Origin of the sequence: Candidatus Tisiphia endosymbiont of Ptychoptera albimana (genome assembly GCF_964026605.1) — a bacterium.
GTDB lineage: Bacteria > Pseudomonadota > Alphaproteobacteria > Rickettsiales > Rickettsiaceae > Tisiphia.
Genome location: NZ_OZ032164.1, coordinates 779,558 through 1,240,930 on the forward strand (window position 1 = coordinate 779,558; position 461,373 = coordinate 1,240,930).

416 protein-coding genes, 16 tRNA genes, 1 other RNA gene and 8 pseudogenes (2 of these 441 only partly in view) are annotated in these 461,373 nt (G+C 32.4%); 199 read left to right on the plus strand and 242 right to left on the minus strand.

The window, feature by feature from the left end; translation table 11 throughout:
* Positions 1–1,353, plus strand: the 3' portion of a protein-coding gene (locus AAGD36_RS03700; protein ID WP_341754988.1) for a hypothetical protein. It extends 81 nt beyond the left edge of the window; only the last 1,353 of its 1,434 coding nucleotides appear in the window; the start codon falls outside the window, past its left edge; its stop codon occupies positions 1,351–1,353.
* A complete protein-coding gene (locus AAGD36_RS03705; protein WP_341754989.1) occupies positions 1,346–3,583 on the plus strand; it encodes a tetratricopeptide repeat protein in 2,238 nt (745 codons plus the stop codon). Before AAGD36_RS03700 ends, AAGD36_RS03705 begins: the two co-directional genes overlap by 8 nt.
* Here the strand turns inward: AAGD36_RS03705 and AAGD36_RS03710 are convergent.
* A complete protein-coding gene (locus AAGD36_RS03710) occupies positions 3,580–3,993 on the minus strand; it encodes a helix-turn-helix domain-containing protein (RefSeq protein WP_341751650.1) in 414 nt (137 codons plus the stop codon). The two genes, AAGD36_RS03705 and AAGD36_RS03710, sit on opposite strands and share 4 nt — an antisense overlap.
* A gap of 217 nt (positions 3,994–4,210) precedes the next feature.
* Between AAGD36_RS03710 and AAGD36_RS03715 the strand changes: the two genes are divergently transcribed.
* Positions 4,211–4,300: transfer RNA gene (locus tag AAGD36_RS03715), tRNA-Ser, on the plus strand.
* A gap of 762 nt (positions 4,301–5,062) precedes the next feature.
* On the opposite strand, the pseudogene AAGD36_RS06950 reads toward AAGD36_RS03715, so the two are convergent.
* A pseudogene (locus tag AAGD36_RS06950) lies at positions 5,063–5,827 on the minus strand (recombinase family protein); the annotation flags it as partial.
* Between the two features lie 407 nt (positions 5,828–6,234).
* Complete coding sequence (locus AAGD36_RS03720) at positions 6,235–7,161, minus strand: hypothetical protein (RefSeq protein ID WP_341754990.1); 927 nt, start codon at positions 7,159–7,161, stop codon at positions 6,235–6,237.
* Between the two features lie 351 nt (positions 7,162–7,512).
* Here AAGD36_RS03720 and AAGD36_RS03725 point away from each other — a divergent pair, with 351 nt between their 5' ends.
* Both AAGD36_RS03725 and AAGD36_RS03730 read left to right on the plus strand, forming a co-directional pair.
* On the plus strand, positions 7,513–8,514 hold the full coding sequence (locus tag AAGD36_RS03725; RefSeq protein ID WP_341754991.1) for a hypothetical protein: 1,002 nt from the start codon (positions 7,513–7,515) through the stop codon (positions 8,512–8,514).
* A 140-nt stretch (positions 8,515–8,654) separates the two neighbouring features.
* Positions 8,655–8,948: an integrase core domain-containing protein gene (locus AAGD36_RS03730; RefSeq protein WP_341754992.1), complete on the plus strand. Its 294-nt coding sequence runs from the start codon at positions 8,655–8,657 to the stop codon at positions 8,946–8,948.
* On the opposite strand, the gene AAGD36_RS03735 is transcribed toward AAGD36_RS03730, so the two are convergent.
* Positions 8,931–10,364, minus strand: a complete 1,434-nt coding sequence (locus tag AAGD36_RS03735) for an IS1182 family transposase (protein ID WP_341754993.1) — start codon at positions 10,362–10,364, stop codon at positions 8,931–8,933. The genes AAGD36_RS03730 and AAGD36_RS03735 overlap by 18 nt on opposite strands.
* Before the next feature lie 403 nt (positions 10,365–10,767).
* Between AAGD36_RS03735 and AAGD36_RS03745 the strand changes: the two genes are divergently transcribed.
* Positions 10,768–12,594 (plus strand): AAA family ATPase, encoded by a 1,827-nt coding sequence (locus tag AAGD36_RS03745; protein ID WP_341754994.1) that lies wholly within the window; start codon positions 10,768–10,770, stop codon positions 12,592–12,594.
* Here AAGD36_RS03745 and AAGD36_RS03750 read toward each other — a convergent pair.
* On the minus strand, positions 12,591–13,109 hold the full coding sequence (locus tag AAGD36_RS03750; protein ID WP_341754995.1) for a hypothetical protein: 519 nt from the start codon (positions 13,107–13,109) through the stop codon (positions 12,591–12,593). The two genes, AAGD36_RS03745 and AAGD36_RS03750, sit on opposite strands and share 4 nt — an antisense overlap.
* Positions 13,103–13,540: a hypothetical protein gene (locus tag AAGD36_RS03755; RefSeq protein WP_341754996.1), complete on the minus strand. Its 438-nt coding sequence runs from the start codon at positions 13,538–13,540 to the stop codon at positions 13,103–13,105. Before AAGD36_RS03755 ends, AAGD36_RS03750 begins: the two co-directional genes overlap by 7 nt.
* 311 nt (positions 13,541–13,851) lie before the next feature.
* Between AAGD36_RS03755 and AAGD36_RS03760 the strand changes: the two genes are divergently transcribed.
* The 3 genes from AAGD36_RS03760 to AAGD36_RS03770 all read left to right on the plus strand — a co-directional run bounded on the left by AAGD36_RS03760 (position 13,852) and on the right by AAGD36_RS03770 (position 15,454).
* On the plus strand, positions 13,852–14,853 hold the full coding sequence (locus AAGD36_RS03760) for a hypothetical protein (RefSeq protein ID WP_341754997.1): 1,002 nt from the start codon (positions 13,852–13,854) through the stop codon (positions 14,851–14,853).
* A gap of 291 nt (positions 14,854–15,144) precedes the next feature.
* A complete protein-coding gene (locus AAGD36_RS03765; RefSeq protein ID WP_341754998.1) occupies positions 15,145–15,291 on the plus strand; it encodes a hypothetical protein in 147 nt (48 codons plus the stop codon).
* A gap of 37 nt (positions 15,292–15,328) precedes the next feature.
* A complete protein-coding gene (locus tag AAGD36_RS03770; RefSeq protein ID WP_341754999.1) occupies positions 15,329–15,454 on the plus strand; it encodes a hypothetical protein in 126 nt (41 codons plus the stop codon).
* A gap of 31 nt (positions 15,455–15,485) precedes the next feature.
* Here AAGD36_RS03770 and AAGD36_RS03775 read toward each other — a convergent pair whose 3' ends face one another.
* The 3 genes from AAGD36_RS03775 to AAGD36_RS03785 all read right to left on the minus strand — a co-directional run bounded on the left by AAGD36_RS03775 (position 15,486) and on the right by AAGD36_RS03785 (position 19,877).
* Positions 15,486–18,194, minus strand: a complete 2,709-nt coding sequence (locus tag AAGD36_RS03775) for a hypothetical protein (RefSeq protein WP_341755000.1) — start codon at positions 18,192–18,194, stop codon at positions 15,486–15,488.
* Positions 18,195–18,877: 683 nt separating this feature from the next.
* Positions 18,878–19,495: a hypothetical protein gene (locus AAGD36_RS03780; protein WP_341755001.1), complete on the minus strand. Its 618-nt coding sequence runs from the start codon at positions 19,493–19,495 to the stop codon at positions 18,878–18,880.
* A 76-nt stretch (positions 19,496–19,571) separates the two neighbouring features.
* Positions 19,572–19,877 (minus strand): hypothetical protein, encoded by a 306-nt coding sequence (locus AAGD36_RS03785; RefSeq protein ID WP_341755002.1) that lies wholly within the window; start codon positions 19,875–19,877, stop codon positions 19,572–19,574.
* Positions 19,878–20,091: 214 nt separating this feature from the next.
* Between AAGD36_RS03785 and AAGD36_RS03790 the strand changes: the two genes are divergently transcribed.
* A complete protein-coding gene (locus AAGD36_RS03790; protein WP_341755003.1) occupies positions 20,092–22,962 on the plus strand; it encodes an ankyrin repeat domain-containing protein in 2,871 nt (956 codons plus the stop codon).
* Positions 22,963–23,004: 42 nt separating this feature from the next.
* Here AAGD36_RS03790 and AAGD36_RS03795 read toward each other — a convergent pair.
* A pseudogene (locus AAGD36_RS03795) lies at positions 23,005–23,205 on the minus strand (DDE-type integrase/transposase/recombinase); the annotation flags it as partial.
* A 191-nt stretch (positions 23,206–23,396) separates the two neighbouring features.
* On the opposite strand from AAGD36_RS03795, the gene AAGD36_RS03800 reads away from it, so the two are divergent.
* Entirely contained in the window at positions 23,397–25,223 is a 1,827-nt protein-coding gene (locus AAGD36_RS03800; RefSeq protein WP_341755004.1) for an AAA family ATPase, read from the plus strand.
* A 220-nt stretch (positions 25,224–25,443) separates the two neighbouring features.
* On the opposite strand, the gene uvrA is transcribed toward AAGD36_RS03800, so the two are convergent.
* Positions 25,444–28,314 (minus strand): excinuclease ABC subunit UvrA, encoded by a 2,871-nt coding sequence (gene uvrA, locus AAGD36_RS03805; RefSeq protein ID WP_410521223.1) that lies wholly within the window; start codon positions 28,312–28,314, stop codon positions 25,444–25,446.
* Positions 28,315–28,424: 110 nt separating this feature from the next.
* Between uvrA and ssb the strand changes: the two genes are divergently transcribed.
* From ssb to AAGD36_RS03830, 5 genes are all read left to right on the plus strand, one after another.
* Positions 28,425–28,868 carry a single-stranded DNA-binding protein gene (gene ssb / locus AAGD36_RS03810; protein WP_341755005.1) on the plus strand — a complete coding sequence of 148 codons (444 nt, stop codon included), beginning with the start codon at positions 28,425–28,427 and terminating at the stop codon, positions 28,866–28,868.
* Between the two features lie 235 nt (positions 28,869–29,103).
* Positions 29,104–30,027, plus strand: a complete 924-nt coding sequence (locus tag AAGD36_RS03815) for a hypothetical protein (RefSeq protein ID WP_341755006.1) — start codon at positions 29,104–29,106, stop codon at positions 30,025–30,027.
* Between the two features lie 144 nt (positions 30,028–30,171).
* Positions 30,172–31,098, plus strand: coding sequence for an alpha/beta hydrolase (locus AAGD36_RS03820; protein ID WP_341755007.1), 927 nt, complete (start codon positions 30,172–30,174; stop codon positions 31,096–31,098).
* A 51-nt stretch (positions 31,099–31,149) separates the two neighbouring features.
* Complete coding sequence (queC, locus tag AAGD36_RS03825) at positions 31,150–31,857, plus strand: 7-cyano-7-deazaguanine synthase QueC (RefSeq protein WP_341755995.1); 708 nt, start codon at positions 31,150–31,152, stop codon at positions 31,855–31,857.
* Positions 31,850–32,398, plus strand: a complete 549-nt coding sequence (locus AAGD36_RS03830; RefSeq protein ID WP_341755008.1) for a GNAT family protein — start codon at positions 31,850–31,852, stop codon at positions 32,396–32,398. Before queC ends, AAGD36_RS03830 begins: the two co-directional genes overlap by 8 nt.
* Positions 32,399–32,644: 246 nt before the next feature.
* On the opposite strand, the gene cysQ is transcribed toward AAGD36_RS03830, so the two are convergent.
* Genes cysQ through AAGD36_RS03845 form a run of 3 tightly spaced genes read right to left on the minus strand, consistent with a single transcriptional unit; the run spans position 32,645 to position 35,130 of the window.
* The gene (cysQ, locus tag AAGD36_RS03835; protein ID WP_341755009.1) at positions 32,645–33,406 is read right to left on the minus strand and encodes a 3'(2'),5'-bisphosphate nucleotidase CysQ; all 762 of its coding nucleotides are present in this window, start codon (positions 33,404–33,406) and stop codon (positions 32,645–32,647) included.
* 10 nt (positions 33,407–33,416) lie between these two features.
* Positions 33,417–34,250: a DUF2608 domain-containing protein gene (locus tag AAGD36_RS03840; protein WP_341755010.1), complete on the minus strand. Its 834-nt coding sequence runs from the start codon at positions 34,248–34,250 to the stop codon at positions 33,417–33,419.
* Positions 34,234–35,130, minus strand: coding sequence for a DUF2608 domain-containing protein (locus AAGD36_RS03845; RefSeq protein ID WP_341755011.1), 897 nt, complete (start codon positions 35,128–35,130; stop codon positions 34,234–34,236). The genes AAGD36_RS03840 and AAGD36_RS03845 overlap by 17 nt, the downstream gene beginning before the upstream one ends.
* Positions 35,131–35,859: 729 nt before the next feature.
* On the opposite strand from AAGD36_RS03845, the gene AAGD36_RS03850 reads away from it, so the two are divergent.
* Positions 35,860–36,057, plus strand: a complete 198-nt coding sequence (locus AAGD36_RS03850; protein WP_341755012.1) for a DNA cytosine methyltransferase — start codon at positions 35,860–35,862, stop codon at positions 36,055–36,057.
* Positions 36,017–36,211 carry a palindromic element RPE2 domain-containing protein gene (locus AAGD36_RS03855; protein WP_341755996.1) on the plus strand — a complete coding sequence of 65 codons (195 nt, stop codon included), beginning with the start codon at positions 36,017–36,019 and terminating at the stop codon, positions 36,209–36,211. Before AAGD36_RS03850 ends, AAGD36_RS03855 begins: the two co-directional genes overlap by 41 nt.
* Before the next feature lie 107 nt (positions 36,212–36,318).
* Here AAGD36_RS03855 and AAGD36_RS03860 read toward each other — a convergent pair whose 3' ends face one another.
* The 3 genes from AAGD36_RS03860 to AAGD36_RS03870 form a co-directional block, all read right to left on the minus strand.
* Positions 36,319–38,406: a palindromic element RPE1 domain-containing protein gene (locus tag AAGD36_RS03860; RefSeq protein WP_341755013.1), complete on the minus strand. Its 2,088-nt coding sequence runs from the start codon at positions 38,404–38,406 to the stop codon at positions 36,319–36,321.
* A 331-nt stretch (positions 38,407–38,737) separates the two neighbouring features.
* Positions 38,738–39,538 carry a DNA polymerase III subunit delta' gene (locus tag AAGD36_RS03865; RefSeq protein ID WP_341755014.1) on the minus strand — a complete coding sequence of 267 codons (801 nt, stop codon included), beginning with the start codon at positions 39,536–39,538 and terminating at the stop codon, positions 38,738–38,740.
* Positions 39,539–40,007: 469 nt separating this feature from the next.
* Positions 40,008–40,283, minus strand: coding sequence for an HU family DNA-binding protein (locus AAGD36_RS03870; RefSeq protein WP_341752038.1), 276 nt, complete (start codon positions 40,281–40,283; stop codon positions 40,008–40,010).
* Positions 40,284–40,729: 446 nt separating this feature from the next.
* Here AAGD36_RS03870 and AAGD36_RS03875 point away from each other — a divergent pair, with 446 nt between their 5' ends.
* Positions 40,730–41,008 carry a hypothetical protein gene (locus tag AAGD36_RS03875; RefSeq protein ID WP_341755015.1) on the plus strand — a complete coding sequence of 93 codons (279 nt, stop codon included), beginning with the start codon at positions 40,730–40,732 and terminating at the stop codon, positions 41,006–41,008.
* Between the two features lie 241 nt (positions 41,009–41,249).
* On the opposite strand, the gene ruvC is transcribed toward AAGD36_RS03875, so the two are convergent.
* From ruvC to acnA, 10 genes are all read right to left on the minus strand, one after another.
* On the minus strand, positions 41,250–41,735 hold the full coding sequence (gene ruvC / locus AAGD36_RS03880; RefSeq protein ID WP_341755016.1) for a crossover junction endodeoxyribonuclease RuvC: 486 nt from the start codon (positions 41,733–41,735) through the stop codon (positions 41,250–41,252).
* A gap of 77 nt (positions 41,736–41,812) precedes the next feature.
* Positions 41,813–42,412, minus strand: a complete 600-nt coding sequence (locus AAGD36_RS03885; RefSeq protein ID WP_341755017.1) for an HNH endonuclease — start codon at positions 42,410–42,412, stop codon at positions 41,813–41,815.
* Positions 42,413–42,475: 63 nt separating this feature from the next.
* Positions 42,476–42,808, minus strand: coding sequence for a hypothetical protein (locus AAGD36_RS03890; protein WP_341755018.1), 333 nt, complete (start codon positions 42,806–42,808; stop codon positions 42,476–42,478).
* Positions 42,798–43,853 (minus strand): DNA cytosine methyltransferase, encoded by a 1,056-nt coding sequence (locus AAGD36_RS03895; protein WP_341755019.1) that lies wholly within the window; start codon positions 43,851–43,853, stop codon positions 42,798–42,800. The genes AAGD36_RS03890 and AAGD36_RS03895 overlap by 11 nt, the downstream gene beginning before the upstream one ends.
* 76 nt (positions 43,854–43,929) lie before the next feature.
* The gene (locus AAGD36_RS03900) at positions 43,930–46,962 is read right to left on the minus strand and encodes an efflux RND transporter permease subunit (protein WP_341755020.1); all 3,033 of its coding nucleotides are present in this window, start codon (positions 46,960–46,962) and stop codon (positions 43,930–43,932) included.
* Positions 46,963–47,029: 67 nt separating this feature from the next.
* Positions 47,030–47,689: an amino acid ABC transporter permease gene (locus AAGD36_RS03905; protein WP_341752045.1), complete on the minus strand. Its 660-nt coding sequence runs from the start codon at positions 47,687–47,689 to the stop codon at positions 47,030–47,032.
* Between the two features lie 49 nt (positions 47,690–47,738).
* Positions 47,739–48,137, minus strand: a complete 399-nt coding sequence (locus AAGD36_RS03910; protein ID WP_341755021.1) for a hypothetical protein — start codon at positions 48,135–48,137, stop codon at positions 47,739–47,741.
* Positions 48,138–48,192: 55 nt separating this feature from the next.
* Positions 48,193–49,023, minus strand: coding sequence for an NADPH-dependent 7-cyano-7-deazaguanine reductase QueF (gene queF / locus AAGD36_RS03915; RefSeq protein WP_341755022.1), 831 nt, complete (start codon positions 49,021–49,023; stop codon positions 48,193–48,195).
* Positions 49,023–49,379 carry a hypothetical protein gene (locus tag AAGD36_RS03920; RefSeq protein ID WP_341748473.1) on the minus strand — a complete coding sequence of 119 codons (357 nt, stop codon included), beginning with the start codon at positions 49,377–49,379 and terminating at the stop codon, positions 49,023–49,025. The genes queF and AAGD36_RS03920 overlap by 1 nt, the downstream gene beginning before the upstream one ends.
* Positions 49,372–52,026: an aconitate hydratase AcnA gene (acnA, locus tag AAGD36_RS03925; protein ID WP_341755023.1), complete on the minus strand. Its 2,655-nt coding sequence runs from the start codon at positions 52,024–52,026 to the stop codon at positions 49,372–49,374. The genes AAGD36_RS03920 and acnA overlap by 8 nt, the downstream gene beginning before the upstream one ends.
* A 404-nt stretch (positions 52,027–52,430) precedes the next feature.
* Here acnA and ccmA point away from each other — a divergent pair, with 404 nt between their 5' ends.
* Positions 52,431–53,033, plus strand: a complete 603-nt coding sequence (gene ccmA / locus AAGD36_RS03930; protein WP_341755024.1) for a heme ABC exporter ATP-binding protein CcmA — start codon at positions 52,431–52,433, stop codon at positions 53,031–53,033.
* Positions 53,034–53,227: 194 nt separating this feature from the next.
* Here ccmA and AAGD36_RS03935 read toward each other — a convergent pair whose 3' ends face one another.
* From AAGD36_RS03935 to AAGD36_RS03960, 6 genes are all read right to left on the minus strand, one after another.
* Positions 53,228–54,760, minus strand: coding sequence for an NTP/NDP exchange transporter (locus AAGD36_RS03935; protein ID WP_341755025.1), 1,533 nt, complete (start codon positions 54,758–54,760; stop codon positions 53,228–53,230).
* A 159-nt stretch (positions 54,761–54,919) separates the two neighbouring features.
* A complete protein-coding gene (locus tag AAGD36_RS03940) occupies positions 54,920–58,822 on the minus strand; it encodes a hypothetical protein (protein WP_341755026.1) in 3,903 nt (1,300 codons plus the stop codon).
* Positions 58,823–59,095: 273 nt separating this feature from the next.
* Positions 59,096–60,694, minus strand: coding sequence for a transporter substrate-binding domain-containing protein (locus AAGD36_RS03945; protein WP_341755027.1), 1,599 nt, complete (start codon positions 60,692–60,694; stop codon positions 59,096–59,098).
* Between the two features lie 26 nt (positions 60,695–60,720).
* The gene (gene xseA / locus AAGD36_RS03950; protein WP_341755028.1) at positions 60,721–62,070 is read right to left on the minus strand and encodes an exodeoxyribonuclease VII large subunit; all 1,350 of its coding nucleotides are present in this window, start codon (positions 62,068–62,070) and stop codon (positions 60,721–60,723) included.
* A 268-nt stretch (positions 62,071–62,338) separates the two neighbouring features.
* Entirely contained in the window at positions 62,339–65,428 is a 3,090-nt protein-coding gene (locus tag AAGD36_RS03955; RefSeq protein WP_341755029.1) for a PD-(D/E)XK nuclease family protein, read from the minus strand.
* Between the two features lie 12 nt (positions 65,429–65,440).
* Positions 65,441–65,857: a DedA family protein gene (locus tag AAGD36_RS03960; RefSeq protein ID WP_341755030.1), complete on the minus strand. Its 417-nt coding sequence runs from the start codon at positions 65,855–65,857 to the stop codon at positions 65,441–65,443.
* 134 nt (positions 65,858–65,991) lie between these two features.
* Between AAGD36_RS03960 and AAGD36_RS03965 the strand changes: the two genes are divergently transcribed.
* From AAGD36_RS03965 to polA, 3 genes are read left to right on the plus strand one after another with little or no spacing between them, the layout of a single operon-like run.
* Complete coding sequence (locus AAGD36_RS03965; RefSeq protein ID WP_341755031.1) at positions 65,992–67,230, plus strand: MFS transporter; 1,239 nt, start codon at positions 65,992–65,994, stop codon at positions 67,228–67,230.
* A 21-nt stretch (positions 67,231–67,251) separates the two neighbouring features.
* Positions 67,252–67,470 carry a hypothetical protein gene (locus AAGD36_RS03970; RefSeq protein WP_341755032.1) on the plus strand — a complete coding sequence of 73 codons (219 nt, stop codon included), beginning with the start codon at positions 67,252–67,254 and terminating at the stop codon, positions 67,468–67,470.
* 7 nt (positions 67,471–67,477) lie between these two features.
* Positions 67,478–70,123: a DNA polymerase I gene (gene polA, locus AAGD36_RS03975; protein ID WP_341755033.1), complete on the plus strand. Its 2,646-nt coding sequence runs from the start codon at positions 67,478–67,480 to the stop codon at positions 70,121–70,123.
* Positions 70,124–70,232: 109 nt separating this feature from the next.
* On the opposite strand, the gene AAGD36_RS03980 is transcribed toward polA, so the two are convergent.
* The 5 genes from AAGD36_RS03980 to AAGD36_RS04000 form a co-directional block, all read right to left on the minus strand.
* A complete protein-coding gene (locus AAGD36_RS03980) occupies positions 70,233–70,781 on the minus strand; it encodes a DUF4410 domain-containing protein (protein WP_341747440.1) in 549 nt (182 codons plus the stop codon).
* Positions 70,782–70,897: 116 nt separating this feature from the next.
* Positions 70,898–72,571: a peptidoglycan D,D-transpeptidase FtsI family protein gene (locus AAGD36_RS03985; protein ID WP_410521250.1), complete on the minus strand. Its 1,674-nt coding sequence runs from the start codon at positions 72,569–72,571 to the stop codon at positions 70,898–70,900.
* 183 nt (positions 72,572–72,754) lie between these two features.
* Entirely contained in the window at positions 72,755–73,162 is a 408-nt protein-coding gene (locus AAGD36_RS03990) for a hypothetical protein (protein WP_341755034.1), read from the minus strand.
* Positions 73,152–74,105 (minus strand): 16S rRNA (cytosine(1402)-N(4))-methyltransferase RsmH, encoded by a 954-nt coding sequence (gene rsmH / locus AAGD36_RS03995; RefSeq protein ID WP_341755035.1) that lies wholly within the window; start codon positions 74,103–74,105, stop codon positions 73,152–73,154. Before rsmH ends, AAGD36_RS03990 begins: the two co-directional genes overlap by 11 nt.
* Entirely contained in the window at positions 74,102–74,560 is a 459-nt protein-coding gene (locus AAGD36_RS04000) for a division/cell wall cluster transcriptional repressor MraZ (protein WP_341755036.1), read from the minus strand. The genes rsmH and AAGD36_RS04000 overlap by 4 nt, the downstream gene beginning before the upstream one ends.
* 357 nt (positions 74,561–74,917) lie before the next feature.
* Here AAGD36_RS04000 and AAGD36_RS04005 point away from each other — a divergent pair, with 357 nt between their 5' ends.
* From AAGD36_RS04005 to AAGD36_RS04015, 3 genes are all read left to right on the plus strand, one after another.
* Positions 74,918–75,370: a hypothetical protein gene (locus tag AAGD36_RS04005; protein ID WP_341755037.1), complete on the plus strand. Its 453-nt coding sequence runs from the start codon at positions 74,918–74,920 to the stop codon at positions 75,368–75,370.
* Between the two features lie 91 nt (positions 75,371–75,461).
* Positions 75,462–76,652 (plus strand): acyl-CoA desaturase, encoded by a 1,191-nt coding sequence (locus AAGD36_RS04010; RefSeq protein WP_341755038.1) that lies wholly within the window; start codon positions 75,462–75,464, stop codon positions 76,650–76,652.
* Positions 76,653–76,661: 9 nt separating this feature from the next.
* A complete protein-coding gene (locus AAGD36_RS04015; RefSeq protein WP_341755039.1) occupies positions 76,662–76,901 on the plus strand; it encodes an exodeoxyribonuclease VII small subunit in 240 nt (79 codons plus the stop codon).
* Positions 76,902–76,913: 12 nt separating this feature from the next.
* Here AAGD36_RS04015 and AAGD36_RS04020 read toward each other — a convergent pair whose 3' ends face one another.
* From AAGD36_RS04020 to zapE, 6 genes are all read right to left on the minus strand, one after another.
* The gene (locus AAGD36_RS04020; protein WP_341755040.1) at positions 76,914–77,285 is read right to left on the minus strand and encodes a hypothetical protein; all 372 of its coding nucleotides are present in this window, start codon (positions 77,283–77,285) and stop codon (positions 76,914–76,916) included.
* A gap of 111 nt (positions 77,286–77,396) precedes the next feature.
* Positions 77,397–77,690, minus strand: a complete 294-nt coding sequence (locus tag AAGD36_RS04025; RefSeq protein WP_341755041.1) for a hypothetical protein — start codon at positions 77,688–77,690, stop codon at positions 77,397–77,399.
* 23 nt (positions 77,691–77,713) lie between these two features.
* Complete coding sequence (locus AAGD36_RS04030) at positions 77,714–78,076, minus strand: hypothetical protein (RefSeq protein WP_341755042.1); 363 nt, start codon at positions 78,074–78,076, stop codon at positions 77,714–77,716.
* 939 nt (positions 78,077–79,015) lie between these two features.
* Positions 79,016–81,199 carry a 3-hydroxyacyl-CoA dehydrogenase/enoyl-CoA hydratase family protein gene (locus tag AAGD36_RS04040; RefSeq protein WP_341755043.1) on the minus strand — a complete coding sequence of 728 codons (2,184 nt, stop codon included), beginning with the start codon at positions 81,197–81,199 and terminating at the stop codon, positions 79,016–79,018.
* A gap of 5 nt (positions 81,200–81,204) precedes the next feature.
* Positions 81,205–81,822, minus strand: coding sequence for a dTMP kinase (gene tmk, locus AAGD36_RS04045; RefSeq protein WP_341747428.1), 618 nt, complete (start codon positions 81,820–81,822; stop codon positions 81,205–81,207).
* Positions 81,812–82,843 (minus strand): cell division protein ZapE, encoded by a 1,032-nt coding sequence (gene zapE / locus AAGD36_RS04050; RefSeq protein WP_341755044.1) that lies wholly within the window; start codon positions 82,841–82,843, stop codon positions 81,812–81,814. Before zapE ends, tmk begins: the two co-directional genes overlap by 11 nt.
* A gap of 537 nt (positions 82,844–83,380) precedes the next feature.
* Between zapE and AAGD36_RS04055 the strand changes: the two genes are divergently transcribed.
* Entirely contained in the window at positions 83,381–84,022 is a 642-nt protein-coding gene (locus AAGD36_RS04055) for an HD domain-containing protein (RefSeq protein ID WP_341755045.1), read from the plus strand.
* Here the strand turns inward: AAGD36_RS04055 and AAGD36_RS04060 are convergent.
* Entirely contained in the window at positions 84,009–85,343 is a 1,335-nt protein-coding gene (locus tag AAGD36_RS04060) for an MFS transporter (protein WP_341755046.1), read from the minus strand. The genes AAGD36_RS04055 and AAGD36_RS04060 overlap by 14 nt on opposite strands.
* Before the next feature lie 749 nt (positions 85,344–86,092).
* Between AAGD36_RS04060 and AAGD36_RS04065 the strand changes: the two genes are divergently transcribed.
* From AAGD36_RS04065 to yidD, 5 genes are all read left to right on the plus strand, one after another.
* Entirely contained in the window at positions 86,093–86,512 is a 420-nt protein-coding gene (locus AAGD36_RS04065; protein ID WP_341755047.1) for a transposase, read from the plus strand.
* Between the two features lie 177 nt (positions 86,513–86,689).
* Positions 86,690–86,774, plus strand: a tRNA-Leu gene (locus AAGD36_RS04070).
* 291 nt (positions 86,775–87,065) lie between these two features.
* Positions 87,066–88,436 carry a magnesium transporter gene (mgtE, locus tag AAGD36_RS04075; RefSeq protein WP_341755048.1) on the plus strand — a complete coding sequence of 457 codons (1,371 nt, stop codon included), beginning with the start codon at positions 87,066–87,068 and terminating at the stop codon, positions 88,434–88,436.
* 624 nt (positions 88,437–89,060) lie between these two features.
* The gene (locus AAGD36_RS04085) at positions 89,061–89,366 is read left to right on the plus strand and encodes an HU family DNA-binding protein (RefSeq protein ID WP_341752074.1); all 306 of its coding nucleotides are present in this window, start codon (positions 89,061–89,063) and stop codon (positions 89,364–89,366) included.
* 130 nt (positions 89,367–89,496) lie between these two features.
* Entirely contained in the window at positions 89,497–89,736 is a 240-nt protein-coding gene (gene yidD / locus AAGD36_RS04090; RefSeq protein ID WP_341748468.1) for a membrane protein insertion efficiency factor YidD, read from the plus strand.
* 194 nt (positions 89,737–89,930) lie between these two features.
* Here yidD and blaOXA read toward each other — a convergent pair whose 3' ends face one another.
* The 8 genes from blaOXA to AAGD36_RS04130 all read right to left on the minus strand — a co-directional run bounded on the left by blaOXA (position 89,931) and on the right by AAGD36_RS04130 (position 96,394).
* Complete coding sequence (gene blaOXA / locus AAGD36_RS04095; protein WP_341755049.1) at positions 89,931–90,719, minus strand: class D beta-lactamase; 789 nt, start codon at positions 90,717–90,719, stop codon at positions 89,931–89,933.
* Between the two features lie 7 nt (positions 90,720–90,726).
* The gene (locus tag AAGD36_RS04100) at positions 90,727–91,380 is read right to left on the minus strand and encodes a cyclase family protein (RefSeq protein ID WP_341756000.1); all 654 of its coding nucleotides are present in this window, start codon (positions 91,378–91,380) and stop codon (positions 90,727–90,729) included.
* 72 nt (positions 91,381–91,452) lie between these two features.
* Positions 91,453–93,378, minus strand: a complete 1,926-nt coding sequence (nuoL, locus tag AAGD36_RS04105) for an NADH-quinone oxidoreductase subunit L (protein ID WP_341755050.1) — start codon at positions 93,376–93,378, stop codon at positions 91,453–91,455.
* 5 nt (positions 93,379–93,383) lie between these two features.
* Positions 93,384–93,698 (minus strand): NADH-quinone oxidoreductase subunit NuoK, encoded by a 315-nt coding sequence (gene nuoK / locus AAGD36_RS04110; protein WP_341755051.1) that lies wholly within the window; start codon positions 93,696–93,698, stop codon positions 93,384–93,386.
* Positions 93,691–94,305, minus strand: coding sequence for an NADH-quinone oxidoreductase subunit J (locus AAGD36_RS04115; RefSeq protein WP_341755052.1), 615 nt, complete (start codon positions 94,303–94,305; stop codon positions 93,691–93,693). The genes nuoK and AAGD36_RS04115 overlap by 8 nt, the downstream gene beginning before the upstream one ends.
* A 2-nt stretch (positions 94,306–94,307) precedes the next feature.
* Positions 94,308–94,787 carry an NADH-quinone oxidoreductase subunit NuoI gene (nuoI, locus tag AAGD36_RS04120; protein WP_341754835.1) on the minus strand — a complete coding sequence of 160 codons (480 nt, stop codon included), beginning with the start codon at positions 94,785–94,787 and terminating at the stop codon, positions 94,308–94,310.
* Between the two features lie 189 nt (positions 94,788–94,976).
* Positions 94,977–95,693 (minus strand): phosphoribosylaminoimidazolesuccinocarboxamide synthase, encoded by a 717-nt coding sequence (locus AAGD36_RS04125; RefSeq protein ID WP_341747414.1) that lies wholly within the window; start codon positions 95,691–95,693, stop codon positions 94,977–94,979.
* 59 nt (positions 95,694–95,752) lie between these two features.
* A complete protein-coding gene (locus tag AAGD36_RS04130) occupies positions 95,753–96,394 on the minus strand; it encodes an exopolysaccharide biosynthesis protein (RefSeq protein ID WP_341755053.1) in 642 nt (213 codons plus the stop codon).
* Between the two features lie 349 nt (positions 96,395–96,743).
* On the opposite strand from AAGD36_RS04130, the gene AAGD36_RS04135 reads away from it, so the two are divergent.
* Positions 96,744–98,051 carry a nitrate/sulfonate/bicarbonate ABC transporter ATP-binding protein gene (locus AAGD36_RS04135; RefSeq protein ID WP_341755054.1) on the plus strand — a complete coding sequence of 436 codons (1,308 nt, stop codon included), beginning with the start codon at positions 96,744–96,746 and terminating at the stop codon, positions 98,049–98,051.
* 412 nt (positions 98,052–98,463) lie between these two features.
* Here the strand turns inward: AAGD36_RS04135 and AAGD36_RS04140 are convergent.
* From AAGD36_RS04140 to AAGD36_RS04150, 3 genes are all read right to left on the minus strand, one after another.
* Positions 98,464–98,539: transfer RNA gene (locus AAGD36_RS04140), tRNA-Thr, on the minus strand.
* Between the two features lie 434 nt (positions 98,540–98,973).
* Positions 98,974–100,299, minus strand: a complete 1,326-nt coding sequence (tolB, locus tag AAGD36_RS04145) for a Tol-Pal system beta propeller repeat protein TolB (protein ID WP_410521224.1) — start codon at positions 100,297–100,299, stop codon at positions 98,974–98,976.
* Between the two features lie 108 nt (positions 100,300–100,407).
* Positions 100,408–100,484 (minus strand) — tRNA-Val (locus AAGD36_RS04150).
* Between the two features lie 279 nt (positions 100,485–100,763).
* Between AAGD36_RS04150 and cmk the strand changes: the two genes are divergently transcribed.
* From cmk to murA, 3 genes are all read left to right on the plus strand, one after another.
* Positions 100,764–101,414 carry a (d)CMP kinase gene (gene cmk, locus AAGD36_RS04155; protein WP_341755056.1) on the plus strand — a complete coding sequence of 217 codons (651 nt, stop codon included), beginning with the start codon at positions 100,764–100,766 and terminating at the stop codon, positions 101,412–101,414.
* Between the two features lie 171 nt (positions 101,415–101,585).
* Positions 101,586–103,331: a 30S ribosomal protein S1 gene (locus AAGD36_RS04160; protein WP_341755057.1), complete on the plus strand. Its 1,746-nt coding sequence runs from the start codon at positions 101,586–101,588 to the stop codon at positions 103,329–103,331.
* Positions 103,332–103,613: 282 nt separating this feature from the next.
* Positions 103,614–104,888, plus strand: coding sequence for a UDP-N-acetylglucosamine 1-carboxyvinyltransferase (murA, locus tag AAGD36_RS04165; RefSeq protein ID WP_341752084.1), 1,275 nt, complete (start codon positions 103,614–103,616; stop codon positions 104,886–104,888).
* A gap of 320 nt (positions 104,889–105,208) precedes the next feature.
* Here the strand turns inward: murA and AAGD36_RS04170 are convergent, their stop codons facing one another.
* Complete coding sequence (locus tag AAGD36_RS04170) at positions 105,209–105,712, minus strand: CarD family transcriptional regulator (protein ID WP_341747377.1); 504 nt, start codon at positions 105,710–105,712, stop codon at positions 105,209–105,211.
* A 399-nt stretch (positions 105,713–106,111) separates the two neighbouring features.
* Between AAGD36_RS04170 and AAGD36_RS04175 the strand changes: the two genes are divergently transcribed.
* Both AAGD36_RS04175 and AAGD36_RS04180 read left to right on the plus strand, forming a co-directional pair.
* A tRNA-Cys gene (locus tag AAGD36_RS04175) sits at positions 106,112–106,186 on the plus strand.
* A 21-nt stretch (positions 106,187–106,207) separates the two neighbouring features.
* The gene (locus AAGD36_RS04180) at positions 106,208–107,137 is read left to right on the plus strand and encodes a site-specific tyrosine recombinase XerD (RefSeq protein ID WP_341755058.1); all 930 of its coding nucleotides are present in this window, start codon (positions 106,208–106,210) and stop codon (positions 107,135–107,137) included.
* A gap of 170 nt (positions 107,138–107,307) precedes the next feature.
* Here the strand turns inward: AAGD36_RS04180 and AAGD36_RS06955 are convergent, their stop codons facing one another.
* Positions 107,308–107,631 carry an ankyrin repeat domain-containing protein gene (locus AAGD36_RS06955; protein WP_410521225.1) on the minus strand — a complete coding sequence of 108 codons (324 nt, stop codon included), beginning with the start codon at positions 107,629–107,631 and terminating at the stop codon, positions 107,308–107,310.
* A 194-nt stretch (positions 107,632–107,825) separates the two neighbouring features.
* Here AAGD36_RS06955 and AAGD36_RS04190 point away from each other — a divergent pair, with 194 nt between their 5' ends.
* The gene (locus tag AAGD36_RS04190; protein ID WP_341755059.1) at positions 107,826–108,575 is read left to right on the plus strand and encodes an HD domain-containing protein; all 750 of its coding nucleotides are present in this window, start codon (positions 107,826–107,828) and stop codon (positions 108,573–108,575) included.
* Here the strand turns inward: AAGD36_RS04190 and AAGD36_RS04195 are convergent.
* Positions 108,490–109,803, minus strand: coding sequence for an MFS transporter (locus AAGD36_RS04195; protein WP_341755060.1), 1,314 nt, complete (start codon positions 109,801–109,803; stop codon positions 108,490–108,492). The two genes, AAGD36_RS04190 and AAGD36_RS04195, sit on opposite strands and share 86 nt — an antisense overlap.
* 851 nt (positions 109,804–110,654) lie before the next feature.
* On the opposite strand from AAGD36_RS04195, the gene AAGD36_RS04200 reads away from it, so the two are divergent.
* On the plus strand, positions 110,655–111,983 hold the full coding sequence (locus AAGD36_RS04200) for an MFS transporter (protein WP_341755061.1): 1,329 nt from the start codon (positions 110,655–110,657) through the stop codon (positions 111,981–111,983).
* On the opposite strand, the gene AAGD36_RS04205 is transcribed toward AAGD36_RS04200, so the two are convergent.
* The 4 genes from AAGD36_RS04205 to AAGD36_RS04220 form a co-directional block, all read right to left on the minus strand.
* Positions 111,913–112,638 carry an HD domain-containing protein gene (locus AAGD36_RS04205; protein ID WP_410521226.1) on the minus strand — a complete coding sequence of 242 codons (726 nt, stop codon included), beginning with the start codon at positions 112,636–112,638 and terminating at the stop codon, positions 111,913–111,915. The two genes, AAGD36_RS04200 and AAGD36_RS04205, sit on opposite strands and share 71 nt — an antisense overlap.
* Positions 112,639–112,772: 134 nt before the next feature.
* Complete coding sequence (locus AAGD36_RS04210) at positions 112,773–114,545, minus strand: ABC transporter ATP-binding protein (protein WP_341755063.1); 1,773 nt, start codon at positions 114,543–114,545, stop codon at positions 112,773–112,775.
* A gap of 16 nt (positions 114,546–114,561) precedes the next feature.
* Positions 114,562–115,812 carry an MFS transporter gene (locus AAGD36_RS04215; protein ID WP_341755064.1) on the minus strand — a complete coding sequence of 417 codons (1,251 nt, stop codon included), beginning with the start codon at positions 115,810–115,812 and terminating at the stop codon, positions 114,562–114,564.
* 22 nt (positions 115,813–115,834) lie between these two features.
* Positions 115,835–117,169, minus strand: coding sequence for an MFS transporter (locus AAGD36_RS04220; protein ID WP_341755065.1), 1,335 nt, complete (start codon positions 117,167–117,169; stop codon positions 115,835–115,837).
* Positions 117,170–117,358: 189 nt separating this feature from the next.
* On the opposite strand from AAGD36_RS04220, the gene AAGD36_RS04225 reads away from it, so the two are divergent.
* Positions 117,359–118,786, plus strand: a complete 1,428-nt coding sequence (locus tag AAGD36_RS04225) for a UDP-N-acetylmuramoyl-L-alanyl-D-glutamate--2,6-diaminopimelate ligase (protein ID WP_341756001.1) — start codon at positions 117,359–117,361, stop codon at positions 118,784–118,786.
* Positions 118,787–118,812: 26 nt separating this feature from the next.
* Entirely contained in the window at positions 118,813–119,853 is a 1,041-nt protein-coding gene (locus tag AAGD36_RS04230) for a hypothetical protein (protein ID WP_341755066.1), read from the plus strand.
* A 13-nt stretch (positions 119,854–119,866) separates the two neighbouring features.
* Here the strand turns inward: AAGD36_RS04230 and recF are convergent, their stop codons facing one another.
* A complete protein-coding gene (recF, locus tag AAGD36_RS04235; protein WP_341755067.1) occupies positions 119,867–120,949 on the minus strand; it encodes a DNA replication/repair protein RecF in 1,083 nt (360 codons plus the stop codon).
* A gap of 446 nt (positions 120,950–121,395) precedes the next feature.
* On the opposite strand from recF, the gene mutS reads away from it, so the two are divergent.
* The 3 genes from mutS to AAGD36_RS04250 all read left to right on the plus strand — a co-directional run bounded on the left by mutS (position 121,396) and on the right by AAGD36_RS04250 (position 128,841).
* Positions 121,396–124,071, plus strand: a complete 2,676-nt coding sequence (gene mutS, locus AAGD36_RS04240) for a DNA mismatch repair protein MutS (RefSeq protein WP_341755068.1) — start codon at positions 121,396–121,398, stop codon at positions 124,069–124,071.
* 16 nt (positions 124,072–124,087) lie between these two features.
* Entirely contained in the window at positions 124,088–125,914 is a 1,827-nt protein-coding gene (recJ, locus tag AAGD36_RS04245) for a single-stranded-DNA-specific exonuclease RecJ (RefSeq protein WP_341755069.1), read from the plus strand.
* 911 nt (positions 125,915–126,825) lie between these two features.
* Entirely contained in the window at positions 126,826–128,841 is a 2,016-nt protein-coding gene (locus tag AAGD36_RS04250) for a hypothetical protein (protein WP_341755070.1), read from the plus strand.
* 166 nt (positions 128,842–129,007) lie between these two features.
* Here AAGD36_RS04250 and cyoE read toward each other — a convergent pair whose 3' ends face one another.
* Positions 129,008–129,886 carry a heme o synthase gene (cyoE, locus tag AAGD36_RS04255; protein WP_341756002.1) on the minus strand — a complete coding sequence of 293 codons (879 nt, stop codon included), beginning with the start codon at positions 129,884–129,886 and terminating at the stop codon, positions 129,008–129,010.
* A 59-nt stretch (positions 129,887–129,945) separates the two neighbouring features.
* The gene (parC, locus tag AAGD36_RS04260; RefSeq protein ID WP_341756003.1) at positions 129,946–132,156 is read right to left on the minus strand and encodes a DNA topoisomerase IV subunit A; all 2,211 of its coding nucleotides are present in this window, start codon (positions 132,154–132,156) and stop codon (positions 129,946–129,948) included.
* Positions 132,157–132,925: 769 nt separating this feature from the next.
* Between parC and AAGD36_RS04265 the strand changes: the two genes are divergently transcribed.
* Both AAGD36_RS04265 and AAGD36_RS04270 read left to right on the plus strand, forming a co-directional pair.
* On the plus strand, positions 132,926–133,984 hold the full coding sequence (locus AAGD36_RS04265; RefSeq protein ID WP_341755071.1) for an SGNH/GDSL hydrolase family protein: 1,059 nt from the start codon (positions 132,926–132,928) through the stop codon (positions 133,982–133,984).
* 177 nt (positions 133,985–134,161) lie between these two features.
* The gene (locus AAGD36_RS04270; protein ID WP_341755072.1) at positions 134,162–134,302 is read left to right on the plus strand and encodes a hypothetical protein; all 141 of its coding nucleotides are present in this window, start codon (positions 134,162–134,164) and stop codon (positions 134,300–134,302) included.
* A 183-nt stretch (positions 134,303–134,485) separates the two neighbouring features.
* On the opposite strand, the gene AAGD36_RS04275 is transcribed toward AAGD36_RS04270, so the two are convergent.
* Together AAGD36_RS04275 and lgt are read right to left on the minus strand one after the other, a co-directional pair.
* The gene (locus tag AAGD36_RS04275; protein WP_341755073.1) at positions 134,486–135,571 is read right to left on the minus strand and encodes a class I SAM-dependent methyltransferase; all 1,086 of its coding nucleotides are present in this window, start codon (positions 135,569–135,571) and stop codon (positions 134,486–134,488) included.
* The gene (gene lgt / locus AAGD36_RS04280) at positions 135,550–136,341 is read right to left on the minus strand and encodes a prolipoprotein diacylglyceryl transferase (RefSeq protein WP_341755074.1); all 792 of its coding nucleotides are present in this window, start codon (positions 136,339–136,341) and stop codon (positions 135,550–135,552) included. The genes AAGD36_RS04275 and lgt overlap by 22 nt, the downstream gene beginning before the upstream one ends.
* A gap of 233 nt (positions 136,342–136,574) precedes the next feature.
* Here lgt and AAGD36_RS04285 point away from each other — a divergent pair, with 233 nt between their 5' ends.
* Positions 136,575–137,735, plus strand: coding sequence for a mechanosensitive ion channel family protein (locus AAGD36_RS04285; RefSeq protein ID WP_341756004.1), 1,161 nt, complete (start codon positions 136,575–136,577; stop codon positions 137,733–137,735).
* A 16-nt stretch (positions 137,736–137,751) separates the two neighbouring features.
* Complete coding sequence (locus AAGD36_RS04290) at positions 137,752–138,462, plus strand: class II aldolase/adducin family protein (protein ID WP_341755075.1); 711 nt, start codon at positions 137,752–137,754, stop codon at positions 138,460–138,462.
* Between the two features lie 87 nt (positions 138,463–138,549).
* Here the strand turns inward: AAGD36_RS04290 and AAGD36_RS04295 are convergent, their stop codons facing one another.
* Together AAGD36_RS04295 and miaA are read right to left on the minus strand one after the other, a co-directional pair.
* Entirely contained in the window at positions 138,550–140,913 is a 2,364-nt protein-coding gene (locus tag AAGD36_RS04295; RefSeq protein WP_341755076.1) for an N-6 DNA methylase, read from the minus strand.
* A gap of 319 nt (positions 140,914–141,232) precedes the next feature.
* Positions 141,233–142,147 carry a tRNA (adenosine(37)-N6)-dimethylallyltransferase MiaA gene (gene miaA, locus AAGD36_RS04300; protein WP_341752113.1) on the minus strand — a complete coding sequence of 305 codons (915 nt, stop codon included), beginning with the start codon at positions 142,145–142,147 and terminating at the stop codon, positions 141,233–141,235.
* Between the two features lie 615 nt (positions 142,148–142,762).
* Between miaA and AAGD36_RS06960 the strand changes: the two are divergent.
* Positions 142,763–142,873, plus strand: a pseudogene (locus AAGD36_RS06960) (transposase); the annotation flags it as partial.
* 9 nt (positions 142,874–142,882) lie between these two features.
* Positions 142,883–143,056, plus strand: a complete 174-nt coding sequence (locus AAGD36_RS04305) for a hypothetical protein (RefSeq protein WP_341752114.1) — start codon at positions 142,883–142,885, stop codon at positions 143,054–143,056.
* A gap of 131 nt (positions 143,057–143,187) precedes the next feature.
* Here AAGD36_RS04305 and dnaA read toward each other — a convergent pair whose 3' ends face one another.
* Both dnaA and AAGD36_RS04315 read right to left on the minus strand, forming a co-directional pair.
* Positions 143,188–144,597 (minus strand): chromosomal replication initiator protein DnaA, encoded by a 1,410-nt coding sequence (gene dnaA / locus AAGD36_RS04310; protein WP_410521227.1) that lies wholly within the window; start codon positions 144,595–144,597, stop codon positions 143,188–143,190.
* The gene (locus AAGD36_RS04315; protein WP_410521228.1) at positions 144,582–144,971 is read right to left on the minus strand and encodes a rhodanese-like domain-containing protein; all 390 of its coding nucleotides are present in this window, start codon (positions 144,969–144,971) and stop codon (positions 144,582–144,584) included. Before AAGD36_RS04315 ends, dnaA begins: the two co-directional genes overlap by 16 nt.
* Before the next feature lie 133 nt (positions 144,972–145,104).
* On the opposite strand from AAGD36_RS04315, the gene AAGD36_RS04320 reads away from it, so the two are divergent.
* The 9 genes from AAGD36_RS04320 (at position 145,105) to AAGD36_RS04360 (ending at position 157,635) form a co-directional block, all read left to right on the plus strand.
* Positions 145,105–145,401, plus strand: coding sequence for a succinate dehydrogenase assembly factor 2 (locus AAGD36_RS04320; protein WP_341755077.1), 297 nt, complete (start codon positions 145,105–145,107; stop codon positions 145,399–145,401).
* Positions 145,402–145,413: 12 nt separating this feature from the next.
* Positions 145,414–148,794, plus strand: coding sequence for a transcription-repair coupling factor (gene mfd, locus AAGD36_RS04325; protein ID WP_341755078.1), 3,381 nt, complete (start codon positions 145,414–145,416; stop codon positions 148,792–148,794).
* A 36-nt stretch (positions 148,795–148,830) separates the two neighbouring features.
* Positions 148,831–150,168, plus strand: coding sequence for a DNA repair protein RadA (radA, locus tag AAGD36_RS04330; protein ID WP_341755079.1), 1,338 nt, complete (start codon positions 148,831–148,833; stop codon positions 150,166–150,168).
* A 988-nt stretch (positions 150,169–151,156) separates the two neighbouring features.
* Positions 151,157–152,017, plus strand: coding sequence for a ribonuclease D (locus tag AAGD36_RS04335; protein ID WP_341756007.1), 861 nt, complete (start codon positions 151,157–151,159; stop codon positions 152,015–152,017).
* A gap of 91 nt (positions 152,018–152,108) precedes the next feature.
* Entirely contained in the window at positions 152,109–153,038 is a 930-nt protein-coding gene (locus AAGD36_RS04340) for an AEC family transporter (protein WP_341747269.1), read from the plus strand.
* A 113-nt stretch (positions 153,039–153,151) separates the two neighbouring features.
* Positions 153,152–154,030, plus strand: a complete 879-nt coding sequence (locus tag AAGD36_RS04345; protein WP_341755080.1) for an alpha/beta fold hydrolase — start codon at positions 153,152–153,154, stop codon at positions 154,028–154,030.
* A 14-nt stretch (positions 154,031–154,044) separates the two neighbouring features.
* Positions 154,045–154,974 carry a thioredoxin-disulfide reductase gene (trxB, locus tag AAGD36_RS04350; RefSeq protein ID WP_341755081.1) on the plus strand — a complete coding sequence of 310 codons (930 nt, stop codon included), beginning with the start codon at positions 154,045–154,047 and terminating at the stop codon, positions 154,972–154,974.
* Positions 154,975–154,983: 9 nt separating this feature from the next.
* Positions 154,984–156,474: a replicative DNA helicase gene (locus tag AAGD36_RS04355; RefSeq protein ID WP_341755082.1), complete on the plus strand. Its 1,491-nt coding sequence runs from the start codon at positions 154,984–154,986 to the stop codon at positions 156,472–156,474.
* Between the two features lie 63 nt (positions 156,475–156,537).
* Positions 156,538–157,635 carry a glycoside hydrolase family 3 N-terminal domain-containing protein gene (locus tag AAGD36_RS04360; protein WP_341755083.1) on the plus strand — a complete coding sequence of 366 codons (1,098 nt, stop codon included), beginning with the start codon at positions 156,538–156,540 and terminating at the stop codon, positions 157,633–157,635.
* Between the two features lie 208 nt (positions 157,636–157,843).
* On the opposite strand, the gene pal is transcribed toward AAGD36_RS04360, so the two are convergent.
* From pal to AAGD36_RS04385, 5 genes and pseudogenes are all read right to left on the minus strand, one after another.
* On the minus strand, positions 157,844–158,308 hold the full coding sequence (gene pal, locus AAGD36_RS04365; protein WP_341755084.1) for a peptidoglycan-associated lipoprotein Pal: 465 nt from the start codon (positions 158,306–158,308) through the stop codon (positions 157,844–157,846).
* A 180-nt stretch (positions 158,309–158,488) separates the two neighbouring features.
* Positions 158,489–158,896: a DHHA1 domain-containing protein gene (locus AAGD36_RS04370; protein ID WP_341756008.1), complete on the minus strand. Its 408-nt coding sequence runs from the start codon at positions 158,894–158,896 to the stop codon at positions 158,489–158,491.
* 45 nt (positions 158,897–158,941) lie between these two features.
* Positions 158,942–161,254, minus strand: a pseudogene (gene alaS, locus AAGD36_RS04375) (alanine--tRNA ligase); the annotation flags it as partial.
* Between the two features lie 19 nt (positions 161,255–161,273).
* Positions 161,274–162,473 (minus strand): pyridoxal phosphate-dependent aminotransferase, encoded by a 1,200-nt coding sequence (locus tag AAGD36_RS04380; RefSeq protein ID WP_341755085.1) that lies wholly within the window; start codon positions 162,471–162,473, stop codon positions 161,274–161,276.
* 314 nt (positions 162,474–162,787) lie between these two features.
* On the minus strand, positions 162,788–163,510 hold the full coding sequence (locus AAGD36_RS04385) for a hypothetical protein (RefSeq protein WP_341755086.1): 723 nt from the start codon (positions 163,508–163,510) through the stop codon (positions 162,788–162,790).
* Positions 163,511–163,926: 416 nt separating this feature from the next.
* Here AAGD36_RS04385 and AAGD36_RS04390 point away from each other — a divergent pair, with 416 nt between their 5' ends.
* From AAGD36_RS04390 to AAGD36_RS04420, 7 genes are all read left to right on the plus strand, one after another.
* Positions 163,927–165,498 carry a hypothetical protein gene (locus tag AAGD36_RS04390; RefSeq protein ID WP_341755087.1) on the plus strand — a complete coding sequence of 524 codons (1,572 nt, stop codon included), beginning with the start codon at positions 163,927–163,929 and terminating at the stop codon, positions 165,496–165,498.
* A 3-nt stretch (positions 165,499–165,501) separates the two neighbouring features.
* Complete coding sequence (locus tag AAGD36_RS04395; RefSeq protein ID WP_341755088.1) at positions 165,502–166,143, plus strand: hypothetical protein; 642 nt, start codon at positions 165,502–165,504, stop codon at positions 166,141–166,143.
* A gap of 66 nt (positions 166,144–166,209) precedes the next feature.
* Positions 166,210–167,697 (plus strand): hypothetical protein, encoded by a 1,488-nt coding sequence (locus tag AAGD36_RS04400; protein ID WP_341755089.1) that lies wholly within the window; start codon positions 166,210–166,212, stop codon positions 167,695–167,697.
* A gap of 14 nt (positions 167,698–167,711) precedes the next feature.
* A complete protein-coding gene (locus AAGD36_RS04405; protein ID WP_341755090.1) occupies positions 167,712–168,731 on the plus strand; it encodes an RP853 family protein in 1,020 nt (339 codons plus the stop codon).
* A gap of 4 nt (positions 168,732–168,735) precedes the next feature.
* Positions 168,736–169,053 carry a multidrug efflux SMR transporter gene (locus AAGD36_RS04410; RefSeq protein WP_341755091.1) on the plus strand — a complete coding sequence of 106 codons (318 nt, stop codon included), beginning with the start codon at positions 168,736–168,738 and terminating at the stop codon, positions 169,051–169,053.
* Between the two features lie 4 nt (positions 169,054–169,057).
* Positions 169,058–170,020 (plus strand): tetraacyldisaccharide 4'-kinase, encoded by a 963-nt coding sequence (gene lpxK / locus AAGD36_RS04415; protein ID WP_341755092.1) that lies wholly within the window; start codon positions 169,058–169,060, stop codon positions 170,018–170,020.
* Positions 170,004–170,939 (plus strand): lipid A biosynthesis lauroyl acyltransferase, encoded by a 936-nt coding sequence (locus tag AAGD36_RS04420; RefSeq protein WP_341755093.1) that lies wholly within the window; start codon positions 170,004–170,006, stop codon positions 170,937–170,939. Before lpxK ends, AAGD36_RS04420 begins: the two co-directional genes overlap by 17 nt.
* A 38-nt stretch (positions 170,940–170,977) precedes the next feature.
* On the opposite strand, the gene AAGD36_RS04425 is transcribed toward AAGD36_RS04420, so the two are convergent.
* Positions 170,978–171,205 (minus strand): hypothetical protein, encoded by a 228-nt coding sequence (locus AAGD36_RS04425; RefSeq protein WP_341747284.1) that lies wholly within the window; start codon positions 171,203–171,205, stop codon positions 170,978–170,980.
* Positions 171,206–171,590: 385 nt separating this feature from the next.
* Between AAGD36_RS04425 and AAGD36_RS04430 the strand changes: the two genes are divergently transcribed.
* Both AAGD36_RS04430 and AAGD36_RS04435 read left to right on the plus strand, forming a co-directional pair.
* Positions 171,591–172,259, plus strand: coding sequence for a helix-turn-helix transcriptional regulator (locus tag AAGD36_RS04430; protein WP_341755094.1), 669 nt, complete (start codon positions 171,591–171,593; stop codon positions 172,257–172,259).
* 24 nt (positions 172,260–172,283) lie between these two features.
* The gene (locus tag AAGD36_RS04435) at positions 172,284–174,011 is read left to right on the plus strand and encodes an aminopeptidase P family protein (RefSeq protein ID WP_341755095.1); all 1,728 of its coding nucleotides are present in this window, start codon (positions 172,284–172,286) and stop codon (positions 174,009–174,011) included.
* Here AAGD36_RS04435 and AAGD36_RS04440 read toward each other — a convergent pair.
* From AAGD36_RS04440 to AAGD36_RS04475, 8 genes are all read right to left on the minus strand, one after another.
* Positions 174,000–174,905, minus strand: coding sequence for an Rpn family recombination-promoting nuclease/putative transposase (locus AAGD36_RS04440; protein ID WP_341755096.1), 906 nt, complete (start codon positions 174,903–174,905; stop codon positions 174,000–174,002). The genes AAGD36_RS04435 and AAGD36_RS04440 overlap by 12 nt on opposite strands.
* 455 nt (positions 174,906–175,360) lie before the next feature.
* Positions 175,361–176,119, minus strand: a complete 759-nt coding sequence (locus AAGD36_RS04445; protein WP_341747288.1) for an ABC transporter ATP-binding protein — start codon at positions 176,117–176,119, stop codon at positions 175,361–175,363.
* A 16-nt stretch (positions 176,120–176,135) separates the two neighbouring features.
* Positions 176,136–176,915, minus strand: coding sequence for an ABC transporter permease (locus AAGD36_RS04450; RefSeq protein WP_341755097.1), 780 nt, complete (start codon positions 176,913–176,915; stop codon positions 176,136–176,138).
* Positions 176,905–178,005, minus strand: a complete 1,101-nt coding sequence (locus AAGD36_RS04455) for an alanine racemase (RefSeq protein ID WP_341755098.1) — start codon at positions 178,003–178,005, stop codon at positions 176,905–176,907. The genes AAGD36_RS04450 and AAGD36_RS04455 overlap by 11 nt, the downstream gene beginning before the upstream one ends.
* 14 nt (positions 178,006–178,019) lie before the next feature.
* Positions 178,020–179,006: a ribose-phosphate diphosphokinase gene (locus tag AAGD36_RS04460; protein WP_341755099.1), complete on the minus strand. Its 987-nt coding sequence runs from the start codon at positions 179,004–179,006 to the stop codon at positions 178,020–178,022.
* A gap of 181 nt (positions 179,007–179,187) precedes the next feature.
* On the minus strand, positions 179,188–179,769 hold the full coding sequence (locus AAGD36_RS04465) for a phospholipid-binding protein MlaC (protein ID WP_341755100.1): 582 nt from the start codon (positions 179,767–179,769) through the stop codon (positions 179,188–179,190).
* 13 nt (positions 179,770–179,782) lie between these two features.
* The gene (locus AAGD36_RS04470) at positions 179,783–180,538 is read right to left on the minus strand and encodes a VacJ family lipoprotein (protein ID WP_341755101.1); all 756 of its coding nucleotides are present in this window, start codon (positions 180,536–180,538) and stop codon (positions 179,783–179,785) included.
* Positions 180,539–180,545: 7 nt separating this feature from the next.
* Positions 180,546–181,568, minus strand: a complete 1,023-nt coding sequence (locus AAGD36_RS04475; protein ID WP_341755102.1) for an SAM-dependent methyltransferase — start codon at positions 181,566–181,568, stop codon at positions 180,546–180,548.
* Positions 181,569–181,810: 242 nt separating this feature from the next.
* Here AAGD36_RS04475 and AAGD36_RS04480 point away from each other — a divergent pair, with 242 nt between their 5' ends.
* The 5 genes from AAGD36_RS04480 to AAGD36_RS04500 all read left to right on the plus strand — a co-directional run bounded on the left by AAGD36_RS04480 (position 181,811) and on the right by AAGD36_RS04500 (position 185,800).
* Positions 181,811–183,013 (plus strand): pyridoxal phosphate-dependent aminotransferase, encoded by a 1,203-nt coding sequence (locus AAGD36_RS04480; protein WP_341755103.1) that lies wholly within the window; start codon positions 181,811–181,813, stop codon positions 183,011–183,013.
* Positions 183,010–183,642, plus strand: a complete 633-nt coding sequence (locus tag AAGD36_RS04485) for a lysophospholipid acyltransferase family protein (protein ID WP_341755104.1) — start codon at positions 183,010–183,012, stop codon at positions 183,640–183,642. Before AAGD36_RS04480 ends, AAGD36_RS04485 begins: the two co-directional genes overlap by 4 nt.
* 8 nt (positions 183,643–183,650) lie before the next feature.
* The gene (waaA, locus tag AAGD36_RS04490) at positions 183,651–184,937 is read left to right on the plus strand and encodes a lipid IV(A) 3-deoxy-D-manno-octulosonic acid transferase (RefSeq protein ID WP_341755105.1); all 1,287 of its coding nucleotides are present in this window, start codon (positions 183,651–183,653) and stop codon (positions 184,935–184,937) included.
* Positions 184,938–184,941: 4 nt separating this feature from the next.
* On the plus strand, positions 184,942–185,493 hold the full coding sequence (gene idi, locus AAGD36_RS04495; RefSeq protein WP_341755106.1) for an isopentenyl-diphosphate Delta-isomerase: 552 nt from the start codon (positions 184,942–184,944) through the stop codon (positions 185,491–185,493).
* A 231-nt stretch (positions 185,494–185,724) separates the two neighbouring features.
* A tRNA-Ala gene (locus AAGD36_RS04500) sits at positions 185,725–185,800 on the plus strand.
* A gap of 720 nt (positions 185,801–186,520) precedes the next feature.
* On the opposite strand, the gene AAGD36_RS04505 is transcribed toward AAGD36_RS04500, so the two are convergent.
* Positions 186,521–188,023, minus strand: coding sequence for an oligopeptide:H+ symporter (locus AAGD36_RS04505; protein WP_341755107.1), 1,503 nt, complete (start codon positions 188,021–188,023; stop codon positions 186,521–186,523).
* Between the two features lie 548 nt (positions 188,024–188,571).
* Between AAGD36_RS04505 and AAGD36_RS04510 the strand changes: the two genes are divergently transcribed.
* From AAGD36_RS04510 to AAGD36_RS04530, 6 genes and pseudogenes are all read left to right on the plus strand, one after another.
* The gene (locus AAGD36_RS04510; protein ID WP_341755108.1) at positions 188,572–189,261 is read left to right on the plus strand and encodes a DUF2278 family protein; all 690 of its coding nucleotides are present in this window, start codon (positions 188,572–188,574) and stop codon (positions 189,259–189,261) included.
* Positions 189,262–189,300: 39 nt separating this feature from the next.
* Entirely contained in the window at positions 189,301–190,683 is a 1,383-nt protein-coding gene (gene fumC / locus AAGD36_RS04515) for a class II fumarate hydratase (protein WP_341755109.1), read from the plus strand.
* Positions 190,684–190,778: 95 nt separating this feature from the next.
* On the plus strand, positions 190,779–191,039 hold the full coding sequence (locus AAGD36_RS04520; RefSeq protein WP_341747302.1) for a type II toxin-antitoxin system RelB/DinJ family antitoxin: 261 nt from the start codon (positions 190,779–190,781) through the stop codon (positions 191,037–191,039).
* 90 nt (positions 191,040–191,129) lie between these two features.
* Positions 191,130–191,312, plus strand: a complete 183-nt coding sequence (locus tag AAGD36_RS06965) for a type II toxin-antitoxin system YafQ family toxin (RefSeq protein WP_410521229.1) — start codon at positions 191,130–191,132, stop codon at positions 191,310–191,312.
* A 102-nt stretch (positions 191,313–191,414) separates the two neighbouring features.
* Positions 191,415–192,387, plus strand: a pseudogene (ftsZ, locus tag AAGD36_RS04525) (cell division protein FtsZ); the annotation flags it as partial.
* Positions 192,388–192,924: 537 nt separating this feature from the next.
* A complete protein-coding gene (locus AAGD36_RS04530; protein WP_341755111.1) occupies positions 192,925–193,794 on the plus strand; it encodes a TIGR01459 family HAD-type hydrolase in 870 nt (289 codons plus the stop codon).
* A gap of 523 nt (positions 193,795–194,317) precedes the next feature.
* Here the strand turns inward: AAGD36_RS04530 and AAGD36_RS04535 are convergent.
* From AAGD36_RS04535 to greA, 6 genes are all read right to left on the minus strand, one after another.
* Positions 194,318–194,737, minus strand: a complete 420-nt coding sequence (locus AAGD36_RS04535; protein ID WP_341755112.1) for an HI0074 family nucleotidyltransferase substrate-binding subunit — start codon at positions 194,735–194,737, stop codon at positions 194,318–194,320.
* On the minus strand, positions 194,724–195,017 hold the full coding sequence (locus AAGD36_RS04540) for a nucleotidyltransferase family protein (RefSeq protein ID WP_341755113.1): 294 nt from the start codon (positions 195,015–195,017) through the stop codon (positions 194,724–194,726). The genes AAGD36_RS04535 and AAGD36_RS04540 overlap by 14 nt, the downstream gene beginning before the upstream one ends.
* A 47-nt stretch (positions 195,018–195,064) precedes the next feature.
* Positions 195,065–195,880, minus strand: coding sequence for an exodeoxyribonuclease III (gene xth / locus AAGD36_RS04545; protein WP_341755114.1), 816 nt, complete (start codon positions 195,878–195,880; stop codon positions 195,065–195,067).
* Positions 195,877–197,265 carry a 2-polyprenylphenol 6-hydroxylase gene (gene ubiB / locus AAGD36_RS04550; RefSeq protein WP_341755115.1) on the minus strand — a complete coding sequence of 463 codons (1,389 nt, stop codon included), beginning with the start codon at positions 197,263–197,265 and terminating at the stop codon, positions 195,877–195,879. Before ubiB ends, xth begins: the two co-directional genes overlap by 4 nt.
* A 101-nt stretch (positions 197,266–197,366) precedes the next feature.
* Positions 197,367–198,014 carry a dienelactone hydrolase family protein gene (locus AAGD36_RS04555; RefSeq protein WP_341752166.1) on the minus strand — a complete coding sequence of 216 codons (648 nt, stop codon included), beginning with the start codon at positions 198,012–198,014 and terminating at the stop codon, positions 197,367–197,369.
* Positions 198,015–198,363: 349 nt separating this feature from the next.
* A complete protein-coding gene (gene greA / locus AAGD36_RS04560) occupies positions 198,364–198,855 on the minus strand; it encodes a transcription elongation factor GreA (RefSeq protein WP_341752303.1) in 492 nt (163 codons plus the stop codon).
* 76 nt (positions 198,856–198,931) lie between these two features.
* Here greA and AAGD36_RS04565 point away from each other — a divergent pair, with 76 nt between their 5' ends.
* The 4 genes from AAGD36_RS04565 to AAGD36_RS04580 are packed head-to-tail and all read left to right on the plus strand — an operon-like array spanning position 198,932 to position 203,493.
* Complete coding sequence (locus AAGD36_RS04565; RefSeq protein ID WP_341752167.1) at positions 198,932–199,552, plus strand: diacylglycerol/polyprenol kinase family protein; 621 nt, start codon at positions 198,932–198,934, stop codon at positions 199,550–199,552.
* Positions 199,549–201,321, plus strand: a complete 1,773-nt coding sequence (gene dnaG / locus AAGD36_RS04570) for a DNA primase (RefSeq protein ID WP_341755116.1) — start codon at positions 199,549–199,551, stop codon at positions 201,319–201,321. The genes AAGD36_RS04565 and dnaG overlap by 4 nt, the downstream gene beginning before the upstream one ends.
* Positions 201,322–201,338: 17 nt before the next feature.
* Complete coding sequence (gene rpoD, locus AAGD36_RS04575; protein ID WP_341755117.1) at positions 201,339–203,255, plus strand: RNA polymerase sigma factor RpoD; 1,917 nt, start codon at positions 201,339–201,341, stop codon at positions 203,253–203,255.
* Between the two features lie 49 nt (positions 203,256–203,304).
* Positions 203,305–203,493 (plus strand): hypothetical protein, encoded by a 189-nt coding sequence (locus AAGD36_RS04580; RefSeq protein WP_341755118.1) that lies wholly within the window; start codon positions 203,305–203,307, stop codon positions 203,491–203,493.
* Here AAGD36_RS04580 and recO read toward each other — a convergent pair.
* The 4 genes from recO to lepB are packed head-to-tail and all read right to left on the minus strand — an operon-like array spanning position 203,430 to position 206,566.
* Entirely contained in the window at positions 203,430–204,143 is a 714-nt protein-coding gene (gene recO, locus AAGD36_RS04585; RefSeq protein WP_341755119.1) for a DNA repair protein RecO, read from the minus strand. The two genes, AAGD36_RS04580 and recO, sit on opposite strands and share 64 nt — an antisense overlap.
* A gap of 2 nt (positions 204,144–204,145) precedes the next feature.
* The gene (gene era / locus AAGD36_RS04590; RefSeq protein ID WP_341755120.1) at positions 204,146–205,039 is read right to left on the minus strand and encodes a GTPase Era; all 894 of its coding nucleotides are present in this window, start codon (positions 205,037–205,039) and stop codon (positions 204,146–204,148) included.
* Between the two features lie 26 nt (positions 205,040–205,065).
* A complete protein-coding gene (rnc, locus tag AAGD36_RS04595) occupies positions 205,066–205,776 on the minus strand; it encodes a ribonuclease III (protein WP_341755121.1) in 711 nt (236 codons plus the stop codon).
* Positions 205,763–206,566 (minus strand): signal peptidase I, encoded by an 804-nt coding sequence (gene lepB / locus AAGD36_RS04600; protein ID WP_341755122.1) that lies wholly within the window; start codon positions 206,564–206,566, stop codon positions 205,763–205,765. The genes rnc and lepB overlap by 14 nt, the downstream gene beginning before the upstream one ends.
* 678 nt (positions 206,567–207,244) lie before the next feature.
* On the opposite strand from lepB, the gene AAGD36_RS04610 reads away from it, so the two are divergent.
* The 3 genes from AAGD36_RS04610 to AAGD36_RS04620 are packed head-to-tail and all read left to right on the plus strand — an operon-like array spanning position 207,245 to position 210,553.
* Entirely contained in the window at positions 207,245–207,430 is a 186-nt protein-coding gene (locus AAGD36_RS04610; RefSeq protein ID WP_341755123.1) for a hypothetical protein, read from the plus strand.
* Between the two features lie 29 nt (positions 207,431–207,459).
* Positions 207,460–208,731 (plus strand): HlyC/CorC family transporter, encoded by a 1,272-nt coding sequence (locus AAGD36_RS04615; protein ID WP_341755124.1) that lies wholly within the window; start codon positions 207,460–207,462, stop codon positions 208,729–208,731.
* Entirely contained in the window at positions 208,724–210,553 is a 1,830-nt protein-coding gene (locus tag AAGD36_RS04620; RefSeq protein WP_410521251.1) for a heme lyase CcmF/NrfE family subunit, read from the plus strand. The genes AAGD36_RS04615 and AAGD36_RS04620 overlap by 8 nt, the downstream gene beginning before the upstream one ends.
* A 10-nt stretch (positions 210,554–210,563) precedes the next feature.
* On the opposite strand, the gene prfB is transcribed toward AAGD36_RS04620, so the two are convergent.
* Positions 210,564–211,674, minus strand: a protein-coding gene (gene prfB / locus AAGD36_RS04625; RefSeq protein WP_341755126.1) for a peptide chain release factor 2 whose coding sequence is annotated in 2 segments (ribosomal slippage) — positions 210,564–211,604 and positions 211,606–211,674 — 1,110 coding nt in all. Because the reading frame shifts where the segments join, the coding sequence is not laid out codon by codon here.
* An 83-nt stretch (positions 211,675–211,757) separates the two neighbouring features.
* Between prfB and lepA the strand changes: the two genes are divergently transcribed.
* A complete protein-coding gene (lepA, locus tag AAGD36_RS04630) occupies positions 211,758–213,560 on the plus strand; it encodes a translation elongation factor 4 (protein WP_341747361.1) in 1,803 nt (600 codons plus the stop codon).
* 439 nt (positions 213,561–213,999) lie between these two features.
* A complete protein-coding gene (locus AAGD36_RS04635) occupies positions 214,000–214,167 on the plus strand; it encodes a hypothetical protein (RefSeq protein ID WP_341752178.1) in 168 nt (55 codons plus the stop codon).
* Positions 214,168–214,387: 220 nt separating this feature from the next.
* Here AAGD36_RS04635 and AAGD36_RS04640 read toward each other — a convergent pair whose 3' ends face one another.
* From AAGD36_RS04640 to AAGD36_RS04680, 9 genes are all read right to left on the minus strand, one after another.
* Positions 214,388–215,218, minus strand: a complete 831-nt coding sequence (locus AAGD36_RS04640) for an SDR family oxidoreductase (RefSeq protein ID WP_341755127.1) — start codon at positions 215,216–215,218, stop codon at positions 214,388–214,390.
* Between the two features lies 1 nt (position 215,219).
* Complete coding sequence (locus AAGD36_RS04645) at positions 215,220–215,363, minus strand: hypothetical protein (protein ID WP_341752180.1); 144 nt, start codon at positions 215,361–215,363, stop codon at positions 215,220–215,222.
* A 55-nt stretch (positions 215,364–215,418) separates the two neighbouring features.
* Entirely contained in the window at positions 215,419–216,681 is a 1,263-nt protein-coding gene (clpX, locus tag AAGD36_RS04650; protein WP_341755128.1) for an ATP-dependent Clp protease ATP-binding subunit ClpX, read from the minus strand.
* A gap of 231 nt (positions 216,682–216,912) precedes the next feature.
* Positions 216,913–218,151, minus strand: coding sequence for a cell division protein FtsA (gene ftsA / locus AAGD36_RS04655; protein ID WP_341755129.1), 1,239 nt, complete (start codon positions 218,149–218,151; stop codon positions 216,913–216,915).
* A gap of 5 nt (positions 218,152–218,156) precedes the next feature.
* Positions 218,157–218,951, minus strand: a complete 795-nt coding sequence (locus AAGD36_RS04660) for a cell division protein FtsQ/DivIB (RefSeq protein ID WP_341755130.1) — start codon at positions 218,949–218,951, stop codon at positions 218,157–218,159.
* Entirely contained in the window at positions 218,948–219,913 is a 966-nt protein-coding gene (locus AAGD36_RS04665; RefSeq protein WP_341755131.1) for a D-alanine--D-alanine ligase, read from the minus strand. The genes AAGD36_RS04660 and AAGD36_RS04665 overlap by 4 nt, the downstream gene beginning before the upstream one ends.
* Positions 219,906–220,784 carry a UDP-N-acetylmuramate dehydrogenase gene (gene murB / locus AAGD36_RS04670; protein WP_341756009.1) on the minus strand — a complete coding sequence of 293 codons (879 nt, stop codon included), beginning with the start codon at positions 220,782–220,784 and terminating at the stop codon, positions 219,906–219,908. The genes AAGD36_RS04665 and murB overlap by 8 nt, the downstream gene beginning before the upstream one ends.
* 255 nt (positions 220,785–221,039) lie before the next feature.
* A complete protein-coding gene (murC, locus tag AAGD36_RS04675) occupies positions 221,040–222,491 on the minus strand; it encodes a UDP-N-acetylmuramate--L-alanine ligase (protein WP_341755132.1) in 1,452 nt (483 codons plus the stop codon).
* Between the two features lie 398 nt (positions 222,492–222,889).
* Positions 222,890–223,588, minus strand: coding sequence for a hypothetical protein (locus AAGD36_RS04680; protein WP_341755133.1), 699 nt, complete (start codon positions 223,586–223,588; stop codon positions 222,890–222,892).
* A 798-nt stretch (positions 223,589–224,386) separates the two neighbouring features.
* On the opposite strand from AAGD36_RS04680, the gene AAGD36_RS04685 reads away from it, so the two are divergent.
* Positions 224,387–227,203 carry a glycoside hydrolase TIM-barrel-like domain-containing protein gene (locus AAGD36_RS04685; RefSeq protein WP_341755134.1) on the plus strand — a complete coding sequence of 939 codons (2,817 nt, stop codon included), beginning with the start codon at positions 224,387–224,389 and terminating at the stop codon, positions 227,201–227,203.
* 27 nt (positions 227,204–227,230) lie between these two features.
* Here the strand turns inward: AAGD36_RS04685 and hpf are convergent, their stop codons facing one another.
* Positions 227,231–227,815, minus strand: coding sequence for a ribosome hibernation-promoting factor, HPF/YfiA family (hpf, locus tag AAGD36_RS04690; protein WP_341747248.1), 585 nt, complete (start codon positions 227,813–227,815; stop codon positions 227,231–227,233).
* Between the two features lie 290 nt (positions 227,816–228,105).
* On the minus strand, positions 228,106–228,477 hold the full coding sequence (locus AAGD36_RS04695; RefSeq protein ID WP_341752191.1) for a hypothetical protein: 372 nt from the start codon (positions 228,475–228,477) through the stop codon (positions 228,106–228,108).
* Between the two features lie 507 nt (positions 228,478–228,984).
* Between AAGD36_RS04695 and def the strand changes: the two genes are divergently transcribed.
* Together def and fmt are read left to right on the plus strand one after the other, a co-directional pair.
* Entirely contained in the window at positions 228,985–229,518 is a 534-nt protein-coding gene (gene def, locus AAGD36_RS04700; protein WP_341755135.1) for a peptide deformylase, read from the plus strand.
* A complete protein-coding gene (gene fmt, locus AAGD36_RS04705; RefSeq protein ID WP_341755136.1) occupies positions 229,509–230,429 on the plus strand; it encodes a methionyl-tRNA formyltransferase in 921 nt (306 codons plus the stop codon). The genes def and fmt overlap by 10 nt, the downstream gene beginning before the upstream one ends.
* Here fmt and ligA read toward each other — a convergent pair.
* From ligA to AAGD36_RS04725, 4 genes are all read right to left on the minus strand, one after another.
* Positions 230,418–232,517, minus strand: a complete 2,100-nt coding sequence (ligA, locus tag AAGD36_RS04710) for an NAD-dependent DNA ligase LigA (protein ID WP_341755137.1) — start codon at positions 232,515–232,517, stop codon at positions 230,418–230,420. The genes fmt and ligA overlap by 12 nt on opposite strands.
* 114 nt (positions 232,518–232,631) lie before the next feature.
* On the minus strand, positions 232,632–233,615 hold the full coding sequence (locus tag AAGD36_RS04715; protein WP_341755138.1) for a polyprenyl synthetase family protein: 984 nt from the start codon (positions 233,613–233,615) through the stop codon (positions 232,632–232,634).
* A gap of 267 nt (positions 233,616–233,882) precedes the next feature.
* The gene (locus AAGD36_RS04720) at positions 233,883–235,550 is read right to left on the minus strand and encodes a hypothetical protein (RefSeq protein ID WP_341755139.1); all 1,668 of its coding nucleotides are present in this window, start codon (positions 235,548–235,550) and stop codon (positions 233,883–233,885) included.
* A 1-nt stretch (position 235,551) separates the two neighbouring features.
* On the minus strand, positions 235,552–237,054 hold the full coding sequence (locus AAGD36_RS04725; protein WP_341755140.1) for an Npt1/Npt2 family nucleotide transporter: 1,503 nt from the start codon (positions 237,052–237,054) through the stop codon (positions 235,552–235,554).
* Between the two features lie 227 nt (positions 237,055–237,281).
* Here AAGD36_RS04725 and AAGD36_RS04730 point away from each other — a divergent pair, with 227 nt between their 5' ends.
* The 6 genes from AAGD36_RS04730 (at position 237,282) to AAGD36_RS04755 (ending at position 241,873) form a co-directional block, all read left to right on the plus strand.
* Complete coding sequence (locus tag AAGD36_RS04730; RefSeq protein WP_341755141.1) at positions 237,282–238,007, plus strand: lytic transglycosylase domain-containing protein; 726 nt, start codon at positions 237,282–237,284, stop codon at positions 238,005–238,007.
* A 119-nt stretch (positions 238,008–238,126) separates the two neighbouring features.
* Positions 238,127–238,813, plus strand: coding sequence for a methyltransferase domain-containing protein (locus tag AAGD36_RS04735; protein WP_341756010.1), 687 nt, complete (start codon positions 238,127–238,129; stop codon positions 238,811–238,813).
* An 87-nt stretch (positions 238,814–238,900) separates the two neighbouring features.
* Positions 238,901–239,143 carry an AbrB/MazE/SpoVT family DNA-binding domain-containing protein gene (locus tag AAGD36_RS04740; protein WP_341755142.1) on the plus strand — a complete coding sequence of 81 codons (243 nt, stop codon included), beginning with the start codon at positions 238,901–238,903 and terminating at the stop codon, positions 239,141–239,143.
* Complete coding sequence (locus AAGD36_RS04745; protein ID WP_341755143.1) at positions 239,130–239,528, plus strand: type II toxin-antitoxin system VapC family toxin; 399 nt, start codon at positions 239,130–239,132, stop codon at positions 239,526–239,528. The genes AAGD36_RS04740 and AAGD36_RS04745 overlap by 14 nt, the downstream gene beginning before the upstream one ends.
* Before the next feature lie 94 nt (positions 239,529–239,622).
* On the plus strand, positions 239,623–241,020 hold the full coding sequence (gene lpdA / locus AAGD36_RS04750) for a dihydrolipoyl dehydrogenase (RefSeq protein WP_341756011.1): 1,398 nt from the start codon (positions 239,623–239,625) through the stop codon (positions 241,018–241,020).
* A 430-nt stretch (positions 241,021–241,450) separates the two neighbouring features.
* A complete protein-coding gene (locus tag AAGD36_RS04755) occupies positions 241,451–241,873 on the plus strand; it encodes a hypothetical protein (protein ID WP_341755144.1) in 423 nt (140 codons plus the stop codon).
* 689 nt (positions 241,874–242,562) lie between these two features.
* Here AAGD36_RS04755 and trpS read toward each other — a convergent pair.
* On the minus strand, positions 242,563–243,552 hold the full coding sequence (gene trpS, locus AAGD36_RS04760) for a tryptophan--tRNA ligase (RefSeq protein ID WP_341755145.1): 990 nt from the start codon (positions 243,550–243,552) through the stop codon (positions 242,563–242,565).
* A gap of 95 nt (positions 243,553–243,647) precedes the next feature.
* On the opposite strand from trpS, the gene AAGD36_RS04765 reads away from it, so the two are divergent.
* The gene (locus AAGD36_RS04765) at positions 243,648–244,391 is read left to right on the plus strand and encodes a lysophospholipid acyltransferase family protein (RefSeq protein WP_341755146.1); all 744 of its coding nucleotides are present in this window, start codon (positions 243,648–243,650) and stop codon (positions 244,389–244,391) included.
* Between the two features lie 313 nt (positions 244,392–244,704).
* Here AAGD36_RS04765 and AAGD36_RS04770 read toward each other — a convergent pair whose 3' ends face one another.
* From AAGD36_RS04770 to truB, 4 genes are all read right to left on the minus strand, one after another.
* On the minus strand, positions 244,705–245,502 hold the full coding sequence (locus tag AAGD36_RS04770; RefSeq protein WP_341755147.1) for an N-acetylmuramoyl-L-alanine amidase: 798 nt from the start codon (positions 245,500–245,502) through the stop codon (positions 244,705–244,707).
* Positions 245,503–245,662: 160 nt separating this feature from the next.
* On the minus strand, positions 245,663–247,912 hold the full coding sequence (pnp, locus tag AAGD36_RS04775; RefSeq protein ID WP_341755148.1) for a polyribonucleotide nucleotidyltransferase: 2,250 nt from the start codon (positions 247,910–247,912) through the stop codon (positions 245,663–245,665).
* A 66-nt stretch (positions 247,913–247,978) separates the two neighbouring features.
* Positions 247,979–248,248: a 30S ribosomal protein S15 gene (gene rpsO / locus AAGD36_RS04780; RefSeq protein WP_250311643.1), complete on the minus strand. Its 270-nt coding sequence runs from the start codon at positions 248,246–248,248 to the stop codon at positions 247,979–247,981.
* A gap of 20 nt (positions 248,249–248,268) precedes the next feature.
* Positions 248,269–249,165 (minus strand): tRNA pseudouridine(55) synthase TruB, encoded by an 897-nt coding sequence (gene truB, locus AAGD36_RS04785; RefSeq protein ID WP_341755149.1) that lies wholly within the window; start codon positions 249,163–249,165, stop codon positions 248,269–248,271.
* A 291-nt stretch (positions 249,166–249,456) separates the two neighbouring features.
* Here truB and AAGD36_RS04790 point away from each other — a divergent pair, with 291 nt between their 5' ends.
* Both AAGD36_RS04790 and ppdK read left to right on the plus strand, forming a co-directional pair.
* On the plus strand, positions 249,457–250,938 hold the full coding sequence (locus AAGD36_RS04790) for a hypothetical protein (RefSeq protein WP_341755150.1): 1,482 nt from the start codon (positions 249,457–249,459) through the stop codon (positions 250,936–250,938).
* Between the two features lie 210 nt (positions 250,939–251,148).
* Complete coding sequence (gene ppdK / locus AAGD36_RS04795; RefSeq protein ID WP_341755151.1) at positions 251,149–253,797, plus strand: pyruvate, phosphate dikinase; 2,649 nt, start codon at positions 251,149–251,151, stop codon at positions 253,795–253,797.
* Here ppdK and AAGD36_RS04800 read toward each other — a convergent pair.
* The 9 genes from AAGD36_RS04800 to AAGD36_RS04840 form a co-directional block, all read right to left on the minus strand.
* On the minus strand, positions 253,770–254,693 hold the full coding sequence (locus AAGD36_RS04800) for an RluA family pseudouridine synthase (RefSeq protein WP_341755152.1): 924 nt from the start codon (positions 254,691–254,693) through the stop codon (positions 253,770–253,772). The two genes, ppdK and AAGD36_RS04800, sit on opposite strands and share 28 nt — an antisense overlap.
* Positions 254,694–254,829: 136 nt before the next feature.
* Complete coding sequence (locus tag AAGD36_RS04805; protein ID WP_341755153.1) at positions 254,830–255,108, minus strand: helix-turn-helix domain-containing protein; 279 nt, start codon at positions 255,106–255,108, stop codon at positions 254,830–254,832.
* On the minus strand, positions 255,105–255,413 hold the full coding sequence (locus tag AAGD36_RS04810) for a transcriptional regulator (protein WP_341755154.1): 309 nt from the start codon (positions 255,411–255,413) through the stop codon (positions 255,105–255,107). Before AAGD36_RS04810 ends, AAGD36_RS04805 begins: the two co-directional genes overlap by 4 nt.
* Before the next feature lie 100 nt (positions 255,414–255,513).
* Positions 255,514–256,527 carry a COX15/CtaA family protein gene (locus AAGD36_RS04815; protein ID WP_341755155.1) on the minus strand — a complete coding sequence of 338 codons (1,014 nt, stop codon included), beginning with the start codon at positions 256,525–256,527 and terminating at the stop codon, positions 255,514–255,516.
* 247 nt (positions 256,528–256,774) lie between these two features.
* The gene (gene proS / locus AAGD36_RS04820; protein WP_341755156.1) at positions 256,775–258,061 is read right to left on the minus strand and encodes a proline--tRNA ligase; all 1,287 of its coding nucleotides are present in this window, start codon (positions 258,059–258,061) and stop codon (positions 256,775–256,777) included.
* Positions 258,062–258,076: 15 nt separating this feature from the next.
* A complete protein-coding gene (gene folE / locus AAGD36_RS04825) occupies positions 258,077–258,649 on the minus strand; it encodes a GTP cyclohydrolase I FolE (RefSeq protein ID WP_341756012.1) in 573 nt (190 codons plus the stop codon).
* A gap of 20 nt (positions 258,650–258,669) precedes the next feature.
* Positions 258,670–260,121, minus strand: coding sequence for a hypothetical protein (locus AAGD36_RS04830; RefSeq protein ID WP_341755157.1), 1,452 nt, complete (start codon positions 260,119–260,121; stop codon positions 258,670–258,672).
* Positions 260,122–260,137: 16 nt separating this feature from the next.
* Positions 260,138–260,214 (minus strand) — tRNA-Ile (locus AAGD36_RS04835).
* Positions 260,215–260,339: 125 nt separating this feature from the next.
* Positions 260,340–260,415, minus strand: a tRNA-Lys gene (locus AAGD36_RS04840).
* 272 nt (positions 260,416–260,687) lie between these two features.
* Between AAGD36_RS04840 and AAGD36_RS04845 the strand changes: the two genes are divergently transcribed.
* Positions 260,688–261,422 (plus strand): 3-deoxy-manno-octulosonate cytidylyltransferase, encoded by a 735-nt coding sequence (locus AAGD36_RS04845; RefSeq protein ID WP_341755158.1) that lies wholly within the window; start codon positions 260,688–260,690, stop codon positions 261,420–261,422.
* Positions 261,423–261,430: 8 nt separating this feature from the next.
* Here the strand turns inward: AAGD36_RS04845 and AAGD36_RS04850 are convergent, their stop codons facing one another.
* The 7 genes from AAGD36_RS04850 to dapF form a co-directional block, all read right to left on the minus strand.
* A complete protein-coding gene (locus tag AAGD36_RS04850; protein ID WP_341755159.1) occupies positions 261,431–262,165 on the minus strand; it encodes a biotin--[acetyl-CoA-carboxylase] ligase in 735 nt (244 codons plus the stop codon).
* 2 nt (positions 262,166–262,167) lie between these two features.
* Positions 262,168–263,646, minus strand: a complete 1,479-nt coding sequence (nuoN, locus tag AAGD36_RS04855; protein ID WP_410521230.1) for an NADH-quinone oxidoreductase subunit NuoN — start codon at positions 263,644–263,646, stop codon at positions 262,168–262,170.
* An 81-nt stretch (positions 263,647–263,727) separates the two neighbouring features.
* Positions 263,728–265,524: a penicillin-binding protein 2 gene (gene mrdA, locus AAGD36_RS04860; protein WP_341755160.1), complete on the minus strand. Its 1,797-nt coding sequence runs from the start codon at positions 265,522–265,524 to the stop codon at positions 263,728–263,730.
* Positions 265,514–266,032: a hypothetical protein gene (locus AAGD36_RS04865; RefSeq protein WP_341755161.1), complete on the minus strand. Its 519-nt coding sequence runs from the start codon at positions 266,030–266,032 to the stop codon at positions 265,514–265,516. Before AAGD36_RS04865 ends, mrdA begins: the two co-directional genes overlap by 11 nt.
* Positions 266,029–266,985: an NAD(P)H-dependent glycerol-3-phosphate dehydrogenase gene (locus AAGD36_RS04870; protein ID WP_341755162.1), complete on the minus strand. Its 957-nt coding sequence runs from the start codon at positions 266,983–266,985 to the stop codon at positions 266,029–266,031. The genes AAGD36_RS04865 and AAGD36_RS04870 overlap by 4 nt, the downstream gene beginning before the upstream one ends.
* Positions 266,982–268,229: a tRNA (N(6)-L-threonylcarbamoyladenosine(37)-C(2))-methylthiotransferase MtaB gene (gene mtaB / locus AAGD36_RS04875; protein WP_410521231.1), complete on the minus strand. Its 1,248-nt coding sequence runs from the start codon at positions 268,227–268,229 to the stop codon at positions 266,982–266,984. The genes AAGD36_RS04870 and mtaB overlap by 4 nt, the downstream gene beginning before the upstream one ends.
* Positions 268,222–269,031 carry a diaminopimelate epimerase gene (dapF, locus tag AAGD36_RS04880; protein WP_341755164.1) on the minus strand — a complete coding sequence of 270 codons (810 nt, stop codon included), beginning with the start codon at positions 269,029–269,031 and terminating at the stop codon, positions 268,222–268,224. Before dapF ends, mtaB begins: the two co-directional genes overlap by 8 nt.
* Positions 269,032–269,217: 186 nt before the next feature.
* Here dapF and AAGD36_RS04885 point away from each other — a divergent pair, with 186 nt between their 5' ends.
* The 5 genes from AAGD36_RS04885 (at position 269,218) to AAGD36_RS04905 (ending at position 273,466) form a co-directional block, all read left to right on the plus strand.
* Positions 269,218–269,757 carry a DUF1543 domain-containing protein gene (locus tag AAGD36_RS04885; RefSeq protein WP_341755165.1) on the plus strand — a complete coding sequence of 180 codons (540 nt, stop codon included), beginning with the start codon at positions 269,218–269,220 and terminating at the stop codon, positions 269,755–269,757.
* 99 nt (positions 269,758–269,856) lie between these two features.
* Complete coding sequence (locus AAGD36_RS04890) at positions 269,857–271,119, plus strand: pitrilysin family protein (protein WP_341755166.1); 1,263 nt, start codon at positions 269,857–269,859, stop codon at positions 271,117–271,119.
* Positions 271,116–271,799: a uroporphyrinogen-III synthase gene (locus AAGD36_RS04895; protein WP_341748000.1), complete on the plus strand. Its 684-nt coding sequence runs from the start codon at positions 271,116–271,118 to the stop codon at positions 271,797–271,799. Before AAGD36_RS04890 ends, AAGD36_RS04895 begins: the two co-directional genes overlap by 4 nt.
* A complete protein-coding gene (locus AAGD36_RS04900; protein ID WP_341755167.1) occupies positions 271,780–272,394 on the plus strand; it encodes a hypothetical protein in 615 nt (204 codons plus the stop codon). Before AAGD36_RS04895 ends, AAGD36_RS04900 begins: the two co-directional genes overlap by 20 nt.
* Positions 272,395–272,398: 4 nt before the next feature.
* Positions 272,399–273,466: a tetratricopeptide repeat protein gene (locus tag AAGD36_RS04905; RefSeq protein ID WP_341755168.1), complete on the plus strand. Its 1,068-nt coding sequence runs from the start codon at positions 272,399–272,401 to the stop codon at positions 273,464–273,466.
* Positions 273,467–273,468: 2 nt separating this feature from the next.
* On the opposite strand, the gene AAGD36_RS04910 is transcribed toward AAGD36_RS04905, so the two are convergent.
* From AAGD36_RS04910 to nuoF, 6 genes are all read right to left on the minus strand, one after another.
* Entirely contained in the window at positions 273,469–275,844 is a 2,376-nt protein-coding gene (locus AAGD36_RS04910; protein WP_341755169.1) for a penicillin-binding protein 1A, read from the minus strand.
* Positions 275,845–276,014: 170 nt separating this feature from the next.
* The gene (gene miaB / locus AAGD36_RS04915; protein WP_341755170.1) at positions 276,015–277,352 is read right to left on the minus strand and encodes a tRNA (N6-isopentenyl adenosine(37)-C2)-methylthiotransferase MiaB; all 1,338 of its coding nucleotides are present in this window, start codon (positions 277,350–277,352) and stop codon (positions 276,015–276,017) included.
* Between the two features lie 79 nt (positions 277,353–277,431).
* Positions 277,432–277,746 (minus strand): type II toxin-antitoxin system RelE/ParE family toxin, encoded by a 315-nt coding sequence (locus tag AAGD36_RS04920; protein ID WP_341755171.1) that lies wholly within the window; start codon positions 277,744–277,746, stop codon positions 277,432–277,434.
* Entirely contained in the window at positions 277,733–277,999 is a 267-nt protein-coding gene (locus AAGD36_RS04925) for a type II toxin-antitoxin system Phd/YefM family antitoxin (protein WP_341748005.1), read from the minus strand. The genes AAGD36_RS04920 and AAGD36_RS04925 overlap by 14 nt, the downstream gene beginning before the upstream one ends.
* A 63-nt stretch (positions 278,000–278,062) precedes the next feature.
* Complete coding sequence (locus AAGD36_RS04930) at positions 278,063–279,049, minus strand: hypothetical protein (protein WP_341755172.1); 987 nt, start codon at positions 279,047–279,049, stop codon at positions 278,063–278,065.
* 42 nt (positions 279,050–279,091) lie between these two features.
* Positions 279,092–280,357: an NADH-quinone oxidoreductase subunit NuoF gene (gene nuoF / locus AAGD36_RS04935; protein WP_341755173.1), complete on the minus strand. Its 1,266-nt coding sequence runs from the start codon at positions 280,355–280,357 to the stop codon at positions 279,092–279,094.
* Between the two features lie 497 nt (positions 280,358–280,854).
* Between nuoF and AAGD36_RS04940 the strand changes: the two genes are divergently transcribed.
* The 7 genes from AAGD36_RS04940 to AAGD36_RS04970 all read left to right on the plus strand — a co-directional run bounded on the left by AAGD36_RS04940 (position 280,855) and on the right by AAGD36_RS04970 (position 288,928).
* Positions 280,855–282,915 carry a hypothetical protein gene (locus tag AAGD36_RS04940; RefSeq protein ID WP_341755174.1) on the plus strand — a complete coding sequence of 687 codons (2,061 nt, stop codon included), beginning with the start codon at positions 280,855–280,857 and terminating at the stop codon, positions 282,913–282,915.
* A gap of 888 nt (positions 282,916–283,803) precedes the next feature.
* Entirely contained in the window at positions 283,804–285,156 is a 1,353-nt protein-coding gene (gene rho, locus AAGD36_RS04945; protein ID WP_341755175.1) for a transcription termination factor Rho, read from the plus strand.
* Between the two features lie 20 nt (positions 285,157–285,176).
* Positions 285,177–286,124 (plus strand): malate dehydrogenase, encoded by a 948-nt coding sequence (gene mdh / locus AAGD36_RS04950; RefSeq protein WP_341755176.1) that lies wholly within the window; start codon positions 285,177–285,179, stop codon positions 286,122–286,124.
* A 22-nt stretch (positions 286,125–286,146) separates the two neighbouring features.
* The gene (locus AAGD36_RS04955) at positions 286,147–286,899 is read left to right on the plus strand and encodes a peroxide stress protein YaaA (protein ID WP_341755177.1); all 753 of its coding nucleotides are present in this window, start codon (positions 286,147–286,149) and stop codon (positions 286,897–286,899) included.
* A 122-nt stretch (positions 286,900–287,021) separates the two neighbouring features.
* Positions 287,022–287,966, plus strand: a complete 945-nt coding sequence (locus AAGD36_RS04960; RefSeq protein ID WP_341752236.1) for a hypothetical protein — start codon at positions 287,022–287,024, stop codon at positions 287,964–287,966.
* A 265-nt stretch (positions 287,967–288,231) separates the two neighbouring features.
* Positions 288,232–288,387 carry a hypothetical protein gene (locus tag AAGD36_RS04965; protein ID WP_341752237.1) on the plus strand — a complete coding sequence of 52 codons (156 nt, stop codon included), beginning with the start codon at positions 288,232–288,234 and terminating at the stop codon, positions 288,385–288,387.
* A 292-nt stretch (positions 288,388–288,679) separates the two neighbouring features.
* Entirely contained in the window at positions 288,680–288,928 is a 249-nt protein-coding gene (locus tag AAGD36_RS04970; protein ID WP_341755178.1) for a hypothetical protein, read from the plus strand.
* A 106-nt stretch (positions 288,929–289,034) separates the two neighbouring features.
* On the opposite strand, the gene AAGD36_RS04975 is transcribed toward AAGD36_RS04970, so the two are convergent.
* Genes AAGD36_RS04975 through AAGD36_RS04985 form a run of 3 tightly spaced genes read right to left on the minus strand, consistent with a single transcriptional unit; the run spans position 289,035 to position 292,472 of the window.
* Positions 289,035–290,336: an NAD(P)-dependent oxidoreductase gene (locus AAGD36_RS04975; protein WP_341755179.1), complete on the minus strand. Its 1,302-nt coding sequence runs from the start codon at positions 290,334–290,336 to the stop codon at positions 289,035–289,037.
* A 15-nt stretch (positions 290,337–290,351) separates the two neighbouring features.
* Positions 290,352–291,668: a hypothetical protein gene (locus AAGD36_RS04980; RefSeq protein ID WP_341755180.1), complete on the minus strand. Its 1,317-nt coding sequence runs from the start codon at positions 291,666–291,668 to the stop codon at positions 290,352–290,354.
* A gap of 60 nt (positions 291,669–291,728) precedes the next feature.
* Positions 291,729–292,472 (minus strand): class I SAM-dependent methyltransferase, encoded by a 744-nt coding sequence (locus tag AAGD36_RS04985; protein ID WP_341752240.1) that lies wholly within the window; start codon positions 292,470–292,472, stop codon positions 291,729–291,731.
* A 394-nt stretch (positions 292,473–292,866) separates the two neighbouring features.
* Between AAGD36_RS04985 and AAGD36_RS04990 the strand changes: the two genes are divergently transcribed.
* The 5 genes from AAGD36_RS04990 to AAGD36_RS05015 all read left to right on the plus strand — a co-directional run bounded on the left by AAGD36_RS04990 (position 292,867) and on the right by AAGD36_RS05015 (position 298,262).
* Positions 292,867–293,301 (plus strand): HD domain-containing protein, encoded by a 435-nt coding sequence (locus tag AAGD36_RS04990; RefSeq protein WP_341755181.1) that lies wholly within the window; start codon positions 292,867–292,869, stop codon positions 293,299–293,301.
* Positions 293,302–293,956: 655 nt separating this feature from the next.
* Positions 293,957–295,024: an FtsH protease activity modulator HflK gene (hflK, locus tag AAGD36_RS05000; RefSeq protein WP_341755182.1), complete on the plus strand. Its 1,068-nt coding sequence runs from the start codon at positions 293,957–293,959 to the stop codon at positions 295,022–295,024.
* Between the two features lie 6 nt (positions 295,025–295,030).
* A complete protein-coding gene (hflC, locus tag AAGD36_RS05005) occupies positions 295,031–295,888 on the plus strand; it encodes a protease modulator HflC (RefSeq protein WP_341755183.1) in 858 nt (285 codons plus the stop codon).
* Between the two features lie 105 nt (positions 295,889–295,993).
* Complete coding sequence (locus tag AAGD36_RS05010) at positions 295,994–297,490, plus strand: Do family serine endopeptidase (protein ID WP_410521252.1); 1,497 nt, start codon at positions 295,994–295,996, stop codon at positions 297,488–297,490.
* Positions 297,491–297,506: 16 nt separating this feature from the next.
* On the plus strand, positions 297,507–298,262 hold the full coding sequence (locus tag AAGD36_RS05015) for a rhodanese-like domain-containing protein (protein WP_341752245.1): 756 nt from the start codon (positions 297,507–297,509) through the stop codon (positions 298,260–298,262).
* Positions 298,263–298,582: 320 nt separating this feature from the next.
* Here AAGD36_RS05015 and rpsD read toward each other — a convergent pair whose 3' ends face one another.
* The 3 genes from rpsD to AAGD36_RS05035 form a co-directional block, all read right to left on the minus strand.
* Positions 298,583–299,200: a 30S ribosomal protein S4 gene (gene rpsD, locus AAGD36_RS05025; protein ID WP_341755185.1), complete on the minus strand. Its 618-nt coding sequence runs from the start codon at positions 299,198–299,200 to the stop codon at positions 298,583–298,585.
* Positions 299,201–299,452: 252 nt separating this feature from the next.
* A complete protein-coding gene (locus AAGD36_RS05030) occupies positions 299,453–300,742 on the minus strand; it encodes a DNA recombination protein RmuC (protein WP_341755186.1) in 1,290 nt (429 codons plus the stop codon).
* Between the two features lie 8 nt (positions 300,743–300,750).
* Complete coding sequence (locus AAGD36_RS05035) at positions 300,751–301,524, minus strand: LicD family protein (RefSeq protein ID WP_341755187.1); 774 nt, start codon at positions 301,522–301,524, stop codon at positions 300,751–300,753.
* Positions 301,525–301,611: 87 nt separating this feature from the next.
* Between AAGD36_RS05035 and AAGD36_RS05040 the strand changes: the two genes are divergently transcribed.
* On the plus strand, positions 301,612–302,667 hold the full coding sequence (locus AAGD36_RS05040) for a mannose-1-phosphate guanylyltransferase (RefSeq protein WP_341755188.1): 1,056 nt from the start codon (positions 301,612–301,614) through the stop codon (positions 302,665–302,667).
* Entirely contained in the window at positions 302,664–303,200 is a 537-nt protein-coding gene (locus AAGD36_RS05045) for an NUDIX hydrolase (RefSeq protein ID WP_341755189.1), read from the plus strand. The genes AAGD36_RS05040 and AAGD36_RS05045 overlap by 4 nt, the downstream gene beginning before the upstream one ends.
* A gap of 136 nt (positions 303,201–303,336) precedes the next feature.
* Here the strand turns inward: AAGD36_RS05045 and AAGD36_RS05050 are convergent, their stop codons facing one another.
* From AAGD36_RS05050 to AAGD36_RS05060, 3 genes are all read right to left on the minus strand, one after another.
* Complete coding sequence (locus AAGD36_RS05050) at positions 303,337–303,477, minus strand: hypothetical protein (protein WP_341755190.1); 141 nt, start codon at positions 303,475–303,477, stop codon at positions 303,337–303,339.
* A 46-nt stretch (positions 303,478–303,523) separates the two neighbouring features.
* Positions 303,524–304,150 carry a superoxide dismutase gene (locus tag AAGD36_RS05055; protein WP_341755191.1) on the minus strand — a complete coding sequence of 209 codons (627 nt, stop codon included), beginning with the start codon at positions 304,148–304,150 and terminating at the stop codon, positions 303,524–303,526.
* Between the two features lie 256 nt (positions 304,151–304,406).
* Positions 304,407–305,672 (minus strand): hypothetical protein, encoded by a 1,266-nt coding sequence (locus AAGD36_RS05060; RefSeq protein ID WP_341755192.1) that lies wholly within the window; start codon positions 305,670–305,672, stop codon positions 304,407–304,409.
* A 790-nt stretch (positions 305,673–306,462) separates the two neighbouring features.
* On the opposite strand from AAGD36_RS05060, the gene AAGD36_RS05065 reads away from it, so the two are divergent.
* Entirely contained in the window at positions 306,463–306,768 is a 306-nt protein-coding gene (locus AAGD36_RS05065; protein WP_341755193.1) for a hypothetical protein, read from the plus strand.
* A gap of 46 nt (positions 306,769–306,814) precedes the next feature.
* Here the strand turns inward: AAGD36_RS05065 and AAGD36_RS05070 are convergent, their stop codons facing one another.
* The 5 genes from AAGD36_RS05070 to AAGD36_RS05090 all read right to left on the minus strand — a co-directional run bounded on the left by AAGD36_RS05070 (position 306,815) and on the right by AAGD36_RS05090 (position 310,308).
* On the minus strand, positions 306,815–307,042 hold the full coding sequence (locus tag AAGD36_RS05070; RefSeq protein WP_341755194.1) for an HU family DNA-binding protein: 228 nt from the start codon (positions 307,040–307,042) through the stop codon (positions 306,815–306,817).
* Positions 307,043–307,045: 3 nt separating this feature from the next.
* A complete protein-coding gene (sppA, locus tag AAGD36_RS05075) occupies positions 307,046–307,960 on the minus strand; it encodes a signal peptide peptidase SppA (RefSeq protein WP_341755195.1) in 915 nt (304 codons plus the stop codon).
* A 96-nt stretch (positions 307,961–308,056) separates the two neighbouring features.
* On the minus strand, positions 308,057–308,515 hold the full coding sequence (gene smpB / locus AAGD36_RS05080; RefSeq protein WP_341755196.1) for an SsrA-binding protein SmpB: 459 nt from the start codon (positions 308,513–308,515) through the stop codon (positions 308,057–308,059).
* Positions 308,502–309,380 (minus strand): 4-hydroxy-tetrahydrodipicolinate synthase, encoded by an 879-nt coding sequence (dapA, locus tag AAGD36_RS05085; RefSeq protein ID WP_341755197.1) that lies wholly within the window; start codon positions 309,378–309,380, stop codon positions 308,502–308,504. Before dapA ends, smpB begins: the two co-directional genes overlap by 14 nt.
* A gap of 25 nt (positions 309,381–309,405) precedes the next feature.
* The gene (locus AAGD36_RS05090; RefSeq protein WP_341755198.1) at positions 309,406–310,308 is read right to left on the minus strand and encodes a branched-chain amino acid transaminase; all 903 of its coding nucleotides are present in this window, start codon (positions 310,306–310,308) and stop codon (positions 309,406–309,408) included.
* A 53-nt stretch (positions 310,309–310,361) separates the two neighbouring features.
* On the opposite strand from AAGD36_RS05090, the gene AAGD36_RS05095 reads away from it, so the two are divergent.
* The 7 genes from AAGD36_RS05095 (at position 310,362) to AAGD36_RS05125 (ending at position 318,262) form a co-directional block, all read left to right on the plus strand.
* A complete protein-coding gene (locus tag AAGD36_RS05095; protein ID WP_341755199.1) occupies positions 310,362–311,042 on the plus strand; it encodes a response regulator transcription factor in 681 nt (226 codons plus the stop codon).
* The gene (locus tag AAGD36_RS05100; protein WP_341755200.1) at positions 311,026–312,327 is read left to right on the plus strand and encodes a sensor histidine kinase; all 1,302 of its coding nucleotides are present in this window, start codon (positions 311,026–311,028) and stop codon (positions 312,325–312,327) included. Before AAGD36_RS05095 ends, AAGD36_RS05100 begins: the two co-directional genes overlap by 17 nt.
* A 23-nt stretch (positions 312,328–312,350) precedes the next feature.
* Complete coding sequence (locus AAGD36_RS05105) at positions 312,351–312,500, plus strand: hypothetical protein (protein WP_341755201.1); 150 nt, start codon at positions 312,351–312,353, stop codon at positions 312,498–312,500.
* A gap of 88 nt (positions 312,501–312,588) precedes the next feature.
* Positions 312,589–314,469 carry an LTA synthase family protein gene (locus tag AAGD36_RS05110; protein WP_341755202.1) on the plus strand — a complete coding sequence of 627 codons (1,881 nt, stop codon included), beginning with the start codon at positions 312,589–312,591 and terminating at the stop codon, positions 314,467–314,469.
* A gap of 60 nt (positions 314,470–314,529) precedes the next feature.
* The gene (locus AAGD36_RS05115) at positions 314,530–316,566 is read left to right on the plus strand and encodes a ComEC/Rec2 family competence protein (protein WP_341755203.1); all 2,037 of its coding nucleotides are present in this window, start codon (positions 314,530–314,532) and stop codon (positions 316,564–316,566) included.
* Positions 316,567–316,596: 30 nt separating this feature from the next.
* Positions 316,597–317,439 (plus strand): hypothetical protein, encoded by an 843-nt coding sequence (locus tag AAGD36_RS05120; RefSeq protein WP_341755204.1) that lies wholly within the window; start codon positions 316,597–316,599, stop codon positions 317,437–317,439.
* A gap of 244 nt (positions 317,440–317,683) precedes the next feature.
* Positions 317,684–318,262 carry a ribonuclease HII gene (locus AAGD36_RS05125; RefSeq protein WP_341755205.1) on the plus strand — a complete coding sequence of 193 codons (579 nt, stop codon included), beginning with the start codon at positions 317,684–317,686 and terminating at the stop codon, positions 318,260–318,262.
* 136 nt (positions 318,263–318,398) lie between these two features.
* Here AAGD36_RS05125 and AAGD36_RS05130 read toward each other — a convergent pair whose 3' ends face one another.
* From AAGD36_RS05130 to AAGD36_RS05140, 3 genes are all read right to left on the minus strand, one after another.
* Positions 318,399–319,727, minus strand: a complete 1,329-nt coding sequence (locus AAGD36_RS05130) for a DUF2748 family protein (protein WP_341755206.1) — start codon at positions 319,725–319,727, stop codon at positions 318,399–318,401.
* A 171-nt stretch (positions 319,728–319,898) separates the two neighbouring features.
* Positions 319,899–320,522 (minus strand): lipoyl(octanoyl) transferase LipB, encoded by a 624-nt coding sequence (gene lipB / locus AAGD36_RS05135; protein WP_341756014.1) that lies wholly within the window; start codon positions 320,520–320,522, stop codon positions 319,899–319,901.
* Between the two features lie 530 nt (positions 320,523–321,052).
* Positions 321,053–322,264, minus strand: a complete 1,212-nt coding sequence (locus AAGD36_RS05140) for an EAL domain-containing protein (protein WP_341755207.1) — start codon at positions 322,262–322,264, stop codon at positions 321,053–321,055.
* An 81-nt stretch (positions 322,265–322,345) separates the two neighbouring features.
* Here AAGD36_RS05140 and AAGD36_RS05145 point away from each other — a divergent pair, with 81 nt between their 5' ends.
* From AAGD36_RS05145 to AAGD36_RS05155, 3 genes are all read left to right on the plus strand, one after another.
* The gene (locus AAGD36_RS05145; RefSeq protein ID WP_341755208.1) at positions 322,346–322,615 is read left to right on the plus strand and encodes a BolA family protein; all 270 of its coding nucleotides are present in this window, start codon (positions 322,346–322,348) and stop codon (positions 322,613–322,615) included.
* Positions 322,616–322,636: 21 nt separating this feature from the next.
* On the plus strand, positions 322,637–324,049 hold the full coding sequence (locus tag AAGD36_RS05150; protein ID WP_341755209.1) for a DASS family sodium-coupled anion symporter: 1,413 nt from the start codon (positions 322,637–322,639) through the stop codon (positions 324,047–324,049).
* Positions 324,050–324,189: 140 nt separating this feature from the next.
* Positions 324,190–325,815 carry a hypothetical protein gene (locus tag AAGD36_RS05155; RefSeq protein WP_341755210.1) on the plus strand — a complete coding sequence of 542 codons (1,626 nt, stop codon included), beginning with the start codon at positions 324,190–324,192 and terminating at the stop codon, positions 325,813–325,815.
* 124 nt (positions 325,816–325,939) lie between these two features.
* Here the strand turns inward: AAGD36_RS05155 and AAGD36_RS05160 are convergent, their stop codons facing one another.
* Positions 325,940–326,866, minus strand: coding sequence for a hypothetical protein (locus tag AAGD36_RS05160; RefSeq protein ID WP_341755211.1), 927 nt, complete (start codon positions 326,864–326,866; stop codon positions 325,940–325,942).
* A gap of 157 nt (positions 326,867–327,023) precedes the next feature.
* On the opposite strand from AAGD36_RS05160, the gene AAGD36_RS05165 reads away from it, so the two are divergent.
* On the plus strand, positions 327,024–328,577 hold the full coding sequence (locus AAGD36_RS05165; RefSeq protein ID WP_341755212.1) for a DHA2 family efflux MFS transporter permease subunit: 1,554 nt from the start codon (positions 327,024–327,026) through the stop codon (positions 328,575–328,577).
* Positions 328,567–329,043 (plus strand): Na+/H+ antiporter subunit E, encoded by a 477-nt coding sequence (locus tag AAGD36_RS05170; RefSeq protein ID WP_341756015.1) that lies wholly within the window; start codon positions 328,567–328,569, stop codon positions 329,041–329,043. The genes AAGD36_RS05165 and AAGD36_RS05170 overlap by 11 nt, the downstream gene beginning before the upstream one ends.
* A 20-nt stretch (positions 329,044–329,063) precedes the next feature.
* Here the strand turns inward: AAGD36_RS05170 and AAGD36_RS05175 are convergent, their stop codons facing one another.
* From AAGD36_RS05175 to AAGD36_RS05215, 9 genes are all read right to left on the minus strand, one after another.
* Positions 329,064–329,282, minus strand: coding sequence for a hypothetical protein (locus AAGD36_RS05175; RefSeq protein ID WP_341755213.1), 219 nt, complete (start codon positions 329,280–329,282; stop codon positions 329,064–329,066).
* A 13-nt stretch (positions 329,283–329,295) separates the two neighbouring features.
* The gene (locus tag AAGD36_RS05180; RefSeq protein ID WP_341755214.1) at positions 329,296–329,799 is read right to left on the minus strand and encodes an RNA pyrophosphohydrolase; all 504 of its coding nucleotides are present in this window, start codon (positions 329,797–329,799) and stop codon (positions 329,296–329,298) included.
* A 251-nt stretch (positions 329,800–330,050) separates the two neighbouring features.
* The gene (locus AAGD36_RS05185; protein WP_341748317.1) at positions 330,051–331,409 is read right to left on the minus strand and encodes a PleD family two-component system response regulator; all 1,359 of its coding nucleotides are present in this window, start codon (positions 331,407–331,409) and stop codon (positions 330,051–330,053) included.
* A gap of 317 nt (positions 331,410–331,726) precedes the next feature.
* Positions 331,727–332,554, minus strand: a complete 828-nt coding sequence (locus tag AAGD36_RS05190; protein ID WP_341755215.1) for an LpxI family protein — start codon at positions 332,552–332,554, stop codon at positions 331,727–331,729.
* Position 332,555: 1 nt separating this feature from the next.
* On the minus strand, positions 332,556–333,374 hold the full coding sequence (gene lpxA, locus AAGD36_RS05195; protein WP_341751114.1) for an acyl-ACP--UDP-N-acetylglucosamine O-acyltransferase: 819 nt from the start codon (positions 333,372–333,374) through the stop codon (positions 332,556–332,558).
* Between the two features lie 2 nt (positions 333,375–333,376).
* On the minus strand, positions 333,377–333,811 hold the full coding sequence (fabZ, locus tag AAGD36_RS05200; protein ID WP_341755216.1) for a 3-hydroxyacyl-ACP dehydratase FabZ: 435 nt from the start codon (positions 333,809–333,811) through the stop codon (positions 333,377–333,379).
* Positions 333,812–333,934: 123 nt separating this feature from the next.
* Positions 333,935–334,963: a UDP-3-O-(3-hydroxymyristoyl)glucosamine N-acyltransferase gene (lpxD, locus tag AAGD36_RS05205; protein WP_341755217.1), complete on the minus strand. Its 1,029-nt coding sequence runs from the start codon at positions 334,961–334,963 to the stop codon at positions 333,935–333,937.
* Between the two features lie 157 nt (positions 334,964–335,120).
* A tRNA-Phe gene (locus AAGD36_RS05210) sits at positions 335,121–335,196 on the minus strand.
* Positions 335,197–335,293: 97 nt separating this feature from the next.
* Positions 335,294–336,799, minus strand: coding sequence for an Npt1/Npt2 family nucleotide transporter (locus tag AAGD36_RS05215; RefSeq protein ID WP_341755218.1), 1,506 nt, complete (start codon positions 336,797–336,799; stop codon positions 335,294–335,296).
* An 891-nt stretch (positions 336,800–337,690) separates the two neighbouring features.
* On the opposite strand from AAGD36_RS05215, the gene AAGD36_RS05220 reads away from it, so the two are divergent.
* From AAGD36_RS05220 to AAGD36_RS05255, 8 genes are all read left to right on the plus strand, one after another.
* Entirely contained in the window at positions 337,691–338,197 is a 507-nt protein-coding gene (locus AAGD36_RS05220; protein WP_341756016.1) for a dihydroneopterin aldolase, read from the plus strand.
* Positions 338,197–339,465, plus strand: a complete 1,269-nt coding sequence (gene folP / locus AAGD36_RS05225) for a dihydropteroate synthase (RefSeq protein WP_341755219.1) — start codon at positions 338,197–338,199, stop codon at positions 339,463–339,465. The genes AAGD36_RS05220 and folP overlap by 1 nt, the downstream gene beginning before the upstream one ends.
* A gap of 4 nt (positions 339,466–339,469) precedes the next feature.
* Positions 339,470–339,991, plus strand: a complete 522-nt coding sequence (locus tag AAGD36_RS05230) for a dihydrofolate reductase (RefSeq protein WP_341755220.1) — start codon at positions 339,470–339,472, stop codon at positions 339,989–339,991.
* Positions 339,979–340,641, plus strand: coding sequence for a CADD family putative folate metabolism protein (locus AAGD36_RS05235; protein WP_341755221.1), 663 nt, complete (start codon positions 339,979–339,981; stop codon positions 340,639–340,641). Before AAGD36_RS05230 ends, AAGD36_RS05235 begins: the two co-directional genes overlap by 13 nt.
* Complete coding sequence (locus AAGD36_RS05240) at positions 340,622–341,353, plus strand: coenzyme F420-0:L-glutamate ligase (protein WP_341755222.1); 732 nt, start codon at positions 340,622–340,624, stop codon at positions 341,351–341,353. Before AAGD36_RS05235 ends, AAGD36_RS05240 begins: the two co-directional genes overlap by 20 nt.
* Before the next feature lie 89 nt (positions 341,354–341,442).
* On the plus strand, positions 341,443–342,438 hold the full coding sequence (locus tag AAGD36_RS05245; protein WP_341748308.1) for an Mrp/NBP35 family ATP-binding protein: 996 nt from the start codon (positions 341,443–341,445) through the stop codon (positions 342,436–342,438).
* 66 nt (positions 342,439–342,504) lie between these two features.
* Entirely contained in the window at positions 342,505–343,416 is a 912-nt protein-coding gene (gene lipA, locus AAGD36_RS05250) for a lipoyl synthase (RefSeq protein ID WP_341755223.1), read from the plus strand.
* A 9-nt stretch (positions 343,417–343,425) separates the two neighbouring features.
* Positions 343,426–343,983 carry a phospholipase D family protein gene (locus AAGD36_RS05255; RefSeq protein WP_341755224.1) on the plus strand — a complete coding sequence of 186 codons (558 nt, stop codon included), beginning with the start codon at positions 343,426–343,428 and terminating at the stop codon, positions 343,981–343,983.
* Between the two features lie 38 nt (positions 343,984–344,021).
* Here the strand turns inward: AAGD36_RS05255 and AAGD36_RS05260 are convergent, their stop codons facing one another.
* The 5 genes from AAGD36_RS05260 to AAGD36_RS05280 all read right to left on the minus strand — a co-directional run bounded on the left by AAGD36_RS05260 (position 344,022) and on the right by AAGD36_RS05280 (position 349,163).
* On the minus strand, positions 344,022–345,062 hold the full coding sequence (locus AAGD36_RS05260) for an HlyD family secretion protein (RefSeq protein ID WP_341751123.1): 1,041 nt from the start codon (positions 345,060–345,062) through the stop codon (positions 344,022–344,024).
* A 245-nt stretch (positions 345,063–345,307) separates the two neighbouring features.
* Positions 345,308–346,063, minus strand: a complete 756-nt coding sequence (gene truA, locus AAGD36_RS05265) for a tRNA pseudouridine(38-40) synthase TruA (RefSeq protein ID WP_341751124.1) — start codon at positions 346,061–346,063, stop codon at positions 345,308–345,310.
* A gap of 24 nt (positions 346,064–346,087) precedes the next feature.
* A complete protein-coding gene (locus tag AAGD36_RS05270) occupies positions 346,088–346,753 on the minus strand; it encodes an ABC transporter ATP-binding protein (RefSeq protein ID WP_341748303.1) in 666 nt (221 codons plus the stop codon).
* Positions 346,746–347,993, minus strand: a complete 1,248-nt coding sequence (locus tag AAGD36_RS05275) for a lipoprotein-releasing ABC transporter permease subunit (protein WP_341755225.1) — start codon at positions 347,991–347,993, stop codon at positions 346,746–346,748. The genes AAGD36_RS05270 and AAGD36_RS05275 overlap by 8 nt, the downstream gene beginning before the upstream one ends.
* Positions 347,994–349,163: an MFS transporter gene (locus tag AAGD36_RS05280; protein WP_341755226.1), complete on the minus strand. Its 1,170-nt coding sequence runs from the start codon at positions 349,161–349,163 to the stop codon at positions 347,994–347,996. It abuts the gene before it with no gap.
* A gap of 230 nt (positions 349,164–349,393) precedes the next feature.
* Here AAGD36_RS05280 and metK point away from each other — a divergent pair, with 230 nt between their 5' ends.
* From metK to htpG, 3 genes are read left to right on the plus strand one after another with little or no spacing between them, the layout of a single operon-like run.
* The gene (metK, locus tag AAGD36_RS05285) at positions 349,394–350,539 is read left to right on the plus strand and encodes a methionine adenosyltransferase (protein ID WP_341755227.1); all 1,146 of its coding nucleotides are present in this window, start codon (positions 349,394–349,396) and stop codon (positions 350,537–350,539) included.
* A 21-nt stretch (positions 350,540–350,560) separates the two neighbouring features.
* Positions 350,561–350,890, plus strand: coding sequence for a DUF167 family protein (locus tag AAGD36_RS05290; RefSeq protein ID WP_341755228.1), 330 nt, complete (start codon positions 350,561–350,563; stop codon positions 350,888–350,890).
* 17 nt (positions 350,891–350,907) lie between these two features.
* A complete protein-coding gene (gene htpG / locus AAGD36_RS05295) occupies positions 350,908–352,767 on the plus strand; it encodes a molecular chaperone HtpG (RefSeq protein ID WP_341755229.1) in 1,860 nt (619 codons plus the stop codon).
* 97 nt (positions 352,768–352,864) lie between these two features.
* On the opposite strand, the gene AAGD36_RS05300 is transcribed toward htpG, so the two are convergent.
* Complete coding sequence (locus AAGD36_RS05300; protein ID WP_341755230.1) at positions 352,865–353,347, minus strand: ClpXP protease specificity-enhancing factor SspB; 483 nt, start codon at positions 353,345–353,347, stop codon at positions 352,865–352,867.
* Between the two features lie 244 nt (positions 353,348–353,591).
* Positions 353,592–353,949: a transfer-messenger RNA gene (gene ssrA, locus AAGD36_RS05305) on the minus strand.
* Between the two features lie 220 nt (positions 353,950–354,169).
* On the opposite strand from ssrA, the gene AAGD36_RS05310 reads away from it, so the two are divergent.
* The 6 genes from AAGD36_RS05310 to AAGD36_RS05335 all read left to right on the plus strand — a co-directional run bounded on the left by AAGD36_RS05310 (position 354,170) and on the right by AAGD36_RS05335 (position 357,083).
* Positions 354,170–354,907 (plus strand): ABC transporter substrate-binding protein, encoded by a 738-nt coding sequence (locus tag AAGD36_RS05310; RefSeq protein ID WP_341755231.1) that lies wholly within the window; start codon positions 354,170–354,172, stop codon positions 354,905–354,907.
* Positions 354,892–355,374: a flavin reductase family protein gene (locus AAGD36_RS05315; RefSeq protein ID WP_341751132.1), complete on the plus strand. Its 483-nt coding sequence runs from the start codon at positions 354,892–354,894 to the stop codon at positions 355,372–355,374. The genes AAGD36_RS05310 and AAGD36_RS05315 overlap by 16 nt, the downstream gene beginning before the upstream one ends.
* On the plus strand, positions 355,371–356,123 hold the full coding sequence (dapB, locus tag AAGD36_RS05320; protein WP_341755232.1) for a 4-hydroxy-tetrahydrodipicolinate reductase: 753 nt from the start codon (positions 355,371–355,373) through the stop codon (positions 356,121–356,123). The genes AAGD36_RS05315 and dapB overlap by 4 nt, the downstream gene beginning before the upstream one ends.
* A 103-nt stretch (positions 356,124–356,226) precedes the next feature.
* Positions 356,227–356,520 (plus strand): 50S ribosomal protein L28, encoded by a 294-nt coding sequence (gene rpmB / locus AAGD36_RS05325; RefSeq protein ID WP_341748296.1) that lies wholly within the window; start codon positions 356,227–356,229, stop codon positions 356,518–356,520.
* Entirely contained in the window at positions 356,517–356,744 is a 228-nt protein-coding gene (gene rpmE, locus AAGD36_RS05330; RefSeq protein ID WP_341748295.1) for a 50S ribosomal protein L31, read from the plus strand. The genes rpmB and rpmE overlap by 4 nt, the downstream gene beginning before the upstream one ends.
* Positions 356,745–357,006: 262 nt before the next feature.
* Positions 357,007–357,083: transfer RNA gene (locus AAGD36_RS05335), tRNA-Met, on the plus strand.
* 205 nt (positions 357,084–357,288) lie between these two features.
* Here the strand turns inward: AAGD36_RS05335 and ruvX are convergent.
* Positions 357,289–357,762, minus strand: coding sequence for a Holliday junction resolvase RuvX (gene ruvX, locus AAGD36_RS05340; RefSeq protein ID WP_341755233.1), 474 nt, complete (start codon positions 357,760–357,762; stop codon positions 357,289–357,291).
* Positions 357,763–357,801: 39 nt separating this feature from the next.
* Here ruvX and AAGD36_RS05345 point away from each other — a divergent pair, with 39 nt between their 5' ends.
* On the plus strand, positions 357,802–359,376 hold the full coding sequence (locus tag AAGD36_RS05345) for a phosphoethanolamine transferase (protein ID WP_341755234.1): 1,575 nt from the start codon (positions 357,802–357,804) through the stop codon (positions 359,374–359,376).
* Entirely contained in the window at positions 359,369–360,532 is a 1,164-nt protein-coding gene (lpxB, locus tag AAGD36_RS05350; protein ID WP_341755235.1) for a lipid-A-disaccharide synthase, read from the plus strand. Before AAGD36_RS05345 ends, lpxB begins: the two co-directional genes overlap by 8 nt.
* Positions 360,533–360,611: 79 nt before the next feature.
* Here lpxB and AAGD36_RS05355 read toward each other — a convergent pair whose 3' ends face one another.
* Positions 360,612–360,758, minus strand: coding sequence for a hypothetical protein (locus AAGD36_RS05355; RefSeq protein WP_341755236.1), 147 nt, complete (start codon positions 360,756–360,758; stop codon positions 360,612–360,614).
* A gap of 216 nt (positions 360,759–360,974) precedes the next feature.
* On the opposite strand from AAGD36_RS05355, the gene AAGD36_RS05360 reads away from it, so the two are divergent.
* A tRNA-Arg gene (locus AAGD36_RS05360) sits at positions 360,975–361,051 on the plus strand.
* Here the strand turns inward: AAGD36_RS05360 and AAGD36_RS05365 are convergent.
* Entirely contained in the window at positions 361,022–361,555 is a 534-nt protein-coding gene (locus AAGD36_RS05365) for a hypothetical protein (RefSeq protein WP_341755237.1), read from the minus strand. The two genes, AAGD36_RS05360 and AAGD36_RS05365, sit on opposite strands and share 30 nt — an antisense overlap.
* A gap of 58 nt (positions 361,556–361,613) precedes the next feature.
* On the opposite strand from AAGD36_RS05365, the gene AAGD36_RS05370 reads away from it, so the two are divergent.
* Complete coding sequence (locus tag AAGD36_RS05370) at positions 361,614–362,321, plus strand: IS630 family transposase (protein ID WP_341755238.1); 708 nt, start codon at positions 361,614–361,616, stop codon at positions 362,319–362,321.
* A gap of 165 nt (positions 362,322–362,486) precedes the next feature.
* Entirely contained in the window at positions 362,487–363,341 is an 855-nt protein-coding gene (locus AAGD36_RS05375) for an Rpn family recombination-promoting nuclease/putative transposase (protein WP_341755239.1), read from the plus strand.
* A 437-nt stretch (positions 363,342–363,778) separates the two neighbouring features.
* Here the strand turns inward: AAGD36_RS05375 and AAGD36_RS05380 are convergent, their stop codons facing one another.
* The 5 genes from AAGD36_RS05380 to AAGD36_RS05400 form a co-directional block, all read right to left on the minus strand.
* Entirely contained in the window at positions 363,779–366,004 is a 2,226-nt protein-coding gene (locus AAGD36_RS05380; RefSeq protein WP_341755240.1) for a DNA translocase FtsK, read from the minus strand.
* 216 nt (positions 366,005–366,220) lie between these two features.
* Positions 366,221–366,538 carry a cell division protein ZapA gene (locus AAGD36_RS05385; RefSeq protein WP_341751305.1) on the minus strand — a complete coding sequence of 106 codons (318 nt, stop codon included), beginning with the start codon at positions 366,536–366,538 and terminating at the stop codon, positions 366,221–366,223.
* A gap of 2 nt (positions 366,539–366,540) precedes the next feature.
* The gene (locus AAGD36_RS05390; RefSeq protein WP_341751306.1) at positions 366,541–366,750 is read right to left on the minus strand and encodes a hypothetical protein; all 210 of its coding nucleotides are present in this window, start codon (positions 366,748–366,750) and stop codon (positions 366,541–366,543) included.
* 5 nt (positions 366,751–366,755) lie between these two features.
* A complete protein-coding gene (locus AAGD36_RS05395) occupies positions 366,756–367,100 on the minus strand; it encodes a helix-turn-helix transcriptional regulator (protein WP_341755241.1) in 345 nt (114 codons plus the stop codon).
* Positions 367,101–367,106: 6 nt separating this feature from the next.
* Positions 367,107–371,930 (minus strand): NAD-glutamate dehydrogenase, encoded by a 4,824-nt coding sequence (locus AAGD36_RS05400; RefSeq protein WP_341755242.1) that lies wholly within the window; start codon positions 371,928–371,930, stop codon positions 367,107–367,109.
* 323 nt (positions 371,931–372,253) lie between these two features.
* On the opposite strand from AAGD36_RS05400, the gene mnmE reads away from it, so the two are divergent.
* From mnmE to AAGD36_RS05450, 9 genes are all read left to right on the plus strand, one after another.
* Entirely contained in the window at positions 372,254–373,672 is a 1,419-nt protein-coding gene (gene mnmE, locus AAGD36_RS05405; RefSeq protein WP_341755243.1) for a tRNA uridine-5-carboxymethylaminomethyl(34) synthesis GTPase MnmE, read from the plus strand.
* A gap of 3 nt (positions 373,673–373,675) precedes the next feature.
* Positions 373,676–374,620: a tyrosine recombinase XerC gene (locus AAGD36_RS05410; RefSeq protein WP_341755244.1), complete on the plus strand. Its 945-nt coding sequence runs from the start codon at positions 373,676–373,678 to the stop codon at positions 374,618–374,620.
* A gap of 63 nt (positions 374,621–374,683) precedes the next feature.
* Positions 374,684–375,103: an RNA polymerase-binding protein DksA gene (gene dksA / locus AAGD36_RS05415; RefSeq protein WP_341747613.1), complete on the plus strand. Its 420-nt coding sequence runs from the start codon at positions 374,684–374,686 to the stop codon at positions 375,101–375,103.
* Between the two features lie 214 nt (positions 375,104–375,317).
* Entirely contained in the window at positions 375,318–375,608 is a 291-nt protein-coding gene (locus AAGD36_RS05425) for a SemiSWEET family sugar transporter (protein ID WP_341755245.1), read from the plus strand.
* A 130-nt stretch (positions 375,609–375,738) separates the two neighbouring features.
* Positions 375,739–375,909: a 50S ribosomal protein L33 gene (rpmG, locus tag AAGD36_RS05430; protein WP_341747615.1), complete on the plus strand. Its 171-nt coding sequence runs from the start codon at positions 375,739–375,741 to the stop codon at positions 375,907–375,909.
* Positions 375,910–375,923: 14 nt separating this feature from the next.
* On the plus strand, positions 375,924–376,259 hold the full coding sequence (gene rpsP, locus AAGD36_RS05435; protein WP_341747616.1) for a 30S ribosomal protein S16: 336 nt from the start codon (positions 375,924–375,926) through the stop codon (positions 376,257–376,259).
* 201 nt (positions 376,260–376,460) lie between these two features.
* Positions 376,461–376,535: transfer RNA gene (locus AAGD36_RS05440), tRNA-Thr, on the plus strand.
* Between the two features lie 23 nt (positions 376,536–376,558).
* Positions 376,559–378,307, plus strand: coding sequence for an ABC transporter ATP-binding protein (locus AAGD36_RS05445; protein ID WP_410521253.1), 1,749 nt, complete (start codon positions 376,559–376,561; stop codon positions 378,305–378,307).
* Between the two features lie 329 nt (positions 378,308–378,636).
* Positions 378,637–378,795 carry a hypothetical protein gene (locus AAGD36_RS05450; protein WP_341747619.1) on the plus strand — a complete coding sequence of 53 codons (159 nt, stop codon included), beginning with the start codon at positions 378,637–378,639 and terminating at the stop codon, positions 378,793–378,795.
* A gap of 143 nt (positions 378,796–378,938) precedes the next feature.
* On the opposite strand, the gene AAGD36_RS05455 is transcribed toward AAGD36_RS05450, so the two are convergent.
* The 4 genes from AAGD36_RS05455 to rpmF form a co-directional block, all read right to left on the minus strand.
* Positions 378,939–379,241, minus strand: a complete 303-nt coding sequence (locus AAGD36_RS05455; RefSeq protein ID WP_341751314.1) for a MerR family transcriptional regulator — start codon at positions 379,239–379,241, stop codon at positions 378,939–378,941.
* A gap of 328 nt (positions 379,242–379,569) precedes the next feature.
* Positions 379,570–379,869, minus strand: coding sequence for an HU family DNA-binding protein (locus tag AAGD36_RS05460; RefSeq protein WP_341751315.1), 300 nt, complete (start codon positions 379,867–379,869; stop codon positions 379,570–379,572).
* Positions 379,863–380,816: a beta-ketoacyl-ACP synthase III gene (locus tag AAGD36_RS05465; protein WP_341751316.1), complete on the minus strand. Its 954-nt coding sequence runs from the start codon at positions 380,814–380,816 to the stop codon at positions 379,863–379,865. Before AAGD36_RS05465 ends, AAGD36_RS05460 begins: the two co-directional genes overlap by 7 nt.
* A 6-nt stretch (positions 380,817–380,822) precedes the next feature.
* Positions 380,823–381,023: a 50S ribosomal protein L32 gene (gene rpmF / locus AAGD36_RS05470; protein ID WP_341751317.1), complete on the minus strand. Its 201-nt coding sequence runs from the start codon at positions 381,021–381,023 to the stop codon at positions 380,823–380,825.
* A gap of 108 nt (positions 381,024–381,131) precedes the next feature.
* Here rpmF and AAGD36_RS05475 point away from each other — a divergent pair, with 108 nt between their 5' ends.
* From AAGD36_RS05475 to AAGD36_RS05500, 6 genes are all read left to right on the plus strand, one after another.
* Positions 381,132–381,593, plus strand: coding sequence for an outer membrane protein assembly factor BamE (locus AAGD36_RS05475; protein ID WP_341747623.1), 462 nt, complete (start codon positions 381,132–381,134; stop codon positions 381,591–381,593).
* A gap of 150 nt (positions 381,594–381,743) precedes the next feature.
* Positions 381,744–381,941 carry a hypothetical protein gene (locus tag AAGD36_RS05480; protein ID WP_341755247.1) on the plus strand — a complete coding sequence of 66 codons (198 nt, stop codon included), beginning with the start codon at positions 381,744–381,746 and terminating at the stop codon, positions 381,939–381,941.
* Positions 381,942–382,005: 64 nt separating this feature from the next.
* A tRNA-Glu gene (locus AAGD36_RS05485) sits at positions 382,006–382,080 on the plus strand.
* Between the two features lie 329 nt (positions 382,081–382,409).
* A complete protein-coding gene (locus tag AAGD36_RS05490) occupies positions 382,410–383,687 on the plus strand; it encodes an APC family permease (RefSeq protein WP_341748489.1) in 1,278 nt (425 codons plus the stop codon).
* Positions 383,688–384,530: a M23 family metallopeptidase gene (locus AAGD36_RS05495; protein WP_341755248.1), complete on the plus strand. Its 843-nt coding sequence runs from the start codon at positions 383,688–383,690 to the stop codon at positions 384,528–384,530.
* A gap of 57 nt (positions 384,531–384,587) precedes the next feature.
* Positions 384,588–384,664: transfer RNA gene (locus AAGD36_RS05500), tRNA-Arg, on the plus strand.
* Positions 384,665–384,787: 123 nt separating this feature from the next.
* Here AAGD36_RS05500 and AAGD36_RS05505 read toward each other — a convergent pair.
* Positions 384,788–384,973 carry a hypothetical protein gene (locus AAGD36_RS05505; RefSeq protein WP_341755249.1) on the minus strand — a complete coding sequence of 62 codons (186 nt, stop codon included), beginning with the start codon at positions 384,971–384,973 and terminating at the stop codon, positions 384,788–384,790.
* Positions 384,974–385,265: 292 nt separating this feature from the next.
* Here AAGD36_RS05505 and AAGD36_RS05510 point away from each other — a divergent pair, with 292 nt between their 5' ends.
* Positions 385,266–386,549 (plus strand): MFS transporter, encoded by a 1,284-nt coding sequence (locus AAGD36_RS05510; RefSeq protein WP_341755250.1) that lies wholly within the window; start codon positions 385,266–385,268, stop codon positions 386,547–386,549.
* A gap of 472 nt (positions 386,550–387,021) precedes the next feature.
* On the opposite strand, the gene lpxC is transcribed toward AAGD36_RS05510, so the two are convergent.
* The 4 genes from lpxC to AAGD36_RS05530 form a co-directional block, all read right to left on the minus strand.
* A complete protein-coding gene (lpxC, locus tag AAGD36_RS05515; protein WP_341751321.1) occupies positions 387,022–387,882 on the minus strand; it encodes a UDP-3-O-acyl-N-acetylglucosamine deacetylase in 861 nt (286 codons plus the stop codon).
* 229 nt (positions 387,883–388,111) lie between these two features.
* Positions 388,112–388,654, minus strand: coding sequence for a septation protein A (locus AAGD36_RS05520; protein ID WP_341755251.1), 543 nt, complete (start codon positions 388,652–388,654; stop codon positions 388,112–388,114).
* 8 nt (positions 388,655–388,662) lie between these two features.
* A complete protein-coding gene (locus AAGD36_RS05525) occupies positions 388,663–389,490 on the minus strand; it encodes an FTR1 family protein (protein WP_341755252.1) in 828 nt (275 codons plus the stop codon).
* Between the two features lie 16 nt (positions 389,491–389,506).
* Entirely contained in the window at positions 389,507–389,881 is a 375-nt protein-coding gene (locus tag AAGD36_RS05530) for a cupredoxin domain-containing protein (RefSeq protein ID WP_341755253.1), read from the minus strand.
* 335 nt (positions 389,882–390,216) lie between these two features.
* Between AAGD36_RS05530 and AAGD36_RS05535 the strand changes: the two genes are divergently transcribed.
* The 3 genes and pseudogenes from AAGD36_RS05535 to AAGD36_RS05545 form a co-directional block, all read left to right on the plus strand.
* On the plus strand, positions 390,217–391,038 hold the full coding sequence (locus AAGD36_RS05535; RefSeq protein ID WP_341755254.1) for a phosphatase PAP2 family protein: 822 nt from the start codon (positions 390,217–390,219) through the stop codon (positions 391,036–391,038).
* Positions 391,025–391,909, plus strand: a complete 885-nt coding sequence (locus AAGD36_RS05540) for a phosphatase PAP2 family protein (protein ID WP_341755255.1) — start codon at positions 391,025–391,027, stop codon at positions 391,907–391,909. The genes AAGD36_RS05535 and AAGD36_RS05540 overlap by 14 nt, the downstream gene beginning before the upstream one ends.
* A 45-nt stretch (positions 391,910–391,954) precedes the next feature.
* Positions 391,955–392,606: pseudogene (locus AAGD36_RS05545) on the plus strand (IS5 family transposase); the annotation flags it as partial.
* A 318-nt stretch (positions 392,607–392,924) separates the two neighbouring features.
* Here the strand turns inward: AAGD36_RS05545 and AAGD36_RS05550 are convergent.
* From AAGD36_RS05550 to AAGD36_RS05565, 4 genes are all read right to left on the minus strand, one after another.
* Complete coding sequence (locus AAGD36_RS05550) at positions 392,925–394,328, minus strand: tetratricopeptide repeat protein (protein WP_341755256.1); 1,404 nt, start codon at positions 394,326–394,328, stop codon at positions 392,925–392,927.
* Between the two features lie 26 nt (positions 394,329–394,354).
* The gene (locus AAGD36_RS05555; RefSeq protein ID WP_341755257.1) at positions 394,355–395,185 is read right to left on the minus strand and encodes a hypothetical protein; all 831 of its coding nucleotides are present in this window, start codon (positions 395,183–395,185) and stop codon (positions 394,355–394,357) included.
* Between the two features lie 299 nt (positions 395,186–395,484).
* Positions 395,485–397,734 carry a tetratricopeptide repeat protein gene (locus AAGD36_RS05560; protein ID WP_341755258.1) on the minus strand — a complete coding sequence of 750 codons (2,250 nt, stop codon included), beginning with the start codon at positions 397,732–397,734 and terminating at the stop codon, positions 395,485–395,487.
* Positions 397,735–397,984: 250 nt separating this feature from the next.
* Positions 397,985–398,200, minus strand: a complete 216-nt coding sequence (locus tag AAGD36_RS05565) for an integrase core domain-containing protein (protein WP_341755259.1) — start codon at positions 398,198–398,200, stop codon at positions 397,985–397,987.
* Between the two features lie 476 nt (positions 398,201–398,676).
* Between AAGD36_RS05565 and AAGD36_RS05570 the strand changes: the two genes are divergently transcribed.
* Positions 398,677–399,024 carry a hypothetical protein gene (locus AAGD36_RS05570; protein ID WP_341755260.1) on the plus strand — a complete coding sequence of 116 codons (348 nt, stop codon included), beginning with the start codon at positions 398,677–398,679 and terminating at the stop codon, positions 399,022–399,024.
* A 112-nt stretch (positions 399,025–399,136) separates the two neighbouring features.
* Here AAGD36_RS05570 and AAGD36_RS05575 read toward each other — a convergent pair whose 3' ends face one another.
* Positions 399,137–399,889 (minus strand): IS5 family transposase, encoded by a 753-nt coding sequence (locus tag AAGD36_RS05575; protein WP_341755261.1) that lies wholly within the window; start codon positions 399,887–399,889, stop codon positions 399,137–399,139.
* 86 nt (positions 399,890–399,975) lie between these two features.
* On the opposite strand from AAGD36_RS05575, the gene AAGD36_RS05580 reads away from it, so the two are divergent.
* The 6 genes from AAGD36_RS05580 (at position 399,976) to AAGD36_RS06970 (ending at position 403,526) form a co-directional block, all read left to right on the plus strand.
* The gene (locus AAGD36_RS05580) at positions 399,976–400,284 is read left to right on the plus strand and encodes a hypothetical protein (RefSeq protein WP_341755262.1); all 309 of its coding nucleotides are present in this window, start codon (positions 399,976–399,978) and stop codon (positions 400,282–400,284) included.
* A gap of 41 nt (positions 400,285–400,325) precedes the next feature.
* Positions 400,326–400,670, plus strand: a complete 345-nt coding sequence (locus AAGD36_RS05585; protein WP_341755263.1) for a hypothetical protein — start codon at positions 400,326–400,328, stop codon at positions 400,668–400,670.
* A 20-nt stretch (positions 400,671–400,690) separates the two neighbouring features.
* Positions 400,691–401,407: a hypothetical protein gene (locus AAGD36_RS05590; RefSeq protein WP_341755264.1), complete on the plus strand. Its 717-nt coding sequence runs from the start codon at positions 400,691–400,693 to the stop codon at positions 401,405–401,407.
* A 48-nt stretch (positions 401,408–401,455) separates the two neighbouring features.
* The gene (locus tag AAGD36_RS05595; protein ID WP_341755265.1) at positions 401,456–401,896 is read left to right on the plus strand and encodes a hypothetical protein; all 441 of its coding nucleotides are present in this window, start codon (positions 401,456–401,458) and stop codon (positions 401,894–401,896) included.
* A gap of 135 nt (positions 401,897–402,031) precedes the next feature.
* Positions 402,032–403,087, plus strand: a complete 1,056-nt coding sequence (locus AAGD36_RS05600) for a YhcG family protein (RefSeq protein WP_341755266.1) — start codon at positions 402,032–402,034, stop codon at positions 403,085–403,087.
* Positions 403,088–403,337: 250 nt separating this feature from the next.
* On the plus strand, positions 403,338–403,526 hold the full coding sequence (locus tag AAGD36_RS06970) for a TraD N-terminal domain-containing protein (protein ID WP_410521232.1): 189 nt from the start codon (positions 403,338–403,340) through the stop codon (positions 403,524–403,526).
* 472 nt (positions 403,527–403,998) lie between these two features.
* Here AAGD36_RS06970 and AAGD36_RS05610 read toward each other — a convergent pair whose 3' ends face one another.
* The gene (locus tag AAGD36_RS05610) at positions 403,999–404,517 is read right to left on the minus strand and encodes an IS110 family transposase (RefSeq protein WP_341755267.1); all 519 of its coding nucleotides are present in this window, start codon (positions 404,515–404,517) and stop codon (positions 403,999–404,001) included.
* A gap of 243 nt (positions 404,518–404,760) precedes the next feature.
* On the opposite strand from AAGD36_RS05610, the gene AAGD36_RS05615 reads away from it, so the two are divergent.
* From AAGD36_RS05615 to AAGD36_RS05630, 4 genes and pseudogenes are all read left to right on the plus strand, one after another.
* Positions 404,761–405,300 (plus strand): demethoxyubiquinone hydroxylase family protein, encoded by a 540-nt coding sequence (locus AAGD36_RS05615; protein ID WP_341755268.1) that lies wholly within the window; start codon positions 404,761–404,763, stop codon positions 405,298–405,300.
* Between the two features lie 20 nt (positions 405,301–405,320).
* Positions 405,321–407,798 (plus strand): annotated as a pseudogene (locus AAGD36_RS05620) (UvrD-helicase domain-containing protein); the annotation flags it as partial.
* Entirely contained in the window at positions 407,784–408,509 is a 726-nt protein-coding gene (locus tag AAGD36_RS06975) for a PD-(D/E)XK nuclease family protein (protein ID WP_410521254.1), read from the plus strand. The pseudogene AAGD36_RS05620 and the gene AAGD36_RS06975, both read left to right, overlap by 15 nt.
* Before the next feature lie 26 nt (positions 408,510–408,535).
* A complete protein-coding gene (locus tag AAGD36_RS05630) occupies positions 408,536–408,844 on the plus strand; it encodes a nucleoside triphosphate pyrophosphohydrolase (RefSeq protein WP_341755269.1) in 309 nt (102 codons plus the stop codon).
* A 389-nt stretch (positions 408,845–409,233) separates the two neighbouring features.
* Here AAGD36_RS05630 and AAGD36_RS05635 read toward each other — a convergent pair whose 3' ends face one another.
* Both AAGD36_RS05635 and AAGD36_RS05640 read right to left on the minus strand, forming a co-directional pair.
* A complete protein-coding gene (locus tag AAGD36_RS05635; protein ID WP_341755270.1) occupies positions 409,234–411,309 on the minus strand; it encodes a hypothetical protein in 2,076 nt (691 codons plus the stop codon).
* A gap of 37 nt (positions 411,310–411,346) precedes the next feature.
* Positions 411,347–412,069, minus strand: coding sequence for an alpha/beta hydrolase (locus AAGD36_RS05640; protein ID WP_341755271.1), 723 nt, complete (start codon positions 412,067–412,069; stop codon positions 411,347–411,349).
* A 192-nt stretch (positions 412,070–412,261) separates the two neighbouring features.
* On the opposite strand from AAGD36_RS05640, the gene AAGD36_RS05645 reads away from it, so the two are divergent.
* Positions 412,262–413,905, plus strand: coding sequence for a hypothetical protein (locus AAGD36_RS05645; protein ID WP_341755272.1), 1,644 nt, complete (start codon positions 412,262–412,264; stop codon positions 413,903–413,905).
* A gap of 164 nt (positions 413,906–414,069) precedes the next feature.
* On the opposite strand, the gene AAGD36_RS05650 is transcribed toward AAGD36_RS05645, so the two are convergent.
* From AAGD36_RS05650 to dapD, 6 genes are all read right to left on the minus strand, one after another.
* The gene (locus AAGD36_RS05650; protein WP_341755273.1) at positions 414,070–416,145 is read right to left on the minus strand and encodes an ATP-dependent DNA helicase RecG; all 2,076 of its coding nucleotides are present in this window, start codon (positions 416,143–416,145) and stop codon (positions 414,070–414,072) included.
* 304 nt (positions 416,146–416,449) lie between these two features.
* Positions 416,450–417,061 (minus strand): ribonuclease H-like domain-containing protein, encoded by a 612-nt coding sequence (locus AAGD36_RS05655; RefSeq protein ID WP_341756019.1) that lies wholly within the window; start codon positions 417,059–417,061, stop codon positions 416,450–416,452.
* Positions 417,062–417,075: 14 nt separating this feature from the next.
* Positions 417,076–417,393 carry an FtsB family cell division protein gene (locus AAGD36_RS05660; protein ID WP_341751337.1) on the minus strand — a complete coding sequence of 106 codons (318 nt, stop codon included), beginning with the start codon at positions 417,391–417,393 and terminating at the stop codon, positions 417,076–417,078.
* On the minus strand, positions 417,371–418,051 hold the full coding sequence (locus AAGD36_RS05665) for a phosphatidate cytidylyltransferase (RefSeq protein WP_341755274.1): 681 nt from the start codon (positions 418,049–418,051) through the stop codon (positions 417,371–417,373). The genes AAGD36_RS05660 and AAGD36_RS05665 overlap by 23 nt, the downstream gene beginning before the upstream one ends.
* Positions 418,038–418,727 (minus strand): polyprenyl diphosphate synthase, encoded by a 690-nt coding sequence (gene uppS, locus AAGD36_RS05670; RefSeq protein ID WP_341755275.1) that lies wholly within the window; start codon positions 418,725–418,727, stop codon positions 418,038–418,040. The genes AAGD36_RS05665 and uppS overlap by 14 nt, the downstream gene beginning before the upstream one ends.
* A 122-nt stretch (positions 418,728–418,849) precedes the next feature.
* Positions 418,850–419,671: a 2,3,4,5-tetrahydropyridine-2,6-dicarboxylate N-succinyltransferase gene (dapD, locus tag AAGD36_RS05675; RefSeq protein WP_341755276.1), complete on the minus strand. Its 822-nt coding sequence runs from the start codon at positions 419,669–419,671 to the stop codon at positions 418,850–418,852.
* 95 nt (positions 419,672–419,766) lie between these two features.
* Here dapD and AAGD36_RS05680 point away from each other — a divergent pair, with 95 nt between their 5' ends.
* The 5 genes from AAGD36_RS05680 (at position 419,767) to AAGD36_RS05700 (ending at position 423,195) form a co-directional block, all read left to right on the plus strand.
* The gene (locus AAGD36_RS05680) at positions 419,767–420,417 is read left to right on the plus strand and encodes an MJ0042-type zinc finger domain-containing protein (RefSeq protein WP_341755277.1); all 651 of its coding nucleotides are present in this window, start codon (positions 419,767–419,769) and stop codon (positions 420,415–420,417) included.
* 105 nt (positions 420,418–420,522) lie between these two features.
* Positions 420,523–421,008: an RDD family protein gene (locus AAGD36_RS05685; protein WP_341751342.1), complete on the plus strand. Its 486-nt coding sequence runs from the start codon at positions 420,523–420,525 to the stop codon at positions 421,006–421,008.
* A 128-nt stretch (positions 421,009–421,136) separates the two neighbouring features.
* Complete coding sequence (recR, locus tag AAGD36_RS05690) at positions 421,137–421,736, plus strand: recombination mediator RecR (RefSeq protein WP_341747653.1); 600 nt, start codon at positions 421,137–421,139, stop codon at positions 421,734–421,736.
* Between the two features lie 279 nt (positions 421,737–422,015).
* Positions 422,016–422,792 carry a HAMP domain-containing sensor histidine kinase gene (locus AAGD36_RS05695; protein WP_341755278.1) on the plus strand — a complete coding sequence of 259 codons (777 nt, stop codon included), beginning with the start codon at positions 422,016–422,018 and terminating at the stop codon, positions 422,790–422,792.
* A 1-nt stretch (position 422,793) separates the two neighbouring features.
* Positions 422,794–423,195 (plus strand): response regulator, encoded by a 402-nt coding sequence (locus AAGD36_RS05700; protein ID WP_341751345.1) that lies wholly within the window; start codon positions 422,794–422,796, stop codon positions 423,193–423,195.
* 79 nt (positions 423,196–423,274) lie between these two features.
* Here AAGD36_RS05700 and grxD read toward each other — a convergent pair whose 3' ends face one another.
* Positions 423,275–423,607 carry a Grx4 family monothiol glutaredoxin gene (gene grxD / locus AAGD36_RS05705; protein ID WP_341755279.1) on the minus strand — a complete coding sequence of 111 codons (333 nt, stop codon included), beginning with the start codon at positions 423,605–423,607 and terminating at the stop codon, positions 423,275–423,277.
* A gap of 50 nt (positions 423,608–423,657) precedes the next feature.
* On the opposite strand from grxD, the gene nth reads away from it, so the two are divergent.
* Both nth and AAGD36_RS05715 read left to right on the plus strand, forming a co-directional pair.
* Entirely contained in the window at positions 423,658–424,296 is a 639-nt protein-coding gene (gene nth, locus AAGD36_RS05710) for an endonuclease III (protein WP_341751347.1), read from the plus strand.
* Between the two features lie 412 nt (positions 424,297–424,708).
* Positions 424,709–424,796, plus strand: a tRNA-Ser gene (locus tag AAGD36_RS05715).
* 150 nt (positions 424,797–424,946) lie between these two features.
* Here AAGD36_RS05715 and AAGD36_RS05720 read toward each other — a convergent pair.
* The 4 genes from AAGD36_RS05720 to AAGD36_RS05740 form a co-directional block, all read right to left on the minus strand.
* Positions 424,947–425,279: a hypothetical protein gene (locus AAGD36_RS05720; protein ID WP_341755280.1), complete on the minus strand. Its 333-nt coding sequence runs from the start codon at positions 425,277–425,279 to the stop codon at positions 424,947–424,949.
* Between the two features lie 476 nt (positions 425,280–425,755).
* Positions 425,756–425,998 (minus strand): hypothetical protein, encoded by a 243-nt coding sequence (locus AAGD36_RS05730; RefSeq protein WP_341755281.1) that lies wholly within the window; start codon positions 425,996–425,998, stop codon positions 425,756–425,758.
* A gap of 137 nt (positions 425,999–426,135) precedes the next feature.
* Positions 426,136–426,212, minus strand: a tRNA-Asp gene (locus AAGD36_RS05735).
* A gap of 261 nt (positions 426,213–426,473) precedes the next feature.
* Positions 426,474–426,830, minus strand: a complete 357-nt coding sequence (locus tag AAGD36_RS05740) for a hypothetical protein (RefSeq protein ID WP_341755282.1) — start codon at positions 426,828–426,830, stop codon at positions 426,474–426,476.
* A gap of 407 nt (positions 426,831–427,237) precedes the next feature.
* On the opposite strand from AAGD36_RS05740, the gene AAGD36_RS05745 reads away from it, so the two are divergent.
* Positions 427,238–427,819 (plus strand): hypothetical protein, encoded by a 582-nt coding sequence (locus AAGD36_RS05745; protein ID WP_341755283.1) that lies wholly within the window; start codon positions 427,238–427,240, stop codon positions 427,817–427,819.
* Positions 427,820–427,886: 67 nt separating this feature from the next.
* Positions 427,887–428,443 (plus strand): annotated as a pseudogene (locus AAGD36_RS05750) (IS110 family transposase); the annotation flags it as partial.
* 14 nt (positions 428,444–428,457) lie between these two features.
* Here AAGD36_RS05750 and AAGD36_RS05755 read toward each other — a convergent pair.
* Positions 428,458–428,805, minus strand: coding sequence for a hypothetical protein (locus AAGD36_RS05755; RefSeq protein ID WP_341755284.1), 348 nt, complete (start codon positions 428,803–428,805; stop codon positions 428,458–428,460).
* Positions 428,806–429,281: 476 nt separating this feature from the next.
* On the opposite strand from AAGD36_RS05755, the gene AAGD36_RS05760 reads away from it, so the two are divergent.
* Positions 429,282–429,803, plus strand: a complete 522-nt coding sequence (locus AAGD36_RS05760) for a helix-turn-helix transcriptional regulator (RefSeq protein ID WP_341755285.1) — start codon at positions 429,282–429,284, stop codon at positions 429,801–429,803.
* A gap of 414 nt (positions 429,804–430,217) precedes the next feature.
* On the opposite strand, the gene AAGD36_RS05765 is transcribed toward AAGD36_RS05760, so the two are convergent.
* Positions 430,218–430,631: a helix-turn-helix domain-containing protein gene (locus tag AAGD36_RS05765; RefSeq protein WP_341748206.1), complete on the minus strand. Its 414-nt coding sequence runs from the start codon at positions 430,629–430,631 to the stop codon at positions 430,218–430,220.
* Positions 430,632–431,087: 456 nt separating this feature from the next.
* The gene (locus tag AAGD36_RS05770; RefSeq protein WP_341755286.1) at positions 431,088–431,729 is read right to left on the minus strand and encodes an ankyrin repeat domain-containing protein; all 642 of its coding nucleotides are present in this window, start codon (positions 431,727–431,729) and stop codon (positions 431,088–431,090) included.
* Positions 431,730–432,300: 571 nt separating this feature from the next.
* Between AAGD36_RS05770 and AAGD36_RS05775 the strand changes: the two genes are divergently transcribed.
* Positions 432,301–433,701, plus strand: a complete 1,401-nt coding sequence (locus AAGD36_RS05775) for a cytochrome ubiquinol oxidase subunit I (RefSeq protein ID WP_341755287.1) — start codon at positions 432,301–432,303, stop codon at positions 433,699–433,701.
* Positions 433,702–433,794: 93 nt separating this feature from the next.
* Positions 433,795–434,814 (plus strand): cytochrome d ubiquinol oxidase subunit II, encoded by a 1,020-nt coding sequence (gene cydB, locus AAGD36_RS05780; RefSeq protein WP_341755288.1) that lies wholly within the window; start codon positions 433,795–433,797, stop codon positions 434,812–434,814.
* Between the two features lie 142 nt (positions 434,815–434,956).
* Here the strand turns inward: cydB and AAGD36_RS05785 are convergent, their stop codons facing one another.
* The 29 genes from AAGD36_RS05785 to rplW form a co-directional block, all read right to left on the minus strand.
* A complete protein-coding gene (locus AAGD36_RS05785; protein WP_341755289.1) occupies positions 434,957–437,965 on the minus strand; it encodes an efflux RND transporter permease subunit in 3,009 nt (1,002 codons plus the stop codon).
* A 60-nt stretch (positions 437,966–438,025) separates the two neighbouring features.
* Positions 438,026–445,285, minus strand: coding sequence for a hypothetical protein (locus AAGD36_RS05790; protein ID WP_341755290.1), 7,260 nt, complete (start codon positions 445,283–445,285; stop codon positions 438,026–438,028).
* A gap of 123 nt (positions 445,286–445,408) precedes the next feature.
* Positions 445,409–446,527 carry an efflux RND transporter periplasmic adaptor subunit gene (locus AAGD36_RS05795; RefSeq protein WP_341755291.1) on the minus strand — a complete coding sequence of 373 codons (1,119 nt, stop codon included), beginning with the start codon at positions 446,525–446,527 and terminating at the stop codon, positions 445,409–445,411.
* Between the two features lie 523 nt (positions 446,528–447,050).
* The gene (locus AAGD36_RS05800) at positions 447,051–447,857 is read right to left on the minus strand and encodes a glycosyltransferase family 2 protein (protein ID WP_341755292.1); all 807 of its coding nucleotides are present in this window, start codon (positions 447,855–447,857) and stop codon (positions 447,051–447,053) included.
* Between the two features lie 443 nt (positions 447,858–448,300).
* Positions 448,301–448,564 (minus strand): 30S ribosomal protein S20, encoded by a 264-nt coding sequence (gene rpsT, locus AAGD36_RS05805; RefSeq protein WP_341748197.1) that lies wholly within the window; start codon positions 448,562–448,564, stop codon positions 448,301–448,303.
* Positions 448,565–448,588: 24 nt separating this feature from the next.
* Positions 448,589–449,008, minus strand: coding sequence for a 50S ribosomal protein L17 (rplQ, locus tag AAGD36_RS05810; protein ID WP_341755293.1), 420 nt, complete (start codon positions 449,006–449,008; stop codon positions 448,589–448,591).
* A gap of 272 nt (positions 449,009–449,280) precedes the next feature.
* Positions 449,281–450,300: a DNA-directed RNA polymerase subunit alpha gene (locus AAGD36_RS05815; RefSeq protein ID WP_341755294.1), complete on the minus strand. Its 1,020-nt coding sequence runs from the start codon at positions 450,298–450,300 to the stop codon at positions 449,281–449,283.
* Positions 450,301–450,315: 15 nt separating this feature from the next.
* A complete protein-coding gene (gene rpsK, locus AAGD36_RS05820) occupies positions 450,316–450,702 on the minus strand; it encodes a 30S ribosomal protein S11 (protein WP_341748194.1) in 387 nt (128 codons plus the stop codon).
* Positions 450,703–450,714: 12 nt separating this feature from the next.
* On the minus strand, positions 450,715–451,092 hold the full coding sequence (gene rpsM, locus AAGD36_RS05825; RefSeq protein ID WP_341748193.1) for a 30S ribosomal protein S13: 378 nt from the start codon (positions 451,090–451,092) through the stop codon (positions 450,715–450,717).
* Positions 451,093–451,153: 61 nt separating this feature from the next.
* A complete protein-coding gene (locus AAGD36_RS05830) occupies positions 451,154–451,792 on the minus strand; it encodes an adenylate kinase (protein ID WP_341756021.1) in 639 nt (212 codons plus the stop codon).
* Between the two features lie 96 nt (positions 451,793–451,888).
* Positions 451,889–453,190 (minus strand): preprotein translocase subunit SecY, encoded by a 1,302-nt coding sequence (gene secY, locus AAGD36_RS05835; protein WP_341755295.1) that lies wholly within the window; start codon positions 453,188–453,190, stop codon positions 451,889–451,891.
* 3 nt (positions 453,191–453,193) lie between these two features.
* A complete protein-coding gene (gene rplO, locus AAGD36_RS05840; RefSeq protein WP_341748191.1) occupies positions 453,194–453,649 on the minus strand; it encodes a 50S ribosomal protein L15 in 456 nt (151 codons plus the stop codon).
* A 20-nt stretch (positions 453,650–453,669) separates the two neighbouring features.
* Complete coding sequence (rpmD, locus tag AAGD36_RS05845; protein ID WP_341748190.1) at positions 453,670–453,879, minus strand: 50S ribosomal protein L30; 210 nt, start codon at positions 453,877–453,879, stop codon at positions 453,670–453,672.
* A 362-nt stretch (positions 453,880–454,241) separates the two neighbouring features.
* The gene (gene rpsE / locus AAGD36_RS05850; RefSeq protein WP_341755296.1) at positions 454,242–454,796 is read right to left on the minus strand and encodes a 30S ribosomal protein S5; all 555 of its coding nucleotides are present in this window, start codon (positions 454,794–454,796) and stop codon (positions 454,242–454,244) included.
* 15 nt (positions 454,797–454,811) lie between these two features.
* Positions 454,812–455,168, minus strand: a complete 357-nt coding sequence (gene rplR, locus AAGD36_RS05855) for a 50S ribosomal protein L18 (RefSeq protein ID WP_341755297.1) — start codon at positions 455,166–455,168, stop codon at positions 454,812–454,814.
* 16 nt (positions 455,169–455,184) lie between these two features.
* Positions 455,185–455,718 (minus strand): 50S ribosomal protein L6, encoded by a 534-nt coding sequence (gene rplF, locus AAGD36_RS05860; RefSeq protein WP_341748187.1) that lies wholly within the window; start codon positions 455,716–455,718, stop codon positions 455,185–455,187.
* Between the two features lie 9 nt (positions 455,719–455,727).
* Entirely contained in the window at positions 455,728–456,126 is a 399-nt protein-coding gene (rpsH, locus tag AAGD36_RS05865; protein ID WP_341748186.1) for a 30S ribosomal protein S8, read from the minus strand.
* Positions 456,127–456,393: 267 nt separating this feature from the next.
* Positions 456,394–456,699 (minus strand): 30S ribosomal protein S14, encoded by a 306-nt coding sequence (gene rpsN, locus AAGD36_RS05870; RefSeq protein ID WP_341748185.1) that lies wholly within the window; start codon positions 456,697–456,699, stop codon positions 456,394–456,396.
* A gap of 18 nt (positions 456,700–456,717) precedes the next feature.
* Complete coding sequence (gene rplE, locus AAGD36_RS05875; protein ID WP_410521255.1) at positions 456,718–457,257, minus strand: 50S ribosomal protein L5; 540 nt, start codon at positions 457,255–457,257, stop codon at positions 456,718–456,720.
* Between the two features lie 2 nt (positions 457,258–457,259).
* The gene (rplX, locus tag AAGD36_RS05880) at positions 457,260–457,592 is read right to left on the minus strand and encodes a 50S ribosomal protein L24 (RefSeq protein WP_341755299.1); all 333 of its coding nucleotides are present in this window, start codon (positions 457,590–457,592) and stop codon (positions 457,260–457,262) included.
* Positions 457,592–457,960 (minus strand): 50S ribosomal protein L14, encoded by a 369-nt coding sequence (rplN, locus tag AAGD36_RS05885; RefSeq protein ID WP_341748182.1) that lies wholly within the window; start codon positions 457,958–457,960, stop codon positions 457,592–457,594. The genes rplX and rplN overlap by 1 nt, the downstream gene beginning before the upstream one ends.
* A gap of 102 nt (positions 457,961–458,062) precedes the next feature.
* Positions 458,063–458,308 (minus strand): 30S ribosomal protein S17, encoded by a 246-nt coding sequence (gene rpsQ / locus AAGD36_RS05890; RefSeq protein ID WP_341751357.1) that lies wholly within the window; start codon positions 458,306–458,308, stop codon positions 458,063–458,065.
* 4 nt (positions 458,309–458,312) lie between these two features.
* The gene (gene rpmC, locus AAGD36_RS05895; protein WP_341751358.1) at positions 458,313–458,525 is read right to left on the minus strand and encodes a 50S ribosomal protein L29; all 213 of its coding nucleotides are present in this window, start codon (positions 458,523–458,525) and stop codon (positions 458,313–458,315) included.
* The gene (rplP, locus tag AAGD36_RS05900) at positions 458,518–458,928 is read right to left on the minus strand and encodes a 50S ribosomal protein L16 (RefSeq protein ID WP_341748179.1); all 411 of its coding nucleotides are present in this window, start codon (positions 458,926–458,928) and stop codon (positions 458,518–458,520) included. The genes rpmC and rplP overlap by 8 nt, the downstream gene beginning before the upstream one ends.
* A gap of 15 nt (positions 458,929–458,943) precedes the next feature.
* On the minus strand, positions 458,944–459,603 hold the full coding sequence (rpsC, locus tag AAGD36_RS05905) for a 30S ribosomal protein S3 (protein WP_341748178.1): 660 nt from the start codon (positions 459,601–459,603) through the stop codon (positions 458,944–458,946).
* 3 nt (positions 459,604–459,606) lie between these two features.
* A complete protein-coding gene (gene rplV / locus AAGD36_RS05910; protein WP_341751360.1) occupies positions 459,607–459,966 on the minus strand; it encodes a 50S ribosomal protein L22 in 360 nt (119 codons plus the stop codon).
* A gap of 2 nt (positions 459,967–459,968) precedes the next feature.
* The gene (gene rpsS, locus AAGD36_RS05915) at positions 459,969–460,247 is read right to left on the minus strand and encodes a 30S ribosomal protein S19 (RefSeq protein WP_341748176.1); all 279 of its coding nucleotides are present in this window, start codon (positions 460,245–460,247) and stop codon (positions 459,969–459,971) included.
* Positions 460,248–460,260: 13 nt separating this feature from the next.
* A complete protein-coding gene (gene rplB / locus AAGD36_RS05920) occupies positions 460,261–461,082 on the minus strand; it encodes a 50S ribosomal protein L2 (protein ID WP_341748175.1) in 822 nt (273 codons plus the stop codon).
* On the minus strand, positions 461,083–461,373 hold the 3' portion of the coding sequence (rplW, locus tag AAGD36_RS05925) for a 50S ribosomal protein L23 (protein ID WP_341755300.1). The gene runs 9 nt beyond the window's last position; the window shows 291 of its 300 coding nt (coding positions 10–300); the start codon falls outside the window, past its right edge; it ends in the stop codon at positions 461,083–461,085.

A 461,373-nucleotide genomic window follows, 5' to 3' on the forward strand; every position in this document is an offset into this window, starting at 1 on the left:
AGTACAATCATAGCTTCATTGTATAAATATTATAATGCTAAAGTTGAAATGGAAAAAACACAAATTCTACAAAACCAGTATAATAAAATACTAGCAGTAAGTATGAATAAAATCTCTTCTCTAGCATATCATTTATCTAGCAATATTCAGGAAAAAAATGTTACAATCAATAGTAATGGTAGTGAACTTGAGATATGTAATGAGGCAGAAAAATGTATAAACTATAATCTTTTTAATTTTGGAGCATTATTAAATAAGCATGTTCCGGTATTCATTTATTACAAGATAGAACTCAATAAAAAATTTCTTTATTCAAATATCAAAACTCAAAATTATCAAATAGATAAAATATATCCTATCAACGCTTCTAACCAACTTAATATTAGTTTGGCAATTAATAGTACATATTGGCATAAAGTAAAAGCAGATATTAAAAGACCATTTTGGATATTAACAGCATTTATTACTGCTAATCTTCTATTGTTATATTTTCTCTTTAAAAGCTTATTTAAGAGTTTCAATAAATCGTATGCATTACATTATCAAGACAAATATGCTACAGAATTAGAACAGCTTAAGTTTAATTATCAGCAGGAATTAAAAAATTGCGAAACCTCTTTAATGAGAAAAATTTGGAATAATGATTTCAATAAACAAAAAGATTTAGAAATTAATTGTTTATTTGCTCAGGAAGCTAATCAAATATCCTTGCTTGATAAGAGTTCTAACAATCAAGAAGATATGATCAAGGATTATAGGTTAAAAAACTTTGGTGATAAAGTACCTTGCTCTATACTTCTGTATCAAGAAAATAAAATAGAAGAAATTAATGCCAGTAAATTAGTTGACTTATTTACTGATAGATTTAATCAGGAAGACGAAAATATATCGATTGAAATTTTAAGCAAAGCAAAAGTATTATATTTTGCTTCTAATGCAGCGTTGTACCAAATCATTTATAGTATTATTAACTATCTATTTTTTTTGTTAAAAAAACAATCTTCTACTACCAAACACAATATTAGATTAACTATTGATGATATAAAACAAAAAATAGAGCTACGTTTTGAATATGACGGTTATCCTATAATGACAGCAGAAGAACTGCTCAAAACATCAAATCATTTTTTCAAAACGCATGCTAACCCTTTTTTACTTAATTTAAGTCAAGTATTTAATATATTAAGAGCTGATGGATTCAACTATAAAATAAGTTATAACCAAAGCAATATTATAGAAATCTATCCAAATGATTCAAGCATAAGACAGGAAAATAAAAGTAACCAACAACCAATAAAAACAGAAAATAATGTGATTATACTAGCTTCTTTAACGAGGAAAAAAAATGAATAAATATTTATTACCACTTATGGTGTTATTTATAGTCAATAATTCATTTGCCCATACACAAATATCTAATTTGATCACTCCAGTTAGCTATTTTATTAATCATGAGCAACAAATTAAAATGCTTGATGAATATTTAAGTAAATATAGACAAGCAAGTATAGTTGGTACTAGTGGTATAGGTAAAACTCAGTTAATTAGGATGTATACTTATGAGAATAAAAATAATTATGATCTAATCTGGTTGTTTGATTGTAACCTAGACCTGAATGAACAATTTGTTAAATTAGCCCAACAACTCAATATGGTCAAACAAACTAATATATCTGAGGCAGTAACTCTAGCCAAAAAAGAAGTAATGTCATATTTAACTTCTACTAGTAAATGGTTATTGGTGTTTGATAATTTAAAAGTTAATGAAAATAAAAAAGTGCAAAACTTTATTGATTGGGAACATAATGGTCAGGTCGTGTTTTGTTCTCAAAATAACGAAAGATTACCTAATGTTATATTAATGACCTTATTTGATAAACCTACTATCGTAACTTTGGCTAATACTTTATTGGATAATAAAGATAAAAATAGTATCGAATTTTTAACGCAATCTTTTAGTGGTTATCCAATACTTATAGTTCAAGGAATCCAATTACTAAATAAAATTAAAGGTCTAGATAAAGAAGAATATAAAAAGAAAATTTATCAATCAACTGATAAAATAGCAACAAATATTAGTATGGCTATAAAGGAATTAAAGCCTAGTGCGGTAAAGTTACTTAATAAAATAGCTTTGATAAATAACCAAAGTTTCTCAAAACAATTACTTGCTATAATTACTGATAACAAGAATACTCTCGATGATGATATATACCAATTATCTAAGTTTATGTTGATTAGCAATATTGATTCTAATCAGGATAATCCTATTTTTGAAATGAATGATGTAGTTAGCAACAAAATAATGGAGATAAATGGGGATAAAAACAATAAAATATGTTTAGAGGATATTATTCTAAAATTACCTAAACTCAAAGGAGTGCATTCTGCCCATGTATGGAGAGCTACTAAGACTATATCCGAAAATTTAGAGATTATTTTTCAAAATGCTGAAAAATATAATATTAACATATATTTAATGCTTAACTTAAGATTGCAATTATTTGCCTCATATATGAATGCCTGGAATCTATACAAATCAAAGCCAATGGTTAACTGGTTTGAGCAAAAAGAACAAGACGAACAGTTTAAATTTTGGCAAATGTCTACTTATCAAAAATTCTGTTACGCTAGATATTTAGTAGGAGTAGGACTTTACAATAGAATAACATCGATAAATTATCAAAAAACTATTTCTTATTTAACTAAAGCATTTAAAGTTTTAGATACCCTAGGTGATGATTATGATTATATTTATTCTAAATTTAACTGTAGCTTAAACATTGCTCTAACTCATGTATATTTAGGTAATATAAAAACTGCTGAAGAAATTATTAACGAAATGGAGAAGCTATTTAAACATAGGATAGAGGGAGGAGATATATTTATATTATATCATGTGAAAGCTAGAATATTTTTTATTCAAGGTAAATATAATGAAGCTTTAGAATACGTCAATAAAGGCATCGAGGTATGGAAGACGTTAGATCCTAATGATCTAGGTTTTACTAGAGATTATTTACTTAGGGCAGCAATATTAAGCTCTATTGGCAAATATCAAGAAGCTTATGTTCAAACTCAACAAGTATATAATATGCATAAATCTGTAAACCAAGAGGCATTAGGTTATATTTATACACAAATGGCAAAAAGTGAATTAGGATTAAATAAAATAGATATTGCTTTAGATCATATTAATAAAGCTATAACAATATTTTTAGCAGATGAACGTAGAAATCCTAAGAATATAGATCATTTGGAAGATCCAGATTTAGCAGCAGGTTATGTAGTACAAGGTGATATTTTACTTGCTCAAGGTAACATTAAAGGAAGTATAGAATCTTATAAAAAAGCTTATGTTATATACCACTATTTCTATGGGGATAAAAGTAAAAATGTTGTTCAAGTAAGTGAGTTATATAACAAAGGAGCAAAAGCAGCTTGTAAAAACAAAGATATATATAATTATAAATTCTTTGGAAAACCTCAAGTTAAAGAATTCGGTATACATCACCCTAACACTATTGCCATGGTCGAATATTGTAAACAATATGACATGGATTTATGGGTAAAGCAAGATTAAGGTTTGTGATATTTATCAATCATCCAATCTATAAATGTATTATCAACAGACTGTTTTTTCAGTGCATATTCATATACTTCTTTTATTAGAACTGTAAGATTTGTAAATGAAAAGTTTAAGTTTCTTTCAATTAACATATTAATTGTTGCACTAGTGGCTTTACTAAAAATTTTCATTTGATCAATAGTTAGCACTTCATGGCTTATTTCGTTATCAACAACAAGAGCTTCTAGGCTAATATCTAAGGCTTTTGCAATTAATTGTAAATTATTAGCACTAGGGTTTTTTGAACTACCATACAAAATGCTATAAACAGTATTTCTACTTAATCCAGTTTTTTTCTCTATCTCTACAGCATTTATATTTTTTTGCACCATTAATGAGCTAAGTTTGGTTTGTAAATTTGCCATAGATAAGATTCTATATATAAAATTAATATTTCTAGATAATAAGGTATAACCATCAAAAAGTAAATAACTAAAATAATTAATTATAATTAATTATTTTAGATCATGGGAGTTTGTAACACTAATTTTTAATGATCTACTAAAAAATTTAAATTACCCTGACCCCTCTTATAAACATTTATACTTGAATTTTTTTAATCTATCTGATATGTATTACCTTGGATAGGTGTCCGAGTGGTTTAAGGATCTAGTCTTGAAAACTAGCGTGCGGGCAACCGTACCGTGGGTTCGAATCCCACCCTATCCGCCATTCGGTACAAGTTGTCGTTTTTTCAAAAATATCGAACGGGAAACGTAGGGAGGTCTCAAGTTTTTTGCCCCTTAGTTTGAGGTTCTGAAATACGAAATTTATCATTTTGCGTTTTTGGGGCATTTCAGAACCTTTGAAGGTTTCATAGGCTTCAGAAGCTAGAGTTATTAGCATTGTAGCCGTATCAGTAAATTTATCGTCTGCTTCCTCATAAACTTTAAGTAAATGAGCAATTTCATATTGACGATCTTTTAATTGTTGTTTCTTTGCTTGGAATTCTTCTTTGCTTAGTTCGCTGCTTAATCTTAAATCAATTAATGAATTTAGTTTATTTTCATTTTCTGTATGTTCTTTCTTTAAAGCAGCCGTCGCTTGCCCATGCTCATCTTTTTTTAGCTCATTTGTATTTTTTAAATAGGCAAGGGTCTCTTTTAGCATTTCCGGGTCTCTTATACCTATTCTTTTAAAAACCTCTTCTATTTGCTTTAAAACCTCATCTTCCCTTATATATATTTTCTTGTCTAGGTTATGTGGATCCCAAGTAGCTAAATATGTCCATTCATCCACTTTACCGTTTGGATATGTTTTACTATGAATTTCAGATGTTACCATTTTGCCAGTTACTGCACAGGTGATTAATCCTCTAAAGAGAAAATCTTTCCCACCATATTTGAATGGCTTCTTCTTCCAACCTAAACGTACATCTTTACATGCCATAAAAATCTCTCTTGTTATAATAGGTTGATAACCATGTGACCACATCTCTCCTTTTACTCTCATCTCACCGTAATAAAATGGTTGTTGTATTAAACGATGTATAACTGTTTTATTTAGGTGACAATTCTTTTTACTTCTTAAGCCTAATTCTTTAGCCATGTTTACCATAGACCTAAGAGTATACATTCCTGTTGCATATTCTTCAAAGAGTTTTTTTATGATAGAACCTCTTACAGGATCGAGAATTACTATACTGTTTCCTTTTTCATCTCGGCTATTTAGGTAACCAAGAGGGGCTGGTCCTATCCACTCTCCTTTACGCAATTTATGATCTAGGCTTCTTTTAACGTTATCACTTAAACTATCAACGTAAGATTGTGCCATCAATACGTTCATTCCCCACATTAGCTTTGCATGAGACTGAGAATCTTTATCTATTATGTAACCTTCTGTTCTAAAATGTAATTCTATCTTACCAGCTTTTATTGGTTCTTCTAGTAATGAAATTTCTGAGATTCTTCTTTGTACTCGATCTACTTTATCAGCAACTATAGCAATTGTTTCTCTATGGCTTTTAGCAAATTTGATCATCTCTTTAAATTGTTTGCGATCACCTCTGCTTGAAGATTCGATAATTTCAAAAGTTTCGATAACTTCAAGATTTTTACGTTGGCAATATTCTACTAATCTATATTTTTGAGCTTCAATTGAATACCCTTCTTCTTGCTCCCTTGTTGAAACACGAACTAAAATTATGGCTTTTTGTGCTGAGTCTGTCATATTTTTTCCTTTTATAAAAGTATTATACATTCAGAGATAGATTAAATACTGGACGAGTCAAGTTGAGTTTGCATTAAATTACCCCATCTCCTTCAGTATTAGAGCCAAGTGTAACATTTTTTTAGCATTAATAATTTTGGGTTATTGTAAAAATAATTGTTTTAACTCGTAGCAGGAGTAACTTTATCAAGTGGTTTATCATAGATACCCTTATTTATTATTTTAAGGCTATTACACGGCTTTTTAGTATCATTATTGTGGGGGAAACCACCTGGTCTTGAATTTATTACGCTCTAAGTCTAAATATGGGTCTTTTTGATTTATTATGAGTTTGCTTTAAAATAGATAAATTAAAAACTTAACCGAATACCACTATTTACATCGATCACCTTATTGATATTCTGTATCAGATATGATACAGATGAATATTTTTAAAATTATACCCCCAGTTTTTTGTTGTGGCTTTCTAGAGTCTCAATTAACAGCTCTTCTACTTGATAACTAATATTTTCATTGTCAAAATCTGTGAAATCTATTATTATTTTGCTTGTAATTTTATTATTAGACTCTAGAAGTCCCACCAGTGTTATTGCCCCATTGTCAGTAATATTGTTATAGCTAAGGTCTATTTGGCTGATGGTTCTATTAGTTTCCAAAGCTTTAACAAGCTGGACAATCCCAACATCACCAATATCATTATTACTAAAAGATATTTTCTTTATAGTGTTATTATTTTTTAGATATCTTGCTAGTATGATTGCTCCTTTATCAGTAATATTATTGCTACCAATATCCACTTGCTTTACAATTTCATTATTTGTTAGAACTCCTGCCAGTATATCCGCCCCTTCATCACCAATATCATTGCCTCTAAGACTTATTTGCTTTATGGTTTTATCATTTTCTAAAAATTCATCTAGTATGATTAGCCCTTGAACCCCAATGTTGTTATATTCAATATCTATATTAATCAAACTATGATTATTCTCTAACAGTTCGATAAGCAGACTTAGTCCCTCAAGATCAATATCATTGTTGCAAAGACGTATTGCGGTTATAAGCTTATTATGTTCTAAAATTTTGCCAACTATTTCAATTCCTTCTAAACCTATACGAACGTCGATAAGTTCTATATAAGTTATATTATTGCTCTGCAAAACTTCTCTAAGTATTTGTGCAGCAATGTTAGTGATATTATTTATTCTTTCATTTGTTGAATCATTTTGTTGTTGATTTTTGACATTGCTCGTCATACAATTAATCCCTGTTTTTTGTCTTTGGAAAATAGACACTGAGGTTAGATTTAAAAAATTTCCGATCTTTGTTCTAACCTCGGTGCTTAACACCACACCACGTAGTATCATCTTCACAGATATCCTCATTAATCCTAGAAGTACACCTTTTTGCTCACAATTAGTGATTTTTTATAAAATTTATTATTAGTAGTGTTGAACTGGAGACAGTGACCAAAATTATTAAATAAGCACATAATTTGGCTATTAAAATCAAGGAAGTATTGAAAGAATGGGATGTACTCTCTGTATTTACCAACATATTCCTTTGATCTCAATTCAATTTAGCATTGCTGGACTAACTAAGAATTACTTATAAAAAATGATTAAAAATCTTGATGAAATAAGAGATACTATCACAGATAGCCTAAAACTTCCCTAGGTTATTTATAAAGTCTTAATTCATCAATGAGGAAATTACATATGAACTCAAGGGTAATATCATTATTAAATATTTTATTAGCACAATTAATATTAATTAGTACCTGTAAAGCTGAGGGTAGTAACCTACCGAGTGCCAAAACTGCTAAATCTATATTACTACCAAAAGTGATAAGTCCTAACACAAGTACTAATATAACTATTATTTTAAATATAAATCAATCTAGCAATGATTCATACTTTACAATTGAGTTAGGGGCATATGAGAATAAAAGCCCATCATTAAAACTCACTATGGGATCAATGCTAGAGTTATATTCTCCAATCCAGGATTCAGCAAATGTTCATCAAAAATTACACATAGTAATGCGTCCATTTCAAGAATTGAATCAATCATTAAATGAGTATCCTAATACCAAAGAACAAAGTCTTGGATTAAAAAAGGAGTTATTAAGAGAGAAAGTATTCAGAAAAACTTATCCTCAAGAAATAAAGCTTCAAAATGAGGAAGTATACGCAGGTTATCGGGCAAATAACGAACCAATTCACCCGCGTTACTATTCTACCTTATTACCGGAGCGTAGATTTAATAAAAGTATCGTTGATTTGTTAGGTAGTAGTAAATTAGATGTTTGGCGGGCATCTGCTAGGCAAGCTTATGCAGATAGTCCAAGCCTATCAACTTTATGGCGAGCTTTTGACCCACAAGATATTATTGATCCTGAATTACGGGATATTGCTGAATATTTTAAAAGTTATAATAACAAATTAACCAAGGAAGAGTTTGAGCAAAAATATGGTGAATCAGGTTTAAAGTATGACCATAATTTTACCGAAGCACTAGTAGAAGATATTTTAGAGAGGAAAAAGCAGCGAGAAATTAATGAATATATAATTGCTGCAGGTAAAGGCGGATTAGTTGAAGTTATTGTAAAATTTGGACTCGAGGTGATATTTGGTAATCTGTTCTTATTAACATTGCTGCTAGCTTCGTCCCTATTGTGGTGGGTAAGTAAGATGGGTGGCAATGGCTTTAAAAAATGATAAACTAGCTAACTCCCAAAAGTATAGAGGTTTTCCTCTATCAATGATTTTTTGGTAAAATAATTAAAGAGGGTGACTTGAATAGACCTTGACTAAAATAGTCGCTAAGAGAATAAGTACCCTCTTTTTGGTAGTTTACCTTGAACAAATATTTAGACGAATTTTATAGTAGCACTGATCCTAAGGAACAAGAGCTTCAGAGTAAGCTTATGATTTGGGAAGAGTATTATAATAAGCATCGATCGCATAGTTCTCTGCATGGTAGAACTCCATGGGAGAAATATAAAGAACTCGGACATACTATTCCTTCTATAGAAGAAGTACATAAAAGTTATGATTCTTCAAAAGAAACTTTTGCTATACAGAATTACAAGTATGACCAAAAATTTAAATCTGCTATTAAACAAAAAAATATATTAAGTACTAAAAGATAAGTCGTAACGGACTGTTGAAAAAGTCATTAAGGTTACAAATATTGTAATATTTTTTATATTTAGTAGCAAAAGATAAAAGAACCAAAAAATAATTTTAAGTATCCGTTTAAAATTTTGTACTATCGCAATCATGAATATTTGAATCTGTGTTTTTTGTACGCCTCTGAATTGTGTTCTTCGTAAACCATGATTCTCTTTAGCCTCAGCAAAAATTCCTTCTATTTTCCACTTTCTCTCAATTAGTTTTTGTTTAAAATCAATTCTATTCTGTCTAGCTTTGACCTCATCTATTTCATCCTGATAAGGATTACGATAAATAAATCTTGCTCTATTACTATAATTATCAGCAATACAACTTGGTTTTAGTGGACAATTTTTACAATGCCCTCCTGTAATACGATAACGTTTTATTTGTTTTTTATCTAATTTTTCATAAGGATAAAGATAATATCCTTGCGGACACTTATATCTATCCTGTTCTCTATCATATTGAAATTCACCTCTACTTATTTTTCCTTCACCAAGATTATCTACATGTAAAGGTATGTAAGTAGTAATTCCAAGTAATTTAAAATATCTGTAGGTTGGACCTCTACCATAACCTTTGTCTGCCACCCATTCTTTTATTTTAAAAGAAAAATTATTTAATATATACCAAACTCTATTTGAAAGTACAACACACTCATGTCGTGATCCTGTGCTTACATAACAATCCACTATAATACGAGTACTGCTATCAATTGAGTAGTGTGCTTTATAACATAGCTTTTTATAACCACTAGTTCTTGATACAAGACTACAATCAGGATCTGTTCTGCTTACATGAGTTTGATTAGATACTTTCCTTACTTTCTTCCCTTCTCTAAAATCATGATAACGACGTTCATATATTTTTAATTCTCTCTTTTGTGGATCACTTTTATCTTTTCTTAATATTAGGCTATCCATAGATGCATTCGATTCAACTAAAGATGCATCTGAAATAATTGTTTCCCCTTTTATAATACCAAGTTTATACCACTGCTTAACTAAGCTTATAAATATTTCTTGAAATAGTTCTACTCCAAATCTATCTCTTATCCTACTTAATGATGAATGATCTGGTACTTTATCCTCTAAACTTAACCCACAAAACCATCTATATGCTACATTCCACTGAATTTCTTTACATAATCGTCTATTTGATCTTATACCATATAAGTAACATATTATTTGCATCTTGAAAAATAATACAGGATCAATTGATGGACGTCCGTAATTAGCACAATAACACTTTTTAGTTATTTCATAGATAGAAGAGAGGTCTAATTCTTTACTCTCATGAATTCTCACTAATAAATGATCATCAGGTATCATGCACCTTAAGCTAACGCTATCACATCTCACACCTTCTTGATCAGATTTATAACCTTGCATCTTTACACCTTCATTTAAGCATAAAAATACATCTTATTTCTTATCTTAACTTTTTTCCACTCCTTCTTATGACTTTTTCAACAGTCCGACGACTTAATCTGACAATAAGTAATAATCAGGCAGCGTGATAAGTAATAGCCAAGTTGTCTGATATTCTCTCTATATTACTAATATTTTTATCTTTAGCAATATAAAGTGAATCTCTAAAAGTTTGCATTGGTGTTTTACCAAAGCAATGTTTACCTGAATTAGACCTTTCGTTATTATAATTTGTAAGCCAAGTATATATATCAGCTTGTAATTCATCTATAGTATGATTAGCAAAAATTTTGCTAATTGCTATTAGTGTACAATAAAAAAGTGTATAATAGTATTATATAGTTAGTAGAAACTCGTAAAAACAATGACAGAAGAAAAAACTAAGAATAATGGTAATTATCAGCCAAAGATGTTTGTTGGCACTGATGACTTCTATGATCTGCTAATTAATAGCGATATATTCGTTGATAAGAGTTTAATGATCAAAGAATTACTAGAAGATAGCGGTAAAGTCATCCTAATCACCCGACCAAGGCGTTGGGGAAAGAGTATTAATATGGATATGATTAGGAGATTCTTTGAAATAGAAATAGATGAGCATGGCAATCCCTTATCATTAGAGCATCAGAACAATATCAAATTATTTGCAGGTGGAGAAATAGATTTAGGATTTACAACTGGTAGAAAAAAATTACTTCAAAAGCTCAAAATAGCTGAGTATCCACACATTATTTTGGAATATCAAGGTCAATTCCCCGTAATATTCATCACCTTTAAAAGCGTGGAAGGTTCAAGCTATCACGATATTGAACAAGGTGTAAAAAGCCAGTTACGGAAATTGTTTCAGGCGCATAGATATTTAGCTAATAGTGATAAGCTTGCATCAGATGAACGAGCTGATTTCAACCAATATTTATTTGGCGAGGTAACTCTAGACAATATCAAAAATAGTTTGGCTATTTTAAGCCACCTGCTGTACAAACATTACAATAAAAAGCCTTGGGTATTGATTGATGAATATGATACGCCCATTAATAGTGCTTATAGATGGTTTGGTACTAACGAGGCAGAATTTCAAAAAGTATTAGAAATTTTCCGTGGGATCATGAAATCTACCTTTAAAAAGGAAACTGGCGATCAAGAACTGCCGGTTGAACGGGGAGTTATTACGGGAATTTTACGGATTGCCAAAGCTGAGTTGTTTTCCGGGCTAAATAATGTTCGGGAATATAGTTTATTAGATAAAAACTTTGCAAGTAGCTATGGATTTACTCAAACAGAAGTGGACGAGTTATTAACTAAAGTACCACTTACTACCAGTCCAGCAGAAATTAAAGATTGGTATAATGGCTATAATTTTGGGGGAGAAATCATCTATAATCCTTGGTCAATTATGCAGTGTTTAGCAAGTGAAGGTGAGCTTGATTATTATTGGGTTGACAGTGGAGGAACTGGTTGGATTGATAATGTTTTATTATCAGATGAGATGCAGCAGGATATTCAAGTATTGGCTGCTGGTAAAGCTATTATTGCTCCTATTATGAAACAAATAAGTTTTGCTGATATTAGTTCACGTTCAGGTTTGTTTAGCTTATTATTATTTAGTGGTTATTTGAATCCTACTGCTGTTGAACCGACAAGAAATATTTTTGAATTAGCGGCTCCAAATGAAGAAGTAAAATTTATTTATGAAACTCGATTACTACAATGGCTTGGCAAACAATTACAAATGGATAGCTCATTATATTATCCGCTAATGAGCTTACTGCCAGCTGGTAAAATAGAGGAGTTTAAACAAAGAATGCAGGAGTTGCTGCACAGTAGCACTAGTTTTCATCAGGTAGGGGAGAAAAAGGCAGAGTTATTTTATAGTGGCTTTATGCTAGGGATTGTTAATATGCTAGCACCGAGCTATATAATATCAAGTGAGCAAGAATCAGGTGATGGACGCCCTGATGTAATCATGATCCCCAAGGTTGGTAAAGGGGATAAGGCAATTATTATTGAGTATAAAATAGCTAAAAATGCAGAAGATTTAACGACTATAGCAGGGTCTGGTTTACAACAAATTATTGATAGGAAATATGATACTAAAATAAAAGAGCATCAACATGTTAAACAAATACTAAAAATCTGCATGGCTTTTTGCGGGAAAAATATGGATTTACAATATCAGGTGACAATACTTTAATAATAGACTGTAAGTGTTTGAATAACCAGTAATTTTATGTCTATCGTGGTTCTGAAATTGTCTACTACGCCCCGCCATTTTTGTACAAGTTGTCGTTTTTCAAAAATATCGAACGGGAAACGTAGAGAGGTCTCAAGTTTTTTGCCCCTTAGTTTGAGGTTCTGAAATACGAAATTTATCATTTTGCGTTTTTGAGGGCTTTCAGAACCTTTAAAAGTTTCATAGGCTTCAGATGCTAGAGTTATTAGCGTTTTAGCGGTATCAGTAAATTTATCGTCTACTTCCTCATAAACTTTAATTAAACGAGCAATTTCATATTGGCGATCTTTTAATTGTTGTTTTTTTCTTTGAAATTCTTCTGTGCTAAGTTCTCCATTGAGTCGCAAATCTATTAATGAATTTAATCTATTCTCATTTTCGGTATGCTCTTTCTTTAAAGCAGCTGTTGCTTGCCCATGCTCATCTTTCTTTAGCTCATTTGTGTTTTTTAAATAGGCAAGGGTCTCTTTTAGCATTTCCGGGTCTTCCCCTTACCTATTCTTTTAAAAACCTCTTCTATTTGCTTTAAAACCTCATCTTCTCTTACATAAATCTTTTTGTTTGGATTCTTTGTATCCCATGTACCTAAATAAGTCCATTCGTCCACTTTGCCATCTGAATATGTTTTGCTGTGAGTTTCAGCTGTTACAACTTTACCAGTTACTGCACAGGTGATTAATCCTCTAAAGAGGAAATCTTTCCCACCATATTTGAATGGCTTCTTCTTCCAACCTAAACGTACATCTTTACATGCCATAAAAATCTCTCTTGTTATAATAGGTTGATAACCATGTGACCACATCTCTCCTTTTACTCTCATCTCACCGTAATAAAATGGTTGTTGTATTAAACGATGTATAACTGTTTTATTGACGTAGCAATTGTTTTTGCTCCCTTGTTGAAACACGAACTAAAATTAGTGATTTTTTTGTAAAATTTATTATAGCAGTGTTGAACTGGAGACAGTGGTCAAAATTATTAAATAAGCACATAATTTGGCTATTAAAATCAAGGAAGTATTGAAAGAATGGGATGTACTCTCTGTATTTACCAACATATTCCTTTGATATCAATTCAATTTAGCATTGCTGGACTAACTAAGAATTACTTATAAAAAGTGATTAAAAATCTTGATGAAATAAGAGATACTATCACAGATAGCCTAAAACTTCCCTAGGTTATTTATAAAGTCTTAATTCATCAATGAGGAAATTACATATGAACTCAAGGATAATATCATTATTAAATATTTTATTAGCACAATTAATATTAATTAGTACCTGTAAAGCTGAGGGTAGTAACCTACCGAGTGCCAAAACTGCTAAATCTATATTACTACCAAAAGTGATAAGTCCTAACACAAGTACTAATATAACTATTATTTTAAATATAAATCAATCTAGCAATGATTCATACTTTACAATTGAGTTAGGGGCATATGAGAATAAAAGCCCATCATTAAAACTCACTATGGGATCAATGCTAGAGTTATATTCTCCAATCCAGGATTCAGCAAATGTTCATCAAAAATTACACATAGTAATGCGTCCATTTCAAGAATCGAATCAATCATTAAATGAGTATCCTAATACCAAAGAACAAAGTCTTGGATTAAAAAAGGAGTTATTAAGAGAGAAAGTATTCAGAAAAACTTATCCTCAAGAAATAAAGCTTCAAAATGAGGAAGTATACGCAGGTTATCGGGCAAATAACGAACCAATTCACCCGCGTTACTATTCCACCTTATTGCCAGAGCGTATATCTTATAAAAGTGTCTTTGATCTGTTAGGCAGTAGTAAATTAGATGTTTGGCGGGCATCTGCTAGGCAAGCTTATGCAGATAGTCCAAGCCTATCAACTTTATGGCGAGCTTTTGACCCACAAGATATTATTGATCCTGAATTACGGGATATTGCTGAATATTTTAAAAGTTATAATAACAAATTAACCAAGGAAGAGTTTGAGCAAAAATATGGTGAATCAGGTTTAAAGTATGACCATAATTTTACCGTTCAATTAGTAGAGGATATTTTAGAGAGGAAAAAGCAGCGAGAAATTAATGAATATATAATTGCTGCAGGTAAAGGCGGATTAGTTGAAGTTATTGTAAAATTTGGACTCGAGGTGATATTTGGTAATCTGTTCTTATTAACATTGCTGCTAGCTTCGTCCCTATTGTGGTGGGTAAGTAAGATGGGTGGCAATGGTTTTAAAAAATGATAAACTAGCTAACTCCCAAAAGTATAGAGGTTTTCCTCTATCAATGATTTTTTGGTAAAATTTGTTATAATAATTCTAAACTGGAGATAATAGAATTATTATTAAATTAAACACCTAATTTAGCTAATTAAGATTTAATGTGTGGCGACATTAATCAAAAGTATCAAGTCATTACACATTCAAATTTTTTATTTCATTACTCAAATAGCTACAATCTTTAAAAATAAGGGTAAATAATTTTATTAAAATTTACCATTTAAAGCATCAAGTATCACTTTATTATTGGCAACAATGGCATCTAAATATTTTATGACTTGTTGTAAATATAAAGAGAAGATATATTTGATTTGTGATAATGCTGGGTATCATAAGTCAAAGAAAGTAAAGGAGTATCTAGTAAATAGCAAAATAAGAATTAGTATTTTTACCTCCCTATAGCCCTAATCTTAATTCGATTGAACGATTATGGAAATTTATGCATAGAATTGTAACAAATAATAAATTTTACCATAATTTTGCTCAATTCTCAGAAGCTATAGATAGATTTTTTGCTAATATTGATAAATACAAAGGTAATTTGCCAACTCTTCAGGTTAATTGAGTATACTTACAGCAAACTGCCTTGCAATCTTTTAGCAGTACAAATTACATTCTGAACCTGAGTCGCCAAGTAAATTGTGGGTAAATGCTTCATCTACTAGGTCATAATTGTAAAAATCATGTTCCTTTGCTCTAGTGATAAAATTCTGACTCTGAGGAGCAGTATTAGCCATAATATTACCAATTTTCTTAAGAGCTGTAGCCTTAAAATTTTCATCTTGACTTAGGCTGAATGCATGGTGATAATATTTTTTGGCTTGCTCAAATAAACCTACAGACTCAGAATACTCAGCATATTTTAGCATTATATCAGGATTTCTTTTATCTTGTTCTAACCATGCTTTAAAACATGCTTTTATCTCAAATTCATTATTAACTACTTTATAGCAATCAATCGCTTTAGCATATTCACCCTTATTAAAAAATAGCTGACCAAGTTTTTCATATATTTTTGGTAGATGACTGTTCGCCTCTATAGCTTTTACATAGTAAGCCAATGCCTCATTTTCACCATTCTGCTCAGCGATACTAGCTACGCAACTATAGGCTATAGCCTTAAGATTCTTGCAGGCAGGAGAGTCCGGATAATCCTCTAGATACTTTATAGCTTTATGATAATAAACTTGATCAAGTTTATCTTCATCAATAGGCAAACTACTAACTTGGTACTCAAGATTTTCTGCTACCTTAGTATGGCAAGCCGTTATTAACTCTGCTGCAATCTTTGCATGATCAGGTAACTCAACTCCACAGACACTGGCAAAAAATTTCACATATTCGTATTGCTGATGTAAACAATAACCATAGCCTTGTATCTGATGCTGAAGCTGAACATTACCCGGTTCAACATATTCAGCAAAAATCTCCAATGCTTGCTGCAAGATCATTATGGCATCTAGTATGCTTCCCATTTGCTTACAGTTAAGTACTTTCTGTAACTTTGATAATAACTCCAGCTCTAGAAAATATTCATCTTTATTATGCCTTGGCAGGAGATTATTGTAATGAATTGATGATGGTATCCAATCTTTGACAAGATGATAGTTCTCAGAAAATGCATTGAGTGGATTGACATCTGAGCATTTAGTTGCATTACCAATAGCCTTAACTATCACCTCTAATAGTTGATTAAAATTATTACTGGCAGTATTTAACAGATGAGATGAACACTCCTGAGCTTTCTTAGAAATAGTGATATTGACCATATCACCTTTAGCGTCAGAATATTTAGATGATTCGTCTATTGCCGTAAGTAAGTCAGGTACAGCTAACTCACCTTCTGCATTTGGTCTATGGAATAGATGTATCGAGCAATCTTTGAGCTTATTAATCAGTACTCGGTGTTCATCTGTTACCCCTTGATTATCTTTTAATATTTTATCTATAGAGTTTTTGATATGCTGAATATTCTTGTCTTGCGATACTTGGGTAACTACTAAAGATATGCTACCTGCTATAGAGCCAACATCCTTAAAACTTTTCATAAAATTAGATAGTATTTCAAGGAAATCATTACCTCTTTTACTCCTTAAATCTGATTCAGCTATTACCAATACAAATTTTAGCTGATCTGTAGTCTCAAAAAGCCTTTTAATATAGAAGCTGTTAGCAATTTCCTGAACAGGATCAGTATCATTAAAGCCAGGACAATCCCAAATGATTATATCTTTAGCATCTTTAGCAAGACATTTATTAGGAATCTTAGTCTCGGAAGCCAGTTTATGACCAATGATAATATCGGGAAGTGGCTGCATTGCATCAATAACCAGCTCGTTAATTTCATCATCCATAATTGCCTGCAGCTTCTTGCCACTAAGCAAATGAGCAAGTGTACTCTTGCCAGCCCCGGTATCACCAAGCAGCAATATCCCCTTCTTGCTATGTTCCTGCAGGCGGTCATTACCATCTCGGATTAGATTCGATACTTGCTTGATAGTAGCCTGATCATCATTATCAAACTGATTATCCCCATCTGCTACCTCAAATAATTTCACAACCTGTATCTCTAGGACATATTCTTTTACTTTTGCCTCCTCTATGGCTTTTAATTTAGCTGCTTCTTCTATTGCCTTAGCTTCCTCTTGCTCTCTAAGCTTTGCCTCTTGCTCAAGTCTCTCAGCTTCTTGTCTAGCTTTTTCATCTGCCTCTGCTTGTTGTTGCTGTTTTAGTATCTTAGCGACTTTTTTAATAGTATCTTTATTAATCTGTAATTCTGTTGCTATCTCCTTTGCTACAACATCTCCTATCTGGTTATAACTAAGATTAATAATAGTAATAGATTGATTAACCTTTAAGGCTTCTGCTAGACCTTTCGCTCCTGCCTCTCCTATCTGGTTATTTTGAAGGGAAAGAGTAGTAATAGATTGATTAACCTTTAAGGCTTCTGCTAGACCTTTCGCTCCCGCCTCTCCTATCTGGTTATTTTGAAGGGAAAGAGTAGTAATAGATTGATTAACCTTTAAGGCTTCTGCTAGACCTTTCGCTCCCGCCTCTCCTATCTGGTTATTATGAAGGTAAAGACGAGTAATAGATTTATTATTCTTTAAGCATTCTGCTAGCGATTTCGCTCCTGCCTCTCCTATCTGGTTATTATGAAGGTAAAGACGAGTAATAGATTGATTATCCTTTAAGGCTTCGACTAGCTCCTTTACTTCAGCATCTCCTATCTGTTTACGGTTAAGGTCAAGGGTAGTAATAGAGTTATTTCTTATTTGTTGTATAATAGCTTTATCTAATGGCATTTTTTCCTCTCTTTTAGTTTGGATATAAAGTGATTAGTACTTAAATTAGTTATGAATGAAGTACTGTTAATTGTTTTTAACAATAGCCATATCAATTCATCTAAGGTTAAATAATAATAATTTGTTAAACAACTAAATAACTACTTGTCACTATTTTTTAGTAAGAATTTGTGATTTTTTTAGCATCACTAATTGAAAAACAACTTAACTTATATTAGTGAAAATATGATGTAAAATCAGATAAATTCCATCTTGTATCGTGTCATGGTATAGGACTCCGGTAGAGCAACAGTTGCTTGCCTTAACACAACTGCACATTCTGCTTTCCATGATATGAAACATGTCAGCCTCTACGATATCGGGCATTTCGGAGCTTATATTCTTTACTTGCGTTACAACCCAATACATCCCGCCTCTTAGCTTCACATAATTTGTTACCTCCTTATGCGTAAGATTTGGTTCTACGCTGTTGGCTACACTTTGCGGAGGTTGGATTCTCACCAACTATAATTTATCCGCTTATCCTAGCACCCGCATATAATCCCCTGTAGTATCTGTATTGTAGGGGAGTTATTATATCATAAAAAGTCACAATTTGTATCATATTTTATTCCCACCAAATTTTATATCCCCACAAATTTTTTTTATAAATATACCTTACATATCAAAATATATTAGATATTTCATATAGAGTATTTGGCTCTAGTAATAAAAGTTTTAATTAGTTCTATTAACTCTTCATAGTGCATCATCTTTGATAATTGCAATGGTATATCTTTTATAATAGAACGTATTATTTCTATATCTTTGTAATATTTACTTAGAAGCGTATCTATCACTTCCCAATAAATTTCATCATATTCACTATATTTACGTTCATTATATACACGCAAAAATAATTTCATTCGTTGAGGAATCTCCTCTATTTTATTATGTAAAATAACATCGAGACATTCTAAAAATTCTTGTGGTCTCTTGTTCTCTAGTGCAGGTATTACTACTTTTATCTCCTCTCCCTCGTATTCCTTCTCCTGTGGTAAATACTTTTGTAAGTCTTTCTTGAATTTCTGTATATTTTCATCGTAATTCATTTTATTAAATTTGTTTTGTAGTATTTCTAAAGAGTTCTTAGCCCCTTTTGTATCTTTTAACCATTTAATTAACTCTTTGTTATTCTTGGTTTCTGATTTAGTTCTTAATACATCATCTAAAGATTGGAGCAAATCTAATAATGTTAACTTATTATCGTTGTCTAATTTATTAGGATTTAAAAAATCCTTACCAAAAACTTTACTATTCAATAAATATTCGATAACACTTTTATCACCTTTCTTTATATTTAAATGATCACGAATGAGTACAAGATTATATAATTGTTCATGCCATCTTAATTTTTGTTACAACCTCATCTGTTTCTTGAACAAACTTTGACAAAAATTGCTCGACCATCTTTATATATTTTATTTTGTTTTCATTAGTTATATTAGTTACATCAAGGGAAAGTATAATACAATTGACTATAAAATCTCCTATTTTAGTATTACCTAAAGGAGCATCAAAAATTTTTTGTAATTTATCAAGGTGTTGTTGTTTAATACTAGTGTCATGTACTGAACCACTAGCTAATAAGCTAATACTTGTAAACGCTTTTGTAGAGTGTTTATGTTTTTTTATCTTTGCCATATAAATAAACTAATGTAAATTGAACATTGAGCCAAGACCACTTCATGAAAAATAAAATAACAAAAATATATTACAATTTATTATATTTAATTAATACTTAAAGTATATTATCAATATTACTATATGTCGTTGTTCAGGGTATATCTTTGGTTCTGACAGCACCCTTTTAGTTTAAGATTAACCAATTAAATTAATAATATGGAGAAATTGAATTATGGCTAAAATTACAATAGAAGAAGAAGAGGTTAGTAGACTCAAGAAAAATCCACAAGTATTACAGGAGCTTTTTATGTATGCTATTGAAGTTGAGGATATTGAGGCTATTAAATTATTATGTGAGCTTACACCAATAAAGTCTCATATAGACAAACAAAAACTATTTAATACATTAATCTGTGTAGTCGGAGATGATAAAAAATATGAATTAGTTAAATCAATAATTGATGGTTTAGGGGTTAACTTAAATCAACAAACAGATGAACAAACAGATACTCAAGCTCCACAAAAAATAACTTTACTTAGGGTAGCAGCTTGTTATGGAAGTGTAAAAATTGGTACATTTTTGTTAGATCAAGGATTTAACCCTAATCATCAAGATGCGAATCAACAAACTCCCTTACATTACGCAGTAATGTATAACCAACAACCTTTTATCACTTTGCTCTATAATCGTGGAGCTGACCTAAATATTAAAAATGATCAAGGTTATACTGCACTTCATTTGACAGCACTGTATAAACGTCATGGTATAGGAGAGCAATTAAAAAAGTTAGGAGCTAATGCTAACATTCAAGATAACCATGGCTATAATTATCAAAAGTTGCACAAACATATAATAACAACAAAACAGGAACAATCTGCCAGTGAATTACCACAGATTGAACCACCCGAACACTTTAATTTATATAAAGGAATAGTAAGTTTTTATAAAGCCATATTATCGGACAAGGAGAGGGAAAAAAATATAACAGATACTATTGATAGCATAAAAAAATTTCTAGACCCATTAACCAAACTTCCAACAAATGTAGCATCTGTCCAAGAATTGCCGATAAGTAGTGAGTATATAGAAAAAGCATTACGCACGTTAGCAGCAGTATATGAATGTTATAAAGACGATAATAATAGTATAGCATTACAAAAATATATCATCGATAAAGCACAATATTGGGAAGCGTTTACTGCATTAGCTATGCTATATAACATAATAGCTATAGAGTATTTCGGTATCTCTAATTACAAGTGTGCCAAAGAATATTTACAACTTGCTAATGAAGCTTATAATAAAATAAAAACACAAGATACATTTGTACAGGAATTACAATATAACATCTTTTTTAATCTAGGAAAAGCATGGAAATATTTTAGTGTAAATGAGTCTATCAAATATTTCACCCTAGCTCAAACACTAATGCCAAATAATCAAGACACGGTGTTAGAATTATTAAAACATTACATTGGGTGTCAAGATGATAAAAAATGTTCAGAACAACTAGGCAAAATTACCGATCAAGATATTAGAGGATTATACTCTATACTGCAAACATTGGAAATGCAAAATTTAGGATTTCAATCTGATTTTAATATTGCTACTTCATTAAAGCTACAGGCGACCAGTACACAAGATAGAGCACTTAGAAAATTACATACTATTATGTCAGAATTTGAGTATCAATCAGGTTCTACTATTTCGAAATTATGCACAACACATGGTTTTACATTTCCAAAGCATGAAGACTCCAAAGCATCAAAATATACTTTATATATAGAAATATGGGCAAAACACTTTCTCCAGCAAAAAGCATTTACTAAAGCCATAGATTGTTGGCTAGAACTTAATAACCATAGAGTACAATATAATATACCCATACATTTATTTAACATATTAAAGATTTGTAAACAGGCAGGATATTGGGAGAAAGGATTAGAGTATCTTGAAAATATGTACAAGCAATATAGTGATATTTTATCAAATCATACTATGCTTCCTTTAAAATATTTAGAGTTTATTTTTTATGAAGCAAATAAGTGTCAGCAACAATCTAAAGATTGTTGGGATTGTTTAAAAACCCATGCTAAGTCAGGCGATATAGCTTCTAAATTGTTCTCTTATGCTGAAGATTTTGCCTTTTATACAGCTATAGAAAATGGCAATCTGAATAAAGCGTTTCAGTATTTTTTACCTCCTGTTCCGAATCCAAACATAGCAGTTTTAGATTGGCCAGTGACAGATGTAATACTGCATCATGAATTGTCACGTAAGGTAGATAAAGAGGTTATAAAAGCACGATTATTGCTAGAAAAACTACAACAAAAAATACTTAACTTAGCAACAGAACAAGCTTCATCTAGTGCCACAGCAGAAACTAATTTTACAAATGACATTATTACCCTTGATTTAACCGAAGATACTAATGAGTTAAGTGAAATTATTGATACATTAGACCCTAAAGCAATACATGCTTATTTTCAACAAAAAAAGATGGAGTTATTAAAAAAGCCAATAGAGATAACAGTCAAAGCACCACCACCATGCGTGTGGAATACCCAAACAGGAATTTACAGTTCTGATCAAAAAGATGTTTATCCTGTAGAAGGTACAAAAAACTTTTATGCAACAATTAACCCTAAATTATTTGATAGTTTAGCTCCTGAATTACAGGATCAATTCACTAAGGCTTTATTAAAAGGTTTAATTAGCAGAGATCATAAAAGTAACGGGATAAAAGCTGTACATAAACGATTAATAGAACTTAAAATTCCTGGAGATTATCGGTTATATACCAAACGCATATACAAAAATGATCAAAATGATCAAGATGACTACTTGATTGAGTTTGATAATTGTGGAAGACATCTCGATGTACAAAAAGAAATGACAGGAAAAAGTTCTTGGGAAGTTATTACATGCGAGGACAAGGTATCTTGTACCCCTAATATTCTTAAGGAGGTTAAGGAAACAGAAACATCTTATTCAGTTCAACATATCACTAAAGAGATGAAACATGTAAGCGTTAGTGAAGAAGAATGGGGAGTTAAGTTATCTGGCAATGATGATGTGACGCAAAAGGATTCGCATCTGTAAATCGTGGTCTAGCGAAAATCGTAAAACCTCAGGTTTTGGGCATTATGATGCCATGAGCATAACAAAATTCTCAAAAGAAAAATTATTATTAGCTCCAGTAATTTGTCTTTTTTGAATCATACGGATATTTTCTATGCCAATGATAGTAATAGTAGCAGAACGAAAACTTTTAAAAACAAGCATTGGCTTAGTTCGTTTCTTGATAAAGCGGTGGTCTTGTTCAACTATATTATTCAGATATTTATTTTACAAACAATCTCTATTAGGCGTAAAAAAGGCATATATAATTAATTTCGACCATAATACAAAAGTTAAGGTTTGACTTCAATATTGATAAAAAATAGTATGATTAGCAAAAATTTTACTAATATATATTAGTGGATAATAAAACAGGTGTATAATGATATTATAGTTAGTAGAAACTCGTAAAAACAATGACAGAAGAAAAAAGCAAAAATAATATTAATTATCCACCAAAAATGTTAGTGGGTAGTGATGACTTCTATGATCTGCTAATTAATAGCGATATATTCGTTGATAAAAGTTTAATGATCAAGGAGTTATTAGAAGATAGCGGCAAGGTTATCCTCATCACTCGACCAAGACGTTGGGGTAAAAGCCTTAATATGGATATGGTCAGGCGGTTTTTGGAAATAGAGTTGGACAATGAGGGTAATCCTTTGTCGCTAGAAAATCAGGTAAATTATAAATTATTTGTTGGTGGAGAAGTAGATTTAGGACTAGCTAGTGGTAAGAAAAAGTTACTTAAGCCACTTAAAATATCTGAGTATCAAGATCTGATTTTAGATTATCAAAACCAATTCCCCGTAATATTCATCACCTTTAAAAGCGTGGAAGGTTCAAGCTATCACGATATCGAACAAGGAGTAAAAAGCCAGTTACGGAAATTATTTCAGTCACATAGATATTTAGCTAATAGTGATAAGCTTGCATCAGATGAACGAGCAGATTTCAACCACTATTTATTTGGGGAAGTAACTCTAGACAATATCAAAAATAGTTTGGCTATTTTAAGCCACTTGCTGTACAAACATTACAATAAAAAGCCTTGGGTATTGATCGATGAATATGATACACCGATTAATAGTGCTTACCGGTGGTTTGGTACTAATGAGGCAGAATTTCAGAAAGTGTTAGAAATTTTTCGTGGAATCATGAAATCTACCTTTAAAAGGGAAACTGGCGATCAAGAATTGCCAGTTGAACGGGGAATTATTACAGGAATTTTGCGGATTGCTAAAGCTGAGTTATTTTCTGGTTTAAACAATGTTAGTGAATATAGCTTACTAGATGATGATTTTTCTAAGTTCTATGGTTTTACCCAAGCAGAAGTGGATGAATTATTAACCAAGGTGTCAACTAATACTGATCCAGAGAAGATTAAAGATTGGTATAATGGTTACACCTTTGGTGGAGAGGTAATTTACAATCCATGGTCAATCATGCAATGTTTAGCACACAAAGGTAAGCTCGAACATTATTGGCTTGATAGTGGTGGGACAGGTTTGATAGATAAAGTATTATTATCAGATGAAATGCAGGAAGATTTACAGAGCTTAGCTGCTGGAAGAAGTATTATCTCACCTATTACTAAACAAATTAGTTTTGCTGACATCAATAAGCCAATAGGACTATTTAGTTTGTTATTATTTAGTGGATATTTAAACCCTACAGTTCAAAATTCAGAAGAAAATATATATGAATTGTCAGCACCGAATAGAGAAGTACGGTACATATATAAAGTAAGAATACTCCAATGGGTAACTGATCAGTTAAAAATTGATAGTTCTAGATATTACTCGTTTGTTAGCTTGTTACCGGTAGGTAAAATAGAAGAATTTAAAGAACGGTTACAAGAATTGTTGCTAAATGCCACTAGTTTTCATCAAGTGGGAGAGAAAAAGGCCGAATTATTTTATAGTGGCTTTATGCTAGGGATTGTTAACATGTTAGCACCGAGCTATATAATATCAAGTGAGCAAGAATTAGGTGATGGACGCCCTGATGTAATCATGATCCCCAAAGCTGGTAAAGGAGATAAGGCAATTATTATTGAGTATAAGATAGCTAAAAATGCAGAAGATTTAGCCTTGGTAGCCCAAATGGGATTAAAGCAAATTATAGATAAACAATATGATGTAAAAGTTAAAGAACATTTTCACGTCAAAAGAATCATTAAACTTTCGATGGCTTTTTATGGTAAAAATATGGAGTTACAATACCAAGTTACAGAGCTTTAGTAATAGACTGTAAGCGTTTGAATAACTAATAATTTTACGTCTATCGTGGTTCTGAAATTGTCCACTACGCCCCACCATTCTTCGATTTTAGTGCATTTCACGAATGCGTTAAAACTGACTAGAATATCAAAAAAATGCATTCTTGAAGCGGCTGGCACGAATGCATTTTAATCTATTATCACTAATAATCTTAGCTAATGAAAGTGGCGGCTCATCGTAGCTACCTATAACACTGGTCTAGATAATGCTTTAAATATTGTCCAGTATAGCTCTCACTACAAGCAGCGATATCCTTCGGAGTCCCAGTAGCTACTATACTACCACCTTTATCTCCGCCCTCAGGACCAACATCTATAATATAATCTGCTGTTTTGATAACATCTAGGTTATGCTCAATAACTATAACCGTATTACCCATATCAACTAACTTATGCAGCACTTTAAGCAATTTATTAATATCATCTATGTGCAACCCTGTTGTTGGTTCATCAAGTATATATAAAGTTTTACCGGTTGAGCGTTTTGATAACTCTTTAGCTAACTTTATTCTTTGTGCTTCGCCTCCAGACAAAGTGGTAGCAGATTGTCCAATTTTTATATAACCAAGTCCTACCTCATTTAAAGTAACAAGTTTTTCGTAAATTAGGGGTACTTTAGCAAAGAAACTCATTGCATCCTCAACTGTCATCCTAAGGACGTCAGATATAGATTTATCTTTATATTTTATTTCAAGAGTCTCTCTATTATACCTGTCTCCATTACAAACATCACATTTTACATAAATATCAGGTAAAAAATGCATTTCTATTTTAATCAGACCATCACCTTGGCATAATTCACATCTTCCACCTTTAACATTGAATGAAAACCTACCAACTTTATAACCCCGTGCTTTTGCAGTTGGTAGTTCAGCAAACCAGTCTCTAATATAGGTAAACGCACCAGTATAAGTTGCTGGATTTGATCTTGGTGTGCGACCTATTGGTGATTGGTTTATATCAATAACCTTATCAATATATTCAAGACCTTTAATTGACTTATATTCTCCTGGAGAGTTTTTTGAAGAGGGTTCTAAAAATTTTAAAGCTGCTTTATATAAAGTGTGAATTATTAAACTTGATTTACCGCTACCTGATACCCCTGTTATTGCTGTAAAACTGCTCAGAGGAATTGTAATGTTAACATCCTGTAAATTATTAGAAATAGCCCCAGTTAATGCTATTACCTTACCCGCAGGTGATACTCTAGTATTTGTTGGTACTTCAATAGATTGTTTACCGCTTAAATAGCTACCCGTTATACTATTGGGACATTGTTTTATTTCCTCAATTGTTCCTTGTGCTATTATATGTCCACCGTGAATACCAGCACCTGGTCCGACATCTATGATGTGATCCGATTCGTACATTGTTTCTTCATCATGCTCAACAACAAGCACTGTATTACCAAGGTCTCGAAGATTCTTTAGAGTCTCTATTAATCTAGCATTATCACGTTGATGCAAACCAATTGAGGGTTCATCAAGTACATACAACACACCACTAAGACCTGAACCAATTTGTGATGCCAAGCGAATACGCTGACTTTCTCCACCAGACAGAGTTCCTGATTCTCTAGACAAGGCAAGATAATCAAGACCAACATTCATAAGAAATTGTAATCTTTCCTTGATTTCCTTTAATATACGTTCAGCAATAGTCATTTGTCTTTTATTGAGCTGTTTGTCTAATTGATTAAACCATTTCTGTAGTTGCAAAATACTCATGGTAGATACTTGTCCAATATGCATATCAGCGATTTTAATACAAAGAGATTCCATTTTTAGTCTATAACCTTCACAAGATGTGCATTTGTACTCTGCTTTGTATTTTAATAATTCTTCTTTTACTAAGGAAGAATCAGCCTTACGCTCCTTTTCTTGTAAACTAGGTATTATTCCAGCAAAAGGTTGCTGTACCACCTGAGATTTAGAACCATCATGATATTGAAATTTTATAACATCGTCACCTGATCCATGGAATAATACTTGCTGTACAATATTTGGTAGTTCTACAAAAGGAGTGTCTAATGAAAATTCGTAATGACTCGCTAAAGCTTTTAATGTTTCTAAAAAAAACTTTGAGGATATTTTCCCCCAAGGTGCTATAGCTCCATCTTTAATACTAATTCTTTTATCTGGAACAATTAATTCTTTATCAAGACACAATTCTGTGCCGATACCCTCACATTTAGGACAAGCACCAAATGGGCTATTAAAGGAAAAAATTCTTGGTTCTATTTCAGTAATTTGAAAACCAGAAACTGGACAAGAATATTTTTCTGAGAAAATGATTTTTGAACCTTTAGTAAGGTTGGTTTCTAATCCATTTGGCAAGTCAACAATTTCAATATATACTATACCATCTGCTAGTTTAAGAGCTATTTCTAAACTATCTGCAAGCCTGTTACCTAAATCATCTTCTAGAGAAATCCTATCAACAATTACTTCAATATTATGTTTTTTATTCTTATCAAATTTTGGCAGATTATCGATCTCATAAATTTCATTGTTAATAAATAATCGCCCAAAACCCTGTTTTTTAAGATCAAGCATTTCACGTCTGAATTCACCTTTCTGCCCTCTTATAATGGGTGCTAAAATGTATAATTTACTTCCCTTAGGAAGGTCGCGAATAGCATCTATCATCTCCGATATAGTCTGATTCTTTATTGGTAAACCCGTTGCTGGAGAATATGGCACTCCTACCCGTGCATATAGTAATCTCAAATAATCATAAATCTCAGTTATAGTACCAACTGTAGAGCGTGGATTTTTAGATGTAGTTTTTTGATCAATAGCTATTGCCGGCGACAACCCAGAGACTGACTCAACATCAGGCTTATCCTGAAGATGCAAGAACTGCCTAGCATAGGAAGATAGACTTTCAACATATCTGCGTTGTCCTTCAGCATAAATAGTATCAAAAGCTAGTGAAGATTTACCAGAACCACTAAGGCCTGTAATGACAACAAACTTATTTCTAGGAATATCAACATTTACATTTTTTAAATTATGCTCCTTAGCACCACGAACTTTTATATATTCTTGCATAATGATTTTGTTATAAATTTTTAAGGAACTGTCAAAAAACTTGTAGCATTATAAGTTGTTTTGAATTACTATTGCAATAATAAAGTTTTAAATAAGTTAGGTAATGATTTGTGGCTGGTAGTTTAAATAAAGCAATATTAATAGGTAATTTAGGACGTGATCCAGAAATCAGGCACACGGCTGATGGTAAAGAGATAGCAAGCTTTAGTGTTGCTACTTCTGAGACGTGGAAAGATCGTGCTACTGGAGAAAAGAAAGAAAAGACTGAATGGCATAGAGTAGTAATATTTAATGAGGGGTTGGTATCTGTTGTAAAAAATTATGCCAAAAAAGGAACTAAAGTTTACTTGGAAGGTAATTTACAAACTAGAAAATGGGTGGATAACCTTGGGCACGAAAAATATACAACAGAAATAGTGCTACAGAATTTTAACTCACAATTTATATTGTTGGATTCTAAAGGGGGTGGTACTCAAGCACCAGATTCTGTTGCACCCAAAAATATGGTTACTAATTTTGACCATAGTGATCTAGATGATGAAATACCTTTTTAACTGACTACCTTACGCATGGTGTTTAAGAGTTATGGGAGAAACAACACAACCTCATTGCGAAATCACGTAGTGGTTGTGGCAATCTAAATTCATTGGATTGCTTCGTAGCTACTAAAACAGCTCCTCGCAATGACTCCAAGCTGCTTTCTCTATGGGTTTTAAATGCCATGCGTAAGATGAGTGATATAATAGTATCATTTTTAGTGTAGTAACAATTTTAATAGAGGTAATGATTATGATAACAGATTTTTCTCCATATTTAAAAGATGGAGTGCTAAATTTAAATCAAGAGGGTAACAAATTCTCTAGTGGGAAAGGGGAGATCAGATGTCTTGACAAGATATTTGATATAGGACAGTTAGCTAAATTTATAGAAACTACCCCAGGTATTAAGGGATTTAAGGCAGATACGTTGGGTATTGGTAAGATGGGCATAGATAATTTCCAGTTACTAATAAACGCAATAAAGGAGAGTAAAATTACTGCTGTTAATTTTGAAAACAATCTCTTAACTCTTAAAATGGTGGAGGAAATATCTGAGCTTACTAATCTTACTGGTCTCAATCTAGCTTTCTGTGGCATTGATGATGAAAAAATAATAAAAATAGTTAAGCTTCCTAAGCTTTCAGTTCTTAATGTGGAAAACAATGGTATAACTAATATAGGAGTAGCTAAAATAGTTCGCGAGCTTCCTGATCTTTTAGCTTTGTATGCGTCATCCAATTGCATAACTGATATAGGAGCAAAAAGAATAGCTGACGGGCTTAATAAACTCGAGCAATTTACTCTTCCTTATTGCAATGACATAAGTTATGTAGGATTAAAAGGATTAGTTATGGCACATAGAAAAACCCTTACTAAGGTTGATTTATTCTCTTCTGCTTATACTAGTGAACAACTATCGAAAATAGTCGAACTATTATCGCCTGGTTGTGTAGTTAAGCTTGGTCCATACTGGACAAAAGGTGAAGATGACATTAATGATGCTCCCCTTAAACTTGTTGGAGCAGAATGGGAAATTCTTCTTCCTGTTGATCATGTTGAAGTAGTAGAGGGAGATAATAATGCCCTTCCTCTTGTTGGAGCAATAGGGGAAAATAATGACGCCCTTCCTCTTGTTGATCCTATTGGAGTAGTAGAAGATTTACAGGGAGAGTAAAGGCAGGGTAATTTAAAAGTAGGGCTGCAAGCCTAGTAGAGAAAGGAAGAAGTGCTTAATATGCATCGATGGTGGTTGAGTTTATATCTATAACAACTATTAATTGTGACTTTTAAATTACCCTGAGTAAAGGATATAAAGAAAATGTTGACATTTTTTGATGTTACATCAATCTGCATAAATGTTTTTTATGGACTAGGTTTGTCTGTGGCTAATCTTGTTAACATAGTCACTAAGCCTAGAATTGCTCTACTTTTTATTCCTCTTCTGCTTTCTTCTTGTGTTTCGTCTATAGAGACAAGGGTTGAGGAAACAGATAAGGTAGCCTCAATGAACAAGTTTGAGAAGAAACTTGTTAAGGCTGGGGATTTTGTTATCACAACTTACCAACGTATCTCGGATAAAGATAGTCCTTATGTGTTTTATATTGAAGGTGATGGAAGTATTAGTATAGGACGCTATGCCATTGCAGACAATCCAACTCCTTCTAAGGTTATGTTATTTAAGCTTGCTACCCTTGATACTAGACCTAATATAGTTTATATAGCTCGTCCATGCCAATATACACCAGTGGAGCTTAATCCCAACTGTAATCAAGCCTATTGGACAGACAAAAGAATGGCTGAAGAGGTGATAGAATCAACAAATATAGTAATAAATAGTATAAATAATGGTAATCCAACTAGTTTGGTTGGTTTTTCCGGAGGTGGTGGAGTTGCTATCTTGGTGGCAGCAAGAAATAAGCATATTAAAGATATAATAACTATAGCTGGTAATCTTGATATTGAGAATTTCAGTAAACATCATCGGATATATGCGTTAAAGGAGTCATTAAATCCCATAGATTATGCAATAAAAATTAGCAATATTCCGCAATTACATCTTTCAGGAAGCAAGGATGCAATAGTGCCGAGTAAAATTATGCATGGCTATGTAAAAGCTAGTTCTTCAAATTGTGTACAGCAAAAGATTTTCCCCAATATTACTCATACCAAAGGCTGGGATAAGGTGTGGCAGGATGTGCTAAAAATTAATCTTACCTGTGGGTATAACAAGAAAATTGGGACGTAAAATAACAAAGCTAATTCGATATAAGAATTAAGCTTACTCATGGGAGATTTTATGCAGAAGGCAGTAGTTTTAGTTAGTGGTGGCGCAGATTCAGCTACAGTACTAGCAATGATAGAAAAAATGAATTACGAAATTCATGCCATAAGTTTTAACTATTCTCAACATAATAATATTGAACTTGAGAAAGTTAAAGAGTTAGTTAAGAACTATAATATCAAACAACATAAAATTGTAAATATTGATTTACGTAGCTTTGGCGGATCAGCTCTTACTGATGATGCCATAGAAGTACCAAAATATAAAGATCATAGAGATTTAGGGGATAATATACCAATCACTTATGTACCAGCACGTAATACTATATTTTTAAGTTATGCTTTGGGATTTAGTGAAATAATAGGAGCCTTTGATATTTTTATGGGGGTACACGCAACTGATTATGCTAATTACCCAGATTGCCGTCCAGAGTACCTAGACGCTTTTGAGAAGCTTGCTAATCTTGCAACTGCGGTAGGAGTATTGGGTACACGAATTACCATTCATGCTCCCTTAATAAATATGACAAAAGGGCAAATTATCAAAACTGGTCTAGAATTAGGAGTAGATTACTCTAAAACAATTTCTTGTTATGATCCATTAGATAATTGGTTATCTTGTGGAACATGTCATGCCTGCTTACTTAGACTTAAGGCCTTTGAAGAAAATAATACAATTGACCCGATTAATTATAAAAGTAAATTCGCTTCTACACATGCTTAATAGTTTTATATATCATCAATTTCCTATGTTAGACCTAGACAACATAGTACTGAGAGAATTAACTAGTGATGATTCAGAAGACTATTTTGGTTATATGAATAAATTAGAGATGAGTCCTTTCTTGACAGATAACAACATTCCATCAACTATTCCACAAGCTGCTAATGAACTAAAATATTGGTCTAGCTTATTTCATCACCAAAGAGGGTTTTACTGGGGTATTTCCCTTAAAGATAATAATAAACTTATAGGTACGGCTGGGTTTAATACTGTTTCTACAATGCACCTCAAAGCAGAAATAAGCTACGATCTTGATCCTGCATTTTGGGGTAAAGGAATTATGCTAAAATCAATCAAAGCTATTTTAAGATTTATAGAATATGCTGGCATTGTTCGAACCCAAGCTACTGTAATAAATGACAATATACGTTCAATTAATGTTTTAGAACGATGTAATTTTGTCAAAGAGGGTTTGCTTAAGAAATATGAAATTGTTCAAGGAGTGCATAGGGATTATTATATTTACGCTAGAGTGCTTTAGATTTCTGTAAAGATTTTCAACCTAAAACAGTTTGATGTAAGACATCGGTTTAATAGCCTACGGTGTCGTCCTTGCAAGCGTTATGTCATTCCTGCGTAAGCAGGAATCTAGAAAAATGACCAAGATAGCTTGTGTTGAGTTATTTTAGCCCCCTGCCTACGTAGGGGTGACATCACCCCTAATGGCGATGATTACTTGAGCCTACTATTAATTTATTACATCAATACTTGAGGTTATAAATCAATATCAAAATGAAGTAAAGATAGGGAAATATCGACTATAAGCATAGAAATGAGGATTTTGGAAGTTCTTCTTTTGATAAACTAATTCATTTCCATCTATATCCACAATATTTCCACCACTAGCTTTAATTAATGCATGTCCCGCTGCAATATCCCATTCCATAGTTGGACCAAACTTAGGATAAATATCCGCCTTCCCTTCTGCTACTAAACATAATTTAATTGAACTTGGTATAGTAACTATTTCAGTAATTAGATGTTTCTTTAGGAACTTCTTGATATCTGAATTTGACGAACGTGAGCTAACAACAGCCCTATAATGAGTTTTAGGTAGGGCATCAAAGCTTGTTTCTACGCCATTTTGTTCAATTCTTAAAGCATTATTAGCATCTGTATAATATAATTTCTGCACAGATGGTTGATAGATAAAACCAATAATAGGCATACCATTTTTTATCAATGCAATATTTACTGTATACGTATCCTCACCTTTTATATAACTTTTTGTACCATCAATCGGATCAATCAACCAAAATTGATTGTCATTCAGAGCAATTATATCTCTTTCTTCACAAACTACAGGAATATTAGGTGCTAGATCCTTTAAACCATCATATATAAAGCTACTAATTTCCTTATCAGCATTTGTCACGGGAGAATTATCATCTTTATAAGAAACTATTAACCCTAAATCTCTTCTAATTAAAGCAATCCCACCAGCTTCAGTAATTAAACTTTTTAAAGACTTAATTAAATTAAGCATCATTTATTATTCATCATTTGCTATTTGTTATAAATTGTTTAGCCTCATCATCTTCTAACCACTTTCCTGTTTTTAATAATATTTCCTGTTGAAATTTCACTATATCCTCCTGTGGAGTACCTTGTAATTCTGTAACGGCTAAATATTCTACCCCATAACAATCTAGATCAATTGTTCTTAGAAAATTATCTATGTTATCTAATTCACTTTTTCTATTCTCAAAGATTATAATGTTATTAGGTAAAATATTTGTGATACTCATAAACTTATGTAGTGCCTGAGCTTTATTTAGATAGTCAGTAAATATTATACCTTTATAAAAAATTGGTGACCTTTTATCAGTTTCATCAAATTTTAATATTTCTTTATTATTAACTTTATCAGTAAATTTAATACCGAGTCTACTTAGCTGCTCATATTGCCATTCCTCATAATTTTTAATCAGTCTACATGCGGGGTTAATTTTAGTAAACCCAAAAACCAAAGCCCCTGAACTTTTCAATTTATCGATAAATTTTGGCCAACTAGCTTCTACTAACATAACTTGTCTTTGCAATAGCAACTTAGCAATTATCTCATCCACATTAGGATGATATTTTGCCAAACTTGCCAGCTCTTCAACAAACCCTCTATAAGGATTAGCATAACGAAACATCTTAGACTTAGGCGTAACTATTGTATCATCAATATTGATTAGCACTAAGCTAGATGCATCAATTTTTTCAAGTAAATTTTTTACCGTAACAGAATCTATAGAATAAGTGGGAATAATTATTGCATAAGCTGTATATGGTAACATGATAAAAATTAACAATAATTTTAATAAAAAGTTATTTTTTATTATCATACGGATTTACACTCTCTTGATTCTTAACTTTGATTTTGTCATTGCTTCTCTTTACTGCATTTACCTTATTAACCAATTCATTAAGTGATTTTTTTAAATCACGAGAATTGAATATTGATTCTTTTTGGTCAGATAATTTATAATTATAACCAATAAACATCACATTATCGTCATAATTTCTTAGTTGACTTTCCATTGCAGTCAACTCACTGGAATTTCCATCAACCATTATTAAAACTTTTGGCATAAACTTCACTTCTATTAAAAAATTTAATATCAACTGAAATGAAGCATTATTATTACTACTTAATATACCCTGATAAAACGTCGGATAAGTATTATCAAAAGGCTTCATATTATTAAAAATAAGATAATTATGTTGTGGGAAACTGTTGGACAAATCAATATTAAATTTCTTTAAATACTCAGCCTCCCATATTTCTAGCTTCTTTATATTGTTAAAGTTACCAGTTAAACCATGATCACTCACAATTACGGGGCTACCTTTATCCATTATATTCTTTATAAAATTAGGCAAATTGACATCTAATAACTCATTTTTATACTCTGTAAGCAGTATTGTATCAAAATAAGCATCCTTTGAGGGTCTAACTGCTTTGAATATTTCATGTAGCTTAGATAATTCATTTTTATTTAATTGGATAATTGGAGGGAGAAATGATTTGAATATAACTTTTTCTCTACCCAAAACCACTAAGATATCTTTAGGGGAATAATTATTGCATAATTCTTCGTAGTCCTTATTTATTTGGTCTAAACTATTAACATCAATAATCTTGCCATTTGCTATTAAAGGTAATAGTAATATTATGTAAGAGAGGAGTTTATATGTTTTAAATTTAATTTTTCTAATTAGCATAGAAATTACTCTTATTTTTTGTTTATAACAAAAGTAGTTGGTCTACATCGTTTTATGTCATACGCAGGTCATCTAACTCAATGTCATTCCCGCTTAGGTAGAGGAATCCATATTATCTAACCACCTTTGCAGGTTATTTTTTGGATTGTATCTTGAATATTAGCTCTTTATGGAGTTAATACGGTCAGGAAAGAGTGACACAGTTTAAATTAGATAGGTCCTTAAAGACCGAAGGTATCTTGATGACCTCCTCCCTTGAATTACAAAGTATGATATACTCTTCTGCTTTGAAGAATTGATTCCGCAAATACTTGCGGAGTATTCGCATACTCACGTACTTCATGTACGTTTCGTTCACTCACCCCTTGTTTGTTGTCCTCATTCTCCAAATCATTTGAGTATACAAACGGTAACAGAATCTTAGAGTTCGAATTTACAATCATGTATCAAAACTTTGCAAAACAACCACTAATTATAGGTAAAGCAAATGACTGAAAAAAGCAAGATATTTATGGGAATAGATGTTTCAAAAAATACGCTTGATATATCTATGAATAATAGATATCTTTGGCAAACTCGCTTATGCTGAGGAATTTAAAGAAACCACGAAATGACCCACAGCGGACAATGATGTACGTGAGAAGCAGAGTACCAGCAGAAGTAGAATTTCAAAAGATATCTATTGAATATATTTGCAATATTGTGGTTAATTGCATTATAATGAGATTTATGTATAATAACTTTACTTTTATTGACTTATTTGCTGGGATTGGTGGTGTAAGAAGATCATTTGAGTCTGTTGGTGGTAACTGCGTTTACACTAGCGAGATTGATACATCGGCATTAAAAACATATAGAGCTAATTTTAGCTGTGATCATAAAATTGATGGTGATATATATAGTCAATTCAGGAGGATTTGGTGCTAGGAGCGATGGAGCGACGCCTATATGTAATAGGCGAGCGACGAGTGACGACGTCACCAACTTCTCATCAATTGACTATATAACACAAGTACACGAACAAAATGTACCCCCTCACGATATTTTATGTGCAGGATTCCCGTGTCAACCATTTAGTTGAGCTGGGGTTTCAAAATGTTTAATAGTCTTTTAGGCTATTTTCTTAGATTCCCGCCATTGCTTAGAATGACAGCTACTGTGTAGTAACTACAGTTAGCTATATAGTCTTTAAATTACAAGATTGCTGAAATATTTAACACTTTCTAATAAGGCTGAATTCTCCCCCATTAGCTCTTCTCCTAGACCATGACTTTTATAAGGATGATCTAAGTCATAACTTCCATAGTGATGATGATCCAACTGCTTTATAGAAGTTAGTACGGTATCACTAATTTCATGTAATGTACTACTAATATATGATTTAACTGCAGTCCACATAGCCCATATATTCCAACTAGAAATGTGACTTATAACCATGGGGCTTTCTACTAATTCTGTATTAGAGCTCTTTCGAAACTCTACTTCTGCTGGTGATTTGTACGTTGATGCGGTACTCGAATCCTCACGTACATTCGAGTACGCTGCGGTTCGAGGTGAAGCGTCTCCTTCAAATCCCTCAGCATAAGCGAGTTTCGAAAGAGCTCTATTATTAGCTTCTAAAGACTCAATCTCAGATTTAGTGCTATCAATCACTGTAGTAGCTTCCGTACTATTTATATAAGATGCTTCTGTAGCTACATCACAACCTCTATCATTTGGTGATATATCAGATTGATTACTATCAACAGTATGTTGTTCATTTAAAACTGTTACCTCTGTATTATCAAGATTATCGCTTGCTATATTAATAGAGCTAGTTTTTTCTTGTTGATCATTACAATCTTGAAACTCAGTTAGGGATTCTTGCATAGGGCTAGATTGCTGTTCTACATCATGTTGTTCTACCGCTTCTACATCACAACTTAATTGATCAGTAGCTATGTCCATTTGAAACTCTCTTGTTTCAGGATAAGTTATTGTTATATTTTTTAGCTCCTCAACATCAGTAATAGACTCTATCTTTTCTTCTTCTATCGTTTCTTCATAATTTTCTACTACATGAAATATCTCAGTAGGCACAGGTTGCTGTTCTATATCATAATCTAGTTGATTTATTGGCTCATCAATATCTGTAATATGGTCTTCATCTTGAGACTCTATTGCTTCAAGGAAAGTTATTGATATATCACTTGACTCATCATTAATATCTATAGAATCCGTATTTTCTTCTTTAATATAAATCCCTTTTTCCTTATTATATGATTCAGTTATTCCTTTAGATATCTTTTCTAACTTTTTAGTAGAAGTATCGACCCATTTACTATACTTCCTAGTAAGATTTGCAGTAAGTTGTACTACAATTTTATCTTTATTGTTCTCTAAATATGTATCATTAAAATCAGCTAATACTGGCAATAATTTAGCTATCAGTTTTTTACTTTGTGTTGTTTTGGTTATTTTTAACTTCTGAATTGATAATAATATTATTTCCATAGAGGTAACAATACTATTCACAGAATCAGCAAATTTATGAATATTCTTTGAAGTGAACTTCTCCTGATCAAAATAACCCCACTCTCCCCCCTTTTTGCCTTGGTTTATTTCTACTGCAAAATGCTTAAGTCCGGTTCTATTAATGACTGTCTTAAAAGATGGAGACACACCATAACCATTTTTTAACATATAAGTTTGCACTTTATCAGGGATTGTTATATATTTCGTAACTTCCGAAGCAATATCTTTTGTACTAAATCTAGCCTCTTCATTCGAGTCTCTTAAAACTATCATACTAACAAGATCATCTTGTAAACGTCCAGTAACAATATCTGCGATTCCTTCATTAGTTGATAATTTTTTAATTACATCTGCTCTATATTGCTCAATTTCCTCTTTAAACTTATTAATTTTTTTTGCACCCTCTGATGTTGTCTCTATTTCATCAAGTCTTTTCTTTATATCTTTTATCGTCATAAATAGACTTAGTGCACCTTTCTGCTCATTATATAATAATGAGTGACACATTATCTGAAAAATATCCTTTGTTATATCAACTTCACCTTGATTGCCAGCTACTGTGCTAAAAAACTCTTTACGTAAATATTTCTCAAAAACATGCAGACTATTTTCCCTCAGCTTACTAATAATATCATCCACTTGTTGTGGCGTTTTAGATACACCTAATTCGCTTGAAGATTCTGTGTTATCTACTTCCTTTGTTAAAGGAAAAGCTTCCTGAACAAGTGTAACTGTATTTACTGTTAAAATATCTTGGGACATGTTCTTATATTTTTCTATAAAATTAAAAAAACTTACCTCCGTATCAAACGGATATTACGATTGCGACGGATTATAACATACTTATTCAAACAATGCAAGATAAAAATATATCTTCTGCTTCTCAGGGCAGTTTCAAAGCCACAATCAAGAGTTGGTATATGTAGTAGCATTAACTATTAAGGATGTCATCACCCCCTGCGAAAGTAGCTTACTATAGGCTATTTTTTTAGATTCCTCACCGAAGCGGGAATGACATACTAGTGATCCACGCGGGCAAACCCTTCACGGGAATGACATTGAATAAGAACGGAAGCAAATTTTGACGACAAAATTACCATAACTCTTCTATTAATGCTATGGTATTAGCCCTTAGATCTAGGTCATAATCTATGGTATTATTTATTATTCGTTTGATATTTGCAAATTTTGTTATCAAATAATCAGGGGAATTAGAACGCAATTGATTAAATATTTTATTCTCTAATTCATTGAATTCAATATTGATATTGAGAGATTTTTTAGTAATTCTATTAACTAGATATAGCATGCTACAAGCAAAATCTCCCCATAATTCCTTGTTTTTACTGGTAAACTCTTCGATAAGATCTAACTTCACTTTAGGATTTGCATAGTTAGCAATGTACGTCGTAAATTTAACATATATATCGCTTCCCACTAAGCGATTTTGTGATTTTATGTTAATTTTAGCACATCTAGATCTTATAGTACTTATTATTCCGGCAGCCCTTGAGGTAATCAAGAAAATAAAACTATCCTTTGGCGTATCTTCTAAAAGTTTAAGACAGGAATTTGCTGCATTGAGATTCATTAAATCTGCTTGATAAATAACAGCTACTCTATATTTAGATATTGATGATGTTCTATAAAAAAATTGCTGTAAATCTCTAATTTGGTCAATAGATATATCTTTGACACTGCTCGTCACAGAATTATCCCTAGCTACTAAACGATAATCTGGATGATTTGTTAATTGAATTTTATCTACAATCAAACTGCTTTCTATAAATATAAGCAAATCTTCTAAAGCTTTTGCGGTATCATCAACATCAATCAACCAACTATTATAAAGCCTAGCCTGTTTGAATCTACATTCAAGATATTCTTTGATCATTCTGCTAATGGTATAATAAAAAATAGGTTTCTAGGCTTTGCCAACATGGGTCAGAAACCACATCTGTCAAAAGTTAGAAGAGGAAGCGGTTTTAGAAGTCATAATGGCAGTTTAAAAGTTACAGAAAAATAACCAAGGTCATTGCGAGGAGGTATAAGCCGACGAAGCAATCCATTTTTGGTTACTTTTATGGATCGCTTCGTCGACCTACGGTCTTCTCGCAATGACGTTGACCATATACAACTTTTAAACTGCCCTGCCTAAAACCCGCTCTACTTTCGAACTTTCGACAGTTGTAGACCAGAAATGCCAACGTAAGTAATGATACTTGTATGGCAAAAGCGATGGCAATCCCTACGTAAGCAAGGATGACACTAGCTTTGTTGTATTGAACTCAGGTTACTTAAACTTGCACCCTTGGTAAAAACTATAATATTTTACAGAAGCAGGTTCTAAGTAAAATACGAACTTACGAATTATTACAAGCTTCCTTCATTTTCTTACCGGCTCTAAAGACTGGTTGTTTATAGGCAGCAATATGCATTTTCTCACCAGTTTTTGGATTACGACCTTCACGTGCAGCTCTACTTTGTATATGGAAAGAACCAAACCCCACTAGGTTAACGTCCTCACCACGACTAAGTGCTTTAAGTACACTGTCTACAACCCAAGTAAGGGCCTTTTCTGCATCACTTTTTGAATGACCTGCTTCAGCCATTAATGCTACTAATTCTCCTTTATTCATATGCTCAACTCTCCAAATAAATTGTTAACATTTCAGACATTTAATGTATTTAGTATACTCAAATGATTTAGAGAATTGGATTTGAAAATGAAGAACAAGCGGGGCGTACATAAGATACGTTGTTACGTTCGTCCTTGATATTAAAAAAAACAATTCTTCAAAGCAGAAGAATATATACTAACATACCAGCAAGATTTGTTATATCTCGTTGGCTAGATTATAGCAAACACTAAATTGACTGCAACTGAGACTTCTTTAGAACTTTTGAATATATTATTTTATAATCTAATTTCAATAAAATTGTATCTATTTTACATCAAGTTAGTTTCTTATCCTGTAGTTAGGAGGATAGTATATTATTTTTGCTTAAATGAAATAATTAGTTGAAAATCATAATAGTTTATATATTATAGCTTTCTTATTTAATATATAAAAAGGGAACTTTTATGATCACTAGACTATTCTACATATTATTTATTTCAATTTTTAGTTTAAATACTAGTGCTAATCCAGCTCCATTGGGTTTTGAATTAAATAAAGCAAGTATAGCAGATGTAGAGCGAGTATATCAGATTACTAAAAAAGAGAGGAATCATTGGGATGGATATAATTATTATGTTAATGTTAGAGAGGTCAAATTAGAGGGACTGACTGAATTATTAGTAATATGTAATGATGATAATATTATCCAAGCAATCATCTTAACGATAAATAACGATAAATAACGATAAATTTACAGAGTTTTATGAGTTACTTGCAGAAAAATACAAACTCACCCATAGCCAAAACCCTAATTTAGGTAATAAGGAGATTAGATTTGCCGATGGTAGTTGTACTATTATATTAGATTCTCCATTCCTTAGCTTTAGTATGAGTCTTATATACATAACAGATGAGTTTCTAACAAAATTTAAAGGTAAGCAAAAAGAAGAAGAAAAAGTGAAAAAAGCAAAAGGTAAAGAATTGCTATAATTCAATTATAGGAGGTTTTGAGGTATAAGCCCAACAAACATAAGCCACTGCAAGGGCATCTGCTTCATCAAAGTTACTGATTGCAATTGCTCCTGGTAGTAAAAGTTTAATCATTTGCAGAACCTGATTTTTTTCAGCATGACCATAACCCACTACAGATTTTTTGATAACATTAGGTTTAAATTCTTGAAAAGCAATATCATATCCTCCTATAAGTGACATGACTGCTCCTCTAGCATATCCCAATTTTAAAGATGAAACACTATTCATATTAACAAATGTCTCCTCCATAGCAACAATAGCAGGTTTATATTGTACTATTATCTTTTGCAAGGACGAGCTAATGAAAGCTAGCCTTTTATGCATTGCTTCGCTTGATTTAGTCTTTATGACCCCACTATCTAAATATTTCAGAGGATCGGTATCGATTACCCCCCACCCCATACCAGCTAAAGATGGATCAATTCCTAGTATAATCAAAATTATTCTCCCACTAATAGATTTTTTGTAAAATTACTTCAGAATAATAAAGTTTTACATCTTTTATTATCTATTCATTAACCTTTTTTAAAAATACATTGTCTGTGATATTCTAAATAATCCGAACGTCTTGCATGCAACGATAAATCATATTGCTTATTTGGAATCAACCCCAATCTTTTTGTATTCAACGGTGATAAATAAGGTGAAACAAAAATTTTACCTTCATTTGAAAAAGTTATAAACCCTTGGTCAAATAACCTATCATAAGTTGGTGTTAAAAGTAATCCATTGTATTTATCAATACGTTCTCTGTCATTTTCGCAAACCGCCCAAGGTTTTATATGGCTTGCAATCAGCATTCTCTCATCATTTACTCTTGTTATTAAACATTCACCCATTTCATCAATAACACTAGTACGATATTTACCTTGTCCTTTTCTTGCATAAATAATTTCTTTCTTTTTATCTTGTCCTAGTGTTTTATCTTCTTCAATTTCCTTTTCTTTTTCTGCTATAATTGCACTATGATGCCTTGGATCATAAAAATAATTTAAATATGGTCTAAAATAAAAAACCTCTTTATTATCAATATTTTTCAGTTTCAAGATTGATATATAAGTAATTTCAGGTAAAACAATTTTTCTAAATTCTTTATAAAATATGTCTCCACGCATTGAAGTGATGTAATATCTTGAATCTCCACCGGCCGGTGATTCAGTAAATTCAAAAAACAGTACCTATTCTTTTCTTTCAAGCATTTTGTTATTTTCAAGCCAATAATCAGTTATATTCTCTCGATAAACTTGTTCTTTATTCTCATATTCAAATTTTGCGTCTTGCAAATACTCTAATAAATCTCTTTTTAATAAAAATCCCGTCATTGAGGTTTTTTTAAAAAACGATTGTATTCCTATGCTTTTTCTTGAACCGATGTATAATTTTGCTTCTCCATTACCTCTTGAATAATCAAGTTTATTTCGTCTATGCACAAAACAATCAGGTATTACAATACTATCAAATGTATTAATATTAATGTATTTCTGCCCCAATAATGTTAGTTCATTTTCCATAAATAGACTTAAGTAAATTTACTAATACATCAACAACAATGCTATTACCAGTTTGTTTATATGCTTGCGTATCGCTAACAACAATTTTGAATTCATCAGAAAAACCCATTAATCTTAAACATTCTCTAGGGGTTAGTTTTCGTAATTTATCGCCTCGTGTAATGTAATTATCAACTCCTGCCCTATGCATTTTTGCCATTGTTGATAAAAGAGGTCTTGCAATTGATAAATCTATTGCAGGTTTTGAATAAAAATCCCTTGTTCCACCTGATAAAACGTAGTTTTTTACTTTCTCAGAAAGATAATATTTATCCATTACAAAATCCCCGTGCCAATTAAATTGTTGATTGGCTTTTTGACATAATGCAATTTTACCGTCAATTTGTGTATATTTCTTATTTAAGTTCTTGTTATCTGAAACAAATTTAATACCCTTTTCAGGTAAAAAATATTTTACCTCAGGGTTATCAACTAATAAATTTTGCATTGTTATTTCAAGGGGGATCGGTTTTGGGAATTCAAAACTTTGTTCTTCTAAAAAACCAATAACAAATAGTCTTTCTCTATTTTGTGGTATGCCATAATCTCTTGAATTCAAAACTTGTTTATAATATGTATAACCTAGTCCTTTTATGGTTTCTTCAATTGTTTCCCAAGTCTTACCACTATTATGAGATAATAGACCTTTTACATTCTCAAAAATAAAAATCTTGGGCTTTATTTCGTCAACTAATCTTGCAAACTCAAAGAACAAATTTCCTCTATCGTCCTCAAGCCCTTTCCTTTTTCCAACCATTGAAAAAGATTGGCAAGGACTTCCCCCAACAAATAAATCTATTTTATTTTTATATTTATTGCCATCGAGTACTTTTATGTCATTGTACCATTGATTTTCGTTGATTTTATAATTAGCAAAATATGTTTGTTTGCAATATTTATCAATATCACAAGCAAAAACAATATGGTGGTCTATTTGCAATCTTTGCAATGCGTGTTCTATTGCACCAATTCCACTAAATACGGTTGCTATGTTAATTTTCTTCATGTAATCAAACTTAAATATGTGTTAGGTTTGTCTATGTCTGCAAACCATTTTGTATACCTAAGATATTTCACTTAAATCATCCTTTTTTAAAACTTTGATATAAAACTGGAATAACAAATATAGTGAAAAGAGTTCCTATACTCATTCCACCAACTATTACTAAACCAATAGAATTTTGAGCGGCTGCTCCTGCTCCAAAACTAATCACTAATGACATTGCCCCAAAAATAGTTGCTAGAGTAGTCATTAGAATAGGTCTAAGTCTTAAGCTAGAGGCTCTAGTTACAGCTTCTCTAACACTTAGTCCTTGGTCTCTTAAGTTATTAGCAAATTCTACTATCATAATAGAATTTTTTGTTATCAAACCAATTAAAGTGATCAAACCAATATTACTATACATATTAAGCGTATTACCACATATTAAGAGCATTAATACCCCTCCAGTAATTGAGAATGGTACAGCAATAAGTATTAATATAGGATCAGTAAAACTTTCAAATTGGGCCGAAAGCACTAAATAAATAAACAACAAAGCAAATAAGAAAGTAACAATAAGATTACTTTGTGATTCTGTCATTCTTTTAATCTCTCCAATATATTCTAATATAGTTGTGCTACTATCCAATAATTCATCAGCTATAGTATTTATCGAATTTATGGCATCGGTAATTTTTTGGTTTGGAGCTAAATCTGACGAAATCGTTACCGATCTAGAATTATTATAGTGGTTATAAGACTCAATAGACACTTTCTCAACCATATTAGCAACTACACTTAATGGCAGCAAATTATTAGTTGGTTTATTGGTTGGTATCAGTATCTTACTAAAATGATCGGTACTATTACGGTATTTTAGGTTATATTGCATAGTTATATCATACAGATTATTGCCCATTCTGAAATCACCAATTTTTCTTCCTGCCAGCAAATATTGCAATGTTATCCCTATATTTTCTAAACTCACACCAAGCAGATAAGCTTTATCTCGGTTAACAATTACGTCAATTGTCGGCATAGAAGAATTTAAATCACTACCTACATTGATAAAAACTGGATATTTCTTCATTCTATTAACAAATTTCTGTGATATTTGATCTAACTCATCATATTCAAGTGAGGTCTGTAAAGTAAATTCGACAGCATTTCTAGCATCACCACTAACCAATGAAGGTGGATTTTGAACAAAAATCGACATTCCTGCTATTTGTTGAAATTGCTTATTAAGCATATTTTTTATAGCTTCTTGTGACTTTGATCTTTCTTTCCAATCTTTAAGAGGTACGAAAGCAAAAGCACTGTTACTAGCTCCAGAGCCAATTATTGTCAAATAACCTGCTATATCTTTATGAGAACTAAGTATTTTTTCAGCTTCCACTACTGTTTTCTCTGATTGTTTAATACTAGAACCTTGAAGGCCAGTGAAGAAAACTTGTAAAAACCCATCATCTTCCCGGGGAATAAAAACTTTTTTGACAAAGATCAAACTAACAACTAGTACAACTAAAGATAGTGCAATAATAAGTGAGAATTTCTTTTTATGATCAAGAGCAAGATTTAAATAGTACAAATACTTGCTCTGTACTAATTTAATGAACTGATCAAATTTAACTAAAAACCCTAAAGGAGGTCGATCATTTTTACCAATCATGCGACTTGCCATCATTGGCGTTAAAGTAATCGCCACAAAACCGGAAAATAAAACGCAGAATGCTAAGGTCCAAGCAAATTCAATGAATAGCTTACCAATAAATCCATCTATCAAACCTATTGGTAAGAATACTGAAACAAGTGTTATAGTCATCGCTACAATGGCAAAACCAATTTCCTTAGATGCAAGAAAGGCAGCTTCTATAGGAGAATGCCCCATCTCATTGTACCTAAAAATGTTTTCTAACATTACTATTGCATCATCTACTACCAAGCCAATAGCTAATATCATTGCTAAAAGGGTAAATATATTGATAGAAAATCCTAAATAATACATAACAATAAATGTACCAATTAATGATATCGGAACAGTTACAAATGGTATGAGGGTGATTTTTACTGATGCCAAGAACAGATATATTACTACCATAACCAAAACTAATGCTTCCATGATAGTGAAGAATACTGATCTGATTGAAGCCCTAACTGGAATTGATGAATCATGGGCTATATCAATTGTTATACCTTTAGGTAGATTTTTTTTTATTTTATCTAGTGAATATCTAACCTCTTTGGATAAATCAAGTATGTTTGCCTTCGATTGTTTTATAAGACCAAGTGCTATCGAGTTTTTTCCGTTATATCTAAAAATTACCTCAGTATCTGGAGGGGCTAAATATATTTTAGCAATATCTCGTAACTTTAATATATTAGCATCTTTCACTTTTAGTATAATTTTTTCAAACTCTTCCGGTTTACTTAAAGAGCCATCTAATCTTACAGTAAAATCACGTGCAGCTGTTTTAATAGTTCCTGCTGGATAATAGATATTTTGTTTTTTTATAGCACTCTCCATTTCTAACACTGACATTTTATGCTGATATAATTTTACCGGGTCTGGTTCTATACGCATAGAGTACTCTTTAGCACCATATATCTCAACCTGACCTATTGTTTCAAGTTTTTCTAAAATGGTTTTTACGCTATCTTGAACAATTTGGGTTAATTGTAAATCATCATATACATCACTACTGATACTTAAATACAAACTAGGGAAATTATCTGCATCCATCTTAGCAACATAAGGCATGCTCATACCTTGGGGGAATATGGAACTTATATTAGAAATTTTAGACCTAACATCGTTTAAGGCTGTTTCTATATCAGCCGATGATAGAAATATTAAAGTAATATGACTGCTACCTGTAGAGCTTTGTGAAGTGATAGTATCAAGGTTCTTGACAGTTTTTAGTGCTTTCTCAATACGAGTTGTTATCTCTTTCTCCATATAAAGAGCATCTGCCCCAGGGTAATTTGCATATACTGTTATTACAGGAGAAGAAATATCGGGAATAGCTCTAATTTGCAGTTTAGTAAGAAATACCGCCCCTAAAATAACAACCACTAGACTCAATACTGTTGCAAATACTGGACGTTTTATACATATTTCACTTAAGTACATATTATAAATAAATCCTACTTATGCAAATTTGGGATAAGAATTTGTCAATTCTTATCCCGAATTGGGGTTACTCCACTCCAATTACTAGTCTTTTTTCAATAATTTTAGCTAATTTACTGATAATTATTACCATAACATAGTAACAAAGTCCTGCTATTAACATAGGGGTAAAATAAGTATAACTTTCAATCGATACTAACTGAGCTCTACGCATTAAATCCATTTCACCGATCATTGATATAATCGATGATTCTTTGATTAAATTAATAAGCTCATTAACCAGTGAAGGTAAGATATTTCTTATGGCTTGGGGCAAGATAATATCTTTCATCATTAATCTCTCGGGTATAGCTAATGCTTTAGCTGCCTCAATCTGTCCTTTATCAACACTATTAATTCCAGCTCTAATTATTTCCGAAACATATGCCCCGGAGTTTAATGAGAAAGCTATGCTACCAGCAACGAAGACACCAAGCTTAATGCCAATTACACTAGGTAAACCAAAATAAATTATGCTAAGTTGTATAAGTAACGGAGTACCACGAAAAACAGATGTATAGAAATTAGCAAACAGTCTTAACGCACAACTTTTACTTACCTTACAAATTGCTAGTAAGATACCAATAATCAACCCTAATAACACTGAAACTATACTGTATTTCAGTGTTACTACCATCCCTTGCATAATAAAATATATAGAAGAAAAATCAAGTAATTGCTCAAACATCTAACACTCTTAAATAACCTCAATTTTGGAATTGTTCCAAACTTACTACCTATTCAAATTTTCGTATATTACGAGCAACCTCAATGGAAGAATTCATCATATTAGTACAATATATTTCAAACATTTTCCGCTGTAACAAAGCTAAATCTGGTAACCCCTTACATTTTAACAAATCTTTAGTAAGTACAACATTCTCCTGCATCCCTTTACTCATCGATGATAAGAGTTGATTAAATATATCTTCGGTTACTCTAATACGACTATTAACAACTGCTAAATTTTTAGAAATTGCAGAATTTACTATATCAGTATACTCTTTTGATAATCTCGATAATTGACTAACCAAATTGTCTATTGTTTCAGATTTCATTTCAAAACTATCTGAATTGTCCTTTAATTGAATATCCGGGGGTAGTTTTTTATTTGAGTTTAACTTATTTTTGCCCATATTTTCTCCATTTTAATATAAATATACTCTAAATTGATACTACCACTAAGCATTATTATTGACGAATATGTCTTATATTATTAAGTTTTGTAACCTCTAGGTTGCAATTGGAGCGTATAGGGTTAATATCTATGCCACCACGTCTTGTATATCTCGCATAAACAGTTAATTGATCGGGAGTACAAAACTTATTAATATCACAAAAAATACGCTCAACGCATTGTTCATGAAACTCATTATGATTACGGAATGATACTAAATATTTTAACAAAGAACTATGATCAATTTTCTTGCCTCTATAACTAATTTGTACTGATGCCCAATCTGGCTGGTTAGTAACTAAACAATTCGATTTTAGCAAGTGAGAATATAGCACCTCATCTACTATCTCCGTATTATCTTTCAACAATTTTGGCAAATTTTGGCTAACTTCAAAACTAGTAATTGTTACCTCTAATCTATCGAGATTTATGCCTGAAAAAGATTGCAGTCTAGTACCATCGTATGACTCTAAATCTTTTAGAGAAATCATCACAGCTGATTCAAATACTAAGCTTAAATCCTGGGTAATTAACTCTATTACTTGCTCTGAATTTTCAAACTTAGTGTTATTAAAAGAATTTAAGTAGAGCTTTAGTGATTTCGATTCTACAATATTAGGCGACTCACAACTTACCATGAACTCCAATATTTTTACTTCAGGTTTACCACTTGGGCTTAGCCAAGAAACTTCATAACAATTCCAAATGTCAAATCCATTAAACGGCAAAGAACCTACTATCTGTAAGCTATCTCTAGCAAATTTACGACTGATTGGGTGTAGTAAACTATTGTCATACAAATCTGCATATTTAGTTTGCTTTCCAAGTACGGTTTCAAGAAACATTATTTTATCCAGTAAGTCATATAGTTTGGATGTCCTGTATCATTCAACAAATATTTGAGACCTATAGCGATTCTTAATATAAACCAAACAAACAAGCATGCGTATAACACCGGACCAATTAGTATTATAGTGGTTATCATAGATATTATAATACCAATAAATCCTATACAAAAAGTACGTAATATAAAAGTGTAATGGCTAGCTAAAAGTCCATCTTTAATATCCTTATTAATATATGCAAAAACTGCTCCAATAATAGGTAATAACGGTGCAACTACTCCGCACAGAAATAATATATAAATTACTATAAGGTTTGTTTTCCCTGCATTTATATATTTCTTAATCTCCTTATCCATGTTCATCTCTTAAATTTTTAACTACTAGATGCATTATACTACCATGTTTTATATAGTCTATCTCATTATCTGTAAAAACTTGTAATATTACTTTGATAGTCTCAACTATACCACTTTTTCTCTTTATGATACAATTAAGTTGCTCATAAGGCGTTATTTCATTACTCAAGCCGGTAATGGTGACATACTCAGAACCATCAAGTTTCAAGTCATTTACAGTAGAAGAAGCAAGAGCAAGCGGTAAAACACCCATACCCACTAAATTTGATCTATGAATTCTTTCAAAACTTTCAGCAATTACTGCTTTTACTCCAAGTAAACTAGTACCTTTTGCTGCCCAGTCTCTTGATGAACCAGAGCCATATTCTTTACCTGCAAAAATTACTAAAGGCACAGAATGAGCTTTATAATCCATTGCAGCATCATAGATACTCTCTTGATTACCTAGTTGGTTTATAGTTACCCCTCCTTCAATTCCGGGACACATGGCATTTTTTATCCTATTATTGGCAAAAGTACCTCGCATCATTACTTCATGATTGCCACGCCGTGATCCATAAGAATTGAAATCGATAGGTAGAATGCCATGCTCAGTTAAATACTTAGCAGCAGGACTTGTTTTACTAATATTGCCGGCTGGAGATATATGATCAGTCGTAATAGAATTGCCAAAAATAGCTAATATTCTAGCAGATTCTATATTGTGCAAGTTACTAGATATATGTTCAATACCTTCAAAATAAGGAGGATTGTTGATATAAGTACTATCTTTACTCCAATTATAAGTATCAGTTTTAGTTACTTTAATATCTTGCCACTCTTTATCACCTAAAAATACTTCACTATATTTGTCTTTGAACATTTTAGAGTTAATAGATTGATCTATTAACTCTTTTATTTCTTGGTGGGTTGGCCAAATATCCTTAAGATATATATCCTTACCATTATGACCTTTACCTATCACGTCAGTTTCAAGATCAATGTTCATAGTACCTGCTAGGGCATAAGCAACGACTAAGGGAGGAGAAGCCAAATAACTAGCTATTGTTAAAGGGTGTACCCTTCCTTCAAAATTCCTGTTACCAGATAACACCGAAGCAACAACAAGATTGTTTCCGGCAATAGTTTCTTCTATTTCCTGCATAAGCGGACCGGAATTGCCTATACAAGTAGTACAACCATAGCCGACAAGATTAAAACCTAAATGATTTAGGTACTGGTCAAGTCCACTTTTTTTCAGATATTCCGTTACTACTTTTGAACCAGGGGCCAATGAAGTCTTAACCCACGGTTTTTTCATCAGCCCAAGTTCTACTGCTTTCTTAGCAAGCAAGCCTGCCCCAATCATCACAGTAGGATTCGAAGTATTTGTACAGCTTGTGATTGCAGCTATTACGACATCACCATGCCCTATACTATATTGTTCATCAACAGGGTACTTTTTATCAATATCAACATCACCTCTAGTTAGAGAAGGTAGTTCAGTTTTAAAATTACTAGCAGCATTTTTTAGGTTAACCCTATCTTGCGGACGTCTTGGCCCAGCTAAGGAAGGTTCTAAAGTAGATAAATCCAGTTCTAATATATCAGTATATTCTGGAGTAATCATTGGTTCATGCCATAATGACTGTAGCTTAGCATATTGCTCTACTAGCTTTATTCTATTTTGATCTCTAGCTGTAAAATTAAGGTATTTTATAGTCTCATTATCAATAGGGAAGAACCCACAAGTAGCACCATACTCAGGAGCCATATTTGATATAGTTGCCCTATCTGCCAATGTCAGCGAATCTAGCCCATCTCCATAAAATTCAACAAATTTGCCAACGACATTTTTCTTTCTTAGCATTTGAGTAACTGTTAGCACCAAATCTGTAGCAGTAATCATTCCCTTTAAAGAGCCAGTTAACTTAAAGCCAATTACCTCTGGTAAAATCATTGATAAAGGTTGACCGAGCATTGCCGCCTCAGCCTCAATTCCCCCAACTCCCCAACCAAGAACTGCTAAACCATTAATCATCGTAGTATGACTATCTGTGCCAACTAATGTATCCGGATAAGCGAAAGTTACACCATTTTGTTGTTTGCTCCACACAACATTGGCTAAATATTCCAAATTAACTTGATGACAGATTCCTGTTCCTGGAGGTACTACTCTAAAATTATCAAATGCTTCTTGCCCCCATTTCAAAAATTCATAACGCTCTAGATTCCGTGCTACTTCCATTTTGACATTCTTAGCAAACGCATCACTTGTTCCATAATAATCAACTTGTACAGAATGATCTATAACAAGGTCAACCGGGATCAGAGGATTAATCTTTAATGGATTACCCCCTAGTTTTTTTATAGCATCACGCATAACAGCCAAATCAACAATAGCAGGAACTCCGGTAAAATCCTGCATTAGTACCCTAGCCGGCATAAACGGTATCTCAGCGTCAGATTTTCTAGCCTTAAGCCATTCTTTAAATAGTAACAAGTTTTTTTTATTACCAGTTAGACGAAGGACATTTTCAAATAATATCCTTAAGCTATAAGGTAGACGCTTTAACTCAAGATTAATATCACTTGCCGCTTTATTTATATCAAAAATTTTATAAAGATTATCTCCTACAGATATTTCTTTAAGATAATCAGGATTCATTCCCGTTCCTCCAATTTTTTTAATTATTAGGGTTTACGCGAATTTGGTATAAGAATTTGTCAATTCTTATACCAAATTCGGTGAAATTATCGAAACAATCAGATTTGAGACGACTCTGCATCTGATTGTTAAATTAATATTTTGCTAAAAACATGATTTTAATCTTTTAAAATCATGTTTTTAGCTTTAGAAAGGTTTAAAATGCATTTGCAAAACCGCTTTAAGAATGCATTTTTCCTTATATTAAAGGCAATTCGGGATAAGGATTAACTAATTCTTATCCCGAATTGGCATACTTTGAGTATACACTTAAAAATACCTACCACTAAGCCTTTCATTTAACTTAACTTGAAAAAATAAATATTTGAAGTAAATTATATAAAAAATTTCTTAGAATCGTATAAATGCTGTCATTTGAACAACTCACTCTTATTATAGACGAAAAAACTATCTTCACTAATATTAGTATGACTTTTTTACCATCATCTATAGTTTATTTACAGGGAGCAAATGGTTGCGGGAAGACTTCACTACTTAGAATTGTAGCTAATATACAAAATCCAACAAGTGGCAATGTTTTGTATAGATCATTGAACTGTAAATATTTAAAGAAACCTTATTGTAATTATATTGGACATAATCTTGGATTAAAATCCCAAATAACTGTATTAGAGCATCTAAAATTTTGGTCTACAATTTATGATTCCCTTGAAGCTTTAGAATCTTCGATATACTATTTCAAGTTACATAATATTTTGCATGAGAAATGTTACAAGCTGTCTGCTGGTAACCAAAAGAAAATTGCCTTAGCAAAACTCATTGCTTGCCAGTCAAATTTATGGCTATTAGATGAAGTAGAAGCAAACCTAGATCAAGAAAACAAAGAATTACTATATAACTTGATTATTTTGAAAGCAAATAATGGTGGAGTTATTGTGGGCACCTCCCACTCTAATATAGATATTAAGACAGCACAAATAATCAATTTTAAGGATTATAATTGTTAGACCTTAGTAACCTTAATTCGATATAAGAATTATTAATTCTTATATCGAATTGGCTTCTTATAATGAAAAATGCATTCTTGAAGCGGCTGGCACGAATGCATTTTAATCTATTACCGCTAATAATTAACAATCAGGTGGGCAGACGCTTCAAACCTGATTGTTTCTATATATATCACTGAATTCGATGTAACAAGTTACATCGAATTCAGGTTTAGTAAGTTTTTGTAATATCGATTTAAGACTTTTACACCCAAAATCCAAGCTACACAAACAACAAGAAAAACAACCATCAAAAAACCAGCTAGATCGTTATGTACAGCATTTGGGAAAATACTGAAAGAGACGAATTGAATAATTGCTCCAGAAGATTTTCCTACTTTGTATCCAAGTACATCTACTGCTGCCTTTCCCTTAGTTTTCATTTCATTATCAAGAGGTATATATACCATTTCTTTAGTAGAATCAAACAATGAATATTTTACGCTTTTCCCTAAAACATGCCACAAACCACCTACAAAAACAATTATCATTAATGGAGAAAAATAACTAAGACCAGTCATAATTGCCAATAAAGGTTTTTCTAGTACAACAAAGGTAAAAAACATCATACCTGATAACAGTGTTACGATAGGGGTGATCACTGCTCCCCAAAACCAACCACAAACCCTAACTAAACTACTACCTAGAAAAGCACAAATTAAAGTAAGTACTCCTGTCCAAAAAAATACCTCACCAGTGTAAGATATAAATGCTTGGGTACTAGGGTATAATTGCTTGGTTTTAGACATCCATAATCCTTCAATTAGGTTGATTGTCATGGAATATGAAATCATTAATACACAAATAATTCCTAAATATTTAGATGTAAAAATTATTTTGCTGCTGTCAACTAACCCCAATTTTAGTATATCGGTTCTTTTATTTTTGAATCTAATATTTTTAGTAGTTTCTATAATTTTCAATTCAACAAATCTATGCAAGATTAAACAAATTAGACCGGAAATTATAATGATTAGCATAAACGATTTAAGGAGAATTTCTGTTTTGTCGTTAAGATGGGAAAATAGAGGTAACAAAAAATGTTCACCTTTGGCAAAATATATAATTATACTGCCAGATATTAGTAAGTTAGTTTGACCAAATAAGGAAAAAAACGTATAAAATCTTGGAGCTTCTTCAATACTGGTAATCTTATTAGCAAGTTGCCAGTATAATAGTGTAAATACAATTACTGGCCACAACTCCCCCATTATATAAAATAACACAATACTCCATTTTCCCCAAATGATGATAAACCATTTTAAATGTGGAAGTACGGTAACATAATATTCTATTACTTCAGGATCTGGATGAAGATATTCCCGGTATGGAAACAACACAAAACCAAATAATATGAAGAATCCCAAGAAAAAAGATACTACTATCCTAAACACTTGCTCAGTTGTCATAATATTACAAAGTTTGGAGTAAAGAATGACAAATAAGACACCCATAGGCATCTCACCCCAAAGTTTTATAAAGCTTAAAACTTCCGTACTAATTAATGTTACTACCAAGCTATCTTTGATACTACGTACTAGATTTTGGTTAAGGAGAATACAAAACATTAGTAAAGCCATAGGTATAAACTTTACTAATTCGTTAGATCTAATAGGCCAAACAACGTGTCTAAATTTACTATTTCTAGCCCTATTCCACATATTGCAAGAAGAATTTACTGCATCCATTTAATACCCATGCTCATTTCCAAGCAACCTAAACTATAAAAAAAACCATGTCAAGTAGTTTTATAATTTAATACTCGATAATCAAGTTTTTTTATATCCCGCTACCTACGCAGGGATACCCTAGGCTATTAAACCAATGTCTTACATCGATACTTGAGGTTATATTACGCTTCCAGTAATTGCTGTTTGTTTAGACTTGGGAGATGGCAAATGTTTTATATCGCTGTTAGATGTCCTATTTGGCACAACATGTTTAGATACACTATCCTTTATATCATTAATGACCATTTCACTATTCTTGCTTTTAGTACTCTTTGCCACATAACTAGTTGCTTCTTGACCTATTTTTCTAGCCTCACTTTGAACATCTTTTTTATGTTCAGGTAATTTCGTCCTCTCGTCAAAACTAACCTGATCAAACGTAGCTTTACTAATTGTCTTGCTCTTAGAGTCTTCTGAAGTAAATTGTGCCTCAGTCAAATCCGTGCCTTTCATAGAAATATCTTTAAATGTTAGCCCACTTATATCGCCAACAATTTTAACATTATCTAAAGTTATTTTATTATTTGCATGATTTTTATTATATTGATTAATTGCAGGCAAAAGAGTTTTTAAAGATTTTGCATCAATAGTTGTCCCTTCGAAACTAATTTTATCTTTAAAAATAGCTCCTTTAAAAGAACAATTGCTAATTTCGCTATTTTGAAAAGAACGTTCTTTAAATATCGCCTTATCAAAATTAAACCCATTAACTATAACATTTTTAGTAGGTATCGGATTTTCTTTGTCAAAAACAAAACCTCTGAAATCTTTACTTATTAGAGAATATTCTACAGTTTTTGAGATTGTACCAATATCAGTGGCATCAGCTTGTTGTTGCAGTAACTCACCTAAATCAAGTTTCTGTCCATCTATTTGCTGAGAACTCTGTTGAGAATCTTTATCAGAAAAACTAAAATGAACTTTGCCTAAAGATTCACTCCATTTTTGTCTACGTGTTCTCAATGAGGTAAAACTTCTTTGTATTAGGAATCTAGCCCCTTCAACTAATGTGTCTGATACTATTCCTATTAATTTCTTGTCAGATAACAATTTGAATATCCCGAACATACCCATGTTATAATTACCAATCTTAAATTGTTCGGCTATCTTTGTTAAATCTGGTATCTTGTTGCTAGCTAATTCAATAATTTCCTGACCTTTTACTTTTAAATTCCTACCCACAACTGTTGTATTGAGAAATTCATCAACTACAGCACCAAATCGCTCAGCATTCTCGCCAAGAAACTTTGGAATATCTTTATCAATTATTTTCCTCACATCTGCATTTTTTGGTTTATTTATAAAATCTAAAATAGAATCTGCTACTGTAACAGCTTGAGCAACTTTCTCTTCTTCAGGACTATTTACTAGGTCTTGAATTTTAGTAATAATAGTTGTTACCCCCTCTTTATCTTTTAAAGTAGCATTAACCAAATCAGTTGCTATTGGTAATATTTGTGGAACAGTATCAATAGCTAACTCAGCCATCTTTAATACCAGCTCAGGTTTAACTCCAGCGGGATCTAGGCTAGCTTTAATCTCTTTTTGCTCAGTTACATTCTTTGTAACTGCTAAAATAGTAGTTTTATTTTGTTGTAAATAAGCAGGGATGTTCTTAGTTAATAGAGGAGTAATATTTTGAGCAACCCTACCTACATCATCAATTATATTAGACAAAATTCCTAGCGAACCCTCATTACTAGCTTCATTTTGGTACTTAGCTAAATTACTATTAATTCTAACTAGCTCTGGCACTGTACTAAGACCATCTGACACTATATCGACAATTAATGGTACTGTAGCATCTATCAATTCTTGTGGTACAGCATATCTTGCAATTTGAGGATTATTATTGCTAATATTATTAACTATAGCCTTGATAGTTTCTATATTTTCTCTAAGTAAGTTTGGCAAATCCTCCTTTATATTTTGCTGGATATCTGCATTTTCAAGTAGTCCTATAAATTGTTTAATTACTCTTCCTGTAGCTTGATCTTTTAACTCAATATCGCTAGTGTCTTGAGTTATTGTTTGTATATCTTGATAAAGTTCCTTTATTTGTTCTAGACTTACCGCTTTCATGGTATTTTGTAGCACATCAATAGCTATAGGAATTACCTTCCCATAAAATTCAGGGTTTACATTAGCTAGAATTGGAATAATAGGTGATGCTACTACTTTATAAATATCCTCTTTTTCTAAATTTTGAGTATTGCTTTGAGCCAAAGATTTAGCATTACTCTTTAGTGTTTCAAGTAATTTTGGCAGAACTTGAACAGCAATATTGGCAATCTCTGTTTTATTTTTTGCTAAAACATCTGGCAATTTTTCCTTTAATGTTGTTAAGGTTGCATCTTGTAACAAAATATTAGGTAACTGTTTAATAATAGCAAGTTTTTTAGCTCCACCTTGTTTATCTAGGTGACTTACTTCCGAAATAGTTTTAGCCTCTTGCACTTTATCATCAGTATCATTCAATATAACTGGCTTTAAAGCTTCATATATATTACTAACCCCTTCATGGTCTGCTAAAACGTTACCAATAAGTTCTGAAAGTACAGGTACTATTTTTGGTAATAATTCTTTTCCTATTCCCAAGCTACTAAGCGTTCCCTGCAATTCTGTATTGGATTCAATGATTATTTGCGATGCTTTTGCTATATTTTCTCCATCATTAATTAAGAATTTAGATAGTATATCATTTTTTATAAGTACACTAATATCTATTTTATCTAATATTGTACCAAGTAAATCTTTTTTTACTTGAGGGTCGTCAGATAAAGCTCTATCAGCAGTTAGCTGCACAATTTCTATAATATTTTCAGGGGTTTTAAGTATCTCAACAACGATATTTTTGACAATAGGTAATAATTGACTGTTTATATATTTTTCATCAAAACCAGCTTTCTTTAATTCTTGTAATAAAATAGCCCTATCATACTTGGCTTGTAGAGATTTTAAAGAATCAATTTTTTCTTCTAATTCTTTAATTTTAGATTCTTTTCTTATTGTAGACGATTTTAGCTCTTGTAATTCTTTGTCTAGTTCCGGTAATTTCTGTATATCATCTTTTTTAGAGTTAAAATCTTTTTGTATCTCATCTATTTTCCCCAACTCTTTTAATGCAATCTTGGTAAGAATTGGAGCAAGATTTTCCACTAATCCATTAATTATTTCAACATTTTGAGTAAGAAATGTTTTTGTATCAGGATCTTGTAACAATTTTATAAAGAAAGGAAGGTTAGATGGATCATATTTTTCTTCACCATTTAATATTTTCTGTAATTTCTCTATTTCCTTAGCATAAAACCCTCCTGAAGTTATAACGCCAACAGTTGTTTTAGCATGACTTACTGCGAATTGTATACCCTCTATGGCAGCTTTAAATGCCTGACCTTTACCAATACCTTTTTCTTTTGTTCTAGGCTCTGCTAAAGGAGATAATATTTTCTCTAAACGAGTTTGATCTTTTAAAATATCGCTACATATTTTAAAAAATTTTTCTTTTTCTTCTTGATAGGAAAGTTCTCGCTTTTGCTGTTGCTTTATCTCCTTTTTTTCTTGCTTTTTCTGTTGCTCTTCTTGCTTTTGTTCCTGTTTTGTCTCCTTTACTGCTTGCTGTTTGTCATGTGAGTTAACTAACTTGTTATAATCCTCTATCTCTTTGTTGCATGCATTAAGTTTTTCTTCCCATGACTTCACTTGTTCTCTTGTCTTTTTTTCTTGAGGTTTTTGCCTTGCTAATTCAATTAACTCTTTATACTTAGTAATTTCTGCTAATAAATTCGCTTGCCTTTGCTCAACTAATTTTTTATATTCCTCTATTTTTTTTATCTTTTTTTCTATTTTTGCTGATTGTTTGGCAATTTTTTCTTTATCTTTGAGGTTCTTTATATCTAATACTTCTTTTTCTTTTTTATAAATATTTTCTTGTAGATTTTTCAAAGTATGATTAGCCGATTTAAAAACTTGCTTAACGGCTTTAGTAAAAATTGATACCTTATCATTTGTTTTACTCATATCTAATTCTCCTTTATTTATAGTTAACCTAAGAAGGTTTTAGCCATATGTTAATCTTAGCTTAACCTGAATTTGATATAACAAGTTACATCGAATCAGGTTATTTTAGACCCCACTACCCTAGGCGATGCACACAAAATTAGTAAGATTTATACAACTTTTAGTTAAACGTCATTGCGAGAAACCGCTTTAGTGGCGACGCGGCAATCCAAATTACTTATTATATTTTTGTGGATTGCTTCGTCGGCTCATGCCTCCTTGCAATGATGGTTTTTAACTTTCAATAGTTGTACTCCCATTATCCGAACGAAAAGTTAAGTTTGGAATATTATAGTAGTGAACTAAAAACCTACTGACAAAAGCACCTGCAATTACCGTAATCATAGAGTATTTTATTGTATTATAATTAGGATTATAAGCATAAACATCTAATAATATACTAAAAATTCCACCCCATAATATGAATATTTCAAAATTAACTTCTCTAGGTATATACTCCATATTCTTGTCATGCTTACAAATTAAATTCCGCAATATTATACCAGCACTAGAAGTCAAACACGCAAAACATGGTCCCCAAAACTCTAACGGTTCAATTCTTTGTACAATTACGGTTACAACGCCAATTATCATAAAGGATGCCTGCCCTAAAGAATCACAAATAACAAGAGTATTACTCCATATTTTTTGGATAAAACTATCCTCATATAACTGCTTATTATAATAAGCTAGGAGTTTAACGGTAAAGAAGCCAATAAGTACCGTTATAAAAACACGGAAAGTATAATATGGAGTCAAAACAAGATTTATATTATAACCATGGTGTACTATTATAATATCGAGTAAAATACATCCTAATAGAGACGGTAACATTGCTAATACAAAAGTACCAAACAACGTGGCATTTGTTTTAGAGGATATAGTGATAGCAGAAATCGCGAATGCTATACTCCCGATAACCCCAATAATATAACACCATTCTGAATCAATAGATTTTGGCAATAAAATATGATATATATAGCTTTTAACGATTTTTTTATATTCATCGCTATCGACAAATTCTTTTATTGAATCGTTAAACCGTGCAACTATGTTAGGAGTTACAGTTTTCTTACTGAACATTAAATGTACAGGGGTTTTAATACCAGTAGGGATTTCTTCTATTTGATATTTTTTAATATAGTTTAATGAAAGAGCTACCCCTGAAATTCTGTCAGCAAGAAACCCGTCAATTTCATTACTTAGCAGCCCATTAAATAACTCTAGATTACTTCCATATTTAATGATAATATCGTTATTACTCACCTGATTTAGGTAGTCAGTCGTTCTTGCATCACCATAAACAGCTTTTTTAATTATACCAAGACGGAAATTTAGTAAACGTATCTGAGCTAAAAATTCATTTATATTACTAAAACTCAAATGTTTTTTTGCTGAACGTAAAGTAAATAAGGAAATTTCTTCAAATCGATATGGAAGAGAAAAATTGGCAAAGTCTGCTCTCTCAGCAGTATAAGTAGCTCCCGCCACCATATCACTGTCACCATGCCCTATATTTGATATTGCTCGCTCCCACACAGAATCAGCATATTGTACGCCAATGCTAATTTTGCTACTAATACTATTAATTAATTCAATATCTAAGCCAGTAACACAATAGTGACCATTTTTAGCTATATGACTAAATTGGTAGGGTTCTAGTGGATACCAATCAACAAGCAGATTATCTTTATCAGACATTTCTTCAGTACATTGAGTAAAATATTTGTCCTGAATATTAGATAGTTGATTACTACTATCCTCAGGATTAGCAAAGGTAAAAAAGTTTTGCACAATAATAATAATCGGTATGATACTTTTAAGTACTTGCATTTTGCATTAGTTCTCCTAATTAAGGTCTATTCCAAGTTTTTGCAGCATACATTAATATCACCGTCAAAGAACTTAATATTAAATTCTTGTTTTTTGCTTGCAACAACTTTTGATGTTATAAATTCTCCATTTTCTGATTTAATTACCGCAAAGCCACGTTTTAGTACAGTTTTATAATCTAGACTTGTAAGTAGCAAATTATTTAAATTTAATTGATGCTCATAATTTTTTAACTTAGTGCTAATAGATTTTAGCATATAATTAGATTGATGCACTAATTCCAACGACTGATAATTAACTATTTTTAGAGGATTTAATATTTCTATATTAAGTGAGTCAAGTTTTGCCACTTTAAATCTGAGTAGGTTAGGCAAAGAATCTGTTAATCTAAAACTGAGTTCATCAAGAAGTTGTTGATTATAGTCTATATAAGTAGTTATACTCCTAAAAATGTCAGTATTAGAGTTAACTGCTTGCTGTTCATATTTAACTAGCTGATTAATACGACTGCATAATGCATCATAATACGAACTGATTGTATAATGTAAATTAGAAAGCACAGGTACAGCAAATTCAGCTGCAGCAGTTGGTGTGGGGGCTCGCCTGTCAGCTACTAAATCGATTAAAGTATTATCCACTTCATGTCCAACTGCAGAAATAATAGGAATAGCTGAATTAAATACGCTCCGTACTACTACCTCTTCATTGAAAGCCCACAGATCTTCTATAGACCCCCCTCCCCTTGCAACAATTATAACATCAGGTTTTATATCTTTATCTAATTCATTAAATCCTGAAATAGCACTAGCAATTTCACTTGCAGCATTTTCGCCTTGAACAACAACTGGCCATATTAGTATATGAGATGGACAACGGTCATTAATACGGTGTATAATGTCCTTAATTACCGCCCCAGTCATTGATGTAACCACCCCAATCTTATTAGGCAGAAAAGGTAGTGGCTTTTTTTGTTTATTGAATATACCTTCTTTTTCTAATCTCTCTTGCCGCTCCTTGAGAATTTGCATGATAGCACCAAGACCTGCAGGTTCAAGGACTTCTACCGATAGCTGATATCGTGAATTTCCTGCATACCCAGAAAGCTTACCTCTAGCTACCACTTCCATACCATCAATTGGTACAAACTTAATTTTTGCTAGTACAGGACGCCAACAAGTACAGGCTAGAATAGCTGTATTTTCTTTAAGATTAAAGTAACCATGACCAGAAGTTGCTATCTTAAGACCAGAAATTTCTCCCTTTACTCTAATATAACCAAAATTATTCTCTAGCAACTCCTTGATCTTACTAGAAATTTCAGTAACTGAAAATTCCTGATCTACTAGATTAGTAATAAAACTATCTTCTTCTAACATAATGATACACTGATTTGGATAGTGGGTTTTGAAAATGATTTTATATAAGCATTTTAAACTAATAAATTCAAGAACAAATAGACAATTAGTGTATTATAACCTCAAATATTGATGTAAGACATCGGTTTAATAGCCTAGGTTATGCCATAACTGCGAAAGTTAAAACCCGTCATTGCAAGACCACATGAGCGTAGTGGCAATCCACATTAATTAGATTGCTTAGTCGCTACTAAAAGTAGCTTCTTGCAATGACGCCGAGCTATTTTCTTCATAAATCTCTCCTTGCCAAATGTGCATAGTCGTCATACTTTAGTAAATCAATATCATATGGAAAGTTTTTATTCGTTACATAATATTCTAGCACTCGCATCATCCCCTGTTTATGACGATCTAAGTCTTCTTTCGTTAAGTCTATTTCCAAAGTTTGGATTATTGGCTTCGAGCTAGAAATTTTTACATAAGTAACCTGTTTAACGCTATGAACTTTCATAGCAAAACCACCTTCCTGTAACATTAAGGCTTCAATGATTAACTGCGGAGATAATCCAGCTTCTACATCTTTTTTACTCGGTAAGCTACCAGTCTTATAATCGATAATGACAGCTGCCCCAAGCTTATCTACCTCAATTCTATCAGCAACTCCAATTATTGTTAATTCTTGCCCTCCAATATTTAACAAAATTTCTCCTCTACATTCTGAATAAATATATTGGAAATCACTTCTGCGTTTTTCATCAAACTCAATAAAAGACTCAGCAATAGGAATAAATTTTATTTGCCAAATTTTTTGTGTATAGGCTGGCAGAATAGTATTCTGTAAAATATTATTACTAATTTCCAATATTAATCCAACTTTGTTATTTTCTAACTTATCATAATTTTTAGAATATTGTTCTAAGACCTTATGAACAAAACTACCAAATTCAGATATTTTAGGCTCCTGCCCTATCATATCCTTGCTTCTCAAATTCAAAATCTTCTTAGCATAGAAACTATAAGGATTCCGTACCAACATTTCTATATCAGTAACTGAGATTATCTCAGGAAAAATTGGACTACTAACGTAACTAAGTAAATTAACGTCATTGCGAGGAACTGTTTTAGCAGCAAAGAAGCAATCTAGGTTAGTATAAGTTTCCTTGGATTGCTTTGTCGATTCTACGACCTCCTCGCAATGAGGATTAGAGTTTATTTCCCCTACGATTTTTAAATCATCCTGTAAATTGGAACTAATATTAATAGGATTAGTTATAATTGACTCAACCATATGTACATTATTTTGTACATCCACTAGACTTACTGCATAAGTCAATCTAGTTGGTGATTTTGTCGTCGAAACTCGCCTCCGCTCCTCACGTACGTCTGTGTACGCTGCGGTGCTCGGCCTCGTTTCTCCTAAAAATCCCTCAACTATCTTTGATTTATGCAGCAAGTCTACTAAGTCACTTTCTGATAAATATGTTAAATAATTTTCTGAAATCAAACTTTTCTGTAAAATAAATTGCAATTTTAATAATAAATTTGATGGTAACAAACCATCTTTACTACCTTGCCTTTTTGCTCTAGTAATGATCACTTGAGCATTATGCAGAAATAAATAGAAATAATATTGATCCATGGTAGAGTCAGTAACAATATGTAATTTTTTAAGCGTCTGCTCATTAATCCACTGATTCACAGCTGATGACGAAGCTAAGCTCCCTTGATTAAAGTCGGCTAAAATTACTAGGTCAAATTTAAGTAACATTAAATCTTCAGCTTTACCAATAATTATATTTTTAGAATAATTATTATGTGCAAAATACTTACAACTAAACATTAAAGATTTAAGTAACTCTGGAAAGCATTTTTTATTATTTAATGTTAGACTACAATTATTTTTTATTAAGCTAGATAGAAAAGTTGATAGCTCAGCAGCCGGCTGTTCATACCAAATATTTGGATAAAGTTTTTCAGCAATCTTAATCGAGGATTTTAATATTTTAACAAAACTACTAGCATCCAAACTACTAATACTATTTGTATAGAGTAAGTTTATTAGTTTCTTACACCAATTTATTAACGCATCATCATTGGTTTTTTCTACTAAAGACAGCATCTGACTAGGTTGCCGTATGAAACGGTTCTTACCGCTCATTAATAGTTCTAATTTTGCTACTAATTTACAATTAATAAAAGGATTCTTTAATAGTAAGAATAACTTTTTTATATCAAAATCATTACATAATATTTCACTAACAGAAATTATTAGAGAACTAACTAGCGTTTTTGTTAAATTATCACCTAGTAAATCTTGGAATTCTAAGGAATATTTGGTCAAAGAATTACAGTAAAAATCTTTGGTTGTTTGATTATTAACAATAATAGCTATCTTCTTATCACTATACTGTTTACAGATCAGGCTTATTTGTTCTGCTTCTTGAAAAATATCCTCAAGCTCAAAATATTTTACTAGACCAATGTCATCCCTATTTCCTTCAATGTTTAAATGTTCCTGCTTAGCAAGTGTTAAATCTTTATCTTCAAAAATTATCTGATCTAGAATAGAATGATGTTGTTGTTCCTGACCTAAAGGCTGAAAATCTGATAAATCTTTATTTAGAATTGTCAGTAATTTTTTTAGGCTATATAAATAATCTTCTTCAGGATTATCATATTCTAATAGAGGTCTATTACTAATAGGCGGTAAAATTATAAAACCACATGGTGAATTAGCAACATTCTTTAAGAAATTCCATGATATAAGATTGTGACCTATGATACCCGCTACTATTAAATTGGTATCAGCTCTTTTCAACCGTGCTATCTCTGCTTCCATCATAGTTATTTGATAATTTACACGATCTAGCAATCCTAACAATTCTATCTGTTTTTTCCATTGCTGATGAGTATATTTAAGAAATTCATAAATAACATTCCAATGTTTTGATGGATTCAGTTTTTCTATTTCATTTACAGAATCTATCGATAAATTATTACAAGCTAGCTGATAAAACAACTCAGCTATTGTTGAACAAAACTGTAAAGATTGTGTTGTACTGAATTGTAGCTTAGGGTAATTATGGATGATTTCTGCTAATATAATTCTCTCTTGCAAAAACGTTATAGGTTCTAGATTTTCTGATGTAATACCAAATATTTCCTCACCTTCAGCCATAATATTGGAAAAAGGGATAATATGCGGTAAAATCGCAATATTTTGCTTCTTAATCAAAATATTTTGTAAATTTAAACAAGCAAAGCCACTCGGCAATATAATTTTAAGATTGCTAATAGATTCTTTAGCAAAATTATCTAGAATAAAATCAGCTACTATATCCAAAAACGATGAAGACGGATTGACTCTATAAAGGTTCATTAAATTCCCTCATTATATCATACAAATATAATAACATAACTTGACAACACCACTAATAGCTAAAACTCTTAAAAATCTTGTTTTAGTAAAACCGGCAATTAAAGGAATAAATTTGCCCCATAACGGTATTATCGTAAACCAAAGTATAAATATGTTATATTTTAAAAAAAATTGGGAAAATGATTGGTGGTTAGTATGAACCTGTTCATTTTTAGAATAATAAAAAATTTTTAATAAGATCAAACCAAAGAAATAATTTATACTAGTAGCAAATAATGAAGCAATGGTAGCGACAGTAACTATTATTAAATTATTATAAACACCAAATACCCTCATAGAGTGAACGATTAATTCACTATCTAAACTTACAACTAAATTACCTATTAAACTATCAATAAATAATAACGAATATGCCTCAAACTGACCCATAATTCAAACTGGTTTATAAAAATAATAGGTTTGACAAAATATTATCGATACTATAATTTGCTACCTTAAAATACAACATAATTATAATTTAAATTTTCCTGTGAATAAAGCTTTATCCTTAAAAAAAACCACTTTTGCTATGGTCTCTTGCCACCCTGTTTTTTGCTTTTCAATTTATATTAAGACTCTCAACTGGAATTCTTAGAGAAGAAATTATACAAAAATTTGCCATTGATACCATAGCATTTGGCACGTTTGCTGGATATTATTATCTAGGTTATGCAGGAATGCAATTACCAATTGGTATAATGCTAGATAAATTTAATTTTAGGATTGTCACATTCTTATCTATCTTAGTTACCTCTCTTGGTACTCTAACTTTTGTTGCTAGCACTGATTTTAATTACTTACTCATTGGTAGATTTATGATTGGAGCTGGTTCTGCTGTAGGTTTTTTATCAGTAGCTAAGATTACTAGAAGCTCTTTCCCAACTAAATATCATTCCTTAATGCTTGGCTTCTCCTTTACCTTTGGCTTACTTGGAGCAGTATTTGGCATTACTCCAATGAAGCTATTATTTACACATTTTGGTTATGACGTAACTTTTAATAGTCTAGCTCTAGTTGGATTTATCATTGGACTAATGATTTTATTAGTAAAAACTGATGATATAAGAAGTAATTCTAATACTAGCGATTCTGAATCTTCAATATTGAAACTATTATTAAACCCTACTATTTTATTTATTGGAGTTTGTGGTGGTCTAATGGTAGGAACATTAGAAGGTTTTGCTGACGTATGGGCTATTCCATTCTTCAAACAAGTTTATCAAATGAATGATATGGAAAGTAACTTGGTTACCTCATTCGTTTATATAGGCATGTGTTTTGGTGGTCCAATACTTGCACTTATTGCTAATTTATCAAAATCATCTAACTTTATAATAATAATGACTGGATTGCTAACGATAGCAATTTTTAGTATCCTATTATATTGTCCTTCATTAAATTTCTTTATTAGTAGTACTCTAATGTTTTTATTAGGAGTTTTTTGTTGTTATCAAGTTCTAATTTTTACTGTTGTAGGTAACCTTGTTACAGATAAATCTGCTGGACTTGCTATTGCGATAGTCAATTGCATTAATATGTCATTCGGACATTTTTTCCATAAAATTATGAGTAATTTAATATCTTACAACTGGGATGGTCTAGTAAATGAATCATCTGTACCTATTTATAGTCGCTTTGATTTTATTATGGCAATTGCTATAGTTCCAATTTGTTGCCTTGTCGGAATCATCGGCTTTTACTATTTGTCCAAAAAGTCAAAAACTCAAATATCAATCTATAGACCTGTGGAAAAGACTGTTTAAGCTTAAATAGTAATATTAGACTTGCTGCATAAATCAAAGATAGTTGAGGGATTTTTAGGAGAAACGAAGCCGGCTACCTTCGCGTACACAGACGTACGTGAGGAGCGGAGGCGAGTTTCGACGACAAAATCACCAACTAGATTGACTTATGCAGTAAGTTTATTTTATAAAATATTACTATTTAAGCTTAGTGTACATTATAATTGTTGTATACTACATAAACATAACCATTTGCCCTAATAACAAAATGACCAACGAAACAATTAACAAAAATACTTTATTACTAATTGATGGTTACGGATTTGTCTTCAGAGCATACCATGTTCAGCCACCATTAACTTCTCCGAATGGCTTAGCTGTTGGAGCATTGTATGGTTTTACCTCCATGTTGTTAAAGCTATTGAACGATTTTAAGCCAAAGCATGCTGTCATTATTCTTGATTCCGGTGGTAAGAATTTTCGTCACCAAATTTATGAGCAATATAAAGCAAATAGACCTCCTACACCAAAGGACTTGAATGATCAATTACCACTCATTCGCCTAGCTGCTGGTAGCCTAAATTTCCCAATAATTGAGAGAACCGGTTATGAAGCAGATGATATAATCGCAACTTTAGCCCATAAAGCCTCTGCATTACAACAGAATACTATCATTATTTCTTCTGATAAGGATTTAATGCAGTTAATTAATTCGCATACTAAAATGTATGACCCCATAAAAGCAAAATATATTTCCGAAGATAACGTGATAGAAAAATTTGGTGTAGAACCAAATAAGCTCAGGGAAGTAATGGCTTTGATTGGGGATAAGTCAGATAATATACCAGGTGTTCCAAGCATTGGTCCTAAAACTGCTGCAACACTTATAAAACAGTTTGGTTCGTTAGCAGAACTTTTAAATTCTCTTGATCAAATCAGTAACGATCGCCAAAGGGAAATCATTAACTCCTCAAAGGATCTAGCATTAATTTCCTGGCAACTAGTTGGTTTAGATTATAATGTTGATATCGATTTAGACTTTAGTGTATTGCAATATACTCCACCTGATAGTAAGCAAATCTCTGATTTTCTAGCAGAGTATGGTTTTAAATCTCTAAACAAACGAGTGGAAAATTTATTTCAAATACAAATTACCAATGAATCCTTGGCTATTAAGCAAATCATAGTTCAGGAGATATCTTCTAAACAACAACTTGATTCTATGATGATTAAAGCTGAAGAGCATGGGGTCATCAGTATTTATCTATCAGATCATCTAGGACAAAATCCTTCCATAATTTTATCTATTGATGATAAGTGCTACAACATTAAGTTTACAGCTAGAACCCCTAGCGATATGTCTGATTTACTTTCTGATGATTCTTGCCAAAATTATCTGCATCAGTGGTTTATGGCTGATATTCTTCAATTGCTAAAAAACAAATCTATTAAGAAGATCACTTATAAACTTAAATCATTATTAAAATTCTTTGTCGATAGTGAGGTATACTCATGTGAGGATCTTGAACTGATGCAATATCTGATTTCTGCTGGCAAACCTCAGAAAAATCCATTTGATGGAGTACAGAAGGATAGCTTGGAAAGTGTAGCAGAAGTGGTTAGCAACTTCAGTACTGATTATCAAAAACTATTGTTAGAGTTAAAGGATAATCATGCCTTAGCACTATACAAAGAAATTGATTTACCTTTATGCTATATAATAGATAAAATGGAGAAAGCTGGGATTAAAATCGATTCACAGTATCTTAAACAGCTATCAAGTGAATTTGGTAATGAAATTACTAAATTAGAGCAGGAAATTTTTACCATTACTGGTACAAAGTTTAACATTGCCTCGCCAAAGCAACTGGGAGAAATTTTGTTTGAGAAAATGCAACTACCCTTTGGTAAATTGTCATCAAAAGCTAAGTCTTATTCTACTAGTGCAGAAATACTTGAAAAAATTAGCGAGAGTGGTTTTGCTATTGCCGATTTATTATTAAAATGGCGTCATTTAACTAAATTAAAAAATACTTATACGGATAGCTTACCCCTGCAAGTAAATCCAATAACTAATAGGGTACATACCACATTTTTACAAACTTCAACTAGCACTGGTAGGCTTAGTTCTCAAGATCCGAACTTACAGAATGTGCCAGTTCGCTCGAAAGAAGGCAACAAAATCAGAGCAGCTTTTATTGCAGAATATGGGCATAAATTAATTTCAGCTGACTATTCACAAATTGAACTCCGAATCTTAAGTAGCATGGCAGATATACCCTCCTTAAAGCAAGCTTTCGTTAATGGTGAGGATATACATAGTAAAACGGCTTGTAATATATTTAAAATTACTGAAAAAGATTTAACACTAGAACATAGGCGTAAAGCAAAAGCCATAAATTTTGGTATTATTTATGGTATCAGTAGCTTTGGACTGGCAAAACAGTTAAATATTAGCTCTTCACAAGCAGCAGAATATATAAAAAAATATTTTGAAGAATATCCAGAAATTCAAAAATATATGGAATATATAAAAAACTATGCCAAGGAACATGGTTATGTCCTAAACCTATTCGGACGGAAATGTTTTGTTCCCTTAATCCATGATAAGAAACACTCCCTACAGCAATTTGCCGAAAGGGCAGCAATCAATGCTCCAATTCAAGGAACTAGTGCAGACATCATAAAAGTGGCAATGATTGATCTTGACCGTAAAATACGGAAATTAAAATTAAGAACCAAGCTAATTCTACAAATCCATGACGAGTTACTTTTTGAGTCTCCTATTGATGAAATAGAAGTAGCTACTCACCTAATCAAAACCACTATGGAGAATTCACCTAAATTAGCCATTCCACTTATTGTTGAAACCAAGGTAGGAGATAATTGGCTAAATACATATATCCTCAACTAACTGCACAAATTATTAAAACAACTTTTGAATTTGAAGAAGACTAAGGAAACACACGAAATATGGAAGGTCAAGTAGCCTAGGATTAATCCTAGACTACCATTTTTTTGCCTTATTTCTTCTTTTTCTTAGCAATTTCACACTCACAAGCGATGTTAGAAGCAACAGAATTCATATGTGATTTAACATCTTGAGAACCAGCGATTACCCCTCCTAGTGCCCAACTCATTTTATTAGCATCTATGCTACCTAACAATTTTTTTGTCTCGTTATCTTTTATATTAATTTTTGCGTTAAAGTGAGAGCTACCAACACCAAAACCAATTAGTGTACGCATAACAGCATTACCCTCAGAATACTTAGTTATTTTCCCATCAATAAGTATAGCCCTATCTGTAGAGTCAACATTCCGTTGAACTTTGTCGAATAATTTTTTAGATTTAATTGAACTTGCTATCATATCGGCAAATCTCTTACCTTCTGATATAACATGTGGATTATTAGAAGATTTGCTAGTACCATCCTTAAAATCATTAATAATTATGTAATCATAATTACTAATATCCACCCGACTCTCTGATGGTTGTGCGTTACGTATACTTGATGTACTACCACAAGATGATAGAATTATTGTTAAAATTAAAAAGATAATATTTTTCATAATTCCTCAATATAATTTAATATATAAAGTATATATTAACAAAAGATATTTAGCAAAGAAAAAATATCATCAGTTGGAATATGGTTTAGATAATTGACACTATTGTAGGAAAAATATTATAACCCCTCTCCTTTTTCAACTGGCTCTATTCCATATAGTGCTACCATTCGCTCAAGAACTCTTCCAACAGCAGGAGCTGCAGTCCAGCCAGCAGTAGCAAAGCCAAAGGATTCTTTTGTTCCTTTTGGTTCATCAAACATTATAAAAATAATATATTGCGGATCAATGGCTGGTAATAAACCTAAAAATGATGACATTCTGCTATTTTTAAGATATTTTTTCTTGCTATGCCCATCTGAAGTTAATTTTTCAGCAGTACCAGTTTTACCACCGACAAGATATCCTTTAACATCGGCTCTACGTCCTGTCCCTTCTTTTACCACCAAACGAAATAACTCACTCATTTGTTTAGAGGTTTTCTCACTAAAAACACGCGTGCCAACAAGACGCTCATCGTGCCTTTTGATTAAAGTCAGATCATATAATATCCCTCCATTTACTATTGGCAATACTGCTTGCATAAAGTGTAAAGGGCTAATTGAAATGCCATAACCATAGGCCATAACAGCAGTAGTAAGATCACTCCACCTCTTGTCAGATGGAAACAAAGGAGTACCTCTCTCTGGTAACTCAATTTTAAGCTGATCTAGTAAACCTAATTTCTTTAAATAGTTTTTAAAATCATTCTTTCCAACTTCAAGCATAATTTGGCTAACACCAATATTCGACGAATGCAAGAAAATTTCTGGAACACTGTGCCACCCTTGCCTTGGATGATAATCTTTGATATTAAACCCCCCTACCTTCATATAGCTAATATCATAAGCATCATTCATTGCTATAGCATCAGTATCAAAAGCTACGGCCATAGTCAAAGTTTTAAATACAGACCCCATCTCATAGATACCAAGACTTGCCATATTAAATAGCTCTTCTGGCTTTGCTCTACTCGGATAATGTGGGTTAAAATCCGGCTTACTAACAATAGCTAAAATCTCACCATTATTAGGGTTGACAATTATTCCTACTGCTCCTATTGCACTAAACTCCTTTAACGTCCTATCTATTTCTTCACTTAGAATATTTTGTAATCTTACGTCTATAGATAGTTCAAGAGGTTTTTTAAGTTGATCCGGCTGTATAAAGTCAGAATTAGTTAGAAACTTATCATAGGTTTTTTCTAATCCAGCAAGACCAACCAAATCCCTACCCACATATCCTATAATATGTGATAATAAATTGGAAAAAGTATAGATTCTTTTTTGTTCTTGTTCAAAACTAAAACCTGGCATTCCCAAATTTGATATCGCTTCTTGCTCTTTTGGCAATAAATCCCTTTTGATCCATACAAAACTTTTGTTACTTTGTAACTCTGCAAGTAACTTCATTTTATCAATCTCAGGCAAGATATTGGATAATCTTTCTAAACATTGCGAAGGATTAATTACTTTCTGTGGATTAGCAAACAATGAGGAGGAAGGTAAATTGACTGCTAATAAGTTACCATTACGATCTACTATCTCTTTCCTAAAGTCACTATTTTTTACTTGGTATTCTAGCTTAACATAGCCATTGGTCGCAACAATTATTAAGCGATATAATAAACCACAAAAAAATATAGCAAAACAACAGCTAACTATTAATAATCTGATTTTGGTATTGTTAGCACCTACATCCCATAAAATAATACTACTAAAATTTCTTTTCATTTTAGTTAGAATATTTTTTATAAATGCTAATAAAAATATATTATTATCCATCTACATACTGCTGCTAATTGCTTACTAGTATGTCATTCTGCAAAAGTAGCGGATATATAATACTGAATAGTCTTGCAAGGTATTTTTTCAGATTCCGCACCGAAACAAGATAACATCTTTTTTGCCATGTAAGTACTATACTAATGTTGATTTTCATCGAATATACTCTGATTTTCTAGTTGAAACGGTTTTTATGTATTTATTAGCAATTGTTTTATAACGCCACTTACCATTGTTTTTACTAAAATATGAACCACCTACTTCGTTAGACTTTGCATATTTCTTACTCTCAGGTAACAAAGGATCACTAATCATTTGCTTAACTTTAACAGTATCTAATTGTAAATAAAGTGATGATAATTTTCTTAGTCTAGCTGGAGAAGTAAGGTATGATTGTTCGACTTTTAACACGTGAATTCTATCACTCTCACCAGTCAACTGTTTTGAAACCTCTCCAAGCTGATAATGCAAGGCAATAACCTGATCTTTAACTCTAAATAATCCATAAATAGAAAAAATTATAGTACATACAGTTATACAACTAAATATTCTAACTACCATATGTAGTACCATCTATTTTTTGTCCAGCCCTTAATTTTGCAGATCTTGCTCTTGGATTAAGTGCAACTTCCCTAGACGATGGACATAATGGTTTTTTTGTAAGAATTTTAAGCCATTCCTTAGAATTTTCTTCAGCTAGAATTTTTGCCGCATATTTAGACCTAGCAACTAATTTAGCAGAATTTGCTTTTAAAAAATTTTTAACAATTCGATCTTCTAATGAATGAAATGAGACAATTACTAGGCGACCATTTGGTGCTAAAATATTCTTGCTATTACTTAGAAACCTTTCTAATTGCCCCAATTCATCATTGATATGAATACGAATTGCTTGAAAAGTCTTAGTAGCGGAATCAATTTTACCTTTTCTAAAACCTATACTACTACGAACAATATGAGCGAATCTTGCTGTATTGGTAATAGGCTCTAACCGCCTATGTTCTATAATTTTTTTGGCAATTCTTCGAGAATAAGATTCATCACCATATTTATAAATTACATCAGCTATTTCTTGTTCATCAGCCTTATTTATAAAATCTGCAGCACTCTCCCCTATTCCACTCATTCTCATATCAAGTGGTCCATCATGAGTAAAAGAAAACCCTCTATCTCCAGAATCAATCTGCATAGAAGAAACCCCTAAATCCATAACTATGCCATCAAATTTCAACGAACCTAATTCTGAAAAGCTTTCAGCAAAACCTGTCTGAATAAATCTCACTTTACCAGGATAATCATTTATCAATTGCTTAGTATAAGTTATAACATTTGGATCACGATCAATTGCCACTAATTGACAATTACAACAATCAAGTATCATCCGACTATAACCACCAAAACCAAAAGTACAGTCTAGATAACTCCCCCCATCTTTAGGACACAAGACTTCCTTAACTTCATTTAACATAACAGCTGTATGAGATGATGCGGATTCTTGTATCATATATCCTTATTGATATTCTTAAGAGTTAAACGGTTATCTTGAGCAATTTGCCGAGCTGAAGAAAGATACGTTTCAAAATTTTGTGGCTGCCAAATTTCAAAGACCAATCCCTTCCCTACAAAGCAAGCTTGATCTGATATACCAGCGTGATCTATTAAAGATTTAGGTAGAATCACCCTTCCCTCACTATCAAAACTAAGCTGGATAGCTTCACCAAGAATGATCGTTTCGAAAGCATCTCGCTCCTCAGAATAGGGATCTAAGGTTTGGATTATTTGACTTAGCTCCTCAAGCCTCTTTAAACTACACGCCTCAATACATTTATTTCTAAAAGATGGATAAACAATGACTCCATTAAATGACTGACTAGACAAAGCTAATCTATAGCTGGCAGGTATCGAAACCCGACCTTTCTTATCAAGATTGTTTATATATTTTGATAAAAAAATATTCATTTACCCTTTACCTTTCAATAATTACCACATGGGGTATCAGATCCCAGCCTACACTGAGATGACAGCAAAATTGCTTAAATATTATCCCATAATTAAGTTATAACTAATTTTTGGTTATAATTGGGATAATTTGGGATTATATGGAATTTTTAGGATATTGTACTATAATTATAGAGTCAAGAAGGTTTTAAACAGTTGATAAACAAATTACAAATTTTTATCTATTGTGACTTATTTGACGTATATATGTAATTCAAAGAATTAATAAAAAAATATTTAAAAAAAGTGGATGACGAGTATTAGTGCAGAGAAAAACTTTACTATAATTATATTATACTAAAACTTAATGAGCATTTTATGATTACACTACTTGCTTCAATAACGGGCTTTATTAGCTCAATTATTCCGGAGATTTTAAAAATTCTAAAGGATCAAAATGATAAAAAACATGCTCTTAATCTTTTAGATCGACAAATTGAAATCAATAAACTAGGACATACAAAGCTACTGACAGAGCTTGATGCTTCAAAAGACATTGCTGAAAATAATACTTTATATTCAACATATAAATCAGGCGTTAATTGGGTTGACGCGTTGAATGGGTCAGTTCGCCCTGTCCTTGCCTATAGTTTTTTTATTATGTATGCCTACATCAAATATGTACAATATAGAACCATACAGAGTACGGCGATCCTTGTAGAATATCTTGATGTTTTATGGAATATAGACGATCAGGCTATTTTTGCCGGTATTATTAGTTTCTATTTCGGACAACGGATGTTTAACAAATTATGGAAACGTAAAATGTAATATTGCATATGTTCCATATTGCAATATGTTGCAATATGTTATATTGTAACTATGGAGTTAAGGACATTTAATTTATTTAAAGATTAGATATATGCTAAAAAGAATCGTTTGGTCCATTTTCTTTGTGCTAATTATATACCCAATTATACTTTCATATTTGGGTATAAAATACTATGCTAGCCATAAAATAGGTGTATTTGAGATAAGTTTGTTTATAGCTGGCTATTATGGTTCTAATATTGCTGTTGGTGTTGGGTTGCATAGGCTGTGGTCACATCATGCCTTTAAAACAAATAAGATGGTGGAATTTATTCTTGTTATGATGTCAGCTGGTACGTTACAAGGACCAGTATTGTCCTGGGCATCTAATCATTTCAAACACCATGCTTATACTGATAAAGATCAAGATCCGCATAGCCCATTGAAGTTTGAGAATAGAATTTTAGGATTTTTATGGTCACATATTGGGTGGATGATCATTGATGGAAGCTATAAGTCCATTGACCGAATTACTATGGTTAAACTTGGTAGAAACAAATTGCTAAGATGGCAATTAAAATATTATTGGCAAATTGCTGCGTTTATGAATATTGTATTTCCAGCATTAATAGGTTACTTAATAGGTGGTACTATCATCTCTGCCTATGCTGGTTTCTTGTTTATTGGTATTGGTAGAGCACTGCAACAACATGCAACTTTTTGCGTTAATTCTCTATGTCATTTCGTTGGTAGTAAGAAATATTACAAAGGTACTGCCGGAGATATTTGGTGGATGGCATTATTCTTATTAGGTGAAAATTGGCATAATTTCCATCATGCATTCCCATCAGATTATCGTAATGGTGCTAAGTGGTATCATTTTGATGTCCATAAATGGATAATATACCTGATGAGTAAGGTAGGGCTAGCTTGGAATTTAGAAGTTACACCTGAAGTTAGAATACAAGCGAAAGTAAATGAGACTAGTAAATACCTAATAGAGGGCAGAAAACAACAATTAAGTTTACTGCAAGATAAAATTAATCAACTAGTAGAACGTGTGTATGTAAAACTTAATGAGATTGAAAATTCTTCTATATCGGTTAAAGTGCAGTTACAAAAATCTTTTATAGAAATTCAGGAATCACTAAAAAAGCTTGCTGAACAGCTACATTCATCAATCCAATTAACTGAAAAGTCATCAGAAAGATTACTAAAAATTGCTAGTAAAAAGATTAAAGATCGAGAAATTGCAATTTATAGACTATATAACGAGCTAGATAGAAAGTATATTAGGAACTAGGGGGACATGATGTCAGACTTAAAATCTATTGGAAATATGAGCTTTGAAGCTGCCTTAGCTGAACTAAAAGAAATTGTAAAAAAAATTGATACGGGAGAAGAAAGTTTAGATTCATCAATTAATAGTTTTGAAAGAGGGGTCTTACTAAAAGATCACTGTGAAAAGAAACTACAAGCCGCTCGCTTAAAGATTGAAAAAATCACTAAGCTGCCAGATTCAACCATTGCTATAGAAAAGGTAGAGTCCTAATTTATAGTCAATTCAGGAGAATTGGATAGCAGGAACGATGGAGCGAAGCCTATATATACTGCTCGTAAATGAAGAGTTGATAGAATCAAAATCATGATAGTAGCGGGAATTACCAAGTCGAGGAGCGAGCGGAGCGTACACAGACGTCACACTACTGGAGGTTGGTTGTACAAAGTGTAACTTAAACAATTTTATGATTAAGGAATCAAAAAATTGCTTAGAACGACTATAAGCTTGTTTAATTAATCTTATACCTAACTGTAGTACAGAATAACTCCTACATCCTAGCGTTTTCTTCATTTTTATCGGTTGCTCTTGCTCTCCAATTGCTCCTATTTTTATTGCCATTGCATAATAGAGTATCACAGATTTTTTTGTATTCAATCTAAAACACTCTATTTACTAGCTCTTTCAATTATTCCATCTCTTTTGTCCAGTAGTGTGACACAGACGTACGTGAGGAGCGGAGGCGAGTTTCGACGACAAAATCACCAACTAGATTGACTTATGCAGCAAGTCTAATAAAGGTACAGTCTCTAATATCTTTACCTTATCTTCTAGTTCTACTAATCCACCTATTACTTCACCCAATTTTGCATCAAACTCATCTATTTCATCTTGTAAAAATTTAATGTGTTTTTCTATACTATCTTTATCTATACCATCAATGCTATGATGTAATTTCTCTTTTTCATTGTTAAGTATTAGTACTAAATCTTCTAACCTTTGTTGATATCTCTTCAAAGTTTCTGATTCAGTTTGATATAGATAATTTGCTGTAATCTGCATCTTAATATAATATTGCCTTCATCTTATTTGTGCAAGACTGTTTTTTCCAGTATCTTCTGTAATGCACTATTCTCTTTGGGTATGCTAATTCTCCTAAACTCATCAAGTAACATTTTTACGCCCATTTCTACTTCATCTAAATGAATGGTCATGTGCAAAATATGCTGTTCTTTCTTGGTAGTTAGAGTGGTTATCTCTTTTAATTCTTTATGTAACAAAATTACTTCTTCTTTGGCTGTAATGAAACTATTTGAGAAATCCTGACTCATAAGCCAAATATTGGTACATGCCAGCCTAATACTATATAACCACTTAATACAAATTACTATCAATAGCATTTCAATAATGATTAAAATACTTGAAGAAATTGCTAATAGTTGAATCATTTCATTCCTCCTTTTATTGCCTTCCACGAGATAAGCTATACATTCGAATGCTCGATTGGTATATACCCTTCGCCTTTCAAGTGTTGGCGTTGTGGCACGATGGGACTTCGCGTAGGAATAACGGTTTGACTACGCTCCGTTCGCTTTGCCACTCGTACGCCTAGCCAACTCTTGAAATTCATCAGGTATACTCAAATGCTTTGGAGAATGGAGACAACAAACAAGGGGTGAACGAACGCAAGCAGTACGTGAATTACCCGATAGTATTTGCAAGAACCAATTCTTCAAAGCAGAAGAGCATATTCAAGTATACTTTTTTGATTGTTTATTACTTAGTAATAGACCTCTTTCGAAACTCGCTTATGCTGAGGGATTTGAAGGAGACGCTTCACCTCGAACCGCAGCGTACTCTAATTCCGTTACGGATTCGAGTACCGCATCATTGTCCAAATCACCAGCAGAAGTAGAGTTTCGAAGGAGGTCTATTGTTATTTTATCCTACTAGTTCTTGGATATAACATTCTCTTGGTCTAATTTTATGGGTACATAGGAATTCCCTTTAATTTTAGAGATGTGTATTTTTATATAATACAATAGATATTATAATATGCAAAGTGTTTTTAATAAAAAAATTTGTGATTATATTAAGTTTATTGAGAATTTTGCTAGGTTCTGTGAACCTAGTTTGCCACCATAGTACCCTACATTTTTATTTCACTACTGTTAAGGGGTCTTCCGAGCGTCATTGCGAGAAGCGGCGGTACAGGATACGCGAAGCGTTACTCTAAAAAAACAGCTTCGCTGTTTACCTGGATCGCCACGGCATCTAAAGAGCCTTGCTATGACGATTATAGAAAAATGTAGGGTACTATGCACCTTCTAGCAGAGATAATTTTTGGAATTCATTGGAAGATATAGTATTGTATAGTAAACTTTGTTCTAAAAACCAAAAATCTTTCTAGGGTTTTTGGCAAGTTCTAAAAACATCTCTCGTTCAAATTGCAATAATTTTTGCTCATCAATTTGTTGCATGGAAATGATATCTTGAAACTTTGACAATAGCCATTCTTGAAAATTATCATACTCAGCTATACTCTTCTGCTTTGAAAAATTGGTTTCTGCAAATTCTTCAGCTAAAGTAACTTTAGATAAAATAACTTGCTTGCTTACTTTCTTTATTTTTTTTGGCAAATCCAAGGCAAAAGCCTCTTGCAGTATTAAATGTTTATTCATATTTACTTGCACGTTAGTAATATCATAATCAGCTATAAAATAATCAGCAGAACTTGATTTATTTGGTAATAGGATATTTCTTAAATTTTTTACCAACTTACTTTTATTGCTACTTGCACGATAAAACATTTCCTTAATGCCTCCCCAACTTGGAACTAAGCCAACCGATACCTCAACAAGACCAGCATTTAATTCCTGATTAGCTACAATAAAATCAGAATGTAACAATATTTCACAGCCCCCACCTAACGCAGCACCTAAAGCACAGCTAACAATATTAATATGCGAGTATTTTAACCTTATCATGGTTTTTTGACCAAGTTTTAAGAAATCTTCTAATTTAGCAAAATCTTGATTTTTTATACAGGAAGCAATGAATTTTAAGTCAGCACCAGCTGAAAAATTATTGGTTAATGGCATAATATATAGTGTTTGCTTCTCATTTTCTGCAATATCAACAGATTCTAACAAAAGTTTAAAAACATTTTCATTGAGGCAATTCATTTTAGTGTTAATAGTAAAAACTAACCTATTTTTATACAGAACTAGTTGAGCCGAATCATTCTTCAATAAAATCTTACTTTCTTCTAATCTGACTCTAGTCAAATGAAATTGACTCAGTTCAATAGTTTCATAGGAACTATTAGCGATATATTCCGGTAATGTTAAATTCATTAGCATTGCTTGTTTTTTAAGCCACTCAAATCCTCCTCCTATGTGATTAATTAACAACTCAAAAGGACCAATTTTCCAACTATAACCAAGCCTCATAGCTGTATCTATATCGTAAATATTATCAGTAACCGATGGAATTAAAGATGTTATATATAAGTAAAACTTCACTAAGATATCATGAAAAAATTTACCATAGCTAGAGTTGCTATTTAACAACTGATCAATAGAACTATATTCAATCTTTGGCTCTTCAAATGCCGCATAAGTTAAAGTTGTAAAATCTATGACTTCTTTAGTTTTTATGCCATTTATCTTTGATATACGGTAAAAACCTCCTAAAGCTTTACGACCAATCAAGTTATTCTCTATCATCTTATCAAGGATAGAAGATGCTAAGTAAACTTGGTGATAATCATCATTATTCGGTAGGGAATTAACTAGTGATGTAGAAATTAATCTCATTACGTCGTGACCTATCAAATCATATAAGCCAAAGATTCCTGTACTTGGTAATTTAAATAAATCAGTAAAAATTTTATCGATAATTACTGGACTTAAATTTTCATCTATGCTACTACGAACAACCAGCTCAAGTAGATAACAACCAACTCGATTTGCTATAAAACCTGGAGTATCGTGACATTTAATAATAGTTTTCCCTAAATCTCGTGTTAGAAAATCTGATATCCTCTCTATAACCCCTGAGCTAACCTCTGAATCCACGACAAGTTCAAGTAATTCCATATATCTTGGAGGATTAAAAAAATGACTAATGACAAATCTAGACCTGATGGTAGATTTTATAGAATCAGGCATTTGCTCTTTTAATTTCCTTAAAGGTAAGGTTGAAGTATTAGAAGCTAAAATAGCATCTTCTTTTAGGTAGGGTAGAATCTTCTCATATAGAAGATGTTTTATTGCAATTTTTTCAATAATAACTTCAATGATCAAATCACATTCTGTAATCAGCTTTAGATCATCTTCTAAATTACCAATGGTAATAAACGCTAATTTACTTGGATGCGATAAAGGAGCTGGTTGTTGTTTCTCTATATTTTCTAGAGCTTTTGTAAGGATTGCATTCCTGTCATTAGGGTCGTTGCTTACTACATCTAGTAAAACAACTTGGTGAGAGGAATTAGCTATCAAGGAAGCTATTGCTAGCCCCATTACTCCAGAACCAATAACACATATTTTCTCTATTTTATCTTCCATCTTATTCACCAAACCTTTGTAACGAGCATCGCAACTATTATATCATGAATTTCTTGTACACTAAGAGTTGAGGCATTTATTTTTACTATTCTATTTGGAAATTTAGCTGATATATATTGAAATCCGTCATAGACTTTTTGATGAAATTCAATATTTTTGCTTTCAAATTTGTTATTATTCCCTCGCACTAATGCCCTTGGTAAGGCAATATTTGGATCTATATCAATAAAAAATGTAATATCAGGCATCACATCAGATATTAAAGACTTATGAAGATCATAAACTAAATCAATCCCTATATCTTGCCCTTGATAACAAGCAGTAGAATCTACAAACCTATCACAAATAACTGATATCCCACAATCTAGTTTAGGAATAATCCTTTTATGAACATGTTCATAACGTGCTGCCATGATTTGCAGCAATTCTGACATAGGTAGCAAATCTTGATTAACTAAAATGTCACGCATCTTCTCCGCAGAAATAGTCCCCCCTACTTCACGTGTTAAATCTGCTGAAATATTTTGTGATAGTAAATACTGGTATAACATATTACTTTGGGTGGATTTACCGCATCCTTCTCCACCCTCAAACGTAATAAATTTACCCTTTTTAATTGACATAGCTATCACTATTCATCTCATATAATCTTGAAATAGTTCTGTTAAATTCACCTTTGCGAAAACCATTCTGATATATTTTTATAGGTTCATCTTGTAATGTCATGAATAATACAACCTTATAAAAATAAGCATTATCAACAAAATTAATAAACCTAACAGCTAAGTCTGTGTTATCAGAACTTATTATATGAATATTTTCTACTATTATGATAGAAAATTTTTGGCAAATATTTACATAATCAACATAACCTAATTCTCTTACAAATAGCTCTTCAAAATCTGTTACTAATACTTTTTCACTAGCCATTTTAAAAGATATTTTACGTCCAAAAACTAGAATATCCTTAGAAACTAATCGGTTATTACTATTTAACTTGCTAATAATATTCTGTATCTCAAGCTTATTATCTTCATTAATGGGGTATATTATGCGTCTATTAGTCATGTGTATAATTTTATCTAATCGATAATCATGCTCACTATCCAAATGCATAACTTCAAACTTTTGATAAATCTCTTTAATTATTGGCAAAAAAGAATTTCTTTGTAAACCATCTTTATACAAATCTTTTGGCTCTATATTACTAGTAATGAAGATAAATACCTTATGTCTTATGAGTTCAAGGAGCAGCGGCCCTATTATCATAGCATCAGTTATGTCTTTAATTTCAAACTCATCTATGCATATTACTTCCGCCTGCTTTGCATAATTTGCAGCAATTCTTTTGATAATATTATTTTTAGATTGTGATTTATCTTGCAACTGATAAATATCTTTATGTACCGATTGCATAAAGTTTTGGTAATGTACCATTAATTTCTTAATTTGCAATATTTGGAAAAAATGTTGCATTAATACAGTTTTACCATTACCTACATTACCATATAAATATATAGCTTTTTTTGCTAATAAACTGCTATTAAAGAATCTAAAAAACGACTTATCTTCAATTTGTTTAGCAAACTCTTTAATTCTGCTGAGCAAAAGCAACTGCTTTTCGTCAAATTTTAATTCAGGCAATATATTACATTCTCATTTTAGATTTAGTATAACCTGAACCTGAGTTCAATATAAGAATAATTATTCCCCCTGCAAAAGTGATGTCATTCCTAACTAAAAGCAGGAATCCATGATACTTAATAGCCTTTCAGGCTATTTTTAGTCCCCGCCGTAGCAGCGCACCGAGACTATTAAACTGATCTCCTATATCGAACTCAGGTGTATAGGTAAAATTAGAAAATAAACTATTAATACTCTGAAATAAATAATAAATATATAACAATTTACACCAAGGCAACCTTATTAAAATATTACTCTAGTTTTTTCTAGCAAGAGTTCTATAACAATATAAATTTTACTGGTACTTTTTTGTCTAGTCATTTACAGTTTACACAACGATTTATAGGATATGTGAATATAAAGGAAGTAGCTGTCTATTTATACAACAACAAAATGCAAAAATATTCATCTTTTGTAAAAATAGATAAAAAATCTTTAGTAATAATTTATATTTTAGTTTAACCTATAAATTGAATATAAAAATATTTAGGGTTTTTTATGGAAGAAGAAGAGATTAATTATTGGAACAACTCAAAGTATGCACCTTGTCAATATGCTACTAGGTTACTGGACAAATTACGTAAGATGAATGAGGAAGTAAATCGACCAATAGATATTAACGAAGTCAAAAAAGTAATATATTACGCCAAGAAATATCATGGTAGCCAAATGCGGCAGTCAGGCGAGCCTTATTACTCCCATCCACTAGAGGTAGCATATATGATTTCTGATTATCTTTTCCGCACTGACATTATTGTTACCAGCATACTACATGATACCATCGAAGATACAGAACTTACCGAAAAGATGATTGCCTACATCTTTGGGGAGCAGGTTGCTAGTCAAGTAGAAGACTTAAGCAGGAACAAGCCTCACGGAAAGATTAGCTCGGCGGAAACATTAGATATATTACTTCAACAAGAAAAATATGATGTGGCATTGATTAAATTATTTGATCGAACTCATAATATACAAACTCTAGAAACTAAATCACCGGAGAAAGCAAAAAAAATTATAATAGAAACCCTTAGTAGGTTTATGAGCCTTAGTATGTATTTTAATACACCAACAATTGAGCAAAATTTTGCAGAATTATGTTCTAAAGTAATACATAATTATTATAAAACTAATAACTATTAGTTACAGTTATATTCTCCAACTTTGCAAAGTAAAATATCCCAAATCCATAACTTATTACTATAGGCAACATAATACATAGTATTCCTATCTGCCCCATATATTTTGTACAATATATAAAACCAAAAGATGTAACAATAGAAATTGTGGCATGTGCTAAGGCGTATACAATACTACTATAAGTAAAGCGTTTAAAAATAGGGAAATATTTATAAAAAATTGCACTAGCTGGAGCTGAGTCAGGTGCAAATAACACGATCAATAGTTGTATTATAAATAAATGTATAGGAGTGCTGACCCTATAAAGAAAATAAGGGCAAAATATTATAAAAGTAGAGAAAATTACCCACCTGACTTTAATAATCTTTAAAGGGTATATTCTATAACTTAAATATGCTAATAATAGCGTAGTGAATAGCTGTATTATCGAAATAAGAAAGTTATGATAAATAATATCTCCAATGCCATAACCAAAAGAATTCCTAAGTATATTACCACAATAAAAATACACAAAATATGTTGGTACTGGACCAGCACATTGAATTAAAAAATAATAGAATACTGTTTTTTTCTGTACTTTCTCTTCTAAAATCTGATCACCTTTTAATATTTTTCTGTCAATAAAGTGGTTATCAAAAAATGTTTTTAATCGCAATTTTGCATTAGCAAATTCTTGTGCTTCTCTTAAGTTAGTTCTAGCAACTGTACCTATAGTGGCAATTATCATCCCAAACCAAAAAAGATAACGCCAATTAAATCCATAGTTAGTAATTAAAAAACCAAAACCTAATGCAACCATTGACCCCAAGGAGGCACAAACCGTAATCAACGTTACAACTGGATATTGTATTGGTGGTTTTGTTATTTCCATTAAATATAACTCTGCTCCCACCCTCTCACCTAAGGAAGATATACCTTGTACTGCACGACATATACTAATAATCCACGAAGCCGTAATTCCAATTTGTTCATAAGTTGGCAAGGTAGCCATAACAAAACACGAGGCTGCCATCATAAAGGTTGTAACAATGATAGTTATTTTTCGACCAATAGTGTCTCCTATCCACCCAAACAGCAATGCTCCAAATGGTCTAAAAACAAAAGTGATACTATATGCAATTGCAGTAAAAAAAGAGGCAGAATCTGGATCATTTTGGGGAAAAAACAGACTATTGAGTAAAACAGCCATATGTACATAAAGCATTAGGTCAAAATACTCTAAGAACGTGCCAATTGAGAGTAATCCAATAGCTTCTTTTTGTTGTTTAGTTAGATTGGTTTGAGTATATATAACTCTACCATCTGCTTGTACAAATTTGCTCATAGTTGTTTAAATCTCACTTATATATTATCTAGAATTATAATTATATATAACTGTTTTAAAAACCCCACATGTCAATTTGACATATGGGACTATAATTTTAGGGTTTGATACTACATAATTTCATAACACATATGGAGTTTCCAGCTAGTACGGTATCTGCTTCCGAGTCAGACGTATCAGGACAAGTTTCGTACGAAGCATTATGCTGGGAAGAAGATGCTCCCTGATATGAGTGAAATTGTTGACAATGCTATTCTAATTGTCTATCAGCCCAACTTGAAGCAGACACAGAAATTTCTTCATCCTTGTTAGGATATTTTGTGGTGATTGCCTTAATAGCATTAACCCATTGCCCTACCTCTGAAGAAACATCAGTATAGACTCGTGTAGCATCCTTCTTAAATATTCCTAAACTGCACTCTTAAACAGATCGAGACTTACCTTGTCTTCTTCTTTCCCGTTACCTTTATCCCCATCATCAAAATCATCAACCATTTTATATTTTGCCATGCTATTAGGTTGATTTATGTTGCCATACTTTAATTAGAATCAATTCTAAAATAATAGTCAACTTATTTTAATAAAAAAATTAATTATTTTTCATAATATAAACAATATTCTACTCGTATGCGATACAATTTTGATAATCAACATCTCTTTGATCTCAGGCTATATTTTTACCAAATATCTCTTTTCTCCCTTCTAATTCTAATTTGTTTATAGAACCGTGATATTGTTACAACCAAGATTTGTTAATTTTCGATATTATAATTTTCTTGCTATCGTTCAACCAAATCTTCAATACTTATAAACACTATAATAATGGCATTACTCTTGCTAGCACTGTAATATGTGAAGCACTAGAACTTGGTAATATTACTTTTAGGCAGTTAACATCTTTAGTAGGTTTTGCTCCTTTTGCTAGAAAAAGCGGTAGTTATAAAGGTAGAAGAAGTATTTTTGCAGGTAGAGGTAATCTTCGAAGAGTTCTTTATATGCCTGCAGTAGCTGCCTTACGATGTAATAAGCGTTTACGTAATTTTTATGACCACTTAATTGCTAAACATAAACCAGAAAAAGTTGCTCTTGTTGCTGTTATGCGTAAATTACTAGCTTTTATGCACTTTATTGTCAAAAATAATTCTTCTTGCAATGAAAATTTATGGTAAGTTATTATTTTCTTATTGACTTCCATTACGGATGCTCGTGTATTTTCAAATCCAATTCGTAGGATCATTCGAGTATATATATTGATATTAGTAGAATAATTTGTTATATACACTATTTGGATTAACCAAAATTATTTAGGCTACAGGAATAATTTTATTAAAAACTTATTATTAATTGCGGTCGTGGCGAAATTGGTAGACGCGCAGCTTTGAGGGGGCTGTTCTTAACAGAGTGGAAGTTCAAGTCTTCTCGACCGCACCAGTTTTCTATATACTCTCAACTTAGTTGTCTTATAAAACCTAACATGTTAGAATACAAGTGACTCACCCTTCTTGGCTATTGAGGGTACTTTTAGAAAATTCAGTATATATACTCAAATCATTTGAGTATACTCGGTGAACTTCAAGAATTAAGGTCGTCGTATCTAAAAATCGAAGCTGCTCCGTTACTCATGTATGCTCTGCTGCTCGACTTTGCTACTGCCTAGCTCTTCTTGAAGTTGACCTTCGTACTAACTCTTGAAATCATAGCAGTATACTCAAACGAGGAGTTATGCAAAATCAATCAAAAAATATGTTGTCGGTTCATCAAAACCAATTTGACGAAACATTTGAGCACATTAATAATCTTCTGAATAATGATGAATTTGGCAAAGCAATAGAGATTATGAGTAATCTTCACTATGCAGATCTTGCAGATGTTTTAGATAATATAAATCAGAAAACTTATAAAACAATTCTTCCTTTGTTACAGGATACACTAAAGCCTGAAACTTTAGTACAGCTTAGCGTGAACAGTAAACCACTTATAATGCAAATTTTAGGTGTACAGAAAAGTGTACAGCTAATTAATCAACTTGCTATAGAAGATGCTGTTGAAGTTATCGAGGATCTTGATGATCTAACAAAAGAAATGATCTTAAATAATCTCAAAGCAGAAAAAAGACAGCAAATTATAGAAGGCTGTACTTACCCAGAAGATACTGTTGGTAGGGTAATCGAAAGAAATTTTGTGTCATTTCAAGAAGATTGGACAGTAGCCACGGCTATAGATTTTATTAGACACAAACATATAACACAAGATTTTCATGCTGCTATTGTACTCGACAGTAAATACCGACCTATAGGTAGTATACTTCTAAGCACTTTACTGAAGCATAAAGGGGATAAGTTAGTAAAAGATCTTATGAATCCTGAATTTAAAATTACCGATGTATTCACTAATTTAAGTGAGTTAAGTTTTATTTTTAAACAATATGCTCTAACAATTGTACCAGTGGTGAATAAAAGCGGCAAGTTAATAGGTACCGTTTCAATAGATAGTATGCTTTACATCATTGAACAACAAACCGAAAAAGATATAATGTCACTCGGTGGCGTTCATACTCAAGATACATTTTACAATCTATTTTATACTGTGAGACACAGATTCCCTTGGTTATTTGTCAATTTAATTACTGCTTGTATGACATCGATAATTATTAACCAGTTTAGTATTACAATCTCAAAACTTATAACACTAGCAGCTATTATGCCTATTGTTGCTTCTATGGGAGGGAATGCCGGCACACAAGCCATGACAGTGACAGTTAGAGCACTTGCCAACAAAGATATTCACCATAATAATGTGCTGAGAGTGATTCTTAAAGAAATAGCTGTATGCGGATTTAACGGCTCTATATTGGCCTTAGTTGGGGCACTATTAAGCTTAGCAATGCTTTCTGATCCAAATCTTAGCTTGATTTTCTCCATAGCCGTTATCCTAACGTTTCTCATAGCTGGTCTTTTTGGCTCAGTAATACCAATTACTCTACATTATTTAAATATTGATCCCGCCACTGGCTCAGGTGTATTCTTAACCACCATAACTGATTCATTTGCATTTTTTACCTTTCTTACTTTAGCTTATACCTTTTTGGTGTAAACTTGCCTTGAGATTATCGAGTTTAAAGTGCTACAAGAAGTATTAGACCTCTTTCGAAACTCGCTTGTGCTGAGGGATTTGAAGGAGACGCGGAACGCAGAACCGCAGCGTACTCTAATGTACGTGAGGATTCGAGTACCGCATCGACGTACAAATCACCAGCAGAAGTAGAGTTTCGAAAGAAGTCTATTGAAGTATTAGTTACTCACACCTTACGCATAACCCCTATGGCAATTTAAAAATTGCAGAAAAGTACAAGACATCATTACGAGACCACGTAGTGGTCGTGGCAATCCACATTTATTGGATTGCCGCGTCGCCGCTTTGCGGCTCTTCGCAATGACATTTATGCATTTTAAAAAACAAACTTTTCTATCATTAGCTGTGACTTTTAAACTGCCCTGCTTGAATGCTTATATGATGATGCTTGACAGCCAGTAACAACAAATAGAGATATGTGTTAATAATATCAAAAAGAAACGTAAAGTGAAAATATTTTATAATATAGATAACTTTAATAGCTAATAATTATTGATTTACAACATCTATATCTATATCTTTACCTGATAGACAAGCTATCATTAGCTGAATTAAATTAAACTAACTCACTTAAAGGAAAAATTTATGCACAAAGGTGAATTCATTGATTATATAGCAAACCAACAAAATTGTACTAAAGTTGAAGCTGAAAAGATTATAAATACATTTACCAATGCAGTTACTTCTATTCTTGCTGAAGGTAAAGACGTAATACTGATTGGCTTTGGTAAGTTTTACTCTAGTAAAGTAGCAGCTAGAGCTGGCAAAAATCCTAGAACTGGTCAGCCTCTTAAAATTGAAGCTTACGTTCAACCTAAGTTCTCTGCTGGTGAAAAACTAAAATCTGCCTGCAATGGACGTAAAGACTCAAAACCAAAAACTGCAAAGTAAGTAATATACTCAAATGATTTGAAGAATTGGATTTGAAAATGAATGGTGAGCATGCAAACCCATGATATTTTTAAAAAACAATTCTTTAAATTATTTGATTATACTCTATTTTGAGCTAACCATGATCAAAATGAAACATCGCTTTAATTTGTTACTCATACTTATTAGATTTTATCAATTCTTTATTTCCCCCCTACTTGGTGATAATTGTCGTTTTAATCCATCATGTTCAGAATATGCTAGATCAGCAATAATAATGCATGGTAATATTAAAGGATTATGGTTATTTATTAAGAGAATAATTAGGTGTAATCCTTTCTGTCAAGGTGGATATGATCCTGTGCCTAATACTACCCAACCTGAAAATTAATTGGAAGAGTATACTCGAATGCTTTGAAGAATTGTTTTTTGAAAATATCAGGAACTCGCGTACTCATATACTAAATGTACACCTAGTTCGCTTGCCCCTCATTTTCGACTCTAATTTGTAGGATCATTCGAGTATAGAGAGTTACTCATAAAAACAAAATCTTCACGAAACCTAATTTTTCAAATCATTTTTGCTCAGTCTTTAATCAAATGTAGTAATTTTTCTTTTGCTTCTGCTTTAGCACGTAGGCTTGCATAAGTGTCTTGCTTACTGTCATCTGTAATATGGTTCACAAATACAATAGTCCTATTATCTCTTTGAATCCAACCAACAAACCACCCTTGCTGGAGGTCTAACTTCTTCGTCCTATTTTTATTAAGCTGAGAACCGTTGCCTGTTTTCCCATAAAGTTTCCAGCCGTTTGGTAGTTCCTCCACAAAGAGTATATTTTTTGTCATTTTATGAGATTTAAGACTTATTGGTAATTTGTTATCAATAAGATTCTGTAAGAACACACTTTGCTCTTCAGGTGAGATTTCCAATGAACTTGATAGCCATGAATTCGTTAATCCATTGTTTTTACCTTTATCGCCTGAAACATTTTGATTCCCATAGTTAAATTTTACAACATAGTCTTTGAATTTACTCATCCCAAGCTTTTGCGTCAAAACTTGAGAATACCAAACACAACTATTTTGCATCCATGTTGTTGGATTGTGGGGTTGTTTCCACCTGTCAAGCCAATCTACATAACCTTCTTTAAATGGTAACTCAGGATGAGTCTCGTCAACTAACAATCCTTCTTCATATCCCATCAAACTAATGGCAATTTTGAACGTTGAGCAAGGTGCATAGCGTGATGCACAATCACCTTCTTGTTTGATAATTTTATCATTTTCTTTAGCCAAAAAGCATTTGGTATCTGCCAGTGAGGATGTATTAAACAATAACCCAATGCTTAAATATAAAATAAGTTTTTTCATTATAGCCTCAAAAATTTAAATTTGTTTCTTCTTTTATTAAGCCAATAAGCCTTATCGGAGCTTCTGTTGCCCCTCTTACCTTAATTGGCAGAGCTAAGATATAGCTTCCTGTTATAGGTAGATTTGCCAAATTAGCAACATTTTCAACAATATATTTGCCATTGCTCAAAAACAATTTATGGACGGGAAATCCATCTACTGGCCTGTCTGGTGACAAAGTGTCAATACCAAGTCCGCACACACCTCGTTTTGTCAGTATCTCCGCTGCTTCAATTGATATAGAAGGAAAAATGTGATTATTGCTATACTTTTTTGGATTACCCCAAAACTTTTCCCATCCTGTTTTGATCATCACAAAACTTCCCTCATTAATCATCCCGTATTGTTCTTCAAAATGTTCAATGTCCGTTAGGCTTAGACTATAACGCTCATGACAAAAGCTTGATACATCAATAACAACACAAGGAGCAACCAGCTGCGATAATGGTATTTGATCAATGGTAGTACTACTTGGAATACAGTGTGCGGGTGCATCCATATGTGTACCAATCCCGGCATGCATTTTGAACTGCTGCACGCGAAATTCTTCATTTTGTAGACAGTCAGAATAATCCAATTTAATCTCAATATTAAACCCACAGCCTCCACTCCATGAAGGAATTTGTTCATCAAGAGTGTGTGTGTGAGATCAATAATTTTGTATGGAAAAATCATGGCTATCCCTTCTTCAAACTTACCAAAAAGAATCAGTTCGCAATATTCCTATTATAAAGAAAGTAATATAAACAACTATACATAAAACTATATATAAAGTGTAATTAAATACGTAACCTGTCTGCGATCTACTCACTAGAAAACCAAAGTAATTTACCGTTTTGGCAAAGCTATTTGGACCAAATCTATCTATCACTCTTTGATCCATCAAATTGCATAACTTACTTAAGTTAGTTACTAATCTTACTATCACAAAGTCATAAACCTCATCAAAATAATATTTATGTACCAACAGCTTTTCTATAAATCCTATTTTTATTTTTTCTTTGATTCTTCTATAAAAATAAAGCCCCAAAACAATACCTATTAGTCCCAAAACCATTGGTAATAATTTTATATAAAGAGGAGGATGAATTGCTAGTATTTGGTAAATATGAATGTTAAATATACTATCAAGGAAATAACCATTTGGTTTGTCAAAAAACAATATATAATAACCTATCATTCCTGCAAAAAAACTACCTGCCACTAAAAGACTAAGTGGTCCATTCATGATATGGGATGATTCATGGACATGATTGATGTCAATAGTTAGTCTAGTTTTTCCATGAAATACTAATAAGATAATTTTCATAGAATAAATGGCAGTCAGGACTGCAGCAAGAATTCCAAGAATAAACACGATAGTACCGATACCACCGCTACTATATGCTAGCTCTAAAATAGCATCTTTTGAATAAAATCCTGCTAAAGGATAAATACCTATGAGTGCCAGTGATCCAATTAAAAAATTACAATAAGTAATTGGCATCTTATCTTTCAAACCACCAATCTTAAAAATATTTTGCTCATGACAAGCGTGAATTACATTACCAGCTGATAAAAATAATAAAGCTTTAAAAAATGCATGAGTGACTAAATGAAAAATACCAGCATTATAAGCTGACACACCACAAGCAAGAAACATATAACCAAGTTGGCTACAAGTAGAATAGGCAATAATTTTTTTTATATCATCTTGAACTATGGCAATAGTTGCGGCAAATATACATGTAATACCACCAATAATGGCAATAAAGTGCAATACCCCTATACTATATTCAAATAAATAAGAACATCTAGCTACTAAAAAGACCCCAGCTGTTACCATAGTTGCAGCGTGAATAAGTGCTGAAACTGGAGTTGGGCCTTCCATGGCATCTGGTAGCCATATATGCAAGCCAATTTGAGCCGACTTGCCCATGCAGCCCAAGAATAATAGCAAACATACAATATCAATTATTGTTGCTTTAAAACCTAATATACTTAATTGTATATTAGATAATGACTTTGCTTTACCAAATACACTAGCAAAATCAACTACACCAAAATAAACAATAATGGTAATAATCCCAAGTATAAAAGCAAAATCTCCTACCCTATTTACTATAAAGGCTTTAATTGCTGCTTTATTCGCTGATTCTTTTTGATACCAAAAGCCAATTAATAAGTACGAACATAGGCCAACACCTTCCCAACCAAAAAATAATTGTACAAAATTATCTGCTGATACCAAAGCTAGCATAAAGAAAGTGAATAATGATAGAAATGATAGAAATTTAGGTAATCCATCATCATCCGCCATATAGCCAAGAGAATAAATATGTACTACAGCTGAAATCCAAGTAACCACTATGAACATAATAGCAGTCAGCTGATCAACATAAATTGCCCAATTTATGTTGATCTCACCAACCACTAGCCATTTTGCTAAAATTAGATGAATAACGACTTTGTGTACTGCTACATTATAAAATATCAAGCTAGCTAATATTGCCGATAAACTTATTGCAATAGTGGCAATAAAAGCTGCTTGCTTCTTGCTAAAACACTGACAAAACAAACCATTGATCATACTAGAGATTAAAGGTAACATTACTGTAAGTGTTGCTGCCGAAGCTATCATATCAATTAGCCCTTCATCTGATTTATATCACCCACTTCTATTGAGCCTTTATTTCTAAAATAAACTAGTAATATTGCAAGTCCTATTGTGGTTTCAGCAGCTGCTATTGTTAAAATTATTATACTAAAAATTTGTCCAGACATCTCATGTGCATAAGTAGAGAATGCCACAAAATTGATGTTTACAGCCAACAGCATCAATTCAATCGACATAAGAATTGTTATAACATTCTTACGATGCATAAACAAACCAACCATCCCTATACTAAAAATGAGAGCCGATAAAGTTAAATAATGTTCCAAAGTAATAGTACTAATCATATTTGAGTCCTTCTATTCCCTCATTTAAATGTGGTTTGACCATTAATATGGAGTTATCTTTATTTTTAGCATGCTGCTTAGCAATATCCTGTCTTTTAACTCCACTACGATGCCGAATAGTTAAGGTAATACAAGATATCATTGCCACAAACAGAATAATACCCGAAATTTGAAAAGGTAAAATATAATCGGTATATAGTATTTTCCCAATAGCATGAGTATTAGTGATACCTGATTTTATCTCAAATTGGCTATTATCTAAAATTATATTTTTAGTACCTAACCAAATTATCAAGACAAGATCAGCAAACATAATAAGTGCAACAGCAATACTTATAAATAAGTTTCTTTTAAATTGCACAATAATATCGGTAAAACGAATATTCAGCATCATGATAACAAACAAAAATAATACTGCTACTGCCCCAACATATATAACAATCAATATCATTGCTAAAAATTCTGCCCCTAGCAAAACCATTAGCCCCGAACCGTTACAGAAAGTAAAGATCAACCATAAGACAGAATAAACAGGGTTTTTACTGATGACTACCAAACAACTACTTATAACCATTAACCCCGCAAATAAATAAAAAAATATCTCCATAATTATCTATATTTATAATCATCATGTAGCTTAATTGCTAGTTCTTGTTCCCACATATCACCATTTTTCAGCAATTTTTCTTTGTCATAAAGCAATTCTTCATGGGTAATAGTAGCAAATTCAAAATTAGGACCTTCCACTATAGCATCAACTGGACACGCCTCCTGACATAAACCACAATAAATGCATTTAGTCATATCAATATCGTACCTAGTGGTACGCCTACTACCATCTTCTCTTTCTTCTGCTTCAATAATAATAGCTTGAGCCGGACAAATTGCTTCACAAAGCTTACAAGCAATACAACGTTCCTCACCATTAGCGTAACGCCTTAATGCATGCTCACCTTTAAATCTTGGGCTTATCCTTCCCTTCTCATAGGGATAATTTATAGTTACTTTAGGTTTGAAGAAATACTTCAAAGTTAGACTAAGCCCTGAGATTATTTCAAATAAAAAAAAAGACTTCAGGTAACTAATTATTTTCATTTTATTATACACCAAAAATTTGTAGCACTAAGCATGTTTACAATTTATTTTTTCTTCCTAGAGAAGGTTTTAGGTATACTATATACACTCTTCTGCTCCTACAAATTGTTTTTTGAAAATATCATGGATTTGCATGCTCACCATTCATTTTCAAATCCAATTCTTCAAAGCATTTGAGTGTACTTAAAAAGTTCTATCTTTTAATAAATCAGCTATTGCCTGATAAGATTTCAGAGCTTTTTCTGGATCACTGGCAATCATTTCTGCTCCAAGTTTCTCATTATTATTCATATTCCATAAACGACAATTATCCGGGCTAATTTCATCAGCCAACATTACCATAAATTCCTCACCATTAAACACTCTGCCAAATTCTAGTTTGCATTCAACAAGCCTTATACCAATACCTGTAAATAATCCACTTAAAAAATCGTATGTTCTTATGGCTTTATGTTTTACTTCATCAATTTCTTGTTTACTTAACCAACCAAAATTTAGTATTTGGTGTTCATTAATTATAGGATGCTTTAACTCACTACTTCTAACTCTAAAATCGATAATTGGATGATCAAATACGTATCCTTCTTCCATAGAGAATTCTTTTACAAACCTACCGCAAGCTACTGTAGAAACTAATATTTGAACGGGGAAAATATCTACAGATTGTATTAATTGCTCACGCATGTTAATTTTTTCAATTAGGTGGTTATCTATTCCTACCATATCAAGTCTGCTCATTATGAAGGACGAAATATTATTATTCAGCACCCCTTTACCCGAAATATCAAAAATCTCTCCGTTTTCTAAAGTAATTTTGTCAGTAAACGCCATAATAAAAGCAAAATCTTCTTGTGACTGATAAAGAGCTTTACTTGAGCCTTGATATAATTTTTGTTTCATTTGAAAAAGATTCTATAGTAGCGGCTTTCACCTTTTGTACAAATTTAATATTTATTATATCAGAAGAATAGATTAAATAAATATTTAATACTAATCCAGCTAGCAGAGATTGCTATAAAAGCTATAATAAGTCCAACTATAGAGGTAATAAATCCAAGAACTATAGTTAATCCATCTCGGTTTAAAAGACCTAATGCCATTATTGTAATGCCCAGTGCAGGTACAGCGTTAGTTAGAGGTAAAGGTATTGATATAGCAATAGAGCAAATCAGCGATATTAAACCAATAAATTGTTCACAATATATAGAGGCTGCGAAACTAAATCTTGGTCGTATATATTTTTCTACAAATTTAATCTTTGGTACAATCTTGTCACTTATATTAATAAGTATATCATTGCTAATTTGATAGTTATTAATTTTGGATGGTAAAGAAACTTGTCTAAAGCCAAGCAACATCTGCATAGATAGAATCATCAAAGGAATACCTACTATAGTAGTAAAACCTGGAGGATATGGCAGCGGAATTGCAACTGGTATTGCAAAAAAAAGTATCGTTAATAGAAGACCGTTTTCATGAAAATCAACTAATAACTCACTAATTCTAGTCTTTTCTTTTTTTTCTTTTTGTCCTAATTTATAAAAAACACTAGATACTGTAGTTCTATCTAGTTGTTTATCTTTTGATGCAATGTTAAACATTTTTACTTAATTTTCTTGTAAATTATACTATATTTTAGATTATTAGAAAATAATTAATAATCAAAGAAATTAATTCCATCAATAATTTTCTTACGTTAGGTTATCTCAAAACTATGATTTTATAGTAATTGAGAAATGCACTACGGAATGTAGCACAATTGTAATGGATTTAGCAAAGAATATTTACTTTATTATCATTAGTTAACTTCAGTTTTGGATTAAAATTTTTAATTTTAATCCAAAACTGGCTAAAATATTCAGAAAAATGCATTCTTGAAGCGGCTGACGAGAGTGCATTTTAACTTTTTTTATCATTCAAGTTGACCATTTTACAAAAAGAGTAATACCTATGAATAATAATTTACTTGAATTAATATCAATTACACAAAGTTTTACAAAAGATGATCATAGTACGCAAAAGATACTAGATAATGTTACTCTAAAACTAAAACCTAATGAGATAGTTGCGATACTGGGAAAATCTGGATCTGGGAAATCAACATTACTAAGAATTATCGCAGGTTTTACAAAACCAGTTAAAGGTAAAGTAATACTAAATAAAAAACCTGCTTTTCGTGATCGTTGTGATATTAGTATGATTTTCCAAACATTTGCACTTTTTCCATGGTTGACTGTTTTTGAGAATGTTGAGCTAGGTTTAAAAAGTTTCAATATTTCTGAGTATGAACGTCGCAAACGTGCATTAGAGGCCATAGATATGATAGGACTTGATGGTTTTGAGTCAGCATATCCAAAAGAATTATCAGGTGGCATGAAGCAACGAGTAGGTTTTGCTAGAGCATTAGTTCTCAGACCAGAAATTTTACTTATGGATGAAGCTTTTTCCGCTCTTGATGTTCTAACTGCTAATACCTTAAAGAATGACTTTCTTGATCTGTGGAGTAGTGGAAAAACTCAAATGCAGTCGGTGGTATTGGTAACTCATTCGATTGAAGAAGCAGTAACTATGGCTGACAAAGTGTTAATACTTTCATCTAATCCTGGGCGTATTGTATCAGAATTAGCAATTACCCTCCCTCGTTTACGTGATGTTCAAAGTATGGAATTTCGTACTATGGTAGATAAAATTTATGCTCTCATGGTATCAGCCTATGAAAAACCACCTTTGCCTGTTAGTAATAAACAGAAAGCTATTGTTGGCAACATCGATCAAAAAATTCATTTGTCGGTAAATGAACTGATCGGTAGCATTGAGGCACTTTCTGCATCGCCATACAAAGGTTCTGCAAATTTATCAGAATTATCTAAGATTTTTCATATTAACAATATGGGGGAAATTTTACATATTGTTGGAGCTTTGCAAATATTAAATTTTGCTAATGTTACTTCTGAGAGTATAAAATTAAATAAACATGGCAAGCTTTTTTTCACAAGTAGTTTAGAAGATAGAAAAAAAATGCTTGCTCAGCATTTACTTGACAATATTCCCCTTGCATCCTACATTTGTAAAATTTTACATCAACGTTTAGATCATAAAGCACCTCTTTCGCGTTTTAAGACACAGCTTGAGGATACATTATCTAGTGAAGATGCCACTATAACTTTAAAGTCTATAATAGGTTTAGGAAGATATGCAGAAATCTTCTCCTATGATGATAATAAAAAGGTTTTTAGCTTAGATAATCCAACAGCTTGAAAGTCGAATTGTATATATCGTATAAGGTGATGTTATTGTATTACAATAGATATCTTCGGCAAACTCTACTTCTATCGGTAATTTCATAGTACCCTACATTTTTTATGTAACCACTATTAAGAAGGGTTCTGACCGTCATTACGAGGAGGCGATGAAATCGCCGACGTGGCAATCTAGGATACGCGAAGCGTTACTCTAAAAAAACAGCTTCGCTGTTTACCTAGATCGCCCCGGCATCTAAAGAGCCTTGCTATGACGATTATAGAAAAATGTAAGGTACTATGCAGTAATTTGTACGTGATACCAGCTACTGTTGTTCCTCACGTACATCATCGTTCACTGCGGGTCGAGATTCCATGGCTTCTTTAAATTCCTCAGCATAAGCGAGTTTGCCAAAAAGATATAATATTTATGGTGCCGATAGAGGGAATTGAACCCCCGACCTACGCGTTACGAATGCGTCGCTCTGCCAGCTGAGCTATACCGGCAATAGGTTAGCCCTAGGTTCTTATAATACCATTTCCGAAAACTAATCATCATATCGTCGTACTTCATGATCTCCGCTCCTCACGTACTAGTTGTACGCGAAGGTAGCCGACACTCGTACTCCGAGTAGCAATTTAGTTTTGGGAAATGGTATTATAACCTGAATTCGATGTAACAAGTTACATCGAATTCAGTATTATATATAGAAACAATCAGGTTTGAAGCGGCTGCCCACCTGATTGTTAAAATATAATACTCCATTCAATATGTGATTTTAATTATTAAAATCACATATTGAATGATGAAAAAAGTTAAAATGCACTCGCGTCAGCCGCTTCAAGAGTGCATTTTTCCTTATAATAAAGCAAGTATCGATATAAGAATTAATAATTCTTATATCAAGGTTATAATATGTTTTTAAGATATAAGAACCTAGTCAATTTAACATTCTTGACCACTCAGGATCAGAAGCATCTTGAGGGGTGAGAATCTCTCTTTCATTATAACCAGTCAAATCAATGGAATATATACGATTTTTACCTGCTGTTTTGTTTCTAGGAGGCCAGCCTTTAGCAAACATAATTATCCTACCATTGGGTGACCAGCATGGACTTTCAACTAGATATCCACTAGTTATAATTCTTTCAGTATTCTCACCATAGGCAAAGGCTTTCATGACCCCAATTGTAAAACCTTCACCTTGAGATATTTTTGTAAACGCTATGTAATCTCCTCTAGGCGACCAACTTGGTGCAGCATAAACTCCTCCACCAAAACTTATACGTTCAATATTTGAACCATCAGAATTCATAATATATAATTGTCTTGTTCCACTTCGATCAGAATTAAAAACTATTTTACTGCCATCAGGTGAATAGCTAGGAGAGGTATTAATACCAACACCATGGGTCAACTGGTTAGTCGCCATATTATTCAGATCAATTTCAAAAATATGCGTAGCTCCCTTTCTTGCTATCGACATTATAGCTTTGTTTCCTTGGGGTGAGAATCTTGGAGCAAAGGACATACCAGGAAAATTACCAACCAATCTTTCCTTACCTGTTTTAAGATCACGAACATAAACATGTGGTTTCTGCTTGTGAATATAGGATAGATACATGATTTTATCTGCTTGTGGTGAAAATCTTGGAGTAAGAACCAAATTTTTACCATCTGACAGATATTTATGATTAGCACCATCATGATCCATCATAGCTATTTTCTTTACTCGTTTTAGATAAGGTCCACTCTCTGACACATATACTATTTTTGTATCAAAATAACCTAAATCTCCAGTAATTTTCTCATAAATTTTATCAGCTATTTTATGTGCTACTCTACGCCATAAATGTGTGGGTATTTCAAAAACCTCACCTATAAGATCTTTTTCTAAGCTTGCATCCCATAATATAAAACTAACCTTTAGCTTACTAGAAGAGAGCTTTACAACTTCACCATTAATCAGAAGATTAGCATTAATGTGTCGCCAAGCAGCAAAAAGAGGCTTATGTTTTATCCCCACAATTTGTTCTATAAAAGAAGCAGTAGAAATTGGGTGGAACATGCCGGAAATCTTTAGATCATTAGATATTACACTAATTATATCAGCACCAATTACACTATTCGCACTATCATCTGCATCAAATTTATTAATGGCTATCGGTATTGGATCAACATGTCCTCGCTCTATAACTATAGTTTCTATGGCATAACTATTGAAGTTAGCAACTAACAACAGTATAACACAAAAATACCTGACCACTAATACCACCTAGATCTTTTTTTAACAATATTTAACATCAATTTGTATTTAGGTCCTGTCGCCAAAAACAACCTAAATACAAATTGATGTTAATATATAATAAAAGTTTGGTGGGCGATAGTGGACTCGAACCACCGACCTTTACGATGTCAACGTAATGCTCTAACCAACTGAGCTAACCGCCCTTGCTTTTCTGATTTAATTTTATACTTAAAACAACAAAGTATACTCTTCTGCTTTAAAGAATTGCTTTTTCAAATACTTGCAGAGTCTATCGCGTACTCACGTAGCAAATGTACGCCTAGTCCGGTTACCCCTTGTTTGTTGTCCCAATTCTTCAAATCATTTGAAATATATATTAAGTTTTCATAGTAACATGTCTAATCCATAATAGCTTCAATTTCAAGTTTTATTTGCATTATTTTAAATATTCAGCTAGAATTCAGCATAAAATTATTAAGTAAATGACCTTAAAATCTCAAGCTTTTAATATTAGCAATAATTTTGTAGTGGCACTGGATGGTCCAGCAGCATCGGGTAAGAGTACAATTGGTCAAATGTTAGCACAAAAACTTAAGCTTACTTACTTTCAATCAAGTATTGTATATAGAAGCCTTGCTATTTCTTGTATAAACCAAAAAATTGATCTTACTGACATAAATGGAATAATTGAATTATCCAAATCTACGGAATATGTACAAAATTCAGAACTTGATAGTGAGATTGTAGGTAATGTAGCATCAAAAATTGCTATTATACCGGAAGTAAGAAATAACCTAGGAAAATATCTAGGAAAATTAATAAAAACAACTCCTAGAATTATAATGGAAGGTAGAGATATTGGAACAGTAGTGACCCCAAATGCTGACTTAAAGATTTTTATCAGAGCAGATATTGTTATTAGAGCAAAGAGAAGATATAAAGAGTTGCAAGAAAAAGGAGGAGAATATATATTTGATACAGTTTTGGAACAACTAAAAATAAGAGACAAACGGGATATAGAGCGTGATATTGCTCCAACTCTTCCCCCACAAGGAGCTTTAGAAATTGATACTTCTTATCTATCACCAAAAGAAGTGATTGATAAGATCATGGAGTTTATTTCAGTTAGGTAACATCAACATATTTTATGTGCCATAGGTTGTTTTATCTACATTTTATTAACCATTCATAGTTAATTTAGTTGAATTTGATTACTTAAGGCAAAGAACAACTTGCTTATGTAAATTCAAGTCAATTAACTATAATTTTTATACTAGACGGCACAACTAGTATTAGAGAATAATATGCAAAAATTTAAGAAAAAATTTGTTTCTCAGCTTGCTGAAATTAGCATTCAATCTCACGAAGATTTTGCACAAATGCTTGAAGCCGTAAGTACTAGTCACGTAAAAGAAGGTACTGTTGTCAAAGGTCAAGTAGTAGGGATTGCTAAAGGCATTATCATAGTTGATGTTGGATTAAAGAATGAAGGCAGAGTTCCTATAGAAGAATTTGCTCTAGTTAGTAATCAACCTTTACCAGAAGTTGGCGAGATAGTTGATGTATATATTGAGAAAATTGAAGGACGTAACGGTAGAACTATATTAAGTCGTGAAAAGGCCATTAGAGAAGAATCATGGGGACATTTAGAAATTGCATGTGCCAATAAACAGTTTGTTGATGGTGTAATATTCGGACGTGTTAAAGGTGGATTTACTGTTGACGTATCAGGGGTTGTTGCCTTCTTACCTGGAAGTCAGGTAGATGTTAGACCAATAAAAGATATTGCTTCGTTAATGGGTATCAAGCAGCCATTCCAAATTTTAAAGATGGATAAGAAACTTGGTAATATCGTAGTTTCTAGAAGAGCTATACTTGAGGAATCAAGATCTGAGGCTAGAGACGAAATGTTATCGAAAATTAAGGAAGGAATAATATTAGATGGTACAGTAAAAAATATCACTGATTACGGTGCGTTTATTGCTTTAGGTAATTCAGGTAATGTAGACGGTCTATTGCACGTTACTGATATTTCATGGAGCAGAATAAATCACCCTTCTGAAGTTTTATCTCTAGATCAAAAGGTTAGAGTTATAGTTATAAAATTTAATGAAGAAACTAAGAGAATTTCACTTGGTATGAAGCAACTTGATCATAATCCATGGCAAAGTATAAAAGAAGAATTCCCAGTTGGCAAAATAATGACTGGCAAAGTAACAAATATTGCTGATTATGGGGTATTTATTGAATTAAAAGATGGTATTGAAGGGCTCGTTCATTCAAGTGAAATTAGTTGGGTAAAATCAAATCAACATCCTAAGAAAATGCTTACTATTGGTCAAGAAGTTCAATTCACAATTCTAGAAGTTGATACCGATAAACATAGAATATCTCTAAGTATTAAACAGTGTCAAGATAACCCAATTATTGGGTTTGCACATAGTCATGCAATAGGTAGTATAATTAAAGCACCAATACGAAATATCACTGACTTTGGTATGTTTGTAGCACTTGATGACAACATTGATGGTATGATTCATGAAACAGATATAAGTTGGGAAGGCAATGGTACTGAGCTGTTAAAAACATATAAAAAGAATGATCAAATAGAGTGTAAAGTCTTATCAATTGATATTGAAAAGGAACGTATAAGCTTAGGTATTAAACAACTAAGCTTTGACCCCCAGCAAGATGAATTTGGCATGTACAAAAAAAATATGGTCGTTACTTGCTCAGTTACTGAAGTTAAAGATGATGGGATAGAAGTTATTTTAGACGACAAAATACCGGGCTTCATCAAAAAAGCTGATCTTTCTAGTGAAAAAGCTGATCAAAAAACTGAAAGATTTGTCCCTAATGACAGAATTGATGCAAAAATCATTACCATTGATAAGGCATCTCGTAAAGTTACTTTGTCAATAAAAGCACTTGAAATAGAAAAGAGAGAAAAAGCTATCAAAGAATATGGTTCTGCTGATAGTGCTGCTAGTCTAGGAGACATACTTGGAACAGCTCTTGACAATAAAGGAGAGAAAAACGGTAAAACTTGATATTGATTAGACTTTGGCAAACTCACTTATGCTGAGGAATTTAAAGAAGCCACGGAATATTGACCCGCAGCGGACGATGATGTATGTGAGGAGCAGAGCACCGATAGCACGAATAAGTTACCAACAAAAGTAGAGTTTGTCAAAGATATCTATTATTGTTTTGTAGCAAAATCGAAGCCTTTACTTCAATTTTGCTACTCAATTTTTACCTTTTTACCTAAAAACTTGAAAAGTGGTAAACTAATTTTCAAGTTTTTGTTAAGTAATATATAGGATTTTTCCATGGACAGTTTGATAATTAAAGGCGGTATCCCTCTTGAAGGTAGTATTAGCATTAGTGGTGCTAAAAATTCGGCCCTACCAATTATGACTGCAGCATTACTTACAGATAAGCTTAGTATTAACAATGTTCCAAAGCTTACTGATATTCTCACAATGAAAAAATTACTTGAGAATTTAGGTAGCGTTGTTACTGTAACTGATCATCAAGATCAATTGAGCATGGATATCGACAGCAGCAATATTAATAATTTTACTGCACCATATGATATAGTACGTAAAATGCGTGCTTCTATTTGGGTTCTAGGGCCTCTACTCTCTAGATTTTCTAAAGCTAAGGTTTCCTTACCTGGAGGATGTGCTATAGGTGCTCGACAAGTGGATCTACATGTAGCAGTTCTACAAGCTATGGGGGCAAATATTGACGTCGATCATGGTTATATTAATGCTACAATTAAAGGTAGATTAAAAGCTGTACATTTTGTTTTTAATAAAATATCTGTTGGAGCAACAATTAACGCCATAATGGCTGCTACTTTGGCTGAAGGAGAAACAATATTATTTAACTGTGCTAGAGAACCAGAAATCATTGATCTGTGCCATTGTCTTAGCAAAATGGGTGCAGAAATAGATGGAATTGCTACAAACGAAATAAGAATAATTGGTAGATCTCATTTAAAAAATGTCAATTATTCAATTATGCCGGATCGTATTGAAGCCGGTACTTACATGATTGCTGCTGCTATTACTAAAGGCAATTTAAACATTTATGGAATCAGCAATAATATCGTTGAAAATATAGTATTAAAGCTTATTGAAGCTGGTATAGAAATTTTACCTATTGATAATGGTTTAAGAGTCTCTTATGTAGGTAAATTAAATCCTGTGGACATCCATACAAACCCATATCCAGGTTTTGCAACAGACTTACAAGCTCAGTTTATGAGCCTTATGACTCTTTGCAAAGGTTCTTCTATAATTACAGAAAATATTTTTGAGAATCGCTTTATGCATGTTCCTGAATTATGCAGAATGGGTGCAAATATAACAGTTAACGGAAAGAGTGCTATAATACGGGGTATACCTTTTTTGACAGGAGCAGAAGTAATGGCAAGCGACCTCAGAGCATCAGTATCCCTAGTATTAGCTGGACTTGCCGCCAACGATACAACAAGAATACACCGAATCTACCACTTAGATCGTGGATACCAAACATTGGAGAAAAAACTAACCAGTTGCGGGGCAAATATAGTACGCATTACTGGAGGTAATGTTTAAATAAATTTATTCTACTTAGGTAGAACTTCAAGAATTAAGATTCCCGTGACCTAAAGATTGAAGCTGCCCCATTACTCATGTACGTTACACTGCTCGACTTTGCTACTGCCTAGCTCTTCCTGAAGTTATATACTCTTCTGCTTTGAAGAATTGTTTTTTGAAAATATCATGGATTCGCATGCGTGACTATACTATATGCACGTTCCGCTTGCTCACCATTCATTTTCAAATCCAATTCTTCAAATCATTTGAGTATACTATCGTCTATCAACTCCTTGAAATCATAGCAGTATATCACCTCGGGAAAATGAATTTTCAATTTACGCAGCGAGCTTATCTCTCAATACTTCAATTAATTTATTAATTGCTTCGTCAGGATTTATATTCTCAAGAATTGCAAGCTCCCCAGCTAGCCTATTTAAGGCTGATTCATAAATAGTCCTTTCACTATAAGATCGGTCACTATCAACATTTTTATAGAGATCTCGTACCACTTCTGCTACAGATACTACATTACCAGAATTTATTTTACCCTCATATTCTTGTGCTCTTCTACTCCACATCCTATTACCTTGCTTAGCTTTACCCTGAAGCGTTGAATATATTACAGCTAAATCAGTTTTACTAACAAGTTTTCTAAGACCCGAAATAGCAGCTCTGTTTACCGGTACTTTCAAAGTCATTTTGTCTTGAGGGAATGATATTACATAAACCTTAATATCAGTACCAGCTATGATTTGGTGTTCTACATTTACTATCTCTCCAACTCCATGAGATGGATATACAATTCTTTCTCCTACTTTAAATTCAGACGATGTTGACATGCTTACTCCTTTCCATTATAAAAACTTAGACCATGGTCAATTGATTTGAATTTGTGTCAGTGAGTTGCAAATAATTAAATCATAACTATAGATATTTTGCAAATCACAATACTAAAGATAACACTCCCTAAATATACTTGAATGTGACTCCAAATTAGATTTGAAAATGAGGAGAGAACACACTAGACGTACATACGGTACGGGAGTCCTTGATATTTTCAAATAACAATTCTTCGAAACAGAATTAGTATACAATACAGACTAATTTTACTCTGTGGTAGTATAGCATATTTTAGAAGGATAACAAAGTATAAGTTATAAAAAAATATTACCCTACCTAAAACAAAAGAAAAATAAGTTGCCTTTTGCTCTAATATTGGTTAGTATCTCAGCTCTTTAGGCTAGGTAGCAAAGTGGTAATGCCGTGGACTGCAAATCCTCAATGCGCCGGTTCGATTCCGGCCCTGGCCTCCATTAAAACAAACTGTACGTAATATGGTAGAGTTTATCGAACAATTCCTAGAAATGATGATAGCGGAGCGTGGTGTAGCTAATAATTCCGTACTTGGCTACAAAGGTGATCTGTTAGATTTCCAGAAATTTTTATCACAGAATAAATTGTTAGAGCTGAATATTAAAGCTGAAAATATTAGAGACTGGATAGAATATTTGGCGGGAAATGGCTTGCAGGCAAGATCAATCAACCGGAAGATATCCACTATAAAAAACTATTATGAATTTTTAATTAGCGAAAAGCATACCAATTATAATCCTGTTTTGATGGTAGATTTACCAAGATATCAAGCTAAACTTCCTTCTACATTATCAATTGATAAAATCAAAGATTTACTTTTCTATTGCAATCAAGACAAAAATCCTGATTCCATACGCCTAAAAGCAATGATTCATTTATTATATGCAAGTGGGTTACGTGTTTCTGAGCTTGTCAGTATAAGGTTAACTGATATTTTAGTAAATCAAATGTCCCAAAATATTAGAAAAATATTTTCAATAATCGGTAAAGGTAATAAAGAAAGAATGGTGATAATCAATGAACAGGCTACCATAAGTTTGTCTGATTATTTAACTATTCGTAGTAAATTTATAAGCAAAAAACACCCTAAAAGTCAAATTTATTTATTTTGCTCTTCTTCAACTAATGGTCATATGACTAGGCAGAATTTCGCAATTCTGTTAAAACAAGCATCTATTAAGGCTGGGCTAGACCCAAGTAATATCTCCCCACATACTTTACGTCACAGTTTTGCAAGCCATTTGTTAGAAGGCGGTGCAGATCTTAGGGTAATTCAAGAACTACTTGGACATGCTGATATTAGTACTACCCAAATTTACACACATATACAAACAAAGCATCTAAAACAGGCTTTAGATCATCATCCGCTTAAATTATCTACACTCAAATGATGTAAAGAATTAGAGCGTAAAACAAGGGGTGAATGAGCATTTTCTAAAATAGCAATTTATAGTTTAATCCTCTTTGGGGATAATGATTGTCCCATTTTTTAACTTTTAAAGTCGTGCTTACCACGCCTCCTAGCAGTAACGAAATAGCTATGGTTAAAAATATTTCCAAGTTAGCTATATAATAGACCTCTTTCGAAACTCGCTTGTGCTGAGAGATTTGAAGGAGACGCTTCACCTCGAACCGCAGCGTACTCTAATTCCGTTACGGATTCGAGTACCGCATCGATGTACAAATCACCAGCAGAAGTAGAGTTTCGAAGGAGGTCTAATGGAGTTCTGCCATTTATATCTTTGGCATTAATATTAAAGTTAGGCGACTTTAACATTCTGCGTACTAACTCAATATTTCCCATCTTAACTATATCATGTTGTGGTGCAGTGCTAGTTACTGTTAGAACACTACAGTTATTACTCTCTGAAGTATCTTTACTCATCTTATCCTCTTTTATATAATCATTATAGTTGAATTATATCATATTTTTCCTACCCACTAAGCATATTTATAAAAAAATTTATACAACATAGGTTAGAAAATATGCATCTTTTTAAAAATAAAAAGCAATAAATGCTTTAAATAGTCAGAATTTTAGTTTACAATAACTTTATAATTAAAATATCATGGTTTATTATGGAAGATGTTAATAACTATTGGGATAATTCAAAATACCAGTATTGTGCATATGCTGAGAGGTTGCTTAAGGAGTTAATTTTGCTAAATGAAAAAGTAAAGCAACCAATAAACATGTATGAAGTCAAAAAAGGCATCTACTATGCTAAAAAATATCATGGTAGTCAAATGAGGCAGTCTGGTGAACCTTATTACTCGCATCCGATTGAAGTGGCTTATATGCTTGCCCAGTACACAGCCTTAGAAATTCCACGATTGTTTAGAACAGACATGATTGTTACCGCATTACTGCACGATACCATTGAAGATACAAAACTGACTGAACCCATGATTGCTTACATCTTTGGCAGTCAAGTGGCTAGTCAAGTAGAAGACCTGACTAGGGTCAAGCCTCATGGCAAGATTAGCTCAGCGGAAACACTAGATTTATTAATTCAGCAAAAAAAACATGATGTAGCATTGATTAAACTTTTTGATCGGATTCATAATTTAGAAACTGTTGGTGTAAAATCTCCAGAAAAGATTAAGAAGATTATAGAGGAAACTTTTAAAAGTTTTATAACTGTCAGCATGTATTATAAAACAACACAACTAGAAAATATACTAACTGCTTTATGTTACAAACATTTATCAATTACTGCATGCCCCTTAGATTCTACAACAATTAGCCGACATAAATACCGGCTTCCTGCTCTAACTTTTGAAAATGACACAAAGCAAAAGCAAATCCTAGACCTATTGGAATCATAATAATTAATAATCCCCAATGACCAAAATATTTTGTTAAAAAAATAATACCAAAAGAGGTAATAACATACATAAAAGCACGTGCTACAGCATATATCATACTATTGTAAGTATAACGCTTAAACACTGGAAAATGTCTGAGAAATATCGAAACAGCTGGTACACGACCAAAATCGAATAGTACAAGAACAGCTTGAAGTAAAAATAGAAAAAATGGATTGGTTATATTGTTCAAAATATAAGGAGAACATAAAATAAAAATAGAGAATATTACAAATTTTACCTTTAGGATTTTCAGTGGATATATCCTATAACTTAAATAGCTTATAAATGACATACCAGCCAACTGTATCATTGAAACAATAAAATTTTGGTGTATTACTTGTTCCGCACTATAGCCAAAAGAACTTTTTAGGAGATTGCCACAATGTATATAAGCAAAATAAAAAGATACAGGACACGCACAGTTAATTATAAACAAATACAATACTGATTGTTTATTAACTTTTTCGTTAACAATTGGGTCATTGTCTAATTCTTTTATATCAATATTAGCTTTCTCATATTTCTTTTTTAATCGAAGTTTTGCATTGACAAACTCAGGTGTTTCTCTGAGAGTTGTTCTAGCAATACCGCCAATCAAAGCAATTACTGCTCCGATCCAAAAAGCAATACGCCAATTAAAACCGTAAGATGTAACAAGCGAAGCAATACCTAAAGCAGCTACTGTACCTATAACAGAAGCAACGGCAATAAAGGCTACTACTGGATATTGTATTGGTGGTTTTATAGTTTCTGTTAAATAAAGTTCTGCTCCTACTATTTCGCCTACTGATGACATACCTTGTAGTACACGACAAACCGTAATTATTACAGAAGCGGTAATGCCAATTTGGGCATAAGTTGGAACATTGGCCATTATTACACATGAAATTGCCATCATAATAGTGGTAATAATAACTGTTGCTTTACGTCCTACTCTATCCCCGATATAACCAAAAATTAATGCTCCAATTGGACGGAGAATAAAAGTAGAACAAAAGGCAAAAGCTGTCAGTATAGATGCAGCAAAAGCTTCATATTTAGGAAAAAATAACTCATTTAGTAATACGGCTAAATGCACATAAAGCATCAGATCAAAATACTCCAAAAATGTACCGATTGAAAGTAATCCAACTGCTTCTTTTTGTTCTTTAGTGAGGCTTCTTTGTTCTTGCTGATATCCTATCATTTATTCACCTTAATATATTTATTAATATTAATAGATATTGATGATTTGGTTGAACGATAGCAAGAAAATTATAATATCGAAAATTGAAATAATAAATCTTGGTTGTAACAATATCACAATTCTATAAACAAATTAGAAGGGGGGAAAGAGATATTTGGTAAAAATATAGGCTTAGATCAAAGGATGTTAAATATCAGAATTAATATAGTTATGCGAGTAGAATATTGGATATTGTTTATATATGAAGAAATAATTAATTTTTTTACTAAAAATTAATTTGACTATTATTTTAGAATTGATTCTAATTAAAATATGGTAACATAAATCAACCTAATAGCATGGCAAAATATAAAATGGTTGATGATTTTGATGATGGGGATAAAGGTAACGGGAAAGAAGAAGACAAGGTAAGTCTCGATCTGTTTAAGAGTGCAGTTTAGGAATATTTAAGAAGGATGCTACACGAGTCTATACTGATGTTTCTTCAGAGGTAGGGCAATGGGTTAATGCTATTAAGGCAATCACCACAAAATATCCTAACAAGGATGAAGAAATTTCTGTGTCTGCTTCAAGTTGGGCTGATAGACAATTAGAATAGCATTGTCAACAATTTCACTCATATCAGGGAGCATCTTCTTCCCAGCATAATGCTTCGTACGAAACTTGCCTTGGTACATCTGACTCGGAAGACGATACAGCACTAGCTGAAACTGTTAAATTCCATATGTGTTGTGAAATTATGTAGTATCAATTCCATAAATCGTCATCCCCTACGCCAATTGGTATAGGGGGTTTTTTAACACAATTATATACAACTCTAAACAATATAACTTAAGGGTTTAAACACTAATATGAGTAAATTTGTACAAGCAGATGGCAGGGTTATCTATCCCCAAACCAGCCTAACGAGAGAGCAAAAAGAAGCCGTCGGATTACTTTCAATTGGGACGTTCTTAGAGTATTTTGATCTGATGTTATATGTACATATGGCGGCGTTTCTTAATGAGTTGTTTTTTGAGCCGAATGATCCTCACTCTAGCTCTTTAGTGATAGCTTTTGCCTTTTGTTCTACATTTGTTTTTCGACCGGTTGGTGCGTTAATATTTGGTTGGATAGGTGATCATGTAGGGCGTAAGTCAACAATTATTATTACAACTTTCATGATGGCTATGTCATGTCTTATCATGGCTAATCTCCCTACTTATGCTCAAATAGGAAACCTAGCAGCTTGGGTAGTGACTATCTGCCGTGTTATGCAAGGCATGTCTTCTATGGGCGAAGTAGTAGGTGCTGAACTTTATATAACGGAAACGATTAACCCACCAGCCCAATATGCAATTGTCGGATCATTAGGAGTTTTTGCTTCCCTAGGAGCGTTAGGTGCTTTAGGGATTGCCTCACTTGTTACTATTCATGATTTTAACTGGCGTGCAGCATTTTGGATAGGTGCAGTAATTGCACTGATTGGTTCTGTTGCAAGAACGAAGCTACGAGAAACACCAGAATTTGCTGATGCCAAACGTCAACTAAAAAAAGTTTTTGCACAAACTAATACAGATACCAGTACTTTAGTAAACAATCCTATTTGGACAGAAAAAGTTAATAAAAAAACAATATTAGCTCTTTTTTTCTTACAATGTGCTTTACCTGTAGGTTTTGATTTTATTTATATATATTGTAGTAATATTTTACAAAATAACTTTGGTTATACAATTGCTGAGGTTATTCATCATAATTTTATTCTATGTCTAATACAGCTCTTGGTCGTATCAATATTATCTTATTTAAGTTACAAAATATATCCACTATTAACCATGAAAATTATACTCATAATATGTTCTATTTTTATCATATTTTGTCCATATTTTTTAAATAATCTTCATTCTCCGTTTGAGTTATTTTTAATTCAATTCTTTATCATTTTATTTAACGAATGTTTAGGTCCTGCTATGCCAATTATTTATAAACATTTTCCTGTATTTAAACGTTTCACCTGTGCTAGCATTATATTCGCTATATCACGTGCTTTCGTATCCGTTATTACTGCTTTTGGCTTCACTTATCTTGTTAACCATTTTGGCTATTGGGGATTATGGGTTATTATGATCCCTACAATTGTGGGGTTCGCATACGGGCTATTACATTTTGAAAAGTTGGAGAAAGTGGCGAATTATCCATAGAATTTTGATGATTATGTTGATCAAACTGCTGTATGGATAAATTTTTATAACATAATGCAGTTAAGTCTTGTGTTATTGTTGGTATTTTTAAATGCATAGCAATGATTATAAAATTTTTTACGGTTTCTTCAATAATCTTCCTAGCTTTTTCAGGTGATTTAACTCCTAGAGTTTGTAAGTTGTGAACTCGGTCAAATAATTTAATCAATGCCACATCATATTTTTCTTGTTGGAGTAATATATCTAATGTTTCTGCCGAGCTAATCTTCCCGTGAGACTTGTTCCTGCTTAAGTCTTCTACTTGACTAGCAACCTGCTCCCCAAAGATATAGGCAATCATCTTTTTGGTAAGTTTTGTATCCTCAATGGTGTCATGCAATATGCTGGTAACAAGAATGTCAGTGCGGTAAAGATAATCAGAGATCATATACGCCACCTCTAGTGGATGAGAGTAATAAGGCTCGCCTGACTGCCTCATTTGGCTGCCATGATATTTCTTGGCGTAATAAATAGCCTTTTTAACCTCATCAATATCTATTGACCTGTTTATTTTCTCATTCATCTTACGTAATTTGTCCAGTAACCTAGTAGCATATTGACAAGGTGCATACTTTGAGTTGTCCCAATAATTAATATCTTCTTCCATAAAAACCATAAATATTTTTTATATTCAATGTATAGATTAAACTAAAATATAAATTATTACCAAGGATTTTTTATCTATTTTTAAAAAAGATGAATGTTTTTGTATTTTGTTGTTGTATAAATAGACAATTACTCCCTTTATGTTCACTTATCCCCCTCCTCTAATTCCTTATGATATAATTTATAATATTCGGCTTTATTGTCTATAAGCTGCGAATGAGTTCCTTGTTCAAATATCATACCAGATTTCATAACAACTATGTGATCAACGTCCTTAATACTCGATAAACGATGGGTTATAATTAAGGTAGTCTTACCTTTGCGAAGATTTACTAAAGAATTTAAAATTAATCGCTCAGAATTTTGATCTAACGAACTTGTTGCCTCATCCCAAACTAAAATTGCTGCCGGCTTCAAAAATGCTCTAGCTATCGCTAAACGTTGACGCTGGCCACCTGAAAGTGTTGTACCTTGATTGCCAATCATCGTATCATAGCCAAATGGAAGGTGCGAAATAAATTCATCAGCATCAGCATATTTTGCCGCGGTAATAATTTCACTGTGAGTAGCATTTGGATTACCATAAGCAATATTTTCTGCAACGCTAGTGTCAAATAATGTAGTATCTTGCGTTACTAAAGAGATTTGCCGTCTTAAAGAGTCAATTTTTATGTCTTTAATATCGTAATCATCAATTAAAATTTGCCCACTAGTTGGGTTATAAAATCTTACTAATAAATTAGATAATGAAGTTTTGCCGCTACCAGAACGTCCTACAATAGCTGTAGTTTTTCCTTGCATTAATTTTAAATTAATTTTCTTTAAAGCTACTTTATCATTAAATTTTAGCTCGACATTGTGAAAAATTATTTGCGGATTAACTAATTGAACATTTTGAGCATTTACACTATCTTTAATAATAGGCTCAGTATCTAGAACATTAAAAACTCTTTTTGTTGCAGCAATACCCTCTTGTAAATTTACATTTAAAGAAACCAAGCTTTTAAAAGGTCTATAAGCTGTAACAAAAGCTGCGATAAAAGCAAAAAATGCTCCTGGAGTAGTTTTTCCTTCTATGATTAATAATCCACCATACCAAATAAGCCCTCCAACTGTAATACCACTTAATATTTCCATAATTGGTGAGACTAATGCATCCAATTTTGCAGTTTTCTTTAGAAAACGTAAAATATTACTAGAGAGCAATGAAGCTCGATTGCTTTCAATTTTCTCTCCTAAGAAAGACTTAACAATTTTAATTGACTGAAAAGTTTCATCTAACCTAGAAGTATAATTAGCTAATTCCTCTTGCGCTTGTCCTGATATTTTACGAATTTTTCTCCCTAATTTCTGTATTGGATAAATTGCTGCTGGAAATGCTAGAAATACTATACAGGATAACCTAGGTTCTAACTTAAACATCACTATAATAAGGCCTACTACTGTCAAAAAATATTTCGCACATCCTACTAGTAAATTTGACACAGCACCACGCATCATGGCAATATCGTTAGTAAAGCGTGATATTAAACGCCCTGATGATTGAGATTGAATAAAGAGAGTATCGGCAAATAATAGATGTTCATACATTTTAATTTGTAAATCAGTTAGAATTCTCTGACCGATAAATTTAACTAAATAACTTGAATAATATTCAGCTATCCCTTTAATAGTATATGTTATTACTATCATTAACGGCAAAAATAATAACATTTGACGATTGCCTGTTAAAAATATTTGATCAACAGTTGGTCGCACTAAATCAACGATACAAGCGGTACACACAGCCGTAATTACCATACAAAATACTGCCATGCCGATCTGTTTTAGATAAGGTCTTACATGATCAGCTATTAACCTTCTTAAAGTATTATAGGCACTATAGTCATAATTTATTAGGTTATGTTTTTTTTGCAAAATTCTCTCCTTATATCTAGTGGTTTGTTATAACGTTTGTACTATACAGAAAAATTACTGTACTGAACAATATTAGTAATAATAGCATAAAAAATCCTAGCACTAAGTATATTGCATTAAAATATTGCCACAATAACATACAAAAAAATGGTGTTGTTGATGAAAGCATCATGCCACCAAGTGAATGCGATAGGCTACACATTCTAGCCCTAATGTTAGTTATAAACATAGATTGGACAATAATTTGTAATGGCACTACGTAAAATGGAGCAAGTCCGATAAGAATTACCGGGAAGTAAATTACCGAGATTTCTTTATATAATAGAAATTGTACAATAATTATAACTAATAAACTTAATGATAACGATGTAATAATTTGTTTCTTAGGATAAATCTTATCGGCTAAAAAACCAGAGAACACTGACATAATAGCATAAATGGTTATTAAGACTATATTGATAATTTGAGCTTGATTGCTATTTATAAGCAATGCACTTTTTGCTGCGAAGACTCCCCAAAAAATAATTAAAAAATGGTAAATACCTCCTATGCAACCACTTATTAATATTGCTATGAAAAATCTGCCAAATGAATTTTTTATAATCTTTCCTAAATCAAAAAAGTTATAATCTATAGATTTATGATCCTTTTTAGACTTTAGAAACTCCTCACTTTCACGAAAATAGTGCCTTAGACTTATGATACATAAACCAAAGATTCCACCAATAATAAAATTTATCCGCCATAAATGAGATATTTGTTCAAACTTTGTTGAAAAATGATAAATTGCTGCAGCAAGCAATGCCCCAACCTGACTACAAAATGACACGATACCACTAGCACAATTCTTGCTAGTCTTACCTACTTTTTCTACAACGTAAATTTTTATAGCATCACTTTCTCCTGCTAAGCTCATTAAAAATGTCATACGACAAAATATTAAAATTATTGTAGCCACTATGCCAATTCTATCAAAATTAGGAGTTAATCCTATAAGAATTGTCGAGATAGTAGCTAAAAATACCGAGATTCTAACTGATACAATTCTACCATATTTATCGCTAATAAAGCCAAAAATGATAGAACCAATAGGGCGAGCTATTACAGCTATACTAAATATAGCAAAAAATAATAATATCTGCCTATCATTTGAGCCTAATGGCAAAAAGTTCTTGGATAAAACTGTTGCTGATAAACCAAAAAGAGCATAATCATAATAACGAACAATTGTTGTAAAAAAAGCAATTAGGAATGCCGGTCTTGTCATACATCTATATCTATTATGTTTTTCATGGTATACTCCTCACTGCCCATATAGTAGCTAAAGTAATCATTGCAATGTAAATTCCTATAGATATAGAAGAACCAGTAAAATGCCAGAGAGCTATACATATTGAGGGAGTAAATCTTCCAAATATTGAAGTACCTATAGCATCACCAATACTAACCAGCATATATTTATCTGAACCATGGAATAGACTATTAAGCCAATAATTTAGTGGGCATAAGAAAGTTACCCCTAACGTAATAATCCATAAACGAACAAAATTAATATACCATAAGGAAGCGTCAGACATATATAACCACAATGGTACTATGCTAACAAATAAAATGTTAGTACTGATGATCATTACATTTGCAGGACGATATTTCTTAACCAAAGACCCTATTATTGGAATCATTGCTGCATCCATAATTAATAAGATTGTATTAAACGTCATCATCCTCTCCAAAGATATAGAGGTAATAAGAGGTATAAAACTATTCATCACGACAAAAGGTATCACATATGTCATATAGGAAAAGCCACTAACTATAGACACACGCAGAATATTGCACTTATTATTCAATATCACATTTGATATATAGCTAACAAAGTCATTGCAAGCAATAGTAAGCCCATGAAGCAATCCATTCCTCATTTCTCTGGATTTTTTCATTGCTACTAAAGTAGCTTCTTGCAATGACGTTTGTGAATTTGACATAATGTTAGTCAAGTTAGCTATATAGGATTCTTGTTCTATTGCTCTTTGAGATATATTGGAATAACGTCTAAGATAAACCCCTACAATCCCTGTACTCCCTCCTAATATGAAACATAAACGCCAATATTCATGATGATTAGAACTAATCAGAATTGTACTAACAAAAGAGGCAATAATAAGTCCAAACATTGTTGATAACTCGTATAGATAGGATGCTTTCATTCCTTGAGTTTGCGTCTTATTTTCTACAATATACAATTTGGCAATACAATGTTCTCCTTCACCAAAAATTGCTAACATCATTCGAATAATGAGCAGCATCAATGGTGAGAACCAGCCAATCATTTGATAAGTTGGTATAACTCCTATTAACATAGTAGTAACAGCAACGCCTATTAATGAATAGGATAGAGCCAAAGCTGCTCCTCGTTTTTTTACAATTATACTAAAAATTATTGCCCCAATTGGTCTAGTAATTATTGCAGTTGCTAGTACGCTATAAGTTAAGATCAAAGCAACTATAGGATCGTCTTTGGGGAAAAAGATTATTGATAAAATTGGAGCAAGAAAACTATAAATAGCCGTATCAAAATGATCTAGACTATTACCTATTAAAATTGATAAATCTTTCTTTTTCATGAGGAATCCTCAATTTCTTGTTAACAAATTATCTACTAGCTTTACATGGGCTACTATATACTGCTATGATTTCAAGAATTGGTATACTCAAATGATTTAAGTATATACGTGGTAAACATACACATAAAAACTAATTAGGCTATATTTAAATTGCAAAAATTATTTGACTATTTAAAAATTACCTCTCAGATGGAATCTAATATCTTATGTTGTGACTCTAGATTAGTTAAATCAACTAGTCTATTCTTCGCCATTAAAGGAGTAAGTTCGGATGGTAATAAGTTTATTGATGATGTAATAAACAAAGGAGTAAAATTCATTGTTACCGATGATGCTGAAAGTTTAAAAAACCCTAACATTATCGCTAATGGTGTACATATAACGCTTGTGAGTGATGCACGGGTGGCACTAAGCCAAGCTGCTAATATTCTCTACCCTTTATTACCACAATATATGGTAGCTGCTACTGGTACTAATGGTAAAACCTCGGTAGTATCCTATTGTAGGCAACTATACACATTACTAGGAGTACCCAGCTGTTCTATCGGGACCATTGGCGTAGAATGTTCGGGTGGTTTGGATTTAACAAGCATCCAAGAAATTTTAGACAAATCCCCGACTCTTACTACTACTGATCCTGTAACTTTCAGGCATATTCTACATAAGCTAGCTGAGAACGGCACAAAATATCTAGCTTTTGAGGCTTCTAGCCATGGTCTAGAACAACAAAGATTATGTGGTATAAAAGTAGATGCTGCCTGCTTTACTAGTTTTAGTCAAGATCATCTTGACTATCATAAGAATATGGATAATTATCTTTTAGCCAAGCTAAAATTATTTACAGATAATTTATCGCAAACAGGAGTTGCTGTACTAAACTCGGAAATAGAACAGTTAGATTATATCAAAAGTTATTTACAGGAACGTAATATAAAATTTTTAACCATTGGTATGAATGGTGATCTAAAAATTATCGACAGGACAATTTGTACTTATAACGGGCAGAAATATAATTTTACTACCGATATAGTTGGTAGTTTTCAAGCAACCAACTTGCTGATTGCCGTTATGATGGTGCATTTGACTGGCTTTCCTTTTGAACAAGTCATATCGAAATTACCGCAAATTAAAGCAGTTAAAGGACGTTTAGAGAGAGTAGCTAATAGCAATATTTTTATTGACTATGCTCACACTCCAGATGCCTTAGAAAAAAGCTTGCTAGAACTAAAAAAAATAAAATCAAATAAGGGGTTATTGAAAGTAATTTTTGGCTGTGGGGGTAATAGAGATAGTGGTAAAAGAGCATTAATGGGGCAAGTTGCTGCACAAATTGCCAATGAGGTTATTATCACTGACGATAATCCAAGGAATGAAGACCCAAAATTCATACGGCAGCAAATTATACAAGGTATTATATCTATCACTAATAGATATATAGAAATAAATAATAGAAAAATTGCAATTATTGAAACAATAAATAATCTACAAGAAGATGATATTTTGCTGATTGCCGGCAAAGGTCACGAAGATTATCAAATAATCGGTAATAAAAAACTACCATTTAGTGATTTCGATATAGCCAAGGAAGCTCTACAAAGCAGAAAAAGTTTGAATTAAAAAATATCAAATAATAATAAAATTATATGCAAATTTTTAGAATATTCTTAGTCTCCTTCTATATAATTCTACCATCCTTATTAACTATGCATTCTGTATATGCCACTCCATTTAACCATCCAGAAACATGGAAAAAAGTTGATATCTCAAAATTACTTAAAACATCTACAATACACCATATAGAACCTATGAGAAAGTTTCTCACAGAGAAAGGTAAAAAAGCGGAATTCAATGGAGAAGTTTTTTTAGTTACTTTAGATGATCAGGTAAAAGCTGTCTTTAAAAAATTACCTGCAGATGATTTAGGAGATGCACAAGCTGAAGTAGCAGCGTATCAAGCTTCTCTAATTCTAGGTTTCCCTCATATTCCTCCAACAGTAATGCGTAAAATTAATGGAATGACAGGATCATTGCAACTCTACATTGATACTAAAATTGATCCTTTAGTACCTGAAGAGTATGAAAAAGCTCTTCAAGAGGTTTCCATAGAAGATCAAATGAACCTACAAACTTTTTACTTTATTTTTGGGCAGTGGGACTCTGGATCACATAATTTATTAATATTTAAAGATATTAATAAAACATATTTTATTGCAATAGATAATTCAGGTATTCGTAATCGCCAACATGTTAAATTTGGTGAACTTCCTTTTGTTAGAGTACTGTATAGTGATAAATTAAATACCAATGATTATGATAAACCATTTCCTTTTGACAAAGCAGAGGTGATTGATCTCCCTAATGAAGAAAATCTAAAACAAAGATTTAAAAAACAAATACCTACTACCTTTTACAAAAATTTTCAGTCTTATAACCAACCTTTGCGGTTTGTTATTTATCAAAATAGCCTATGGCGTCAATATCATGCATTTGATAACAGTTTTATAATATCTTATCCAACACAATGTTATGATGACACTATAAAAGCTATAAAAAAATTAGACTTACCTCTTCTTAGAAAGATTTTTATAGCAGCAAAAGGTTCTGATTTTTTAAATAATTCTTACCTTAATGCTATATTAGAACGCCGTGATCAAGTTTTAAAGCATTGCCTTAAAATTAAATAAAAGAAATTTCATCCTATAATTTTATTAATTCTGCTTTTTTTGTTAAAGATTCTATGCCATTTAAGTCAGTTGCAGTCACCCATAGTTGTAATCCTAATTCTAGGAAAAAATCAATTAAGTATTGTCTCCTTTTGTTATCAAGATGTACAAAAACCTCATCTAACAGTAAAATAGGCATAGCAATGTTTTCTTTAATAGAATAATTAACTTGGGCAAGTATTATGGCAATGAGCATAGCCTTCTGTTCACCGGTGGAACAGTGTTTAACTAAAGCATTTTTTTCTTTATGAATAACTACAAAATCACTTTTATGTACTCCAAAATTAGTTCTATTAGATATCTTATCACGAACACGAGACACCACTAACTCATTTTTTATAAAATCAATATCTATTTCAGAATTTTTTAATATTATATCTTCTATAACCCCATTAATTGATAAAATAGCTTTAGGAAAATCATTATCCAAATCTGAGATAGCTTTTTGCATATATTCTAAAATTTTTAGCCTATTAATAGCGATCTCAATTGATAATTCCGCCATTTTTTCTTCAAGCACTCTTAGCCAATTTGTATCCACTTGGTCTTGTGCTAGTATTTTGCTACGTTCATACATATAATATTCGTATTTACTAACTATTCCTGCATGCGATGGATTAAAGTTATAAACAATCCTGTCAAAGAATTTACGCCTATCGCTAATACTGGAAGAAAAAATACCTTCCATTTGGGGTGTAAGCCAAATCATAGCAGAGAACTTACTTAGTTCATTATTTTGTATTTTAACACCGTTAAATTCCGTAAAACGTCTATTAGATTCACGCTTTAAATTCGTTGAAATTTCAACTAAGCCAAGTTTACTGTGTAATAATGCATAAGCTAAACAATGATCTGCTCCCCTTTGACAAATATCATCTAATTTAGCTGATCTCAAACCTTTACCAGGTGAAAATAGTGATATTGATTCTAAAATGTTAGTTTTTCCACTACCATTCCCCCCTATTAGTATAACAGGATTATTACCAGCACTAATATCTAAATTCTGAAAATTACGATAATTTAGTAATTTTAATTTTTGTAGATAAATATTATGCATAACTTATTTGAAATAGTGAGAAAAAAACCTAATCAATTAAAATCAAAAGCTCTTTTGAATCTAAACATATACTGCTATACTCAAATGATTTGAAGAATTGGATTTGAAAATGAATAGTGAGCATGCTAGGTGTACATATAGTATAATTACGCATGCGAATCCATGATATTTTCAAAAAACAATTCTTCAAAGCAGAAGAGTATATAATTTCAAGAGTGGGTAGACGATAATAATTTCAAGAAGAGCTAGCTGTGCGTTGTGATATTTAGGGTACGATGACCTTAATTCTTGAAGTTCTATACCCTTCGCCTTTCAAGTGTTGGCGTTGTGGTACGATGGGACTTCGCGTAGGAACAACGGTTTGACTACGCCTAGCCAACTCTTGAAATTCATCGGGTATACCTGAGTATATACTCAAATCTAATTCAAACAACTAAAATATATCCATGACTTTATCCATGTCTTTAGAAGAATTTCGCCATAAATATAATTATGATCAATCAACCAAGATGATGCAACAATATTTAGACATCAAATTTGCCAATCTTGATTGTCTTCTATTGTTTAGAATGGGTGATTTTTATGAAATGTTTTTTGATGATGCAGTTCTTGCCAGCCAAGTTTTAGGTATTGCTCTTACCAAAAGAGGGTCTAATGGAGACTCTGAGATTGCTATGTGCGGAGTACCCCATCATGCTCTTGAGACATATTTAAATAAATTAATTGAAGAAAATTACAAAGTTGCTATTTGTGATCAACTAGAAACACCGGAAGAGGCAAAGAAACGCGGTGGCTATAAAGCTGTAGTAAATAGGGATGTAACGCGTATCATCACTCCAGGTACTGTTACTGAGGAATCTTTAATTGATGTTTGTGAACCTAATTATTTGGCAAGTTTAGTTTTACTAAAAAACGGAGCATCAATTTGTTACGTTGACATCTCTACTTCAGAAATTTCAGTTATAGAGATTCCGCAGAATGAGATTATCAACGAACTATCACGTCTTAAGCCTAAAGAGATTTTACTTAGCGAAAATTTGCAAGGAGGACAATTAGCTAATAGTATTCAGCAGCAATTACATTTTCGTGTCTCGTATCAAGTTGATAGTTTTTTTGCTCCTAAAAAATGCCATAAAATCATTTTAGATTTTTACAAAATCAATGATCTAAAAGCCATAGGGGAAATATCTGAATGTCAAACAAGTAGTATTGGTAGTATCTTAGAATATTTATCACTAACGCAAAAGCAAAATATACCTTCGCTACCTTTGCCTCGGTTGGTCAATTACCATAATTTTATGATTATTGATTCGGCGACTCGGCGGAATTTGGAAATTACTAATAATTTATTAGGAAAAACCAAGGGTAGTTTACTGGCCACTATTGATCATACAGTTACTAAGGCTGGTAGTCGTTTACTATATCACTTTTTATCTACACCACTAATAGATATTGATGAAATAAATTATCGACAAAATATCACAGAATTTTTTTATTCAAATATTGAACTAGTAGGGAATATTAAAAAGTTACTCAAGAAAACTGGGGATTTAGAACGTTGCTTGGCTAGAATTACCATGAATCGTGGCTGCGGGCGGGATCTGCTAAATATTAAATATACGTTAAATGCTGCACTGGAAATAAAAGGAGAGTTTATTTCCCATTATGGGCTAAATTTGCTAGATTATATAGAGAAGTTAATTAAACCTCTATCTGGAGATGAACAGTTATATTCATTAATAGATCAAGCAATTAGAGAGGATGCACCTAATACTATCAATGAAGGTGGGATAATAAATCATCATTATCATCCTAAAATACAAGAATTATATGACTTAATTAACAATGGCAAAGCCCATGTAGAAAAATTAAAAAATGTATATCGCCTTGATACTGGCATCGACACCCTAAAAATATCTCATAATAATGTACTTGGGTTATTTATTGAAGTTACCCTAAGACATAGTGATAAAATGTACGCATCAAAATTTATTCACCGACAAACAACTTCTAATGCTAGTCGCTATACTACTATTGAATTACAAAAGTTAGAAAGCGATATGGTCAACGCTAGGAGTTTAGCGGTTAGTCTTGAACTAGAATTATATAATAAAATATGCCAGCAAGTTATTGATAAAGCTATATTTTTACGATTACTTAGCTGTTCCTTGAGTCAGCTTGATGTATTTTGTAATTTTGCTTATATTGCTGATGAATATAATTATGTCAAGCCTAAATTAAGCAATGATTTGAGTTTTGAGATTATTGAAGGGCGGCATCCAGTCGTTGAGCAAAGTTTATCAAATGATAAAAAAAGCTTTATTCACAATAACTGTACTTTATCGGAAGCTAATAGAATTTGGTTAATTACTGGACCTAATATGTCAGGTAAAAGTACTTTTTTACGGCAAAATGCCCTAATAGCCATATTAGCTCAAATTGGTAGTTTTGTGCCGGCTAAAAGTGCCAAAATAGGTATTGTAGACAAGATATTTAGTAGGATAGGTGCAGGGGATGATTTACAAGCAGGTCAATCAACTTTTATGGTAGAAATGCTTGAAACATCAGCTATTTTAGCACAATCTACTAAAAATTCTTTAGTCATATTAGATGAGGTCGGGCGAGGAACTTCAACATATGATGGTGTATCAATTGCTTGGTCAGTGCTTGAATATATTCATGATAATCTCAAATGTCGATGTTTATTTGCCACGCATTATCATGAATTAACCAGCATGAGTAATTTTCTGCCAGCCTTACAAAATTATACAGTTGCTATTGAGGAATTAGGGAAAGAAATATTATTTTTGCATAATATTATAGCAGGGATGGCTGATAAATCTTATGGAATTCACGTAGCCTACTTAGCGGGTCTACCAAAATCTGTTATAATTAGGGCGAATGACATTTTAACAAAATTAGAAAAAACCGCAACGTACAAAAGCAAAAATATATTAAACACTGAATCAAACAATTTAAGTTTATTTGACTTACCAGTAGAGAGTAAAAAAGAAATAAAATTTAATAAGTTAGAAGAAGAAATTAATAAAATCGATCCCGATCAACTCTCTCCTAGACAAGCTTTAGAGTTGGTTTATAAATTAAAGAAACTAATTTTTTAAAATAGGGTTGCCTTACATGATAGTACCACTAGAACCCAAACGTTCAGTAAATGGAAAAATTTGGCAACAGCGATCAGTAAACGAGGATGATGTTTCAGAACTTTGTCGTTCTGTAGGAATCAGTGATTTTCTAGCACGGGTTCTATTTCCTCGCTTAGAGAACTTGTCACAAGCTATAGATTTTTTATCACCTAAGCTCAAGAATTTACTGCCAGATCCTTTTCATTTACTTGATATGCAAAAAGCAGTAGATAGGACTATAGAAGCTATTATAAATAAACAGAAAATCTGTATATTTGCTGATTATGACGTTGACGGAGCTACTTCTTCATCACTACTTAAGAATATATTTAGAGATTTAGGGCAAGAAGCTGATATTTATGTTCCAAACCGAATTGCTGAAGGGTATGGACCGACCCCAGCTGCTATGCAGAAAATTAAGGATAATGCTACTGAGCTACTTATTACTGTTGATTGTGGAGCAATGGCACATGAGGCTCTAAAATATGCAGCGCAAGTAAAGCTTGATGTAATAGTTATCGATCATCACATTAGTAGTGATATATTGCCTGACGCTGTTGCTGTTGTTAACCCGAATCGTATCGATGAGACCAGTAGATATAAGTACCTAGCAGCTGTAGGAGTATCATTTTTATTTGCTACCGCCTTATTATCCGAGTTAAAAAAACAAAATTTCTTTACCGATATAGCTTCGTGTTCGATACAAAATAGTGTATATTCAAAATGCCATACTCTACCAAATTTAATGCAATATTTAGACTTAGTCGCACTTGGAACAGTATGCGATGTAATGAAGCTTATTCACTTAAATCGTGCTTTTGTTGCTCAAGGATTAAAAATCCTTGGTCAAAGAAAAAATTTAGGTATGAAGACTTTATGTGATGTTGCTGGTTTAAATGAAAAACCAAACTGTTATCATTTGGGATTTGTCTTGGGGCCTAGGATCAATGCCGGTGGAAGAGTTGGTAAATCATCATTGGGTGCTAGTCTTTTATCTACCGAATGTGCAATAGAAGCAAATCTACTTGCACAGGAGTTGGAGAAACATAATAATGAGCGAAAAGTAATAGAGCTGATAATGATAGAGGAAGCTACTCAAATAGCTTTAACCCAAGAAAATGATAGTTCATTATTTATAGTTGGTAAAGGGTGGCATCCGGGTGTTATCGGCATTGTCGCTGGCAGATTAAAAGAAAAATTTAATAAACCAGTTGCAGTTATAGCTTTAAATGATGGAATAGGTAAGGCTTCTTGTCGTTCCATCAAAAATGTTGATTTTGGTAGTAAAATTATCAATGCCAAGACTAAAGAGTTACTTGTAGCTGGTGGTGGGCATGCAATGGCTGCTGGATTTACAGTATTAGAAGAAAAATTACTAGAGTTGCAAGAATTCTTAAATCATGCCTTTAAGATTGATATGAGTAATCAGAATGATATGAGTAATCAGAATGATATTGCCTATGAAGAATATGATGCGGAACTTACTACAAGTAGTGTAAATTTACCGCTAATGGATGAGCTAAGTAAACTCGAACCATTTGGCCAAGGAAATCATGAGCCAATATTTAAATTCTCTAATCTTTTTGTATTAAAAGCTGACATAGTCGGTGGTAAACATATAAGATGTTTGCTTGCTCCTTCTAAGGAAACTTTTGGCTCTAAAGCACTTCCTGCTATTGCTTTTAATGCTGTATCTAGTCCTATAGAAAATATTTTACTTAATATTAAGTCATATAATATTTCTGTAATTGGTTCATTAAAAATGAACAGTTGGAAAGAGTCTAATACTATTCAATTACAAATAAAGGACTTGATAATATGATATTTGTTAGCTATAGAAAATTAAGAGGATGGATATACTCTTCTGCTTTAAAAAAATGTCATCCCTGCTTCGGTGCAGGATATCATAGTACATTTTTTATATAACCACTATTAAAATGGCTGCTGTTCGTCATTGCGAGGAGTCGCGAAAAAGCGGCGAAGCGGCAATCTTTATGCAGTATTACACCTCACTTCACTAGATCGCCACGGCATCTAACGCACAACTGTTGAAAGTTTACAAATACCTATACCATTTCTATCCCATACACCGCATACTAACCTCGTTTTATGGCACAATTTTGATCCTATCCATCTCGAAGATAAGTCGCGTTAGCCGCTTTAAGAATGCATTTTTCCTTATATTAAAACCGCTTCCTCTTCTAACTTTCAACAGTTGATGACATCGGAGCTATTAAACCGATGTCTTACATCAATAGTTGAGGTTAACTATACTGAAAAACTTAAAGTATTTGCAAAAATATCATAAGTTACAAAAAAGTTACTATTTATTAGAGTTATTAATATAATTTTCGTGATGTTATTTGATATTACTTGATTACTGGCTATAAACCTGTCTTAATCTACTGAAGACGTCTTGTATCGCTAAATTATGAAAGAGGAAGTTTTGGAAAAAAATTAAGTAAGGAGTATAAGTGGAACAAGATATGTATAATTCCTTACTTAATTTTGACAATAAGATTACCTTACAAGAATGAAGTTATGCAAGAGCCTATTTCTACATACTAAAATGTAATACTGGAGTACCAGTAGTACAAACGCTGTCATTCCCACCGTAGCTCGGATGACAGCTATGTGTGTAGTCCAACTGAAGTTGGACAGCAGGTTTAGATAATATAAAATCTAACTGCTAATAATTAAATAATAAAACAATAACTATACCAGGAGGATATTATGTTTAAAAATATTAAGAAATCTAGTCCAGATAAGAGTGCTAGTCAAAATAAGAGTGCTAGTCTAGATAGGAGTACTGTTAATGATACTGGTACTGATCAGTTTTTAGCAGCACTCAAATCTAAATATTCCCAAGCCGCATTTAAAACTTTCCAAGACATGCTTGAAGCTTTAAATCAACAATATGGTGATATACAAAAGATCAGAACGCCTCTCGAATTCAGTTATACTGAGGCTCAGGATAAATATAAAATTTTACATGACGAGATCAAAAAAGATCGTATCCTTAAACCTGAGGAAACAAAGCAATTATTATTTAAGACATACGAGTATCAAGCTATTAGTGCTTTCCGAGCAAGTGAGTTTAAAGAACATAATACACATTTATTACATGCGTATAAAAATTATGGTCCTAATATAGATGAATCTATAATAGGACTAGAAAGATGGGTAAAGATATATACAAATCTTGATAAAGATGTACAAACAAAAGTACCAAGCATTTCTGAAAAATACAATAGTTTATTAGAAAAGGTTGCAACAAAAGTTCAGTTACTAATTAAGCTTGGAAAACATGACCAAGCTCGTGCAGAAATGAAGTATTTGAATGAAAATAGCCATAATTTCCAAATATTTGATCTATACTTTAGTACAATAAAAGATCCAAAGGAAGCTTTGAAGTATTTTGAAGACAAATCAAAGAATAATCTTACACAACGTCAAGATATTCATGATATCCTTAAAAAATGGCAAAATTACCTTATTAACCAAGTTAATGATAAAGAAGTTGCTGCCTATGTTTTAAAGTACAACTCAAATCCAACAGTTGCTACGGCACCTGCAGCTTCAGTTGTAAACCCTGAGATAAAGAAAGCTGGAAAAGACGTTGAAAAACTTCAAGAACAGCTTGAAAAAGCTTCCAATAAGTTAGAGACGGCTATAACTCGTGCTGAACATCAGGAACAGATAGAGAAACTTGAAGCTACACACAAAGCTGTATTAAAAGCTGAATTAGAGAAAGCTAACGCTGTATACAATGCTAAATTAGAGACAATTAAAGCTAAAGCTTCACCTACAAAAGATACTAAAGTGGATGAAGTCGGTGACTCTACTACTACTTCATCTCTAGCACCAGCGTATACCAGTATCCCATTTGTGGAAGTTGCTAAAAAGACTCCTACAGCTCCTATAGCTAAGCCTCTTGACGAGAAGGTTTTAAAGGAGTTAACTAAGTTAGCTAACTCGATTACGTCACTTAATCATTATGAGGAACAGTATAAGATTGATAAAGATAAGGCTAAAAGTATTTTGAGTGAAGCTGTTAAAGAGAATCCTGATGTATATAAAACTATAGATGATCCTAAAATTTTGGTGCTTCTTGCTGACGTTCTTTTGTCTTCAAATAAAATGGAGAAAGCAAGAATAGTTTGTAAAAAGGCTCTTGATGTTGATCCAAATATATGGGAAGCTACTGTGGAAGATATAGTTTTGCTAAATTTAGCTGGAGTTCTTTTACCTTCAGATCAACCAAAGGCTGAACAAATTTATAGTAAAGTTATGAATTTTCGTTTTATTTGTAAAAATGCACAAAATACGTATATAGTTGATACTAATAGGAAGATGAAAATAGCTAAGATTGTTGCTCAAGATGGATATGAAGATAAAGAGAAGGATTGCTTAGCTAAGGTCTGTTTAGGTGGTAAAGTATATCAGAAAGTACAAGCTCTAGATTGTTACCCACATACAGATGCTACTACTACTAAAAGACAAAAGATTGTTGAGCAATTGCAACAGTCGACTAAGCAAATATCGAAGTCAAACCCTACTGAGTTTGAGGGCAAAGTCTATGCGCTCTATTCAATGCTTTATCCTTTTTTAAAAGAATCTTCAGAATTCTGTCAGGATATGCAAGCAGAATACAAAACTCATTACTTGAATCCTACACTCTATATTTATCCCCCTACTGAAGAATATACTGCCAAGATCCTCGGTTTGTGTGCTGCTAACGAGTCTTAAGGCTACTCATAATAATATAGTGAATAAAGTGCCATAAATTATTCCTCCTACTTCAAAGCCATTAACAGCTTTTGAGGTAGGAGGGATAGTTGCTTAGGGTAATTTTAAAATTGGGCTGTTTTAAACAGCCCGGCTTTTAAATTGTTCTGTTGCTATCCACAAGCGGTTAGTTTCGAGAGAAGTCCAATATTAAAAAAATACTAAAAAGATAAAATATCGAATAGGCAAATAGTTTTTTAGCTTGTTTATGATCTTTATCACTAAACAGAGAGGCAGCATAGTATAAAAAAATTAGCCCCAGTATAAATGCAGTTACTAAATATACAAGATTACTTATTCCTAAAAAAAAGGGCGTAAATGAAGTAATAAACATAATGATACTATAGGCAAGAATTTGTTTCTTAGTATAATATTCTCCCTTTACCACTGGCATCATCGGGACACCACAATTTTTGTAATCTTCTGAGCGAAAGATTGCTAATGCCCACGAGTGTGGCGGTGTCCAGGTTAGAATAATCATAAATAAAGAAAAGGAGAAAAGTGAAATCTCATTAGTTACTGTTGCCCAGCCAATCATAGGAGGCAATGCACCTGCAACCCCTCCAATAACTATATTTTGCATGGTTGAACGTTTTAACCACATAGTATAAATGAAGACATAATACAATATGGTTATTAGTAACAATAAAGCAGATAGTAGATTAACACAAAGTCCCATCAAAAAAACTGAAAAAAACCCCACAACCACGCCAAAAGCTAAAGCGTCTTGTGGTTCGATAACCCCAATAACTAGAGGTCTATTTTGTGTACGTTTCATTATCGCATCAATATCCCTATCATACCACATGTTAATAGCTGCACTACTACCAGCTCCAAGTGTAATACAGAGCATAGCGATGCAAGCTATAAATGGATGGATGGGGTATGGAGCAAGCCATAGACCAGAAAAGCTGGTAAATACAACAAGTGCCATAACTCTTGGCTTCATGAGTAGGATATAGTCCATAACTGAACTATTATTAGACCTTTTTTTAATAGTATTCATGCCTATCTTGGCAAAAGAATTATTAATATAATTAGAGGAATTATTCATATATTTTCATCTTAAGAAAATTTATTATTTCTAGGGAATCCACTAGGAGGGATTTTACCAACCGAACCTCGTCGTCCAAGAAATGGTAAAAGATCTTTCTCTACCCTAATCTTTTCTCCTACTTTCCAGCTTAGTCCTAAACTACTATCAAATATCTTGACATCCATAAGTTTAGCATTTTTGAACTTTTGTAGAATTACCCCTTGTCCTCGTTTCATTATTGGTATTTCGTCTAGTTTAAATACTAGTAATTTCCGGTTCTCACCTATACAAGCTATACAATCACCTTCTACCGGCACACAAGCAATACAGGAATGATTTGCAGGAATTTGCATAATTTGCTTACCGAGTTTAGTTTGTGCTACTACCTCATCTGAATCAATGATAAAGCCTTTGCCAATACTACTTGCCAATAAAAGTTTTTGGGTAGTCTTATAGACCAACATGCTTATTATTTCTTCATTATCTATATCTATCATCAATTTTATAGATTCTCCATTGCCTTTGCCTTTAAATATATTATCGGCTAGGATAGTGAAAAAACGCCCCGCTGCACTTAATATAAGAATTTTGTCAGTAGTATAGCCTTCTAGAATAAAATTTTCTGCGTCTCCTTCCTTATATTTAACAGTTGATAAATCGTTATTATGACCTTTTAAAGAGCGAATCCACCCCATTTTGGAACAAATTATGGTGATAGGTTCTTTGGTTATAAAAGCTGAAATATCAACAATCTGAGCAACAATATTAGCTTCTTCAAAACTAGTTCGGCGTAACCCCAATTTAGTGCTAAAACCAAACTTTGTTTGCACCATTTTAACTTCTTTCTTAACTATCTTTTTTAATTCACTCGGATCTTGTAGAATTTTCTGTAAATTCGCATGTTCTTTTTCGAGTAGATTATGCTCGTTAATAATTTCTTGTTCTTCCAATTTTCTTAAAGATCGCAATCTTGTATTAAGAATTGCTTCAACTTGTACATCAGTTAAAGCAAACTTAGCTATCATTACTTGTTTAGGTTCATCTTCTTCACGAATAATTTTAATTATTTCATCCAAATTTAAGTAAGCTATTCTTAGACCTTTGAGAACTTCCAACCTATGTTCAATTTTGCCAATAAGAAATTTAGATCTGCGAGTAATAATATTTTGTCGGTGTAATAAAAACTCCTGCAATATTTCCAGTATATTAGCTACTTTAGGAATATTATTTGAACCTATAACATTCATATTAAGTTGAATTCTATTTTCTAGAACTGTTAATTTGAACAATGACTCCATAATTACATTAGGATCACAATTACGATCCCTAGGTTCAATAATTAATCTTATATCTTCTGTAGATTCATCTCTAATATTGCTTATTAAAGGAATTTTTTTGTCTTTTAACAGTACAGCTATTTGTTCGATAAGTTTAGATTTTTGTACTTGATAAGGTATTTCAGTAATTACTATCTGATATAAACCATAACTTAGGTCTTCCTTTGCCCATCTTGCTCTTACTCTAAAGCTACCACGCCCTACGCTATAGGCTAGGCGGATTGAATCTATTCTATCAATAATTATTCCACCGGTTGGAAAGTCAGGACCTTTGACAAATTGCAAAATATCGTTAACATTTGATTGAGGATGGTCAATTAAATATATTAGTGCATCACATAATTCATGTAAATTATGTGGTGGTATACTGGTTGCCATTCCAACTGCTATACCTTCTGAACCATTAGCCAGTAAATTAGGAAACATAGCAGGCATAATGACTGGTTCAGTATCTGAATCATCATATGTAGCACGAAAATCGACAGTATCTTGATCTATATCTGACATTAATAAGGTACAAATTTCTGTCATTCTTGATTCTGTATAACGCATAGCTGCTGCGTTATCTCCATCAATAGAACCAAAATTTCCTTGTCCATCAATTAGTGGATATCTAAGAGAAAAATTTTGTGCAAGACGTACTAATGTATCATACAGTGCAACGTCACTATGTGGGTGATATTTACCCATTACATCACCGACAACTCTTGCACATTTCTTATGGGCAGAGGTCGGTTCTAACTTTAGTTGGAGCATGCCATACAATAATCTGCGATGCACTGGTTTTAACCCATCACGAACGTCAGGCAAGGATCTTGACATAATTGTTGATAGAGCATAAGAGAGGTAACGCTCTGATAATGCATTACCAAAGTCTATATTTTCTATTTTAGCATCATCTATCATACAAAACTTTTTCTTATATTTATTCCGTGTTCAGTAGACTTACTGCATAAGTCAATCTAGTTGGTGATTTTGTCGTCGAAACTCACCTCCGCTCCTCACGTACGTCTGTGTACGCGAAGGTAGCCGGCTTCGTTTCTCCTAAAAATCCCTCAACTATCTTTGATTTATGCAGCAAGTCTAGTATAATATCCTAAATATATGCTAGCACTAATAGCAAAATGATATTAAATAATAAAAATTATACTTTTTCTTTCATCAATATTTGAGGTTACTATAGGAATTATACCTTACTCTTGACTCTTGTACAAGGCACAATACTTTAAACCTCAGTTTTGGATTAAAATTAATCCGAAATTGAGGTTTTAAACAATAATAAAATTCACTTGTTTTTCAATATACAATCAGTTAGAGTCATAATTTATCATCATTGAAGATGTTATAACCTCAGCATACGTAATGGAAGTTCATAAAAAATAGTAACTTAACATAAATTTTCATTCCAATTTCAGATTAATTTTATTATCTGAAATTGAGGTTTATAAGTATCTTCGCTTTTTAAAATTATCTGATTCAGCATAGTCTGAGAGGATTCATATTTGGGTATATTGCTATGAAGTTATTGAGTCAATTTTTCTTGATGTCACTATTATCGTTGTTACTAATTGGCTGCGGCAGTAACAGATGCAAAAATGTTCCCCTCAGCTTGTTGTCTAAACAAAAGATATCCACATCTCAAACCGATATAAAATACAGGCAATTGTATATTATGGGTGACAGTTTATCTGACACCGGAGCTTTTATTGGAAGTCTTAACAATGTATTGAGCGTTATGCAACAAGACTTCCATGTATTGAAGTGGGTTAAGGAAATATATTTTTCTCCACCATTCTATAAAGGAGTATCCTTTAGTGATGGTCCAGTAGCTGTTGAATATGTGGCTGCGGGGTTAGGTTTACCAATAACAGCTGGTTGGAGTTTTAACATAACGCCAGAATTTAAACAATGGATTGTACAACAAAAATCTAAAGAATTATCAATACCAGTTGAACAGATTTTGCAAAAAGAACGTTTAAGAAGTACGGTGACTTATAGTCTACATGATAAAGTTGGTACCAATTATGCTGTTTCAAATGCTAGGGCATCTGTTGGTAATGACTTACCATATACCCTATTATTTAATCAGTTTCAGTTAAAGAATCAATTTAATACCCTTATTAGACATCATCCAGATATTGGAGAAGACGACTTGTTTATAATCATGATTGGTGGAAATGATGTTATGGCAGCCGTTTTTTCTAAAGATGCTGTTGGGATAATTAATGAGAGTATTACTGAAATATCTAATGTCCTTGAGCTTTTAGCAAAAAGAAATGTCAAACATATAGTCGTGGCTAATGTGCCAGATATAGGATTGATCCCGGCTTTTATCAATACCAGTAAACAATTAGTGGCTACACAATTAACGCAGGATTTTAATCAAAAGTTAAATGATAAAATAGAGAACTTTAGAAAAATGTATCCAGAAATTGATATAAGACTATTTGATATAAATAATACGTTAAAGAATGTGATCATTGATTACAAGAAAAAAGGGAAGAATATCTCCAAGGCTTGTGTTTCGGATATAGCTGATCATCAAAATCTTATGACATTACTAGAGTTAATATTAACAGGAGAGTTGAGAGCTACATATAATCCCCCATGTAGTAAGTATGAGATTTGCAACTATCTGTTCTTTGATTATTTTCACCCATCTGCATTGGTTCATAAGACAGCAGGTGATACCTTATATAATCTTATAGTTAATCCAGAAAAGTTTAGATAGAGCTTCCGTAATGGCATTTCTTAACTTATCAAATTTTTTAATAATTTTTCTTGAATAGCAGGGGATTATATTGGGTAAATCGGGAAAAGTATATACTCAGGTAGAACTTCAAGAAGAGCTAGGCAGTAGCAAAGTCGAGCGGCGTAGCGTACATGAGTAACTAGGCAGCTTCGATCTTTGGTCGCGGGAACGCCAATTCTTAAAGTTCTACCTGAGTATATACAAGGCACAATAGACTTGCTGCATAAATCAAAGATAGTTGAGGGATTTTTAGGAGAAACGAAGCCGGCTACCTTCACGTACACTGCTCGTAAATGAAGAGTTGGTAGACGAAGGTCAACTTCAAGAAGAGCCAGGAGTGTCAAAGTCGAGCAGCGGAGCGTACATTAGTACGTGAGCAGCGGAGATCTTTAGACACGACAACGCCAATTCTTGAAGTTCACCGAGTATACACAGACGTACGTGAGGAGCGGAGGCAAGTTTCGACGACAAAATCACCAACTAGATTGACTTATGCAGTAAGTCTAATACTTTAAACAATAGTCCCATTTTATTGGGAGCAATTAATCTATCAACTTGTTCTGCTATGATATTTGCTTCTATAGTAGGTAATTTACTTTGTAAGAGTTGACTTCGTAATAATATACCATTATTAATTAAAAAATCACGTTGGGTTATTGATCCATGTACATTTACTCCTATATTGCTGCCTACTGTTTTTAAGGCATAAAAGTCAACATGTGCTGATAAATCGGCTTCTCCTAAGGTTTCAAGCAGAGGGTAATATTTATGATTTTTTATTGCTTGTAAGGTAGGATTATATTGGTTACGCGTCCTTTTTATTGGATCTATATCATAACCATAATCGATAACCAAGCTTGCTCCACCAAATTTCATGATATGCTGGCTGATAAATTTTATAATTTCTAATGATTTAGGTGATTCTTCTATCACTGCTCCATCACGTGCGTTTGAGTGTTCTTGCAGCAGATAACGTTGCAATTCCTTACTAACTTCTATTTTATCAAATTTAATTTTACCATCAGCTGGGTCAATAATAACTGTTGATTCATACCAAAGTTCTTTAGCTTTAACATATTGCTTGATTGGCATAGCGTCAAAAAATTCGTTAGCTATTATAATAGAAGGAATTTCAGAGATATATTGTACTGCTGTATGGTGTTTGATAGGTAAACCCGCCATCTTTAGGTTTGTTTGTTGTTTCTTGATGAAATGGGGATTAATATCAATTAATTCTATTGAGAGAGATTGGTAAAATTCTGGAACTAATTTAGCAACATTGAGCAAATCCCGCATTAATACCCCCTGCCCAGGACCTAGTTCAACTAAATTAGTTTTTTGAGGACAACCCATTTTATACCATTGGTCAATAACCCATAAAGCTATCATTTCACCAAAAAGCTGGGAGATTTCTGGAGCTGTGGTAAAATCTCCTAAACAACCTAATTTGTTTTGTTTTTGATAATAAGAAGAGGGGGATACGGACGTTACTTGAAGCATCATTTCATCAAGCTTAATACTACCATTCTGCTCAATAAGTTTTCTTATCTTGGAGTCGATTGGCATCTAATTCGTATTATTAAATAAATTCCTACTATTAGCATAGGTAATGATAAAATTTGCCCCATAGTTAAATTATTAAAAATAAAGCCTATGTGGAAATCTGGTTCACGAAATATTTCTATAATAATTCGAAATACTGAATATACTATTAAAGATATAGCTAAATTCAAACCATGGATCTTTATAGTTTTGTATTTAAAAGTGGCATAAGCTAGAATTAAAAATAATATAATTCCTTCAAAAAATGCTTCATAAAGTTGGCTGGGGTGTCTTATTTGTAGATCACTATTTGGAAAAATCATTCCCCAAGGTATTGTAGTCACTCTGCCATATAATTCGCCATTAATAAAATTGGTTATTCTACCTAAAAATACACCGATAGGACAAACTGTAGCTAATATATCACATAGCAATAAGAAGTTAATTTTGTATTTATGGCAGAAAAAATAACTAAATATGATTAAGCCAATCATCCCACCATGAAATGACATACCGCCTTCATAAGTCTTGAAAATAAGAATAGGATTAGAAAGATATTTAATCGGATCATATAGTAACACATAGCCCAATCTTCCACCTATTATGATACCAAGAATAGCCCAAATAACAAAATTTTCTAAGTTTGCGGCAGTAACACCAATTTTAAATCTTTTTATAATTTTATAAGCATAAAACCACCCAAATATTACGCCAAAAACGTAAGCCATAGAGTACCAATAAACGCTAAATGGTCCAATAGAGAAAATAACAGGATTGATATTTGGAAAGGTCATACGGTTATTATATACGCAAGCTTTATCGATTGCAAGCAATCGGAGAAGAAACATTAACTACCACTTAAATAGATATTATTTTTAGTCAAATATAATCTTTTTTATAAAATATTCATTATAATGCTTAGTGTACATTATAATTATTGTATATATAAGAATTAGGTAGAAAAATAATTATTCTTATACCAAATTAATGTTATCTATCTTTAACAAAAAGGTTGGCTTATATGACAATACAATATTTATTAGCTCTTTATCATAAATATGATCAAGAAATTTTAATGTTAATCATTATGATAGCTTCGATCATTCCATTGATTATTTTTATTAAAACAATAATCTTTTCAATGATCAAAAAATATATTGAACAATGGCATCATGATTATGAAAAAATATTTAAAAAATATTCTATATACACCTATTTATTACATACATTACTAGCTTTATACATTATATTCTGGGGCAATATCTTACAACCACCTCATACTTTATCTTGGATAATTAGCATCAAGAATATTGCGATAATCCTCTATACAGGTGGTTTCGTTACAATGCTAATCTTATCTCTTATCGATGCTTTTGCAGATATTTATCGAAACAGACTAACAATTTCTATCCAATCCTATTTAAGTTTATACACTCAAATATTGAAAATATTTATTATTTCTATTGCTAGCATTATAATTATTTCCAGTATTCTAAATGTTTCCCTTAGTGCATTTTTTACTAGCTTAGGAGCAGCAGCAGCGTTGTTAACTTTTCTATTTAAGGATACTGTTGTGGCTTTGATATCAAGCTTACAGCTAATTTCGCAGGATATAATACGAATTGGCGATTTTGTTAGTATTAGCCAGTATAATGTTGAAGGTACTGTAGAGAAAATTACTATTACATCCGTTAAAATTAGGAATAGTGATCAAACTATTTCGACAATACCCACTTCTAGTCTTTTAACAACTAATGTAGTGAACTCGCGAGGTATAAGTGACTCAATGGCAAGAAAAATCCAGGGACCAATCTGTATTGACATAAATACTATTGTATTGCTCTCAACTGTATCTTTTATACAAGAATTGAAAAAATCATCATATTTGACAAAAGAAGCAATGGATAAAGTGAGTTTGGAACAGCTAGGTGACTATGTAACAAATATCAAGATATTTAGATTATATGTAAAAGAATATTTGAGAAATCACCCCATGATATATCAACAAGATTTTACATTTCTAGTACGTCAGCTGGCTGCAACTCCTAATGGCTTACCAATAGAGTTATATGTCTTTACTCATGAAATAAGGAAGGGTATATATGAAGATATTCAATCAGATATTTTTGATCATTTGTTTGCAGTGCTACCTGAATTCAAATTAAAAATATTTCAAAATAGTAATTAACTAAAATGATATAATAATGACTTTAGAGACCAAACTTAATTTAGCTTCTGCCTACCAAATTCTTGCAATTTTGGGCTTAGATGATCATACATATACTCATATATCGGCAAGACCTAAAGGAGCTGATTTTTACTATATTTATCCTTTTGGCTTAAGGTTTGAGGAAGTAACTAGCGATAATTTACTGCAAGTTAGTTTGGATGGAACAGTTTTAGAGGGTAGCGAATATAGTTACAATGAAACCGGTTATGTCACTCACGGTAATATCTATAAAACAAGAGAGGATATTTCATCTATCTTTCATTTGCATACTCCTGCAACTGTTGCTGTATCATCTATGCGAGTTGGATTGATGCCCATAAGTCAGTGGGCATTGCATTTTTATGAAAGAGTATCTTATCATGAATATAACTCTCTTATACTTACGTCTAATCACAGTAATAAAATGCTTGATGATCTCGGGCAAAATTATGTTATGTTTCTACGTAATCACGGAATATTAGTATGTGGTAGGACAATACATGAAGCTATGTTTTATACTTATCATTTAGAGCAAGCATGTAAAACCCAATGTTTAGCATGTTCAACAAATCAGGAGTTAATCATACCATCTCAAGAAACTTGTAGAAAATCGGTGCAAGATTTATTATCATTTGAAGAAGATTTAGGTAAACGTGACTGGATTGCTTGGCTTAACTTACTTAAGACGGTTTGCGGTAAGCAATAGACTTCTTTCGATGATTTAATTGATCAAATTAAAATTGACAGTAAAGGTATAGTATACTCAAATGATTTGAGTATACTATTATTCTCTTTATAGAGAACCACTATAAGGTAATGATTTTACGTAGTTTTCCATAAATTCCCAATCTAGTGTTCCCTGTCGTGTTGTTGGTAATTTAACTCTTGCACTATTGACAATATTCTTCCCATATTTTCTACCAAAAGAATATCTGTATCTTTCCAGATCAAGCACAGTTACTAAAAACATGGCATTATACTTATTTAGTTTCTGATGATAACCTAAGGTTAATGTCGTGGAACCAATAAAATCAAATGGTTGGTAATTTGTGTATCCAATCGAACCCTGCCCATCTCCTATAAATACTATACTATTGCCTTTGGAGATTAGATTATCAACTGTTACAACTTTTTCCATAACACCGTTATTGGTCTTTTTAGCTCCTATGTAAAAAACATCCTCTCCACTAGTTAACAGTACTGAAGCATTACTGCATTTAGCTTTTTCTAAAATTCCAAATATGTCTGAAATGTAGAAATATTGCCAATTTGCAGTTTCTAAACTTCTATCCTGATTAGAAGATATACTATTTGTTGCAAGTTGTATATAATTATTCAGAAATAGGAATCCAACATAATCTTTAATAGTTTTAATAAAGTCATTTTCCGTTAAGTTGGTGTAATCTGTTTCCATATACGCTTCGGCACACCATTCTTGTTCCGCGGTAACATTATTTATTATACTTATACCAGCAACGCTCTCTTTATTAATGTATTTTTCTAACCAGAAATCTTTTATATTCTTCCAGCAATCATTCTTGTCAATTCTACCGCTATTTTTTTGTTTTACAAATCCATCATTTTTAAAATAACCAAAAAAAGTTTTTTTATTTTTTAAATGTGTATAGTGTGCCTTAAGAACTAATATACAACTGTTAACGTTGATTGGATGGAATAAATCGTTTGGCATAGAAAAAACCGCCTCTAAGCTGTGCTTCTCTAGCAATCTTTTTTTAACTTCAATTACTTTACTAGCTTCAGAAACAACCGTGGACATTTGACAAATAGCAACACAAATGCCACCTTTAGTCAAACATTCTAAAGTATTCTCTATGAACTCTAATTGTTCATCAGCGTTTCCATCTTGGTAAGGTGGATTTAAAAAGCCTTTTGTTGGCTTTTGTTCTTTTATTATTTCTTTGTTCTTCTCATCAAAACAACTACCATATAAAATATGACTTTTACCATCTCCTCTCATCATCATGTTAGAGCAAGCATGAGAAAACATATCAGCTCTTTTTTCGATGCCAATTAATTGGCTTGATTTTATCTTTTTATGTTTATCTGTATTATTTCCTGCCTTTTTAAGCATGTAATTCATTGCAGCTACTAAAAAACCAGCCGTTCCACAACAAGGATCAAAAACAATATCATCAGTGCTTAATTCTGCGATATCACAAAAGAAATCTGTAATATGGCAGGGTGTTAATACAAGACCAGTTTTTTTGTCACTTCCAGCATATCTTATAAATTGGGTATAAAATTTTCCTAAAATATCAAATTGACTTTCATCAATATGGGGTAAAATATCTTGATTGATAGATAAAATAAAATCCCTCAAAAGGGTGTTTTTCTCATCTTTCTTTGTCTTTTTATTGTAAATTATATCAGAACTAAAATCATTATTGTTTCTAAATTTTGAGTATTCTAAAATTATAATTTGTCTTTTCTCAGAATCTAAATCATTTTGCTTCAAAACACTTTCACAAGCAGATAATAGGGCTTCAGTTAGCTCTTTGTTGGATGTGTAATATTTGTAGCTATTCAAAAAGGGAGCATATTGCAATGCAATTAAAATTGCACTTATTAACGTACATCTTTCGACTTCTGGTATAGAATAATTATGCAAAAATGAATTATATTCTATTGCTTTCTTAATAAGCTCTTCTTCTGCAAATGGCTTAGATTGCTGTTTGATAATATTTTCAATCTCTATGGATTTTAGAAAAATATTGTCGAGCATACCCTTATAGGTATAATGTTGTTTTAACCACAAAAAAGTTGAGATTTTTTTCTCTATTTCATTTTGTCCACTAACTGCAATAGCGATTATATTAAAAGCATCTTTTAAATAACAAGCATATAATAAAACACCATCTACAGCATAATCTTTATATAGGTTTCTATTTTTACTTTCATGTTGTGATATACTTGCCTTGCATTCTATGACAATTAAATTATCCGGATTATTTTTAAAAGATATAATAAATTCAGGACGTCCTACACCATTACCACTTTTTGAAGAATTTTTTAGTAATTTATCTATTTTGGGATTTATTGATGATTGCTCTTCTATTATAAGGTTATCATCATTATAATAACCTTTCTCTCGTAATAGATTCCTAACAATATTTTCAGTTATACGTTCATTTAACATAAAAGCCAATAAATTAGACTTCTTTCGAAACTCACTTATGTGCAAGGGTTTGAAGGAGACACTTCACCTTGAACCGTAGCGTACTTGAATGTACGTAAGGAGTAGAGTGTCGGTATCATGTACAAATCACCAGCAGAAATAGAGTTTCGAAAGAAGTTATTGAACCACAATACCCTATAGATTCGTTATAGCTAACTCGAATAGATTCCTGATCTAGAACATATAACGGATTAACTATAAAACTCATCCTTCCCGCATGACAATATATCACAAAAATCAACTACACTAATAGATATATGCAAATTATTTGAAAAATTTTTTATAAAATCATCGACAAATCAATAATCAACTCTTCAAATTGCTGATTATTAGAATATTCTAGAGTTACCTTGTCCTTTATTTGGTTTTTGAACCAAGTAATTTGCCTTTTTGCGTATTGCCTAGTCTTAATTTGTGCTAGATTTATGGCATTTTGCAAAGTAATTTCATTATTTAAATAGCATAATATTTCCCGTAGACCAATGGTTTTTATTGCAGAAGAATATATATCAGGAAAATCTTTTTTAATTTGAGCTACTTCTTCAATTGCTCCTTCATTAAATAATTTTTCTAACCTAGTATTACATGTTTGATAAAGAAATTCCCTCTTTGGATGTAGAAAAATTACCTTAAAATCAAATGCTGGAAGAATAGATTTATTTTGTAAGCTTTGGAAAGCAAATATAGATTGCCCGGTTTCCATAAATACTTCATAGGCTCTTATAACCCTTTGAGTGTCGTGTTCATTTAACTTCTGAACAGCCAGGTTATCTAGCTCTTTTAGTTTATAAAAAAACTGGGTCGAACCAATTTTAGAGTGTAGCTCTCTAACATATTGTCTAATTTCAGGAGATATTGTTGGTATTTCATTATAACCAAAAAGTAATGAATTAATATATAACCCAGTACCACCAACAATTATTGGTAACTTGCCTCTACTACGAATGTCTGTAATTTTCTCAAGAGCATGATTTACATATTGTATTACTGAAAATTCTTGTTCTATAGATAAAAAATTATAAAGATGATAAGGAATCTCATTACGGTATATTTGTGATGGCGAGGCAGTAATAATGGGAATCTGCCTATATATCTGCATAGAATCACAATTAACTATCTCACCATTATATATTTTAGCTAAATAATGTGCCAAATAAGACTTGCCACTAGCGGTAGGTCCACATATAACTAACATCGAGTAAATAATTTTTTTTGCGTAAGTTAGCTTGATCTATATATATATTACGTTGATCAACTCAAGCTTTTATCAAAGCATTATATTGCAAATCTGTATTCTATCTTTCATTTTCAGACGAAACTCTTACATATTCAACCAATATTCGTAAAACATAATATTTTTTATTCATACATTATACCAAAACGGCAAAGTTTGTCGTATAGTTTTTTTGCCCTTTTTGTATATTTTTTGTTCTCTAACTCAGATGTCTGATAAACACATGTTATATATACTGCTTGTAAATAGACTTACTGCATAAGTCAATCTAGTTGGTAAACGAAGGTCAACTTCAAGAAGAAGCTAGGCAGTAGCAAAGTCGAGCTGCTAGGTGTATATGAGTAACTAGGCAGCTTCGATCTTTGGTCGCAGGAACACCAATTCTTGAAGTTCACCGAGTATATATATTAATATTCAAAAAAATATTCTATTTCTCTAGCATTTGTTATAAAATTGTATACGAGACACTATCAAAGATAGAAGTTGACGAGAAGTTTTGTTTAATTGTTTACCACTTAGTAAGATTTCGCCATTCAGGTTCTAAAAGTAATATGTGAAGCACCAGAACTTGGTAATATTACTTTTAGAAACTTAACTGCTTTAGTAGGTCTTGCTCCTTTTGCTAGAGAAAGCGGTAGTTATAAAGGTAGAAGAAGTATTTTTGCCGGTAGAGGTAATCTTCGAAGAGTTCTTTATATGGCTGCAGTAGCTGCCTTACGATGTAATAAGCGTTTACGTAATTTTTATGACCACTTAATTGCTAAACATAAACCAGCAAAAGTTGCTCTTGTTGCTGTTATGCGTAAATTACTAGCTTTTATGCACTCTATTGTCAAAAATAATTCTTCTTGCAATGAAAATTTATGGTAAGTTATTATTTTCTTATTGACTTCCATTACGGATGCTGAGGTTATAATAGCATAATACCTCGAAATATTAAAGCCAATTCGGGATAAGACTTCTATTATGGGAAACGTGCTTTTCTTTAAGTTCATAGTAATCTAGTTTTGCAGTATTTTCATTAACAGACTAAGTTCCTCACGAAATTCTGTATCAATTTCACATAATTCTTCTACTTTTTTGATAGCATGCATTATTGTAGTATGATCTTTCTTACCAAATTTCTTGCCGATATCAGTAAGGCTTTTTGGGGTTAATGTTTTACTTAAATACATAGCTACTTGCCTTGGTCTAGCTATTGAGCGAATACGTCTAGGAGAAGACATATCAGAAAATTTAATATTATAACGATCAGCTACTTTTCTTTGAATATCTTCAATCGTTATAATTCTTTCATTGGAACGTAGTAAGTCACGTAAAATATTTTGGGTATTTTCTAAAGTTATCTCCCTACCAACTAAAGTTGAATGAGCAATAACTTTATTAAGAGCCCCTTCTAATTCTCTGACATTTGACGTTATTTTTGATGCTAAGAATTCTACAACATTTTTAGGTATGTGAATATTCATCTGTTCAAGCTTAGATTCTAATATCCCCAATCTTAGTTCATAAGTAGTGCTGTGAACATCTGCAACCAAGCCCCAACCAAGCCTAGACTTAATCCGCTCTTCAATATTATCTAAATCTGACGGTGAACGGTCACATGATATAACCATTTGACGATTATTATCAATCAAAGCATTGAAAGTATGAAAAAACTCTTCTTGTGTACTATCTTTACCAGATATAAATTGAATATCATCGATCATTAGCACGTCAACTGAACGAAATTCTTCTTTAAATGACATAACATCTTTATTACGAAGTGCTTTGATGAATTGATACATAAACTTTTCTGCCGACATGTAAATTACTTTGCGAGTCGGGTTATTATGTCTTATATACCAAGCAATAGCATGCATTAAGTGTGTCTTACCAAGACCAACACCCCCATACAAAAATAAGGGGTTAGATTCAGCTACGGCACTTTCTGATTCAGCAACTGCTCTAGAGGCTGCATATGCTAACTCATTTGGTCCACCAACTACAAAATTTTCAAAAGTAAATCGTAAGTCTAATGCTGAAAAAATGCCTTCGGAATTGAGATCCATTCCTTCTTTTATTGATGGAATTTTTGCTAAATATTCAGGTATATTTGGATTTTGTTCTAGTAATTCTTTAGTAACTATCTCAATTGATTTAATATCTTTGTCATAAGACTGCCAAGATTGCAATATATCACGTGCATATTTTGATTTTATCCAATCTCGGATAAAATTTGTTGGTGTAGAAAGTATAACATTAGTAGTAGAAGCTTCTAGAAAGTTAATCTTACTGAACCAACTTTTATACAAAGACTCACCGTAATGTTTATTAAGATCAGAACACACATGCTGCCAAATATCTCTATAATGAGCTACTTCCTTTTCTACAGTCAATTGATTTTGGTTAGTATTCACAGAACTTGCCATGGTAAATTATTTTGTTTCCAACCAGCTCCATTAGCTCCTCCTTCAAAACCATCAATGATGTTGTAGCAGTTTGGATAACCTAAACCACCAGCACACGATGCCGCTTCATGAGATCGGGCACCTGAACGACAAAGGAATAATACATTATTTTTATTATTGACTTTCGACATGAACTGATTGTTAAATTCACAATTTAATGACATATCAGGTAATAAACGCCAGCTCAGAAACAGTACTTGATCTTTATCAAGCTTTGGAATACCTATTTTCTGCCATTCTTCAGTAGTTCTAATATCAACAACAATGGTACACTCATCCATTTCTAGCAACTTATAAGCTTCTAAGGAAGATATATTTTTGATACTTATAGGCATCTGCATTTTTTTGAATATATTAAAATTTATTGAATAAGAATAAGATTTAGACTAATTGAGTATATACTACTTAATATACAGTTTACATTTTATATTTTATATTTGGTAATTGTCAAACTATCTGAATCATATTATGATATTTTTTTATAAGATTATCAATATGGACTATTTAAAAAAAGCATTCCTAGCTAAAAAATTACTATACCAAAGCAAAAATCGTGGTTGCAAAGAAACCGGGTTAATATTAGGTAAATTTGCTGAACAATTTCTTGCTAATATGGATATAGATAGTTTAACAGATTTTGCTTTAATACTTAATCAAAATGATATAGATATTTATGATTGGATTACCAATAAAACAACTCCTCCTGTTCACTTAAATTCAAAAGTGATGTTACAAATACTTAATTTTGATATTAACCGCCTATAAGCTTAATAAACAATGATACAACAACCTCTACCACTCAGTGCAAAAAGTTTTTTTGCTAATGAGTATTTCTCAAATAAACCAACTAAGAATATTTTACTTATTTTTGCCAGTGAAGATGATGCAATCAATAGCCATAAACAATTATTATTTTTTGCACAAAGCATTAAGACTAGTAATATATTATATTTTCCTAGTTTTGATACTATACCATATGATCGCATTTCACCCCAGTCTAACATTTTAGCAGAAAGAGCTAATGCACTAAGTTATTTAGCAACTAATAATGAAAAAAAATTGCTAGTTACTAATGCTGTGAATTTACTGAGCAAATTACCACCTTCGGAATTCTTAGTTAAGTCTTTTCTGAAATTACATAATAAAATGAAGTTTTCAGCGGGCAAGCTCGCCGAATTCCTAGTACATAATGGTTTTACAAGGAGTAGTAGTAGCATTGATAGTGGTGAATTTTCAGTAAGAGGAGAGATAGTAGATATAATTTTGCCAGGGTATAAGGGCTATCGTATTAATTTTAGTTGGGATCACATAGAGTCAATAAGAGAATTTGATATTGATAGTCAAATTTCTACTAATAGCTGCACGGAGTTAATAATTAATTCTGCCAGTGAGGTAATATTAAATCTAGAAACAATAAAGAATTTTAGAGATAATTATCTAAAAGCTTTTGGTGTTAATTACGTGAATAGCCCTTTATATGAATCAGTAATTGAAGGAAAAAAATTTCAAGGATATGAACATTTATCTCCTTTATTCTATAATTCTTTCAGTAGCTTAATTAATTATTTAGATGACCCTATTATTATTTATGATAATTTGTCGTTACAATCAATTATTGAGCAGGAGAATAATTATACAGATCTTTACAGGTCGCGGATTGAGTCTAACAAAATAAAATTAAACACATTCTATCCTGCATTACCTCCCGAGCAAGTGTACTTTACCAGTCAAGAAATACAAACTTTACTAGAACAGGATAAGAATATTTTAATTAGTCCTGAAGATTCATCTTATGCATATTCATTAGAAAAAATTATTGCAACTAGTTTTATTGAGGATAAGACAGTTTTTGATAAGCTATTTGAGATTATAGAGAACAATAATACTAAAATACCAATTATTTTTTGTCAGTCTAAAAGTAATTTGGAAAGACTGAAGAGCTTGATAAATAGCTACTCACGAGAATATATAGAGATAGACAATCTACAACAGGCAAAAATTGGTGTGATAAATCTTGCATATGTCCAACTTAGTCAAGGATTTTATAGTGATAAATATTTGTTTATTGCAGCTCACGATATTTTAGGAAAAAGTGCGGTAAACGTTCGCCAGCAAGGTGCTAAACGTAAGCTTAAAAACATTCTAATGGAATTAGATAATTTAGGCGAAGGGGAGTTAGTTGTTCATAAGGATCATGGTATTGGTCAATTTCTTAATGTTGAAACACTAGATGTTAAAGGCAAGGCTCATGATTTCCTAAAAATTTTATATGAAAATAATGATAAATTATATATTCCTGTTGAGAATATAGAGCTAATTAAGAAATATGGTAGCAGTGAAGCACAGCTAGCCAAGTTAGGTAGCAGTAGCTGGCAAAGAAGTAAGGCTAAGCTCAAGAATCGTATTACAGAAATTGCCGAGCAATTATTAGCAATAGCCGCTAAGAGGAAATTAACTGTAACTAATCCAATAGAGTTTGATCATGAAGAATATGACAAATTCTGTCAGAGATTTAAATATACCGAAACTGAAGATCAATTAAATGCCATAAATGACATTAGAAAAGATTTTGACTCAGGTATTTTAATGGATAGATTAATTTGTGGTGATGTTGGTTTTGGAAAAACTGAAGTGGCAATAAGGGCAACTTTTATGGTAGCTAAATCAAACTGTGACGTCTCCCCTCAAGTAGCCATTGTCGTACCAACTACTATTCTAGGTAAGCAGCATTATTTAAGATTTCGTAAAAGATTTAAGGATTTAGGGCTGAATATAGTACAATTATCTAGCCTAGTTACCAATAGTGAGGCTAAAATTGTTAAAGAACAAATCAAAAAGGGTACAGCTAATATAATAATTGGTACACATGCCTTGCTGAGTAAGAATATAGAATTTAGTAACCTCAGATTATTAATAATTGATGAAGAACAACATTTTGGTGTTGCTCAAAAGGAACATTTAAAGAAACTAAGAACTACAATGCATGTTCTATCTCTTTCGGCAACACCAATTCCTCGTACAATGCAGATGTCTATGGTAGGGCTGAAAGACCTTAGTATCATTGCCACACCACCGATTGATAGGCTAGAAGTTCGGACAACAGTTATGCCGTTTGATCCGGTGATTATTAGAGATGCTTTACTTAGAGAACGTTTCCGTGGTGGTAGAAGTTTCTATGTAGTGCCTAGAATTAAGGACATCCCGGATATAGAGAGATACTTACAGGAGGTTGTACCTGAACTAAAGTACAAAGTTGCTCATGGTCAAATGCCAGCTGCCAAAGTAGATGAGATTATGAGTGAATTTTGTGATGGTAAGTTTGACATACTCGTTTCTACCACAATAATTGAGTCAGGTATAGATATTGCCGAAGCTAATACAATGATTATTCATAAATCTGATATGCTTGGTTTGAGTCAGTTATATCAGCTCAGAGGTAGGATAGGACGAAGTAAAGTCAGAGGTTATGCCTATTTAACCTTAGCTAATTATAAAAAAATGACCGCACATTCAATAAAACGTCTAGAAATAATGCAGAGTAGCTGTACTCTTGGTTCTGGTTTTACCATTGCCAGCCATGATATGGATTTACGTGGTTTTGGTAACTTGGTAGGAGAAGAGCAGTCTGGACAGATTAAAGAAGTAGGAGTAGAGCTTTATCAGGAGATGTTAGATGAACAAATAGCAATTCTTAAGGATGAAGTTATTGAGCAGCCAAAAGCTTTTGTGCCAATAATTAATTTGGGATTACCTGTTTTCATTTCTGACAATTATATTGCAGATTCTGCTCTTAAACTAAGTTTGTACAGAAGAGTTGGAAATTTAATGGATGATGTAGATATTGAAAATTTTAAGGACGAAATGGTTGATCGTTTTGGTCCTATCCCATCAGAATTTAATAATCTACTTAATATAGTAAAAATAAAGCATAAATGTAGAAAGCTTAATATTGAAAATTTAGACTCTGGTGAAAGAGGATTTGTTTTAAAATTTTATAAAGAAGCAGATATAGCTGATAAGGTTAGAAATTTTGTTATAAAGTATCCTCAGCAAACCAAAATAAAACCGGATACTAAGTTAGTATTTACCAAAACATTGGTAGGAAAAGATATTATAGAGGAAGCGAATAGTCTGTTGGAGCAATTATTGGTTGCATAATATCATATAGGGCGAAAAGGAATTAAAATTAGGAAAGTGAGTAAAATTAAAAAGCAATATATATGTACAAATTGTGGTAATAGTACATCAAAATGGGCGGGACAATGTTTTGATTGTGGCTTATGGGGAGCGATTGAAGAAGAGGTAATTAGTCAAGTACAAGTTAGGTTAGGCAATAAACAACAAATACAAAAGCTTGATGGTGTTGTTGTGGAATCATTACGTACTCCTACTCCTATAAATGAATTAAATAGAGTGTTGGGTGGCGGGTTGGTTTCCTCTTCGGCAATTTTAATTGGTGGTGATCCTGGAATTGGTAAATCAACTTTATTATTACACTTAGTGGCAAGTTCTTTTTGTGATAAAATTAGAATGAATTGCTTATATATAACTGGTGAGGAATCCATTGACCAAATAAAACTCAGAGCTTTAAGATTAGGACTTAGCAATAAAACAGCATCTATCTTAGCTGCCACTAATATCGAAGATATTATCTCAACTATTGATGCTGATAAGAACAATATTGATTTGGTAGTTATCGATTCAATTCAGACAATGGTAACTCGCACACTATCATCACCACCTGGCACTATTTCGCAGATTCGGGCCTGTGCTAATGAGTTGGTTAGCTATGCTAAGCAAAATAATATTATTATTTTACTTAGCTGTCATGTGACAAAAGATGGACAATTAGCTGGTCCTAAGTTACTCGAACATCTTGTTGATACCGTGCTATATTTTGAAGGTGATCCTAATAGTCATTTTCGTATTTTGCGTTCTATTAAAAATAGATTTGGTGGAATAGGAGAAATCGGTGTTTTTGAGATGACTGCTAGTGGTCTTATGGAAGTCTCTAGTCCTTCCGAGCTATTTCTGATGAAAAGGGATAAAAATGTTAGCGGAACAACAGTATTTGCTGGAATTGAAGGATCTAGACCGTTATTAATTGAGATTCAGGCATTAATTGCCCCTTCCAATATGCCAATGCCAAGACGTTCGGTTGTAGGATGGGATTTAAATAGATTATCAATGATAATAGCTGTACTTAATGTACGGTTTGGTCTTAACTTAACTTCTAAGGAAGTATATTTAACTGTTGCTGGTGGGCTTAAAATTTCAGAACCAGCTTCAGACTTAGCTGTTGCAGCTGCTTTAATTTCTGCAGCAAATAATAAAGCTGTGCTAGAACATAGTGTTTTTTTTGGAGAAATTGGTTTATCTGGTGAAATAAGAAAAGTCAATGCAGCAGAAATGAGAATAAAAGAAGCAACGAAATTAGGATTCAATAAATTAATTTGCTCCAAACTTGAAAAGTTAAGTAATAACCTAATTTGCCCAATTAGTAATATAAAAGAATTGAAAGAGTTGATATAGTTAAAATTCACACTTATGAAATTCTAATAACCCTAATTTAGGATAAGAATTATAATTCTTATCCTGAATTAGCTATGATATAAAGAAAAATGTACTCTTGAAGCGGTTCTGTGAGTACATTTTAACTTTTTTACCGTTCAATAGATGATTTTAATAATTAAAATCATCTATTGAACGCAAATGATATTTTAACAATCAGGTGGGCAGCCGCTTCAAACCTGATTGTTTCTATATATACAGCCGAATTTGGGATAACTTGTTATCCCGAATTCGCGTTAATAGTATTATTAGAATCTTATTTGACTATTTTACCTTAGTTCGATGGGAGACATCGGTTTAATAGTTCTGATTATCTGTTTCTTGAAATGTCTTAATTGTTTTTTTAATTGTAGCACTTATGAAACACTTATTTTAAGATGAGTTTTATAAATTAAGGATTCCATCTTTGACAAAGTAGCGTAAAAGTGTTACGCTACTTTTAACCACAAAAAAGCATAGAACCCCAATTTTGGATAAGAATTAGTTAATTCTTATCCAAAATTGGCTTGAATATAAGGAAAAATGCATTCTTAAAGCGGTTAACGCAAATACATTTTAAACCTTTCTAAAGCTAAAAACATGATTTTAAAAGATTAAAATCATGTTTTTAGCAAAATGGATTGCCACGCTCACATACGTTCGCTCGCTAATAGACATATACGTCTATAAAACGTCTATTAGCGATGAGACCGTAGGTCGACGAAGCAATATATAATTTCACCGAATTTAGGATACTCAAATGATCCTACGAATTGGATTTGAAAATGAATGGTGAGAAGGCGTAGCATACATATAGTATAGTTACACATGCGAATCCATGATATTTTCAAAAAACAATTCTTCAAAACAGAAGAGTATATAAGAATTGACAAATTCTTATCCCAAATTCGCGTATAGAAAAATACCAAGTTTATTATATAGGAGCAATTTAATTACTAATACTTCAAAAATACTTATTATTGATAATCAGAAAGCATTAAATAAATTCTGTCGACAGTTATTGGATTGTAAGACTATAAGTGTTGACACTGAGTTCTTGCGTAAAAATACCTATTTTGCTCAGCTTAGCATAATTCAAATTATGGCCAGTAGTTATAAAGTGATAATTGACACTTTGAGCAATTTGAATCTTTCTCCTATTAACGAAATATTTCTGAACGATAAAATTCTTAAAATAGTTCACGCCCCTAGAGAGGATTTTGAGATATTTTATCGTTTATTTAAGAAACTGCCAAAAAATGTTTTTGACATACAAATTGCAGCTGGTATTTGTGATTTTGGTAAATATTTGAGTTATTCGGATATATGTAGCAAAATTTGCTTAGTTCACATTGATAAAACTTACCAACGGTCTGATTGGTTAAAGCGTCCAATTAATGCTAATATGTTAAATTATGCTATTAAAGATGTTGAATATTTAGAGCCGATTTACAAGGTATTGCAACAAATAATTCAAGATAATAACTTACAAAACGAATATGACAAGCAAATAAAATCTTTGCTTAATATTGAAAATTATATTATTAATGTACAAAAAGCTTGGCAAAAAGTTAGATTCAATAATCATTCAGAGTCTTTTATTCATAAAATGAAAATTATGGCAGCTTATCGGGAGGAACAAGCCAGTACAATAGATTTACCAAGGAGACATTTTATTTCTGATGAGGAATTAGTACAGATTTGTCAATATTTACCTACCAGTAATAAAGATTTTGAAAATCTTAAATTAAATAGTCGCTATCTTAGTAAACAAAAATATAGAACTCAATTAGCAGATCTGTGTCTTGCTATACAAGAATTAGGTGAATAAAGGTACTTTATTTATGTTAATTGTGGAATAAATTTGCTATTTTCTAAAAGGTTAAGTAAAACAGCATCTGATATCTTTTGGCTTTTAGAGCATGGCAATTTTTACTATAGTTTTTTTTAAAACCATTTCTGTATTACTGAGTGTAGTAATTGGTTTTTTAGCAGGAAGATATTCTAAAGTTGAGAGAGATAGTATAGCTTCTTTGTTATTCTATTTTATATCTCCTATTGTTTTTTTTGCTATTCCCGCCAGTACTACTTTGACTTTATCAGCATTAAGCGTTACTGTAGTTGTTTTTTTCATTGCCACTTCGTTATCAATATTTTCCTACTATTTTTTTGGGCGATATTGGCTTGATCATACACGAAACATTATAGCATTATCTGCAGGTACCGCTAATGGTGGTTATTTTATGCTGCCAATAGCCGCTACTCTCTTTGATGATTATGTTTTAAGCATCTACATGATGGCAGTTATAGGAATAAATATTTTCGAATCATCAGTAGGCTTTTATATTTGTGCTAGGAGCTTTGCTAATAGTAGTGAAAGTATCTTGAAGGTTGTAAAGTTACCAATTTTAAACGGTTTTTTACTTGGTTGTTTATTTAGTTTTGCTGGTTTTACTTTACCTGATTTCCTAGATGATTTTATATATAACATGCGGGGGGCATTTTCTATACTTGGTATGGTTATGGTTGGTTTAGCTCTTTCAGCTTTGCAAAAGTTTGAAATAGACATAAAGTTTACTTTAGCTACTTTCATGGCAAAATTTTTATTCTATCCACTAGGGGTTAACATATTTATTCTTTTGGATAAGTTTGTTTTAGGATGGTATGATGAGAATTATTACAATGCTTTAAGGCTTCTTTCAACTGCTCCTATGGCAGCAAACGTAATTGTCATAGCCAGTTTACAAAAATTCTATCCAGAAAAAGTTGCTACCACAGTATTTCTTTCCCTGCTTTTTGGTGTAGTATATATACCAGTTATGGTAACTATATTTTTAAGTGATTTGAATTAATTATTATAGCTAACCTGATTAACGCGAAATTATAGATTGCTTCGTCGCTAATAGCGTCTGTGAATTTGGTGTAATGCTAGTCAGGTTAGCTATAGCACTAATGATATAAAAAAATGATACAAAAATTTATCCAAGTTGGACCTTATATTAATTGGTTAGGCTCACAATATATTCCAGCTCATAAAATAGCTTATCTTGAGTTTGGTGACCCTAATAATGAAAATGTAATAATTTGTACCCATGGTTTAACTAGGAATGCTCATGATTTTGATAAAATCGCTATGGTATTAAGTGATAATTTTCGAGTAATTGCTATAGATTATCCAGGACGTGGGGATAGTGATGTTTTTAAAACGAAAAAGCATTATAATTATCAAGTATATGTAAAAGATACGGTGCTTTTTTTAAAAAAATTAGGTATTAACAACTGTATTTGGCTTGGTACTTCCATGGGTGGAATAATTGGTTATGTGCTAGCTAGTAAATATAAGGAACTTATCAAAGCAATGATTATAAATGATGTAGGACCTTTTATTCCAGCATCTCCTCTAGTTAAAATTGGTCAATATGCAGGTCAAACTCCCTCATTTGTTGATTTAGTTAGTGCCAAGCAACATTTAAAGCTAATATATAGCCAATTCGGTATTAGTAGTGAGGAAGATTGGGATCATCTTACCAAATATAGTTTTATAAAAATCCAAGATGGAAAATATAAAATGAATTATGATCCTGCCATAGTACAAGGTATGAATGCTAATGCAAATAAGCCAAAAAATGTTGATATATGGACTATATGGAATAAGATTGTTTGTAAATTGTTGGTTATCCACGGGGCTAAATCAGAAATTTTGCAACAATCTACTATTGAGAAGATGAAAGAAACCAAAGATTTTGATTTGTTCGTTGTTGATTATGCTGGTCATGTACCTTCATTAATGACCGATGATCAGATTAGTTATATAAAATCTTGGGTAAATGCTTTGAAAATATAAAAATTTAGGTTGTTATGAATCGTTCTACTAAAGTACTTATTATAGGGTCAGGTCCTGCTGGACTGAGTGCAGCAATCTATACAGCTAGGGCAGCACTAAAACCGATATTATTGCATGGTATGCAGCCAGGTGGGCAGCTAACTATTACTACAGATGTTGAAAATTATCCAGGTTTTGCAGAGCCTATTCAAGGTCCATGGTTAATGGAACAAATGACGCAACAGGCAAAAAATGTTGGTGCAGAAATTATCTATGATTATGTAGAAAAGGTTGATTTTTCAAAAAAACCCTTAGTGGTAACCACCTCGTCTGGTATAATTAGGGCGGACAGCGTTATAATATGTACCGGTGCAGAAGCAAGGTGGCTGAATATTCCTTCCGAAGCACAATTCAAAGGATATGGTGTCTCAGCTTGTGCTACTTGTGATGGTTTTTTTTTCAAGAATCAGGATGTATTAGTTATTGGTGGGGGGAATAGTGCTGTTGAAGAGGCATTATATTTAACTAATCATGCACGTCAGGTGACTATTGTTCATCGCCGGGATAGTTTTAGAGCCGAGAAGATTTTACAAGAGAGATTATTTAGAAATCCCAAAATATCGGTCATTTGGAATCATAGACTGATTGAGGTCATTGGTACTGATAATCCTAAATCGGTTAATTCAGCCAAGCTTGAAAACACTCAAACAGGTGAGCTTAGTTCAATTAATTGTACTGGTATATTCGTAGCAATTGGTCATATGCCGAATACTGGTTTGTTCAAAGGACAACTAGATATAGATAGTGATAATTATATTATTACTAAACCAAATTCAACGGAAACCAGTATTAAAGGTGTTTTCGCTGCTGGAGATGTACAAGATAAAATTTTTAGACAAGCAGTTACCGCTGCTGGTACAGGATGTATGGCAGCTTTAGAAGTAGAAAAGTTTTTAAATCATTAAATTAAAATTATGTCTCGTAGTAAAAAAGAGAGTGATAAAATAGATAAGTCAAGTGGATCAAGTGAGACAAGTATAGTTTTGCCTGTTGCTCGAACTTTGCCAGCAAATGTTCAGGCCGAGCAAATGTTAATAGGAGCAATTTTAGTCAACCATGATTACTTAAATACTGTCTCAGAATTCCTAAGACCAGATCATTTTTTTGAGCCGATACATCAAAAGATTTATAATGCTATTGAAGTTATTACCGAAAAAGGCTTAATTGCTACTCCGGTAACGCTTAGAAGCATGTTAGAACGAGACGAATTATTTCAGCAATTAGGTGGCAGTGACTATCTAAATAAGCTAGCTACTCTGTCAATGATGGTAATTAATCCCCTTGATTATGGAAAAATAATCTATGATTTGGCAGTAAGGCGTAATTTAATTCAGATAGGGGAGGAGGTAGTTAATAATGCTTATGACTCCTCTTTAGAATATGATGCAAGTCAACAAATAGAGCATGCAGAGGGTAAGCTTTATAATCTTGCTAGTGAAGGAATTAATGACAAGAGTTTTGTTAAAATTGCTGTGTCTCTCTCGGAGTCCCTTGCCAATATTGACAGAGCTATGAAGAATTCTAATCATGTAATAGGTATTTCTACAGGATTAATTGATTTAGATAGGGAATTATCAGGTTTTCATAACTCAGATTTAGTTGTCATTGCTGCACGTCCATCAATGGGGAAAACAGCTTTTGCCATAAATCTTGCGATAAATGCTTGTAATTCTATGAAGTTAAAAAATAAGGAACAAGAAAAAGATAAGTCAGTAGGTTTTTTCTCTCTTGAAATGTCATCTGAGCAGCTTGCTACTCGTATTCTTTCCATGCATACTAACATTGACTCTTCAGCCTTACGGTCTGGTCATGTGACAGAAGAAAATTATAATCGATTACGTAGAGAAATTATAGCTCTTGACCTACCATTTTTTATTGATGATACGCCAGCTTTATCCATTGCGGCTATTCGCACTAGGGCAAGAAAAATGAAGCGTAAACATAACCTTGGTATATTATTTGTAGATTATCTGCAGTTAATTAGAGGGATAAATAAATCTGATAATAGAGTAAATGAAATTTCGGAAATTACTCAAGGATTAAAAGCTATAGCAAAAGAATTAAATATTCCAGTAATTGCTTTATCACAATTATCTAGAGCTGTAGAACTTAGAGAAGATAAGAGACCAATGTTATCTGACTTACGAGAATCTGGGTCTATTGAACAAGATGCGGATATAGTGATGTTTATTTATCGAGAAGAATATTATCTAACTCGTAAAGAGCCTTCTTCGAGTGATGCAAAATATGCAGAAAAACACGCAGAATGGTTGAGTAATTTAAATCAAGTATATAATATTGCGGATATTATAATAGCAAAACATCGTAATGGTCGTGTTGGTAGCGTAAAACTTCACTATGATGGTCAGTATTCGAAATTTAGTAATTTACAGAAAACACTATAGACCCCCATTCGGGATAAGAATTAGTTAATTCTTATCCCGAATTCGCATTATAGGGATAATAATATGTTCAAGAAACCTTTAATATTTGGTATTGCTGGTACTAGTTTGACTGTGCAAGAAAAGGAATTATTATCAAAAAATTCAATATATGGCTTTATTCTCTTTAAAAGAAATATTGTGGATCGAGAACAGTTACTAAAGTTAGTACAAGATTTAAGAGGCTTATATGACTATAATATATTGATTTTTGTCGATCAGGAGGGAGGCAGGGTTGCAAGGTTGAAGCCACCTATCATAGATATAGAATATCCCCCTGCTGGTGATTTCGGTAGAATATATGATCAAGAAGGTGCAGAGAATGCATATTTAAAAGTTTTTGCAAATTATTCAAGCCTGATGAAGAGTTTAAAAGAATATAGAATAGACTCGCCATGTTGTCCAGTTGCTGATTTGCGTTACCCTTATACTGATAATGCTATTGGAGATCGTAGCTTTGGAGATTCTGTAGTAAAAGTAGTTGGCTTATGTGCAAAAACAATAGAGGCGATAGAAGAGCAGGGAGGCATTGCCATTATTAAGCATATACCAGGGCATGGTCGAGCTACGTGTGATAGTCATTATAAGTTGCCGCGTGTTAGCAGTTCGCTTGCTGAATTAAATAATACAGATTTTGAAGTGTTTAGACAACTATCTAAAAATGCTAAGGCAGGATGGGCTATGACAGCTCACATTGTATTTGAGGCTTTAGATACCAATCTACCAGTAACTTTATCGCCCACTGCTATAAAGTTCATTAGAAATGACATTGGTTTTAAAGGTATGTTAGTTTCAGATGATATTTGTATGCTTGCCCTGCATGGTGAAATTGCAGCTAAATACTCAATAGTTAAAAAACCTCTGACGATTTTTGAAAAGCAGGATTCTACGACTACGATAAGTAATCAAGATTTAGAAAAACTTATTGAATACGGAATTATTAAAGACAAATCCGACCAAACCGGACTAAAAAAATATTTAGTAGAAGAATTCCCAAAACTGAAGGCAGAATTTGTTACAAGTATAGTTGAAGTTGCTAGACAAACTATTGTAGCTGGTTGTGACTTAGTATTACATTGTAGTGGTGATATACAAGAAATGACTGCTGTTTGCAGGGCAGTTTAAGAGTCCCAACTAATGATAGAAAAGTTTGTTTTTTAAAATGCATAAATGTCATTGCGAGAAGCCGCAAAAGCGGTGACGTGGCAATCTTGTGAAGGAGACCTTACTTCATGAAGATTGCCACAGCACCTAACGGTGCTTCGCAATGACGATTTTTTAACTTTCAAGAGTTGTTTTTACAACTCTTGAAAAGAGCAAATAGTAGGATACTTTATTTTATAACAGTTACAGCTCTACGGTTCTGTGCCCAAGCTGCTTCGTCAAAACCCATAACAGCTGGTTTCTCTTTACCGTAAGAGATAGTATCAAGTCTGTTATTATCAATTCCTAGACCAATCAAGTATTTTCGTACAGCTTCTGCTCTTCTTTCACCAAGTGCTAAGTTATACTCTCTTGTGCCTCTTTCATCACAATGTCCTTCAATAGTAGCTTTAGCACAACAATGTTTTTTTAACCAAACGGCTTGTTTATTTAGCTGTTCTTTTGATTTACTTGAAATATCTGATTTATTGAAAGCAAAAAATATCCTATCACCAACATTTCTTTCGAAATCAGCAGCTAAAGAACTTTCCTCGACACTAGGAGTCACCTCCGCTTCTGTCGGTTTCTTTTTAGCACCACACCCAGAAAGCACAAATAGTGCTAAAAAAGCTATTGCAGTTTTTTGTATTAGCATAACAAACTCCTTAATTTAAATAAAGCTATTGATTATATTTGCTTAACAGAAAAAATTGTTAAACATCCTACCTGTGTATTATATATTATCATACTGTTACTTAAAAGCCTAAAATAGTTTTAGCATTAAACTCTTGGATAAATGTGGTAAAAATATCGTATATAGCCGACGTTTAATAATTCAGAACTTAGATAACAACTCCCTTATCATATCTTGTAACTTTCCTACTTTACTTACATCCGTACCACCAGCCTGGGCTATATTCGCCTGACCACCACCGCCGCTACCGCCAAGGAATACAGACACTTCTTTAGCTAAGTTACCTGCATGTACCTTATTGCTAATTTCTTTACTAACCGCAATAGTAATAGATAATTTACCCTGCAAATCAGGCATACCTATATATACAATCACTAGATTATCTGACTTATCAACTATTCGCTGGGCAGATAAGCGTAATACTTTAGTATCCAAGTTATGTACTAGTTTATAGATAAATTGTATACTCTTCTGCTTTGAAGAATTGGCTCCGCAAAACTTCGGGGCATTCGCGTGCTCACGTACTTCATGTACGCTCCGCTCGCTCACCCCTTGTTTTACGTTCCAATTCTCCAAATCATTTGAGTATATATCGGAGATACTGACTGATTCTTTGGCAATTTGCTCAATATTCAAATCAAGCATAGAGACCTGAGTAGCTACTAACTTATCTTCTAATTGTTTTTTACTGGCAATCAGGTTATTTACTTTATCAGTAATTTCATTCTTACCTATTTTTAAGGTTGAAGACAAGTCATCAATTATAGTATCGTTTTGTCTAATTAATTTTAAGGCAAATTCACCACAAACAGCTTCTATCCTTCGAACGCCAGCTGCAACGCTACTTTCGCTAATAATTTTAAATATTCCAATATCACCAGTTCTACTAACATGCGTGCCACCACATAACTCAAGCGAGCTGCCCATTGCCACCACTCTTACTTCAGAATCGTATTTCTCACCAAATAAAGCCATAGCACCTGCCTTAATAGCTTCATCTGTTGACATTAATGTTGTGGTAACCTTAAAATTATCAGTGATAATTTGATTTACCTTATTTTCTATCAATATAACTTCTTGTTTTGTTAGTGGTGTCATATGGCTAATATCAAAACGCAGACGATCATGTGCTACGAGCGATCCTTTTTGTGTTACATGTTTGCCCAGCACTTCATGTAATACTGTATGTAATATATGAGTTGCAGAATGATGAATTCTTAAATTTTTACGGTACTTGACATCAATAGCAAAATCAGCACTATCTCCTGTTTGGATAGCTCCTTCCTGTAAAACACATATATGAGCAATTATTGAACCAAGATATTTTAAAGTATCTATTACTCTAATTTTGCTGCCTGTTGATTTGATAAAGCCTATATCTCCCATCTGTCCACCAGATTCTCCATAAAAAGGAGTTTGATTACTAATTAGAATAAATTGCTCTTCGCTAGTTTCTATATTGTTGACTAACTTATTATCTTTAATTAGAGCTAATATCTTACCTTCTGCCTTATCCAAAGAGTAACCCAAAAATTCAGTACTACCAAATTCGCCTTTAATATCAAACCATATTTGGTCAATTTGTGACTCATTTGAACCTAACCAAGCTTTTCTTGCCCTTTCTTTTTGCTCTTGCATCTTATTATTAAAGCTATCAAGATCAACTGATATCTGTTTACCTTTTAATATGTCTTCAGTTAAATCGAGAGGAAAACCATATGTATCATATAATTTAAAGGCTATCTCTCCTGAAAGTTCTGAATTTTTACTAAGATGCTGTGTTTCATCGTCAAGCAGCTTAAGACCTCGTTCAAGAGTTGCTTTAAATCTTAATTCTTCCTGTTCCAAGATACTACGGGTAAAAGCCTCAGCCCTCTTTAGTTCAGGATAAGTTGCACCCATAAGATCTACTAATTTTGCTAGCAATCGGTGCATTAAAGGTTCACTGCTACCAAGTATATGTGCATGCCTCATACTTCGACGCATAATACGCCTAAGTACATATCCTCTGCCTTCATTTGACGGCATGACACCATCACTAATTAGAAAGGCACAAGCTCGTAAATGATCAGCAATAACCCGGTAAGAAAATTTTGCTTCCCCTTCTACTTTAACTTTTACTATACTTTCCGTATAAGCAATTATTTCCTTAAATAAATCTATGTCATAATTATCATATACATTTTGCAATACAGCACTAATACGTTCTAGTCCCATGCCGGTATCAACGGATTGTTTAGGTAAGGCAATCCTAGTATTGCTATCCAATTGTTCAAATTGCATAAAAACCATATTCCAAATCTCAATATAGCGATCGCCATCTTGATCTTTTGTACCAGGTAAGCCACCTGGTATCTTCTCTCCATGATCATAGAAAATTTCTGAACATGGTCCACAAGGTCCGGTATCTCCCATTGACCAAAAATTATCATTGGTTGCTATTTTAATAATTCGGTCATCACTTAAATTAGCAATCTTTTTCCAATAGCTTGCTGCTTCTTCATCAGTATGATAAACAGTTACATATAATTTTTCTTTGGCGATAGCAAATTCCTTGGTTAAGAGATTCCACGCGTAATATATTGCTTGTTCTTTAAAATAATCACCAAAAGAAAAATTGCCCAACATTTCAAAGAATGTATGATGTCGTGCAGTATAACCAACATTTTCAAGATCATTATGCTTACCACCAGCCCGTAGTGATTTCTGACTAGTAGTGGCTCTTTGATAGTTTCTAGTTTCCTGACCGGTAAAAACATTTTTAAATTGTACCATCCCAGAATTAACAAACATTAAACTAGGATCATTATGAGGAATTAGGGAACTAGCTGGAACGTGTATATGATTATTTGCAACAAAATAACTTATAAATTTACTTCTAATTTCTTCAGTGGTAAGTTTAGTCATTAGTAATAATCCTTAAAAATTAGACATACTGTAATTGCGTATTAAGCCTTTCTATGGCTTCCAATAAACTTTCTTCTGAGCCAGCTATGGATATTCTTATATGATTCTCTCCGGCTTTACCAAAGGCTGTCCCAGGGACAACCGCAACACGAGTTTTATCTAAAATAAAATTAGCAACAGATTCACTTACAGAATTATTCTGATAGCTATTAGGGATTTTTTTGTATAAGGTACTAATGTTAGGAAATAAATACATACCTGAATTTGGAGCTTTATCAAGCTCAAAACCATCAATTTTTTGCAGTGAAGAGAAAAAGCGAGTTAGCTTTTTCTCTAACAGTGATACATTACTTTTGGTCGTATTTATGACCTCTTGATCATTCATTACCTCAGCTAGTGCTGTTTGTATCAATGTGTTGACAGCCAAACAATTATAAGTATGAGCCTTTAGTGCTTGTGCAGTAAACTTCTCTGATGCAACTAGCCATCCTACTCTCCAACCAGTAATGCCTAGTCTTTTTGAAAAGCTGTTTACAACAATTAAATTATGCATGTTATCACAAAATTTAATTATTGGTATATGAGATTGTCCTGTAAAGATAAAATCATCAAAAACTTCATCTTGCATAAGATAAATATCTTTTTCTACTATAATTTGGTACAATTTTTTTAATGTTTCTAAAGTATAAACTGTACCCGTTGGATTACACGGAGTATTAATGATGATTAATTTGGTTTTAGGAGTTATGCACTTTAAAATATCGTCAACATCTAATTCAAATCTATTAAGATGTGAAGTAACACTTCTTACAGGTAAACGTCCTAATGAAATAACAATAGGTTCATAAAGCATATAACATGGATCAGGAATTATTACCTCATCTCCTATGTTAGTTGCAGTAAAGATTGTTAACCAAATAGCTTCAGCACAACCGTTAGTAACAAGTATTTGGTTATTTGGTTGCAGCTTAATGTTGTATTTTATCTTGTATCTTTCTGCAATAGCGGTACGTAAAGGGTAAAATCCTCTTGAATCTGCATATTTATTAAGGGTACTATCATTGCTTTCTATTGTAGCCTTTAAACTATTCAAAAGTTTTTCAGGAAGGTTGAAATTTGGATTGCCTACTGTCATATTGATATAACTCTCCTTGCCCCCAATTTTATCTGATATGTCTTTAGAAGGATGGGGGTGAATTATATTCAACAATTTATTCATACTAAACTCTCTTTATTAAATTCACCTCTTCAATTGATTATACTGACTCTACATACTTGCAAATCAAGAGTTATTAAAACTTAGCAATCTCAAATTTGGGGTATAATTTAGGCTCTTAATATTGTAAAATTCTTGAAGATAGCAGTATTATAGAGAATTTGGGGTGTGGTGTCTACTGCAATAACAACTTTTTTAGTATATAACCGCCATGGTAGTTTAAAAATTATGAAGAGAAAAAAAGATGTCCCGCGTAAGCGGGAATGACATTGATTCTATTCCATTACTGTAACTAACCTTTCCGTGCTAGCTATAGTTTAATGCGTATCAGGATGTTCTCCTACTGTGTTAACTTCATCAATATGATTATTTGTATGTGTAGTGTTGTCGAGTCCTCTCTTTAGAGTGAATTCATTTGCTGCTTCCTTGAGCTTTAACAATAGGTCATGTTGTGGATTTGTTAATATATTACTTAGAGACTTCACTGCGTGTGGTGTTTTACTAGTTGATCTACTAGGAAGCTCCTCGCTAGATGCATAATCAGAATCATTTCCAAATGTAGACAATAAGTTATTCAATTCATTTACAACTGTAGGTATAGTTGTATACTTATTGTCTAAATTCAGTTCGTCTATTATACGATAAGATACGTCGCTCATATTAAGTATTTGTTTAATAGATACATTTGTATCATTAATGGCATGAATCAAATCTAGACATTTTTTTACTTGTTCTAATTCTTGTTTTTTTGTAGCTAATTTTGTGCATAATTCGTTTAGTTTGAGTTTTTGAGACTTTGGGTCTATATGTGGTATTTCTTTTTCATCTTTAGCATAACTCTTTTTTAACTTTGGGAATTGTGTAGTCAATATCTTTTCAGCATCTATACTAGTTTTACCAGTAAGTTTCTCTTGTATTACACTAGGTAAACCTATTATTTTGTATATAGCTTTAATGTTTTTTGCTTGCACAGCTGTAAGTATCACCAAAGCATTCTCTACATCCTGTTTTGTAAACCTATAATTTTGTTGTTTAGCCATAATAATGTAATCCTCAATTAGTTCAACATATTACTAATAATTGATTTTGTAATACTACAAAATATACTATTCTTACCTAATATAGCTGTATCTATATTTTGTATGCTCATTTTTCAATTATTAAGATCATTAGAATTTTATTAGGTTATCGTCCTTTATAATTCGTTATAATAACCTAACTCAAGGAGAGTATATTTATTATTTAAGAATGTTCAACAAAATATTACAAAAATAAAAATTTATTTTAAAATAATAGTAATTTAAGGTTTTGCACCTAATATCATTCACATAGCCATTATCCGTTTGAAACGGATAATATTATAATTATTCAATAGGATTTAGTATTTTTTTATAGATAAATCATAAAAAAATACTAAATCCGCTTAGTGGAAAGATAATTGCTGTTATAATAGTCTATGTTTAAATATTTAAGTCTAAGTATTAGTTACATGATTAACATATCCAAACTACCTAAACTACAAGTTTTACTAAAAAAACTACATAAATTGGTTGTATATTTTTTATATAAAAGAAATATTATTATTTTAATAGGCGATAAAGGTACATTTCTTTGTGCTTTAATACACGATAAAGTTATGGATACTTTATTTGTTCCTGCTGAAAACCAAGATAATTTAGACTCCTATAAAGAATTTTTTGGTAAATTCAAAAACTATTACGTTTTCTTCTTATTAAACGGTTCTGCATGTGAAGTACGCCATGATATAGTACCTGTACTACATTCAATAGTAAAAACCAATCCTGTAGAAAAGTTTATAGAGGAGTATTTTTCTATAGATGATATAGTTGCTTACAATGTCTATAACATCAATACCAAATATAGTGAGGTGTGGAATACCTTGCTGGTATCTACTCCTTATACCCCACCTTTAAGTAAGTTACTTGAGAATCTTTTGGCAAGTAAGAGGAAAAAGTTTGGTGGGATTTATTTTTTAGCTTTGGAATGGAAAACAATTATAGATAAAATTGTAAAAAATGTTGAAAATAATAAGTATAGTGAATATTTACAAATTTTTGTATGTATTTTAAGTACAAACGGTATTAAACTTGTTGTTAAACATCAAGGTAATATAATCTCAATTCAAACATTTGATTATCCAGCTGATAAGTCAGACTTATATATTCAAGGTATAATTGAACAAGAAGTGGAAGATTGTTTGATATCTTGTAAAAGCTATATTGATAGTTTAACCCTTAAAGTTTGTATAATTCTTATAGTAGACCAAAGTCTAAAGTTGTTATTAGAACAATCCAGTTTTGCTGAACATCCAGTAATATGTAAGTCTAGCAGTGTATTAGGTGATAATAGCAAATTTTCAGATGCAATGGTTGTCAAGTTATTTAATGAACAAAAAAGCTTTCTAGCCTCTAACAAATATTTAGAATCCATAGCTAAACTCAACATTATCAGTTCTTTAATTTTCAAACCATTTATCACTATAATAATAGTATTGATATTTGCTGCATGTGCTATCAAAATTAAAACCGTAGCAAATTACAGAAAATTGGATCTTTTAAATTCACACTATTTTAGTGCTGAACAAGATTATTATAATGTTAAGCAAGCATATCCATATATTCAAAATACCACTAATTTAGCTGATTTATACGTATTTGAAGCATTATTGCAAATCCCCGTACCAACGCCATTTGACTCGTTAGAAAAGTTTTTAACAAATTTACCACCTAATCTGCACCTAGAGGAGATTAAATGGCAAAGGTCGGATCTAGATAATACGTTATTATCATCTAATCAGTATATAAAAATCGAGATATTATTAAAATTTATCGTTAGTGATATGCTAGTTGAAGATGCTACTCAGCTCTTAAAACAAGAAATTGCAAATTTTAGTAAAATATTTAGCAATATGGATATTAATTTTACGATATTTACTGATCAAATATTAGAGTTACCTAATAGAGTAGTAATACCTGCTGAGGTTATTATTACTAAGAAAAAAGGATAAGAGATGCTTAAAAATTTTATTGTTCATCTAAAAAATGTTATATTCTTTAAGTTTATTATGTGTTGTCTGTGTATTTCTACTATTTTATGGTTGCTGCAAAGTATTAATAAAGATTATATGGAATCAATTGCCAAGAATCAAAATATAGAAGAATCTCTAGCTCAAGAAACGTTAAAGTTGTATTCTATAATAAATTCCAAACATAAAATACTAGAAACTTATGCAAGATATTCAAAACTATTATCTATTTCTGCTAGACAAAATTGTTTAGAACGAGCAAGGTTAATAACAACAATTGATAGTTTCTCAAAAAAATACAACTTAAATGAGCCTATTACTATATCAATTAAACAAGAATTCTTAAGTGGTATTAACCCAATGGTGGGAACAAAGCAGGATACTATAAGGATAAAGAATTATGATGTTTACATAAGATTTGCCACTAAAGATTTTGCAACTTTCTTGACAATTATAAGAGAAATCTATTCTTGTATGCCGGAGAATACTATTGTACTATCTATAGACATAAAGAAAGAAGATGTATTAGAACCTAAGGTTGTTTATAAACTATCAACAGAAAGAACACCTGATATGATATTTACAAAACTTAACATGCGTATAAGAGAAATAACGGCAAATAAGTAATTGTAATCTCAAGTAGTTATCGTATATTGTTTATAACAAAATTATTAATAAATCTTAGAGAAGTATATGAATATTGTTGTAAAAAAGTTAGTAAGAGTTATCATTATTTTAAATATTATTTTTATTGCAGAAGTGACGATGGCTAGTAACTCCTCATCAAAAGAAACAAAAGATTATATCGCTACTAGTCAATATTACCATAATTTGATATCCAGTAACGATATGGCAGAGCTTAATATGTTTTTAAGTTTATTACCCAAAGGAGGGGAGCTTCATCATCATTTTAGTGGAGCTATATATGCCGAAAATTATTTAGATATTGTTAATAAGGCTGGTTTTTGTATAGATAAAAATAGCTATCACGTGCAAAAAAATGAACCAAATCAACTAAATAAAACATGCCTTAGTGTTACTGATCTCCAAGAAAATTATGATCTATATACCGCTCTTTTAAGTCGCTGGTCATATGGTAGATTCTTTTACGATCATAACTGTACTCAAGAAGATGGATTAAAACATTTCTTTAATGTTTTTGGATATGTAGCCCCAATAGAAGCGGTAGATGTTAAAAGTAGTTTGACTTTGTTAAAGGCAAGAGCTAAATCAGAAAATATCCAATATATTGAAACTATATTATTCCCATCTCCAACTAGTGATAATCCTGCTCTTGATAAGATTAACCAACTAACAAGTAATACAGATGATACTACTACCAATAGCGTTTTAAGCCAGGCTGTTGATGTTTTAGATAAAGATAGCATTATACAAAATGAAATCGCTCAAAATTTACGTGAAATCGTATCTAATTCCAAAGATATTGATGATGATGATTTTAGTATGCGATTTCAACCATATGTAGTACGTTTCAACAACCCATCGCTGATATTTTCTGGATTATATTCAGCGTTTTTAATGGTCAAAAATAATAGCAAATTTGTTGGAGTTAACATTGTTGGTAATGAGGCTCATCCTATTGCTTTACGTGATTATAAGTTGCATATGAAAATGTTTCGTTTCTTAAAACAAAGATTTCCTAACGTAAAATTGTCGCTGCACGCGGGAGAGATTACTTTAGGTCAAGTTACTCCTGAAGAATTGAGTTATCATATTAATGATGCGGTTAATGTGGCAGAGGCAAACCGTATAGGACATGGTGTCGATATTATGTACGAATCTAACCCCTACCAATTAATAAGTACATTATTAAACAAAAATATACTTGTAGAAATTAATTTGACTAGTAATGAAGCGTTAGGAGTACAAGGTGATGATCATCCAGTGAGACTTTATATGCGGTATGGAGTACCAATTGCAATTTCTACTGATGATCCAGGGGTGTCACGTAATAATTTAACAGATGAATATTTAAAATTTGTCACTCGCTATAAACCATCTTATGATAAGCTAAAAGAAATAGTGTCTAATAGTATTAAATATTCTTTCTTAACAGAAGACGAAAAAACTAAGCAAATTGACTTACTAAATAAAAAATTTATTTCTTTTGAGGATAAGATAGCTTCATTTATAAAGAAACACTCTCATGTTAAAAAATAAAGAGCCAAAGACTAATGAACATCTTTAGCAGTATAAACATTTCTATATGTAAAAAAAGAATAAGTGAAGAGTTATTTAATAATATAACAAAACATGCATGTTTAACACTTGCTAATATAATAGCTATTGATTACGAAATTAGACTTAAATCAACACCTGAGATTGATGTCCATATAAGTAATTGTATTGGTAAATTAAGAGTTTTTCTCGGTCAGAAAGTTATTACGGATGATAGTTTTTCAACAGTTTTAATGTTATTTTCGGTAGCAATCTCTCCTGATGAATATCAAGATGGAGATAATATTCTAAACAAATCAGAAGATATAATAATTGATACACTAATAAGTACAAATTTTGGTAAGGCAAATTCTGAAGAGAGAAAAGTAATAAAACAAGTGTTAAAAGATTTACTGGCAGCAAGGAATAGTTATGAATTAACAAATTTTATACAGCTTGAACCAGAAATATTTTGTACAACGGTAATGCATGCGGTAAAAAAATATCAAAACCCAAAGGAAGTCAGCACTAATGCTAGATTAGAAATTAATAGAATAGTAAATGTTGCAGTAAAACATAATAAGAAAATTGAAATATTTAAACAAGCAACTAGTAAAATTATAACTGCTATTTCTGTTCTAGCAGTTGGGGCTATCAGTGTTGCAACAGCTGGTGCCACATTTGCTTTTATGGTAGTACCAGCTTCTATTCTAGCAATAGAATATGCTCCCAAAATCGGCGAAAAAATTGGCGGGGTAATTCTGAGTCAGGATAAATCCATGAGTGTGCAAGAAGAAAAAATTACCGCTCTAAAAACTAATTTATGGAAAAATAATAAGGAATTCTTGTCTCAACAGCGAGTAGTAGAGCATAATGTATCCATGCAAAAATTAGATAGTCAAATAAAGTCGGTAGTCAATCTAAAATCTAACAAATTAAATATAATAAAAGATCAGGTATCGGTTAACTTACCTAGTAAAAAGTCTTTACAAAATAACAAAAATAGCAAATCTTCAGGACAAATTAAACAAAGGTAACAATATGCTAGTAACTTGGATTCTCCTTATATTTGCAGGATTATTTGAGGTAGGTTTCTCTATATCGCTGAAGTTGTCAGAGGGTTTTACCAAAGTAAAACCCATTATAGCTTTTATTATTTTTTCTATATTGAGTTTTGTTTGTCTAAGTAAAACTCTAGATAAGCTTCCTCTTGGTACTGCTTATCTTATATGGACTGGTATCGGAGCTGTAGGAACAGTAATAGTAGGGATGGTGTGTTTTAACGAGCCATACTCTGCCATGCGAGTTTTCTTTATTACGACTATGGTAATTTCTATGATAGGGCTTAAGTTGTCTTAAACTTATGATCAGGCTTATTTATCCTAAATTTTGGCACACCAAGAACATTATAGCATATTTATTATTACCACTAAGTTGGCTATATCTTTTTGCTAGTTATTTAAGAAAAATAATTGCACGCCCTATAATATTTCCTTGTAAAGTAATTTGTGTCGGTAATATAAGCATTGGAGGTACTGGTAAAACTCAAATAGTGATCTTCCTTGCGAAAATGTTGAAGGCTATTAATATTGATTTTATAATTATTACTAAAGGTTATGGCAGTAAACTGCAAACGGCGTTGTTAGTTGAACCACATCATACAGTACTAGATGTCGGAGATGAAGCAGTAATGCTATTAAAATATGGTAAAGTCATAGCTAGCAAAAAAATTCAATATATACTGCCTTTTATACAGAGAATTAAGCCAAAGGTGATTATAGTAGATGATGCAATGCAGAATCCTAATTTTTATAAGGATGTTGTTATTCTGTCAGTTGATGCTGACAGGTTATTTGGCAACGAATTGTTAATTCCAGCCGGTCCTTTGCGTGAGTATCCTAAACAAGCTATTGAGAAAACGGATATAGTCATTCTTGTCGGTTCGAGTAATGTTGCTCCTTCTTTCTTATATAGAGAGCTTCCCTTTTTTCAAGCCCAAATAGTTCCAACTATAGACATAGATAAAACAAAGAGATATTTTGCCTTTAGTGGTATAGGTAATCCTGAACGGTTTTTTTCTACATTAGAAAATTATGGATTGCAGTTAGTAGGTAATAAAATTTTTCCGGACCATCATCAATATCGTGAAGAAGATTTAGACTATTTAAAAGAACAATCAGAAAAATCTAATTCTCTTCTAATAACAACTAGAAAAGATTACGTAAAAATATGTGATACTGACTTGTCAGTAATATGTTGTGATGTACATTTATTACTAAATAATCAAAAATTATTAGCAGATTTAATATATGAAAAAATTCTTTAAAAATATTAAGTATTTGCTTGAGTATTTTTTCGTTTTAATAGTACTAAAGATATTAGGAACATTTGGTATCGACAAATCTGTACAAATTTGTCGGTATATAGCAAGGAAAATAGGTCCTCTATTGCCAGTCAATAAAATTGCAAAAGAAAATATTCAAAATATTTTTGGCAAGAGTCAGACAAATGGTCTAAGCATGGAGACTCAAGTAACCATTGATCAAGTATGGGATAATTTTAGCAGTTTTATAGGAGAATTTCCATATGTTAATAATATGTCAGAGGAAGAATTATCTAGAAGGGTAGAAATAATCGGACTTGATAATATAATAGAATTTCAGAAATCACAGCAACCTTTCTTATTATTTACGGGGCATTTTGCTAATTGGGATTTTGCACTTAAAATTATAAATAAATTTTATCCTAAATTTGCTATTATCTATCGTAAATTAAATAATCCTTATATTGATAAGCTGATTAATGATAGGCGTAAAACTAGTGATATAAAGCTAATTCCAAAAGGAGAAAAGGGTGCAAGAGATATCATATCTGCAATCAAATCAGGATATGCAATTGGCATGCTTGTAGATCAAAAAATGAATAATGGCATTGAAGTACCATTTTTAGACCGACCGGCCATGACTGCTCACGCAATTGCTAAAATTGCCTTACAATTCGGCTACCCGATTATACCATTACAAGTGGTTCGCACTAATAGTAATAACAGTTATTTTAAAGCTATTATCCATCCACCAATACAATTACAAAAAACTAATAATAGTAAAACAGATTGTTATAATATAATGTTTACCATTAACCAAATTTTAGGTAATTGGGTTAAAGAAAATCCAGGCCAATGGTTTTGGTTTCATAATAGATGGAAGAAGAATAACTATGCCTCAAATGACAAAATCTGCAAATAATAACATGTAGCCGAAAATGTAAATTTAATAAGTACTGGCTAAAAGTTTTTTTGCAAAAAAAGTATGGCTAAAAACCATATAGTAATCAAACATATCCAAAGCCCACCTCTAATGTCATATGTACGCTTGATTAGGATTTTTAGAGCATCTTCAGTTTTTTTAGCTTCTCTTATACACTCTGATCTCATGGCAACTATGTAACCTGATATAGTCATAATCTTGCTATATAGTTGTTTTAGATCTTTATCATTAAAATCATTTTGCATAAAACCCTCTTACTATGATTGTAGGTAAAATATTCCTATTCATTATTAGACAGGGTAGTTGATGTTGCATTTTTAAAAAGAAAGTTGCTAAATAAGCAAGAATAAATTTGATTACTGAGCAAATATTGTATATATTCATAAGGCATTTCCTTTTATGATTGAGGTTTTGTGCTTAACTAACAATTTAGTATTATTTCGTTTTTATTCAACTTACCTATATTTGTAGTAGTTGAATTTATGTACTGAATAGTTTTAGTTTTTAAAGTTTATCTTACTAAATAATTCCTTGGTTCATTTAGTAAGATAAACAACTTTACTGTGACAATTTTTTGTTGTCAAGAAAAAACCGTTTTTCACGGATCAATTTTATAAAAAAATATTTACAATGGGCTGGTTTGAAAATCTAAAAGAATTCCTTCGGAATAAAATGGAAGAAAAACAACTGAAGGCTAGTGATCTTGCTGGACTTGCGGGCATTCCTATAACTACTATGAGAGGGATGTTGAGTAATCGACGTCCTGAAATAAAAAACATAATCAAACTTGCAAATTATTTGGACTGCTCTATGGATGGAATGTTCGGCAGACAGAAATTTGTCTCTGGTGAAAAGCAACAATATGCTCAACTATCTCTAGAAGAATTAAGTGATAATTTGAAGAGTTTTATCACCGACAAGATGAATAAAAACCAAATGACTCAATACGAATTAGGACTGGAAGTTAGTGGTAGTCCAGACGGCTTTCGAGCTTTTTTAAGAGAAGATGATAATAAACAAAAAATGCTAAGTACTGCAGCAGTTATAGCTCTTGCTGATCATTTGGACTGCTCTGTTGATGGAATGCTAGGTAGACCTTTGCAGCTTGGAAGAGAGCAACAGCTAGCAAAACCATTAGATAACAGCTTAAAAAACTTAAGTCCTGAAGTTCTAAAAGCCGCTCAACGGATTGGGAAATCTATGGGTGATATATCACCTAAAGCTCTGACTACAGATAATGTTGCTCCCAGCCATGTGAGTTCTTTAATTAAGAAATCGCCTAATAGGAGTAGAGGGTGATAAATCTCTTTCGATGATAATTTAATGCAAGAACGTATTAGCAATATTAGGGGTCTTTTCGCTAAGTATAAAATAGATGCCTATATAGTACCGTCTAATGATCAATATCTTAGCGAGTATGTTCATGAAAGTGCTAAACGACTGCAATATATGACTAACTTTAGTGGGTCAAATGGTATTGTGGTGATCTGCAAAAATAATGTTATATTTTTCACAGATGGTCGTTATCTAGAACAAAGTAAGCGTGAACTAGAACCAAAAATTTTTGAGATTTTTGATATTAAAGATTTACCCTATTTTCCTTGGGATGATTATTTAGGTAATGATGGTATATTAGGATATGATGCGAAACTCTTCACTAATGTTAAGTTAAAAATATTTTCTAAAATAAAGCCTCGTTTACATAAAGTATCTAATAATTTAGTAGATCAAATTTGGCGTAATAGACCAGCTGAGCCATCATCAAAAATATATATTTATGATGATAAGTTTGCTGGTCAATCGTATAGTGATAAAATTACCATGTGTCGTAATCTACTCACTAAATATTCTGCAGATACCATGATTGTTACTGCAGCAGATTCAATATGCTGGTTATTAAATCTCAGAGCAAGTGACATTCCATATTCACCATTGATGCTTGCTATAGTCCTAATTACTAAGAACCAACTATATTTATTTATTAATCCAAATAGGGTAGACCAAGATATTATACTTGCTCGTCCTCATGTAACTATCTTACCTTCTGCACAATTTGCTGATATATTGAGTCAAGCTAATAAAGTCCTAATTGACGAAAACTTCACTTCCAATTATATCATAGATTTGCTAAGCACTAAGATAATAGAAAAAATAAATGATCCTTGTCAATTAGCTAAAGCCCGTAAAAACGATATTGAAATTAACCATGCAATTAATTCCCATATTAAGGATGCGGTGGCACTATGTGAATTCTTTGCATATTTATTCGAACTACCAAATTTGCAAGATCAAACTGAATATGATTTAGGAGCAATATTAACAGAGTTTAGATTTAAGCAAGATCAATATGTTATGGATAGCTTCCCGACTATATGTGGCTTTAAGGAAAATAGTGCTATAATTCATTACCGAGCAACAAGCACAGGGGCAAAGAAAATCTTAGGTAAAGGCATATTATTAATTGATTCTAGTGGTCAATATAACGGTTGTACTACTGATGTAACTAGGACTTTTGCTATAGGTGGGTATCCTAACAAAGAACAAAAATTACGTTACACTCAAGTTCTTAAGGGGCATATTGCTTTGTCGATGATTAAGTTTCCAGTTAATCTTATTACTGGAGGTAATTTAGATGTGCTAGCTAGGCAGTTTTTATGGAGAGATGGACAAGATTACCCACATGGTACAGGTCATGGTGTTGGTAGCTTCTTAAGTGTTCATGAAGGACCACAAAATATTAGTTTACGCAGTAACATTATTCTAGAACCTAGTATGATTGTATCCAACGAGCCAGGTTATTATAAAACAAACGAATTTGGTATTAGAATAGAAAATCTGATGTATGTCAAAAATGCTTCACAGGATGAAAATTATCTAGAGTTTGATACTCTCACCCTTGTTCCTTATGCAAAAGATTTAATAGATCGCAGAATGCTAAACGCAGATGAGGTAAATTATATAGAACAATACTATCAAAAAATTAAACAACAAGTTTATCCTCTACTTTCAGTTAGAGGACAGAAATGGTTAAGTAATCAATTACTTTTCTAGCTTGTTGATTTCTTCAATACTCAAACCGGTAATCTTGGCTATATACTCAGACGTCATATTTTCTTTAAGTAAAATTTTAGCTATAGCTATAGCTTTTTTCTTTTCACCTCTAGCCTCACCTCTAGTTTCAGCAGCTTTTTCAGCTTGTTCGATTTTGAACTGCTCTACCGCTAGATTATCTAGTTGAGTTTTGGTTATATGATCATAGGTATTTAACTCTTCTTCCGTCCAAGAGGCTTGATCTATTGCTTGGAAAGCTCTTTTAATGATAATATCGTGACCAATTAAATGCTCCATTTCTACTAAAGTACTATGATGGGCATGTTTAAAGAAATACATCCATTTTTCTTCAATATTCTCTAACTGATCAATGGTTTTATGGAATTTTTTTAGTTCAGCAAAGATGAAGTAAAAATCCTTAAGATCATGCTCATAACTTTTGGAATCTAACAATCTATGGGTTGATTTCCAATCTTTCTTGTCAGGAAACATGATAAAATCAGCAATAGCCAAAAATATCACTCCTTTAAGCTTAGCATATACTGCTAATTTTTTATGATTTTCATCTTCTTTAAGTATTTGCTGTGAATAGGCTTTAGCCGCATAAAATTGAGCTCTTTTCTCAAATCCCTTATGTTCGCCAACCTGCATTTCAACAATTACTTGCGTGCCATTTTGGTCTTTACACAAAACATCTACTATAGATTGCCGATATGCTGCAATAGCAGGGTCTTGTATGGTTTTAAGAAAACTAACCTCAATAATTTGATCTTTTCCCTGATATCCCAAAATATCATTAAGGAAGTGAATTAATATATCTTTATTTTTCTCTGTACCAAAGATTTGCTTAAAGCAAAAATCATTTTTTGGATCAAGAAAACGGGAAATAGCCATAATAAATAACTTAAATATATATGATACTCATTGGTAGTATAGCAAAAAAATTCTCAAGCACTAAGTAATATACGATAATTTTTTTAAGCTATCGATAAATAATGCTTGTATACTCGGTGAACTTCAAGAATTGGCGTCGTCATGTCTAAAGATATCCGCTGCTCCGTTACTCATGTACGCTACGCTGCTCGACTTTGCTACTGTCTAGCTCTTCTTGAAGTTATACTATCGTCTACCAACTCTTCATTTACGAGCAGTATACCAAGAAGCTACTTAAAAGACATATTTTACAACTTATACATTAGCTAGTCAATTAAAAAATATACCTAAAATTGAAATAATTATAACATTTTTTCAATTTTCAAAAAACTTGGTTAAGAAACTCATTAGGTTCTATGGAGGTTGTTATTTAATTTTGTAGATTTAGTTGACTTTTTATTATTGAATACACCATACTAAATCTCAATTGGTCCAGTAGTTAAACCATTAACAAACTGTTGCAAGTAAGGATTATCACTATTTTTTATTTCATCTTTTTTACCAAACCATAAAATCTTCCCTTTATAAATCATAGCAACCTCTTTAGCTATCATATAAGCACTATTCATATCATGAGTTATGGTGATGGTAGTAGCCTTTAGCTCTTCTTGAACTTTAATTATTAATTCATTGATGACATTAGCCATTATAGGGTCAAGACCGGTAGTTGGTTCATCAAGGAAAAGAATCAACGGATCGCCACAAATAGCCCTAGCTAGAGATACTCGCTTTTGCATACCTCCTGAAAGCTCAGATGGATAAAGACCTAGTATTTTTGTAGACAAACCTACAGAATTAAGTTTAGATGCAGCTAACTCCTCTTTATTTTTTGGAGATAATTTATACAGTTTTTCAGTAAAGAATGTAATATTATCTTGAACAGTTAAAGAATCAAAAAGAGCTCCTCCCTGAAATAGAAACCCCATGGTTTCCATCATTTTAAATCTATCTTTACTTGAAATATTTACAGTTTCCACTTCATCAATAACTATACTACCTTCATCAGCCTGAATTAAACCAACTATAGTCTTTATTAACACTGATTTACCAGTTCCTGATCCCCCAAGAATTACTATTGAACTATTCTGCTTTATATCTAAGTCTATACCATCAAGTACCTTATGATCGCCAAAAGATTTATATAATGAGCGTATTTTTATTTTTGATTCATCCATAATCTATTCTCGGGTCTTATACTTTAAAAAACAACTCTGTTATCAAGTAATTACTGATTAGAATAAGAACTGAAGAATTTACTACCGCGGAAGTTGTACTCGTCCCAACTCCTTTTGCTCCTGTACCTGAATAATAACCACTATAACAACTTACTATTGAGATAATAAAACCAAACACTGCTGCTTTTACCAAACCAGAAATGACATCTATTGGTTCTAAAAACTTAAAGCTATTCGTTATATAATTAAAACTATTAAAATCAAGCTTATAAACACTTACCAAATAACCACCCATTACTCCTAATATATCACCTATTAATACTAAACATGGTAATGTAATAACTGCGGCTAGTACTCTTGGAAAAACTAAATATTTTATGGGATCAGTTGACAAAGTATAAAGTGCATCTATTTGTTCAGTCACCCTCATAGTAGCTATTTCAGCAGCAATTGATGCACCAACCCTACCAGCAACCATAAGACCAGCAAGAACTGGTCCAAGCTCTCTAGTTATTGAAAGGACTACCACCGTAGCTATTGAACTTTCAGCCGAGAAACGAGAAAAACCTGTATAACTTTGTAATGCCAGCACAGCACCGGAAAAAAAGGTAGTCATAGCTACAACTGGTAGGGAATAAAAACCTATAGACAATAACTGCTTTAACACTAAGTTGTAGTATAAAGGTTTTTTAAAAATACTAGTGATTCCCGCAATAGTAAATAGAGAAAAAGCCCCTATAGTCCTTGCAAAACCAATAGTATGTTTACCTAATAAATTAACGGTATCAAGAATCATTTTTGTATACTCTCTTATATCTGCTGCCTAGTAGAGTAAGAATTTCATAACCAATGGTATTTATTATATTCGCTATTTTATCTAAAGTACAATAATTCCCTATAATTTCAGCTTGTTGCCCTAGAAAAATTTTATTTGGTGGGAGTTCAGTAACATCAATAGTAATTGAATCCATTGATACCCTGCCAACTACAGGAGCTGAATGCGAATCAATAACTACTACCCCACAATTGCTAAAAGCTCGGGGATAGCCATCAGCATAACCAAGGGGCAAGGTAGCAATTAGCCTATTACTATTTGTTTTAAAGGTCATATTGTAACCAATGTAACTTTCTGGTGGTAATTCTTGCAATTGTATTATTGGAGCAGTCAGTCTTATCGGATTATGCATTGGATTTTTAAATGTATTACCCAAAGGATTAATACCATACAATGCAGCACCAGGGCGTATTAAGTCAAAATGATATTCTTTCCCTAGAAATATACTACTAGAGTTAGCTAGACTAGCTTTGACTTTTGGGAAATATTTTAAATAATGCTTAAACTTTTTTAATTGTTGTAAATTATAAGGATCATCAACTATTTCAGATGCAGATAAATGACTTATAATATACTGCAATTCAAGACCAACTAATAGATCAGGTTTGTCTATTATATGTTGCATTTCTGTGTCAATCATTCCTAAGCGATTCATACCAGTATCAACATGGATTGTACAAGGTAATACTTCTTTTTTAAGAGAGGCAAACTCTTGCCAAATTTCAACTTGTTTTAAACTATTAAGCACAGGAATTAAATTACTATTTCTAAATTCCTCAACATCATTGCTAAATACACCATTAAACACAAAAATATTAGATTTTTGCCCCAATACTTTACATAATGATATTCCTTCATCAACTGAGGTTACAAAAAAACTCTGACAATTCTCCATCTGTAAGGCTGGTGCGATAGCATCAGCACCAAGTCCATAGCTGTTAGCCTTTACCACGGAGGCAATCTCTGAAGTTTTACAAATTTTAGAAATAATACGATAATTAGCACGAATTTTTGCTAAGTCTATTTCAAGTGTACATCTATCAGTATGCATAAAGTCTTAAATTCTCATGATTTTGTAGATTTTTGTAATGCTGCTATAATAATTGGAGCAACTGATATTACATGGAACTTAGATGGTAAATCAGTAGTTTCTATTGTATCAGTTATATATACGTTCATTATATCAGAATTCTGAATATTTTCTTTGGACATGCTAGAAAGCACTGGGTGAGTTATAAAAGCATTGACAGATAAAGCTCCTACTTCCATTAATAGCTTAGCTCCCTTGCACAGGGTTTCGCCACTATCAACAATATCATCAATTAATACACAATGCTTGCCGGAAACGTTACCTATTATTTCTGACATTTGGCATTTATCAGTAGACCTCTTGGTCTCTCTACTTTTATTAATAACAGCTATATTCATGTTAAAAAGCCTATTCACATCACGTACACGTACAAAACCACCAACATCTGGAGATACAATAATAGAATTATTATAAGTTTCAATAATCGGAGCAAATAAACTTATTGGATCAAGATTTTGTATTGGAATTTTAAAAAAACCCTCTAATTGCTGTGAATGCAAATCGACAGTTATTACATGATTAACACCAGCAACTTCCAACATACTCGCTACAAGACGGCTCGATACTGGAGTAAAACTACAAGATCTACGATCTTGGCGGCTGTAACCAAAATACGGTATAACCGCAGTTACTTGTGAAGCTCCTGCTCTTTTTACCGTATCAACTAATAATAAAAGTTCCATCAAGTGGTTATTGGCTGGTCTAGAAGTAGATTGTACTATAACAACATCACACTTATGTATATCTTCAAGGATTTCCACCCTTGTTTCAGTATCATCGAAAGCTGTAATATAAGTTTCCACATATTCACAATTTAGTTCCTCAGCTAAATATCTAGCTAATTTTTTATGACTAAGACCTGCAAGAATTTTCATGCTAATTATAATAATTGGTTTAAGTTTTTGTAGTATATAATAATTATAATTTGCACTAAGTGTTTTATGAAAAATATTTTTATTCAATAGCAGAAAAAATGATATACTCGATGAAAATCAGCAATTGCGTTGTCGTTGTCCAATATCTGCGGTACTCACGTACTAATGTACGCTGTGCTCCTCGGCTTGGACACTCCTAGCACTTGTTGATTTTGACCTTCGTCTACCAACTCTTCATTTACGAGTAGTATATCAATCTTCGTAGGTTTTATGACCTCTTTCCCAATTCATCTATTAACTTATCAAAACCACTATTACTGAGAATATTCATGAACTCTGACTGTTGAGAATTGATAAGACTAACACCTTCTGTAATAACATCTGAGACTTTTAAATTAGTTTTATCGCTTGTACCCTTTACTTGACGTACTAAGTAATTTACTTTAGCAGTTCCTATTAACATTTCTACCATAAACTCTCCTTCATCAAGAACACGTACTTGTTGGACTTTAGGTTCTTGACCTTGGTAATTCTTTACTAAATCAGCATAGGCCTTGCTTACATAATTACTGTAAATTTCTGTGAATTGTTTAATTTGTTCAGGAGTTAGAGTTCTTCTATAAACACCAAGGGTGAATTTAGCCATCCAATTCAGATCTAAGTTAGCTAAAATTAGCTTTTTAGTTTTAGCTATTTTGGCATCTTGATCTAAACTCTCATCATTACATACATCTAGCCCAGCTCTTATTAGTTGATTAACATAATTATCAACCGCCATTTTGTCATCAGTAGCAGAATAGGCTGACAAAGACAGACAACTTAAAATTAAGCAAACAATGATTTTTTTCATAATGTAACTACTCTTAATTAGGTTTAGGGCATTTAAATTGATTAGGATAGACAATGACCGATTCACGATTTTGATGCATAGCTGATCTTACAGCTATGTAAGGATCAGTAGAACTACATCCTATATAGTCAGTAAATGGTAATAATCCTAACCTAGTATGTATAACTTGTACACTAGAAACTATGATTTCAAAATCTCTATGTACCGGGTACATTATAGGATTTAAGTAACTATTTGTAAATATAGCATCTGTACTATCTCTTGCATTAGTACTACCAAAAAATGGTATGACTAAATATGGTCCAGGACCAACTCCATAGTGGGCAAAAGTACTACCCAAAGTTTGTTTGGTAACTCTCAATCCAATTTTATCTGCTACATCAAATAACCCACCTATACCAAACGTAGCATTGATTAAAAATCTCCACAGACTTTTCATAGTTTGATCATAATTCATTTGTAAGCCATAATTGACAACAGTCAAAGGCATACTAATATTATCTAGAAAACTATTCACTCTAACCCTAGTATAATTATTACTAATTCGTTTATAGCCTATACTAATAGGGCGTAAGAATAGATAGTCTAAAACAGAATTAAAGGCAAAAAATTTACGATTTAGTTTCTCATAAGGGTCATAGACTTGAGCACATCCCTTACCTTCATTATAAACATACCTAAAATCTTCATCATCTTGAGTATTTTGAGTACTCGCTATTGCAGTTATAGTAGAAAAATTAACTAACAACAGTAATATAAATTGCTTCATGGCATCATTAATGGTTTTTCTTACAAATCACCATATAGTATTTATCATTTTTTTCTAGAGCTAATTCTTCACTATTTAATATGGTAAACTTAGTTTGACCTAAAGCTTTCTTAATATCTGCTATAGTAAAAATAAATTCTTTTCTCTTTAATGAAAGGTTTGTGACGTTATCTATTGGTAAACAAAATGCAAAATATCCTAATACATTAACTATAGAATAAATAGAATTAAAGTAATCTAATAGGTTTTTAGTAAACGCAAGAGAGTTAAAACTCAGTACTACATCATATTTATTAGAGTCGTGTTTAATAAAATCCGATATTGAAATTTCTAATAACTGATCATAAATATTGCCATATACGGTAACAAGCTTATTCATAATTTCTGAATTTTCAACACCGGTAAAAGTAAAGCCATCAGGAAAACGCTTTTTCACTTCATAACCCACTAAGCCTATATTACTACCTAGCTCCAAAATATGGTAATTATCAGGTAAGTCTGTTATGTTATTCATAGTTGTACTTACAAAACTGTAAGGTAGGTATAGTTTATTATTACTACGAAATTTATTGCCATAATATTCAGCGGTAAGATTTTTATATTGATGCCAAATTTGCGGTGGAATCTCTGACAAATTATTATAATTTTGTAGAAAAGATGCTAACTTTATTTGATCAGCTTCAAAAGCTCTTTGTAGATGATACAAAGCTTTTTCATAGTTATTTTTTAAGAAATATGTCCAACCAAGCCAATAATTAGCTTGATGGTCGTTAGGAGAAAGAATTTTGTCAACCAATTTAAGCCTTAGTATAGCGTCATTTAAGTTATTTTTATACAAATGTTCTATACCAAGATTAAAATTAGTTTCTTTTAAGTGTGTTACCTTATATTTTACATCGACAAAATAATTGATAGATGTAAAGATTTTCTCCCTATACCAAGATGGGAAATTCTTACTATAATTATAGTATAATTTTATTTTGTCTTTTATTGAGCCGTAACTGTTACGAATAATTTTGCTGCCGAACATAAATTGCTATAAATTTGATTTTTTAAACATATATTCATCATATGATAACATATATATCAAATGACACTAATACTTAATAGTAATAAATTATATAAAATAAATCATATTGTACTAAATTCTGCTTTCAAGAATTGTTTTTTTTAACAATTATAGTATAATACACCCCAATTTTGGATAAGAATTAACAAATTCTTATCCAAAATTCGCGTAATACGAAAATAATTATAAGGTTTTATAGAATCATGCCACTTATTGCTAAACGCTTAGATCTAATAAAACCATCTCCAACTTTAGCTTTAGTAAAAAAAACATTTGAACTAAAAAAGCTAGGTAGAGATATAATCTCTCTTGGGGCTGGTGAACCTGACTTTGACACACCCAATAATATCAAAGAGGCTGCAATTAAAGCACTGCGAGATGGTTTCACAAAATATACTAATGTTGATGGCATTTTGGAGCTAAAACAAGCAGTACAGACTAAATTCAAGTATGAAAATAATTTAGATTATGATCTAGATGAAATAATCGTGTCAAGCGGTGGTAAACAAGTAATCTATAATTTATTTATGGCTTCCCTTAACCAAGGGGACGAAGTAATTATTCCCAGTCCTTACTGGGTCTCATATCCAGATATGGTAATGTTAGCTGAAGGGATTCCAGTATTTGTTAATTGTGGCATTGACAACAATTTTAAACTTACTGTTGAAGCTCTAGAACAAGTAATTACCCAAAAAACTAAATGGTTAATTATTAATTCACCAAGTAATCCAACAGGGGCTGCATACTCTTACCAAGAGTTAGCAGATATTGCTGAGTTACTACGCAAATATCCCAATGTAAATGTTATGTCAGATGATATTTACGAGCATATTATTTTTGATGATTTTAAATTTTATACTTTTGCCCAAGTAGCACCGGATTTAAAAGATCGAATATTTACGATAAATGGTGTATCAAAAGCTTATTCTATGACAGGATGGCGTATAGGATATGGGGCTGGTCCTAAATCATTAATTAAGGCAATGACTATTATTCAGTCACAAAGTACTTCTAACCCCTGTTCTATAAGTCAAATGGCGGCTATTGAAGCTTTAACTGGCACTCAAGATTTTATTAAACCTAATGCAAAAAACTTTCAAAAAAAACGTGACCTAACCTTATCAATTCTAAGTGATATCAAAGGTGTTAGTTGCGATAAACCAGCAGGAGCATTTTATCTATTTCCTAAATGTAATGAATTATTTGGTTTGAAAACTCCCACTAGTAAAATTATCAAAAATAGTAACGATTTTGGAGAATATCTGCTTGAAGAATGTAACGTTGCGGTTATTCCTGGTATTGCATTTGGTCTAGAAGGTTATTTTAGAATTTCATACGCAACTTCGATAAAAAACTTGGAGCAAGCATGCTCGCGTATAAAGAATGCTTGTAATCAATTAACGTGATAAAAAAAATCCTTAAAAAAAACAATTTTGTACTTAGTGTAGTTACTAAGTTATTGTATACTTATTTGAGAGTGGTTTATTTTACCTGTCGCTGGCAATTTGTTTTTTCAGATAATTACACTAAACAGCAATTTTTAGCAGAAAAAGGGGTGATTTTTGCCTTTTGGCATAACAGACTTGCTTTCGGTCCAGGAATATTTGCTGGTCATAAAGATATTTATGCGCTTATTTCTCCTCATTCGGATGGTAAAATAATTGGTAATATTGTCAATAAGTTTGGCTTTGGGGTAATAAATGGTTCGACTAATAAAAATTCCGTAGCAGCTTTAAAAACAATTGTCAAAAAGTTACATAACGGTAGTAATATAGTGATCACACCAGATGGACCACGTGGACCTATTTATAAAATAAATAGTAATATTAACAAAGTTGCTCAAAAATATAATATAAAATTGATACCAGTTTCTTGTCAGGCTTCTAGATATTTTTTACTTAAGAGTTGGGATAAACTGATTATGCCTCTACCTTTTGGTAAAATAACAGCTTTTATAGGTTTGCCGCTGGCTTTTGTAGGAAATAAAAACCAAGACAATATTAATTTAGCACAAGCATTAACAGGGTTGAAGTAAATCTATCTATGATCTATTTATACCATATCTTAAGTTTTCTACTTCTTCCAGTGTATTTTTTTTTATTAGTATTAAGAGTTATTGTTGGTAAAGAAGAGATAAAAAATATTGGTGAACGTTTTGCTATTGGGCATACACATACTAAACGAAACGAAACTTTAGTTTGGATACATGCCGCCAGTGTAGGAGAATCTATGATAGCTCTTACCTTAGTTGAAAATATCAATAATCTTTGGCTAAAAAGAACAATGCCAAAAACCTCCTTAAAGTTTTTGGTTACTTCGGGAACTAGATCTTCTGGAAAAATATTACAACAAAAACTACCGCAAAATGCCATTCATCAATTCATTCCTATAGACAATATTATTTTTGTTAAAAAGTTTTTTAGAAATTGGCAACCAAACCTAGGAATTTTTGTTGAATCAGAGTTATGGCCATGTCTCATTAGTGAAGGGGCAAAACATTGTGAACTATTATTATTGAATGCACGTATTTCTGATAAATCATTTGAATCATGGAAAAAAATAAGTTCATTTTTTAGGTTAGTTACCGCTAGCTTTAGTGAGATTATTGTGCAAAGTAACCGTGATTTCCAAAAATTTACGCAACTTGGTGTAACAAATATAGTTAATTTAGGTAACATTAAATTTGCCAACAAAAAATTACCTGTAAATGAACAAGAATTAACAATTTTAACACAATATATGAGTGGTAAAAGAGTTATTGTATTTGCTAGCACCCACCTAGACGATGAGGTAGTAGTACTTAATATTATAAAACCAATAAAACAACGACACCCAGATTGCTATTTTATTCTAATTCCACGCCATCCTGAACGTAAAAATGATATAGGAAAAGCATGTGCTCAATTAAATTTAACTTATAGTATCAAGTCCGAACAAAACATACCTATTCTGACTGATGATCTTTACATCGTTGATAAATTTGGCGAACTTGGATTGTTTTTTAGCATAGCGTATATCTCATTTGTTGGCGGTTCATTTAAACAAGGTGGACATAACGCACTTGAACCAGCATATTTTGCTAATTATATTATATTTGGACCAGATATGAGTAATTCTGCTGATATTGCTAATGAAATGCTTATTAATAAAGCTGCTGCTCAAATTCGTGATGAAAACGATTTGCTGAATAAAATGGAGTATCTTCTATCTGAGAGCGGTACTCAAGAAGCTAAAATTTATCAGGCTAATGCTTTGGAATTTGTCAATAAAAACCAACAAATTTTAGGTAATTATTTAAATACTATAGAAAAATACTTAGTGGGAAATTAATGTTATGTTATACTCAGAACATGTGGTATTAGTTGATGAACAAGATAATATCCTTGGAATAGAGGATAAGTTAAAAGCTCATAATTCTAATACTCCATTGCATAGGGGTTTTTCTGTATTTCTGTTCAATAGTCAAAAAGAAATTGTCATACAAAAAAGAAGCTTACTCAAAAAAACTTGGGGTGGATTTTGGTCAAATAGTTTTTGTGGACATCCACAAATTAACGAAACTTATGAACAGGCGGTTTATAGGCATGCAAAATTTGAATTAGGTTTAGTAAATCTGCAGAAAGTATATTTTATTGCTAATTATCGTTATAAATTTGCTATAAATAATATTGTGGAAAATGAAATATGCCCGATATATTTAGCTTTATCAGATGATATTATTAAAATAAATGAACAAGAAGTAGCAGAAGTAAAATTATTTAAATGGCACGATTTTAAGTTATACATAGAGGAATACTCCGAAAATTTTTCCCCTTGGTGTAAGGAAGAGCTTAAAATATTAGAAAATAACGAAATATTCAAAAAATTTATGGATTCAGCTCTGTAACTATAGTATAAAACTGAACTATGGCTAACCCGACTAATATTTAGCCAAATTCACAAACGTCATTGCGAGTAGCTACTTTAGTAGCTACGAAGCAATCCATAAAAGTGATTAGCAATGGATTGCTTTGTCGGCTTATGCCTCCTCGCAATGACACCAGTTTACTATGGCTAAATGCTAAGCTGGTTAGCTATAATGAGTATACTCACCGTGAAAGAATATGTAGGGTATTTAGGGGTCATAGCTCAGTTGGTAGAGCGTTTGAATGGCATTCAAAAGGTCGGGGGTTCGATTCCCCCTGTCTCCACCAAATACCTCCAACCTTTCAAAGGTTTTTATAATTTTTTATCTATAGAACAAGAATTTTCAGTAATACAATAGACCTCCTTCGAAACTCTTACTTCTGCTGGTGATTTGGACAATGATGCGGTACTCGAATCCGTAACGGAATTAGAGTACGCTGCGGTTCGAGGTGAAGCGTCTCCTTCACACCCTTGCGCACAAGCGAGTTTCGAAAGAGGTCTATTTTTATCGGTTGCTCTTGCTCTCCAATTGCTTCTGTCCTAATTCCCAAGTGGTTCTATCTATTGATAAAACCACTTTCCCTTGAGGAATATAATTTTTCATAAACTTATAATAATCGTCAATATTGATATTGTCTTCTTGAAGAAATCTATATACCGCTTTTATTTTTGAATCTAATAATTTATCTCCTTCTATTTCTTGCCATATTTTTATATTTGCTTCCTCGACACAACATTAATGATTTTATTATGCCCTTGAACGTATTTAGTCTTGTATCTTTCATCTCAAAATGATTATATAGTAATTCGGCTAGTAACATAGAGTACCACAGATTTTTTTGTGTTCAATCTAAAATACTCTATTTACTAGCTCTTGCAACCATACCATCTCTTTTGTCCAGTAGTGTGACTAAATGTACGCCTAGCACCTCGACCCTACGACTCCTGCTACTATCATGATTTTGATTCTATCGTCTATCAACTCTTCATTTACAAGCAGTATACCATTACTTACGTTGGCGTTTTTGGTCTACTTTTTCTGTACTCGTCTGTGCTATAACTTTATTTACAAACAGATAGCAAGGTAAAAATAAGAGTGCTAACCCTAAGTTAAACGTTGCTATCTTTAAGAATCCTGTTTTATATATCTCTAAGGACTCTAGACAATCTACTTCCCCATTTATGGAAGGGATTGACATGAACTTCGATATTAAAATTCCTGCTAAATTAGCAAATGCTGCAAATAACATTATTATACCCATTACCAAGCCTTTTAAGTGTTTAGGTGCAAGTAAAGTTGCTTGTTCTTGTATTAATGGTCCTATACATAGTTCTCCAAGCCCTATAAATGCTATACCACTTACTAAGTATAGTAATCCTATCTTTCCTTCTATATTTGCATTTAAACATCCTATATATAATATAAAAAAGCATATAGCCATGGTAGAAATACCAAAAGCAAATATAGGAGTGGCATATTTTTTATCAAATTTCATATATGCCCCTAATAGAGAACCAAATATTATAATTGAAAAAGGGTTTATTGCTTGAAAAGCAGCAGGTGGAATTGTTAAACCCAATATTTCATTTACAACATTTCTTTGAGTAAATAAGTTGACTAGTGAGCCAAGTTGCATTTCTAATGCAAAAAAACACATAAAAAATGTAATTAGTATTAATAATACTGTTAATCTTTTTCTTTGTAGTGGCGATGATTTTACTATTATGTAAATAAATATACCTAAAATTAGAATACCACACAAAGCAAGTATATTAGCAAAGAACTCACTTGATATAAGCATTCTAGCAACTACAAGAGCAAAAAGAAGGCTAGCTATCATTAATATAGTAAAAATATTTAACCCTAGTATTTTCTTATTCATCAGTTCTGGTCGCGGGGAAATACCATTACCTCCTAACAAATGTTGAAATTTGATAAAAATAGTAAGTCCTAAGATCATACCACCCCCAGCTATACCAAAACCATAGTGCCAACCATATAAATAAGCTATATAACTACATGATATGGATGCCATGAATGATCCTAGATTTACACCTACATAAAATAAAGTAAATCCTCTACTTCGTTCTGGGTCGTCTTCCTTGTAACATGAACCTAACAAATTAGTTATATTCCCTTTAAACATACCAGTACCTACAGCAATTAACGCCAGGCCTATATATATTAGCTCAGACTCCAATTCAACTAAAGTTAAGGACAGGTGACCAATAGTGATAATGATACCGCCAAGTAGTACCATACTACGAAATCCTGTTAATTTGTCAGCGAGGAAGCCGCCAAGCACAGGACCTGCATAACCAACCGCTGCAAATAATGAATAGATGGCATAAGCTTTTGCATCTTCATACCCTAGACGGGAAGTCAAGAAAAGCACTAAAAGAGACCTCATCCCATAATAACTAAACCGCTCCCACATTTCAACAAAGAATAGTATTATTAAAAATTTGGGAACCCTCGTTGAATTTGGTACATTTAAAATTGTACTCATAAAACACCTACAATATAATGTTAGAATTTGAATGTTATATGAAAGTAGGTACATTCTAAGGTCAAGCCAAAGAACTTACTAAAACTTAATAAGATTCTTTAGCACACACGTCAAACGACAGCATTTTTCAATAACATTTTTTTAAAATTCACATAAATTAAGCGAGAAAACAAAAAATCGTGGTTAAATTATGTGTTGTTAAATTAAGAATTAAAGCTTTTTGGAAAAATAGAAATAAGGTGATTAGCACCAATACATGTGAAAATGATGAGGATATGCGGCAAAAGGAAAGAAGATAGAATTTTCGTTAGTATTTTTAACGATTATTGATAATCGAGGGTTTTTTAAATCATCTGATTCTTTTAACATAAAAATAACCTATAATAGATAGAAAATGTTATGCCATATATTTAATATGACATATTTAGTATAATATAGTAGGAAAAAGAGTCAAGTAATTTAAATATAAAGAATTTAAAATACGGTAGCATTTCACAAGCTTCTATAGTAGAATGAGCAAATTTACTCTGTATAAAAAGGTTATTAGTATGTTAAAAAATTATTCGTGTTTAAAGGGAATCGTATCACAGGATTTAGAAGATCATATAAAACATACAATGACTCATCATAATCTTATAGTACAAGCTAATGGATTAGACTATCAAGTAAATATAGACACTCAGTCCGATTCGATACCTAATGTTAAGGTGTACTATACCGATCAGTTTAGTAATGAGCTATTAACTAATTTAGATAAACTAGGAAATGAAGGATTATTTAGTTTGGATAAGTTACCTTACACTTCTAGGCTTGATTATCTTCGTAGTGAAATTTTAAAAGTAGCTGATTTAAAGAATATGCTACCAAAATCATGGCAAGAAATATCAGCTTTGTTAGACCAATATCTTATATGTGGTACAAAAGTGTGTATTTTAGGTGCATCGTATTATGATAGTGAAACAAGGCAAAAGATGCCTTATGGCTTACATCTAAGACAAACATATAATCATCTACCTCCTAGAGGTATACATGATATACATATGAACCAAGGTGCTTCTTTAATGATGCCGCAAAGTGCAAATAATGGTATTTATCAAGATGGAGCTATATTTGTAGAAACGCCTAATAATGCAAATAAAGCTTTCTTCTTTAAATTCATGGGGCAATCTTTGGTTACTGATGATGACGGTAACCCTCTTGATGAACAAGGTAAGTCAAAAGCTTGGGCAGATGAATAGGCTCTTAATACAGATAGGTAGGAACAGGAAAAGATTGTTATGAAAAATTATAGAATTGAAACTGATTCATTTGGAGAAATTAAAGTAGATGATCAATTTTACTGGGGTGCGGGAACTCAAAGGTCTCTTGAAAATTTTAAGATAGGTAATCAAAAAATGCCTATCCAATTGATTAAGGCATTGGCAATTTTAAAAAAATGTGCAGCAAAGGTCAATAAGGAATTAGGTGATCTTAAGCCTGAAATAGCAGAAGCAATAGATCAAGCTACCACTAGAATATTAAATGGGGAATTTGATAATCAATTTCCTTTAGTAGTATGGCAGACCGGGTCTGGTACACAGACTAATATGAATATGAATGAAGTAATCGCCTCTATTGGTAATGAACAGCTAGTAGGTAAAAAGGGTGGTAAATCACCAATTCACCCTAATGATCATGTGAATATGGCACAATCATCCAACGACTCCTTCCCAACTGCTATGCATATAGCAACCGTACTTGCTAGTAAGCAACAATTGATTCCAGCCTTAACAAATCTGCATTCGGCGTTAAATACCAAATCTCAAGCTTGGAATAAAATAGTTAAGATAGGGCGTACTCATCTACAGGATGCTACACCTATAACTCTTGGACAAGAATTTTCTGGATATGTAGCACAAGTGGCATATGCTATAGAACGAGTTGAAGAATCACTCAAAAGAGTATATTTTTTGGCACAAGGTGGCACTGCAGTAGGTACTGGTATTAATTGCCGTAAGGAATTTGCGGTAAAATTCTCTGATCAAGTTGCTGCATATACTAATCATCCTTTCAAAAGTGCTACTAATAAATTTGAGGCATTAGCTACTCATGATGCATTAGTAGAATTTTCTGGTACCCTAAATACTATAGCAGGGAGTTTAATGAAAATTGCCAATGACATTAGACTGTTAGGATCAGGACCAAGATGTGGTTTTGGTGAACTACATCTACCGGAAAACGAACCCGGTTCTTCAATTATGCCAGGTAAGGTCAACCCAACACAAATTGAGGCATTGACTATGGTTTGTGTGCAGGTTATGGGAAATAATCTTACAGTAACTATAGCCGGATCAAATGGTCATCTAGAACTCAATACCTTTAAGCCTGTTATAATATATAATATTTTGCAGTCAATAGAGTTAATTTCTTCTAGCATCAATAGTTTTGTTACGCATTGTGTTGAAGGTTTAGAGCCAAATATAGAACGTATTGATAAGCTGAGAGAGCAATCGTTGATGCTAGTAACAGCATTAAATCCACATATAGGTTATGATAATGCGGCAAAAGTTGCAAAAAAAGCCTATCAAGAGGGGATAACTTTAAGAGAAGCGGCTATAAAATTAAATTTTTTATCAGGTGAAGAGTTTGATAGCTTAGTGCTAGCAGAAAATATGGTATGATATAATGGGCAGATGAAGTCTTGCAAGAAGTCTATTGACATATATCACGATATATGTCAATGTTACGTACATTATATGTATAATAAGGGGGATTTATGGATAATGTTGACATTAGGCTACGTATTTCTTCAGAAATTAAGGATGAAGCAGAATTAGTATTTCATGAGATGGGTATGACGTTGTCTGAAGCTATCAGGATATTTATAAAGCAATCCATCAATTCTAGAGGACTACCCTTTAGACCGCATGTAAAAAAGCCAAACCTTGAAACTTTACAAGCATTTAAAGAAAGTGAAGAAGGTGATTACACTAAGTCTTCCTTGGCTGAATTTAAACAATCTTTAAATATTGACTAAAGTTGAAACAGATTATACAGGTTACAGTTTTTAAGCGTGACTTAAACCGTATTGTTAAAAGAAATAAAGATTTAAAAAAAACTATATAAGGTGGTAGAAATATTGGTACAAGGTATTCCTTTGCCAAGTAAATATCGTTCACACAAATTAATTGGAAATTATGGTTCGAAATATGAATGTCATATTGAACCTGACTGGCTTCTTATTTATGAAATAACTGATGACTTAGTTATATTACACCGCAGTGGTACTAATGTTGATTTATTCGAGTAATTTAAAACAACTCTTAACTATAAGGAAGGTTATTTTATGGTAGAAATTTTTGGATTCTTTACTATACTAACAACAATTTAACTTAACAGGTAGAGTATTATTATGGCTTTACATTTCAAAGCACCAGAGAATATAGTTCTTAAACCAGTTATTACAGTATTTGGTGTTGGGGGAGCTGGTGGTAATGCGGTAAATAATATGGTACTTGCAAAATTACAAGGAGCAAATTTTGTTGTTGCTAATACTGATGCACAATCACTGGAACATTCTTTATGTGATAATAAAATACAGTTAGGAGTTGCTATTACTAAGGGTCTTGGAGCTGGTGCATCTCCAGAGATTGGTGCTTTAGCCGCTGAAGAATCAGCTAACGAGATTAAGGGATACTTAGAGGGTAGCAATATGGTGTTTATCACTGCCGGGATGGGTGGAGGCACTGGTACAGGTGCTTCTCCGGTTGTTGCAAAGATAGCCAAGGAACTAGGAATTCTTACTGTCGGAGTGGTAACTAAGCCTTTTCATTTTGAAGGAAAACATAGAATTAGAACTGCCGAGCAAGGTTTACTAGATTTACAGAAATTTGTTGATACTTTGATAGTAATACCGAATCAAAATTTATTTCGTATAGCAAATGAGAGTACTACATTTGCAGATGCCTTTAAAATGGCAGATGATGTATTACATGCTGGAGTTAGAGGGGTTACTGATTTGATGATCATGCCAGGGCTTATCAATCTAGATTTTGCCGACATTAGAACGGTGATGAGCGAAATGGGTAAAGCTATGATGGGTACAGGGGAATCCTCTGGCGAGGATAGGGCAGTTAAAGCTGCTGAAGCAGCTATCTCTAACCCATTATTAGATCATAACTCAATGCGTGGTGCTAGGGGGGTTTTAATTAACATTACTGGTGGTACGGATATGACATTATTTGAAGTTGATAGTGCTGCTAATAGAATTAGAGAAGAAGTAGGTGATAGCGATGCTAATATTATTTTCGGCTCTACGTTTAATCCAGAATTAAATGGTGTTATTAGAGTATCGGTAGTTGCTACTGGTATTGATGCTGATCACTCAATAAGTAGCAAATCCCAACCTATTGAATTAATAGCAAGTACTACTACGAGTTCTGAACAGATGGATAGTCAGTCCAATTCGATAGAAACAACAATATTAGAAGAAATTCCAGATTTTGCTCAATATACTGGTGAAAAGCCTAGTTTAGTGGATTCTGAAACACAACATTTAAATTTAAGTGTTCAAGCAACATCAATTGATATGCTAAATCAGCAAACTATAAGCAGTAATGATGCAAAATCATCTTTACTAAGTAGAATGTGGAATTCACTCAGATCTAATACTACTCAAACTCAGGAGCAAATAAAAAAGCCTACACCACCTATTCTTCAGAAGGATAATGTAGAAGTTGATATCCATGATATTCCAACCTTTCTAAGGAAACCAAAATAATTTGTTAACATAATTTATTTTTTTATGAGAGATTTTTTTAGGGTAGGCTTTTAAATTACCCTACAATTTTTAACAAATATATTTTACTAAAAATATTTATTGTCTATTATCATCAGATTATCCTATAAGTATAGTGTGCAAAATGACAAAACTAGATTTTAGACATATTTCATCTGTAATAGATGATTATGATGTTTTTTTATTTGATCTTTGGGGAGTGGTAGTAGAAGGTAACCAAATTTATCCCGGAGTAGTTGACAATATTAACAAGATACTTAAACAACAAAAGAAAGTTTTTTTTGTTACTAATGCCCCACGCAACACATTTTCCTTATTTACTAGAATTAACAGCTGGGGCATTAACGCAACGAAAGAAATGATTATTAGTTCTGGTGAAGTAGCAATTGATATGATACTAGAAAGTGATAAAAGATTTGGTATAAAAAATCCTATAGTTTATCATCTTGGTCAAGAAAGTAACGATCTTATGGACGGATTACAGACACCTACTACCACAAACATAAATGAAGCTAATATTTTGCTGTTAACGCTTTATCGTGATGAAGAAAAAAATTTAAATTTGGATGAGTTTGACGATTTATTAAAAACTGCAGTTAAAAGAAACATGGTTAGCATATGTGCGAACCCAGACCTTGGAATTAGACAACAAGGAATACAGAGATATTGTGCTGGATACTTTGCTGCAAAAATAAAACAATTTGGTGGTGAAGTAATTTTTACCGGCAAACCCTATATAGAAATATATCATAAAGTATTAACCCAATTACCAAATATTGCATTGGAACGTATTCTTATGATAGGCGATACTTTCTATACTGATATTTTAGGAACGAATAAAGTAGGAATTAATTCAGCTTTAGTATTAACAGGTAATGCTACAAAGTTTCATAACCAGTATCATACTATTGAAGAAAAAATGTACCATTTGGAAATTGCAGCAACTGAGCAGGGAGTAATGCCAAATTTTGTTATTCAATTGACTGCAGATTGACTCAGATACTTGAATACTTTGAAGAATTGGCTCTTGCAAATACTTGCGGGGTATTCGCCACAACTGTTGAAAGTTAAAAAAAACATCTATTAGCGAGGAGACCGTAGGTCGGACGTGTGAGTAGACCTAACCAATTGCTTGGTTAAGCTCCTCCTCAGAACCGGACATGCAAGAGCTACCGCATCCGGCTTCCGAATTTGATTTAATTGTTTTGGAAGTGTAATAATACGTCATAAAAATCACATATTGAATGGAGTATTATATTTTAACAATCAGGTGGGCAGCCACTTCAAACCTGATTGTTTCTATATATAACACTGAATTCGATGTAACTTGTTACATCGAATTCAGGTTACCTACGATCCACAACTGTCGAAAGTTCGAAGAGGCAGCGGGTTTAGGCAGGGCAGTTTAAAAGTTGTATGTGGTCAACGTCTATTAGCGAGAAGACCGTAGGTCGGCTTATGCCTCCTTGCAATGACGCTAGGCTGTTTTTCCTATAACTTTTAAATCGCCATGGGGATTATACGTAAGGTAAGTGATTAAGAAAGTTCAATTTATCAAATGTACTTCTTAATGTGGGAATGTAAGATCTAATATTATTATAAATTTTATCCGCTAGCTGCTCATCATAAGTGTGAGAGGTAATATTTCTATCTAGCAGCATTTTTAACCACTCTTGTTCATGATCAATCAGATGTCCTTTAAATGCTTCTCTTAAAACATCTTTAGGATATTGCACTTCTACTCCTTTGCTTTCAAGAATTACCCTTAATAATTTCCAAAATAGTTCTATTGTAAACTCAAATCTTTGAATGGTAGCATCTATATTACTTCGATCTTCTAGCACGGGCTTAAATACAATATCTTCTAAAGATATTAAAGCTCTACTTAGCTTTGAAAAACCTAACTCTATTTTAGTATATTTTTTAGGATCTTCCATACAATTTCACCCCTTCTCGTATTATAGATAATTTTAAGTCTGATGAATCCTCTAATTCGTCAAGCCTTATACAATCTATTTTTAAGAGTGTATCAGCATTATCAACAATTTCTTGTAATTTCAACCAATCCTTAGTAGTAGCATTATGACATACTATAGCTAAATCAATATCTGCTCTATCCTGATTATCGTTCCTTGCCCTAGAACCAAATAACCAAACTTCCTCAACCACAATCTGTGATATTAAATCATTATAAAATTTATAATCCTGAACTTTCATTTATTAATTCCATACTTCTTGTTTTTTTATTATCTAGATTAATGAAATTAATCCAAAATTGAGGTTTTTACCCCCACACAACTACCCAATGTTAAAAAATAAGGTACATGATCAGAGGGCATAAGCCAATTCCTAGCTTCTGATAAGGAGCTAATAGATAGCATCTTATCTTGTAAGTTAGAACTAGTCCAAATATGATCTAATCTACGTCCCCGATTAGATTTTTGCCAGTCTATATTTCTATAACTCCACCAAGTATAACATTTTTCATTATACGGTATGAAATAGCGGCTACTATCGATAAAACCTAAGGAAGCCTGTAATTCCAACAGAGTTGAACGCTCTATGTCTGTATGGCTGACAACATTACGCAATTGACGGCTAGACCATACATCATGCTCATGAGGGGCAATATTTAGGTCTCCCGTTATGATAATCTTACTATCTTTACTCCGATTATTGGTTAACCATTCTTGTATTAATTTTACGTATGCCAATTTATGTTTAAATTTTTCATTAACATTCACATCAGCTATATCACCACCAGCAGGTACATAAAAATTATGTATCTCAATACCTAAAACTTCTACTGCTACATGCCTTTTATCGCTATTATACAATTCAAGAATGAATTTATTGGTAAAAGGCAATTTTGATAAAATTGCTACTCCATTATAAGACTTCTCTCCTGAACAATATATATGCTGATAGCCCATATCATTAATAGCTTGGTAAGGAAATAGTTCATTAATTGTTTTAATCTCCTGCAGTGATATAATATCAGGCTGATGTTCATCAATTAGCTTTTTGAGCAAACTCAGTCGCAAGCGTACAGAATTAATATTCCAGGTTACTATTTTCATTTATTAAATCTCTCCAATATTTCCACTACAACATGCTTTAGAATTCTAAGAATTTTTGCCTCTAGGCTAAGATTCTTAGCCGCCCATTTCTTGATCCATGGTTCTATCAGCTGCCATACGTTAATTTCTGGATCAAGCTGCTGCCCTACCCCTTCAACTACTACTATAGTTTTTTGTAATAATAGCAATTGTGGTTGTACCTCCATGCCAAAATCTTCGGTAATTTTAAATAATTGTGCAAGTAACCTACCTATGGAAATATTTTTAACGGCATATCCTATAATCGGTTCACTCACTGCTCTACACGCCTGAGCAAAAAGATCAAGATCAGTATTCTGAGGAATATAACCAGCCCTAAGATGGACAAGTGCTACTAACTTATAGTTCCTACTTAAAAAACCAAATAGGCTTTCAGCAATTGCCATTCTGTCTTTATCAGATAACCTACCCATAATACCAAAATCTAGTAATACTATGCTACCATCCGACCTAACTAAAATATTGCCGGGGTGTAAATCTGCATGAAAGAAACCATCTCTATATACTTGGTTAAAAAATATTGTAGCAAATCTTTGGGCTATTTTAGTTAGATCTAAGCCCTGTTCTATAAGCTTATCTCGAGCATAAATTGATATTCCATCTACCCATTCTGTGGTTATTATATACTCATGAGTCAGTTGCCAATAAACTTTAGGAATATATATATCAACATCATTTTGCAGATTATCAGATAGTTCTGAAGCTGCTGCTGCTTCTAAACGTAGGTCAAGCTCAAATTTCATAGTAGTATTAAATACATCTATTACCGCTACTGGTCGCAATCTTTTAAATTTTATAAATATTCTTGCTACTAGTTTAGCAAAAATATATAAAAGCTTAATATCTTTATTATATGTATGATGAATTCTCGGACGTAATATTTTTACTGCAACGAATTCACCAGACTTCAACTTAGCTCTGTGTACTTGAGAAATCGAAGCTGCTGCAATTGGTATATCCTCAAAGACGGAGAATAACTCATCGGTACTTTGACCAAAAGACTCATCAATAATCTTTCGTGCTATACTACTACTAAAAGGTGGCAACTTATCTTGAAGAGACTGCAAATAATGGGCAATCTTAACTCCTATAAGATCCGGTCTTGTGGAAAGAGTTTGACCAAATTTTATATAGACAGGACCTAATTTTTTAAAACAATCGGTTAACCTTATACCAAAATCATCTTTTGGTGTTTTAAATAGACCAATTGGATAAAATACTATGGTTATCATCCAGCCAAGAATTTTTAACCTAGATGGTAATCTTATTGTACCAGGATAAGTCAGTATTTGCTGCTTGCTTACTATTCTTAATATATATAGAAAATTCAATAATAAGCTAATCATATATACTCAAATGATTTGAAGTTTTAAGCTACTTACCTAAGCAGTAAAACATCTGCTAAATTCCTTGGGATTAAGTACTTAAAAAAACGTCGTATTACAATTTACTGTGCTTTAGTATTTATAAACTTGACGGCAAATTGTAGTCCCCTATCATCAATAGAATGCATAAGATTTGGTATCTTGTAATTACTATGATCAATATTATATTTCTGTAAATATTCTATTATCTCGTCCATGCTACTTACATCCACCACATCATCTAATTCGCCATGTATTACGCAAACTGGCGTAGTTTTATTGATACATTCTAATGGGGCGATTAATTTACCAGAAAAGCCTACCACACAAGCAAAAGGCTCTTTTTGTACCAAATTTAAATATAGTCCCATCATAGTGCCTTGTGAAAAACCAATTATGATAGTATCTTTATTAGTTAAATTTAGTTCTGCTTGTTTTTTTTGAATTATCTTTGTAACTAAACCACTATTTTTAGCAACTAATTCCCCTATTACATGAGGAGTACGATCATTTAGACTAAACCATTGTCTACCATACGGTGCATTATCAAATTCTTCAACTCCATGCGGCGAAATAAAATGACAATCTAGCAATTCCTTAGATATAAAGGGAACTAAGCTTATTAAGTCATGCCCATCTGAACCAAGCCCATGTAACAACACAACAAGCTTTTTACATTGGCCATTCAAACTTTTTACTTCTGGGTAAGATAATATTTCATTTTTAATCATTTTTTTAAGCTCTTAAAAAGTTTCCACAGGGGTAATACCCCGTTAACCTAGGCAATGCACACAAAATTAGTAAGATGTATACAACTTTTAGTCAAACGTCATTGCAAGAAACCACTTTAGTGGCGACACTGCAATCCAAATTACTTATTATATTTTTTGTGGATTGCTTCGTTGCCACCAAAGTGCCTCCTCGCAATGACGTATTTTTTAATAATTCTAAAAAACTTGATTATCGAGTAGACCCGCTTCAAACCTGATTGTTTCTATATACAATACTGAATTCGATGTAACTTGTTACATCGAATTCAGGTTATAACATATAAATAAGCTAGCACTAATAGTTATTATCTTAAATATCTACTAATTCTTGATAGGACACTTCTAAAACCTCATAAGATTTTGAACCTTTAGGAGTGGTTACTTCTACTATATCTCCGACCCCTTTACCGATGAGAGCCTTAGCAATTGGCGATACTATGGATACCCTCTTTTTGGTTATATCTGCTTCATACTCTCCAACAATATGATATATAACTATTTCCTCTGTTTCATCATCGATCAACTTAACTAATGCCCCAAATTTTATGGTATCACCGGAGAGTTTTGAGGTATCAATAATTTTAGCTCTTGCTATTTTATCTTCAAGATCCACAATGCGACCTTCAATAAAACTTTGTTTTTCCCGTGCTGCATGGTATTCTGCATTCTCAGATAAATCTCCAAAATCTCTAGCTGTTGCTATAGCTTCAATTACTTTTGGTCGTTCTATGTGTTTAAGATGTTTAATTTCTTTTTCTAAACTATCAAACCCTTTATGTGTAATAGGAAAATCTGCCATAATAATATGTCTTGTCTAAGTTAAGTTTTCTAGTATATTTGTTGTGTCAAACTTTGTCAAATAGGCCTTTTAGGTTATTATGCAAACTAAACTCTTTAATTTTGAAATACAACGTAAAACTTTCCACTTATACAGCTTGATTATACCACTTTTTTATTTATTTTCATCTAAATTAGTTGTTACTACACTATTATTTCTACTTATAATATGTGTATTATATATAGATATTACAAGGCATTATAATTTATATGTTAAGAAATTTACAGATAAATTTCTTGGAAAGTTTATGAGACCTGAAGAACAGAGTGGTTTATTCAGACTAAGTGGTAGCAGTTTTATGGTAGTTGGATTTTTCTTAACTGCTCTTTTATTTTCAAAAGGTTTAGCGATTTCATCTTGGCTTATATTGATAATAGCTGATTGTCTTGCTGCACTAGTGGGTACAAAAATAGGTACGCCTCTAAAAAATGGCAAGTCATTGGAAGGTTCTATTGCCTTTCTAATTTCTGCAATTTTTATTAGCATATTAGTGTATTTTTTCATCGGCTATCACACTAGTTTTACTGTTATTATAATTAGTTCTATAGTTGCTACTATTAGTGAATTCTACTCAAAAGAGTTATCAATAAACGATAATTTATTAATACCTCTTAGCTACTGCTTCTCTACAATCATATTCACCTTTATTTTAAGTTTATGAGAATTCCATTAGAATTTTATGAACTTCTTAGAACTCGGATTAATTTATCAGATGTTGTTAGACAAAAAGTAGTCTTAACTAAGAAATCTGGAAATTACTTGGGACTATGTCCTTTCCATGTTGAAAAATCTCCATCATTCACTGTAAATGATGCCAAGAAGTTTTATTATTGCTTTGGCTGTGCTGTTCACGGGGATGTTATAAAGTTTGTTTCCAACTTTAGCGGTTTATCTTATAAGGAAGCAGCCATTAAACTTGCTAATGATTATGGCATTGAATTGCCTAAATTAACAGCAGCACAACAAAAACTCTATGAAGAATCGGATGAACTATTTGATATCTTAGAGATGGCTGAAAGATTTTTTACATCACAATTGTCACAAGAAGTATGTAGCTACTTACATGACCGCGGTATTAGTAAAGAAGCAATTAAGGAATTCTCCATTGGTTTTGCTCCTCCAGCTAAAGCATTACAGAAATTTTTTGAAAAAAAATCAATATCTTTGACAAAACTTCAAAAAGCAGGCTTAGTGGGCAAGCGAGATGATGGTACAATATATGAGATATTTTATAATCGGATAATCTTTCCGATTAAAAATGTTTATAATAAAGTAGTTGGTTTTGGAGGGCGAGTGCTTGGTGATGGATTACCTAAATATTTAAATTCTCCGGAAACCATATTATTTCAAAAAAATGAAACATTATATGGGGAGAATAATGCAATTAGTGTTGCCTATAAAAAAAATCATTCAATCTTAGTTGAAGGGTACTTGGATGTTATTGCCTTGCACCAAGCTGGTTTTAAAGAAGCAATGGCAAGTCTTGGTACTTCGGTTACAGAGAATCACCTACAAAAATTATGGCGTGCCGGAGATGAAATAGTACTCTGTTTAGATGGTGATATAGCAGGAATAAAAGCCACCCATCGGGTAATTAATCTAGTACTACCTCTGATAAATGGCAATAAGAAAATTTCCTTTGTGATGTTACCTAGCGGAAGTGACCCTGATGATATTATAAATAAAAATGGAGCGGGAAGTTTCACACAAATTTTTGATAAAAGAATTAATCTATCTGAAATGATTTGGCGTTCCGAATATGAAGGTAAGACTTTTTCAACTCCAGAAGACAAAGCTATTTTGGAAAGAAATCTTGGAGATTATTGTAAACAAATAAAGGATAAACTACTTAGCAATAATTATTATCGATATTTTAAAGATCAAATATGGCAAAATTTAATTAAACGGCAAAATAAAGTAACTATAACAAGTTCAAATATTACATCTACCACTCCTAACTATTCAGAAATCGAAATATTAGAACAAGCTGTTTGTATAATATTGGTTAAATTTCCTGAAATGACCAAAAAGCAAGAAATAAAGGATTTCTTGTTAACGTTAAATTTCCAAAATAAAATGCTTGAAGCTTTTCGTGATTGGTATTTTGCAGAAATTATTAGCAACGATATATTAGATCAGGAAAATATTATTGCTTTGGCAGAAAAAACTGGATTTTATGACACTTTTTCAGTATTGTCAAAATCCAATAATCTATTTCTAGATTTGTCATTTAATCAGGACGATATCGATTCTGACTTACTTTGGCAATGGTTGCATAAAAAACATCACCTAGTACTATTAAAACAAGAATATAGCTCAATTATTCAAAATGGCTCAGACGGAGAGCTAAAAAAAGCTATATTATATCGAGAAGAAATTTTGAAAATCTCCAAAGAGATTTATAATCTAAACGAATCTTTTACTAATTGACCCAAGGTTTATAAATTATGACAGAAGCAAAAGAGAAAATAGATGTAAAAAGTACTGCAGTTGATAACCTAGTTAAAACAGCTAAAGAAAAAGGCACTGCAGTCACTTATTATGATCTAAATAAAGTCATTCCAATGACTAATAATATATCAGTAAAAGATCTAGAAAAGGTAATATCAAAGTTTTCTGAGGCTGGAGTTGATATTATAGAAGGTGATGATGACGAGATCAAACTTGATATTAATGTAGATGATGAATTTAAACTGTCTAATAATGTTGATCGTGAGCCTGAAGACGAAAGTGAAGAAGAAAACTTAGGTACAACCGATGATCCAGTAAGGTTATATTTACGAGACATGGGAGGAGTTGGGCTTTTTTCTCGTGAGACTGAAATAGAAGTAGCCCAAGATATTGAAGAAGGCAAAGAGATAATGGTTAAGTCACTTTGTGAAAATCCAATATCGATGAAATTCTTTATAAAATGGCATGAAGATTTAGTTAATGAAAAAATACTACTCCGAGATTTGATTGATCTAGAAGCTAATATGGTTAACGGGGATGATAGTAATTCTGAAGAGAATCAAAATAATTATATAGAATCAGATCATGAAGAACATGAAGAAGCTAGTAATTTATCAATAGCTACTATTGAGTTACAGTTATTACCTAGTGTTGTCAAGCGTATGGAAAGAGTTTCTAGACTTTCTGAAGAGTTGTTAATTGAAGCAAAAAAACATTACACACGTTATCCTCAACCTAAGGGATTGCATGATAACAAAAAATATGCCAAGAATCTACAATTACTAATTATTGAAATTTCTAGTATCCATTTTCACTCTAAAAGGACAGAAGAAATTCTTAATAGAATATATAGTCTAAATAGAGAATTAATAACTAAAGAAGGGAACTTCCTTAAATTAGCTGAAAAATATGGCATAAGTCGTCAGAACTTCCTAAATGAATATATGGGAGCAGTAATTGATGAAAACTGGAAAAGGCAAATGCAAAAAAACAAGCAATCTAATTGGAAGAATTTCCTTGCTAAAGAATCTGATGCTATTGATCAAATGATTAGTGAATTAAAAACCATGGAAATGACTATTGGTTTGCCAATTATTGAATTTAAAAAGTTAGTGCATACAATACAAAAGGGTGAAAGACAAGTCCTTAGGGCAAAAAAAGCTATGATAGAGGCTAATTTGCGTCTAGTTATCTCAATTGCTAAAAAATATGCAAATCGTGGATTACAGTTTTTAGATTTAATTCAGGAAGGAAATATTGGGTTAATGAAGGCTGTTGATAAATTTGATTATCGTAGGGGATATAAATTTTCCACTTATGCTACTTGGTGGATTAGGCAAGCTATTACTAGAGCTATAGCTGATCAAGCTAGAACCATACGTATTCCCGTGCATATGATTGAAACGATCAATAAAATTATTCGTACCTCTAGGCAAATGCTTAACGAGCTAGGTTATGAACCGACTCCGGCAGAAATTGCTGCTCGCCTTTCTATGCCAGTTGATAAAGTACGAAAAGTAATGAAAATAGCTAAAGAACCAATTAGCTTAGAAAATCCAATAGGCGATGATGATGGTAGTTATCTTGGAGACTTTATTGAAGACAAAAATGCTATATTACCGCTTGACGCAGCAATTCAATCAAACTTACGAGAGGTCACAACTAGAGTTTTAGCAACTCTTACTCCTCGTGAAGAAAGAGTTCTAAGAATGAGATTTGGTATAGGAATGAGTACCGATCATACACTAGAAGAAGTTGGACAACAATTCAACGTTACTAGGGAACGTATTAGGCAAATAGAGTCCAAAGCACTACGCAAATTGAAGCATCCGACTAGATCTAAAAAACTTAGTAGTTTTCGGGGTGGTTCTAGAAAGCAAAACAATTCTTCAGAATCTGCTTTTGGAGGATGATTTTCTATAGATTTTATTTTATGTGAGTGTTGCAAATCGAATAATAGACTTGCTGCATAAATCAAAGATAGTTGAGGGATTTTTAGGAGAAACGAAGCCGAGCACCGCAGCGTACACAGACGTACGTGAGGAGCGGAGGCGAGTTTCGACGACAAAATCACCAACTAGATTGACTTATGCAGTAAGTCTAATATATTCTATGAAATTCTCTCGTGCATGTAGTTGTTGTTGGTTGTGAAAGAAATACCGGTTAAAAAAATATGTAGTTAAATTAAAAGCTTGTTTTTTATCATTATTAGTAATTTGGCTATTAGTGGAGGTTAAGAATTGTGGTAAGATTAGAAGCCTGTCTTGATATGGTAATCCCTCTGATAAGCATACAGCTCTTCCAGATTTTGGCGAGACGTAAGATAGATTTTCCCTAGTACCTGTTACTGCACATTTATGCAAATCAAGACCATAACCTGATTCTTGAAGTATGGCTAATTCAAATTTAATATATTCCTCAAAAATAAAATTATTTGCTAGACTACTTAAATATTTTACAAAAATTGGAAAAAATTTATTGTGATTTTCTCTTTCATGAAATGCCATCTTAATAAGGCTAATAATTGAATTAAAAGCGTAAAGCTTAATTTTATTAGTTATTAAAAGACCAGCGTAAGATTTTATTAATTCGCATTTAGCCATTCCTAGATGCTCGTGTAATCTAGCTTGCCAAAAAAAATCAACAATATTACCTTGTTGATTTACAGAACCAAATTTTTTAGATGTTTCTCGTATTACACCGGAATATAAGCCATGATTCTCAGTAAAAACTGTAATAATAGCCGTATTTTCTTTTAGTGGTTTTTTGGCAATTATTATACCTATATCTTTAAAATTCATATTTAAACTTGTTTCAATCTCATATGGCTATATGAGTGCGGATCATTTTCCCAAAGCTCACGTACTTTCACAAAAAGGAAAAGATGAATTTTACAATCAAAAGCTAGCTGCATCTCTATTCTTGCCTTAGATCCTATTTCTTTAATTTTACAACCATTGTTTCCTAAAATAATAGCCTTATAAGAATTCTTTGAAACCACTATTACTTGATGAATTTTGATAGACTTATCATTGTTCTCCTGCCACATTTCAGTTTGAACTGTTAAATTATAAGGTAATTCTTGGTGGAGATTCAAGAATAATTGTTCCCTAGTGATCTCAGCTGCTAAAAACCGCATAGGTAGGTTAGTAATATCATCTTCTTCGTACAGCCAAGGCGACAGCTTCGCTTGCCTTTGTATGTAACTTAGTAGGTTATTGATATTTTTGCCGTTTAAAACGGATATCTTAAATATATTGGCATCTATGTACTGAGACCTTATAACATTTTCTATTTCTTCTATATATTTAGAAGGAATATCGATCTTATTTAACAAAAATATTAAGTTTATCTTAAAAGTTTGTAATTTTTTCAGTATTTGTAAAGTAAATTGGTCTATAGGTTTCGTACTATCTATTATCAATAAAACTAAATCTACACCATGCAAACTTGACCATGCACACCGTACCATTGCTTTTTCCAGCTGTTTCTTTGGCTCGAATATACCTGGCGTATCTAATATTATCAGCTGCGTATCTTTTATGGTAACTATTCCGGTTATAATAGAGCGGGTTGTCTGAACTTTATTCGTTACTATCGATATTTTTTGTCCTATAAGTTTGTTTAATAATGATGATTTACCAGCATTTGGTTTGCCGATTATACATAGAGAAATTGTCTTTTGAGATATTTTCACGGATTAAACTTTACAACTTTACAACTTTACAAATTGTTGAGGTAGTTCATTAATTTACGAGCAGCAACTTTTTCTGCTTCTTTAACTGAATGACCAGTACCAGTTTGTTGGTAGGCTTCCATTTTTACTAATACAGTGAAGATAGATGCGTGTGGTGATCCTTCTCTTTTTATCACTTCATACACGGGTCTTTCAATTCCCTTTCTTTGTGCTAATTCCTGAAGAGTAGTTTTAGGGTCATAATCAGCTAAATCAGTAATAGATATAAACTCATACCACAAATTATATACTATTTTTTGGGTCGTATCAATGTTACTATCAAGATAAATGGCAGCAATTAATGCTTCCATAGTATTCTCAATATTATTAGGATTTTGCCTTCCCCCTAATACTTCCTCGCCATGGGTCATAATAATATAGTCTGACAAATTGATTTTTGCAGCTACTTTGCAAAGTGATTCTTTACAGACTAGATATGCTCTAATTTTTGCTAATTTCCCCTCATCATAAGTAGAGAAATTTTTAAATAAAATTTCAGTAATGATAAAATTAATTATTGCATCACCAAGTAATTCTAAACGTTCATAGTTTTTTTGAATTCCATGCTTTAGTACATGTTGCTTAAGAGAAGGATGACTTAACGCTTCAAGTAAAATATCTTTATTATTAAAATTATATCCTATATCTTGTTCAAGCTTCTCCGGAGCAGAAAGAGCTGATTCTTTACTTGTTATCATTTTGTATTTTATCTGTATAAAGGGACGTAAATATTCTGTTAAATCTAATAGATGCCAGCCAAGTACCAACACGGAGTATTTGATTAATTATCCCAATATCATTTTGCCATAATTCTTCTTTTGTAGAAAAAATAATAAATTGTCCTTTGGCAATAAAGTTTTTAAACGGTACAAATCCTAGGTCTATCCTACTATCATTCGATTCATCTCTGTTATCTCCAAGAAAGAAATACTTACCTTCAGGTACATAAAAGCTTTCCGTATTACCATATTTATTTACTAATGAATGATTATTTTGTTTTAATTTATAAGAAAAATAACTTACACCATTAGGTAACATTTCCTTATATTTTATATAATTTTTTCCTTCTTCACTTGTATATGTACCAATTTCAGTGCGTTCTATGGCTTTATCATTTATATACACTACATCATTGATTAATTGTACTTTATCTCCAGGTAGCCCCATTAATCTTTTTATAAATCGAATATCCATATTATTTGGTGGGCGAAAAACTATTATATCTCCTCTTTGTGGCTGTGACGCCCATATTCTCCCATTAAAAATATTGGGACTAAAAGGAAAAGAATAATTACTATATCCATAAGAATATTTTGTTGAAAAAATATAATCATTCTCTAGCACTGTTGCTTTCATTGAACCTGTTGGCACAAAAAAAAGTTCCATGACAAAAAATCTTATCATCAGTGCCAAAAATATTGTAAAGATAAAAGAAGTATATTCTTTAATTTGTGTTTTTTTGTTGGTAACCACAGTTGTTGTTTGCATAATTATTATTTAATAACGAACTAAATTCAGCCTACAATACCTTATTACTATGTTTAAATCCAGCAATTTTTGAATCGCCCCTAGTTCATGTATGGATCTACCCTATAATGCAAGAAAAAAATAACGTCAATAGCAAAAAAGCAAATGCAGCCATGTATCCGGCTTATAGCAAAGTGAATTTTATTAATATTTTCAATAATACAGATAAAATTTACTCTACAACCCTGATGGAATTCGCTGGCTTACAAACTATACTTATCAACTAGTCGCCTTCAAAGAGCCATTGGATAAATCAGTTTTTTTGTAAGCTAAGGTTGTCTTATTTACCATCATTATCATTTTCTTTCGCATATTCTAGGTTGGAATCTCTTAATATTCTGTTTACCTCTACAATGACCTCTTTCGAAACTCGCTTGTGCTGAGGGATTTGAAGGAGACGCGGAACGCAGAACCGCAGCATACTCTAATGTACGTGAGGATTCGAGTACCGCATCGACGTACAAATCACCAGCAAAAGTAGAGTTTCGAAAGAAGTCTAATGTTATTTCATTACATCAGTTGATTAGTTAACCTGAGTTCGATATAAGTGTAGAAGGATTATATAAAGATATACGGGTTGCAGTGTAGTGGGAAGTGAATTAAAGTTACTAATTTTAACTGACAATTAAAGAGGTAACTATGTTGGCTTCCCTAGAGGAAATATTCTGTTCAATTGATGATTTTTGTAAGTATTTTGATAAAAATAATCAAAATTATTTTTTAGCAAATTCAGTCAAGAAAAGAAATAAGCCCTGTAGCATGAGTTTAAGGCAAGAGCATAATAAAAAAGTATTAGGGGAATTGCACAGTTGCCAATATAATTAGATTTACGCTAATAATTTATACAAGGATCAATGACTATTTTTTTGACAATAATTATTGTTCTAATGATAGGATGTGCCGCACTGCTTTCAGCTACTGAAACGGCCATCACCGCGTCTTCTCCGGGGAAAATACAAAAGTTTAAGGCAAAAGCTATTAAACGTAACACTGTATTACAAGTTCTCAAGAATAAAGAAAAAGTAATTGGCACATTATTGATTGGTAATACTCTGCTTAATACTGTTTGCACTACCATTGCTACCAGTATATTTATCGATTGGCTAGGTGATAGTGGCACTGTCGTAGCTTCAGCAGTGATGGCTTTCGTGATAATTGTTTTCGGCGAGATAATACCTAAAGCTATTGCTGTAGCAAAAGCAGAACAGTTAGCATTATTCACTTCTCCAGCAATTATATTTTTCCTAAAGCTTTTGAAACCAATTAATTCTATTTTTGAAGTTATAGTTAAGCTGTTCTGTTTTATTTTCCGTATTAATCTACAACAAAATATCTCGGGAGCAGAAGAAGTCAGAGGAGTTATTGAACATTATCATCAAGAAGGTAATGTTTATAAATCTGACCGTGACATGTTAGGGGGTATATTAGATATTAGAAAAATGACAGTATCTGAAATTATGATACATAGAAGTAACATAGTAGCCATTAATGTAGATTTGCCTAAAGAGGAGATAGTGAGGCGAGCATTATTATCTAGCCCCCATACAAGAATACCATTATGGAAGGACACTCAGGACAACATAATTGGCGTACTTCACATGAGAGATCTACTCCGGGCTCTTTATGAAAAAAATAACGATGCAAAAAAAATTAATATCAAAGAATTAGTAAATCAGCCTTGGTTTATACCTGATAATGCTTTGGTAACTCATCAACTTCATGCTTTTAGAGAAAGAAAGAGCCATTTTGCCTGTGTTGTTGACGAATATGGTGATCTACAAGGTATTATTACTCTAGAAGATATTCTAGAAGAGATTGTTGGTCCTATTATCGATGAGCATGATTATCCTATTAACACAATTGTAAAAAAATCTGATGAGGAGTTTATTATTGATGGATCTGTAACCATAAGAGATGTAAATAGAGAATTAAATTGGAGTCTACCTGATGATGACGCAAATACCATAGCTGGCTTAATTATCCATAAACTTGAGCGTATTCCCAATCAAGGAGAATCTATCAAGATATTTAATTTAAGTATCACTATTAACAAAAAAATAGGTAACAGACTTGATAGCATAAAAGTCATTATTCTACCAAATAAAGAATCTGAAAGTGATAAGTAGTCTTGGCAATTATTTACAAATATCTGCAATTTTATTCAGCATACTAACAGTTGTTAGTTCTTTATATTTATATCGTTCTGCTACTTTTTTTTTCTATCTTAGTTTCCTGTCAACATTATTATCTTTCTTGCTATTAGTATATGGATTTATCATATCGGATTTTTCTATACAGAATGTTTTTTTTAATTCTAGTACATTAAAGCCTCTAGGATTTAAGATTGCTGCTAGTTGGGCGAGTCATGAGGGGTCTATCCTATTATGGCTATGTTTATTGCAAACTATAGCTGTTATTTATATTGCACTATTCAATAGCCGTCCAATTCAAGTCTATCACACAATTATACTAGCACTAATACAAATCTTGTTCGGTAGTTTCATTTATTTTACCTCTAACCCATTTGATAGCCTATCCTTCCGTCCCGCCCAGGGACTCGGCTTAAACCCCATGCTGCAAGATATTGCCCTAATAATACATCCCCCTATATTATATTTAGGCTATGTCTGTTACGTCGTACCTTTCACATCGGCTAGCGTTATGTTGCTCACCTCTAACTTAGATTTGGTTAATCTCAGAGCAATTAAAATATTTACCAATTTAGGAATGCTATTTTCAACCTTAGGAATAGCACTAGGATCATGGTGGGCGTATAGAGAGCTTGGCTGGGGTGGTTTCTGGTTTTTTGATCCAGTAGAAAATATTTCCCTACTACCATGGCTGTCGGCTATCGTTCTACATCACTCAATCTTGGTGACGATAAAATCTGGACGAATGACAAACTGGAGCATAACCCTATCAATTATCACTTTTTTACTAGTAGTATTTAGTACGTTTTTGGTACGCTCAGGGCTAATCACCTCAATCCATTCTTTTGCCTCATCACCTGAGCGAGCAATTTACATGTTGGTAATATTTGCTATTATTGCTATATCAAGTTTAGTTTTACTATTAGTAAAAGGACAAAATATCACTCAACCCGATCCAGCAGGATTAGACAAACATAAATTTAAGTACAAACTTATTATTTGGGGTAGTATATTTTTCTTAACAGCCCTAGTAATATTACTATGTGCCACCATTTACCCAGTAGTTTATTCTTTATTATACCAAGAATCTATTACCATTAGTGAAAGATTTTTTATCAATAATTTTATAATCTTCATTATTCCAACAGTTCTACTAGTTGGCATTGCTTATAATACCAGAAAAAAACAGCTACTAATTTTAGCTAGTTCTTTTGCAATAACTGTTATTAGCTCATACCAAATTCAGTATGGTTTTATTTCAGCATGTGCCGTGACATCTTCTCTTTTTCTAATAATACAAAATTGTTATTATATATTAGCAAAAAGCAATTTTTTTAGAACCAAACTAAAAGCTAATATTGCTATGATCTTAGGGCATTTAGGCTTTGGCTTACTTGTTTTAACTATTACTCTTAATTCATTATTACAAAGTGAAGTAGATTTTATAGGAAAAGTTGGAGACAAGGTAACAGCCGGTGGGTTTGAAGTTACCTTAAAAGATATGAGAGTATCCTCAGCCCAAAATTATTATCGGCAAATTGCTGAATTTTGGATTGAGGATCAACAAAATAATATCACCATCTTAAAGCCTGAGAATAGATTATATATAATAGAAAAACAACTATCCCAAGAAAGTAATATATATTCTTATTTAACTTATGATCTTTACGCAGTATTAAGTAAAATTGACGATGATGTAATTCATGCAAAAATATATTACAAACCGATGATGAGTCTTATTTGGCTATCTATTATGCTTACAGCAGGAGGAGTGTTAATCGGATTATTGAAAAAATGACAGTTTTTTCTTAATTACTAATATTACCAACACTCATTGATAGGCTGGCTGAAACGAATTTCTCTAAATCTCCGTCAAGTATCCCCTTAGTATCAGAAGTTTCATGGTTGGTACGTAAATCCTTAACCATCTGATAAGGCTGTAATACATAAGATCTTATTTGATGTCCCCAACCATTTTCAGTCTTGGATGCATTTTGTTCATTAATATCATCGGTACGTTTTTTTAACTCCGACTCATAAAGCCTTGCTTTAAGCATTTTCATAGCTTGTGCTTTATTTTTATGCTGCGATCTATCATTTTGGCACTGGGTTACGATATTAGTCGGTAAGTGGGTAATCCTTACTGCAGAATCGGTAGTGTTTACATGTTGCCCCCCAGCCCCGGAAGACCTATAAGTATCAATTCTAAGATCTTTTTCATCTATTGTAATGGAAATATCATCGTCAATTTCTGGATATACCCAACTGCTAGCAAAACTAGTCATCCTTTTACCTGCGGCATTAAAAGGTGATATCCTAACTAGCCTATGCACACCAGATTCTGTTCTAAACCAACCATATGCTTGGTAGCCATTAATTTTGATAGTACATGATTTTATTCCAGCTTCTTCGCCATTAATAAGATGAATAATTTCGCTTTTAAAACCCAGCCTTTCTGCGAAGCGTAAATACATACGCATCATAATTGATGCCCAGTCGTGGCTTTCTGTTCCTCCAGCTCCGGCGTTGATTTCTAGAAAGCAATTATTACTGTCAAATTCTCCAGAAAATAAACATTCAGTCTCAAATTTTCCGGCAATAATAGATAGTTTTCCTAAATCTTCTTGAACTTGCTGCAAAACTTGTTGATCATTTTCAGTAAATGCCAAATCCTCAAGTTCTAAACATTCCGTAAAATTAGACTGAAGTTGTTTAAACGAGTTAAGCTTGATATCTAGAAGTCTTTTTTCTTTTAGAATACTCGAGGCCTTCTCTTGATTATTCCACAGATCCGGATCTTCTGATATATTTTCTAGCTCTAGAAGCCTTTTGCTTGCGTTATCGAAATCAAAGAGACCTCCTGAGCAGCTCTAAAGACTGTTCAATTTTTTTTACATAATGTTCAATTTCAGCACGCATTATTAATTTTCCTACTATAAAATGGAATTTTATTATATAAAGATAAAACTTCTTTCTAATTTTAACATTATACCAAATATACCATGAATAATCAAAACTTTATCAGAAATTTTTCAATCATTGCTCATATTGATCATGGTAAGTCTACTCTAGCAGATAGATTAATTGAATATTGTGGGGGGTTGGCAGCTCGGGAAATGAGTCATCAGGTACTTGACTCAATGGACATAGAAAAAGAACGTGGTATCACTATCAAAGCACAGACTGTTAGATTAACTTACAAAGCAAGAAATGGTAATACCTACTATCTAAACCTAATGGATACTCCTGGTCATGTGGATTTCTCTTATGAGGTGAGTAGATCGTTAGCTGCTTGTGAAGGTTCTTTGTTAGTAGTGGATAGTAGCCAAGGTGTTGAGGCACAAACTCTAGCAAATGTTTATCAAGCGATCGATAATAATCATGAAATTATTCCAGTCCTAAATAAAATTGATCTACCAGCTGCTGATCCTGATAAAGTTAAGCAACAGATAGAGGACGTAATTGGCATAGATGCAAGCGATGCATTATTGATTTCTGCAAAAAGTGGTATAGGAATAGAGGAGGTACTGGAAGCAATTGTTAATAGGCTGCCATGTCCAAAAACTAATCAAACAGATATTCTAAAGGCATTATTGGTTGATAGCTGGTACGATTCTTACCTAGGGGTAGTAATTTTAGTTAGAGTTATCGATGGAGTTTTACGCAAGAATATGCGTATTAAAATGATGGCTACCAATTCTACTTATAATGTTGACAATGTTGGGTATTTTACTCCTAGAAAACATATATCAGATATTTTATACCCAGGAGAAATAGGCTTCTTTACTGCTTCAATAAAACAAGTTGCTGATTGTAAAGTTGGGGACACAATAACTGACGAGAAAAGACCTTGTCAGGAATCTCTGCCTGGTTTTAAGCCGCATTTACCGGTAGTGTTTTGTGGTTTATATCCTTCAGATGCTTCGCAATTTGAGCATTTAAAAGATTCTTTAGCTAAATTAAAACTTAACGATGCTAGCTTTGAATTTGAAGCAGAGAGTTCAACAGCCTTAGGTTTTGGCTTTCGCTGTGGGTTTTTAGGGTTACTACATCTTGAAATAGTACAAGAAAGATTGGAACGCGAATTTGACCTTGATATGATCACCACCGCTCCTAGTGTGATTTATAAGATTAATATGCGTGATGGAAATCAATTAGAAATACATAATCCAGCTGATTTGCCACCTGTGCAAAATATCGATTCAATGTTAGAGCCTTGGGTTAAGGCAACAATATTAGTACCAGATGAGTTTTTAGGTAATGTGTTATCTTTATGTACCGATAAAAGAGGGGTGCAGATTGAATTAACTTATGTAGCCGGTAGAGCTATGGTAATTTACCGATTACCGTTAAATGAGATAGTATTTGATTTTTATGATAAGTTAAAAAGTTATACAAAAGGCTATGCTAGCTTTGATTGGGAAATAGATGTTTATCAGGAAAGTGATTTAGTAAAATTATCTATTTTGGTTAATAGTGAGCCAGTTGATGCTTTATCTACTATAGTCCATCGTTCAAGATCAGAATATCGGGGGCGGGAGTTGTGTAAACGTCTTAGCGATTTAATTCCAAGGCAATTATTTCAGATCGCTATTCAAGCTGCTATTGGTAGTAGAATAATTGCTAGAGAAACTGTTAAAGCAATGCGTAAAGATGTCTTATCTAAATGCTACGGCGGTGATATAACTCGTAAGCGTAAATTACTGGAAAAACAAAAAGCTGGCAAAAAACGTATGCGTAATATTGGTAATGTTGAGATACCTCAATCTGCTTTTATAGCTGCTCTTAAAATAGGAGATGAGTGATATCACGCGACTTATCTTCGAGATGGATAGGATCAAAATTGTGCCATAAAACGAGGTTAGTATGCGGTGTATGGGATAGAAAATTAAATTTTCTTTACGGACTACATTTTATCATTTTGCAGATTTTGTCATTTGGGGCATTGTTAGATCAAATAAATTGAATAAATGTTGCTGAAGAGACGTTAATTTTGATAATCTTGCTACTTTACAACCTTTGATAGTGTAATATAAAAAACATATTTTTCCAACTCTCTTAATGCTTCATAACACATTTTTAAGATATAAGGTCTAATATAAATCTCAGGGTTTGTGGCTTATTGCTTCAAGCCACGCAAACCAGCAATAAAGCCTAATAAATTAAAAGCACAAAAATTGCTCCTTACGTTAAACTGAGGTTACTATACCAGTTTCTAATTATACCAAATATGTTTTTAAACAAATGATAGATGGTGGTAAAAGTTTGCAGGAAATCTTTGATTTAATTAGAGAAGAATTGCAACAAGAAGTTAGTAATGAAGCATTGTTGCATGAAGTAAAGGCTATATTCGCTCCATTTTTTATTACAGGAATTATGTTGCTTCATAACAAATCAGTGAAACTTTTTTAAAATATTAGTTACTCACCTTACACATAGCATTAAAAAGTCACAGGGGAGAAAACCCTTGGGACTTTTAATGCTATGCGTAAAAGATTCCTTTTGCGTTGAAATGTAGTAGATGTTATATTCTAGACTTTTGACGGAGCGACTATTTCTTTGACAAACAACAATCACTATCTGCCCAAAGTAGTTAGGCACGAGATAGTTTTATAGAATGTATGCTAAGAACCTAATAAGAAGTAGATTCACCGCCATCCAGTAGAATATTTGAGCCATTTATATGACTAGACTTATTTGAGAGCAAAAATACTACTAAATTTCCGAGATCTTCAGTTTCACCATAAGATTTCAAAGGTATAGAAGAGGTATCTTTTAATAATTGTTCCTCATATGAAATGTTATTTAAACTAGCCTTTTCTGTTATCATATTCTTATGATGTTGCGTTAAAATTGGTCCTGGGGAAATAGCGTTAACACGAATTTTACGTGTAGCAAACAAATGCATCAGATTTTTTATTTCTCCACTCCAAGCAAGTCGTACAACATTGGTATTAGGGTAGGCTGGTAGAAAATTCTTAGAACTACTACCTGAAATTACAACAATGCTACCATTATTATGAATTTTAGGGGCAAAAAAACGTACAACCTCAAGTGGAGCAATAAAAGTTTCCGCAAATACTTTAGTCCATTCGTCTTTACTAGGAATGTCATTTTTATTCAAGGATGGTCTTGGACCAATAAGCACAATTCCTTCGATAGAGGAAAGAGTAATTTTACTTGCCGCATTTTCTATAGTTTTAGTATCTGAAAAATCAATTATCAAGGTTCTAACTGTAATATTAGGGTATTTTTTTTGTAAATCCTTTTGCAAATTAGTTAGTTTATTATTGTTCCTACCAGATACTAGTAGATTATACCCTTCTGATGCTAGCACATCGCATATAGTTGAACCTAATGCACCGGTTGCTGCAGTAACAAGTATAGTACCATTTTGTTTGTGATCACTAGCATTACTGGAGAAATAAAATAGTAGGGTGAAAATAGTAATTAGAAGTTTCATATCAACAATCCTTTAATTTTGATAATAGATTATTTTTTAGTCCAGTTCTAGATGAATTATAACTCTTCTCTTCTAAACCATATTTATAGAACATTTTTACAATAACAAATATATTAATGTTATTAATAATAAGAAATCCTAACATGAACTTCAATATCTATATTAATGATCAGCTATATCAGAAATTAGAATACCTAGTACTAAACCGCCATACGTTTTTTCGTAGGTTTTACATAATTTTTTGGGGTAACTACTGGCTGAGCTGTACCATCTATAACATCTTTTGAAATATGTACATGCATTTTTTTCAGATTGGTAACATTATACATGCTGTCAAGTAGCAGTGTCTCAATTATCGATCTAAGACCTCTAGCTCCGGTTTTTCGTGCCAGCGCTTTCTCGGCTATTCCTTCTAAAGCATCATTATCAATTGATAGTTCAACATCGTCTAACTCAAATAATTTATGATATTGCTTGATAACAGCATTTTTGGGTTGAGTTAAAATTGCCACCAAAGATGCTTTGTCTAGGTCATCTAAAGTTGCTACTACTGGAAGCCTACCGATGAATTCTGGAATTAACCCAAACTTTACTAGATCTTCAATTTCTAATGATTTGAGTATTTCGCTGTGGTTTTTTTCTTGTTTTGATTGGACATTTGCCGCAAAACCAATCGAACTTTGAGCAGTACGGGCATTAATGATATTATCTATCCCCATGAAAGCTCCACCGCATATGAACAAAATATTGGAAGTATCTACTTGAACAAAATCTTGCTGTGGGTGTTTTCTGCCACCTTGGGGGGGAACAGAAGCAATAGTTCCTTCCATGATTTTAAGTAATGCTTGTTGGACTCCTTCTCCCGATACATCTCTTGTGATGGAAGGGTTTTCAGATTTTCTAGCGATTTTATCTACTTCATCTATATAAACAATGCCTCGTTGGGCTTTGGCTATATTAAAGTCTGCTGCTTGTAATAATCTTAGCAAGATATTTTCAACATCTTCACCAACATAGCCAGCTTCGGTTAAAGAAGTGGCGTCTGCCATAGTGAAAGGTACATCAAGAATCTTTGCTAAGGTTTGTGCCAAAAGGGTTTTACCAGAGCCAGTAGAACCAATAATTAGGATATTTGATTTATTTAATTCGACATCATTATTACCTGACTCGATATATTCTAATCGTTTATAGTGATTATATACCGCAACTGATAAAACTTTTTTTGCCTGATCTTGACCAATTACGTAATCATTAAGAGTAGAAAAAATTCTGTGTGGTGTTGGAATTAAAGAGGCAACTTGTTTAAGAGTTACTTTAGTCTCTTCTTTTATAATATCACGGCACAGTTCAATACATTCATTACAAATAAATACTGTTGGTCCAGCAATTAATTTTATTACTTCATATTGATTTTTACCACAAAAAGAACAGTTTAATTCTTTTTTTCCAACTTCCCCTGACATGATTCCGCTTTATTTAATTTATTAGTTTAATATAGCTTATATACATCTAATATAGATAAGTTATTTAGGTAAGTCTAATATATTTTCAAGACACGCGAACTTAGGATAAGAATTTGTCAATTCTTATATACTCAAATTCGGTGAAATTATAATTGCTTCGCTTACGCTCGCAATGACGTATTTTTTAATAATTCTAAAAAACTTGATTATCGAGTATTAGGCATTTTCTTTTCAAATATTCTCTTTTAGCCAAATTAGAAACTTTTTAAACCAACTAGTATCGTTATTATCATTAATATCAAAATTATTTTTTTGTATTTTTAAAGATTGATTTTTTACCATACCTATAGAAGTGGAGTATATATGGGGATTATAATCTTCAGCAAAACCTAATAAGACCTCTGGTTTACCAATTCGTACTTGTTTTTCAAAAATTTTGCTTGCCAGTTCTTTTACTCCTCGAAGCATTGCCCCACCGCCGGTAATAACAATGCGATAAGCGATCATATTGCCTGCAACAACTTTGTCATACTCTGCTTGAACCATCAATAATATTTCTTCTACTCTTGGATTAATGACAGATGCAAGATATTTTGAAGTAATTGTTGGTCTGCCGCTATCAGGAATCTCCATTTCAGAATCTTCTAAAATAATAACACTATCTTTATCAAAAGAAGATGGCATAGCATTACCATGAAGAATTTTAAGTTTTTCTGCAACATCAAGGCTTACTGAAAAGACTTTTGCTATGTCAGATGTAATATGAAAGCTACCTATATCTATGTAGCTTGTATATAGTAATTTACCTGAGACGAATACACCAAATGAGGTAGTTCTAGCACCCATATCAATTATAATAGAGCCAAGAGCTTTTTCATCTTCTGAAAGACAAGCAATTCCCGAAGCGTAAATTGCTAATATAATATTGTTTATTTCAACATGACATTTTGCAAAACAATTGGTAATATTCATCAGCATATTAGAATTTGCTGTAATAATATGTAATTCACACCCTAATTCTTTGCCAAACATCCCAACTGGGTCTTCAATAGCATTATTATCGTCAAGAATAAATTCTATAGGAAAATAATGAATAATTTCTTGGTCTTTAAGCTTGAACTCCAATAAGGCTTTTTTGATAAGTTTTTTGATATCTTGCTGTGAAATTGGCTGATTAGAAAGTTTTATTTTATTATTTATGTAATAAGACTTAGTGCCATAGCCTGTTAGTGATATAGTTATTTTTTTTATGTTTTTACCGCAATCTTTTTCTAATGCATAAATCGCCCCGACTATGCTATTTTCTGCCTCTTTTAAATCTAATATGACTCCTGATTTAATGCCTTTTGAGTAATACAGATTTTGGCTTATTATTTTTGCTTCCTCTCTTTTGTCAATATATGCCGCAATGCAAGCTATTTTACTACTACCAAGGTCAAGAGTAACAAAGTTAGACAATTTGGCTTTCATAACTTTTAATATTTTTCCATGTAAACTTTACTCGAATCTCGTAAATCTACAATTTTATAGTTCTGATTAAATAATATATTTTCCATATCCAATCCTGCAAGATAATCTAAAGCATGTTCAAACCTTAAGTCCGGCATTTTAACAGTTATACCTTGTTCTAGATTTAAATCCCAACGTCTTCCTCCATAACGTACAGAAGAGATAATTTTTTTAGCTAATTCAGGGTGTTTAGCTAAATCATGAATTAATTTGCTAGTATAAATATTAGCATCTGATCCCACAACATGCAAAAGATTAGAGAAACTACCTATATTATTGGTAATTTTATATCCTTCTTGATCAATAAGAAAAACTTGCCCGTTAATCTGCCAAATAGCAATAGGCACTCTCTCAATTAATCTTATGTAAATAGTGTTAGGTAATCTTCTCTCGATAATTGCAACATTTTTAATCCAAGGATTGCGTTCCAAATTATTCTTTATTGCCTCCATATCTAGAGAAAGAATAGGTGTACCCTTATCAGCATTTAAAGTAGCCAATATATCTTCTGCCTTAGTATTATATTGTCCTTCTATTAAAACATTTTCAAGTTTAAATCCAATATCAGAAGTAAATTCGTAAGTATTTTGGATAATTTCTCGTCTTATAGGAGCAAAATAGCTAGTAAAGAAAAATGCAGACAGCAAAACCACTAGGGCAATTTTAATAAAAAATACCACTCTAATATACAACACTGCCAACTTTCGTCGCAGCGGTATATTGGCTTTTTTCTTCTTATTAGACGCTTTATTCCTCTTCATGTGTCAATACATGCTGTTTCTAAAATTCTTTCAACTAGTGTACGGAAATCCATCCCCTGTAAGGCAGCTATTTCTGGTATAATCGATAAGGAAGTCATACCAGGATGGGTGTTAACTTCTAGAGTAAAAAATTCATTCTTGCTTTCATCAAAAATAAACTCCGCTCTAACTACACCTCTACAATTCATGGTTTGATATATTTTTTCCGACTCTTCTAATAATTTATTATACATATTCTGTGGTAGTGGAGCTGGACATAAATGCTCAGCAAATCCATCTGTGTATTTAGTCTTATAATCATAAAAACGCTGTTTCAGGAGTTTTATTTCCAATACCCCTAAAGCTTTGCCGTTTAAAACGGCTACCTGCATTTCTCTCCCCTTAATATATTCTTCAATCATTACCTGATCACCATAAGGAAAATCATAATCAGCAAAGTTAAAATCATCTTCAACAAATATTACTTCAACGCCTATGCTTGATCCTTGGGTGAGAGGTTTTATCACATATGGTCTTGGCATAGGGTCGTTGCTAATATTGTCAGATTTATTAATGACAATACTCTTGGCTATCTTAATATCATTAGCAACAAACCATGCTTTTGCATGTGTTTTACTAAATGCTAAAGAAGAAGCAAGAACACCACTATGAGTATAAGGAATTCGTAGGATATTGAGTAATCCAGGCAAACAACCATCTTCACCATAAGTGCCATGCAAACAATTATAAACTATATCAGGCTTTATCTGCAACAATACTGAAGCAATATCTACTCCCATATCTATGAAAGTAACTTTATACCCACTATCTACCAAAGCTTGGTTAACCCCCGAAGACGATACTAAAGAAACTTCTCGCTCAGCCGACATACCGCCACCTACTACTGCCACATGTTTTTTTCCTTTATCGCTTAATATTGTAACCTTAGAATTGGCAATAAAGCTTGTTTGATATTTATGCATATTTCCCTATTCGTTTAATCTCCCATTCTAAACTAATTCCACTATCTTCAAATACATTTTTTTTAACAAGATCACCTAGATCTTCTAAATCACGAGCAGAGCTATTACCATGGTTTATCATAAAATTACAATGTAGTTGTGACATAGAAGCCCCGCCAATTCTGTATCCCCTCATACCAGCTTTGTCAATTAATTGCCATGCTTTATGATTCTCTGGATTAGCAAATGTACTGCCGCTCGTCCGTTCTTTAATCGGCTGGGTTGCTAGTCTATTTTTATTTATTTCATTCATTTTTTCTAAGATCATATGACTATCTCCTATAGCTGTCTTAAAGATCGCCTTGGTTATAATCAACTCTTGTGGTAAATTATTACCACGATATTTAAAACCTATCTCCTCGTTAGGGATTAGGATAAAATTCCCTCTAGAATCTATTGCTTCAATTGCTATTATGATATCTTTAAACTCTGAACCATACGCCCCAGCGTTCATAACCACTCCACCACCTATAGTACCCGGTATACCGCTGAGAAACTCAAAGCCAGTAATTGAATGTACCTGACAAAATTTAGCAAGGTTAAAATTAAGGCAACTACTCCCTACCGATATTTGATTATTCGGCATTAATTCTATATTAGTAAAATTTTGACCAAGTTTTATTACAACTCCCTCTATACCACCATCTCTAATAATAATATTTGATCCAGCCCCTAAAACAGTTATTGGTCTCTGTTGTTGGTTTTGTGCTACAAAATCTGCTAAAGTCATTGAGTCTAATGGTTTAAAAAATATCTCCGCAGGTCCACCAACTTTAAACCAAGTTAGATGACTTAGATTGTAATTATTCCTATATTCACCAAGTAATGCCATAATTATAAAATATCTACTTAATAGACTTACTGCATAAGTCAATCTAGTTGGTGATTTTGTCGTCGAAACTCGCCTCCGCTCCTCACGTACGTCTGTGTACGCTGCGGTGCTCGGCTTCGTTTCTCCTAAAAATCCCTCAACTATCTTTGACTTATGCAGTAAGTCTAATAAATTTGTTAAAATAACGTCATCGCGAAAAGCTACTTTAGTAACGACGAAGCAATCCAAAAAGTGACCAAAAATTGCTTCGCTGGCTTACGCCTTCTCGCAATGACGTTCTCGCGTAAATTGCTGATGCAAATCATTGGCCCAAGCAGAAATGCTCCCAGCACCCATCATAATTATTATATCATTTGGCATAGCCTCCTTGGCAATAAGGCCAGCTATATCCTCGTGATTCTCAATAAATGATACCATTGCATGGGATTTAGTATTTTTGATTTTGTTTACTAAGTTTCTTCCCGTTATACCATCTATTGGCTGTTCACCGGCAGCATATATATCTGTAATATACAACTGGTCAGCGTCAGAAAAACAAGTTACAAAATCATCAAATAAATATTTAACTCTTGAATATCTATGTGGTTGAAAGATTGCTATAACCTTACTATTTCGCTTATTAGCAATATTTCTTGCCGTAGCAAGTGTAGCTTTTACTTCCTCCGGATGGTGAGCATAGTCATCAATTATCGTAGCATTGTTATATTCTGCCACTTTAGTGAATCGGCGTTTTATCCCTTTAAAGCTATTAAATCCATTTTTAATAATTTTGATACCAAAATCAAGCTCCACAGCTATCGCGATAGCAGCAAGAGCATTAAGGATATTATGTCTTCCTGGGGTAGGTAAAGTAATTCTCTCGATAGTTGTTACGCCATTTACATTAGGTAAACTAATTCGCACATCAAAAGTTGACGATTCAATATCAGAATCTAAATTAAAGGCTTGTATGTTAGCATCATCCGAGTCTATTCCATAAGTTATGATTCTACGCTCAACTATGTCATTTACTAGTTTTCTAACAGCTTGATGATCAATACAAACAACTGCAAAACCATAAAATGGTAAATTAGTTATAAAGCTCCTAAAAGCTTGAATTAAACTATCAAAATCATGGTAAAAATCTAGATGTTCAGGATCGATATTAGTTATTACCGCAACGGTTGCTGGTATGTGAATGAAAGTTGCGTCAGACTCATCGGCTTCGGCTATCAGATAATTCCCAGACCCAAGATAGGCATTAGTAGATTTACTATTAACAATACCACCATTAATTAAAGTTGGACAAAGCCCGGCAGCTTCAAATAAACAAGCAACTAATGATGTTGTAGTAGTCTTTCCATGCGAACCAGAGATTGCTACAGAGCATTTTAGCCTCATTAATTCAGCCAGCATCTCAGCCCGCCTAATTATTGGTATCTTTCTATGTAAGGCTTCCTGAATTTCAGGATTATCTTTATTTATAGCTGATGATACCACTACATATGAAACATTAGTGACATTTTGTCCTTGATGACCTAGGAAAACCTTAATACCATTATTTTCTAGTCTTTTGGTATTATAATTTTCTGCTATATCAGACCCTTGCACTTTATATCCGAGATTATGTAGTATTTCGGCAATGCCACTCATACCGATTCCTCCGATACCTATAAAATGTATCGTATCAAGAGTTCCGTTTATTTTTTTTAGTTCTAATAAAAACATTTTAATAATAGTTATAGTTGTTTATCTCTTGCATAATCAGTTTTTAACCAAAGGTCAAGCTTTTAAGAAAAAATTTCGATTGATTTGAGTATATATTCCAAAATCTTGCAATTCATTGAGTATACTCACTAACAATAATCACAGGTCTCTGTGACCAAACCCATTAAACGCGAATTTGGGATAAGAATTTGTCAATTCTTATCCCAAATTCGGTAAAATTATCGAAACAATCAGATTTGAGACGGCTCTGCATCTGATTGTTAAATTAATATTTTGCTAAAAACATGATTTTAATCTTTTAAAATCATGTTTTTAGCTTTAGAAAGGTTTAAAATGCATTCGCAAAACCGCTTTAAGAATGCATTTTTCCTTATATTAAAGCCAATTCGGGATAAGAATTAGTTAATTCTTATCCCGAATTGGGGTATTAACTGATCTATTTCAGGTTTTATTTGCGATTCCCAAGTTTTAGCAAATGTGCAATCCATAGGATCAATAAGCAATACTTTTGTTCTTGCTGTAAATTCGTGATCTGCTACAATAATTTCATAAGTCGCTCTCATTTTATTAGAATAATGATTGTACTCATCTACAGTCATTTTTGACTCCCAACTTTTACTATTACTACATTTAGCCATTATTTGTGATCTACTAAAAGAATTAACACAAATAAATATTATATCAGGAAATTGTACGGTCTTATGAGTAGTTTGCACCTGATCTGTATAATGTTTTTTTACCATCTCCCAACTAAATCCTTGATCTTGACAAACAGCACCTTGGTATCCCACTACTTCTGGAAACCCTCCTTTACAAAATATGTACTGATTATTTTTTAAAGCAGTACTAATTAGGTTATCATAGATATTACAGCTTGCACTTATATATAATGCTCCACTTACTGTATTGTTAATTTTATCTTCTACTCTATCAAATTGAACAATTTTCTCTCCAAACTCAGTACTTTTGGGATCATCTACAATCGAGATAAGTTCTGGTGCAACCTTTCTTTCTTGTACAAGATACTCTACAGACATTTGTCTATATTCTTTTTTTCCAGCAAAACTCATACCACAAAACATTATATATTTATTCATAGTTATACCTCCTTTATACATATATTTTATTATAATAACATAATATAACTAAACACTAAGTACCTTAGATAAATTTTTACAATTAATATAAGAATTCCCACGATAAGAATAAAAAAAGTTGACAACTCTACATGATGATTCAATTACCCGGTGCTTTACAAAAAGGTCAAGTATGCGTATATATGTTCTTCTAGTAAAAGTTAATTACTATAATTTAATAATTTTGTAATATTTATCTTATATTAATTAACATTTATTAGATTATATCTTTAATTAATACTAATGAGCATAAATTTATGACTGATAGTCTTCCATCTAATAGCTACTTTAGTAAATCAGCAAAAGTAGAGGATGATACTCTTGTTGTTAATCCTACTGTTAATCTTGATACAGTTTCTGATGATTCAGTTTCTCCCCCGCCCTTCTCCTTGCCCTACCCTGTTGCTAACTCAACGTTTTACACTTCCCTTGTCGATTTACAGGGAAACACGAACAACCATAATAACGACCACAATTAGGGAATATAAAATTATAGAAACCCTTTATGAAAGTATACTGCTCGTAAATGAAGAGTTGGTAGACGAAGGTCAACTTCAAGAAGAGCTAGGAGTGTCAAAGTCGAGCAGCGGAGCGTACATTAGTACGTGAGCAGCTTCGATCTTTAGACACGACAACGCCAATTCTTGAAGTTCACCGAGTATAAATATGACTATTGCTAAAAAAATATCCACCTACACTTAGTGCAGCTATATTACATGATATAATGCCTTATATTAACTATAAATATAAGGCATTAATATGTTTGGTCAGATTCTAGGTAGCGTAGGAAGTAGCATTGGTGGTGTTTTTGGTGGTGGTATATTATCGACCATTGGACGATTTGCAGGTAAAGCATTAGGTGATTATTTAGAACATTTAAATTATGAACCCGAGGAATATTATCATTTTAAAAATATCAGGGAAAGTTTTGTACTATCGAAAGCCGTTTATGGGCATCCAATAGCCTTAGTTTTTGGTACAGCAAGAGTAAATGGTAAAATAATTTGGGCAAATCAAATTAAGGAAGTACAAGTTACCAGCGTTGCACAACGAGGTTTATCAGTTACTGCCGAAACTGCTTCTATCCATAATTTAACGGAATGTGAATATTATTTATCCTTTGCAGTTAGCTTATGTGAAGGCGAAATAGCTGAAATTGGTAGAGTATGGGTTAACGATCAGTTACTCAATCTTGAACAATATAAATTCAGGCTTTATTTAGGGTCAGAAGAACAATTACCCGATCCTTTAATTGCTGCAACTGAAGCTCAAGGTCAAGCACCAGCATTTCGTGGATTAAGTTATGCTGTATTTGAAGACCTACCCTTAGCTGATTTTAATAATTCAGTGCCTAATTTTTCCTTTGAAGTAACTAGGAAGGCTAATATTCCCAGTAACGTTGAAGACGATAATAGCTCTATTGCGAAACTGTATATGAGAGAGGAATTTTTAGGAAAAACCAAGCAAAAAACCGGAGCATACTTTAGCGTATGTGAGGATTTTGAGCTTGATTTTGACAACAAAATTACCTCTCAGATACAGTTTCAGAGTGTAGAAGATTTAGTTGAGGCTGTTGACATAATCCCAGGATCCGGAGAGTTTGTTTACGACACTATAATACAATACAAAACTATACAAAACTCTTTAGGCGGTATCATTAGTAAAAAACCAATAAATTCAAATAATTACCGTAATATTGCTAATAGTCTTTATAGTCTAAATCAAATGAAAATTATATGCCCTAACATCAAATGGGTTGCACCAGTTGTATGTTGGTTTGGCGATAGTTTGGATATTGCAAGTTGTACTATTAAACCTGCTGTGGAATTTAATGATCCAAATACACAATACTCAGAACAATGGCAAGTTGGGAAATATTTACGTGATACGGCAAGGCTAGTATCACGAGATGCAGATGATTTTCCTAAATATGGTGGCAGCGTCAATGATGCTAGCTTAATCCGTTACTTACAGGAATTAAAACGTAGAAACTTTAAAGTTATGTTTTATCCAATGTTTTTTTTGGATGTTTGGCAAAAGCCATGGCGTGGTCATTTAACAGGCTGCGTAAATTCAATAGTAGATTTTTTCAATAAAGATGAGGGTTATAATAATTTTATCCTACATTATGCTAAATTGGTTAAAGATCATATTGATGCTTTCGTAATCGGTTCTGAACTAATAGGTTTAACTAGTATCAAGGATCAATATAATACTTTTCCCGCTGTTAGCCAATTGATAAAATTAGCAAAATTAGTCAAAGAAATCGTGGGTAATAATGTACTTGTTACTTATGCAGCAGATTGGTCAGAGTATCATCACACACAAGATGGATGGTATAATTTGGACAAATTATTTGCCTCAGAATATATAGATTTCGTAGGTATTGATGCTTACTTTCCTGTAACGAGAAGCATAAATTCAGGAATTTTACCAGAAGAAATCATGAAAGGCTGGCAATCAGGCGAAGGATATGATTACTTTATAGATGAAAATGGTGGCAGGCATCAGTTAGCTGCCGATTATGCTTGGAAGAATTTAAGACATTGGTGGGAGAATTATCATCGTAATCCTGATGGTGTTACAACAGAATGGCAACCAAGAATGAAAAAAATTTGGTTTACGGAATTTGGCTTTCCTTCCATTGATAAAGCAACTAATCAACCTAATATATTCTTTGATCCTTTATGTAGTGATGGTGGAGTACCGAGATATTCTACTGGTGAAGTTGATTTTTCTATTCAGCGTAAAGCTATTCGAAGTTTTATTGAATATTGGCAAACACAAGAATATATCGAACAAATGTTTTTATGGACTTGGGATGCTAGACCTTACCCAGCTTGGCCACATAGTAATATTTGGCGAGATGGTAACTTATGGGCAAAAGGGCATTGGGTTAATAATAAGTTTGGGGCTTGTAGTTTAGCGGCAATAATTCTCGAATTGTCTTATAAATGCGGTATTCCATTAAAGCACATCGATATATCAACTCTTGATGAAGCTGTAGAAGGGTTGGTATTAAATAAAGCTTTGTCTTGTATTGATGTTATTAACCTTTTGCGTATTATATATTTCTTTGATATCATAGCTTATCAGGAACAAATTAAGTTCACTAAACGTGGATATTCTACCCCTAGTCATATTAGTCCCAAAATATTGGTTAAACTATCAAGCAATAGCTACTTAGAACAAATAGAAATTTCTAAAACTAGCATTATTAGTAAACTAGCACTAAATTTTATCGATCGGTATGATGATTATAATAATAGCTTTTGCCAAATAAATAGTGAGAATTTTTCACATAGACCTATTCCTAACTTAAAACTACCTATTATACTATCTTATCTTGAAGCTGAAAGATTAGGGCAGTTAATCCTAAAAAATGCCGCTACTGAAACTAAAATTTTAAGATTTATCATGCCAGCAAATTTTATCAAATATCAACCGGGGGATTTTATCGTATTATATTATCGGAATTATCAATATCAGATTAGAATTATCTCCATGAGATTATTTCGCCTAACAACTGAAATTCACGGAATTATTGATGAAGTTGAGAGTTATATATTCAAGTGAATAGCAGTATATATAAGCAGCAAGAATTTATTTGGAATCTATCCAAGATATATTCCCATCCCGACGGTAATAAACTACATTCATGCGATTAGTATGACTATTTTGAAACATTAAAGCAGGAAGGTTCTCAAGATCCATTTTCATCACTGCTCCACTTACTGATAGAGTTAATATTTCTACAGATTTTTCTGCTATAATTACAGGATTATCATATGCTGCCACATTATCTTCGTCTTCATGTTCATATTGATTGGGTGTTATAGTATATTTAACTGCTTTAGATGTTACTTCGGATATTTTAACTCTATCATGACGATCCTTGAGCTTAGATTTATACTTTCTAAGCTGCTTTTCAAGCCTAGCAAGAGCAATATCAAACGCTGAATATATGTCATCTGAAGCAGCGTTACCTTTCAATATCATATGTCTGCCTGTACCATCATTCACGACAATATCACAAACCAATTGGAATCCTTGTTTAGAGAAATGCACGTTTGCACTAATTATTACATCACAAAAATACTTTTCTGACACCTGCATAGTACGGTTTCTTACATAATCTTGCAAAGAATTCCCTATAGAAATATGTTGACCTGATACTGATATTTGCATAAAATCCCCTTTAATTTAGTTAAGTCAAATATTATATGTAATAGAAAAGAGCTAGCATATACCCAACTACCTATCTATACAACTAATGCATAATCATGTGAATTTCAAGCCATTATTTTGAAATTTTCATAATGGCTTGATAATTGTGGCTTGATAATTGCGTTAAATAGAATGTAAGCTTATATATACTTACTTTAAATTGCTTTTTTAAAATATTGTTCAGTTAAAAAGCGATTCTTTGACCGTAATTTTACCTAAATTGTAACATTTTATAGCTAACTTAAATAAGGTTATAATTTTGTTCTAAATAATGTTTTTTTGTTTTTACTATCTACTGAGTTTTGTTGTGATGACTTTCTAAGCCTAGATTTATTCTTATGTAGCTTTATAATTGCTTTGGTTACTCTTACTACAAAAGATGGCTCAATCCCACCTTCTAGACAAGTTTCTTTAAAAGATTCACTACCACCAAAAATCCATAATTTTGCTTCTTGTTCTAGCTTTTTTGCTGTGCGGAATTTTGATATATTGGTTGCATCAATAATTGCCTGAGTAATAATAGCTTTACGTAAGATAACATCAGGTGAATTAGTGTATGATTTAAGACGTTCAAATGGGGATTGGAATTTAATAACATTATATATATTTACTTTGTTAACCATAAATTTATTACCATATATTGATTTTAATTAAGTTCTGCGTGCAGAACCTAAGAAGTATAATGATTTTTATGCGTGTACTAATAGTTTCAGGGTAAAAAAGTGTAAATATTTTAAACTTTCTTAATAATTTAACCTGTATTTGATGTAACAAGTTAATACTAGGCTTAGTATCATAGCCATTAAGAGAATAGACCTCTTTCGAAACTCGCTTGTGCGAGGGATTTGAAGGAGACGCTTCACCTCGAACCGCAACGTACTCTAATTCCGTTACGGATTCGAGTACCGCATCATTGTCCAAATCACCAGCAGAAGTAGAGTTTCGAAGGAGGTCTAATGTCAGCCCTGCGTAGCTTACTATTGAGCACATCTTTTTTTCGTTCGCTAGCAAATAGCTCACACTAGACTCATTGGTTATTTTGTAGTACAATATAAATGTTTTGGTATATTCGAATGATCCTACGAATTTCAAAGCAGAAAAATATAAATAATCTATGGTTTTAAAGTACTATGTCTCTGTTACCTATTGTGACTGCTCCAGATTCAAGATTAAAACAAAAATCTTTGCCAGTAAGGATAATCAATGATAATATAAGAAAGTTAATGGATGACATGGTTGAAACTATGTATCATGATCATGGTGTAGGGTTAGCTGCCATTCAGATTGGAATAGCTCAGCGTATATTGGTAGTTGATTTGCAGAATAATGATGATACAGAAAGACCCGCTGGGTTTTATCCATTATTTATCGCTGACCCGAAGATAATAGACAAATCTAAAGAATTAGTTGTGGCAATAGAAGGGTGTTTATCTCTACCGGAACAACGGGTCGAAGTAGCAAGGTCTGAGTCTATAACTATAAGATTCTTAGATTATCATAATAACCAACAAGAATTAAAAGCTGATGGTTGGCTTGCTAGGGTTATTCAGCATGAAATGGATCATTTAGATGGTAGACTACTAATTGATTATTTAAGTGATATAAAAAAGGACATAGCATTACGTAAATTAAAAAAACTGAAAAATAATATTTTGTGCAAGTAATTTTCATGGGTACGCCTGAATTTGCTGTACCTACTCTTAAGAGTTTAATTAACAGTAAAGATCACCAAGTGGTTGCTGTATTCACTCAATCTCCAAAATCTAAAGGAAGGGGGCTAAATGAGATAGCATCACCTATTCACAGCTTGGCATCAAAATATGATATTCCGACTTATACCCCTAAAACCTTGAAAACCGAAGAAATAACCAATTTAATTAATTCAATTAATGCGGATATAATAGTAGTAGTTGCTTATGGATTCTTGATACCACAAGTTATCCTACAAGCCAAGAAATATGGATGTCTTAATATCCATCCCTCAAGTTTACCACGTCATAGGGGAGCTGCTCCATTGCAGCGTACTATTATAGAGGGAGACTCTGAAACTTCCGTATGCATAATGCAGATGGATGAGGGGTGGGATACTGGTGATATTATATTGCAGCATTCGTTTTCACTCTCTCCTAGAATAACTTTACCAGTTTTGCATGACCAATGTGCAGAAATAGGGGCTGATTTATTGGTTAAAACTTTAGATAATATTGATAACCTACCAAGGATTGTCCAAGATAAAGATGGAGTAATTTATGCTCATAAACTCAAGAAAGAAGAAGGGAAGATAAATTGGTATGAGACTGCTTACAAAATAGATTGTAGAATTCGAGGTATGAATCCATGGCCTGGAATATATTTTGAATATAGAGGTAAAGTTATAAAGATCCTAGAAGCGTATTATAATGATTTGGATGTTAAATTACAGCCTGGTACTGTGGTTAATAATAATATCTTAGAAATAGCTTGTGGTAAGGGTACTTTGATCATCAGAAAATTACAGCAAGAAGGAAGAAAAGCTTTAAACGTTGAAGAATTTATACGTGGGGTACAATTTCCCCTAGGTACTTTATTGGATTAATGTGGGAGAATTAGTATATACTAACTCCAGCCACTCATCTTCATCAATAATTTTAATTCCAAGTTCCTTAGCTTTTTTGAGTTTACTACCGGCATCGCTACCCGCTACCACTAAAGCAGTAGCAGACGAAACACTACTACTTACTTTAGCTCCTAATTTCTCTGCCTGAGATTTTGCTTCTGCTCTTGAAAGAGTAAGTAAAGAACCAGTAAATACTACAACTTTGCCAGTTAATGCAGTTTTGGTGGTTTGACCACTATAGTCTTGAATTTCTAAAATTTTACTTAACTGATGAATAATTTGTAGATTTTCTTTAATATCAAAGAAGTCGATAATATCCACCAAAATTTTATCTCCTATTCCTTCTAGATCATTTAACCTTTGGTACATAGGCTGATCACCCTTTAATAAAGATTCCATAGCTTCTATAAAAGAACCATAATTCTGAAATTCTCGAGCAAGTAATTTGGCATTTTGTTCGCCAATATGTCTGATTCCTAGGGAATAAATGAATTTATTTAGGGGGACGGTTTTGGATTTTTCAATGTTTGCGAATAAGTTTTCTACAGAAATTCGCCCCCATCCTACCATATTTTCAAGCTTGACTAAGCTTTTTTCATTATTATTTTGTAAATAAAAAATATCCACTGGATTTTCTATTAAAGATTTTTCCAGCAAAAATTCTATTTGTTTTTTCCCCAAACCATCTATATCTAAAGCATTTTTAGATGTGAAATGACAAATTCGTTCGTAATTCTGAGCAGGGCAATTTAACCCATTATCACAACGAATTATTATTGTCTCTTGATTATAATGTAAATTAGAATCACAAGACGGACAAAGTTTTGGCATATCAATTTTTTGTGATTCACTAGAGCGTCTAGTAAAATCTACCGCAGTAATTTGCGGTATGACGTCCCCTGCCCTCTGCAAAAACACATAATCATTAATCCTGATATCTTTTCTTATGATTTCCTGATAATTATGTAATGTAGCTCTTGATACCCTAACTCCACCAATAGAAAGCGGCTCTAACTCAGCAACCGGAGTTAATACGCCAGTTCTACCTACTTGTAGAGTAATATTAATTAGTTTCGTTTGACCAACTATTGCAGGAAATTTATGAGCAATAGCAAATCTTGGGCTTCTTGCGATAAAACCCATCCTTTGCTGCAAAGCAAAATCATTTAGCTTATAGACAATACCATCAATTTCATAAGGCAGCTCTTCTCTAGACAAATTCAAATATTCATAGAAAGATTTCAGATCATTTTCAGAATATGCTAATTTTCCTATATTATTAACGATAAACCCTAGCTCTTTTAACTTATATAATAAAGCATCTTGAGAATCAGCTATTTTGCTACTGACGCTACCCACAGCATAAACAAAATACCTTAGAGGTCTACTTGCTGTAACGTTTGGATCTAACTGCCTTAACGACCCAGCAGCCGCGTTACGCGGGTTTGCAAATTTATCTTTTTTTGATAATTCTTGTGCTTGATTTAATAATAGAAAATCTTGTTTATTGATATAAACCTCACCCCTTACTTCCAAAATTGCTGTATCCAAGTCTATAGACTGAGGGAAATTATTTATAGTCCTGATATTTTCCGTTATATCTTCTCCAATAAAGCCATCACCTCTTGTCGCAGCTTTGGTAAGCATTCCATCCTCATAGGTAGCAGAAAAAGATAAACCATCTATTTTAGGCTCACAAAAAATAAGTGGAAAACTATCAAGACGTAAGAAATTCTTTATTCTATTTATAAATTCTGATACATCCTCATTATCAAATGCATTACTAAGAGAAAACATTGGATTTATATGTTTTACTTTAGAAAATTTCTCTGCAGCTAGACTACCGATTTGTTTAGTTGGACTATTTGCCAGCACAAGATGAGGAAATTTTTTTTCAAGTTCAAGATTTAAATTAAATAATTGATCATATTCAGCATCAGAAATCAGAGGAGTATCTTCTTGGTGATATGCTTTATTATATTTTTCTATCTCACTTGCCAATTGTTTTAGTAAATCTTTTGCCTCTAATTCAGAAAGCTGTTCAATATCAGTTGGAATATTTTGCATATTAATCGTAAAAGTTTGAGGATCAGATTTAATTGTAACTAGGTATGAGGTACGGTAATGTTGTATTGAACTCAGGTTAAATTATTATTATCGCATAAACCTTGGCAACATAACCTAATAAGACCTATTTAACGTAAACTCAAGTAAAGAAGCTAAATGATCTTTATAAATATTCTGTATAGGGATTTGCTCTAATAAATTACTAGCCTCATTCTTAATGTTTGCTAGATGGTCGATAATTTGTTGCTTAATACCATGTTGTATCATCAAACTTCGTATTATCTCAAATTCACTCTCAGATCTATTATCCGCCTTAATCATTTTCTGAACTGTTAATTGCCCGGTATCATCAAGCTTCTTATATAAAAAGATTAGGGGTAGAGTTATTTTTCCTTCTAAAAAATCATCACCTATATTCTTGCCAATATCATGACTATTTCCTAAATAATCAAATAAATCATCAATAATTTGGAAAATATTTCCTAAATATCTACCAAAATTTTGTAAACTTTCACAGATCTCGTTAGATTGACTAGAAATAATTGCTCCTACTTCACAAGATACTCCAAATAACTCTGCAGTTTTAGCCATAATTATTTCATTATATTCTGTTTCGTCAATAATTCTCCGCTGATTCAATTTCACAAGCTGAGAAACTTCACCTTCTGATATAATTGCTGAAGCTCTTGATAAAGATTTCATAGCTTTAATAGATTTGGTATCTACCATTAACTGAAATGATTTACTAAATAAAAAATCCCCAACTAGAATACTAGCCTTACTCCCCCAAACAACATTAGCAGTAGGTTTGGATCTTCTCATTGTACTTTCATCTACTACATCGTCATGAAGTAAAGTTGCTGCATGAATAAATTCTACAGCTCCAGCAAGTTTGATATTATCTTCACCGACATAACCAAACATTTTACTAGTTAGAATTGTTAGTAATGGTCGGATTCTCTTTCCACCAAATTCTAGTAAATATTTACCTATTACGCCAACTAGTTGTTCTTTGGCAGCTAAGTGGGTCAGAATAAGTTTATTTAAGCTAGACAGTTCTACTGCTAAATCTTTATGTATTATTTTTATAGTATCCAATTTACATCTCTAATGCTATTTTAACCTCAAGTATCGATATAAGAATTAATAATTCTTATATCGATACTTGCTTTGTTATAAGGAAAAATGTACTCTTGAAGCGGGTGCATTTTAACTTTTTTCATCATTCAATATGTGATTTTAATTATTAAAATTACATATTGAATGGAGTATTATATTTTAACAATCAGGTGGGCAGCCGCTTCAAACCTGATTGTTTCTATATATAATACTGAATTCGATGTAACTTGTTACATCGAATTCAGGTTATTTTATGACTTCCTGCCAGACATCATTGTCAATCTCTAGAAAAGGTTGATCCATTAATTGTTTTAACAATTTTTGATGCTCATTGAAATCAGGTATTAGCTCTTGGATTCTTGTTGTTATATTATCACCAACCCGTATTTTTTCCGATGCTTTTTTGTATAATGCTAGATAATATAATGGCAAAAATTTATTAAAGTCTACGGAACCTATTTTGCCTTTTTCTATATTACTTGAATCTAAATTATACTCAAAACTTATGTCACCTGAGTTAGAATCAGGATGATCTGATATGGTTCTTAAAAAATACTTCGTACCTTCTTTGTATACAATACGACTATCTTCTGAGAATGTTTTAAACCTACCCAAGTTAAAGAAATAATTGGTTATAATATCCGTTGCCTTTAAATAATTATTGAAGACAATAAGTCCCTTAATATCAAATTTTCTAAATGCATCTAGCCTGCATTCGCTTGATAATCGAAATCCGGTATTATTAGAAAACAAACTAAGATTATTTATTTGAACTCTCATTATATCTTTTTTTCTATCAAGAAAATTTATATCTAAATCAAAAATATATTGATGGTTCTCTAATTCAGTCAAGTTGAATTTATCTTTATTACTGTTAATATACTGTAATTCTTCTATTAAAGATGAACTATTAGGGAGTAGCGATATATATGACAATAAATACTGTATAGAATTCAATATATTATCGGAAAATCCTGGCTTCAAATCAATTTTTGATTCAACCTTAAGATGACTATCATTGCTACCTTCTTCTACTTTACTTTGATACAATAAAGTAGTCAAGGATTCTTGGATACTACTTGAAAACTTGCTGGATATCATTTTTATTTCCAAATCTTTAGCAAATTCACTATATAAAGATTTATTAGTTTTTATATAAAACTTACCTTCAAAACTAAAAGGTATCGGCCAAGCAAATCTATATAATAAAAGACCCGCTGGTATTCTTCTGTTTATAATATTACTTTCTAAGATGTTTGTTGAATAAGTAACATTTAATTTTTGTGGCACATTATTTTTAAAATCTTCTAGATCAGTATAATATTTATTCCTTTCTAGTGAAAATGAAATAATTGTATGATCTTCATCATATAATTTCTGCCCGTCAACTAAATCAAAAATTTTTGTTTTCTCAGATGTTAATTCCAACTTTTTTATAAAATTTATAATTTCAAACGGATCTTTTTTTTGTATAAAAATCTTAAATAATTTAAAGCTTAAAGGCATTTTGGCTATAAAAGAATAATTACCACTTTCGAATTTTGTACCAAATCCCAACTCAATAGGTTTATAGCGACCTGTTGCGTCACCAAAATAACTAACAAAGCAAGCCTGTTTCAGTAAATCATAACCTATATAAATCGGGGAATTAAATTCAATTATACTATTCTCTCCCTCTTCATGCCAACCAATTACTTGCAAGGCAATTTTAAACGGAAAACCATAGCTAACAACTTTATTAAATTTAATGAAATATTTTTGTTCACTATCTATCGAATTAGCAGCGATATAGCGGTTACTATATTGCCCATTAATCTTACTAGCTACAGAAGTAACAATTACCAACCATGAAATGGTATAAATCAATAGGATTACAGCAATTATAACTGATATATATATTAACTTTTTTCGCATGCTAATTACATAATTTCACATATTCCCGGTTTAGTTGTACTATATTCCAAAACCACAAAATAACTATAATAATAAAAATTGTTAGTAAATAAACTACTATTGAATCACATGTGGCAGTAGGCACTATAATAAATATAAAAGACTGGATAAAAGCTCCTAAGGACTTACCAAATTTAATACCAATAACCTCAACAGCAGCTTTACCTTTTGTTCGAAGTTCTAATGATAAAGGAATATATGCCATTTCCTTTGTTGAATCAAATAACGAATATTTAGTTGATTTACTTAAAATATTTTGTACTCCTCCGATAATTACAGCCACATAAATTGGATTAAAGTCTTTTATACCAAAACTTATATATTCTGAAAAAATAACAAAGATAAAAAACATTAAACCAGTTATCAAAAGCATTAAGGGTGTTAATAATGCTGAAATTAACCAAGTAAATTTCCTAATCACATTACTACCAACTATCATAAAAGTAACGCTGGAAATTCCCATCCAAATATTAAACCTACCCATAAAATGTATATAATCTAACATATTGGGATTAAGCTCCCTTACCTTAGCTTTCCACGGACCTTCCACTATATTAATTAGTAGTGCATAACAAATTATCAATAAAGCAATGCGTCCAATATATTTTGAGTTAATAACCAACCTTATACTATCCATAAGTGATAAGGAAGTTTTTGCCTGTATTTGAACTATTTGGAAATCAGCCTTTAGCACCTCGTCATTCAAAATAAGATAATTAATTAACCTAAATAACAGCATGGAAATTATACCAACAAACACTATTATAGAAATAACAGGTTGTAGCATTAGTTCTGATTTATATTGCAAATCTTCATTTATTATAACTTGAGCATCGACTACCCCTCGTACATTTGAGAAAGCTACTAATACATTGCCAGCTAAAATCAGACCAACATTACCTACCATTCCTAAAATTGGATAGAAACGTTTCGCTTTACTGGTATCAAAAATATTATTAGCAAATTGCCAAAACATTAGATTAATAATTACTGCACTCCATAATTCTGAACAGATATACATGAGAGCATAACTCCATTTACCCATTATCTTGATAAACCATCGAAAATTAGGATACAATGATACTAAATGTTCTACCTGCTCAGCATTTGGATGATAAAACTCCTGATTAGGGTAAATGATATAAGCAAATATCAGGAAAAAAAGCAAAAAACTCGAAATTACTATATAAAAAATATATTCAAAACGTACGTGATTACTAAGTTTTACATATATTATAGTAAATAATATAGAGGAAGGAAGAACAAACCAAAGTTTTAGGAAACTAATGACTTCTGCTCCTATTGATGGTATGACCAATCCGTCTTTAACGGATCTAAGTGTTCCAAAATTAAAAAGAATACACAGCATCATTAATGCCATAGGCAAAAAAAGTTTCAATTCCTCTCTTTCTATAGGCCAAATGATTTCCTGAATTTTAGTAAAAATACTTTTGAATGGTAACATTATTTTATACAAAAAATTACCTAAAGACTAACACTATTTAACATAGATAATGTAATGAAGCCGAACTAAACCTTTTAAAGCTCTATGTTAATAAAGTCAATGAAAATAAGCATATTTTTCTATTAACAAAATATTTATGTGACAAAATTATAGGACAACGAGACATAACTTGCCTTGTAGGAAAATTTTTAATATGCTACAAAAGATAAAGTAAAATGATAATAATTATGTCCATTAGGTCAATATTAGCCCTATATTTATTGTTTCTTTTTCCATTATATTTATATGTTAATGTAGCATATGCTAATATAGACGTAGAAATTGCTGAATCACATAAATGCTCAAGGATGTTTCCTTACTTTGAAAAGGTACATAAAATTCCTCCTAATACGTTACACTCGATAGCTTTAAAAGAATCGGGCAAAAAACATACTGAATATAAAATTAAAGTGGTTTGGCCTTGGACTGTCAATGTTGAAGGTAAAGGCTATTATTTTAATACTAAAAAAGAGGCAATATCATTTGTAAAAAAACAAATTATTCAAGGCAAAGAAAATATTGATGTAGGATGTATGCAAATCAACTTAAAACATCATTTAAATGCATTTCACTCTTTAAATCAAGCTTTTGATCCTAAGAAAAACGTCGCCTATGCTGCTAAATTCCTAAAAGCTAAATATGATCAGTTAGGTAGTTGGCACAAAGCAATTGCTCATTACCATTCAGCCACCCATGAGTTTGGCTCTAAATATAAACAAGATGTTATCAAAATTGCTAACAATATGGACTTGTATAAAAACTCTATTAATATGTATAGTGGATACAATTATTATAATAATACACCTCCTCTACCAACAAACATGCTTTTGAGGAATAAACAGAGAGCTTCATTTGAAAGTAATATTAGGAAATATAAGAGTAATATTATGGTAGTATTACCAAGAGCTAGCTAGAGGTAACAATTATATTTGATCGTGAGAAGTTAAAATCTAATCGTGACAAAGTGGTGGATAATATCGCTGAGTGTTCGTTCTTTAAATATGCAGCATTCGATATTATTGAACGTCTAAATATTATTGATAAAGAATTTCCTGATATTTTAGATTTAGAATGTCGTACTGGTATACTAACTAAACTATTAGTGCAGAACTATAACTATGCTATAATTGTAGCGGCTAGTGCATCAAATGTTATGTTACAATCGTTTGACCATACTCCCAAATTACTAGTTGATGAAGAAAACTTACCATTTAAAGCAGCTAGTTTTGACCTAATAACTTTTTCCTTGGGTCTACACTGGATCAACGATGTACAAAATTTTCTGTTACAGATAAAACGTATTTTAAAACCAAATGGTCTATTTATTGGTAATTTTATCGGTGGTAACAGCCTAAAAGAACTACGAATGAAATTCATTGAAGCTGAAATAGCATTAAGTCACCCTCACTTTCAACATGTTTCCCCTTTCATCCATTTTGATCACGTAACACCTTTACTAGGACAGGCAGGATTCACAGAAATTATCGTTGATTATGAAAATATTCAACTGAGCTATAAAAGCCCTTTAGATTTCATTAGAGAATTAAAGAATATTGGCGAATCTGGAGCATTATTAAAAAACTCTCATAATATAATATCGAAGCAAATGCTTTCTATTCTAAGCAATGATACTAACACTTTTACCGAACAAATTAATATAATTAGCTTCATTGCCTCTCCGAGTAAGAATAGTATAAAAATAACTCATAATTTAAAATAGTAGGAAAAATAAGCATTTATAGCTTGCTCTTACTTTCTCCTTACATTATTATAATAATCATAGCTAATATACATAATATGGTATCTTATGAAAGCACAGTGTTCAACAGTTACAAGTAAGGGACAAGTTACTATCCCATCATATATTAGAAACAAGCTACACTTATCTTCTGGCAGTAAATTAGAGTTCATTATACAAGATGGCTCTTTTATAGTAGTGCCAATTAATAAGCCAGTTAAAAATTTAAAAGGAATACTTCCCAAACCGAAAACACCATTAAGTATCGAAGATATGAATGAATCCATTAAGAGTGGATATGATCGGAATTGATACTAATGTTTTAATTCGTTATTTGATTCAAGATGACGAAGTACAGAGTAGCAAAGCTACAAAATTAATTGAGCAATATTCAGGTATTAGTGCTTCTATATTTATTAATAACATAGTAGTTTGTGAAATAATTTGGGTTTTAGGACGAGGTTATAAATATTCAAAAAACCAAATAATAAATGTACTAAAAGAAATATTTGCTACTATAGAATTCCAGTTTGAGGATCACAAAACTTTATCGCTAACTGTTAGAGAATATGAGAACTGTAATACAGATTTTGCTGATATTTTAATAGGTAAACTAAATGAACTAAATGGTTGTAGTACTAGTTTCACTTTTGACCATAAAGCATCAACTCTGCCAATATTTACTACAATAAAATAATCAAAAAATAATTGAATTAAATTCAAATTAGCTATTAGTGTTCGTATATTTATGGTTTATAATGCCATTAATTATTATAAGTAAGGGAAAATATATGCAAGAATTTGATTTAATAGTGATTGGTGGTGGTCCTGCTGGTTATACAGGAGCAATAAGAGCAGCCCAGTTAGGTATGAAGGTTGCCTGTATAGAGAAAAGGGTGACGCTTGGTGGTACTTGCCTAAATGTTGGCTGTATTCCTTCCAAGGTATTGCTAAATTTCTCTGAGAAATATCATGAAGTATTGAACCATTGTGCCGATATTGGCATTATGACCTCAGCCAAACTTGATTTACAAAAAATGATGACTAAAAAAAGTCAGATAGTATCAGAGTTATGCAAAGGCATAGAAAGCTTGTTTGCAAAAAATAAAATCACTAAATTTACAGGAAGTGCCAAATTTATTTCAGCCAATCTTGTGGAAATTACTAACGGTACATCAATTGAACAGATATCGGCTAAGAATATTTTAATTGCTACTGGCTCTGATATTATTGAAATGCCCAATATTGTTGTTGATGAGGAATATATAGTTTCATCAACGGGAGCTTTGAGCCTTGCTAAAGTCCCAGAAACTATGGTAGTGATTGGTGGTGGTTATATCGGTTTAGAGCTTGGTTCGGTATGGAATAGGCTTGGTTCTAAAGTAACGGTTATTGAATATGCTGGAAGTATTGTGCCAGCTTTAGATAAAGAGATTATCGGTCAATTTACCAAAATCCTGCAAAAGCAATCTATTGAATTGCGATTAAATACTAAGGTGCTGTCTGCTGAGAAAAAAGCAGGAAAAGTTATTTTGAATATACAACAAACAGCCGATAACTCAGTGCAACAAATAACTACTGATATAGTGTTATTGGCTGTTGGTAGAAAAGCCCATACAACAGATTTAGGTTTAGATAAATTAGCTATTGAAACGGACAAACAAAATAGAATTACGGTGAATAGCCAATTCCAAACAATAATTCCGAATATTTATGCTGTCGGTGATGTAATTGCTGGTCCTATGCTCGCTCATAAAGCAGAAGAGGAAGCTGTTGCTGCCGCTGAAATTATGGCAGGCTTAGCAGGTCATGTTAATTATAATCTTATTCCAAGTGTCATCTACACTTATCCAGAAGTGGCAAGTGTTGGTTTAACAGAAGAACAATTGAAAGAAGCTAAGATTGATTACAAAGTTGGTAAATTTCCGTTTTTGGCAAATAGTCGAGCGAGAAGCACAGGCTCTACTGATGGGATGGTAAAAATATTAGCTGATAGCGTAACGGATAAAGTACTTGGAGCCCATATAATAGGCTGTTCAGCTGGAACTATGATTGCAGAGCTTGTAGCATTTATGGAATTTGGTGCTTCCTCAGAAGATATAGCGAGAACTTGCCACGCTCATCCTACCTTAAGTGAAGGCATAAAGGAAGCGGCTTTGGCTGTAGATAAGAGGGCTATTAATTTTTAGGAAGATTTATAAACTTGATTAGACACTTATATCTTAAAAATGTGATATAAGTGTCTAGAGCATATAACACATTTATTTTTATTAATTTGACTATATTAATAACTTATGCTTTAATTATATTATTAATCAAAATAATTATTGTTATGGAATAATTAATAAGCCTATAACTGTAATAGTTTCTGATAAAGGATTTCATGAATTGGAAGCCTTTTTAAATAACAACTATTAAAACTTGCTATTGCTGAAGGATTAGACGACATAACAAAAAATATAATACACAAGTTATAAGGGCGTTTTTAACAACCTAGATAATGAAGAACAATGATTCAATGTAAATTTACTGAGTGCTAAACGTGTTCTGAATATATTATAAATTATACCCTAAAACATTGGGGAAAACAGCAAACCATAAAATATTTAGGTTAAGTTAATGGTTAATTCATTTTACACTAGAGAGGAAATATTATTTAAATATAATAATCATCATTTATTTACAAGACTTGGAGATATAGAAGCCCAAGTTTTCTTTACAAAAACATCTTGGACATTTAGATGGGAAAGGTTTTGTACAAGAAACAAATGTGAAGTAAATTATTGGTGTGAAAATAATCACTGCTCTTTAGATGATCTTGACACTACGGAATATTGTAATACATGTCCACAATATGTAGTGGAAGATATTGAAGAACAAGCATTCACAGAAAATCAACATACTCTGATACTACAACCAACAGATATTGAGGAAGTAAGACAAAATATTTTACACGATTATCAATCTCTTTCACACAATGGACTGAATAACCAATACCTTTATAGAATACTGCATGGCAAGTGGAACGAATCCAAAGACTAATACTCAAACTATTTAGGAGATTTAATATAGATGACAACTCATGAGTTCTAATAATTGTAGCATCAATCATTACAGTTTCCATGTCTAAAAAATCTTGTATCTTTTCAAATAAATATTGCCAAATTCCTTTATCACTCCAGCTTTTAAATCTCATGTGAATACCACGGCAACCACCATATATTGAAGGCAATAAACGTCACTGATAATCAGTACGCATTATATACCAAATCGCCTCTATAAACTTTCATATTTTCTTTTCATTTTTTGCTTTAATATTATTTTTTCTGTAACATTATATTTTCTTCTGTAATATTAAAAAAATCTGTTCCCAAGTTCTTGGTTTTATATGATAATTCATTCCAGTAGTATTGTTATTTTTTCAAAATCAAACATATACTACCTTTCTATTCCTTCAATATTTAGTTGAAACCTTCACACAGCCTAGATATAGAAGATATAGAGATTCCCGTCTATGCGGAAATAACATCTTTTTCGTTCTAATATGAAAATGGATATGCTCAAATGATTTGGAAATGAGAGGCAAGTATACTCAAATGCTTTGAAGAATTGGCTTCGTAAAACTGCGGGGCATTCGCGTACTCACGTAGCTCATCTACGCTCCGTTCGCTCACCCCTTGTTTTACGTTCCAATTCTTCAAATCATTTGAGTATACCATAATATCAAAACGCTACACAACAAAACCAAATAATTTTTTGATTTCAGTCAGAGTTCTAGTAGCAATAACTCTAGCTTTATCCGCTCCTTCATGTAGTGTGCTTACTAGATAATCTTGGTTTTTCATTAACTCTGCATATTTGGTATTAATGGGAGTTAGAGTTGTGATGATAATATCAGCTAGATCATCCTTAAATTTAGCAAAACCGGTATTTTGGTATTGATTAACTATTGTGTCAACATTACTGCTAGATAAACTGCAATAAATGTTAATTAAATTGCTAATTTCTGGTCTATTCTGAGGATCATAACTAATCTCAGCTAAATGATCGGTTTTAGCTTTTTTAATTTTTTGGTAAATTTGATCTCGACTATCATTTAAATTAATACGAGATAAATCAGATGGATCAGACTTACTCATTTTTTTACGACCATCTTTTAAGCTCATTATTCTTGATGAGCCTTGAATTAATGGCTCAGGTAATTTTAGGATATCTTGATTGAATTTCCTGTTGATGATAGCCGCAATATCTCTAGTAAGTTCTAAATGTTGTTTTTGATCATCGCCAACGGGTACTATATCAGCATTATATAATAATATATCAGCTGCCATCAATACTGGGTAAGACAATAATCCTAAACCAGCACTCTCCTGGTCTTTTCCTGCTTTGTCTTTAAACTGAGTCATCCGTTTAAGCCAACCAAGCGGAGTAACACAATTTAATATCCAAGCAAGTTCGGTATGCTCCTTCACCATACTTTGGGCAAATATAGTGGTTTTCTCCGGCAAAAGTCCTGTTGCTATATATGTAGCAACAGTTTGCAATATGGAAGAATTTAGCTCTATAGGTGAACGATCTATAGTAATAGCATGCAAATCGGCTAAAAAGAACAAGCAGTTATACTCATCTTGGAGCTTAGACCAATTAACAATTGCCCCGAGATAGTTTCCTAAATGCAGAGTCCCGGTCACTTGACATCCGGATAGAGCTGTTTTTTTCATTTAATTTCCCCGAATAATTACTAATTATATCTATATGTAGACGCAATTTTATGCTATTGTACCCATTAATTATTAACAACTAAGATTAACCAACTATGTTTTGGCGTTTAAGAGTATTAACATTTTATGCATTACTTGCTATATTTACCATTACATTCTTCCTTATATGTTACATACCCGTAACATTTTTTAATGTCAACTATTATATACGTTACAGGATTGGAGTTATTTTCTCCTATGTATTTATTTGGCTGGCTAGAATCTTTTGTGGTTTAAAATACCAAGTTTCTGGTCTAGATAAATTGCCTTCATTTCCTTCTATAGTATTGTCTAATCACCAATCATGCTGGGAACAAATATTTGTACAATTAATTATACCTGAACATTCTTGGGTATTAAAAAAAGAGTTATTTAATATCCCATTATTCGGTTGGGGATTGGAAATGGTTAAGCCAATTGCCGTAGATCGTAATGCCAATATTTCAGTTGGTCAAATTTTAAGAGAAGGACAAGAAAAGATAAAAAGTGGTTTATGGTTGGTTATTTTCCCTGAATCTACTAGATTCAAACCAGAACAAAATGCCAAATTTAAACCCAGTGCAGCAAAATTAGCATCACTAGCAAAAGTACCGATCGTGATGATGGCTCACAATGCAGGGGTATACTGGCCAAAGGGTTTTTGGATTAAGAAACCAGGGGTAATCCAAGTAAAGATTATTGATGTTATCCCGATAGAGGAAATAGAGCAATCTGATGTTCGAGAATTGACAAGTAAGATAGAACAGGTAATCAATACTGAAAAGCAAATATTATTTGAACAAGCTGGTACACTCAAATGATTTAAAGAATTGGATTTGAAAATGAGGGGCGAGCAAGCAGAAGAATATACTTCCGAAGGAACAGGGATGACACCCACAACTGTTGAAAGTTAAAAAACCGTCATTGCGAGAAGACCGTAGGTCGACGAGAAGCAATCCATATGACAAGCTTCATAGATTGCCCCACGCTCACGTACGTTCGCTCGCAATGACGCATAGGCGGAAATCTAAAAACACCTTAGACTTAAAGGTTTTTGAAATCCCAGCTTTCGCTGGGATGACATAATGGCGGTGACATCACCCCTAAGAACATTTTTTATTACAGCAATTCTGATTAAGCAACATGTTCAAGAGCAACAACACCTGCTAAAGTTACATTAGGGTGAAGTTCATCTAAAACAAATTGACTTGCCTCACTCCACTCATTTGGAGGGGATTGTTCAGGAACATAACGTGTATTAAATTTCTCAAACCAAGTGGCGGTTTTATCACCACATTTTCCATCAACTTCAATACCATAACCATGGTCTTTTAACTGTTCTTGAACATGAGAGACTTTTTTAGAGACTTCTGTATCTTTATCACCTTTTCGTATTAATATCTGTTCTGCTTGTTCTTTCGTAGTAGGTATAAATTTACCAAAGCCAGCATCTGCAAGTTGTTTCCAAGGGAAGAATTTTCCGGGTGCTACATGCCTTTCAGCAACTTCACCAAGCCCTACAAGATTCTCCTCAAGATTCAAGTTTGGGTATCTAACTGTGATATCTTTAAGTAATTCTATTAATTTATTTATTTGAGAGTCTGTAAAAGCACTTTTTGCATTATTAATAAGCATAATGCCTATACCAAAGTCATTAACCTTTTCTTGCCCTTTCCAACTACTCTTACCGGCATAAAAGGTTTTTGATTCTAAGTCATTATGGTCTTGGTATTGCTGCTCTTCTTTTTTGTTTGGTTCTATATCTATCTTGTAATGTACGCTTGTTCCATTATATTGCATAGTTTCTATTGCAGAATTTAATGTTTCACAAACAGAATAGGTTAGTACCACACAACTTGGTTCTACTCCCGGTTCTCTAGGTGCAGAAAATTTACTATCATTAGTAGTGCTAACACCCTTATTTTTACTCATTACAACCTCCATTAAATAATTTTAACCTAATTATATTTACGCTGAACAATAATATACAGCCAAATTGTTTAGTGTAGAATCACTAGATTGTTATATCTAGATATAACAATCTAGTACTTAATATTTGTAACATTGTATTTTTATTGAGTCAATACCTTAATCAGTTAAAATACTTACGCTCCTTAGTTACAACTTCATCTTCATTAGAGGAGGCTGTTTTGTTATTTTGCCATTTCTTTGCAGATTCGCGTTTATTACCATTATTATCACTGTTATCTTTATAAGACTCAGATTTTTGATTAGTTGTAACGTCCCGAGTAATTTCAGCATCGATATTTTTTATGGTTAATTTAGCTTTGCCTTTATTGTCGAAACCAATAAGTTTAACTTTTACTATATCCCCATGTTTTAAAACACTAGATACAGACTCAATACGTTCCTTCGAGATTTCACTAATATGGATGAATCCATCACGATTACCTAAATAATTGATAAATGCTCCAGAGTCTAATATTTTAACAACAGTTCCATTGAATATGCCGCCTATTTCAGGATCAAAAGCAATTGACTTAATTTTTTCGACAGCCATATCTAGCTTCTCTTTGCCTATAGCCGAAACAGTTACATTGCCATCGTCGCTTATGTCAATTTTAGCCGATGTCATATCACAAATTTCGCGTATTACTTTGCCACCCGGTCCTATGACGTCTCTAATTTTATCTTTATCAATTTTAAAACTTTGAATACAAGGTGCATACTGGCTAATATGGTTATTGGTTTTATTAATAGTCTTATCCATTTCTTGTAAAATATGAACAAGACCAAGCTTTGCTTGAACTAAAACATGCTTCATTATTTCAAACGTTACTCCAGATATTTTTATATCCATTTGTAATGCGGTTATGCCGTGTATGCCACCAGCTACTTTAAAATCCATATCTCCAAGATGATCTTCATCCCCCATAATATCGGATAATACTACAAACTTATCGCCTTCTTTTATCAAACCCATAGCAATACCTGCTATAGGAGTTTTGATCGGTACTCCAGCATCCATAAGAGCCATGGAACTACCACAAACAGTAGCCATGGATGATGAGCCATTACAAGAGGTAATTTCTGACACTACTCTAATAGAATAAGGGAATTGTTCTTTAGTTGGCAGCATGCGGTTAATGGCTCTCCATGCTAGTTTGCCATGACCTATCTCTCTGCGACCAGGAGCTCTTACTGGGGTTGCTTCACCTACTGAATAAGGAGGAAAAATATAGTTAAGCATAAAACGCTCTTTATATTCCCCGTCTAAACTATCAACAATTTGTTCATCTTGACCAGTACCTAGTGTTGTAACTACTAAACTTTGTGTTTCTCCTCTAGTAAATAAGCTTGAACCATGTGTTTTTGGCAACAAAGCCACTTCACAAGCTATGTTTCTTATATCTTCCGGTTTTCTACCATCGATACGAATATTACTCTTTAATACGTTTTGCCGTAATATTTCTGATTCTACTTCTTTAAGAGCGAACTCAATCTGAGCATTAGTAAGATTATTATTAGCAATATCTTCGGCAAAATGTCGCTTAATTGTATCATGAATTTGCTTTACCGCTAATAGTCTTTCTTGTTTTAATTTAATAGAAAAAGCATTTTTAATATCTTCTTGCACTATGCTGCTAATTTGTTCTTTTAAGCTAGTAGGGAATAACTCGGCAGGCTGTATTTTAGCTTTCCCAGCAATTTTTACTAAGTCATTAATCAATCCAATTACAGGCTGTAATGCCTTGTGACCAAACTCAATAGCTTCCAACATTTTTTCTTCGGACAATAGATCGGCTTCAGACTCAACCATCATAACTGACGTCTTAGTGCCTGCCACTACTAAGTCTAATTTACTATCCTTTAATTGACTAAATGAAGGGTTTAATATGAATTGATCATTTATCAAGCCAACTCTGCTAGCTGCTACTATATCTTGATAGGGTGCTGCAGATAAAGCTAATGCAGCGGATGCTCCGATCATTGCTAATATATCACTGTTATACTCAGGATCGTATGAAAGAACAGTACATATTACTTGTGTTTCATTAAGAAAGGCTGGGTGGAATAATGGTCTAATTGGTCGATCGATCAAACGTGAGACAAGTACTTCTTTTTCCGATCCTTTACCTTCTCTTTTAAAAAAACCACCAGGTATTTTACCAGCAGCAAATGCCATTTCTTTATAATGGACAGTAAGAGGAAAGAATCCTATCCCTTCTTTTGCCTCTTTGGCACTCACGGCAGTACATAATAGGACAGTTCCCCCCATTTTTACCATAACTGCTCCATCAGCTTGACGAGCAATTTTACCAGTAGTTAATTCTAGTCGTTTCCCACCTAATTCTATCGTTTTTGTTATTTCTTCAAACATTCTTATTCCTTATTTAATGAACAAAAAACCCGGATAAAATTTTTGATTTTTTAACCGGGCTTTATTTTATTTTCTTATTCCTAGTTTATTAATCAACGACAAATATCTGCTTAGACTTTGCTTCTTGATATAATCCAACAATCGACGCCTACGACCAACTAACATTAATAATCCTCTCCTTGAGGAAAAATCTTTGTGATTAGTTTTAAAATGCTCTGTTAAGTTGCTAATTCTTTCAGTTAAAATTGCACATTGCACTTCACTAGAACCAGTATCGTTTTCTTTAGTAGCATATTCTGTAATTAATTGCTGCTTACGCTGTGCTGTAACCGACATCAGTAATCTCCATGTTTATTTTATAGGTTAAATACTCGTAAAGAATTAAAGCAATTTTCACTCAAGCTACCAATTGCTAAGAGAGAGTCATGATACCGAATCCAAATTAATTCAATATTCTCAGGATAATCAAAATAGCATTTCTGACCATGAATGATTTTCTTAGCTTGGTCAGTAGTAGCATCAAGCACCAGGATGTCGTCCAGTACTGCTTCAATTTTTATAGCTTTTTCTGCAAGGAACTGTTTCATTTCTTGCTTTTGTATATCAAGTTCTGATAATTTAATAGCATTGATTGCTGTAAATATTCCAACCTTAGTACGCTGTAATTCTAACACAAATGCTAAACTTTGCAAGGATAAAGCAATATCTTCTGCTAAAGTTCTTACATAGGTTCCTTTAGAGCATTCTACCCTATAGGTAGCTTGATTATTTTGGTGATTGAAATTAAGACATTCTAAATTATATATTTCAATATTCCGAGGGGTTAATTCGACTGTCAAATTTTCTCGTGCTAATTTATAGGATCTAATACCGTTAACTTTTATAGCAGAAAAGGCAGGAGGACGTTGTTTAATTGTACCTATGAATTTTTTACATATATTATGGCAATCAATTGAAGTAGGAATATTATCAGTAACCTTTATTATTTTTCCTGAAGCATCTGCTGTATCAGTTTGCCTACCAAACTGTACCGTAAAAATGTAAGTTTTCTTTGCATCTACTAGAACTCGTACTAGTTTTGTTGCTTCACCAATTGCCAAAGGTAATACACCTTCAGCTTCAACATCCAAAGTCCCACAATGACCAACTTTAGCCCCTAAAAGGTTTTTCTTAATGATAGAAACAAGCTTTGCTGAGCTTATGCCTTTAGGTTTATAAATATTAAGCCAGTAATTATTAAGGTAAAACGTCATTTGTTTGGTTATTTACGAATACTGTTAGCATAAGAGTAATTTAAATCTTAGCATAACCCTATCCTATGAAAAAAACACTATTTTTCTTACAAAAAAGCACTTTGTATATCAAAATATATATTGTATATATAGAATGTTATGATAAAATAGAAATGATAGGCTAACTATATATTAAACGTAAACTTAAAGATATTTGCAATATGTATCTTTGTTTTTTTTATTAGCAAAGCTTTTGGTAGCTTATCATATGAGGTTTATCATTTTCCTAAGGATAAGAAGCTTAGAATTAAGTTGGAATTTACTTCTCCTAATTCAAATCAAACAGAATTATATATTCCTCATCAAGTTTGGGGACATGATTTGTCTAATCAAATAAAAAATATTCATGTAGAAAATGGTGTTTTTATAAAAAATGCTAATAAAATAACGCATAAACCCAATCAAAAGATTATTGTATGGTATGATATATTGAATACTCAAGAAAAACTTGGATCAAGCTATTATACTTACATAATCGACCAGGGATTTTATTTTTTATATAAGTTTGCCTTAATATGCCCCAAATTATATACAAACGGCGAAAGTATAGATGTAGATATTAAATTTGCTAGTCATAATGATGTATTTACTAATTTTGGCAATATTGCTGCTAATAAAATACAAAAACTTAATCTTACTGCAGATAGCTTAATTTCAAAGGGATTTGCTATATCTGGAAACCATAGTATCTTACAAAATGTAAATTATAAGGGTAACAACATAATATTTTTTAGTATAGATACCAAATCACAGGAAAGCTTAACAAAACTTTTATATGAAATAATAAATGCTCAAGAGAGATTCTTTGAAACAAAGAATAATGATAATTTGTTTGTATTCATAAATAACCATAGAAAACATAATAGTTTCTATGGTACTTTAATTGGCGGTAATACTGTTCTGTATCTATTACCTGAGAAGTTTAATGTAAATGATTTTAATATTAAGCACCTACTGGCACATGAAAATTTGCATAAGTGGATAGGCAATACTCTGATAAAGGAAAAAGAGGAAACACTATATAAGTGGTTTACAGAAGGATTTACACAGTATTTTACTGACAAGATTAATTTAACTAATGGAATTGTAACATTTGAAGAATATTTAGGGAACTATAACAAGATTTTACAAAAATATTATACCTCTCCTTACTTATTATTTGATAATGAAACTATATCAAAATTATATTGGGATAATGCTCTAGCTAGCGAGTTACCATATGATAGAGGCTATATAATAGCATCTGTACTAGATATAAAAATACAAAATCTAACTAATACTCAGTTTAGTTTGGATAATCTTATAAAAACAATAGTGGCAAATCATACTCCTAGTAAAAAAGAGAAATTCACTACCACAATTATGATGCAATATATTAACAATATTACCAAAAATAACTTGAAACGTACAGTTAATAAATTTGTAAAATATGGTAATTTTGATTTAAGTAATTTCTTAAATAACTCAAAATTACATTATAAAAAAATTGCCATAAATGATTATGGGTTTGATATTACAAATTTTCAGAAGATAGTTAGCAACTTAAAAAAGGATAATACAGCATATAAAGCTGGGCTACGTAATAATGATAAATTCAAGAAAATTCATATTTCACAAGAAAATCAAGAAGCTATAGCGGAAATAACCATTGAACTAATTAATGGAAGATTAATAAAATATTATGCTAAAAAGAAATTAATAAAAATTCCTGAATATACCAGTATTTATAAGTAGACAGGATTATCAAAAGCTAAAAAACAGAAACTTGATTTTAATGAATTATTATTGAGCGGTACAAAATTTGATCAACTAGAAATCAAGAGAGTGAGGGAAGAAACTTGGGAGACTTGAGTTATGAGATATCTTCTAGTACAGGGCATTTAAACATTGCAGCTTATCTAGGCATATTATATAATAATTATCTTAGAAATTGTTTCGGTATTTATGAACAAATGGATCTATTATTTTGGTACTAAAGGTGGGGATGGTAATGCCCAAATGAAGGACGTACTTGGCAGTAAAGGGGCTGGTCTTGCTGAGATGTCTAACTTAAATTTACCTATTCCAGATGGTTTTACTATTACTACAGAACTTTGTAATTATTTTTACAAAAATAATTACAATTTGCCTGAGAATTTTAATAAGGATTTAGCGGTAGCTGTTAAAAATTTAGAAAATACTACTGGTAAAATTTTTGGGGATCATAAAAATCCACTACTACTATCCGTCCGTTCAGGTTCAAGAGCCTCTATGCCCGGCATGATGGATACTATACTTAATCTTGGGTATAATGATCAAGTTTGCGATGCACTATCAAATATTACTGGAAATGAAATTTTTGCTCTTGACAGCTATCGACGATTCTTAGAAATGTACGGATCAATGGTATTGTCAATTTCAAATGGTTTATTTAAAAATGCATTTGAAATGCATAAGGTCAAATGTAATCTCTATCAAGAGAAAGAAATTACAGGAGATTTCTTAAGAGTCATAGTTGAAGAATTTAAAAAGATAATTTCTAATCATTACGACGAATCATTTTGTGACCCATATAAACAATTAGAGCAATCAATAAAAGCCGTATTGAAATCTTGGGTAGGTGACAGAGCAGTAACTTATAGAAAGCTACATAATATATCTGATGATTGGGGTACAGCGATTAATATACAGTCAATGGTTTTTGGTAATCAAGGGAGTAATTCTGCTACAGGCGTAGTATTCTCACGTTGTCCTGCAACCGGTGAAAACAAGCTTTTTGGCGAATATTTAGTAAATGCTCAAGGTGAGGATGTTGTATCAGGGACAAGAACCCCTAGCCCTATTATGTCAAACGAGCATGATATAGACTCTTCAATGCAAATGGTTATGCCACAAATATTTGAACAATTACAAGGTATTTGTAAGAAGTTAGAGCTACATTATTTGGATGTACAAGATATTGAGTTTACCGTACAAAACGGTGTTTTGTATATTTTGCAAACACGTACTGCTAAAAGAACAGCTTTAGCTAGTATTAAAATTGCCACTGATATGGTACAAGAAGGGCTGATTTCTAAACAACAAGCAATAATGCGTATAGATCCGGAATCACTAACTCAGCTTTTGCATACGGCTATTGATTATAGTAATAGTTTAAACCATATCTCTAAAGGGTTGCCAGCATCTCCGGGGGCTGCTACTGGCATGGTAGTTTTTTCTCCTTATGATGCCGAAAAAATGTCGCATCACCATAAAGTAATTTTGGTACGCCATGATACTAGCCCTGAAGATATAAGTGGTATGTATGTTTCAGCTGGGATTCTAACAGCCAGAGGTGGAATGACCTCACATGCTGCGGTAGTTGCTAGAGGGCTAGGAAAACCATGTGTTTGCGGGGCAAATGATGTGGTAATAGATGAAAAAAAACAGCTCTTTAAAATAGGGGAAACTATCATTAATTATGGTGACTTAATAACTATAGATGGTGGAACAGGAAAAATTTTTTTAGGGGAAGTACCACTTATTCAGCCTAGTTTTACTAAGGAATTTCAAACAATTTTAGATTGGGCAGATGAATTTGCTACTTTAAAAGTTAGAGCCAATGCTGAAACTATTTTAGACGCTGGTGTTTCCATGAAATTTGGGGCGTGTGGAATTGGACTATGTAGAACAGAACATATGTTTTTTGACCCTGATAAAATTCCATTAGTACGAGAAATGATAATTGCTCCTGATATAGAACGGAGAAAACATGCGATAAATAAATTATTGCCCTTGCAAATTCGAGATTTTAAGGCATTATTTCGAATTATGCATAGTAAAGCCGTAAATATAAGACTGCTTGACCCTCCTTTACATGAATTTTTGCCAACAACAGAGATTGATAAAAGAAACTTAGCAGATGTTATGAATCTACCTTTAGCTGTTGTGGAACAACGTTTGCACGCACTATATGAAGTGAATCCTATGCTTGGACATAGAGGATGTCGCCTAGGTATTTCTTATCCTGAGATTTATCAAATGCAAATAATGGCAATTTTTACTGCTATCAGAGAATTGCAAATTGAAGAAAATATAAATATTATTCTAGAGTTAATGATTCCTTTAATCAGTGACGTTAATGAGCTAAAAGCTTTAAAGATACATATACAAGATGTGATCATTGACATGGAGAATACTAACCAATGTAAGTTTGATTTTACTCTTGGTACTATGATCGAGCTACCAAGAGCTGCTTTAAAAGCTGGAGAAATTGCCAAGCAGGTAGATTACTTTAGCTTTGGTACCAACGATTTAACACAAACAACTTACGGCATTTCTCGAGATGATGTAGCGTCATTTTTTCCAGACTATTTGGAAAAAAAAATCTTTGCATTTGATCCTTTTAGTAAATTAGATGAGGAAGGGGTAGGGGAGTTAATAGAAATTGCTATAAGACGTGGGTTAAAAAACAATCCTACATTAAAACTTGGCGTATGCGGAGAACATGCGGGCAATCCTGATTCTATAGAGTTTTTTCATAAAATTGGTTTGCATTATGTATCCTGTTCACCATACCGCATTCCTATAGCCAGGATTGCCGCAGCTCAAGCGGAAATAAAGAGATGTGGATAAAAATATCCCGGTAAATCTATATTAATTATTATTTCTTTAGCAAATATTTTCTCCGGTAAGATTATTCTTTTGGCATGTAATAACATTTCCTTGGATAAAGCCATTGCTTCTTGAGTACCATATTTTGTGTCACCTATTATGGGACAACCCAGCATTTTCGCATGGAATCGAAGTTGATGCATTCTGCCAGTAAGAGGAGTGAACTCAACTAGAGTCAAACCATTATTTAAGTTTTTCAGCAATTTATAGCAAGTTATGGCTAATTTGCCATGTTCTTCATCATTTTGTACAGTCTCATACGCCCCTCCCCTATTCTTCCCTATCATACCACTAATTTCTCCTTCATGTTGCGGAAGGTTACCTAAAACTACTGCAATATAGGTTTTCTGAATATTCTTTTCCTTAAAGGCTTTCACTAATTTTATACTACTCGCATAATTTTTAGCGATTAGTAATATACCTGAAGTATCTTTATCTAACCTATGTATTAGTTTTAAATCTGCCCCTTGGCTATTTAAATATTGTAGTGCATCATCTATAGATAGGCTTATTTTACTACCACCTTGGGTTGCAAGACCTACTGGCTTATTAATTGCTATAAGCCACTCATCCTGATAAACTAGGTAATCCTTCATTAACTTACCAGCTAGTATAACTGTCGAACTCGAAAAAACCCTATCAGACACTTTTTGAGGTTCTAAATTTAAACTATCCTCTATAAAAATTTGATCCCCAGCCTTTATTCGTAAATTTGCCGCTACCTTACAAGAATTAACCATTATCTGTTTAAACCTTAAGGCACGCTCAACCATCCCTTGGGTAAAGCTAGGATATAATTTCTTCAAGTAACGATCCAACCTACAAGGTAGTTCTATATCTACATTTAATATTGCCATAATGAGAACATTAATACGCTATTTAATCAGGGAGATTTAGGTAACTGGCTAATACCCTACTATTTAATAACCTTTTATTTATTAGCTTTACGAACATAATTGAGGCGTATGGTTAAACAAGTACACTCCCTTCTCCTTAGTTTAAATCAAGAAAAATTTCAGGATGTTTTTGTACTATTCTTAATAAAGATATAGCTGAACCACGGGGTTTACGTCTTCCTTGTTCCCATTCCTGTAATGTTCTTAAATTAATGCACATTAATTCTGAAAATTCTTTTTGTGAATAACATAATTGTTTCCTAATGTTTATTATCTCATTATTACTTTTTATTGTCTTTATTGTACCTTTTCCTTTTTTTATATCTTTGATAGCTGATAAAAGTTCTGCTCCTATATCCCTTTTTTTTGCTTTCATAATTCTAATTCTTCCTTAATTTTTCTTAAAATACCAATTGATATGTTTTCAGTTTCATTTTTTGCATAAATGGTTAATAACCATATTTGCTCTTCTTCCATTTTATAATAATAAATAATCCTAACTCCACTTCGTTTACCACTATCTTTATTAGACCATCGTATCTTTCTAAGCCCTCCACTTCTAGGTATCAAATCGCCTGCTTTTGGATGTAGAGATAATTCCCATTGAAATGCAGCATATTGATCATCAGTAAAATAGGACCTTAATAACTTACTAAATAAAGGAGATTCAATATATTCCATCACTATATAATACGTCATTGCCGTATAAAGTCAATTATTTTATTAGCAAATGCTAGGTTGAACCCCAAGTTATTAGCAGAAGCAGAATTATGCAATAGGTCTATGCACTCTTTAACAAAAAATACCCCCATAATATACATGATAATAGTATAATAGCAAAAATCTGATGCACTAAGGCCATTAATATAGGTACTGAATATAAAATAGTAATTATGCCAGCTAACATTTGTAATATCAGCACACCAACAATATAATAAGCAACTTTGTTTAATTTAGGATGCTTGGTTTTTATTAGACTCAACACTAACAAACCAACACTAGTACAAACAATATACGCTCCAATTCTATGGATAAACTGAACAAAAACAGCATCACTTAAACTATCTCTACTCAATAGTTTAAAAGCTATTTCTTGAGGTATAAAACTATTCCCCATTAACGGGAAGCTATTATATACAAGCCCTGCATCAAGACCTGCAACTAGACCACCTAAAAAAATCTGTATATAAACTATAATAATAGTGAATATACAAAAGAATTTTGCTAAATTTAAACTTATTGTCCGTTCAACTAGTAAAATATCAAAACTATTTTTCATCAGCTGATAGAACAGTAAATTATAGATAATAACTGCAATAACCAAATGACAAGCTAAACGGAAATGACTGACATATGGCTGCGAAATTAGACCACTTTTCACCATATACCAGCCCATAAATCCTTGGACTGCAAATAATAACGATATCGCCAAATATACAGGCAGTAACCTTGTATCAATCCGTCCACGTACAAAAAAATACAGTAATGGTACTAGATACAACAAACCTGCTACTCTGCCAGCAAAACGGTGAATAAATTCAAGCCAAAAAATAAATTTAAACTCTGAAAGAGTCATATTAGTATTTTTTTGCTTATATTCGACAGATTGTTGATATTTAGCAAATTCATCCTGCCAGTCAGCATTACCCAGCGGGGGAACGACACCTGAAACCGGTTTCCATTCAACAATTGATAAACCAGCATCAGTAAGCCTAGTGAGACCTCCTAAAAAAATCATAAATATTACCATGCAGCAGCATACCGCCAACCAACGCTTTACTAATATGTGTGACATTAGACCCGCTACCTTTAGTATCTATAATATAAAATATAACAAATTTTTATCGTCCCCTAATACTCTTTTTCATTATGAACCTCATGTATACTCGGTGAACTTCAAGAATTGGCGTTGTCGCGACCAAAGATCGAAGCTGCCTAGTTACTCATGTACGCCTAGCAGCTCGACTTTGCTACTGCCTAGCTCTTCTTGAAGTTATACTATCGTCTACCAACTCTTCATTTACGAGCAGTATATGATATTTTTACCTAAATATTCTATCAATAACAGCACCCACATCTAATTCTTCCATTTTTCCAGTCCTACGATCTTTTAGTTCGACCACATTATTTTCAGCTTTTTTAGGACCAATGATTATTTGGTATGGTGATCCTATAAGATCATGCGTGGCAAATTTGCTACCAGCTCGTTCACTAGTATCGTCGTATAACACTTCTATATTATTTGCTGTTAGTTTATCATATATGGTTCTAGATAATCTATTACAGTAATTATCATTTATGTTCAAATTTATTAGTGATACTAGAAAAGGAGCAATATTTGTAGACCATATAATCCCTTTATCATCATGACTTGATTCGATTATGGCAGCTAAAAGTCTTGAAATACCAATACCGTAAGAACTCATTTCCACTGGCACAAGATTACCCTTATTACTATTTACTAAAGCATTCATGGCTTCGGCATATTTTGTGCCAATATAAAAAATATGCCCAACTTCAATACCCTTACTACTGGCAAGGTCATGTTCTGATAACAGGCATTTATCAGGATCATGTTTTTCTTCTGCTGCCGCATATAAGGTTTGTAATTTTTCAATATCTAAACTTTCCTGATCTGTTAAAGATAGGAATTTTTTATCATAAAAAATTGTACTCTCACCATTATCAGCAAGAATATGGAACTCGTGGCTTAAATTGCCACCAATTGGACCATTATCAGCAAGTACTGGGATTACAGTTAAACCCATATCACGAAATGTTTGCATATAGGCTAGATACATCTGATTATAGGTTTTTACAGCACTTATTTGATCTATATCAAAAGTATATGCATCTTTCATTAAGAATTCTCTACCACGCATAACCCCAAAGCGAGGTCTAATTTCATCCCTAAATTTCCATTGAATATGATATAAGTTTTTGGGCAAATCCTTATAGGACTGAATATTATTTCTAAAAATATCAGTCACCATGTCTTCATTAGTAGGTCCAAACAATAACGTATTATCATGGCGATCTTGGAATTTTAGCATTTCTTTGCCATAATTCTCAAATCTTCCAGATTCCACCCATAAAGATGCTGGTTGAATACAAGGCATTAATATTTCAATAGCCCCTACCTTGTTCATATTAAGTCGAACGATATTTTCAACATTTTTAAGGGCTTTTAAGCCTATCGGCAACCAGCTATAAATCCCAGCAGATTGCTGTCTTATCATACCACTTCTAAGCATCAACCGATGAGAAACCACTTGTGCCTCCACTGGTTCTTCCTTCAGCACAGGTAAAAAATATTTTGATAGTAACATAAAGTTTACCTTGGATTATTTTTTGGAAATAATATTTAGGAATTCGTGGCGATATTTCTGCTGCTCTATATATATACCTGTATAATGCATAGTATTCATAATACTATCATTTTGCATAACTCCTCTAAGAGTCATACAGCTATGTAATGCAGAAATCTTAACCGCAACACCTAGGGGCTTAATATATTTCTGTAATGTTTCAGCAATTTGTACAGTCATCTTTTCTTGAATCTGTAGTCTCCTAGCAAAAACATCAACTATCCTAGCGAGCTTGCTGATACCTATTATACAATTATCAGGTATATAAGCTATATTTACCGTACCAGTTATCGGTAACATATGATGTTCACAAAATGAATTAAAATGTATGTCTTTTAACACTATGAAATCCTGAAAATTACAAGTATCGTAAAATTTAGTCGTTAATATTTCTTCCACATCTCTATCATACCCAGAAAACACTTCTTGGTAAGTTTTTATTACTCTATCAGGAGTTTTTAGTAGCCCTTCCCTATTTGGATCTTCACCAATAAATCGTAATAAAGTTTTAACTGCCTCTTTGGCTTCTTCTGTAGTAGGTTTTTTCAAGTCCATTATTTTTATTCCAATTACTTAAACAAGATTCTTCTACCACAAATAATAACAAACATCAAGCCACCAACAATAGCAATCAGCCCACCACCACCCATTATACCCATTAATAATTTACTGCCAATAGTCATTTCTACCCAAGGTGTTTTTCGCATCACCCCGTACCCACCAGCAAAGAGCAGAGCTATAATATGTAACATCTGCCCTGTAGTTATCGTTATAATTGCTGTTGTAAAATATGAGTTCTTCTGCTGTTTATCGTCACATAGAAGAAAGCAGAAACCCATACAAGCTACACTAATCCCAACAATTGAACCATGATAGTGTGCAGGAATAGTAACATTCATACCTGTAATTAATATACCAATAAATCCTCCAAACAGAAATAATATGCTAGAACAAATTATGCTCATCTTTATATAGCTAACCTGATTACTATTTACTCGTAGCAAACTAGTGTCATTGCGAGGAGCTACTTTAGTAGCAACGAAGCAATCTATAAAAGTGATTAGAAATGGATTGCTTCGTTGGCTTACGCTTCCTCGCAATGACGAAGTAATGTTATTCAAATTAGCTGTAACTAGCTCATAAAACATTATTATCAAAGACAAAGTTGCTGCTATCCCACCACCATATTTCATTTGTTTAGTGTAGTATTCTTTGAATTCAGCATCTATAATATCATATAATAAATGTCCACTAATAGCTGCAACACTTATAACAAAATTTAAATATAATAGTGCAAGGTACAGCTTTTTAAATCTTAATTCCTTACCTATCCAAGCATGGAATAACACTATCATTACTAATATCAAAATTTGCGTGTAAATAAACTGTAATAAATGCCCACCACTCCAAAAAAGCAATTCATAGTAAAATTCTATATCGACTGGTACAAGTTTAATAATTTCTTGTAATTGGTAATAAGACCAAATAAAACATACCCATACTAACACCCACATTATTACGGTAGAAAGGATAGTAAAATTAATGAGGGAGTTAAAGTAAGATATTTTGCAACAGTTCCATAATGTATATAAGGCAAATAACAATACAGATACACCAAATAAACTAATTCCGAGAATAAACATTATATTCTCCAGCATTGGTATGTAATTATTCATTACAGGAAAATTTTGACCACAGAATGGTGATAAAGCTATTAGTGCAGTAGAAATAAATGCTATTATTACACATGTTATGCTGGGAGTCGTTGCCTCTAGATTATAGCTCCAAACACATGCTGTAACTAACATCAACCAAACTAAGATTGATAAATTAACATGAATAACCAAAGCTGATTTAAAGATTTCTGTATTGGGGAATAGGTTAACTAACATTGGAGTGCGAAGCATTACCAATATTATTGAATACACCCCAGCAAGAGCAAGCGAAAATATACCATTTCCAAGCCAGTAAATAGCTAACTTATTACGGCTTAATTGTGGAATTATATTCTCAAGATTCATAAAGAATACTTACGAATGGTGGGTTTGAGAAGACTTGAACTTCCGACCTCACGCTTATCAGGCGTGTGCTCTAACCAGCTGAGCTACAAACCCATTAATACCCTTAGCATTTCAAGTGTTAGCAGTGTCATGCATCAGATATACTTTTTTAGCTGGCTTCACTTAGGATTATAAACCCAACATACGCAAATATGTTTATGGTTTTAAGTACCCTAAAGTGGTGGGCTCGCCGGGATTCGAACCCGGGACAACCTGATTAAAAGTCAAGTGCTCTACCTGCTGAGCTACGAGCCCTAAACAATATACTCGGTGAACTTCAAGAATTGGCGTTCCCGCGACCAAAGATCGAAGCTGCTCACGTACTAATGTACGCCTAGCAGCTCGACTTTGACACTGCCTAGCTCTTCTTGAAGTTGACCTTCGTCTACCAACTCTTCATTTACGAGCAGTATACTACTTAAAGACAAATTGTCTCTCAAGAACCTGTCTAATAAGCTTTACTTTATCGTTTAAAAAGCGTATCATGTCAACAATTATTTTGATAAATATCTTTAATATGGTAGTTTATGCACTCTGATGTTGCAATTATTATTCCTTCAAGACTTGATTCAGTAAGACTTCCCAAAAAACCTCTACAACTTATAGGAGGAATATCAATAATCGAGCATGTTATTAGGCAAGTATATTCAACCAAACTAAAAAATATTTATGTGGCAACTGATTCAGAAATTATAGCTAAAAAAGTTACTGATTGTGGTGGACAATTCATTATGACAAGCCAAGAATGTCAAACTGGTACCGAACGTGTATACGAAGCGTTTCAGCTAATCCCTAATAATCACCATATTAACTATATCTTGAATGTACAGGGTGATATGCCTTTTGTTGAACCGGAATCAATTATTAAAGTTATTGAAAACCTAAAATCTAGTAGCCATGATATTATGACCCCAGTAGTAAAAGTCGGTATAGACGCCGTAAATGGTCATAGTAATGTCAAAGTTATTACTGACCATAATGATAAGGCTTTGTATTTCTCTCGTAATCTCATTCCACACGGTGCAGAAGAATTTCTATATCATGTAGGAATGTATGGGTTTCGCAAAGAAGCATTAACTAAATTCATAAACTTACCTGTTTCAACTTTAGAATTAAGCGAAAAACTTGAACAACTAAGAGCATTACAAAATAACATGTCCATAGGGGTATGTTATGTTAACAATATTCCTATCTCTGTTGATACAGTAGAAGATTTAAACAAAGCTATCAAATTTTATCAACAACTTAATGTTACTGTGTAAGTAAGAATCTACGATATCTCAGGGCTAAGTAAGGTAACTACCTTTCCATCATCAAGTTGAATTCTTATACCACCATATTCATCTATATCTTTAAAAATTCCTGAGATTTTTGTGTTTCCATCATTTACGCTAACCATCTCACCTAATTTATAAGCATGTTTAAGCCAATATTGTCTTATTTTGCTAAACCCTTGTTCCTTCCATCTACTGAAACATTTTTCAAAATTAATCATCAATATATCTAATAAATATTCTATATCTTTTATTTCTATCCCCTCATCGAATAGATTAGTTGCAAATTGTTCAATATTTACAGGACTTTTCTTGATATTAATACCAATACCTATAATAAGATAATTATTGTTATTGATACTAATAGATTCAAGCAATATACCAGATACTTTCTTGTCATTTATCAAAATATCATTAGGCCATTTTAATTTAATAGAATTTTCTGATCTAGCGGACAAAGAATTGATAGTTTTATAAACAACAATAGCCATAACAAAAGATAATTGTGGAATATAGCTAAGATTAATCTTATGATTTAATAATATACTAACATGCAAATTCCCTAGACTAGAATGCCAAATTCTACTATTTCTTCCACGCGATTTTGTCTGATTTTTTGCCAATATTACATAATTTTTATCAGGACAATCCTTAGCCATCCTAATAGCTTCAGAACTGGTACTATCTATCTCATCAAAAATTAGTAGATTATATTTTTCCTGCCATGACATAGCTATAAACCATCCATAGTATCAGCAAGTGGTTGGATAAAAACACACAGAAGCAATAAAACTCCAATAATCAAATAGCATATAAATTTTAAGCTCTTAGGTGTTGGTACTAAAACTAGTTTCAAACTTTCTCGTTTCAAACTTTTATCCGCCTCAAAAAAATACATAAACTTAACTATTTTCAGGTAATAATAAGCCGCTACAACACTTGTGCCAATAGCTATAAATGCTAGAGTAAATTGTTTCTCTATAATAGCCTGATAGAAAACGCTGTATTTCGCAAGAAATCCTGCCAGTGGTGGAATGCCTATCATAGAGAACATGATAATCGCAATCCCAGCAGCTAACGCTTTACGGGTAGAAGCAAGACCTTTAATATCATCAAAAGTTGCTGAATCTGATTTTTTACCTAGCAGAGTAATTAGGCAAGCAAAAAAGCCAGTGACAGAAGCAGCATAAATAACCATATATAGTAATGCTACTCTATCACCGTAAGGAGTATGAAAAGAAATAGCCATTAAAACATAGCCTATATTTAGAATAGTGCTGTAACCCATTAGCCTTTTGAGGGAGGTTTGTCTAATAGCACCAGCTGCCCCAATAAGCATGGATAAAATCGCAGTGATTTTTATTAGATCAACTGAAATTTGCTTATAATCTCCAATTACCATAGTCATTATATTTAATAATACCACCACATTACCAATTTTTGTGGCAGCAGAGAAATAGGTAATTGAAGGAATGGGAGACCCTTCATATACATCTAACGTCCAACTATGCAAAGGAGCAGCTGATAATTTAAATAAGATACCACTTAAAAAAAGCACTAAACCCACTATTAAACCAATATTTGGCTGCGGTGAATGATTCAATTTCTGAAAAATATTACTATAATCTAAACTACCGCCAAATCCATAAATAAAGGAAATGCCAAATAACGTTAGGCAGCTAATCAAAGACCCAAGAATAAAATATTTTAACGCTCCTTCTGATGCTTTAATATTATTCAGATTAAAGCCAGCTAATACATAGGCTACCAGTGCCTGTAACTCCATAGCAACAAATAAAAGTAAAAAATTACGGGCTGATATAGTAATAAAAACACCAACAGTAGAAAGTAGCACTAAGGTTATAAATTCTGTTTTAAACTCCTCCTTAGTGATTTTACAATATGCCTGATAAATCATCATAGTCATTATTGAAAATAATAAAACAAAGAATTTAAAACCAACAGTAAAATGATTAACGACAAAAGAATTACGAAAAGCTATTATACCATTACCTGAACCTTGTAAAGCAAGATACTGCAACTGTTGAAAAGCGACAATAAGTAATATTGCCGATAGTAATATCTGAGTATTGCTAATGGTTTTAGTTTTTGTACTAAATAACACTGCATATGTCTGAGTAAACAAAGCTAGTAAGGTCAGCATTATCTCAGGTAAAATAATTACAAATTGTTTAAAAATTGGGTCTGTCATATTGCAAGTTTCTAAGTTTTTATATAAATGCTAATATATACTATAAAATCGCTAGCACTAAGTACGAATAGTAAAAAATATTCAATTATATTTATCAAGTACCATAGCCATAATCTTACTAGCTATAGGGGCTGCTGCCCTGCCTCCACCTCCACCATGATCTACAAACACTAAAACAGAGTAACGAGGTTGTAGGTAAGGAGCAAACCCAGCGAATATAGCGTGGTTACGCCTTTCCCAAGCAATTGACTCTCTATTTAAATCATCATTGATATTAGCCTTTGATTGCACTTGTGCCGTACCTGTTTTACCAGCTAATTGATGCCCTTCTGTCAAAATTCTACTATAATAGGCAGTCCCACCTTGCGTATTAACTGCTCTATACATGCCTTCTTTTAAAATATCTAGATATTGTTGATTTATATTAATCTGATCGAATACTGACCCATCTTTTACTGATATATCTTTAGCAATTTTAGGATTATACAATTTCCCATTACTGGCAATTGCTGTTACAAATCTAGCTAGCTGGATTGGAGTAGCTGATAAGAACCCTTGCCCTATCGATAAATTAAGAGTATCACCAATCGTCCATTTAGAGTTAAATTTTTTCATTTTCCACTCTTCTGAAGGAACAAAACCTGATGCTTCTCCGGTTAAATCAATGCCAGTTTTTGTACCAAAACCAAAATTTCTTGCCATATCTAATATTCTTTTATGACCTATCAAGCGAGCTATTTCATACATATAAGAATTACAAGAATATTTGATAGCATTATACATATCAACGATGCCATGACCATGACGATTCCAACATCTAGCACTATTATTACCTAATACTGAAGCACCAGTACAATTAACAGTTTTAGTCGGTTTAATGCCATTCTCTAATCCAGCTAAAATTGTAATAATTTTAAAAATAGATCCAGGTGGGTAAGTACTTTGTATGGTCTTATTAATCAACGGCTTATAGGGATCATTGACTAAACTTTGCCAGTAATCTTGGGATAATTTTATAAAATTATTAGCCTCAAATACTGGTGACATAGCCAGCACTAGCACATTACCATTATTGGTATCGATAACTATTGCAGAGCAACCTTGTTTATTTAAGTATGGCTGCACTCTTTGTTGTAGTTCCACGTCAATATTTAGATGTAAGTCCTCACCTTGCTGGCTTTGAATATTGGTGATTTCTCTTACTTGTTTACCCAAGGCATTTACTTCTATCTGCTTATAACCAAATTTTCCACGTAACTTGTCTTCATAATATTTTTCTACACCAAATTTTCCAATATTAAAATCCCCTAAATTGTTAATTTGTAAATCTTGTTTTTCTTGCTCATTAATCTGTCCAGTGTACCCTATCACATGACAAGTCGATTCTGAAAAATGGTAAAATCTTGAATAACTAGCATCTACAAAAATAGAACTTAAATTTAACTTTTGTTCTTCAATAAGTGACATTTGTTGCCAGCTAAGATTATCTAGTATAACCAAAGGAATATGTTTATTGGCTTTTTTTATTTTTTGCTTAATGTAATTTTGTTCTTCTTCGGATAATTCTAGGATATTGGCAACTAGAGCTAATTCGTTTTTGTAATCATTGCCATTATGTATGTCAAGTAACAACCTAAAACAAGTTTGGTTTGTAGCCATAATGTTACCGTTGATATCATAAATTTGCCCTCTAAAAGGTGGAATTAGAATAAAACTTATACGATTTTTATCAGATAAAGTACGATATTTATCATTTTCAAGCAACTCCATAAAAAACATTCTTCCAGCCAATAACGAAAGCAATGTCAGTTTTCCTGAACCTATGAGAAAAGCCCTTCTTGATATTAACTGGCTATATAATATTTTACTATTTAGCATGTTTTCTAAAATATTCTAATGCTTTATCAAGTGGAATTCGTAGCAAATTATATGAGAATATAGTAGTTAGATACTGCATTAATATCATAAAATACCCCTCCGAAGATAAGCCTTTGCTTAAAATCAGCAAATATCTAAAATGTAATATAAAGAAATAATAGAAACAAAAGACGATAAAATTTGTTAAATAACTTCTAAGTACAAAAAATTTTCCTGTGAATTCTAAAATTATGTGAGCAATTATCAGAACCAAAGAATTTGTACCAATTGGCATAGAATATAATTGGTCAAAAATTATTCCTGCTAAAAATATTAGCCAAAAACCAATATGATAAAATGTGGAAAAATAGTAGAGTAAACTAACTTCAAAAGCTGAGAAAATAATAGATTCTCCATTAATTCTAAAATTTTCTAACGGAAAAATTAATAATAACAAACAGAATTCTAATAATATTATTTTACCAAATATTGGTGATAACATTTGTGATAAATTGCCAAAAAACTTCATACTAATTTCAGTTCTTTAATTACTGATGAAATAATCGGTAATGTTAGATCATATTTTCTTATGAGATCCAATACCAGTTTAGCAGATTCTCGACCCTCCACTAAGTATAAATTTTCATTTAAAAATTTATTAACATCTAAGTGCTTCCCTAATTCATAACCAAATCTACTATTTCGCGACTCTTTAGAGTAACAAGTTAGCACCAAATCCCCTAATACGCCTGGAGCATATAAAATAGAGCTATCCCCTAATTCTCCATCAATTGCCTCAGATAAAATTTTTATTTCTTGAATCGCCCCTGTTATCAGAGCTGCTTTCGCATTCTGTCCATAACCTTTTGCATCATACCAACCACTCTTTATTGCTATAATATTTTTAACAGCTGATGCCACTTGCATTACTACCACATAGTCAGTTATGGTAACCTTAAATTGCTGTGATATCAAACTAATTGCCAATCTTCTTGCAAGGTCAATGTCTACAGAAGCAATAGTTACCGAACTTAATAAATTTTGGGCAACTTCTTTAGCTAGGTTAGGTCCAGCGATAAACGCCAATGGATTATTTGGTAATATCTTTTTTACTTTATCGGATAGTAGTTCTGTAGGATATCTAGAAAAGCCCTTAGTTGCAACTAATAACGCCATATCCTTAGATATCCCAGTATCTTTTAATATATTCAGAGTATCATGAAAAGCAAAAGATGGCACAGCAATAATTATTACTTCTTGATCTAAAATAGCTGCCAACTCACTATAAGGCACTATATTACTTGGTAATGTAACATCGCTACCCAAATATTTGCTATTGGTTTTACTATTTTTTATTTCTTCAACAATATTATTATCACGTAAAAATATGGGAGCATTATCGTAACATCTTGCCACCTGGCAAGCTAGTGCAGTTCCCCAACTACCACCACCATAAACAGCAATATTTTTAAACTTGTTCATACCAAAATTTCTGAAATCATGTGATTACCCTCTATAGCAACTAGCCGAGCCTTAACAATTTGTCCTACGTCAAAATTACCTTCAAACTTTACCGGAATAAAATTTTCTGTATGAGCCATGTTATTTTGTTCTACAAGTAATTCCACTTCATGCCCTATACTTCTTTGGAAGAATTGCTGTAATTGTTGCTCCCCTGTTACCCTTAAAATTTCTGCTCTGGCTTTTCTAACGGATTTTGCTACTTGCGGCATTCTGGCAGCTGGAGTTTCGTCACGTTCAGAATACGGGAAAACATGTAAATATTGCAAATCCGCCTCAGAGATAAGTTTTCTTGTATTCTCAAACATTGTCTCATTTTCCGTTGGGAAACCAGCTATAATATCTGCCCCAAATGACACATTTGCTCTTACATTACGTAATTTATGACAAAAATCAATAACATTCTGACGATTATGGCGACGTTTCATACGCTTAAGAATCATGTCATCACCAGCTTGTAGACTAATATGGAAATGTGGCATGATTTGCGGAGCATAAGCCATCAGCTCGAACAAATCATCATCGATCTCGGCTACATCAATGGACGATAATCTAAGCCTCTTTAGTTCTGGAACCAGCCCGATAATCCTTCTAATCATCTGAGCAAAAGTTGGAGTTCCTGGCAAATCTGATCCATATGCCGTAACGTCAACTCCGGTAAATACTACTTCATTATAACCATTGGCTACTAATGTCCTTAACTGCTGTACTATTACCCCCATTGGTACTGACCGACTATTTCCTCTAGCATAAGGTATAATACAGAAGGTACAACGATGATTACAACCATTTTGCACCTGAATAAAGGCACGAGATTTGCCATCAAAACTAGCCACCAGGTGATTAGCAGTTTCAGTAACAGACATTATATCATTTACTGCCACTTTTTCTTCGGTAAATTGATAATTGCTAGCAATCAATTTTTCCTCATTACCAATTACTTTATCAACCTCAACCATATTAGCAAAAATAGCTGGGTTATTCTGAGCAGCACAACCAGTAACAATAATTTTTACATCAGGATTATTTTTCTTAGCTTTACGAATTGCTTGACGCGATTGTTTTTCAGCTTCCTTAGTGACAGCACAAGTATTAAATACTATGACATTTTCTAAACTAGAAAGAGCTAGGTTAGTTCTAATCACTTCACTTTCGTAAATATTTAATCGGCAGCCAAAAGTTACAACTTCTTGTGATTTAGCCATAAAGAAACTCTCCACGTGCCACTAAAGCAGCAGAACCAACCATTATTATATTTTCCCCTTGCTTTGACATTTGTAGACTACCCAACTGAAATACCACTTCGCAGGGAGAGGTAATAAAGCCTAGCTTTACTGCCGAAGCAAAGCTAGCACATGCCCCACTACCACAAGCAAGAGTTAATCCTGCTCCTCTTTCCCAAACCGATAAATAAATTTTATTACCCTTGATTGAAGCAAAATTAACGTTAACACCATCAGCAAATAATTCTTTTTCCTGTAATTTCTCTCCTATTATTTCTTTATCTTCAATAGCAAGATCACTAAAAATAACAAAATGTGGATTACCAATATCGGCACAAATAACCTCCTTGATGTCAATCATATAACGTTCCATAATTGGCCAAATCCTTTCGGTTGAAGGCATCCAATCTTCCTCGAAACTAACTATTCCAGTATCTACCTCGATCTCGTTGTCACTTAGTATCTTACAAGACAATTCTTTTCCATATATTTTTAAAGTAATTTCTCTGATACCAAAATCGAGATATATCAGCTTGGCAAGACATCTTGAAGCATTACCGCACAATTTAGCACTTGAGCCATTTTGGTTATATACAGCCATTTCATAGTAATTGGTTTTTTGATTATAAATAATAAACTGATCACAACCAATACCAGTATGGCGATTGGCAATCTTTAGAGATAATTGTTGCAAATCACAATTTTTAGGTAAATCACGCTGATTGATAATCACAAAATCATTACCTAATCCATGCATTTTAGCGAAATTGATTTTTTTTAACACGAGAATATCTTTAGTTGTTTGAGTTTAGGTTGCTACAAAGCAACTTAGCTATTATACCAAATATATGAAATTTATGTAGAAAATAATAGACTCCTTGTTAGTATCATACCTATAATGATATTAACAACTAACTAATAACTATTAAAAATATATCATTGAATTAGCCAAAAATTAAAAGAACTTTATATGCCTTATTTGCAAAAATTTGTATTTGACTCACCTATGTTATGTGTTTTCTATTTAGGAGGAAAAGTTGAAGGTTGCAATATAGAAATGCATGATGTTGTATTTGCAGTCGGGAAATCTGATATTGAAATTTCCCAAAAAATTAAAAACAAATGGTGTGGTATAAAAACATCTCTACATGTTGATTCTTGGTTCATACTAGCTAGTCTTAACGGTTTTGATGTTAAAATTACGGAAATAAAACCTCAATCTAGTACCAATCATTTATATTTTGTTAACCTTGGTTCTTATAAGAGAAACTTTTTTGGAGAAAATCATTTTATCACTTTTGTTGTTGCACAATCGAGAAGCCAAGCCATTGAACAAGCAAGAAGAGAAGTGTCTAAGGGTACAGAAATGTTACATACTGACAATATCTATGATATAGATGAATGCATTAGAATTACTGAAGTTGATAATTACCATATTGCACTTGAATATACTGGCATAAAAAAGAAGTTAAGTATAATCAATGGTTATCAGCAACTCAACTATCTTTGACTTATGCAGTAAGTCTTTTGTTTTAATAGGAAATGACTCCTTGCATAACTAGTTGTAAAGAGTTATTTTAAGGTCATTGGAATCTAAATAAGTGATAAAATGAACTTTAATTCAAGCAAACTTAAAAATGGTCTAACTATTCTTACCTATAATATGTCTAATGTAAATTCTGTAGCTATTAATGTCATTGTTAATGCAGGTAGCCGCTATGAACAACCTTCAGAAATAGGTATATCCCATTTTCTTGAACATATGGCATTTAAGGGAACAACAACTAGAACTGCTAAGCAAATTGCTGAAGAATTTGACTCGATAGGAGGACATTTTAATGCATATACCTCGCATGAACAAACTGTTTATTATTCAAAAATATTGAATGAAAACTGCTATAAAGCTTTAGAAATACTGGCAGATATCATCCAAAATTCAGTTTTTTCAAAGGAAGAAATAGCCAAAGAATATCAGGTGATTCTACAAGAAATTGCTCATGTTCAAGATAACCCTGATGAACTTATCCACGAGAAATTTTACAGTAGTGCTTATGAGAATCAAGCACTTGGCAGGTCAATTCTAGGAACTCACGACAGTTTGGCTAAATTTGATAGAGAACATTTTAGTAATTACGTTGACAAACATTATAATGCCGAAAATATTTACTTATCAGTAGCAGGAAATATTTCCCATGAGCAAGTTGTAGAATTTGCCAAAAAATTATTTTGTTCATTAAAAAATAAACAAAACAGTCATTTTGAGAAAGTTAGATATACAGGGGGACATAGCTTTATCACCAAAGATCTTGAGCAAACTACTCTAGTTCTAGGTTTCGAGAGTGTGCCGTATTTTAACATACAACAATTATATCATACGCAAGTTCTTTCACTAATACTTGGCAATGGTATGTCATCGAGATTATTTCAACAAATCAGGGAAAAACTTGGACTGGTTTATTCAATTGGTAGCTATAATAGCTCCTACTATGATAGTGGGATTTTTGGCATATATGCCTCCACTAATCATGATAAACTACCATTCCTTACAGAACAATTAGTTAATGAAATAAAAAAAGTTTCTACAGACATCAAAGACTCAGAAATTGATAGGGCTAAAGTACAACTAAAAACTAGTATCTATATGGCTCAAGAAGAATCTTCTTATAAATCAGAAGAAATTGGTAAGAATTTTGCTGTTTTTGGCAAATATATACCTACTGAACAAACTATTGAACATATTATGAATATAACAAAACAAGATATAATAAATATTGCTAACAAAATATTTGTTACAAAACCTACTTTATCTATTATTGGTCCTAAACCACTTGCCATAGATTATCAAGAATTATGCCATAAGCTAGCTTTATGAAATCGGTGCTATTAACTAGAAGTTTAGAGGATAATAATGAAACCATTAGAGAATTGGAGAAAAATTGTAGTTTTAAATATATCTGTTCTCCTTTAGTGGAATATCAAGCTTTGCCATTAAATAGCACCATTTTGCATAATTATGTTAATATAATTGTCACCAGTAAATTTGCTGCTAGAATCCTTGCTGGGCATCAAGAGGTAGAACAAAAGAACGTATGGATAGTTGGCAATTCATCAAAGTTAATTCTAGAACAAAGAAATTTTGTAGTACGATATGTTGCTACAAATATTCAAGACCTACTAGAAAACATCCCTCAAGAAATATATGAGCAAACCATATATTTATCGTCAAATGAAATTACTCAAGATTTGCCTCAAAAAATAAAAAGACACATTATTTATCGGGTAAAATACGCGACCCAGCTGTACCAAATAGCAGAGATTGAAAAGGGCATCAATTTTATTTTACTATATTCACAGAACAGCACTAAGACTTTCATTGAATTATTAATAAAAAATAATTTGCTAAAACTACTAGATAATAGTTTAGTGATTACTATAAGTGAAAAAGTAGCAAATATTATTAGATATTTTGCCAAAAATGTGGTTTATTGTGATAATGGACAGCCGCAACAAATGTTAGAGTTATTAATTTATAATGCAAAAATCAGAAACTAATATAATAAAAGTTCGTAGTAATAATCCTATTATTCTTACAATTATTCTAATTGTGTTATTTGCCATATCAATAGGTTACATGACTTTTTTAAATAATAAAAAAGTAGATACTGAACTACCTGACAACCCAACTACTTCTAAACCAGCTACTATATCAGAAAATGTTGTACTTCAAAAAGATAGTAGTTTGAATCAAGAAGAAGTCTTATTAAACCACCAACCCAAATCATCTAAGACCCCCCCTAATTATAGCATTTATTTACTTAGCATTAATCTTTTAGTGATAAATTTTTTACAAGATAAAGATTATACACAGCAAATTCGTCAAATTGAAACTGTAGAGTTACCTACAAAAATAAAAAATATTTTGCTAGACCTACACAATTATAATGAAAATTATTTACTTAATAATAGTCTAGGTTTAGTCAAGATATTTCCAAAAGCAAATTGTTGGATCGAGAAATTTATTAAGATTGAAAGGAAATCTAGTTTTACCAAAGATAAAGAAAAACTAAAGTTGAGAATAATAGGCAATCTAGATTTTTTTATTAATTTCTTTTATTCAGAAGAATTACAGCAAAAATTTGTAGAGTAAAATAATGATAAGATTATTAATAATTTGTATTACATTTTTGTTATTATATTTAGGCTTTTCTGTCTTAAATCAGCTTGACTCAACGTTGACCTTAAATTTATATGATTATTATATAGAAACTTCTTTTTTTACTTTCATTATTTTATATATATTATTTACACTTCTTAGTGCTATTTTTTTAAAAATAATATTTCTAATTATTGATCTACCTGCTAATTTAAAAGATATTTTCTTTTCCAAAAGAGCCACTACTGATAATTACCTACTGATGAAGGCTATGGCAGAATATATTGCTGGTGAAAAATCAAAGTCAGTAGCAACTAGTCAGAAAATAGCTTACCGTTTAAGCGAAGAAAACAAGGTATTTCATACTTTACTTTTAGCAGAAGCAGAATTAGATACTTCAATAAGAATACAATATTTTCAGGAATTAGAGCAATCTAAACATTATAGTGCCTTTGTTACTAAAAGACTTGCACAAATATTTTATCAAAATAATATGTATGAAACAGCTGAGAATTATGCTGTTAGATCATTTAACCTAAATGAATTTGATAGTGAAACTTTAGAAATTTTACTTGATTGTTATGCTAAACTTTCTCTGTGGACAAAATTTATCTTTGTGGTATCCAAACTTAACAGAGTTGACACACAAAAACTAGAGTCTATACAGAACAAAATAGCTGATTATTATGTTGACGCTGCCAAAAATATGCTAGAAGCTAATGAGACAAAAGATGCTATCCATTATTTAGAATCAGCTATTAAACTTATACCTTCACATATCTCCGCATTAAATCTTTATCTACCTATGAACTCTTCTAGCTGGAATAATAAAAACATTGAAATATTAAAAGCTGCCTTCGCAAATAACCCTTCTTTTGAGATTGTAGAATTATATAAGCAATTTTCTTCTGTACCACCTTTAAGTATTTATGAAGATCTAGCAATGTTAGTAAACCCTAAACAATATTTAGGGCTATTTTTAGCTATAGCCGCTTATTTAGGCTTACCGGAAAAGATTAAAAATCTTAAAAATGAACCTGAACTATTACCTTTTCATGATATTTGAGATTAATATATCTCCTGAGAAGGATCTTTTTCGGGAGGGATATTATGGAAAGCATCATTATCTTGACCTTGGTGTTCTTCTTGATAATCTAATACTGGTATATCATGAATTTTGAATGCTTCCATAATACTACTAGCAGAAGTAATTTTACCAGTTGTTGGATCTATTGGTAACAATTTAATTGATTCTGGTACTTTAAATGCCAGTGATGGAATATCAGAATAAGCCTTCTCCATAAAATCAATAAATATAGGCAAGGCAACACTTGACCCTGTTGCAGTTCTTCCTAGTGTTTTTGGCGTATCATAACCAATATATGTTCCGACAACTATTTTTGGAGTAAAACCAATAAACCAAGTATCCATACTATCATTGGTAGTACCACTTTTACCAGCTACAACCTTACCAAGTTTTTTTGCAGCTGTTGCCGTGCCTCTTTCAACTGCTCCAGTAAGAAAGGAGATAATCTGATAATCACTTGCCTCATCGGTAATCATTCGACAATCTGGTTGAGATATGATAGGTGGTGATAAGTTATCAGTAAGCTGGGAGTCAGATACATTACAATTTTTACATTCCCTATTATCTCTACGATAAATTATTTTACCATTACGATCTTTAATTAGCTCTACGAAATGCGGCGTAACTTTTTTTCCTGAATTAGCAATTATTGCATAAGCATTGGTCATTTTTTCTAGTGTGGTTTCGAGCGAACCAAGCACCATAGAGTAAAATCTCTTCGGCTCATTATTAATACCAAATCGCTTGATTATCTCAGCAACTTTGCTTAGCCCTATAGCTTGTGCTACCCTAACAGTAACAAGGTTTCGTGATTTCTCAAGCCCTATACGCATAGTAATTGAACCTAGAAAATTCCCTTTATAATTTTTTGGTCGCCAAACTGGCATGCCAGGACCTTGCGGAATCTCTACTGGACCATCTTCAAAAATTCTATTTGGCTGGATTGCGTTTTCTAAAGCAGCAAGATAAACAAAAGTTTTACTGAGTGACCCTGGTTGTCGCAGTGCCTGAGTAGCACGATCAAATTTACTAACTGTGAAATCATATCCACCAACGCTGGCAAGTACCTGACCTGTTGTAGGATTCATCACTATAATCGCACCATTAACAGTAGGAATTTGCCGCAAATAGTAATTAGCATTTACTTTTTCGACTACTACAACGTCACCTTTCTTTAAAAGAGTTTTTACTGATTTAAGATCATTTTTTGCCCATTTCATTTCCGATAAAACTATTTTTGACTTACTCAAGTCACAAAGACCAATTTCCGCTTGATTATCTGCAACATTTAATACCACAGCTAATTGATATTCTAAAATAGCTGGAGGCTTTGCTACTTTATTTAAATTATCTTGCCAGTTATTTAGATCAATATTAGTTATGACTCCTCTAAAACCATGCTTCCTATCATATGCTCTTATGCCTTGCCTAAGAGCATTTTCTGCAGCTTGCTGATAACCAGCATCAAGTGAAGTAATGACCGTTAACCCTCCAGTATAGAAATATTCTTTACTGCCAATTTTACTAATGACTTCTTCCCGTACTTGTGCAGCATAATAACCGGCTGTAACGGTTTCATTACGATCCCGCTTTTGCAAAGTAATAGGACTATCTACTGCTTCTTTTGCTGTCTCTTGCGTTATATAACCATCTTCCAACATTCTCATAATAACATAATCTCTACGATCTTTCACCCTAGCATAATTTCTCTCCGGATTAAAATTTGATGGTGCTTTTGGTAGACCAGCGATAAAAGCTGATTCGGCAACAGTTAAATCTTCAATAGACTTATTAAAATAATTCTGAGCAGCCATGGCAACTCCATAAGCTCCCCTACCAAAAAATGTTTGATTAAGATATAACTCCAAAATTTGATCTTTAGTAAAAGTTTTTGAGACCATATATGATAAAATCGCCTCTTTAATCTTACGTTCTATCGATACCTCAGAGCTTAATAAAAAATTCTTAACTACTTGCTGGGTAATAGTTGACCCTCCTTCCACTCTACGACGGTGTACGATATTAGAGATATTTAATATTGCTGCTCTGATTATACTTATAACATCAACTCCTGGATGTTCAAAAAAATTCTTATCTTCTGCTGAAATAAACGCCTCTATAAGAGAGCGTGGTACACTACTAATAGGTACAAAAACTCTACGTTCCAAAGCATATTCCTCCATTAATTTCCCATTTTGGGCATATACTCTTGTTACCGATGGTGGATGATAATCGGCAAGTTGAGAATAGTCCGGTAAATCCTTAGAGTAATGATACAACAAATATATACACACACTAAGTGCTATTAGCCCTAATATTGTAAATAATTTAAAAAATATATATAAAAGTTTGAGCATTTTTGATAGTGTGTTTCTTACATTTATTCAAGTGAAAGTTTTATTTTATATAATATCATCATCTAAAACATCCTTCCTGTTTATTTTTTAGCTCCCAGTTTACGTTGTGATGACTACCCCCATTCGGGATAAGAATAGTTATTTCTTATCCCGAATTCGCGTAAATTGGATTACAGCACCATTTCTCCGCTCAAACTATTTGCCCCAGCATTGATAATTTTTACATCGATAATCTGACCAAACAAATCTCTTGCAGGGTTTATTACATGCACCGACTGCATATAACATGTTTTCCCTATCAGTTGATTGTCCAATTTACCGTCACGATCAAACAATACTGGCATTATTTTGCCAATACAACTTTCATTAAACAATAATTGTTGGCGAGATATTTCTTGCTGTAAAATTGCTAAACGCCTAGATTTGATATGTTCAGGCACTTGCTCTTTAACCGCAGCAGGTGTACCAGGTCTTGGACTATATTTAAAAGAATAACACTGACCATAACCAACCTTCTTTACTAGATCTAAAGTGTCAGCAAAGTCTTCATCCGTTTCCCCGGGGAATCCTACAATAAAATCAGATGAAAAGACTATATCTTTTCTTGCATTCCTCAAACGATTAATAATATCGAAATAATAATCTCTGTTATGCCTACGATTCATTGATTTTAAAATTTTGTTAGAACCTGACTGTACTGGCAAGTGCAAAAACGGCATTAATTTTGGTTCAGACCCATGTAACAGAATCAAATCTTCTGTCATATCAATAGGATGAGAAGTAACGTATCTAATACGCTCAATATTTGGTATTTCTGCTATATAACTGATTATATCTGCTAAACTACACTCTTTGCCTTCAATAGTTTGTCCATGATAAGCATTAACATTTTGACCTAGCAAGATTACTTCTCTTGCTCCGTTTGAAACGGACCTTATAACTTCCCTGTATATTTGTTCTAGACTCCTTGAGAATTCTGCACCCCGAGTATAAGGTACAACACAGAAAGTACAAAATTTGTCACAACCTTCTTGAACTGAAATAAGGCTACTTACTCCTTGTATATTAGACTGTTCAGGTAGCTTATCAAATTTAGCTTCTTCAACAAAATCCAATTTAATTACATGTTTTTCATGTCTAGCAATTTTTGCTATCAACTCTGGTAAATCGTAGTAAGATTGTGGTCCTACTACTATATCTACATAACTAGCTCTTCTAAAAATTTCATCACCTTCAGCTTGTGCAACACATCCAGCAACAGTAACGATTACATTACCTTCTCCCTTTGATTTTCTATCATCTTTAATTTGTTTGATGCGACCAAGCTCGGAATACATTTTTTCTGCAGCTTTCTCCCTAATATGACAAGTATTTAAAATAATCATATCAGCTTGGTACATAGAATCAGTTGGCTGATAATCAAATGGCTCTAGCAAATCCTGCATCTTGAGGGAGTCATATACATTCATTTGACATCCGTAAGTTTTAATAAAGAGCTTTTTTTTCACGTTTTTTACTTAACAAAAATAAATTAGGTTGCATTATATATAATACTGTAAAAAATATGACATATTTTTTGGAATGATTTTATTTGAGGTTATTGAGGTTTGGAAAGTTATGAAGCTTATAGTACATATGTTTGTGTAATACTCTAACTATGATAATACCATACTCTTGTTTTAGATAATACAATATATGTTTTTTTGTAGGGAAGCTCAATAAGGTAGGATATATATCATTTCGTAAAGTACCTATATTAGGATTAAGACTTAAAGCAATAGCTTTGTTATGTATCTCATCTAAATATTTTATAGTTTGCTGCCTTCCCCAATGTTTTAGTGTATAATCTGTAATATCTTCAAGATCACGTTTCGCACTATTTGTAAATTTACACTGAACCATTAAGCTTTATTTTTAAGTTATCAAAAACAACCTTATGAGAGTGTATTTTATTTTTTGCTAAGTCATCTAATCCTTCAGAAATTGCAAGTTTTAATACTTGTTCTTTAAAAGATTCTAATTCATGAAACTCTTTATCAGAAACTATTACAGCTATAGGCTTGCCATGTCTACTAATGCTGATAGGTTCTGTTTGCACTTTGATAAGTAATTCACCAAACTCACGTTTTGCTTCAGTTGCATTTAATTCTTCCATGATAATAATTATTTTAATTAATATGATTAATTAAAACATAAATTATTAATATAATCAAGTTAATTACAATGTCTTTTTCTTGTGGAACATTACATTATGCCAATCACTAAAAGTTTGATTCTTAGTTCTTGTTTGTACAAAATTATAGAATATTTTTAAGGTATTATAACGATCCCACTTCCACTGACAGCGATAATTTTGATCACTAGGCTTACAACTTGGGACTAGCTTATAACCATTACTCACAGATTCTACATATGTTACCGAATCATCGAATGGTTGTAACTCGCCAGCTTCTTGTTGTTTTAACATCATAAGCTCAGCTGTAGCTGTCGTGGCACGACCATCTCCACCTAAGCAATGTAAATAAACCCATCGACTTGGATTTAATTTTAATTTTTGATCAAAAAGTGCTACCATTCTATCTAAATTATCACGATTAGGTTCTCGATGATCTAATGTGGTAATTCTATAATAATCAATATTCAAACCTGCCATTATATCAGCTTCAGTCTTAGTAGAAATAGGTATACAGATTGCTAGGTCCTTCTTTGTTGGCGTAGTCTTCAAATTATTTACATATATACTAAGTTGCTTGTAAGTTGGTAATATTGAACCAAAAAGATATTGCTCCTGTAGTATAATTTCCTCTTGAGATTTATTAGCGTTAACGTCATTATATGGTAAACTGATAAAGGACACTGGGTTTAGATCATTGAATCCATGATACTCACTCCTTAAATCAACATCAATAATATCTGTTTTACACCCAATAGCATTTTTAAATTGGTTAACACTAAATTGTCCACTGGCAATTATATTATATTGTTCGATATATCTAATATTTTTAGGAAGTAATTCTTGTAGTTTATTATAATTATTAAATTGGAAATATGCTAAATTTCCATTATTTAAATATTCTGATGGTAACATGTAAGTAATACAAGATGAACAACTACGATATGATATAAGCAATAATAACCCCATTATAGCAAATGCAATAATAAATTGAGATTTTCTACTTATGTTCAGAGCTATTATTTTCTTCATTTATATGATACTAATTTGCTAACAGTAACAGAGCAATCTAAACTAAACCCCTTGCTTGGCTAGCCTTTCTTCAATCTCATGACGGAAATGACGAATTAACCCTTGAATAGGCCAAGCAGCAGCATCTCCAAGGGCACAAATAGTACGACCTTCGATCATTTTTGTAACGTCCAATAATTGATCTATTTCATCTATTTTTGCCTGACCGCGTACCAGTCGCATCATAACTCGCCACATCCAACCTGTACCTTCTCGACAGGGGCTACACTGACCGCAAGACTCATGCATGTAGAATTTACTAAGCCTAGCAATAGCGTAAATAATATCCGTAGAATTATCCATAACAATGATTCCACCAGTCCCGAGTGCTGAACCAGCTGACCTTAAACTATCAAAATCCATTGCAACATCCTGACATAATGACTTTGGTAGCAACGGTACTGATGAACCACCTGGGATAATAGCTTTCAGATTACTCCATCCACCCCGTACACCCCCGGCATATCTCTCAATCAACTCCTTTAAAGGTACGCCCATGGCTTCTTCAACATTACATGGCTTATTTACATGACCAGAAATACAGAAAATCTTTGTTCCGGTATTATTAGGCTTACCGATTCCAGCAAACCAATCAGCTCCACGCCGGAGTATAGTAGGCACAACGGCAATTGATTCAACATTATTAATAGTTGTTGGACAACCATATAAGCCGAAATTAGCTGGGAATGGTGGCTTTAATCTAGGGAAGCCCTTGTTGCCCTCTAAGCTTTCGAGCAGAGCTGTTTCCTCACCGCAAATATACGCCCCAGCCCCTCTATGCAAATGAATGTCAAGATGATACCCTGTACCACAAGCATTACTGCCTATAAAACCGGCATCATAAGCCTCATCTATAGCACGCTGTACATTGGAGGATTCATTATAAAATTCACCACGAATATATATATAGCAAGTATGTGCGTTAATAGCAAAACTGGCGAGCAAACAACCTTCAATTAATTTATGTGGCTCATACCTTAAAATATCACGATCCTTGCACGTACCAGGTTCTGATTCATCAGCATTAACCACTAGATAGCTAGGTTTCGGGTGATCTTTAGGCATGAACGACCATTTGGTGCCAGTCGAAAATCCAGCACCACCCCGCCCTCGCAGACCTGATTTTTTTACTTCATCAATTATCCATTCTCTACCTTTAATAATAAAATCTTTTGTATTATCCCAATCTCCACGTTGCTTACTGCTTATTATATCATATTTTTCCTGCCCACTAAGATTAGAAAAAATTTTATCGCTAATTTGTAACATAATTAACTCTTAGAATATCTACATATGATATTATAGCTGAAGGCAAACAATTGTGAAGAATAAATATTAGCAGGGTTTTGCACAAAAATACAACAACACCAACTCTGAAATGCGTTAAGTACATTTGTTCTACATCAAAATGCTTGCAAGAATCATCAATTCAATAGAGATTCTTTATGTAATAGGGATTATATGTCCTCTAATTTTATGATTAATATAATACCCCAATTCAGGATAAGAATTAGTTAATTCTTATCCTGAATTGGCTTTAATATAAGGAAAAATGCATTCTTAAAGCGGCTAACGCGAATGCATTTTAAACCTTTCTAAAGCTAAAAACATGATTTTAATCTTTTAAAATCATGTTTTTAGCAAAATATTAATTTAACAATCAGATGCAGAACCGTCTCAAATCTGATTGTTTCTATAACTTCACCGAATTTGGGATAAGAATTTGTCAATTCTTATCCCAAATTCGCGTATAATGAAAGGTTTTTATGTCAGACGATAGAGCAACTATAGAATCCAGTAATTTAAATATATCTAATTTTGAGAGTGATAAGGAGTCTATTCCTTCTGAATATAGTACGAATCAAGATGATAATATATCAGTAAGATCTGTTGATTCTGGGTACGAAAGTGATAGCCATTTAGCAGATAAAAAAGATGATATTATTAGAGTTAACACTAAAAACGAGATTGAAAATATAAATAAATTAATAGGAAGGGCATACACATATAAACTTAAATTTCTAAAACAACCAACTCCACAATTATCAAAAGAATTTATAGCTAATGGAGTACTCATTGGTACTAACGAATCATTTATGAGTGTAATGACTGGATTAGCAACAGAAAGTTTTTACTGTAATTTATCTGATAAAAAGACAGAAGAACTTCTTGATAATTTTAGTTTAAATATAGAACGTTCTAAAAGCCTTATGAACGACAATGACAAGGCAAAAGCAGATAGGCAATTTGCAAACTTAGAAGCTAGTTTAAAGGGATTTGTATTAAATGATATTAAAAGTAACAATGATAAGGATAAGATCGCTCTTGAAGCGGTTAAAAAAGTAATATTAGAGTTAAAAGGTCAAGCAATTCCTAAATCAGATTATGCCAGTACAGTAATTAACAAAACTATGGAAAGTTTACAAGCAGATGCAAGACATTTTAGTACCGAGCAACTTAATATTTTTAATAAAACTATTAGCCAAGGAAATAAAACTGTTAAATTTGCTAAAGAATTCACAAAACTTAATAAGACAGAACGTACAGTTCTTTCTAATGCAGTTAATGAATCTGCTAATTCTTTTATAAAAGAATTAATAGATAGTAGGAATAATGGGTTAAGTCCAGAGTTTGTTAATTATAGAGAAAATGAAACTAAAAAACTTTTATTGACTCTTAGTATAAATATACAAGATACTGGTTCTATAGAAGAAAAAAAGATCAGACAAGAGGCTTTTTGTAAACAGCTTCTACCTTATGTCCATATACCCAGTGAATTAGCAACTGAGTTATTTGAAGAGTGGAAACTAACAGAGCTACATAGCTTAATTGGCAAGGAAGCTCAGAAATTTTTTAGTGTAGATAATGCTCCAAAAAATTCTTCGTTTCTAACCTTAGATACAACAAAAATTACAGAAGAAAATATCAAACGATTTGCCGATTCTATTAATCCAATTATTAAAGATAAAGATGCAGAATTAGTCTCAAAACCAATCCTTAAAGAATCTATTAACAGAATTCAAAATAAAACAGATATAAAGATTACAGAACAACAAAATAATAAAATCTCGGAACAATTATCTCCGACTTTAATAGAACTTGGTTCTGAGCAATTAATAAATCATAAAGACGAGATAATATCTGACATAACAAATAAAATTGCATCAGATAAATCTTGGTATTCTTCTGTGATTAAAAAATTACCTATTTCTACAAATAATTTACAGGATATTGCTACACATCTTACAGACAAATATAGCAATCAAACTGCACCAACCATGTCAACTTCAGTGTCCACACCACCACCTCCTCTTACTCAACATTCTAGCATAGAAACAAAACAAATACCCGAACCTAGTAGTTCTGATTTTGTGGTATCAACACCAACAGAAGCTAAGTTAGAAAATATAGAAGCACACAGGTTAAATGAGTTAACTACGGACCAACTAGATAACAGAGTCTTGGTGGATAAGTTACAAAGCAATTCGATAGCACAGATGGACAAATCTAGATATCAAGAGCTAGCTGAAGATGCTACTGACCTGCCCAACCCAAAGGTAGAAGAAGTGCATGCTAGGCAAGATACCATAAATACTTCAATGATAGCAATAAAATCAGAGCAAGAAATACCTACAAAAGCCCCAATAGTTCAGGAAACTCAAACGCCGCAAAATAATCCAAGCATGTCTAGGATTATTAGTAATAATGTTAAAATAGAAATTCAACAAGTAAAAAAAACGTTAAGGCATGTAGAAACAATTAAAAGAGAACTAGCAACACCTACTAAACCTGCTCTTAAAGCAGTAAATAAAGGAAGGTTATGGTAAATTGACTGACTTTGTTGCGTGGGTCACTCATAGTACCCTACATTTTTTATATAACCACTATTAAAATAGTTGTTGATCGTCTATTAGCAAGGAGTCACTGAAAGCGGCGACGCGGCAATCTAAGATACGCGAAGCGTTACTCTAAAAAAACAGCTTCGCTGTTTACCTAGATCGCCACGGCATCTAAAGAGCCTTGCTATGACGATTATAGAAAAATGTAGGGTACTATGGTGCTTTAGACACGACGACCTTAATTCTTGAAGTTGACCGAGTATATACACATGTGCATCAACTATTGGTTATACTTTTAAATTATCCTACCATGTGTAATTTGTTTGACAACCGCAAAATAATTTGATAAATATAAATAATTAAGTTAGTATTAATATCAATTCCCAAATTAAGTTAGTTACTCGGAAATACGAATGCTCTCTAGGTCCACATAGTCTAGCTGAGCTGTCAAAATTTTGTGATGCTAATTTCAATAAATTTCTTGCAGAGTTCACTTATGTGCAAGGATTTAAGGAAGCCACGAAATCTCGACTTGCAGCACACTCAAATTCCGTTACGGATTCGAGCCTAGGCACTATGAATAAATTACCAACAAAAGTAGAATTATGCAAGAAGTCTAATCATTCGAGTAGTAGTCTAACCTTAATCTTTAAGTAACTTGACTTTCGTAGGTTTCGTGATTCTCCCAGTTTTTAAAGCAATAGACCTATTTCAAAACTAGCTATGAAAGGAATTTTTACTAAAAAATTAATCAAAAAATCGTAAGTAGTACTGGTGTACATGAGAATTCCTTCGATTAATTCTAACAACAAAATGACTTAGAAAGAATAAAGTTTCTAGAAAAGTTTGATCTTAACTAATCTAAAAAAAATAGGTATGACCCAAAATACAGTTACTAACAATAAGGAATCACCTGATATTTATTATAATAATAATACTAAGTATGATAATCCTAATAAAGATGGTATTGTTATCATCAATCTTAAACAATTAAAACGTAAGTCACCTGAAGAATTGCAAATACAAGCAGAAAATCTTAATATTGAAAATTCTAGTGCTTTGCTAAAACAAGAGCTAGTCTTTGCTATACTCAAGAAATCTGTTGAGCAGGGTGATTTGATTTCAGGAGAAGGCGTACTTGAAATTTTACCTGATGGGTTTGGCTTCCTTAGATCTCTAGAAGTAAATTACTTAGCCGGTCCTGATGATATTTATATTTCCCCAAGTCAGATTCGTCGTTTTGGACTACGTACAGGGGACACGGTAGAAGGGCAAATTAGAGCTCCAAAACCAGGAGAACGTTATTTTGCCTTGTTAAAAGTAAACAAAGTTAATTTTGAAGACCCTTCTAAGGCATATCATAGAGTACATTTCGATAATTTAACGCCACTTTATCCTGAAGAAAAATTATCCCTAGAGCTAGAAGATAATAGTAAGGATTTTAGTACAAGAATAATTGAATTGGTTGCTCCTATGGGTAAAGGACAACGTGCGTTGATTGTTGCTCCACCAAGAACAGGAAAAACTGTTCTATTGCAAAATATAGCTCATGCTATTACCACCAATAACCCCGAAGTATTTTTAATTGTTTTGTTAATTGATGAACGCCCAGAAGAAGTTACTGATATGCAACGTTCAGTGCGTGGTGAAGTAGTTAGCTCAACTTTTGATGAACCCGCTATTAGACACGTTCAGCTTGCTGAAATGGTTATTGAGAAAGCTAAAAGGTTGGTCGAGCATAAAAGAGATGTAGTAATATTGGTTGACGCAATAACAAGACTTGCAAGAGCTTATAACACTGTTGTACCCTCGTCTGGTAAGGTTCTTACTGGGGGAGTTGATGCAAATGCTCTGCAACGTCCAAAGAGATTCTTTGGAGCGGCAAGAAATATTGAGAGTGGTGGTTCATTGACTATAATAGGAACTGCTTTAATTGAAACCGGTTCTCGTATGGACGAGGTAATCTTTGAAGAATTTAAAGGTACTGGTAATTCTGAAATAGTCCTCGATCGCAAAATAGCTGATAAGCGCGTTTACCCTGCGATTGATATTACTAAATCTGGTACACGTAAAGAGGAGCTATTGGTTGATAAAGCCATTTTAACCAAAATGTGGGTTCTTCGTAGAATCATTAACCCAATGGGAACTATCGATGCAGCAGAATTTTTAATTGATAAACTTAAAAACACTAAAACTAATACAGAATTTTTTGATTCAATGAATTCATAAAATGCTTTTCAGGAGGAAGTATGGCTAAAAGAACAAAAATTGCTTTAATTGGTGGGGGAAAGATTGGCGGAACACTTGCACATTTGATCAGTCTTAGAGAACTTGCTGATATAGTTATGTTTGATTTATCTGAAGGTCCTTCGCAGGGTAAGACTTTAGATATATCACAAGCTGGAGCAATTACTGGATCAGATATAATTGCTAAAGGTACTAACAATTATAAAGACATAGAAGGTTCAGATGCTATAATTGTTACAGCTGGAGTACCACGTTCACCTGGAATGAGTCGTGATGATTTAATTAATGTTAATACTACTGTTATAAAAACTGTGGCTAGCAACATTAAGCAATATGCACCGAACGCTTTTGTCATTGTTATAACCAATCCACTTGACGCTATGGTTTACGTAATGTTAAAGGAAAGTGGACTAGCTAGCAATATGGTGGTTGGTATGGCTGGGGTGCTTGACTCATCAAGATTTAACTTTTTCTTAGCCAATGAATTTAATGTTTCTGTAGAAAATGTTAGTAGTTTTGTACTTGGAGGTCATGGTGACTCAATGGTTCCTTTGGTTAGATATTCGACAATTAACGGCATACCAGTTTTAGATTTAGTAGAAATGGGGTGGTCGACGAAAGAACGTATTAATGCGATAATAGATCGCACAAAAAATGGTGGTGGAGAAATTGTTTCACTACTTAAAAATGGTTCTGCCTATTACGCTCCGGCAACTTCTGCTATTGAAATGTTAGAGAGTTATCTAAAAGATAAACGTAAAATATTAAGTTGTGCTGCTTATCTTCAAGGAGAATATGGAGTAAAAGATATGTATGTCGGTGTGCCAGTTATTATTGGTAAAAATGGTGTAGAAAAAATAGTGGAAATAAAATTAAATGATGAAGAACAAGCTCTATTTAATAAATCAGTAGATGGAGTTAGAAAATTAATTGAATCAGTTAAATTGTAAATTTCTTGTCTAAACTACAGATATGCTAAGTATAATTTCACCAGCTAAGACTCAAGATTTTATCTCGGAAATACCGGATTTACCATGTACGCAACCGCATTTCCTTACTAAAATGCAGTATCTCTTACAGATATGTAAAAGCCTATCACAAAATCAGATCAGGCAATTAATGGGGATTAGTGATAAACTGGCTGAGCTTAATTATCATAGATTTCAAGATTTCGATAACCATCCTCAAAAGCAAGCGATATTTGCCTATGATGGGGATGTTTATGATAATATTGATAGACGCAGTTTCTCTAAAGAGCAATGGGATTTCTTGCAAGGACACACGTTAATTATATCAGGTTTATATGGACCACTAAGAGTTTTAGATAAAATAAAACCCTATAGGCTAGAAATGTCAACAAAATTGCCAAACTTAGAAAAATTATCCAGTTTTTGGCAAATTGATATTACCAATTATCTAAATCAAATATTAGCAACTCACCAAAATAAATATCTAATCAACCTAGCCTCTAATGAATATTCCTCCGCCATAAATCAAAATGCTCTTAAATATCCAATAATTAATATATATTTTAAAGAAAAAAGAAATAATAAATTACAAATAATAGCTATAAACTCCAAAAAAGCTAGGGGCAGCATGCTTAACTTTATTGCAGAAAATCTTATAGACGTACCTGAAAAATTAAAACAGTTCTCTAAACAAAACTATTATTATAGTGAAACTGAGTCTTCCGATAAAGATTGGGTATTTGTGAAAAATGAATAAGTTGTAATATTACAACTACATTTAAATTTAAAGATAATAACTTGGAATTATATATTAGTTATATTTAAATTCTTTACTATTCTGATTATTATTTATTAGTAGTTTATAAAATAGTAGTATCTATGCAATTTAACCGTAACAGAGCAATTATTGGTTTCCTTAAAGCCAATGAAGGTCGGAAATTTACTTCTAGAGAAATAGCTGCATGGCTAGTAAAAACTTATCCTGAGGAAGTCAAGAGAAAAGCGGAGAACAGTAAATGCAAATCAATACTCAATGTAACTGATCCAGCAAAAATAGCTCAAATTATTATAGTACTCTTTAGTGGAGAAATGACTAAAGAACGTAATGAAGCCATACAAAAACAAGAGCCTGGTATTAAAATAACACAAGAGTGTCCGCGCAAATATTATTTTACTAAAAAAACTGATCAAGCGGAGATAGAAGAAGATGAAAAATGGTCAAACATAAAAGAAAAAGAGGTGTATCTAAAGCTTTCAGAATTTCTTTGGGATGAGCTTAGTATTTATAACATGACTATTAATGATAAACGTTCTTCAAATCGTAGTGGTACTAATGCTAATAAATGGTTATATCCCGACCTAGTGGGAATGGAGGCTATGACGAAAGGTTGGGCAGAGCCGATCAAAGATTGCGTCAAACAATATGCGGATATAAAAGCTAAACTTTGGTCTTTTGAGGTGAAAGTAACAATTAATCACTCCAATGTACGAGAATCTTTTTTTCAAGCATTATCAAATTCGTCATGGGCTCACTATGGATATTTAGTAGCTTTCTCTCTAGTAGAAAGCAAGGATAGTAACACTTCTCGTGAACTGGAAATTCTTTCTGCTAGGCACGGTATAGGATTCATTTTATTAAACATAAACGAATCCGAAAAAGGTCGAATACTAATTCCTGCTAAAGAAAGATTAGAGATTGATTGGAATATGGCTAATAGGCTCGTTAAAGAAAATCCGGATTTTGAACATTTTATAAAAGAAGTAACTTCTTTTTATAAAACCGGAGAAACTAAACGCTCCGACTGGAAAAATGTGAATTATTAAGGCTCTAGGCTCTGTCCAATTGATTGTGTGTGCGTCAAGATAAGGTGCATTAATCTTACGGGTGAAAATCCTATTATGGAAGGAGTAGATAGCTCCACCATATAGCGAGTCTTGTGCAGCTGAAGGTAACGACAGTAGTAAAGCGTAGACAACGAAACATCCGAGCCGAAACCAAATCTAACAGTTAGCCTTAAGTTTTAATTGCAAGGATTAAAAAGAAATAAGATAATATTAAATTTTATTTTTTAAGATTTGAGGTAAGCAATTGGATAGTTTGGGACTAGGAGAAGGAAGTAATAAGTTATTTTTTGAATCAGAATTTGAAAGTTTAGTTTTAAAAGATCAACGTCTTAAATCAAAAGCTTTAAAGATTTTTACAGCTCTAATGGCAAAATTTACAATCTACCCCAATTCAGGATAAGAATTAACTAATTCTTATCCCGAATTGGCTTTAATATAAGGAAAAATGTATTCTTAAAGCGGTTTTGCAAATGCATTTTAAACCTTTCTAAAGCTAAAAACATGATTTTAATCTTTTAAAATCATGTTTTTAGCAAAATATTAATTTAACAATCAGATGCAGAGCCGTCTCAAATCTGATTGTTTCGATAATTTTACCGAATTTGGGATAAGAATTGACAAATTCTTATCCCGAATTCGCGTAATCTGTATTAAGAATCTTTTTGATAATCCACAAGATCAAAGACAATCTTATGATTTTTTTTGTTAATAGCAAAGTTAACAATGATCATTTAATAGAGTCGCATTTTAGGCAAACTACTGATAGAATTAACAACAATAATGATAATTTATTGCTAGTGACACAAGACAGTACTTATCTTAACTTTATTAACCACAAAGCCAAGATTGACATTGGTATAGTCAATTCAGGAGAATTTGGTGACGTCGTCACTCGTCGCTCGCCTATTATCTATAGGCTTCGCTCCTCATCTTCGAGATAAATATGAGCAAAAATTATGCTATAGAAGTGGATTATCATGCGGCGGGTGGGAAAACTAAACCTCATTTCCATCAACTTTTTATCTACTCTTAATCGGAAATTTAGGTTTATAGAAAATATCGTGAGATAATATCATTACTTACATATTCTCCGCTAGAGTTATTTTTAATCCATTCTTCATCTAAAAAATTCATAACTACTAAATCATTAGAAAATTTGTACTTTTGATTATATACTAATTCTTTCACTATTGATTTTTGTATTTTAGGATGTAACATATATTGTTGTGGCTTGTGATTAACCTCTTGAACTAAATGAAATACTGCTTGCACGATTCCACCAAGTAATAATCCTCGAGTAAGTTGTATATCATTGGCTGGCACAGATTCTCCAGAATTATCCAAATTTACAGGGTATCCTCCTCTAAAAATATTGAACGTTGCACTATCTGTAGAATATTCGATATTATCCAATACGTTAGAGGTATTAATAGAAGAATTATCTTGAATAATATGCAGTAATGACTGAAATTCTATATCTTGTGATGAGCAACTAATTAGATTCTTTGTTCCTCGTATTTTATTGACGTCAAGAGATAAAGTAATATCTTCTCCTGTACAACCAAAAATATACTCAGATTTTTGAAATAAAGATAGAATATTATTTGTAGTTTTAATCTGCTTCATAAGATTATACTTACTGTCAGATCTATCATATATTATTACTTTATGATTTAAAGATAATAATTTTTGTGCAATAGCTCTCCCTATAGCTCCAAAACCTACTACTCCACATACAAGAGTACGAGATTGTAAAGGCAAAATTTTATCAAGTTTTCGTATGACGGTCTGAGCAATCATTGGAGACTCTAATATTTGCTTTGCAGCAGAATAAGCAACGTTAATAAAAGGTAACGTGGTATAATTGTTTTTAATAATATGAACAACCCCTGATGATGTCTGCTCTACAGCAAAGACCTTGTAATTATCACTTAGTAACTTTGGAATAGTTGTTGTACATTTACTACCATCATCTAGTATGATAATAGTGTCAGATTTTACATTTATTATGGTAGTAGCAACATTAGTCCACATATTAGCTATATCTGTATTAAAATAATAGTTAAAATAGCCAAATTGTTGCGGTTGGGAACTAGGATAGTAATTTACTCCCATTTCTATAAGTTGGGCAATTACTATAGGACAATTTGAGTATATTTTACCCATTATATGAATATTATTCGGCTTAGCACCTAATCTGATAAGAGATTTTATTAAATCTATTGTTGTAAATAACAAATGTTGTACACAAACAAAGGTAACATTTTTTAAATTAAGATACCTACATCCTTTTAATTTATCTATTATACTTTGTAGAGTTTCTAATATGGGTGTATTTAAATTACTCATAATAAACTCAAAAAATTACTCATTATTACAGATAGCAATACAACCATTAAAAAAACTAGATGAGGAGCAAAATACTCTTGCTTCCTTACCATTACTATTATACTCTAAAAACCTAGCATCATCTTCAGATATAATTTTACTAGATAATATCTGACCAAATGGATCGTTTCCAGAATGAAATAACTCAAATTTTATGTTTTTAAGGGAGTTGGCACTATGATTCTCAATTTGGTGAATAGTATTTATTAAAATATCTAATAATCTTTTAATCTCTCTTTGATCTTCAATTATACTCGGAGGATTTCTACAATAAGGAGAGCTATTAAATAGAGTAGGAAAGCTAAGAGAATAATAGACTTTACTATTTTTAGTAAATTTTGCTGGTTGCATAATATTTGGTATATAATCTTTTAGATTATAATCATTTACATATATTTGCTGTATTAAACTCATTGGCAAACCTGTATCATCCGTAGATGGCTTAAATGCTATAGCAGAACCTTTAGAAATCAAAATTAAATGTCTAACAGTGTCTATTAGATATGATCGTGGTTTTAAATTACGTAGATTAATTGCATGAGTAAAAAATGACCATAATAAACTAAAATCTGTAAAATCTTCTAACAATTGAAATTGTTTCCAACATTGAGTAACTAGATAATTATAAAAACCACTATATCCTAGATCATTTGGTTGAAGAAACCACTCATTAGAAAATACTAAAATGCTATTATTCCAATTTGAATTATGAAAATACTTATTAATATCTACAAATGTCTGCCAATGATCTGACAAACCATAGGGAGCATAGATATCAGCCTCTAATTTCTTTTTAATCCTATTATGACCCACTGTATCAGAAATACTTGGAATCATGACAGTAGAGCGAGCTCCAGCTGACACATTCCAAATAGGCATATCTAATGAAGATGTTTGGTTTAACATATGCATTAATTCAAATAGACCAAAAAGTTCACCAGTCAAAAGAACATTAAGGGAAACAATTCTATTTTGTATCTGAACAAATACTTCGCTCAAACTATTAAGAATTAAGGATAAGGGAATATGGCCATATCCCAACTTCTTTTTTAGAAATTCTGGAATTCTTGAGTCATTTATAGAAATTAGTTTGCCGTCTTTAGTTGGTAGATGAAACTCCCCCCTATTAACAATATATGCTCCATAAGGATATTTTATTTTGAATAAAGAATATCCTCCACATTGATTAACATTATCACATTTTTCTGTCAATTCAGGATTAACCTTATACACTTCATCCTTAACTTCAGACCATTTGACTTCTTCAATACTAAAATTCAAATCTTCTTCCATACCAAATTCTCGTATAATTAAATAAACTTAAAGTGATTAAAATTGGTGAGTCTATTATATTTATTTCTCTGCCTCTATTAATAAGAGTATATTAGATTCTTTTATAAGGTTAAATTCTTGTTCTGTAAAGCTCTGTAAAGCATTTTCTTTTAAAAACAAGTTATGTTTCCTTACATTCTTGAAGCCCAATTTTTCCATTAATCTCTTTATAGTATCAAAATCCATATGATAGCACGTTACAACACAATCATTTGTAATACTAATTTCTATGGGGCAACCATCCGTGTACTCATCTTTCAAAAACTTCGTGGGAAATTTTAATATATCAAAAACCTCTGGATAAGAATATGCACTTATAATATCTAAAGTGCATATTACAACTTTTCCTCCTTGTTTTAAGCATTCATAACAATTTTTGATAAATATTTCTAATTTACTTAAAGCATCTATATATAAAATCACAAAGATACTATATACAATATCGTATTCATGTTGTCCCAAAATTGCAGAACTTTCAACATCAGAAAAATCTAACACATGTAACTCAATATTACTATTTTTGATATTTTCTTTACATAGCTCTACTTGATAAGGAGAAATGTCGCACCCTACTAATTTCAGTGGATTATCAGCATAGAAAATTTCTAAATATCTACCAAATCCACAACCTATCTCCAATAAAGTCTTGTCTCTTACATTTCCTATAATATTTTTTACGTGTGGGTTAATAATATAATTATTAAATCTAAATTCCTTAGTTTCTCTATAAGAATCAGTAATAGCTCTTAATTTCCAGTTATTCATAATTTTACCATTGAACAATTAGAGGAACTGCTTTTTATTATTTTAACATAAGAATTAAAATTAAAAAGCACTAAATTATAATAGCATAATTTTAGCATGCTATTCTCGCCCCCTATTTTCAGTCTTACCAAGTGTGTTTATATATGGTTTCTTTATATTTATTATAAAAATACGAGACTTTATGAGAGATCAGAATTATTGGCAAATAAAATTCAAAATGTGTCAATACTCAAAAAGATTGTTAAACCAGCTTTTAATATTAAATAAACATATTAAAGACAAGGTGGATATTATTGAAATTAAGAAAGCAATATATTATGCTAGGAAATATCATGCTGACTAGAAAAGACAATCAGGAGAGCCATATTACTCACATCCAATAGAGGTAGCTTACATGGTTGCTACTTACACGGCTCAAACACGTCCACGATTTTTTAGAACAGACATGATAGTTACCTCATTACTTCATGACTGTCTTGAAGATACAAATATAACTGAAGAAACGATTAATATTATCTTTGGTAGTAAAGTTGCTAATCAAGTTCAAGACTTAACTAGAATAAAACTAGAAAAAAAGATTAGTGTCGTGGAAATGATTAATTCTTTATTTATTCAAGGAAAGTCAGATATATTGATTATTAAAATTTTTGATCGTTTGCATAATATGAGAACTCTTTACGCAAAATCCTCTGAAAAAATTGATAAAACAGTTAATGAAACTTTATGTTATTTTGTACCACTTGCTATGCATCTTAATATGAATGATATAGCAAACGAATTAATTAATATATCTTTAAAATACCTATTAGGTCGTAACTATAAATTGTAAACAGTGTTTGACCCTCTAATAAAAATTAACCATCTAATACCATTTCCGAAAACTAATCATCACATCATCGTATTTCATGATCTCCGCTCCTCACGTACTAGTTGTCATATCTTTACCCACATCTTTTAAAAGCGTCATACTTATTAGGCTTTAAAAATACATCTTTGATATTAAAACCTGATATGTATAACCTATTTAAAAAGATGTGGGTAAAGATATGACTAGTTGTACGCTCCGGTGCACAACTGTTGAAAGTTTACAAATATAGTCAATTCAGGAGGATTTGGTGCTAGGAGCGATGGAGCGACGCCTATATGTAATAGGCGAGCGACGAGTGACGACGTCACCAACTTCTCATCAATTGACTATACCTATACTAACCTGAATTCGATGTAACAAGTTACATCGAATTCAGATTCAGGAGTAATTTTAGCATTAATCTTAGTAGTAGGTCCATGTAGTTCTAGTACTTCTATATTTTCATAAGCCTCAGATGCTAGAAATGTTATAATACAGGTGTTGATTTTTTAGTAACGAGCCTTGACGCGGTTAGATATACAAGATATAATTATATACTAAATTTCTTTTATAAGATATTAGTGCTAACTATATTTAGTGATATAATATACAAATTAACAAAAAGCAATAGTAGAAAATGTTTAATCGAATATATACTCAGGTTCTAAGAAAATCCCCTTGGGGAGATTCTGAAGAGGAAGAAAAAAGTGAATATAATATATTTACTAGGCCAAGGAAAAAAAATAAGTTTAACCTTAATGATTTCTATAATAAGTTTGGCTTCAACAATAACATAATGGTGTTAGTTTTGTTGTCGTTAGTTGCTGTTTGGTTTGCCTCCGGAGTTTATGAAGTTAAGGAAGGAGAAGAAGCTGCAGTAATGAGGTTTGGTAAGTTTGTTCGTAAAGGATTCCCTGGTTTGAATTATCACCTTCCATTACCGTTTGAACAGGTAGTAGTTGAGAAGGTAAACCAGTCTCGTAGAATTGAGATCGGCTATAGATCAACAAGTAGCCTTAGATCTAATGTGGACAACACCAAAGCTGTGGCTGCTGAAAGTACTATGCTTACTGGCGATGAGAATATTGTTGCACTAAATTGTGATGTAATGTGGCATATTACTGATTTAGAAAAATATATTTTTAATATTGTTAATCCAGAAGATTCTGTAAAAACAGCTGCTGAAAGTGCTATAAGAGAAGTTATAGGCAATACTCCTATCTCTTCGATATTATCAGACCAAAAACAAGAAATCACTAATAAGATTGAAGCTTTAACACAGAAAATCCTTGATCATTATAATGCTGGTGTTGGTATTGAGAAAGTGCAGTTACTAAAAGCTGAGCCGCCAGCTGAAGTAATTGATGCTTATAGGGATGTACAAACTTCTAAAGCCGATAAAGAACGTGAGATAAATCAAGCACAATCCTATAATAATGATATTTTACCTAAAGCTAGAGGGCAGGCAGCTAAAATTGTCCAAGAAGCAGAAGGTTACAGACAAGAGGTTATCTCAAGAGCTGAAGGAGACAGCAAAAGGTTTGCTGCTGTATATACACAATATGTTGCTAATAAGTCAATAACTAAGGATCGCCTTTACTTAGAAGCTATAGAAAATATTCTAATGGATACCAGCAAAGTTATTATGGGTACTAATGGCGTTTTGCCGCATATGGCAATTCAGCAAAATAAAATTAAGGAGTAATGCTGGATGAAGACAATTTATTATATAAGTTTCGTAGTTTTCGGATTATTATTATCAGTTACCAGTGCTTTATTTACTGTTGATCAACGCCATTCCGCTGTGGTATTTCAATTTGGTGAAGCAATGAGAACCATTGAAAGTCCAGGATTAAATATAAAGATTCCATTTATTCAGAATGTTGAATTTTTTGATAAACGTATCTTAAATGTAGAGGCGGAAGCAAAAGAGCTAACTGCTTCTGATGGGAAAAGGGTAATCGTAGATGCTTTTGCCAAATTTCGTATTGTTGATCCTGTGATGTTTTACAAAACTGTACATAACTACCAAGGTGTTAAAATTAGACTTAATAAAAACCTAGAATCTTCAATGAGAAAGGTTATAGGTAGATTACCTTTGACTAGTCTTCTTACAAGTGCAAGGTCTGACATAATGTCAAATATCTTAAATCAGGTTAATGAGGAAGCAAAGAATTTTGGACTTGATGTAATTGACGTTAGAATCTTAAGAGCTGATTTACCGAAAGAGAATAGTGCAGCAATTTATCGTCGCATGCAAACTGCTCGTGAAAAAGAAGCTACCCAAATAAGAGCTGAAGGACAAGAAGAAGGGGCTCGTATAAGATCAAGAGCTGACAAAGAAAGTAAAATATTACTTGCTGAAGCTTATATGCAATCTCAAATCATAAAAGGTGATGGTGACATGGAGGCAGCTAAGATATATAATCTTGCTTATTCTGTTGATCCAGAATTCTATAAATTTTATAGATCCTTGGAAGTATATAAAAATACTTTAAAGAAAGATGATACTTCTTTTGTGTTGTCTCCGGAAGCAGAGCTATTTAAATATCTAAATTTGGGTAAATAGAATGACATTGAGAGAGTAAAAATGATTAGTAATTGGGTAGATGATATAGTCCAAAATATTTGTAAGTTTAACAATTTACTAAGGTATTTAATTGTCACTTTTCTGATGACTATGTGGTTGGCATCTTCTGTTTTTGCTGAAAATATCCAGCCAAGCAAAATTACTCCTGAGGAATCTAATAATTTACAGTCAGTGCCAATAAAGATACCTGAATCCCATAATTATAGTTTTGCAGACATTGTTGAGCCACTTATTCCAGCTGTGGTAAATGTGTATACAGTACAATATAACCAAAAATTAGAGGATTCTCATAAAAAATCTTTTGAGCGTTTTCCATTCGATCATTTTAATGAACTTTTGGAGCGTTTTAATCTACCTTTTGATTTTGATGAAATGTATTCAAATCCTAAATCTGTTCCCCTTGGCTCTGGTTTTATTATAGATCCTACAGGTTTTATTGTTACCAACCATCATGTAGTTGCAAATGCAGATGAGATTCACATAAAATTAACGGATAATAGGGAGCTATCAGCCAAATTGGTAGGTAGTGACAAAAAAACTGATCTTGCTCTTTTAAAAATTGAGATCGAAACTCCTTTGCCTTTTGTAAAATTCGGTGATTCCAGTAAAGCTAGGGTAGGAGATCAGGTTATTGCTATTGGTAATCCTTTTGGTAGACTTGGAGGAACAGTAACTGCTGGTATTATATCTTCAAAGGGACGTGATATTGATAACACTAACGGTATAGTAGATGATTTTATACAGACTGATGCGGCTATTAATAATGGTAATTCCGGTGGTCCAATGTTCAATATTAATGGTGAAGTTATAGGAGTCAATACAGCAATATTTTCACCTTCTGGGACTAGTATTGGTATTGGGTTTGCTATTCCATCTAATACTGCTAAATCAATTATTGACCAGCTAAGGCAAAATGGAAAAATTAATCGCGGTAGGCTTGGGGTAGTAATTCAAGAAGTAACTAATGAAATAGCTGAAGGGTTTGAGTTAAAAGAAGCTTCGGGAGCGTTAGTAGTGGAAGTACAAAAAGATGGTCCAGCTGATAAATTTGGTATAAAACCTGGGGATGTAATAATAGAATTTGCTGGACAACCGGTAAAAAATTCTAGGAGGCTGCAGATAATGGTTGCTGAAACTACCGTTGATCAAGAGGTAAAAATTATCGTTGTACGAAATGGCAAAAATCAAGAATTAAGTGGCAAGATTAGTAGTGAAGAGGATATAGAGCCTAAAAAAGTAAACGACAAGGTAAGCGATAAAACTTCTGATAATAAATTTTCTGTTGTAAAAAATAATGTTACTTTTAGTAATTTAACAGATAACCTTAAACGAAAATTTGCTATTAAAAGTAAAGTTGAGGGCATTATTGTAACTGATATCGCAAAAGATGGAAAAAATTATGGTTTTAAAATTGGTGATTTAGTAATAGCGAGCAATCAACAACCTATAGCTTCTATAGATCAATTAAATATATTGTATGACAATGCCCAATCTATTAAAAAGCAAAATATAATCTTGTTGGTACAGAGACGGGGTGTTTCTATGTTTATAGCCTTGCCAATTACCAAATCTGAAAATTAGTAGTAATGAAGTCAGTATGGATAATGATAAAATAGCAGTATTAAGTTTTTATAGTTTTACTAACCTAGAAAACCTTGAGATTTTGCTGCCAAAGATTTTACTTATTGGTAAAAAAAGAAGAATTAGGGGTACTATTCTTTTAGCTCTAGAAGGATTTAATGGTTCAATTTCTGGGACAAAAGAAGATGTAAATTTTTTAGTAGATGAAATTATAAAACTTACATCTGCGAAAGATGTAAATATTAAAATAAATTATTGTGATATCCATCCCTTTCAAAAATTAAAAGTAAAGCTGAAAAAAGAAATTATTGCTATGACAGTTGGGGATCTTGATATTGCAAATCTTAAAGGAGAGTATATTGAACCAAAGGACTGGGACAAGTTTATTAGCCAAAATAATGTGGTATTAGTAGACACTAGAAATGACTATGAAGTTTGTGTAGGTACTTTTAAAGGGGCTATAGATCCTAAGACAGAAACGTTTAAGCAATTTCCCAAATGGGTAGAGCAGAATAAAGAATTACTTGCTGGAAAAAAAGTAGCAATGTTTTGTACTGGTGGGATTAGATGCGAGAAATCAACAGCCTATTTGAAGAAACTGGGTTTTAATGATGTGTACCATCTTAAAGGCGGTATTTTACAATATTTAGAAGTGACCCATAATCGTAATAGGTTATGGCAAGGAGAATGTTTTGTATTTGACGACAGAAGAGCTGTGGCAAGTGACTTGTCACCAGCTGAAGGACATTGGTTGGAACGTGGTGATCAATAGATATCTTTGGCAAACTCTACTTCTGTTGGTAATTTATTCATGCTCCCGGTACTCTGCTCCTCACACACATTTGAGTACGCTGCAGGTCGAGGTTTCGTGGCTTCTTTAAATTCTTCAGCATAAGCGAGTTTCGAAAGATATCTAATAAGCTATTATAGGCAGGATCAGATTTTAATATGAATTGTCATCCCAACATAGGCTGATATCTAAAAAAATAGCCTAGAAGGATGTGTTAAATATCATAACCCCCTGTTTACACAGGGGTGAGATAACATGACGAGTAAGCTGCACCGAAGCAGGGATGATATTTAGTCTCTTAATTATCTTGAATAGAGTTCAACTACTAAATGTACTTCTGGTTCAAATGGGTACGGAACATCAGAAATTACTGGGATTCTGACAAACTGACCCGACAATGAATTGGAATCAAAAGTTAAATAGCTTGGTACAATGTTTCCTTGTTTGCTAGCTGTCTCGAGTATTACAGGGATTTGTTTTGCTGATTCCTTTAGCTCGATGACATCTCCTTCTTTTAGTCTTATACTTGGGATATTAACCTTTTTACCATTCACTTTAATGTGACCATGGGTAACAAATTGTCTTGCAGCAAAAATCGTTGGTGCAATATTCATTCTGTATATAACAGCGTCAAGCCTTCTTTCCAATAGGGCTATAAAATTTTCACCCGTATTGCCTTTCATTTTTTGTGCGAGAGTAAAAGTATTTCTAAATTGCTTCTCGTTAATTCTACCATAATGGCATTTAAGTTTTTGTTTAGCCTTCAAATGTAGACCATAATCAGAAGTTTTAACCATACTATTCTGACCATGTTGACCAGGACGATAATTTCTTGTATTGAAGGCATCTTTACTATCGCCCCACAGGCTTACACCAAGTCTTCTGCTAGCCTTATATTTAGAATTAATAATTTTTGTCACGCTCTATGTCTCATAATTTTGATATCATACTGACGTCATTATGACGTTAATTTAAGTATACTCTTCTGCTTTGAAAATATCATGGATTCGCATGCGTAACTATACTATATGTACGTTCCGCTTGCTCACCATTCATTTTCAAATCCAATTCTTCAAATCATTTGAGTATATATATTTTAAGTATATATATTTTAACAATTAAAGTCAATTCCTCATTTTTTGAAATTATGATAAGCAAATTATGCAAGAGGTCTATTCTAATTCCTTGATTTTATCGGATGATTCAAGCAACTGGGCATCAATAATTTCAGATTTTGATGAAACAAGCTGATAACGCTCTATAGGATGCTGGATTGTTTTGTTACCAATATCTATGCCTAATTTTTGAATATTCCTAGCCTTAGATAAAAAATGTCGATTAAAAGAAGCGGCAAATTTATCATAATTATTGACTATATGCTGAATATTATTGCCAAGTTTCTGCGAATGCTCCGCTAACGAAGCAATAGAGGTCAATAATTTTCTTACCTCTTCTATAATTAATTTGTGATTTTCTGACCGTCTATAATCTGAAATTTGGAATTTAGCAAATGATAGCATATTCATAAGTCCTGCTGGACCAACTGGAAAGATATTGTTTTCCCAGGCTTTTTGTAAAAAATTATTATCTGCAATCAGAATTTTTTCAATTGCCTGTTCAGTAGGGACAAACATCAAAGTAACTATATTAGCAAAATGTTCCTTTTTATCTTGGAAACTAGCTAAAATATTTTCCGCGTAATCTTTACTATTTAAGGACTTTAAATGATTATTCATAGTTTTACTAAGATTAGAACTATCTTGCCCTAAATCTACTAAAAACTTTGAAGCTTTTGCATCTATAACCATTAAGTTACTAGAAGGTAAGAAAACTAGGGCATCTGGTCTAAGTTTTAAATTATCGGTAGTTGTCACAGAATATTGTATGATAAAGTCTAAATTAGAACGTAGACCTGATGATTTTAGAATGTTCTCAAGAGTAATTTCAGCAAGTAATCCAGCTCCAGATGGAGAAAGAAGGGATTGTTTAATAATGTCTACTGTTCCTTTAGATTGTTCGATATCCCTACTTAATGACCCAACCATGTTTATTAAACGTTCAAACTCGTTATTAAATTTGCTTGTTGCCCCCGAAATATTTTTTTCTGATAATTCCCTTGCTTCTTGATTCTCCCGTCTATGAATTTCAATTAATTGTTTAGACAGCTCATTACCAAGATCAAATAAAGCATTTTTTGCCGATGCATATGACTCCTGCCTTGCTTTATCTGCTTCAGCTATCAATTGATTCTGATAGTCTACTTTACTAGATAATTGCTCAATTTTTTGGATATAAGAAATTTTTTCTTGCTGCAAAATTTGATTCTGCTTACTTGTTTCTAAATAGTTATTTGATAGAAAGCCTAATTCTGCATTTAATTTGGTCGTCTTATGATAAAACCAAGCAAATAAACCAAATAAAACTACAAGTCCGGTAGTAAGCAATAATGGAATATAACTCATTGATAAGTTTACTCTTTAGTTAGTAATTTCGGAATTACCCGGTCTTCTAAAGGACCAGTTGGCATAGCTGGCTTTAATAATTTCGGAGTTAAAATGAATTTAGTCTTTTGTTCAATAGGTGAAAGAGTAACAAAATAACTATGCGGTTGCTGAATTATCCCGTATTTATCCCATTCTGGGTATTGCCTATCTAGGTTACCTTTAAATTCATTAGGACCATAAACTTCAATCTCACCAAATTCATATTTCTTCAGTGGGAATACTTCGTTAATATAAAAGAAATCATTAGGAAATCTACGTAACGTTCTGAAATTAGCATATATAAACATGTTGTCTTTTGGACGGAAAATAAAAATATCTATACATACCTTGTTGCATATAGTGTAAAAATCTTGATGGTAAGTTTTATAACCTAACTTGACAAAATCTGTTAGTATATCTTGTAACCTTATTTCATCAGCGTGCATTACACCAATATCTAGGTCATCATCAAAAGGTATGATGCCTTTATGCCTTGCTGCCCCAAGAAGTGTACCACTTGTAATCCAATATTGTATGTTATGTTTAGTCAATATTTCATGAGTATCTTTCATTAATTGGTATAAGCTTAGGGCTTTATTTTCACTAATTGTATATTTCTGTACTTGTTGGTCGGTAGGAGTTACATATCTCCATTGGTGATCATAAAACTCTACATAGCCTAGATACAAACCATAAACAATTATAATTATTCCAGCTATTTTAAAGAAAAAGTTATTAGTTTTTTTATGATTTTTGTGCATATATATTCCCATGTTTATTTTAGTAGACTTTTTTAAAGTTATAAACTATAAGTTGCTTTAGTTAGATAATTATATAATTAATGATATATGAAAGTAAAACCAGTAATTATGGCTGGTGGTCTAGGAACTAGATTATGGCCATTATCACGACAGATGCAACCAAAACAATTTATAAAAATATTTAAGAATTTGAGTTTAATACAAAAAACTTTGATTACAAACAGAACTTTAGGCAAACCAACTTTAATAATTGCTAAGGAATATGAATTAATAGCAAAAGAGCAACTTAGAGAGCTAAATATTGAAGCAGACTTAATAATAGAACCTATGCCTAAAAATACAGCTTCATGTGCAATTATATCAGCTATTCAAGCAAAGAATAATGGTTATGATACGGTCATACTACTGCCTTCTGATCATTATATACATGATATTGATAAGTACCTAATTACTATTAATGAATCTTTGAATTATGTCGCAAAATTTGGTATTTGTACTATTGGGATTAAGCCTAGTTTTGCAAATACCGAATATGGTTATATTAAAATAAATAAGTTATTAGCAGATAGAACTTACAACACTCAACAATTTGTAGAAAAACCTACTCTTCAACAAGCACAAAATTATCTAGCAAATGGCAAATATTTTTGGAATTCAGGAATTTTTATTTTTAATATAGATTTTATTTTAGAGCAGGCTAAATTATGGCAAAAAGAACTCTTTAAACATGTGTATGATGCATATTATTTTGCAACCAAAGATCATAATAATATAACACTTGCTTTAGAACCATACCTATATATTACCCCAATTTCTTTAGACTATGCTATAATCGAAAATATTAGTCAAATGATTATGATAGAAGCCAATTTTAGTTGGAATGATATTGGCAATTGGCATTCTTTATGGCAAATACAAAAAGAAGATATAACGAATAATTACTGCGAAGGCGATGTTATAAACATTGATAGTACAAATTCATATATTAGTTCTAATAATAAGCTTACTGCTGTAATAGGAGTTGATAATATAATAATTATTAATACTGAGGATGCTTTATTGATCGTAAATAAATCAAGAGTTGAGAAAATAAAGCAGCTTGTAATGGAAATGACAGAGATGGGACGAAAAGAAGTATTATGAACTTACGTGAGAGTATAAAAAACTATGTCAGCAATTTTCAAGAAGAATATAAATATAAAGAAAGGATGTTGGACTTTCTAGATGATTGTAAAAATCCATTTAGTAGGGAGACAAAAGAAGGACATTTTACCGCTTCAGGATTCTTGCTTAATTCTGATAAAACAAAGTTCTTACTGATGCATCATCGTAAGTTGGATAAATGGTTGCAACCAGGAGGACATTGTGATGGTAATAATAACATTTTGGCTGTAGCAATTAAAGAGGCACAGGAAGAATCGGGTATTTTAGAGATTGAGCCGATTTCTAGACAGATTTATGATATAGATGTTCATATAATTCCTAGTAATTCTATAGACCAAGAACATTATCATTATGATGTGAGATTTTTATTAAAAACCGTTTGCAACGACTATTTTGTAAAAAATTCTGAATCAAACGAATTACGATGGATAGAATTTGCTTCTAATTATCAAGAACTTGTGCTAGATAATTCAGTAGAAAGGATGATAAAAAAGTACACTCTTATGCTTTGAAGAATTGGCTTCGTAAATATATACTGCTATGATTTCAAGAGTTGGTAGACGATAGTATCCCAGCTTTCGCTTGAATGACATAATGGCGGTAGGGGCAACATCACCCCACAAATATTGAAAGTTAAAAAATCGTCTATTAGCGAAGTGCTGTTTTAAGATATCTCCTATCATGCTGTTCTAGTTCTCTGTAGTGTTGTGAACCTGCATAGGAACAAAGGTCTTGATATTCCTTTACGTTTTCTAATGATTTTTCTACATCAGTATGCTTTCTTCTCATAACTAATTACCTTAATTATTGATTGTATTTTTTCTAAAATTAAGTTTCAAAGATGACTCTCAGCAAATTGCCAATTAATCATATGTTCTATATAAACTGAGACATAGTCTAGACGCTTATTACGATAATCTATATAGTATGCATGCTCCCAAACATCACAGGTAAGCAGAGGTTTCATAGATTTAGTAATAGGAGTTTCACCATTACTAGTTTTTACTATTTGTAATTTCCCATTATTAGAGACTAACCACGCCCAGCCGCTACCAAATTGACTTACTGCTGCTTGCTTAAATTCAGTAGCAAAATTCTCATAACTGCCAAAATCTTTATTTATCTGTTCCAATATCTTACCAGTAGGCTTTCTTCCACCTGAAGGCTTAATAGAATGCCAAAAGAAAGTATGATTCCATATTTGTGCTGCATTATTAAATATGGCTGCTTCAGTTGGTTTTATGCTTGTAGAAATTATTAATTCTTCCAAACTTTTTTTCTGCAACTCCTGGTTATCTTGCAAAAGATTATTCAGGTTAGTTACATATGTTTGGTGGTGTTTCCCATGGTGGTAGTCAAAAGTTTCAGGGGAAAAATGCGGAACAAAATCACTTTTACCATAAGGTAATTCCGGTAAGACAAAAGGATAAGATGTTTGGTTAGATTGTTTGCAATATATCATAATTTCCTCAATTTTAGTATAAAATATTTACTTTTTTATTAAGCACTCTCGTTGTCATTCCAATTCTAGATTAATAAAATTAATCCGAAATTGAGGTTTAGTATATCATAACTATATAACTTTTGCAGACTATTTTTTGAATTCCCACTTTTAGCTAGGAATGACATCGAAACCTATTAAGGCGAATTCGGGATAAGAATTAACTAATTCTTATCTAGAATTGGGATTATTGAGCTGGATTGCACTGTTTTGTCGGTTACCTAGTATGTGTATCTGTTTTTTTTACCCCCAAATTCGGTGTAGGTGCTTCTGTTTCTTTTTGAGAAGAAGTAACTGCTTTTCTCAACCCTGCTAGTGCATTTGTGATATCTGCTGAGCCAACAACAAACCCCGGTCTCTTTTGCTCAGTCTGCGGATTGGTTGTTGGAGATACTTCTACAGCTGTTTCTAATTTTCTAATATTAGGTAGCGAGTTTGTACTAGGCGGAGGAGGTGGTGGTGGTGGAATTTCTCCAAGCTTAGATTGAGTATTAGGAGGAGATAGTATCTTTTTAGCTGCTGCCTTCTTTTCTGCCTCTTCCTTTAGTGCTGCTGCTATCCTTGGAGCCTCTATCTCCTCTTGTCTTTTTTGGCGTGCTTCTTCTTCTCTTCGCAGCCTTTCAAATTCAGCAGCATCTTTAGCATATGTTGGAGATACCTTCTTATTGCCTTGCCCCTCAACAAATCCTCGACGTGCTACCAACTTTTCCTGCAACTCATTCATAAAGGGATCATCTGCTTGGTCTGCAGGTAATTCATTTAATGTTCGGTCTTCTACTTTGTTTAACTTAAAGTTACCTTTTGTTATAGCCGCCAACAAATCAGCTTGAGATATCTGTTGCAGCACTACATTAGAATGAAGAGGTGAAGGCGGAGGAGGTGGTGGTGGTGGCGGTGGTGCTGGTGGTGGCGTAACTGGATCGTTAGGAGGAGTAACTGTTGCCTGCACTGAGATAGTAAAGTGTGCAGTTTCATGTACTACTACCGGTGCTGTGGTAGCCGTCGTTACATGAGGTTTCTGCTGAGTTTCTACTAAAGATGGAGGCAAAACCTCAGTTTCTTTTGCTGGAATGCTTGTAGATATTTGTTCCTGCACAGGGGGAATATCCTTATCGTAAATTTTACGTATAACTTCAAGTGCTTTAAGAAAATCTTCTTCTGTTTGTTTTAACTCTTCTTGATGTGGTTTACTAAATGGAAATTTTAAAAACTTAATAAGAGAACGAGCCCATTCCTTTACTTTAATAACAATTGAGGAACGATTTTTACTGTTTTCGACCTTTTTGGTTAATGCTTCTAGATTTTTCTGTGAGTTATTTCCATCCGCAACATTTATCGTACTAGTTATAATCTCAGCAACATCTTCTAAATTTTTCTTATCAGGAGAAGATGGTGGTAAGCTAACATAGGCTGCAATTGCAGCCTCAGCTAGCTTATTCACAGATTCATTGGCAAACCTTAAGTTTTCTTTACCACTTGTCATACAACTACTCCCACTTAATTAATATTTCTTAAGTATACAATATAACGTTATTAATTTAATGAAGTCAAGGACTCTAAGTAAAAAAACACAAATTTCGATGTAATAAATTATCAGTATAATTCCCTTAGGGCTGAAGCATTGATTCCCTTTCGATGCCCCCCTGCTAGCCACAACTGTTGAAAGTTAAAAATCGTCTATTAGCGAAGTGCTGTTGTAAGCCTTAAACCGTCATTGCGAGGAGTCGCTGCAAGCGGTGACTTATCTTCGGTGTACCAAGAGTACGAGTCACTGTAGAAGTGAGGAGTGGTGCTGTACTTAATATGGTGGTAGGTCTACCGTAATCGGCTGGTATGAGCAATTATGAACAAAAATACAAGAGCAAATTAGTACAGGCTCTTGAAAAACGTGCAAAAGAATTAGGATTTACTTTAACAGCAGAAAATACTGAAAATCAATATGTTATGTAGCAGTTTGTTGGAAGAGTAAGCAAATGAGCAAAGAAGTAACTGATAATAATTATGAAACTAACCCTACTTCTATATCAAGGCATTTTCTACTTACATCTAGACCTATTATTTTATTCATGATATAATCTCCTTCTTCTTATTGTGCAAGGCTACTGTATTTCAAGCACCTTCTGCAATTTGTTCAAAGCAAACCTTGTAAGAGGGTACTTATTCTGTGAACAACTATTTCTGTCTAGAACCTATCAAGTCACCCTCTTATAACTATTTATAACATGTTTTTAAGATATAAGAGCCTAATTTGAGTAAGTAAAAAGTCAAAAAATATGCCAAATCCAATAACTTACACAATAGAAAACTTAAGCGATGCACGAGAGTTCTTATCCAAATTCCATGAGCCGGTTATTTTAACTAACAAAAGTGGTAGCACGAGATATTACGGTATGCTAGTGTGGGATTATATTTTTAAAAAACTAATTGAGGAATTTCCCCAAATCGTAAAAATTATTGTTAATGTAGGAAACGATCACGCAGCTTTATTTACCGCTATCAAACTTAATTACCAAAATATAGTTTATACTGGTAAATCAGCAGAGGCTAGGAAGTTGGCTTTGGCTAATAGTATAACATGAGAACGCGAATTCGGGATAAGAATTATTCCCTCCCTTTTCCAAAAGCCTAGCGATGTCCACGATAATAGATAGTTTTATATGACCGCTCACTATTGGGAAATTTCCGCTCCCTAATTGAGAAGCTACCGAAGCCTCTAATTTCAATACGATTTTGCTCAGCGAGGCTAGACTGTAAATAATCAAATACCAAATCTATAGAATCTTTTATATCTTCCTTAGAAAGATAATTAAGTTCCTTAGATATTTTATCCACTAAATCAGACTTTCTTGCCATAAATTAAAAAATTGCTTTTATTCCTTGAAATTTATTTTTAAAAAAACTTGGTAAAACACTATCAAAATCCTCCATAATAATTTCAAGAAATTTTGATTTCGGTTTTATTTTAAATTCTTTTACCTTCAAATCTTTATCAATTTTTTTGACTTCCTGTAACCATTTAATCGCATCATCCTCAGAACCCACAGCATCAACAAGTTTTAGTTTCAAAGCTTGGCGACCAGAATATATCCGACCATCAGCTATTTTTTTAACTTCTTCAATTGCTAATCCCCTTCTTAAAGCAACGAGTTCAATAAAATAATCATAAGTATCTTGTACATTAGACATTATAGCTTGACGAACAGCTTCTGTAACTTTCTCAGTAGGATTAGGAGCAGCTTTTAATTCCCCAGATTTAAAATTATTGAAGGTAATACCTAGTGTCTTTGCTAAATCTGTTACTTCTAGAGTTTGGAAAATCACACCAATTGAACCAGTAATCGTTCCATTATGACTAATTATGTAATCCCCTCCTAATGATATCAAATATCCTCCACTCGCTGCCAATGTACCCATAATAATCACTACCGGTTTTTTTGCTGATATTTTTCTGAGTATATTGTAAATTTTCTCTGATCCAACCACAGTTCCACCAGGAGAATTAACATTAACAATTAGAGCATTAATCTTATCATCATCAATGATTTTCTCCAATCTTTTATCACGTTTTGTATCCTCAAAAATTATATCTTCTATTGAAACTGCAGCTATATAGTTACTATTAGTAGTTACATATTCAGAACTTGGCAAATCAAATTTCTTAATCATCACAACAATTAAAACTATAAACATTAAAATTGTTGCTAACTTCCACAGCCTTAATTTTAATTTATTTTGTTTTCTTTCAATTATGTAGTCAGGAGTTATTGTCATTAACTTTACCTATTTGTTTATATGGAAGTATAATGGGTGCTTTAGGCTCTAAGAAGTTAAGGTGCTGTAGAGTGTCGCATAAAAATTATTTTTATCCTACTTCACTCGCATAATCCGACCTTGATCCCTTTTCCAATCTTGTTCTTTAATTGTCTGCCTCTTATCATGTAATTTTTTACCTTTTGCTATGCCTAACTCAACTTTTACTTTATTTTTCTTATTAAAATATAAAGAAAGAGCAACAAGAGTATAACCTTTCAGGCGAATCTTACCAATTATTTTTTTTATCTCACTCGAATTAAGAAGCAACTTACGGGTTCTTCTAGTCGAATGATTAAACCTGTTAGCTTTTTCATATTCCGCAATGTGACAATTATACAAAAACACTTCGTTTGCCGAATTTTCCGCATGACTATCTTCTATACTGGCTTTTCCTTGACGTAGCGATTTAACTTCACTACCAGTCAATATTATGCCAGCTTCAATTTTTTCTTCAATAAAGTAATTGAAATATGCCTTCTTATTTTGAGCTATTACTTTTTTATATTCCGACATAGTCCATAGCTTTATTTATTTTCTCCTCAGTGACTTTGCCAGCTGAAGTTAAAGGAAGTCGTAACTCATTAGAACATAACCCTAATCTTGCCACAGCATATTTTACCGGTATTGGATTGGATTCTGCAAATAATGCCTTATATATAGGCAATAATTGCTGTTGAATTTGCAGAGCTTCCTGGTAATTACCATCACGACAATTATCCTGTAACTTCTTGCACAAGCTAGGCGTAACATTAGATGCAACAGAAACGCACCCTACTCCCGAATGAACATTATAAGATAACGCTAATTCATCATTACCACACAATAAATTAAAATCTTTAACCATAGCCCTAATTCGTAAAGGACGCTCTAAATCGTTACCAGCATCTTTAAGAGCTATAATACGTGGTAGTTTACTGAGCCTAACTATCGTGTCATCAGAGAAATCTGCCACAGCTCTACTAGGTACTGAATATAGCATTATTGGTAAATTACTTGCATTATGGATAGTTTCAAAATGCAAATAGATTCCCTCTTGAGTTGGCTTTACGTAAGAAGGAATACTACACATAAACCCATCAACTGAAATTTTTGTGCATATTTGTATCATATCTACAGCAGTGCTGGTAGTAATAGCGGAACAACCTGCTATTATTTGGGTACGGTTTTTAGTAATTTCTACAGCTATTTCTAACAAAGATTGATATTCCTGCAAAGTTAAGCTAGGACCTTCACCAGTAGAACCAGCAATCACTACTCCATCAACTTTATTATCAATTTGATAGTTAAGTATTTTCTCCAAAGAAACAAAATCTAATTTATTATCCTTAAACGGGGTTATAATGGCTGTAATAAGCCCTTTAAATATATTATTGTTCATCGCATCAGTTCCATTATATCACTATTTATTTACGCACTAAGCTATTATATTCTTTTTTTAACAAATTAGTAATTTTACTATCTTCAAAGATAATATTTTGATCACCACGGTTAATCGATTTAATCCCCTTAACTTCTGCAGCTGTACCAGTCATAAAACATTCATTAAACTCCCCTAACCTATCTAGAGTTATGTACTCTTCCTTAACCTCAAGATTTAACTCTTTAGCAAGTTTTATAACTGTTTGACGCGTTATGCCATTTAAAAAACTATCAGCTATCGGTGTAAATAACTGCTCTCCTTTTACAAAAAAGATATTTGTAGTAGTACATTCAGCAATAAATCCTCGCCAATCTAATAGAACTGCATCACTATAACCCAAAGACTTAGCTTCTTTTTGGCATACTATCATCATATTGTAATGCCCTGACGATTTACACTGCGGCGGCAACGAGTTTGGATGGCATTTCCGCCAACGTGCAATATGCAAACTTAAATCATCAGAAGGTCTAGGAGTTGATGGAACAGCAGCAATTAATAAATTAACCGATAAATTTACATTAGTTAGATTAAGAGATTCACTACCATACCAAATTAGAGGACGAACATACGCATCTTTAATATTATTCTTTGTTATAAGTAACTGGTGAGCTGTTATAATATCTTCAAAACTATACGGTACCTCTATACTTAAACCTTTTGCCGACTCTATCAAACGTTGGGTATGTTCTTCTAATTTAAAAATTTTGCCATTATAGGCTTTTTCTCCTTCAAAAACTCCACCAGAATAATGTAAACTATGAGTAAGAGCGTGTATCTTAGCCTCCTGCCAATCAATAAATCTACCATTAATCCAGATATAACCTGATAGTTGATTAAGATTTTTAAACGACTTTTCAGTTAATGTATTTTCTTGTATTATTGTCATTGTCAATGTTCCACTATTAAACTATAGTAATTCTTATCACCGAAAATTTATTTATGCAAAGCTCAAAACCCCACATTCTTGTAGTCGATGATGATACTCGAATACAAAAACTTTTAAAACAGTTTTTGTATAAAAACAACTTTTTAGTATCAACAGCAGCTTCTGTCCAAGAAGCTGCGGAACTATTAAAATCCTCTATTTATGACTTAATTATTCTAGACGTTATGTTGCCGAATGTTACAGGGCTTGATTTTGCCCATACTATAAGATCAAGTAAAAACCTTATACCAATTGTTATGCTAACTGCACTATCACAACCAAGTGATCGTATCAAGGGATTAGAATCTGGTGCATCTGATTATCTGACCAAACCTTTCGAACCGAAAGAATTATTACTCAGGATTAATAACCTATTAAATAGCTATAATAATTATAAAAAACAAGATGAAATCAAGCGATTTGGCAATAATTATTATAATTTAGAATCAAAGGAATTTATAAAAAATAATCAACCTGTACAATTGAGTTCTACAGAACAAAAATTGCTAGAAGTATTATTAAAACACAATGGACAAGAAATGAAACGTGATGAGTTGTCAAAAATAATGGGAGGGCTTAGCCCTCGCTCTATCGACGTACAAATTGTCAGAATAAGAAGTAAGATTGAAGATGACCCTAAAGAACCAAAATATCTAAAAACCATACGGAATAGCGGTTATGCTATTTATACATAAACTTATACCACAAACTTTACTGGCTAGATTTGTTCTCATTATTATTGTTCCAACATTAATAGGACAAATTCTAGCAGTGTTTTTGTTCTATGATCGTCACTGGTATAATGTTTCTTATTATACTAGCAATATTATTGCTAATGAAATTATTTCCCTTCTTGAACAAGACGACAATAATCTATTAGAAAAAAACACAACAGAGACAAATTATTTAAATTTGTCGTATCAGTTTCATCAAAAATTAAACTTGCCACGCAAACAACCTAGAATTAGTGAAGAATTAGAGATTTTTAAAAATATTATTAACGTAAAAATTAATAAGAAAAATATAGTACAGATTAATGATGCAGGAAGAATTGAAGTATTATTCCAATTGACTGATGGTTTACTAAAAATCACTTTCGCCGCAAAATTATTGATGAATCCAACTGCTTATATTTTTGTTTTATGGTTAATCTTTTTAACTATTTTATTACTTTCTGTTTCTTTGATCTTCTCTAAAAATCAAATTAAGTCCATTTTAACTCTTGCAGATGCTGCTGATCAATTCGGACAAGGAATTACAAGATTACAAACATTTAAACCTTCTGGTGCAAAAGAAATTAAAAAGGCTGGTATTGCTTTTCTTAAAATGAAAGAACGAATTGAAAAACAAATCACTACAAGAACTAGAATGTTAGCTATGATTTCACATGATTTATGTACTCCTTTAACTAGAATGAAATTACAACTGGAGTTAATGAACAAATCTGAAGAAACAGAAGGTCTTAAGGAAGATATACTGACCATGCAACAAATGATAAAATCATACCTTGACTTTGCTAAGGGTGAAAATGGTGAAGAAGCTCAAATAATTGAGTTATCTTCTTGGATGTCTACTATCATAAATAAATGGCCTGTTGCCAATATTGAGTTGCTTGCAACAGAGCAGATAACAGCACAAATCAAGCCTATCAACTTTGAACGTGCAATATCTAACGTAATAAGTAATGCTATAAAATATTCTACAAAAATAAGAATTACTGTATATTCTAGTTCTACTAATGCCATAATAAAAATTGAAGATAATGGTATTGGCATAAAGGATGCAGAGAAATTATTAGTGTTTAAAGCATTTTATCGTTCAGATAAGTCACGCCCACTTAATAATTCAGGTAATGTTGGACTTGGTCTTGCTATTACTAAAGAAATAATCATTGATCATAATGGAACAATATCCTTGCAGGATAGTAAAATTTTAGGTGGTTTATTGGTTGAAATTTCGCTACCTAACCTCAAGTTTTGATGTAAGGCATCGGTTTAATAGACTTGCTGCATAAATCAAAGATAGTTGAGGGATTTTTAGGAGAAACGAAGCCGAGCACCGCAACGTACACAGACGTACGTGAGGAGCGGAGGCGAGTTTCGACGACAAAATCACCAACTAGATTGACTTATGCAGTAAGTCTAATAACCTAGGGTATCAATCCCTACGTAGGCAGCTTCCTATTACCCATAAGTTTTTCTTGACATTTATGGTAATAGGAAGACTAAAATTTAGATATATATGATAAAAACACTGTTTCATTTTCCTATTGTTAGAATTTACCTAATATTTCATTTTATTACTCGTATTCTATTAAGCTCATATGCTTTATGGCAACAACAAATAACCATATCTGATCTAGTGTCAATTTTTGTTATTGGTACATTTAATGATCTAATATCTCTTTGTTATTTTTTACCAGTAATTTTGCTTGTTATCATTGGCTTCTACAAGTTATTGGCTCGGTATAAATTTTTGTATATAAGCTGCTCTTTTATCGCTTATTTTTGTACTATTGCACTACTAATATTTATTGCCATTGCCGAGATTATCTTTTGGGATGAGTTCGGTGTTAGATTTAATTTTATTGCTGTAGATTATCTAATTTATACCCATGAAATCATTGGTACTGTAAAGGAATCTTTGCCCTATATAGAAATATTACTAGGCATTATAATTATTACACTATTAATTGTTTTTTTCTTGAGAAAATACATAATTAATCAAGCAAGTACTCTAAATGGCAAGAAACATATTTTTTGTGTGATAATGCTATTTTTGCTTAGCCTAGTTGCTTTTAATTTCTATAACCCTAATAAAATTGCTTTTAATTCTAATAAATATGCTATCGAACTTGCTAAAAACGGTCCATATGAGTTTTTCTCTGCCTATTTTAATAATAGCTTAGATTATAATAAATTTTATCCAGTAATTGATAAAAACCAGGCTTTAAATATCGTTCGCAGCAATTTATCGAAAGAACAACAAATATACTCAAATGCTACTACTATAGAACGTAATATCAGGGCAAGTTCTTTTAACAGTAATAAATATAATATTATTTTTATTACCGTAGAAAGTCTGAGTGGCGAATTCATGGGAAAATTTGGTAATCAACAAAATATTACGCCAAATTTGGATAAATTAGCTGAGCAAAGCATATTTTTTACCAATCTATATGCAGTAGGAACTAGAACAGTACGAGGTTTAGAAGCTATTACTTTATCAGTACCGCCAACTCCTGGCTCTTCTATTATCCGTCGTCCTGATAATCAGTCATTATTTAATATAGCTACTATTTTTAAGAATCAAGGCTATGCTGTTAACTTCCTATTCGGTGGCTATAGTTACTTTGATAATTTACAAAATTATTTTCATGGTAATGGCTATAATATAGTTGATCAAGGCAATCTAAAATCCAACGAAATAAGTTTTTCTAATATTTGGGGAGTAGCTGATGAGGATATACTAATAAAATCACTGGAGTTAGCTGATCAAAATTATAAGGAAGGCAAAGCCTTTTTCTCATTAATTATGACTACCTCTAACCATCGTCCTTATACTTTCCCCGAAGGTAGGATTGATTTGCCATCTGGTGGTGGACGTAGTGCAGCTGTTAAATACACTGACTATGCTATTGGTAAGTTTCTTGAATTAGCTAAAACTCACCCTTGGTTTGATAATACTATCTTTGTTATTACGGCTGATCATTGTGCATCAAGTGCTGGTAAAACTGATTTACCGGTTAATAAATATCACATACCTCTATTAATATATGCTCCCAATATATTAAAACCACAGATAGTTGATAATTTAGCCAGTCAAATTGATATTGTTCCTACTATTTTGGGATTATTAAATTTTTCGTATAATAGTAAGTTTTTTGGTCAAGATATATTAAACATGCCAGCAAACAGAGCTTTTATCAGCACTTATCAATTGCTTGGCTTCATGAAGGATAATCACTTAGTTATCTTACGACCACAGGAACAAGCAAAGACTTATAAATTAATTGCTGAAGATAAAATAGAGATTGAGAATATTCCTAGTTTAGTGGAAGAGGCTATTAGTTTTTATCAGGTAGCTCATGATTTATATATTCAGGGTGAAATGAGAGAATAGATTTCTTGAATTACATCTAATAGTAGTTTATTTTTAAATAAAAATCTACTATTAGACGCAATGATCCTAAGAGATTATAAATTAATTTTTAGACTTGCCAAAAGCATTTTAGAACAAGAATATCACAATCTCAGCCTTTGGTATTTTGTTAGTTTCATTTGCGGTATTGGTACTTATTTTACTTTAAGTAGCGAACCTTCCTTTATATCTATTCTAGCTATTTTCACAATTTCTTTGTCACTAATAACCTTAAGAAATAACATATTTGGGCGATTTATTGCGGGGATAATTATCGCTTTTTCCTGTGGTATGCTAGTTGGCAAATATCGTATATCAAATTTACATGTTGTTGGTATTAAAAAGCCAATAATTTCGAGAACAAGCGGCATCGTAGAATCGATGAAACCGACCACTCATGGTATGCAAGTTATATTATATCAGGTCAAAATTCAAAAACTTAATAGGTCTAATCAGGTTTTAGAGAAAGTTAGGATAAGCATGCCAGCAAAATATGCTCAAGAAATTAATATTAACGATAATATTAGCCTAGTGGCTCAGCTTTATAAGCCTCAAAGTAGTATCCTACCAGGTGGCTATGACTTTGGCTTTTATGCATATTTGGCAGATATCAACGCCACTGGCTATGCACTGTCCCCCCCTCAAATTATAGCACATAGTGATCTCTACACTAATAGTTTTATCTATAAAATTAAAAAAAATATTTACAACCGCCTGCTCCAAATACTCGGTTCTATTAAAGGTAATTTCGCCGCAGCAATATTACTAGGAGAAACCAAAGCCATCGATAGAAAATTAATGAAAGAAATGAGACAAAGCGGTATATCTCACATACTTTGCGTCTCCGGTTTACATTTGTCATTGGTAGCTATGCTGTTTTTCATATCAGCAAGATTCTTATTAAATCTATCAAATTATATTGCTTACAATTACAACATAAAGTCAATTGCAGCAATTTGTTCTTTAATAGGCAGTTATGGTTATTTGCAGCTAAGTGGCACACAAATCGCAGCTACTAGAGCCTTCATTATGACGGCAATTTTTATTTATGCAGTTATGATAGGACGGAAGCCCTACCCCCTAAGATCGCTCGCGATTGCGGCTTTCATAATATTATCGGTAAATCCCGAATATATATTTCATCCAAGCTTCCAATTATCTTTTGTGGCAGTATTATCACTAACTGCTGGTTACGAATTTTATATCAGAAATCAATGGATTTTAGGTAAAAGCAAGGGCATCTTTTCTTCCATAAAATTTTATATTGCCTCTAATATTTATTCAAGCTTCCTTGCAAGCATAGTAACTGCTCCTGTAGTAATAAACCAATTTTATACATTTCCTACTTATTCTATTCCCATGAACCTTATTGCTGTACCAATAATGTCTTTCTTTCTGATGCCGTTATCTATTATCTCATTATTCTTAATGATGTTTGGTATAGATCAATATTGTTTAAAATTAGTAGGTTTTTTCATTAATATAATTATTGCAGCAGTGAAATTTACTAATACCTTACCATTATCAGTATGGTATTTTGGTTATATAACCAAAATTAGTTTAATTACTTTCTTATTTGGATTTTTTTGGACTTGTTTATGGAGAACAAAGTGGCATTTTTTAGGTCTAATTATAATGATTATATCTGTAATCTTAATGCTAAATTCTCCTAAACCTAATTTTATATTTGATATAAATTTAAATGCTGTTGGTATAAAAAATAACAATGGTGAACTTGACATTTATGTCAATGAGATGCCAGAATTTAAACGTATATATTGGGCTAACTGGTTTGGTCAAAAGGATGCTAAAATATTTCCTATAGAAAAAAATATTTTTACTTCCGATGGATACACAATTTTGGTAAACTATAAACCAATTGCTCCAAATAAAATATGTGAAAATGTCGATATATATATTAACATATCAAGTAGAAACCAATGTAAAGGTAACAAAATTACTATTACTAGAGAGCTTCTAAGAGAGTTTGAAGTAATAATGATATTTTGTAATCAGCACGAATGTACAATTAAAACAAATAATAAAAAAAGATGGCAGGGTAACTGCAAGAGTTTTTAGTGATTGCTAACATTAATTAAAGATATTTTTATGCCCAAATTAGAGAAGTTTAAATCAGATATAGCTAATATTGTTGGTGAACCAAAGGAAGGCTTCGTACAGGATATAGATAGGTTTAAAAGTCTACTCAACTTTAGCTTTGATTCGAAATATACTCCTGAACTTGCTGAAGCTATGAAAAGCATGGGAATAGAGAAAGAAGTAAAAATACAGGTGTCGTTGGATGATGACTCAACAAATGTACTTTCACAAGCTATTGAAACTACTGACCAGGAATTTGGTGAATTTAAAGGCAATATTAGCACCACCCTTGATGCTCATGGTAAACTTGCTAAAGGATATTCTGCCGAATATGTTAAAGGACAACCTAATTTAGATAAATTTGGCAAACAAGCTAAACAAATGGATACATTGATAGAAGAGTTTCCACATAAATCCTTACAGAAAACCGAACAGATTGAGACAATTGCAACTATAGGAGCTGGTACAGAAAAAATGTATTCGGCATTGGAATTTTCACCGGCTGATCCAGTACATGTTAGAACCATTACAGATTTAGGTGCAAAACTAAGGCATTATATTAAATCATTTGTTAAATCACCTGAGGAACAGAAAGAGGCTTTTATTGAAAATGGTGTCGGAACAATCCAAGCTATTGATAAAGCAAATAGAAGTGATGGATTGCAAACTAGTAAGACTGCATTAGAAAAGATATTAAGCAAACTTGAGAGTACAGCTGGATCTCAAATATATCACCGTCTGAGAGAAACTTTCAATAAAAACGATATATCTATGGGAAATGGTAGTAGTACTATTAAACCCAATACTACCCCTTCTAACACAAAGCATTCTAATAAAGATAAGGGACGGTAGATCCCCGCCGTAGCCGTAACTCATGGGTGTCAATTTAAGCAGTTTAAGTATACTCAGGTAGAACTTCAAGAATTGGTGTTCCCTCGACCAAAGATCGAAGCTGCTCACGTACTAATGTACGCTACGCTGCTTGATTTTGCTACTGCCTAGCTCTTCTTGAAGTTATACTATCGTCTACCAACTCTTCATTTACGAGCAGTATATAAGGTGGGAATACATAGATTGTCATTTTATGGGAGGCATGATGTTTACATTAGAACAAAAATATTCAGGATTGGTAGCTGGAGTAGATGAAGCTGGCAGAGGTCCGCTAGTTGGTCCTGTAGTAGCTGCATCTGTTATCATTGATCAAACAAAAATCATACATGGTATTAAAGATTCTAAAAAACTTACTAAAACAAGGAGGGAGTTGTTATATAAACAAATAACCCAAAGCTATATTTGGTCTGTTGGTATAGTGCATCACGATGAGATAGATATAATTAATATCCTTGAAGCAACTAAAAAAGCTTGTACTATATCAGTAGCAAATCTTGCTGTTAAACCGGATACGGTATTAATAGATGGTAACATGAAATTTCACGATCCAAGATTTATTAGTATAATAAATGGCGATAATTTATCAATTTCTATTGGAGCAGCATCTATTATTGCGAAAGTTACTAGAGATCGCTTAATGCTTGAATATGCCAAAGAATTTCCGGAATATATGTGGCACAAAAACTCTGGTTATGGTACTAAAGAACATCTAAATGCTATAAGCCTTCACGGTCTCTCGCCTTATCATAGAAAAAGTTTTAAGATAAGAAGTTCTACATTATAGGCTATAGCAGGGTTATTTAAAAAAACTTGATTATACTCTTCTGCTCCTACGAATTGTTTTTTGAAAATATCATGGAAAAGAAAAATGCATTCTTAAAGCGGTTTTGCGAATGCATTTTAAACCTTTTTAAAGCTAATTATACTTCTCTGATTTGTTTAAATACTAATTTTTTTTTACTAAATATGTTTATTTTACGAAAAAAATTAGTTAGAGATCTTGGCTTTGACATATCACGTTTATAGCTTTGCTTAGTCATTAATACATAGTTAGAAATTAAGGAAGGTATAACTTCGGAATAATATACTTTATATAATCCTTGCATTGTTGCCATAGTCGTTAAATATCCCCATTTCATCACTTGTTGGGGTACTCTTGCTAGAGCTTCTATACAGGCAATTGTCTCTTCGATCTCAGGGTTACTATTTTTATAAACATCTGCGACTGGTGCTAAATTAAACTTCATATCTTCGATCATAGCTCTAATCATCAAACCCATATATTGTTCCCTTGCAAATCTCTTAATAAAGAGCAAGCCCTTCCTATTAACAGAAAATAAAAATTTCTGTTTATGGATTGATCCAAGTAATTTTGCCCAATAAACCCTTATGCCATGTACCTTGTTTTTATTATAAAATTCTACCTTTTCTTCATAAATAATCATTTGCCTCATCCCCATAGAGAGAAGATTAGCTAATAATTTATTGCAATTAATAATATCATCTTTCCTCGCCTGTTTTACATGAGGCGTTGCTTTCGTTCCAGAGAAATTTGCTGAATGACGACTAATTTGACGACCATTTGCATCTCTTTTAATATCAGCAAAATGCCCAAGTTCCTGCCCAGCTATAATTTGCAACCTAGCAACTGCTGCCCATCCATCACCATAAGTTGGGTGATTTTTATCATTTTCAGCAAATGGATTTCCACCACAGGAAACAAAGACTGCTACATTCTTACCGTCAGTACTTTGCATACCGCTATTAGAACCAGAACGTTGCCAATCAACTATATCCATCATATCACCAATATTATGGGAATAAGTAATAAATACTTGGACCTTATCATGCAATAACCACCTAATAACTATAGGATGGGCTGATTGAACAAAAAGCCTTGTTAATTTTTCAGTAACAGATTGGTCAACTGGTTGTAATTTTTGAATTTGTTTTTTCAGATCTGTATAAATCGATGCCAATTTTTTATCTGATATAGAAGATTTGTATAGATATCTTAATAACTGATTAGTTTGTTCAATTAAATTTGGCTCAGTTATTTCCTCTTTACTTACCATCAAACTAATATTGAACTTTGGATCAGAAAATCTTGCAAAATTACAACTATTATCGGTATCTATTCTAAGTTTTCCTGATTTGATTAATTGCTGAGCTAATTGTTCATATTCTATTTGCATGTCCTCAGGATAAATAGCAGGAATCTTATCAAGTATATGATAAATTGAACTCATAGGGGTATACTGCTCGTAAATGAAGAGTTGGTAGACGATAGTATAACTTCAAGAAGAGCTAGGCAGTAGCAAAGTCGAACAGCGTAGCGTACATTAGTACGTGAGCAGCGGAGATCTTTAGACACGACAACGCCAATTCTTGAAGTTCTACCTGAGTATATACTGAATATTTTAAAATATCTCAAAGACTTTATCCTTAATAACTTCATCAAACTGATCTAACGTTATATCAATACCAAGTTTCTTAAACGAGGTCATAGGCATATCTCTCAAACCACAAGCAATAATTCCGGAGAACATATCAAGATTTGTTGAAATATTTACAGCAATACCATGATATGTAACCCATTTTTTAACTCTAATACCTATTGATGCAATCTTTGCGGGTACACCGTTTTCTTTTACCCATATTCCCACTATACCACTTATAGTAAAAGCTTTAATCCCAAAATATAAAAGGCTATTTATAATCCATTCTTCTAATAGTTTAATATATAGTTTTAAATCCTTTTGCCTTCGTTCTGAGGCTAAATCAAGAATGGGGTATATTACTCTTTGTCCGCTACCGTGGTAGGTAAACTTCCCCCCCCTACCAGTATAAATTACCGGTATATCTCTAGGATTTAATAATTCATTTGCCTTAAAACTAGTACCTGCGGTATAAATATCCTTATATTCAACTAAATAAACAATCTCTTGTGAAGATTTATTGATTAAACTTGTAACCTTATCTTCCATCAACTTTACTGTGTCTTCATATTCTGAAAAGCCTGATAAGGTAACAAATTGAACCATAATATTAACCAAGGGTGAGCGAACGCAAGCAGTACATGAAGTACATAAGTACGCGAAATCCCCGCAATTATTTGCAAAAACCAATTCTTCAAAGCAGAAGAGTATATTATAATAACCTAAGTTCGATATAAGCACCAAATAAAATGCTACGCATTATGTAAAAACATAAACAAACTATTAGAACAGTTTATTAGAAGAATTAATAATTCTTCTATAGAACTGGCTTTGTCATAAGGAAAAATGCACTCTTGAAGTAATTCTGCGGGTGCATTTTAACTTTTTTCATTATTCAATATGTGATTTTAATAATTAAAATCACATATTGAATGGAGTATTATATTTTAACAATCAGGTGTAGAACTCGATAATCAAGTTTTTCCTTAACCATCATTGCGAGGAGGAGGCGATGGAATCGCCTCCTCCTCGCAATGACCTTGGTTATTTTTCTGCAACTTTTAAATTGCCATGATGAGCTTTAAAACCGCTCCTTTTTCTAACTTTCAACAGTTGTGGGGGCATCGTTCTGATGATTATTTTATTCTGTTAACCGATGCCGGTGAGAAGAAATCGCCTTGCATATTATCAATTTTTAAGTTGATTAAAAAATTGGCTATCTCCCCATTTTCAACAAATTCTGCTACAGTTTGAACGCCTAAATTCTCAGAAATTTTAATTAATCGTTTAATGAAATCTTGACTTTGTATATCGCTAGTGATGTTACGTACGTAACTACCATCAATTTTAATAATATCTATCGGTAGATTTTGTAATTGTTTAAATGAAGTAAACCCAGCTCCAAAATCATCCAAAGCAAATTTACAACCGTATTTTCTTAGTCTGTGCATAAAGGATTTTATTTGTTGGTAATGCTGATTAAGGGTAGTCTCAGTAATCTCAATAATTAACCTTCCTGAAACATCATATGTTTGTAATAGTTTTTCTGCTATCTCCAGGAGAGAAGCATCTAATATACCAATATTTGAAATGTTAACTGCAAGCACTAAGCTAGGGTTAGCATCTAGTTCTTTGATTGCCATTTCTAGCACTATTTGATCTATTATAAAAATTAAACCTTTCTTTTCAGCTTCTAGAATTATTGCTCCTACAGAAAATAGATTGTTATTTGTGTCAGGAATCCTTAGTAAACATTCATAGTAATGAATTTTCATTGTTTTACGGTCAATAACTGGCTGATAAGCAAAAACCATTGTTTTGTTTAATAAAGCTTTTCTTAAGAGATTCAGCTGCTTATTAGACTCTTTAACACACTCTATATTATAATATTTATCATACTCACGATAATAACTTTGGTCACCTTGATAAGAACCTAGCCAATTTAATAGATTATATACTTCTTCAGCTTTATTGGTAAATTTGGGAAACTCTATGCTAGCACTACTGCAATTCATATAAACTGCAGGTAATAGATCATCGACATAAAGTTGAGATAATAAATATATTTTTAGGACAACTTCCTTAACTAGATTTTGGTCTAGTGTGGGTAAAAGCAACAATATTCTATCATGCTCAATTTGTTTATAAACTGATATAGAAGGAGCAGTAATTAATTTATTACAAACTTCAGAAATAATTTTATTAAATTTGTCAATTATATAAATATCTCCTCCCATCATAGCATTCAATTCGTCGTAATTTAATAACTTAAAAGAGATACAATACCCATGCCCGGCTTTATCAAGCTCAGATTGCAAATTTCTAATTTTTGTATCTAATTTTGCCATAACCAACTAAATAATAATATTTGCTAAATACTAAAATCCCAGTAGACTTGATACAAGTAAAAGTTTTATATATATATAACTATGACCAAAATAAATAGAATAAAAAGAAAACTAGATGTGTTAAAACCACATTATTGCGAAATAGTTGACGAAAGTTACAAACATGCCAGCCATAATGGTGGCATTACTGAAAGTCATCTTAAGATCAAAATTTTTACAGCAGTTTTTATAGGAAAAAGTTTGCTAGAACAGCATAAAATAATTCACAATCTTTTAGCAGATGAACTAGCGAGCGGACTACACGCATTATCAATTGATACGAAACCCCCCACTTACCTTACTCGATCTTGAAATAAATTTATTATGCTTAATATGTGTAATTGGAACAAAAATTTACCTATTATAATGCTTGTTATTTTAGCTTGTGTAATATGGTATATACCGACCCCTGAAGGACTTGATGTTAAGGTGTGGCATCTTTCTATTATATTTATTACCACTATTGCAGCTATAATTCTTAATCCTTTACCTATGGGTGCTATAGCCTTATTTAGCATACTCTGTTGTATTCTGACGCAAACCCTTTCCTTAGAACAAAGTCTATCCGGGTTTAGTCATAGCATTATATGGCTGGTGCTGTTTGCTTTTTTTATTGCTCAGGGTTTTATAAAAACAGGCTGTGGGGAACGGATAGCTTATCACATCATTCTACTTGTCGGACAAAGTACCCTTGGTCTTTCATATGCTTTGGTAATTGTTGATTTTATACTTGCACCTTTTATTCCTAGTGTATGTGCTAGGGGAGGAGGGATAATTTTTCCTATCGCTCAGTCACTCTGCACCGCTTACTCTGATAAAACAAATTACAAAACATCCGTTTCAAACGGCGGGTTTCTCATGAAAGTAGTCTTTCAATCAAATGTGATAACTAGTGCTATGTTTATTACCTCTATGGCCGCTAATCCTTTAGCTGTTAAGTTTGCAGCTGATGCTGGGATTATAATTACATGGAGTGACTGGGCAATAGCAGCTATAGTGCCAGGCGTGATTTCTCTTGCTGTAATGCCTCTTATTATTTATTATTTACATCCACCCTCAATTAAATACGATCCATCTGCTATACAAATAGCTAGGGCAAAATTGCAAGAAATAGGTGATATATCATTGCAAGAGATTATTATGCTAATAACTTTTGTAATTCTAATTTTTTTATGGATGCTTGGCAGCAAATGGGGATTATCAGCTACTACAGTTGCACTATTGGGCGTGTGTATTTTATTATTATGCAAAGTAATTAAGTTTGAAGATGCTCTTGCAGATAAAGGGGCATGGCATACCTTTATTTGGTATGGCACTTTAGTTATGATTTCAAGTTTTTTGTCTGATTTTGGTTTAATATCATGGGTTAGTGATAAACTTAGAGACAATTTATTAAGTTTTTTCTCTCCAATGATTGGTATAATTATACTTTCTATAATATATTTTTATATACATTACTTTTTTGCCAGTACTACAACCCATATTGCTATACTTTTTCCTACTTTTCTAGCGTTATTTATGCATGCTAAAATGCCTAGTTTACTATCTGCATTGCTACTTAGTTTTTTATCAATATTATCTTCGGGTCTTACTCATTATGGACTTAGTAGTGCTCCAATATATTTTGAGACAGGATATATGAAGATCAGAACATGGTGGTATCTTGGTTTAGTTTTGAGTCTAGTATATGGCATTATATGGATTTTTATAGGCGGTATGTGGTGGAAAACACTAGGTTTGTGGTAGAATTGCTACTAGAATATATAGCAATCATTGCTGACTAATTTTATTTATTATAAAATTAGTCTTTAACCTTGTATAATTTGCTGTTAGACTCTCTTTTAAGATTAAATATGATAGGAGTCTATACCAATAGGTTATATATTATGACAGATGACAAAAAAGAATCTACGCCGTTTGAAAACCTTGAAAGTTCTGAGATAGGTAGTACTACAATTGTGCCTAAAGAGATAGAAATAGCTAATACGTTAGACAATCAAACAGTGCAACCCAAACAAAGAAAAGCAGAACTTTCCAAAAGCTTTGATGATATGGAGCTTGAACGTGAAAATAAGTTAAAACGTACTCTCTCTCAAAAATCTGTAAAAAGTAAAGATGATTTACATATAATTGAGCAAGAGAAAAGTGAAAGATTAAAATCGGTTAAAACAAATGAAGTTAAAATTTCAGATGAATTTGCAAAATCTTTAGAACAGGAAAATACAGAACCAAAGACAGAATCAAAATTTAAGAGACTTTTAAATAAAATTAAAGCTGCTTGGGATTGGACAAAGAGTACGAGGCTTTTCAAAGGTATAGAGTGGCTGTTAGATACAAAATTGGCTAAGGTGCTATTTGGTAGTGCTATAGGTCGTACTGTTACAATTGCACTTGCAGTAGTAACACTAGCCGGGGTTTCCCCTCCAGTAGCCTTGACCGCGGCTGCAATAGCATTAGCTGGAGTAACTAGCGAAATAGTAGCTGATGTTATCAAAACAAGAAGACTCCGTAAACTTGCACAAGAAAATGACCTATTGATGCAAAATCGAGGGGACATAGACAAGCAACAATACTTACTACTACTCGATCCCAAATTAGCCAAGACATTGGAAAAGAAATTACATGTCCCAAATAACCATGTTCCAAATGGCAAAGATAAACATTACCACTATGTAGATCCCAAAGTAGAAATGGCATTTAGTGCAAGCAAATTCATAGTTGATAATCTTCAAAATGCCGCTAATTTAGCGTCTAATATAACTGCTGCTACTAGTGGGAATCCTGTTAAGATTCTTACAGCACTAAAAAGTGGTACACTTTCAGCTATTTCTATGATTGGCTCAGGTGTAACTGAAAAGGACTCAGCTAACCTTACTACAGCATTTAAAATCAATATTAATGATGAACTCCGTAAGGATGATGTTGCCTATTATAGGAATTTACGAGAACTACGTGAGATCGCCCAAAAACAACATATCCAAACTGCAGCTTTGGCTGAATTAATACAAGATAAGGATTATTTTAAGTTAACCGATGAGCAAAAACAAAATAAATTTGATATATATCAACAAGCTTTAACTGAACTGATGTTTGACAAAAATTATAACAAGTTAACCGATGAGCAAAAACGAGCTACACTTCATACAACAGTCAATAAGTTTGAAGAAAAACCTAATGAAAAAGCAACTGAACCTGAAACTAAAGAAAAGAACAAAAGTAATAATATACTGACAGCAGCTGCAAAAGGTACACTAAGCCTTTTAAAAGATCTAGGTAGGACACATAATCCTTTTTATAAACAACCTAAGGTAATAAGGGATTATAGCCCATTAACAAAAGCTATGGAGGCTGCTAAAAAATCTGCTAAAGAGATCGTAACACCTGAGGTTATAGCACAGTTACGAAAAAGTAAATCTGCACCAAATTTATTACAAGAAGAAGAAAGCTTTCTTCATCGGAAAAAACTGCAGAGAAGTAATTCTATAGATAACCATAATCAACATTCTATGTGACTTACCTATACTCTTCTGATTTGAGTATACCATTACTATTACCCACATTTTTGAACTCATGGGACGTCATCCTGAAATAAATTCAGGATGTTTATGGCTTTTAAAAGATGTGGGTAATAGTAAGTTACCTACCACCCCTATCGTTCTTATTTACTGCTGGTTTTACTGGAGGAGTACTAGGTGGTGAAGTAATAGATGAAGTACTAGAACGCAAAGGTTTATTATTATCATGCTTTGCTAAATTATGCCTTAGTCTTTTTGCCTTGAATACTTCTCTACTCACTTTTTGTTCTTCTTTTAATAATTTTGCTTTCTTTTGTGCCTGTATTACTGGTGCTAATATTTCTTGTTTTCTCTGCCTGAACTCCTGTAGTTCTTGTTGTAAATCTTGTTGTTTAGGAGATGGAGTATCTTGATTTTGCGAATTATTCAAGAGTTCTTTAACAATATCAACAACCTTATCTATAATCTTTGCAAACCAGCTTTTTTCCGGCTTTATATCATCCAAAATAGCGTTTTCCTTTGGAACATCGGGTTGTTTATTATTATTGTTAATTTCCGGTGGCTTAGATGGGTTCTGCTCCTGTACCTTACGAGAATTAGCTGCTAAATTATTATTCCTTTGGCTATTATTCCTTGGGCGTGGGGCTACTTTACCTATTGGTTTTGTTGACTGAAGTATTTTTTTCTCATCTTCTTTTAATTTTTTCAGTGTTTCTTGCAAATCGTCTACAGTTGGAATTGGACCTTCCACAGTTGGAGTTGGATCTTTTTTTAATTTATTAAGTCTAGCTTCTATTTCTTGATCTTTTCGTTTACCTAATTCAGCAGATTTATTATCTAAATTAACTTCAGACTGCATTTCTTCCATCAACTTATCTACTTCCGAAGACGGAACAGAACCACCCGTTCTATCTAATGAGTCATTAATCATATCTGTCACCATCTCGGATTCCAACAATTTCTTATCTAACTCGCCAAGTGTTTTCTCAAATTTTTCATTAATATTTTGTATTTTCTTACTCAAATTATTAGATTTTTTCTTGGACATAGTAACTAACCCGCTATTTAAATACATGAATTATTATAGTTTATTCTATTAGATACTACTAAATAATTTTATCAAATGTATATTTTTTAAGATATTTGCTTGTAAGATTGTTACTTTTGTGATATAAGTTATATGCTATAATTATAGCTTATTTTCTATGCAACAAGACCTTACTCCTCCACTATCAAATAAGCAGTTACTTGCATTCTTTGCAATGATAGTGGGAATGTTTATGGCAGTGTTGGATATTCAAATTGTTGCCAGTTCTTTATCAGTCATTGCAGCCGGTCTTTCTGCTTCTAGTGATGAATTATCTTGGGTTCAAACATCATATCTTATAGCAGAAGTGATTATAATACCAATAACCGGTTTTACAGCCAAGCTTCTCTCCACTAGAATTTCTTATTTTATTGCTGCTCTTGGTTTTACCGTTATGAGTATTCTATGTTCGCTAGCCAGCAATATAGAAACAATGATTATTTTTAGAGCTTTACAAGGATTTTTTGGTGGAGCAATGATACCAACTGTTTTTAGTACAATATTTATAATTTTTCCTACCTCAAAACGCCCCGTAGTTACTGTGATAGTAGGATTAGTCGTAACAATAGCCCCAACACTTGGACCAACACTTGGTGGTTACATTACTGAAAACTTATCTTGGCATTTTATGTTTTTACTCAATGTAATACCTGGTATTTTTGTTTGTGTGGTCGTATATTTATACGCTGATTTTGATCAACCTAATTACAATTTGCTCAAGAATTTTGATTTTGTTGGCATTATTTTATTGACTGTTACTCTTGCTTCTTTGCAATATGTTTTAGAAGAAGGAAATAAGAAAGGTTGGATAGAAGATAATTTGATATTATTCCTTATCATACTAATTGTTGTTGGATTTATTATGCTAGTTATTAGAGAACTGACATTTATTAATCCAATCTTAGATTTAACAACTTTTGCTAACAAAAATTTTACCTTTGGTTGTATCTACTCTTTTGTCATAGGTATAGGATTGTATGGTGCAGTCTATTTATTACCTTTATTTTTATTTACAATAGCTGGTTTTAATACTGTACAAATTGGTTTCACCATGATGGTTACTGGTATAGCACAATTTCTGTCAGCTCCACTTGCAGGAAAAATGCTTAGTTCTGGATTAGATTTAAGAATTATTTTGGCTATCGGTCTAGCTACATTTAGTTTAGGTTGCTACCTAAATAGTTTTCTAACAGCAGATGCTAAATTTGCCGAATTTTTTTTACCACAATTTATTAGGGGACTGGCGATGATGTTTTGCTTTTTACCTACTAATAATATTGCTTTAGGCAGTATGAGTAAAGACAAGGTGGGGAATGCTAGTGGGTTGTATAATCTTACTCGTAATCTTGGAGGAGCTGTTGGTCTTGCAGTTATTAGCACCCTTCTTACAGATAAAACTAAGATTTTTAGCCAATATTTAAATGAGAATATTTCTTCCACTTCACCCTCTATTCTAATGAAATTACAATTTCTAGGACAATTATTGGATGGTAAAGTGGTTGATCCAGAAAAGGCTTCGTATTTTTGGTTAGCCAGTAATATAAATAAGGAAGCATTTGTAATTGCGATAAATAGCATTTTTGGTATTATAAGTGCATTATTTTTTGTGGTAATGATCTTTCTACCGTTTACATCAACTGTTAAAGGTGGAGGAAAGTATGATGCACACTAAAATCTTTACTTTAATTACTTTGTTATTGGTGTTGTTTGGTCTAACAGGAGTACCTAATGATATTTTTGCATTGTTGGTTTTCTTGATTATCCCCAGTATATCTTATCTTGTGGCAATAAAACTCAATTTGATCTCTGATAGGATCTATTTAAATTATCGTTCTATATTATATTTTATTTGGTTAATTAAAGAAATAGTTGTATCTAGCTTAGGAGTAATGAAGATTATATGGCGTAGAAATCTTAATCTACAGCCAGTCTTTGAGTGGATTAATTCAGAACAAAAAAACGATACAAGTCTTGTAATATATGGTAATTCTATTACTCTTACACCAGGAACTGTAACACTTAACATATCAAATAGTATGTTATTAGTTCATGCTCTAGAACAATCATCAATCGACAATCTAAAATTTGGTAATTTTACTATGAGTAAAAGAGTTCAGCACATTTCAAAGAACAACTAAAAAGAACGACTATAGTCAATTCAGGAGAATTGGATAGCAGGAGCGATGGAGCAAAGCCTTATAGATAATAGACTTACTGCATAAGTCAATCTAGTTGGTGATTTTGTCGTCGAAACTCGCCTCCGCTCCTCACGTACGTCTGTGTACACGAAGGTAGCCAGCTTCGTTTCTCCTAAAAATCCCTCAACTATCTTTGATTTATGCAGCAAGTCTAATAGGCGAGCGATCGAAGACGACATCACCAAATTCTCATCAATTGACTATATCATGAACGATAGGGGCGAATTCCTTAACTACAGCTTTGTAAAGCTTGCGTTTAAAGGGAATTATAATTGACAATAACTCATCAAACTTAGCCCAACGCCATTCCTCAAACTCTGGGTTATGAGTATTAATATTAATATCTTCGTTAGTACCGGTAAACCTAATTAGAAACCATTTTTGTTTTTGACCTCGGAAATTACCACCCCATAATTTAGGTATTAAAATTTTAGGTACATCATAGCTATACCAATATTTGCTTTCTGCAATAATATAACCTTTATTACAACCTATCTCTTCAAACATTTCTCTAAGGGCAGCAACACTAGGCGTTTCTCCTAGATCTATACCGCCTTGAGGCATTTGCCAAGCTGCTATTTTGGTATCTATTCTTTTACCAACAAATATTCTATTAGCACTATCTATTATCATCATGCCTACACTTGGCCTATATGGCAATTCACGATAACATTTATAAATAGTTTCATTTTTCATGATTTTAGGTTTTTATATGAAAGGTATACTTCTTTAAGAACTACCCTCTCATAAGCTAATTTTACAATAGACCCTTTTCGAAACTCTACTTCTGCTGGTGATTTGCACGTCGATGCGGCACTCGAATCCGTAACGGAATTAGAGTACGCTGTGGTTCGAGGTGAAGCGTCTCCTTCACACCCTTGCACATAAGCGAGTTTCGAAAGAGGTCTAATAAGTCTAGTATACCTGATTAGTCTTCATTTGTGTATCTAAATTATTCTTATCACTTTATTTCTTCCGTCCTCCTTTGCTTGATACAGAGCTTTATCGGTACGTTCTATAAAATCACTAATAGATTCCCCAATTTTGTATTCAGTTACTCCTATGGAGATAGTTTTCTTAATAGGGTCTTTTTGCGTTTTAACTTTAAAATCGATAGACTCCACTCTTGTTCTTGCCCGCTGCGCTATATACATAGCTTCGTCAATCGTTATGTCATTTAAAAGGATAGCAAATTCCTCTCCGCCATATCTAGCAACCAAGTCTGTAACCCTAAAAATACTCTTCAGAACATTAGCAATGGTTTTTAGCACTATGTCTCCTGCTTGATGACCATAAGTGTCATTAACTTGCTTAAAATGATCAATATCACACATAAGTAAGCATAAAGGTCTTTTACTATCAGTAGATTTTTTTACCATTTGCTTTATGTGTGTATCAAAATAATGACGATTAAATATGCCTGTCAAACCATCTTTGATCGACAAATTTACGCTTAACTCTAAATCATTGCGTAAAGTATCTTGGTAATGTTTTCTTTTCAATTGAGTTCTGATTCTAGCTAACAGCTCGTTTTTGTCTACTGGGTATGTAAAATAATCATTAATACCCAGCTCTAAACCTTTGATAACTATCGATGTATTTTCTTCTTCAGCTTGTAATATGAGTACCGTATCATGGAATTTAGCATCAGACCGTAGCATCACGCTTATTCTTAAAGGATCTCCTTGCTCTAATTGGCAGCTGATAATTACTAAATCCGGGGTATATTCGCTATCTTTCTCCAATTCATTAATATCAGATATTATTTTGATATTGGGGGTAAGGCTTAGAAGCATTTTATTTATGTTTCTTGCCTGCACTATATCATCGTTAACTAAAAGTATTTTACTATCTGAAAAATTATCTTTTACCTCTATAACGTCACCACCTAATTCAGCATTAGTAGTGTTTCTAAGCTTGAGTTCATCAATAACTGCCTTCATTCTAGCAAGAGATCGTACCCTTGCAAAAAGAGCAGTGTCATCAATAGGTTTTGTTAAGAATTCATCAGCTCCAGCTTCAAGACCTTTTATGCGATCCTCAGTATCAGAAAGAGCCGTAACCATAATCACTGGTATATGAATAGTGTAAGGATTAGACTTAATTCGTTTACAGATTTCAAATCCATCTATATTAGGCATCATGGCGTCAAGTAATACAATATCAATTCTATTAAGGGCAAGAACATCCAATGCATCTTTGCCGTTATTGGCAGTAAAGACTGTGTAATATTCTCCTAAAAGTTTAGCTTCCAGTAATTTAACATTTGATTCTATATCATCAACTACTAGTACATTGGCTGTCATAAAGTAATATATTTTTCTACAGACTCTTCAAATCCTTACACATAAGTGAATTTTGTAATAGGTCTCATGTTTCTTGGAAGAAATTTTTTTTTATTTTAGCATGAATTTCTCATAGCACTAAGTAATATTACTCAAATAATTTGAAGAAGATGTTTCAAAGATCAATAAAATTTGGTATAATAGCCTAGAAATTATCATTTATACGCGAAAGAATTTTATTCTGAATTTTTTGTACTGTTTTGTCAAGAAAATCAGTTACTACAATTTTATAGTAGGGGTTGTAAGATAAAATTTATTACCCTAATTCTTTAGATACACTAAATAAGTTTAATAAAAAGTCCGCATTCATTAGCGAGTTCAATAGTTCTTTCTATCTCTAGAATAATCACTTTATCTTTTTGTATGGCTAACCCTTTATAACCATAATTAGCTAAGTTACTTATTGTCTTTGCTCCTATTGTAGGTATATCAATTCTAGTATCTTGACCTTTCTTCATCATTTTAATAAGTACACCACCTGTAGAATTTTTACGTAAATATGAACATCTTTCTATTAAATTATCTGTACCCTCAGCCGCTTCAATACCTATAATATACCCATTATCAACAATTACTGACTGTCCTACATCAAGATATCCGATACTATCTAATAGCTTTATCCCCAGTTCGATATCTGTATTATCTATTCTAGATGGAACAGCTATGGTCATAACATCATTATTTGTTCTTAATATTTCATAACTAGAAACTACTTTAAACCCTTTTTCTTCTAGGAAATCTGTTACTATACTAAGAAGTTTATCATCTCCTAAAAATTTTTGTTTCAATATGCGTGCAAGTAACCTTGATCCCATTAAATCTACTTTAATTGATCGCAAATTAGGACGATTTACACTACCAGCAAAAATTATATTTTTTACATCATACTTACGAAAATATTCAATTATTGGCTTAACCATACCGATTTTAAAAAATTGGTGGGTAAAATCCTGATACAATACCGGATTTGCTTCTCCCTCCAAAGCTGCGATATAACATTGCCCACCTTGCTTAATGAAACTATTGGCGAGTGAAATTGGCAATAAGCCATTTCCTGCTATAATTCCAACTATACTCTTTTGCTTTAAAGGGTATATTTGCAACATTTTACTTACTTACCTTATCATGTTCAACTTGTCTTGGCTGGCAAAATGCTCTACTAATATCCTGTTTTATAAAAGTGATAATTTGTTCTACAATAGGATTACCTTTATATTGCTTTAAAACTATCTCAATTCTATCAGTAAAAATACCTTCGCCAATAAAAATCTCATCTACGGCTTTTATAGTATCAAGCGTTTCCTGATTATCAAAGCCACGTCTTTTCATCCCAACTAAGTTTATTCCTTCAAGAAATGCCCTTTCATTTGTAGCTAGCCCAAATGGAATCACATCTTTGCTCACTGCAGACATACCACCCACCATCGAATGTTGTCCTATACGTACGAATTGCAGAACAGCAGAAAGTCCTCCTATAATGGCATAATCATCAACTTTAACGTGACCAGCTAGGCTAACATAGTTAGCAAGAATTACATTATTACCCACAATACAATCATGTGCTATATGCACTCCAACCATCAATAAACAATTATTACCTACAGAGGTAACCATACCACCACCTTTACTACCAGCTTGAATAGTGACATATTCTCTAATAGTATTATTATTACCTATGATAACCTCTGACTCTTCTCCCTCATACTTAAGTATTTGAGGGGGCTGACCAATAGAAGCAAATGGATATATAACTGTATTAGCACCAATTTTTGTTTTTCCCTCTATAACTACGTGTGATTTTAACTCAATATTATCTGCCAAAACCACATCCGACCCAACAGTACAAAAAGGACCGATTCTGACATTTGCACCAATCGAAGCCTTTGGATCTACTATGGCAGTTACGTGTATAGCTGATAAAGTCATTGTTAATTCCTATTTTTAACCATTGCAGTAAATTTGCTCTCTGCAACTATCTGATCATTAACTTTGCTGTTACTTGAAAATTTCCAAACAGAGCCTCTATTTTGTTCTATTTTAGCATAAATATGTAATGTATCACCTGGCTCAACAACTTTACGAAATTTTGCCTCTTCAATAGTCATAAAGAAAACATCTTTATCTTTGAAATCCATTGATTTGGCTACTAAAATAGCAGATAATTGAGCCATAGCCTCAATAATTAGCACACCAGGCATTACTGGTTTTGTGGGAAAATGACCAGTAAATTGCGGCTCGTTAAAAGTGACATTCTTGATACCAACAATAGACTCATGAAGCTTAAATTCTAGTACCTTATCTATTAATAAAAATGGATAACGATGAGGTAGCATTTCCATTATTTCTATAATATTAATTGTCATTATATACATTCCTCTTTCTTATCTGTAAGCTATTTCATTTTTAGGTCAGCAAATCTTAAATCGAGCTTGTAATCATTTAAAGGACGACATGCTATTATCTTAAATTCTTCAAACATAGATTTTTTAGTTATCTAAACTCATTTTTTTGTTTACAAGTTGTTTCATAATTACTGATTGTTTATGCCAATCTCTAATAGGTACGGCAGGAAACCCACCAACTGTTACTCCTGATTCAACATCTTTTATAACACCGGCTTTTGCTGCTACTTGCACTTTATCGCCTAGCACTATATGTCCAGATAATCCCGCCTGTCCTCCAAGAGCACAATATGCTCCTATTGTAGCGCTACCTGATATACCGACTTGGGCGACAATAATCGACCCCCTTCCTATTATAGCATTATGTCCTATCTGCACTAAGTTATCTATTCTACATAAATCTCCTATCACCGTATCATTCATTGATCCTCTATCAATAGTAGTATTACTACCTATTTCAACATTATTACCTATTTTTACCATACCAGTGTGGAAAATCTTTTTATGAATCCCTTTATCTGTTGCAAAACCAAAGCCATCTTGTCCAATCCTTGCTCCCGGTAATATTACCACATCATCACCTATTATACTGTAACTTATTGAAACATTTGAGTATATTAACGCTCTGTTACCTATTACTACTCCATAGTCTATAAAAGTCCCAGATTCTATAACACAATTATCACCTATTACAGCATGAGCTTCAATAACAACATTATGTCCTATATAACAATTACTTCCTATAGTGGCAGAATCCGAAATATAGGCAGATGGCATAATTTTGTTAGGATAAGTTTTTGCTTTACTATAAAATAGATCCACTAATTTTGCATAAAAGAAATATGAATTCTTTACTCTTAATAATATTGTTCCATTATTAGATTCTTGTAAAAAATTCTCTGGAACTATGCAGCATGAAGCTTTAGTGTTTTGGAATTGAGTAATATATTTGATATTACTTAAAAAACTTATATCACCAACATCAGCCTCTTCTAATGACTTAACATTATGGATTAACAAATCATTTGAGTATACTATCTCAGCACCTATTAATTTTACAATTTCTGATAATTTATAAGGAGCAGATTTTTTATAAAAACGTGAGTTTATCATGGTTATTTAATTTTACAAAATAATGGCAACAGTATAAACGCCAGTTAGAAAATACTCAAGTTTTCTTACAATAATTTGTATTTCAGAATATTGTTCATTATTGTATAATAGTTATTATACAATCTAGAAGTATAGTATAAGAGATTTATCATAGAGATGGTGGCTAGAGCCGGGATCGAACCGGCGACACAAGGATTTTCAGTCCTTTGCTCTACCAACTGAGCTATCTAGCCGCATGAACAGACCTATTGTACCCCAATTTGGGATAAGAATTGACAAATTCTTATCCCAAATTTGCGTTGTAGTCCCATAAATCTAATTTCGTTACAACTAACTTTCGGATTTGATATCAGATATCTGAGCTTGATATTCCTTATTAAGTCCTTTAATTGCATATAGCCACAATATTACGATAACAAAAAATATACTAGCAAAATAAGGGGTGGCCTCAACAAAGGTAAAAGTAGGAAGCAAAATAAAGAATGTTGACTGGATGATACCTCCTCCAGATTTACCGAATCTACCACCTATAACTTCTACTGCCGCTTGACCTTTTGTTCTAAGATCCTTATCAAGAGGGATATATGCCATATTCTTGGTAGCATCAAATAGTGAGTATTTTGTTGCCTTGCTTAAAATGTTTTGAATCATCCCAATCATCACTGCTACTGCCAAAGGTCCAGAAGCGAATAGACCAGTAACATACATTGCGATAGTGCTATCAAAGAAAATAAAAGCAAAAAAAGCAATCCCGGTAATTAACATCATCAAAGGAGTAATCATAGCGGCAGTAAACCAAGAAACCCTTCTTAAAATGTTAGAACCAACAATCATAAACAATATAGCTGCCACACCTTGCCAAGCCTGGAACTGCCCCATATACATAGTATATTCTTCTTTAGTTGGATATAGTTGCTGAATTTTTGACTTCCATACACCTTCTACAAGATTTACTGACACCCCATAACATATAATTAGTAAGGCAATAAGCCCTAAATATTTTGAGCTAAAAATCATTTTAAAGCTTTCCATAAGAGATAGCTTAACCTTGCTTTTCTTATTGCTAGCTTTACTTGTTGGATCATATAAAGTAGGATCGGTTAAAACATGCTTATTCATCCATCTATACAATAACATGATAACTACAGCACTACCCATCATAATAAGAAGCAGTGGGGTAAATTTTAAATGTTCTGAAACTATTTGAGTTTCTTTGCTTAAAAAATAACCAAGTATTAATGCAGTAACTGGTAAAGATAAATTTGCTAACATACCAAACATAGAATAAAAGCGTTTCGCCTCTTCAGTTTTAGTAATTTGGTTAGCAAATTGCCAAAATAATAAGCTAAGCATCATACTTCCCCAAAGTTCGGATATAGCATAAAAAATTGCAAAACTCCACTTACCAACTACCCTAATAAACCACTTAAAATTTGGATATGCAATACTTAATGCATCAATTGTTTCAGGATTAGGATGTACCAACTCTGGATATGGATATAATACAAAAGTAAACAGCACAAAATATGCTAGAAAAAAACTGGTCACAGTGTAAAAAACATTTTCTGCTTTTAAAAGATCACAAAGCTTTACATAAGCAACCATAAGCAGTATTGCCATTGGTAAAACTACATAAGTTTTTACAAAACTTATCGATTCAGGACCAATAACTGTTACCACAAATCCATCTTTTATCGATCTAAGAGTGGAATAGTTGAGCAAAATACAAAACATCATAGCCGCCATCGGCAAAAATTTCTTATTTTCATGCCCTTCAATTGGCCAAACCACTCTTCTTATTACTGAGAAATAACTATTATCTTTCACCTTATCCATACTGTTTTATTATTCATTATAAGTCAGTGGACTTATACAGATATATACAAGAAAAGTCAAACGAAATGATTATTTTTTGCTAGATAGATATAATTATAGGTTCTTATATCTTAAAAACATATTATAAGTAGTTATAAGAGGGTGACTTGATAAGAGCTAGACTGAAATAGTCGTGCATAGAATAAGTACCCTCTTATCGTTAAGTTTGCTTTGAACAAATTGTGGAAGATGTTGCAATGCAGTAGCCTTGTACAATAAGATGAAGGAAATTATACTATAGAATAAAATAATAGGTCTAGATGTAATACCAATTCCCAAAATTAATTTATTCTGAGGAATTTGAAGGAGACACGGAGTACACAACCGCAGCATACAAAATATACTCTATTAACTCCTTATCATTATTATGTACAACCAAAATAAAGTCGAGTAATCCACTCCAGTTACCTGTAGTTGATACGGAGTAGAGACCATTCAAAAGCATGGGCAAAGCTAAATTTTGCTAAAAAATATGCCTAGCTTTTTATAGTAACTGATAAATTGCTTTTATATGTCTGACAATACTAAGATTTACCAATTTAAAGTACATTTTAAAGATATAAGTCCAATGATTTGGCGTAGATTTCTAATTCAAATTTAGCTTTGTCCATGCTTTTGAATAGTCTCCAATTGCCAATTTGACTGCTGATTCTTTAAATTCGGTCGAATAAACCTTTGGTTTGCTATTAGTCATTTTTGTACTTCCTTTCTGTTAATCTTTCTGTTAATATTGTCTCGTATTAACTGTCCGGAAAACTGTTGACAGAACAATTTTTTCATAATACATTTAATCAGTAAAATGAGGTTATATTCAATAAAAATATTTTTAAGCTTTCTATTATAGATTTTCGTATTTGGGTTCATCTTGGATGTACTGAGGAAGAGAAGGTTCATCCCCAAATGGTTAGTTTCAATATTGACTTGTGTTTTAAGGTGTGTCCTCAAGGTGCTTATACAGATAATCTAAAGGATGTTGTTTGTTATCTTAAGATAGTTGAGTTAATTACTGTTTTTTGTCAAGGAAAGTGCTTTAATGTTGTTGAGCATTTGACAGAATCTATTTATAAGGCAATTTTTGATTACTTAAATTCATTCCAACATCTAATCCAATCAATTAAAATTGAGACTCGTAAAGTTTCTCCTCCTGTACCCAACATTCATGGGGGTATTAGTTGGACGCATTACATTAATTTTATTAATAGACCTCTTGCGGAATTCGCTTCTGCTAGGGAATTTGTAGGAGACACAGAATCTCGACCCGCAGCGGACGATGATGTACGTGAGGATTCGAATACCGGATCGACGCACAAATTACCAGCAGAAGTAGAATTACGCAAGATATCTAATGAGGATGCGTGATGATTTATATAAGCTTGGGATCAAATTTAGGTAATCGCCTTGATAATTTATGGGAATCTGTTAACTTAATTAGGAAATATTGTTTATCAAATATTAGATGTTCTATTATTCTTGAAACTAAGGCAATTTTACCATGCAGTGCTTCTGCTGACTGGGATAAGCCATTTTTAAATATGATAGTTGCTGGAGAAACAAACTTATCACCAACAGAATTATTGCAATCATTGCAAAATATAGAAGTAACTATAGGACGTCCTAGAAAGTATGAACTATGGGCTCCACGTATTATTGATTTAGATATTTTGTTTTATAACGATCTAATTATAAATACAGAAGATCTTATTATTCCCCATCCTAAACTGGAAAATCGTGATTTCCTCAAACATCTATTAGCATTAATGGGTAAAGAGCCGTGGAAATTCCAACCAAGTATAGAGAACTCTTTTATAAAAAGCTCTATTTTAAATCCTCGGTTGGTAGGAATCGTTAATATAACTAAGGATTCTTTTTCAGATGGCGGAAATTTTTATGAAACAAATAGAGCTATAGAACAAGTGATAAAGCTTGTAGAAGATGGAGCTAGCGTTATTGAAATTGGTACTCAATCAACAAGGCCTAAGGCAACTATTCAACCTATTGAATCTGAATATGCTAAGTTAGATGAAGTGCTAGGGGAACTTGCACCTATTATTGCTGATAAAAAGATCGATATAAGTGTTGATACACTACATCCTTTTATTGCTCTAAATCTTATAGAAAAATATCATATAAGATGGATTAATGATGTTGGTGGAGGATTTGATGATAACACATTAAGGGCGATAGCAAAAGCTGGTTGCAAATTTTGTCTTATGCACTCTATTACTATTCCACCAAGCAAAAATCAGATTATACCTTTAAACGTCAAGCCAATTGATTATATGATTCAATGGGGCAAGTGTGCTATACAAAGACTTACTAAGCTTGGATTTACTTTAGATAATATAGTTCTAGATCCTGGTATAGGGTTTGGCAAAACGGCTTATCAAAATATTGAAATATTAAGAAGTATAGATCAGCTTAAAACCTTAGATTCCTTGATAATGATAGGTCATTCTAGAAAGTCATATATTCATGCTTTTTCTGAAGAATCCCATGCTTATGCTAGAGACATAGAAACAATTGGAGTTTCCTTGGCTATTAAAGATAAAGTAGATTTTTTACGAGTACATAATGTGAAAGATCATATGAAGGCTTTGGTTGCCTATCACTCATCTAATAACGAGTAATGGCATGATAAGCAAACAATCTAGATCTATTATAGGAATCATGGCAGCAACAAAAGATGGGGTCATAGGTTGTAATAATGCCTTACCATGGTATTATCCAGGTGAGATCAAGCATTTTAGAGCTACTACCTACAATAGTATAGTTATTATGGGACGTAATACTTATCAATCTATGCCGAAAACACTATTTATAGACAGGCAGGCCTTTGTTTTATCTAATGATAACAGCTTACAATTGAATAACGCTAAGGTTTTTGCCTCTCTGCAAAAATGTTTAGAACATCTTAAAGAATCGAAAACTAACGATAAGATTTTTATGATCGGAGGGGGGCAAATAGCTCATTTATTTCTAGAACATAATTTAATTTCTTCTTTTATCCTTACAGAAATACATAAATTATATTCTGGTGATGTATATTTGGATCTTCGGTATTTTAGCAGGTGGACAAGATATATACTAAAGAAATCAAATGATTATACAATTTATCTATTAAAAAACCCTGAGGAGGTTTCATGGAATTTATAAATAATTTAGATGATGTATTGGAAAAATGGTCTTTACTTAAACATCCATTTTATCAAGCTTGGAATAATGGTATTTTGAATAAGAATACACTGAACGTTTATGCTCAAGAATATTATCATCATGTTGCTGCTTTTCCTAGATATATCAGTCAGATTCACGCTTTATGTGTTGATATCCAGGCAAGACAAGTCTTATTAGAGAATTTGGTTGATGAAGAACAAGGGGACAATAATCATCCGGAGCTATGGTTACGTTTTATTGAAGGATTAGGGGGTTCTCGAGATGATGATAAGAATCCAAAATTTGAGTCAACAAAAAGATTAGTTAATGGTTTTTTTGAGTTAACTCAAACAGATTATCCTACTGGACTTGGAGCCTTATATGCTTATGAAAGACAAACTCCAACAGTATCAAAAGTCAAGATTGATGGTCTGAAAAAACATTATAATATTCACAATCAAAGAACCTTAGAATTTTTCGTTGTCCATGCAAAAACTGATATATGGCATACCAATGAACTTATTAAGCTGATTAACAAACTTAATAGCATAGAACAAAAACAAGTACATTATGGAGCTGTGAAGGGGGCTAAATTACTTTGGCAATTTCTTGATGGGATGGAAGGGTTATATGCAAATTCATGCCATTAAGACTCATAAAATCCAATATGGTGAGTCATTACAAACTATATTGACTCAGTATATTGCAGATTTAAAAGAAGGTGATGTTGTAGCTATAACTTCAAAAGTAATTAGTGTATTAGAGGGAAGGTTTGTTAAAAAAGGTGATATTGATAAATATACATTAATTCTACAAGAGGCAGATCAAATATTAGAGACAGAAGAAAATAGGTATAATATTTACTTAACTATAAAAAATGGCTTACTAATTCCCTCTGCTGGTATTGATGAATCTAATGTCGATGGTGTTTATGTATTATATCCTCAAGATGTTCAGAAAACAGCCTATTGGATTTGGCAATATTTACGCAATAAACATAATATTCGCGATCTGGGAATTGTTATAACCGATAGTCATACAACTATTATGAGACGAGGTGTAACTGGAATTGCTCTTGGTTGGTGTGGTTTTAGCCCCGTATATTCCTATATTGGTAAGCATGATATTTATAATCAATCTTTAAATGTCACACAAATTAATATATTAGATTCATTAGCAGGAGCAGCTGTTTTTGTTATGGGAGAAGGCAATGAGCAAACCCCCATCACTATTATTAAGCATGCTCCCCGTTTGACCTTTCTTGACAGACCTCCATCGAAAGAAGAAAAACTTAGCATTGTCATTAGTATGGAAGAAGATTTATATGGTCCATTATTAAAATCGGCGAAATGGGTGGGTTAAAAAGCGTGCAATAATGATCCGGTAAATGGATTAATGTGCGTTGAAAAATAAGATTATTAACGGTAAGAGCTTCATTTTACTTAAAAACGATGATTGATATAAACCAACAACAAATACTAAATAAAATTTCAGATATCACTTTTAGTGACAATACAAAATTAGTCAGTATTATATCTAATATTATAATTAAGGATAAAAACATTGGGTTTGCCATTGATATTCTTGGTAAAGATTCCAAGGAAATCGATGAAATAAAAATTAAAGCTATTAATAAATTAAATGAAATACCTAATATTGGGAAAATAACTATAGTTTTAACTAGTAGCAAAGGTGTAGCTAAAAAATCAACTAATCCAAAAGTTAAGCATTTCATTGACGGAGTAAAGAAGATAATATTGGTGGCATCCGGTAAAGGAGGAGTTGGTAAATCTACTATAACAGCATTGATAGCGGAGCAATTAAATCTTGAAGGATACAAGGTGGGAATAGTAGATGCTGATATTTATGGTCCGTCAATTCCGCAAATATTTGGTATTAGTGGTGTACCTGAAATAGTGTATAATAAAGTGACCCCTTTAAAATCGCGGGGTATTGAAATTATTTCTATTGGATTTCTTATTAAGGATAATTCAGCTATTGTTTGGCGTGGTCCAATGGCCAGCAAGACCATTTATCAACTATTATCTCTCACCCATTGGCAGGAGTTAGATTATTTAATTATTGACATGCCTCCTGGTACTGGTGATATTCACTTAAGTATTTTAGAAAATTACCAACTAGATGGAGTAATAATAGTAACTACTCCACAAAAAATGGCTGCAATAGATGTCGTTAGATCGATTGATTTATACAGAAAATTTAACCTACCAATTTTAGGTATTATAGAAAATATGAGCTATTTAGTTGAACCAAGTTCGGGAAAGAAAATTCAGATATTTAACGGTAATAGTGGAGAAAATTTTGCCAAAGAATATAATATACCTTTAATCTGTAAGATTCCTATTGAACCCAAATTATCTTACAACTGTGATAACAGCACTAGCCTTACAGATATAGTTAAACTACCAATAAAACAATTTGTTTAATGATATACTAAAATGATTTGAATATAAAATTCATAAAAAAGCAGGCCATAAATAAAGCAGGATTATATGTCAAACATAATCAAGATAGAAGAAGCTCAACCCCTTAAAAGACCTGATTGGATAAAGGTTAAAGCACCAAATTCATATCAATATCATGATACAAGAAAACTAATTGAGAGTTTAAAATTAAATACAGTTTGTCAAGAAGCTGCTTGCCCTAATATAGGGGAATGTTGGGCAAAAAAACATGCTACAGTTATGATTTTGGGATCTGTCTGTACTCGTGCTTGTAGATTTTGTAATGTTAAAACTGGTCGTCCCGATTTACTCGATCCTCATGAGCCACAGAGACTAGCACAAGCTGTGATGAAATTAGGGCTTGAACATGTGGTAATTACTTCAGTTGATCGAGATGACTTAGATGATGGTGGGGCTGAGCATTTTGCCAATTGTATAAAGGAAATAAGACTAGTTGCTCCTAATACCACAATTGAAGTTCTAACCCCAGATTTTCTTAAGAAAGATGGGGCAGCTGAAATAGTGGTATTAGCAAAACCTGACGTTTATAATCATAATGTAGAGACAGTGCCTTCTCTATACAAAACTATCAGACCAGGAGCGAGATACTATAATTCATTAAGTCTTTTGCATAATGTGAAAAAATTAGACTCTGAGATTTTTACTAAATCAGGTATGATGGTTGGCCTTGGAGAAACAAACGATGAAATTATACAAGTAATGGACGATTTAAGGGAAGCTAAAGTTGATTTTCTAACTATAGGACAATATTTACAGCCAACCAAAAACCATGCAGCAGTTGCTAGATATGTTTCTCTAGAAGAATTTAAATATTTTGAAAGAGTAGCAAGAGTTAAAGGGTTTTTGATGGTTTCCGCCAGTCCATTAACCCGTTCTTCTTATCATGCTGGTGATGATTTCCAAAAATTAAAGGGGGCTAAGGTCTTGGTTTCGGCATAGTATAAGAAAATGAAAAAACTACCTAAAAAGCTTAATCTACACATAATAATATCGTTCTTACTCGGCATTACTATCGGGATAGGATATAATGAGGTACGAGAAACAGCTTCTTGGCACAGTTTTCATACCGGAACTGATAATTTAAATGTTTGTTTTACCCCGCCATCCGGCTGCGGATCATTAATAGCAAAAGAAATATCCAAGGCTAAGGATAGTATTTATGTTCAAGCATTTGGTTTAACTTCGCAAAATATAGTGGAACAACTAATTAAAGCTAAGCAAAACGGTGTTCAAATAAGGGTATTATTGGATCGTAGTAACTTACACGATAGATATTCTAAAATACATGAATTAAAACGGGCTGGTATTGATGTTTCAATAGATAAAGTACCAGGTATTGCTCACAACAAAGTTATGATCATTGATAAAAGTAAGGTGATTACCGGTAGCTTTAATTTTACCAATGCAGCTGATAATAGAAATGCCGAAAACGTATTATTAATAGAGAATAGCGATATTGCAGCAACTTATTTGCAAAGCTGGTTTAGTCGTCGAGCAAAAAACTAATTAATTGAGGTATACTCGAATGATTCTACGAATTTGGGTTAATTAGTTCTGACCGAAACTATAGCAGACATTCCTGGTATCAAATTACTAGTAATATCTTTAGGAGTCTCAAAATCTATTAGCACAGGAATTCGTTGAACAATCTTAGTAAAATTACCAGTTGCATTATCAGTAGGAATTAGACTAAATTTTGAGCCGGTAGCTGGTGATATATTACGTATTCTGCCGTATATGATCTTTTTTGGTAAAGAATCAAACTGTAATTTAACTTTTTGCTTTGGTTGCAATTTTGCAATTTGCGTCTCTTTAAAATTAGCTTTTACATACATTTGTTCATCCTGCACAACAAAAAATAATACTCTCCCTGGATTAATAAAATTACCTACCTGCAAGCTACTATTTGCTATTATTCCGTTAACTGGGGCTATAATTTGGGTATTTACTAAACTTCTAGCTACTATATTTTTATCTTCCAGTAACCCTTTCATTTTTTCTTCCTCAGCAGTTTTCTGTAAAGCTAAAAGTAGTAAGTTCTGCTGTGCAATTTGCAAGTTTAACTTTGCCTGATTATAATCAGTCTTTGCTTTAGTAAAAGACATTTTAGATTCATCTAATGTCTTTTTACTAGCAAATTTTTCTTTGTTAAGTTCTTGAGTTCTTATATAATCAACTGAGTTAATCTCCAAATTAGTACTAGCAGAATCAACAACCTCTTGACAAAGCTCTAAACTAATTTGAGCTATTAAAGTCTTTTGTTCTATGATTTCTATATTTTTAATAGATGCCTTAATAGAAGCTTCCAGTGAAGCAAGACGCGACTTATAATCCTGATCATCGATCTCAGCAATAAGATCACCTTTTTTTACCCTCATATTATCTGAAATAAATACATTCTTAATCACTCCATTAATCTCAGAGCTAACGTTGGATATGTCAGCCTCAATATACGCATTATCAGTCGATTCTGTATGACTCCAAATATAAATATGATAAGCTAGGTAGACGACTATTACGCCAAACAAAATCAGAAAATATTTAGCAAATGGATGAGACTTATATTGTTCAAAGATTTTTAACATAAATTAACCTCAGTTTGATATAATAAATTAATAGTAACCTCAAGTAATCATCGCCATTAGGGGTGATGTCCACAACTGTTGAAAGTTAAAAAACCGTCATTACAAGTTACCCACCAAAAATAAATTTTTAGGTACAAAAAAAATGACAAATGGTATAAAAAGTGTTAGCAACCTAGAGACCGTCGAGGCAATAGTGCCGAAAGAGCCTGATTGCGAGTTTAGTACGCAGAAGCTCCATACATGAGTTAATAGTCAACTCTAAGAAAATACAACCCACATGCTGGAGCTTTTATACCTGCTGCCTCTCTTTTTTTAGCATCCAAAGCTTTTTGTATATCACCTTCCTGCCATATATTGCGTCCAACTAATACTAAACTACCAACAATATTTCGAACCATATGATGTAAAAAAGATCGAGCAGAAACATATATTTTTATATCGTTGTTTTCTTGTGTAATAACTAACTTAGATAAGGTTTTTATAGGTGACTTTGCTTGGCAATATTTACCTCTAAATGAGCTAAAATCATGATTTCCTATGAGATAGAAAGCTCCATATTTCATTGCTTCAACATCAAGAGGTTGTTTTATCCACCAAGCACGATTTAAATCTATTATCACTTGACTAGGTCTATTAATAATTCTATATACATAATGACGTTCTACAGCAGAAAATCTTGCATGAAAATCTCCGTCGACTAGAATACAATCAACTACCCCTATATGATAAGATCTTACAAAATAGTTAATAGCCTGTATAACTTTATAGGGCTGCATATATTTCACTAAATCGAAATGTGCTACTTGCCCTAAAGCATGAACCCCTGCATCAGTCCTGCCAGCTCCATGAACCACTACTTTTTCACCAGTAAATTTGTATATACCATCTTCCAGTATTTGTTGAATAGATATAGCATTACACTGCCTTTGCCAACCAACAAAAGCAGTTCCTAAATATTCAATGGTAATTTTATACCTATAAAAATCTACTAGTTGATTCATGAATTTATTTACCGCCTATTTCGCCTATTTCAGCTCTCCATACTGCAATTCATACACTCTATGCATCTTATGTGCCATTTCATGATTATGAGTTACCACAATAATAGAGGTATGTTGTTGTTTGGCGGTTTTAAGTAATAAGTTAAAAACCTCATTAGCAGTATTAGGATCTAGATTACCAGTAGGTTCATCAGCTAAAATAATTTTAGGATTATTAATTAAGCTACGAGCGATAGCTACTCTTTGTTGCTCTCCACCAGATAGCTCACCCGGCATATTATGTATTTTATTGGCTAGTCCTAACTCTGCTAATAGCTCTTCTGCCTTCTTAAGAGTTAATTTATAACTATCGCCAGCAATTAATTTTGGCATTGCTACATTCTCTAAGGCAGTAAAATCTTTGAGTAAATGATGTTGTTGATAGACAAAACCTATATTACGCAGTCTTATTATATGAGCATGATTTTGGCAATAGTTTGTTGACTCTATCTGCACCTCTCCATTATTTGGGGTATCAAGTAGACCAGCTATATGCAGTAAAGTTGATTTACCGCTACCAGAAGAGCCTATTATGGCAACTAGTTCTCCTTGCATTACAGTTAAGTTAACATTACTTAATACTTCAATAATAGATTTTCCCTGCTTATATTTTTTAGAAATATTTTTTAACATTAATACAGCTTTATTCATAACGCAAGGCATCCACAGGATTTAACTTAGCAGCTTTATATGAAGGATAAATTGTTGCACAAAAACATAAAACTATAGAGATAGTTGATACTAATATAACATCTTCTAATCTTACCTCTGACGGTAGAGTGTATAAAAAATAAATCGCTGCTTCGAAAATTTTAGTACCGGTTACTTTCTCCAAGATATTTCTAATAGACTGGATATTATAAGCAAAGCTTGTACCCAATATGATACCTAAAATCGTACCGAGCAAACCTATAAACATGCCATTACAAATAAAAATAAGCATAATCTGCCTAGTACTTGCACCAATAGTACGAAGCACTGCAATATCTGAAGTCTTATCTTTAACTAACATAAACAAGCTAGACACGATGTTAAAGGCTGCTACCATAATAATCAAAGAGAGAATAGTAAACATTGCTATCCTTTCAACAGCTAAAGCATTTAGAAACTGTAAATGTGATTTCTGCCAACTTGTCACTCGTAATTTTGATCCTAAAAGATTTTGTATCTCCCAAGCATAAATTCCCGCGTTACTCGGTTCTATCGTTATTACTTCGATTAGATTAATAACTTCCTTGAAAGACAGAAAATTTTGGGCAGCAATAAGTGGCATTAAAATAGTTGCTGAATCATAATCATACATACCGCTAGTGAAAGTAGCCACAACCCTGAATTCTTTAGATCTAGGCATACTACCAAAAGCAGTAGAAATTGAATTGGGAGAAATTAATTTTATTTTTGTACCCGCTTGAACTCCTAGGTTACTAGCAAGTTCATTACCAACTGCTACCACATCTGTACCAAAAAAATCGGTAAAATCTCCAGTATTAACATTCTGTAGAATTTGATTTTTATATTTGAGTTCAGTTAAATCTATACCTTTAATTATAGCACCACTATTCATTCTTTTACCTAGTGCAAGAGCTTGACCGACAATGCTTGGAGAAATATGTTTTATATAATTCTGACTAATTAATTTTTTGTTAATTTCATCATAATTTGCGATAGAACGTGATACTGGTGTTATGCTAATGTCACCATTAAGACCAATAATGTTTTTAGTCAGTTCATAATGAAAACCGTTCATAACGGACATAACCACTATCAATGCAGCAACACCGATAGTTACACCCATCAAAGAAACACCAGCAATAATAGAAACAAATCGCTCATTCTTCTTAGCTCTAAAATATCGAACTGCTATTTTTAGAATAAAATTATCTTTTATCATTTATTTAGGTTCATCAAATATTCTATCTACTTGCAATAATTTATAACAACCAATCAATGCTATAACTATAGTGATGCACATAACAATTGCTAATGGCTTAAAAGTGCCCTGATAAAAATAACTAACCAACTGCAAACATAATGCGGTAACAATCAATCTTCCTGATACCAATATAGCAGTAATTCTGCCTTTAGCATTTGGTATACTCTCTAACGCCAAAGGCCATAAAATATTACAAGGGAATATCATGCCAATAGCCACTAATTGTGTTACTATTGTTATGGTTAATGGGTCATTAGTCTTGCATATCACCAAAACTATAGCGGCAATTATAAAAGCTACAAGTGCTAAAATACTAAAGAAAAAACATTTTTTTTGTCCAAAATTCTTCAATAAATAACCACTGCTAAAACTTACAGCCGAGAATACTGCAGCCATTGCTCCCTGATAAAAACCAAACTGCTGAATAGACACTCCTAAATCTCTCATGTACAAGATGGGAGCGATAGCAATAAAAACCCAATAACCCTGTATAATAAAAAGCATGGTTACTATATGATAGACAGCTTTTCTAGATTTAAATACTACGCTATAGCCTTTTAAAGATATGCTAATATTATAATTTATCTGCCCTTTGGGAATAAATAATACACCGGTTATTAAACAAAATATCCCGAATATTAACAGTATAGCAAAATTACCTCGCCAACTAAGCAAAAAATTTACATAACTTCCTACTACCGGTGCAAAAGCCATGGCTAAAGTAATTGCCCCATTTAAAGTCCCCATCATTTTTTGTTGTTGCTTAACCGAATATAAATCAGCAAGTACTACATAGCCTAACACAGCTACCCCAGATATACCAATTCCTTGCAGAAATCTACCAAGTAGTAACATGTAATAATTAAGACCAAACACACAAAAGATACTACCAACAATAAATATTATAAGACCTATAATAATAATTACTCTTCTGCCAAACCTATCTCCTAAATTTCCTACTATCAAGGAAGTAACACAGTGGGCTATGAGATTTATTCCTAATAAAAATTCCACCTTAAAAGTAGAAAGATTAAAAGTATCTTGTAAATCTGGAAAACTAGGGACAAATAAATCCACTTCAGCCCCAGCTAAAACTTCCATAATTAAAATAGTAATAAACAAATTCATAAAAAAATATATACTCCTTACAAATGAAGAGTTGATAAACAACAAGGCAATTTAAACTTCATAATCAACAGTTAATATAAACATAAGCAAAGCTACCTGCTAACCACCTGCTTTTTTGTCTAAATTTTCCAGTCCATTATATACTTAAACTTCACAATTTGTAATACTTACTCTATAACCCCTTAATATTCAATCTTAATGTTCAATACTAACTTTTAGGAAATAATATTATGACAAATTATCATTTATTTACTTCTGAGTCTGTCTCTGAGGGACATCCAGATAAAATGGCTGACCAAATTTCAGATGCTATACTGGATGCAATTCTTAAGGAGTATCCAAAAAAGAGTCGGGTAGCATGCGAAACACTTATAAAGACTGGACTAGTATTTATAGCTGGAGAAATCACAACAGATGCTTGGGTTAACATTGATCAAATAGTACGCAATATTATAAGAGAGATAGGCTATACTAGCTCTGATATAGGTTTTGACGCAGACTCTTGTAGTGTGATTACTTCAATAAGTAATCAATCTCCGGATATTGCATTAGGTGTAGATAATCGTGAAGATCATGAAATAGGTGCTGGTGATCAAGGTTTGGTGTTTGGGTACGCAACGAATGAGACTCCTACATTTATGCCTGCACCAATTATCTATGCTCATAAATTAGTTATGAGACAAGCTGAACTCAGAAAAAAGGGCATCTTGCCTTGGTTAAGACCAGATGCTAAAAGCCAAGTCACTTTTAAATATGTTGAGAATAAACCAGTTGGTATAGACACCGTTGTGCTTTCTACGCAGCATCACCCTAATATCTCTCATGCTGATTTAGTAGAAGCAGTAATTGAAGAAATCATTAAGCCTGTGTTACCAGATGAATGGATTGATAAAAATACTAAATATCTTGTGAACCCAACAGGAAGGTTCGTAATTGGAGGACCTTTGGGAGACTGTGGACTTACAGGAAGAAAAATAATAGTTGACACTTACGGTGGAATAGCACGCCACGGTGGCGGATGTTTTTCTGGTAAGGATCCAACAAAAATCGATAGATCTGCATCTTATGCAGCAAGATATCTAGCAAAAAATATTGTAGCAGCAGGTGTTGCACAGCGTTGTGAGATTCAAATTTCTTATGCTATTGGAGTTGCCCAGCCAGTTTCTATAAGTATTGAAACGTTTGGGACTAGCAAAATGAGTGAATCAGCAATAATTGAATTAATAAAGAATAATTTTGATTTGAGCCCAGGCGGTATTATAAAAAAACTATCTTTATATAATCCAATTTATCTTAAAACAGCATCATATGGGCATTTTGGACGGGAAGATCAAGATTTTCCTTGGGAAAGAATAGATAATATAATGGGACTATAAAATAAGTTGATAATACAATATATGAGTAAGATTTCTAACTATAACCCCAATAAGAAACTAGCCATTCTTGCTCTTAAGGTTAAGGCTAACGCAAAGACAGATAAGATAGGTGAGTTTATTATAATTAATGATAAATATTATCTAAAATTATCTATAAAAGCAGTTCCAAAGGATGGTAAGGCTAACGATGCTATTGTCAATTTTCTATCCAAAGAATGGAAAATTTGTAAAAATAATTTTGAGATAATATTAGGTCACACTAATATTTTAAAACTCTTAGCAATAAAAAATATTGAATTAGACTATTTAAATTTACATTTAAAGCATTATATACATAAGATCGAAGTATAGTATTTTATAGGACTTATATGACCCAAGAAAAAAAGAAGTTTGACGCTGAAGTTGGTAAGATTTTAAACTTAATGATCCATTCTCTTTATACTAATAAAGAGATTTTTATGCGTGAGTTAATATCTAACGCTTCGGATGCTTGTGATAAATTAAGATATTTAGCCCAAAGTGATGCAAAACTTATTGCAGATGATCCTATCTTTAAAATTACTGTGAGAATTGATAAAGATACAAGGCAGATTATTATCAGAGATAATGGTATTGGTATGAATCGAGAAGATTTGATCGATAATCTAGGAACTATTGCAAAGTCTGGTACAGGGAATTTCTTAAACAACCTGTCTGGAGATGCTAAAAAAGATAGTATGTTAATAGGACAGTTTGGTGTTGGATTTTATTCAGCTTTTATGGTTGCTGATAGCATTACTGTTACCTCGCGAAAAGCAGGAGAAGAGAAAGCTTATATCTGGCAATCAGATGGTCTTGGGGAATATATTGTTGATGATTTTGCTCATGATTTTACCAGGGGAACTGAGGTAGTTATTCACGTTAAGCCAGAAGAAGATAGTTATATTGATCATTTTAGATTGAAGCATATAGTTAAAAGTTATTCTGATCATATTGCCATACCTATATATTTTATTGATGAATCAACTAATAATGAAATACAGCTCAATTCAGCTTCTGCGTTGTGGACAAGACCGAAATCTGATTTGACTTTTGAGCAATATAAAGAATTTTATAAAGCTTTATCTTATTCGATGGACGATCCTTGGTTAACCATTCATAATAAAAATGAAGGTACTGTTGAATTTACTAATTTGTTATTTATTCCGTCAACTAAGACTTTTGATTTATTCCATCCTGATCGTAAGAGAAGAGTAAAATTATACATTAAGAGAGTTTTCATTTCTGATGAGAATGTAGACTTAATACCTTCTTACCTAAGGTTTCTAAGAGGGGTAGTAGACTCAGAGGATTTACCTCTTAATATTAGCCGCGAATCTTTGCAGCATAATAGTACTTTAGAGAAGATTAAAGCTGCAATAACCAAAAAAGTCTTGGGTGAACTCAAAAAGAAAAAAGACGAGTCTATAGAGGAATATAGCAATTTCTGGTCCAATTTTGGAGCTGCTTTAAAAGAAGGATTATGTGAGGCAACTAGTGATCATGATAAATTACTTGAAACATGTATATTTAAAAGTAGCCTTTTAAGTAAAATGATTAGCCTTGATGACTATATTAGTAACTTTAAAGAAGGACAGGATACTGTATATTATCTTAGCGGTGATGATCCAGCAAAATTACTCTCTAGCCCCCAAATAGAAGGATTTTTAAGCAAAAATATCGATGTATTGCTGTTTACTGATACAGTTGATGATTTTTGGGTTAATGTTAATAGTAGCTATAAAGGTTACGCCATCAAATCAGTTACTAGAAGTGATATTGATTTAGAGAAATCTGAGCAAAAAACTGAGGATATCAAAGAAGACAATGATGAATATGCCAAATTAACAGAGTATTTTAAAGAAATATTAGGTAATTTAGTAAAAGATGTAAGGATTTCTAAAAAACTTACTTCAAGCCCAGCTTGCCTCGCCGTTGGTGATGGAGCTATGGATATTCGTATGGAAAGATTCTTAATTGAGCAAAAACAATTAATGGCAGCATCTGCTAAAATACTTGAACTAAACCCTAAGCATACAATTATTGAGAAAATTAATGCTGATATAATCTCAAATAATAAAGATTCTGCTAATGAAGAATTGGTTAGATTAATGTATGACCAAGCCTGTATTTTAGAAGGTGAGCCAGTCAATGATACTGGTGGATTTGCAAAAAGACTTAATGATATTATGCAAAAAGCTATCTTATAAACTTAACAATCAGATGCAGAGCCGTCTTAAATCGGATTGTTTCTATAATTTCACCGATTTGGGATAAGAATTGACAAATTCTTATCTCAAATTCGCGTTATACGGGTTTACTGGGTTTCCGAAATTTGTCCAAAACTATTATATTATCTGCTGAATTAGATTTACTTTTAGAATCGCTAGACACCTTAATTGTTTCTCTTTGCTTCTCGTTAGGCAATTCATTAGATTTGATTGTTTCTAGCTTAAACTTTAGGCTGTAACCATTATTAGGATCAACAAAGCTGATAAGCGAATCAAATGGTACATAGATAGTTTCTTTGATACCATCAAAACTAATTGTTACAGAAAAGCCATTGAGTCCTACAGTTAAATCTTCAAATTGATATTGTATTACTATAGTTATTTCTTTGGGATAACGTTCTTTTATCCTAGAAGATAAAACTACGGCAGGATTATCAGTTTTGTAAGAAATATACAAGAGTTGATTCAGCTGCAACTTATCGGTACGAATTTTTGAAAGAATCTTTTTTACAAATTCCAACATACATTCGTTAAGAAATTGTTGATATGGGGTCTTCATAGTTATAAACTAAACAAAGAAAATAACACAAAACTAGATATAGCTAATCCGAAAATGTTTGATCCATAGTAACAACCTTGATGTCATTCCTAGCTAAAAACGGGAATGACATAGCTTATAGCTAGGTCACATTATAACTAAAACCTTTTCAGGTTAGCTATAGGCTGAACAAAATTTAAATAGTCTTATTCAAGCCTTATTCACATGAGGTTTTGTATATCTCTAGTTATGCAAGTAAAATTCTAGCGGGGCTTTTTCTGTTGCCCGGTTAAGCCCCCAACCGCGTAGGACTAGGCAGCTAGTGCTGCAGTTCCTACGAAACGTTCATTATCATTTGCGTTTCTTTTTTTTAACCCAACGACACAAGGTCCGGCGGAATTATACCGAGTAAAGATAATTTTTTTATTAAGCACGTCGATCCTATTTCGCCCCCATGAAAGCTTATGGATAAAACCTGTACTATCCTTCTATCACAACTTAATTTGGTGGAAGCGTCGGGTACCGCCCCCGAGTCCGCAACCTCTATTCTAAATCACGTTTATTACTATAGCTACAAAAGCAGCAATCTTATACTACAACAATTATAATAGGATGTAAAGGGCAAATTTTAAAAAAGTCTATTGTATATACTTATAAGAAGTGCGATAATCAATTAACATGAGTTCGATTCTAATTCCCTCTATGTCATTCCCGCGTAGGCATTATACCCAGTATAGAAGGATAATTATTACATCGAACTCACGCGAATTTGGGATAAGAATTGACTAATTCTTATCCCAAATTCGGGTAACTCAGATTAATTAAAACAGTTATTTGATTTTTATGAAACTAATAAAGCTATTCTTCCTTGTTATATGTTGTTCCTTTTTAATGATTGGTTGTGATAATCAATCTAAAGAACAAAATTTAATAGTTGCAACTTCTGCAGATAACCCCCCTTATGAATTTATCCAAAATGGTCAAATAGTAGGATTTGATATTGACATTATTAATGCTATAGGAGAACAAATAGGGAAAAAAGTTATAATTAAGAATTTTGATTTTAATGGTCTACTTGCATCTTTGACTACTGAAAATGTTGATATAGTGATAGCTGGGTTATCGGTAACCGAAGAGCGTAAAAAACATATTAGCTTTTCAGTTCCTTATATATCAACAAATGTGTCAATATTGTATAGATCAGCAGATAATTTAAAGAATACTGGAGATTTGGATAATAAAGCTGTGGGTGTACAACTTGGTACAACATGGGCGGTAATAGTTCAGGATTTAGCTAAGCAGTTTAATATTAGAATAAATTATTTATCAAATAATTTAATGCTAGTCGAAGAGTTAAAGTCAAAAGTTATAGATGCGGTGGTACTAGAGGCATCCCAATCTAAGAAATTTATTGAGAATAATCCTGATCTTGCTAGCTTCGGTTTAACAGAGTTTTCATCTGAACTAGCTATTGCTATGCCAGAAAATTCTAAACTTATTGATAGTGTTAATAAAGCTATTGCTGAATTGACAGAAGATGGAACAATTAGCCGTATTACTAAAAAATGGCTTCAACAGTGAATTCCGAACGATTTAAACAAGCTCTTAGCACTTTGCCTACAGGTGTTACTATTATCACTACTTTATACAATAATAAGCTATTTGGTTTTACTGCAGATTCCTTTACCTCAGTTTCCTTGTTACCACCTTTGGTATCGTTTTGTCTTGGTAAACAGGCTTTTAGTATGAGTGCTTTTACTAGTAGTAAATATTTTGCTGTTAGTATTCTAGCTGAGGATCAAGAAGATATTTCTAGGCATTTTTCTAAGTTTAACACTGATAAATTTGCGGGTATTTCGTATAATTTAGGGTGTACTACTAATTGTCCTTTGATTGAGGGGGCAGTTTGCCATATTGAATGCAACAAATTTAGTCAATATGAAGTAGGAGATCATGTTATATTGGTTGGTGAGGTGATAAATACTATAGTGAACAGTAACTTAAACCCACTAGTACATTGTTTAAGACAATATAGAGGATTAAAATGACTGTTTGTATAGGTGTTTGTGGTGCAACTGGTAAAATGGGGCAGATGATAATTCAAAGAATGAATGGATTTAATGCTTGTACACTTTCTACAACATTTACTAGAAAAAATAGCATAGATGATCTTGCTGAGTTTTGTCAGAATTCTGATGTAATTATCGACTTTTCTAGCAGTGAAATATTAGAAAAATTACTTGATTATGCTATTAGCTACAACAATAAATTAGTGATTGGCACTACTGGTCTAACTCAATATCAGCTTGATCACTTAAACGCAGCTTCCAAAAGCTTGGCTATATTATATTCAGCTAATATGAGTTTAGGTGCAAACTTACTTACAGTACTGGCAGAAAAGGCAGCAAAAATTCTAGATAATACTTACGACATAGAGATTCTAGATTGTCACCATCGTATGAAGAAAGACGCCCCTTCTGGTACAGCTATAATGTTGGGTAAGGCTGTAGCTAAGGCTAGAAATTTAGATTTTGATGAATTTGCAGTATTTGATCGTAGTCAGAAAGGTCAAAGACAGCCTGATGAAATTGGTATTAGTTCTATTAGGGGAGGGCAGGTACATGGAGAACATGAAGTGTTATTTTTAGGTAATAACCAAGTTCTTAGTATAAAACATCAAGCATTAAGTAAAGAATCCTTTGCTGATGGGGCAATTCAGGCTGCCATTTGGTTATTTGATAAACCAGCCGGTCTTTATTCAATGCGTGATATGTTCTCGCTACTTCAAAGGTGTTGACGATTTTTACATTAAAGTTTACATAATATTAATATACATATTGACATAAGACCTTATTATATAGTATAATCCTGTGTTATAAATTATGGGAAGGGAGATCACGATGTCTCGTAGATGTGAGCTTAGTGGGGTAGGTGTTTTATATGGTAATAAAGTATCGCACTCTCAAAGAAAAACTAGAAGACGATTTGAACCTAACCTAAGGGTGGTGAGGTTTGCAAGTGATCTGACGAAGCAAGAATATAAGCTTTCGGTAAATGCCAAATGTATGCGTTCTGTTGAGAAAGTAGGTGGTTTTGATGCATATATGCTTAAAATATCATGTGATGTACTCTCAGATAAAGCAAAGGTAATTAAAAGAAAGATAGCTGAGAAAAAAGTTGGTGCTTCATTATGAAAACTGGAATACACCCAAAATATAAAAAATTCAAAATTATTATTAGTAAGGATGTTTTTGAAACAAACTCCGGTGGTCATGCAGAAGAGATTTTGATGGATGTTGATTATAGGAAACATCCAGCATGGACTAAAGAATCTGGAAATGTTGTTAACCAATCTAATAAAAATATCAGTGACTTTAATAAGAAGTTTGCTGGGCTTAGTTTTGGTAAAAAAGTATAGCTAGGCTTTTACTCAAGGTGGATGTCATCCTAAGCGAGGTGGAGGATTTGTTAAAACTAAGTAGTTTAGGTTCTGAAATAAATTTAGGATGACGTCATGGTAAGTGTGTGCGTGTATTATAGGAGTGTCTACGAATTGAATAATTTTTAGGAAAAATGTAGAAGAGTATACCGCAAGCAGTACGCAAATATACGTAAGGAACGGAAGCAAGTTTTGACAATAAAATTACCAAGAAGAATCAATTCACAGGTACTTCCATTATCGTGGGGTGGAGCAGTTTGGTAGCTCGTCAGGCTCATAACCTGAAGGTCGTTGGTTCAAATCCAACCCCCGCAACCAATTATGGTACGAGTTTTAGTCTATCTGAGTTTGTTCTTGCAGTGTCCCATATATACTCGATGGAAATCAAGAATTGCATTGTCATTATCCAAGATTATAGCGATACTCACGTACTAATATGTATGCCTAGCACCTCGATTTGGTAATTCCTGCTACTATCATGATTTTGATTCTATCGTCTATCAACTCTTCATTTAGGATACACTTAGGTTCTGTGGAGTTTCTTAATAGAATCTAAAGTAGTTTCTAAAATCATACTTGCTGCGATTGAATCATCTTTTTGGTTACGTTCTCGTCTTTTGATTCCTAGCGATTTTAATAAACTATTGGCAGCAAGGGAAGTAAGTCTTTCATCTTGTAGATATATAGGAAGATTTATGGCTAAACTAAGCTTTTTGCTAAATTTTAATACAATCGCAGTTTGATTACTAGCCTGACCATTCATACTAATCGGCAGCCCTACGACAACACCACAGCTAGAATAGGTTGTGATCAAGTCTAATATTGATTTGATCTTATTTTCTTCTGTTATCTCATATATAGTTTTTATAGGCATAGCGATGGTATGTTCTTGATTTGAGACAGCGATGCCTGTTTTTCGTATCCCATAATCAACAGATATAATTGGTCTGTTAACTTGTAAAAGTTGAAAAAACTCTTGCAGTGTTGATGTTATCATGATACCTAAGTTACAATCATACAAAAGTACGTTATTTATATGTTAAAACTAATCCAAAAACATTTAGATAGTAAACTAATCAAACTATCTTTGGTGTTCTCTTTTATTTATTGTCTACTTTTTAATTCAGCAGTTATTGTTTATAAATTCAGCTACTACAAATTCACTTTTTTTAAAGCAATATTGGAGTTGAGTAAGGACTCTATTTATATTTGCTTTACTTGCTTTATCATTTTTTTTGGTTTAACTATCCATCGACTTGTTTTTATAATAGGAGCAATATTTTTATTTACAACGGGAGCAATTGCCAGCTATTATCTATATCTTTTTAAAATTTCTCCTACAAAAGAGATGATGGGTAGCTTTTTCTCTACTGACTTCAATGAAGTATATGAGATAGTTAGTATTAGGCTAATTGTTTGGCTAATTTTTAGCATAGCTACTTGTATTTATACGATGAAGCATTTCTCTATTTTAGATAGTAAACTATTTGTTACAAAATTACTAGCGGCAATTTGTCTTTTAATTACCATTAATAATATTATTATGCCGCAGTTTAATTTGCTAAGGGGTTATTTTCCTATCCAATATTTACATAACACATATTTATCTTTAAATAACAAAAGAAGTGCAATGCGTGATGATATAAGTAAGAAGTTTTCTTTCATTGATCAATCGGATCAAAATATTACAGTGGTACTTGTAATAGGAGAATCAGCACGATTTGATCATTTTGGTATTAATGGTTATCACAGGGACACTACGCCATATTTAAGTTCTGTTGAAAATCTTTTTTCATTTAAAGCACAGTCTGCTTCCAATCACACACATCTTTCTGTTCCATCTCTTCTATCTCGCCATCCTGCGAGTAGCTTAGACAAAAGTACAGAAGAAACGAGTCTTTTGTCAATTTTTACCATGCTTGGTTTTAACACTAATTGGATTGGCACTCAGAATATAGTAGGATACTTAAGAAGTAAAAACCCAATTACAATTTATGATGAAGTTAGGTTTACTATGATACCTGGTGGTTCTATTTTATTAAGGAGGCTTGATCACGATGGAAAAATGTTACCTCATATTGAAAATAATATTGTAAATTCTACTACTAAAAATGTTTTAGTTATCCACACAGCTGGTAGTCATTGGAAATATTCTGCTAGATATCCTAAAGAATTTCAAAAATTTACTCCTAAGTGTAATTCCATTACTAAGGTAGATCAGAGCAGTTGTGATATTGAAGAGTTGATTAATGATTACGATAACACCATTTTATATACAGATTTTTTTTTGTATAATGTAATAGATCTATTAAAAAATAGTAACGCTATCCTAATATATGTTTCTGATCATGCAGAATCTTTGGGAGAACATGGTTATTACGGTCACGGTGGACCTATGATCCCAGAACAAACCACAGTGCCTTTTCTAGTTTGGATATCGGATGAATTTAAAAAAAGACATCCTGATTTGGTAAGTTCTATAGCCAATCATTTAGGCTCTGAAATTAGTCATGACTATGTATTTCATTCGATCCTTGATTGTGTTGGCATTCATTCTGCTGTGATTGACAAAAATTTAAGCCTATGTAGTAAGCAGAGGTTAAATGGCTAAAATTTATCTAATTGCTGGTGAAATCTCGGGAGATTTTATAGGGAGTCATTTGATACAAAGCCTAAAAGATCTCTATAAGCTGGAGGAGATACAATTAGAGTTCGTTGGTGTAGGGGGAAGCAAGATGGAAGAAGCGGGGTTAGAGCATAGCCTTTTCCCGATTAGTCAAATAAATCTTATGGGTTTCGTCGAAATTATACCACATATTTTTAAGATCACTAAGCTAATCAAGCGTACTATTGCTGATATAATTCAGCATGCCCCAGATTTGTTAATTACCATAGACTCGCCAGGCTTTACTTATAGAGTAGCAAAGAAGATTCGAGCAGCTAGACCCAATTTAAAGATTATTCACATTGTTGCACCCTCTGTTTGGGCATACAAACCTTCTCGGGCTATGAAATACGCTAAAATTTATGATCATTTGTTGGCTTTACTGCCATTCGAGCCACCGTACTTTCAAAAGGTAGGTCTAGATTGTCGGTATATTGGTCATCCAATATTGGAACAGTATTTTTATGATGATAAAGATAAAGAGCTATTAAAGCGAGAATTACAAATACCTGTTCATTCAGAAGTGTTATGTATCACTTGTGGTAGCCGCAAAGGTGAAATAACAAGACATGCCCCGGTATTCACGGCGGCGATCAATCTACTAGCAAAAAAATTCCCTAATCTTGAAGTGATATTTGTCACGGCTGAGTCTAGTCATAAATCTTTAATTGAACCATTTTTATCAGATGCAGCATTTAACTACCATTTCTCAAGTGATAGACTTAAGATTTTTGCTGTAGCTACCCTTGCTCTAGCAAAATCTGGCACTAATACCTTAGAAATTGCCGCTTGTAATACTCCAATGATTGTTGCTTATAAATTAAATATCTTAAGCTTTTTATTAATAAAGTTACTAATAAAAATACCTTATATTTCTTTGATTAATATTATTGCTAATAAAGAGATATTACCAGAATTGATCCAATTTAACTGTACTAAATCAAATATAGCAAATAAGCTTACATCACTATTAGTTGACAGGAAAAAAGCAGCACAGCAAGTGAAAGAAAGCAGGAAGATTTTAATAGAATTAGGTTTTAAAAGTCCTAGCTCTCCTTCAAGCGTAGCAGCACATATTATAAAGTCAGAATGTTTAAACTGATATATATAATAAATATCAAGTTTGTAAGAACTCGAGAACAAAAATAACGATGAAGTTGACTATTAGATACAAGAACCAGTTATATTAGACTTACTGCATAAGTCAATCCAGTTGGTAATTTTGTCGTCGAAACTCGCCTCCGCTCCTCACGTACGTCTGTGTACGCTGCGGTGCTCGGCTTCGTTTCTCCTAAAAATCCCTCAACTATCTTTGATTTATGCAGCAAGTCTATTAGAAGAAAAGTTATTATTTTTGCACTTGAAAAAGATCACCTTAGCTGATATAAAACAAACATCTTTGTATATATACTCTTCTGCTTTGAAGAATTGGCTTTTGCGAATACTTGCAGGAATTTCGCGTACTCACGTACTTTATGTACTGCTTGCGTTCGCTCATCCCTTGTTTATTTATTGTCGTAATTCTCCAAATCATTTGAGTATACGCACCCTTAGCTCAGCTGGATAGAGCAACGGATTTCTAATCCGTAGGTCAGAGGTTCGAATCCTCTAGGGTGTGCCATTCTTCGATTTTAGTGCATTTTACGAATGCATCAAACGGTGGACGTAGCATAAAGTCTAGCTTTCCGTCTTGTAATTTTAGGTTTGAAAATACTAAATTCATCAATTTACATTTTCCTTCCGTAGTCGAACCTTTAAAGGTTTCTAACGCTCTGGAAGCCAGTTCTACTAGGTTAATCAATAGTTCTGAAAATTCATCATCAGCATTATTATGGCTTTCTATTTCTCTCACGATATCTTCACGTTTTTGTATTAATCTCTGACGTTTTTCTTCATGATATTCCTTGCTAATATCACCATCTAAAAATAAATCAGTTAACCTATCCATACGAGTTTTGATCTTAGTATGCTCAGCATGTAGCTCTCCTATACGCATTTTTTGAAAACCTTGCTCTATTTTTGCTGAAGCTTTAATATAACTAATTACTTCAGAATGCAATTCAAGCTCTAAATGGAGTGTTGCTAATACTTTTTCTACTTTTTGTAGTATTATTTTTTCTTTCACGTATACTGCTCGTAAATGAAGAGTTGAAGGAAGAGAAGAAAGAAGCTAGAATATGATAATGGGAAATATTTTAACATCTGAACAAAGAACGGCACTGAAGTCACGTCATGGTAATGAACGAGATAGGAGAGTATGTGACCGAATTAAGGCAGTTTTGCTGTATGATAAAGGTTGGAGCTATGGAGAAATGGCAGAAGCATTGCTGTTAAGTGAAGAAGCTATATATTTTATGGATAGCGTTCATCCTCAGTATCAAACAAAAGCCCGTTATGGTTGGATCAGAAAAAATCAAAATAAAACTTTACCAACATTTAGTGGCTGGAAAAGGAAGCATTTAATAGGAGCAATTAATTTATCTGATTTGCAATTAGTTAGCACAGATAATCCTAAAGTAAGCGGTGATTATATAATCAATTTTTTACAAAAATTAGAAGCAGAAAATCCTAATAAAGAGAAGATATATTTGATTTGTGATAATGCTCGGTATCATAAGTCAAAGACAGTAAAGGAGTATCTAGTAAATAGCAAAATAGAATTAGTATTTTTACCTCCCTATAGCCCTAATCTTAATCCGATTGAACGATTATGGAAATTTATGCATAGAATTGTAACAAATAATAAATTTTACCATAATTTCGCTCAATTCTCAGAAGCTATAGATAGATTTTTTGCTAATATTGATAAATACAAAGGTAATTTGCTTACTCTTATAACTGACCAATTTCAGACTATAACTTTTAATCATTTTGCCAACTCTTCAGGTTAATTGAGTATATCCATGGAAACTCAATGCATTTATAGCGTAGCGTGCATTGAGTTTTCATGGATATGCTATTAGTTTCTGCATTATATTTTTCACATTATATTACTTAGTGCTTTATAATTTCTGTGCTATACTAGCTTTATAATTGATAACTACCTAATAGCATATATGGATAAAATAACTCCTCGAGTCGATTTGGCATTTAAGAAAATCTTTGGTGTAGAAGAGAATAAGGACTTGCTGATATCCTTGATTAATTCTATCGTTGGACAAGAGGATCAAGTGGCAGAGATAACGCTGCTTAATCCATATAATCCTAAAAACTTTAAGAAGGATAAACTCTCAATATTAGACATTAAAGCCAAATCTGTTGATGGCAAAAGGTTTAATATTGAAATTCAAATTAGCGACGAAGCTGATTATGATAAGCGAGCTTTATATTATTGGGCTAAATTGTATACTGAGCAATTAAAAATCGCTGAGGACTACTCTCTTTTATCTAAAGCTATTGGTATTCATATTCTAAACTTCACTTCTATTCCAAGTGTTGATAAATATCATAATGTTTTTCATATAGTTGAAAAAGATAGTGGATTGGTGTATTTCAAGGATCTCGAATTACACACTATCGAACTCAATAAGTTTACTAAGAATTCTCAAGAAGAATTACCTGACATCGTAGCTAAAGTAAAAAACTCTTTAGATATGTGGACAGCTTTTCTAACAAGACACGATCTACTGAACAAAGATAATTTGCCTAAAGAATTAGACAATGCCAGCTTAAAAAAAGCTCTAACAGTGCTAGGTGTTATGAACTTTACTGACGAAGAAAGGGAGGCTTATGAAGATCATCTTAAATGGCTGCGTATCGAAGCTAATACTCTGAAAAAACAACTAGAAAAAGGTAGAGTGGAAGAAAGAATAGCTATAGCTAGAAAATTACTTAAAGAAAATATGACATCTGAGCATATAGCTAATATTACTAGTTTAAGTATTGAAGAAATCAACAAACTACTAAAATAGTATATTAGCCATATGGTTATTGGAAGTTTTAGGGTTGTGTACTGGTATTATAATATAGATGCTGATTTATAGCAATTCTTACATCGATTTGGGTTCGTAAATCATCCACTAGAGTCCACCAATACTTTTAGCAACATTTCGGTTAGAAGCATGATACTCATGGTATTTCCTCCGGTTAATTAGACTAAATATTTAATAGTATAGAAAATTTTATTACTTGTCAATTTACAATTAATTTGTAGGTTTTTTTGGCAGAAGAGTTGATAATAACTATATACTGCTCGTAAATGAAGAGTTGGTAGGCGATAGTATAACTTCAAGAAGAGCTAGGCAGTAGCAAAGTCGGGCAGCATAGCGTACATGAGTAACTAGGCAGCTTCGATCTTTGGTCGCGGAAACGCCAATTCTTGAAGTTCTACCTGAGTATATATAAGAACTTAATTTTCTGGCAATAATATTTCTCTCTTACCAGTATGGTTAGGAGGAGATATTACCCCATTTTGTTCCATTTTTTCAACAAGAGTAGCCGCTCTATTATAGCCAATTCGTAAACATCTTTGTATATAGCTAATTGATACTTTTCGTTCTAATTGTACGATTTGTACTGCTCTTTTATATAAAGTTTCATCACTGCTTGAATCATCTCCTAGACTTTCGGCATTTACTTCATCATCATCTAATTGCTGAGTCACTGCTGAAAGATATTCAGGTACTCCTGTTGATCTTAAATATTGGGTTACTTTTTCTACCTCTTTATCATCAACAAATGGACCATGAACCCTGGTAATCTTGGATGAATTACCCATATAAAGCATATCTCCCATACCAAGTAATTGCTCAGAACCTTGTTCACCAAGAATAGTCCTACTATCAATCTTAGAAGTTACTTTAAAACTGATACGGCTCGGGAAATTAGCTTTGATTACCCCAGTAATAACATCAACAGAAGGTCTTTGGGTTGCCATGATAATATGAATACCTGCTGCTCTTGCCATTTGAGCTAGACGCTGTATTGACAATTCAATGTCTTTGCCAGCTACCAACATTAAATCAGCCATTTCATCAACAATTACTACAATGAATGGTAATTTTTCCATATTCATTTCAATTGTCTCATAAATAGGTTTACCGGTTTCTGGATCAAATCCTGTTTGGACAGAGCGTTCTAATATTTTACCGCTTGACGCAGCCTCCAAAATTTTAGCATTATAACCTGCTATATTTCTGACCCCAATATTTGACATTGCTCTATAACGATTTTCCATCTCTTTTACTGCCCATTTCAGGGCTACCACGGCTTTACTTGGTTCGGTAACCACTGGGGTCAAAAGATGTGGTATGCCATCATAGGTTGATAGTTCAAGCATTTTGGGATCGATCATTATTAAACGGCATTCCTCCGGGGTATAGCGGTAAAGTAGGGAAATTATCATAGCATTAATTGCCACTGATTTACCGGAGCCTGTCGTACCAGCAACTAACAAATGTGGCATTTTTGCTAAATCGGCAACAAAAGGTTTGCCAGCGAGATCCTTTCCTAGAATCAATGGTAGCATAATACTGCTATCTTGATATTCCGGTGTTTCAATTAATTCTCTTAGACAAAAGAAAGCTCTTTGTTTATTGGGTAATTCAATACCTAAAACGTTTCTACCTGGTATTACAGCTATTCTAGTTGATATCGCAGATAAAGACCTAGCAATGTCATCTGATAAACCGATAATCCTAGAAGATTTAGTACCTGCAGCTGGCTCAAATTCATATAACGTTACCACTGGACCTTGGCTAATATTAATTACCTGACCTTTAACACCAAAATCATTCAGAACAGTTAACAGCGTTTGGGCATTATGTTGTAATTCTGATGCAGTTTCTACTTTTATATTTTGACTGTCAGCTTGTTTTAATAATTCGATAGGGGGCAAGTATGGTAATTCGCCATTTTCTTTTTTGAATGGAGATTGTTGTTTTGAACAATGGGAGTGTATGTCATTATTTTTTTCTTGTAATGCATCTATTTTATGAGCATACGTTGCTTCTTCTTGATTAATAAAAGGAGTCTTTTTTGTCAGAACTGGTTTAGTTGAGTTGCTATTTGTTGATATTGTAGGTAAAAGTATAAATTTTTTATAAGGTATTAGTTTGAATAATTTAATTATAGCGATCCCAAAAACTGAAAATTTTATTTCAGTTAATAAAAATAATAAAATAAATGTAGTAATAATTAAAACGTAATCGGCTCTAGCGTCCAATTGCTTGATTATTGGATAAATAATAGTACCTGTTGTCCCACCTGCACCTGCCGGTAAATAATTAATTTTTATATTAGTGCAAACTATCGATAATGATATAATTGACAGCAGCATCACAATTATCCTGACGGTAGCCCATTTCTTCTTTAAATGCCATACACTCAGAGACCAAAAAATACAACAAATTGGTAAAATAAAGGACGCTATACCAAAAAACTGGTAAAAAATATCTGCCAAATAAGCACCGAAATGACCTAATAAATTGCTAGGATATTTGTCTGTGACAGAATTAAAGGAAGGATCATTTGGATTATAAGTCACTAGTAATAGAGCAGTAGAACAGCCCACCAGCATTAATAAAGCAGACTGCACTCTATTATTAGTAAAAATCCTGTTTATGTAATATAGCACAAAAGTTGCCTAAAAAAATGAACCACTTCGGTCGTTGCCTAAGATCCTCAAAGAACCTGTATGTAAGGTGGAATCCATATATCTGTATAATAGATTCAGACAGGGACGGTTTCCTAATAATAAAAATTATAGTCCCGGGGCAATACGTTAAGCTCACAAACCAAGCAGCCCATTACATTTCAAACATTGATGTTTCATACACGGGATTATATAATATCACTTTCCAATCTTTCTCGCAAGGTCTTCTAAATATCCTGCTATAGTACTTAACGTTTCTGCAAATTTTTCTTCTTCGGGAGGTATATTAGCACCATCAATTTTAGCAATTTTGTTAGTCAAGTTTTGTACTTGCTCCTGTAAACTCAATGCAGACATAACTAATAATAGTTCAAATGATGCTGATGGGTTAACTTTTTTTATCTGAGCAATATTTTCATTTAATTTGGCTGCAAGATTGCATAATTCTTCTCTTGATCCTTCACTACATGCGAGTTGGAAAGTTTTGCTACCAAGTGTTATTGTTACTATAGACATCTTTATGTATTTTTATGTTTTATTGCTTCAAGTTCAGCAATATATATGGCTATTTGCTCAAGTATTTTTGCATAATTATCCCTGAGCTGTTTATTTTCATCCTGCAGTTTATTGATTTCTTCATGCTGTCTAGCGATATTTGATAAGAGACCTTCAAGACCTTGATCCACTTCTTGCATTAACTTAAGTAATAAATCATTAGTTATTTTCATTCAGATTATAATATTAAGTGATAAATTATTGGAATTATTATTAATATTAAAACAGAAATAATAATTAGTTGTTTTTTCCATTTATAGTCCAATATCATTGGATCTGACCTATTTCTGAGGTCAATATCTTTTGAAGATTCCTGATTGTCTTTTTCACTGAGATTTACATCTATCCCTAAATAGTTTGAGTATAATTTAAGATAACCTTTTACATAAACTTCCGCTGGCATCGAACTAAAATCCTCCTCTTCAAGAGCTATCAAATATTGCTTCCTAATCTTCAAATAGCTAGATATTTCTTCAAGAGTTTTACCAGATTCTATTCTCGCTTGTTTTAGGGATGACGACATAACGCATTACTCAAGCTTACGCAAAAAAGTTTCAAATTTTTTGTTTGCTAAAATTAAAATATTTAAGTCAATAGTTTCTTGCAATCTAATTCCTTTTACAAAATCTAAAAAAATACATGCGGCATCTATATTATTATCAATCCATAACTCTAAATCAATATTTAATTTAGAGTTGTTAATTATTTTAGCCAATAATTGTCTTTGTTTATCATATAAGTCATCTTTTAATGATTGAATTGATAATCTATTCCAGTAGGAATCATTTAGTTGTTTATCACAAGATTTACGAAGCCAATCAATACTAAATTTATTACCAGTAGTGAAATATAAATTAGCAACATCATTATTTTTAGCTTTTGTCTTTTTTGCAATATATATTATATCAAAGACAGACACTAGGCTGTCAAGAGTTGCAATCCTGCGAGCTATTTCATCTGTCACTCCTGATAAAGTATATTGCTTAACTTTATTATCGAATTTGTTTTTTGCTTCTCCTAAAAGAAGATTACCAACCACTTTACTAAGCATTCTAGCTGGTTCATAAAATTCATCAATGGTATTGCTAATATTGATAGGATGTTTTATATGCTTTAGAAACCAAGAGATACCTCTACGCATAATTTTAGCAAGCTCAGTGAACATGTCAATTTTAACTTTATGATCTATATTACTTGCTAGAGATTCTACTATAGCCCATAGATTATCTAAATCAAAAATTTCACAGATAATAGTATACGAACGAACTATATCACAAAGAGCAGCCTGAGTTTCACGCTTTATAAGATTAAGTGATGGTCCGCCTAATTGATTGACAATTTTATTTGTTACAACGGTTCGAATAATTTCATGCTTAAGCGGATGAGCTAAAATTTCCTCACGGAATTTTTCTTGCATTAGTTTTGGAAAATAATTAATCAGATAAGATTCAAAATACTTATCTTTTGAAAACGTTGCTGTTATTAAATCATGATAGACTGAGCGTTTACTATAAGAAAGTAATACACAAAGCTCGGGACGGGTCATATTTTCCTTATTAACTGCCCTTTTACTGAGTTCTTCCTGAGTTGGTAAGAACTCAACAGTTCTATTAATTAATTTTTCTTCTTCTAAAGTATCAATAAATTGGCTAAATACTCCGATAGTTGAAGTACTAGATAATTGCATTATATCAAGTGCCTGAGTTTGTTTATAGTTATCAACTAAAACCAGTTCCTCGACGTGTTTTGTCATAGTAAATAAGAACTTATTACGTTCTTCTAAACTAATCTTATTAGAGGACATAGCCTGATTAAGAGCAATTTTGATATTTACCTCATGATCCGAACAGTCAACACCAGCTGAATTATCAATGAAATCAGTATTTATTCTCCCGCCTAGCTTGCTATATTCTATTCTACCTTGTTGTGATACGCCAATATTTCCTCCTTCTCCTATTACTTTAGCTCTGATATCTTTACCATTGACTCTAAGATTATCATTTGCCTTATCGCCTATCTCTAAGTGACTTTCTGTTGAAGCTTTTATATAGGTTCCTATACCGCCATTCCAAAGCAAATCAACTTCCGCTTGTAAAATAGCTCTAATCAGCTGTTCTGGAGTTAATTGGTCAATATCTATCTTTAGCAATAATTTGGTTTCTGTAGATAACAAGATAGACTTACTGCTTCGCTCAAAAACTCCCCCACCTTTTGAAATTAATTGTTGATTATAGTCAGACCAATTTGATGTAGGTAACTCGAACAATCTCATACGTTCATTAAAACTAATAATTGGGTCAGGTTGTGGATCAATAAATATATGTTTATGATTAAATGCTGCAACAAGTTTTATGGTATTAGACCTAAGCATGCCATTACCAAAAACATCCCCAGACATATCGCCAATACCAACAACAGTAATAGGGTCTTTTTGTACATCAATACCCATAGCATGGAAATGGCTTGCTACAGAAATCCAAGCTCCTTTTGAGGTAATAGCCATTTTCTTATGATCATAACCTACTGATCCACCGGAAGCAAAAGCGTCGCCTAACCAAAAATTATATTCAGCCGACACACTATTTGCATAATCCGAGAACGTTGCCGTACCTTTATCGGCTGCAACCACGAGATATGGATCTTCTTGGTCGTGGATAATAGTATTTTTTGGCTGAATAACTTTACCATCAATTATATTGTCAGTAATATCAAGTAATCCACGGAGAAAATTTTTATAACACTGCACCACTCTTGCCATATATTCTTGGCGAGTCATATTATCATCAGTGAAATTAACGAAAAATCCACCTTTTGAGCCAACAGGTACAATAACTGAATTTTTGGTCATTTGGGCTTTCATTAGTCCTAATACTTCTACTCTATAATCCTCACATCTATCAGACCATCTAATACCTCCGCGAGCGACGACGCCCCCTCGTAAATGGATAGCTTCAAAATCATTATCGTAAACAAATATTTCGGCAAATGGTACTGGCAAAGGCAAGTGAGGAACTTTTTGCGAGTCAAATTTAAAAGAAAAATAATTTTTACTGACTGTACTATGCTTGTTAGCTGAATTTTTTAAGTCATTAGAGCTAGGCTGATAACAGTTAGTTCTTACAATAGCTTCAATAATATCAAACATCTGTCTTAAAACCTTGTCCTCACTACTGCTAGTAATTGTATTAAGATAGTTAAAGATACTATCTTTTATAGTTTTTAAACGTTCATCTGAGAAATTTGCGGGATTAAATTTAGTATCAAACAAATCAACCAACATTTTAGTATATAAAAAATGCTTTATTAAGGTCAACTGAACGTAGCCCTTGCCATAGACAAAGCCGGTTTGATGTAAATATCTAGTTAATGCTTTAACCAACTTAACTTGCCACCAATTAAAGCCCGATAACACTATTAATTTGCTTAAAGAATCATTAGCCAAAAGTCCAAGATATATCTTATCTAGAGCCTCTTCTACGTTTGCTTTAAGTAAATCAATATTGCTTTCAATAGTTATCAATGTTTCGAGAGTGAACTCATATATCCAACTTTCTTCAATATCTCCTGCTCCTTTTATGGTAAAGCTTTGTTCATCTATAGCTTTGAATCCCAAATTTTCTATAGATGGTAATAAGTCTGAAAGAGCTAATTTAGGTGTTGGGCTGTAAATTTTTAGCTGGAACTCTTTATTATTTATAGCAATTAAATTAAATATCGGTTTGCGATAAATACTAGCTTCCTTTAAATAGTCAATATCTATTAAAGCTGTTTGTCCATTAAATTTTTCTCTATAGTCGATAGGAAAAATTGGGTCAAAAAGCTTAAAATTTACTCCCCCTTGGTATTCACCAAATTCTTTACATAACTTTTGGTAAAAATCTTCACTCCAACGAGTGGAGAGCTTATCTAATTCTTGCTCTATTAGTTCAACATCAAAATCAATATTCTTTTTACCCTGTAGCTCCAACGTAATAAATAAATATGAAAAATTTTCTACCACTTCTGCAGTATAATCTAAAAGTATTAGACCACTAAGTATATTTGATAAATAATAATTTATGCTACTATGTACTTCTAGTGTCAAACGATCTCTTGGTAAAAATATTATGACATTAATAAACGAACCAGACCAATCTTGCTGAATAAATAATTTGAGTTTTTTACTCGTTATCCCTGAGAATACGTGTAAGCACATACAGTATAGATCACCTTCATCAATTTGTATCAAAGCTTCTTTAGGCAGAGATTGAATTATATTTTTAAGTTTCTTGGTATTATATCCACCAATCGGGAAAGCGGCTTTATCTACAACAAATTTTAGTTTTTGTCTCAGTATGGGAATATCAGTAACTAATTGATAATACATTGCAGAGCTATATAAGCCAAAAATTATACTACCTGAATGATATTTTTTTTCCTGATCAATTTTCTTAATTAAAATATAATCTACTAAGTTACTTCTATGTACTTTTGATAAGATATTAATTTTACCTAAAATAATTAGTTTATTTTCATGTAATGAATTTGCTGAACGTTCTATAATATCAAGCACTTCACCACTATTTTGCCATATCTTTTTAATACCATCTTCCAATGAAAAATTTTTAGAAGTTAGATCAAAGTTAATCATACCTAGAAAAGTAAAATTATCATCTTTTAACCAATCTAAGAAATTTATAGATTCATGATAATCTAAATGATTCTCATTATATAATTGCTGATTATTTTGGATATCGTTTGAAATTAACGTCACTCTGTTTAAGATTTTAGACCATACATTATAAGTAGTATCTACCTGATCTAGAACTTCATTTAAAGTCATTTCCAAAGAGCTAATATCTTTTTGATCAAAACTTCCTAGAATAGTGATATGGACTAAAGATTCCTCTCTATCTTTCTTTATATCCAATATTTCTTGTAAGTTACCATCATTGTTCCTTACACAAGCTATAATAGGATGAAGTAAAAATTTAGCTTTTAAATTTAGACTTGTTAATAAACAAATGATCGAATCAACTATAAATGATTTGTTATCATTCAGTAGCAAAATATTAATTGCAGGATCATTTTCAATTACTGTACTGACAATCTGCAACTTTCTTTTATCAGGCTGTTTTTCTTGAAAGAACTGAAAGGCCTTATTTGTAAACTCATCAAATAATTCTAGTCTATCTCTAAATCTATAGTCTACAGGGATATAAGCTAGAAATTTCTGTACAAACTTACTATAAAGAGGGGGGCTATAAAATGGATTCCCATTTTTTACTGTACTCAGTGATAAAATTTCTGATTTATAATTAGGAACTTGACAGGTAAGCTTACTCAAAGCTAAAGATGTCTTTTCTGTTGTCATAGCTGTTACCAAACTTTATAATTGTTTCAATAGATTACCAAGTAGGCAACAAGTGTTTAAATAGCTTAAATTAGGAATAATATCACAGTATACTCGATGTCATATATGGACAAAGTTCATGCAATCATTCCTACTTCCCTTAATGTCATTCCTAAGCAGGCAGGCATATAGATTTCCGCTGCAGCTCGAATGACATTAAGTAATATAGTCCCCTGTCAAAGCGGAAATGACATCTTTGTGTAGAATTTAAGTTGTTTAATTCTTGTCTACTTGCTATTGATTATAATTAAATAAATTACTTAAGCAAGAGGATCACTACTATTGTGGAAACTATTTTCGCTCAAAGCTCTAAACTAGGAAAAGCTGGTGTTGCAGTCTTTCGTATCTCTGGACATAAAAGCCTATTTGCCTTAAAACATTTGCTTAATAATAATATAGAGTTTGTTCCAAGAATTATGTACTGTAAAAAACTCATAAATCCTAAGAATCAAGAATTAATTGATGATGCGGTGGTAGTATACTTCCAAGCTCCAGCTAGCTTTACTGGAGAAGATGTAGTAGAAATATATACACATGGCAGTATAGCAATTGCTGCCATGCTAACTGAAACATTGTTAACCATCGATGGTTTAAGAATGGCAGAGCCTGGAGAGTTTACCCGTAGGGCGTTTTTAAATGGCAAATTTGATTTAACTGCAGCAGAAGGTATTGCTGATTTAATTGAAGCAGAAACTGTTTGGCAACATAGGCAGGCGGTTAAACAAGTTGGCGGAGGACTTGAAGAACTTTACAATGGGTGGAGACAAACTTTACTGACCATCATCGGTTTCCTAGAAGCTTATATTGATTTCCCCGATGAAGATATTCCACAAGAAATATTAAATAGAGTTATGACTCTTAGTGGTGAACTTAAATATGCTATAATAAAACACCTTAACGATAATAGACGGGGGGAGCTGCTTCGAACCGGTATTAAATTGACTATTTTAGGAACTCCTAATGTTGGTAAATCTAGCTTACTTAATTTTTTGATGCAAAGAGACGTTGCTATTGTATCAAACATTGAAGGTACAACTCGTGATATAATTGAGGGGCATCTAGATATAGGAGGATACCCAATTATATTACAAGACACGGCTGGTATAAGGTCTAGTAATGATCTAATAGAGCTAGAAGGTATCAAACGTGCAATTGAGTCAGCAAAAATGGCTGATATCAAAATAATTATGCTTGATGCTATAAAGTTAAGCAACTCACCCTCATATTTTGAGGAGATGGCTGATATTATAGATTTAATAGATGATAATAGCATAATGCTGGTCAATAAAATTGATCTTTTGGATAAAAGTTTGGGGCATTGTCATCCTGCTTCAGTGCGGGATATAGATCCTCGCCTACGCGGGAATGACATCATGGAAGATAGGTTGCTGCCATTAAACAAAAATTATTTAAAAATCTCTATAAAAGAAAAAATAGGACTGGATATTTTATTAAAGGAAATCGAAAATATTGCTCATAATATAGCAGGTTTAACCGAATCGCCGCATATTACTAGACAACGTCAACGAACCTGTATAGAAAAAGCGTTGGAATATTTAGAAAATTTTAATATTGAAAATGACTTAGTGCTAGCCACAGAAGATGTTAGAATGGCTATCAGAAGTTTAAGTAATGTTACTGGTAAGATTAGTGTTGAAGAAGTTTTAGGAGAGATATTTAGTAATTTTTGTATAGGTAAATGATCAATGATTCAGAAAAAAACACAAGAAGTATTAGAGCTAATAGATAAATGGCAAAAATATCTGAAATTACAAAAAAATTGTTCAGAACATACCATAATTTCTTATAAGAATGATTTAGAACATTTTCTGAATTTTATGACTCACTATAATTCTGAAATCATAACCATTAGTTCTATAAGGCAAGTTGACATAAGATTAGTACGGAGCTGGCTTTCTAAAAGGCAACAAGATAATTACCTAACAGCTTCTAACTCTAGAAGTTTGTCTGCTATAAAGAATTTTTATAAATATCTAGAGAAGACTGTTAATATCACTTGCCATGCAATTTTCTCCGTCAAAAACCCTAGGAAAGCTAAAATATTACCGAAATCTTTGTCGCAGTCAGATGCTCAATTATCCATTGAACATATTGATGATTTCGCTGATTTAGAATGGGTGGAGTTAAGAAATAAAGCCCTTTTAGTGCTTATTTATGCTGCTGGGCTTAGAATATCCGAAGCATTATCTATGACTACATCTCATTTACAAAACTTAGATTTTATAAAAATAACAGGGAAGGGTAAAAAAGAACGGATAATACCATGGACACCAGTTGCTAGAAATTTAATAGAACAATATTTAAGTAAATTACCTTATAGTATAGATGAAAAAGATCCGATATTTCGAGGTAAAATGGGTAAAAAATTACAAGCTCCAGTATTTAATCGTGAACTGATAAAATTACGTCGCTTCTATGGATTATCAGAACATTTATCAGCTCATTCCTTTAGACATAGTTTTGCCACGCACTTGCTTGAGAATGGAGCAGAGTTAAGGTCTATTCAGGAATTACTTGGGCATAAAAGCTTGTCAACTACCCAGCGTTATACTAAAATTAGTCTAAAACATTTGGAAAATATTTATAATAATGCTCACCCAATATCAAAATCTAAAGGGGAAGTATTATAATCTTCTTGCCATGCTTTTTAATTATAGGTTATATTATCCCATGTTTGAATATGAGAAGCCTGTATGTCTAAAATTATTTTACTAAAAGGGTATAAACCTTCCAATGATGAAGAATATATGAATCCTCAACAGTTAGAATATTTTAGACAAAAACTCCTTGAGTGGAAAAGTTCTTTACTAGAGGAATCACGAGAAACCTTAACCCATCTCAAGGAAGAAAATTGGAATGAGCCGGATTTAAATGATCGTGCGTCAATTGAAACGGATACAGCAATTGAACTTAGGACAAGAGATAGGTATCGTAAGCTTCTTGATAAAATCGAAGAAGCTTTGGTAAGGATAGAAAAAAATGAATATGGTTATTGTGAAGAAACTGGAGAGCCAATTGGCTTAAAACGTCTAGAGGCAAGACCAGTTGCAACTTTGTGTATTGAAGCACAAGAGCGACATGAGAGTTATGAGAAACAGCATATAGATATTTGACCTAAATTTTGGATTAATAGACCTCTTTCGAAACTCTACTTCTGCTGGTGATTTGTACGTCGATGCGGTACTCGAATCCTCACGTACACTATAGTACGCTGCGGTTCTGCGTTCCGCGTCTCCTTCAAATCCCTCAGCACAAGCGAGTTTCGAAAGAGGTCTATTAATCCAAAACTGAGGTTATTTAGGTTCTAATAGTTAAATAGGTGCATATATGGCATATACAGAGAAAACAAAAAATAAACTAATTATTTTTTTTGATAGGTATATGATACTTGCTGGTACAATGGGACAATATTTGTTTTATACTCAGGCCTATAAAATTTTTACTACTAAGAGTGCAGATGATTTATCTCTTGATGGTTTTCTTGTGATAATTATTGTTACTTTGAGTTGGTTAATTTATGGTATAATCCACCATAACATTACAATCATTGTTGCTCAAATAGTTGGATTAGTAGGAATGATAATGGTGGTGATTGGTATATTGCTTTATGCTTCTTGAACTCGGTCTTGGGATAAATTAAGGACGATAAACAGTTGAACAACCGTTATTTTACTCTTGACTATTTTCCAGCTTACTTTATTATGACCAACAGTTTATTTTATAAATAATACAAAAAGGTCTGATAGTTGTGGCTAAAAAAAATAAGAATGTTTTGGTAAGACTTGTTAGTACAGCTGGTACAGGGTATTTTTTGGTAAAGAAACGCAACCCTAAAACTCAAACTGAGAAGTTATCATTTAAGAAGTATGATCCTGTAGTCAGGAAGCATGTTCCTTTTAAAGAAGAAAAGATTAAATAGTGAAATAGAGGTATATGGCAACAAAAATTCGTTTGGCAAGAGGTGGAGCAAAGAAGCGTCCTCATTATAGAGTAGTTGTAGCTAATGCAACAGCTCCTAGGGATGGTGATTTTCTGGAGAAAGTAGGTACTTATGACCCAATGCTTGTCAGAGGTGATGCAAATCGTGTGGTTCTAAAATCTGATCGTATAGAATATTGGTTAAGTACGGGGGCTCAGCCTACAGATCGTGTTGCTAGGTTTATTGAGGAAGCCGGTATATTACTTCCGGCATCAATCAAAAAGAAAATGGAAGTTAAAATTAAGAATCGTAAAATAAAACCTCCTAAGAAAGAGTCAAAAAAAGCTTAAGGTGGATAAAAATATGTTCCCCGTGAGGGGGATGTCATTCGAGCTGCGGCAGGAATCTAAAACACCCAAATCGATGTCATTTTCGTGTAGGCGGGAATCCATAATATCTAATAACTTTTGTAGGCTATTTTTTGGATTTCAGCTTTCGCGAAGATGACAACAACCTTAATAGGTGCTTGACTTTAGAGCTTTTTCTTATTTGCCGGATTAGCTCAGTGGTAGAGCAACCGCCTTGTAAGCGGTAGGTCGTCAGTTCAAATCCGACATCCGGCACCAGCTATTTAATAATTATGTTTACAATACATAAGACAATTCCTTATAGATTTATTAGTTACTTAAAGCTCTATAAATTAGATCTAGCAATTGTTATGTTGGCCTTATTATGTGTGTCAATTTCGTTGCTAGCAATAGGTAGTAGTTTTAGACAGTTAATTGATAATGGTTTAAATACACATTATCTGCAGTCAATTGATCAATCGATATTATATATTACTATTTTAATAGTAATTTTTAGTATAGGTAGTTTTTTCCGTTCTTATTTCATTAATAATATTGCTGAAAAAATTGTGAGTACAATTAGGCAAGAAGCTTACAGTAATATAATTAATTTTGATATTGCTTGTTTTGAAGAGCTAAAAATTGGTGATATCATCTCCCGCCTGACTATAGATATAGAACTTATCTCCAAGTTGATTATCAATTTTCTTTCTTTCTTTGTTCGTAACTCAATAATGCTAATTGGTGGAATTATATTGATGTTCTTTCAGAGCCCTAAACTCGCTGTGATTGTCATTACCATTATACCATTATTATTGTTACCACTAATGAAATTTGGCAAATATGTAAGAAATTTATCAAAAAATGCTCTCAAGTCGCAAGCCAATATTGCAGCTAATTTAGAAGAAACTGTATCAAATATTTGCACGATACAAGCTTTTAATCAGCAGGCAAATAAAATAGCTGATTTCAATAGGAAAATTTCTGATTATTTAAAGTATACGGCAGATCGCTTAAAAATCCGTTCTATATTTTTCGCGATAGCTATTTCAGTTATACTATTCTCTATCACTATAGTTATATGGGTAGGTAGCAGAGATATAGTACATGGCGATTTATCATCAGGTCAGATGATATCATTTATTTACTACGCTATAATCGCCGGTATGAGCAGCGGGGGTATTTTTGAGCTTCTAAGTGAGGTACATTCATCTCTTATAGCTTCAGAAAGGGTTTTTGCTCTTATAGATTATTCTTCCAAAAATAATCAACACACCAATATCCAAATATGTGATTATCAAGATAATAAGACTTCTAGGATTATAGAGTTTGAAAATGTAAGCTTTATATATCCATCAAGATTAGATAGTTTAGTTATAGATGATCTGTCATTTAAAATAGATAGAGGTAAATTTATTGGTATAGTTGGCAGATCAGGTGCTGGTAAAAGTACCCTGATGCAGTTAATGTTAAAATTTTATTTTCCTAAAAAAGGAATTATTAGAATTGCCAAGCAAGATATATCAGAGACTAATGACCAGCAGATAAGGCGTATGATTGCCTATGTCCCACAGGATTCAAGTATTTTCTCTGGTACGATTAGGTCAAATATCGTTTTTGCTAAACCAAATGCTAGTGAAGAAGAAATAATAAAAGCAGCTAATTATACCGGAATAATGGATTTTGTTCAAAATCTTCAAGAAGGACTAGATACCGAAATTGGTGAGAAGGGCATTAAATTATCTGGAGGACAGAAACAACGAATAGCTATTAGTAGGGCAATTCTATATAACCCAGAAATTTTACTTCTAGATGAAGCAATGAGTGCTTTAGATAGCGAGAGTGAACAAAAATTACTAGATAGATTACAAAAAATAATGAAAGACAAAACTATATTATCTATCGCTCATCGTATTTCAAGTATAGAGAAGGCTGACGAAATTTTGGTAATTGATCATGGACGGTTAATTGCAAGGGATACTCACGCTAAACTGCTTGAGAAATGTGAAATTTATAAAATAATTTGCAAAGAACAGTCAATAAACTTGTAAAAATATGAATAGAGAGTTCGTTAAAACTGGCTAGAATAATTTAAGTTCTTCAGAAAAATGCATTCTTGAAGCGGCTGACACGAATGCATTTTAATCTATTATCGCTAGGCGTCAACCCGATTTAAGCCTGATTGTTTACATTCTCATTCCAGTTTTGGATTAATTTCATTAATCAGAAATTGAGGTTTAGAATAAATATGTTAACCAAAATGACACAGAGTTATTACATTAATAATATATTTTTATAATAAAGGGTAATTCTACCTATTTTGACTTGAATATTATACAGTTTAAGCTAGAATCACCAATACAAAAAAATGAGGTTTATTATGAAAAATTTATTAACTATTCTTCTAACTTTAGCTTTCTCTATTTCTGCTTTTGCTGCAGCGACTCCTGAGAAAAAAGATCCGCAGCAAGACGAAGTGAACGTGGATGAAAACAACATGAACAAGAAAGACCCGAAGAAAGAAGAAGTGAAAAAATAAATCCCTGTTTTCTAAAGCTGGTGTGGAGTTTTTCTATGCCAGCTTTTTTGTAATATGATTATTAATCGTATTCAGGCTTTTCTTTGGCAATTCATACAGAATGTTTCTATTTAAGTGCAATTCTATGTAAGAATTATTAATTTTTATCTAGAAATAATTCGCTGGATAGTCAACGATAAGTCATAAAAATTTTTGATCAGGCAATCAATTTTATTTATTTGATTATGGGATAGCTTTGAGATAATAGGCTGCGATTCTATTGGTATATTCTTGGTTGTCATATAGGTTTTCAAATATTCAATATCTTGTCTTGTATAATATCGTCTGTTACGTATCTTATGTATAGTTAGATTTGGTAGTAGCCGCTCTAGATATCTTAGCTGGTGAGAGTGAATATTTAGAAGTTTTGTTACTTCACTAATGGAGTAATATTTCTTATTCTGCATTTTTAATAGACCTCTTGCATAATTCTACTGTTGCTGGCAATTTAAAAGTCATAGGAAAAATAGCTTGGCATCATTGCGAGAAGGCACTTTGTGGCGACGAAGCAATCTAATAGACCTCTTTCGAAACTCGCTTGTGCGCAAGGGTGTGAAGGAGACGCTTCACCTCGAACCACAGCGTACTCTAATTCCGTTACGGATTCGAGTGCCGCATCATTGTCCAAATCACCAGCAGAAGTAGAGTTTCGAAAGAAGTCTAATGAATGTGGATTGCCACTACACTCACATGGTCTTCTAATAACGTCTTGTACTTTTATGCAATTTTTAAATGCTATACGTAAGGTGAATTAATTAATAATTTTAACTTTTTAGCTGGTATAAAACGCATTACCTCTTTTTTTGGAATTATCACTATCTCTTTTGTATGAAAATTTATGCCAGGCCTAGGTTTTTTTGTGCTAGTACAAAAGCTTCCAAAACCTGCTAACGTCAATCTTTGATTGCTTGCCATTTGCTGAATATTCTTAAATATTTGTTCGACTATTTCCTCGCATATAATACTTGATAGCCCTAGCTTAGATTTTAATATGTGAGCAATTTTCTCTCTAGTAATAGTCTTAGTTGTTACCATCTGATTAAAACCGATCCCCAAGTTATTCCAGCACCGATAGCTGTAAAAAGGAGTATATCACCTTTTTTGATATTAGCATAAGATTTAAGAGAAGCAAGAGCCAAAGGGATTGAAGCAGCAGAACAATTAGCATGCTGTGCAACCGTTTTTACTACTTTACTTGGATTAATTTTTAGTCGCTCTATAACTGCATCTATAATCCTTATATTTGCCTGATGTGGAATAAAATAATTAACATCATCTATGGTAAAATTATTATTATGTAATATGTCTTCAGCTGATTTGCTCATTTTTTCTACTGCATGCCTAAAAACTTCCCGTCCTTTCATTTTTATTTTACCGCTTTTGCCATCTGTACTTACACCACCATCAGTGTAAAGAATATCAAAATAACGACCATCCGAGTAAATATTACTATCTATTATACCAGAACTATCCTCACTATATTGCAGAATTACAGTACCAGCACCATCACCGAATAAGACGCAAGTAGTTCTATCGCTCCAATCTAGTAGAGACGACATTTTTTCAGCACCAACCAGTAATATTGTTTTATATTTTCTAGATTCAATCAAAGAGTCAGCAACATGTAAACCATATACAAAACCCGAACATACCGCTTGGAGATCAAATGAAGGTACATTATTAAGCCCAAGATAACCTTGTAACTTAGAAGCTATAGAAGGAAAACTATTATCTGGAGTGGTGCTGCAGGTAATTATTAAATCTATAGATGATGCCTTTAATCCAGCATCATCTAGAGCATTCTGACTGGCTTTAAGAGCTAAATGTGACGTATATTCATCGTTCCCGGCAATGTGCCTTTGTAATATACCCGTCCTTGAGCGAATCCATTCATCGTTGGTATCAACCGATAACGATAATTCTGCATTGTTAACAATACGTTCCGGCAAATATGCACCACACCCAAGAATTTTACAAGCCATACTGGTTTATGCTACTTCTTCATCTTTTTCTTCTTTCTTCACAATAACTTGACGACCATTATATGTGCCATCAGCTAAAGATATATGATGAGGAAGTTTATATTCTCCTGTTTGAGAATCTACTACTACATTAATCTTACCAAGTGCAAGATGAGAGCGTCTCATATTACGTCTTGATTTTGATGTTTTCTTCTTTGGAACTGCCATATAGCCTCTTAAAAATTATACTTAATTTGTGAAAAAGTGTTTGTCAAATCGATGAAGCAGTATATTATACTTCCATTGCAAAATCTAGGTATTTCAAACATAAATTTTATGAAATTTTTTATAATTCGGACTTTTCTTGTTTCATCAATATTCTTTACATTATGTAGTTGTCAAACTATAGAATCAAGAGGGCAGTATGTGGATGATAATTTATTACCTACGCTTGAGGAGAGGAGGCTTAGTAAGTCCGAGGTAAAAGATTTAATTGGCACACCAACAATTATACCTGACTATACACCGAATACTTGGTATTATATTCAACGTTCTTTAGCTAGGAGAGCATGGTTTAAACCAAAAGTGATTGAACAAAGAATAGTAAGAATTACTTTTAATAAAAATGATATAATTGAAGAAGTTTTAGTACTTAATGACTCACATAAAGAAGATATAATGTTAATTAAAGAATATACTAAAACTTATGGTACAGAATTAAATGGACTACAAAAGTTTGTAAAAAATATTGGTAGGTTCAATAAAACTACCGACGGAAAAAATAAGAAGAAACGATAAAATCATACTTGCAATATTTCATAGATATTGTATAAACTAGAACGCTCTGATTCTGAAAATATTAGATAATCCAAGAATGTTTTAGTTGCATGTTGATATCTTAGTTAGAAGTATGTCATCCCTGCTCAGATAGTGGGATCTGTAATAGACTTGCTGCATAAATCAAAGATAGTTGAGGGATTTTTAGGAGAAACGAAGCCGAGCACCGCAGCGTACACAGACGTACGTGAGGAGCGGAGGCGAGTTTCGACGACAAAATCACCAACTAGATTGACTTATGCAGCAAGTCTAATATCTAATAGTCTTTTAGACTGTTTTTTTAGATTCTGCTACCTACCGTGGGAATGACATTAAGGCTATCACCATTGCTATGGCTAAAACCTTCTTTGGTTAGCTATACCAAAGAGTTTATGGCCCCTTCGTCTAGTGGTTAGGACGTTACCCTTTCACGGTGAAAACACGGGTTCGAGTCCCGTAGGGGTCACCAGTATCTTTATGTGGTAAAAATGATGTCATCCTTGCGTAGACTTTGTCAACGTGGATCACTAGTATGCCATTCTTAGCAATGGCGGAAATCTATAATATCTAATAGCCTTTGCAGGCTATTTTTTGGATTCCCGCTTTTAGCTAGGAATGACCTACTCATGATCTACGCCGGCAAAGCTATATGCGATCGTAAGAAACAACAATATAATTGTCGAATGTAATATATTGCTTGCAAAAACTTGAAAATTGATAGATCAGTTTTCAAGTTTTTATTTTTTTATGTAAAGTTTATGATTACTACATCTTAAGGATTATATGTCACAAGATTACATGTCACAAAAGCTTGGTTTTTGGTCAGTTTTGGGTTTAGTTATTGGTAGCCAACTTGGCACTGCTATTTTGATATTACCAGCAGGTTTAGCCCCATTTGGTATTTTTAGTTTAGTTGGATGGATAGTATCTTCCTGTGGTGCCATAATAATAGCACTTTTATTTGGTATACTTTGTGCACGATTTCCACAAACAGGTGGACCTCATGTGTATTTAAAGCAGGCATTTGGCAATGATGTAGCATTCTTCACTGGCTGGACTTATTGGATTATTTCATGGGTTAGCACAGCTGTAGTAGTTATTTCAGCTGTTACATATTTAACACCTTTAATTGGTGTGCATAATAGTTTTATATGCTTAATTCTGCAAATATTATTGTTATTTGCTGTTATGTTACTAAATTTTAAAGGTATAGGAGTAGCGGGGCGTGCTGAATTTATACTAGCAATGTTAAAATTTATTCCATTAATAATAATACCAGTTGTAGCATTATATCAGTTTGATAGTAATAATTTTGTTATGGATAAGAGAATAACTAATTTAACTTTTTCTCAAATTCTTGGTGAAGTAACGTTACTGACATTTTGGGGATTTATTGGTGTAGAGTCAGCAACTGCTCAAGCTGGTTCAGTAATTAACCCATCAAAAACAATACCAAGAGCAATAGTAATGGGTACACTCTGTGTGGCTATTTTATACCTTATTAATAGTATTGGAATAATTGGTTTAATTCCACGAGAAGATTTGATACATTCTAACGCCCCTTATGTAGATGCTACTCAAATAATTTTTAGCGGTCAGTGGCATCTACTTATTTCTTTGCTTGCTTCAATTATTTGCATTGGAACGTTAAATGCTTGGGTATTAATCAGCGGACAAATTGCTTTAGGATTAGCACAAGACGGTTTAATGCCATCTTTTTTTGCTAAGAAAAATAAAAATGGAGCTCCAATTTGGAGTTTGTTTGTAAGTTGCATTGGAATATTATTATTATTGATTAGTACAACAAATGAAGATTTGTCAGAACAAGTTACCGCAATAATTAGTTTTTCAGTTATCTCTTTTTTATTTGTATATCTAGCCTGTAGTGTAGCTTTTTTAAAATTACTGCTAGCAAAGTTAGAAGAATCTTCACTATATAAATGGTTAATTGCTTTCGGATCAATTGCTTTTTGCCTATGGATTATTTGTGAGACACCATTAAAGGTCATAATACCAGCTATCTCATTTATATTAAGCGGTGTACCGGTTTATTTTCTTTGGTATAAAAGGCAATAAATGCTTAAATTTTGTATATTGTTGTTAACTACACTATTATTACAAGGATGTAGCTCCTCATCTACCAACAAGACGCTTTTGACTATTACTACTCAGCAATTACGAAAAGATCATAAACTAAATCACGGCACTTTAATTATACAATATAATTTAGCAGCACTAAGTAAAAATAACTGCATCTATGCAAAAGATTTTGGTCTTATTATTAATAATAGCCAATATAATAAGGTTTTTTTACAAAAATTTAAAGCCAGCTGTGCTGAGAATATTAATAACCAAGCAATGATCAGGTCAACCAAGATTAAGAACCTGCTACTAAAATTAAATTGTAAGTATAAGTTCTTATCCCAAGAAGAATTACGATTTGTTCAAAAAGCTAGTAATAAAAATAGTTCCCATAATATTAATGAGCTAGCACAATTAGATAAGCTAACTGCTACTATTCCTATAATGTTACCACAATATAAAGTGAAGGTTACCAGTCATTATGGCATACGCAAACACCCTAGGAAAAAACAAAAGAAATTCCACTGTGGGACAGACTTAAAAGGCTATAGTAAATCTCCTATTTATGCCTCTGCTGATGGAATAATTACTACCGTAAGGCGAGAACGTGCTTATGGAAATTTGATAGAAATAAAACATTCAAATAAATTTATCACTAAATATGCTCACTTGAGAAAAATACATGTAAAAGAAGGAGATATGGTTATAAAAGGTCAAATGATTGGGCTTCAAGGGAATAGTGGCAATAGTACTGGGGAACATTTACATTTTGAGATTTGGCTTAATAATAAACATGTCAATCCTTTTGATTTTGTGTCACACGCTTGTAACTGTTGAAAATTTTGCTATAATAGACCTCTTGTCTAATGATTAATCTTCAAAAACAGTAAAAAAGAAGCCGTAGCTCAGCAGGATAGAGCGAGCGATTCCTAATCGCTAGGTCGGAGGTTCGAATCCCCTCGGCTTCACCAAATAAATGTAGTAAATTCCCTACATTTCCATATTTTTTTCTAATATTTTAGAACAATTAGATTTAGTTTAACAATTTAATTTAATAACTGTAATTTATTTAGGTAGTATATATGCAAAACAATTCATTTACTTTTACTAAAGAGGCTATAGACAAAATTACTCCTCCTGCATTTACAAGAGATAATAAAGGCAAAGTTATTCGTCCTGAAATTGTACAACATGTTTACATATTTAAAATTATCAAATATTTTCTGCAATACCCTAACTACAGCCTCCTGTTTCCACGCTTCAATTTCTTCATTAAACAAAGGTCTCTCTAATAAAGCAAGGCTTACCCCTTGTGCAAAATAAATTAATTTCTGTAATTTTAGTTGAGTTATAGTATCTCCAGCTTCTCTATCTACAAAACCAAGAAGTAATTAGCTATATCAAAGCAGCTTAATATTCTTTTCTATTACGTGCATAGTTCTATTTTTTTATCTAATTACTTTTATAACACACATTTGTTATTATTAACATACTATTAGTAAGAAATTCATTTTAACTTAAACATTAATAATGTTAAGATATACTAAAAATTAGCATGTAAAGGGTATAACTATGGATGAAATTATTCAATCAAAGGTAACACTTACTCAGACTCATCTAACAACAGAGCAAAAATATACTACAGGTTTACTTTTAATAGGTACATTTTTAGAGTATTTTGATCTGATGCTGTATATTCATTTAGCAATTCTGTTAAATGATCTATTTTTTCCTAAGACTGATCCACACGCTGCTTCACTCCTAGCTGCTTTAACTTTTTGTTTGACCTATATATTTAGACCTGTTGGTGCTTTGATTTTTGGTTATATAGGAGATAATGTTGGTTATAAAGCAACAATCATTATAACAACGTTTATAATGGCTATTTCATGTATTACTATAGCTAATTTACCTGTTTATGATCAAATAGGTATTGTCTCTACTTGGATAATTATAATATGTCGGATTCTTCAAGGTATATCCTCCGTAGGAGAGATAATAGGTGTTGAACTATATCTGACTGAAATGACCAAACCACCTATCCAATATCCAATTGTAGCGTTAGTTTCAGTTTGTACTATCATAGGAGGAATATTTGCACTTGGTTTAGCATCTTTTAGTACGTCATTTGGAATTAGTTGGCGTCTAGCTTTTTGGGCAGGTGCAACAATAGCTATTGTTGGGACAATGGCTAGGACGATGCTGAAAGAAACACCAAAATTTCTAAGACAAAAATCAGTAGTGGATAATTCTATTGGGCCGACAAAATTTAACATGACAACAATGTTAGCTTACTTCGTGATACAGTGTGGATGGCCTATATGCTTCTATTTTGCTTATATCCATTGTAGTAGCATTTTAAAAAACTCTTGTGGTTATTCGCCGGAGGCAGTAATTCATCATAATTTTCTTCTTGTAATGCTATCTTTAGTTAGCTCTTTAATTTATGCATATTTAAGTTATAAAATATACCCATTAATAATTCTTAAGGTAAGACTAGCGATATTTTGTATTTTTATTGTTAGTTGTCCTTATTTACTAGACCATTATAAAACCCCAATTGTCATATTTCTAATCCAATTAATGACGGGGCTATTTGGTATCTGTACCATGCCAGCGGATACAATTTTTTTCCGGCATATTCCTATTTTTAGACGATGTACTTACGTTAGTTTGTCTTTCGCTTTATCGCGTACTTTAATCTATATTATTGCTTCTTTTGGTCTTGTATATCTAATAGAATATTTTGGTAATTATGGGTTATTATTTCTCATGATCCCAATAACCCTAGGGTTTGCTTTTGGCATCTATCACTTTGAAAAGTTAGAGAAGCAAGCTGGTTTTATTAATCCATAGACCTTACGCATGATTTTTCTAAGATATCGGGTATCTTGTAACGTGTTAAGCGTTTCTACTATTTTTCTCATATAAACCTCTTATTATCTGAATACTAGTTTCGAGAGGTAATTTTGTGGTCACAATCCCTCTACCATAGCTAGTTAAAAAAAAGAGACCTATTATAGCACTAAATTATGACCTTATCCCGAATTGACATAATACCGATACTAGAGTTAACGATAGCTGCACATAAGGCGTATAAATATCCCCTCTTTAAATTTATACTCGGTGAACTTCAAGAATTGGCGTTGTCGTGTCTAAAGATCGAAGCTGCTCACGTACTAATGTACGCTCCGCTGCTCGACTTTGACACTCCTAGCTCTTCTTGAAGTTGACCTTCGTCTACCAACTCTTCATTTACGAGCAGTATATACTGCAAAAACTTGAAGAGTTGGTAAACCAATTTTCAAGTTTTTGGGTAAAAAATAACCTAAATTTCTCTAGCACTAACCCATTGATAGGAGCTGCGATCACTAAACACTTGTCGTAAGAATTGGTTATTCAGAGCATGACTAGTTTTATAACCCGTGATGTCAGCTATTAGATGACCTCCTGTAGTATATAAATCTCCGAACAGATCGAGAAGTTTGTGCCGTACAAATTCATCTTTATATCTAAGTCCATCGTGGTTTATTATAATATCTTGATCTATACCTATAGCGTTATCGAGAGATGCACCACGTGCTAAGCCCTTGCTTTTTAAATATTCAAGTTCATGGATAAATCCAAAAGTTCTAGCATCAGCAATGTTATTCTTGAAAGACTCATTCTCTGAGAAGACTAAATTTTGCTTGCCAATAGCTTTACTAGCAAAATCTATTGTCATATCAACTGTCATGCTATGAGCAGGGTTAGCTACTAACTCGCAATCTCTGTGAATTGCCCTAATTTCTTTTAAGATTTTTAGGTATTTCTTTGGAGCATTTTGTAATTGTCTACCAGCACATTCTATCATAAAGACGAATGGTTTACTGCTACCATCCATTATCGGGATTTCAGGACCATCGATTTCAATTATTAAATTATCGATTCCACATCCCCAAAGAGCTGCCATTAAATGTTCTATAGTTGAAACATAAATATTATGTTCATTTTTTATGGTAGTAGATAAAGAAGTTTCTGAAACATTTAAACAACTAGCTTGAATAAAATTTATCTCTTGCCTTACATCAGTTCTGACAAAAACAATACCGGTATTTTCTACAGCTGGTCTTAAAGTCATCTGAGTAATGTTACCGGAATGAACGCCTACACCATAACAACTTACTGGGTTTAGTATTGATACTTGCATTGGTTAATTTTGCTAACATTTTAGAAATTCAACTTATTTTAATGCCTTAAACAATTACATGCAAGTTACATTATGTTACAAAATATTTCATCAATCTATATACTGCTCGTAAATGAAGAGTTGATAGACGATAGAATTAAAATCATGGTAGTAGTGTGACTAGTTGTACGTGAGCATGCGAATCCATGATATTTTCAAGAAACAATTCGTAGGAACAGAAGAGTATACCTTACTCTGTTGAATCTGGAAGTCTGTTTTTCAGTATAAAAGGTAGTTGTAGTAAAAAGAAAATGATCGTTATAGGTATTGCTCCAAATATTTTAAATATAACCCATGTAGATTCTGCAAAATTACGCCATATTATTTCATTTAACACTGCCATGAACAGTAAAAAACCAGCAAATCTATAGCTTAAAATATTCCAGTTCTTATCTTCAAGTTGGACAAAATGATTAAACATATATTTCAAAAAGGCCTTATTTCTTATGGCGCTGATAAAAAATGTACTACTAAAAATTACATATAGAATAGTTGGTTTGATTTTGATATACATAGAGTTACCACTAATCAAAACTATACTAGCTGAGACTAACAACACTCCAGAAGATATTAAGGAGGATTTGGAAACTTTGCCTTCTATAAGATAACACAGACTAATACAAATAATTGAAGTAATAAGTATATATAACGTCGCACTTTGTATACTACCACCATAAAAATAGCCAATAAAAAAAGCTATAAGCGGAGCAACTTCTGATAAAAAATTAATCATAAATAGTTTTATTTCTCTGTTACTACTTTTGTGTGTCTGATTTTTATTTGTATTAAGATATTAATTAAACCTAGAGTGCAAACATAAAAAACAACTTGTAATCCGTTAGGTCTAGCAATATATCCAGTAATCATTTTTAGGAATTTACCATAGATACTTCTGTCAGAAATGAGCCAAGAGCTATCCCAAAGCTGGTCGGATAAAATAGTAATAATCCCTGAAGAGCTCAATATACCAGCAGCTTCCGCTGCAAAACCACTAGCAACAAGCATTAATAAAATGGAAGATATACGAAATATATATAGTTGGTTTACTATTTTTATTAAACCTAAATAGATAATGACACCCAGGGTTAGACCACTGACTATACCAATGATTAATCCTAGTAGATAGCTATTACTGTCAATAATTTCGACTGAGGAAATACTATAAACTAATATAATAATTTCCATTCCTTCTCGAAGAATAGTTGCCGCAACAATCAGTACTAGCATTATATAGCTACTATCACCGCTACTAATTTTTACAGACAAATCATTAAGATTTTGTTTTATCTTAATACCATAACCTTGCATCCATACTATAGTCCAACCAATTAATGCAACTGTTAACAAAATAACTCCAGAGTTAAATATCTCATCACCTAGACCACTAAATGCTACGGTTATACTACGAGTAAAGAAAGCGAATAACGCAGCAGAAACTGTACCAAGCATGACTCCAGCAATTATATAAATTCTAGATTTCTCTAATTGTTTTGTCACAGCAAGTATTACACCAAGCAACAAAGCTATTTCTAAGCATTCCCTGAATACCACTAATGCTATTTTAAACATCTAAACCTAAATAAATTTAATTAACAATGAGAGACCCTTGTGCTGTCTCTTGATGAAAGTCTCCAAAAAAATCATATTTACCTGGGGCTAAAGGGGCAAGGATGATATTTATAGAGTCATTTGGCATAATAATCTTTTCTCGGTGCAGATCATGACTCTCAAACTCTTCTACTGTACTATCTTGGTTGTGTATAGTAAAACGAATCTTCTTACCACTTTCTACTCTAATAATATTTGGCTCAAATCTATGATTCTTTATAACCGTTACAATTTCTACTATATGAGTATCTACATCATTCTTAGATGTGCTTCGATGATTAATTGCAAAAATTATTACACCTATCAATAGAATAATACCTCCAAAAAATTGAAGGATAGTTTTTTTTCCCATAGTTTTAACTTGAAAGCTTTATTAAAGTTACAAAATACACCAATACAATCATAGCTACAAGCATATATAATAGAGTGTAGTTTTTTTGTTTTTTATGGTTCTTTATTTTTTTGGATAAATTCATAAGCACTCTCCCTATATTATACAATATATTAGATTTCCACTAAGTCATCAAGAATCAAATATTTTTTATAACAATACTTTGTTTCTCCTCTAACCAATTAATGATTAAACTGAACAAGATTCTAGAATTAGCTATTGATAAAATGATAAAATCTTGTATACATAGTATCTGTACAATGGGTGAAGATTAATTGACAACCAAGTAAATAATAGTGTCTATAAGTTCAAATCTTCTACAATTTTTTATGTTAGACAATGTTGCTAAGATTTTTTTAAGTTTTAGTCATGATATAGTCATTATCCCACTACTGATACTAGGCTATATTTGGTTAGAGCAAAAAGTGTTTTTTAATGCAATATGTTTAATATTAATAAGTATGTTATTTAATTTTGCTCTAAAAATTACATTTCAAATACCACTATCCGCTCATATTGGTAAACAAGGTTTTGCTTTTCCAAGTGGTCATATGCAGTCTTCAGTTGTTTTGTATGGTTGGCTGATGACAAAAACACAAAGCCGTATATGTAAAATTCTGATAACTGGCTTGCTATTTGGAATAGGAGTGAGTTTAGTCTATTTTGGCTATCATAATTATTTTGATATTCTAGGAGCCATATTTTTTGGTTCTTTATTAATAGCCTTTTATACATTTCTTGCAAGCACAAAAAAGCAAATATTGCCAGCAATTTTATTGACTTTTACTACATTTTTGATGTTGTACATTGCATCTATACATAAGGTAGAAGAACATCTATATATGGCATGTTACGCTCTTATTGGAGTAATATTTTCTGAAAACATTTTTACAAAAAAAATAACAATTATAAATCTACGAAGCAAAATATTAGCAACAATACTGTGTTTTCTCATGCTCTTTATAGTCAAAATGCTTTTTACAATTGGTTATATCTCCTCTTTACCATTAGCTATCAGGCAAATACAATGGGCTATAATCGGATTTTGTATCCCAGCATCAGTTTTTATTGCAAACTATATTAATCATTATAAGCGTTCTTTCCATGATAGATTCTAGTTGGATTGTAGAAATAAGAACAGATTTTCTAACAACCATATTTAAGTTATTTCCATTTTTTGCTAGTGATTACTTTTATATTACCATTACTGCTTTAGGATATTGGTTAAATCCATCGGCATTATTATTTAGATCATTAGGATTTTTAATACCTTTTTGTACTTTACTTAATTGCTTGTTAAAGAATTTATTTAAAATATCGCGTCCTGACATATCTTTACATTTAATATCTGTGTATGATCCTTTTGGCTTTCCTAGTGGTGATGTTCAAGTGGCAACCACTTTTTGGCTAGCAATCTTTTTAAGTCTTAAAAATAGTCCTTTCAAGTATTTATGCTTACTGCCAATAATTGGTATTGGTCTTTCAAGAGTATATCTTGGTGTTCATAGTATATATGATGTAATTGGTGGTTTGATATTTGGATTTTGTGTTTTACATATATGGAAAACATATTTAGAAAGAGCATTGCTTGTAGAAGTGTTTCAACATAGTTGCAAAAAATTTTGGTTTTTACTTGCTATAATAATTTCACTATACACCATAGTGTCTCAATCTTTACAATGGCCACCTATGATACCGACGGCAATAGGAGCTCTCATTGGCTTTGGGTTATCCTTACGATGGATAGAAAATCAGGCAGTTGGTCTACAGCACAAAATTAGTATTCCAACTGCTCTAATATCCCTAGCCATTTTAATTGGCATAGCAAAATTCATACCTACTGTAAAAATAAACATTTTTATTTTCTATTGTAGTATTATATTAAAATATAGTTTTCTTGTTTTTGGAATTTTTGTATTAATTCCTAGTACTATCTCTAAGATCACTAGGTCTAATAAAATTGATATATTAGACTTCTTTCGAAACTAGACAATGATGTAGAATGGTGTTATAAATATCTGATTTGAAGTAATAATGAAATTCGAACATATTAAAGAGTTAGAGGATGAAAAATTTCGTCATTAACAGGAGTAAGGAAGGGAACATTCTCAAAGATGGTGGATATTTTAAGGCAAGCTGATGGTTTTAAGAAATCAAAAGGTGGGCGTAAGAATAAGCTCAATTTGGAGGAACAGTTGCTGATGACCTTAGAATATCTTAGAGAATACCGTACTTATTTCCATATAGGTCAGAACTATGGGATTAGTGAAAGTTCAGCATATAAAGCTGTTAAATGGGTAGAAGACACCCTAGTTAAACACCCAAACTTTGCTCTTCCAGGTTGCAAATCTCTAATGAAGAGTGATATGAATTATGAAGTAGTCTTGATTGATGCTACTGAGAGTCCTATAGAAAGACCTAAAAAAAACAAAAATTCTATTATTCAGGAAAGAAGAAAAGGCATACACTAAAAACTCAAATAGTGGTAGACAAGAAAACGCACCAAGTAATATGTACAGATTTTTCTAACGGTAAGAAACATGACTTTAGATTATTTAAGGAATCCAAAATTCTTATCCATCCTAAGGTTAAAACGATTACTGATACAGGATATCAAGGTATACAAAAAATTCACAATAATTCTGAATTATCAAAGAAAAAAAGCAAGAAAAATTCTTTAACTAAAAATAGACCTTGACTAAAATAGTCGCTAAGAGAATAAGTACCCTCTTTAATTACTTATAACACATTTTTAAGATATAAGGTCTATTTTCTATCGGCATAAATCAACTAATCCATAAGGTTTATGCCCATATTATAGCATTTTCTTATGGATTCTCTATATTTTTTTACTTGATAAACATAGTAGATATTATATCTCTAGACTTTTGACGGAGCGACTATAAAAACAAGAAATGAGGATAAGGTTAGACGGTTTATTGAAGCAATATGGTACATAACATGTTCAGGATGCCAATGTCGGTTGTTGCCTTGTCAATACAACCTAGTTTTCTTTTACCCATATATCCATATCATATTGTTTACAATACTCAAACATAGATACAGTATTAGGGTGTTTTATCCCAAATTCCTTTACTTGCAGTTTACCAAAAAATTTATAACTAAATAAGTCTTTTGCTTTACATGCCGCTTTGGCTCCTTGACTGTATAAGTAACTAACTTGAGCTACATTCTTACGATTATCTCTATACAAATAATAATATATGCTATAAGCTTTATTATAGGATTTTATAGCTTCTTCTATATTATCTTGGGCAAATAGAATATCACCTTGCACTACATAGCTCGCTGCTAGATCTGTATCTTCTGAATAATCTGTATTTTTAGGGTTTCTAAGTTCATTGGTTAAGAATATGGAAATAGCATTATTAACATGCTCTGAGGCTTGGTCTAGCTTCCCCAGTCCTAACTCACTTCTTGCCATTTCGACAAAAGTGCAACCAAATACTTCATCATCTTCTTTCTTAAAGGATTTACACATGTCATATACTTGCTTGGCTATGGCATACGCTTCCTGGTGCTTTTTAAGATAATTTAATACTTCTACTTTAATATTATAGGAATTTATAAGCCATGGGTCATCAGGACTTGTCCCATTTTTAATGGCTATTTCTATGCTTTTATTAACTTGTTCTAATGATTCAGTATATTTCCCTTGTATGAAGAATAGAAGTGCTTTAGCATCATGTATATAAAATATGTCACTTTCATCCATTAAACCTTTATTAACAATTTGTTCTATAATTTTAATGTTTTCTTCTGCTTCTTGAACCTGCCCTAATGCAATATTCGATGTTGCTAAGGTAAACAGTACAACCCATTTAAAAGATTCATAACCTTGTACATTATCTAGTATTTCTTTCGTTCTTATACAATAATTTATTGCTGTTCTATGATTAGAACAAATTCTATAATACACGCCTATTACTCGTAGGTAACTTGCATATGTGTATTTCTCATCATTATTCATTAACCATAATTTAAACTTACCATCCCCCTGTTGATCATTTTTATTAAACCAATTAATGAGTCTTTCCGTATTATGGTAATCGTAAGAGATAAGATATGCTGATATTAGTTGTCTGTTCAGTTGCATAATTTTATATATATTAGCATTATATTTCTCAGCATTTCTACTAAGTATCTCAAAATTTTCATGCATAGTTTTCGTTTTCCTAAAAAGCTGGGCTTTTATCACACTCTTTGGCACACATCCAACTAATTTAGTAATAATATCCTCTAAATAAGCTTTATTATTCTTATCGCCATTAATCTCAGCTATTTTCTGAGCGATAACATCATGCATTTCAAAGACAGGGTTAGTATCATTGGGATCAATGTTAGATATTAAGGAAAATTTAGAGAGTTGGTAAATATCATCATTCAAGGTACTTTTATCGTCAGTAATATAACTTAGTAGTTCTTTCGAGAAACTTTGATTTTTATTAGGGCTATTTTATTTAGTAAATTTTTAGCACTTGGTCTTAATTCATTGATAACTAATATAATGTTCAATTTAATTCTATCTGCTGATAGTTTGATTTCTTTCTTATATTTTTCTCTATTTAAACCTTGTACATTATTTAGCAATTGTACACCTTGTACTATCAGGATAGGATAACCAGCAAATTCTTCGCTCAAGAATTCTGCTGATTTTGGGTCACTATGTTCTAAAATATTGTTAGCAAGAGTACGGACGTCACTTTTTTCAAATGCAGTCATTTTAACTATGTTTGGTAATATTTCACTATCTTGGGAACAAAATATAATGTGTCCGTTATGTTCCCAATCAACAAATTCTTGAACTTTTTCATTTCCACCTATCTTTAAATTATCAAATACTATTAACCATTTATCTTGACTCGATAAATAGCTCATTACTTCTTTTCGTATTGATTTCATATCTTCTGGTATTAAATTAGATTTAGAAGCAACATTAATAGCTTTTGCTAGCTTTAGCAGTTCTTGGTTAATATCTAAATTACAGTCAACAAACCAAATAAGTTTATAATTATTTTGATTCTCATAAGAGTACATTCTAGCAAGTTGTGTTTTCCCCATGCCACTGACGCCTACAATACCTACTTGTCGATATTTAATTAAATTATTCTTGAGTAAATTTAGTTGTTTGACATGATTAACAAAGCAAGTAACTGGTGTAACAAAATTAGATATTTGATCTTGGGCGAATGAATTAAGAGGCATTATTAATAATGTTATTAATAATATAAAATATTTATTCATTTTCTTTGCTAGTTAATGGTTTCAGAAAAGTTATATTATTATCTTATCTTTGGTTTGTTCATTCATATTCCTTCTTATCTCAATTTATTTAACTATATTACTTAACTATTGTCAACTATTGATTTTATAGCAAGTATACTGCTCGTAAATGAAGAGTTGGTAGACGAAGGTCAACTTCAAGAAGAGCTAGGAGTGTCAAAGTCGAGCAGCGGAGCGTACATTAGTACGTGAGCAGCTTCGATCTTTAGACACGACAACGCCAATTCTTGAAGTTCACCGAGTATATCAGAACCCTAAATCTATTTTTCTTTAGCCCATAAATCCATATTATATTGTTTACAATACTCAAACATAGATACAGTATTAGGGTGCTTTATCCCAAATTCCTTGACTTGCGGTTTACCAAAAAATTTATAACTAAATAAGTTTTTTGCTTTACATGCAGCTTTAGCTCCTTGAGTATATAAGTAACTAACTTGAGCTACATTCTTACGATTATCTCTATATAAATAATAATATATGGTATAGGCCTTATTATAGGATTCTATTGCTGCTTTTATATGATCTTGGGCAAATAGAATATCACCTTGTACTACGTAGCTTATTGCTAGCTCTGGAACTTCCAAAAAATCCGCATCTTTAGAAGTCATACGCTCACAGGCTAAAAATATAGAGATAGTTTGGTTAATATGCTCTAAAGCTTGGTCTAGCATACCTAATCCTAACTCACTTCTTGCCATTATACGATAGATTTCACCAAGTATTTCAGGCGTTTTGCAATGTTCACATAAATTATATAATCTCTTAGCTTGCTCATATGCTTTTTGATATTCTTCAAGATAATTTAATATTTCTACTTTAAGTATATAAGGAGGTATAAGCAATAGATCGTCAGGACTTATCCCATTTTTAATACATGTTTCTATAGTTTTATTAATTTCATCTAATGATTCAGTTTTCTCTTGTATAAATAATAACTGTGCTTTAATAAAATGTATATGTGCTAGGTCGCTTTGATCTATTAAACCATCATTGAGCATTTGTTCTATCATTAGAACGTTTTTCTCAGCTTCTTGCACCTCTCCAAATACAATATTACACCTTGCTAAACTATAAAATAAAGTCCATTTGTCAGATTCATAACCTTTGATATTCTCAAATATTTCTTGTGCTCTTATAAAATACTTCATTGCCATTCTATAATTAGAATAACTCCTATAGTAATTACCTATTGTTTGTATATACTTTAAATATACATATTTCTCTTTATTATTCATTAACCATAACTTAAATTTTCCTTCCTGATCAACTTTATTAAACCAGTTAATCTTCTTTTCTGTAATAGAAGCATTAAGAGAATTGTTATATTGGGTCATTATTTGATAATTAAGTTCCATAATTTTATATATATTTGCATTATATTTTTCTGAATTTCTTAAAATTATTTCAAGATTTTCTGGCATAGTTTTAGCATTTCTAAAAATATGAGCTTTTACTGTAGTCTGTGGTATATAATTCATTAATTTGCTAACAATATCCTCTAAATAAGCTTTATTATTTCTGCTACCCTTAATCTCAGCTATTTTCTGAGCAATAACATCATGCATTTCAAAAATAGGATTAGTGCTATTAGGAACAATGTTAGATATTAAGGTAAATTTAGATAATTGATAAATATCATCGTCAAGAGTATTTTGATTATCAGTGATAATTTTTAAAAGTTCTTTTGAAAAACTTTGATTATTTATCATAGCTATTTTATTTAATAAATTTCTTGCACTTGGCTTTAATTCATTGATAGCTAATATAATGTTCAATCTAATTTTATCTGATGATTGTTGGATTTTGTTCTTATATCCTTCTCTATCTAAACCTTGTATATTATTTAATAATTGTGCACCTTGTACTATCATGATAGGATAACCAGCAAATTCTTCGCTCAAAAATTCTGCTGATTTTGCATCGTTATTTTCTAGAATATTACTCGCAAGAGTACTGACGTCAGCTTTTTCAAATGCAGTCATTTTAACTATGTTTGGTAATATTTCACTATCTTGGGAACAAAATATAACATGCCCGTTATGTTCCCAATCAACAAGTTCTTGAACTTTTTTATTTTCACTTACCTTTAGATTATCAAATATCAGCAACCATTTTTCTTGACTCGATAAATAGCTCATTACTTCTTTTCGTATTGATTTAATATCTTCTGATATTAAATTAGATTTAGTAGTACTATTAATCACTTTTGCTAGTTTTAGTAATTCTTGATTAATATCCAAATTACAATCAATAAACCAAATAAGTTTATAATCATTTTGATTTTCATAAGAGTACATCCTAACAAGTTGGGTTTTCCCCATGCCACTGATTCCTATAATACTCGCTTGTCTATGTTTAATTAAATTATTTTTGAGCAAATTTAGTTGTTTAACATGATCAACAAAATAAGTAACTGGTGTAATAAAATTAGATATATATCTTTGTTGTTGAGCAAATGAATTATTAGGCACGATTAACATTATTAATAATATAAAATATTTATTCATTTTCTTATTTCTTTATATTATGCTCTGTGAACAAAAAATTTAACTTTATATAAGGAGAGTGGTAGTCTTCGGTTATCAAAGCCAAAAGGACTACTAGAGTTAAGTATTACATAGATTCGAATGCATGGGAACAAATTCTAGAGTTTTAAAGACAAATAAAAGGAATACATACTGAGATGTGGTCGCCATTGTTTAGACAAAAATTTAGCAATTTAGAGATATAATTCCCATGAAATTATTATTGTCACTATTATGCAACTTTTTGTTTATAGTACATCGAGCTAGGAGTCTTATACCCCAATGCTTGGTGCATTCTTTCTTGGTTATAAAAATCGATATATTCCTTAATAGCTACTTTTACCTTCTTTACAATTGTTAAAATTATTCGACAAATTTTTTCCTGTTTCAACGAACACCAAAATCGCTCAATAAATACGTTGTCCAAAGCTCTACCTTTGCCATCCATACTTATTTGAACCTGAATTCGATGTAACAAGTTACATCGAATTCAGTGTTATATATAGAAACAATCAGGTTTGAAGCGGCTGCCCACCTGATTGTTAAAATATAATACTCCATTCAATATGCGATTTTAATTATTAAAATCACATATTGAATGATAAAAAAAGTTAAAATGCACTTGCAGAATCGCTTCAAGAATGCATTTTTCCTTATAACAAGCTAATTAGATATAAGAATTATTAATTCTTATATCTAATTCATACAATAAAAAACCATGATAAATATAACATGATCAGTTATATATAGTGGTAGGATGGGTAAACTGTATGTCGAATTGAAGCTTTGAATTTTAAAGACTTCGTACCTCAGCAAAGACCCATCCTGTTTTGGATAAAGACTACGAACGGATGTCATAAGGTTTAAACCTTGCGTATGAGTATGTAGCATATCCTATTATTAATAGGAATCATGAGGCTCTATATGGCAACAACTTATATTGGTGTGGACGTTAGTAAAAAAACTTTAAATATCTATCTACCAGCTACCAACAAGGCTTTTGAAGTTACCAATGATCAACATGGCTTTACTACTATGCTTAGCACTATTAATAAATACTATCCTGCCTTATCTGAGTTAATTGTTGTCTTTGAACCTACTGGTGGATATGAACATAATTTAAGAGAATTTTTAAAAATAAATTGCCTTTTGCTACAGTACACCCTAATAAAGTGCGTAGTTATGCTAAAGCTAAAGGATGGCTTGCTAAAACTGATAATATCGATAGTAAATTGTTGCATGATTATGCAACGTGCTTTGCTTTACCAGTGAAGGTTACTTATGATAGTAATAGCCAACAACAGTTACATGCTTTATTAAAAAGAAGAGAACAATTATTACTATTTAAGAATCAAGAAATTGCTAGGTTCTGTTGACAAAAATTTTAACGTAACCATATTAAAGTTCCAACGAAATTTAGAAAAGCTAAGAAAGTGGCTGGAGTCTTATCAAATCTAGAAAATATACGCCTAAAATGTTTGATTTTACCAAATAAGCACTCAATTAAATATCGTTCCTTATAAGTATGTTTATCATATTCACGTTGTACTTTACGGTTAGATTTTGGTGGTATAACAATCTCACACCCCTTATTTTCTAAACTTTCTACAAATGCACTACTATCGTATCCTTTATCGGCTATCACAGTCGTATTCTGAACATCTTGAGTAAGATTTCCCGCTTGAGTTATATCATTTCTTTGCCCAGCAGTTAGTATAAACTTTAATGGATTACCAAGGGCATCAACAAGGGCATGAATTTTAGTACTAAAACCACCTCTGCTTCTACCTAAAGCCGCTTCTTCTTGATTACCTTTGATATATCTAGATGAGCAAGCATGTGCTCTCACAATAGTTGCATCAATCATAATTGATTCCATATCTGCATCTACTTTAACATAATCCATTAAATCCTCCCATATACCTTTGTCAACACATCTCTTAAATCTGCGATAAATACTGTACCAACAACCATAATCATCAGCTATAAGACGCCATTGGCAACCTGTTCTAACAATAAACCATATTGCTTCAATAAAATGTCTCATTTTTTCTTCATTCTTGTTGTGTATACCATTTCTTTCCTTACAAAATGATAAAATTACTTCCCATGCTTGTTCTTCTATGTAATACTTCATATTGGTAGTTCCTTTTTTTGATAACTAGAAACTACCATTTCTTCTTACTATGGCAACTTTTTATTCCTCTTGCCTAACTATAATTTTTGTCAACAGAACCTAGTGGTACGGCGGCAAGTATAGGCAGTAATATTGCTGATAATAACCTTAATATCGATACTATCAGCCATGGAGGCAGGAATATTGGTCAAGAACAATATGCTGCAAGCTTGCATATGGGAGGCGGAATAATTGATGATGGTGGTATGCGAGTAGTCTCACCTGATTTTGGCGGTGGACAAATCGTCAGTCAACCAATAGATAGTTTGCCTACTAATTATCGTGCTTCGCAAATGTATTCGGATAGTCTTCAAACACAACTTACTAATACTCAAAGCAAGATGGGGGGGCATTAACTAATAGGTCAGCAGAGTTAACATCAGCAGAAAACAGGCAAATGCTCGATTTAGCTCACAAAATAGCTAGAGGCGAGGCAGTTGTTGAAGGTATGTCGGTGAGCGAGCAAGAAAGTTTGCGAGAGACTTTGTCACAAGGATTTGCTTCTAGTGAAGGAAACAGTAGCAGAACCACTATGGATACTGCTACCAACACCAGTGCCAGTGTTGGTTTCAAAATAGCTGGTACTGGTGCTAGTACCGGAGTTAGTAGCAGCAATAGTGACAGCATCTCAAGAGAGATGTCGGTCAGCGAGCAAAGAGCCTATAATGCAGCGATGGAAAAAGTCAAAATGCTGCCAAGACTAATAGTATTACTGGCACTAGTGATGATGTTAAGTCTCTAACTACAGGCTTGAGCCAAACAATGAGTGAACAACAATCAATAGGTAGAGAAATAGCTAGGACTGTTCAAACCATGCAATCTCTACAATCTCAGAAGAGTTATGTTGACCAAAACTCAGCAACTATTGATCGCAATGTTAATTATGCTGTTTTGCAGAAAATTATCGATACTCACCCTGAGATTAGTAGCAAAGAGCAGGAAGCTAGGTGGATGATGTCGCATCCAGTTGAAACTGATCAGCTGGCTAAACAGGTAATGAGTATTGATAATCCCCTTCCTAACAAAAATTGGGATAAAGTAACCGTAGGCATTCAAGGACAGGAATTATCAAACATAGATTCCCATATTAATAACACAGCAATTAAAACCACAAAGCAGCTAAAAACTGAAGCTGCTGGATCAACCGAAAAATTGCGTAATCAGGCAACTGTCAGAGATGCCACAGGTGGGGAAATATCACTGAACCAAAAAGTAGAAAATGATCTAAATTCTGCTAAACAATCATATAATAAGGATACAAGACACGTGCTTAATGATAATTTATCCGTAGGAGAGAAAATAATAGTACAAGATATACAAACTGTGCCGTTAAAAGTGGTAAAAGATCAGGTAGACATAGAGCATAAGCTTAATGATATTTCGGATTCTACGATAATAAGAGTTGGAGAGAAAATAGGTGATAATACAAGTCTTGGAGCTAAGGCTATTAAGGCTAAAAATATATATTTACCTAAATAATAAGTGCTACAAATTTTTTGAATTTTAATTTTTATTAAAGTGAAAGTGATGAACAAGATAATAACTGACATACTGAAATTTCTTGAAAAAGAAATAAACCTCCAAAAACTTATAGCTGATTTTTCTAATTATCGTAGGGAAAATGTTCAATATAATTTAAGTGCAGACAGGATGTCTAAACATATAAAAACCTTACAAAATACTTATAATCATCAGGATAATTTCATAAATTTTGGTGGTAATAATACATCTTCTGTAGATCAGAGTATTTTTGATAATGGAGGATATTCTTCAGACTATTTTACTGATGTTAGATATAGCCACATGCCTCAAAATATTCATCATTCCAATAGTGTGATGAATTCTTGTGATAATGGCATGTATTCTTCTAGTTCTTTTGGTAGCAACTCAACTTTTACCGATTACACAACAGATCCGATCTATAGTCAGATGCCAAGTAATATTAGCAATATAAATAATAATAACTGAATGGGGATGAAGTAATTTTGCTAATGGATATACAAATTTTGTTAATTTTTCAGAAACTTGTTAAAAAATTGTATGATTTCGCTTAGTGCTACTTAAAAAATAAATATACTAAAAATATATTAATAGGAAAAATAAATGAACCAAATAATAACGAATGACCATAATTCTTTGATAGAGGATATAAAACTTCTGATAACTCAAGCCAAGAACCGAGTAGCAAGAGTAGCAAACTCTGAGATGACTATGGTATATTGGCACGTAGGTAAGAGAATTAAGGAAGAAATCTTAAAAGATCAAAGAGCAGAGTATGGCCACTCGATCGTACAAACACTAGCACAACATCTCTCAGCTGAGTATGGGAAAGGGTTTACTTACACTGGAATAACTAGGATGATTAAGTTTTATGATTCTTTTGAAAATCATCAAATTGTTGCGACAGTGTCGCAACAATTGAGCTGGAGTCATATAATAGAGTTATTGCCATTGAAAGAACAAAACCAAAGAGAATTTTACGCATATATGTGTATACAAGGTAATTGGAGTGTACGGCAACTTCGCACTAGCATCCATAGAATGATTTATGAAAGAAGCGAGTTATCCAAGAAATCTGAAAAACATAGTGGACAAATCTTGTCATTATTAAAATCAAATAATGAATTAGTTCCAGAGTTAGTGTTAAAAGACCCATACATATTAGAATTTTTAAATTTGCCGGATGCACCTTATGAAAGTGATCTAGAAAGTGCTATTTTGCAGCAAATTGAACAATTTATTTTAGAGCTTGATACAGGAGTCTCATTTGTTGCACGTCAAAGGCGAATGACCATAGATAATGAGCATTTTTACTTAGATTTACTTATGTATAACCGGAAACTCAAAAGGTTAGTAGCGATTGAACTCAAAACTGGCAAATTTAAGGCAGAATATAAAGGGCAAATGGAGCTTTATATAAATTGGCTTAAGAAGTATGAGACCTTTGAAGGAGAAAACCCGCCAATTGGCATTATTCTCTGCACTGAAAAATCACATGCTCAAATTGAGCTTTTGGATGTATCAGCAAGTGGCATACATGTAGCAGAATATTGGACTGAATTGCCACCTATTAAGGTCTTTGAGAAAAAAATTCAGGAAATAGTCCTACAAGCAAAAAATCGATATGACCAAAAAGCAGTAGAAATAAAAAAGCATTAGTAAATATGAATGTTATTAATCAAGAGGAAATTTAAGTACATGCAGCAATTCGCTGAAGGACATGCAGACTTGGAAATTGTGCAGCATTTTGCTGCACAATTTTCACAATAACCCTATGCAAATACAGAATCAGGGTAGTTTTACCCGTGGGTCTCAGCTCTATGACCATAAATTCCGTATGTTTGGGCAGGGTACTAAGAATTCAGTCATAGTTGGCTTAGTGTGTGCTATCGGTTGGTTGTTATGACGTATGTATCAACATTTAAGCCTTGTCAGTGTGTATTATTTGGTGATTGAGCGTTATGTGCAACTAAAGTTAGCAATTGGCAGGCATTTTTATCCTCTATCTAAAATAGGTATTGAGTTTTATCATTTTGAGAAGAAAGATTTTGTCTATAGTTCGGCTAAGGAATACATTTATTATTTAAGGATACGATAGTAGTGCATTTGTAGAAAGTTTAGAAAATAGGGGTGTAAGATTGTTATACCACCAAAATCTAACCGTAAAGTACAACGTGAATATGATAAACATACTTATAAAGAACGATATTTAATTGAGTGCTTATTTGGTAAAATCAAACATTTTAGGCGTATGTTTTCTAGATTTGATAAGACTCCAGCCACTTTCTTAGCTTTTCTAAATTTCGTTGGAACTTTAATATGGTTACGTTAAAATTTTTGTCAACAGAACCTAGGTACAGTCTCTAATATTTTTACCTTCTCTTTTAACTCTTCTGACTCATCTATTGTTTTGTTTAACTTTTTATCAAGCTCAGCTATTTCATTTTGTAAAAATTTAATAGATATCTTTCGAAACTCGCTTATGCTAGGGAATTTGTAGGAGACACGGAACGCAGAACCGCAGCGTACTAAATGTACGTGAGGATTCGAGTACCGGATCGACGCACAAATTACCAGCAGAAGTAGAGCTTCGAAAGATATCTAATGTGTTTTTCTATACTCTCTTTATCAATACCATCAATGCTATGATGTAGTCTTTTCTTTTCATTGCTAAGCATTAATACTAAGTCTTCTCGTCTTTGCTGACATCTCTTCAAAGTCTCTGATTCAACTTGATATATATAATTCGCTGAAAGCTGCATCTTATCCGCATAATATGCTAATTTAAATGCATCCTTCCTATCAGTTTTATACAAATTCACCGATTTACTAAAAGAATTAAAACTATATGTATTGACCTTATGTATTTGTTGGTTATTATTATCCAGCTTTTGACAAATCTCAGCTTCGTATCCTCCAGTAGGTTCACATATTATTAGCTTAATCTCTTGCTCTTTTGCTAATTTAATCATCTCTTCATGACCAGCTGCATCATTGGCAAAACGATGATATTTAGGTTTATCTCTTGTATTATATACACATATATCAAGCCAGTTTTTACTTACGTCTAGACCTATTATTTTATTCATGATATAATCTCCTTCTTCTTATGGTGCAAGGCTGCTCTTTTTAAGACCACCTTCTGCAATTTGTTCAAGGTAAACTACCAAAAAGAGGGTACTTATTCTCTTAGCGACTATTTTAGTCAAGGTCTATTCAAGTCACCCTCTTTAATTACTTATAACACATTCTTAAGATATAAGGTCTATTATAAAATACCCGAATTCGCGTAATGCAATAAATTATCCGTTATTTAGATACTAAGGCAGCATATGGCAAGACCCGATTTCACCAATTCAGACAATATCATAAAAGAAATGATTAGAGTAAATCATGCTGGAGAATATGGGGCTAAACGAATTTATCAAGGGCAATTAAATTATTGCAAAAACCACGAAGATTCCTCTACAATAAAACATATGATGCAGCAAGAAGAAGTACATTTGAGCTACTTTACTAACTTGTTATTACAACATAATGTTAGACCAACTATTTTGATACCATTTTGGCATATTATTGGCTATGTACTTGGTAGTGGATCGATATTGATAGGAACAAAAACTGCCATGCTACTAACGCAAAGTGTAGAAGAAGTGATTGAACAACATTATCAGAAACAAATAGATTATCTCGAATTGTATAATTTAGAGAAAGAATTAGTAAATAGCATAAAACAATTTCAGGCTGAGGAAATTGAACATAAAGATATAGCTCTAGTACAAGGTAGTAGTAAGGTAGTATTTGCTTTCTTAATTAATAAAGTTATTAAATTAATGTGTAATATGGCTATTAATGTGAGTAAAAAAGTTTAAGTTACTCAAATAGAAATAAAATGAATGAATTACAACAACAAGCATCTGACCCAGAATATTCTGTTTGGGTTTCTGCCTCAGCTGGTACAGGCAAAACCAAAATTTTAACAGATAGGGTGCTACGGTTACTAATTAAGGGAGTTCCATTTGAAAAGATACTATGCTTAACTTTTACTAATGCAGCCACCCTTGAAATGCAGAGTAGGATTAAAAATAAACTTGCTCAATTTGCTGCAAACGAAACCGCTAAATTAACTGAAGAGTTAGGTTTATTACTTACTAGAGAGCCTTTAGAAAGTGAGGTGCAATATACCAAAACTTTATATAACAGACTACTAAACTCTGAAGATGGTATTAATATTTACACTATCCATGCTTTCTGTCAGAAGATGCTTAAATTATTTCCTTTTGAAGTTGGCATTAATCCAGAATTTCAGGTTCTTGACGAGATTACGACACAAGGGGTTCTTAGCAAAATAAGAAACCAAATCTATTTAGATCCGACTTATAATGAGCTGATTAGTTTTTTTCTGACAAATTTCCATGAAACAACTATCAATGATATTTTCTCTGAGATAATCCAGCAAAAAATTAAGTTTAAGAAATTATTTGCCAAACAAATGGATTTTGTAGAGTACGATGCTCAAACTATTTTTGCACAATTATCAAATATTTATGACCAAGCCAAGCAATTATTGGCAAAATACTCAATAGCTATTGACTTAGATCAAGAAATTCAGCAATTTTTTCTTACTAAAGAAAACCTTAAGCGTAAGAATATATTGCCTAAATCTATGGCAATGAAGTACCCAAAGTTATTGAATGAACTTGAATATATTCAAGAGAGAATTTTTCAGCTAGATCAACAAGCTAAAATGCAAGATATGGAGAATTACTCAAATTCATTACGTAACTTGGCAAAGATTTTTCTTGATAAATATGATTCCTACAAAACCCAGCATAGTTTGCTTGATTATGATGATTTAATTTATCTTACGCAGTTATTATTAATGGATAATGCTGCAAAAAATTGGGTAGCTTATAAACTTAATGGCGGGATTGACCACTTGCTTGTTGACGAAGCACAAGATACTAGCCCGGAACAATGGGACATTATCACTGCAATTATAGCAGACTTTACTTCTAGCACTAAGCAAAAAAGTACTATTTTTGTCGTAGGCGATGAGAAACAGTCGATTTTTAGCTTCCAAGGAGCAGATATTAGCTCTTTTAGTTATGTTAATGAAAATTTGTATAAAAACCTATCTGATGCAAATAAGAATTTCAGAAATATTACCCTCCAGTGGTCTTATAGATCTACTAAAGAAATTATTGATATTGTTTATCTAATTTTTCAACAAATTAAACATACTACTCCACAATTATTTACATCTGATAATCCTAAAATTTTGCCATTTCGTCAAACTCATAAAGGTAGAGTTGAACTTTGGCCATTAGTTAAGGATGAAAAAGAGAGTAAGTTGTTTTGGCCTTTACTGGAAGAGCATAATAAATCCAAATCTGCTCAGCAATTACTTGCACAACAAATTGCTAGTTTTATAAAAAGCCAAATAGCAAGTCGAAGAATCCTGCCTGCTACTAATTCCGAAGTTAAAGAATCAGATTTTATGATTTTGGTACGCAAGAGAGATGAGTTGATTTTTGAGATTATTAACTGTCTTAAGCAACATGGTTTGCCAGTAGAAGATGTTGATCGGATCACTTTAAATAAAAATTTGTCAGTATTAGACTTAATGAGCATAGCGAAATTTGTACTACTACCTCAAGATGACTTGAATTTGGCTAGTTTATTAAAATCACCAATAATTGGTATGAGTGAACAGGCACTACAAACTATTTCAGTTTCTCGGGGCAAGAATTCTATTTGGGGTTACCTACAAACTGTCCTAGACTATGCAAGTATATATAAGAAACTATATCATTTCTTGCAGCTATATAAGGTTGCCAATTGTGAGAATTTTTTTTCACTTATTGTCAATTGTTTGGATGTTAGAAAAGTTTTAGTTGAGGCTAATGGATTTGATAGTAATGACGTAATAAATGAATTGATATATTTGAGTAGCAATTATGCTAATAATATAGATAGCTCATTGCAAAGCTTTGTTTATTGGTTTGAAAATAACAAAATTGAGATTAAAAGAAATTTAGAATCGTCAAGTAAGATAAAAATTATGACCGTGCATGCTTCTAAAGGTCTGCAAGCACCTATTGTTATTCTGTGCGATACTAGTTCAGTACCAACTAATAGTAATAAATTCATTTGGGACGAAAATCAAGTGTTCTCTACCACTCAATCAGCCAATAGCCCAGAATTCTTTAAAGTTCTCAAAGAAAAGGAGCAACAAAAAGACTTACAAGAATATATTAGACTACTTTATGTTGCAATGACTAGAGCCGAGGACCATTTAGTGATATGTGGTTATCAGTCAAGTAGTAAGCTACCACAAAATTGTTGGTATGAGTTGGTTGCTAGAACAATGAATATGCACGGGAAGGTACAGGAAAATGGTATTATAGTTTATGAATCAGTTATTGAAGGAAGTGGAAATGGGCAGGAATCTAAAGAAATAGACCAAAAAGGTGCTTTAGATATTCTAGATCCCGCACCAAAGCAGGATGACATTGAAGGCAGCCGGAATGACATTGAAGATTGGATACCAAACCTTTTTTTAATTAATAAAATCACCAAAAATACAAAGCAAAATTATTCAGTCAATTCTCCTCTTATAGTTAATGATCATTTGGAATATGGTAAGATATTTCATAAAATTCTAGAAGATGCCACAAAGATCAATGATTTTTCTATGATGAATAAACATCCGTTTATTCACAAGTTACCAACAACTCTGCAAGAAAAGATTCATATCAATATTGATAAATTACTGAATAATATAGAATTTATGGCACTTATTTCCCAAGAGCTAAAAACTGAAGTGACGATAGGGACAACTCTAAATGATGAGGTTAAGATAGGAAGAATTGATTTACTTGCTATTGATACGGGAAAAATAACCATTATTGATTATAAATCCGATGCTAGTCCACCTAAGACCTGTCAATTAGTTAAGGAATCTTATATTGACCAGTTGAATTTTTATCGACATATAGTAGCAAAACTATATCCTAACAAGGAAATTATTTGCAGAATTCTATGGCTAGAAAATGCCAATTTTATGACGATTGGTTAACCTTTAACCAATAATACACAGGTAATATGACAAAATTAGTGAGAGATTTAGTTCCGCAAATTATCTTAAAATCTGGTCGAATACCAGTCTTTCGTATTGCAGAATTGGCTGAGTATAAACAATTATTAAGACAGAAACTTTCTGAAGAGGTAGAAGAATTTTTAGAAAGTGAATCTATCGAAGAAATTGCTGATATCATAGAAGTACTTGAGGCAATATGTAATAGCAACTCTTATAAATTAAAGGATATACTAAACATTAAAAAGCATAAAAAAGATACCAATGGTGCTTTTGACAATAAAATAGTTTTAGAAAAAATAACCATAAAAACCTAAGCTACTCAATAACAATCAAGTGAGTCAATTATTAAAGGGCTGGTGACTAATTTCAAAGATTGTAGTGATAAGCTGGAAGACATGGCGGTTTGAAAGTCACAACTAATGATAGAAAAGTTTGTTTTTTTAAAATGCATAAATGTCATTGCGAGAAGCCGCTGCAAGCGGCGACGTGGCAATCTTTTGAAGTAATACTTGTCCCTATTTCACAAGATTGCCGCGTTGGCGATTCCATCGCCTCCTCCTCGCAATGACCTTGGTTATTTTTCTATAACTTTTAAACTGCCATGATGAACTCTAAAACCGCTTCCTCTTCGAACTTTCGATAGCTCTGACCTACGATCCCTGAAGACGATAACGCAATTCTTGATTTTCTAAAGGTCTTTTGTTTATCTTACTTTAGCCGTTCTAGCTTTTGGTGTAGATTTTACCGTTACAGGTTTTACTTTGGGTTCTAACAATATTTCTTTAATTTTTAGGCTTTCAGCTACAACCTTTTCTGCGTCATCTATCTTAGCCAATTTTTCAGGAGTAATTTTATGCATTAAATGCTTCGATAAACTAGAGAGTCCTATTTTCTCACAAAAATTTGCTACCTTATAACGCATCTTATCTGCAACAGTTAAATTAGGGATCGTCATTTCCATTAAGTGAGCTGTTGCTACAATATTCTCTTTATAATGCAGATCGTTCTGTATTGCCTTAACATCCTCATCAGTAAGGTGTTTTTCTTTGTTTAGATGGGTTAATAATTTGTCGTAAAACCTTTCTAGTTTTTCTATAGTAATCTTTTTACCTGCTGTTACTGTCTCTTTTACAAAGTATTCAATTTTATTTTCCAAAGATTCAAGACGTTTTTCTATATCTGCAACATATTCTGTTGGATTCAAACTTGTTACACTTTTTTGAACCTTCGGCATTGAGACTTCTACCTCTTGCCATTTACCATCTTGACTCTTTTGCCATTGTTGTTCTTGAACAGTTGTTGTTACAGGTTGAGCAGGCACTTTAATTTGATAATCATGTTCGCTGGCCCACTGTAAAGCACTTTTTCCTTCAATTTCAATATTATGGTGAGCTGCATAGGCTACTGGGTTTTTAATAGGAGATTTAGCAAAAGTTTCTAACCACTGACCGTTTTTAAATTCAGGAGGTACATTACTAAATTTAGCTACTGTGTCTGCTGCTCTTGCTATCTCTTTCATATTATTGAGATTTTCTTTTATGTTTTTTTTATAAAATGCTCTTAGTTCATCAAAATTATTAATTTGCTTTTCTTCAAATTTATTACCTTCAAATCTAGCTGCTACAATGAGACCTTCTGGAGAGAACCCATGTTTTTTCAACTCATCAACTTTTTGATCAATTATAGCATCTATTTGCTGATCATTTAACTGATTGGTCATTTGTGCTAATGCTTTACTATATTTTTCAATGTTAAACGATAAATTACCTACCTTAATAGCTTTAGTATAGTTAACTCCATCATATGAAAACATTTTATGTGTTTCTTCAACCATAGCACCAAAATCTTGGTGAAAAGTTATAAAAGATTTCCCATGATCTATTTTAGTTATAGTTGTACCATCCTGTACCATCAAATTACCGGCATGGTAATCTCCATCTCCTAACATATGACAAGCAGCAATGACTTTTTCTAAACCGTCTAATTTTTTTAAGTTTTTATTATTTGCTCCAACGCTAGTAGTATAAGTACCCCTAGCAAACTCTGCAAGCTCTACCACATTATCAAAGAATTTAGAACGTATGCCAATTAATGATGAATTAGACTGTACTACTAATGCCTCTTTAGGGGCGCAACCATATAATAAAAACGGATACATATCAGAAGCGATTAACTCCCGCACAGCATCATCCCGATCTGTTAAAGCTTGCTCTTGCTGTTTTTCTCCCTGTAGAGCTAAACAACTCCTATGCTGTTTATGGAAACGTTTTAACATGAAAGTATTACCAGTTGCGGTTTCCTTAGCAATATATCCAGCAGATACACCAGCTTGCTTATTACCTTTTTTTGTAAATTCTGTATTTTTAACCGTTATTCTATCTCGTAGCATAGTTTTAAGCGGATCTTTTTTGGATTCTTCTAGCTTTTTTGGACGTGCTGGTTTGTTTTCTTTAGCTAACACATCTATAAGCGGAATATCTATTAGCTCTCTTAGTACTTGATTTTGATCTCCAGGAAATGCTTCTTTTATTACCTTTAATATTTCACTTACAATGTATTTAGAATGTGTAAGTTTCCGCATTTTCTTTTTATACAAATCAATATTAGAGTCTGATGGCTCTTGAGCGAGTGCTATTACACTACTAGCAAGTTCTTCACATTTTTTAGAGATTCTATCATTTACAACTTGATCTTTACCATTTGACTTTGTAAGTTTTATTAAAGTTGTAAATAATTGGGTATGTAAAGATTGTTTAATTTCTTCTTGGTTTGTTGCCATAAAAATCTAACTCTTTATAATTAATTGTTAATTGCAGTTAATCTAAGAAAACTTTTTGTAGCGGTTTGTTTGCTAAATTTTCTTCAGTAAAAAAATCCTTCTTTAAATGCGTAACCTGATGATTCAATAACCTTAATTGTAAGTAATCATTAATTGCTTGGGTAAATTCACCAAGCTTGTTCCGAAAAAAATGATCGGCTCCTTGGATAATCTTATAATCGACAGTTATATGTTTTTGCTTAGATAATTTATCTACTAATTCAAGCACTGATTCTTCGGGTACAATACTATCATTGTCACCTTGTATTACAAAGCCAGAAATAGGGCATTGAGATAAGAACGAAAAATCATATTTATTCACTGGCGGAGATATCGCAATAAAATTATTAATCTCTGGCCTTCTCATGATAAGTTGCATGGCTATCCATGCTCCAAAAGAAAACCCCGCTATCAAATTTAGACTGCTAGTAGGATTGTTAAGTTGCAGCCAATCAAGTGCTGTTGCAGCGTCAGTCATTTCGCCAATACCGTTATCAAACTCTCCCTGGGAACGTCCAACGCCCCTAAAATTAATTCTGAGTACTGTGAACCCATTAGCTACTAATGATTTATATATATTATAAATCACTTTGTTATTCATAGTACCACCGTAAAGCGGATGTGGATGTAATAATAAAGCAAGGGGGGCTTTAGGATTACTAGATTTAGTATAAAGCCCTTCGATCCGACCGGCAGGACCATTAAAAAAAACGTTAGCCATAATTATAACATATAATATATCAATTTATATCGATCACTAAGACCAAAAAATAAAATTATAACATGCCATTTTATAGATTTCAAGATAACTATATGTTAGTAATGTTATAAGACTGACTTTTAAATTCCCCTAGATATCAATTAGTATTTCTGCTAGGATTCTTATTATTCAAATTTGTATGTTTAAATGACTATGAAGAATATATTAATTATTAAACTATTAATTTTATTATTTACGATTAAACCCGCTTTGGCACAGCCATTGTCAATTGATAGCATATATCAACATTTATTGATAACATCTCCAAGTTACAACAATATTACCTATAATAAACCTTCAACCAATTATTTAATACCAAATAATTGGTTACTGCAAACACCAAATATTTGGGGTGCTACTTTAGAAGAATATGGAGAAGGGCTTACGCCAGTTGCAGATAACGTGATAGATGCACAATTTTTTGTCCCAACATGCCGTACTCAATCAGATTGTCGCGGAATCAGTACTTGTAAAACTGCTGACTTTACTTTGGATAATAGAACATTATGTTTAACAAATGCATATAATGTGTTAAACACTATGTATAACACAATTATTAATGCCACTACATCTGTAGATATTACAACTCTCGGTAAAGATTACTTTAGTTCAGGAGCATTTACTGCTATGTTGCAAAATGCTGTCATAACACTAGGTAAAAAAAGCATTAATTCTCCTCATTTTATAACTATACGCTTATTATATGGTACGTATAAAGAAGTTCCACCTGAATGGATGAAAAGCTATTTAAATAATATTATTTCTAAATTACCAGCCAATAATAAACTAATTATATCAATTGCTAATATTAGGTCATGTACATTTAAATCCAATTGTGGAAATCAGGAGAAACAACATGATATCTCTCTTGATCTCTCTTGGAATCATGGCAAAATTATTGCGGTGGATGGTAATACATTAATCACTGGTGGAGAAAATTTATTTGGTCAGGATTACACTCAAGCAGAGCCAGTTAATGATGCCAATATTAAAATATTTGGACCTGTTGTAAATGGGGCAACAACTTATGCTAATATATTATGGAAATATGTACAACATCATCGAGCTATAGCAGTAAACCATTGTTATACATATAAGAAGGGGTATATTTCAACAAAATGTGCTAAAGCTATTTCCTTAAATAACGAATTTAATGTTAATAGTTCATTACCTGTACAGGCAATGTTTATTAGTAAATTGAACAATGGAGTTGGCATTGGTGATGATGCTGATCAATCAGAAATTGCAAGGGTATTTGCTCTAAAAAATGCTACTCGCTCTATCAAAATTAGCCAACAAGCCCTATTTTTTAAAGAGAGTAATTATCCACTGCTAAATAAAATACTGCCACCAATTAGTACTGTTAATGGTAATATTATTCAAGCAATAGCATATGCTATACATAATAATGCAGTAGATACATATATAGTGACCAGCAACTTATTCAGATTTAATTACTCAGATCATGTAGATTTACAATATTTATATGATTATATACTTAATACAATAGTTTCTAATTATCATGTTGAGAGTAAAATAGCCGCACAAGAATTAAAACAGCATCTCCATCTTGCTTATATAAGTTATAATCATATTATCAATACCAATGCAAGAAGCCATAATAAATTTTGGATAGTAGATGACAAAGTTTTTTATTTTGGTAGTCATAATTTTTACCCAACATCATTACAACAATTTGGCATTATTGTAGATAGTATAGAAGCTGGTAAAATATTATTGGAATCCTATTGGAATCCTATGTGGGAATATTCTGCTAAATATACTGCTCGTAAATGAAGAGTTGGTAGACGATAGTATAACTTCAAGAAGAGCTAGGCAGTAGCAAAGTCGAGCTGCTAGGCGTACATTAGTACGTGAGCAGCGGAGATCTTTAGACACGACAACGCCAATTCTTGAAGTTCTACCTGAGTATATAATCTGAATGAATAACGATTGAACTGTTAGTTCAATTCATTAAACTCTACTCTAGCAAATAATTTTATTTGAAGTAGAGAGAGTTCAGAATGATCTTTTGAACCTTCTTCTGCTAATTTATTTGCTTTAGTTAAAAGGTCTAAATCTCTAGCTAGATCAGCAAAAAAGAATCTTATTTCACCACTTTGCTTTGTTCCTAATATTTCTCCGCTACCTCTTAAGAGTAGATCTTGCTCTGCTATATAAAAACCATCATTGCTATTTCTCATCACTTCAAATCTAGATTTTGCAACCATAGTTAATTTTTGAGGATCATATAGAAGAATACAATGAGATTGTAAAGTTCCACGTCCAACTCTACCTCTTATCTGATGTAACTGAGCTAAACCAAACTGTTCAGCATTTTCTATTACTATTAAGGTTGCTTCTGGTACATCGATACCCACTTCAATTACAGTTGTAGCAACCAAGATTTTAATATTACCATTCTTAAATTGGTGCATAATCATATCTTTTTGCTCATTTTTCATTTTGCCATGTATAGTACCTGTAATGTTAGGGTAGGCATTCTCAATGGTAACTAGTCTAGTGTTGATGTCGGTTAATCCTGTATTTTTTGACTGTGTTGTTAACTCTTCATCATTTTGATCGATAAGGGGACATATCCAGTAAATTTTCTCTCCAAATTTTAGCTTTTTATCTAAAACTGAGATTACATCATTTAGCTTGGTCTTTGGCAATATGCTAGTAATAATTGGTAGTCGATTTTTTGGTTTGCTTGTTAATTTAGCAATATCCATATCTCCAAACATGGTCAAAGTAAGACTTCTAGGAATAGGGGTTGCGGTCATCACCAAAACATCGGGATGAGAGGCTTTATTAATTAAATCTAACCGTTGTTGTACACCAAATTTATGCTGTTCATCAATGACGATATAACCTAAATTTTTAAAGTTTACTTTTTCTTGAAATAATGCATGAGTGCCAATTAATATATCAATATCTCCATTTTCTAGGCTTGATAGAACTTTGTTTCGTTCTTTGGTAGATATTTTTCCAGTAAGTAAACCAAGCCTTATTCCGGTTTCACTTAAGGCTTTAACAAAGAATTGGTAATGCTGGTTTGCTAATAAATCGGTAGGGACCATTAGTGCAGCTTGAAATTTATGGTATGATACAGTGACCATTGTCAATAAAGCTACTAGGGTTTTACCAGAACCAACATCACCTTGGAGTAAGCACATCATTTCTGTAGGAGATAATTGATGTTTTGCTATTTCCTCAATCACGTTCTTTTGGTCAGGTGTGAGTTCAAAGCCTAATGTCTTAAGTATTGCTTGTTGTAGCTGACTAGACCCTGCAAATGAATTGCCTTGTTTTAATTTTGTTTGTTGGCGGAGATATTGTAATGAAATTTGGTTAGCAAAAAGTTCCTTTTCTGCCAATTGTCTTAAAGCTTGAGTATGTAATTCTTCTAATTGCTTAGTTTTAACCTGATATAAATGTAAAGTTTTTAAATCTTCTAATAATGATTTAGTATAATCCTTTACTTCTTGAAAACTCTCAGGAATACAGCACCACTCTTTCTCAAACAAATCAAGCCCCTTTATTATATAGGAATAAAGTTGCTTATTAATTATCCCATAGGTCAAAGGATATATTGGTTCTAGGGGGCTGGTAAGTTTTTGATCCAAAATAAATATTGGGTGGACTATTTGAGGTAAGCTAGAGAAAACTTGTACCTTGCCATTAATTGTATGTTTACTGCCTATTGTAAGTTTACTTAGGATAAAATAAGAGGGCCTATTAAAAAATATCAACAGAATTGAGCCAGTCTCATTGTATCCTAAGATTTTCAAAGGCTGTTTTTTGTTCTTAGGCACAAGCACTTCTTCAATTGTTATTTCAGTTTGAATTAACTGACCATTTTTTAGTGAAGATAAACTTGGTGAAATTATTTTAATTTGATAAGAAGTAGGACGGTAAAATAACAAATCTCTTAAATTGATTATTCCCAATCTTTTAAGTCCAATAATTATATTATCACTAACGTTAATACGTGATTTAATCAACGAGAAAAAAAACTTGTTAATTGTTAACATATTTTTTAATTAACCTGAATTCGATGTAATATACTCAAATAATTTGAAGAATTGGATTTGAAAATGAATGGTGAGCAGGCGTAGCATACATATACTGCTCGTAAATGAAGAGTTGGTAGACGATAGTATAACTTCAAGAAGAGCTAGGCATAGCAAAGTCGAGCAGCGTAGCGTACATGAGTACGTGAGCAGCTTCGATCTTTGGTCGCGGGAACGCCAATTCTTGAAGTTCTACCTGAGTATATTAATTTGTTACATCGAGCTCAGGTTAATAATACTATATTTTATTTACAGCATCTAGAGTTTAGTGCATAAAAATATCAATATCGTTCCATCCTACTAGGTCTAAGTTGGCTCTAATAGGTAAAAACTTAAAAATTTGTTTTGCAATATCTAACCTATTTTCGGCCAGTAACATATCTTGCAAGGTAGCACGAAGTTGATGTAGGTAAAGGACGTCTTTGGCAGCATATTCTTTTTGTTCAGCTGTAAGATCCACCCTTCCCCAGTAGGAAGATTGTTGTTGTTTAGAAATTTGGACTGAAAGTAATTCACGGCATAAGTCTTTTAAACCATGAGCATCAGTATAGGTTCTAACTAGTTTAGAAGATATCTTTGTACAAAATATGTTCTCCAAATCTATTCCAAGATATTTTCTTATTGCTGCTAAATCAAATCTAGCATAGTGAAATATTTTGCATCGATTCTTATCAAGCAATAGTTTTTTTAAATTAGGTGCTGCGTAATTCTTGTCAATAAAGTTTACTAAGTAAGCCTTACCATCTCCATTACTCAGTTGCAAAAGGCATAACCTATCCCTATGTAAGTTTAATCCCATCGTTTCTGTATCGATTGCTAGGTCTCCTGCAATATTAAAATCTTCCGGGAGATCATTCTGAAAAACTATAATACTGATAATAACCTCCTAAGTTATTTTATGGTAAAAACCTGTTCTTTTGGCGACGCTACCCCTAGAACTCTTCTTGCTTCTTGGTCAAGCATATCTCTATCTAGAGATTCTGGTCTAAGTAGTTTTACTTTATGTTCAAGTTCAATGCGTTCTGCCCTTAAATTTTCTAGTTCACTATAGGTTTTTTCGAGTCGTTGATTTAATGTAAAATAAGCAATAATCCCTCTATTACCACAAATAGAATGGAAGATAAAATAAGCTAATAATAAAGATAGCAAAACATTAAATATTATCTTTTTGGAATTTTTAACTGAATCAATAAAATATTGATAATTCATAATATTTTAATAATAAAAATAATATTGGGGCGGTAAGAATTATGCTATCAAATCGGTCTAGAACACCGCCATGACCTGGTATTATAGTACCAGTATCTTTTATAGCAAATTTACGCTTAAAATATGAAATAAATAAATCGCTCATTTGTGCTATTAGTGCTAAACAAATAGCTGCTATAATTAAGTGCCGTTTGTTTAATAAATAGTCAGTTGGTAAGTCAAAGCTAGGTACTAAACTTAATAAAAATGCTGTAAGCCCACTAGCTAATACCCCTATGATTAATCCACTCCAAGTTTTGTTAGGACTAATCTTGGGGGTCAGCTTAGGTCCGCCTATATTCTTCCCACCAATCATAGCAAATATATCAACTGACCATATTATAATGAAATATAGTAATAATAGCCATCGATTTTTATCTTCAGTAGCAATTATTATTAAAGATATAGTGGGAATGGGAATGATAACAAAGCCCAGTAATATATGGGAAAAGGACGATTTTGTCATTTGATACCATTCATATGACATAATTATGGCAATTAATAACATAATTATATAAAATAATGACTTAATGAACATTATTGCTATAATAAATACTGGTCCTATTACTAGGGCTGATAATATTCTTACTACTATATTAGACCTCTTATCTAGCACCAAAATTCCTTTTTCTTTTTGAATAATCGTTTAACGCTTCTAGTATATCTTGTTTGTTAAAGTCAGGCCAGTATTTAGGTAAAAAATATAGTTCAGCATAGGCAGCTTGCCATAGTAGAAAATTACTGATTCTACATAGACCACCAGTACGAATTAACAAATCTACATCAGGCATTCTTGGATCATATAGATAATTACCAAACTCATTCTCGCTAATTTGTGTTTTACTAGAATTGATGATTTTCTGGCATGCGTCAACAATCTCTGCTCGCCCGCCGTAACTAAAAGCAATACAAAGAGTTATGTTATTATTATGTTTTGTTAATTCTATAGCATCATGGATTTGTTTTTGTAACATATTATCTAACATATCCAATCTACCGATAACTTTTATTTTGACTCCGTTTTCGTGTAGTAGTGTAGTCTCATTTTTTAGATAATAACGTAATAATTTTAGTAAAAATGTCACTTCAGTCTTTGACCTACGCCAATTTTCTGATGAGAAAGTATAAAGTGTCACGTAAGGTATATTAAGTTCTATAAAATCTGGTAATAATTTCTTTACTCTATTAGCACCTGCTCTATGTCCCTCAGATTTTGGTAAGCCTTTTTCTAAAGCCCACCTTGCATTACCGTCCATGATTATGGCTAAATGATTTACTGTGTTGATTATACTCATATTTATTGTATATACGCTGGGATGACTAGAAGTTATCACCATTACTATTGCTCAGGTTAGCTATATAATAACACAGAAATGCCATTAATGAACATATATTTGCGGTCAGTTATAGGAAATTTTCATCGTAATAGATCATTTATGGATACTTTACTTCTAGTTCCTTTATCCACCTGTTTAACGATTACTGCACAATATAAACTTGGTTTTCCTGAATCAGCAGGTAAGTTGCCTGGTACTACAACTGAGTAGGCCGGAACTCTACCATAAATTATTTTTCCACTTTCCCTATCTACTATCTTGGTAGATGCACCAATAAATACTCCCATACTAATTACACTTCCTTCCTCTACTAAAACCCCTTCTGCTATTTCTGATCTTGCACCTATAAAACAATTATCTTCTATTATTACCGGGGTATCTTGTATTGGCTCTAGTACCCCACCAATACCTGTTCCGCCAGAAATATGACAATTCCTTCCTATTTGTGCACATGATCCTACGGTGGCCCAAGTATCAATCATTGTTCCTTCTCCTATATATGCACCTATATTAATAAAAGAAGGCATAACAATAACGTTTTTAGCTAAATATGCCCCCGTTCTTATAAATGCTCCGGGAACGATACGACAGCCATGGGCTCTAAATAATTCTTCATTATGATTTGTAGCAAATTTGGGAGCAATTTTATCATACCATTTCATACAATCACCAGAATGGATTTGCGAATCAGTTACAATAAAATGTAATAAAATTGCTTTTTTTACCCAAAGATTAACTCGCCAATCAGCTCCTTCTTTTTCACAAACCCTAATTAACCCTTGATTCAAGCCATCAATAATATCCTGCAATATTTGTTTGGCATAATTAGTTTTTTCTGCATCTTGAGTTAATTTATCGCGTATTTGCCAAAATTCTTCTATAGTATTAATATGTTTTTGCATAACATCCTTGCTAAATTGTAAAAAAAATCATAATTTACTTTATTTTTAAGTCAACCTATATGCTCAAATTTGAGTATACAAATTAGATCACGTAAATGAGTATTGCTTGTCCAAATTGTAACACTACCTTTATAGTTTCAAAAGAACAAATAGGTATGACTGGTAGGAAGGTCAAATGTTCAAAATGCCACCATATATGGTATCAAAAGGCAGAGCTTGATCAGCAAGAACCTCCTATTATATCAGATAATACCACAAAAAACGCTAGCACTAATGAAAATAATAAAATATATTTAACTAAAGGTACTAACTTACCGGCTTTATTACCAACTAAAATTCCTGAGCAATCGCATATTTTATCTATATTATTGTGGCTTAGTTTAATTGTCTTCTTATTATTAATGTTATTTCACGAGAAGTTTAATATACCAGCTCTGTATAAAGAGAATAATAATATATTAACTATAAGAAATATACATGTTGAACAAAATAAAGAAATGGGACAAATTAAAGTTTCCTACAGGATAAGTAATACTTCTGACCATGATGTGACAATACCACTTATTCGGGTTAGATTGCTCAATAAAAAATATGTAACAGTAAAATCCTATATAATGAATCAAAAAAATATTAAATTGCCACCTAAGCAACATATCGACATCGCTACGTATCTTGATGTAGTTCCTCGTTCAAGTGAGTTGTTAAATATTATGCTTGGTAATAGTTTGGATTTCATATTACATTAGACTTCTTTTGAAAGAGACTTATAATCAATTCAAATACTCCCATAACATAACCGGAAGTTCGATGTAACAAGCTACATCGAACTTCCGTGATATATATAGAAAAAAATGAATAAACAAATTATATACCCTAAACTAATTCCTAGGCTCTTTGCTTCTTGCCTAGATTCGTTTTTGTTATCAATTTTTACAACTCCGATCACCCACTTTATGTTATCTAGACTGTCTTTATTTTTTTTTAAAGCTAGTATAGCGGACATACTAATAATGGGTAGCACGAAACCGGAGTTAGTTCAAAATGTAACTGCTAGTAATGTTCTTACATTATTTATTTTAATGTTTATAATTAATTTTGCCCTAGCTGCAACATATTTTATTGGTTTTTGGATTTATTTGGGTGCTACTCCAGGAAAAATGGTTATGCATATGAAAATAGTAGACGCAATCACTCTTGGAAAACCTAGTAAATGGCAATTAATTAAAAGATTTTGTGGATATGTATTAGTGCTAGTTGGTATTTGGTTTATACTATTTTCTAAACAACGCCAAGCTTTGCATGATAAAATTGCTGGAACAGTGGTTATTAAAAGTTAAAACACAATAGTATTAATTTTAAAAGTTGTAGTAGTATCACTGGATTATTAGTAGTAAAAACGATGCCATCCAATATGATTTTTCATTTTACTCGATAATCAAGTTATAAGTAGTAAAGGTATGCTAAAATGAATAAACTAAATGAAATAGATCAGTTGATCTATCTTTTCTCCAAACTACCTAGTCTTGGTCAAAGATCAGCAAGGCGTATAGTCCTGCATCTTTTACAAGAAAAAGACGTTAGGTTAAAAGGTTTAATTTCAGCTCTTTCTTACGTAGATAATAATGTTGTCAAGTGCGATATTTGTGGCAACATAGATTCTCATCATATTTGTAGAGTATGTTCATCTGATGATCGCAACAAATCTATTATAGCAATTGTTGAAACAGTGACAGAATTGTGGGCAATAGAGCGTAGTGGCATTTTTAATGGATATTATCATGTACTAGGACATAATTTGTCAACTGCAAATAGCCATAATTCTAAAGCATTAAGACTACCAGAATTACTAGCTAGATGCCAAGAGAATAACATTAATGAAATAATTATTGCAACTAATTCTACCTTAGAAGGTCAAACTACAGCTTATTTCATTACTGAATATTTCAAAGATTATACTATCAAAATATCAAGATTAGCTAGCGGCATTCCAATAGGGGGAGAACTAGACTATTTAGATGAAGGAACTTTATCAGCTGCAATAACCTTAAGACAGCCTTTTGACTAATTTATTAAAAATTATTTATTGTGTTGAAAAATTTAATATAATATATAAACTGTTGGTTAGATATTATATTAAATTTTGTTAATAAATTATCAGAGATTACTAAATTAGAATTATTTATATGAAATGTTAATTTGAAATTTTTAGATATTTTCATTAGTTTATTTTATATTTTACCTTGCATATAATTATTTTAACTAAAGTAAGCATATGTACCAACTTTTTTGGACTATTTTAGTCATATTTTTGATTCCTGTAGTTCTTTATATTTGCAGGTACAAGATGTTTTCGTGGTTTAATTTAAGAAATAATTCAAAAACTAAAATATTAGAGTTAGAACAAAAGATATCAGAGCAAGATAATATTTTGAATCACGTTACTCACGAAATTAGGACTTCGATACATGGGGGAAGTAGTATCGCTCAGTTTTTATATGAAAATTGGGATAAAATGGATGAGCAAGAACACGTAAAGTATGTCAGTATAATAGCTAAAAATAATCAACGTCTTATAAAATTAATTAATGACCTACTAGACCTATCTAAGTTTAGTACCGGGAAAATGCAGTTTAATTTTGTTGCTATGGATCTATTATCTTCTATAAAAGAGACCGTGCAGCAACTTACAGAATTAAACATAATTAACGATCGAATTAATATTATTCTTATTGATCATAGTATTACAAAAGCAATGATTAATGGAGATAAAATTAGGATTAACCAATTATTAAATAATTTATTTAATAATGCACTCAAATATACTAAGGAAGGATTAATTATAGCGGTAATTGATTTAAAAAATCATGAAAATATTCCTTATTGGTGCTTTAGCCTAATCGATACAGGTATAGGAATTCCAGACTCAGAACTTGAGACTATTTTTGAAGTATTTACTCGTAGTTCACGAACTAATAATAATTTTCTTGGTACAGGTGTTGGTTTATCTATTTGCCGAGAAATTGTACTGGCTCATAATGGTTATATTTATGCCGAGAATAACCGTAAAAGAGGAACAAAATTAGAATTTATGATTCCTGTATACGATAAAAAAGAGACATAAAATGCTTACAAAGGATAATATTGCAAAAGTATTTACTATACTTTTTGTTGATGATGAACCAATTTGCCATGACGTAATAAACTTAGTGCTACATTATGAACAAAAATATAAAATTATCAGTGCTTATTCCGGACAAGAAGCAGTTAATTTATCTAAAACACATGCTAATACAATAGAGTTAATATTTCTTGATATTTCTCTTCCTGATATGACAGGTTGTGAAGTACATAAACAAATAAGAAGTGATGAGAACCTTGCACATATTCCTATAATTTTTCAAACTGGTTTGTCTAGCAATCATCAGGAAATGCAAAAGCTCTTACAAGAACAAGCAACATACCTAATCCATAAACCTTATAAAAACGAAGAACTGCTTGAAACTATAAGGCAGTTCCATAACTAGATATATACTCAAAGCAGAAGAGTATACTCATTTATAAGGCAATTAGATATAAGATAAATATTCTTATATCTAATTGAGGTTACTTAGATATTATATGTTTATTTTTTAATAATGAAACAAGGTCACCGGTTTCATACATCTCACGTACTATATCGCAGCCACCTATCAATTCCCCTTTTATATAAAGCTGTGGTATGGTAGGCCAATCACTGAAAGATTTGATATCTTCACGTAAGCTAGGATCGGTTAAAACATTAATATCACGAAATTCTACGCCAAGTTTTTTTAAGATAGAAACAACGGTAGCAGAAAAACCACATTGAGGAAAATTGGCAGTGCCTTTCATAAATAATACAATATCATGATTAGCAATTTCATTTTTTATAAAATCAAAATTTCTATTCTCTAACATTCCTAAACCTGATAAAAATTATAACTTCTTTTACTCTTAAATGTTATATTATGCAAGCTCAAATAGTTGATAAAATTTTTGAAATTTTAAGCCAAAATAATCCTACTCCCCGAACGGAACTAGAATATGTTAATAATTTTACTCTATTAGTAGCGGTGATATTATCCGCACAAGCAACTGATGTTTCAGTTAATAAAGCAACTAGATTATTGTTTGTGAAGTATAATACACCAGAAAAAATATTAGAGCTCGGGGAAGAAGGGGTAAGAACCTATATAAGATCAATAGGTTTATTTATAACCAAAGCAAAAAATATTGTTGCACTTTGTCGAATTTTGATAGATAAGTATGACAGCAAAGTACCTAACAATTTTGATGACTTAATTAAATTGCCAGGTGTCGGAAGAAAAACTGCTAATGTAGTATTGAATTGCCTCTTTGGTAAGTCAACTATCGCAGTTGATACGCATGTATTTAGAGTTTCTAAAAGATTAGGACTGGCAAATAGTAATACTCCCAAAAAAGTAGAACTTGAATTAGTTAAAGTTATCGATAAAAAATGGTTACAACATGCTCATCACTGGTTGATATTGCTTGGTAGGTATATTTGCAAAGCACGAGTACCAAATTGCCCTGCTTGCCCAGTTAAAGAATATTGTGAGTATTATGCTAATAATTTTCTGAAGTAGCAAACTGTAGATACACTTCTGCTTTAAAGAATTGGCTAGGAGTACGAGTGGCAAGTTAACTAATCGTATATTTAATATGTGAGTACGCAAAGTCCCGATAGTAAGACAATGCTAACACTTTAAAGACGAATAGTATACCAAACCTATTGCTTACGTAACCTTGGTTCGATATAAGAATTATTAATTCTTATATCGATACTTGCTTTGTTATAAGGAAAAATGTACTCTTGAAGCGGTTCTACGAGTGCATTTTAACTTTTTTCATCATTCAATATGTGATTTTAATAATTAAAATCACATATTGAATGGAGTGTTATATTTTAACAATCAGGTGGGCAGCCGCTTCAAACCTGATTGTTTCTATATATAACACTGAATTCGATGTAACTTGTTATTCTGAATTCCCATAGATGGAGAGGTGGCCGAGTGGTTTAAGGCGCTCGCCTGGAAAGCGTGTTCACGGTAACGTGTCAGGGGTTCAAATCCCCTCCTCTCCGCCAGTTCTTATCAGGATTTCAGGATTTTTTACTTTACTAAAAATTACATATGTAATTCATATGTAACTTCTCAGACAAATTTCCTGAAATTTGACCTACAAAAAAATATATTTTTAACCCTATTACAATAGGGGATCAAAACCTGATTACAATCTACACTTTAGCCTGTTTGGCAATATCACTGAGCCACCTAGGCAATTTCCCACTAGCTTCTTGCTCAGACCCGTTACCTCCTGAATAGCCATCTGTTGAATCAGAATCTGAATCAGAATCTGAATCGTAATCTGACTCGTCATCAGTTGGAGATGCATCAGAGGAATTGCAGGGTGATGCTTCATTTGCTGAGCTTACCGTTACCTCTGTAGGTAAATTAACACTTTGCTCCTCAGTTGACTCAATTTCTGACAAAGTTTTTTCACCTCTTTTCGTCGTTACCTCAAGTGGTAAATTAACGTTTTGTTCCTCAGTTGATTGAGGCTTTGACACAGTTTGTCCACAATTTTCTTGATTTTTTCCATATCTAGATATTAGACTTCTTTCGAAACTCTACTTCTGCTGGTGATTTGTACATCGATGCGGTACTCGAATCCGTAACGGAATTAGAGTACACTGCGGTTCTAGGTGAAGCGTCTCCTTCAAATCCCTCAGCACAAGAGAGTTTCGAAAGAGGCCTATTATATATAGATGCGTTTTTTTGAAAATTTTTTTCGAGTTAGGTTGAATATTTTGGTCTATTGAATTATGGTTTGTTTCAGATTGTTTTGAAAATTCTTGTTGGTTAGAATTATAATTATTAGTTTGGCAATTAGTTTTACGGAGACTGACAAAATTTTTAAGATATAAGGTCTATTGAATATTAGGACATCTCATATTATGTATAATCAAAGTAGTTAAATGACAATCAATTAAACCACTGTCTTTCAGTTCTTCTAGACATTGCTTTACCCGTTTTTGACACACTCCTAACTGTTGCTGGAAGAAAAGATAGCCTTCTTGTAATTCCTTGCTGGCTTACCTATCTTGTTATAAAATTGTAGACGAGAAACTATCAACGATAAAAGTTGACGAGACGTTTTACTTAATTGTTTACCACAATTGTTGGTAAGATTCCGCCACTCAGGTGGGACAAAATTACCGACTATGTTATAAAAGATAATATCTTGATTTTCAACTACAGAGCGAGAAAAAGTTAACGATTCTGTCATATTTCCTCTCCTTGTAACAGGGTTAAAAATAGATTTTTTTGTAGGTCAAATTTCAGGAAATTTGTCTGAGAAGTTACATATGAATTACATATGAAATTTTTAATAAAGTAAGAAAATCCTGAAACCCTGATAAGAACTGGCGGGAGTGACGGGACTCGAACCCGCGACCTTCTGCGTGACAGGCAGACGCTCTAACCAACTGAGCTACACCCCCTTTATCAGGCTTACTATGATATACTACTCGTAAATGAAGAGTTGATAGACGAAGATCAAAATTATGATAGTAGCAGGAATCGAAGGGTCAAGGAGCGGAGAGTACATTTAGTACGTGGCTACCTACGATCCCTGAAGACGACAACGCAATTCTTGATTTTCATCGAGTATATATAGGTAAGCCGTAATATATATAAAGTCAACTCCCCTGTCAAGAACTCATCAGTAACTAATTTAACTTGATTGCTTATATTAGATATCTTTAGCAAACTCGTGACTTATCTTCGGTGTGCCAAGCTTTAATACTATACTCAATCTCTTGTAATTGTTCTGTTAAACTAGCAATATGCTGGTTCAAGGATAAAATGACGACCGCATTAAACTCAGTATCCTGCCTAGCAATTTCTTGATTCTTAAATAGTAATAATTGTTCTCTTCTTTTTAATAAAGCATGTAACTGTTGTTGGCTATTACTATCATAAGTAACCTTCACTGGTAAAGCAAAGCACGTTGCATAATCATGCAACAATTTACTATCGATATTATCAGTTTTAGCAAGCCATCCTCTAGCTTTAGCATAACTACGCACTTTATTAGGGTGTACTGTAGCAAAAGGCAATTTATTTTTAAAAATTCTCTTAAATTATGTTCATATCCACCAGTAGGTTCAAAGACAACAATTAACTCAGATAAGGCAGGATAGTATTTATTAATAGTGCTAAGCATAGTAGTAAAGCCATGTTGATCATTGGTAACTTCAAAAGCCTTGTTGGTAGCTGGTAGATAGATATTTAAAGTTTAGAGACTAGTGGCTTTGAAGTAATACCCGATTAGCATTTGCCTATGTCAAACTGGTGTCATGTATGGAACTACCCAAAAATGCAAGAAAAAAATAATACTTGACAGAAAAAAAGCAAAGCCGCATAATTTCAGGTCATTTTTGTCTGGAAGATAAGTCGCAATGACGAAGGAGTTATCTAAAAACGAGTTAACTATGATATAAATTAAATAATAAAAAGGTAATTTATGAATAGATTAGCATTTATTAACATGATTAAAAAGCAAATATCACTATGGATATTTGTTATGAGATATGACTATACGTTAATATCTTGCAGTATAATACCAGTCATATCAGGATTTAAATTTTTTGAATATATAAACCAAAGATTAAGCGATAGCAACTGGGCGGAAAAAGCAATATCTGATTATATCAAGACCGGAGATTTTCAACAACTCTTTAATTTCAATTTTTTTATAGGTGCATCTTTTGTTATAATATTAATCATTGGTTGTTTTAGCTATAGTCATATTAACCTTTTAAAACATTATTCTCCTAAGAGTTTTAAAATTTCTAGAAGTGGTAGAATTACTGACGATATCCGGTTTATTACTATTCTTACTCTTGGTTGGGGTGTGTTTAATACAATTATACAGTATTTTATAGTTAGCGATTGGCTATATCGTTTCATATCAGCATATTTAGTACAAACAACATGGCTATATTTTATGCTAAAAATGAATTGTTGTGGTTATAGAGTAATCCCAATCACACCTTCTCAATCACATGACAAAAAAAGAATTAAAGAGAAAAAAAGAAGTATATAACGTTTGCTCAAAGCCCTATTACTTATATTATTTCCAAACTTAAAGCAAAAATCCTCAATATTATCACTTAGTAAATGCTAGGCATGTAAAGAACGTACCTGGACGTAAAACAGATGTTCAGGATTGCCAGTGGTTACAACAACTTCATAGCTATGGATTATTAAGTGGTTCATTTCGTCTAGAAGAGCAGATATGTGAATTATGAACTCTTACTAGACAAAGAGACAGATTAACAAAGAATGCCGCAACCCATGTGAACCGTATACAAAAAGCACTTAATGAGAGAACATCCAATTACATCATGTGATTAGCAATATAACAGGCGTAACAGGTATGAACATAATAAAAGCAATTATAGAGGGCAAGAGAGATGCAAATAAATTAGCTGCATTTAGAGACTATCGTTAAAGCACTAGAAGGAGATTACCGCAAAGAGCATCTTATAGTATTAAGCAAGAATTAGATATTTATGAATTTTACCTAAAACAAATCAGAGAGTGTGACGAAGCAATAAAAACATGCTACAAAAAATTTGATAAACGTGGCGATGGTGATTTAACAAATAGTAAAAAGCAACATAAGAGCAGGAACTCCCCAAAGTTTGATTTACAACAATCATTATATGATTATTATAAGAATTATTTTTCCTCCTTGGTCTGTAACGTAGTATTGCTAGATCTAGTAAGCTCTCTAAATTCATTAAGTAGCATTTCTATGCATATATGCATCTCTTCTAAACGAAACGTCATATGTAATATACCTTGCTCTTTCTTAGTAGTTAGAGTAATTAACTCTATTATTTCTTTATGCAATAGTGTTATTTCATCTTTTGCCTTAATGTAGGTATTGGGGAAGTCTTTACTGATGCTAATAATATTGTTATAGCTTAGCTGGATATTACTAAACCACTTGACAAATAACCGAATTAACAACATCTGCCCAATGATTATGCTAAATGCTAGAATGACTAATAGTGGGTAATACATATTCTACTTCCATTGTATTGTTCTAAGATTGATACCATTTACATTATAGAATTATGGTATTACCAGGATTGTGAAAATAAATGAGGTTGAAATAAGTTGATTTGGGGTTGATTTGGCTAAGAAATTTGTATATGATCACAGTAATACCTCAATAAAAAGGTTATTATTTAAATAGCAGTTGATGCTATTTGATTAATGCTACTAGTAAGTACTTAGAAATTTTGCGAACTTGAAAGTACTTACCAGTTAACTAATAATACTTGAGCTTTATTTAAGAGTAGAGCTTAAGTATTATATTGGTTTTTTAGTTTGAGATTTAGCAAAGTATATTCTTTGCTTTAAAAAATTAATCAATAATCACTGATCTCTTTTTTAATAATCTCATTCTATTTTGCTAGTTTATTGTAGTTATTTTGAGGTGTCAAGAAAAAATATTTCTATGGTGGGAGTATTCAAATTTTAATTGTTCTGAGTATATGGCCCTTGTTCACCAAATACAAGAATTCCTCAAAAAAAAGTTTGATGAATTAAAATTAACAAGAAAAGATTTTGCTGAACAAAGTGGCATTCCTTATTCTACTGTAACTAATATTATGCAAGGTCTGAAAGCCAACCCAACTATTAGTAATATATTAAAAATTGCTGACTACTTTAAGTGTTCTATGGATGAAGTTGTAGGAAGAAATGAATATATTTCTTTACCTAATATAGAAAGTCTAGAATTTTATAAAATTACATCAAGTGACATCACTTCTAATATAAAGAAATTTTTGATTGATAAGGTAAAGAAACAAAATTTAAACTTATATAAATTAGGCATGACTATAGGTTTTAGTAATAACTCTTTACATAGTTTTGTTAATAGTAATAGAGAACAAAAAACTTTAAATAGTCAAATTGTAGTAGCCCTAGCAGATTATTTTGAAATATCACTAGATGAAATGATTGGCAGAATTGCCCCTACTAAAGATACTGACAATGGTAAATCTTCTGATTGAATTTTTAGTGGCTACTGACAGACCATAGTACCCTACATTTTTTATATAACCACTATTAAAATGGCTACTGATCGTCTATTAGCGAGGAGTCGCGAAAAAGCGGCAACGCGGCAATCTAGGATACGCGAAGCGTTACTCTAAAAAAACAGCTTCGCTGTTTACCTAGATCGCCACGGCATCTAAAGAGCCTTGCTATGACAATTATAGAAAAATGTAGGGTACTATGGACAGGCTTACTCAAATGATTTGAAGAATTGATTTGAAAATGAATGGTGAGAAGGCATAGCGTATATATAGTATAGTTACGCATGCGAATCAATGATATTCTCAAAAAACAATTCGTAGGATCAGAAGAGTACACTATAAATTTATTCATCTGACAATCATCTTGTAACCGTGTTTATAATCACACAATTAAGGTTTATGATATTTATCAATTATCCAATCTATAAATGTATTATCAACAGACTGCTTCTTCAAAGCATACTCATATACTTCTTTTATTAGAGTTGTAAGGTTTCTCAATGAGAAACTTAAGTTTCTTTCAATTAATATATTAATTGTTGCACTAGTAGCTTTGCTAAAAATTTTTATCTGATCAACAGTTAGTATCTCGAGGTTTATTTCATTATCAATAACAAGAGCTTCCAAGTTAATGTCTAAGGCTTTTGCAATTAATTGTAAATTATTAGCACTAGGATTTTTTGAACTACCATACAAAATGCTATAGACAGTATTTCTACTTAGTCCAGTTTTCCTCTCTATATCTATAGCATTTATGTTTTTTTGAGCCATTAACGAATTAAGTCTAGCCTGTAAATTTGCCATAAGTAATACTTTGTATATAAAATTAATATTTTTAAAATATAAGGTATAATAATCAAAAAGTAAATACCAATTACATTATTTTTTCCGTGTTAATTCTAATTGTTCCTGCTGCTCTAGCTGTTGTTTTTGTCTATATATAAATTAATAGTAGGCTCAGTATGCCATTAGGGGTGACATCCATAACTGTTGAAAGTTTACAAATACCTATACCACAACGTCATTGCGAGCGTAAACGAAGCAATCTAGGAAACAATCTATAGATAAATGATGTTACTGGATTGCCTCGTCGACCTTACGGCCTTCTCGTTAATAGACGTATAAAGAATCTGTATTTACTAACTTTCAATAGTTGTGGGGTGACATCTGAGACACCCTAGGCTATTAAACCGATGCCTTACATCGAATTGAGGTTAATATATGTTCCATCCATTTTCCAGTTGCTACCCACTTGCTTCATTAATAATCAAAAGATAGCCCCTCATCTACCCCTGACAATGGAACAAACACTGCACCAATACCACGCTCAAGTACATTTTGGTATATAGGAGTACATTTATTATTAAATGAATAATCAGTAGTGTAATCATGACTTGTTGCTTCATATAAGGATTCTACAATATCACTTATCTTTTTTAAATGAGCATCAGATGATAAACCCATTGATTTGTTCAATAATTCCCGAAAATCACTCATATCTCCCTTTATCTTCTTAGCTAGCTGTGCCTTAACCAAATCTAGTTTTTTAATTTCAGCACCATATCTTTCTAATAGACCAACATTTGAATAATTACCATTTATAGAAGCAATGTTTAATGGTGTATTAGTATCCTTATTAGCTATATTTGGATCTGCATTCATGTCTAATAACATTTCAATGATCTTAGTACTATTAGGATTGTTCTTTTCTGCTGCATAATGTAGTGCAGTATTACCGTCTTTATCTTGCTTATTTACATTACCTTTTGTAACTAAATGATTTACTAACTTCACGTTACCTTTTTTTACAGCTGTAAATAAAGGATTTTTATCGAATAAAGTAATTAAATCACCATAGAGTATTTTAGCAACAACTTGCTTACACACTGTTCCAAACGTCATATTTATTCCTCCAATTAGTTTTTATATCACAAATATCCGTTTCAAACGGATATTTGTGATCATACTACAGTAAAATCCCATTACATGCAAGCAATATTTAAAAATTTTTTAAGTTGAATGAATAGAATCAAAGGTTTATATACTCGAATGTGACTCCGAATTGGCTTTAATATAAGGGAAAATGCATTCTTAAAGCGGCTAACGCGAATGCATTTTAAACCTTTCTAAAGCTAAAAACATGATTTTAATCTTTTAAAATCATGTTTTTAGCAAAATATTAATTTAACAATCAGATACAGAGCCGTCTCAAATCTGATTGTTTCGATAATTTCACCAAATTTGGGGATAAGAATTTATCAATTCTTATCCCGAATTCGCGTTAAATGAGGTTAACTTAACGTGACAATCTAGTGCAAATAGTGTATGGTAGCATTTGAAAATAAAATTGACTATAGCATTTTTTATCAAATAAGTCTCTTATCACCTCAATCTCGGATTAATTTCATTAATCCGACATTGGAATGAGAATGTAAACAATCAGACTTAAAGTGGTTTGACACAAAGTAACAATATGGAATTCGATCCTAATCTACTATCTCGTATACAATTTGCCTTTACCATAAGTTTTCACATAATTTTTCCGTCCTTTACCATTGGCCTTGCTAGCTGGCTTGCTGTCGTAGAAGGGTTATGGATTAAAACTGGCAATAATATTTATCAAGAAATATATAAATTTTGGATTAAGATTTTTGCTATTACTTTTGGTATGGGAGTGGTATCAGGCGTTGTTATGTCTTATCAATTTGGTACGAATTGGTCAGGTTTCTCTGATAAGGTAGGTAATGTACTTGGACCACTATTAGGTTTTGAAGTACTTACTGCATTCTTTTTGGAATCATCTTTCCTTGGAGTTATGCTATTTGGCTGGAATAGAGTCAGTAAAAATATGCATTTCGCTGCCACTTTAATCGTGGCAATTGGTACAATTATCTCTGCTTTTTGGATTCTTGCAGCTAATAGCTGGATGCAAACTCCTGCTGGTTATGAAGTACGAGCAGATAATATTTTATACCCGGTAAGTTGGTTGGAAATTATTTTTAATCCTTCATTTCCATATCGTTTTTGTCATATGATTGTCGCAGCATATTTAACTACAGCTTTTGCAATTGGTGGTGTTGCTGCCTGCTATCTTTTACATAAAAAATTTGTTAACCATGCTAAAATCATGTTTGGTATGGCAATGTTGATGGCAGTATTTGTTGCCCCAATACAGCTTTTTATTGGCGACCAACACGGGTTAAATACTTTAGAACATCAACCTGCAAAAGTTGCTGCTATGGAAGGTATCTGGGATACGGAAAGAGGGGCTGCACTTAGATTCTTTGGCTGGCCTTCAACACAAGAAGAGACAACAAAATATACTATAGAAATACCCAAAATTGCTAGTTTAATACTGACCCATAGCTTAGATGGGGAAGTAAAAGGCTTAAAAGAATGGTCAAAAGAAAATCGCCCCCCTGTATTAATAGTATTTTTATGTTTCCGAGTAATGGTAGGAATCGGTATATTAATGATAATTACTGGGGCAATTGCTGTAGTCTTATATTTACGTAAAAGATTATTTGATACCAAATGGTTTCAATATTGGTGTATGTTGATGACGCCAACTGGCTTTGTAGCCGTATTGTCCGGGTGGTTTGTTACAGAAGTTGGCAGGCAACCTTATATAGTATATAATATAATTAGAACATCGGAAGCATCTTCACCGGTGCTAGGACAACACATCTTTGCCTCATTAATTGCCTTTGTGATAGTTTATGTTTTTATATTTGGCGGAGGCATTTATTATATTATAACTTTAATAAGGAAAGGACCTAGTATACTGCTCGTAAATGAAGAGTTGGTAGACGATAGTATACTTCAAGAAGAGTTAGGCAGTAGCAAAGTCGAGCAGCGTAGCGTACATGAGTAACTGGCAGCTTCGATCTTTGGTCGCGGGAACGCCAATTCTTGAAGTTCTACCTGAGTATACTAGAGAATCTAACCGGTAAAAGGATATATCACCATGCTTAATTTTGCTCCCTATATAGATTTACCTTTGGTTTGGGGTGGAATAATTGCCACAGCAATCTTTCTTTATGTATTATTAGATGGTTTTGATCTAGGCATTGGTATATTATTCCCATTTGCTCCTACTCAAGATTGCCGCAATAAAATGATGAACTCTGTAGTACCATTTTGGGACGGCAATGAAACTTGGTTAGTTTTAGGTGGTGGTGGGTTATTTGCCGCATTCCCACTAGCTTATTCAGTTTTGATGTCAGCCTTCTATATACCAATTACCGTAATGCTTTTGGGATTAATCTTCCGCGGAGTAGCTTTTGAATTTAGATTTAAAGCCTCTCTAAAATATTGTTTCATATGGGATTACTCTTTCCATTTTGGCTCTATCATCGCTACATTATTTCAGGGAATTATGCTAGGAGCTTTTATACAAGGAATTAAAATTGATGGCAGAGTATTTGTTGGCAATGCTTTTGATTGGCTAACACCTTTTTCTATCATGACAGGTATTGCTCTAGTATTTGGTTACGCTCTTCTTGGTGCTACTTGGCTAATAATGAAGACTGACGAAAATACCCAAATATGGGCTCGTAAATCCGCATCATACGTATTAATATATGTTATGTTATTTATGGGTTTAGTAAGTTTATGGATACCATTTTTAAACGAGAGAATTCGTATATTTTGGTTTACTATGCCGAATTTTATATATCTCTCATTAATCCCCGTTTTAACTATTTTTACATTATTTAGATTACTTTCAACCCTTTATAAAAATAAAGAATTCCAGCCTTTTTGTTACTCAGTTTTACTTTTTGTTCTAGGCTATTTGGGACTTATCTTAAGTATTTGGCCTTTTATAGTACCATATCAAATATCTTTGTGGCAAGCAGCAGCGGCAGCAGAATCACAATCTCTAATGTTGGTAGGAGCGGCAACACTTTTACCAATAATATTGGGTTATACAACTTATTGTTATTATATATTCCGTGGAAAATCGACTCATCACCCTATGTATTAGTAAGTTGAGAAAAATTTTTATTTCTCAGAAATGCAAACAATGGCTTTGGTTTGTAATTTTATACTTAGTGGGGCTAATATTTGTGCTATCATTATCCTGTATAATTAAAGCTATCTTTTATATATTAAACTAATAGCTTTTACTACTGCCCCCTAGCTCTTCTAACTTTCGACAGTTGATGAAAACCAACATAAAGCAAAGGTGTTACATAAAGTGTTAATATCGATCCGATAACAATCCCTATTACCAAAACTATAGCCATTTGAAAACGACTATTAGCATAGTTGCCATTATCAAAGAAAAGTGACAACAAACCAATACTCATAGCTAAAGAAGTAATTAAAATTGCCCTGATTCTTGACGTTGCCGCTGTTACTATTGTTTTTAGAGTTCTTTGTCCCTTCTGATGCATTGCACTACATAACAACACACTATGCTTAGTCATTAATCCTGCTAACGTGATAAGTGATATTTGCGTATATATATTTAATCCCCCTTGAGAAAAATATAAGCTCAATAATGCTACACTTAAAGCGGCTGGAATTCCCCCAACTAAAATAAACAATGATAGAATTGAGTCGTTAAAGCGTGCAAACATTAATAAGTAGAGTCCAAGTATAGATAGTAAAATTAGTACTGTAAATGATGATGTTGAATCAATAAGTATTTGCGTTTGCTCACTATAGCTCATATCACTATCATTTGGTAACTTGCTGTTTAACTGATTAATAAAATGAACTGCATCCTGCAATTTAATACCATGTTTAGCAGTAGCAATTACTTCAATGGAATATTGCTCATTATAACGCATAATTTGATTAACGGTATTCACCCTATTAATATCACATATATCCTTAAGCTGAATAAGGTTCTCTCCATTTTTCTGTGTTGTAATGAACATATTTTGTATATTACTTAGTGTTTTGCCAAATTTAGGATCTGATTTAGCAATGACATCATAGGTATTATCATAGTGCTTAAAGTTCCCTATCTTCCTAGCATTAAACAGAATATCTAATGTACTTGATATATCTTTCTGACTTAAACCATATTTAAATAACTTATCTTGATTACACCAAATTTTATAATCTTGTACAGGTGAAGCCTCAATAGCTATAACATTAGTAAATAAATCTTTTGAGTTATTCTGTATAAAATTAACAGCCTGCCAAGCATTCTCCATGGATGATTGGTTATTGACATAAAAGCTTAACTCAACGTTACCCTTTGCTGAACCAGCATTTTTCCCTTGAGCAAACTTCACTGAAATATCTCCACCCACTGCTATTTTTGCTAATTTAGCCTCAATTTCATGCAATGTTTGTACCGATTTAGCTTTATCTTTTAATACCAACCAAATTGTTGAACGTGGTGATTCTTCAATGCTCAGAGTATATTTTACATTATCATTATCCTTGATTATTTTAGTAATTTTTTCCATATAGTGATGGATGTAACTTAAATTGGTATTAACCATAAAGGTGTTAGTCAGTATAAGCATATCTTTTTTTTCAAATGGCTCAATTTCTATTTTCATATTGTTAACTGCAACATATGTACCAGCCGCTACAACGATAGCCACCAAGGATAAAAATACTTTGGCATGGCGTATAATAAAAAATAAAGACTCCTGATATTTGTATGTAATCATATCCAATGTCTTATTAACAATTTGAACAAATTTGCTTTCATGCGTATTATTTGCTAGTTTTAAAAACAATATGGGTGTTAAGGTAAATGCAACGATAAAGGACATTACTAAACAAGCAATTACTGACAAAGCAAATTCCTGCAAAATTTTTCCTACTTCTCCTTTAATAAATAAAATAGGGACATATATTACTACTAGCGTAAACATCAATATTAAAACAGATAAAAAAAGACTATAAATTGCTTGCAATATACTAGTTAAAGCATCTTTATTCTTCCGATAATAATGTTCAGCATTCTCAATCACTACAATAGAGTCGTCAACCACTAACCCTATAGCCAGTACCATAGCCAACATTGTTATGGCATTGAGTGTAAAACCACATAAGTACAGCATAACAAAACAAGCTGCAAGCGAGACTGGAATTGCACAAATTGCGATAATTGAATATCGCAATGATCCCATTAGCAGTAAAACAATTACTGACACCAACAAGACCGATTCAAGCAAAGTTTTTCTTACTTCTTGAAATGCTTGTAAAATATCTTGGCTATCATCGATAATAACTTGAAAGATAAATTGGGGATTGGCTTTTTCATAATGTTCTAGGAAATGTTTTACACTCTTTGATACATCGATTGGATTTGAATCCGACTTAGCAAAAATACCTAATAAAACAATTTTATCCATACCAAAATAAGAGAGGCTAAGTAGCTCTTTATCTGATATTGTAATGCTGGCAACATTTTTTAATTTTACAGCAACATTATTACTTTCTAAATTGATTTCGCCAAAATCACTTAACTTACTAATTGCTGTATCAAAAGAAATATACTCTGTTTTATATTGATTTGATAACTTACCACCAGAGAAATCACTGTTTTGTAGTGTTAACGAAGCAAGAATACTATCTAACGGAATATAATATTTTGCAATCTTTTCAGGATCAATATCGATATTAATCACTTTTTCAGTCACACCAAAACTAGATGTATTGGCTACACCATCGACATATTTAAGCTTTTTTTTGATCAACTCAATATCATCAGCAGTAGCTGATACATTGTTCTTAGAACTCACCGCAATATACATCATTGGTAAAACAGAAAAGCTTTCAGTAGATATTATAGGCTCTTTAGCCCCCTCTGGCAGGAGAGCCTTATTTTTTAATATCAAATCTCTAACTTGATTAATTGCTTGTTCTATAGGAACTTTCTTGGCTATACTTAGAGTTATTTTACTCTCTCCTAACTGACTAATAGCAATAATCGACTTAAGACCATCAATATGTGAAAAAACTTCCTCAAAAGGTTTGGTAGTATATTTCTCTATCAGGTCCGGCTTTACATTCGGATTGATGATAGAAATGTAAATATTTGAAACAGGAATATTTGGTAAAAGTTGAATTTTCAGCTGCAAATATGAGTATATACCAAATAGTACAACCACAATATTTATTACAATAAAGAAGCTACTATGTTCCAACAATCTTTTTATCATAAAATATAATCAAGGGTTAAAGGTAGTTTAAAAATTACCACCAAAAACTGAAAAGGCTTTTCATAATGATTTTTTATTATACACTTCATACTTATACCCTCCTCCTACTCTTTCTGCTGCTGCTTTTCTGCTGTTTAGTGCAGGTCCTGGTATTTTGGTGTCCTCCGGTATGATGCCCCCTGACTGTGTGTTGTCCACTTTAGGAGTGTATTTCCTAGGAGTGTACATTGGAGTTACCTTTAGTACTCTTGCTGGATCGATTAGTTCAGCTGTAGACTTCTTTGGGGTTGCAACTTCAGCCTTGATCTGTTTTTTTTCTGATATATTAGCCTCAATAGGTTTATTGCCTAATAGATCAGGTGATTTTGTTAAATCATTTAAACTATGAGACCTCTTAATATTATTGTCTGCTACAGCTTTATTTACACTGTTAGGATTACGAAGCAGTTGTTTATTTGTCTCCTTTAACGTCGCAATCTTTTGTTGTAGTTCAGCTAATTCTTGATTTGCTGGTTTTGCATTTGCTGAACGCCTATGTACCGTAGTTGCTGGCATAGCTTGTCCATTAAAGTTTGTCTTAACATGTTCTTTTATTAAACCAAGATTCACTGCTTCTCTTTTTAGTGCGGCCCTCCTGTTACTAAGCATTATTTCTGCCTGTTGAACCTTTGGTGCGTCTTTTTTTATTGCGTCCTTCTTGTTATTAAGCATTCTTTCTTGCTCCTGAATCTTTGGTGCGTCTTTTTTTATTGCATCCTTCTTGTTATTAAGCACTCTTTCTTGCTCCTGAATCTTTGGTGCGTCTTTTTTTATTGCGTCCTTCTTGTTATTAAGCACTCTTTCTTGCTCCTGAATCTTTGGTTCTTCTCTTTTTAGTGCGTCCTTCTTGTTATTAAGCACTCTTTTTTGCTCCTGAATCTTTGGTTCTTCTTTTTTTATTGCGTCCTTCTTGTTATTAAGCACTCTTTCTTGCTCCTGAATCTTTGGTTCTTCTCTTTTTATTGCGTCCTTCTTGTTATTAAGCACTCTTTCTCGCTCCTGAATCTTTGGTTCTTCTCTTTTTAGTGCGTCCTTCTTGTTATTAAGCACTCTTTCTCGCTCCTGAATCTTTGGTTCTTCTCTTTTTAGTGCGTCCTTCTTGTTATTAAGCACTCTTTCTCGCTCCTGAATCTTTGGTTCTTCTCTTTTTAGTGCGTCCTTCTTGTTATTAAGCACTCTTTCTCGCTCCTGAATCTTTGGTTCTTCTCTTTTTAGTGCGTCCTTCTTGTTATTAAGATCTTTTAATTTATTCTCAACCTCTCGCTGAAAGCTCTGTACTTCTATCTGTTTTTGTTGAACTTGCTGTAATTGCTGTGCTCTTCCTATCTCTGCTCCAGTTTTTTTCGATCCATTAACCGAAGATGTTTTATTAGACAAAGGCGACTTGTTCTGTAGCATTGTTAATTCCTTTTCTTTTTCTGCTAGCTCTTTAAACGCCACATCGTTTAATTTAGCCAAATTTGCAAATTGTTCTTCACGATCTTTAACTGCCTGATCATTTTCTTCGATCAAAGCTGCAATTCGCTCTTCATGAGCTTCAGTCAAATCTGCTATTGTTTCGTCTTTGTCTTCTAAATCTTGAAGTACTTTCTCGTTTTCTGCTGTCAAATTTCCTATTTGTTCATCATAATCTTCAATTACTTTTTTGTTTTCTGCTAGATCTTGAGTTATCTGATCATTTTCTTCAGTTAAAGCTGCTATTTGTTCTTTATAATCTTCAGTCAAAGCTTCTAGCTCTTCAACTACCTCACCCTTTTCTTTAAGTACATCTTCTAGCTCTTGAACTTCCTGCCTTGTTTCTGCTAGCTCTTCAAATATCTCGTCATTTGCTGCAATTACCTCTTCATAATTTTCAGCCAGATTTACTAGTTCCTGCTCTTTTTCTTCTAGAGTTCGATTCAAATCTGTAACTTCCTGCTGTTGGGCTTCCAACTCTTTAGCTACAGCAGCTTTTTCTGTATTTAAAACCGCAATTTGTTCTTCATGAGCTTTAACCTCCTCAGTTAACTTAGCCTTCTCTTCTAATGCCGCCTGTTTTTCTTTAAGCAAATCTGCAACTTCCTGCTCTCTTGCTTTCTGAGCTTCCGTCAAAGCTTCTATTTCTTGACCTTTTACCTCTAGCTCTTTAACGGCATCATCCTTTACTTTAGTCAAAGCTTCTGCTTTTTTTTCAGCATCTACTAAGTTCTTTTCCAACTGCTTATTACTATCTTCTAAGACTGCCATCTTTTCTTGTAGCTTCTTACTTTCTCCCTCAAATTTCTTCTCCTTTTCTATTAATGCTTGCTGAGCTAATTCTAATGCCTGTTGATTCTTTACTATTTCAGCCTGTGCAGCTTTGTGAGCTTGCTCCGATGCAGCAAACTTACCCTGTGCATCCTTTGCTTGTTGAGTCAAAGCTGCTATCTCATCATTACTAGCTTTAACCATTATATCCAATGCATCTCTTTCTTTAGTCAAATCCTCTATCTGTTGTTGTGATTTTTCATTAACTTCTGCTAACTTCTCCACCGCTACCTTATTCTCTTGCTCTAATCTTTGTTTGTCTAATGCGTGATTTCTAAGCACTTCCTCTAACTTAGTCTGTACAGCATCTTTTTCGTTACTAGCATCTACTAAGTTCTTTTCCAACTGCTTATTACTATCTTCTAAGACTGCCATCTTTTCTTGTAGCTTCTTACTTTCTCCCTCAAATTTCTTCTGATCTTCCACTAATTTTTGCTGAGCTTCTTCATACTCTCCCTTTACCTTTCTGAGTTCTTCATCCTTTACCTGTTTTTCTTCAGTTAAAGCTGTTATTTTTGCTTCATACTCCTGTTCTTTCTTTGCTTGAGCTTCAGTCAAAGCTACAATTCTTGCATCTAACTGCTTCTTATCTTCCACAAATTGTTTCTGATCTTCCGTCAAAGCTACTATTTGTGCTGCAAATTCCTGCTCTTTTATTTTCTGAGCTTCAAGAGTTTCAGCAAACTTATCCTGTAGTGATTTTAACTCTTCCACTGATTGGTTTTGAGTTTCCTGCAACTTATTGAATGCCTCCTCTTTTACTTTAACTAGAGCAGCTTGCTCTGCATGAGCTGCAGTCAAATTTTCTATTTCTTTGCCTTTTGCTGCTAGCTCTTTAGCTACCTCCTCCTTTGCCTGTTGTTCTTTAGCCAAAATTTTATTCAAATCAGCAATTTTGCTCTTTTCTGCTGCTAATTCGTTCTTAAACGTTTCTAATTCTTGTTGCTTATTTGCTATCTCAGCCTGTGCAGCTTTGTGAGCTTGCTCCGCTGCAGCAAACTTACCCTGTGCATCCTTTGCTTGTTGAGTCAAAGCTGCTATCTCATCATTACTAGCTTTAACCATTATATCCAATGCATCTCTTTCTTTAGTCAAATCCTCTATCTGTTGTTGTGATTTTTCATTAACTTCTGCTAACTTCTCCACCGCTACCTTATTCTCTTGCTCTAATCTTTGTTTGTCTAATGCGTGATTTCTAAGCACTTCCTCTAACTTAGTCTGTACAGCATCTTTTTCGTTACTAGCATCTACTAAGTTCTTTTCCAACTGCTTATTACTATCTTCTAAGACTGCCATCTTTTCTTGTAGCTTCTTACTTTCTCCCTCAAATTTCTTCTCCTTTTCTATTAATGCTTGCTGAGCTTCTTCATACTCTCCCTTTACCTTTCTGAATTCTTCATCCTTTACCTGTTTTTCTTCAGTTAAAGCTGTTATTTTTGCTTCATGCTCCTGTTCTTTCTTTGCTTGAGCTTCAGTCAAATTTGCTAGCTCTTTAGCTATCTTCTCTCTTTCTTGATTCAAACCTAGCAGCTCCTGTTGATTCTTTGCTAACACATCTTGCTGAGCTGCAAATGCTTCAGCCAACTTAGCATTCTCTTCTAATGCCACCTGTTTTTCTTTAGCCAAAATTTCATTCAAATCAGCAATTTCTTTAGTAGAAGCTACAATTTTTTCCTCTAGAACTTTCTGCTCTTTAGCCACCTGCTCTTTTTCTTTATTCAGTTCTGCTAATTTTGCTTCATACTCCTGCTCTTTTACTTGCTGAACCTCAGTCAAAGCTACAATTCTTGCATCTAACTGCTTCTTATCTTCCACAAATTGTTTCTGATCTTCCGTCAAAGCTACTATTTGTGCTGCAAATTCCTGCTCTTTTGCTTCATAAGCTTTAACTGTTTCATCTAACTTATCCTGTGCTACTTTTAATGCGTCATCTTTTGCCTGTTTCTCTTTAAGCAAATCTGCCATTTGTACTGCATGCTCTTGCTCTTTTATTTGCTGAGCGTCAACCGCTTCAGCTAACTTATCCTGCTCTGCTAATGCTTCATCGTTTGCTTTATTCAGTTCTGCTAATTCGTTCTTAAACAATTCTAATTCTTGCTGCTTATTTGCTATTTCAGCTATCGCATCTTTGTGAGCTTGCTCCGATGCAGCAAACTTACCCTGTGCATCCTTTGCTTGTTGAGTCAAAGCTGCTATCTCATCATTACTAGCTTTAACCATTATATCCAATACATCTCTTTCTTTAGTCAAATCCTCTATCTGTTGTTGTGATTTTTCATTAACTTCTGCTAACTTCTCCACCGCTACCTTATTCTCTTGCTCTAATCTTTGTTTGTCTAATGCGTGATTCCTAAGCACTTCCTCTAACTTAGCCTGTACAGCATCTTTTTCGTTACTAGCATCTACTAAGTCCTTTTCCAACAGCTTCTTACCTTCCTCTAAAGCTTGTTTGTCTAATGCGTGAGCTTTTTGCAAATCATCCAACTTAGCTTGCTTAGTTTGTGCAAGTTGTTTAGCTTCTTCTAAGCTTTTCTCCAACTTATCCTTATCCTGAGCTAACTTTTTACTTGCTTCTTCAAATTTGCTCTTTTCTGCTGCTAATTCGTTCTTAAACGTTTCTAATGCTTGTTGATTCTTTACTATCTCAGCCTGTGCAGCTTTGTGAGCTTGCTCCGATGCAGCAAACTTACCCTGTGCATCCTTTGCTTGTTGAGTCAAAGCTGCTATCTCATCATTACTAGCCTTAACCATTATATCCAATGCATCTCTTTCTTTAGTCAAATCCTCTATCTGTTGTTGTGATTTTTCATTAACTTCTGCTAACTTCTCCACCGCTACCTTATTCTCTTGCTCTAATCTTTGTTTGTCTAATGCGTGATTTCCAAGCACTTCCTCTAACTTAGTCTGTACAGCATCTTTTTCGTTACTAGCATCTACTAAGTCCTTTTCCAACAGCTTCTTACCATCTTCTAAGGCTACCATCTTTTCTTGTAGCTTCTTACTTTCTTCCTCAGATTTATTCTTATCTTCCACTAATTTTTGCTGAGCTTCTTCATAGTCACCCTCTACCTTTCTGAATTTTTCATCCTTTAGCTGTTTTTCTTCAGTTAAAGCTGTTATTTTTGCTTCATACTCCTGCTCTTTCTTTGCTTGAGCTTCAGTCAAATTTGCTAGCTCTTTAGCTATCTTCTCTCTTTCTTGATTCAAACCTAGCAGTTCCTGTTGATTCTTTGCTAACACATCTTGCTGAGCTGCAAATGCTTCAGCCAACTTAGCATTCTCTTCTAATGCCACCTGTTTTTCTTTAGCCAAAATTTCATTCAAATCAGCAATTTCTTTAGTAGAAGCTACAATTTTTTCCTCTAGAACTTTCTGCTCTTTAGCCACCTGCTCTTTTTCTTTATTCAGTTCTGCTAATTTTGCTTCATACTCCTGCTCTTTTACTTGCTGAACCTCAGTCAAAGCTACAATTCTTGCATCCAACTGCTTCTTATCTTCCACAAATTGTTTCTGATCTTCCGTCAAAGCTACTATTTGTGCTGCAAATTCCTGCTCTTTTGCTTCATAAGCTTTAACTGTTTCATCTAACTTATCCTGTGCTACTTTTAATGCGTCATCTTTTGCCTGTTTCTCTTTAAGCAAATCTGCAACTTCCTGCTCTCTTGCTTTCTGAGCTTCCGTCAAAGCTTCTATTTCTTGACCTTTTACCTCTAGCTCTTTAACGGCATCATCCTTTACTTTAGTCAAAGCTTCTGCCTTATTTCTAGCATCTACTAAATTCACCCCCAAGCCATCCTTATCTTTACCTAAGGTTGTTATCTGCTCTTGCAAATACTTATTTTCTTCTTTCTTTTTTTCTAATTCTTGCTGAACTTTCTCATGATCTTTTCTATCTTCAGCCAACTTAGCTTGTAAATCTGTATTCAACGCATTATATCCTAAACGTTTTACTTCACTAAGTGTTGTCGGCTGATTTTTTGTATTTTTTTCTGTCTTTTTTGACTGACTATTTAACTGTTTCTGAAATACTGAGTTACCTTTAATCTTGCCTTGAATCTTTTTAACTGATTGACTTTCCTGCTTTTTAAGTTCAGTATGATGATTCGTAGGCTGTTTTAATGCTGTTTTCTTTTTTTCAATCTCCTTCTTTAAGGACTTTATCTGTTGTTGTGCATCATCAAGCAATTTCTTTTGAGCCTCCAAATCACCCTGTAAAGCAGCCACATTTTCTTTAGTCTCTTGATTTTGCCGCTGATTTAATGAATTATCTTTTATCTCCGATTGTTTAGGCAATTGCAGTTGCTCTAGTTTTTCAAATGCTAATTTTTTCTCCATATAAGCATTATTCAAATCATCTTCTTTGGCCTGCAACTCTAATAATTTTGCTTCAGCTTTTTCAATATTACTCTGCAATAGTTCAAATTTCGAAGTATTTTCACGTGTTTCCAGTGGTTCACCATCTGAATCCAATGGGTCAATTTGATTATTCAATTGCTTATTATCACCTAACATTAGTTCTTGTTGGTTCGAATCTCCAAGTATAGCACTTTGTGATGGATTAGTTTGTGATGGATTAGTTTTCTGCACAGAATCAGTAATATTTGGAACTTTTATAACATCAAGATTTTTGTCATCATTCACATATACTTTAGAATTAATTTGAGAACTTGCATTATCTTTATTACTAATATACTGTTCTGGAGAAACATTATCGCCTCCTGTAGTTCTTGGTCCAGTATCTGATGAAGAATGTGGGTTATCTGAGGTATCTGAGGTATTACTACTATTTTCAGAGTCCTCCAATTCTTGCTCTTTTTTCTTCAACTCTTCCTGAAGCTCAGATTTCTGCCTCATCAGCTTCTGTATATCACCTGCTTGAATTGCGTTTAATTGCTTAAGTTTAGCCGTATTATCATCATTATTCTCAAGAGCATTAACAGAGCTACAAAATAGCAGTATCATAAGAAAGTATAGTTTTTGGATTTTTTTATTCATTTGTATTTAGTTCTCCAACAATGAAAAAAAGTATTAATATATTGTAAATATAAATTGAAATATTCTTAATTTATCAAACTATTATTATAATTTGTCAAGTTTCGATTCCGGTGCGTCAATAAGTTATGACTTATTTTGTATTGTTGAGTGAGTTGTCTCATCTTCAATCAAAACCTTGACTCCGTCATGCAATCCTTTCTTTCCTGAAATAACCACTTGGTCATTCGGTTTGATGCCACTAACTACCTCTACACTTTGGCTATCACTATCACCTATTTCAATCCTTACTTTTTTAGCTGTATTATTTTCAATAATATAAACATAGTAATAAGAATCAAAGAAAACAGCTGAGTTTGGCAATTTTATCCGTTGCTTGTTGCCATTGAAAATAACATTTACGTTAACAAATAAGCCCGGCATGATTGAATTATCATCATTTGGAATCAATGCTTCAATATAGACTGAGTGATTCTTATCTTGGGCAATTTCTGAAGTTTTAAAATCACTTAGTTTAAGGGCTAAGTTTAAAGCGGGAATATAGATGTTGACATAGCTCCCTTCCGCACTTTTAAATTTTTGATAGTCGCTTTCATCAAGACCAAACGCAACCTTGATAATATGAATATCATAAAGAACGACTATTTTATCCTTTTGTGTAACAAGCTCTCCAACAGTAACAAGTTTTCGTTCAACAATTCCACTTAATGGGGCAACAACATAATGATTGGTTTTTTCATCAAGTAATGTATAATATTTTTGTTTAGCATCAAGGTATTCTATGTTATGGTTCACATACTCTGTATATCTAATGAGGTTCTTATCCAATAACTGCTTCATCGCATTAGCTTTTTTCTCTTTAAGACGATACTCTTCATTTGCTAGTTCAATCAGATAGTCAATTTGCGTGGTATCTAATACCGCTAAAATATCACCTTTTTTAACATAGCTACCTATAGGTAAGTCAAGTTCTTTAATTCTTCCTGTTGTATTGACTTTAACTGCATGTGTTTCATAGGCTAAGGTTTTGCCTGTTGTAACCAATATATCATTTGTCTCCTCTGAATATTGAGCCTTAACCACTTCAACAGGAATTACGACAGCTTGATTGTCCACTTGCTGTGTTGGGGCTTGTCTACTGACTACTTTTTTGATAGAAACTATCACTACAACAATTGCTACTGCAACAAATAATAGTCCATATATATAGTATCTTCGACTTATTAATATCTTCCCTAGGGTCATTTGAATTTTACCATATTTCTGATTAGATTGCTAACCTTCTCTTTAATCTATTCATTTTCAACTTCGATTATACTCAAATCATTTGAGTATAATTTCTGATAACAAAAGAACCGTGGCAAACGGTTTTATTGTTTTCTAGTCACATATACAGTAAAATTTTATTTTGTGCAAGTAATTATTTTAAAATTTTTTAATTTTATTTACAGAAAGTAGTAGTGTAGCTAACATGGAAATGTTTTAACCATAACTAGTGTATAGCCTTATATACATTATAGCCAATATAGAAATGTTTGAGTCATAGTAATAGAATTGATGTGACCCCCCTGCAAAACAAGGGTCTACAATCTATAAATATCCCCTCAGAACATTGCTTTTCCGCACCGAGGCTGGTATGACATCGATAGAAGCTAAATCTATATTTATACCACCCACTGGTAACGACTTTTAAACTGCCCTGTACTTATGTCTATATGCTGAGCTTACTACTAAACTCCTTACAAAAATTGTAGGCTATTGATGTAATCTACGCTTCTATGTTGCTATCGTCTCTTTTATTATTTAACAACTCTCTTGCTTTAGCAAATCTTATAAACCGTGCAAAAGCAAAAATCATAGAATCAACAAAACCATCAAAACCAAATACCCAATATCGTCTTATAAAAAATGATTTTAAAAAATAAAAAATACTTTCTGTAGCAATTCTTGTTTTTGATGGATTCCTACCTAATTTAACTAAATCTTTTGCTTGCTCAGAGGAATAAAAATTTGCTTTAGCTACTAGTTGCTCAATTGACGTGCCAGACCTATGATAAATTATACCATTTAAATCATAGATTTTATTTTGTGAATTAATATTTGGATTAAACAACACCGAATCATGAGTAGTAGTGTTATTATTAGAAAAACTACTATATTTACGATTATATAATCTGATACATTTATTATAAGGAGCAAAACGACGAACCTTCTGATCATTACGGTGCAATATAACAATTTTAGTACGGTAAGCTAAATAATTAGCTTGATTATTTGAAGCAAATATAAACTCTATTTCATCTTGTAATTCTTTTGATAGTTCTTCATCAGCATCAATATTTAATATCCAGTCATTCTGACATAAATTTTCGCCAAAAGTCTTTTGTTTAACATAACCATTCCATTCGTTAAAAATTACTTTGATTCCTAAATTTCTAGCAATTTGTACTGTATCATCAGTACTCCCACTATCAACAACAATAAGCTCCTCGACAATGTCCTTAACACTGTTGATAGCTCTTGCAATCCTAGTAGCTTCATTTTTTGTGATAATAAAGGCTGAAATCTTTAGCATATCCCTCTCAACTAGGTCCTTGCATACATTTTCTATCTAGCTTCTGTAAAGGTTTCATTTCTATAGTCTATATGTTCATTATTTTTAGGAAGTACCCACAAATTGAATAATTTTTGAGGAATTTCTGAGTAAAAGAGTAGCCAAGTAACCACAAACAGTACATAATATGTCCATGAGGAACGAAAGCAAATTTTGACAACAAAATTACCAAAAGGAATCAATTCGTGAACACTCCTTTTTGTTCTCGAATCCTCACTTGCATACCTACTATTACCTACATCTTTTAAAAGTCGTATATTTGAACCTACTGACGTCATATACGACGTCCCACAAATCTAGAATGTGGGTAATAGTAATAAGGCAGGGATAATACACCCTAGGCTATTAAACTATCTTTCATCGAGATTGGTATTACATAAAAGGCATACACAAGAAGCTAGAAGCTAATTCATATTTTTAATTTTTTGAGATAATCTACTGATTTTACGTGAGGCTGTATTTAATTTGATAATGTTTTTTGTTACACCTTTCATTATTTCAGATTGTGCAACAGTCAAAGCTAATTTAGCTGATTCTTTTGAGCCACTAATAACTTCTTGCAAAACTTTTTTTATATATGTTTTAATTCTACTTGACCTATTCTTATTTATTAAAGTTTTTTTTATTGTTTGTCTTATTGCCTTTTTTGCTGATGAATGATTAGCCATATTTATTATTTTCCTACAGATTTATTAGTTTTGTTCTTCATGGCTATGACTTTCTACTTTTGGGGTCATACAGCCTTTACTATTTACGTCTCTATCAACGAACTCAATATAAGCTACTGATGCCATATCTCCATAACGAAAACCAGCCTTTATTATCCTAGTATAACCACCTGGACGTTCACTATATCTTTTACCTAAAACACTAATAAGTTTTTCAGTAGCAACTTTATCTTTGATTTTAGCAAGCAACATTCTTCTAGTCGCTAAATCAGATTTCTTGGCCTTAGTTATTAGTACTTCAATATATGGTCTAAGCTCTTTAGCCTTAGGTAAAGTTGTTTTTATTTGCTCATTCATCACAAGTGCAGCAGCCATATTAGCAAACATCGCCTGTCTATGACTACTTGTTCTATTAAGCTTTCTACCCTTAATTTTATGTCGCATGTTATTACCTTTGTATTAACCTCAATTCGATATAAGAATTGTTAATTCTTATATCGAATTGGCTTGTTATAAGGAAAAATGCATTCTTGAAGCGGCTTTTACGAATGCATTTTAATCTATTACCACTAATAATCTTATTTTTATATCATATAAAAATTAAGATTATTAGCAAATTAATATTTAACAACCAGGTGACGAACTCCTTCAAACCTGATTGTTTCTATATGTATCCCTGAATTAGATATAACCTGTTACATCTAATTCAGGTTTTATTAATATGGATCTTCATAACGCTTAGATAGTTCCTGAATATTTTCTGGAGGCCATCCTGGTATGTCCATACCAAATTTTAAACCAAAGCCTGATAATATATCCTTAATCTCATTAAGAGATTTTCTACCAAAGTTTTGAGTTCTAAGCATTTCTGCTTCTGTTTTGATAACAAGATCGCCTATATAAATTATATTTTCATTTTTTAAACAATTCTGAGATCTAACAGATAATTCTAATTCCTCAACTTTCTTCAACAACGCTGGATTAAATGCTAATTCTTCTAACTTATCCTGTTTATCTTCTGTTTGTTCTTCAAATGTAATAAATAATTGTAACTGATCTTGCAGAATTCTAGCAGCAAGTGCTATAGACATCTCCGGAGAAATACTACCATTAGTTTCAACGGTCATAATCAATTTGTCATAATCTGTAACTTGACCAACACGTGTATTATCAACTTTATAGGTAACCTTTCTTACAGGACTGAATAACGCATCTATTGGGATAACGCCAATAGCTAATTCCGAACCAACGCTGCTTGCAGCGGGAACATACCCTTTTCCTGTCTCACACACTAATTCCATTTCAAGCTGAGCCCCTTTTGCCAAAGTACAAATCACATGGTTAGGGGTTAGTACCTCCACATCATGCCCTGTTCCAATCATCCCAGCAGTTACAACGCAAGGACCAGTAGCACTTAATCTGACAATCTTTCTTTCCGAAGAATGCATCTTAACGACCACAGACTTAAGATTCAAAACTACATCAACTAAATCTTCCTTAACCCCAGGTATAGCAGAAAATTCATGCACCACCCCTAGTATCTTTATTGATGTTATTGCAGCACCCTGAAGAGATGAGAGTAGAATTCTCCTCATAGCATTACCTATTGTTAAACCAAAGCCTCTCTCTAAAGGTTCAACCACAATTTTTACTATATTACTACTCTTATCAGGACTGTCATAAACTATCTTAGAAGGTTTTATTAATGCACTCCAGTTTTTATTTAATGATAACATTATTTACCTATGCCCCTATACTCTTCTTCTTTTTGGTGCTCTAACACCGTTATGTGCAACAGACGAAACATCTAAAACTGACGTAACTATAAAATTTTGACTAAATACCGCACGCATAGCCGATTCCCTTTGAGCCCCTGCACCTTGCACTCTAATTGAAACAGTTTTCAGACCGTGTTCTTTTGCAACTTCTGAGGCTTTATCAACAGTTATTTGAGCAGCATAAGGCGTAGCTTTTCTAGCCCCCTTAAAACCATGTGTACCTGCTGTTGAAAAAGCTATAGCATTACCTTGCACGTCCGTAAAAGTAACAATAGTATTATTAAAAGTTGTCTTTATATGAACAACACCAAGAGTGATATTTTTTCTTTTTTTCTTGACCTTAGTATTAGCCTGACTCATCATTATACCATATTACTTTGTAACTTTTTTCTTACCGGCAATCGCAACAGCTTTACCTTTTCTTGTTCGAGCATTAGAATGAGTATTCTGACCTCGAACAGGCAACTTTCTTATATGTCTAAGACCTTGGTAACTTCTAATATCCTTTTTCTTCTTGATATTAAGATTCACCTCTCTTCTTAAATCACCTTCTACTTTATATTCTTTTTCAATAATATTACGTAAAATAATAAGCTCTTGATCTGTTAAGTCTTTGACCCTTTTACTTTCAGATATTCCAGTTTTTCGACAAATCTCTTCTGCAGCAGAAAAACCAAGCCCATAAATATATGTTAAGCTCACTACTAATCTTTTGTTTGCTGGAATATTAACACTCGCTATTCTTGCCACAAATAATCTCCAAAATTTCGATAATAACCAAAAGGGAATAATATAAAAATATCCCTTAAAGTCAAATCATTTTTAATACTTTATATAAAACAAGCCCTACTTCTTCTTTATCCTTATTTGCATCAACAACATAGAATTCACTATTATCTCTATAATAGTTAAGTAACGGATAAGTCTCTATTTTATATTCTTCTATTCTTTGCTTAATAGTCTGTTCATCATCATCTTGTCTGTGCATAAATTTATCTGATCCACAAACATCACAGACATTATCAACCTTAGGTTTAATGAAATAACTATTATAAATTTGTCCACAATTTTCACAATTAAACCTACCTAGAATCCTCTTGATAATCACTTGATCGTCTATGTCGAAAAACACAACTTTAATCTTTTGATTAGCAAACATTCTTAGAAAATTAGCTTGCTCTAAATTACGAGGATAACCATCTAGAACATAACCGTTTTTATATATATCCTGAGTTAAAAACTCTTTAACTACATTATTCACCAATTTAGGAGGGACAAGTTTTCCTTGTGCCATATACTCTTTAATTAACAAACCATCCTTGTTATTAACCTTTACCATTTGCCTGAATATATCGCCAGTAGACACATGAGGTAAATTTAACTTTCTTGCCAATAACTGCCCTTGAGTTCCCTTCCCTGAACCAGGAGACCCTATAAGCACTATAATCATTTGAAACTCTTCTTTAAACATAACATAATATATACCCTCCACTAAGTTAAAATGTATAATTTTTTGCTTTAAAGAATTGTTTTTTTATAATACCAGTTAGTTTTTTAACTTCATTTTTTTAATTAATCCCTCATACTTACTGCTAAATAAATGAGTTTGAATTTGTACAAATGTATCTAGAACAACATTAACAACAATTAAAAAACTTGTACCCCCTAAGGCAAAAGATACGGCATATTTATTCATTAACATTTCAGGAACTATACATATAAAACTAAGATATATACCACCTATTACAGTTAACCTAGTTAACAAATAATCAAAATATTCCGCAGTATTCTTACCAGGTCTTTTGCCAGGAATATATGCCCCATATTTTCTTAAGTTATTTGCTGTTTCTTCTGAATTAAAAACTACTGCTGTATAAAAAAAACTAAAAAACATTATCAACGCAACATACAACAAAATATATAAAGGCTTCCCATGCCCTAGATGGAAAGTTAATAAACTCATAATTTCTGAATTATTGCTAGAAAAATTAGCTATTGTCACAGGAAACAATAAAATCGAACTAGCAAATATTGGCGGAATTACCCCAGAAGTATTAAGTTTAAGAGGCATATGAGTCGAATCACCACCATAAATTTTATTACCAACTTGTCTTTTTGGATATTGTACCAAAACTTTTCTCTGTGCCTTCTCAAAGAAAATTATTATAGCTATAATTACAATAACTCCTAAACAAATAGCCATAACTACTATCGGAGACAAACCACCACTTCTTGACAACTCAAACATGCTTATAATACCACTTGGTACACCCGACACTATACCTATAAATATAATTAAGGACGATCCATTACCAATACCTCTACCAGTAATCTGTTCACCAAGCCACATTAAGAACATAGTACCTACAACTAAAGTAATAACGGTAGTAACCTTAAAAAAAAGCCCCGGTATAATAACTACTGGACCTACATTAGTCACAACATGTTCCAAACTTACTGCAACACCATATGCCTGAAAAGAAGCTAATAAAACAGTTAAATACCTAGATAATTGATTGATTTTCCTTTTACCAACCTCACCTTCTTTTTTTAAATTCTCTAAAGGCTTGTAGGCTATTGACATTAATTGAATGATAATTGAAGCAGTTATATATGGCATAATTGCTAAAGCAAAAATAGACATTCTACCTAGAGACCCCCCAGATAGCATATTAAACATACCAAGTATACCAGATTGATTTTGTTCAGCCACATTGCTTAACGCAACCGAATCAATACCCGCTATAGGAATAAATGACCCAAATCTACATACTATAAGAGCCAAAATAGTAAAAATAATCCTATTAGCTAAGTCTTTATTAGATTTTTGTGTGGAATTTAAACTCATAAATTACAATATTTGACCACCAACTTGTTCTATTAACTTCTTAGCAGAGCTAGAATAAGCATCTAATTGAAATGATAAGGGACTATTAAAATCACCACTGCTAACAGATAATAACTTAACCAATAAGTTAGTATTCTTAATTAACCCGACTTCAACTAATCTATCCTTTGTTACAACTTCTGTTGAGTTCAAACGATTTTCTGCTATTAAAAATTCTATATCAGCAATATTTACTACACTATATTTCTTAGAACTAGGACAGTTAAAGCCTCTCTTTGGCAATCTTTTAATCATAGGCATCTGCCCCCCTTCAAAACCTTTGATAGCTACACCAGATCTAGATTTCTGTCCCTTAACACCTCTGCCACATGTTTTACCTTTACCACTGCCAATACCGCGACCTACTCTTTTTTTATCTTTCTTGGCACCAAAATTGTTAGATAACTCATTTAATTTCATTTTCTAAACTCTAATTTATTCTAATTTATATTTTCTACTTTTAACAAATGTTGTACCTTCTTGATCATCCCTCTAACAGAGTTTGTATCTTTCAAAATAACAGATTTATGCATTTTATTTAGACCTAAACCTACCAAGGTTTCTTCCTGATCATATTTACGACCTATACTACTACCAATTTGGGTAACTTTAACCTTTACCTCATTCACTTTTTCTTGATTACTACTCATAAATTCCTACAACCCAATTATTACTTTACTTTAAATATAAAGACTCACTATAGCCCATTGCTTCAAAGCCCCATTCACACGCAAATTTGGGATAAGAATTTGTCAATTCTTATCCCAAATTCGGTGAAATTATCGAAACAATCAGATTTGAGACGGCTCTGCATCTGATTGTTAAATTAATATTTTGCTAAAAACATGATTTTAATCTTTTAAAATCATGTTTTTAGCTTAAGGTTTAAAATGCATCCACAAAATCACTTTAAGAATGCATTTTTCTTTATTTTTTAGATTCTGCTACCTACCAAATCAAAACTTCTTAAGTTGACACTCATGAGTCTACGCTGGAAGGACTATTACACTACTTAAACTTGCACACTTGGTTCTGATATTATTTGTTGCCCTTTTGTAGATTTAGTTGATATCTCATTTATTCTTTTTCCTCTCCTTTCAGCAATATTTTTTGGAGAAGATAGTTGAGATAACGCATCAAAAGTTGCAGCAATCATCGCATATACATTACTAGAACCCAAAGATTTAGCAACAATATCATGAACTCCTAAAGAATCAAAAATTGCCCTCATAGCACCACCAGCGATAACACCAGTACCTGCCTTGGCTCTTCTTAAAATGACTTTAGCTGCTCCACTTTTACCAATGACATCATGATGAATAGTTCTATTTTGATAAAGAGGAATTTTAATCATATCTTTCCTTGCTTCTTGAGTAGCCTTAGCTCTAGCTTCTGTTACCTCTTTCGCTTTGCCATGACCATAACCAACCTTACCAGCTTTATCACCAGCAACAATACAAGCAGAAAAAGAGAATTTTCTACCCCCTTTTACTACTTTAGTAACTCTATTTACATCCACCAAAGTTTCTGTTAGTGCTTCACTTGTATTTTTTTTAGCTTTAGCCATTTCTTAAACCTAAAATTAAAATTTCATTTTTTTTCTTGCTGCATCAGCTAAAGCCTTAACAACACCATGATATTTATAACCACCCTTATCGAATACAACTTCTTGTACCCCTTTAAGCGATGCTCTTTCGCCTATTAAATCACCTACTTTCGTGGCTGTACCAACATTACAGTTGGATTTTTTTAACTGCCTAATTTCTTTATCTAAAGTCGAAGCAGATGCAATAGTTATTGATTGTTTGTCATCTATGACTTGTGCATATATGTGCTTTCCAGACTTAAAAATAGACAGCCTGAGTCTGTTTGATACCTTTGATATCTTAGACCTTACTCTAGCCTTTCTTATATCAAACTTTAACTTTGAACTACGCATATTTAACTCTTAAATTTTAATTTTTCTTACCTTCTTTTCTCTGAACATATTGACCTTTGCGTTTAATACCTTTACCTTTATATGGTTCAGGTGGTCTCTGCTTTATAATAATTGATATAAACTGACCTAATTTTTCTTTATCAACACTTTCCAATATAATCTGATTTTGTTTAGGAGCGGTAACTTTAATATTTTGAGGTATTTCTACTTTAGTATTATGACTTTTAGCAAGCATTAAGTTTAAATATTTATCCTTCACCAAAGCCTTATAACCAACACCGTTGACTTCAAGCTCTTCTGTAAAACCTTCTTTAACACCTTTTATCATACTATTTATTATACTTCGTGCCGTACCCCACATAGATCTAGCACTTTTAGTCTCTGCTAATGGTTTTACAAAAAGCTGATTATCTTGCAATAAAATTGCTATATTTCCTGCGAAAGTTTTTGTTAATTCTCCCTTGGGACCAACAACATTAACTTTCAACCCATCAAGTTCAACTTTCACCCCTTCAGGCACAGGGACTGGTAATTTTCCAATACGTGACATCTTTATACCTTAAAACACTTTACAAATTACTTCACCGCCAATTTTTTGGCTATGTGCTTCTCTATCTGATAAAACTCCTCTAGAAGTAGAAAGAATATAAATACCCATATTGTTATAATATCCTTTTAATTTATCAATAGAAGAATAAATCCTCTTACCTGGTTTTGAAACTCTACTTATTTCACATATAGCAGGTTTTCCATTAACAGAATATTTTAGATCCACTTCAATATGACTTATATTACCATCCTTGACAACTACATACTCTTTTATATAACCTTCTTTTTTTAAAACATCCAAAATAGCACATTTTATTTTTGAACAAGGTAGAGATATATTCATCAATTTACTTTTTTGACCATTTCTAATTCTAGTCAACATATCCGCTATATTATCTGTCATTGACATACGATAAACCTACTATTTTAACCTCAATTCGATATAAGAATTTTTATATCGAATTGGCTTTGTTATAAGAAAAAGTGTACCCTTGGAGCGACTTTTACGAGTACATTTCAACTTTTTTCATCATTCAATGGGTGATTTTAATTATTAAAACCACCCATTGAATAGAATATTACATTTTAACAATCAGGTACTGAACCGCTTCAAACCTGATTGTTTCTACTTAACCCTTGAATTCGATATAATAAGTTATATCGAATTCAAGCTATTTTACCAACTTGCTTTAATCAAACCAGGAACTAATCCCTTACTACCAAGATCTCTCAGCTTATTTCGCGATAGACCAAATTTACTATACACTCCTCTTGGACGTCCAGTAAGCTCACACCGATTTCGAACTCTATTCATAGCTGAGTTTCTAGGTAACTTAGCTAAAACCATCACTAACGAAAATCTTTCTTCCAAAGATAAAGTTTTATCGTAAATCTTGTCCTTTAATTTAGCACGCTTGTTATATAAACTTTGTGCCATCTTTCTTCTTCTATTATTCTTTTTTATAGAACTTACTTTAGCCATCTATTTTTCTTCTAAAAATTAATTATAAAAAGGCAAATTAAAGCCAGAAAGTAATAATTTACCTTCTTCATTATTCATAGCACTTGTAACAATCGTGATATCCATACCACGAATTACATCTATCTTGTCGTAATTAATCTCTGGAAAAACAATCTGTTCTTTTATACCAAAAGTAAAATTACCTCTACCATCAAAGCTTTTGCTTGAGAAACCTCTAAATTCTTTAATACGCGGTAGAGCAACGATTACTAATCTCTCTAAAAAATCATACATTCTATCTTTGCGCAGAGTAACTTTACAACCAACTTTCATACCTTCACGAAGCTTAAAAGTAGCAATAGACTTTTTGGCCTCAGTTACTAAAGGCTTTTGTCCTGAAATTAGAGTTAGATCATTGACAGCATTATTAATTACCTTAGAATCTGCAACCGTCTCACCAACACCCATATTAACAACAATTTTTACAACCTTAGGCATTTGATGTTTATTCTCGTACGCAAACTCTTTCTGTAAGTTTGGTACAATCTCTTTAGTGTATAAATCTTTAAACCTGAGCAACATTACTTACCTTCCTTATTACTAATAATTTCACCAGACTTCTTAGCTACTCTTACTTTAGAGCCATCTTCTAGAAGTTTAAAAGCAACTTTTGTATGGTTACCTGTTTTAGGATCTATGTGAGCAACATTGGATATATGTATGGATAATTCCTTTGACACTATGCCACCTTCACTTGTTTTACTCGCCTTAACATGCTTGCGAACAATATTTATACCCGAAACAATAGCTCTATTTTGCTCAGGCAAAACCTTTAAGACCTTACCCTTTTTTCCCTTATTTTTTCCGGTGATAACAATAACTTCATCACCTTTCTTAATTTTTAGCTTAATCATTACAACACCTCTTCTGCAAGTGACATAATCTTAACGAATTTTTTTGCCCTTAATTCTCTAGTTACAGGACCGAAAACTCTTGTACCTATTGGTTCTCCTTGCTTATTTAAAAGTACTGCTGCATTAGAATCAAACTTAATTGTACTACCATCTGCCCTTCTAACACCCTTTTTTGTTCTAACAATTAGAGCCCTATGTACGTCACCTTTTTTTACTTTTCCGCTTGGTAAAGCTTCTTTTATAGATACCACAATGACATCCCCAAGATTTGCTATCATGTGATGTGAACCACCAAGCACTTTAATACACATAATTTTTTTAGCACCAGAGTTATCCGCAACATCTAAGATGCTCTGCATCTGAATCATAACTTACTTCCACTTGAGAATTTAATAACGCAACAAAATAAACAATCTAAATAACAAAGTCAAAGGATAAAACTCACTATTCTGTGACGACCAAACCTATCATTAGAGAGATGCCTTTACATCCCCTAACACCACCCAAGACTTAGTTTTAGATATAGGACGACTTTCAACTATACTAACCTTATCACCATCCTTATAAGTATTTTCTGGATCATGAGCAGCATATTTTTTAGAGACTTTTACAATTTTTTTGTATATAGGATGCTTAAACCTACGTTCTACTTTAACTGTAATAGTCTTATCAGTTTTCGAACTTACAACAACGCCCTGTAGCACTCTTTTCGGCATTTCCCTATTCTCCAGTTTTTGATCTTATAGTTAACTCTGTATTAATACGAGCTATTGTTTTTTTTACAAAAGAAAACCTGCTAGTATTTTGTAATTCACCTAATGTTCTTTGAAACCGTAGATTAAAAAACTCTTTTTTAAACAAAGTTCTCTTTTTGTGAAGCTCTTCCGTAGTCTGCCCAACCAATTCCTTTGCTGATACCCCTAAATTATTCATAACGCCTCACTATCTTTGTTCTTACAGGCAATTTTGCACTAGCAAGCTCAAGTGCTTTCGTCGCTATATCATCTGTAACCCCTTCCACTTCAAACATAATTCTTCCAGGTGATACTCTCACTGCAAAAAATTCAGTAGAACCTTTTCCTTTACCCATTCTAACTTCCGCAGGCTTCTTTGACACAGGTAAATCAGGAAAAATTTTAATCCATAATCTCCCCTGCCTTTTCATACAACGAACTGCAGCCTTTCTTGCTGCCTCTATTTGTCTTGCGGTAACCCTTAAACCATCTAACGATTTCAAGCCAAAAGAACCGAAAGCTAGCATAGTACCAGCCTTTGCTTTTGAGGAAACTCTCCCCTTATGTGCTTTTCTAAATTTTTGTTTTTTCGGAGCTAACATTATTTTACTTCAAAATTAATTATGTTTCTTTCTATTTTCCACATGATCACCCCTATAGACCCAAACCTTTATACCTATAACTCCATAAGTTGTCATAGCTTCAGCAGTCGCATAGTCAATATCAGCTCTCAAAGTATGTAAAGGTACTCTACCTTCTCTATACCACTCTGTTCTCGCTATTTCAGCTCCAGCTAAACGTCCAGAACAAGCAACCTTTATACCTAACCCTCCTTGCTTAAAGCAGGCTTGGATAGCGGTTTTCATAGCTTTTCTAAAAGACACTCTTTTTTCAAGCTGCATAGCAATCGTTTGAGCAATAATGTTAGAGTCTATATTAGGCTTCTTTACTTCATGTATGTTAATATATATTTCTTCTAAACCCGTAATTTTTTGGACAGATTTTTTTAATTTATCAATGTCGTTACCACTTTTACCTATAATAACTCCAGGCTTTTTAGCAAAAATATTAATTATAACATTCTTATTAGAAGGCCTCTCTATTAATACTCTACTAACTTGTGCTTGCACATAGTTCTTATTAACTAGATTTCTAACCTCTAAATCTTGGATAAGAAGGACTTTATACTGCTTCTTATCAGCATATAACACCGAGTCCCAACCTTTAATTAATGTCGGACCAACTCTAAAGCCATGCGGATTAACTTTCTGCCCCATATCTTATTTCCCCTCAACTTCAGTAACTGTAATATATAAATTACTAAAAAATTTATTAATCCTTGTTGCTCTTCCTTTAGCTCTTGGCATAATTCTTTTCATCACCAACGCCTTACCTACAGTTGCAGAAGTAATAAACAAAGTATCAATATCTAAACCAAAATTATTTTCAGCATTAGCAACAGCAGACTGTAAACATTTTTTTACATCTTGAGCAATTCTTCTAGAGGAAAAGGTAAGCTGAATTAGAGCCTCAGACACTTTCATATTCCTAATAGAAGTTGCAACCAAATTCAATTTCCTCGGACTCACTCTAAGAGACTTAGCAATTGCTGTAGTAGAGCCTTTATTCACCTTCACCATATCTATTTTCTCTTAACTTTTTTATCTGTGCCATGACCATGAAAAGTCCTAGTTGGAGAAAATTCACCTAATTTTTTACCAACCATTTCTTCACTTACAGTAACAGGTATAAATTTATTTCCATTATGTACAGCAAATGTTATTCCAACAAAAAATGGTAAAATTGTTGACCTTCTAGACCAAGTCTGAATCATTTCTGATTTACCAGATTCAATCAATTTTTGTACTTTTTTTATCAGATAACCATCTACAAAAGGTCCTTTCCAAACTGAACGAGCCATAATTACTACCTAATTACTTTCTTCTCTTAATAATAAATTTTGATGTAAGCTTATTCTTACGTGTTTTCTTACCCTTAGTTGGGAAACCCCATGGAGTCACTGGATGGCGACCACCAGAAGTTTTTCCTTCTCCTCCCCCATGTGGGTGATCGAATGGATTCATTGCAACACCACGAACATGTGGTCTCCAACCTAGCCATCTATTTCTTCCGGCCTTACCTAAATTGGTATTCTTTTGATCAGGGTTTGAAACAACACCTATGGTAGCCTTACAATCTAACGGTATCAATCTAAATTCTCCAGATCGAAGCTTGATCTGTGCATAACCCGAATCCTTACCTACTAAATTAACAGAAGTACCAGCAGATCTTGCAATTTGACCACCTTTACCAACTTTCATTTCTACATTATGTAAAGTAGTACCAACAGGAATAGATTTCAAAGATAAACAATTTCCTACTTTTATGTCAGCTTTATCACTTGATACTATTCTATCTCCTACAATAAGCTTTTGTGGTGCTAAAATATAAGAATACTCACCATCATCGAATTTAATTAAAGCAATGAAGGAAGTTCTGTTAGGATCATATTCTATTCTTTCAACAGTGGCAAATATATCCTGTTTATTTCTTTTAAAATCGATTATACGATAAAGTCTTTTATGCCCTCCTCCTCTATGCCAAGAAGTGGTTCTACCCAAATTATTTCTACCACCAGTCTTAGATAAACCTTTAGTTAAAGGTTTATGAGGCTTACCTTTCCAAAGATCAGATTTATCAACCTGTACTAATTCTCTAAGGGATGGAGTAACTGGATTAAACGTTTTTAAAGCCATTTATTTAATACCCCCAGTAAAATCAATAGTATAATCTTTTTCTAACGTCACAATTGCTTTCTTTTTATCTGATTGTCTGCCATTAACACCCTTGAATCTTTTTCTCTTACCTTTTACATTCATTATGTTAACTTTTTTAACCTTAACCTGAAAAATCTTTTCAACAGCCGTCTTGATAGAAGCTTTCTCAGCACTACCAGCAACATGAAAAGTAAACTTATTTTGTTGCTCAGATAAAATATTGGTCTTCTCAGTGATCACAGGATTCCTAATAAGATCATAATGTTTATA

Excerpts from the sequence above, each read along its gene's own strand:
- AAGD36_RS03705 (WP_341754989.1), top strand. The coding sequence starts at position 1,346 with ATGAATAAATATTTATTACCACTTATGGTGTTATTTATAGTCAATAAT.
- AAGD36_RS03710 (WP_341751650.1), bottom strand. The coding sequence starts at position 3,993 with ATGGCAAATTTACAAACCAAACTTAGCTCATTAATGGTGCAAAAAAAT.
- AAGD36_RS03720 (WP_341754990.1), bottom strand. The coding sequence starts at position 7,161 with ATGATACTACGTGGTGTGGTGTTAAGCACCGAGGTTAGAACAAAGATC.
- AAGD36_RS03725 (WP_341754991.1), top strand. The coding sequence starts at position 7,513 with ATGAACTCAAGGGTAATATCATTATTAAATATTTTATTAGCACAATTA.
- AAGD36_RS03735 (WP_341754993.1), bottom strand. The coding sequence starts at position 10,364 with ATGCAAGGTTATAAATCTGATCAAGAAGGTGTGAGATGTGATAGCGTT.
- AAGD36_RS03745 (WP_341754994.1), top strand. The coding sequence starts at position 10,768 with ATGACAGAAGAAAAAACTAAGAATAATGGTAATTATCAGCCAAAGATG.
- AAGD36_RS03750 (WP_341754995.1), bottom strand. The coding sequence starts at position 13,109 with ATGCTAAAAGAGACCCTTGCCTATTTAAAAAACACAAATGAGCTAAAG.
- AAGD36_RS03760 (WP_341754997.1), top strand. The coding sequence starts at position 13,852 with ATGAACTCAAGGATAATATCATTATTAAATATTTTATTAGCACAATTA.
- AAGD36_RS03765 (WP_341754998.1), top strand. The coding sequence starts at position 15,145 with ATGGCATCTAAATATTTTATGACTTGTTGTAAATATAAAGAGAAGATA.
- AAGD36_RS03770 (WP_341754999.1), top strand. The coding sequence starts at position 15,329 with ATGCATAGAATTGTAACAAATAATAAATTTTACCATAATTTTGCTCAA.
- AAGD36_RS03775 (WP_341755000.1), bottom strand. The coding sequence starts at position 18,194 with ATGCCATTAGATAAAGCTATTATACAACAAATAAGAAATAACTCTATT.
- AAGD36_RS03785 (WP_341755002.1), bottom strand. The coding sequence starts at position 19,877 with ATGGCAAAGATAAAAAAACATAAACACTCTACAAAAGCGTTTACAAGT.
- AAGD36_RS03790 (WP_341755003.1), top strand. The coding sequence starts at position 20,092 with ATGGCTAAAATTACAATAGAAGAAGAAGAGGTTAGTAGACTCAAGAAA.
- AAGD36_RS03800 (WP_341755004.1), top strand. The coding sequence starts at position 23,397 with ATGACAGAAGAAAAAAGCAAAAATAATATTAATTATCCACCAAAAATG.
- uvrA (WP_410521223.1), bottom strand. The coding sequence starts at position 28,314 with ATGCAAGAATATATAAAAGTTCGTGGTGCTAAGGAGCATAATTTAAAA.
- AAGD36_RS03815 (WP_341755006.1), top strand. The coding sequence starts at position 29,104 with ATGATAACAGATTTTTCTCCATATTTAAAAGATGGAGTGCTAAATTTA.
- AAGD36_RS03820 (WP_341755007.1), top strand. The coding sequence starts at position 30,172 with ATGTTGACATTTTTTGATGTTACATCAATCTGCATAAATGTTTTTTAT.
- queC (WP_341755995.1), top strand. The coding sequence starts at position 31,150 with ATGCAGAAGGCAGTAGTTTTAGTTAGTGGTGGCGCAGATTCAGCTACA.
- AAGD36_RS03830 (WP_341755008.1), top strand. The coding sequence starts at position 31,850 with ATGCTTAATAGTTTTATATATCATCAATTTCCTATGTTAGACCTAGAC.
- cysQ (WP_341755009.1), bottom strand. The coding sequence starts at position 33,406 with ATGATGCTTAATTTAATTAAGTCTTTAAAAAGTTTAATTACTGAAGCT.
- AAGD36_RS03840 (WP_341755010.1), bottom strand. The coding sequence starts at position 34,250 with ATGATAATAAAAAATAACTTTTTATTAAAATTATTGTTAATTTTTATC.
- AAGD36_RS03845 (WP_341755011.1), bottom strand. The coding sequence starts at position 35,130 with ATGCTAATTAGAAAAATTAAATTTAAAACATATAAACTCCTCTCTTAC.
- AAGD36_RS03850 (WP_341755012.1), top strand. The coding sequence starts at position 35,860 with ATGTATAATAACTTTACTTTTATTGACTTATTTGCTGGGATTGGTGGT.
- AAGD36_RS03855 (WP_341755996.1), top strand. The coding sequence starts at position 36,017 with ATGGTGATATATATAGTCAATTCAGGAGGATTTGGTGCTAGGAGCGAT.
- AAGD36_RS03860 (WP_341755013.1), bottom strand. The coding sequence starts at position 38,406 with ATGTCCCAAGATATTTTAACAGTAAATACAGTTACACTTGTTCAGGAA.
- AAGD36_RS03865 (WP_341755014.1), bottom strand. The coding sequence starts at position 39,538 with ATGATCAAAGAATATCTTGAATGTAGATTCAAACAGGCTAGGCTTTAT.
- AAGD36_RS03870 (WP_341752038.1), bottom strand. The coding sequence starts at position 40,283 with ATGAATAAAGGAGAATTAGTAGCATTAATGGCTGAAGCAGGTCATTCA.
- AAGD36_RS03875 (WP_341755015.1), top strand. The coding sequence starts at position 40,730 with ATGATCACTAGACTATTCTACATATTATTTATTTCAATTTTTAGTTTA.
- AAGD36_RS03885 (WP_341755017.1), bottom strand. The coding sequence starts at position 42,412 with ATGCGTGGAGACATATTTTATAAAGAATTTAGAAAAATTGTTTTACCT.
- AAGD36_RS03890 (WP_341755018.1), bottom strand. The coding sequence starts at position 42,808 with ATGGAAAATGAACTAACATTATTGGGGCAGAAATACATTAATATTAAT.
- AAGD36_RS03895 (WP_341755019.1), bottom strand. The coding sequence starts at position 43,853 with ATGAAGAAAATTAACATAGCAACCGTATTTAGTGGAATTGGTGCAATA.
- AAGD36_RS03900 (WP_341755020.1), bottom strand. The coding sequence starts at position 46,962 with ATGTACTTAAGTGAAATATGTATAAAACGTCCAGTATTTGCAACAGTA.
- AAGD36_RS03905 (WP_341752045.1), bottom strand. The coding sequence starts at position 47,689 with ATGTTTGAGCAATTACTTGATTTTTCTTCTATATATTTTATTATGCAA.
- AAGD36_RS03910 (WP_341755021.1), bottom strand. The coding sequence starts at position 48,137 with ATGGGCAAAAATAAGTTAAACTCAAATAAAAAACTACCCCCGGATATT.
- queF (WP_341755022.1), bottom strand. The coding sequence starts at position 49,023 with ATGTTTCTTGAAACCGTACTTGGAAAGCAAACTAAATATGCAGATTTG.
- AAGD36_RS03920 (WP_341748473.1), bottom strand. The coding sequence starts at position 49,379 with ATGGATAAGGAGATTAAGAAATATATAAATGCAGGGAAAACAAACCTT.
- acnA (WP_341755023.1), bottom strand. The coding sequence starts at position 52,026 with ATGAATCCTGATTATCTTAAAGAAATATCTGTAGGAGATAATCTTTAT.
- ccmA (WP_341755024.1), top strand. The coding sequence starts at position 52,431 with ATGCTGTCATTTGAACAACTCACTCTTATTATAGACGAAAAAACTATC.
- AAGD36_RS03935 (WP_341755025.1), bottom strand. The coding sequence starts at position 54,760 with ATGGATGCAGTAAATTCTTCTTGCAATATGTGGAATAGGGCTAGAAAT.
- AAGD36_RS03940 (WP_341755026.1), bottom strand. The coding sequence starts at position 58,822 with ATGAGTAAAACAAATGATAAGGTATCAATTTTTACTAAAGCCGTTAAG.
- AAGD36_RS03945 (WP_341755027.1), bottom strand. The coding sequence starts at position 60,694 with ATGCAAGTACTTAAAAGTATCATACCGATTATTATTATTGTGCAAAAC.
- xseA (WP_341755028.1), bottom strand. The coding sequence starts at position 62,070 with ATGTTAGAAGAAGATAGTTTTATTACTAATCTAGTAGATCAGGAATTT.
- AAGD36_RS03955 (WP_341755029.1), bottom strand. The coding sequence starts at position 65,428 with ATGAACCTTTATAGAGTCAATCCGTCTTCATCGTTTTTGGATATAGTA.
- AAGD36_RS03960 (WP_341755030.1), bottom strand. The coding sequence starts at position 65,857 with ATGGGTCAGTTTGAGGCATATTCGTTATTATTTATTGATAGTTTAATA.
- polA (WP_341755033.1), top strand. The coding sequence starts at position 67,478 with ATGACCAACGAAACAATTAACAAAAATACTTTATTACTAATTGATGGT.
- AAGD36_RS03980 (WP_341747440.1), bottom strand. The coding sequence starts at position 70,781 with ATGAAAAATATTATCTTTTTAATTTTAACAATAATTCTATCATCTTGT.
- AAGD36_RS03990 (WP_341755034.1), bottom strand. The coding sequence starts at position 73,162 with ATGGTAGTTAGAATATTTAGTTGTATAACTGTATGTACTATAATTTTT.
- rsmH (WP_341755035.1), bottom strand. The coding sequence starts at position 74,105 with ATGATACAAGAATCCGCATCATCTCATACAGCTGTTATGTTAAATGAA.
- AAGD36_RS04000 (WP_341755036.1), bottom strand. The coding sequence starts at position 74,560 with ATGAATATTTTTTTATCAAAATATATAAACAATCTTGATAAGAAAGGT.
- AAGD36_RS04005 (WP_341755037.1), top strand. The coding sequence starts at position 74,918 with ATGATTACACTACTTGCTTCAATAACGGGCTTTATTAGCTCAATTATT.
- AAGD36_RS04010 (WP_341755038.1), top strand. The coding sequence starts at position 75,462 with ATGCTAAAAAGAATCGTTTGGTCCATTTTCTTTGTGCTAATTATATAC.
- AAGD36_RS04015 (WP_341755039.1), top strand. The coding sequence starts at position 76,662 with ATGTCAGACTTAAAATCTATTGGAAATATGAGCTTTGAAGCTGCCTTA.
- AAGD36_RS04025 (WP_341755041.1), bottom strand. The coding sequence starts at position 77,690 with ATGCAGATTACAGCAAATTATCTATATCAAACTGAATCAGAAACTTTG.
- AAGD36_RS04030 (WP_341755042.1), bottom strand. The coding sequence starts at position 78,076 with ATGATTCAACTATTAGCAATTTCTTCAAGTATTTTAATCATTATTGAA.
- AAGD36_RS04040 (WP_341755043.1), bottom strand. The coding sequence starts at position 81,199 with ATGGAAGATAAAATAGAGAAAATATGTGTTATTGGTTCTGGAGTAATG.
- tmk (WP_341747428.1), bottom strand. The coding sequence starts at position 81,822 with ATGTCAATTAAAAAGGGTAAATTTATTACGTTTGAGGGTGGAGAAGGA.
- AAGD36_RS04055 (WP_341755045.1), top strand. The coding sequence starts at position 83,381 with ATGGAAGAAGAAGAGATTAATTATTGGAACAACTCAAAGTATGCACCT.
- AAGD36_RS04060 (WP_341755046.1), bottom strand. The coding sequence starts at position 85,343 with ATGAGCAAATTTGTACAAGCAGATGGTAGAGTTATATATACTCAAACC.
- mgtE (WP_341755048.1), top strand. The coding sequence starts at position 87,066 with ATGCAAAATCAATCAAAAAATATGTTGTCGGTTCATCAAAACCAATTT.
- AAGD36_RS04085 (WP_341752074.1), top strand. The coding sequence starts at position 89,061 with ATGCACAAAGGTGAATTCATTGATTATATAGCAAACCAACAAAATTGT.
- yidD (WP_341748468.1), top strand. The coding sequence starts at position 89,497 with ATGAAACATCGCTTTAATTTGTTACTCATACTTATTAGATTTTATCAA.
- blaOXA (WP_341755049.1), bottom strand. The coding sequence starts at position 90,719 with ATGAAAAAACTTATTTTATATTTAAGCATTGGGTTATTGTTTAATACA.
- nuoL (WP_341755050.1), bottom strand. The coding sequence starts at position 93,378 with ATGATAGCTTCGGCAGCAACACTTACAGTAATGTTACCTTTAATCTCT.
- nuoK (WP_341755051.1), bottom strand. The coding sequence starts at position 93,698 with ATGATTAGTACTATTACTTTGGAACATTATTTAACTTTATCGGCTCTC.
- AAGD36_RS04115 (WP_341755052.1), bottom strand. The coding sequence starts at position 94,305 with ATGGAGATATTTTTTTATTTATTTGCGGGGTTAATGGTTATAAGTAGT.
- AAGD36_RS04125 (WP_341747414.1), bottom strand. The coding sequence starts at position 95,693 with ATGAAACAAAAATTATATCAAGGCTCAAGTAAAGCTCTTTATCAGTCA.
- AAGD36_RS04130 (WP_341755053.1), bottom strand. The coding sequence starts at position 96,394 with ATGTTTAACATTGCATCAAAAGATAAACAACTAGATAGAACTACAGTA.
- AAGD36_RS04135 (WP_341755054.1), top strand. The coding sequence starts at position 96,744 with ATGAATAATAATTTACTTGAATTAATATCAATTACACAAAGTTTTACA.
- cmk (WP_341755056.1), top strand. The coding sequence starts at position 100,764 with ATGACCTTAAAATCTCAAGCTTTTAATATTAGCAATAATTTTGTAGTG.
- AAGD36_RS04160 (WP_341755057.1), top strand. The coding sequence starts at position 101,586 with ATGCAAAAATTTAAGAAAAAATTTGTTTCTCAGCTTGCTGAAATTAGC.
- murA (WP_341752084.1), top strand. The coding sequence starts at position 103,614 with ATGGACAGTTTGATAATTAAAGGCGGTATCCCTCTTGAAGGTAGTATT.
- AAGD36_RS04170 (WP_341747377.1), bottom strand. The coding sequence starts at position 105,712 with ATGTCAACATCGTCTGAATTTAAAGTAGGAGAAAGAATTGTATATCCA.
- AAGD36_RS04180 (WP_341755058.1), top strand. The coding sequence starts at position 106,208 with ATGGTAGAGTTTATCGAACAATTCCTAGAAATGATGATAGCGGAGCGT.
- AAGD36_RS06955 (WP_410521225.1), bottom strand. The coding sequence starts at position 107,631 with ATGAGTAAAGATACTTCAGAGAGTAATAACTGTAGTGTTCTAACAGTA.
- AAGD36_RS04190 (WP_341755059.1), top strand. The coding sequence starts at position 107,826 with ATGGAAGATGTTAATAACTATTGGGATAATTCAAAATACCAGTATTGT.
- AAGD36_RS04195 (WP_341755060.1), bottom strand. The coding sequence starts at position 109,803 with ATGATAGGATATCAGCAAGAACAAAGAAGCCTCACTAAAGAACAAAAA.
- AAGD36_RS04200 (WP_341755061.1), top strand. The coding sequence starts at position 110,655 with ATGAGTAAATTTGTACAAGCAGATGGCAGGGTTATCTATCCCCAAACC.
- AAGD36_RS04205 (WP_410521226.1), bottom strand. The coding sequence starts at position 112,638 with ATGGTTTTTATGGAAGAAGATATTAATTATTGGGACAACTCAAAGTAT.
- AAGD36_RS04215 (WP_341755064.1), bottom strand. The coding sequence starts at position 115,812 with ATGACAAGACCGGCATTCCTAATTGCTTTTTTTACAACAATTGTTCGT.
- AAGD36_RS04220 (WP_341755065.1), bottom strand. The coding sequence starts at position 117,169 with ATGAAAAAGAAAGATTTATCAATTTTAATAGGTAATAGTCTAGATCAT.
- AAGD36_RS04225 (WP_341756001.1), top strand. The coding sequence starts at position 117,359 with ATGGAATCTAATATCTTATGTTGTGACTCTAGATTAGTTAAATCAACT.
- AAGD36_RS04230 (WP_341755066.1), top strand. The coding sequence starts at position 118,813 with ATGCAAATTTTTAGAATATTCTTAGTCTCCTTCTATATAATTCTACCA.
- recF (WP_341755067.1), bottom strand. The coding sequence starts at position 120,949 with ATGCATAATATTTATCTACAAAAATTAAAATTACTAAATTATCGTAAT.
- mutS (WP_341755068.1), top strand. The coding sequence starts at position 121,396 with ATGACTTTATCCATGTCTTTAGAAGAATTTCGCCATAAATATAATTAT.
- recJ (WP_341755069.1), top strand. The coding sequence starts at position 124,088 with ATGATAGTACCACTAGAACCCAAACGTTCAGTAAATGGAAAAATTTGG.
- AAGD36_RS04250 (WP_341755070.1), top strand. The coding sequence starts at position 126,826 with ATGTTTAAAAATATTAAGAAATCTAGTCCAGATAAGAGTGCTAGTCAA.
- cyoE (WP_341756002.1), bottom strand. The coding sequence starts at position 129,886 with ATGAATACTATTAAAAAAAGGTCTAATAATAGTTCAGTTATGGACTAT.
- AAGD36_RS04265 (WP_341755071.1), top strand. The coding sequence starts at position 132,926 with ATGGGTGACAGTTTATCTGACACCGGAGCTTTTATTGGAAGTCTTAAC.
- AAGD36_RS04275 (WP_341755073.1), bottom strand. The coding sequence starts at position 135,571 with ATGCCAATCGACTCCAAGATAAGAAAACTTATTGAGCAGAATGGTAGT.
- lgt (WP_341755074.1), bottom strand. The coding sequence starts at position 136,341 with ATGACCTTTCCAAATATCAATCCTGTTATTTTCTCTATTGGACCATTT.
- AAGD36_RS04290 (WP_341755075.1), top strand. The coding sequence starts at position 137,752 with ATGACTTTAGAGACCAAACTTAATTTAGCTTCTGCCTACCAAATTCTT.
- AAGD36_RS04295 (WP_341755076.1), bottom strand. The coding sequence starts at position 140,913 with ATGTTAAATGAACGTATAACTGAAAATATTGTTAGGAATCTATTACGA.
- miaA (WP_341752113.1), bottom strand. The coding sequence starts at position 142,147 with ATGTTAGTTATATGTGGACCTACCGCTAGTGGCAAGTCTTATTTGGCA.
- AAGD36_RS04305 (WP_341752114.1), top strand. The coding sequence starts at position 142,883 with ATGGCTGCAGTAGCTGCCTTACGATGTAATAAGCGTTTACGTAATTTT.
- dnaA (WP_410521227.1), bottom strand. The coding sequence starts at position 144,597 with ATGGCAAGTTCTGTGAATACTAACCAAAATCAATTGACTGTAGAAAAG.
- AAGD36_RS04315 (WP_410521228.1), bottom strand. The coding sequence starts at position 144,971 with ATGCCTATAAGTATCAAAAATATATCTTCCTTAGAAGCTTATAAGTTG.
- AAGD36_RS04320 (WP_341755077.1), top strand. The coding sequence starts at position 145,105 with ATGATATTTTTTTATAAGATTATCAATATGGACTATTTAAAAAAAGCA.
- mfd (WP_341755078.1), top strand. The coding sequence starts at position 145,414 with ATGATACAACAACCTCTACCACTCAGTGCAAAAAGTTTTTTTGCTAAT.
- AAGD36_RS04340 (WP_341747269.1), top strand. The coding sequence starts at position 152,109 with ATGGCAATTTTTACTATAGTTTTTTTTAAAACCATTTCTGTATTACTG.
- AAGD36_RS04345 (WP_341755080.1), top strand. The coding sequence starts at position 153,152 with ATGATACAAAAATTTATCCAAGTTGGACCTTATATTAATTGGTTAGGC.
- trxB (WP_341755081.1), top strand. The coding sequence starts at position 154,045 with ATGAATCGTTCTACTAAAGTACTTATTATAGGGTCAGGTCCTGCTGGA.
- AAGD36_RS04355 (WP_341755082.1), top strand. The coding sequence starts at position 154,984 with ATGTCTCGTAGTAAAAAAGAGAGTGATAAAATAGATAAGTCAAGTGGA.
- AAGD36_RS04360 (WP_341755083.1), top strand. The coding sequence starts at position 156,538 with ATGTTCAAGAAACCTTTAATATTTGGTATTGCTGGTACTAGTTTGACT.
- pal (WP_341755084.1), bottom strand. The coding sequence starts at position 158,308 with ATGCTAATACAAAAAACTGCAATAGCTTTTTTAGCACTATTTGTGCTT.
- AAGD36_RS04380 (WP_341755085.1), bottom strand. The coding sequence starts at position 162,473 with ATGAATAAATTGTTGAATATAATTCACCCCCATCCTTCTAAAGACATA.
- AAGD36_RS04385 (WP_341755086.1), bottom strand. The coding sequence starts at position 163,510 with ATGGCTAAACAACAAAATTATAGGTTTACAAAACAGGATGTAGAGAAT.
- AAGD36_RS04390 (WP_341755087.1), top strand. The coding sequence starts at position 163,927 with ATGTTTAAATATTTAAGTCTAAGTATTAGTTACATGATTAACATATCC.
- AAGD36_RS04395 (WP_341755088.1), top strand. The coding sequence starts at position 165,502 with ATGCTTAAAAATTTTATTGTTCATCTAAAAAATGTTATATTCTTTAAG.
- AAGD36_RS04400 (WP_341755089.1), top strand. The coding sequence starts at position 166,210 with ATGAATATTGTTGTAAAAAAGTTAGTAAGAGTTATCATTATTTTAAAT.
- AAGD36_RS04405 (WP_341755090.1), top strand. The coding sequence starts at position 167,712 with ATGAACATCTTTAGCAGTATAAACATTTCTATATGTAAAAAAAGAATA.
- AAGD36_RS04410 (WP_341755091.1), top strand. The coding sequence starts at position 168,736 with ATGCTAGTAACTTGGATTCTCCTTATATTTGCAGGATTATTTGAGGTA.
- lpxK (WP_341755092.1), top strand. The coding sequence starts at position 169,058 with ATGATCAGGCTTATTTATCCTAAATTTTGGCACACCAAGAACATTATA.
- AAGD36_RS04420 (WP_341755093.1), top strand. The coding sequence starts at position 170,004 with ATGAAAAAATTCTTTAAAAATATTAAGTATTTGCTTGAGTATTTTTTC.
- AAGD36_RS04425 (WP_341747284.1), bottom strand. The coding sequence starts at position 171,205 with ATGCAAAATGATTTTAATGATAAAGATCTAAAACAACTATATAGCAAG.
- AAGD36_RS04430 (WP_341755094.1), top strand. The coding sequence starts at position 171,591 with ATGGGCTGGTTTGAAAATCTAAAAGAATTCCTTCGGAATAAAATGGAA.
- AAGD36_RS04435 (WP_341755095.1), top strand. The coding sequence starts at position 172,284 with ATGCAAGAACGTATTAGCAATATTAGGGGTCTTTTCGCTAAGTATAAA.
- AAGD36_RS04440 (WP_341755096.1), bottom strand. The coding sequence starts at position 174,905 with ATGGCTATTTCCCGTTTTCTTGATCCAAAAAATGATTTTTGCTTTAAG.
- AAGD36_RS04445 (WP_341747288.1), bottom strand. The coding sequence starts at position 176,119 with ATGGATGAATCAAAAATAAAAATACGCTCATTATATAAATCTTTTGGC.
- AAGD36_RS04450 (WP_341755097.1), bottom strand. The coding sequence starts at position 176,915 with ATGATTCTTGATACCGTTAATTTATTAGGTAAACATACTATTGGTTTT.
- AAGD36_RS04455 (WP_341755098.1), bottom strand. The coding sequence starts at position 178,005 with ATGCATACTGATAGATGTACACTTGAAATAGACTTAGCAAAAATTCGT.
- AAGD36_RS04465 (WP_341755100.1), bottom strand. The coding sequence starts at position 179,769 with ATGAAAAAAATCATTGTTTGCTTAATTTTAAGTTGTCTGTCTTTGTCA.
- AAGD36_RS04470 (WP_341755101.1), bottom strand. The coding sequence starts at position 180,538 with ATGAAGCAATTTATATTACTGTTGTTAGTTAATTTTTCTACTATAACT.
- AAGD36_RS04475 (WP_341755102.1), bottom strand. The coding sequence starts at position 181,568 with ATGTTCGGCAGCAAAATTATTCGTAACAGTTACGGCTCAATAAAAGAC.
- AAGD36_RS04480 (WP_341755103.1), top strand. The coding sequence starts at position 181,811 with ATGCCACTTATTGCTAAACGCTTAGATCTAATAAAACCATCTCCAACT.
- waaA (WP_341755105.1), top strand. The coding sequence starts at position 183,651 with ATGATCTATTTATACCATATCTTAAGTTTTCTACTTCTTCCAGTGTAT.
- idi (WP_341755106.1), top strand. The coding sequence starts at position 184,942 with ATGTTATACTCAGAACATGTGGTATTAGTTGATGAACAAGATAATATC.
- AAGD36_RS04505 (WP_341755107.1), bottom strand. The coding sequence starts at position 188,023 with ATGAGTACAATTTTAAATGTACCAAATTCAACGAGGGTTCCCAAATTT.
- AAGD36_RS04510 (WP_341755108.1), top strand. The coding sequence starts at position 188,572 with ATGTTAAAAAATTATTCGTGTTTAAAGGGAATCGTATCACAGGATTTA.
- fumC (WP_341755109.1), top strand. The coding sequence starts at position 189,301 with ATGAAAAATTATAGAATTGAAACTGATTCATTTGGAGAAATTAAAGTA.
- AAGD36_RS04520 (WP_341747302.1), top strand. The coding sequence starts at position 190,779 with ATGGATAATGTTGACATTAGGCTACGTATTTCTTCAGAAATTAAGGAT.
- AAGD36_RS04530 (WP_341755111.1), top strand. The coding sequence starts at position 192,925 with ATGACAAAACTAGATTTTAGACATATTTCATCTGTAATAGATGATTAT.
- AAGD36_RS04535 (WP_341755112.1), bottom strand. The coding sequence starts at position 194,737 with ATGGAAGATCCTAAAAAATATACTAAAATAGAGTTAGGTTTTTCAAAG.
- AAGD36_RS04540 (WP_341755113.1), bottom strand. The coding sequence starts at position 195,017 with ATGAAAGTTCAGGATTATAAATTTTATAATGATTTAATATCACAGATT.
- xth (WP_341755114.1), bottom strand. The coding sequence starts at position 195,880 with ATGAAAATAGTAACCTGGAATATTAATTCTGTACGCTTGCGACTGAGT.
- ubiB (WP_341755115.1), bottom strand. The coding sequence starts at position 197,265 with ATGATTAGCTTATTATTGAATTTTCTATATATATTAAGAATAGTAAGC.
- AAGD36_RS04555 (WP_341752166.1), bottom strand. The coding sequence starts at position 198,014 with ATGATTAAAAATGAAATATTATCTTACCCAGAAGTAAAAAGTTTGAAT.
- AAGD36_RS04565 (WP_341752167.1), top strand. The coding sequence starts at position 198,932 with ATGCAAACTAAACTCTTTAATTTTGAAATACAACGTAAAACTTTCCAC.
- dnaG (WP_341755116.1), top strand. The coding sequence starts at position 199,549 with ATGAGAATTCCATTAGAATTTTATGAACTTCTTAGAACTCGGATTAAT.
- rpoD (WP_341755117.1), top strand. The coding sequence starts at position 201,339 with ATGACAGAAGCAAAAGAGAAAATAGATGTAAAAAGTACTGCAGTTGAT.
- recO (WP_341755119.1), bottom strand. The coding sequence starts at position 204,143 with ATGAATTTTAAAGATATAGGTATAATAATTGCCAAAAAACCACTAAAA.
- rnc (WP_341755121.1), bottom strand. The coding sequence starts at position 205,776 with ATGATAACAAGTAAAGAATCAGCTCTTTCTGCTCCGGAGAAGCTTGAA.
- lepB (WP_341755122.1), bottom strand. The coding sequence starts at position 206,566 with ATGCAAACAACAACTGTGGTTACCAACAAAAAAACACAAATTAAAGAA.
- AAGD36_RS04610 (WP_341755123.1), top strand. The coding sequence starts at position 207,245 with ATGTTGGCTTCCCTAGAGGAAATATTCTGTTCAATTGATGATTTTTGT.
- AAGD36_RS04615 (WP_341755124.1), top strand. The coding sequence starts at position 207,460 with ATGACTATTTTTTTGACAATAATTATTGTTCTAATGATAGGATGTGCC.
- lepA (WP_341747361.1), top strand. The coding sequence starts at position 211,758 with ATGAATAATCAAAACTTTATCAGAAATTTTTCAATCATTGCTCATATT.
- AAGD36_RS04635 (WP_341752178.1), top strand. The coding sequence starts at position 214,000 with ATGATAGATGGTGGTAAAAGTTTGCAGGAAATCTTTGATTTAATTAGA.
- AAGD36_RS04640 (WP_341755127.1), bottom strand. The coding sequence starts at position 215,218 with ATGAAACTTCTAATTACTATTTTCACCCTACTATTTTATTTCTCCAGT.
- AAGD36_RS04645 (WP_341752180.1), bottom strand. The coding sequence starts at position 215,363 with ATGTTAGGATTTCTTATTATTAATAACATTAATATATTTGTTATTGTA.
- clpX (WP_341755128.1), bottom strand. The coding sequence starts at position 216,681 with ATGTCAGGGGAAGTTGGAAAAAAAGAATTAAACTGTTCTTTTTGTGGT.
- ftsA (WP_341755129.1), bottom strand. The coding sequence starts at position 218,151 with ATGAAAGCCAAATTGTCTAACTTTGTTACTCTTGACCTTGGTAGTAGT.
- AAGD36_RS04660 (WP_341755130.1), bottom strand. The coding sequence starts at position 218,951 with ATGAAGAGGAATAAAGCGTCTAATAAGAAGAAAAAAGCCAATATACCG.
- AAGD36_RS04665 (WP_341755131.1), bottom strand. The coding sequence starts at position 219,913 with ATGCATAAATATCAAACAAGCTTTATTGCCAATTCTAAGGTTACAATA.
- murB (WP_341756009.1), bottom strand. The coding sequence starts at position 220,784 with ATGGCATTACTTGGTGAATATAGGAATAATTACAATCTAAGTCATCTA.
- murC (WP_341755132.1), bottom strand. The coding sequence starts at position 222,491 with ATGTTTTTATTAGAACTAAAAAAAATAAACGGAACTCTTGATACGATA.
- AAGD36_RS04680 (WP_341755133.1), bottom strand. The coding sequence starts at position 223,588 with ATGAATAAATATATAATGTTTTGTGGTATGAGTTTTGCTGGAAAAAAA.
- AAGD36_RS04685 (WP_341755134.1), top strand. The coding sequence starts at position 224,387 with ATGTTTGGTCAGATTCTAGGTAGCGTAGGAAGTAGCATTGGTGGTGTT.
- hpf (WP_341747248.1), bottom strand. The coding sequence starts at position 227,815 with ATGCAAATATCAGTATCAGGTCAACATATTTCTATAGGGAATTCTTTG.
- AAGD36_RS04695 (WP_341752191.1), bottom strand. The coding sequence starts at position 228,477 with ATGGTTAACAAAGTAAATATATATAATGTTATTAAATTCCAATCCCCA.
- def (WP_341755135.1), top strand. The coding sequence starts at position 228,985 with ATGTCTCTGTTACCTATTGTGACTGCTCCAGATTCAAGATTAAAACAA.
- ligA (WP_341755137.1), bottom strand. The coding sequence starts at position 232,517 with ATGCAAAATATTCCAACTGATATTGAACAGCTTTCTGAATTAGAGGCA.
- AAGD36_RS04720 (WP_341755139.1), bottom strand. The coding sequence starts at position 235,550 with ATGCGAAAAAAGTTAATATATATATCAGTTATAATTGCTGTAATCCTA.
- AAGD36_RS04725 (WP_341755140.1), bottom strand. The coding sequence starts at position 237,054 with ATGTTACCATTCAAAAGTATTTTTACTAAAATTCAGGAAATCATTTGG.
- AAGD36_RS04730 (WP_341755141.1), top strand. The coding sequence starts at position 237,282 with ATGTCCATTAGGTCAATATTAGCCCTATATTTATTGTTTCTTTTTCCA.
- AAGD36_RS04740 (WP_341755142.1), top strand. The coding sequence starts at position 238,901 with ATGAAAGCACAGTGTTCAACAGTTACAAGTAAGGGACAAGTTACTATC.
- AAGD36_RS04745 (WP_341755143.1), top strand. The coding sequence starts at position 239,130 with ATGATCGGAATTGATACTAATGTTTTAATTCGTTATTTGATTCAAGAT.
- lpdA (WP_341756011.1), top strand. The coding sequence starts at position 239,623 with ATGCAAGAATTTGATTTAATAGTGATTGGTGGTGGTCCTGCTGGTTAT.
- AAGD36_RS04755 (WP_341755144.1), top strand. The coding sequence starts at position 241,451 with ATGGTTAATTCATTTTACACTAGAGAGGAAATATTATTTAAATATAAT.
- trpS (WP_341755145.1), bottom strand. The coding sequence starts at position 243,552 with ATGAAAAAAACAGCTCTATCCGGATGTCAAGTGACCGGGACTCTGCAT.
- AAGD36_RS04765 (WP_341755146.1), top strand. The coding sequence starts at position 243,648 with ATGTTTTGGCGTTTAAGAGTATTAACATTTTATGCATTACTTGCTATA.
- AAGD36_RS04770 (WP_341755147.1), bottom strand. The coding sequence starts at position 245,502 with ATGAGTAAAAATAAGGGTGTTAGCACTACTAATGATAGTAAATTTTCT.
- pnp (WP_341755148.1), bottom strand. The coding sequence starts at position 247,912 with ATGTTTGAAGAAATAACAAAAACGATAGAATTAGGTGGGAAACGACTA.
- rpsO (WP_250311643.1), bottom strand. The coding sequence starts at position 248,248 with ATGTCGGTTACAGCACAGCGTAAGCAGCAATTAATTACAGAATATGCT.
- truB (WP_341755149.1), bottom strand. The coding sequence starts at position 249,165 with ATGACGTTTTACCTTAATAATTACTGGCTTAATATTTATAAACCTAAA.
- ppdK (WP_341755151.1), top strand. The coding sequence starts at position 251,149 with ATGAACAAATGGATCTATTATTTTGGTACTAAAGGTGGGGATGGTAAT.
- AAGD36_RS04800 (WP_341755152.1), bottom strand. The coding sequence starts at position 254,693 with ATGGCAATATTAAATGTAGATATAGAACTACCTTGTAGGTTGGATCGT.
- AAGD36_RS04805 (WP_341755153.1), bottom strand. The coding sequence starts at position 255,108 with ATGAAAGCAAAAAAAAGGGATATAGGAGCAGAACTTTTATCAGCTATC.
- AAGD36_RS04810 (WP_341755154.1), bottom strand. The coding sequence starts at position 255,413 with ATGGAATATATTGAATCTCCTTTATTTAGTAAGTTATTAAGGTCCTAT.
- AAGD36_RS04815 (WP_341755155.1), bottom strand. The coding sequence starts at position 256,527 with ATGTCACACATATTAGTAAAGCGTTGGTTGGCGGTATGCTGCTGCATG.
- proS (WP_341755156.1), bottom strand. The coding sequence starts at position 258,061 with ATGTTACTATCAAAATATTTTTTACCTGTGCTGAAGGAAGAACCAGTG.
- AAGD36_RS04830 (WP_341755157.1), bottom strand. The coding sequence starts at position 260,121 with ATGAATCTTGAGAATATAATTCCACAATTAAGCCGTAATAAGTTAGCT.
- AAGD36_RS04845 (WP_341755158.1), top strand. The coding sequence starts at position 260,688 with ATGCACTCTGATGTTGCAATTATTATTCCTTCAAGACTTGATTCAGTA.
- AAGD36_RS04850 (WP_341755159.1), bottom strand. The coding sequence starts at position 262,165 with ATGTCATGGCAGGAAAAATATAATCTACTAATTTTTGATGAGATAGAT.
- nuoN (WP_410521230.1), bottom strand. The coding sequence starts at position 263,646 with ATGACAGACCCAATTTTTAAACAATTTGTAATTATTTTACCTGAGATA.
- mrdA (WP_341755160.1), bottom strand. The coding sequence starts at position 265,524 with ATGCTAAATAGTAAAATATTATATAGCCAGTTAATATCAAGAAGGGCT.
- AAGD36_RS04865 (WP_341755161.1), bottom strand. The coding sequence starts at position 266,032 with ATGAAGTTTTTTGGCAATTTATCACAAATGTTATCACCAATATTTGGT.
- AAGD36_RS04870 (WP_341755162.1), bottom strand. The coding sequence starts at position 266,985 with ATGAACAAGTTTAAAAATATTGCTGTTTATGGTGGTGGTAGTTGGGGA.
- mtaB (WP_410521231.1), bottom strand. The coding sequence starts at position 268,229 with ATGGCTAAATCACAAGAAGTTGTAACTTTTGGCTGCCGATTAAATATT.
- AAGD36_RS04885 (WP_341755165.1), top strand. The coding sequence starts at position 269,218 with ATGCCTTATTTGCAAAAATTTGTATTTGACTCACCTATGTTATGTGTT.
- AAGD36_RS04890 (WP_341755166.1), top strand. The coding sequence starts at position 269,857 with ATGAACTTTAATTCAAGCAAACTTAAAAATGGTCTAACTATTCTTACC.
- AAGD36_RS04895 (WP_341748000.1), top strand. The coding sequence starts at position 271,116 with ATGAAATCGGTGCTATTAACTAGAAGTTTAGAGGATAATAATGAAACC.
- AAGD36_RS04900 (WP_341755167.1), top strand. The coding sequence starts at position 271,780 with ATGCAAAAATCAGAAACTAATATAATAAAAGTTCGTAGTAATAATCCT.
- AAGD36_RS04905 (WP_341755168.1), top strand. The coding sequence starts at position 272,399 with ATGATAAGATTATTAATAATTTGTATTACATTTTTGTTATTATATTTA.
- AAGD36_RS04910 (WP_341755169.1), bottom strand. The coding sequence starts at position 275,844 with ATGCTCAAACTTTTATATATATTTTTTAAATTATTTACAATATTAGGG.
- AAGD36_RS04920 (WP_341755171.1), bottom strand. The coding sequence starts at position 277,746 with ATGGTTCAGTGTAAATTTACAAATAGTGCGAAACGTGATCTTGAAGAT.
- AAGD36_RS04925 (WP_341748005.1), bottom strand. The coding sequence starts at position 277,999 with ATGGAAGAATTAAATGCAACTGAAGCAAAACGTGAGTTTGGTGAATTA.
- AAGD36_RS04930 (WP_341755172.1), bottom strand. The coding sequence starts at position 279,049 with ATGAAGAAAATAATAGCTCTGAACATAAGTAGAAAATCTCAATTTATT.
- nuoF (WP_341755173.1), bottom strand. The coding sequence starts at position 280,357 with ATGTTACAAATTAGCGATAAAATTTTTTCTAATCTTAGTGGGCAGGAA.
- AAGD36_RS04940 (WP_341755174.1), top strand. The coding sequence starts at position 280,855 with ATGTCAGACGATAGAGCAACTATAGAATCCAGTAATTTAAATATATCT.
- rho (WP_341755175.1), top strand. The coding sequence starts at position 283,804 with ATGACCCAAAATACAGTTACTAACAATAAGGAATCACCTGATATTTAT.
- mdh (WP_341755176.1), top strand. The coding sequence starts at position 285,177 with ATGGCTAAAAGAACAAAAATTGCTTTAATTGGTGGGGGAAAGATTGGC.
- AAGD36_RS04955 (WP_341755177.1), top strand. The coding sequence starts at position 286,147 with ATGCTAAGTATAATTTCACCAGCTAAGACTCAAGATTTTATCTCGGAA.
- AAGD36_RS04960 (WP_341752236.1), top strand. The coding sequence starts at position 287,022 with ATGCAATTTAACCGTAACAGAGCAATTATTGGTTTCCTTAAAGCCAAT.
- AAGD36_RS04970 (WP_341755178.1), top strand. The coding sequence starts at position 288,680 with ATGATTTTTTTTGTTAATAGCAAAGTTAACAATGATCATTTAATAGAG.
- AAGD36_RS04975 (WP_341755179.1), bottom strand. The coding sequence starts at position 290,336 with ATGAGTAATTTAAATACACCCATATTAGAAACTCTACAAAGTATAATA.
- AAGD36_RS04980 (WP_341755180.1), bottom strand. The coding sequence starts at position 291,668 with ATGGAAGAAGATTTGAATTTTAGTATTGAAGAAGTCAAATGGTCTGAA.
- AAGD36_RS04985 (WP_341752240.1), bottom strand. The coding sequence starts at position 292,472 with ATGAATAACTGGAAATTAAGAGCTATTACTGATTCTTATAGAGAAACT.
- AAGD36_RS04990 (WP_341755181.1), top strand. The coding sequence starts at position 292,867 with ATGGTTGCTACTTACACGGCTCAAACACGTCCACGATTTTTTAGAACA.
- hflK (WP_341755182.1), top strand. The coding sequence starts at position 293,957 with ATGTTTAATCGAATATATACTCAGGTTCTAAGAAAATCCCCTTGGGGA.
- hflC (WP_341755183.1), top strand. The coding sequence starts at position 295,031 with ATGAAGACAATTTATTATATAAGTTTCGTAGTTTTCGGATTATTATTA.
- AAGD36_RS05010 (WP_410521252.1), top strand. The coding sequence starts at position 295,994 with ATGACTATGTGGTTGGCATCTTCTGTTTTTGCTGAAAATATCCAGCCA.
- AAGD36_RS05015 (WP_341752245.1), top strand. The coding sequence starts at position 297,507 with ATGGATAATGATAAAATAGCAGTATTAAGTTTTTATAGTTTTACTAAC.
- AAGD36_RS05030 (WP_341755186.1), bottom strand. The coding sequence starts at position 300,742 with ATGAGTTATATTCCATTATTGCTTACTACCGGACTTGTAGTTTTATTT.
- AAGD36_RS05035 (WP_341755187.1), bottom strand. The coding sequence starts at position 301,524 with ATGCACAAAAATCATAAAAAAACTAATAACTTTTTCTTTAAAATAGCT.
- AAGD36_RS05040 (WP_341755188.1), top strand. The coding sequence starts at position 301,612 with ATGAAAGTAAAACCAGTAATTATGGCTGGTGGTCTAGGAACTAGATTA.
- AAGD36_RS05045 (WP_341755189.1), top strand. The coding sequence starts at position 302,664 with ATGAACTTACGTGAGAGTATAAAAAACTATGTCAGCAATTTTCAAGAA.
- AAGD36_RS05050 (WP_341755190.1), bottom strand. The coding sequence starts at position 303,477 with ATGAGAAGAAAGCATACTGATGTAGAAAAATCATTAGAAAACGTAAAG.
- AAGD36_RS05055 (WP_341755191.1), bottom strand. The coding sequence starts at position 304,150 with ATGATATATTGCAAACAATCTAACCAAACATCTTATCCTTTTGTCTTA.
- AAGD36_RS05060 (WP_341755192.1), bottom strand. The coding sequence starts at position 305,672 with ATGACAAGTGGTAAAGAAAACTTAAGGTTTGCCAATGAATCTGTGAAT.
- AAGD36_RS05065 (WP_341755193.1), top strand. The coding sequence starts at position 306,463 with ATGCCAAATCCAATAACTTACACAATAGAAAACTTAAGCGATGCACGA.
- AAGD36_RS05070 (WP_341755194.1), bottom strand. The coding sequence starts at position 307,042 with ATGGCAAGAAAGTCTGATTTAGTGGATAAAATATCTAAGGAACTTAAT.
- sppA (WP_341755195.1), bottom strand. The coding sequence starts at position 307,960 with ATGACAATAACTCCTGACTACATAATTGAAAGAAAACAAAATAAATTA.
- smpB (WP_341755196.1), bottom strand. The coding sequence starts at position 308,515 with ATGTCGGAATATAAAAAAGTAATAGCTCAAAATAAGAAGGCATATTTC.
- dapA (WP_341755197.1), bottom strand. The coding sequence starts at position 309,380 with ATGAACAATAATATATTTAAAGGGCTTATTACAGCCATTATAACCCCG.
- AAGD36_RS05090 (WP_341755198.1), bottom strand. The coding sequence starts at position 310,308 with ATGACAATAATACAAGAAAATACATTAACTGAAAAGTCGTTTAAAAAT.
- AAGD36_RS05095 (WP_341755199.1), top strand. The coding sequence starts at position 310,362 with ATGCAAAGCTCAAAACCCCACATTCTTGTAGTCGATGATGATACTCGA.
- AAGD36_RS05100 (WP_341755200.1), top strand. The coding sequence starts at position 311,026 with ATGCTATTTATACATAAACTTATACCACAAACTTTACTGGCTAGATTT.
- AAGD36_RS05110 (WP_341755202.1), top strand. The coding sequence starts at position 312,589 with ATGATAAAAACACTGTTTCATTTTCCTATTGTTAGAATTTACCTAATA.
- AAGD36_RS05115 (WP_341755203.1), top strand. The coding sequence starts at position 314,530 with ATGATCCTAAGAGATTATAAATTAATTTTTAGACTTGCCAAAAGCATT.
- AAGD36_RS05120 (WP_341755204.1), top strand. The coding sequence starts at position 316,597 with ATGCCCAAATTAGAGAAGTTTAAATCAGATATAGCTAATATTGTTGGT.
- AAGD36_RS05125 (WP_341755205.1), top strand. The coding sequence starts at position 317,684 with ATGTTTACATTAGAACAAAAATATTCAGGATTGGTAGCTGGAGTAGAT.
- AAGD36_RS05130 (WP_341755206.1), bottom strand. The coding sequence starts at position 319,727 with ATGAGTTCAATTTATCATATACTTGATAAGATTCCTGCTATTTATCCT.
- lipB (WP_341756014.1), bottom strand. The coding sequence starts at position 320,522 with ATGGTTCAATTTGTTACCTTATCAGGCTTTTCAGAATATGAAGACACA.
- AAGD36_RS05140 (WP_341755207.1), bottom strand. The coding sequence starts at position 322,264 with ATGGCAAAATTAGATACAAAAATTAGAAATTTGCAATCTGAGCTTGAT.
- AAGD36_RS05145 (WP_341755208.1), top strand. The coding sequence starts at position 322,346 with ATGACCAAAATAAATAGAATAAAAAGAAAACTAGATGTGTTAAAACCA.
- AAGD36_RS05150 (WP_341755209.1), top strand. The coding sequence starts at position 322,637 with ATGTGTAATTGGAACAAAAATTTACCTATTATAATGCTTGTTATTTTA.
- AAGD36_RS05155 (WP_341755210.1), top strand. The coding sequence starts at position 324,190 with ATGACAGATGACAAAAAAGAATCTACGCCGTTTGAAAACCTTGAAAGT.
- AAGD36_RS05160 (WP_341755211.1), bottom strand. The coding sequence starts at position 326,866 with ATGTCCAAGAAAAAATCTAATAATTTGAGTAAGAAAATACAAAATATT.
- AAGD36_RS05165 (WP_341755212.1), top strand. The coding sequence starts at position 327,024 with ATGCAACAAGACCTTACTCCTCCACTATCAAATAAGCAGTTACTTGCA.
- AAGD36_RS05170 (WP_341756015.1), top strand. The coding sequence starts at position 328,567 with ATGCACACTAAAATCTTTACTTTAATTACTTTGTTATTGGTGTTGTTT.
- AAGD36_RS05175 (WP_341755213.1), bottom strand. The coding sequence starts at position 329,282 with ATGTCGTCTTCGATCGCTCGCCTATTAGACTTGCTGCATAAATCAAAG.
- AAGD36_RS05180 (WP_341755214.1), bottom strand. The coding sequence starts at position 329,799 with ATGAAAAATGAAACTATTTATAAATGTTATCGTGAATTGCCATATAGG.
- AAGD36_RS05185 (WP_341748317.1), bottom strand. The coding sequence starts at position 331,409 with ATGACAGCCAATGTACTAGTAGTTGATGATATAGAATCAAATGTTAAA.
- AAGD36_RS05190 (WP_341755215.1), bottom strand. The coding sequence starts at position 332,554 with ATGTTGCAAATATACCCTTTAAAGCAAAAGAGTATAGTTGGAATTATA.
- lpxA (WP_341751114.1), bottom strand. The coding sequence starts at position 333,374 with ATGACTTTATCAGCTATACACGTAACTGCCATAGTAGATCCAAAGGCT.
- fabZ (WP_341755216.1), bottom strand. The coding sequence starts at position 333,811 with ATGACAATTAATATTATAGAAATAATGGAAATGCTACCTCATCGTTAT.
- lpxD (WP_341755217.1), bottom strand. The coding sequence starts at position 334,963 with ATGATAAACTCACGTTTTTATAAAAAATCTGCTCCTTATAAATTATCA.
- AAGD36_RS05215 (WP_341755218.1), bottom strand. The coding sequence starts at position 336,799 with ATGGATAAGGTGAAAGATAATAGTTATTTCTCAGTAATAAGAAGAGTG.
- folP (WP_341755219.1), top strand. The coding sequence starts at position 338,197 with ATGATTTATATAAGCTTGGGATCAAATTTAGGTAATCGCCTTGATAAT.
- AAGD36_RS05230 (WP_341755220.1), top strand. The coding sequence starts at position 339,470 with ATGATAAGCAAACAATCTAGATCTATTATAGGAATCATGGCAGCAACA.
- AAGD36_RS05235 (WP_341755221.1), top strand. The coding sequence starts at position 339,979 with ATGGAATTTATAAATAATTTAGATGATGTATTGGAAAAATGGTCTTTA.
- AAGD36_RS05240 (WP_341755222.1), top strand. The coding sequence starts at position 340,622 with ATGCAAATTCATGCCATTAAGACTCATAAAATCCAATATGGTGAGTCA.
- AAGD36_RS05245 (WP_341748308.1), top strand. The coding sequence starts at position 341,443 with ATGATTGATATAAACCAACAACAAATACTAAATAAAATTTCAGATATC.
- lipA (WP_341755223.1), top strand. The coding sequence starts at position 342,505 with ATGTCAAACATAATCAAGATAGAAGAAGCTCAACCCCTTAAAAGACCT.
- AAGD36_RS05255 (WP_341755224.1), top strand. The coding sequence starts at position 343,426 with ATGAAAAAACTACCTAAAAAGCTTAATCTACACATAATAATATCGTTC.
- AAGD36_RS05260 (WP_341751123.1), bottom strand. The coding sequence starts at position 345,062 with ATGTTAAAAATCTTTGAACAATATAAGTCTCATCCATTTGCTAAATAT.
- truA (WP_341751124.1), bottom strand. The coding sequence starts at position 346,063 with ATGAATCAACTAGTAGATTTTTATAGGTATAAAATTACCATTGAATAT.
- AAGD36_RS05270 (WP_341748303.1), bottom strand. The coding sequence starts at position 346,753 with ATGAATAAAGCTGTATTAATGTTAAAAAATATTTCTAAAAAATATAAG.
- AAGD36_RS05275 (WP_341755225.1), bottom strand. The coding sequence starts at position 347,993 with ATGATAAAAGATAATTTTATTCTAAAAATAGCAGTTCGATATTTTAGA.
- AAGD36_RS05280 (WP_341755226.1), bottom strand. The coding sequence starts at position 349,163 with ATGAATTTGTTTATTACTATTTTAATTATGGAAGTTTTAGCTGGGGCT.
- metK (WP_341755227.1), top strand. The coding sequence starts at position 349,394 with ATGACAAATTATCATTTATTTACTTCTGAGTCTGTCTCTGAGGGACAT.
- AAGD36_RS05290 (WP_341755228.1), top strand. The coding sequence starts at position 350,561 with ATGAGTAAGATTTCTAACTATAACCCCAATAAGAAACTAGCCATTCTT.
- htpG (WP_341755229.1), top strand. The coding sequence starts at position 350,908 with ATGACCCAAGAAAAAAAGAAGTTTGACGCTGAAGTTGGTAAGATTTTA.
- AAGD36_RS05300 (WP_341755230.1), bottom strand. The coding sequence starts at position 353,347 with ATGAAGACCCCATATCAACAATTTCTTAACGAATGTATGTTGGAATTT.
- AAGD36_RS05310 (WP_341755231.1), top strand. The coding sequence starts at position 354,170 with ATGAAACTAATAAAGCTATTCTTCCTTGTTATATGTTGTTCCTTTTTA.
- AAGD36_RS05315 (WP_341751132.1), top strand. The coding sequence starts at position 354,892 with ATGGCTTCAACAGTGAATTCCGAACGATTTAAACAAGCTCTTAGCACT.
- dapB (WP_341755232.1), top strand. The coding sequence starts at position 355,371 with ATGACTGTTTGTATAGGTGTTTGTGGTGCAACTGGTAAAATGGGGCAG.
- rpmB (WP_341748296.1), top strand. The coding sequence starts at position 356,227 with ATGTCTCGTAGATGTGAGCTTAGTGGGGTAGGTGTTTTATATGGTAAT.
- rpmE (WP_341748295.1), top strand. The coding sequence starts at position 356,517 with ATGAAAACTGGAATACACCCAAAATATAAAAAATTCAAAATTATTATT.
- ruvX (WP_341755233.1), bottom strand. The coding sequence starts at position 357,762 with ATGATAACATCAACACTGCAAGAGTTTTTTCAACTTTTACAAGTTAAC.
- AAGD36_RS05345 (WP_341755234.1), top strand. The coding sequence starts at position 357,802 with ATGTTAAAACTAATCCAAAAACATTTAGATAGTAAACTAATCAAACTA.
- lpxB (WP_341755235.1), top strand. The coding sequence starts at position 359,369 with ATGGCTAAAATTTATCTAATTGCTGGTGAAATCTCGGGAGATTTTATA.
- AAGD36_RS05370 (WP_341755238.1), top strand. The coding sequence starts at position 361,614 with ATGGGAAATATTTTAACATCTGAACAAAGAACGGCACTGAAGTCACGT.
- AAGD36_RS05375 (WP_341755239.1), top strand. The coding sequence starts at position 362,487 with ATGGATAAAATAACTCCTCGAGTCGATTTGGCATTTAAGAAAATCTTT.
- AAGD36_RS05385 (WP_341751305.1), bottom strand. The coding sequence starts at position 366,538 with ATGTCTATAGTAACAATAACACTTGGTAGCAAAACTTTCCAACTCGCA.
- AAGD36_RS05390 (WP_341751306.1), bottom strand. The coding sequence starts at position 366,750 with ATGAAAATAACTAATGATTTATTACTTAAGTTAATGCAAGAAGTGGAT.
- AAGD36_RS05395 (WP_341755241.1), bottom strand. The coding sequence starts at position 367,100 with ATGTCGTCATCCCTAAAACAAGCGAGAATAGAATCTGGTAAAACTCTT.
- AAGD36_RS05400 (WP_341755242.1), bottom strand. The coding sequence starts at position 371,930 with ATGACAACAGAAAAGACATCTTTAGCTTTGAGTAAGCTTACCTGTCAA.
- AAGD36_RS05410 (WP_341755244.1), top strand. The coding sequence starts at position 373,676 with ATGATTCAGAAAAAAACACAAGAAGTATTAGAGCTAATAGATAAATGG.
- dksA (WP_341747613.1), top strand. The coding sequence starts at position 374,684 with ATGTCTAAAATTATTTTACTAAAAGGGTATAAACCTTCCAATGATGAA.
- AAGD36_RS05425 (WP_341755245.1), top strand. The coding sequence starts at position 375,318 with ATGGCATATACAGAGAAAACAAAAAATAAACTAATTATTTTTTTTGAT.
- rpsP (WP_341747616.1), top strand. The coding sequence starts at position 375,924 with ATGGCAACAAAAATTCGTTTGGCAAGAGGTGGAGCAAAGAAGCGTCCT.
- AAGD36_RS05450 (WP_341747619.1), top strand. The coding sequence starts at position 378,637 with ATGAAAAATTTATTAACTATTCTTCTAACTTTAGCTTTCTCTATTTCT.
- AAGD36_RS05455 (WP_341751314.1), bottom strand. The coding sequence starts at position 379,241 with ATGCAGAATAAGAAATATTACTCCATTAGTGAAGTAACAAAACTTCTA.
- AAGD36_RS05460 (WP_341751315.1), bottom strand. The coding sequence starts at position 379,869 with ATGGTAACAACTAAGACTATTACTAGAGAGAAAATTGCTCACATATTA.
- AAGD36_RS05465 (WP_341751316.1), bottom strand. The coding sequence starts at position 380,816 with ATGGCTTGTAAAATTCTTGGGTGTGGTGCATATTTGCCGGAACGTATT.
- rpmF (WP_341751317.1), bottom strand. The coding sequence starts at position 381,023 with ATGGCAGTTCCAAAGAAGAAAACATCAAAATCAAGACGTAATATGAGA.
- AAGD36_RS05475 (WP_341747623.1), top strand. The coding sequence starts at position 381,132 with ATGAAATTTTTTATAATTCGGACTTTTCTTGTTTCATCAATATTCTTT.
- AAGD36_RS05490 (WP_341748489.1), top strand. The coding sequence starts at position 382,410 with ATGTCACAAAAGCTTGGTTTTTGGTCAGTTTTGGGTTTAGTTATTGGT.
- AAGD36_RS05495 (WP_341755248.1), top strand. The coding sequence starts at position 383,688 with ATGCTTAAATTTTGTATATTGTTGTTAACTACACTATTATTACAAGGA.
- AAGD36_RS05510 (WP_341755250.1), top strand. The coding sequence starts at position 385,266 with ATGGATGAAATTATTCAATCAAAGGTAACACTTACTCAGACTCATCTA.
- lpxC (WP_341751321.1), bottom strand. The coding sequence starts at position 387,882 with ATGCAAGTATCAATACTAAACCCAGTAAGTTGTTATGGTGTAGGCGTT.
- AAGD36_RS05520 (WP_341755251.1), bottom strand. The coding sequence starts at position 388,654 with ATGATTAATTTTTTATCAGAAGTTGCTCCGCTTATAGCTTTTTTTATT.
- AAGD36_RS05525 (WP_341755252.1), bottom strand. The coding sequence starts at position 389,490 with ATGTTTAAAATAGCATTAGTGGTATTCAGGGAATGCTTAGAAATAGCT.
- AAGD36_RS05530 (WP_341755253.1), bottom strand. The coding sequence starts at position 389,881 with ATGGGAAAAAAAACTATCCTTCAATTTTTTGGAGGTATTATTCTATTG.
- AAGD36_RS05540 (WP_341755255.1), top strand. The coding sequence starts at position 391,025 with ATGATAGATTCTAGTTGGATTGTAGAAATAAGAACAGATTTTCTAACA.
- AAGD36_RS05555 (WP_341755257.1), bottom strand. The coding sequence starts at position 395,185 with ATGAATAAATATTTTATATTATTAATAACATTATTAATAATGCCTCTT.
- AAGD36_RS05560 (WP_341755258.1), bottom strand. The coding sequence starts at position 397,734 with ATGAATAAATATTTTATATTATTAATAATGTTAATCGTGCCTAATAAT.
- AAGD36_RS05565 (WP_341755259.1), bottom strand. The coding sequence starts at position 398,200 with ATGGATGGCAAAGGTAGAGCTTTGGACAACGTATTTATTGAGCGATTT.
- AAGD36_RS05570 (WP_341755260.1), top strand. The coding sequence starts at position 398,677 with ATGGCAACAACTTATATTGGTGTGGACGTTAGTAAAAAAACTTTAAAT.
- AAGD36_RS05575 (WP_341755261.1), bottom strand. The coding sequence starts at position 399,889 with ATGAAGTATTACATAGAAGAACAAGCATGGGAAGTAATTTTATCATTT.
- AAGD36_RS05585 (WP_341755263.1), top strand. The coding sequence starts at position 400,326 with ATGCTCGATTTAGCTCACAAAATAGCTAGAGGCGAGGCAGTTGTTGAA.
- AAGD36_RS05590 (WP_341755264.1), top strand. The coding sequence starts at position 400,691 with ATGAGTGAACAACAATCAATAGGTAGAGAAATAGCTAGGACTGTTCAA.
- AAGD36_RS05595 (WP_341755265.1), top strand. The coding sequence starts at position 401,456 with ATGAACAAGATAATAACTGACATACTGAAATTTCTTGAAAAAGAAATA.
- AAGD36_RS05600 (WP_341755266.1), top strand. The coding sequence starts at position 402,032 with ATGAACCAAATAATAACGAATGACCATAATTCTTTGATAGAGGATATA.
- AAGD36_RS06970 (WP_410521232.1), top strand. The coding sequence starts at position 403,338 with ATGTATCAACATTTAAGCCTTGTCAGTGTGTATTATTTGGTGATTGAG.
- AAGD36_RS05610 (WP_341755267.1), bottom strand. The coding sequence starts at position 404,517 with ATGAATAAAATAATAGGTCTAGACGTAAGTAAAAACTGGCTTGATATA.
- AAGD36_RS05615 (WP_341755268.1), top strand. The coding sequence starts at position 404,761 with ATGGCAAGACCCGATTTCACCAATTCAGACAATATCATAAAAGAAATG.
- AAGD36_RS05630 (WP_341755269.1), top strand. The coding sequence starts at position 408,536 with ATGACAAAATTAGTGAGAGATTTAGTTCCGCAAATTATCTTAAAATCT.
- AAGD36_RS05635 (WP_341755270.1), bottom strand. The coding sequence starts at position 411,309 with ATGGCAACAAACCAAGAAGAAATTAAACAATCTTTACATACCCAATTA.
- AAGD36_RS05640 (WP_341755271.1), bottom strand. The coding sequence starts at position 412,069 with ATGGCTAACGTTTTTTTTAATGGTCCTGCCGGTCGGATCGAAGGGCTT.
- AAGD36_RS05645 (WP_341755272.1), top strand. The coding sequence starts at position 412,262 with ATGAAGAATATATTAATTATTAAACTATTAATTTTATTATTTACGATT.
- AAGD36_RS05650 (WP_341755273.1), bottom strand. The coding sequence starts at position 416,145 with ATGTTAACAATTAACAAGTTTTTTTTCTCGTTGATTAAATCACGTATT.
- AAGD36_RS05660 (WP_341751337.1), bottom strand. The coding sequence starts at position 417,393 with ATGAATTATCAATATTTTATTGATTCAGTTAAAAATTCCAAAAAGATA.
- uppS (WP_341755275.1), bottom strand. The coding sequence starts at position 418,727 with ATGAGTATAATCAACACAGTAAATCATTTAGCCATAATCATGGACGGT.
- dapD (WP_341755276.1), bottom strand. The coding sequence starts at position 419,671 with ATGCAAAAACATATTAATACTATAGAAGAATTTTGGCAAATACGCGAT.
- AAGD36_RS05680 (WP_341755277.1), top strand. The coding sequence starts at position 419,767 with ATGAGTATTGCTTGTCCAAATTGTAACACTACCTTTATAGTTTCAAAA.
- AAGD36_RS05685 (WP_341751342.1), top strand. The coding sequence starts at position 420,523 with ATGAATAAACAAATTATATACCCTAAACTAATTCCTAGGCTCTTTGCT.
- recR (WP_341747653.1), top strand. The coding sequence starts at position 421,137 with ATGAATAAACTAAATGAAATAGATCAGTTGATCTATCTTTTCTCCAAA.
- AAGD36_RS05695 (WP_341755278.1), top strand. The coding sequence starts at position 422,016 with ATGTTTTCGTGGTTTAATTTAAGAAATAATTCAAAAACTAAAATATTA.
- AAGD36_RS05700 (WP_341751345.1), top strand. The coding sequence starts at position 422,794 with ATGCTTACAAAGGATAATATTGCAAAAGTATTTACTATACTTTTTGTT.
- grxD (WP_341755279.1), bottom strand. The coding sequence starts at position 423,607 with ATGTTAGAGAATAGAAATTTTGATTTTATAAAAAATGAAATTGCTAAT.
- nth (WP_341751347.1), top strand. The coding sequence starts at position 423,658 with ATGCAAGCTCAAATAGTTGATAAAATTTTTGAAATTTTAAGCCAAAAT.
- AAGD36_RS05730 (WP_341755281.1), bottom strand. The coding sequence starts at position 425,998 with ATGACAGAATCGTTAACTTTTTCTCGCTCTGTAGTTGAAAATCAAGAT.
- AAGD36_RS05745 (WP_341755283.1), top strand. The coding sequence starts at position 427,238 with ATGAATAGATTAGCATTTATTAACATGATTAAAAAGCAAATATCACTA.
- AAGD36_RS05755 (WP_341755284.1), bottom strand. The coding sequence starts at position 428,805 with ATGTATTACCCACTATTAGTCATTCTAGCATTTAGCATAATCATTGGG.
- AAGD36_RS05760 (WP_341755285.1), top strand. The coding sequence starts at position 429,282 with ATGGCCCTTGTTCACCAAATACAAGAATTCCTCAAAAAAAAGTTTGAT.
- AAGD36_RS05765 (WP_341748206.1), bottom strand. The coding sequence starts at position 430,631 with ATGGCAAATTTACAGGCTAGACTTAATTCGTTAATGGCTCAAAAAAAC.
- AAGD36_RS05770 (WP_341755286.1), bottom strand. The coding sequence starts at position 431,729 with ATGACGTTTGGAACAGTGTGTAAGCAAGTTGTTGCTAAAATACTCTAT.
- AAGD36_RS05775 (WP_341755287.1), top strand. The coding sequence starts at position 432,301 with ATGGAATTCGATCCTAATCTACTATCTCGTATACAATTTGCCTTTACC.
- cydB (WP_341755288.1), top strand. The coding sequence starts at position 433,795 with ATGCTTAATTTTGCTCCCTATATAGATTTACCTTTGGTTTGGGGTGGA.
- AAGD36_RS05785 (WP_341755289.1), bottom strand. The coding sequence starts at position 437,965 with ATGATAAAAAGATTGTTGGAACATAGTAGCTTCTTTATTGTAATAAAT.
- AAGD36_RS05790 (WP_341755290.1), bottom strand. The coding sequence starts at position 445,285 with ATGAATAAAAAAATCCAAAAACTATACTTTCTTATGATACTGCTATTT.
- AAGD36_RS05795 (WP_341755291.1), bottom strand. The coding sequence starts at position 446,527 with ATGACCCTAGGGAAGATATTAATAAGTCGAAGATACTATATATATGGA.
- AAGD36_RS05800 (WP_341755292.1), bottom strand. The coding sequence starts at position 447,857 with ATGCTAAAGATTTCAGCCTTTATTATCACAAAAAATGAAGCTACTAGG.
- rpsT (WP_341748197.1), bottom strand. The coding sequence starts at position 448,564 with ATGGCTAATCATTCATCAGCAAAAAAGGCAATAAGACAAACAATAAAA.
- rplQ (WP_341755293.1), bottom strand. The coding sequence starts at position 449,008 with ATGCGACATAAAATTAAGGGTAGAAAGCTTAATAGAACAAGTAGTCAT.
- AAGD36_RS05815 (WP_341755294.1), bottom strand. The coding sequence starts at position 450,300 with ATGTTATCATTAAATAAAAACTGGAGTGCATTAATAAAACCTTCTAAG.
- rpsK (WP_341748194.1), bottom strand. The coding sequence starts at position 450,702 with ATGAGTCAGGCTAATACTAAGGTCAAGAAAAAAAGAAAAAATATCACT.
- AAGD36_RS05830 (WP_341756021.1), bottom strand. The coding sequence starts at position 451,792 with ATGATTATAGTGCTTATAGGGTCTCCTGGTTCAGGGAAGGGAACTCAA.
- secY (WP_341755295.1), bottom strand. The coding sequence starts at position 453,190 with ATGAGTTTAAATTCCACACAAAAATCTAATAAAGACTTAGCTAATAGG.
- rplO (WP_341748191.1), bottom strand. The coding sequence starts at position 453,649 with ATGAAATTAAATGAGTTATCTAACAATTTTGGTGCCAAGAAAGATAAA.
- rpmD (WP_341748190.1), bottom strand. The coding sequence starts at position 453,879 with ATGAGTAGTAATCAAGAAAAAGTGAATGAGGTAAAGGTTAAAGTTACC.
- rpsE (WP_341755296.1), bottom strand. The coding sequence starts at position 454,796 with ATGGCTAAAGCTAAAAAAAATACAAGTGAAGCACTAACAGAAACTTTG.
- rplR (WP_341755297.1), bottom strand. The coding sequence starts at position 455,168 with ATGCGTAGTTCAAAGTTAAAGTTTGATATAAGAAAGGCTAGAGTAAGG.
- rplF (WP_341748187.1), bottom strand. The coding sequence starts at position 455,718 with ATGTCACGTATTGGAAAATTACCAGTCCCTGTGCCTGAAGGGGTGAAA.
- rpsH (WP_341748186.1), bottom strand. The coding sequence starts at position 456,126 with ATGTCAATGACAGATAATATAGCGGATATGTTGACTAGAATTAGAAAT.
- rpsN (WP_341748185.1), bottom strand. The coding sequence starts at position 456,699 with ATGGCTAAAGTAAGTTCTATAAAAAAGAATAATAGAAGAAGAAAGATG.
- rplX (WP_341755299.1), bottom strand. The coding sequence starts at position 457,592 with ATGATTAAGCTAAAAATTAAGAAAGGTGATGAAGTTATTGTTATCACC.
- rplN (WP_341748182.1), bottom strand. The coding sequence starts at position 457,960 with ATGATTCAGATGCAGAGCATCTTAGATGTTGCGGATAACTCTGGTGCT.
- rpsQ (WP_341751357.1), bottom strand. The coding sequence starts at position 458,308 with ATGCCGAAAAGAGTGCTACAGGGCGTTGTTGTAAGTTCGAAAACTGAT.
- rpmC (WP_341751358.1), bottom strand. The coding sequence starts at position 458,525 with ATGAATAATTTAGGGGTATCAGCAAAGGAATTGGTTGGGCAGACTACG.
- rplP (WP_341748179.1), bottom strand. The coding sequence starts at position 458,928 with ATGTTAGCTCCGAAAAAACAAAAATTTAGAAAAGCACATAAGGGGAGA.
- rpsC (WP_341748178.1), bottom strand. The coding sequence starts at position 459,603 with ATGGGGCAGAAAGTTAATCCGCATGGCTTTAGAGTTGGTCCGACATTA.
- rplV (WP_341751360.1), bottom strand. The coding sequence starts at position 459,966 with ATGGTGAAGGTGAATAAAGGCTCTACTACAGCAATTGCTAAGTCTCTT.
- rpsS (WP_341748176.1), bottom strand. The coding sequence starts at position 460,247 with ATGGCTCGTTCAGTTTGGAAAGGACCTTTTGTAGATGGTTATCTGATA.
- rplB (WP_341748175.1), bottom strand. The coding sequence starts at position 461,082 with ATGGCTTTAAAAACGTTTAATCCAGTTACTCCATCCCTTAGAGAATTA.